Origin of the sequence: Hahella sp. NBU794 (genome assembly GCF_050749805.1) — a bacterium.
GTDB lineage: Bacteria > Pseudomonadota > Gammaproteobacteria > Pseudomonadales > Oleiphilaceae > Hahella.
On sequence record NZ_CP192738.1, the window covers coordinates 4,376,151 to 4,837,523 of the forward strand.

Genomic DNA, 461,373 nt, shown 5'->3' on the forward strand with positions numbered 1-461,373 from the left:
ATGCACATGCGCAGACGTGGCGCGGTTGATAATAATAAAACCCGCATAGCAGAGCATGGCCAGCCCGGCGTAGGACATGCCCAAAGCGTCCTGGGAACCGCCGAACTCAAGACGAAATTCCATCATCATCGCAAAGCCGAAAAGCGCAGTAAGAATCAGACTTATCGCGCTGGCGCTGAGTTTCTCTGACAAAAACAGATGCGCGAAAACAGAAGCGACCACTGGCGCCAGATAGATGGTCATAATCGCATTGGCCATGCTGGTGTGCTCCATGGCCTGGATATAAAACACAATAAATCCCGCCAGAAAGCCGCCGTTGAACAGCACCCGCCAGGAAGGCCAGCACCACAACAGATTCGCCTTACGGATAACCAGCAGATACCCCAGCATCATCGCCGCGCCAAAAAACAACCGATAAAAAGTCACGGTTTCCGCGCCCAATTGCGCGTATTTAGCGATAACGCCAATCGTCCCCATAAACACCGCCGACAACGCCGCCATCACCAAAAAAGGCGTCGCGCTATCTGGAGACTGCTGTATCTGCTTCATCTGATTTCCTTGACTGCAAAGGTGAAAACGTAAGAGCGAGAGTCCATTAATTCATGACGATCAGAGTAAGCCGTCATTAAGACTTACGAAAAGAGCAACTCAATCTTCGCTGAGCTGCGCTCTCACCTCTTCCAGGATGCGGCCCAGCATGTTCTGGCCACTGCCGTCGCCGCCATCGCCCCAGTAGTCATCGTTGTCCGTATGTTCGACGATTTTGGCGGAGCCGGTGCTGAGCAGGCGTTCGCGCAGGGCTTCGTGTTGGGTGAACTTGGCGAGAATGGCCTCACGCATGATATTGAGTTTGACGGTTTCCCAATCGTTGCGCAGCTTTCTTTTGCGATCACGACCTTTGCGCGCGGCTTCCAGCGGAGACTTGGCTTTGCGAATATCGCTGCGGTCCTTTTCTTCCTCGAATTTCATGGCCTGAAAATAATGCTCGCTGCTGGGCCACACTTTTCCTTTGAGCTTGATCGGATATTGGGCGAAATTGGAAAACTCTCCAAATTCATCATTTACGCTATAAAACTTAATCACTTCCACGTTTGTACAGGCCCGTCGTCAATTATTTTGCGGCGCTCACAATCATCTTCATAAACGCAGTCTGACGGATGACCGCGACAGCGGACAACTCATTTTCCGTTACAGATTTTTGGCGAAGATGGCTCGCGAGACGAAGCAAATTAACGCAAGCGACGCTTCCGCGCAATGAGGGGCCAAGTAAAAACGCCGTCCACCGAAGCGAACGGCGTTGTATGGATTAATCAGTAGAGGTCAGTTTCCAGCGCGCGCTGAACCAGCCAGGTTGAACCGGCCCCGCCTCGGGCGTTCCGTTTTCGATATGCAGATACTGGTTCGGTTTCCAGCGGTTGCGGATGCGCACCAAGTCAGGCTGCCCTTCCACCGGCTCCAGCTTCCATTGCGCGCTATGCCAGCCGCTCTCAATGGCGCCCGCCTGCAAGCCGCCATCTTCAACATTCATGCAGGCCTGCGCGCGCCAGCGGTTACAGATTCGCACATAATCGTCCTGGCCAACCGCTTTGATATCCCATTGGGCGCTCCACCAGCCTTGTTCAATAGCGCCACTTTCCAGTCCGCCGTTTTCCATATGCAAAAACTGATCGGCGCGCCAATAGTTCTGCATTCGATAGCGGCCACCGGTCTCGCCCGGAAACGGTACTTTATGGATTCTATTGGCGGACATCGCGGCGGAACGTTCGCGCCACAAGCGCGCCATATCATGTGAGTGCGTCGTCCCGAGCACGTTGCCTTCGTCATCCATAATCAACGGAGATGAGTAATAGCTCAGGTCATTGCCGCATTGCGCCGTCCCTCTTCCCTGTCTGACGCTAAAACCGTAGTTATAACCCGTGTCACCCTCGGATTTGCAGTGCATCCCACCGACATTGTGGCCCACTTCATGTCGGTAGGCGCCAGGCCAGGGTGCGCCAATCACCACAATGTCTCCGGGCACATTACCCCAGCCTCCTGCGCTTCCAGGCGCATCCGTCGGCCGTTGCACCAAACCAATAAGATCCGGCGCGTAACGCTCGATATCTTCCTTAAACCACTCTTTGCCGTCCCGTAGCACGGAAGTCACCACACCGGGGTTTTGCGGCGACACGCCGACTCCCACCAGACGCAGGTATACCCCTTCTATCTGGCTGTTATTGAGGGCTTCATTCACCGACTCCACGTATATTTGCGCTTCGGTGTTGATATTGCCGACGTCCTGCGCCGCCTGCTCGGAGAATCCGATGAATACGTCAATGACATAACGTCCTGAGGCGTCTTTCTCTCCCGCCGCCTCTTGATTGAAGCGCCTCATAAAGCTCGTATCTGGATTCTTCAGAATACGATCGTCCATTTTCGGCGACTTGATTTTTCGCCAGAAAACGTTTTCATTTCCATCTGAAGACGACTGCAGACGAAATTGACCAGAACCCGTTTCCAAATAGCCCGACATTTCCTGCTTGTCGTGATCCAACGTGACGATAAAACTGCTGTAGTCCATGAATTCCGCCAGAGCAGGATCATCCACCTGTGCGCGAATGATCTCGACTCCATTGACCTTAGAGCGCGACTTGACGGTGTAAAACAAGGTGCGCCCGTCATCGAGATGGATTTCTCCATCCTCGTTTTGGGCGAATTGCAGATACTCCTCATGGGCTGACAGGGGTTGCCCTTGTACAGCCGCGCTGAGCAGACACAAGGCGGCGAATGACGACGTGAAAAACCTCTTTTTACGCATAGCGATATCCTTATTGTCATAATTGAGTTACAAGGCCTTGCGCCAGTGCGCCCTTCACTCCCTCAGGTTCGCCCGACGCAATAGGTACAATGGCCTCAGCGTCGTTTTATGCGGAACGCAGCAACTAGGCTGCGACAGCTTCACACAGTGAAAACGTTTTCAATATTACTCCAAAAATTAGCGCGACTGTATAACAATCGCGCCGTATTTTATGAGTGGCTGCAAAATTCGTTAAGTTGCGCGTAGGCTCGACCTAGCGTACGCAGGTCAGTCTTTGCCGAACCACTCCACTTCTTCTTCATACAGATAAGACCCGGCCTCCTCCGCAGTGAAGCCTTTGCGCTCTTTGAAAAGCTCGACCTCTTTGCGACTCTGAGGGCCGCCGCCAACGCGGATCAGGCAATCGATATAATCGATAAACGCCTCGGATTCATCGCCAAAGTCCTGGCCAACCAGAATCTGCTTATCACATGGAAATATACCGCTACGTACTTTCAACGCTCTTCTCGCGGAGATTCCCACGGTCGTGAGCCCCATGCGCACCGCCAGTTCATAGGCCAGTTTGGGCACGCCGGCGTTAGTCAGTCCGCTGACAATTTCCACCTGACTCTTATCCTTTCCATCGACCCAGGTCTTGATAGAGCGCTCAAGGATTTCGCTGGCCGCTTGCTGGTCAAACCAGCGCTTGCTGAATCCCACTACCCCGATCTTCATTTTATTGTTCTCCACACAGCTTAATTTGTTCGATGTTCGTCACTAGCCCTGACTTGTCCGCTTTGCGCAGAGCTACTGGAAAGGCCGCTCTTATAAGCTTCGAAACGGCATTTATTGTCGCGCGCCGCATTGTAGTGATCCCAAAGCCAGGATACAAAGGCAAAGTGGTATGCGGCGTCGCGCCACAAAACCCGCAACAAAAATGATGCGTAAGCGACATAGCGCGATAAGTTGTATGGAATCTGGGCGATTACCGGCGATTAAATCGCCTCTGACTACCCCACCCATCCCTCATTGGGCCTGAAAGCCATGGAATGTTAGAAAGTTAGGCCGCAGACGCTTACAATGTGCGGCCATATCAATAGCCGAGTCTTTTCACGCCTGATAGCGCGCCATTTTCGTTTCGCGCCGTGTGTATTCGGCTATCTTATTTCTTACAGATAAAGCATTAGTGAAATCAGAGGCGAGCAAGCATGTTGCTATACATCTACGTCGATGGAACAGACTTGGAAGACATTGCCGGAGATGTTTCTTCAGCAGTCGAAAGTTGGGTAAAAGAATCCGCTCTGGACCTCACGTTTGTCGATAACCGTCAGATCGAGCCGGAAGCCGCCGAAGACGTTGACTTGGACGATCCTTCTGACTGGCGCATCGGCGTCAATATGAACATCCGCAATAAGAAGCAACTTAAAGAGCCCCTCGACGGCCTTTATAAAATCGCCAAGCGCCTCAAATGCGAGTTTGTTATCGGCATCATCGACGAGAAGACCGGTGAACAGGAAGACGTCTGTTATTTCGGCTTTGAAGAAGGCCAGCCGGATATGTTTGAGGTGGGGAATTACTTGGGGATTTAATTCCCCAATGTAGATAGCCAGCACGCTACACTCATATCTACAGCGCCCGATAATAGAACGTCGGGCGTTTTTATTTGCAAAGCGATGTAGTAAATAGCCTGTTTAACCACTCAATCGCCGCAGGCTCCTCACCACAGTCATAGACAAACTCCTGCCCTCTGGAGACAGACTGCAGGGACACATAGTCATCGCAAATCTCGCCCCATAGAGTGGGGTTTGTATGATAGGAAAGCGCTGCTTTCTTGTCAGGCGGAAAGAAAAAACGCGGGAGTTTCCATGATGATCGTGAGGAGGCGTTCGCTTGGGTGAGTTGTAGTATGTCCTCAAAGCGAGGAAAACAGCCCCCACCTGGAAATGCAGTTTCTTTGCCGCCGATACTCAGCTTTTCGGAGGCGACATAAATCGTATTGCTGGAATGCTTAAAATTCTCAGCGGCCAATATATGTGGGTGATCGCTAAGCCAGGGCCTGTTACGTACAACCTCCTCAGTATCCTCACCGATCTGAAGAATTTCGCCAATTTGAAGCCAGCCAAATAGAACGTGAAGATCGGCGCTGCCTTCCGCAAATCGCCATCCCTTTTCGGTATTGGCAATCTGTCTAAACCATCCAAAGAAAAGAAATAGATCGCCACAGGCCACTTTTTGATTACGCAAATGAGATTGGGCCGCGCTCACTTGGCCAAATGAGGAACGCCATCCCTCTTTTCTGGTCATATACGTGGCGCATAGGTCCGGGTCTATGTGAACCGTCGTCTCAGCGTTGATTCTATAATCTGTGAGGTCTTCAAGAATGCCGGCGATATCGACGCCCTCAATATTGAGCATGCCAATATTCTGATAGTCGGCGTCCGTTGGGATCGGTAGTGAAATCATGCGGCCATCAGGCATGATCAGGCTTGACATTCCTCCAGCGGATGAGTCGAATCCCTTTCTGCTCAGTATCAGTCGCATCTCACCAATCCTTTCGGTAGTTATTTCCCACTTCTCTACTCATGAATTAAAAGAGTAGATGAGCAAGGGACGTATGCAAGCGTTTATTCCAAACCGAAATACCCCATGCACACGCCCCACTATACTGGATGCCAGACGCTACAGGCGGGTTAAACCGCGTGCGACAACTTCCCAGGAATCGCCCGCGCTTCAGGATGTTCCGCCAGCGGCACGAAGGCATGTCTGGAACCGTCGTATGCCTCGATGCCGCCGGATTCAATGTCGTAGAACCAGCCGTGCATGGTGAGACGGCCTTCCTGCAGCGCCAGACGTACAGACGGATGTGTCTGCAAGTTCGCCAGCTGGGCGATGACATTCTCTCGCACCATATCTTCGATCTTCGCTCGTTCATCGGCGTGCTTACGCGCCTGATTCACCACTTTGGCGGAGTCCGCATAGCGCAACCAGTGAGCGACTGCAGGCATGTGATCGATGCATTGGCAGGTAGCGACGGCCGTCATAGCGCCACAGTTGGAATGCCCACACACGACGATATCCGCCACCCGCAACGCCGCCACGGCGTATTCCACCGACGCCGACACCCCGCCGGGTTCCGGCCCATACGGAGGCACAATGTTGCCCGCATTACGGATGACGAAGAGATCCCCTGGCTCTCTCTGGGTGACCAGTTCCGGCACCAGACGGCTGTCGGAACAGGAAATAAACAGAGTACGCGGCTGCTGCTGAGTGGCGAGGTCTTTGAACAACTCCTTACGCTCAGGAAATGCTTCGCGCTGGAACTTCAGAAAGCCTTCGATGATGTCTTTCACTACGGGTCTCCTAATCAACTCTATGGCTTGTTTGATGTTGTTGCAGATTAGTAATGCAAAACAGTTTCTCACAAAACTCGCCATTGGTATTAGTCAACAGCGCGCCAGCGGCCATTCTTGGTGAACTCAAGCAAGTGGAGGACATTAAGGAGCTGTATTTTGTGAAGCGCTTCAGCGATTAGTCCCAACTATCCAACGAAGTCTACGCCTCCCCTCAAGGAGAAGTGTTCGAAAACATCGGCGTCCCTACCAAATATGAGGCGCTCTAAATGCAACCGGAAGACGTTTACGCCGGAAAAGACAGCGGAATAGAGAAGGCGCCGAGCTATGTAATCGGGACAGACTACATCGATGGAGAGACAAGGGGATTCACTGAGTAAAACAGATGATGGAAGCGTTAAAGTCCAGGATTATCGTGAGGCTAGAGCCGGAAAGGTTGCCTCGTCAGAGGTAGGAGCTATTTTCTCCAGCTCATACTGATTTCACCATATATTTTTCATCACTACTTACGCAAAAAATAGTAAGCACGACCAGTTGTACGGATCTGAATTCCTCGTACATACTCACTGTATAATACCGTTGCTAGTCCGAGTGTTACGTAGCCCCCAGAGGCGCAGAAGATTATGAAGGCGACTTTCCATTCCTGGAACAAACATGCAACTATCATTATCGCTACACAGGAACAATCTAATAAGTCATGAATCAAAGAGGGCCGCTGGAACTTGGCCTGCCTCACCATGAGCGCAAACCTCAACCACAGAAGAATCCCTAGTGATGAGCCAACCGAAGTTACCTCGAATAAATATACTGATATAGTAACATTCCATAGAACAAGGACTAAAAAATAGGCAAAAAACAAATACACAAAAAAACTTGCCCCAAATATCCATATAACATTAAAGCCTCTTTTCTTCGCCTCATCCGTCTCTAGATCGCAATCACTCACCGGAGTCTTATATAAATCAGCATCCATTACTCATACCCTTCATCTTGAATATCAAATAATATCAACTATGTTCTTAAAGAAGTAGTTTTAAATCTGATAAGCTCAACTCTTACACCGCCCTTCATTTCGCTTCCTTATATACCGTTAATTAGCTATAAACACTATCTCACACTAGTACTCTATGAGAGCATAAAGCGAGCCTTTAAGTATGAATCAGGATTTAAAGCATGACAGCGCAAATACCAGATAAAATAGAAAACATGCACAATAGCATCGAACTGGGAGATCTGCACCTCTATAGAATTATCGCAAGATCTGGGCACACTGGCAGCCCTTTCTCTTCTTACAGCTTTCAGTCAAGTCCCTCTCGCGCCACTCCAGGCATTAGCAGCGCATTGGCGCGCGGTTATATTTCCTGCTATACGCTTACAGAGTCTGGCGAGCTAATTCTTGATAGATATGAATATCCATATGAGAGGCTGAAGCCTCTAGAGCAGGTAGGAGAGAAACTGACAGGAAACTTCTTATTGGATATGCGCAAAGGCTTCTTTCAAGATAGGCTGTACATCCCTTTTATTAACGGGAGAATCGTTACAGACAAAACAATGTGGGTAGTCGAAAAGAAAAAGACCAAGGACGAACTCTTTGAGGAGTCTACCAGGCAATACTTAGAAGCACATCCATGCAGAATAGATATTGCTGTTGCCTGTCATCCAGATCTGATTACTGATAAGTTTTCAATCTATATCGATGGCAATATTCCTTCAACAAGAGACGGCAAACAACCCATCGATGGTTACTCTGCGAGAGCAAGCGTCGGGCGCCACCGGATAATAATACGAGAAACAGACTACAGAAAACCTGACAGAATGGAGTCAAATACAGTTTACTTTGACACCTCCATAGAGAAACCCAGTAGCTTTTTACTAAAACTAGAAAAAGGAAATCTCATCTTGCTAGAAGTCTGAGACGTCCTCCGCCCCCCCTACTTCAAACCACCATCTGAAGCCTCCGATGAACCTCATGAATTTCGTTATAGCTGGGAGTTCGCGCTGGCTTGGAAAGGGATGTGTAGGCGACTCTCATATGCGCCGCGCACTTCCTGGGCTCCACCCGCCCTATTCCCGTTCCTAAACCGGGGCACAAAATAGAATTTATCTTTCTCTCAGAACGAAGGTTATGCGTTTTTATCGCCAGTAGAACTGCCCGAAACGCAATATAGGGGTTAAGCGTGTTGGAAACGTCTTCGGGAATCCTCATGGTTGGCGCCGAGATCAAATAGGGCCATCGCGCGTTATCCGTCCCCACAATTACCGCGGAGCCAATGGGTAATTCTCCGTGAAAGTCGTCAAGAATGCGTCGCTGCACTCTTTCCTCCACTTCAAAGCCAAGCGTATTTCGAATCGCCAGATCCAGTCCGCCGTCCATAATGCCAAAGCTGTTCGCCGGACTAATCATCGCATCGGCTTCCTTTGAGAAAAAGTCGCCTTGGATGATTTCAAAGTTATCAAAACCACTAAAGGCTTCTTTCCATGCCTTTACCAGCTTTTCAGACTGATCGATAAGAAATACTTTCTGAAGCAAGAATACTCTCTCCTCTTTGATCTCCAGCACGCTTCTGCTGTTTTGATTAGTGAAGCCGCTTTTCATTCTACTCTTAAGCGCCAGGCCACATGGGTAAAGCGAGTTTGCCGCCTTAGCCACAGCCCTTAGCCCGACTCACCTAACGCGCTTTAATTGCCAGCGTAGTTTACTAAACTGAATATGCGCGACGCCTGTAAAACTTCAGTCCATATTCACCAGGATGCGCTTCGGTGGAAAATGCTATGAAAGTTCTTTCGGTATTAGGGTTATGGTTCTGCGCAACAACAGCCGCCTGCGCCGCTTCAGATACGCGGGAGGTGCTGAGAATCGGAGCGAACGATGAGATCGCGCAATTGTATGCGCCTTATCAGAGGTTCGTTGAAGCCGCTTTTCGGGATACCCCTTGGAGAATCGAGTGGGTGAACCTTCCTTTGGCGCGCTCCATACGCGCCGCCGATGAAGGCAGTATTGACGGTGATTTCATCAGAATTAAAGAGGTGACGGAGATTTACAGTCATTTGGTGGCCATACCCTGGCCACTGAATCGCCAGCGCTTTTATCTGTATATACCGACCTCATTGGACTGCCCTGACACGCAGAACATAGACCAATTAGTGGTCGGAAAATTATTAGGCATCTCCGCGTATGATCACTTCCCAGAAAGCATCAAGAAGAATATGGTCTTTTCCCCAAACCTAGAGTCTTATGTGAACATGGCGATGGCGCACCGTATAAACGGCATCGCCATCACCGACGATCACTATAAAAAGATCAAAAGGAAATTCGACGTTGATTTCAAGAAGTGCAACGAGCACATGCTATATGAAGCCGTTACCTATATGATGCTAAATATTAAGCACAAAGAAAAAATCCCTCAGATAGTAGAGGCTTTTTCAAAACATGTAGAACTTCTTCCAGCTGAAGATAGGGTGCAATGAAACAATCTGAATCACCCCAGGTTTGTCGGAGGCTAATCTTCTTGAGAGAATTAGCCTATGAACAAACGATCAGGATACTCCCCCGAAGTACGTGAACGCGCTGTGCGCATGGTGTTGACCGGCGAACACGAACACAAATCCCGCTGGGCGGCGATACAGTCTGTCGCTTCAAAGATTGGTTGCACTCCTGAGACATTACGCTCATGGGTCAACAAAATGGAAGTGGATACAGGTAAGCGCCCTGGAACAACCAGCGAGGACGCCGCCCGCCTTAAAGAGCTGGAACGGGAAAACCGTGAGCTTAAACGCGCCAATGAGATTCTGCGAAAGGCGGCGGCTTTTTTCGCCCAGGCGGAGCTCGACCGCAAACCGAAGTAATGGTTAAGTTCATTGACCAGGAACGGGAAGCGCACGGTGTCGAGTCAATCTGCAAAGTCTTGCCGATGGCGCCGTCCACCTACTACCGCCAAAAACATCTGGCCGCTAACCCGGAGCTGCGCTGTGATCGCGCAAAGCGGGATGAAGAGCTCAAGCCAGAGATTACACGAGTGCACGAGGAGAACTTGCAGGTCTATGGGGCTCGCAAGCTCTGGAAGCAGCTAAACCGTGAGGATATCACTGTGGCGCGCTGCACTGTCGCCCGGTTGATGGGGGAAATGGGGCTGGCAGGCGTGCGGCGCGGTAAGTCCTGTCGTACAACCATTCCCGATGAACTGGCCGACAAGCCGCTGGATCTGGTTAATCGCAACTTCTGCGCTGAGCGTCCGAACCAGTTGTGGGTCGCAGACATCACCTACGTTGCCACCTGGTCAGGCTTCGTTTACGTGGCGTTCGTTGTGGACGTTTTCTCGCGCTATATCGTAGGCTGGCGTGCGCTCAAAAGCCTGCAGACGGATATTGTGCTTGACGCCTTGGAGCAGGCGCTGTGGGCGCGAGGAAAACCCAAGGGGGTCACTCATCACAGCGATCGCGGTAGCCAGTACCTGTCGATCAAGTACACTGAGCGCCTGGCTGAGGCGGGGTTTAAGGCCTCTGTCGGAAGCGTAGGAGACTCCTACGACAACGCCCTGGCGGAAACCATCAACGGCTTGTACAAAGCGGAGGTTATCCACAAAAACGGGCCCTGGAAAGGGCTGGATGAAATAGAACAGGCGACCCTCACCTGGGTGGAGTGGTTCAACAATCGTCGATTGTTGCGGCCGCTGGGAGATGTGCCTCCCGTCGAATACGAAAACCTGTATTATCAACAAGCCGAGTCTGCAGTTGCATGACTCAGATAAAATTGCCTCCGACAAACCCGGGGCGATTCAATCTTTATAAAGCGTCCATCGTATTTAACCTTTCATCAACCTTGCACCCAACATATCCATCATCCAATTACATACATACTGACTGAGCCCAGTGCTGTTCAGTAATAATTACAATGGGAACGCCATTATTCCGATACGTCATGGCCTTCTCAATTTTCCGCCCAAAATTTTCATGAACCCAGCTATCCTTCACATAGGTTCCTATCACCAGATAATCCAGTGATTTCGTAACGTTTTTGGCTATCTTGCCTCCACGAGCCACAGTCGCTTCCTCGCATTGTTCCCGCGTCCCAAGCGCACAGGTTCCGCTAAAAAGAAACGATCGTCCCTGAAAAGTAATGGACGGCATAGGTTCAATAATAGGCAGTCTGGTTGCTTTAGCGACCTCGCCGAGATAAGACTCATCGCCAGAGATCCTTTTCAGAACACTTAGAAGCTCTGAGGACTCTTCTCCATCCAAAACACCGTCTTCCAACATAACGCTAACTCTATCTAACAAGTTAACGATAATTGGATTGTCAGAAGCGCTCCTGCTCTGCACCAACCAAGTTTGCAGAAACTCCGCTTCCGCCTGTTCAACCTTTCCATCGGCGACAATGCCTTTACTCAGACCGATCAGTGTATCTATTTGCCTGTCCTTAATTTTATTTAGATTATATTCGGTGAAAATATCCATAAATATTCCCTCTCTAAAATGATTGAAACTTAAGGCGCGAATATTTTTAAAACTGAGAAACGGCCATATGCCAATGGATAATATTCAGATTATCCCCTGCACTCGCGATAATAGAATTCTAACTTTTGTAAAGACGGAATTTGTCGTTAAGAATGAAAAACGACACTGATGAGTCAGTCTTGGGTGGGCTTGATAATATAGGCAGTGATCGTAAAGATAAGCCAGATTAGGCCATCAAAAACTAACCTGACACAAACCGGAGAACGCTTTCTCAGTATAAAGAGATTTCAATAACTTACCCGACTCGATATCTACCGCAAGATAGTGGAGCGAGCCGTCTTTGTGCTCTTGAATAATTAATTCCCCGTCGCAAATCTTTGGCTGAGCAGCACGCCAGTTCACATCCACACTCCATTGTTTAAACAGTGAATAACAACTGCCTGTCCCGTTGGCGATCTTAGTCAATGGCGCAGGGTTGCAAGCAACTATGTCCCGGCTGGTGGAGACGATGATTGAGTTGGGTTTGAATGTCAGATTGGCGCGCCGCCAGTCATTACTCTCGAATTGAAACGCCTTCCCCTCCACATCCAGCATATACAGTTTTTGTTGGTACTCGAAAAGCTGGCTCACCATCGTTTCCAATGGCCAGCTGGTCGTTACTTTCAGGTCCCGGGAGATAAACATAATGAAGGGGTGATTCTCCCCGTTCTGATCAATTTTAAAGCCCGCCAGATAGAGCCCTGCGTCTGTTTCAAATCCTGTGTAGGCGTTTTGTAGCTCTGTCTGAAGCGTTTGCCCTTGGTTAACGACAACGCCGTCATGCCTCCATGAGAAGACTGTTTGCGCGCAGGCGGAAAATGGAAATGCCAGCAGGGTCGCCAATAAAAAAATACAGGGCCTTATCATGCGGCCTGCTCTCAATAGCATGGAGTTCAAAAACAAAGACATCTGTTACCTCTGTCTTCCACTTTCACACTTTCAAATTAGGCCAAAGAGAGAGACACGTCAGTAGAATCGCAGTTGCCCCTAAAGCATGCCATACAATACTATCCAGCCCCACTCTCGAAAATGTATTAATCAGATAAAGGCCTACAAGCGCAAAGCCCAACTCCACTGCAAAAGTTACTCCTGGCATACATACGGTAGGACTTATTGTCGCAATTCCTGCACTTTCTCATTGCAAGGTTCCTATTGGCTGATGACTCTATTGGAAACACGTTTTCCAAAAGCAGGCCATTCTTAGACTTCCCCACCCGCCGCAAACCCAGACGCCCAGGCCCATTGGAAGTTGTGGCCGCCCAGGTGGCCGGTGACGTCGACGACTTCGCCGATGAAGTAGAGGTTGGGGATGTCTTTGGCGGCCATGGTTTTGGAGGAGAGGCAGTCAGTGTCGACGCCGCCCAGGGTGACTTCGGCGGTGCGATAGCCTTCGGTGCCGTTGGGTTTGATTTTCCAGCTTTTCAGAGCGTCTGCGACTTCCTGCAGGCGTTGGTTGGAGCATTGCTGGAAGGTTTCGTTCCAGTTTTTCCATTCGGTGAATATCTGCGCCACACGCTTGGGGAGCTTCGCATTGAGATAGGTCTCCAGGCGTTTATTGGGCGATTCCTGGCGCCAGGTTTTCAGCTCCGCCAGCACGTCGTCGTCCGGCAGCAAATCGATTGAGAGTTCCTGACCAGGTTTCCAGAAACTGGAGATCTGCAGCATGCTGGGGCCGCTCAGGCCACGATGAGTGAACAGCATGGGTTCTTTGAAGGTCACGCCATTAACGCTGACGGAGACCGGGCAACTGACGCCGGACAGCGGCGCAAAGCGCTGCAAATCATCCGGCTGCAGCGTGAAAGGCGCTAACCCCGCCCGAGTCGGCAATACCTTGAGGCCAAACTGTTCCGCGATCTTATAGCCGAAAGGCGATGCGCCCAGCGTGGGAATCGACAGCCCGCCGCTGGCGATCACCAAGGATTCGCACTGAATAACGCCGCTTGAGGTTTGCAGACGGAAGGCCTCACCGTCCTGCTCCACTGCATCAATGCTGCACTGCAGACGAATTTCCGCGCCGGCCCAGTCGCATTCGGTCAGCAGCATATTGAGAATATCTTTACTGCTCTCGTTGCAAAACAACTGCCCAGGCGTTTTTTCATGGTATTCAATGCCATGGCGCTCCACCCACTCCACAAAATGCTGAGGGGTATAGCGTCTTAGCGCAGAGATGCAGTAATGGGGATTATTGGATAAATAATTGGCCGGAGTGGAGTTCAGGTGGGTGAAGTTGCAGCGCCCTCCCCCGGACATAAGAATTTTTTTGCCTGCTTTATTGGCGTGATCCAGAACCAGGACTTTCCTGCCGCGATACCCAGCGGTGATCGCGCACATCAAACCAGCGGCGCCGGCGCCGATTATGACCACATCTACTTTTTCAACCACGAAAGACTCCACACTGACTGTCTGCAAACCAGCGCATTGTATGCCTCTCAGACTCTGTCGACGAATTTATTTATGTAGTCTTGGCAAGGTATGAACTAACGCAAAGGCGAGTGAACGCCTTTTCTATTGGCACAGGTAACGAATATCCGCCAACAAGGTGCGTTCGCTGTCCAGCACCGTACTGATGGTCTGGCACAAAAAGCCGGAGTTGGTGTCCCGGTACGGTCGCGAATTGATGACTCGCCGTTGCAACAGACGCTCAATCGCCAACATCTGATAGAAATAAGGTCTGGCCGCCCAGTTGACCCCTTGATTGCCCATATGCTGTAACCATTCAGCGCCGTCCCAATCAAAGTTGGGCGTGATTTGCACTCCGGTGTGGTCGCAGATATAAAAACGCAGGAAGCCTTCCGGCGGTTGCGGCAGCGCGCTGACAAAGTTCTCATTGCGCAACACGCAGTCCTTGATATCGAGCACGCATTTTTCCATCTGATGGATGTAGTAAATGTGTCGGCGCTCCTCTTCCACTTTGCGATGGATAAAGCTCTCCAACAACATACCGACTTTCGACTGCGGCGCGTCCGGCGCCAAAAAACGCTCCAGCGCGGGATTGAAGATGTAACCCTGAATATAACGGGCGCCGCATTCCATGGCGAAACGGAACTCATCTTCCGTCTCCACCCCTTCGCAGATGATCTGACTGCCCGCACGCTCCGCCAGGTAACCCACGGACTGCACTACTTCACCGGAAATGCCGCCCCGCGCCGCGCGCTTGAACAGACGCATATCCAGCTTAATAAGATCCGGCTCCAGAGAAATGATGCGGTTCAATTGCGAATATCCGGCGCCGAAATCATCAATGGCGATTCGCATGCCCGCGCGCCGGTATTCAGCCACCTGCTCAACCAGCGCGGCCTCGTCGCCGCCGTTCTCGGTAAATTCCACCACCACGCGCTGCGGATCAATGCCGGCTTCATGAATCATACGGATCGTGGGAACCTGCTCTTCGTCGCAGTTTTTGCGCATCCATTCGGGGGAAATGTTGAGAGTGAGGAAACAATCGGAAGGGAGGGTTTGAGCGGTTTCTAGCGCCTGCTTGCGCACCATGCGGTCAATATTCAAAAGCCGCCGTCGATCAACGCCGGGATCGGAGAATAAGGGCCCGGCGGACATCACTGCGCCGTCATCGCGGCGAATGCGCGCTAAAGCCTCATAACCCGCCACCATTCCCCGATTAATATCGACGATAGGCTGAAAAAAAGGGAGGTACTGATTACGTTCTGGTTGGACCCCGTCACAGGGCTCGTTTGGGACTCCATCGAGGTTTGTCCCCAAACTCGATATGCGCTTCGCAACCGAATCCATTTTTACTCCGAAAGTAAAGAAGGAGGCCAGTAGTACAGCCGATTAGGTTAGGCCATTTGATCATAACCTACTGTAAAGGTTTGAATATTTAGGTGTACTTTAGTAACTGCCACGCTGTCTGGGCAATTTATACCTTGTAACATCCATATTGCAAGGCGGCGCTCCAACATCCGGGGAAAAATAAACTCTATTTAATCCGCGCCTCTTCAAACCTGAGTTCCACTCGCATCCCATCCGGTCGGCGCTCGATTTGTAACGACCAGGCCATGGCTTCGGCAATTTCCTGACAAAGCTTGAGGCCAATGCGGTTACTTTCCTCCCGCTCTGTTACGTCAGAGGGCCCATCCACCTCTTCGTCAACGTTGAGAACAACCAGGCTGCTCTCACTCAGAGTCACAGTGACGGAACCCGCTGCGGTATGCTGAAACGCATTGCGAACCAGATTGGCGGAGATGATGGTCCAGGGCGTAATGGCTATCGGCGTCACCCATGTGTCCGGCGCATCCAGAGTGACCGACACCTGCTTGCTGTGCAGCAGATAACGGTGGAAGTCGATCTGCTCGCGAATCGCCGCCGCCAAGTCCTCGTCGCGACGGGGCGCGCCTTCCCGCTGCTCCCGTCCCAACCACAGAAGTGTTTCCGTCATGCTTTGCATGCCATAAGCGGCGCGCTCGATACGCGCCAGCGACTGGGTCAGTTCTTCCGGCGGATTGCGGCGTTGCAGCAGCTCGACATTGTTGCGCACCACCGCGATAGGCGTGCGCAACTCATGACTGGCGTGCCGTAAAAAGTCCTTCTCCCGCTGCAGAGCGGTGCGGAGTCGGGCGAAGGCGCTGTGCAGCTTCTCGGCAATATCCGAAAATTCCGCGAACCCCATCTGCGGCGGTTTTTCCGTCAGGGTATCCAGATTCAGGTTATGCGCCCAGTGCGCCAACCGGTCCACACGTCGCCCCACATACAGCAAAAACAGATGCGTGAGAATGATAACGCTGAGGATCACCGCAAGCGCCAGAATGATCTGACTCACGCGAATGCGCCAGATCTGATGACGTACGTCATGCTGCAGCGCGCCCGGCGTAGGATGCCGGGTGATGTAGAGCCATTCGTCGTTCGACAGATGAAAAGGAAACAGGAAGTAGATGTCCCCCGGGGCTTTCGGCTCTGAGGTTTCATTGCGAAACAGGACCTCCAGATCAGCGGAAACCAACTCGGACTGCTCAAGCCGCGATTGATAGGGCTCAGGCACCGCAGACCAGTCCCGATAAGACTGCACATACAGACCTGACGGCAATTCCGCCTCAGGATTATTGGCGAGACGCTGATCGTAATCCTGAGCCAAAAAGTACATTTCCACCGTCATGGCCTGCTCCAGACCGCGTCCGAAATACTCTTTCAGCAACAGGGTGTAGATGATCACAATCAGGGTCGCGATCCCCAGCAGGTAATAGCGGAAAACCCGTCTGACGCCGAACTCTTTAGCGAACTTCAAACCACCTCCTCTCCATCGCGCACCGCCTCACCGCAACGGACGCCCTGCCCCGGCACGGTATGAATCAGCGCACTGGCGAAGGGTTTGTCCACCGCCATGCGCAGTTTGTATAAATGCACTTTAAATGCATTGCTGTCCGGCGGCGAATCCGGCCATAACAACTGTTCCAGATCGCTCTTGCTCACCACGCCCGGGCTGTGTCGCATCAGCTTTTCCAGCAACTGCCAGCCTGTAGGCGTCAGTGTCAACGCCTTGCCCTCGCGCCGCACCTGCCGCTGATCCAGATCCATCTGCAACGGCCCTACCGTCAGCAAACGCGCCTGGCCGCTGCGGCGGCGGGACAACGCCTGCAAACGCACAATCAACTCTGCAAAGGCGAACGGCTTCACCAGATAATCATCAGTGCCGGCGCGAAAGCCTTCTACTTTGTCGTCCAGGGTGTCTCGCGCGGTGAGCATGAGCACCGGGGTATCCACGCCCTCTTCTCTCAGTTTGCGACACATGGCCAACCCGTTCATGCGCGGCATATTGATATCCAGCAGCATCACATCGTAGGCGTTGGCTCGAGCAAGATTAAAGCCCGCCACGCCATTGGCGGCGTGATCGCAACTCATGTTCTCCAGCGCCAGATAATCCAGCACGGTGGTGGCCAGATCGATGTCGTCCTCCACCAGCAGCACTCGCAAATGGCCGCTCATAGTCTTTTTCCCATCATCAAACCGCTTCATCGGGCGCGCCCAAAACCGTACTGGCCGCGCCGTTGTCGCCCGCCTCATGGCGTCGTCCGCCAATCAGGCTGCGCATATCCTCACTGATAGCCAGCAATACCGGGATCAACACCAAAGTGATGACCGTTGCGAAAAGTATACCGTATCCCAGCGCCACCGCCGCCGGGATGAGGAATTGCGCCTGTACGGACGTTTCATATATCAATGGGGCCAGTCCCACGAAAGTGGTGCTGGAAGTCAGCAAGATGGCGCGCAAACGGCTGGCGCAGGCGTGCTTCACCGCCTCTTTGACCGCCATTCCGCTCTGGCGCGCTTCATTGAATTCCGCCACGATCAGTAAACTGTCGTTCACCACGACGCCGGATAACGCCAACACGCCGAACAGGGACAGTAGACTCATAGAGATGCCCACCATCCAATGACCCAGAATCGCTCCCACCACGCCAAACGGAATGGCGGTCATGATGATCAAGGGCTGCCCGTATGAGCGCAGGGGAATCGCCAGCAGCGCATAAATGCCGAACAACGCCAGGGCGAACGCCTTGATGAAGGAGGCGCTGGTTTCCGCCTGTTCCGTCGCTTCGCCGCCGAAATTGACCGTCAGGCCCGGGTAATCCAGTTGCAGTTTACGCAGCTCGCCGCTCTGCAACGCCGTGAGAATTTCCTGAGGCGAGGTAATGTTTTTGTCTACATCCGCCGTCACCACCGCCACCTGCTTGCGGTCCACCCGGGTGATTTCGTTGGCGACATAGGAAGACTCCAGTTTCGCCACGCTCAGCAGCGGCAGCACGCGTCCGTCATCAGTGCGCACGCGGGCGTTGACCAGATCGTCCACATGACTGCGATCACTGGAGGGATAACGAATCTTCACTTTCACTTCGTCCTTGCCCCGTTGAAAGCTCTGCGCTTCATACCCCTGAAAGTTCTGCTGCACCTGGGCGGACAACTGCGCCGTAGTCAATCCCAGCGCGCGCCCGGAATCAGTCAGCGACAGCGTAATCTGCGGCTGACCGACCTTGAGGGTGCTCTCCATATTCTCCACCCCGGCGTATTCTTGCAGCGCGGCGATCAGTCTGTCGTTGGCCAGGGTCAGGGTTTGGTTGTCATTGGAAGCCAGCTCAACGCGCAGGTCTTCCGGTCCATCAAACGCAGTGATGAACTTCACTGACCGCGCGCCCTCTACTGCGCCGACTTTCTTCTGCCACAGGGTCGCCACTTCGTCGATGCTCAGTGCACGCTGCTTCTGCTCCGCCAGTTCCGCGGTGATGGACACGTCAGTTTCCGACGCCACCCTCACTTGCAGGTTGGCGATGATTGGCGTTTCCATCTGCTTCGACTCGATTAACTCAGCGTTCAGATCCTGCGCCGCCTGCTCGATACGCAGCGCCTCGCGCTGGGTCAGGCCGTATCCGACATCGTCCTGCATGGTCAATTGCACGTTGATGACATCTCCCGGCACATTGGGGAAGAACACGAAGCGCACCGCGCCGGAGGGTATCAGCCCCGCGACGACGATAAACAACGCCAGCATCGCCGCCAGCGTGGCGTAACGGTATTCCAAAAGCACATGCAAGGCGCGGCGATAGTAGCGATGGGTGAAGTGCTCCAGGCCCGATCGTACTTTCTCCTGCACCGCCTCCAGCCAGCGCGCGGCGAAGTGCTTACGTCCCTGCTGTTTCTTTTCCCACACATGGGCCAAGTGAGCCGGCAAAATCAGCTTGGACTCAATCAGAGAAAACACCAGACAGAAGATCACCACGATGCCGAACTGGGCGAACAGCTGCCCCATCTTGCCTTCCACCAGTTGCAGGCCGGCGAACGCCACGATCGTAGTCAACACGCCAAAGGTGGCGGGAACCAACACCCGCTGTACGCCACGGATGGTGCTGGCTACATTGGCGCCGCGCAGGCTTTGCTCGGTATGAATGCTTTCGCCAATCACCACCGCATCATCCACCACGATACCCAGCGCCATGATGAAACCAAAGGTCGTAAGCGAGTTGATAGTCATGGCGGACAGACCGTCCCCCATCAAAAATACGGCGCCGGCAATGGAAATCGGAATGCCAGCGGCGACCCACAGGGCCACACGGAAGTTCAAAAACAACGCCAGCAGAACCAGCACTAGCAGAATGCCCTGGAAGCTGTTTTTGTACATCAGGTTCAAACGATCAGCGATGGCGCTGCTTTTGTCATACCAGGTTGCGCTGGAAACGCCTTGCGGCAGGTTTTCACGAAACGCTTCGGTAATCTGTTCCGCACGCTCAGAGACTTTCATGATGTCGGAATCGCCGATCATCTCCACTTTCAGTGCGATAGAGGGCTCGCCGTTGAAACGGGACAGCACCGGCGTATCGTCATAGGCGTCATTGATCTGAGCGACGTCCCCCAGAGTGACGCGCGCGCCATTGAGCTGCTCCTTCACCACGATGCTTTCAAAGTCGCGGCGGCGGTATTTCTGATCATCGGCCTTGATGACCATATAACCGTCCGCGCTGCGTAATTCGCCACCGCTGCGAATCAGTGAAGAGCCGTTGATGGCGGCGGCCACATCGGAGAGCGTCAGACCATAGGCCTGCAACCGGCTTTCACTGATCTCGACAGTAATTTCCGGCGTGCGATCGCCATAGGTGGTCACGCGCTTGATTTCCGCATCCGCGAGCAGTTCATCGCGCAGCTGCTCCGCCAGATCCTGCAGCACGTCCTGGTCCGCATCGCCATAAAGCTGCGCCCAAATGGCGTGATCCACATGCTCCGCCTGGCTGATGACCGGCTTTTCCGCCGCCTCCGGCAGATTCTTGATGGCGTCCACGCGGATTTTGACGTCCTGATTGAGCTTATCGAGGTCGTAGTCGCTCTCTTTCTCAATCGTCACCGTCACCGACGAGGTGGAGGATTTACTGGTGATCTGCTTGATGCCCTGCACGCTCTGCAAGGCTTCTTCGATCTTGATGGCGACGCCCTCTTCCGCTGCTTTGGCGGAGCCGCTTGAGTAGCTGACGCTGACGGTGACTTCATCCGGCGGCAAGGAGGGAAAGCCTTCCTTGCGCAATTCAAATGCGGTCACTACGCCAGCCAGCAGAATCACCGCCATCAGCAAGTTGGCGGCAACGGGATTGCGCACGAACCAGGCGACCCAACCCCCGCCCGCGTTAAACTGTTTGGAACTCATTGCGCCGTCTCCCGCACAGGGTGAACCTGCGCGCCCGGCGCGTAGCCGGCCAAAGGATTACGCACCACCGCCAGGGTGGCGGCGCTTTCCGCTTTCACATAGATAGAATCTTCGCCAGTGAACAGAATGCCCGGCGTTTCCCGCGCCAGCTTGTCGTCCTGATCCACGTACCACAGATAGCCGCCTGCGGTCACCGCAGACGCCGGCACTTTCAACACGTTGTCCATATCGGCGCCGCGAATCTCCGCTTCCACAAACGCGCCTGGCAGCAATGCAGTTTCCTGCTGCAACGGCTGCTTGACCTCCACCAGCAGCCCCCGCAGACGTGTGGAGGCGTCGATATAATTATCCAGCCCCACCACCTGGGCGCTCCAGGCGGCGCCGTCCTCTTCGATGGAGCGCAGGGTGACTGTTTCCGGCAAGTCTTGCTGCAGCATTCCCCACTGGTGCTGGGTCAGGGACAGGCGCACCTGTACCGCCTCGACGGAATACAGGGTTCCGGCTTCCGCGCCTACGTTGACATAATCCCCCAAAGCGACGCTACGGCTGACCACCACGCCGTCGAATGGCGCAATGACCCGGGTGCGCGCCAGATTCTTACTCGCCTGCTCCACCGCCGCCTGAGAGGCTTCGAACCTGGCTTTGGCGCTGGCCAGTTGCGGTTTATGCAAGGTTAAGTCCGACGCCGGCGTTTTAATGCCGGAACGCTTCCAGTCTCTTTCCGCCTGCTCGGCCTCGCGCTGCTCCTGCTGCAACGCGTAATCGGCTTCGGCGAGCGTCTGCCTGGCGCTGGCGAGCGCTGCGCGATAATCGGTGGCGTCGATAACGAACAGTAATTCCCCTTTGGTGACGTGCGCTCCTGCGGTGAATACCTTTCCCACTTCAGTCACTTTGCCGGCCACATCCGCTTTTAGCTTCAGCTCATATTCCGGCGTCGCTTCCCCGTTCAACCTGAGCTGGTAGGGATAAGCGCCAGGGGTGCTTTCAATCACCGTCACCGCGGGCAGACTCTGATGCTTTTCGCTCTGCATCGGCGCCGGCTTGTTGTTGATGGCGTAGGCGGTCGCCCACAGCGCCAGTGGAATCGTCGTCAGCGCCAGCAGAGACACCCAGGCTTTTCTGCGTCGGCGAGCTTTGGCGTCAGCATTTGCAGCGCTACGCGCCGCGTCTTCGGGAGAGGGTTTTACGATGGCGTTCATAATGTCAGTCCAAGGGCCAGGCCCAGTGTAATTCGGTTACTCATACGGTCGCGGCGCGTTTCCAGCAGCTGGGTCTGGGCGTCGAACAGGCTGCGCTGCGCCTGCAGAAGATCAGTGATGTCCGCCAGCCCCTGGGAGTACAACTCCTGATAGTGGCTAAGGCTGGATTCGGCGTGCTCCCTGGCGCTTTGATAGTGAGTTTGCTGCGCGCTCAAGCGACGTTCGCTTTCCAATGCGCTTTCCACTTCATTGAGAGCGTTCAGCAGGGTGTCCCGATAGTTCCACCAAGCCCGCTCCGCCACACTGGCCTGTGCGTCTGCATTAGCTTTGATTTTTCCTCCGTTAAACAAAGGCGCCGTCATTGAGCCAAGCAGGCTCCAGGCCGGACTTTGCTGGAACAGGTCGCTCACGCGTTCTCCACTGTCGGATAAAGAAGCGGACAGGGAAAAACCAGGCAGCAAGTTCTTGTAGGCTGCGCTGGCGCGAGCGTCTTCCGCCAGAATTCGACGATAGGCGGCCTGCAAATCCGGCCGCGCGCCAATCACCTGCATAGGCGTATCCGCCTGAGGCAACGTCACCTCCGGCAGGATTTCCGCGGTTTGATTCGGCGTTTGCGGTAATCTTCCCAACAGCACATTCAGCGTACGCAGGCGGTCATGATAGGTTTGGCTCAGTTGTTCCAGCTGAGCTTTGGCGTTGGCGGTGGATAAACGCGCCGCATCCAGATCGGCGAGGTCGCCAAGTCCGCTCTGAAACCGCTCCAGAATGGTGGTTTCGGTGAGTTGCAGGCTGTCTATACGCGCCTGCTGAATAGCCAGCCGGCTCTGATCAGCGGACAAGGCAATCCAGGTTTGCATTACCTGCGCCGCCAGGGAGGCTTTAGCGGCGTTCAAGTCTTCTTCCGCGGCGGCATAGTCTTCGCGCGCAGCGTTGCTTTGATCGCTGAGGCGCCCCCAGATATCCAGTTCCCAGGACAAGTTCAAGCCGGCCGAGTAGGTGCTGTGGGCGTCCACCTCGTCGCTTCCAGAACGCTCGCCTTTGGCGCTGGCGGACACTTCGGGTATGCGGGAAGCGTTCTGCGCCGTCAGACTGAACCCGCTTTCACGCAAGCGCAACGCCGTCTGACGCAAGTCAGGATTGGCCTGCATAGCCTCTTGCAACAGGCCTTGTAATTGCGCGTCGGCAATCAGGTCTGTCAGACTCTCCAGCGAGACGCCCTCACCCAGCGCCTGATCCCAGGCGGCGGGCGTTTCTATATTTTCCAGGTTGCCTGCCTGCTTAACCGGCGTCAAACTGCAGGCGGTCAACGACAGCAGCAGCGCTGGAATAATGCATCGTTTGAATTGAAGTACTACGGACAATTTCGTCAACCCCGATATGATTGATACGACAATGGCGACATCCTATCGGGAAACGGGTTAACGGCCGGTTAACGCTGGCGTGGATACCGCAGAAATAGCGGATGCGCCGCCAAAGCCGATCAGATTCATCGTTGCAGCGACTGATCAAGCCTTTTTCGAATTAGCAGAAGGATTCAACATGTTATTAGAACTCGCTATCGGCGACGCTTACGGCGCTGGTTTCGAATACGCTTCCAACAAGATTGTGCGCGAGAACAACTTCGGCGAGCAGTACATCCAACACCAGCGACACACCACTATTCTGCCGGGCCAGTACACCGACGACGCTCAAATGGCGATCGCCGTGGCGGAGGCCCTGATCGCCGAACAGCACTGGAACGAGACTATTCTCGCTGGCTACTTTCTTAACGCTTTCAAGCGTGATCAGAGGGAGGGCTACGCCAAAGGCTTCTATGATTTTCTCTGTAGCGTAGAGACGGCGGAGGAGTTCCTGGAGCGCATCAAACCCGACAGCGAGAAAAGTGGAGCCGCCATGCGCGCCAGTCCCATCGGCGTCCTGGCGGATGAGAAGCAAGTCATCGAATATTGCGCGCTACAGGCGAAAGTCACCCATAACACCCCGCTCGGCGTAAACGCCGCCCTCGCCGCCGCTTTGATGACGCACTATTTCATTTACGACCTCGGCCCGAAACAGGACCTTGGCGAATACATCGCCTCCAAAGTCCCCGGCGACTGGAATGTCCCCTGGAAAGGTAAAGTCGGCGCCTTGGGCGTGGATTCCACTCGCGCCGCCATCACGGCGGTCATAGCGGAAAACGACCTCAAGTCCATTCTGCTTAAATGCATCGCTTACACGGGGGATACGGACACCGTCGCCACTATCGCCCTGGCTGCAGCCGCGTGCTCGAAAGAAGTAGACAAAAACCTTTCACAGTCGCTTTACGACAACTTGGAAAGAGGCGCATACGGCTATGATTACATCGCAACGCTGGATAATAAGCTGATGGCGCGGGTGAAATAAAAGTCGCTTACGCCTGACCGAACACTCAGGCGTAAGCCTAACGAATTATTATGTGACGCACGGCGGCTTTTCGTTATTTTTTCATTGCATATCAATCGCTTGAGAAGCATAAATGTCGGCTCACAAGAAACGGATAAAGTGTAACGGAGTACGCGCCAAAGATTGCCTCTCCCTGCCCTTCATACTGTTTCAAACAATCTCAAATGTACACAGTAAGTGGTAACAGGACATGCCAGTCTTTGCATATCAGTCGTTAAACTCCAACGCCAGTAGCGACCATGGCGTCAGCGCATCAAACTCGCAACACTTTACACGGATGACTCACGATCATTCCGCTACTAATCATCAGGGCCCCTGGCTGCTGGTGCCGCCGACGAATCCCAACGTCGAACCGCATGAACTGCTTCATGGCCCTTCCCAGATGATTTCTACGGCGTCAGCAGGGAAAATGAATAAAGGACAGCACGATAACGCTTCCTTTCGGAGCCTGGTGGAAGGCAAGGCGCGCTTGAATCATCAACATTTAGGCCAAGCTTTCGGACAGAGTTGCGACCTGATGGTTTTTGGCGAATTGAACAGCGAGCATGCAGAATGGGCCACACTGAAAAATAGCGCCGGCCCGATATTCAAAACGTCGACGCCCGCCAAAGCATGTAACTGCTTCAGTGTGCACGCCACCAATAACAGCCAGCATCGCTTCGTGGGCGACGGCCAGGGTTGGATCGCCATAAAGAGCTACGGCGTCCTGGCGGTCTTCGTACACGTTCCCAACTCAGTCGCCAAATCAGCAGACGCAGCCAAGGTATTTTACGGCGCCATTCGCAACCAATTACTGCAAAGCAACGCAGGGGTTATCGACATCATCATGGGCGACACCAACCAGGGAAGTAACGACTTTACCCACACCGTAGTCAGCGAAGCCCTGGGACAAACCTTCGCTGATGCGCACACAGGCCCATCGATACAACCCTTCGACGCTCACAATAGAGAGTTTCAAGGCACCAACAGCACAGGAACCAAAAAATACGACGTGGCGGTTTACAATACCCAATCAGTTAGAGTCAATCGCCTGATCTACCTTTCTCAGTTCGCTCCCACCAGCCACCAAAGCTGGGAAGCCGTAGCCATCACCGACCATATGGGTATCGGTGTAGAGGTGGAGCGGATATAGAACCTTTATTAAGCAACTGAGCAAATAGCAGGTGCGAGGGGCTGCTCAAGTCCCTTGTCCCTTGTCCCTTGTCCCTTGTCTTCGATTTTTCAGGCTAGACTCTACGCTCTATTCTTTTAGCTAACCAATTTATGTAGCCTGAAAATGCCGCATGAAAACACCCTATAGTTGGAAGACCATTTATAGTTTTGACAACTGTAACAGCTTCATAAAACAGCAATAGATCGCGACTCTTCCTATCAAGCGCCGCCATGAAAAAACTTCTCTTTATTTTATACTCCATGACTGCATACGGATGTTGCTTCGATGGTCAACTTCAGCATGACAGCTTTGTCCCTGCAGACTTAGTCGTAATCAATAAAACAGATTACCGGGTTAATATAAGACTTCTATATAACTTCGACACCGAAGTCGCAGGTTTTTCCATACCTGGACAATCCCTACGCCCAAATGAAGAAACGGATACCATCAATATCACCAGGCGAGGTTACGAGGCCATTTCGGATCAGTACTTTTTCATAAGCGGATCTTGTGGCGAATTTGACAATGATGAAGCGCCAGGGAATCGTTTCAGAGTCGAAGCGTCAGCTGAGAAGGAATATGCACTGGTCGTAATAGATAGCTGCGAGTCATTTTCAAAATGAGAAAATTAGCTCTAATCAGTATGTTCCCCATCGCTTTGTTTGGCTGCTGCACTGGCGAATCATACATACACAGCGGCTTATTCCCTGCTAACGTAATAATTAGAAACAGCACAAATAACAAGGTATATATCAATAGCTTTTTTGCGTCAGAAGATGCAGATGCCGCTTTTTCAGTTGGAAGTATGACTTTATCTCCCGGCGAAGAGTCAAAAATAATACAAATGACGGTCACTTCCTATGACGCCATTATGGCGAAGAAGTTTTACATCGTAGGCGCTTGCGGAAGCGCAGAGAAACAGCCAGCCCCAGGCGTAAACTTCAGGCTTGAGCAATCAGAAAAATACTGGCTGGCCACAATAATCATTGATGATTGCAGCTATTTTCACCCACAGGAAAATTTATAAGGAAGCCACATGAAAACCTCGGTAATAAGCCTGCTTTTTCTTTTATCGACAGGTATCACAGGTTGCTGCACAACTTATATTCCGGACGTAGATATCCCTTTAACAGCTGAGCTTACATTGAGAAACGTATCTGACCGTGTAGTGGTCTAATAGTCCCGGACACATTAATAAGAGACAATACCCGTCAACGATTAAGGTGTCAGCATGAGTCAGAAAAAGTCGTATAAGCAGTATACAAAAGAGTTTAAAGAAGAGGCCGTTTCCTTGGTGCGCGACCAAGGTTATTCCGTCCCAGAAGCGGCTAAATCCCTCGGCATTAGCGCCAATATGCTCTACAAGTGGAAGGAAAAGATTGAAGCTCAGCTTGAAAATCAGGTTCTGGCTGAAGACGAGCGCGCCGAGTTAAAACGGCTTCGCAAAGAAAACAAAGAGCTGCGCATGGAAAAGGAAATTCTAAAAAAGGCTTCGGCCTTCTTCGCGAAAGAAATGAAATAAAGTTCGCCTTCATTCAGGCAGAGTCGAATCGCTTCCCTGTGAAAGTGCTTTGCCGGGCTCTGCGTGCAAGTCGATCAGCATTCTATGCCTGGCGACGGCGCTCCGCGCCGGTGATCCGGTTTGATGAGCTGCATCTGCATCGGCGAATGAAGCGACTGTTTAACGCTTCTCGAAGCAGTCTGGGCAGTCGAGAGATGATGAAGAAGCTACGCGAAGAAGGCTTTCAGGTGGGACGCTACCGGGTTCGCAAGCTCATGAGGCGGCTTGGTCTTCAGGTCACGCAACGCGTTGCTTACAAAGCCACTACAAGGCGCAAACACCATCATGCGGTGGCGGATAACTTGTTGAATCAGAATTTTAATCCTACCGCGCCCAATCAGGTTTGGGCTGGCGACGTGACCTATCTGAAAACAGGAGAAGGCTGGATATATCTGGCCATTGTCATGGATTTATATTCCCGAAGGATCGTCGGGTGGCGCATCGATAAGCGCATGACAACGAGCCTGGTCAGCCAGGCGCTGATCAAGGCCTACAATTTGCGGAAGCCGCCCAAGGGCCTGGTATTCCATAGTGACCGGGGCTCTCAGTACACCAGCGGACATTATCGAAAACTGCTGGAAAAGTATGAAATCAGGGCAAGTATGGGCGATGTAGGAGCCTGTTGGGACAATGCGGTGGTTGAACGCTTTTTTGGTAGCCTTAAGCATGACTGGATATTAAAAATCCCCCAGCCCACCCGGGAACACATGAAGCAGGATGTCGCAGCCTACATGAGGTATTACAACCTCGAAAGACTGCATACGGCGAACAATGATATGTCGCCGGTTAATTATGAAAACTCTCTAAAGAAAGTGTCCGGTGGGATTTGACCAGAACACCGTTCTCTGATCATCACAAAACTGCAGTCAAAGGAAGGTAAGCAGCGTATTTTTTCCTTCCCACCGACTCAACTGGCCTCAGGAAAGACAGTTTCGTTTCCAGTGTCGGAGAAGACATATTCGCTTGTCAAAGCTGGGGATTTCGAAGTTAGCTATCAATGCTCCATGGCGGAAAGATATTTTGGAAAAGAGTCTGTATCAGTTACCTCCGATGATACCGCCGCCTTACAAAGTGTGGAGATAGAGTTCAGCCAATGCGCCACGGAGGGTGAGTGAGCAGGGGTTTTCTCTTACTCTTACCTATTCTCCTCGGCGGCTGTTGCCTTGATGGCCCGTATCAATACAACAGCTTTGTTCCTGTGGATCTGGTCGTCAAAAACCAAACAGACCAAGACGTATATATCAGAACTGTCTATAACTTTGATACCAGAGTCGCAGGTTTTACAACCAGAAGCATGTCCTTAAGCCCAGGGGAGCTGTCTGAAACTGCAAATGTCGCCGTAAACAGCTTTGACGCCATTGTGTCTGACCAATATTTTGTTAGCGGCGTATGTGGCGAGTTTGATAACAGTCAGGCTCCTGGGAGCCGATTCCGGGTCGAAGCTTCAACTAAGCCAACGTATCGGCTATTAATCGTCATTGATAACTGCGACGCGTTTAAGTAAATATGAGACTGACTAACACCGCCTTATTCTTCATTACGACCATTACGCTGTCGGGATGCTGCAATTACCAACGGCCAAATATTAATATTCCGCTTTCTGAAACGATTGAAATAAGTAACCCATCAATCCTGCCGCTGACCATTCTGGAAATTCGAAGTACGCCGGATAGCCCTTACAGATTTAAGTTTCCTCGGGTATCAGTGGAAGCTGGTGGTCGTATTAGTTACCAGATTACAGAAGAGTCCTACTTGGGATTTAGTCAGGGGGAGTTTACTGTAAGGGCTCAATGTGGCGAGTCTGAAACGGTGTTCGGAAAAGAGCGGTTTAAAACAGACGCCAAGGCGCTGAATGAGCACCAGCCTATCTCGGTTACGTTGCTAAACTGCCCAGACGGCTGATTGCAGGTCGAAAAATCACAACGACAGCGCTTTCCGCACCGCTGACAATAAGTTTTCCGGCAGTTCTTTATTTTTGGAGAGGATGGCGTCGAATTGGGTTTCTTCCGTTTTGAGGCCCTGGCGGCTGGTGATGAGTATGGCGGGGATTTTGTGGTTGCGGGTTTGCGATGCCCGTAAAGCGGCGACGACCGCAAGGCTGTTGAGTTCTTTGAGTTCGCCGCCAGCGATAATGAAATCGAAGTGTTCTCGCAGCAGGCGTCCCAATGCGCTCAAGCCGTTCTGCTCCCATACCAGGCGCACCGGAAGAGGCTCCAGCGCTTGCTGGTAGTAACTGGCCAGTGTTTGTGAAGACTCCGCCAGTAAGCCGGATTTGCGTTTTTCCAGCACCCGGTGGTTCAGATGCTCCAGCTCACTTTCGATGTCTGACTGCTGCATGAGTTCGCTGCGGTGAACCACGCTGACCCGGCGCAGCAGATCAAGATAAGCCAGTGCATTGTTGGCGGAGCTGGCGTCCAGAGCGGCGTTGGCGCCCAGCTCGGCAAGAAAGCTTTCCAATTGGTGGCAAATGGTGGTCACCACATTCAGGCCATGAGTGCCCCCCGCCCCTTTCACATTATGGATACCGCGATAAAGTTCGTTGAACACTTCCTTATTCGCGCCATCTCTTTCCAGCGTCAGAATCAACTCTTCCAGCTTATTGCAACGCTCATCCAGCTCCTGCAGGAAACGTTCCCGCATATTCGCCAGAATAGAGGCGAAGGTCTCGGTATCCATTGCCATCCAGACCACCTTCTTTCAATAGCATTCACCAATGCTAATTTTAATTGAATGCTATTAATCCTAGCACTTCCAGCGCAGAGTTATTGTAAAGATTGCGATATCGGAATTTCGCGCCGGACAATGTGTTTATATTTGCTCAGGCGGAACGCTGCGCATCAGTGTTTGCAACTGTCTTCTCCAGTTTATGGCGATGTCTGAGGCGGGAGACCGCTCAAGGCGCTCCAAGTCTTGTTTGAGCTCAATAAGCCTCGTTTGATGCAATACATCCGCCTCGGCGTCAACTTCTTCCAGCAAACTCCATAGCGCCAGGAAACTCTTTACCAAGTTGAGAGAACCCACCAGCTTGCGTCGCTCGGTATTAAGCTCCAAACCAGTGTTGACCAATCTCGTATTGGACAACCTTTGGGCGGCGTTGCCAGCAAAGTTCCTATCGACCATGGACACTGTAGCGGCGATCTGCGGAGCCGCCCAGGATTGTCCGGCTAGCAACTCCCATAGGGATTCGACCAGAGTGTCGTTGCGAGGCAAATAGCACATCGCCAAACAGCCCACGATGTGGGGGCGCCAATTACATACGCTGAACAGTACTTTTATGTCCTCTTCGGGATTCTCTGCGTCTGCCAGTACTTGCTTAACGTTGCGCATTTCTTCCTCTGCGGCGCCCATACAGGGAGTATTTAACATCAGCAAATAGTTGATTCGAGATACTACCGTCTCACGGCCATCAACCTCATGCTTATAGAAAAATATCGTCTGACACAGTTTTTCATCATCGGGATTTAGAGGTACTTGCTTCATCTTCCAGGGCGTCTATCCATAAATCAGAACCGGAAATTTTAATAGCGCCCCACTGGGATTACATCTATTCTTAATATGTTCATTCCCGGACGGATAGGACGCCGCCATGTCGACAGAGGATTTGCAGAAAGCATTCCAGCTCTCTGCTGAGTTGTTGCAAAACCAGTCTTATCACGATTTAACACAGAATCTGATCAGCCTCCTGCGTAGCATCGAAGGTGTTGATGAGGTTTCCGCTTACGAGATATTCAGCGCCGCGCCGCCGGCCTCCCATAGTTCAAACCAGCGCAAAGAGATGCTGGTCCGACGCTTTCCCCTTATCAGCAACGATGATTTCGACAATCAAAACGTAGACGTACTCAAAAAGATAGCCGCTGAGTCTCGCGGCGGCGTGGGATATTGGGTGGGAAGCGCCGCGCCGACGATTTACTACGACGTCGCCAGCGTCTTGGAGCCCCGCAGGATAATCCTGATAAAAGGCGCGGTCAGCACTTATGACTTTGAAGTAATACGAGGCTTATTCGGCGTATACAGCAACCAGGTGGCGTTGCTCGACGCCAGAGAAAGAGACCCGCTCACCCGCTTGCTAAACCGGCAAACCATGGACAGAACACTGGAGCAGGTGGTCGACTTCTATCATCTGAAGCAACCTGAGGAAGCAACCCAGTCCTCCTGGCTTGCACTACTGGATATCGACCATGCAACCCCCGCCAATGGCAGCAATGGCGATGAGACCCTGCTGCAGATATCGTTACTGTTGAAAAAGGGCTTTCGTTCTTCCGACCTGCTGTTCCGCTTTGATGGTGAGGAATTCGTGGTCATCGTGAATCAGACGGATAAGGAAGGCGTAGAAACCTCTCTGGAGCGCTTTCGCAAAAACGTCGCCTCTCACCCCTTCCCCGCCGGCAAAATCAACGTCAATATCGGCTTCACGCGAGTGACTCCGGAATGCCCGACGCCACTGCTAATTGAAAGCGCGGACCTGGCGTTGTATCAAGCAAAATCCGACGCGGGCGCCGCCATCGTGTACAACGAAGCGCTGCGCCATAAACAAAGTCCGATGGATGACGTGGAGTGTTATTGAGAAAAAGATATCAGCATTTGCGCGGAATAGAATCACTCATCTTCATCAGTTAAATCATCAATCCTGATTTCAATATGCCCGTCCGGCATTTCTGTCGTGAAGTTCTCCAGAAACTCCGAGTACTCCTCTGAATTCCGCAACAAGGAGCGCCCCGCCTGAATCAGAGTGTCGATTTCCCGATTACTCAGTTCCAGTGAGGTCGGCAAACTGTTGAAGAACTCTTTCAACGAAGGCGATGAGAAGGACTGAAAATTGACTTCGATAAAGTAATAGGGAATCCGCCCAAAGCGCTGAAACCCGCGGACGATACGGTCATCCTGATCCTGCAGAATCGCCCGGGTCTCCACGTTATAACGCTGGATTTGCGCATTAGTGACTGCGTCAATGGTGTCCGTAATGGAGGGCTTGTTGGGGCTTTCGTCGATGCCTCGTTTCGGTCGGACTTCCGCATTCACCAGAATCACCGCCACCCGCTTCACTTTCTTGGTGTGATCCTGAGCGGCGTTTTCCAGTTCAGCCAGCTGCAGACCGTCGATCACCCCTCGCAACCCCAGGTTATCCGAAATACCGCCATCCACCAGATGAATATAAGGATGCTGTTTGCTGTCGTTATAGGACAGCAGACCGCTGACCAGTTCCTGTTGGCGAATATCCAGCGGTTTGGATTCATTCAACATTCGGAACATGGCGGACTCGCTCAGGTCGCAGTCGCCGCCGTGGTTTTTCAATACGATGGAAGGAAACGCTACCGGCACCGCCGAGGACGCCGTCACCGCTCGCGCTACATTGAACTTGTTCAGGTCCGAGCACAGCAGATCAAAAGTATCCTGATCAAAGGAGAAACGGTTCCCCTGACTGAGATCCGTCGCGTTGATATTGATGAAAGGACGGCGACTCAAGGGGATATCGGCGAAGGTCCTGCCCCTGAAGATATAGTTGTCATAGTATTCAACCGCCATTTCCGTACGGTCAAAGCGGGTGAACAGCGAACGCCACCAGTATCCCGGGCTCAGTAACTGCCACAGCAATGCGCCCTGCACACTCTGACGGAGAAATACTTTCTCGTAGTCCGAAAACAGCTTGTCGCCGAACAATCCGTAATAGGCCGCGGTGAAACTGCCTCCTGATACGGCGGAGATATAATCCACCTCATCCAGCAAGCGGGTTTTGACGCCATCGATTTCAATGCGTGTGTCCTTCAGCTCCTCCATGACCCCATAGGACAACGCAGAAGCCCGCGTGCCGCCGCCGGAGAAAGCCAGGATCAACAGGGTTTCCCCCAAGTCATTGTCGCGCTGGTAAGTGCGGAAGCTATAGGCGTGGTCGCTGCTGTAGGACTTAATCGGTTCGTTTTGCGGCTTGAACTGGCTCGCACACCCGCTGCATAACGCTGCGAGAAGAATCAACACACTGCTGGATCTGACTAACGAATACATGTCTCTGATTTAAACGCGTTTAATACCAGGGAGCCGCCGTATAACGACCGTTTTTCGCCGCGCCTCGGACTGCCTCAACGCGTGGGTTTTAATGATATAAGTCGGGAACGCCTCACTTAACCCAACGCGCACTATAACCTATTCCACATGGAAATCAGATGAATGCGGCAATCGCCTGGGTCGCCATGTCTACATAAAGCTCCTTTTGTCCCACCGGCGCCGCATAGGCGATCGCATCTCTAGCCGCCTCTTCTCCCAGGCTGCGCCAGATCACCCACATGGCCAGATAGGTGGCGGACAGGCAGCCTCCCGCAGTGGCGATATTTCCCTTGGCGTGAAACGGGGCCTCCACCACCTGGGCGCCCAGACTCTGTAAAACCGGTCCCGTGGTCGCATCCGTACAGACCAGCGTATCCTTCAGCAGTCCCAGGCTATGTAAAAACAAAGCGCCGGAACATTGCGAGCCGATCAGCTGATATTCCGGGTCAAGATGAAACGCCGACATAATGCTGTCATTTTTCACATGCTCGCGGGTTTGTACGCCGCTGCCGAACAACACCGCATCCGCTTCACTGGCGAACATCAGCGGTCGCTGCGCAGTAATCTTGACGCCATTCATCGACAAGGCGTGCATGGAGGGACAGGCCAGTTCCGCCCGCCAGCCCGGCCGCTTCACCCGATTGAGCAGGGTAAGCGCCATAAAGGAGTCCATTTCATTGAATCCGTCGCATGTGACTATGGCTATCTTCATATCGCCCCGCTATTCATGCTCTGTTTATCGATCATGGCGCTTGCTCAACGGGCGCGGTCAACTCGACGACAACGGACGCGCCAGCACCAGCGTCCAATAATTGCTTGCGGGCGCCTTTTCATTGCAGACGCACGCCATTCCCATATCAGTATATTCCAGCGCCATGATATTGCCGCAATGACCCGGACTGCCCAACCAGCCGACGATGACCTCTTCCACCGGAAGGTGGCCAAAAGAAATATTCTCCGCCACCCGCGACCACACATAGCCGTTGCGCGTCGCCCGCTCTCCCACCGGCCAGCCGTCGCCGCCAATGTGGTCGAAAAAGTTGTTCTCCGCCATATCCCGACAATGTTCCTGAGCCGCCTGCGCCAGACTTTCGCTCCAGCAAAGCGGCGGCGCAGCCGAACAAAACGCTTCGCCGCAATAACGGCTTTGCGCTCTGGCGTCGTTGATCAATTGCAGCCAGTGCTGCGCAATTTGGCTCATACCCGGCCTTTGACGAATCCTTCTCTTGGGGGGCGTAGAACGCGCAGGTCGCCGGCTGATGCCAAGCGCGCATTGCGTCACTAGCATACCCAGAACGCCTTCACAAAGCCCGACTAATTTTTAACGCCGGAGTACGCTACGATGCAAACCGATTTCATCGCCCATCACCATCCTCTCACCGATGTCGAGATACTGGAGGACGGACGGCTTCGCATCAGCGTGCGCACAGCGTCAGGCGCAACGATTAACAGCGGCTGGATTCGCTATGAGTTGGACAATGAAGAGTATTTAACTGCCCTGGAGCCAGTGGATACCACCGCGGACGCGCAATACTGGCGGGTTGAAATTCCCATTAATCCTGGCGCTGCAACCACTTATTACCTATTCAAATTTATCTGCGCAGAGCGGCAGTTTTGTCTCGACGCTGGCGGCCTGCATCCTCGAATTCGTTCACGCTCTTTTCACTTCAAACATGTACAGGGCCTACAAACGCCACAATGGGTATGGAATCAGGTTTTCTACCAGGTCTTTCCAGACCGGTTTCGCATCGGCGACGGTGGTTCCGCAGCGATTAACAAAGAACTTAACGCACATGAAGAGCCGACGCCCCTCAGCGACTGGAACGCCAACCCAGATCCATCCAAGGGATCGTCAGAGTTCTTCGGGGGCGATTTGTACGGCGTGGTTGACGCCTTACCCTATTTGCAGGATGAACTGGGCGTCAGCGCGATTTATCTCAACCCGATTTTCGCTTCTCACAGCAACCATCGCTATGACACAGATGATTACAGCCAAGTGGAGCCGCGCCTTGGCGGCGAGCCCGCGCTGCTGCGCCTGCGCAAAGAAACCCAAGCGCGGGATATGCGACTGATACTGGACGCCGTCGTCAACCACACATCCGTCCATCACCCCTGGTTTCAACAGGCGCAGGCGGGCGACGAGCACTACCGCACTTTCTATAATTTTGACTCGGAAGGTAGTTACGCCGCCTGGAAAGGCTTCGAAAGCCTGCCCAAGTTGAATTACGCCAACCCGGAAGTGGCGGCCAGCATGTACTCAGGCGACAACGCCATTCTTCGCCATTGGCTGCGTCCTCCCTACGCCATCGACGGCTGGCGTCTGGACGCCGTACATATGCTGGGAGACGGTCCCAGCGCCCACAATAACGCAACGCATATGCGCGCCATGCGTGAGTGCGTCAAACAGGAAGCGCCGCAGGCTTATCTGCTGGGCGAGCATTTCTTTGAAGCGACGGAGTGGCTGCAAGGCGATCAGGAAGACGGCGCGATGAACTACTACGGTTTCGCCCACCCTCTTCGCGCCTGGTTGGCTGGTCTGGATATTTCCGGACAGCCGGGAGCCATTGACGGGCGCGAGTTCGCCGCCTGGCTGGCGGAGGCGCGCGCGGCGATTCCCTGCCCGATTCAATTGAGCCAGCTTAACTTGCTGGATACCCATGACACGCCCCGTTTTCTCACCCTGCTGCAAGGCGATCGCGACCTGTACAAGTTGGCCTTGGGTCTACTTTTCACCTACAGCGGCGCGCCTTGTCTGTATTACGGCGATGAAATCGGGCTGCCCGGCGGAGGAGACCCGGACTGTCGTCGCCCCTTCCCCTGGGATCGGGAACGTTGGGATATGGACATTCTGAACTGGTGTAAAGCCCTGATCGCCCTGCGAAAAGATACGCCCGCCCTGAGCCGGGGCGGACACCTGGATCTAGGGGCGGATGCAGACAGCTATTGCTTCGCCAGAACGACTCAGGAATGGTCGTTGATCATCGCCGCCAATCGTGGAGACGCCTCTACCACGTCACTGGATACGCGATTGCTGGACGCGCCGGGAAATCGCTGGAGAGATCTGCTCAGCAGAGAGGTTTTCATCACGAATGAGCATAGATTGACGCTTTCCCTGCCTTCCAAGTCCTTGCGCATCCTGGCTCCGGAATAAGCTCACTCACGTATAGGGCCTGTTGAATCCCTGGATTCCAGGCCCTATACGATGATCAGGACAGGCTGTCCGCGGCGATCAAGCCGTCCCAGCAATCAAACAGATACAAGGCCAGATAAATCGGCGATAACGCCCAGATCAATGGATCGTCCCAGAACGGATAAGTGGTTCCCACTGCGGCGATCGCGATGGCCATCAATTCGGTCACACCAAGATACAGTAACGCCTTGGTCAAGTGCGCCAACCAGCGTTGTAGCGGTTTCTCCAACACGGACTTCTGATAAGTGGTCTCGAATATCCCCACAATCGCCGACGCCATCAATAACCCGATGACCGCCAGAATGGCGGACTGATTACCCGCCTCCATATGCTGCATGCTATCCAGGGTAAACAGAATCATCGCCGGCGCAAATACCAACAACAATGCCGCATTTTTCAACGCCAACTCAGTAAGGAATTTTTTCTTGTTCAGCATGACTCATCGCGCATTCGGGGGACGGGTATCCAGATAAATTAACGGGAAAGTATAGAGCAGCTTTCTTTTTGAAACTCAGGAGAAATGCGCGAAGCTACAATCGGATACTCAGAATCTCACCTAAATCGGAAACTCGCCTAAACAAGACCCGGCGAAGCCGGATCTTGTCTTTTCAGTGGCTCACTTTCAATCATGAGTTTTCAATCACGATTTATTCACTCACCAGCCGCCGCGAGTGGCGTTGACCAAGTCACTGTTGAACACCGTATTGCTTCCGGACTGCCACTCAATTCCCGCACCAGCGTTGTTTTCGTCCCGTTTCAGGCATTTCCACTCGACCTGCGTTCCTGCGGGGACGGAAATGACGCCGCTCCATACCGGATAGGCGGATGGGTCGAGCTTGACTGCGCCTGCGGGGCTCCAACCGCCCAGTTCAGGGAGACTGCCTACGGCGTAAACACTCTGTCCCCATTGGGTTTGGCCGTTATCGCAGGTAAAAGAGACATCCACCCTTTGTGACTGACACTGCGGACAATCCGCCACTCTGGCCTCCACATGAATCGCCATGGCGTCGCGGCCGGCGACATTTATGGAAGCATAGCCCGCGTTGTCCACGAAAACCGTGGGTCCAGTGCAGACGCCTTTGACGTAATCGCCATGCAGAATGTCGCAGTATTCTCCCGCCGGCAAACCGGTATTCAGCGAGGCGCTCCACGCCCCGGTGTCATTGTTCAGCGCCACAAATCCGAGCCCGCCGCGTCCAAACGCCAGCCGATTGTCGCCATCGCGGGACACATTGGAAATATAAGCCTTGGCGGCGGTGGCCTGACGGAATTTCGCCATATTTCCAATCCCGCCCCAGCGGTGCTCGCACACCCAGTCCACGCCGCAGGCGCCGCTGGTGTGTGGACCGGAATTAGGCGGCCCCTGATCGTGGTCATTGAAGTAATAGCTGGACATCACTCTGGGATAGCCATAGGGATAAGCGAGCATAAAAATATGGGCGAGATAGTACATGCCCTGCGGATCATTCCAGGTCAGCGCCCATTCCGGGTGCTGGCGTTGATCGTCGTGGTTGGCGACAAACACCATGGCGTCGCTGCTGGCCACGCGGCCGCCCCACTGGGAAAAGTCAGCCAGGTTCGCTATGCGGCCATTACGAAAATGCCAGGCCAGATCTCGCTCCATCTGAAACTCAGTGACATCGGCGATATGGGTGTACATCTCTGGTTGCACCGCCTCTCCTGAGGCTCGGATTACTTCCTGAAAGATATAGGGGGAACCCTGAACGCGACTGAGGATATTCTCAATGTCTGCGGGCGGAATGTGCTTGGCGGCGTCGATACGAAAGCCTTTCACCCCCAGGCTGACCAGGTCGTTCATATAATCCGCGATTTTGCCGCGCACGTAATCGCTTTCGGTCTTCAAATCCTTCAAGCCCACCAGATCGCAGCTCCAGACCTGATTGGCGTCGCCGTAGTTGATGCCGCCGCAGTTCCAGTTATGGAAGTCATTAACGCCATACGGGACGTCAGGAAAGTCGAACCCGGTGGAGGCCATATGATTGATCACCAGGTCCGCATAGACATCCACGCCCACCGCGGCGCACCGTTGCGTCATGGTCTGGAAACGCTCGCGGTCGCCGCTACGACTGTTCAGCACATAGCTGACGGGCTGATAGCGGGTCCACCATTGCGCCCCCCCGATATGAGCTTGCGGTGGAGATACCTGCACTGCAGTAAATCCTTTCGGCCCCAGATACTGTTCGCACTCCTGCGCCACGTCCTCCCAGCTCCATTCGAATAAATGCACCATAACCGAGGCATGACGATTCACTTCGCCATAGCCATTGCCGGCGGCGCACAGCGTACCCGCACAGGCTGCCGCCATTGCTAGCCGCTTCACGCCCTCGCCCAACCTGCTAGCGCCATTCTTGTTATTTACGTTATCCATGACCATGTCAGCTCTCCCGCAAGCTTATTATTGTTAACTCCTTACATGGATGGTCCGTCGGGGTTAAACACCCGCGCGCATCCACGGAGTAACATTAGTCGCGACGACGTGAACGGACATCCATCCAAGTGGAGTTTAGAGGGGGAATTTGAGGGGGAGATTGGGGAGTCACGAACCATGACTCCCGGGGAGATGTGCGGAATTATCAGCCCAGAATGGCGGTGTATTGCGCTAGCACGCCCAACACGACCACGCCCCAAATAGCGAGCCCCATAAGAATGAACAGAATATTCCAGGGACTGAAACGGCTGTTGCTCTCCCCGTCAGGATCTTGATTGGCGCGGTTTGCATAGGTTTGCGCCTCATACAGCGTGTAAAGAGGAATAACAGACGTCACGAGCAGCGCTATATCCCAGACGCCAAAAACGTCGCTCGCCGGTATACGGGCGGCAAGCTCGCCCCCTACCGTCATCAGCACATACAAGGTCGCCATCATGGCGTGAGCGCCCCAGGTTCCCAGGCCCTGTTCCTGATGACTGTTAGCGATATATTTGAAAAGAGAGTGCGTGAAGAAGATGCTGAATATGGAGCGCCATACCGGCGCGACTTTAAGACCTTCGTGAACCTGCAGCGCTTTCCAGTGTTTGTAAAACCAATAGAGACGGTATAAACCCAGCGTAGCGATGTATAAGACAATCAACTTGGTAGTCGAGGTGGTGAAGAAGGGAGTTGAAGATTCGCTGTGCGTATCCAGCTCAGCCTGCGGCGCCTGATACGGGTTTTCCATGGTACTGCCTCTGAATTTCGGAGATAAAAAAATGCGCGGCCTGATTATCATTAATCAGATTCCGCGCATTTTCTATCCATCTATCCCAGCTTGTCCAGCTTTACTCGGGACGCCAGCCTTTTAGCTCTTCCAGGCGTTCAGCTGGACGCAAGGACCTTCAAAGGTAACTGCGGCGACATCCAGCGTGGAAGGGTTGTCATTGATCAACAGACGGCTGCTGTTGGCGATGACTTTCCATTCCGCGGAGGTCAGGGTCCAGTTTTCTTTACCTGAGTCAATCTGCCCCAGATACACCAGACTGTGGTCATCCATCTTCTCCGCCCACAAATGCAGCGGGCCTGAAGGTTTGTCCTGGAAACGCTTGGACCATTGGGTCACCAACTGAGAGGTTCCCGGCTCCTCGCCTTTATAGGCGGAGATCACCAGCGCCACCTGACCGTTGCGACTCATTGGAGCCATGTAATCAGCCCCTCGTCCCGGCGCGCCGCCCATGACGTTCCAAAGCAACGCCACCGCGAACACCACTGACGCCGCCGTTCCCGCCATCGCGGAGAAACGCCACATGGCGAGATTTTCCCAGAAACTGGCCAGCCAACTGGTTTTGGCTACCTGCGCCTGCGTCCTGGCTGCTTGAGGTTTCACGGCCGGCGCCGTCGCGGCGTCTATCTTCGCCCACAGATCCGCAGGCGGTTGTTGCGCCGGCAGACTCTCCTGCATCGGCGTCATCAAGTCTGACCAGTAGGCCACCGCCGTATCCATTTCACGATAGTCGCGCATCAGGGTTTCCATGCGTCGACGAACTCGGGCGCTCATCGCCCCCGCCACATATTGACTCGCCAGATGGTCGCAAACTGTGGCGTTTTTATATCTCATGCTTCGAGACATTGTTTTAACTCCTGCAGTCCGCGTCTGATCCAGGCTTTGATCGTCCCTAACGGGCGCTCTAGCCGAGTTTCCAGTTCGCCGTGGCTGTATCCGTGGATATAAGACAATAAAATCGCTTTACGAGGCTCTTCATTCAGTTTTTCGAGGCACTGTCGCATGCCTTCCTGGTCCGCCAGCCCGCAGCCCTCGCCAGCCAGATCCGCCATCAACGGCTCAACATCATCCATGAGATCTTCACGCTTGCGCTGTCTGCTTTTCAGCTTGTCCAGCGCGGCGTTGCGGGTCAGCACGCAGAGCCAGCCCCAGGCGGACCCGGCTCCTGAATACTGGGACGCTTGCCGCCACAGCTTCATGTACACTTCCTGCAGCAAATCGGCGGCTTCGCCTTCATCCTGCAGTATGCGCATGGCGACGCCCATTAACCTGGCGCCGGTTAAATCATACAGACGCTTCAGCGCGGCTCGGTCCTGGTCCACGATGCGGCGCAACAGCGGCGCCAGCTCCACGGACCAATCTGTGTCGGTTGCAGTCTTCAACGACGGCTCCTGAATTGAGTTCACCTGATCGATTCCCCCGAAGGTTCCCAGGCATTATATCCAGGTAGCCGCCGCATACCAGTCGGACTTGGCGTTTGCGACGGATTTTCGTTTCGACGTTCCTCCAACGAGACGCCTGCCAGCACGCGCCAGCTCAGCCGATCAGTAGTAGCTGCTGCTGTAATTGCTTTGCTTATGGCTTTTCGCAGAGTCCATTTTCACTGTGAACCAGACGTTTTTGACGCCATGACCCGTTACGTCGCCAGGCGCGCGGTCGCCCACCCACAGGTACAGAGGCTTGCTCTCGTACGCCCACTGCTTGGAGCCGTCAGCGCGGGTAATGATGGTGAATTTACCGGTATCGTGGGCTGATGGACCCGCCATGAATGGAGGCCAGTTTTCCGCGCAACCGCCATTACAGTTGGAGACGCCGGCCGCATCTTTGGTGAACGTGTACAGCGTCATGCCCTGCTTGTTGGTCATGATGGAGCCGAGAGAGGTATCTCTGCTGGAAACCGGCTCGCCGCCATGATTTTGAGAGTTAGCGGCGCAAGCAGTCAGCATCATTGCAGCGGCCAGAACGGTAAAGCTTTTGAATTTCATATCAGGCATCTCCTCAATCAGTTTTTTGGGTTTTCGAATGTCTTCACTTATCAAGACGACGCCAGTGATCAATTTGGATGCACAAAAAGAAAAAATTTTATTAAACCCCGATTAGGGGGCTATATTTGTAAATGAGAAGATCTCTCACCATTGGATATTCAAATAAGAAAAAGGAGACTGATCATGACACCCAAAGCCTATTTCGGCATTGCCCTCATAACAGCCACACTGGGGCTCTCCACCTGGCTGCTGGGAGGCTCCTCCTCCCCGTCTCCATCCGACACCAACACGAGCACATCCCCCGAAGCCACCGTCGCCGTTAACGACGCCAACGCGTTTCTCCCCATCGGCATGCAAAACTTTTCCGCTCAGGCGCGCCCTTCCAGCCTTTCCAAGGACCAGGACAGTCTTTTAGAGGACCAGGCGCTGGAGCGTTATGCGGAATACCAGTCCTACTTCGATTACGGACGCGATTATCGCGAGCTGCTGCAACATGCGGAGCAGATGGACAGCGCCACCCGTCGGGAAAAATTCTCCCGCGCGGAACAAAACATCGACCGCCTGGAAAAAGAACACAAACTCTCTGCGGCGGAAGGATTGATCATGAAACTGGCGTTATTGAAAATCACTCCCAACGACCCGGAAGCCAAGGCCAAAGGCATAGAGCTGATTCAGCAGTACAAGCAGGCGGGAGAAGCGCGCATGCAGGAATTCAAGGACAACCCGGACCCGCGCTTCGCCGAGTACAAGAAACGCGAAGCGGAAATAGTGAAGGAAGTGCTGGCGATGACCCATTATCCCAATGGCCTTAGTCGCGACGATTATCTCGCCCAGCGTCTGAACGAAGAACTCAAGCAAGCCTACGCGCTGGACAGCAGTGGGGCGACGAACTGATCCTGATCGCAGGAAAGGCTCCGCCCTCCCCGTTTCGACCCCGTCTCTTCAAACAAAGAAAAGCCCCCGAATGGGGGCTTTATTGCAACGTATCAGCTCACCGGTCAGAGCGGTTTACAGCAACTGATCCAGCAACCAGTACAACAGGTTGAAACCTTTCTGATAATCGCTGACGGAGTCTTCTTCCGAAGCAGACATGACCGGGCCGGAGCCTTCCATCACATTATTCACGAAGTCGCCCAGCTCCAGACCGTCTTCCTGAATGTCCGCATTGTTGAACTCGATGATGCTGGTGCAGTGGCTTTCATTCACATCGCGGAAGCGTGGAATGTAGTAGCCCCAGTTATCATAGCCGTCCAGTGAGGTCATCAGGTGACTGGTGTCTTTGTACCAGCGCTGATGAATTCTCTGCTTACGCTTCTCTTCATCCGGCTCGTTATTGATGTCGTCATAGAAACGCTCATAGGAATAAGAAGAGTAATTGAGGTCATCCCAGAAGTGCGTATGCCCCATGCGATCGTTCGGATAGTGCTCGCCCAGTGCGGTGTACAGCGTGCCCAGATCGTTCAGGTCCAGTGACGGCAGTTCGTTGCGGAGGTAATACAAAGGTCCGTCGCCATCGCCGTCCAGCCCCCACACATTGCGGATGGTGTTCTGCAGTTTGAGGGACGGATACTCTTCTTCCGAACCAGTCACCGGCGCCGGGAAGATGGGACCGGAGTCATTGATCAGGTAGGCTTTGCCGGGGTCCATATCGCGACGCACCGGGTGATAGTTGGCGAATGAGCCCGCGCCGCCGGCGCTGCATCCGGTCATCAGCATTTGTCCGGGACGCTCCAGGTTGTTCTTCAGCCAGGCCACCACTGCGCGCGTGTTACGTACGCCGTTATGACGCCATACCAGCGGGTCATGTTCGCCGGTGGGGTCGTCGTAGATGGCGACCTTATCCCCGGTATAGATGTCCCCGGTGCAGTAGGGAATGTAAACCATGTTCCAGTTCTGGGTTTTGGTGCGGGTCCAGGGATGCAGACGGAACACGAAAGGGCTCACCAGACTGGCGGACGGATTCTGCAGGCTCATGTAGTCGTCGGGAATGCCGTTGGGATTGCGAGCGCCGCGAATGCCGGTCTGGCCGGTGCAGCTTTCATAGTCCCAGCAGGCGCCGCCGCCTTCCATATAAATTACCGTGTTGCTGGTGTGCGCCACGCGATTGACGAAGAATTTATAAGGCGAGCCGTTACCGCAAATTGCGCCGGTGTCAGGGTGTAATTGAATGGTCTGCCATTGCAGATAAGCGCCGGGATTGAAACCGTCGGCGACTTCGGAGGGGTTGGGCGTCAAGGGATACTGCGCTGCGTTTTGCTGCTCCTGCGTGACCGGGTTGTTCGCACCCCGGGGCCAGATCAGGTTGCCCAAGGTATCCCAGAATGAGTAGTCGCCCATTTCTGCGGATACGCCAACTGAACTGCCAAGAAGACCTAGAAATACCGCTGTTTTTATTTTTGTTCTGGATTGCATTGTCTTTTCCTCCATTAATTGGAAACGCAATTCAATCCAGTCTCTCCTACCGGCTTCGCTCCTGTTTTTAAAAGAAAAAAGTATTGTCGCCGACCTTGGCTCGCCGGTAATGCAGGGACCGCTAACTGGATAGCTGAAAGGCTAGTCGGGGATCAAGGGTTACGCAAATTTAATTTAACGACGTTTACCTGTTTTGGGCGTTGGGAACGCCCTATCTGGCGGGTTGGGGGCCGCCTACAGCAAGGGCGCAGGCCAGCGTTATCGCCTGCCAAACGGGGAAAATCGCCGCGCTTTCCCAAAAGCCATGCCAGACGGCGCCTTTGGCGACCTCCGGCAGGCTGTTGATCAGCACGAAGTCCACCACGCCGCCCGCCGCGCCAGCCAGAGTGAATGACGCCAAAAAGACCAACCAGGCGCGTATGCGCCAGGCGAGGATAACGCCGGCGGCGGTGACGCAAGCGCCCACCGCGCCCATCAGCGCCAGTGACACGACCTCCCAGGATGAGATGAAGAACAGAAAGCATAAACGCCACCCCAGAATCGCGGCGGCGATAACGATCAGCAGGCGCAGCACCTTGCGCTCGGCGTTCCAGCCCCGCCGCCAGGCGCCGAGACAGATGGCGGCGCCGAACACGCCGCCGGGCATCCAGTAGTTCACCCACAGGGCGTCGCTCCAGTCCGCCAGCTCCAGCAACACGCCGATGCCGGCGATCAACAAACCGGAAGCGAGCCCCATAAGCGCGCCGACACTGAGATCTTTGTTCATGCGGGACGTCCGTTCCTACTTGATGTAGCGATCAATAATATTCTGATAAACGGATTGGCCGTTGGGTTCCATCTCCGTTTTCAGTTCGTCCAGCGCATTCTGGAAGCGCTCGATAATCCAGTCCGGCGTATCGATATTAAAGGCGTAGTAGTTATCGCCGGCGGAGCCAAAGTCATACACCGGCGCATACTCAGAAGGATTGAAACCGTTCTGTTTGATGATCCAGTAGGCGGCGATATCGCCATAGGCCCACATGTCCACCCGATCCGCCTCCAGCATTTTCGCCGCCAGTTCCGGGTAAGGCACCGGCTCACGCTTTTCGGGAGGCACGCCGTATTCATCCAGTACGATTTCAGCGATGTCTTCACGTACGGAGGCGATGTGAAATTGCTTCACCTCTTCCGATGAGCGGACTTTCAAATTACGCTCTTTTTTGGCCAGCAACACAATCGGCGACGCCGCCACTGGTCCCACCCATTTGAAAAGATCCTCCCGCGGACCGCGCCGGGTCATGACAAATAAAACCGTATTGGGGGTTTTCAGGGTCAGCCGGTAGCTGCGCGCCCAGGGATGCACCTGGATATCCTCGCGCGTCTTTTTTGAACCGAGCTTTTTCAGGATCAGCTCCAGCAAATCAACGGAAAACCCTTTGAGCTTGTCGTCCTGAACGTAATTAAAGGGGGGATAGTCCTCGGTCATAAACGTCAGTTTTTCAATCGCTTCATCAGCCCGACACAAGGATGCGCCCAACAACAACGCAACCAGCGCCACGGCAGGACAAGAGAGGACAGGACAGGAATACCATCGCATGCTTTATAGCCTCCACACCAAAACGGTTTCCTCGTCCCACAGAAACCAGACACAGGCGTTATACCTTCAATTCTTTACGCGAAGTGCGGAACCGTCAAACTTTCGCCGAATTCATATATGATTCAGATTACTTTTATCGGCAAGCATTATTTACGACCACAAGGCGACAACGGTTTCTTATGTCCCAGGCGCTGGCTTTATTTCATCCAACTATCGCGGAATGGTTCGCCGCCAATTTAGGCGCGCCTACGGATATTCAAACCAAAGCCTGGCCGCGCATTGCTTCCGGCGAGCATTGCCTGATCACGGCCCCCACCGGCAGCGGCAAAACCCTCACCGCCTTTCTCTGGGCCCTCAACCGCTTCGCCACTGGCGAGCTGCAACCGGGGCGTACGCGAATCCTCTATATTTCGCCACTTAAAGCGCTGAATAACGATATCCGCAATAACCTCAGCCGCCCGCTGGCGGAGCTGACAGCCTGCTTTGAGCGCAAAGGCGAGCCCTTCCCGGCTATCCGCGCGCAGACCCGCAGCGGCGACACCCCCTCAGGCGAGCGCCGCCAGATGCTACGGCAACCGCCGGAGATTCTCATCACCACGCCGGAAAGCCTCAACCTACTGCTGAGTTCGCAAAGCGGCCTCAGCCTGCTGCAGGACCTGGATACGGTCATCATTGATGAAGCGCACTCCCTGCTTGGCGTCAAACGGGGCGCTTACCTGATCTCCGCCGTGGAGCGTCTGGTGGATCTGTCCGGTGAGTTTCAGCGCATCGCCCTGTCCGCCACTATCAACCCCATCTCCGTCGCCGCAGACTTTATCGCCGGCTACGAACTGGATGTCGCGCAGCCGGACTACGCGCGCCACCCGCTATACCGCAAGCGCCCGATCACGCTGGTGGAGTCCAACGCCGCCAAGCATTACCGGCTCAGCGTCAATTATCCGGCCGCCATCGCCCATCGCGGGGCGGATAAACACCTCTGGGACGCCCTGGCGGAAACCCTGCTGACGCGAATTCAGGCCAACCGCGCCACGCTGATCTTCACCAATAATCGCGCCCTGTGTGAAAAGCTCACTTACAAGATCAACCAGGCGGCGGACGCCATGGTGGCCTACGCGCACCACGGCTCGCTGTCGCGGGAGATTCGCACCGAGGTGGAGCAACGCCTCAAGGGAGGCGAACTGGCCGCTATCGTCGCCACCAGCTCTCTGGAGATGGGCATTGATATCGGCGCGCTGGACGAAGTCGTACTGGTGCAGACCGCCGGTTCAGTGGCGGCGGCGATCCAGCGCGTGGGTCGGGCCGGACATAATGTCGGCGACGTCAGCGTCGGTTCTCTGTTTCCCACGCATCCGCAGGACTTTCTGGAGTCCGCCGTCCTGGCCAAAGCCATTATGGAAAGAGATCTGGAGCCGGTGCGCCCATTGCAATGCCCTCTGGATGTACTGGCGCAGATAATTATCTCCATGACCGGCGTCGCCACCTGGGACCTGGATGAGCTGTACGCCCATTTGCGCATGTCCAGCGTTTACCACCCTTTACCCCGCCGTCAATTTGATCTGGTGATTGACATGCTGGCGGGGCGTTACGCGGAGAGTCGCATCCGCGAACTGCAGGCGCGGGTCTCCGTGGACCGTCTGGACAATACGGTCACTGCGCGACCGGGCGCGTTGCTCTCTCTGTATCAGTCCGGGGGCGTGATACCGGATCGAGGTTATTTTCATCTGCGTCATCAGGACAGCAGCGCCCGCATCGGCGAGCTGGACGAAGAGTTTGTCTGGGAGGCGAAAATCGGACAAAGCTTCACTCTCGGCGCACAATTCTGGCAAATCCAGAAAATCACCCACAACGACGTATTCGTGCTTCCCGCCAAAGCGGGCGCCACTACGCCGCCGTTTTGGAAAGCCGAGTCCATCAGTCGTAATTTCCACTTCTCCGAACAAATTGGCCTGTTCCTGAAATATCTGGACGCCAACCTGGACGCCGATGATCTGGTCGCCACCTTGCAGTCGCAATATTGCATGACTGCGGAAGCGGCGGACCCTCTGCTGGATTTCCTGCGTCGCCAACGCGCCCACACAGGACGCCCCCTGCCGCATCGTCACCATCTATTGGTGGAGATCGTCGACTCAATACTGGGACACAGCCAGGGCCGTCAGATGGTGCTGCATACCGGCTGGGGCGCGGAAGTGAACCGCCCCTGGGGCATGGCTTTGGAAGCCGCCTGGCTGGAATCCTTCGGCGAGCAGCCGGTGGTGTACGTCAGTAACGAGTGCATCGTCCTGCAAATGCCAGAGGAGATTCCTGTCGAAACCATTCTCTCTCTGGTCTCCCCGGAGCGGATAGAGGCTCTGTTACGCGCCCGTCTGGAAGGCTCCGGCTTTTTCGGCGCACGTTTCCGGGAATGCGCAGGCCGCGCGTTGCTGCTCAACAGAGGTAAGTTCAACGAGCGCCGGCCTTTGTGGATGAGTCGCTTACAGTCGCAGAAATTGCTGAACTCCGTGCTCAAGTACGAGGACTTTCCCATTCTGCTGGAAACCTGGCGCACCTGTCTGCAGGACGAATTCGATCTTCTCGCGTTAAAACAACTGCTGGAGGAGCTGCAAACCGGACAGGTGCAATGGTCCGTCGCCAACACCCGGACGCCCAGCCCCATGGCGCAGAATATCGCCTGGGAGCAGGTCAACCTGTACATGTACAAGGACGACACGCCCACCTCGGACAAGTCCTCCAATCTCAGCGAGGACCTGTTGCGAGAGCTTCTGTACAACGATGAACTGCGTCCCACTGTAAACGCAGAGCTGTGTCAGCGTTTTGTACAAAAACGCCAGCGTCTGACGCCAGGATATGCGCCGGACAGCGCGCGAGACCTGTTGGACTGGATCAAGGAACGCGGCGCTATTCCGGATTCTGAATGGCGCGCATTACTCGCCCGTATTGAGTCAGAGTCCGGCAAGGAGGCGCTGCAAGACATGCTGACGGCGACGGAGGCCAAACGTATTCGTCTGACGCATCGCGACGCCCAGATTATGGTAGCGCGGGAAAACCAGGACTCCTTCGCACAGGCGTTCTATCCGGAAACCGACGGGGATGCGGAATCCGATGCGCTCTTCGATACGCTGTTGGGCGAGTGGCTGCGCTTTTACGGCCCGGTATCCTCCTCGGAGATAAGCCACTGGCTTGGCGTCGATCCACAACGTTTGCAACGGGCTCTCGACGATCTGGTGGAAGCGCGCGCAATCGTGGCCGGCCCGCTGATCGAAGGGGATACCGAGCTGCGTTATTGCGACCGGGAGAACTTCGAAATCCTCCTGCATATGGCGCGCAAAGAGGCCGCGCCGGAATTCGCCCCTCTCCCCCTGGAGCAGCTTCCCCTGTTCTTGCATTGCTGGCAGACTCAGGCGTGCGAGCGTGACGACGATCCCCATGAGCGACTCTTCGATATTATGCAACGCCTGCAGGGAACGCCCGCCCCTGCTCCGCTCTGGGAGAGTGAAATACTCCCCGCGCGACTGCCGGACTATAACCCGGCCTTGCTGGATCATCTGTTTCAGGAATCCGACCTGGAGTGGCTTGGCGTAGAGGAAGGCAAAACCCTATTCTGCTTCAATGCGGATCTGGATCTGCTTGACGCCCCCTCAGCTCTAAACGAAGCAAGCGCCGACGAACTGCAAACCCTGTTTCCAGACGCCGACAGCCGTTACGACTTCCAGGCCCTCTCCGGGAAAAGCGGATGGGACAACAGAGCGCTGACGGAATGCTTATGGGACTGGGTATGGAAGCAACGCATCAACAATGACACCTTCGCCGCGTTGCGCAGAGGGGTAGAAAACAAATTCACTATTCCCGACTTGCCCGCTCAGAGTTCCGGCAGGCCTCCTTCGCGCCGACGCGCCATGCGCCACTCCTTCGCCCAGTCAAAACAGGCGGCGAACAGCCCCGGAACCTGGCGGCAAGTGCGCTGGCCTCTGCGGCAGGAAGACCCGATAACGGAACAGGAACGCGGCAAAGACCGCGCACGCCTGCTGCTAAGTCGCTACGGCGTAGTGTTTCGCGAACTGCTACAAAGAGAGCTGCCGGAAATGCGCTGGAGCGCAGTGTTTCGCTCCCTGCGCCTGATGGAGCTTTCCAGAGAGATTATTGGCGGCTACTTTTTCAAAGATATCCCCGGCCCACAGTTCATTACCCCCATCGCGCTGCAAATGCTGCAGACCAGTCTGCCGCAGACGCAGATCTACTGGTTCAACGCCACCGATCCCATGTCGCTTTGCGGGCTGGGCCTGCCGGGCCTGCAACAACAACTGCCGAAACGTTTGGACTCCATCCATATGGCGTTTAAGGGGCCGGAGCTGATCATGACGTCTCGCCGCAATGGCAAACAGCTGGATATCACGATTGCCCCAGACCATCCAGATATAGAGGCCTGTCTGGCGCCTTTATGCAACCTGCTGTATCGACCCCATCAGCCGCTCAAAAACATCAACCTGGAAACCATTAACGGCGAGAAAGCCACGGACAGTCCCTACCTCGTTCCTCTGAGCCGGTTGTTCGACGTGCAGAAGGGATACAAGGACGTCGCGCTCAACCGCAAACTGCTGTGACGCCCGCCATCCAGCGGGCGTCCGGGACGTCAACCCAATGCGATACCGCTTACCGCAAACATAATCGCGACCAGATAAAACAGAAATACCTTCAGATTTGCTGGAACAACCGGAAAGGGATGCGTCGGGAGGTGTTTGATTATCATTGCTTCACTCCTCTGTTTATTGTCGGCGTTCTAGCCACGCCTGCAGGGTGAACGGATGAAGCAACTCGCAAAAAGCCGGCCGCGGTATCCTGCAGGGACTCCTCTGGCTAATCAGAGTTCCCTCTGGCGAGCACAACACAGGCACTACGATGGATACAGCGGACACAGACGGCGTCTGACAGGAGGCAACCACTCGATCCAACGCCCGGCTCAGGTTAAAGAATAGACGGGCTTCACAAATTGGTCTACTCGATCTGAAATCCTTTACCAGTTAGAGCTTCCAAGAGCGCTTGAGTAAATGGTTTCTTGTCTCTCATATCTAAATGTGAGCCGTCAGGGAGAGAAAAACGCGCCATCTCAGGGTAATCTCTAAAATGCACAGCACTGAAACGAGTTTCAATATTCGCATCCCAGAATTCCGACTTCGGCCATACATGATCTTCAAACACCCAAATCAGCTTATCTGTTGGGAAGCGAACCAGATAAACTTTACCTCCTCGCCCCTCAATCCTCTCAATATAAGAAGCTAATCTCTTAACTCCACTTTCAAACTTCCCAATATCCGCTTTATTCTTTTTTTCCAGACTATCAAGGCAATACTTACTAAATGCTTCAAAATTATCAACACCGGCTGGAAAAGGCAGATTATATCGCCTTAGAACACGCCCAATATATACTTCAGACTGATTCAATAAAGCATAATCAGCATCTCTACTTCTATCCGGATTGGTAGTTAAATATACCTTTGATACTGCATCTTTCGAAGGACTCCATTTACCCATCATATCGACAGGGCTAACTCCCATAAACCTGCTGGACAATCTGGACTTGAGTTGAAGTTCGACCATTTGATCAAAGTATTTATAAGGTTCCAGTCCTTTATTTTTGTATCGATGATAAGCTTTCACCCATTCTGTCGACCTCTGATTCTCCTCTGATGGAGCTACATGACTCTCTACTACGGAGACAATCACATCACCAGTGAAACTCTCATCTTCACTAAGATCCTCCAGCAACGGCATAAAAGAAGTGCCGTCGATGGCCAGCTGAACGACGGGCCTGGCCAGTTTTTCTCTCAAGTAGGCCGTGTCAACGCCCAACTGAATTCGTGAGCTGCCCAATAGCGCTATCGGCCGCTCAGAGCTGTCATGGAGACGGTCTCTCTGCTCAATCCAGAATTCCACAGAGTCATCTTGGGTGGGTTGAAATCCAGAGTATCGCAAGCCAATTTCAAATACAGATATCGCAGCAGCAGCCACGAATAACGCGCATAACCAAGTTATACCCCAACGCCCTGTTGGCAGGCGATCATTAGAACTGGAAGTAGATAAACGCACGGGTATCACCACTCGCAAATAGAAACAGACTAACTAAACATACACTTAAAAAGGCAGCCCGCATGAACGGATTCAGCTTCGTGAACAAGGCCTCGATGCTACGCTCACGCAACGCGAAGTGTGTAAAAAACAGAACTAGAGCGCCAACGAATGCATACATCATCTTAAGCCCGTCAACCTTCCCGGTTGCGTCAGCATTGCCAAACAAGTTCCGTATGACCTGAATGCATTCCTCCATACTTTGACTACGGAAAAATATCCATGTGACCGAGACAAGGATAAAGGTGAAAAAGGCCAATAAAAGTTTTTGCCCTGTTGTTCTTTCCGAACCGTCAGAGGATGAAGAACGCTGAATAAAACGTGCGATTGTGAGATAAAGCCCGTGGAGCCCGCCCCATATTACGAACATCCAGGAGGCTCCATGCCACAGGCCTCCGATAAGCATTGTAAACATAAGATTCACATATGTTCGCGCGGCGCCGACTCGATTCCCTCCCATAGACACGTATACATAATCTCTGAGCCATGTGGAGAGACTAATATGCCATCGCCTCCAGAAGTCCTGAACGCCGACCGCACCGTATGGAGATTTGAAGTTATCCGGCAATATGAAACCAAAACACAACGCTACCCCTATCGCGGTGGTCGAGTAGCCAGAAAAGTCACAGAATATCTGGCCCGAAAATGCAAAGACAGCAACCCATGTTTCGAGTTGCCCGTATATTTCAGGCCTTTGGTAGATGGTGTCGACAATCGGAGCAAAAAGGCTATCAGCCAATACTACTTTTTGGAACACGCCAAAAATGACTAAACATAACCCCCAGCCCAATTGATCAGCAGAAGCCTTCTTCGGCTCTTCGCATTGTGGTAAAAAATCATTAGCTCTGACAATCGGACCAGCTACTAACTGGGGAAAAAACGAGACATACAGCGCGTAGTCGCTAAATGACGTAGCTGGCTTAATTTTTCCCCGATAAACATCAATAGAGTATGAAATTGTTTGGAATGTATAAAACGATATGCCCATCGGCAGTAATATATCGAATGATGACGCCTGGATAAGTCCGCCACTGAGAAAAGAAAGGTTCTCAGAGAGAAAATTCCAATATTTGAAAAAGCCTAGTAAGCCGAGATTAATTAAAAGCGTCGCCCAAACGTATACTTGCTTCTTCTTTTTCGATTCTGCGCGAAAGATACCTTTCGCAACATACCAGTCACAAACCGTTGAAAAAAGTAACAAGAAGACAAAGCTCGGATTCCATGCCGAGTAGAATAAGTAGCTGGCTGCAAGCAATATTAACTTTTGCAGACGCCAGTTATTACATGAGCTGTATATAATCCATACAGCAGCAAAGAAAATAAAGAATAGGTAAGTATTAAACGGCATACGTTATCAGTCCAATTGAAAGGCCGCCCCATTATACATAGGCCTCATCTCAAGTACATATTTTCTTGTTTTTTATACACTTAGAACTAATCTTCTCCCATCAAACAAAACAAGTTATCCTTTATTCCGGTATTGGCAGGCACACCAGAGCCGCCAATGTTTCGCCTCATCCATTACAACTTCCTGATTCGCCGCTAAAATGCCTATACAATATGCGCCCGAATCATTGACGGCTTTCGTCAGGCAATCGCAAGGACAATTTATCCGTGTCATCCAAACCCCGGTTTCAGCAGGTTAAGGACTTTATCGTCAGCGGCATCGAGAGCCAGCGCTATACGGTCGGCGGCCGCATTCCCACGGAAATGCAGTTGGCGCAGCAGTTTCAAGTCAGCCGCATGACGGTGCACAAGGCGATACGGGATCTGGTGAATGAAGGGCGTCTGGTGAGATATCAGGGGCAAGGCACTTTCGTCAACGACGCCAAGCCCACCTCTTCTTTTCAGGATATCCGCAATATCGCGGAAGAAATCAAAGCCCGGGGACATGACTACAGCGCCCGCATCGTCAAGCAGGAGCAATTGCGCGCCTCTTCCAATGTGGCTGTGCAGCTGGGCATCAAAACCGGCGTAGCGGTGTTTCACACCTTAATCGTCCATCAGGAAGACGGCGTGCCGGTGCAATTGGAAGATCGCTACATCAATCCTTTGCTGGCGCCGGAGTATCTGGACCAGGATTTTTCCGTCGTCACTCCCAATCAATACCTTACCTCCGTTTATCCGGTTTCCGATGTGGAGCATATTATTGAAGCGGTGCTGGCGGACCCGGACCAGTGCGAGCTGCTGGAGATCAATATCAATGAACCCTGCCTGCGCATCTATCGTCGCACCTGGAGCCGTCAGCAATTAGTCAGCAGCGCCCACCTGACTTATCCTGGCAGCCGCTATCGCCTGCAGTCCGACAGCCACTTTTCATAAGCGTCGTCCCCTCTCCATAGCGATCATCAAATCAGTTTGTCTTGTAGCGATTGACAGCCGCAGGCTCGCCTTTCGCGCGCGCGGACTCTTGCGGTTTCCTTATCTTCCCCCCTGTTTCCAACCATCCTGCCTATAGATCAAGTAGTTAACGAACTGAAAATTTGTATATACATTTAAATTTTCTAATCTCTCAACATCCCGCTACATGGGGCTGTGCGGATACAGAATTCGCTATATTCGTATCAGTACGCCAAATTCAAAAAATGTCTTAAACCCTCTATTTTTATAGTTATTACGACATGAAAGCATAGTCTCCAGGCTACGCCTAACCGGTTTCGGTGTTCGTTATGAAAAGAATTTTTTCTCACCTCCCCTCTTGCGCAAAACGCATTTTTTGTCTTTAAATGTATATACATTTATAAAAACACTGCGGAGAGCGAGATTTTATGGATTGGTGGATCAACGCCAGGATCGCCACCCTTGATCCTGACGCCCAACACGCTTACGGACTGCTGGAAAACCATGCACTCGGCGTGGCGCACGGCAATATAGAAGCCATCGTCCCCATGTCTGAATGGGATGGCGGCGCGTCCGATAACATCACTGACGCCAATGGTCGCCTGATCACCCCCGGCCTGGTGGATTGTCATACCCATCTGGTTTACGGCGGCGACCGCGCCGCTGAATTCGAAATGCGCTTGCAAGGTGTTTCCTACGCAGACATCGCCAAACAGGGCGGCGGCATTATCTCTACCGTGCGCGCCACCCGCGCCGCCACCGAGAAAGAGCTGTTGCAGCAATCTGAGAAGCGCTTGCTGGCCCTGCTGCGGGAAGGCGTGACCACAGTGGAGATCAAATCCGGCTATGGTCTGGATCTGGAATCGGAGCTGAAGATGTTGCACGTGGCGCGACGTCTGGGGCAACGCTATCCGGTCAACATCCGCACCACCTTGCTGGCGGCTCATGCCTTGCCTCCCGAATACGCCGGTCGCTCCGACGACTATATATCCTGGATCTGCGAAGAAGCCCTGCCCATGGCTCATGAGCAAAAGCTCGCTGACGCCGTGGACGTGTTCTGCGAATCCATCGCGTTCACCCCGGAGCAATGCCGCCGGGTATTCGAAGCCGCGCAAAAACTGGGCCTGCCGGTAAAAGGCCATATGGAGCAACTGACTCTGAGCGGCGGCAGCCAGCTCGCCGCGGAATTCAACGCACTGTCCGTCGACCATGTGGAATATCTTGACGAAGCGGGCGTGCAGGCTATCGCGGCTTCCGGCACGGTGGCGACGCTGCTGCCCGGCGCCTTCTATTTCCTGAGGGAAACCCAGCGCCCCCCCATGGATCTGTTGCGCAAGCACAAGGTCGCCATGGCTCTGGCCACAGACCTTAATCCCGGTTCCTGCCCTCTGGCGTCAATGCGTCTGATGATGAACATGGGTTGCACCTTCTTTGGCATGACCCCGGAAGAAACCCTCGCCGGCGTCACCCGCCACGGCGCTAAGGCCCTAGGCATGCAGGACCGCATCGGCCATTTGGCGCCGGGCATGGCGGCGGATTTCATTGTCTGGGATTGCCAGCACCCCGCCCAGTTGAGCTACGAATTCGGCGTCACCGGTCCGCATCAACGCGTTTTTCATGGAGAAATTCACAATGTCTGAGGCAAAAGTCTGGTCAGGTCGCATCGACAGCGCCGACGGCCCCACCGCTGTACGCTGGCACCAGCAAGTTCGCGCGCCGCAGGAGGACAGTCCTGCGGGCGTGTCGTTGATCGGCTATCCCTGCGATCTCGGCGTCTATATCAACAAAGGTCGCGTGGGCGCGGCGAACGGCCCTGACGAAATCATCAAGGCTCTGGCGAACCTGCCCTGGCGCCTTTCCCGCCCGGTTTATGACTGCGGCAACATTCAATGGGAAGGCGAACTGGAAGACGCCCAGGCAGCGCTGGCCAACAAGGTATTCAAACAGCTGCAGGCAGGACACAACCCCATCGTATTGGGCGGCGGCCATGACGTCGCCTGGGGCAGCTTTCAGGGCCTGCGCCGACACCTGGATCAGGCGGCGCCGGACAAAGTGCTCGGCATCCTTAATCTGGACGCTCACTTTGATCTGCGCAGCGACAGCGAAGGGGCCAGCTCCGGCACCCCTTTCCAGCAGATCGCCAAATACTGCAAGAACACCGGCAAGCCTTTTCACTATGCTGTATTCGGCATCAGTGAATACGCCAATACCCAGGCCTTATTCGATCGCGCCGACAAACTTGGCGTCACTTATCTGAAAGACACCCATTGCGGCTTTACCCAATTGGGCCCCATGTTGCGCGCGCTGGACGCCTTCATGAGCAAAATTGATTGTCTCTATCTCACTATCGACCTGGATGTGCTGCCGGCGGCCACCGCTCCCGGCGTCAGCGCCCCGGCGGCTTGCGGCGTTCCATTGGAAATCGTCGAAGCCATGCTGGACGCTATTCAGCGTAAAGGCCTGCCAGTGCTGATGGCGGACATCGCCGAATATAACCCCACTTACGATATCGACAGCAGAACCGCCCGCGTCGCCGCACGACTCGCCGCGCGCCTGGCCGGGCTGCTGGGAAAACCAACAACAAAAGCGTAGAAGTAACTCACAGGAGAAACCGATGAAAGATCCTCGCCATGACGACCAGAGAGAGATCCGCGCGCCACGCGGCTCTGAGCTGAACGCCAAGTCCTGGTTGACCGAAGCGCCGCTGCGCATGCTGATGAACAATCTGGACCCGGAAGTCGCCGAGCACCCTAAATCCCTGGTGGTGTATGGCGGCATCGGCCGCGCCGCACGCGATTGGGAATGCTTCGACAAAATCGTGGAAGTGCTGAAGCGCCTGGAAGATGACGAGACGCTGTTGGTGCAATCCGGCAAACCGGTAGGCGTATTCAAGACTCACGCCGACGCGCCCCGCGTTCTGATCGCCAACTCCAACCTGGTGCCCCACTGGGCCAACTGGGAACACTTCAACGAGCTGGATAAGAAAGGCCTGATGATGTACGGCCAGATGACCGCCGGCTCCTGGATCTACATCGGTTCTCAGGGCATTGTGCAGGGCACTTACGAGACTTTCGTTTCCGTCGCCAAGCAACATTTCAACGGTGAAGCCCACGGCAGATGGATTCTGACCGGCGGTCTGGGCGGCATGGGCGGCGCTCAGCCCCTGGCGGCGACGATGGCCGGCTTCTGCATGCTGGCGGTGGATTGCGATCCCAGCCGCATCGAGTTCCGTCTGCGCACGCGCTACCTGGATAAGCAGGCGAAAGACCTGGACGACGCTCTGGCGATGATCGAAGACGCCAAGAAGACCGGCGAAGCCATCTCTATCGGTCTATTGGGCAACGCAGCGGACGTATACGCGGAGCTGGTCAAGCGCGGCGTTACTCCTGACGTGGTCACCGACCAGACTTCCGCTCACGACCCGCTGAACGGCTACCTGCCGCAAGGCTGGAGCATGGAGCACGCAGCGGAAATGCGTCTGAAAGACCCCGCTGCCGTGGTCAAAGCGGCCAAGCAATCCATGGCGGTGCAGGTGCAAGCCATGCTGGCGTTACAGGAAGCTGGCGCAGCGACCCTGGACTACGGCAACAACATCCGTCAGATGGCGCTGGAAGAAGGCGTGAAGAACGCATTCGACTTCCCCGGTTTCGTGCCCGCCTACATTCGTCCCCTGTTCTGCGAAGGCGTAGGCCCCTTCCGCTGGGCGGCGCTGTCCGGCGACCCAGAGGACATTTACAAAACGGACGCCAAGGTCAAAGAACTGATTCCCGACAACCCGCACCTGCACAACTGGCTGGATATGGCGCGTGAACGCATCAGCTTCCAGGGGCTGCCGGCGCGTATCTGCTGGGTGGGACTGAAAGACCGCGCCCGTCTGGGTCTGGCCTTCAATGAAATGGTGCGTAACGGCGAACTGAAAGCCCCTGTGGTTATCGGCCGCGACCACCTGGATTCTGGCTCCGTCGCCAGCCCCAACCGGGAGACTGAAAGCATGATGGACGGTTCCGACGCGGTTTCCGACTGGCCGTTGCTGAACGCCATGCTGAATGTCGCCGGCGGCGCCACCTGGGTGTCCCTGCACCACGGCGGCGGCGTAGGAATGGGCTTCAGCCAGCATTCCGGCGTGGTGATCGTCTGTGACGGCACCGAAGCGGCGGATCAGCGTATCGCCCGCGTGCTGCGCAACGACCCCGGCACCGGCGTAATGCGCCATGCCGACGCAGGTTACGACATCGCTCGTAATTGCGCCAAAGAGAACGGCCTCGACTTGCCGATGTTGAAAGACTAATGCGTAGCGGAGTACATAACGTGAACGAGCTGTTAATTAATCCCGGTCAACTTACCCTGGCGGATCTGCGCAAAGTCAGCCGCGGCCCGGTGAAACTGTCACTGAGCGAAGACGCCTACCGCGTCATGGATAAATCCCACGAAGCCGTCGCCCGCGTCATGCGCGAAGGTCGCGTGGTCTATGGCGTCAACACCGGGTTTGGCCTGCTGGCCAACACCCGTATCGCCGAAGATCAACTGGAAGTGCTGCAGCGCTCCATCGTGCTGTCTCACGCAGCAGGCACCGGCGACTTCATGGACGACGCCACCGTGCGTCTGATGATGACGCTGAAAATCAATGCGCTGGCGCGGGGCTACTCCGGCATTCGCAGTCTGGTGGTGGACGCGCTGATCAAGCTGGTTAACGCTGAAGTTTACCCGATCGTGCCCAAGAAAGGCTCCGTAGGCGCTTCCGGCGACCTGGCTCCTCTGGCGCATATGAGCTGCGTCCTGCTGGGTGAAGGTCAGGCCAGACACGACGGCAAAATCGTCGACGCCATGACCGCTCTCGACATCGCCGGCCTGCAGCCTGTCACTCTGGCGCCGAAAGAAGGCCTTGCGCTGCTCAACGGCACGCAAGCCTCCACGGCGTTCACCCTGGAAGGCTTGTTCTTCGCTGAAGATCTGTTCGCGGCGGCCACTGTGACCGGCGCCATGAGCGTAGAGGCCGCCCTGGGCAGCCGCACGCCTTTCGACCCTCGTATTCATGACGCACGCGGCCAGAAAGGCCAGATCGACGCGGCTGTCATGTATCGCCACCTGCTGGCGGACACCAGTGAGATCGCGCAGAGCCACAGCAACTGCGGCAAGGTGCAGGACCCCTACTCTCTGCGCTGTCAGCCTCAGGTCATGGGCGCCTGTTTGACCCAGATCCGCAACGCGGCGGAAGTGCTGCAGGCGGAAGCCAATGCGGTATCCGATAACCCGCTGGTATTCGCAGACGAAGACGACATTCTGTCCGGCGGCAACTTCCACGCGGAGCCGGTCGCCATGGCGGCGGACAACCTGGCGCTGGCGCTGGCGGAAATCGGCTCTCTGTCCGAACGCCGCATGGCGCTGTTGATCGATCCGAACATGTCCAAGCTGCCTCCTTTCCTGGTGGACAACGGCGGCGTGAACTCTGGTTTCATGATCGCCCAGGTGACCAGCGCCGCGCTGGCCAGCGAGAACAAATGTCTGTCTCACCCTTCCAGCGTGGACAGCCTGCCGACATCCGCCAACCAGGAAGACCACGTGTCCATGGCGACTTACGCCGGCCGTCGTCTGACCGACATGGCGGACAACACCCGCGGCATTCTCGCCATCGAGATTCTGGCCGCCACTCAGGGCATGGATTTCCGCAGCCCGTTGAAGTCCTCCGCATTGGTGGAGAAAGCGCGCAAGTCAGTGCGTCAGGTGGTGCCGTTCTACGATCACGACCGCTACTTCGGCCCAGACATCGAACAAGCCAAGCAACTGCTGGCCTCCGCTGTCTTCAACGAGTGGCTGCCGCAAGGCATGATGGTCAGCTTCTAACCTGCCGTTAGAACGACCCCAAGAAAAAGCCGGACGCTGTTAAACGTCCGGCTTTTTACTTTAGGGCGCTCCGTCCTGAAATAGGTTGGCGCCTGTTTCAGGACTAGACAGGGTCCGCGATCGCTACTTCATGCCATATTTCTTCAAAATCTGATCGAAAGTCCCATCCGCCTTCATCGCCGCCATGCCCTTATTCAAGGCGTTAATAATTTCTTCATGCTTGGCGTTGGCGAGGCCGCAGGTGACGTGCAACGTATTGGCGTTCAACGCATTCTGGGTAAATTCAATTTGATCGATCAACCCTGGTTCTTCTTTGGCGATCTGCGAGCGCGCCACCAGCTCATCTTCCAAGGTAAGATCCACCCTGCCAGACACCACTTTCTTCACGTTTGGTAAAAAGTCCGCGGTTTCCGGCCGCTTGAAATTAGTGGCGTTGAGGAACTCATCTCCGTATCCGTAGCCTCTGACAATCCCCACGGACTTGCCGGTCAGGCTGTCCATTCCGTTGTATTCAAATGGATCTCCCTTGCGCTTGATGAATTTAATCTCATTGGTTAGATAAGGCTCGCTGTACGCAAGGAACTCCGTTCGCTCTTTCGTCCACCAGGTGCCGATAAGCACGTCGTATTTGGCGTTTTTGACGCCGTCAATGGCTCGCGCCCAGGGCATGATATTCATTTCCAGAGTGAACCCGGAACGGGAAAAAGCCTCTCGAGCCAGAGACACGGCGACGCCGCCATCCGGATCGTTAGGATCAATGAAAGGAGGCCAGGGGTCGCCGGCGGCGGTGACGGTTTCCGCTCGGACGGAAACCGCAAGGAATAACGCAAGGAAGGTCAAAATGGCGGATTTAAACTTCATCGAAGAAACCCTCAATTGATTAACGGAAAATCTATGCGTCCGTTCAATCAAATTATGGTTGAAGGCGCCGGATTTGCCAGACAATCGGGGGTATTCAGGTCTCTACGTCAGTAAAAATTTGTCATTCCTCAATAAATTTCCACGTATCCGCGCCGTCAAACTTTTTGATTGGCGTGTTCGCAATCCATTTCGGCTCCAACATACGGCAATTTATCGTTATCCGCTTTTCCTCCCAGTTTTCCGTGGAAGTATGGTGCGTCACGCAACCGCAACGCGGGCAATGCTGAAAGTCGATATACTCATCCCCCCAGCGATAGGGTTTCGGCGCCTCCTCCGTCCACACCACATTCACCTCTTCAGGAGCAAAACGTCCCCACAACGCCCCAAGGCGATGACAAATCGAACAATTACAACTCACCAACGCCTCTGGCGCCCGAGGCATTTCTACATTGATATTGCCGCAATGGCAGGAAGCTTTAAGCATATTGAGGTCCTTTTCGGTTGGCGGTTGGCGTTCTGCGCAATAAAGCGCAAGCAAATCATCATACAGATTTGGTTGGGCGAAAATAGACGAAATAAATTCGGCTTGATGGCTGCCTGGAAGTAAATAACGCCCAATCTAACGTCTATACTTGTATAGGCTCACAAGTAACTACTGCGGTAAAGGTTTCAACCTATCACCGCGCAGGTCGAGGTAGGCTATATGAAATGGTTTCTGGTCGCTTTTTGCTGCTGGCTTGCGCCATGGTGTCAGGCCAGGACTCTGTTGGTGGGCATGGAGGAAGCCAATAATTCGCCCTTCGAGTATATCGACGAAACGGCGCATCTTACCGGTTTTCACGTTGAGATCATGCGTGCGGTGGCGGCGCGACTGGGTTGGGATATCGAGTTTCGCCGGCATCCGTGGAAAAGGGCCATGAAAGAACTGGAGGAAGGCGGCGTGCATGCGGTGACCTTCGTCGCCATTTCTCCGGAAAGACAGAAGTTCGCCGACTTTTTGCCGGATAACCTGCTGCATGTCTCCCGCACCACCATTTACATCAGACGCGATCGCAGTGACGAGATTCGCTATGACCCGCCGCTGGAGCAGTTTGTCTGGCGCTGGCGCACGGCGGCGGCCAGCGGCTATTACATGAGCGATCAGGTGATAGATCTGATTCGCAGAAAAGCGCCTATAGAACAGCCGACCGTTAATCAGTCACAGCTTTTCATCATGCTGATCAGTAACCGATTCGACGCCATTTTCGGCGCCACCAGCGCCATAGAAAGGGCCCGCGCGGAAATCGCCGGGCTGGATGAACAAGTGCAGCGTTTGGACGGAGCCTTATTTCCCGGCAAGCGCATGTACGCGGCGTTCTCGCGCAAGGCGCCGGACGGTATGGCGGAAGAGTTCGCCGAAGCCTATCGCTTATATCGCATGGACAAAGCATATGAAGAACTGAAAAAGCGCTTTGGCATGGAAGAGCTCGCTCCCAGCCCCACGGAATTTCAATAATTCAGGGTCTGCCAGACATGGACGTCGTCATGCATACAAAACGCCTTACCAAATCCCGATACCTTCAGTTTTGCGGATGCAAAACAACGTCAAATCCATGTGCGCACGACCCAATACACTGCTCCGCGCGACCTATAATGGCGCATGCAATGGCGCATGCCGATAATCATCCCCCCTATAAGGTGATCCATGTCCTATACCCGAGTCTTCGCCACGACGTTCCGCTTGCTTGCAGCCAGCCTCATCGCACCGGCGCTGCTCACCGCCTGTTCGAATGAAGACGCGCCAGCGCAGCCCGAAAAAGGGACGCACATCGTCATCGTGGAGCCCAAAGGTCAAGACAAGCAAGCTGTCGATACGCACATCATCCGCTCGATTCAGGAAGCGCGGGAAGCCGCGGTCTCCATCAGTGTGGGGGCCAGCGTAGGCTCGGGATTTTTTATCAATAAAGACTGTCTGATTGTGACCAACCGGCATGTGGTGGAGTTTGATAACCCCGCGCTGCAGGAAGTTTCCGCAGCCATCGACAAAGTGGATAGAAAAACCCAGGAAGCCCGCGAACGCATCGCAACCTGGGAAAAGCAATATCCCAGATATAAAGGATCGGCCCAGCAAAGCACGGATCAGGACAGACTGCGCAGCATGGAAAAGTATCGCCAGGAGCTGCAGCAAGCTTACGATAAGCTGTCTTCCGAACAGCGAAACGCCAGCGTCCAGGTCAAAACGCTGGATGGCCGCACTTTCGCCGCGCACACCGTCGTTAAGAGCGAAGACACCGACCTGGCCTTTCTGGTGGGCGCCGTCAAAGAGTGCCGATACTTCGACGCGGCGGTGAAAACCGATCCGGCAGTAGGGCAACCCACATACACCGTCGGCTCGCCCGCTGGACTGGAGTTTACCGTCACATCCGGCATTCTCTCCGGCATCAGGGACTTTGAAGGCGTCACTCTGCTGCAAACGGACGCCGCCATCAACCCAGGCAACAGCGGCGGCCCGCTACTGGACGCCAACGCCAAAGTCATTGGCGTGAATACTTTACGGCTGAGCGGCATGGAAGGCATCGGCATGGCGATTCCTATCGCTACGGTCAAAGACCAGATCAGTCGCAATCTGTTATTGGCGAGCGGCGCGCCATCGCAACCCGCGACGACGACCGCCGGCGCCAAGTTCGACTACGACAGTTACCGCGAAAATGCCTTGCGCAATGCGCAACCCGTCGCCGTGGACATCAGCCAGTTGAGCGACGCCTGTGAGCAGGATTACGCCAATTCAAAGTATGCGGCGGCCATGACCTCCTGTAAGACCTCCTCCTCTCATGGGCACCAACAAGGGCATTTTTACATGGGTAAAATGCTGCTTGATGGGCTGGCGGGACAGCAGGACTATTACCTGGCGGCGGACTACATGAAGAAGGCGGCGGAAGCCGGGAACATGGAAGCGCAAATGTTGCTGGGGCAAATGTATCAATATGGCGTGGGCATTAGCCCCAACAGTGCGTCAGCGCTGAAGTGGCTGACGGAAGCCGCCAACCAGAACAGCAGGGAAGCGCTGAACTCGCTGGGTTTGATTTATAAGGAAGGGAAAATCGTCTATCGCTCCTATGAGCAGGCCGCCAACTATTTCGAGAAAGCCATCGCCGCCGGCAGCACCAATGCTCTGCATAATCTGGGCGTAATGTACATACAGGGACAGGGGCTCGCCAAAAACGAAAGCAAGGGATTTGAACACTTTCTCAAGGCCGCCCAACGGGGTAATCCGGTCTCGCAGTTGAGCGTCGCTTTTTGCTACTACAAAAAACTGGGCGTCAACAAAGACTATGTGGAGGCCTACGCCTGGTTGACCGCCGCCGAACTCAACAAGAAAGGCAAAACCATCTCAGACTGGGACCCGCAACGGGCCTCTGAAATGAAGCAGTTCCTGAAAGGCATCATGAACAGCAAACAACTCGCCCAGGCGACGGCCATGTCCAACGATTACGTTAAACGCTACAGCAATGTGTCGACGGAGACGTCATTAGCCGCCAAAGCCGGCAAGCTCTAAGCGCCGGGTCGCGGACATAGCGACGCCCGTCGCGTCGGGATGGCTCAGCTGATCTGGTTTAGCGGGATCTTCAGATAACAAACGCCATTATCCGCCGCCTCTGGCAAGTGCCCGCCGCGGATGTTGACCTGCAGGGACGGCAGCATGAGAGCGGGAGCCCCCAGCTTGGCGTCTCTGGCTTTGCGCTGTTGCACGAAGCCCTCCTCAGAGACGCCTTCATGGCACAGCACGTTCTCTCTGCGCTGCTCGGCCACTGTGCTTTCAAAGCGCAACTCGCGGCCATTAGGCAGATAATCATGGCAGACAAACAAGCGGGTTTGCGGCGGCAATGACAGGATGCGGCGAATGGATCGATACAGCTCCGTCGCGTCGCCTCCCGGAAAGTCCGCCCGCGCCGCGCCGTAATCCGGCATAAACAACGTATCGCCAATAAACACCGCATCAGCGACCACGTAGCTGACGCAGGCCGGCGTATGCCCTGGCGTATACATTACCTGGGCGGGCATCGCACCGATGTGAAACGTCTCGCCATCTTGAAACAAGTGATCAAACTGCGAGCCATCCACCGCAAATTCCGCCCCCAGATCGAAGATACGCCCGAACGCGCTCTGCACCTCGCGGATATGCTCGCCAATGGCGACTTTGCCGCCTAACTCGCGCTTCAGCCATTGCGCCGCAGACAGATGGTCAGCATGGGCATGGGTTTCCAGAATCCACTCAACTTCCAGCCCGCTTTCCTTCACATAACGGACAATATCCTGCGCCGACTCAGTACCGACGCGCCCGGCGGCGGAGTCATAATCCAGCACCGGATCAATAATGGCGCAACGGCTATCCCCTTCTCCATGCGTCACGTAGCTGAGCGTGTACGTCGCACGATCGAAAAAGGGCCGCACGATTAAATTCATTTCCATCCCCTTAGCTCTTAAGCTATTAAGTCCATGACAGCAAAGTTTAGTCACTTGGACATTGCGCAATCGATATAGATTAAATATATTAGCTTAGACTGATTTAGAAAACACTTATTTAGATTTAACTAAATGAAAAAGAAAGTCGCCGCTCCCCATTCTTCCTCCCCCGCTCCCTTGGACTTGATGGGAAACGCTTTGAATGCGGAAGCTGCGGCCGCGCTGATGCAGGCGCTCTCCAATCCGCACCGGTTGATGATTCTGTGTGCGCTGTCCGAGGGCGAACGTCGGGTCAGCGAACTGAATGAATTCGTGGAGCTGTCGCAATCAGCGCTATCGCAACATCTGGCGGTGCTGCGCCATCAACATCTTGTGCATACGCGCAAACAGGCGCAAACCGTTTATTATTCCGTGGCGGAGGGGCCGGCCATGGCCATCGTCAAACTCCTGCACCGCCACTATTGCAGCAATCCTGCCTCAAACCCAACTATTCAAGGAGAACCCCATGACAGATGACGTCTCTCTGCTGCTGCCCAACCTGCGTCGGCCGCAACCGGAGCTTTTCACTTGCGGCCTGCCGGCGCCGGACGATTTCCCACGCATCCGGGCGGCGGGGGTAAAAACAGTCGTCAGCCTATGTCAGCCTCACGAAACGCCCCTGCTGAATGCGTTTCCGGTCGACGATCAAGGACTGCAGTTGTTTAACATTCCGGTAGCGGGTCCGCAGGATTTGACGGAAGCCAACGCCCGGGCGCTGGCGGACATACTGAATGAAGCGGAAAACTGCCCGGTCCTGGTCCACTGCATGAGCAGCAATCGCGTTGGCGCTCTACTCGCCTTGAAAGCCTTCTTCGTGGATGGCGCATCTGTGGAAGAAGCGCTGGATGCCGGCTGCGCAGGCGGTCTGACAGGCCTGGAGCCTGAAGTACGTCGCCTGCTGACCGCCGCTGCTTCGCAAACATGCTGACAGCGGCGCTCCTCGGGATCGCCGTGGGAGTGCTGCTTGGACTCACCGGCGCCGGCGGCTCTATTATCGCCATCCCTCTGCTGATGTGGAGTCTCGGCTGGACACTGCCGCAGGCGGCGCCGGTGGCGTTGCTGGCGGTCAGCGCCGCCGCCACATTAGGTGTGGTGAACGCCTGGCCGCAAGGGTCCGTTCGCTATCGCGCTGCGACGGTAATGGCCCTGGCCGGTATGCTGATGGCCCCGATCGGCCTTTGGGCCGCCCATCGCGCCCCCGTGCATTTGCTGGCGTTAGTATTCGCCGTGGTGTTGCTGGGCGTGGCCCTGCGTATGTGGCGGCAAGCTCGCCGCGCTCCCGAAGAAGCCAAGATGGGCTGGGCGACCGTACAAAGTGACGGAACTGAACTGAAAGGCCCCATCTGCCAGCTCAACCCTGATACCGGTCGTCTGCGTTGGACCCGCCCCTGTTCCATGGCGATCGTCAGCAGCGGCGCGCTCACCGGCTTTCTTTCTGGCTTATTGGGGGTGGGTGGCGGATTCGTAATTGTTCCCGCTTTGCGCATGGTGTCGCCGCTACCTTTTCATTCCGCTGTGGCGACCTCGCTGATGGCGGTCGCCCTAACCAGCGCGGGCACCGTCAGTCTGTTCATGTTAAGCGGCAAAACGCTTCCCTGGCTGATCGCCCTGCCCTTCGTCGCGGGAGCTATGGCGGGCATGCTGGGCGGACGCCGTCTGGCGCCGCGCTTTGCAGGACCGCACCTGCAACAGGGCTTCGCCGTCATCATGGCGGGCGTCGGTGTGATGATGATCCTCAAGTCTCTGCTGTAGACCAGTACATCTCTGTACCATTGCATCCCTGGCCATTGCAGACACTAAAAAGCCCGCGGCGATCATTGTCACCGCGGGCTTGTTTATCTCTACTTTATCTCCGCGTCAGAGCGCGATCTGCAATTACGGCGCGATACGGATATCCACGCCAGAACCTTTCTTCAGAGTACAGGAAGAGTTGATGGCGTAGTCGCCGGCGATGCGCATATACAGCGGCCCACCGCTTAACTTATCCGGCAACTGAATCGTAGTCGTCAGCTCATATGCGTCCGTCTCGGATTGCGTCACCTCGCGCAGCATCTCATTCGCACTATTCTCAAAGCGTCCGTCATTATCCGCATCCAGCCAGATCTTCCAGGTGTTGGACGGCGACTCGGCTAACTTATCGCCTTTAACGGTGATGGTCACCGCATTCGCATCAGTGATGGGGATAGCGTTCTCGGTGTAATCCGTACGCAAAAGATCTGGCGTATCGATGACAGTTCCGGCGACGGTCACTTGATCGATTCGGCGAGTCGCCTTCTCCGCCTGATAAAACGCGCAATACTCATCCGTCACGGATAAGGATTTACTGAAGCGGTCAGTGCGGCCGTCAACGTCCGTGACCTGCAGAGACACTTCATAGGTTCCTTTCTCGTCGTATAGATGCTGGGGCGACGCCTCTGTCGACACCAGGCCATCGCCAAACTCCCACCGCCAGGAAGCGACGATGCTGTCGCTACGACTGTCGTCCACAAACTCGACTCGCAACATATAGTTCTCGTCTTTAAAGTGGGCCAGCGTGTCTTGCTCCAGCAACTTTATCTTGACCGCCCGGAACGCCGTCACCACATCCTGTTCGGATTCGCCCATGGCGATCGCCGCCGTGCGCAGGCACTGCGCTGCGCCGCGCATGTCCATTTGCGGGTCCCAGCAATCTCTGGCGGCCTTGATATAAAGCTGATACGCCCGTTCAGGACTCCACTTGTTCGCCAGTTGATAGAAGGGGTAAGTCATCATGCCGATACGCAGATAAACGTTATTACCTGCCTCGTCATAATCAAAATAGCTGGCGATCGCTCCGGTTTCAGTCACGATACGATCAAGCTGACGCATCCCGTAATTCGACTCTTTAGAGTGCTCCCAGTTCAGTTCGCCGGTGTGCTCGTATTTCGCCATCACGCCGGATATATCCCCGAATGCTTCATGCACGGTTCTGGCGTCGTTGCTCATCGCCGCAACGAGCTTAAGACGGCTGATGCGCGACAGGACGCCATGGCCAATTTCATGAGCGACAATGTCCAGGGTCGCCAGTCCGTAGGCCGCTCCCAGGGCGTCGCTGAAATTAGCGTATGCGCCATCCCAATAGACATTGGCTTGCCACGAGCTGCCATAGTGAACGCGCAGGCGCAATTTGTCTTCCAAAGGCGGCTCGCCCAGATATTTGGCGAACATGTCATGAGTCAGCGTTCCGTAGAACAGGGCGTCATTCAGAGAGGAATAGGTCCAGACCTCAGTTTCTGCCTCGTCCACCCATATGGTGCGGAAGCTGTTTTCCATTGAGGCGCTGCAATCGAAATCATAGGGAGGGAAGTTTCGCTCATCGACGGTATTCGAATGATCGCCAGCATACCCTGCGTCCACTCTATTCGCCATGTCTATCACTTGCACCAGCCCATTATCGAAAGTACAGCGGCCGTCCTCCGACTTAGTGACTTTCAGCGTGGGTCGATCTACGCCATAACGCCAGTTCGCCAAGGCTGAGCCGCCATGTCCCTGGACTTCGGCGTTGCTCTGATAATCCAAAAATTTGACGGGCGCGCCGTCTTTAGATTCTCCCGCCGCCGTAGCGGTATAAGCGAAGAGTTGGGCGTCTTCCTGAGGCGGCTGACTTCCATTAGGTAAAGTGACATGGGTGGGAGCGGCTGAATCCGACTCCGCCACCAAGCCGCCCAATCGGGCTCCCTGGGTGGAGTCCATCCAATACAGACGCACACGCTCTCCCTGCGCCGCCGCTTTAAGTAATTGAACCTCGACGCCGCCTCCGATGGCGCCGACTGCGCCATCCTGATCGCGAAAATAGACTGCGGCGATATTATTGGCGGGAGGGTACACTTTGACAGGCTCAGAGCCGCCTGATCCCCCACCTCCTGAACATCCAACCATCCCTAGAGAAACGCTTCCTACCAGCAGAGTTCCAACAACAGGTTTCAAAACTGACATCCTTCTGTGTGTAATGTATCTGACAGTGCTTGATCGTCTCACTCCGATGTGACGCGATGGTGACTTGTGGGCGCAGAGAGTCCCACTGCGTCAATCACTTAGCTGACGGAACGCTGGATCATATCAACAGACATTACAAACTATCATTAAATTAATCCGAAGCGTCCGGCAAACGGATCGTGGGAAGGATTCCTATTCCATTCATACTCCGCTTCATCCGCCACCCGCTCCGCCGTTTCCGCGTCAACCAGCACTTCGATCAGTCGCAACGCCATATCCATGCCTGCGGAAATCCCCGCGGAAGTGAAGCGATTGCGATCCTCCACCCAGCGCGCCTGTTTTACCCATTCCGTCTCCGGACCCTGTGACATCGGCCATGCGAAAGACTGCTTGTTCGTGGTGGCGCGATAGCCATCCAATAGTCCCGCCGCCGCCAGGACGCCCGCGCCGGTGCACACCGAAGCCAGAATCCTGACGCTGTGCGCCTGCCGTCGCAGCCACTCAAGCAACGCCGGATTAGCCGCCTGTTGGCGAGTTCCCGCTCCACCAGGAACCAGAATCAGGTCATAGCTTCGCACGTCCGCCCAGTCATATTCCGCATAGCCGCATACGCCAGCGGAACTGCGTACAGGTCCGACCTTTTCAGCCACTTGATAAACAACGAAAAACTCATTAGCCAAACCGAACATTTCCAGCGGCCCGTAAAAATCCAGAAGTTCAAAACCTTCAAATAGAACTGCCGCCACCTTGATTTTTTCTCTCATGATCCGCCCCTCTCCGTTAGCACGTATAGCTTATTAATGTTCACAACCTGCGTCGTTAAGACTAAGATAATGCAATACGATTAGACATCGCCGACAGGGACATAATTAGTAACTTTTCGGTCATTTTACTGAAAGATGTGCAACAGGCGGTGACGGCGAATCCAGTAGCATTCATCGCCACCTCCGCTGACTGCGAGTAATCGCCGCTATGACGCCACTGAAAATAGGCTTTCTGCTCTTCCCCGACACCCATCTGCTCGACTTATCCGGCCCGGCGCAGGCGCTGCGTAGTCTCAGCGATCATCGGCCAGGGCATGTGGAGCTAGTTTTCTTCTCTCCTGCTCCGTCAGTCGCCAGTTACCAGGGCGTCACCCTGAGCGGACTGGCCTCATTGCCTGCTGACGACGTCGTCTTCAATCTGCTGATCGTCAACGGCAGCAAGTACAAAGATGACATGATCAGCGACAAGGAAAGTCAGCAAGGCCTGAGGTGGTTACAGAACTATGCGCAACGCTATCCTCAGGCCGCTATCGCCTCCGTGTGCACCGGCGCCTTCTATTTGGCCCGAGCCGGGCTGCTGCGCAATCGCCACTGCACCACTCATCATGGCCATGTGGACAGTTTGAGGTTGGCCGAACCCAGTGCGACCGTGCTGGAGAACCGGCTATATGTCTGCGATGGCCCGATCATTACGTCCGCCGGCGTCACCACAGGGACGGATATGATTCTCGCCTGGATGGCGGAGACATTTGATGACGATCTGGCGCAGCATATCGCCCGGGAGCTGGTGATCTACGCACGCAGAGACGGCGAGCAGGCGCAGATCTCCGAGCGCCGGCGCTACCGCAATCATCTGGATCATAAGGTGCATCGCTTGCAGGACCGCATTTCCGCCGCGCCGGAGTTGCCCTGGACCGCGGGGCAACTGGAGCGGGAAATCAACCTGGGATACCGGCAACTCACGCGTCGCTTCCGGCTCGCCACAGGCGTCAGCATCAAGCAGTATCAATTGATACTGAGACTGGAAGTCGCTCAGAAATTAATGCGGGAGGGGCGTCACGCCAATATCGAGCGTCTCGCGGAGACAGTGGGCTTCCAGTCTGCGCACGCTTTCCGCAAAGCCTGGAAAAACCGCTTCGGCGCACCGCCTTCCGCTTATGAAGGAAAAGAGTAGCGCATTCTGGCCGACAAAGACTTCAATATGGCGGAGCCAAACGCCTGAAACCATGCCACAGGACGATCACCAGAAACGCCAGATTACGCAGTAACAGCAAGGGACCAGGCAGAAACGGCGTCCGCACGGTCTCCCCGCTACGGATGGCGAGATCGACACGCTCCGCCAACCCTCTGAAGTAGTCAGGATTGAAAGGCCAGTCCCATATTCCCTGCAGCCAGGAGGCGGGTATGCCTTTCTCCCCTGCGCCCGCGCCCAAAATGCCGCCCAGGATCGCGGCGGTGGTATCGGTATCGCCGCCCAGCGCCACGATCTGCGCAATCCCCGCGGCATAATCCGTTTGATGCTGGAGCCAGACGTACAGCACTATCGGCATGGTGTGATACATATACCCTGTCACGCCTCGCTCCAGCCCAAGCTGTTGCGCAAACTGCGCGGGAGTCAAACCTTGCTGTAACGCCACATCCAGACTATCCAGCAGCGTATTGAATTCGCTGACCGCCGCCTTGGTCGCCGTAGACGGCTCCAGTTGCGTAAAAAACCGTTGCAGATCTGACTTGTAAGCGGCTATCTCGACCTGCCCCAGGGCCGCCAAATAGGCCGCGCGGGCGGCGGCGATGGCGCCGACCAGGGCTTTCGGGTCACGATGGGTCAACTCAGTAGACGCCCGCAAATACGCCAGCAATGTCTCTGGCTCAGCCCCCAAGGCCACACCGATAATCGGTGCGCGCATGGCCGGCCCGTTGCCTGCAGACCAGACCCCGCTGCGCCTGGCGGGAAATCCCAGCCACAACTTAATAATCGCACGCCCGGTGGCCAGTCCAACTCCAGCCGGAAGACGCGCCAGCCACCAACGCAGACGCCACGCCAGATTCCTGGCGAACTGCTCCACATCGGAGCCATATCGCGCCAGCGCGGCGGCGGTCATGGCCGCATGCTCGCTATCGTCGGAAGTCATGCCTTTTCCAAAGAACAGGCGATGCCGCAACGGTCCCGGAAACAATCGCGCCACACGCTTCGGACCAATCCCCTCGCACGGCAGGCCGATAGCATCGCCGACCATCAGCCCCAGCAGAGACCCTTGCAGGGCCTCACGTTGACGATCAATGTCCTGACTCATGCTTATTGGCTCCTAATTCTTCCACCCATTTTCTTTCCCCCTCATTCACCTTTCTTTCCCCCCCCCTCATTCGCCGACTACGGATAACAATCACGTAACCTGTTGTTTAGCCGAGTCCTCACATTTACGCTCAGGCGCGCGATCGGGGTACACTAGGTTTCAGTGTAATCCGATATCAACATGGCAATGATATTGGCATGTTGATAATCAGGCGGATGGATGCGCCTGCGCGGCGGCTAGCCGCGGGAGACAGAGCCTGACATGAGCGGGACCTGTCGTTGCAGACAGCAGACAAATAGAAGGAAGCTATTTGTCTGTCTAATTAATGGTACAAGGCAGTGTTGATATGAGTTGGAAAGAGATGGCGCCTTTTATTGTGTTTTTGATCCTCGCAGTCAGCGCTGCAGTGATGGTGATGTGGTATCCCAATCAACGTCGCAGGAAAATCCGCGTCACGCCATTTCCAGAAACCTGGGAAGTCATTCTGGAAGCCAACCTGCCGGTCTACAAACGACTCCCCGACACTCTTAAACACCAGCTGCAGGGACTGATCAACGTCTTTCTGCACCAGAAAACCTTCTATGGCTGCGCGGGTCTGGAAATAACCGACGAAATGCGGGTCACTATCGCCGGGGAAGCGTGTTTGCTTCTGCTGAATAGACCCACCAATGAATATAACGACCTGCGCTTTATCCTAGTGTACCCCGAAGCATTCAGAGCCGAGCGCGAGGTCGTCAATGACGACGGAACCGCAGCTGTGTCCTCTCACGGTCTGTTGGGAGAGTCCTGGAACAACGGCAAGGTCATTTTGTCCTGGGATGATGTAATCGCCGGCGCCCGCGATTTTACGGATGGCCACAACGTTGTGCTGCATGAGTTCGCCCATCAACTGGACGGCGAGTCCGGCTCCACCAACGGCGCGCCATTGCTGCGAACGCCCACCAGTTACCGAAGTTGGGCGCGCGTATTGTCGGATGAATTCAATATATTGCGTGACAACGCCTTCAAGGGAGAAAAGTCGGTCATGGATTATTACGGAGCCACCAATCCCGCCGAATTTTTCGCCGTCGCCACGGAAACTTTCTACGAAAAGCCCAAGGAGATGGCGGAAAAACACCCTGAGCTGTTTCGCGAGCTGCGCAACTACTATTGTGTGGACCCCAGGGATTGGGTATAACTCCCCGTCGATTTCCCCTCACACTTAGCAATGATCCCGCGTTATGCCCAGACACCTCCGCTCCTCATCGATTATTCTTGGTTCGCTGTTTAGCGCCGCGCTGTCAATGGCCAGCGTCGCTATTCAAGCGGAGGAATCCACACCAGCGGCCAATGCGGTCCAGTCAGCATTCACTGGACACATTTACGCGATCCAGGAAGATGATTTCCTGAAGTACGTCACGCGGGACGATATCGTCTACACCGTTGACCATGACGCCATTCAAAGAGTGGTGGTTCATTCCAAAAACGATTATTCCGGCGTCACTATTTACCCTTTGGAAGATGCCGTATTAATGTTTCGTCGCAACGGGTCAGAAAAATACTTTACTCAGGTCAACATCAAAGAATATCTGGAATATATGGAAAGTCAGGGGCGATGGAGCGTCATGGATTATGATCGCTTCGGTTTCGGAACCTACTTTAATGGCGCACAAAAAGAGAAGGACACCCTCATTGTTGCGCAACCGGACCCAGTGACTTATGACGAATACCGATGCCAGCAGCTGGACATCACACAACCGGATTCCATCTCGCCAGAGCTATACACGACGATTCATTGCGACCATCTGGGCATTCCCAGAGACTGGCTGCGATACACTGAGTTGAGAATCCCGGATGAAGTCACCGGTTTCCCGTTCAAAGTGACTTTGCGGATGCAGGAAAAAGCGCCCAAGCAAGTCGACAAGTCCAATAAGGAAGATGAAAAAGATGGAGATAGTGGTCTTGATCCCCGTCTGGAAAAAGCATTAAGGCTAACCGGGAAAGCCATCGTCAAAACCGCGCAGGTGGTCAGCAAAATCAATGAGTTCACTTACCGGGTCGTTAAGGTTGTCAGCGAGCCGGTGACCAAAACGTCGTTCTTTCAGGAAGAGGATTTTATCCGGGTGGATTCTATCGATACCCTGCGCAGTTCCTTTTCCGATTTTCCCAAATACCATAATTCCGGTGGCTCCCATAACTGGTTCGACTGACGCCGCATAACGCCCGCCTGGGGGATATAGATAGTCCCCCATATAGACATCCCCGCCAAAAAGGCTAGAATTTCCGCCCTTTGTAAGCTTGAGTCTATGCCGAATGACTCAGTCACACACCTTCACATAAGTAAATTCGATATGAAAAAAATATGGTTAGCGGCGCCCATCGCCGTTGCAGTGGCCGCGGCTCCCTTTGTCATCGCACATAAAGCCGAACAGAATTTCGACGCTGGCGTACAGGACGTTTCTTCATATCTGGCCTTTAATGGCCTGCCTGTTGAACTGACCGTTCAAAAATACGAAAAAGGTTTTCTGAGTTCCAAGGCGATTAACCGTCTGCAACTTTCCCCCGAATTCCAGAGCATGATGGGGACTGGCGGCGACCAGCCTGTTTGTCTGGACCTGGTGACAGAAATCAAACACGACTACATGACCTTGCTGAAAGGCGGACTGCTGACCGCAACCACCCGCGTCATGCCTTTACAAAATCAGGCGGACTGCGGCTTGGCGGAAGTCTTCACTTCTGAAAAAGAGCTGGCGGATTTCTACACCCAACAGTTTGGCGAAGAAGGCCCGTTCACAATTGAGTCCGCCTTCAAAATCGATGGCTCCAACACCATCACTTTCTCTTCCAAGCCCATCAATGTGGACAAAGAAGAAGAGGGAAAGTCGATAAAGATTAACGTCACGCCGATGCAGGGCGTTATCGGCGTCAGTCCTGCTCGCGATCACGTGGTGGCGAACATTAATTGGCAGGGCCTCAATGTAGCTGCTCACAATGGTGAGAAAGTCGGCGACGTGAAAGTTGGCTCTTACACCCTGAAAATGGAAGCGAACCAAATTCTGGAACACCTGTGGGCAGGCTCATCCGAGCAGGTTATCAGCGACATCAAAATCGGCAGTGAAGATGGCCAAAACTTCAGCGTCAGCACTATTACGCTGAAAGGCAAAGACACCATCGCAGAAAATCTGCTGAGCAGCGCCGCGTTCATCAATGTGAACGATATGCTGTATGACGGAATGGATGTGGGCTCCATGGCTCTGAATCTGTCCTTCAATAACTTTGAAACAGAAGCCACTAACCGCTTAGTGGGCGTCATCAAACAAATCAACACCCAGGCTACCGCTTCCACCGATCCTGACCAGTTCCTGACCGAACTGGAAAACCAGAAAGACATTATTGTGGGCGACCTGATTACCTTGGCGAAAAAAGCGGATATTAAAATCGACAAATGGGAACTTAAGCTGGGTGAAAACAGCTTCAACGCCAACGCAGATCTGCGTATGGATGGCGTTGACCAGCTATCCGCCGACGTTCTGAAAGAACAGCCGCAAGTCCTGATGGCGAACGTGCTGCTAAACGCCGAGGGCAAACTGGATGAAGCCCTGGTAATCAGCTATGCGGATGTCATGGTCGCTGCGCAAAGCAAGACAATGGAGCTGACCGACGAAGACAAAGCGCAAATGAAAGAGATGCTGCTCATGCAGTTCTCCAACATGGCGCAAATGTATGTCCAAATGGGACTGCTGAACTACGATGAAGCCTCTTCTCAGTACAGCGCTAAAGTCGGCTTCGCCAAAGGCGGATTAACCGTTAACGGCCAGCCTTTCAACCCGAACGGCGGTTGATGCTGCAAATACCTGGCATATCTTTGAAAAGGAATAGCGCCTCCAGGCGCTATTCCGACCCCAAACGCGTAAAATGCAAAATGGCGCGCTCAAAATCTCCATCCGTCACCGTTCGTCCTGTCAGATTCTTGTTCCTAAAGGTCAGGCACAGATTCACCGCATAAACCGGCGCAGCGAATTCCTGACGATACAACTCCAGAAACTTGCCCTCCCCCCGACTCAAGTCCTGCAAAACCCAGGGGCTGAGTAACGCCACATGGTTCAGCAAGGGAAAGCGCACCCGTTCATGCAAATGCGTTAACCAGGAGGTGCCAATAGTCACGTGACGCAACGCTTCGTCGTGGCGCACCATCTGTTTGCAGGAGTATCGATAGAAATCCAGAAACGGGTTATCGCGGCAAAAAACAGCGATCGCATTATTCACCCGATGATATCGATGCAGCGCGCCTTCGCTCTCGCTGATCCAGACTTCCCGGCAAAATGCGAAACTCTCCGAGTCTGCAACCGCCAAACGTTCAGGAGCTCCGATGTATACGTCAATGTCCACCCAGATCACACGCTCATAATCCGCCGCCAGCAGCTCCGCCGCACGCTCCAAGCGCGCCAGATCCGCCATCAGATGAATTTGGCCGCCAGTGCGCGCACGATACCAATCAGGTAGACAATCAAAGAAACGATCGTCGTAAAAGAGATACTCGTAGCCTTGAAGCTGCGCCCACTGAACTACGCTGCGTCGACATTTTTCCACCCAGGGCGGAACATCATGGCTGCGAAACGATTGAATAACGACTGTTCTCAAGACTTTCGCCCCCTTTGCGCCAACACCGCCTCAACCCGTTGGCGAATCAGCTCGGCGCCGCGCTGCTGACTTTTGTATTTGTTTGCGCACTCGCGAGCCCGGGACTGAAGAGCGTCCGAAGTCAGCAATCTCTGCAGGCTGCCGACCAATGCGTCAACATTTTCACCGTTAACCATCTCACCAACACCACTTTCACTGGCTGTCCGACTGTTGAGGAATTGTTCCTGCTGAGTGGGCAGGCAAGCTATGGGAACACCTGCCTTAACGCTTTTCGCCAGCATTCCCATGCCGCCATGGCATATCGACAGGTCCGCTTCGCTCAGCGCCTGATCCAGGGCGACGGGATACGAATAGATTCGCAAAGCGTCACTCTGATATCGCGAGATAAGCTCCTCAGAGCCTCCTGGACAGATAACCAGCGCCGTTTCACCAAGGCGTTTTATGCCGTCCAATACGTTTTCCAGATGCTGATAAAAAGGCTTCAGATAGGCGATCACTTTCTTCCCCGCGTTATGCGGCCACACCGCAACTTCTCCCGGAAAATCTCCCGCAACCGGACCACAATACACAGCATGCTGCCGGTGCGCCGCCTGAAAATCGAGTTCTGAATAGCCGGCGATAAACGCAGAGTCAACCTGGTGCAAGTCCGACAAATACGATAATGGCGACAGCCCCATCGCTTGCACTAAAGGGTTCATATTGGCCACCACTTTTGATTCAGCCTCGTATACCTGACTGTAGTCGGCGGTTTCAGGCCGAATATTGGGGTTTGGCTGACCAGGAGAAAGTTCACTGAATCCAGCGCCTATCGTAAATTTGGGCAGGGATAACGAACGCGACGCCAGCATGGCGGTTGGAGCAAAATCAAAAAAAAGGGCGTCAGCTTGTATTAGTCGAAATAACGTCTGCCAGGCGCTGGCCAAAGTGGCTAGACCCTCTACAGATTCATAGCCTCTCTTCAATAGAATATCAGCGACGCAACTACTGGGCCGCTCTTTTTTCCCTTTAGCCGGCCACACCGGAGCTTGCAGCACTGTCACGGGAGTATCCGCAAAAAAGAGCGGCGCTTTTGAAAGGTCTTTCAATATCACAGTCACTTGGTGATTATGGCTGACAAATTCACGCGCCAGTTCAGAAAGTGTCGCCAAATGACCTAGTTCGCCGCCTAATTCCCAGCAAAACACCAACTTGCTCATGTTTTATAGTGGTTCCCCAGTTTCAATTTCTCGCCCATTTTACGTACAATGTGCGACCCAAAATTCTAACTACATTATTCAGCTAAGGTTAAACATGCAACGGAACAAATTGCCCCTGTATTTTCTTGCGGGCGCTGCGATGGCGCCCTTGGCGAATGCCGCCGCTCCGGTGGCTAACAGTGACACCGTCACTATTCAAGAGAATGGTTATACCAATGTTGACGTTATAGCGAATGACTCAGACCCTGATGGCGACGACATCAGGGTCGTAAGTTTTGAGCAGCCCGCAAACGGCACAGTTACGACAACAGACGGACCATGGCTGCGCTACGTACCTAACAAAGATTTTGTTGGACAAGACACCTTCACATATAAAATTGTGGATATTGTTGAATGTACTCCAGACGACGATGATGGCGATTATGGTGGTGACTACGGAGGGGATTATGGTGGAGAATTCATCAATCCCCCTTTAGAGGTGATGCCCCCTCAAGCTCGTTGCGAGGAACCAGTAGAAGTTCAAGGCACTGTTACAATAACAGTAACCAAAGCGCCGACATCAGAGCTGCTACCTCTCACAGACAACGAAAACGACCGCCAAGTTTCCAAGGTGCTTGACGCCATTTGCGGTTCAATACCTGAAGACGCGACTGGCGAAGCGGAAAAACTGGCGCAACGCTGCGCTGTTCTTTACGAATTGGCGACCGATGACCCAACGAAAGTCGGCTCTATCATCAACCAACTGGCGCCAGAAGAAACCCTTTCCCTGTTACGCGTCGCGTCTGAGACCTCACAAGCGCACACTAACCGTATCTTCAAGCGCATGTCTTCTTTGCGTCAGGATAACGAAAATATTCAAGTGACCGTGAATGGTCGCACCTGGGGTGAGCAGGTCATGACTGGCGGAGCCGCTGGCGACGCTCAGACTTCTCCTTTCGGCGTGTTCCTGAGCTTGCACCGCGAGTCAGTGGAGCATGACAGGACCGATCGTGAATCTGCATACGAATATGATAACGACGGCTTTACCCTGGGCTCCGATTACCGCGTCAGCCAAAACCTGTTAGTCGGCGCTGCGCTGGGATGGGGACAGAACGACCTGTCTTTCTCTGAAAGCGGCGGCGGTGTGGATGCGGACGCCTACAACCTGACGGGTTATGGTTCTTACTACATCGGCAATTTCGGTCTGGATATGCAGGTAGGCTATGGCGCTGGCGACTACAACACCAAGCGTCGCATTAACTATACCGAATCCGGTTCTGAGTTCTCCGCCACAGCTAAAGGCGAAACCGACAGCAAGCAGTTGAATCTCGCGCTGCAAGCAAGCGTTATGTTTAACAGCGGCGCGCTGTCCGTACAGCCTTTCCTGCGTTTGAACTACTCAAACACGGAAATCGACAGCTTTGACGAAACTGGCGGCGAAGGCTGGTCCGTACATGTCGGCGAGCAAAACCTCGACCAGATGACAACCAGCGCCGGCTTTGAAGCCACCTATCCCGTCAGCTATAACTGGGGCGTGCTGCAGCCTAGCTTCCAGGCTTCTGCGGTAAGCGAGTCAAGCACTAACTTTGGCCCGGTCAAGTTCCATTTTATCGGCGACTCTGACGCGACCAAGTTTGAGTTGAGCCCGGATGGCGAAGACAGCCTGTACTACATCTTCAACCTGGGCGCAGTCGCTGTTATGAAGAATGGCGTTTCAGCGTTTATCGATTACCAGCAAAACGTCAGCTATGACAATAGCAGCGCCTACCAGATCAACACAGGTCTGCGTTACGAGCTGTAAGTCTTATCATCTTGAACGCAAAAGGCGGCCTGTTTAGGCCGCCTTTTTTGTATGCAGGATGCTGTTGAAGATGGCCTACTTGAATTCGAAAGCTTTTTGCTCGCCTTGCTTACGGATGGCGGAGATTAGCGCTTCATCAACTGTATTCGCGTCCGACTTCGCCGCCTTACGATTCTCCTCGGCGACATAAACTTCTCTCTCGTCACTCAAGGCTTTAATTTTGTCCTGCAACGCCTTGCGCTCTGTTTTCTTCGTTTCTATATACTCTACTTTTTCCTTTTTACTCATCCCAACCATCGGCTCCGGCAATGCTTCCGCCTCGACTTCCTCCAACGCCACGTCCCCGGCTTCGTAGGCGTCCACTAAATCCCAGCTTGAGTTATCGTAGGCAACGGAAGCTTTGGACTTGGCTCTTTGCGCCAGCAAACCGAATGAGACATTCTGACTGTTCGCATCCTGCTCGTATTGACGCTTGGACGCCGCCGCGCCTCCCGCGCCATAGGGCACATAGGTCTCGTTGAGCCTGGCGTTCAAGGCGGCGATTTCTTTATCTTGAGGCGCTTCAATTTGCGCGACCTGCTGGTCCTGATCGATGCTCATGTAATTGCCGCCAGCCAGTTGCGCGCCCTGGCGCCAGCCACTTTCTCCACCTTCGTTATAGGCTCCGGCGAAAATAGTGTTGACGGTTATATCTTTCTGTTTGGCCAGAGCAATCGCCTCCCTGAAGGATACCGGGCCTTGCGTGAAAGGCTCGTTACCGGCGATAAAGATGGCGCGGATATCATTGGACGATTGGCTCCATTGCAGCTCTTTTACCGCGGAGTTGATAGCGTAGCCACAGAACTCATCGCCGCCATTGGTCGTCAAGGAAAACAGCGCCTCGGACACCCGATCCAGCTCTCTGGTAAGTCCAGTCACTTGGCGAATGTAGCCGTTTTGCGAAGAAAGCCCATCATTGCCGTATTCATACACCGCCACTTCCAGTATTGGCGTGACGCCGTTTTTCTTGGCCTTGGAGAATTCGTCAACCATCTTCCACAGCTGATTGCGAGTCTGATTGATCAGGCCATCCATACTGCTGCTCGTATCCAGCAAAATGGCTAACTGAATACGCGGGGCGATGACGGATGGCTGAGTCGCTGCTTGCGTCACAGGCTCGACATTTTCCGCCTGTGTTCCAGCGCTCCATACCAGCCCGGAAAACCCGCAACACGCCAACATCGCTGTCGCCAGCAGCGCTTTGCGGAATGGAGTATGGCCGGGCTCGCCAGCGGAATGTGTTGATGAGGTCTGTGTAGGACGAGTTGCGATGTTCATATTCTGGCTCCTTCAATGCAATGTTTTTGCGTTGGAGTCAGAATACGGTTGCAGACACAAAGACATCAGACATGAGTTTGTAAAAAAAGCGCGGGAAGTGTTTACATAAAATTTACATCTCTCCGCAGCGCCGCAACCTCTGCGGCGGCGCACGGAGAAATATAACGACGAGAATGGCGATTACAGACGCACTAACAGCTTGCCTTCATTGGCGCCGGTAAACAGCAGATTGATCCCTTCTATTGCGCTTTCCAGACCATTCAATTCGTGAGTGCGGTATTTGATTTTTCCCGCCAGGAGATATGCGCCGACTTTTTGCGACAACTCGCCAAAGCGATGCATATGGTCCGGCATCGTGAAACCCTGGATACTGAGGCGCTTCTTAACGATCTGCGTCCAGCTTGGCCCCGGCGCCGGGGTCGCAGCGTTATAGTCGGCGATCACTCCACACACCACGATACGTCCAAACGCGTTCATATTGGCCATGGCGACATGCTGAATAGGGCCGCCAGTATTTTCAAAATAAATGTCGATCCCGTTCGGCGCCGCTTCTTTCACTGCCTCCGCCAGATCCTCCGTCTTGTAATTGATGGCTGCATCAAAGCCCAGCTCTTCCACCAGCCAGCGGCGCTTTTCCTCCGAGCCAGCGACGCCAATTACCCGCAGCCCCTCGGCCTTGGCGATTTGGCCCACCAGCGAGCCCACCGAACCCGCTGCGCCTGAAACCAGCAAAGTTTCACCAGCCTTGGGCTTCGCCACTTCCATCAACCCGTGGTAGGCGGTCACACCAGGCAAGGCCAGCACGGAGAGTATCGCTTCCGCCGGCAGTTCCTGCGGCATGATGGAGACGCCTTTGCCGCCGCTGACCAGATATTCCCGCCATCCGAACATACCCGCCACTTTGGCGCCAACGGGAAACTTGTCATTCCTGGATTCCACGACTTCTCCGACGCCACTGGAGCGCATGACTTCGCCCAGGCCAACCGGGGGGATATAGCTGTCGGTCGCGGCGTTCATCCATCCACGCATCGCCGGGTCCAGAGACATATGGGTCTGTTTGATCAGAAATTGCCCTGGCTCCAGCGCAGGAGCCTCCAGTTCCACCAGCTCGAAACAAGCCGGCGTGATGTCTGTTTCAGGTCTTTTCACTAATTTGACTGCTTTGTAGCTCATGGCGCGCTCCTTATGTGTAGAAGATTTATCAATCTTGAAATTCTGAAACCAGTTTATTTTTGCCTTCAGGAAAGATAAATATGCTAAATTTCAAATAACTTTTGTCATTTCAGCAAAAATATAAAACACATGGATAAACTCAGAGCGCTGCGTTTTTTCGACCACGTGGGAAAAACCGGTAGTTTCAGCGATACCGCACGACACTTTGACATCCCCGTATCCAGCGTTACCCGCCAAATTCAGGCTTTAGAAGAAGAACTGGGCGCACGCCTGCTACACCGCACTACCCGGGTCGTGAGGCTGACGGAAATCGGCGAGATCTATCTCCAGCACTGCAGCCAGATATTGCGCGGTCTCGATAATGCGGATGAACTCATCGTCAACTACCGCAGCAAGCCCTCGGGCGTATTGCGCATCAGCTGCAGCCCCTCTTACGGTGAAAGTCGGATCGTGCCGATTCTGCCTGAGTTTGAGGCGCTTTATCCCGAGATCATCATTGATATCGACCTGACGGATAAGGTCGTCGACATCATGCGGGATACGGTAGACATCGCCGTGCGCGCAGGACAGATTCCAGATGAACGGGTGGTGGCCAAATATATTGACGACAACAACTTTTCACTGGCCGCCTCCGACGCCTATTTGCAACGTTACGGAATGCCGCTACGGATAGAAGATTTAAGCCAGCACCGGGGGATCTTCTTCCGCACTTCCGATCAAGTGCTTTACTGGCAGGCCAACATCAACGGTCGCTGGCGACAGGTGGACATCCGTCCCGCCCTGATCACCAGCTCCCCTCGCCTGCTGCGACAGTGGGCCAGTGAGGGCAAGGGACTGGCGATGATGCCAAATTGGGTGTTGAGGTCGGGGGCTCTTCCGGCCGGGTTTCACATCCTGGAGCTGGATTACCCTCTGCATGTCAGTCGCGCCACCCAACTCGGCATCTACCTGCTCTATCAACGCCCCAAATACGCCGTTCCCAAAGTCAAAGCCGCAGTGGACTTCCTGGTTTCCAGACTCGCGCAGGGCTAGCGGAATTCGCGAAATCCGTCCTTGCCTGCAATACTGGATAAAAGATAACCACAACCGTCGTACTTCCTGTTCAGAGGAACCCGGTTTTCATGCAGCTCAGAGACAATAATCTCAGCAAGCTCCGCCGCTTCAGTTTCGACGCCCTGGTGATCGGCGGCGGCGTTAATGGCGCAGTCTCCGCCGCCGCCATGTCCGCGCGAGGACTGAAAGTAGCCCTCATAGATCGGGGCGACTTCGCCGGCTTCACCAGCCAGGAGTCCTCCAACCTGGCCTGGGGCGGCATCAAGTACATGGAAACCTACGAGTTCGGCCTGGTGCGCAAACTCTGTATGTCGCGCAACAAGTTGATGCGCAGCTATCCCTCCACGGTGCAGGAAATCCGCTTCTTCACCACGATCAAAAAAGGATTTCGCTACCCGCCCTGGTTTCTCTACCTGGGCGGGGTGCTGTATTGGTTTATGGGCAATGGCTTCACGCGCTTCCCCCACTACCTGACGCCAGAGCGGATCGGTCGTGAAGAGCCTATCGTGAATACGGAGGGCAGCACAGGCGGCTTCGAATACTCCGACGCCTTTCTGCATGACAACGACGCCCGTTTCGTCTTTAACTTCATCCGCCGCGCCATGGATTACGGCTGCATCGCCGCTAATTACGTGGAGTCGGTCAGCGCACGCTGGGCGGACCGCATCTGGACCATCGATGCCCGGGATAATATCTCCGGGGAAGAGTTCCAGATCCGTGCGGGGTTGTTGGTCAACGCCTGCGGCCCCTTCGTGGATGAGCACAATCGGCTGACCGGACAAACAACCAAGTGCCGGCACGCCTTCTCCAAAGGCATCCATCTGATTGTCGATCGCATAACGAATAACAAGCGGGTGCTGACTTTTTTCGCTGACGACGGCCGCCTGTTTTTTGTCATTCCCATGGGGCCGAAAACCTGTATCGGCACAACGGATACGCGCATGGAATCCCCCTATGCGACCGTGACGCCGGAAGACCGCAAGTTCGTGCTGGACAATATCAATGCGCGTTTGCTCCTGCCGCAACCATTGACGGAAAGCGACGTGGTGGCCGAACGATGCGGCGTTCGGCCTTTGGCGGTGCAAGGCGACAATGGCGCCAAGACGGACTGGCTGCAGTTGTCGCGCAAACACGTGATTGAGGTCAATGCCGAAACCCGCCACATCAGTATCTTCGGCGGTAAGCTCACGGACTGCCTGAATGTGGGCGATGAGATCTGCCAGGCCGCCGCCGCGCTTGGGATGTATCCGCCCTACCCCGATAAAATCTGGTACGGGGAGCCTCCCAACCGGGTGAAAGAGGAGTTCATGCATCAGGCCCGACTCATGGACCTCGACAGCCTGACGCCACCGTCCTCTTCGGAAAAATTGTCGACTAGACTATGGCGACGTTACGCTGCGCACGCCTTCGACCTGCTGGAGACTATTCGCGCCGATCCCAGGCAGGCGGAATTGCTGATCGAGAATGCGGAGTACCTGCGTTGCGAGATAGAACAGGCGGCGCGACGGGAAATGGTGACCAAACTGGATGACTTTCTACGCCGAAGATCGAAAATATCTTTGGTGGTGCGGCGTGATAAAATTAAAAACGCCCAAGGTTTGCTGGAGGCCTGCCGGATTCTGTTCGGTGACGAAGCGGATGAAAAGTGGGCGGAATATTTTAAAGAAACAAGCGCTTAGCGCTCATTATCACAGCGATTCACGTACATTTTGTAATGGACCGGCTGTAACATTAATGAGACACTTGCGCGTCCAACAAGCATGAGCATAAATATAATTCATGAGTACATTTGATGATATTCGTCCCTATCGGGATGATGAAGTTCCTCAGGTGATCTCGCGGCTGCGCCATGACGAGCAACTCGTCAGGGCCATAGAACATTATAAGTTTCCCAGGTTATCCAAATACTGCCGCAGTCTCACCTCGTTCCTGGTAAGACGCAATCTGCAGCACAATCTGCGCAGAATCAACACCATACACGATGTTCAGGACATGGTGGCGGGTTTCATGACCAACACCGTCAGGAAAACCACCTCCGGCTTCACCTATGAAGGGCTGGACAAGCTTCCCAAGGACCGCGCCTTTCTGTTCATCAGCAATCATCGCGACATCGCCATGGACCCAGCGCTGGTCAACTTCGCGCTGTATCAATCTGGTCGCGAACTCGTGGAAATCGCCATCGGCGACAACCTGTTGTCGAACCCGCTGGTGTCCGACATCATGCGTCTCAACCGGAGCTTTACGGTCAAGCGCTCGGTAGAGGGTCACAAGGCCAAACTGCAGGCGTTAACCCAGCTTTCCGCCTATATTGACGACACCTTGTCGCAAAATCGCTCCATTTGGATCGCACAGCGGGAAGGCAGAGCGAAGAATGGCCTGGATAAAACCGATCCGGCCATCATCAAGATGCTGAATATTTATGGGCGCAAGCAAGGCATGGCCTTTGGCGACACCATCAAACGCATGAATATCGTGCCGGTGTCCATTTCCTATGAATACGATCCCTGCGATCTGCTCAAAGCGAAAGAACTGCAGGCGCGGGAGCAGTCCGAATATGTGAAGGGCGAAGGCGAGGACATCGCCAGCATCATCCGCGGCATCTCCTGCCCCAAAGGTCGTGTGCACATTGCCTTCGGCGAGCCGTTGCAACAGGATTTTGAGGATGCGGAAGAAGTGGCCGCCGCGATTGATCGGCAGATCACCCGCAACTACAAGCTGTTCCCCTCCAATATTCTGGCGTTTGAGCAGCTGAAAACGCTGAGCGAGTCTTTCGCTCATTTACAGGAGGAGTCGCTGCATCGTCTGCAGGAGCTGGCGGGACAGGCCAGACAGGCCTGGGACAACCTGGATCGGGATGAAATGGGGCAAAAAGCCTCGGAGTTCTCCGATCGGGTCGGCGGCTACCCTAACCTGCTGCAACGCTACATTCTGGAAATGTACGCCAATCCTTTGATCAATAAGTTCGCCGGCGCTCCGGGAGATTCCGCGCCGCAAACCTGATCTCCCCCCACGGCGGCCTCGCGCCGCCGTTCTGTATCTTTTTAAATTCAATAAATTAACTTACAACGCCTGATCCAATTTGCAACGTAAAGGGAGTTGCCCTGACGCCGTTGTATTTGGTTACAATGAGCGGCCGCATTGACGCGTCGGGGCAGCCCAGGATAATCGACGCCGTCATCGCTCGTTGGAATGAACGGAACATAGACAGTCCGTCCAGGCCCCAGGATTTATGAGGAAAGCTATGCACATTGAAGTGTTGGGGAGCGGTGAAGCTTACGACCGCGCCCGGGTAAACTCATCCCTGCTCGTCACGGAAGAGCGTTTTCAGATGCTGATCGGCTGTGGCCCCGGCGTACCTCAGGCCTTGTGGCGGCGAGAGACCGCCATCGAGGATATCGACGCCATTCTGCTGAGCCATTGCGGCCCGGACCACGCCGCCGGCCTTATTACCCTGGTAAATTGGATGCACGCCAAGGGACGCACCAAGCCCTTGGTGCTGATTACGCCTCACGGTCATCGCCCCCTGTTGCAAAATCTGCTGAATTACGCCATCTGGCCTGAGCAACGGCTCTGCTTTCTACTGCGCTGGAAGCAGTCCGATAAAGGACTCGCCGTTGGTCCCTGGAATCTGTCCACCGCCATGACCCAACATGCCGCGCCCAATCGCGCCCTGTTGCTGTCCGGGCCTAACGGCGCGCTGTTCTTCAACGGAGAAGGCGTGCTGTTGGAAGCGCCCTTACGTCTGGCTGGCGAGGCGGATTTGATATTTCTCGAATGCCGTTCGATTAAAAAAGACCGACATGATTTTCACGGCAGTTGGGAGGCCTATCATGGTCTCACTTTCAAAGCCGGTAGCCTGATATGCCTGTATCAGGTTCTGGAACAGGAAAAGGCCCGTTTGGGCGACCTGATATATCAGCGCGAAGATGTCTATCTACCGGAACAGGGACAGTGTTTCCGTCTGGTGCGGGGGGACTGGGAGCTGTTGTAAACGACTGCGCCGGCGAACAGAAAATGCCTGCTCGCCGGCGCGGTTGTATAGGGGGCGCCAGTATCGTCAGCGCCCCGTGATCAATTGTTTATCTTTAATAGATAAAAATTGTCTCTGCATTGAAGCAACCGTCTGCAATATCTTCCTCTCCAAAGATATCCAACGTGTCTCCCGCCGCCAGATCACTGAACGCAGCGGACATTTTAGTGGTCTCATCGCCAGAGGTGACAACCAGATAGATATTGGCGCCGGCGGCGTCAACACATCGATCGCCAGCGTCGCCGCTGACTGTGAGACGGAGGTTGTCGCCGTCCACGGACAGCAGCTCACCACTGACGCCCGCTTCTTCGTCATTCTCACTCAGCACCAGGAAAGGCGAGCGCAGGTAATTATCCTCTCCGCTCGGCAGCACCAGCACCGCATCAATCAGAGCGTTCAGGCCCACTTGGATATCCGCCTGCGTCAACTCGGTTCCCGCATCGTTAAATACGCGGGTTTTCGGGAACAACTGCACGGCGATGGGACTATCTGTAGCGATGCCCTGCCCTTCATCCAGAGCGACGTCAAAGCGACTGGTATCCACATCTACGGTGGACGCCGTTTCACCGGCGTAGCGTCTGAATGCGGTCAACAGACCTTCTTCGATGGTCAACGCATTGATAACGAAGATATGAGCATCCACGACGCCCTGGCTGTTAACCAGAACCGCTCCCTCAGGCACGGCGGTGACTGTTGAGCACAACTGCGGGGCAGGCTGCTCTTCCACGCTGCGATCCAGATACCAGACAATGCAGTAGCCTTCTTCCGGCAAATTCGCATCGTCAATGTCGGGCGACGTGGCGACGGTCCGAACCAGACGACCAATGACCGTCACTTCATCGCCCTCAACCAGTGACGACGCCTCAGCGGGAAGCCCGTTGCTGGCGAAGATGCCGGTATCCTCATCCATCCGCACGCGCATGCAGTCCTCGGAACTGGTCGCCGGGGTAGCGCTGGTATCTGTGATGAACTGAGTGCGGCACAAACTAAAGGCGTTGTCGCCCACGCTTTCAATGTCGCCGTGAACCCGTACGAATTTGTTATTGGGGATCTCGGAGCGAATGTTGGCGAACACGACTGGGCGAATGATAACTTTGCCCTGCCCCGTGGTTGTGAACTTGAGGGCTTTGTTCATATCAAAATCGATTTCAATGAACAGTACGGAACCCGGTGTGACGGTGAATCCGCCCTGGTTAACCACTTTGATGACTTTGGAAGGCAGCTTGGAAGGCACTTCAGTTTCACCGCCCGCACCGTCGTCTTCATACAAATTTACGTCTGACGTAGTGATGCGCAAAGAGCTGTATTTGCCGGCGGGAACGTCGGTAGTGTCCAGAAATTCGTAAAAGTCGGGAAGACTCAATAAGTCGAAAGTCTCTTCGCCGCTGAACAGGGTCACCTTGCCCTGATCGCCTACCAGCTCAACTTTCGTGAAAGTAATCATGGCTCTAGTATAATCGCCGCTGGGAGCGTCCGTGAGGATCAAGCCCACTTTGGCGTCCGCAGCGGAAGTGTCGTCACTGCCGGAGCCGCCGCCTCCGCCGCCGCATGAGGCGATTAGCAACGTGAACGCTATGGCAATCCAACGATTCATGACATCTACTCCTATGGGTTGGTTGTGTTCTTTTGGGATAATAAGCCCAAACATCAGAATCGTTTTGTGAACCAGTTCACATTTTTACCAACAGTTTGGCGATAATATCCCAAATCATGAACCAGGCATTAAGTCAGGCGCTGTACGCCGCCATTTACAAATTATTGCGGCCCTTGGCTGCGCTGCTGTTGCGGCGCGGCATGTCGTACAACGAGTTCGCGGAAATCGCGAAGCGCGCCTATATAGATGCCGCTACCGAGGAGTTTCCTCTCCCTAACCGTAAGCAGAGCCTCTCCAGAGTGTCCGTATTGACCGGCATTAACCGCAAAGAAATCGCCAGACTGGAGAAGCTGCCCAACCCCATTGAGACTGGCGAGGCGCAAAGCGCCAACAGAAGTTCCAGGGTCGTCAACGGCTGGATCAGAGACATTCGCTTTCAGGACGAACATGGCGCGCCGCTCTCCCTTCCTCTGGATGAGGGAGACACTAGCTTCAGCGAGCTGGTGCGTCTCTATGGCGGCGACGTGCCGGTTCGCGCGGTTCTGGACGAGCTGATCAGACTGGACTCCGTGGAGGTCAGCGACCAGGGAGAGGCGGCGGGCAAACGGGTTGCTCTAAAGGTGGACGGCTACGTGCCGCAAACTGATTTAAAAGAGAAGCTAAGGATTATGAGTACGGCGGTCGCGGATCTGCTTCGCACCATAGACCACAACCTGGAGGCGGATCGCACTGAAGCGCGCGTCCAGCGCACCGTGGCCTACAACGATATCCCCATGGAATGTCTGGAAGCGATTCGCGGACGCAGTAAAGAAGAGGTGGAAGAAATTTTGCAGCGCATAAACCGGTGGTTATCCGGGTACGACAGAGGCGTCAATGCCAAGCTTCAGGGCAGCGGAAAATTCCGCGCGGGAATAGGCGTATACTATTTCGAGCAGTCCTTAACCCGCGAGGAGCAGCCATGAGCAGATTCCTGTACGCCCTGACGGCGCTGGTATTGACGACCAGCCTGCTCTCAGCCTGCTCCGGCGGCGCATCTTCTGACGGCGGTATTGAAGGCACTGGCGCGCCAGTGGCCGCTCGCGGCGAAATCAGCGGCTTCGGCAGCGTATTCGTCAATGGCGTGGAATACGAGACAGATTCAGCAGACATCGTTATCGACAGCATTAGCGGCTATTCCGAAAGCGCACTAAAAGTGGGCATGGTGGTGCTTATCGAGGGCGCTCTGGATGCAAGCGAAACAACAGGCGACGCTCGTCGCATCAGTTTTGAGCAAACCTTATTCGGCCCGATAACCGAGGTGAATTACGTCGATGACTATAACGCCGAGATCACCGTACTGGGACAAACCGCGCTGATTCCTGATAGCGCTGTATTTGAAAATCTCAACTTCAGCGACCTCGCTATCGGCCAGGTGGTGGCGATCAGTGGGTTAACCGACGCAACAGGCGTTGTGGCCACTCGCATCGAAAAAGTTGCGGACGCCTACAGCGATGGCGAACAGGTAGCGGTGAACGCCGTTATCCAAAGCGTGGACACGCCTGACCGCACTTTCGTCATCGGCGATTTGAGCGTGGATTACAGTATGGCGGATCTGCAGGGCTTCTCCAGCGGACAACCAGAAGTTGGCCAATACGTGAGAGTCAACGGGCGCTTCTTTGAAGATACCGGCGTCATTGCTGCGAAAGTCAAACTGAAAGCCCGCGGCGATATGTCCGCAAGCGGCGTCAGACTGGAATATGAGGGCATCATCACTGACTTTGCGTCGCAACAAAGCTTCTCTCTGAGCGGTCAGCCCGTCAACGCCGCCAGCGCCAAATTCAAAAAAGGTCAGAAACAGGATTTGGCTGACGGCGTACGTATTGAAGCAGAAGGGCCGATTGACGCGGACGGCGTATTGCAGGCGCAAACGATTACCTTCAAGAAGACCAATGACATTCATGTCGAAGCTGCCGCGGATTTAGTCAGCGAAACAGACAAACAGGTCGTCATCCTTGGCGTCGCGTTCAGCGTCAATGAACTGACCGCCTTCGATGACCGCAGCGAAGCGCACCAGCCTTACTTCGGGCTGGATGACATTCGCAGCGGCGACAGACTGTCCGTTAGAGCGGCGAGTGGAACCACGCCCTTGACCGCCACCCGCATTGAACGCCTGCGCGCGGATGACGCGGTAACAGTGGAAGGCCCTGTAACGGCCATCTCCGGCGAAGTGCTGACCATTCTTGGCATCTCCGTGGACATCAGCGACGCCTCCGGTTCGCAGAACGGACTCAAGGTGGGCGCGTTTGTGGAAATAGTAGGCGACTTGACCGGCGTGCAGTCCGTCAAGGCGCAGAGAATTAAGGTGAAGAACAACAACTAAGGAGCCCGCGCAAGCACTGGCCAAACCAACTGCTTTGCGCAGGGCTTCACAAAGAGTCCTACATCAGGGATTGGCGTCTATTACGATTAGAAGGCGGTAAACAGTGTCGATTACCAGATTAGCAATTGATTTTTACGTTACCTCCAGCCTGTCAAGCGACGAGCTGGAGGCCGCCGCCCAACTGGGCGTGCGCTCAATCGTCAATAACGAACCCGACCAGGAGGCGGAATCAGAATCTCTACGCCGCGGGGCTGACGCCCTCGGACTGTCTTACCACAGCGTTCCTTCGCATAAAAATGTGGACGAGCAAACTCAAATCAGCTCTTTTATCGATATCATGGAACATTGCGAGAAGCCGGTGCTGGCTTTTTGCAGAAGCGTCAGCAACGGTATCTCTCTCTGGGTGATGTCAGAGACCCGGCACAAATAACGCCATTGTTGCGCCGCGAAGGATTAATCAACGGGCGCATTGTGTTCTTTTAAATAACGTCTCAACGTATCCACATTAGCGAGCAACTTGGGCAGCACCTCGTTTTTCATCCGCTCCGTACGCTTTTTCATCTCCTCTGCGCCGTAATGAGGCGCATAGGCGCTGCTCTCAATTTTGCCGCGAATGTCTTCCAACTCCCGGTAATAGCGCTGGATTTCGAGGATAAACTGACTGGGCGTCTCCAACGCCGAGGGAGAGTAACGCATGCTTTCCCAAACGAATAAATCGAGTTGCAGCGGAAACATTTTGATCGCGCTGCGGCTGGGAGGAGACTTCACGAACTCAGCATACTTCTCCGCTTGCATGATGTTGCTCTGCAGCTCGCTGGCCAGCGAGTTGCGTAAGTAGTAATTGTTTTGTTGGGAAGTCAGGTCGTCAAAAATAATCGCCTGATTTAGCCCTTCCTGCGCCGCCAGATAGACGCCGAGCACCGTCGCCAGGATCATGAATATCTGGCTGATCCAGAAACTGGACTCCTTGATCCCGTTTCCCTCTTTCTTGGCGTGTGTTTCCTGAGTGCGACGACCGTCGTGGGTCGCGGCGGGCGAGGACTGCTGCATATCCATAGACCTTTGATGAGTGAATTCAGGAGAAGGATTCTAGCCGCGTAAAGAACAGGGCTTCAAGATGAACGGCTTGCCATGATTAGCGCGCATCTGGATTTTTTGCATTCCCAGGGTAAATCCTGAATGATGCGACGCTTCAGTCATTTCGCCAACCAAGAAGTCAAACCAAATGCCCAAGTATGCCGACTGCCCTGGCTGTGGAGAAAACAGTCTGGAAATATGGGACAAACATTCCGGCGTGATCGGCGCGCCACTGTACTGCAACAACTGCCATAAGGGCTTCGCCAGATATCGCTTTTTCCACTCCGCCGGACTCATGCTGTTCGAAGCCTGCATCACCACCGCAGTCATCGTCGGCCTGTTCCAACAATGGCTATCGGTGTCGATATTAGTCGCCATCTCCATCCTGGGCTTATACGCTGTCTTCAACCTGGATAAGAGCGTGTTTCCTCTGCGCGAGGAAAGCCTGATGCAGAAAGCCCCTCTAAAACAAAAGCTGCTGAACTTCGCCGCTTTTATTACCGCGCTCTTGATCTATGCCCTGTTGTTGCTGACGCTGCCTTTGGGGCCGGTTTTAAGCGCCTTCTTTCCATTCTGAATAGTTTCTAACCTGAAGATTCTCAATGCCACGCCTTTAACGCTTCTTCATAACTCAAGGTTTTCCCCGGCGGGCGTTCGTTAAGCTCGAGTTTTGGCGAGCCGGGCTGGTTGAGCCAGTATTCTCTGGAGGATTGGGGGTTAAGGCGGGGCGCGCAGGGACCGGGTTCTTCGCGGCCGATCGCCGCCAGTTCTTCATCCATGGCCTGCGCCAGATCATGCATGACCTCCTCTACCGGCTGGGTTCCTTTGAACGCCTGAGTCATATACTTCCACCACAGGGGAGAAAGTTTGGGATAATTGGGCACGTTGGTCCCCGTCGGGGTCCAATAGTAACGGGCGTTGGAGCGATAAAACTCCACCAACCCTCCCAGATAAGGCGCACGGTCCGTCATCGCCTGGGAGTTGATATCGGATAGTCGAATCGGCGTGAGCCCCACCATTGTCTTTTTCAGGGACACCGTCCTGGATACCGTGAACTGCGCATACAGCCAGGCGGCTTTGCGGCGCTTCTCCGGCGTATTTTTCAGAAAGGTCCAGGAACCAGCGTCCTGATAACCGGACTTCATCCCCTCCCGCCAGTATGCCCCCAACGGCGACGGCGCAATGCGCCATTTTGGCGTGCCGTCGGCGTTGACGACAGGCAGCCCCGGCTGAGTAATTTGCGCCAGATAGGCGGTATACCAGAACGCTTGCTGGGCAATCAGGCCGGAGCCGACCCACTCGCCCATCACTTTATCCGTCACATTAAGAGCCTCTGGCGGCGCCAGCCGGAACCAGTCGAGAAATTTGCGGATGCCGTATATAGCCGCCGGGCTATCCAGAGCGCCGCCGCGCTGAACACTGGCGCCAACCGGTCGACAATCCTCCACTCGGATACCCCAATCGTCCACCGGCAGGCCGTTGGGCAATCCTTTGTCGCCCATCCCCGCCATCGCCAGCCAGGCGTCGGAGATACGCCACCCCAGAGAGGGATCGGTTTTACCGTAATCCATGTGCCCCCAAACCCGATGACCGTCCAGCTCCCGCACATGCACCGTGAAAAATTCCGCAATGTCCTCGTAGGCCGACCAGTTCATCGGCACGCCCAGCTCATAACCATAGAGTTTGCGAAAGCGGTCCTGTAAGTCCTTACGACTGAACCAGTCATGACGATACCAGTACACGCTGGGGAATTGCTGGTCAGGCAGCTGATAGACTTTTCCATCAGGCCCAGTGGTGAAAGACAGGCCAAAGAAGTCCTCTATATCCAAGGTCGGTAAGGTGACGTCTTTGCCTTCCCCCTGCATATAATCCGACAACGCCACCACGGCGCCGCTGCGAAAATGTCCGCCAATCAGATCTGAATCGCTGATAAATCCATCGTAAATGTTGTGTTGCGTCTCAATCTGCGCCAGCAGCTTACGCACCACATCATCTTCGCCCGTGATTTCATGCACGACGCGGATGCCGGTAATGTCTTCGAAGGCTTTGGCGAGCGTATCGGCTTCATACCAATGGGTATCGATTGGCTCCGACACCACATAAATCGTCATGCCCCGAAACGGCTCGGAGGCTTTATGAAACCAATGCATTTCCTGCAGTTGCTGTTCCCGACTGAGAGTTGAGGGGGTGAACTCCGTATCCACCCACTCCTGCGCTGTTTTGGCCGGAACGCCTTCGGACGCAAACACCATGCAAACCAGCGCAAAGAGAGATAACAGCGCTTTAAACGGGGTCGATAAGCTTTGTCCTTGGCGTCGTTTAGATAACATCGCAGAAGCGCTCGTTTCGTCCACTATCACTGGAACTGGCACTGGCGGCGGCGTTGGTCAGTCTACTGACTTAGTGTAGTCAGAAAAGGAGGATTCGGTGATGTCCGCCAACGCAGCAAATCCCAAAATCCGCCGATTTAATGCCTATATCCGCTCTACTGCGCCCGGCTCCCGCTCTCTAGGATAGATATCCACCTGAATCGCCCATTAACGCCAGCCGAGAGAGCCCTATACCGCTATGTACCGATGTGGATTCAAAACACAAAGACTTTACGTGTACAACCTTCGCTGTGTGACCTCCACGGGCGATGGCGAGGACCTTTATCGCGACATAGAGAGGATTATCACACCGAACACAACGCGCTTTGCTCCTGATGACTGGCGCCCCATCGTCAATCGGCAGGACGCCATCGTATGGCTGGACCACCGGTTAGCGGAGTCGCCGGTGTTTGTCGTGAAGGAAATCATGTCTACCGACGTCGTCGGGTTCGTATTTCTCTATCCGATCTCTCTCCCTTCGGGGCTCACCGAATTGCGCCTGGGCTACATTTTAGGCGAGGCATATTGGTCGCGAGGACTTGGCACGGAACTCATGGAAGGAATTATTGGTTGGGCGAGGCAAAACACAGGCGTCGCAAAAATAAGCTGCGGCGTCGCCAGAGACAACGCCGCGTCAATAAAGATGCTGGAGAGAAATAATTTCTATCTTGCTTCCCGCCATTCCGACACGCTTTTCTATGAGCGCCTGATTGAACAGCCGGAATTACAAGCAGAGTAAAAGAGCGTTCACACCACACTCGCCCGATGGCGATCGCTCACCTGCCCCACGCCGGCCTTCATCAATCTTTGTAGCAGCGCTGGCCGACCATGCTCCATGGACCAGCGCATCTCCTCGTCGGTGATGACGGTGGCGATCAGGATTTCCATATTGCCATTGGAGAGCTTGCCTGACGACGGCAGCGGAGGCTGGGCTTTTGCGATCAAAACATTGATGAACTCAGATTCGCCGGCCTGAATCTCCTCCACCGTCAGGCCGTCATGCTTGCTGACCCGCTCCAGTATGCCCGCATCGTTGAGGATCTCCGCATTGGCGGTCCACTGCAGAAACCAAAGCGGCCATTCCGCTTTTTCCCGGGCGATCATCAGCATCTCATATCCGTAGCCGGGAACGCCCTCGTTGTGCGCCGCTACGTCTTTTCGGGTCAGCGTCGCCGCGCTATTGATCACGCGACCTTGTTCATCCTTCTCCACTTCCACATTATTCGCAGCGACGCCTGAAGGCATATCGGGATTAGTGAAGCCAAAGGTGGTGTACACCCACATGCCCTCCCCCAGCTTGTTGGCGGGAATCATATACAGCCCGCCGCCAGGCCAGACGCCAAACATATGGCCGATCTTTAGAATTTCCGACGGCAGAGCGCCAAAATGGGTCTCATAGTATTCCGAGCGCTCATCGTAGACTTTTTGCCAGAACTGCTCTTGCGGGGTTTCATTCTGCGTGATCGGCGCAGAGCCCTGGCCACTCTCAGACGCCCTGTTGGAGAATAATCCGGCCAGTTTGTTAAATAAGCTTTTCACGCTCACTCCTTTTGACGACTTCCTGTGAGTTGAGGCTCTTAACGCTCCACTGTCGCGAGCTTGACGCCTAATGCGACGAAAACGCCGGCGAAGGTTTTCTGGGTCCATTGCATCAGTTTGGGAGAGCCTGCGATGTAGTCGCGCACAGCGTTGGCGAACAGGCCGTAAAGCGTGAAGACCACCAGCGTCATCCCCATGAAAATAGCGCTTAACAGCAACATATGAGAGATTGGCGAGGCGGCGTCATGGGGAACGAACTGGGGTAGAAACGCCAGAAAAAAGATGGACAGTTTGGGGTTAAGGATATTGATCAGGCAGGCTTTGATCGCAAAGCTTGTGGCTTTTTTCTCATCCGGCGAAGCGTCAAAAGCAATAACGCCGGACTCCCTCCACATCATCCAGGCGAGATACATTAAATAAGCCACGCCGACATATTTGACGACCTGAAAGGCCAGACTGCTGGCGTGTAGAATCGCCGCCAATCCCAAAGCGCAGGCCAGCAAATGCGGAATAATGCCTGCGGTGCATCCCACTGCGGCGAACAGGGCTGCGCGCCGACCGCCCATCAGACCGGCGGATACGGTGTACAACACACCGGTTCCAGGGAGTAATACAACAATCAGGGAAGTCATCAGATATTCGAGGCTAACCATAGTTTATCCCTTGCTTATGGCGTGGCGATAAGTCTTTCCGTTAGTAGGCAGGATCAAGTTCTAACACTCGTAGAAAATCTGATCAAGCCCATCCCGCTAGAATGCAAGCAAGTCTGTGGAATAATTGAACATTTTGGGCGACATCGTCGCCCACACAACGATTTCAATCCAACACTACGCCCTTGTCCGCCAATGACTTTTTCAAGCCTTCGATGTTGGCGCGCAATTTTGGCATGACGTCTTTCTCCATGCGCTCCGTCACTTTCAGCAGCTCCTGTCCGCCGAACTCAGACCCGTAAACCCTACGCTCGATCTTCTGACGAATATCATTGGCCTCGCGATAGAAGCGTTGAATCTCCGAGATAAACTCAGACGGCGTCTCCAGGGTGGCGGGGGAATAGCGCATGCTCTCCCATACAAACAGATCCAATTGCAGCGGATACTGTTTGATCGTGTTGTCGCTGGAACGTTGCACAAATTCCGCATACTCCCTGGCCTGGGCGATATTGCTCTGCAACTCGCTGGCTAGGGAACTGCGTAAATAATAGTTGTTCTGACGGGATGTCAGGTCATCGAACGCAATCGCCTGATTGAGGCCTTCCTGGGCGGCGAGAAATACCCCCAGCACTGTCGCCGCCAACATGAATATCTGACTCAACCAAAAGCTGGATTCCTTGACGCCGCCAGAGGCTGGACGCCGTTCCTGCTGTTGTCCCTGCTCGCTTGAAGAAACCGAACGCCACATATGCTGTCTCACCGACGATTGTTGGAATTCCGGCGATTTTATCCGCGCCTCTCAGGGCGCTCAATACAGCCTGATGCAAATATTTTTTCCGCGATTAGCCGTCTGCTAAAACAGGATCAACGCCGAGTTTTTCCGCGTTAGGCGGCTAAGCGCTCCACCAGCCAATAACCGCCCATTGCCGCCACAAACAACGAGCCGACCCGCGCCATCCGCAACAGATTCCAATCTTTCATTGCGTAATAGATCAGGGCGTACGCCGCCGTTACGATAGCAATCTGCCCCGCCTCTACGCCCAGATTGAACGACATCAGCGCCCCGGCCAATTGGTCGCCGAGCCCGATTTCCCGCAGGATGAACGAAAAGCCGAAGCCGTGAATCAATCCAAAAGAGAACGTCACCAGTAGACGCCGCTTCCAACGGGTAGCCAAGGTTTTCGAGGTTGGTTCGCCACGCAGCTCCCACAGATTCTCCAGGGCCACGTAGACAATGCTTAACGCAATGCCCGCCTCCACCCACATCATCGGCGGACTGACCCAGTTCAATACGGAGGCCGCCAGCGTAATCGAATGCGCGACGGTAAAGGAGGTGATCAATGCTGCCAGCTGTTTCCATCCCAAAGGCAGTAACAGCAGGCCCAGCAAAAACAGGAGATGATCAAAGCCGAAGACGATGTGCTCCAGCCCCAGCATAAAGTAGTCGGAATACTGGCTCATGCCGCTGGAGCCGCCCAGGTCCCCCATAAAATCGTCCGTCAGCGCTTTGTTCCAAGCCCGCAAAGACTGCGCGACGGGAATCTCCTGAGTTCTGCGCGCACTGTCAAACACTACCGTGGCGGTGCGGTCCGCCAGGACCATCCGCACGAAATTCTTGTGCCCGGCATTGTTTTGCAACAGAAGATAGCCGACCGTTAAGACGCCGATATCACTACCGCAGTCGTAAAGCATGGCGAATTGACGCGAGGCGATTTGCTCAAGGTTCTGTGAGCGGGCGTCTATCAGAGCGCAGGCGCGATCGTCGTTGCGCAACTGAAAGCCTGCGCCAACCAAAGTCGTCATCGCTTCGCTCCTGGAAGCGATGACGGAATCGGCGGCGAGCTCCGCCTCAGGCGCGGTATACACAACTTTCACTTTGCTGGCGCCGATCTGCACGGCGGTATCGGTGACGCCAGCCTGGTGCGCCCACGCCGGGGCGGTCAGAAGAGCAAACAACGCTGCAAATGCGAATCTGAAAGCGCTCATCGCCAACCTCCCTTTATTTGTAGAACGAGCTGTCAGGCGCGCCTCGGAAACAATTCAGCACCCAGGGATAAGCATCCGTCACGTAGTAGCCGTACTGACCGTCAACCGTCATGCCGTTACAGGCGTCAAGGTCGCCGGCGTTGGTGAACTCCCAATCGTCAATATAGGTTCCATCGTAGGAGCCGCCCGGGTTACTCGTGCTCTTGGTCCCCCGGGAACCGGTCTTTAGGGTGTAGCCGGATACGGCCTTGCGCACCGTTCCTGTGTCAGGGTCCAGAAAATAGCTTCCATAGATGGGAAAGCCATCCGCCGCGAAACCAATCACCGGCGATCCGTTTGGTCCGGGGTTGCTGTCGAACATGGCGTTGGGGTTGCCATGATAATGGTACAGGCCGCCCGGTTGGGTGTGGGCATTATGGGCGTCCGCACCAAATTTGCTATCTGTGCCCAGAGGGTCTAACAGCCAATCGGACGTGTCCGGACAGCCAATGGCGGTGTTGCCGTCCGCATCCGCCATGGGGCTGGAGGGGTTATAGCAACCTGCGGACAACAGATCCAATATCACTCCGTTCAACATCACCCCATTCACCAGACGTTGGCTGAGCGAGGTGGTGGAAGACGCGGAGGAAGGATTTCTGGGAATATTGAAACTCTGACTGACTTCCGCCACGTTGTTGGCGAAATGCGCGGTGGCGTCGTTAAAGTCGTGGTTGGGTATCGAGTTGGAGACCAGTGTGCAACTATCCGAGTCGCTGCTGATAGTCACCGCCGCATCAAAACCAAGCCCACGCTGGATATCCGTGACGGAGGCTTCAAGCGAGTTGTCATAGTCTGCGCAGTCGCCACTGGTTTCAGTGAATATGGCATTGGTGATATCAACGCTGAAGGCATCTCCAGAACTGCTCGAAGAATCGCTGGAGGAACTATCGTCAACCACCGTTCCAGAAGAGTCCTCCGCTGCGCCATCAGACACCGCCGCAGACCCGCCACACCCGGACAACGCCAGACCCGCGCTCAAACAAAGCGCAACCAGACCGGCCCCGCCCGCTTTACCAAACGCTCCATGCGACTCATTTAAGCTCTTTGTTTTCAAATAGTTTTTCATACAGCCACCTACCTCTGTTGTTCACGTTGCTCTTCCTGATCCGTGAAAAACATACTAAAAGGCGAATCCGCAGGAACTACGGAAGAAGTGTGTAAGAAATGAGGAAATGCTTGATGCAGAGACTAAATTGTCATTGAGCCTGACTATTTCAAATACCGCCCCGGCGTCTCGCCAAAATAACGCCGAAACAGCGCAATAAAGGCGCTGACGCTGTCGTATCCCAGGTCCAGGGCAGTTTGGGTGACGGGGACGCCCTGGGCCAGTAATTCGAGGGCGCGGGCCAGTCTGGCCAGTTGTCGCCATTGTCCCAGGGACAGACCGGTTTCTTCGCGAAATTTGCGAGTCAGCGTGCGTTCGCTCATGCCGTTGTCACTGGCCAGCGCCAGCAAGGAATCGTTGTTTTCCGGGGCCCCGAGCAGTTTATGGCTCAGACGCAGGAGGCGCTTGTCTCTTGGCATGGGCAGGTGCAGCGCGGGTTGCCGCGCCGCTTGGATTTCATCCAGCAGGACATGCAACAAGCGGCGACGGGGAGCATCCAGAGGCTCGCCACCCGGCCATTCAGCGATTCGCGCGATGATAGGCGTCATCAAAGCGTTCGCTTCATAGACGCAAGGCTTGTCAGGCAAGGGGGCGCAAATGTCTGGATGCAGGTAAAGGCTCCAGCCGGCTATGGCGCCGAAATATTGCGCGCCGTGCCATACGCCAGGGGGTATCCAGCCCAGACGATTGGACGGCATTAACCAGCGCCCGGCATCCGTATCCGCCACCGTCAGCCCCTGCAATACGCAAAACAATTGCCCATATTCATGAGAATGCCCTTTCCTTTCCTCCGTTCCCTCCGATCTAAGACGGCGCACCAAAATATCTTGAGGTAAAACCGGCGAACCGGCATTAGCAGGAAAGGGAGACATACATTTGGCTGGATTGAGCAATTTATTTTCTGATTGGCGTTAGCCGGTCAATTTAGAAGGAAATAACATAGAAATCAATCCGGCGCTCACACCTCAGCGCCGTTAACCCCAAAGGAGATTGCAGATATGAAACCAGAACAAGTGCTTGCCGAAAACGAAAATATGTTCGCCCATCAAGGCGTCACCCTGCGCAAGGGTTCAATCGCCGCGTTTATGTTGAGCGCCCGGGATATGAAGGACGAGCGCCTTTCCGATGCGGAGCGGACCGCGGCGAAAAACGATTTGCTGGAACTGATTCCGGGCCTGCGGCAACTAGGCGTCTTCGACACCTTTGAAGTCAGAGACCCGGAAATCCGCGCGTTGGTGGAGCAAGCGGGACGCTAATCCTCCTCCTGCCGGATCAAGACTCGATCAGACCGGAACGCCCGACTGCGCTCCGGTTATCTCTGAGGAGATCGCCTCATAACGTTTTCAAGTACTCCAGCAACTCCATGCGCTCAGACTCCTTCATGTCTTTGGAGCCATACTCATGCCCGCTGTTGGCGTTGCCCTTCAGGCTGGTATCGTATTCGAACGTCTTGATCAGCGCGCCATCGGACAGCGTCATATGCGGCATGGAGACGTATCCAACTTTAACCACGTCCAGCTCCCGCGAGCCCAGATAAAACTTCTTGGAGCGCTGCGACGCCGGCAACAGCAGCTCATACAGATTCGGCACAGAGCCGTTATGCAGATAGGGGGCCGTCGCCCATATGCCGTTCAATGGCCGCGCCTTATATGTCCCCTCACTGATCGGGAGATTATCGCCGCAGGCGACGGATGGCGATTGCTTGATTTTGAACTGCTCCATCACATCCTTGAGTTTCTCCTGGCGCGCCTTTTCGGAGTGCAGCTCGGTCGCATAGTCCACGGAGGCCGCGTCAATGGAGTCCGCCGTGTGCTCCAACAAACCGCCTACTGCGGCGTTCACCAAAGGCTCAAGCCCGGACGTCGTGGCGGGAATGGGGTCGCCGATAATGCCCATGCTCTTGCGGCCTTCATACTTACCGGCGTCATAGCACTTCATCATATTGGTCCATTCCAACGGGTCTGTACCCACCTGGTTTATGGGCGTCAGCACCGCGTTATAGACCGCCGCTTCACGACTGCGAGGAATCACTTGATGGCAGCTCAGGCAGTATTTGTCGTAGTGCATCTTACCCTGGGCGGCGACCTCCGGATTGACGGCGGGAAGGTACTCCGTCGGCCACGCCGGCGAACGCAAATCCGCCACCCAGGCCTCCAGATCCCCCAGCCCCTTGATATCAAACGAGGACTTGTAACGATACACCGATTTATCGTCGGGGATATTGAGTTGGCCATACACGCCAAGCACTTCGCCAGCATTGCGAATCAGCGCGCCGAAATCAAACGGGCCATTGGGCGCGAAGCCCGTCCACTGCACCACATTCGACTGCTGGGTTCCCCACAGAAACGGATAGCTCACCGGGGCGTTGGCGGGATGTCCGTTGTTGGGCATATCGTTGAAATACACCATGATCTGATTGAAGATCTGCCCAATGGCGTCCACTCGCCCATAGCCATAATCCGGCTGATGAGGCGCAGAGTGATTGATCAGATTGCGGGTGGCCAGCTCTTCCGTTTGCGCCAACAGCGCCTGACGCAACTTGAATTTCGCTTCCATATCCGGCTCGCCCAACACATTGATAGCGAAACGATCAAACTTGGCGTTGTCCTGATAGGTGCTGCTCAGCGCATCCACCAGCGCGGCGTTGAAAGTCTGCACGTCGCCCAGGGTCGGGCCGCCGTCGATACGAATCTCCTGCCCCCGGTAGCTTACTTGTCCCGTATGGCAGGCGGCGCAACTAAAGCCCATCCATTGCTCGCCGTTTTCCCCGGTGTCCTTAACGAAACCGACCGGGAGTCCATCCGGGTTCCAGGAGCCCACCTGCGTGGACGGCAGATAGCGCATGCGCTCCATATGGTCGTCCGCGCGAAACAGCGCCTGACTGTCCTTGCGCTCGAGCACCAGAAACCATTTATAGGGAATGATGCGCGAGCCTTGTGAGGAGAAATAAAACGCCGCCTGGGTGTCGTCGGTCCAGCCCTGATCCAGATCCACCACGTTGCCCTTGCCGCCGGGCACAGTCTCTCCCTCCTGTATCCAGTTTCCTTGTTGTTTCAATGCGCAAGAGCCGGTCAATCCCGACAAAGCCGCCACAGCGAGCATTCCCGCGCGCCGTTTCGTCAATCTTTGTCCCTGCCGAGTTTGCCGCTCCGCCTGCGTGTTCTCCTTGTCCATGCGTATTGTCGCCATAGCCTTGATCCTTTCCCTTGGGCGTCTTCCCTTAGAGAATCTTTGTTCGTTTATGATTCACAGCCACTTTTACTATAGACAGGGATGGCCGACGGCGCTCAGTCCGTCGGCCCGGGTGAGAGGTTTAATCGAGGTTGACGCTGACCTTCAGCTGTTTGGGACCGTTCGCGGACAGGGACACGAAATACACCGTGCCGTCATCAAGGAAAATGCCATCGGTTCCGATGTAGGACCAGCGATAGTCCACCGGTATCCGCTTCTCAAGAGAGATCGACGTCTTGGTGAGAGACAGCACCATCAGCCTGTCTGGCGCTGCGGGATACACCGCCAGCAGTTTGCCGTTAACGGTTCGAATGGCCGGCTGGGCTTCCCTCACCAGAGGCGGCAGATTGGTGTTTCTGGCGGTGATGGAGCCGTCGGGGGCGATCAAATAGGCAAATCCACCGCCGTTGCTGTAGGCGCCTGTCACCAGAAAACGATCAATCGCGCCGATGTATTGCACATCGTAGGTATAGTATTCCTGGGTTTTGACCAGCTCGGTCTCCCCTTTCACCCATTTGTCGCCCACTGGGTCATACATGCGATACATCAGACGGGCGTAGGGCTTATCGTCCACAAAGCGCTGCCACACCAGCAACGCCCTGCGATCGGAGCCCGCCGCCAGCGGCCACCAGTCCCGGGTGCGGTCGCCGACGGCGACATCACGTTCGTGCAGCAATTCGCCATGGGTGTCGTAGACCGCCATCAGCACGTCGTCGCCGGAGCCAAGGTCGTCGACGCCGCCGCCATCCACCCATTCTTCAGAATAGAACACAATGAAACGCTTGCCGGCCGACGTCACATGGCCGGAGTGCCCGCCATCATAGACGACCTGCTGATAGGCTTTGATCGGACTCATGTCGCTGTCATACAGTCCGAAAGTCTGCGCCAGAACATTCTCTACATTCCAGGCGTCCTCCATGGTGACCATGATATGGCCATCGTCATTGATGGCGGAACTGGCGGGCTCCTGCGCCAGGGGCGCGGAGATCAGCGTGACCGGATCAAGCTGGGGATCTTTCGGGTCAATGAAGGAGTAATAAACGTCATGAATCCACTCATCGCCATCCGCCTCCTTGGGGTCCAAAGGCGATCCTGAGCTGGACCAGACCAACACATATTTACCGTCAGCCCGACGTACAAAATCTACGCCATGCTGAAACTCTCTCATATCTCGTCTGCGGTCGGAGTCCGCTTCAGAGGTAAGGCTGAGGTATACAAAATAGGACGTCGCGATCAGCCAGATAATGGCCACAGTCGCGATGACTCCGGTTCTTTTTGAAGTAATTGCCATGTTTGCTTAGCTCTTTGTCGTCAGTCAAATAGTGACCGCAACAAGATCAGTCTCTAGCGGAAAACAACAGAACAGCGCCGATCTCTTGCGTTTGCACCCGCCTGAACCTAGCCTCCAACTGCTCGATCCAGGCGTCGGCGGTATCCTTCAGGTTGCTGAAAATTCCTTTGCGGTTGTAGAGCATCTTCAACAGTCCGCCCAACCGGGATTCCCCACCGTTATTAATGATCGTCGAACCGAAGCAGACGCCTACCTCCGCCAACACGGCTTTCACGTGATCAAATACAACGCCCTTCTGCTCCGGCGAGCCGGGCATGCAGTGCAGTAAGTAATTCAATCCCACAGAGCCGAACTGATGTGAGTCTAAAGGGAATGGCTCTAACGCATTGTGCCTCAACGACCTTGGCTGATAGCGCCAGAGGCGACCGGCGGTATAACGCAGGCACGTTGGATTCAGGTCCAATAACGTCAGCTTTTCGAGCCGAACGGCAGGAGTACAATGGTCGAGAAAGTAGCCGGTGCCCACGCCCATCTCCAGATGAGACGCCGACAGGTTCCGGTTATACAGTTCGAGCAGATTCGCCGATGGACAACGCCAAGCGAAATGATTGGAAAAGCCAAGCACCATAGAATCGTAAAAGGGCAAGGTAATGCGGTTATAAACCGCCTGCCCCGGCCTGGCGTCCAACAACACTCTTTCTTGTCCGTTCATCCCTTTGTCCTCAACGCAGATTGCAAAAGTTCGCAAACTTGGTTTCAGTCCTGCCACTAGTATAGAACGCAAGCCTGAAATTGCTGTCGCCAACCCGCATCAGCAAAGGATAAACGCCACTCCATCGACGGAGACGCCATCATATAGGAAAGTGTTTGCAAGAAAGATGAAAGAGTATTAACGTTGACGGTTTTTTGTTAGGGAAAACAAGAAGATATGTAACTTATGGAAGGTATATAAGCGCCATTATACGGCTCATTGGCCATCTGTCAACAGCGGGTATTTGATATGCATGCAATAAAAGATTTAGCGCCGGACTTACGGGCCCTGATAGTCGAAGGATTGAATTATCCAAACGAAACAGGCGCAGTCAGCGTTCATTCGCCGCTTATGCGCCAGGGACATGTGGGGCTGCCCCTGTCTGTCGCTGTCAAAGTCTTTGCGCCGCTTCTGACGCCCCGCCTTGCACAGGGCGATATCCGCACCCTCTCCTCATCGACCCTGCCTGAGACCCTAACGACGCTCATGTCGCAGAATCGGGTAGCGATACATTTTCCGGGTTCGCCTCCGCAAACCTTGAGCCTTATCCCCTGTCTCACCGGTGGTCCGACAGTACAGTTATCGGCGCATGATTATCCCGAAAAACATATCGAATACGGCGCCAGAGTCAGGGTCTATCTGCAAACCGGCGCCCAGACAGTCAGTGCAGTTCAACAGTTTGAATATGATCCTGACAAGGAATTCAAGTTCTCTGGACACAACAGGCTGAACAATGCGGATATCATCACCTTATACGAGCTGACCTGCAGGGATGACGCCAAACCAACCCTGGACCTGCTGCACCCTGACGAAGCGGTGCATCGATATGATCGAGGTCTGGCGTCACTACAGCAACAAGTGAGACTCGGTCGCAACCGCACGCTCTCAACGGTGGGTCGTATCTTGGCGAACCGGAGTCTCTCACGCTGGTTCTCATTAGAGGAACTGAACCGCTGTTTCAACAAACTGTTTCTCGACACGCTGTTCACCCGTGTGGCCCTGGAGTCGAGCTTTGACCTTCCCATGCTTGCGGAGATATTGACCACATTGGCGCATACATACCGCCCCCATCTCACAATCTCTCCATCATTCAAAGAACTGGAGACACTGCCGGATCTACCGCAACTTCGGAAGGAGAGTGAGTCTGAGTTGCTGGAGTTCTACGACCAGTATGAAGCAGGACTTTTCACCCAAGGTGAGCGCTATAACAAGCATGGCGCTATACTTTTCACGACTCACAACAGTGCAATCCAACAAATAGATACGCTTCTATCAGAACGATTTGGTCTTACCTCTCCAACATTGTGGCACAACGAGGTAAACGCACTTGGGAAAGATTCTGCCTCAGGTTGTTGCTCAATTGTCGCCATCCATATGTTGAGAAAAAATTTCATGTACGCCACCACAGCCCTTCCTGGCAACAAAGCTGGCGGCGTCAGGCCTTTTGAGCACTTCATTGAAGCGGAAATATACCGCTCCGAGTTAAAAGCCAATGTTAAAAGGAGGCAAAGCGCCGCAACACTTTTCCACCAGCTTAATCGCATAAATAAGCAGCTGATTACGCTTGTCGAAGACTGCAACGCCGAAGCAGGTTTCCCCATTCCTCTCTCTCATTCAGAGATTACCAATAATGCAGCGTTGATAGGGCGAGTAACTGCTCAACCGGTCCAATCGCCAGCAACCGGACAAGTTATTATTGAAGCCAATAAAATCATCAGGCCACGTCATCTTGATCAGATACTGAACCATCAGGTTCTCGGCGTTATTGTAAGGTCCCCGCTAACTTGCCAAGCTGAAGCAGGCATTTGCCAAGTATGTTGTGGACAGTCTCCAACGCTTCAATACTGGTTGCCGCTCAACACAAATATCGCCGCACTGACGAACATTACATTCGCGCATTTATCTAAAACTATAGAGCCCATTGTTGTGAGTTTTGGCGCTGCAACTTTTCGCGCGACTCCCAAAGACAACATCACACGTGCAAACAAATCTGGATGGGTCCAATTTGAAGGGTTAAGTGCTCTTGCCCATAAAGAAGAACAAAAATTTGTAGCCTGCTCCTTCAATGGCAGAATAAATATTCTAGATGACGCAGGAAACCTGTGGTCCAGCGTTCTGGTTGGATATGGGGATACATTGTTAGTGCAAGATGGGATTCAAATCAAAGCAGGAGACGCTCTTTTTCAAACCCACCCCTACCATCAGCCTATTATCGCTCTCGAAGATGGCGTTGCTGTCTTTCACCAGCTTATTAAGGACGAGACATTCGAAGAAGTCCATGACGAGCTTACCGAACTGAAATCTTTCATTATTTTAAATAAGCGTCAAAAAGATAATCGCACCCAGTCTCCCACAATACTTATTTACTCTGAGTCCGGTGCACAGCTCTCCAAGATTCCACTCTTGCCTAACGACTCCATATTCATTACTGACAAAGCGACCGTACACAAAGGCGAAAAAATAGGAGCAAGGGATAAGCAGAGCCCAAGCAAAGATCTCTATCACTGCCCTGACAAACTGGAATACTTTCTGACTGGACGCGCCTCCAAATATGCTTATGTACAAAAACAAATAATATCACCTGTTAACGGGCGCCTTTCTTTCGAAAAGGTCCCCCCTGCCTCTCGCTACGGTGGGAGTCTATTGCACCCCACCATTACGGAAACGAATGGAAAGCGTCACACACTCGAGCCAAGCTATTTCTATTCTCCAGCTCTCGAGGGAACACAGATCTCTCGCGGCGACATCCTCGCAGACGGAATCCCTTGCATACATGACATATTAAAGTATCAAGGACTGCGTGCAGCGCAACGCTATCTGCTGGAAGCAATCATGGAGGTTTTCATCCACGATGAAATTCCCATACGCAGCCTATATATAGAGGTATTGATCAAGGCGCTACTGAGCCATGGCAAAGTGACGGACTCTAACAACCCCCGCTTTCGGAAAGGCAAGAAGTACCCGTTGGCGGAATTGTCGCAGGCGGAGGCGGTGTTCTACCGCCCTGTATTCACTGGCATTGCGCCCTATTTAGCGGCCAATGATTAAGTCTTTCGACACATTTCTTACTTAATTAGCACAGGTGACTTATGGCGAAACCAGAAATTTATGTCAGTACCGATGTGGAGGCGGACGGACCGATTCCCGGACCGCATTCCATGCTGAGCTTCGCTTCAGCGGCTTATACGGCGGAAAAGGAATTGGTCGGGACCTTCTCCGCCAACCTGGAAACTCTCCCTGAAGCCTCCGCCCACCCGGATACGCAGGCCTGGTGGGAGCAAAATCAGGTCGCCTGGGATGCCTGTCGCCAGGACCTGCAGCCGCCGCAACAGGCGATGCAGCAGTATCTGCAGTGGCTCAAGCAATTGCCCGGCAAGCCTGTTTTCGTCGGTTATCCCGCTTCCTACGACTTTATGTTCGTCTACTGGTATCTGATGAAATTCACCGGCGAGAGTCCGTTTTCTCACTCTGCGCTGGACATCAAAAGCTACGCGATGGCGGTGCTGAAAACACCCTTCAGGGAGACCGCCAAACGTAAGATGCCCCAACATTGGTTTGATCCCCTGCCTCATACCCATGTGGCGCTGGACGACGCCATCGAACAGGGGGCGCTGTTCTGTAATATTCTGCAGGAGAACCTGAAGTGAAAAAGGCCGCAATGGCGGCCTTTGGAATGCTTGGATATTTAACGAGGATTAATAACTGGCGAGCGCTTTCTTAATAGCTTTGATGTCATTCCCCACCACACGACGATATCCCACGTAAGTCACGGGATAACCGTTGATGCCCAGCGTGCGGATGAGTTGGTCTCTGTTATACGCTTTTTCCACGTCAATCTCGGAAAACGCCATACCGTCATCCCGAAATTCGCCGCGCAGCTTTTTACAATGAGGACACCAGTCCGCGCCATACATCACAACTCTTGGGGAGCCGTCCGCATTGAAATGCGAGGATGTCAGCTCACGTTCTTCTGATGTGAGCGAATCCTCGCCATAATTCAACGCCAGCGCAGTCGCCACCTCAATGCCCATGTCGCCATAAACCCGCTCATTGCCGACAATCAATAATGGGAATGAGTTATAGGGTGAGAAACCGTCCCACAGCTGGCGATTTTCCGCACTGGCGTCCACCACCACTTCTTCATAGGCGGCGCCTCTGCGTTTTAATTCGTCTTTGACCTTGGCGCAGGGTTGCCCGCAATCGCTAAAAGTAAACAGCAACGTTCTGGGAGAGCCATCAACGTAAAAGGCGCCTTCGGGCTGGGTAAACGGAATCCACTCCGGCTTGAACTGATAAATAAGACCGGCGACCACCACCAGCGCGAACAACTTTTTCATGTAAAACACCACGACAACAAAAAGGCGCGCAATAAGACCATTTTTTTCTCGTGTGTGCAAACATTACTCAAACATCAAGGCCGCCTGTTTTTTCCGCCGTGTTGGGTTGGCGTGAGAGACGGGTTGGCTTGGCGCATTCTGAGCCGTACCAGTATGCAATTCTCTGAGCAAACGAGCCGCCAGTTCAGCGCAATCCGGCGCCGCCTGCAAGCCTTCTCCGCTGGCGCTGCGCTGGAAGATCGGCATCTGTGGCGGCGCTTCATCGTTATACACCAGAAACACGCGTTCCTGACGCAATCTATCCAGCAAGTCCTTGAACCATCTGGCGTAATATCTCGATTGCGAAGATGGAATATCCCGCAATGAATAGCTTTTTCCAATCCAGCAGGCGGCGCCAATGCGGTCCGGCATGAGCATGGTGCGCCCCGCCTCACGCAGTAATACGCTGGCGTAAAACGGGCTTTCCGTATTGAGCAGATCCGCTTCAGTAAGAGCGTCTTTCGCTTTCAGTAAAAATGATCTATCGTGCAACATAAAATCAATTTTTATTGTGTTTTCAGGTAAGTTCAATCTAACTGCAATTCCAAACTAATGAAATCAGCCGAAGGGAATATGCGGAATGGCGGTGAGAAGATTCGTTAATTTTTCAATTCGAATTAATTACATAAGGAATTCGAAATTTACCACTTGTCCGGGCGGTCAGGATTAGGCATCCTAGCCTGCTTTCTTCGTTATAACCAAGCTTTGTTGTTTTTTCGTACAAAGCTCCGCAGCGCAGCCGACTCTCATGACATCTTCCAGCAGCCACTCACGTATCGCTTTTATTCTGGCGATGGCGGTCGCCCTTGGCCCTTTCGCCATTGATACCTATCTACCTGCCTTTCCCGATATCGCCAAAGCAATCGGCGCAGATATTCACGACGTTTCTCTCAGCATCAGCGTGTATATTCTGGGACTGGCCATCGGACAGTTAATCGGCGGCCCGTTATCGGACCGTCTTGGCCGCAGCCGGATCATGCTCACCGGCCTGGCCGTCTTCCTGTTCTCCTGTCTCATGCTGTCGCAAAGCGAGAGCCTGGCCTCCCTGCTAATCTGGCGCTTTACCCAGGCCTTTGGCGGCGGCTGGTGCGCAGTGAGCGTGCCCGCCATCATTCGCGACCGCACGGAAGGACAGGAAACCGCTAAACTGTTTTCTCTGATCGGATTGATCATGATCGCGGCGCCAGCCATCGCTCCGACGCTGGGCAGCACTATTCTCGCTTTTGCTGACTGGCGCTGGATATTCCTGTTTCTGGCGCTGTATACCGGCGTGGTGATCGTCACCTTATGGTTTTCTTTATTCGCTGATGCGCCACCGCACTCTCCGCCGCCTAAACGCAACGTCCTGGCGGATTATCTGGAGATTCTGAAAAATACCGCCGCCTTGCGCTTCATCTTCATTCAGTCCCTGGGCTTCAGCGTCATGCTGACGTTTCTGACTCACGCGTCCTTTATTTATCAGGAATGGTTCGGCTTATCCGAATTCGCATTTTCCCTGCTCTTCGCCGGCAATATTGCGGTCATGGCCCTGATGAGCATGGCCAACCGCGCGCTGCTGACCTGGGTGGAGTCCGCTCAACTGTTGCGACTGGCGGTATGGTTGCAGACTTTCGGGGTGATCCTGCTGATAGCCATCGTTTTCTTTTATCCATCACTGTATCTGTTCGCTCCCGCGCTCATGCTTTCCGTGGGATCGCTTGGCGCCGCCATGCCAAACGGCTCCGCCTGCTTCATCCAGTTTTTTAAAAGCAACAGCGGCACGGCGTCTGCGTTGATGGGCGCGCTGCAGTTCACTATTTCCGGCGCCATCAGCGCCTTGTCATCCGCGCTTTCCGACGGCACACTGGTTCCTATCGTCGCCGTCATGCTTATGTGCGCACTGCTGAACGCCGCATTCGCCTGGGGAGCTCCCGGCGCTGCACGTAAAGCGATTGCAAACGCATAAGCCTGCGCAACCCATGGGAGTCTATCTGTGACCGTTCAACCTGCTCAGGACATCGCCAGCGTCGATGATATTCAGGATATCATCGAGCGCTTTTACGCCCTGTTGTTAAATGATGAGCAAGTAGGTTTCTTCTTCACAGAGGTTGCGGCCATCGACCTTCCTGCCCACCTGCCGCGCATTGTCGCCTTCTGGAACTCCCTGTTGTTTGGAGTGCGCGCAGGTTTCCAAGGCAGAGTCTACGAAGCCCATGCGGCGCTGGACGCAAAATCCCCTTTGCGTCCAGAACATTTCGCACGCTGGCTCACCCTGTGGCAGCAGGAAATAGATCGCCATCACGCAGGGCCTAAAGCGGAATTGATGAAAACCCGCGCAGCCGCCATCGCCGACTCCATGTCCAAAGCGTTTGAGACCGCTCGCAACTCCACTCCCGGCGACGACGCCAACTTTTACTCCGCTCTATAACGTTGATTTTTAGTCTAAACCGCCTTGATTTCTCGTCTAAACTGATAGCTAAACAGTAGACTGACTTCAGCGCCTACAAGGGCTGGCCTTTCTCTGGTTTCAACCCGCCCCACTCTGCAGCGATCATACGCCGGCGATGGATGGAACACCGGAAAGTCCAGCCATAAACGCGACGCCCGATGAGAAGACTCAAAGAGCTGCACGTCAGTCTGCTCGACCGACTTATTCCTGGCGGCGCGTCTCTATCCGAGGCGCAACTAAGCCGTCAGAGGGTGCTCGTCGGCCTGCTGTTCTATGGCTTCATCAGCGCCGCCACGATGGCGCTGGTGCGCTACGCCACTGACGGCTGGACCGCCTCCACGCTGGTCGTCGCCTTCGCCACGCCGTCGTTGTTATCCGGCTTGATTGCACTCTGGCTGACAGGACGACCTGGCTTGGCGGCGGACCTGCTCTTGCTGTCCACGCTCTTCATCATTCTCGCCACCGCCTGGAGCGATGGCGGCCTCACCTCCCGCGTACTGACCTGGTTGCCCGCGCTTCCCCTGATCGCGAGCTTTGTCGGTGATAAATATCGTGCGCCGGGGATTGTCCTGCTTGCAGCCATCGGCCTGCTGGCAATACTTGGAGCCCACAACACCGGACTGATTCAAGGCAAAGGCTGGGAAGATTCGCTGGCAGGTCGATTATCCGCCAGCGTCGCATCGATGAGCTTTGTCGCCATCATCGCATACATCTATGAGGAAGCGCGGCGTCGCGCCGAGATGGAAAAAGACCGGCTCGACCATATACGCCGGGAATGGGTCGCCGTGGTCAGCCACGAATTACGCACGCCTTTAACCGCAATCCAGGGATCATTAGGACTGTTGCAGAGCGGCCGCTTTGATCACAACCCGGAGCAAAAAGCCCATATGCTGCAGATGGCCTGCAACAACACGATTCGACTGGTTAAGCTGGTAAATGAGGTGCTGGACATTGAGCGTATCGAGTCGGGCCGGCTCACCCTGGACATAGCGCCTTTAAACCCGGCTGAACTTATTCAGGAGGCCGTGGACACTATCTCTCCAGCCGCCTCACTCCAGAATGTGACGCTACATTTTCAACGCCAGGATACGGACTTGATAAACGCAGACCATGATCGCTTATTGCAAGTGCTGCAGAATCTTCTTTCCAACGCCCTGAAATTCTCCCCTCATGGTGGGGAGATCAAAGTCGCGCTCAAAGATACCCCAGAGCGGTTATACATCAACGTCATCGACCAAGGGCCCGGCATCACACCGGAACTCGCCAAGCGCCTGTTTACCCGCTTCGCTCAAGGCGATACCGCCGCCAACCGCAGCACCGGCGGTTCCGGCCTCGGCCTCTATATCTGCAAAGCCATCATAGAACAACATCAGGGACGCATCGACTTCCAGAACCTGCCGAAGGGGGGGTGTCGCTTCTTTTTGGAACTGCCTCGGGCTAATTGAATTAATTTACCCGCCACGCCTGTTGGAGATGATGGTGATATGGCTCAGGACATAAAGTATGAGCTACATGTCGGGGAACCAAGCCATGACCAAGTTAAACCTGGCCACAGTTGATACTGGAGGGCTAACAGTGTAATCAACTAGTCAGCCTCGCCCTCCTCTACGTCATGCTCTTTGCGATAACGCTCCCAATCCTCCCAATCAAAGGGCGTTCCGGCATTAGGTCGATGTATATGCCTGGCCCGTTCTTTGGCGTTTTCCTGCAGACTGTGCTCTTTTTCGTCCTCTTCTACAAAACCGTACTTCTTCATGAATTCATCGGGTTTCATTGGCTACTCCTATTTTAACTACACCATGAGCTAAGACACGTCTTACTTTCTTACATGCGTTCATCTCAAGACTTTTCAAGGGAATAGTAGATTACGCCGCCGTCACTCAGAATGCGCCGCCCAATAACGCCCTGACGCAGCAATCCCTCAAGCGCCCGTTGCACACTGTCCCAAGAGCATGCCTCCTCCCCCGCCAGCCACCAGCGCACCACACCTTGCAACGAGTCCGCCGCAGAGGGGTGACTTTGCAGGTACTCCAGAATTTTCCGGCCCACTATCAAGACATCGTCCTCATGCTCCATTTCCATAAGCAATGCTCCTTCCCAACGACTCTCCCCTTTCCAGTGCAGCAAGTTGCGCGCCAGACAAAGAGAGATCATCTCTCCTGAAACGCCAGGACAAGCCACTGAAACACGGCTTACGCCTCTGATAGACACGAGACCCATATATCAGAAAAAGAAAAAAGCGGGTCAAAAGCCACCCGGATAAGCGGGCAAGTAGTCACCCGACTGCATGAGTGCAGAATTTACAAACTCGGGATATGAAAAACCCCGCATAAGCGGGGCTTTTTAATAAGAATGGATGCCAATGGGAAGCAAAAAGATAAATTACCCGAATGCAGAGCAAGCTATCTCTATGTAATCACGGACTAGCCTTTACCCCGATCGCCGCTTTGCTTCTTCTCCGCTTCTATCGCTTGCTCGATATATTTGGTTAGTTCCTCCGCTGACGCGTCTTTCAGCTTCTCCTCAAGAGCAAGCTCGCTCTCCGAGACCTCCATTTGTCTGCGATACTCAGCCTCTTTTCTAAGCTTGTCTTTCCATTGAGCGTCTTGCTCCGGCGTTGTCCATTTTAACGGCTGAAGACGCTCACTTAGCGTCGATTCAGGATAGCTTGCTTTTATCTTCTTGTATTCGTCTAAAGCTGAAGGAGAAAGTTCAAGAGTCACACTGTTAATGACCTCCCGAACCAACGCATAGAGCGGATCAGGGGAAACCATTTCGTCTTTATCATTGAGATTTCCCGGCTCATATTGAACCAGCTGGAAATAGAAAAGCACGCAGATTTGATGATCGAGAGGGAAGGCAAAACACATTGAGCGATCATGCCCACCCATTACAGGTCGAATTTCATAGCTAACCGCAGGCACAGAAAGTGATCGATGAACTTTCCATTGATATGGCGCTTCATACTCACTTCTTCCATCGTAGATTTTACTACCATATAGCTTGGTCAACCTGCTTAGCAGAAAACGCTCAAACTCCGCGGGCTCAAAAAGCGATATTTCGCCAGCTGAGCGATTTCGCTTTTCGACTGTAACAGCCAAGCTAACATGCGCAACATACCCAACAAAAGCAGGCCCTCGAAACTTCCAGCTACGTGTTAATATGTTAAGCAGCTTAGCGTCTTTTCTTCCAACATCCGTATATAACTCGTCATGGAAGACGTTGTAGCTTTCAGCCAGAAAAATTGCGTGCTCTGCGCCATCCGTCGGCATATGACGATTCAACCTCACCCCTAATTTAGAGCCAGACAATGAAGTACTGACAAGCTTTGTACCAGCGAAGTCGGGCCCTATCGGAGCGCATGGTCTTTTTTTCCTGAGCTTGATTGCCCAAATGCTCACTTCTTGCCTCCCTCTATTTTTGTAGACCGTTAAATAAAAACGCCCTGTAAGTTTACAGGGCGTTTTTGCTAACAAAGAACATAGTTATTCAGCGATTTAACTATGCCGCTTCGAGAACTCCGAAGCGCTACGCTGTTCTGCAAGTTCAGCAGAGTACTCATCCCACTCTTTATCCTGCTCTGGAGAAGTCCATTTTAGCGGCTTAAGCTCTTCGCTTAGCGCTACATCCGGGTGCTGCGACCTTATTTCTTGATACTCGTTCAGTATGTTTGGAGAGAGTTGCAATTGAACACTATCAATTATGTTCTGCGCCAATTCATATAACGGCTGCGGATTAATCAACTTATCTTGGTCAGCAAGGGTTCCAATTGCAAACTGTTGGAAGTGAAAAGAAATTGTCGCTAAGACTCCATGTTCCACTGGAAACACCATAGACTTCTTCCGTAAACCGCTTCGGTTAGGCGCAGTTAATACCTCATAGGTAGCGCACGGTACGGGAAAGTCGCCTTTAATGCTCCAATTAACTGGAGCATCGTAACTGCTTCGCCCATTAGATGACTCGCTTCCATATTCCTGGGTTAACAGAGACATTACGGTGCCCTCTAAGTCACCAGCATGAAACAAAGAAAAATTCGGCCGAGAAGGTAATATCTTTTCCAGGAGCAGAGTGATGCCTAACTGTGCAACATAACCAGTAAAAATAGGACCACGGAACCGACTAAATCTCTTCATGGCCAGGAAATAATCGCATCCGCCATGCAAGTCAGTCTTGTAAATAGACTCATCATGCAAGTTAAGATTCGATGACAACCTGATTTCCTTATCTACCGATTTAGCAGGCTGGTGTTTCGGAGCCAACATACTCAGCATACTGCCTGATAAGGAAACCTCCAGCCGCTGAGCCTGGGAAAAGTCAGGTCCAGCAGGAATACACGGCTCGTGTAAATGTCTTAGTTTTAGAGCGAGTAGATTCATTTTCCATTGCCCATTCGGTACTTTTCTACCAAAGTTTACGATCTAAGTTATTAAAGGCAGCCTTGAAAGTTGGATATCTACTTAAAGCGGGGATATTCATACCAATAGCAATAGCAATTGGAGCAGAACTGACAATCGTCTCGCAAACTGTACTCAAAGAGCCAGACATCATAGCGGTCCCCAAGGCGGCGGCGGCAACACCAGTGCCATAGACTTCCTTGCCGTTCCCATAACCAGCCATTCCTTCCCACATTGCTTGCTTGATACCATACCCTTCTTGAGACCTAAAACGCTTAACCATGTTATAGATAGGTGCAGCGCCAACCAAATTTCCTCCCACAAGCTCATTCAGATTAAGCGCACGGCTTTTCGAAAACTCTTCGTTAACATCAATTTGCATCCCAAGACCTAGCGCTAAATCCAAAGCACGAGAGGAAGAAGTCGTAGGATTGGCCAAGTAGGCTGCTTGCATATTGAGTTTAACGTTTCTGTCTTTACATATTTTCAGAGCTTGCGTAAGAACTCCAGACCCGCCCAACTGTGAAATCCAAGCAACCTTTTGACGCTTTTTCTGCGCCTTAATCATTGCATCGGCAAGAATAGTTGCACTCTCATTCAATCGCTCTGATTTGGTCGCGTTAAACGCTTCTCTTGGGTGAAACAATCCACCTATGGAGCCCTTACCAGGCGTAAACATCAAGTTAAAACCGAGTTCAGATAGGTTTGGATAGTTGTAAGGACTTGCAGCAATATGCGTGACAACCTCCTTTGCAGCCTCAGCAGGAGTGTGATTCAGATCAGCAACACCAGCAATAATCCAGTCCATTTTATTAGCTGATTGGGCTTTAACAAACCCAGGTTGGCGCATTTTCTTGCCGTTATCTGCAACTTCTTTCTGGCTTAAAAAAGAGGATGTCCACATATCCTCTCTGCCTTTGCGAACAAAGTGAAGGCCAGGCTTCTTAGCTTCTTCCTGCTTCTGGAAATAGTCGAAGTCTACCTCAAGAGCATAAATGTTGTATTCCCCGCTTGGCGTACAAACAATAGTGGCTGAGCAGCCAGGTAAAACCATGCGATAGTTAGCATACCCACCTGCCCTCAGCTTTTCATGAGTGTATACTTGCTTACTATTATTAACACCTGCAGTTAGTTGCTCAATCTCTCTAACTATAAAAGTCGCCCAGTAGTTACCTCTTTTAGCTTGCTCCAGTAACTTGTTAAAAGTAACAGCAACAGAGCCATGAGCTAAAACAAGTTTACCCCTTCCAGCTTGGCCAATACGTTGTGCAGTCAGATTAACAGCTTGATTCATTCTTAATCCCTAAAATTCCGTGATCGTGTTGAAAGATAAATTTTTCAGCCCGGCGGGTCCCAACTCCAACAATTAGGCAGGGTAACCATTGGCGTAACGCCAGGGGCAACGTTATGTGGCGGCGGTAGTATTTGTTAGCGATGGCTGACGTTTTTTATTGTTACAAAACTTAACGGATGAGAGTTTTAGGCTCAACCCACCATCAGACCTACTCCTTTTGACCTACTCCATATTTTGGTAATTACTACGTCTTTACGAATGGCCCTTTATTCAACCTAAACCATTGTATTAGCGTGTTTTTCATGCGTCTTAAAAAGCGAAGTTTCAGTTATGCTGAATCTCTTAATCAAGAGTAAAAAGTTGTGAAATAAACAGTCTCGCACCCCAGTACCCCTTCTAGCATTAGCCAAAGAAGGTCGAGCGATGCTGCGATAGCTTTAAAACCTCACGCTTTGACCATAGCCACGCGGTATAAAGCGCTAGTTTTAGAGAAAAGCCGTCATCTAATTTCGAAAAATTTTTATTCAACCCAACCATCAACACGTCGGTCATCATGGTTCACTAACAAGCATATGAGCTCGTATTTTTCATGAATATTTTGTAGCTACTCCGTAGATCGGTGGTCGCACACCGGATTGCTCCTGCTCCCAAGTTATCACTGATAAATAACTCTTCTTACCAGCAAGCATCTTTATCCCGATCTTCCTGCAAAGTGAAAATTTCGAACTATACTAAAACTCCCTGGCAGCGCTTCGGGTTAGCGGCGCGCTCATTCATGGACGCGTTTACTCAGTGCAGTCATCGGCGGGCGCGTCTCTGAAGATAACAAGAAACGCCTGGAGCAGGCATATGGAAACCTTAGACTGCATCGCCTTCAGCTCTTCATCACAGCATCATTCTGAGTTCAGCCGGATTCTGCCTGAGCTGGGCTACCGACCTCAGTTTGTGTCCGGCGACGTCTGGCTGAATCGCCCTCAGCCTTGCTCCAACGCTATTACTCTGTTTTTGCTGGGCGCCCAGCCGTATCCCAAAGACGCCATCCTCGCCGCCCTGACGCCGGATCAGCGCGGCAGAAGTCTGTGCGTGTATAGCTCCGACGCGGGAGAGTGGGACGCGGATTTCATGCAGCGTTTCGATGAGTTTGTACGCTGGCCCTGTCATAAGGCGGAACTGGCCTTGCGACTGGATCGCCTACGCCATCGGGAAGGCAGTGAAGCAGATACCTATGATTCCCATCAGGAAGCCGCTTTATGGGAACAGTTCGATGCGCTGAATATGATCGGTCGCTCCGCCGCGTTCACCGCTACGTTGCGTCTGATTGCCCGGATCGCGCGCTGCGATGCGCCAGTGTTGATCGAAGGCGAAACCGGCACCGGTAAAGAGATGGCGGCGCGGGCGATTCATTATCTGGGCGAGCGCCGACAGTTTCCGTTTATCCCCATTAATTGTGGAGCCTTACCAGAGCAATTACTGGAAAATGAGTTATTCGGCCACGCCAAGGGCGCTTTCACCGACGCCAAAAGCGCACAGCCGGGGTTGATCGAATTAGCCAACCGGGGAACCCTTTTTCTCGACGAAATAGACAGCCTGTCCGCCAAAGCCCAAGTCGCCCTGCTTCGTTTTCTGCAAACCCGAGAATACCGCCCACTGGGCTCCGCGGGATACCGCACTGCGGATATCCGCGTTATCGCCGCCACCAACGCCAACCTGGCGCAGCAAGTAGCGCAGGGAGAGTTTCGAGAAGACCTGTTCTTTCGCCTGCATATCCTGACCCTGACCATGCCAGCCCTGCGGGGTCGCGAAGAAGACATTGAGCTGCTGTCCCGGTATATGCTGCAACGCTTCAGTCAACAATACCGTCGTCCTGAGAAACAGCTCAACATGGCGACCTTACAAGCGCTGAAGACCTACGCCTGGCCAGGAAATGTGAGAGAGCTGGAAAATCTGCTGCAACGGGAATACCTGCTCAGCGACAATGCGGAGCTGCAATTTTCTCTGCCTTCGTCGCCAAACGCCATTCCCCTCCAGTTTGACGTCAGCTTCGAAGCTCAATCCTTTAATGACGCCAAAAGCGCCGTGGTTCGGCGTTTCGAGAGCGACTATCTGAACTGGTTGATGGAGACCACGCGTGGAAACATCAGTGAAGCAGCGCGCCGGTCAGGTAAAGAGCGGCGCGCCCTGGGGAAAATGATCAAAAAACATGGCATAGACAAAGCCCGCTTCAGAATCTCGTCTACAAAAGACAAGGCCTGAGACTTACTTGCGCCTCGTATCGCGCTTCTTCTTCCTGAGGTCTTTCCAACCCACGCTCCAAGGCGTGTTCAACCATTCAAGAAAGCGTCCCATCACGCCTGAAGGACGTTTGGGCGAAGATTCCGGCTGAGCAGCTTGCTTAGCGCTCGGCTTCTTGGCCTTTTCTGGAGGATGCGGCGCCGCTTCGCGACTTTTGACTGCTTGCTCTTTTTCTTGCGCAGACTCCTTCTCTTCTGCGGTCTTCGTCACCGCACCCGGCCGTGGCGTTTCCAGCTCAATTTCTTCAATTGGCGTGGGCAAATCCGCCAGGCTTTTACCCGCTTGAATATGCTCCAGATTATCCATCAGAGCAGTATCCACGGCTTCCAGCACCTGCCGCTGCATCCCCGTACAGGTGGGATTACTCAACATGACGCCAATATCCTCGTGCATGCTGACAATCTGTTCTTCCGCTTGCTTGCGGCAACTCTTCTCCTGCTCGCAAACCCGACTCAAACGCCGCTTGATATCCTCAACGGGAAGGCTGATTTTCAGTGGCGCAATTTTCACCCCGCGCCGTTCCAACAACACCCGCATGGCGATGGAGGTGCGCGCATAACGACTGAAATCACCTACCACCAGATTGATTTCTTCAAATTTTTCGTCAATCGCCTCCTCAGCGTCCACCAACTGCAAAGCCATTTCCGTGACCCGACCCAGGTTGCTCTGCACGTGGTCGTCCAGATTGCCCAGACGAACTTTTACCTCGGAGTCAGGCAGGTTGCGGACTTTGCGCCCCAGTGATTCAAATGATTTCAACGCAGAGGTGGACAGCGTCATCTTCGTCGCACCCAACTGCAGCACCGCCTGGAAGCTCTGACGCAGCTTTTCCAGGGAAGAAGTCGCTCTTACCAAGCGCAATAACGCGGACCGCTTTTTCTCCAGCACAGAAATCTGTTTGGTGATGGAAGCGGAGCCGGAGGTCGTGGATTCAGTCACACAGTGTCCCGGATATCAGTTTTTTATGAGTGGTCCTGCAAACGGCATAGCAGTTTGCGCCCGACGTACCAGCGGACGCGAAAGACGTCGCCAGGAAATGTTCAACGCTTTCTTTTTCCGACAATTATCAGTTTAGACCACTGCCAAAATGACGCGAGGTCGCCGCGAAGACCATCCGCTCGGGCGCGGAGGCGTTTCGCATCTGAGTCTGTCAAAGCAGCTCTATAAATATGTAATAAAAAGGAACCGCTTGCACTTGCGCCAAACAGCGACTATTTGTCTATAGTTATACGATGAGACGCGGCGCTCTCAACCAGCATGGACTTTCTACGTTTCTCAAGGCGGGAATCATGACAGGAAACCAGTCCACCCGGCTTATTCTGGTGGTCGAAGATAGCATGGATGATTATGCCGCCATGCAGCGCGCCTTCACCAAAGCGGGATTGATCAACCCCATCGTCCATTGTCAGTTGGGAGAGGAAGCGCTGGACTACCTGTTTGCGCGCAACCGTTTCAAGGACAGAGGCGAACTGCCGGCGTTGATCCTGTTAGACCTGAACCTTCCCGGCATTGACGGCTTCGAAGTGCTGAAGCAAGTCAAAGGCGACCCTGAATTACGCCGCATTCCCGTGATCGTACTCACTACATCCAGCGATGAAAGGGATATCGCCCGCTGCTACCTCTCTGGCGCGAACACCTACGTCTGCAAACCGGTCGATCTATCCGGTTTGATTCGAGCAGTTGGCGAGCTCAAGCAGTACTGGTTTGAAATTGCAGTTCTACCACGCGGCAACGAGGCATGAATGGAATGCGCGGCGACACCTCCCTGTTAATCATCGAAGACTCCGCCGACGATCGCTATTTATACCGAAGACTACTGGCCAAATATCAAGAACCTTTTTCTAGCATCGAAGAAGTGGAAAGCGCGGAAGAGGCGCTTGAACTCCTGCAGCACCATCGACCGATTTGCTGCTTGCTGGATTATCAACTCCCGGGCATGGATGGCCTGACGTTCTTGCGCAAGCTAAAGAAGCTGTGGATCGACGACATGATCCCGGTGGTGGTGCTGACTGGTCAGGGAGACGAGTCCATCGCCGTGCAACTGATGCGCAATGGCGCCCATGATTATCTGGTGAAAGGCGACCTGACCGCCGAGTCGCTGCATCGCGCTATCGGCAACGCCGTGCGCACCTGCAGTCTGCAGCATCAGCTGAATTACATGGCGCACTTCGACGCGCTGACCGGACTTTTGAACCGGGCGCTGTTTCTTGACCGTCTGCAGCTGGCGATCAAGAAAGCCGAACGCAATAGCCATGAATGCAGCCTGTTCTATTTAGACCTGGACCATTTCAAACCCGTCAACGATTCCCTGGGTCACGACGCTGGCGACACCCTGTTACAGGCCGTCGCCGGCCGGATCAAATCGGTTGTGCGGGAAACCGACAGCGTAGCCCGCATCGGCGGCGATGAATTTGTCGTGCTGTTGGAGAATGTCGACGTCAATATTACCCGCAGCGTTGCGGAAAAGCTGTTGGAAGAAGTCAATCGGCCCACGCATATCGCTGAACATGAGGTGGCCGTCAGTTCCTCTATCGGCATCGCCCGCTATCCCGCCACGGCGAAAACCGCACAGGAACTGCTTAAGCACGCAGATCTTGCGCTCTACGCCGCCAAGGGGCGCGGACGTTCTACGTATCATGAGTTTTCCCAGTCGCAGAAGGAAATCTGGCAACGCAAACAAGCGCTGGAAGCGGCTTTGCCCAGAGCGATTGCGAAGGGAGAACTTCAGCCCTACTTCCAGCCCATTGTCGATATTCCCGGTGAATGCCTGCGTGGATTTGAACTGCTGAGTCGCTGGCCAAAGCCGGATTATCCCAATATTCAGGCCATGGAGCTGATCCAGATGGTGGAAAGCCTGGGATTAATGGAGCCATTCAATGAATGGCTGATCGACGAAGTCTGTCGTAAGGCGGTGCTTTGGACGAAGGAGTTCCCAGAGATTTCTCTGTCCATCAACATGCCCGCCAACCAGTTCCATAACAGTTATCTGGTGGATATGTTTCGCAACAAGCTAAGTCGTTACCCTATCGACCCTTCGGTTATCGAACTGGAGATTACTGAGACGACGTTGATGCGGCAGCCTGACGCGAGCATTCGCCTGCTCAATAATTTGCATGAGCTGGGTCTGCGCATCGCTGTAGACGATTTTGGCACCGGTTACAGCTCCCTGGCCTATCTCACCCGTCTGCCCATCGATATTTTGAAAATCGACAAGTGCTTCTTTCTGGAAGCGCAGCACGATGAACGCAACAAGAAAGTCATTGAAACCGTCGTCGCACTGGGACACCACCTGGGACTGAAAGTGACCGCGGAAGGCATTGAAAGCGATAAGCAATGGAATGACGCCAAAAAATCGCGATGCGACCTGGCGCAGGGCTATTTGTTCGGCAAGCCAACGCCCTGCGACAACCAGTCTTTAAAAGAATTCATGGAACACTTCCCGCGTATTCAGCGAAAGGGCTGAAATCCTCCTGAATACGCCTTTCAGCGTTTATGGAGTAAACCGCAATGTCAATCATCGACCGGCTTCTCTCCGGCGACTACATGCCTCATGGCCACTGCCTGCTCTGGCAATACGACCTGCTGATCATGCATGTGGGATCGGACCTGATTATCGCCGTCTCCTATTTCAGTATTCCCCTGGCCCTGCTGTTTTTCATTTACCGCAAGCGGCAATTTGAACTGAATTGGACCCTCGCGCTGTTCGCCTGCTTCATCCTGTTTTGCGGCATGACTCACGTCATGGAAATCGTCAACGTCTGGAACGGGTACTACTACGCGGAAGGCGCCATCAAGGTCGCGACGGCGCTGGTTTCCGCCATCACCGCCATCGTCGTTTGGCCCCTCTTGCCCAAGATCACCCAGCTCCCCTCTTTTAATGAATGGCGCGAACTCACAGATAGCTTGCAGAACAAGCTGGCGTTGAGCAGTCTGCGCAGTGACGAACTCACCCAGGTAAAAGCCTATCTGGAGGAACAGGTGGCGCAGCGCACGGAGGAATTGCAAAATCTCAACCGCCGCCTGGAGCGCGAAAATATTGAGCGTCGACTGGCGGAAGAGCGCGCCAACACCATCAGCAACGCCGTCGGTTATGGCCTGGTAGTGGTCAACAGCGATGGCCTGATCCAGTCCTTTAATTCCGTCCTGACAGAAATGTTGGGATATGCCAAAGATGAACTAAAGCAGCAACCGATCGAGCTGTTATTGCCGGAGAGTATCCGCCACCAGCACCAAATCCAGCGCAACGCCTACTTAAAACGCCCTGAAACCCGGAAGATGGGCGTAGGCCGGGACTTGTGGGCGCGACATAAAAATGGCGGTCAGATCCCCGTGGAAGTCGGCCTGACCGCTGTCCATGAGCATGACAGCCATACCATTATCGCCACGGTCATCGACATCACTGAACGCAAGCGCATGCAGGAGCAAATCGAACAGGCGCACCAGAAATACATCCGTGAAACCAACGAGATCCAAAAAGCGCTGAAAGAAAGCGAGGCGAAATTTCGCACTATCGCAGAAACCCTGCCCGGCGTGGTCTGGATGTCAGCCCCCGGACTCGACCGCATCTACTTCATCAACCGTCGCTACGAGGAAATCTGGGGACGCAGTTGCCAGTCACTGTATGAGAACCCCAGGGGCTTTATCGACGCGATCGTGCCGGAAGACCGCGACCGTATCCTTAAGGGCCTGGAACGGCACAAACAGGGCGAATGGTCCCACAGCTACCGCATCATCGACGCCTGGGGCTCCCTGCGCTATATCGAAGACAAAGGTCACGGCGTATTGGACGACGATGGAAGACTCATTTGCCTAATCGGTATGGCTGCGGACGTTACCGAGCAGATCAAGCATAAAGAAGCGTTACTGCGCTCCAATCAGGAATTGGATGACTTCGCCTATATTGCGTCACATGACCTGAAAGAGCCGCTGCGCGGCATCAGCAACTACGCCTCATTCCTGATTGAGGATTACCAGGACCGGCTGGATGACAGCGGCCGTCAAATGCTGCAGAGCCTGGTGCGTCTGACCAGTCGCATGGAGCGTCTGATAACCGAGTTACTACATTACTCCCGTCTGGGCAGAACCGATCTCTCCATAGAGAGCTGCAACCTCAACACCGTGGTCACCGAAGTGATCGAAACGCTGGAGCCGCGACTGAATGAGCTGGCCGTCAACTGCCGCATCGCCAACAAACTGCCGGAAATAAAATGCGATCGCGTCAGAGTCGCGGAGGTGTTCCGCAACCTCATCACCAACTCAATGAAGTATAACGACAAAGAGGAAAAGTGGATCACGGTGGGCAGCTTCGAGGAAAACGTCCAGCACATCTTTTACGTCAAGGACAACGGCATCGGCATCAGCTCCAATCTGTATGAGAAAATCTTCAAGATCTTCAAACGCCTGCACCCTCAGGACAAATATGGCGGCACTGGCGTCGGCCTGACCATCGTGAAGAAAATCGTAGAACGACATGGCGGTCGAATCTGGCTGGATTCCTCCAGCGGAGAAGGCACCACGTTCTATTTCACCCTGGATAGTCAGAGCTAACCTTAACGCAGTTCACAAAAACGCGCGCTCTCACCCGTTCGGGTGAAATGAACGACGTTTATTTATGGAATACTTTGTCAGGTCCTCCCCGTTGAAGGAGTGCGTTAGCGCGGAAGGATTACACACAAAACAAAAATAACATGACAAGGATACTCCCCATGAACGTCACGTTACGATCCGTTCTGTTATGGACCCTGTTAGCGCTCGGCTGGTCCAGTCTCGCCAGCGCCAATATCTGCGTCAATTTCGACCTCCCTGATCACGCCGATTATCGCTTTAACGACAACATCAAGGTCACCGCCCACGACGGTATTTCTCTCGACGCCAATCTGTTCATCCCCAATACGCCGCCTCCGGCGAGCGGCTACCCTACGGTGATTTTTATCAATAGCTGGGTATTGGACGAGCATGAATACTTTCTGCAAGCGGCCAAATACGCGGAAAGAGGTTATCAGGCTCTGAGCTACAGTTCCCGGGGCTGGGGCTGTTCCGAGGGCATGGTGGATGTAGCCGGCCCCAACGATATGGCGGACCTGTCAGCTATGGTGGATTGGCTGTTGGCCAACACCCAGGCCGATCCCAACGCTATCGGCGTCACCGGCATTTCCTACGGCTCGGGCATCAGTCTGTTGGGGCTGGCTCATGAGCCGCGCATCAAAACCGCCGTCGCCATGAGCACCTGGGGGGATTTGGTGGAATCCCTTTACGCGCAGCAAACGCCACGTTTGTTCTGGGGCTTTTTCCTGGTGTCCAGCGGCCTGATCACCGCCAATATGGACCCAGCTATCGCGCAGAAATACCGCAATCTGGTGGAGCATAAAAATATCCCGGAAACCATGGCCTGGGGCTACGAACGTTCGCCCTCCCGCGTCGTGGATCAGATCAACGCCCGCCAGGCGCCGGTGTATCTGGCCAACAGCTTTGGCGACAACCTGTTCCAGCCTAACAATCTGCTGCGCTTCTTCGAACAGCTCAGCGGACCCAAGCGTTTGGACCTGAACCAGGGCACACACGCGTCTGCAGAAGGCCTCGGCTTGCTTGGTATTCCCAACTACACCTGGGATAATGCAAGAGACTGGTTTGACTATTGGTTGAAAGGCGAAGATACCGGCATCATGGCGCGCCCTCCCCTGACCATGCTGACCGACCTCAAACACAAGCGGGAAGAATACACCGCGTGGCCCATCCCCGGCGCGCAAAAACGCACGCTGTATATGCATCCTAGAGGACTGCTCAGCAACGGGGGCCTATCAAACACTCAATACGATTCCTGGTTGACCCGCACCAACACGATCTATTCCGGGCTCGATTCCGGCGCCAGCACCGGTATTCCCCTTCTGTCCGCGCTATTGGATGGGCTAGGCTTGCCAGTTTACGCCTCCATGCCGCTGATCAATCGCGTTCACGGCATCGTCTATCAAAGCGGCGCGCTGTCGGAAACGCTGAAAATCCGTGGGATGGCAAAAATACATCTGAATATCGAACCCAGCTACAACAAGGTGCAGTTAAATGCCTATCTGTATGACGTCGATGTACTGGGCGTTGGCAAACTGATTACTCATGCGCCAGCTACGCTGCACGACGCCGCTCCCTGGCGGGATCAGAGTCTGGACATGGAGTTGACGGCGGCGGCTTATGATGTACCCGCTGGACATCGCATCGCCATTGCCTTTGATACCTTCGATATTCTTTATGGCCCGCCGACATTGACGCCTTACGCCGTCAGCTTCCGGCATAGCAACGCCGCACAGTCCTACCTGGAGTTGCCGGAAGCGCCCTGAGGCCGCTCACGTCTTTCGCGAACGAATCCGGCCCTCATGGGGCCGGATGCGCAAAAACATCCGCAAATTTCCTACACGATTCCATAGGCCTCGCCTACACTTTCCTAATTAAAAATAAAATTGGCCCGCCAGCGGTAGCTGCTGAAGTCTTGGTCACGGCCGCGATCCAATCGCATTGACAGCTGTAACAACCTCAAGAAAAAGGCAAGGTACGCAACATGACGCTCAGACTCCGATCACTCCTCTGCTCCACGCTTTTTTTGCTACTCAATTGCATCGCTTCACACTCCCTCGCCGCCACTGCAGTAAACGATTCCTACATCGTCGACCCAGGGGGCGGGCAGGAAAAGCTGGTCGTCACCTACAACGACACTATCGATATCAGCACTCAGGAGGCGATCAATGCAGCCAAGATTACCAGCGTATCTGCACTGAGCAACAGTTCAGCGGGTAGCGTGGCGATCGATACTGACGATAACCTCTCTGTTAACCTGGTGCCTAATCCTTCATTTTCAGGCACCGTCACGTTCACCTACACGCTGCAGGATATTCGGGGCACAAGCACCGCCACTGTGACGGTCGACCTGACAGTAGAGGCTGGCAGCTTACAAGCGGTGAACGATAAATATCTGGCGGGACGAGAAGCCATCACCATCTTCCCTCTGGAAAACGACGTCAAACCCAGCGGCAATCCATCGGAGTTCACCATTGATACGCCAGAGCAAGGCTCCATCACCCAACTGAGCGGCATCAGCGGACTTTACAAATACACGCCTCCCAGCGACTTAACTGAACCAACCGACGTCGTACTCAACTACACCGTCACCTACGAAGGCGTCGGCAGCAGTACTGCTACCGTGACCATCTCCGTCGATCCCGATTCAGAACCGCTATTGGCGGGCGCGAAAGATGAGGAGCAAGAGCAGCTTGCCGGGGTGCTGCAAGCCGCCTGCGACGCCAACTCCGCCGGCATTGTCAGAGAGACGGACGCCACCTTCCAGGCCACCTGTAATGCTCTCACCGCGTTGAGCGATTCGGAAAGAGCGGATGCGCTGGAACAAATTCTGCTGCGCCAGATTGGCGCACAGGCTGGCGCCATGAAAGAAGCCGCTGCGTCACAGGTAAAAAGCCTGGGCGACCGTCTCAGCAATCTACGCAACGGATCAACCGGTTTGAGCCTGGTAGGGCTACGCACGGAAGTACAAGGCCAGAATTTCAGCGTCGGCAAGTTATTGGGTGTCACAGGAACCGGCGGCGCCGCTGGGGATGACGAGTCTATGTTCGCTGACAATCGCCTGGGCGTATTCTTAAGCGGCTCTTTGATATTTGGCGACGCTGACGCACACGGCGATCAGCGCGCATACGATTATGACGCGCAACAACTGCTCGCCGGCGTTGACTATCGCTTCACCAACAAACTGATTCTCGGTATTTCCGCCGGGTACACCACGACAGACAGCGAAGAAAACAACTCCGTCACCAAGCTGGAAACCGATACCTGGAACCTTGCCTTCTACGGTAACTATTATCCACGGGACAATTGGTATTTTGACTGGATCGCCGGTTACGGCGGCGTCTCGATCGACTCCACCCGCGCCGTCAACTTTCCTGGCGTCACCTCGACCTCCAAAGGCGATACCGACGGCGACCAATGGAACGCCGCTATGGGGACCGGCATCAATTACCAGGTTCAGCAATGGCAGGTCGACGCCTTCCTTAATATTGAATACCGCACCGTTAATGTGGACGCTTACAGCGAAAGCAATGACGCAGGTTTGGGACTGGACGTAATGGAATACTCTACAGACCTCATGACCGGCACCCTTGGCGCACGGGTCAGTCAGGCGTTGAGCTACAACTTCGGCGTGCTGATTCCACAACTGGAGTTGGCGTTCGTGAACGAGTTGAAAAACGATCCCACCGAAATAGAAGCCCAGTTATCAATCTTCCCTGAAGCAGGTTCGTTCAAGCTGCAAACAGAGGAAGCGGATAAAACTTATATGAACGCCGGTCTATCTCTCACCGGCGTTTTCAAAAGCGGCACATCCGCCTACGTTCGCTACGGAACCGACTTCGCCCGCGACAACCTCTCCACCGACGTCTGGCAGGCAGGCGTGCGTATGGAGCTGGGCGGTCCGCAAGCAGAAAGCGGTGTATTCCATACTCTTGAAGGACAATCCATCGCCCCGGGCATTATGTTAGGCACCCTGGGCGCAGGCATCAGCGTCACTATTCCACTGCATGACCTGAGCTGGAATATGCGTGGCATGGTCAACGGCTTCTCACACTCGGTTGATCGCTCCCTGGACGATGTGGACTACGATATTGATATCGATCTGGAGTCATATGGCCTCATCATGGACTGGCATCCCTTCGACGGCGGCTTCCGCGTCAGCGGCGGTTTGTTCTCCAACCGCAATGAATTCACCGGTACCGCAACGCCAACAGAAAATGTGGAAATCGGGGACTTTACCTTCACCCCCGAACAAGTCGGCACGCTGCACGCCAAGATCGATTATGATCGCGCCATTTCGCCTTATCTGGGCATTGGCTGGGGCAATGCCGTAGCGCCGACCAAAGGATGGGGATTTAACGCAGATCTGGGCATATTGTTCACCGACACCGCCCAGGCGCACCTGTCGGCGGATAGCCCCGCCGCAGACGCCAACCCCGCGCTGAAAGCGCAGTTGGAGAGTGAATTGGCGAAAGAAGAGGACAATATCAACAACGATGACCTGGATAACGCCAAATACTGGCCGGTCATCGCCATTGGCGTCTCTTATCAATTCTAGTCTGCGCCCGACCTCTCTCCGGCGGCGCGCCCATCAGCGCGTCGCCGCGTCAATGGACAGGAGGCGGAAGTCTCCTTGACAAGTTCAGCCCCGCCAACTGAACTTTCCATAAGCGCCAATGATCAATCGGCCGTCTCGGCGGCGGCCAGCAACGCATTAAAAAAGGATGGCGAACATCAGACCTCAATCCGGCAACGCATTTTGGGCCTCCGTCGCCCCTCTGTTCAGACGCCGCCTACTTGCCGCCTGGGGAGTGTTGATCGCCAGTTTGGCCATGGTGGTTCTGGCCGCCGGCGTTATTCGCAATCAGGAGCAACTCAGCGCCGAGCGACAGTTCCAACTCTATGTCGATGAGATTTCCTCTCTCATCACCCAGCGCATGCGCGATCATGAGCAGATCCTGCTCGGCGGCGGCGCGTTGTTCAAAGCCAGCAATGAAGTCAGGCGCGACGAGTGGCGCACCTATATCGAAAGCCTCAACCTGAACAAGAACTATCCGGGCATTCTCGGCGTCGGCTACTCCGTCGTCATCCCCAGGCATCAACTCGCCCAACATATCGCAACCGTAAGAGCTGAAGGATTTCCCAACTATGTCGTCAAACCTCAGGGCGACCGGGAAATTTACTCCGCTATTATTTATCTGGAGCCTTTTCTGGGACGCAACCTGGCCGCATTCGGTTACGACATGATGTCCGAGGAGACTCGCGCCGCCGCTATGCGACAAGCGGCGTCATCAGCGGAAACCGCCTTGTCCGGGAAAGTTACGCTGGTGCAGGAGACCCATGGGAAAGTGCAGTCCGGATTTCTCATGTACGTGCCTATCTACGCCAAAGGCGTGATCCCGGAAACGGAACAGGCGCGCTGGCGCGCCTTGCAAGGCTTCGTATACAGCCCCTATCGCATTGACGACTTAATGGCCGGCATCCTTGGGCCGCGCCGCTTACAGATTTCATTTCGTATCTACGACAACAACACCATCAGTGACGAAACGCTGATGTTCGAAACGGAGGAAAACGATTTTCACACAGGGCTACAGGAGATTGAAGGGACGCCTCCTCCCCGCTATACCGCCTCGCGTACGCTGACTTTCTATCAACATGACTGGACGGTTGTGTTTGAGAACACGCCAGCGTTTGAGGCCAACGCGATCACGCATCTGGACAAATTGGTGGTGGGACTCGGCGGTGTGGTCAGTCTGTTGTTGACGCTATTAGTCTGGTTCCTGTCATTCCGGCGGGAGCAGGCGTTAGAGCTGGCCAAGCGCATGACGCAAACTATTCGCGACAACGAAACCCGCCTGCGCCAAAGCGAGGAACGCTACCAGTTGGCGGTGCGCGGGTCCAATGACGGGATCTGGGACTGGAACCTGGAAACCGGCCACATGTATTACGCTCCTCGCTTCCAGGCTCTGCTCGGTTATGAGGAAGGCAGCTTCAGCAACACCTTCACTGAGTTTGAGCAGAAAATTCATCCCCAGGACAAAAACCCGGTTCTGCAGGCCATCAAGGCGCATCTGGAGAGCGAATCGCCCTATGACATCATGCATCGATTGCTGACCCGCTCCGGTGAATGGCGCTGGTTCCGCTCCCGGGGCGCCGCCATTCGCAACAAAGAGAATGTCGCCATCAGAATGGCCGGCTCGATCTCCGACATCCACCAGCAAAAAATGGCGGAAGCGGAGGCGGAAGAACATGCGCAGCATACCCAGGCGATTCTGAATAATATCAACGACGGCATCATCACCGTGGATGAGATTGGCTTCATCGCTTCCTTCAATCGGGCGGCGGAGCGCATATTCCACTACAACGCGGATTCCGTCATCGGCTACAACCTTAAACGATTATTCGCCAACTATTCCGACGATGACGCCTCGGAAACCATGTCTGACTATCTATCCGCCTCCATACGCAGCGACGCCAGCGGCGAAGAGCATGAAATAGAGGGCGTACGCCAGAACGGCGAGCGCTTTCCCGTGGGCATATCCGTGTCGGAAGTACACCGCAGATCGGAACGTTTGTTTATTGTGGTGGTGCGTGACATTACCGAGCGAAAACGCGTCGATCGCATGAAAAATGAGTTTATCTCCACTGTCAGCCATGAACTGCGCACCCCACTGACCTCCATCACCGGAGCGCTCAGTCTTCTGTTGAACGGCGCCGTGGGCCAGCCGACGGAAGAATTCGCCCGTTTTTTGCAAATCGCCTACAAAAACAGCCAGCGACTCGCCCTGTTGATCAATGACTTGTTAGATATGGAAAAAATCACTGCTGGCGGCGTGAAATATAGCTTTTCCGTCGAGCCCGTGATGCCGCTGGTGGAGCAATCCATTGACACCAATCTGGTTTATGGCCAGCAGCATGAGGTGGAGTATCAGATCACCCACCGTGAAGATGGGAGTCTCGTGAACGTTGATCCATTGAGGTTTCAGCAAATATTGGCCAACTTTCTCTCCAACGCCGCCAAATTCTCTCCGCAAGGTTCAACCGTGAACATCTCGGTGCAGCGTCGGGAGAACTACGTGCGCATCTCCGTCACAGACCGCGGCCCCGGCATTCCGCCAGAGTTTTATACCCGCATCTTCAAGAAATTTTCCCAGGCTGACTCCTCTGATCGCCGACAAAAAGGCGGCACCGGGCTGGGCTTATTTATCTCCAGAGAATTGGCCAAGGGCATGCATGGACGGATTGATTTCGAATCTGAAGTCGGCAAAGGCGCGACTTTTTATGTGGAGCTGCCCCTGGCGTCCGGCTCGGTCCAGGGCGCTATCGCTCCCGAACCGGAGGAAGCCTGAGCTACTTTTTCAGCTGCGTCGCCAGCTTCGATAATTGCTCGGAGCTGGGAAACAATTGACTCCCGGTGGTAGCTTCAGCCAAAGCCATCTGCGACTCTCCCTGATCCCGCAACTCATCAATGCGAGTCACCAAATCGTGTTCCAGAGTCTTCAGCCCCTCTTGCGCCACCTGGTTAGTAGGATCAATCTCAAGCACAATTTTATAGGCGTCATAGGCGCTGGAGCCGGAAGGAGTCACCAATCGTCCCTGCAAGCGATGGACTTTGGCCACCTTGAGCAACCGTTCAATCTTGGCGGAAATTTCCGGATTCAGGCTTTGCACTTCAGTGCTGGCGGGACGTACAGGGTTGTCAGTATTTGCAGTTGACGCATTTTGAGGCGTTGAGCCGTTTTGGGCGCTATCAGGGTTACTATTGCCATTGTTATCAGCATGTTGAGCGCCGTTGTCGGATTGCCTGGAAATCGCTTCCGTTCCATTAACACTGCTCGGGACCAATTTGGTCGTCTCAGCGGGAGGCGTTACGCCATTCTGCCCCACCGAAGGCATCAAAACGTAAAGCAACCCTGCCGCCGCCACAGCCAGCAAACCACCGACGCCCGCGAACATAGGGCCCTTGATATTACCGCTTTTTTTACCTTCCGCCGCCTGCATCAATCCCTGAATAAAATCTTCCGCAGACTGGTAACGTTTCTCTGGACTCTTCTCCAGGGCTTTTACGACAACTGCGTCATAATGCTTGGACAAAGTCGGTATCAACATTGAGGGCAGTTCGGGTTTCGCGTGCAGAATCTTCTGCATGATCGCTGTCGGCGAGTTGGCGTTAAAACAATGCTCATTGGTCAACAGCTGATAAAAAATAATGCCAGCGGCGAACAAATCCGAACGCGCGTCTACCGGCAGGCCCTGACACTGTTCAGGAGACATATACCTGGGGGAACCGATGATGGTGCCCACCCGGGTCAGCTCGGAAGACTCCAGTTTGGCCACGCCAAAGTCGGCGATTTTCGCTACGCCATTCTTGGTAATAAAGATGTTGGCGGGCTTCAGGTCACGGTGAATGATGCCATGTTCATGGATATGACCGAGACCGGAAAGCACGTCCGTCATGATCTTCAGGGTCTTGTCGATGGGAAAGCGCTGTCCGTCGTCGAGCGCGCTTTTCAGCTCATACCCCTCTACATACTCCATGACGAAAAACGGCGCGCCATCCTGATCGCCAGCGTCGAATACATTAATCACATTAGGGTGGGATATCTTGCCCGCCGCCCGCATCTCGTTACGAAAACGTTCGCGGAATTCACCTGTCACGTCCGCGCCCAACAACTCCGGCAGCAATACCTTGACGGCGACGATGCGTTCAAAATCAGGGTCAAAACACTGATACACCACCCCCATGGCGCCGCGCCCCAGTTCGCGCTGCACCTTGTATTTGCCGAAATACTGAGAGTCCATTGAGGCGGGATCGAAAATTTGCGTATCAGACATCGTTCAATTACTGTCCAGCGCTATCAATTAATTCAAAGGGTTAGGTCCGCTTGTCCAAGCACTTCGCCTGCTCACGCAAACGCTATATGGGAAGCGCTATTAGTATAACTATAGCGTCAAAATCCGAAGTGCCTGGAGTAAGCCGGGAAATCGTCAGTGGAAAAATAATAACGTCTTACTGTCAGTTTCATCCAGCAAATTAATGCTCTACGAAAAAAGCGACGTTTGCGGTGGGAGAATTAAAAAGGGGGCGGAAGAAGTCCGCCCCCTAGGGAGAGTATGTCGAATTAGATGGATTTCGCTTTTACGAAGAAGAACTCACCTGCTTCATGGCCCGCGTATTTGATCGCGCCATAATCTGGGATCTGATCAATACCGAATTGCTGTGAGCGCTTACGCACATCGCCGAGCACAGAGATAAACAGACGGTTACCGTCCATCAAACCATTGTTGGTGTTCAACGCTTCGATAAACGCCCGCGCAAACACGGAGTGATCGCCGCCGCCGCTATCCAATACCGGACGCACGCCTCCCGACGTCAGCACGGTGCGAGCTTTGACATCGACCATCAGCTCCAGCCACTCTTTCTGCAGTTCGTTTTCCGCCACTGCGCTCTGACGCGCCACTGAGGCGGTAGACAGAGTGCCTGCGTAACAGGAGTCCGCCACCACCATCACATGCTTGGCTTTAAAGGTGTTCAACTGGTCGGAAATCGATACGTTGGACAACCAATTCGCCGTGTTGCCCGGCTCCGCGTCCACCGGCAGCCAGTAGCCGCGATCATTCTGCGAATCCAACTCGCCATGACCTGCATAGTAGATCAGCAGGTTGTCATGCTCCGTCAGTTTTTCACGCATTTCGTTTAGTGCGGACAACAGCTCATAGCGCGTCGCGTTAAGCAGCAGTTTAGTGTTGAAGCCGTATTGCTTGCTCAGCATTTCTGCAATGGTGCGGGCGTCTTTTTCCGGTGTTTCCAGATCCGTGTAGTAGGCGTAATCTCGGTTGCCGATCACCAGCGCGTAATAGCGGCCAAAGCTGACGCCATCGAACTTAGGCGACTGTGAGCTGGCGTCAAACTCAATTTTCTGAGTGCGGGACTGATTCGCCGCCTGATCAAGGAACATGGAAAAGCCGAAACCGACGCGCTGATCCACTTTATCCGTTGCGTTCATGGCGACGTCTGTTTTACGCCCTTGTACCGGCACCTTGATAAAGAACAAGTTGAATTCATCAACATCAACTCTCTTGCCGTTCACCGTGAACGACTTCAAGCCTGCGGGGGAATCGACTTTACCGATAATCTCTTTCTCGCTCACCGCGTTGCGCAACAAGACGGTGGGGCCACTGCGAGTCAACGAAATAGGAGGATCAAGGATCTGGATGGAAGGTGGCGCCAGAGTGGGGTCTAAGCTTGCTACTTCAAGCGTCGCAGTCTGAGTGGCCTGATTGGCTTTGTCACGCTCCTGCTTAGCCAGCTGTTCCGCCCTCGCCTTTTCGGCAGCGCGACGTTTCTCTTCCTCTGTTTGCGCCTTGTACTGCTCCAGCTTGCTTACTTCGCCTTGCAGATTGGACAGTTCTCTCTGCAGGGCATCATTCGCAATGATGGTGGACGCATATTGCAGATTGTCGCCATCCAGGCCTGAGGCGCGACGATACCAGTTCAACGCCATGATAGGGTCTTTATTAACCCCAAGTCCTTTTTCGTAAAGATTGCCCAGGTTAATCTGAGCCCGTGTGAAATTCTGGTCCGCGGCGCGGCGATACCAAACCGCAGCCACTTCATAATCCGGCGCCAGTCCCAAACCTTTTTCATAAATCTCGCCGACGTATGTCTGCGCTTCAGCATCTCCGGATTTGGCCTGCTCCAGCCAGACTTTCAACGCAGTGGAGTAATCAGCTCTATCAAAGGCGGTGAATTCGCCTCCTCGAATAGCGCACTCAGAGGCAGTCGTCTTAATCGGGCGGCGGGCGGTCAAAAATCGGGCATTGGCCCCTAACTGACGAATCTGCCCTGGCAACAGACAGTCCACCACCATTAATTTGTCCGCTTCCGTTCCCTTATCGCCAGCCTGATCCACCGGCTGACTGCTGCACGCAGCCAAGGCGCCCGCTGCGACCATGACAGGCAGCCCCCATGGGGTACGCTTTTTTAATGACCTGTGCTGTTTACTGCTCATACCTTGTCTGCGTGTCATAATTCATCTCACTTTTATCAACGCTGCTGTACTGCCCTGGCGTCACCGCAAACGATGGCGCCTCCTGCTTATCCGAACAGGCAACAGATAAAGCGACGTTCTCGCCCAAAACCCTGAACGCCGACGTCCGGCCTCCGCTCGATACAAAGAATAATTTTTTACAAATAAAGTATTGATCGCATCCAACGCCTGTGCAACGCGATTATTGTTTATCTTTGTCGGCTTATAGTTGCTTTTAGCTGCGAAACAGCTTCATTTATCTCCGCCCAATAGAGTCGCCAGTCGCCATGCTTAGTGGCGGGGCCTAACTGAATAATCGCTTGCTGCCGCGCAGCTTCCTTTTCTATCCATTCCGGCTTCACGGTCTCATCTCCGCTGGCCGCCCAATGCCATTGCCTGACATCACGATCAAGAGGCGGCAAAACAGCTGGATCGAGAGATCCCGTCAACCTGGAGAAATTGTGTCCTGACGTCCATGCCGCCACATCCAAATTTCCAGACAGCGTCATCACCGCTTCAACATTATTCATCCGCGCCGCCAGCAGCATCGCCAGGGTCCCGCCGCCACTATGCCCCAGCAATAGCAGTGGGCGATCGCCAGCTTTCATTCGCAGAGCCTGAGCCATCGCCGTCACAACTTCTTCACTGTAACGACCATGCGTATACCAATAGGCGAAACAAGGCTGCGTTTCCGGCGGTTTTTCCCTATCCCAGGGCGCTGGGGGAAAGCGACTGGATCTGGCTCCGAAATAGCAAGGCCTCCCTAGATACAATGCTTCACCCTGCCATTGTCGATACCAGTCAAACATAAGAGGATCTGGAGACGTTGGATCGGAGGAGATGCGCCAAGGGCGACTCCAAGGCAGGCCGTCTCCCTCTATTGCAACAATCAGGGGCGCTTGCAAGTCGGATTCACCGGGCACACCTTCTGTACTTATAGCTGCTCCATTCTTGTAAGCCAGCCACATATTAAAGTCGTCAGCGTTCACATAGCCCGCCACGCCATCTTCCACATCCGGCGGTGTAGCAAGGCCTGCGCATCCAGTAACAAAAGGACACAATAAAGCCATTAGTAAGACAATGAATTTACCGCGCTTTTTTCCCTTAACAAGGCAATGTAAAGCCCCCCAAGCCAAACTATACAAACCTGCTTTTTGCAAATTATCCCAACCTTTAATAAATCCATTTCCGTTCAGTAATTAGACCTGAAAACTGGGTCCGCCAAATGCACGACACCCAGCTAAACCATTCGCCCTAATCCCAAAAGGAAGCTTTTAAAACAAAGGGCTAGCGCCAAAAAAGTAAGGGGCGAGCTAGCCTGAAAGCGAATACTTTAGTATATTAACCGGCCTTCCCGGAACCCTGGACAAGGGTTGTGAGAAGCCCCCTGCCAGCCGTGAAAAACAAGGTTCACGACCGGCCGATGTCTTAAACAACATTGATTTCAGGGAAAAATCGGACATACTCCTCTATTTCCGAGCGCCGAACGATTTTATGGAGTAAATACATTATGGCGTCTGACAATATTATTGAGTTAGAGCCTTTCTTCTCGCCAATCAGTGACGAGAATCCATCCGGAACCGACCTAAGAGATGAAAACGACAGTGACTTCAGCGCCGCCAAGGCCGCGCGTCGCAAAGTCGTATCTCTGGCCAAGGCTGCGCGCTTTGACGCCAACGGCGAACTGGAGCTGGTTGAACAATGGCGGGAGATCCGTCGTCTCGCCCCAACAATTCTTAAACGCAAAAGCAAAGACCTTGAAGTCGCCGCGTGGTTTACCGAAGCGTTACTGAAACTGGAAGGTTTCACCGGACTTCGCGATGGTCTTCAGATCATTAAAGGCTTGGTCGAAAACTTTTGGGACACGGTCTACCCGCTTCCTGACGAAGATGGCGTAGAAACCCGCATCTATCCACTGATATCGCTCAACGGCGAGGACGGTACAGGCACACTGGTGCTACCGATCAAAAATACGCCATTGACTGACGATACGGAAAACGTGCTGACTCTGACTTCTTACGGTCGCCTTCAGGACGCTCTGGACATCGAAGATCCAGAAGAGCGTATTCGCCGCTTTGAAGAGCTGAGCCTTAGTGAGGATATCGTTAACCAGCAACTCCTCACCGTGAGCCCCGACAAAGCGCAGAATATTTATGAAGATATTCAGGAAGCGCTGGCGTTATGGCAGGAGATCGGCGAACTGGTCGACGCCAAATGCTCAGAAAGCGGCAGCAAAGCCAGCCTTCCCACCAGTGGCGTCAAGAATGCGCTGCAGGAAGTTGAAGAGCTGTATAAGCGCCTGATGAAAAACAAGCTGCTTTCCGATGATGATGAAGCGCCGATGCAGACCGATGACGGCCAATCAGGCGGAAACAATGGCGGTGGAGGCGGTCAGCAAATGAGAGGCGGCGTTGCGCACGGACCCTTCAGAAGTCGCGAAGACGCTATCAACCATCTATTGGTGATCGCCGAATATTTCCGCAAGACAGAACCACATTCCCCCCTCTGCGGAGCCATTGAAAGAGCCGCCAGCTGGGGTAGAATGTCTATTCAAGAACTGCTCATGGAGCTGATACCTGACGAAGAAGCACGGGCGCGCTATGCTTTAATGACGGGTATTCAAATTGGCGAAGACGCAGCTCCAATCGGCCAGTTATCGCAAACGGCGAGAGCGGTCACCATTCCTGAGCCAAAAGCGAAAGCCGAGGATGCTTCCGAGCCCGAGCAAAGCTCGAGTGAAAACTGGGGTAGAGACGGAGGCAGTGGCGAGGGTTGGTGACAAATCAACAGATTAAAGGGTTAAAAATTTTTTTGACGCTTAACCGGATACCTACAGCTAAATCAAAGAGGACTTAATAATGTCAGATAGCCTACAGGATAAATTAAACAGAGTCCGCAAGCCGCGAGTGCACATTACTTATGATGTGGAAACTGGTGGTGCGGAAGTCAAAAAAGAGCTGCCATTTGTAGTTGGGGTCATGGGCGATTACTCAGGCGACAATACTGACGCCAAGAAATCCCTGAAAGAGCGCAAGTTCGTCAACATTGACCGTGACAACTTCAATGAAATCATGGAGAAAGTCGCTCCCACTTTGGACCTCAAAGTACAAGACGAAATTTCCGGCGACCCTGACAAGCAAGTAGGCATGAGTCTCGCCTTCAATTCTATTGAAGATTTCGAGCCACAGAACATCGTTAAACAAATTCCAGCGCTGAAAGAGCTGTTGGAAGCGCGCAACCGCCTGCGCGACCTGCTGAGCAAGGCTGACCGCTCTGAAGAGCTGGAAGGCTTGCTGGAACAGGTTCTATCTGACGCAGACAAGATGGCGGTATTGAGCAAAGAAGTGGAAGAGCGTAGCCCGGCCAAAGATGAAGACGGAGGAGATGCCTAATGAGCGACGCAGAATTACAAGGTCAGGAATCCGGAGCAGCGGAAGAATCCAGCTCCAGTCTGCTGGACATGGCGATTACCGCCACCAAGCAAACCGAGCCTGAGCAAGCCCAGGACCTGATCGCAAACCTGGCGAAACAAGCGGGCGCAGGTATGGTCAAATGGGACCGCAACCTCACCGTCACCATTAATAAAGCGATTGATCAGATCGATGCGTTGATGTCCAAGCAATTGGCGGCCATCATGCACGACGACAAATTCCAGAAGCTGGAAGGCTCCTGGCGCGGTCTGCACCACCTGATCATGAATTCCGAGACCAGCTCCTCGCTGAAAATCCGCATGCTGAACATCGGCAAGCGTGAGCTGTACAAAGACCTGGACAAAGCGGTTGAGTTCGACCAAAGCCAGATCTTCAAGAAAATCTATGAGTCAGAATTCGGCACCGCAGGTGGCGAGCCTTACGGCGCGCTGATCGGCGACTTTGAATTCTCCAACCACCCGGAAGACGTAGAGTTGCTGCAAAACATGGCGGGCGTTTCAGCCGCTGGTTTCTGCCCCTTCATTTCCGCTGCTGGCCCACAGATGTTCGGCTTTGATGACTTCACCGAACTCTCCACCCCGCGCGATCTGGAGAAAATATTTGAGACTCAGGAATACATCCCCTGGCGCAGCTTCCGGGATTCCGACGACTCCCGTTTCGTCACCCTGGTTATGCCGCGCGTATTGTCTCGCATGCCCTACGGCAGAAACGGCAAGTCCATCGAAGACTTCAACTATGAAGAGCTGCCGATCGACTCCAAAACTGGCAAAGCCGCGAACGTCGAGCACGACAAGTTTGCGTGGATGAACGCCGCCTATGTTATGGGCACCACCCTGACTCAGGCTTTCGCTGAACACGGCTGGTGTGTAGCGATTCGTGGCGCAGAGAATGGCGGTAAAGTAACTGGCCTGCCTTCTCACTTGTTCGTCAGCGATGACGGCGACGTTGACCAGAAGTGCCCGACCGAAGTGGGCATCACTGAACGTCGTGAAGCTGAATTGTCCAAACAAGGCTTCCTGCCCCTGTTGCACTACAAGAATACTGACTATGCCGTATTCTTCGGTTCACAGACCTGCCAGAAGGCCAAGAAGTTCGACAAAGCCGACGCGACCGCAAACGCAGCGATCTCCGCAAGACTGCCTTACATCATGGCTACCTCGCGCGTCGCTCACTACCTGAAGGTAATGGCTCGCGACAAGATCGGCTCCTTCATGGACGCCAAAGGCGCAGAACGTTGGTTGAACAACTGGATCAACACTTACTGCAACAGCAACCCGGACGCATCGCCCGAATCCAAGGCGAAGTATCCATTGGCTGAAGCGCGCGTTGAGGTTAAAGAGAACCCAGAATCTCCTGGTTCTTTCAGCGCCGTTGCTCACTTGCGCCCATGGCTGCAAATGGAAGAGCTCACCACTTCTCTACGTCTGGTTGCGGAAATTCCTAAGTCTGGTTGATAAAACCGCTCAGGAACAGTAAGCGACATGCTTGGGCCGGGCCTGCTCTCTTAGAGTGCAAGCCCGGCTTAAATTTTAGAATTAAACCAATAAATAAACGTTCTCCGGGCAGACTTACGCAAATCCAAGATGCAGAATAAAGTATCTCCAAACGACAACCCCATGCCGTTTACCTACGGAGTTGTGCAGAAGCGCACGCAGGGGCCAAGCTCCGCTGAAGTGATCGCGCTCAAGAAGATACTTCAACTGATCAAACTTCCAGATTGGTGTTACGAGGACAAAGCCGCCGGTAAGCCACTGGATTACGACTACCTGATTCTTTGGCTGCAAAGAGCCGTCGCCCAGATCGACAACAAGATCATCAACCAGATCAACCATATTCTTCACCACAGCAAGTTTCAGGATTTAGAGCGCGCCTGGCGCAGCCTGTATGACGTGGTGAGTTATTCATATGGCCGCAAGCTGGTGAAGATCCGTTTCCTGGATATCACTTGGTCTGAAATCACCAAGGACGTAAATCGCTCCGTGGAGTTCGACCAGAGTCAGTTATTCCACAAGATATACAGCGAAGAATATGATGTGCCTGGGGGCGAGCCCTACGGCATCATCTTAATGAATTTTGAGGTGGCCCATAAGCCCTTTGCGGGACACCGTTTTAACGACATTCCCACTCTGGAGCGTCTGGCGGAAATCGGCGCAGCGTCCTTTTCGCCGATACTGCTTAACGCCGCGCCCCAGTTGTTTGAAATGGCGAGCTTCCCGGAAATCACCAGCCCGATCAGCCTGAAGCAACTTTTCAGCGAACAGGACTACATTTCCTGGAACAGTTTGCGAGATCACCCTGACACGCGCTTTTTGGGACTGACAATGCCCCGCGTGCTGATCCGCAATCCCTACTCTATTCAGATCGCCCCACATGGCGGGCTGCTTTTCTCAGAAAAGCGCGCTCAGGCTTCCAATGAAAACTACTTGTGGGGATACGCCAACTTTGCGTTGGCCAAAGTATTGATACGCGAATTCACTGAAGTAGGCTGGTTTTCGCATATTCGCGGTTTGCTTCGCGATCACATGGCGGGGGGCGCCGTCGACAATCTGGTCGTGGACGCTTTTGCTACGGACGCCAAGAAAATCGCGCATAAGCCGATTGTTGACGCCGTTTTTTCCGACGAACGCGAACGCGCGCTCAGTGAGCATGGACTCATTGCGCTCTGTCAGTGCTACGACGTTCCCATGGGCGTGTTTTACAGCACCCCCACCCTGCACCGTGCGAAAGTATTTCAGGACCGGATCGCCAGCGCCAACTCCAGGCTGTCCTCACTGCTACAACATGTTTTGTGCGGCTCCCGCTTCGCCCACTATATCAAAGTGATTACCCGCGATATGATCGGCTCCGTGAGGCGGGCGGAAGACTGCGAGCGCGAGCTGCAGCGCTGGCTGACTCAATATGTCACCTCGCAGGAAGACGCGGACTGGTTTATGCAGGCGCGTTATCCGCTGCGTGAAGGCTCGGTGCAAGTCAAAGAGATACCCGAGAAGCCCGGCTCCTTCGCCACCACTATTTACTTGCGCCCACATTATCAGGCCGATCGCCTGGTGTCGGAGCTGCATCTGACGACAGAGGTTAACACCGCTAGTTAAGGGATTCGGATGACGAAAATAAGTAAGAGCCAAAAACTGCGCCCTTCGGTGCTGGACCGGCTGATAGATGAGAGGCCGGACCTGAAAGTTGAACCGGAAAAAAATCGCCATCAGGTGCTCAACGAGCTCCGCGAATCCGTGCGCCGCGATCTTGAGGACCTCCTCAACACGCGCTATCGCCCTATCTCCGCATCCGACAATCTGCGTCAGCTGGACGAGTCGCTGATCAACTACGGTCTGCCCGACCTGCACACTATCAACTTCCTTAGTGCGGAAGGTAAAAGTCAGTTCTGCCGCACAGTGGAACAACATATCGCCATGTTTGAGCCCCGCTTTAAGTCTGTCAGGGTCATAACCCTGGATGAGGACTGGGCGGAAGGCGCCACCTTGCATTTCCGCATCGAGGCGGTGTTGTTCGCCGAACCGGCTCCCGAGGAAATCTCCTTTGATTCCTCCCTGGAGCCGATTTCGGCTATCGTCAACGTTCAGGAGGCGCGTTAATGAGCGACGAATTATTACCCTATTACGAGAAGGAACTGGCCTACCTGCGCCAGTCCGGCGCGGAGTTCGCCCGCGTACATCCCAAGATCGCCGGTCGGTTGCGCATTTCCGGCGACGTGGTGGAAGACCCACACGTTTCGCGCCTGCTGGAAGGCGTCGCGTATTTGAACGCCCGTATTCAGTATCGTTTGGAGGATGATTTCTCCGAACTTTCAGACGCCCTGCTTGACCAGCTCTATCCACACTATTTGCGTCCGATACCCTCTATGGCGGTAGTGCAGTTCAGAGCGGCGAAAGATCTGGATGGCCCCTTACATGTCGCGCGCCATTCACGCCTGGAGAGCGACGTATTCCAGAATAAAGTGTGTCGATTCAGCACCGGTTACGACCTGGATCTGCTTCCGATCGAAGTCACTAAAGCAAGCCTCAAGGAGCGCCCTTTTATTGCTCCCGGATCGCAAACCGTGCAAGGCGCTTCTGCGGTGATTCATGTTCGCCTGGAAGGTTTCGCGCCGGAAATCGATTTAGGGCAACTGCCGCTGGATAAGCTCCGCTTTTTCCTGCGCGGCCAGTCGCAATACGCCTATTCACTCTATGAATTGCTGATGAATCACTGCGTGCAGATCGTCGCGTCCAAAGGCGCTGACGACGTCAACCCGATGTTCCTTCACAGCAGTTGTCTGCAGCCGGTCGGATTCGCCGAGGAAGAGGCGCTGATTCCAACGCCGCCGCAATCCTTCCCGGGTTATCGTCTGCTTACCGAATACATGGTGTTCCCGGAAAAATTCCTGTTCGTCGACCTGACTGGCCTTGGCGAACGCTTGAATGAAAAATTCGGCCCCAACCTGGATTTGTATTTCTATCTGAACAAGTCCCATGCTGAACTCGAGCGCAATCTGGAAGCCAGCAATTTCGCCCTGGGTTGCACGCCGATCATCAATCTTTTCAAACATCGCGCCGAGCCCATTGATATCGAGCATGATCAGTACAGCTATCCGATCATTCCCGATGCGCGTTTCCCGGATAACTATGAAGTGTATTCCATCGATCGCGTCCAAGGTTTAACCGGCGATGGCAAGAAAAAAGAATACAAGCCCTTTTATGGCTTAAGTCACTTTGATATTGGTCGAGAAACCCAGCTTTTCTGGCACGCCCAGCGCTATCCAAAAATTGGCGGCGAGCTTGGCAACGAGCCCGGCAGCGAGCTGGAAATATCTCTCGTGGACCTGAATTACGCGCCAGCGAATTTGTCCGACGAGACCCTGACCGTCGACGTAATGTGCTTCAATCGCAATACGCCTGAGAAACTGCCCTTCGGCGGCGGACAGCCTCGCTTCACCTGCCTGGACGTAGGCGTTTCCTTGCGCGGCATCGACTCTTTGACGCACCTGACGCCCACAGTACGGCCACCATTGCGGGATGGCGCGCGCTGGCGTCTTGTGTCGCATCTGACATTAAACTATTTATCGCTCGATAGTCCGGAAGCCATTGACGTACTTAAAGAAATTTTGGCGCTATATGATTTTCAGGACAGCGCGGCCTCACGGGCGATCATCGCCGCCGTGGTCAACGTACAGACCCGGCCGATGACGGCGCCGATCACAATCGGCGGCAAAACCACCGTGTGCCGTGGGGTGGAAATCGAAGTCACCTTTGACGACAACCTGATGTCAGGCAACAGCACCTTCCTGTTCGCCTCGATACTGGAAAGGTTCTTCGCCATGTATTGTTCGATTAACGCGTTCACCCGATTAATTGCCCGAATCAAAGGGCGACAGGATATTCTCAAGAAATGGCCACCGAGAATCGGCTCCCAGCCTCTCATCTAACCAAACGGCTGCAGCAGGACCCCTGGCGGTTCGATTTTTTCCAGCTGGTGCGTCTGCTGGAGCATTTCGATCCGCAGGATGCGCGACCTCGCACTCCTCTGGGGGGATTTTACCCGCCCAGGAACGAGCCCGTGCGCTTCGTCGTGAATCCCAGCATGGGCTTCGAAGGCGGCGCTGTAGACAAGATCACCCGCGGCGGCGATAAGTCGCTGGCGTCTCGCGATCAGTGGGCGATGTCTGTTAATTTCTGGGGACTGGTCGGCTCGCGCGGCGTACTGCCGTTCCATTATCGCGACCTGATTCTGCAGCGTCTGCGGCAGAAAGATAAGTCGATGAAGCACTTCTTCGACTTATTGGACCACCGCACCCTGTCGCTGTTTTATCGCTCCTGGAAAAAGTACCGCATTCCGCTGACTTTTGAGGCCAACCACCAGCTTGACCCCAAATACAACCGCGACCGGCATGCGGAGATGATCAAAGGACTGATGGGTCTGGCCAGCATGCGCAGCGCCAAGTTCTATCAATCGTCCGGCGATATATTCAACGTCGCCGGACTGATGAGCCGCGGCGTGTGTTCCGCTGAGGCGCTGTCGCAAGCCATCCGACAGCATTTTGGCCTCAAGGTGAGCATCCTGCACTTCCGCGGACAATGGCGACGCATGCCGGACGACGTGCAAACCCGCCTGGGGGGCAGCCGCTTCCCCGGCGTGAATCACTGTCTGGGACAGCAGGCCATTCTGGGTGAGAAGACCTGGTCGGTGCAGAACCGTTTCACCGTCCACTTCGACGACATCGACTACCCACGTTTCCTGTCCATCGTTTCCGGCACGGAAATCCTGGGAGCCATGTACAAGCTGATTCGAACTATGGCGGGGGTTGCTCTAGACTTTGACTTATCGCTTAAAGTCCGGCAGGACCGACTGCCAAACAGCCAGCTTGCGCACCCAACGGCGCCGCCGTTGCTGGGCTGGAACTCAAAACTGTTTTCAACACGACAACAAGATCGGTTCATTACCGTGTCTGTATCCCGGCACGCAATGCAGCGAACTATAGAAAGACTACAAAAGAAAAGGGAAACCTTATGATTGAGTTAAACTTACGCCAACTCATTGAACCCACCACTTCCGTCGTACGCAAATCGCTGGAAGATGGCTTGCGTCTGGCCCAGCAGGAGCGTCACAGCTCACTGGAAATCGAGCACGTGCTGCTGAAGGTGCTGGAGCAAAGCGACAGCGATCTGGACCGAGTGCTTGAACAGCTGGGCGTCGACATCGGCAAAATCAGCAGAGAACTGAGCCAGACCGTAGGCAAATTCCACCGCGACAACCCCCGGGATATGGTGCCCTTTTCACCATTGGTGGTGGATGCGCTAAAAGCCGGCTGGCTGCTGGCGTCAGTGGAGATGGGCGTAAACTTCATCAGCTCCGCGCATCTGTTCGCGGCGATCATGTCGCACAACACTATGCGCAACCAGCTGCTGAGCTCAGTCAAAACCCTGCAGGAAATCTCCCTGGAGAAAGTATTGCCGGCGGTGAAAGCCGTCACCGGACAATCTTCCGAGAGCCGCGCCTACCTGAAAGCCGCTGCGGGCGGCGGCGCTCCAGCGGCGCCGACAGCGCAAGGCGGCGCGTTGCAGAAATATACTGTCAACCTGACCGAAAGAGCGCTGAACAACGAAATCGATCCTGTATTGGGTCGCGACCCGGAAATTCGTCAGTGTATCGACATTCTGACCCGTCGCCGCCAGAACAACCCCATCCTGACCGGTGAAGCCGGCGTTGGTAAAACTGCCGTCGTTGAAGGTCTGGCGCTGCGCATCGCGCAAAAAGACGTACCGGAGCCTCTGCAAGGCGTACACATCCATGTTCTGGATCTTGGTTTGTTGCAAGCCGGCGCCAGCATGAAAGGCGAATTCGAGCAGCGTCTGAAATCCGTTATTGAGGAAGTCAAAGCGTCTCCTGTGCCCATCATCATGTTTATCGATGAGGCGCACACCATGATCGGCGCAGGCGGTAAAGAAGGTCAAGGCGACGCCGCCAACCTGCTCAAGCCTGCGCTGGCGCGCGGCGAACTGCGCACCATCGCCGCCACCACTTGGGCGGAATACAAGAAATATTTCGAACGCGACCCTGCGCTGACCCGCCGCTTCCAGGTGGTGAAAGTGGAAGAGCCGTCTGAAGCCGTCGCGATCGACATGCTGCGCGGCATCTCAAAAATCCTGGCGATACACCACAATGTGCGCATCTCTGATGACGCCATTGTCCAGGCGGTGAAACTGTCCGCACGTTACATTCCAGGCCGTCAGTTGCCGGACAAAGGCGTGAGTCTGCTCGACACCGCCTGCGCCCGCGTATCCCTGAGCCAAAGCGCCACGCCGTCTTTGATTGAGGACACCCGTCGCCGTATTCAACAGATCGACACCAACCTTGACCTGATTTCCCAGGAGAATATCTCTTCCGGTGAATATCACGAGACATTGGATCTGCTCACTGAAGAAAAAGCCGCTTTGGAAGCTTCTCTCGCTGCGCAAACCGAGCAGTGGGAGAAAGAAAAAGACCTGATCGCCAAAATCCTGGATGTGCGCACCAAGCTGGAGCAAGACTTCCAGGCCAAGAAAGGCGCTGAAGACGCCGGCGACCGCCTGAGCGACGAAGAAGTCGCGGAACTGCAGGTGGAGTTCAAGAACCTGTTCTCCGCCCTGGCGTCCGCGCAGGGAGATCAGCCGTTAATGATGCCTCACGTAGATGGCCAGGCTGTGGCGGAAGTTGTCGCCAACTGGACCGGCATCCCGGTCGGCAAAATGGTGAGCGACGAGATCAACGGCATTCTGAATCTGCATGATCAGTTGGAAAAACGCGTTATTGGTCAGTCCCACGCTCTGGAAGCCGTCGCCCAGGCGATCCGTACTTCCCGCGCAGGCCTGACGGACCCACGCAAGCCCATCGGCGTCTTCCTGATGGTCGGTCCCTCCGGCGTAGGTAAGACCGAAACCGCTCTGGCGCTGGCGGACACGCTGTTCGGAGGCGAGCAGAATCTGACCGTCATCAACATGTCCGAGTTTAAAGAAGAGCACAAAGTTTCCATGCTGTTGGGTTCTCCTCCCGGATATGTAGGTTATGGCGAAGGCGGCGTGTTGACGGAAGCCGCTCGTCGGAAGCCCTACTCAGTCATTTTGCTGGACGAAATGGAGAAAGCTCACCAGGGCGTGCAGGACGTGTTCTACAACCTGTTCGACAAGGGCACCATCAAAGATGGCGAAGGCCGCGACATCGACTTCAAGAACACCGTCATCATCATGACGTCCAACGCTGGCGAAGAAGCAATTCGCGCTATCTGCTCGCAGTCTGAAGAGAAGCCGGAGCCGGATGTCATGCTCGACAGCATGCGTCATGAGCTGCTGAAGTACTTCAAACCCGCGTTTTTGGGCCGCGCCAACGTTATTACGTATTATCCGTTAGACGACGAGAATCTGTTCAAAATCTGTCGCATCAACATGGATCGTATTGCGCGGAGAGTACGCAATCACTACGGCGCCGCATTCACCTACGACGAAGACGTATTGCTCAACATCGTCGCCCGTTCGCAGGAAGTGGATACCGGCGCGCGTAATATCGAACATATACTGAACCGCACCGTGCTGCCTGAACTGTCCACCGAATGTCTGAGCAGACTGGCGAACGGGGAGCATATCGAGCATATCCACATCAGCGCCACGGAAGAAGGTAACTTCGGTTATCTGTTCAATGCAGACGCCGCGGCTGCAGCGTCTGCGGAACCGCAGGCGGTGGTGGATACTGATGTCGACGCAGATGTGGATGCCGATGCGGACGCAGCCGAATAATTAACAGGAGTGCAACTGGACGCGCATGGCGAGAAAAACACGATTTAATCTTACCGGCCATCCACAACTTATCATGCAGCGGGGGCACAATCGCCTCCCCTGCTTCTTTGATAAAGAGGATTATCTGTACTTCCTTGAATGCGTGGGCAAGGCGTCTGAACAATATCAGTGCTACGTACATGCGTACGTGTTACTGAAAAATGAGTTCAACTTGCTGGTCACGCCGCACATTGAAAACGGCATCCCTCAGATGATGCAGTCTTTGGGACGCCGTTACGTGCAGTATGTGAATCACCGCTACCACCGTAGCGGCACGCTGTGGGAAGGCCGTTATAAATCCAGTCTGATTGATTCCTCCGGCTATATGCTGACGTGCTATCGCTATATCGACTCCCTGGCCGTGTTTCGCGGCCTGGCGCCGAATGAATCGGAATACCCCTGGTCAAGCTATCATGCGCACGCCAGGGGCGAAGACGAACTCGGCCTGATTCGTAACCATCCCATGTATACCGATCTCGGGGATGATGCGGAAGAACGCCAGCAATCGTTCCTGGATCTCATGCAGTACGAAATGGAACCCTGGATACGCCGGCATATCGAGCAGACATTACTCAATGAACTGGTATTAGGCGGAGACCGCTTCATCAATCAGATTGAAGATCTGGTGGACCGACCTGTCCGGCCGATGAAACGAGGCCGCCCCCCGAAAGACGCAGCGAAATCCTGATCGGATTCGCTCAGTCCCAATGTACATGGAGGCGCAATGAAACCAAGAATCAGCATGATCACACTGGGCGTTGAGGATTTACAGCGCTCCGTGGACTTCTACGAGAAAGGCCTGGGTCTGCCCAAGATGCCAATGGAAAGCGCCAATGTGGCGTTTTTCACCCTCAACGGGACCTGGCTGGGCCTCTACCCTCGCCACTTGCTGGCGGAAGATGCGACAGTGCCTGACAACGGCTCAGGCTTCAAAGGCGTCACCCTCGCCCATAACCTGGCGTCCAAGGAAGAAGTGGATGCACAGATCCAACAGGCCGTCGAGGTCGGAGCCAAACTGGTCAAACCCGCTGAAGACACCTTCTGGGGCGGCTACTCCGGCTATTTCGCCGATCCTGACGGCCACCTGTGGGAAATCGCCTGGAATCCTCACGCCTGGGTTGGGCCTGAGGACAAGTAAAATTAATAGTTATATAGCCATGTCGTAACGCGACATGGCTTAAACATAAGAGGCAAGACACTGATCTGAAATAGCGGCAGAAACCCAAGCGCTCAATACCTCTCAGCTTTTCAAAGAAACAAAAAGAGCCTATCGGCCTAACTCAAATCATCAATAATTCTTTCAAGCGTCTCTTCGTTTATACGTTGCTTCCTGGTGCGCCAATGGTCTCTAAGTTCGTCAGCCGTAATCTCGTACTCATCGCCCAACACCACTCTCAAAGCCCAGGCCAACAGGTGGTTCGGCGTATCCCAACCGTCATACAATGTATAAACATGGTGATCGCATAAATGGACCCAAGATCCTGTGTCGATAGACATAACAAACCAATCTCCAATGGGGTCGCTACCTAGAGAGTAAAAACTTGCGCCGTCTTTGAAGTCATCCAATTGTCCAGCGAAATCAAAACCCAGACCGTACTGCTTCAAAGGCCAGAGATAGGGAAAACGTCCTTCGGTGACAAGCCTGATATAAGTTTCCAACCACCCATGCCAGTTTGCATCTACGCATCCCCTGTAAGGTTGTATTGCATTACTGCTTACTTTGGGGGAGGAAGCATATTGAATCTGCCTTATGTATTGGCTTTCCCTTAAAAAATGCTCGGGGAAATAGTCCTCGCCTATCGGTGAAGTGATGACGTCAATAATTTCAAAGTTACTCATTTGCTCTCCAATCCCGATCTACGGGCTTTTGATACAGCAGGCAATTCACCAAGCAAGCTCGGTATGCGTCTGGTTTCTTCCGTCAGGAAATCCAGTAACAGCTGGGTGCGTCTAAGCAGGATATTGCGGTCGTTCCAAACCACATGCACTTCCCTGTTGGCTCCCTCCCAATCACGCAGTATCTGTCGCAGGTCGCCGCGTTGCAGGTCCTCCCAGACCAGGGAAACGGGACATAACATCCACCCTCCGCAAGTTTTCAGGATATCGATCGCCAGAGACAGGTCATTGATGTGAGCGCGAGGACGCCAGTCGATATTCACCATCTCGCCTGTATGGCGGTGACGCAGACGGCGAATGCTCTCGGATATTGAAGCCACCCAGGGCCAGCGCCCCAGTTCTGAAGGGGTTAATTCTGCGCCTTGCGCCTCGATTTCCGCGGCGGCGTCAGGCGTCGCCACCAGTACCGTGCGGATCGACCCCAGGAGTCTTTGCCGTAATGCGGAATTGGCGAGCGGTCCGACGCGCACCGCCAGCTCCGCTTGCGAACCAGTGAAATCTTCCACCCTGTTATTTAGCTGCAAAGTCAGCTGAATATTGGGATAACGGGACATAAAGTCCCCCCACAAAGGGCGTAGCGGCCCATTGGCCAAGTTCACCGGGGCCAACACACGGACCTCGCCCTCTTCCGCCGAAATATCCTTTTTTATCAACGCCATTTGTTTATCGAGGCTGGACAGATGCAGGTACGACTCATCAAATACCTTTCGCCCCGCAGCAGTCAGTTGCAATCGCCGTGCGGACCGATGCAATAGCTGGCACCCCAGTTCGGCCTCCAGCTTCTGCACCCGCCGCGTTAACGTCGGCGCGGGAACTCCGGCAGCCGTAGCCGCTTTAGAAAAACTACCAAGTTCCGCCACTTTTATGAATAACGCCAAGTCATCAAGCATGATTTCAAATTTGGAATTTAAGATTTAATTTATACGCGTATATTCTATTTATGAATGGCACTAGCATGTCGGCCTTAGTTAATAACGTCAACCCTTCACAAGGATTAAGAGGTCAAACATGCCCCACCATCTAACCGCCCACATACGCGCCACAGAAGGAAGCGACCCGGATTTAATCCGTCGGGAACTGGCGCAACTGGAGGCGGACACGCAGAAAGAATTAGGTTGTCTGACCTTCCAGATTTTCCAGGACGCCGCCGACCCCACTCACTTTATCCTTTGGGAGTCATGGATAAGCCCAAAGGCGCTGGACCAACACTTCACCTATGAACACACCCGGCGCTATATGGCTCTCAATCTGACGCAAGTCGAGAAAATAGTCGTGCATTCGCCAGTCAATCAAAACGCAGGTTGACCCGCAAACCTTGAGTTCCGTTCGTAATCAGTAGGAGAAATTTATGTCAGTAAAATTTCGTTTTTTCTACAGCCTGACCATGTCTTTAGCTCTCAGTTTTCTGATGAGCGCATGGGTGACTTTTCTCAACCTGGGTTTACAGGGAGATTTCACCGCACACTGGATGCGCGCCTTTCTGTTGGCGTGGCCGACCGCTTTCACCATCGCCTTCGCAATGGGGCCGACGGTCAATAAAGTCACCGAGAAGTTGATGGCGGCGAGCGCCACATTAAGCCGCAGGTCGGACTCTTAACTTCTAAAAAATGCAAACAGTGGGAGTCGATACATGGAAAACAAGCAACCAATCCGGCGTCAAAATTATTCAGCGCTGGGGCAGCCCGTTGGGCCTTACTGTCACGCCACCGCATTCAACGGCCTGCTGTTCATCAGTGGGCTGACAGCGTATGACGACAGTGGCGTCAGCAAACCGATGGATCAGCAGATCGACGCTATTTTCGCTCAAATCAGGCGTATCACTGAGGCAGAGGGCCTCGGTTTGGACAGGATTCTAAAGGTCACGGTCTACATCAAGTCCACCGAACATCTGGCGCTGGTGAGGGAGGGCCTCAACAGACATTATCAGGGCGCCTACCCCGCCAGTACGCTGGTGCAAGTCAGCGGCTTTTTCTCTCCCGAGGTGGATATTGAGATCGAAGCAGTGGCGGCGCTTTAACAACGCCGCCACCTTCAAGCCATCAGCGTCGCTCAGGGTTTATCCTACTGTGCGGCTTTCCTGTCGATTGCGTCGTAACTATCCACCAACTTCAATTCCTCTGAGGTAAACAGGCTGTTGCGCAACTGTGTAAGTCCGGCGACGGTTTCCGCATCGGTACGCGCAGCCGCCTGGATATCCTGCTTGCGGCGTTGATAATCATCCAGACGGGCGCGCCACTCATCTTCCCTCTGATAATAAGCAATGATCTTTTCCGCCTTTTCATCGCTAAACTGCCCTCGCAGAGCCTGTCGCACACTGTCGGCGTCATATCCTTCCCGGTACATGCGTCGCGCCTCCCGCGTCAGACTCTCCCGCTGCGTGGCCTGACGATGGGCGTCGCGCATCTGCGCCGGCAGTTTTTGTTGCAAGGCCTCCACTTGGCTGACCTTCTCACTGTCGCTCAACTGCGCATCCGCCTTCACTTGCATAACCGCCAGCGCATAACCGGAATAGGCTTCATCCAGGCCAAAAAAGGCGTCGACCACATCGGGGGCGAATATTTGCCGACGCAGTGACTTCAGCTGCTCAAATGTGTTCGCCATTACCGATGCATAGTATTCATAGTTCTGACTCTCCGCAGGCGCCAACGGAGCCGCCATCAATTCGCCTATACGCTCCTGATAGGAGATGTAGTCATTCAGCAAGCCCATCGCCTGTTCTGCAGCCGGACCCGGCAACCGCTCATAAATACGTCGCCGAATCTCCGCGACCACTTCTTCCGGCGTACGCTCGCCGACGGCGAGGAAGAAGTAATCAAAAAAATCCTTCACCTGTATGTCCATGATCAAAAGGCCATTCTCATCCACTCGCAGATCACCGTCGATATCCGTCCCAGCGAGGGCGCGGGCGAAGTTGGCGCCATTCCATGCTGGCGTCATCGTTGGCGCATCGGATTGAGAAAGCCTGGGGGGCTGCGGCTCATTAACTGCGCCAGCTCCCATTGATTGAGAGCCCTCGGGATTGGCTTCCGCCGCGACGGGAGATTCAGTGACGTCAGGTTGTAGAAGCAATAACACCGCGGCAGCCAGCGCTGCAACGCACAAGGCGAGGGAGAGATTTTTCATGGCGAGGTTCCTTTTTATTTTTATAACGTCCTGTTGCGATTAATTCGGGGGGACAAATCACAGCGCGCACTCACCGCATGTCATAGTGAGGGCGCACTGCTCAAACTACTGATTAGAGTCCGATATTTTTCAGGCGGTTGGCCTGTACGCGGTACAGCGACACCGGGTTATGCCAGATGGAGCCTACGCCCATCACGTGATTAATCACGTCGATATGATTGGCGTCGTAGTCACCCAGATATTCACCCAGTTTTTGCGAGCAGACGGAGACCATACCGTCGTTGGGCTGCCCGCCGAACGCCAATGAGGTGGTGAAAAGGAACGGGTCCAGCAGATCCAGAATGTTGGTCATCACACTTCTTCCCGCCCAAGAATACAGACGGATCTCATTGCCGCGATAAGTGACGACGGTATCGCGATCCTCCACACACTCTCCAGACGCGGTCCCATAAGGGTGACGACTGTTGAGGTCTGAAGTGCCGACTGAGGTCAGTGAATCCAGCGCCGCAATGGAGTCTTGCTGATGCTCGTCCCCCGCAATCCAGGCGATCAGAGCGCCGAAGGCGTTCGCCACCGCAGCGACGCCGCCTTCAATGGAACTGTCCGCTGGAATGACGCCGCGAATCATATCCGCCACCCGGGAGCCATTGTTGACGCCATCCACGGAAGTCAGCGAGGCGATATGCCCTTGCCCTTCCCCATTGGCGTGCGCGTCAAAGGTGATGGCGGCGCGTGTGGTGGGCGAACCTTGACTGTGGGCGAACACGTTGTACTTCACCGCATCGCCATAGACGCCGCTATTGATATCGTCCGCCAATGACAGACCGCGCTGTTCGCTATCATTGAACGGCGATACGCTGGCGATCACCACATCGGCGCCGCTACGACACAGATTCATAGGCACGGTGTGAAAGTATCCCAACAATCCGCCGACGGTATCGAAACCGGTAATGCCATGCACCATCAGAAAGGGATGTTGAGTATCGGTATAACCATCTGAAGAACCCGCCCAGGCGCTGCATCCATCAGCGTGTGAGAGGGAGGAGAGTGAAGCTGCCACGACCAAACATACAGCGTGCGTTATTTTTTCCATTACGCTACCTTCTGCTTTCGTTAATGTTTATTTTTGTACTTCTCAACAGCGTTTTCAGGTTAATAAAGCGACAAACGAAAAAGAATCACCTGTATGGGTGACTCTTCCTGACAACACACGAAAACGAAATTTTCCCGGTCTCGGGATCAGAGAAAAGCATCCCGGCAGGATGCTTTGACAGGACGAGGAAGCCGGAAAGACTATTGCGCCGCCGGCTGCGGCGGATAGCGCTCGAAGATGGCGCGCACCTCTTCTTCCAGGTTTTTGATCTTCTCTTCAGGGGTCTGGTCGTAACTCATACGCCTGGATGAAGAACCCTGCCATACGACGCGATTCGTACTGGGCTCGATCATCTCCACTGTAAGCACGCCCATTTGGTAGTCATGCTCCACCACATCGCGATCATGCGAAAAGAAAGGCCGCCAGAATCCAAATCCTGGCTCCTGACGGAATTCCCGCCGGTCATCAATGCGGTACAGGACACGCACCAGCACGTCCGCCGACTCAGCAGGAGACAGGCCTTCACCTTGCAGCGCCTGCTCGACAGTCTGACGCATGCGCTGTTCGCGCAGTCCCACCACGCCCTGAGCGTCGCGATTCTGCGTCGCCCAGCGGTAGGTATGGATGCTGGAGAAGTCGAACTCCTCGGCGTAATCGCCACGCACTTGATAACCGGCGCAGCCGCCCAACAGCAGTAGCGCGCACAGCGTCGCCACACGACTTAGCCAATTCAGTTGTCCGCACAGGTTCATTGAGGTCTCCTCACCTACATTCCACAACCAGCGTCAGCCTGACGCCTAATCTATCACTCATGCCATCAGGCGTCTTTCGGTGGAAAATTCTGTAGCATTTCTCCCACCAGCTTGCGGATTTCCGCTTCCTTCGCCGCCGGGGTATCGTTCTCGCTCAAAGGACGAGCAGCCTCCGCGCTCCAGATAACATTGGCGTTCTGCGGATCGATCATCTCCAGCACCAATTTGCCTCGCATCACCTCTTCCGCCGGCGGCCGGGTTCCCAGACTGATACCGACGCCGGTGCGGCCGCTCGCGATGCCATATCCAAAACCATAACTGATTCCATCGCGGCGAATTTCCTTTTCCTCTTTGATCCGCCAGGTGCTCCAGACATCCGCTTTGGCCTTGTCGACCATTTGAAAGCCTTTGTTCTGCATGAACAGGCGTATGGCGTTTTCAACCCGGGCGTCGCTCAGCGTGGTCGCGCCGCCGTTGACGCTGGGCGGCGTCAGGGCATAGGTTTTTAGAGAGGAAAAGTCTCGGCCGGGCTGATAGTCATATCGCGCCGCTTTCGTGGCGCAGCCGGACAGGTTGGTGGTTAAGGTCAACGTAACCAAAATGGCGGATATCCCGCCAAGCATTCACTTGTGAAACATAAAGCGCTCCCCATGACGCGCCCGTTAGAGGAACGCAACCAGCGCTGCCTCCAGCGGAATTTGCAACTTACTCCTACAATATTGCCCGGTCTGGGCATTTTCCATGAACAATTGGTAATACACTCTCATTGAGCGCCAATTCAAAGCGATGTGCGCTCAATGATCCGTTGAGTCGATGGCGAGGTTTTCCTGCAAGTACTGCAACAGCACGCGATAACTAAAGGGTTTGGTGATGAAGTAATCGAATCCCGCTTGTTCGATAGTCTCCAGATCGTTTTTCATGGCGTGAGCGGACATGCCAATGATCAACATGGCCCGCCTATCTGCTTGATTCCGCTGTTGCGATTCCGCTTCTCTGATGCGGCCGGCGGCGACGATACCGCTGACGCCTGGGAGTTTGATGTCCATGAGGATCGCCCGAGGCGACAACTCGAACGCCAGCCGCACGCCCTCTTCGCCGTTATCCGCGGCCTGACAGCGATAGCCTGCATTTTCGAGGACATCCAGCAGCAAACGTCTGGAGGCCGGGTCATCTTCAACAATCAGCACATCTGTCGTTTGCGCCATCGCCATCTCCACAACCGTTTCCGCCCATCCAGCGCGCACCCTTTGCCCGATCTTCGCTGTAACGTCTTTTCATTCCGTTATTCCGCCGCCAAAAAGCGCTCGATCTTTTCCAGCAGGCGGGGGAAATTCACCGGCTTGGTTTCGTAATCATCGCATCCCGCCGCCAGTGCTTTATCGCGATCTTCCGCCAGGGCGTGGGCTGTCAGCGCGATGATCGGCGCGTCACACCCTCCGCCTTCCTTTATCCTTCGTGTCGCCTCATAGCCATCGATCACGGGCAAGCTCAGATCCATGAGGATCAGCGCAGGGCGGCATTCCTGCGCCATAGTCACCGCCTCGCCGCCGTCGCAGGCGAGCGCGATGTCGTATCCTTTCCGACGCAGTCGACGCGTGAGCATGTCCGCATTCATATCGTTATCTTCGACAATCAGCAGCAACGTCATGACTTTCTCCCTAACTTACCGGCATCCTTTCCTCCAGCACTTCCTTGATGCGGCTCAGCAGCGCACTCTTGTCATACATGCCTTTGCGCAGCACCGCCTGGGTGTGCTGTCGCAACAGGCTGCGCTCGGCCTGGGTTAAATCTCTGGCGGAGATCACAATGACCGGCGTATCCGCGGTTTTCTCATTGCGGCGGATTTGCTCAAGAAATTCGAAGCCGTTCATTTCCGGCATGATCAAATCCAGCAAAATCATAGAAACGTCCGGGTTCTGACTCAGCTTTTCCAAGCCTTCCCGGCCGTCCTCCGCCATGATCAGATTCCACCCGGTTCCATGCATATATGCTCGCACCAGCTCCAGACTGTGTACGTCGTCATCCACATACAGCACTTTCATGCCAGTATCTTTTTTCTGAAAGCGCTGCAGGATGGATAACAGGCGCGCGCCATTGATCGGTTTCACCAGAAAATCAGACGCGCCCAGGGCGTATCCCTTCTGCGCGTTGGACTCGATGGTGTGCATGACCACAGGAATATGCGCCGTCGCTGCATCGGATTTCAGCATCTGCAGCACCTGCCAGCCGTCCTGTCCTGGCATGAATATGTCCAGCACAATGACGTCAAACTCTTCCTGTTTCGCCAATGTCAGCCCCTCGGCGCCAGAATGCGCCGAGCTGACCAAGAAGCCATGCTTGTTCAGTTGATGTTTCAGGATGTCATGCACTGTGGGATCATCGTCGATCAGCAACAGCCTGGCTCCAGTCATCGCATTAGACGCAGGCGTCGGCGTGTCTGACGCAGCCAACGGCGGCTTGGGCGCGACTGTCTCCCCGCCCACGATGCGCTCTTCCGGACCGTGGATTTCAGCAGTGGTGGGCAGACGTATGCAGAACTCCGAGCCTTCGCCTTCTTTACTGGTAACGCTGATTTCCCCACCCAGCATCGTGGCGTAGGAGCGACTGATCGCCAGTCCCAGGCCGGTGCCGCCGTAGCGTCGCGTGGTGGAAGGGTCCGCCTGACTGAAAGGACGAAACAGTTCTTTGATCGCACTGGCGCTGATGCCGATTCCCGTATCGCGCACCCTGCATAGCATCCAGTCCTCACCGTCAGCGGACTCCCGCTCGCATATCAGCTCCACGACGCCGTCCTGGGTGAACTTGACCGCATTGCTCAACAGGTTGAACAGGATCTGCCGGACTTTGACCAGATCGCTATGCACCACACCGACTTCGCCAGCGCCGCGCACAACCAGCTTATTGCGTCGTTCATCCGCCAATAGCCGCAATGCGCCGGCCACTTCATCCACCAAATCCTCCATGCTGAACGCCTCGATGCTGATCTGCATCTTGCCGGCTTCAATCTTGGAGATATCCAGGATGTCGTTGATCAGACTGAGCAGGTGTTTTCCGGCTGAGCGCACCTTGCCGATATCATCGAGAATCTCCTCTCTCTCATAATCGTCCTCCGCCACGACTTCCTGCAGCATTTCGCTGTAACCGATGATGGCGTTGAGCGGCGTGCGCAGTTCATGACTCATATTGGCGAGGAAGCGGCTTTTCGCCTTGTTGGCTTCCTCCGCCCGATTGCGCGTGGCGATCAGGTCTTTCTCCACCACCTTGCGCTCCTGAATCTCCCACTCCAGCTCCCGGTTCAGCGAGACGATGGTTTCCTGCCGCGCCAACTCCGACAACATGACATTGAGACTGTCCACCAAATGCCCGATTTCATCCTCATTGCGCTTGCTGGCGCGGGCGTTGAAGTCCTTGTGCTTGGAAACCTGCATCGCCCACTCCGATAGCGACGCCAACGGCTGCGTTATATGGGACTTCAGCCAATAGGACACCAGCAACGTCAGAGCCAGCATGCCGCCGATCAGCACCAGAAATAAACTCAACAGCTTCTGTTTGAATCTGTCCCACTCTTGCAGATTCGATTTCAGCACCAGATATCCGACGGTTTCCTCATTCACCTTCACAGGCGTCGAGGTGACGTAAAACTCCTGTCGCAGCCAAACGCCATCCTTACCCGCCATCGCCGCCAGACCAACCGCAGCGCCATGTTGCGGATATTCTGCAAAGGCCTTGGCGTCCCCATTCTGATACAACGCAGCCGCCTCCACGGAGGCATTTTCTTTCAGCGCCGACAACACCTTGCCGGCGGAGGCCGCATCATTGAAAGTCAGCGCCGCGCCGCTGTTCTCCGCCAGCACCTTGCTGAGCATTTGCAGATCCTGGCGCATCTTCTGATGAAAATAGAGATTCGCCATCACCGTCAGGGTGGTCGCGCAGATCACTAACAGCAGCAGCGCAAAACCGAGAACGCCTATCTGCATCTTGGCGCGAATGCTAACTCGCCGCCACCAGCTCCACTCCGTCGCTTGCGCATTTTGCATGTTATTCCACTCCCAATTGCACCAACTGCGCCGCCATTTTGAATTTGGTTTCCGTGACCAGAGACGCGTTGACTCTGAAGCGTATGCTGTCATCTTTCTGGTACAGCTCGATCAAACCGCCAAAGGAGATAAATGGGGAGTATTCGCTAATGGTCAGCACTTCGCGCACATCCACCAGCTTTAAAATCCGCTCCGTTTCCCTCTCTTCCGACGAAGACAGGAACAGCACGTTGCAGCCATATATCGGCAGGTCGGGTCGGTATCGTCCCAGGTTGCTGACGACGACTGTCCCTTGCGGCGCTTTAGCTCCGTTTATTTCATCCAGCGCGTCGCCAAAGCGGTTTACGCCAACGATGCAGACTTTGATCTGACCATCGTGAGCCAGGGACTCCTGAGGAAAGCTGACAAACTGCATAAAGTTATAAAGATAAGAAGCTTTGATCTGATACTCGACATCCACCGCCCCAACCAGGGTGGAAAGTGACAAGGTAATCGCCGCCGCCATGCCGCTCGCCCATTTCCAGCTCATCTGTCGAGTCAGCATCCGCTAAAACTCCCAGCCCAGATAAAACGCGGCGTCAGACTCGACTTCGCCATTCAGACCCACTGACTCCGGATGCGGGTCTCCCAAATGACGCAGAACCCATTGCGCGCGCAGGTCTTCCGTCGGCTTCCACACCACGCTGAGGTCAGCCACAAGAAAGCTGGGGATATTGGAATACTGAATGCGATCCACATAACGCAGGTAGGCGTTCAAACTCCAAGAGGGTGAAATGTCCGAGTAAGAAATCAATTGAGCCATGTCTCTGGGGGACGCATCTTCGAGACTCTCCGCACTGACCAGTGAAACGCTGGATGGGTCTGGCTCCATATCCATTTCCATATGACTGGCGTTGAGACGCAACCGCCAGATGGGATTTGGCTTGTAATCCAATGAGACTTCAACGCCTCGGACATCGCCGGTCATTTCATTGTGGATGCCGCTGGCCCCTATCGTTCTCAAATCATCGTACTCGCCGTGGTAGGCGGACAGGTCCAGCGTCCACTGCTTCCAGGATTTTCGGCCCCCAACCTCGTAAAATTTAGCGCGCTCCGGCAGCAGGCTCTGAGCCCCCACCAATCCCGGCGCATACAGGTCGTGCTCCAGTCTCGTCGGCACGCGCACCGCCCTGGACCAGGACGCCCAGAGAATGGCGTCAGGGAAGTCATAAGCCAGTCGTACACTGGGCTGCCACTCCTCGCCGGAGTAGTCATTCACTTCATATTTTGTTCCTGCGATGAAACGGAAATTCTCGCCGAAGGGTTTGATTTCATCCTGTATAAACAGGTTCTTGACCTCATCACTCCGTCTCTCCGGTCTTAAGCCGGATGTCTCAGAAGGCGACAGAACTTCATCATGAACCGCTCGATAACCGAGGCCCGCCACGACATCATGAAACCCGAACTGATTGCGCAACTGGTATTCCAGATTCCAAATATCGCGCTTATCGTCGAGGCCGGTGGTTTCCAGCACGGTGTTATCGAAATAAAACAGCAGTTGTTGGCTACGCTGCTCAGAAAAAGTATGACTCCAATTGAACATCAGGTTGCCGCCGTGGAAATCCTCCGTCGAGCCGGCTTCGCCCCGGTAGTAGTCTCCCTGAATCGTGTATTCATCCTGACGGCCGCGCCCCAGATCCACTCTGAACCCAGTTTGCAGATGTTCACTGTCGTCTTCCGTCCCCAGGCCGCCACTATTGTCGCGATAGACCCCTTTGCCATAGATCCGCGCAAAACCTTCTTCACCAACCTTCCAGCCATAACGCTGTTGATACAAACCGCGTTCCTCCAATCCCGCGCCGACCGTCACCGCCCCGCCCTGCGTCTCCGCGGCGTTACGCGTGATAATGTTGATGACGCCGTTAACCGCATTGGCGCCCCATAAGGTGCCGCCGGGTCCACGCACCACTTCGATGCGGTCCACGTCTTCCAGCATGACGTCCTTTTCCTCCCACAACACGCCGGAATACAGCATGCTATAAATGCTGCGTCCGTCGATCAGCACCAGCATCTTATTCGCGTTGGTTGTGGCGGAACTGAATCCGCGGGCGCTCACGCTCCACTTGCCTCCCTCAAAACGATTCACTTCAAGCCCGGGAACATAGCGCAGCGCTTCCGCAATATGAGTGACGCCCATGCGTCGGATATCATCCCGGGTAATGACGTAAACCGCCGCCGGGGCTCTGGCGAGTAATTCCTGCTTGCGAGACAAGGTGGAGATTTTCAGCCCCATAAGCTGCTCCAGACTGGCGCCTTTAATATCCAGCACCAAGTCATCTCTTGACGCAGATACCGTGGTGGAAAATAGCGCCATCAGCCAACATCCAGCTATTCTCGCGAGGTCGGACGGTCGTTGTTTCATATCCTCGAAACTCCCTTGAACCGTTAATCTCAGTATAGAAACAAGCTGGAATTTAACAAAAAAACACACAGCAGCCGTAGCGGCTTGGCCAGTCGAATCCGCCCCCTCTCCATCGCATTAGAAACAACTCACCTATTACAAAAAGTCCTGATTTGAGACGTTAAATTTGCTGCAATTCTTGACTAGACTTTAAAGATCAGGCGATGGAAAAGAACCTTATGCTCCAGCTCGAGGGAAGCAGGCTGTTAATAGTCGATGACGAACAGCGCAACACCAGACTGCTGGCGGATATCTTTCGCGCGGAAGGTTGTGACGTTCACGAGCTGAACAACAGTTGCGACGTACTGAAAACCGTCGCCAGTTATGAGCCGGACCTGATCATTCTGGACGTAATGATGCCGGGTAAAAATGGGTTTGAGCTGACGCGGGAGATCAAATCTCATGAAGCCTGGAAACATATCCCTATTATTCTGCTGACCGCACTGGCGGACAGGGACTCCTGCGTATCGGGACTGGAGGCCGGCGCGGAAGACTATGTCAGCAAGCCGTTTAATCGCCGGGAACTCCGCGCCCGGGTCAACAACCTGCTGAAGCTGAAAAAGCTGCATGACTTTCAGAATCAGAATATTCGTCTGCTTGAGCAATACGATCCTGTCACCGGCCTGCCGCGCAAAGAAATCCTGCTGGAAATCGCCAACACGCTGTTCAAGAAGAAAAAAGACAGTTCATTCTGCGTCGGCGTGTGTGAAGTCGACCTGGACCAAACCCTGATCGGCCTGCTCAGCAGCCAGGATCGCGATACCTCCGAAAAACAGATCAGCCGCACGGTAGTCGAGCGCATGTCCGCCATTTTTCCGCCTGGCATATTGATGGGCTGTCTCGGACCAGGCAAGTTCGGCGTCGTGTTGGAAGCCTCTGAGAACGAAGCCGCCTCCCAGCTGCGATTGTTGCAGCACCGGTTGCAACAGCCGTTTATGATCCAATCCCAGGAGTTTTTGCTGAAATTCTCTATCGGCTACATGCCGCCCAGCATGCCTTCGCGAGAATGGCGCGTCCTTTTCAATAAAGCGGAAATGGCGTTACTGGAGGCCAAGAAAGAAGGCGGCAACCTGCTGAAGAAGTTCGTTCCAGAAATGGATGCGGAGAACTACGAGCGTTGGTGGCTGTCCCAGGCGCTGTTTCAGGCCATGCGCGAACAACAGTTTGAAGTATATTTCCAGCCTCTGGTGGACATACATAAAGAGACATTGGTTGGCTTTGAAGCCCTGCTACGCTGGCAACATCCGGACAAAGGCTTTATCAGCCCTGCGCGTTTTATCCCGCTGGCGGAGGAGAACGGACACATTTATGACCTGAGTCTGTGGATGATCGAGCAGGTCTGCCAGCAGATCGTCGCCTGGCGCAGTATCGGACCGAGGGTGCGCATGGCGATAAATATTTCACCTGTACAACTGTATCGAGACGACTTCACCGAAGACTTTGTCGACGTTTTCAGCCGCTATCATCTGTCTCCGAACGACTTTGAACTGGAGCTGACCGAGAGCAGCCTGATGGACCCCAAAGGCGGCGGACAACTGCAAGCGCTGTGGCGACAGGGGTTCGATATCGCCATCGACGATTTCGGCACGGGATACAGCAATCTGGAATACCTGAAAAAGTACCCATTCAACCGCCTCAAAATCGACCGCTCCTTTATCAGCAATATCTGTGAATCCAGCGACGATATCGCCATCGTCAAAGCCATCCTGGCGATCGCCGAACACATGGGGTTCAAGGTCATCGCGGAAGGCATCGAAACCGTTCAGCAACTGGAAAAATTACGCGAACTGGGGTGCCACGAAGCCCAGGGTTTTTACTTCAGCAAACCGGTCCCCGCCACCATTGCGACGGACATGCTGCGCTATGGTTTGAAGCCCTCACAGCCCTGATTCGCCAACTCCTCCTTATTTATCTCCTTCCCGCTCCATAAGACAAGTCAACGCCCGCTTTAGATTTTCTCTGGCGTTGGACTCCCGCTCATTACGAAACCTATCCGTCTGATAAATAAAGGCGTCATTCAGAAAGCCTTGCAACACTCGACTGCGCCCAGCGCAGTATTGCGGCCAGGGGATGTCTTGGTATTCCTGCCTGATCCAGCCTTCATATTGGTCATACAAAGCAGGAGCGGCGCCCAATATCGCCAGATCAATATCCACCAATAACGCGGCGTCATGAGAGTCCGGTTGCGACGGATGGCGGGTGTGAAGAATCAAGTCCCGTACCAGCGCCGCCATCTCCGGCGTCTCACCCAGTTGACCCAGCTCGGCCACCGCGCGTCGCGCGCTGTCCGCTTCGTTATCCGCATGTCCTATCTGATAGACAATATCGTGATACCAAAGCGCCAACGCCACTCCACGCGGGTCCGCCAAATCGCCAACGACCTGATCGAGATGGTTCAGGCAAGCCTGAATATGCGCCAAGGTATGGTAATGACGATGGGGTTCCGAGTAGGCGTTGCGCAATCCGTCAAAGCAGCTGTTCACAGTTTCTGGGGCCGCATGGGGAAATAATTGCCGCCAACGGGTAAACAAGTCGTTCTCCGGCATTCAGTGCGTCCTTGTTAAAACAGTGGCTCGACATCAGGTGACGACGTCGTTTCGAGCCATCATACCTTCAGACCCACACTAACTAAAAACCTGATCACAGCGTCAATAACAGCAATCGCCACCCGAATTGTTCAAACATTGAACTTTTTACCTAAACCATTGTTGTAACCCCACAGTTTCATTGCCTGACGACGGCTTTCGGAGTATGTTTCCCGGTTACACGTGGAGTACTTTTGTTGTCATTCGGTCCCTCTCAATGGACAGGGTCGGATTAAGAAACGGACGGCGTAGACATGGCAACCTCAATATCAGACAGTCGGCTTCCCATCGAAGCCCAATTAGCCTTTATTCAAGATAATCCTCTGATGGATCTGCTGGACAGTTTTTGCGAAGGCAGCATCATCGTCGATCAAAAAGCCCGAATTCGCTGGCTCAGCGACAAATATCGCCTTCTGCTGGAACTGCCGGAAGACGCCGCGAAATACGTCGGCCGACCGGTGGAAGAAGCCATTCCCAACAGCATGATGCGCCAGGTGGTGGAAAGCGGCCGCCCTATTCTTCTCGATCTCATGCGCATTCGCGGCACCTGGATGGTGGTGACCCGTATGCCGATCCGGGACGACCAGGATCAAGTCATTGGCGGCATTGGTTTCGTGTTTTACAAGCAGCTGGACTACATGAAACCCCTGGTGGAAAAGTTCGGTCGCCTGCGCGGCGTGCCCACCACGGCGGAAAAGCAGTTGGCGGACATGCGGCAGGCGAAATATTCCTTCGCGGACTTCATCGGGCAAAGCCCGGTCATTCGTGAACTCATCCGGCGCGCGCGACAAGCCGCGGAGCTGGACACTACCGTGTTGCTGCTGGGCGAAACCGGCACTGGCAAAGAAGTGCTGGCCCACGCCATCCATCACGCATCGGTGCGCGCGGAGCGACCGTTCGTCGGCGTCAACATGGCGGCGATACCGGAAAGCCTGTTGGAAGCGGAATTCTTCGGCGCAGCGCCTGGCGCTTATACCGGAGCGGACCGCAAAGGGCGCATCGGAAAAATCCAGCTTGCCGACGGCGGCACGCTATTTTTGGACGAAGTGGGCGATTTGTCTTTGAGCCTGCAGACCAAGTTATTGCGGGTGCTGCAGGAACAGGAATTCGAAGCCCTGGGCTCCAATCGCATCATTCGCGTCAACGTACGCATCATCGCCGCCACCAGCCGCAATCTGAAGCAAATGGTGGAGACCGGTGAATTCCGTTCCGACTTGTACTATCGCTTAAACGTTTTGCCTATCGAGGTGCCGCCACTGAGGGATAGAGAAGGCGACATTGAGCTATTAGTTGGCAACATGCTGCGACAATTCTGCGACGCCTCCGCATTACCTTTGCGCAAACCCAACGCCGAGGCAATGCGGTTATTGCATACCTATCACTGGCCCGGCAACGTAAGGGAGCTTCACAACACATTGGAGCGCGCCTTTATTTTCGCAGAGGGAACTGAGTTGACCGTCGCGGACTTCGCCCACCTGCAGGGCGCCGGAGATAAAGAAAAACGCCGCGAAGCCGTCAAGCCGCTATCAGAGGCCATGGCGGAGGCGGAGCGTAATTTTCTCAAGCAGGCGATGTCCGCCTGTAATGGTAACCGCTCCGCCAGTGCGAAGGCGTTGGGGATATCCCGCGCCACCTTCTACGAAAAACTACAAAAGCATGAGTTGATATAAGGCGTCGCCAGACGCCTTTTCCGAGTTTTTTAGCCAGATATATGCAGAAAAACGGTACAAAAAACATATTTAATCCGCCTGCACAGATAAACTTGTACTAATAATTTTATAACTAACCTCCCCACTATTTTTGTCCGACTCTTCATACATTGTCTGAAAATACGGACAACTCCATAGCCTCACTAATGTCAGCGATTACAAGCTCCCAGGGGAGCCAGGCAGACCGTCTGTCCGGGCTTCCGTACACCTGCTGGACAACAGGTCATATTTGATACGTATCTATATGAAAATTAAGGAGTTTAAAAGCTGGCCTAATATATGTATTCTGCCTTCCGGTAGTAGTCGGCAATAAAAAGAAATTTAGGGAAATACTATGCATTTACATGGAACCTCATCCTTATCTTCGCGCGCGCTCGCCAAAGTCCTGATTGTCGCCACACTGACTTGCGCAAGCGTGGCGCAGGCGACCGACAAAGTACGCTGGAAAATGCAGGCGGCGTACGGCAGTAACCTTCCCGCTCTGGGCGACACGATTCCCGGCGTCATGGAGTCGCTTAACAAAGCCTCCGGCGGCCGCATCATGATCAAGCACTACGAGCCTAATAAACTGGCGCCCACGCTGGACATCACCGAAGCCGTCAAAAGCGGAAAAATCGAAGCCGGCTACACCTGGCTGGGATACGACCAGGGCCGTATCGCCTCCTCCGTATTATTCTCTTCCGTCCCCTTCGGCATGGAGCCCTGGGAGTACATCGCCTGGTGGTATGAAGGCGAAGGCCGCCAGATGGCGGAAGACGTCTATCATCGCGACAACATTCATCCCGTTCTGTGCGGCCTGACCGGGCCGGAAACCGCAGGCTGGTTCAAAAAAGAAATCAATAGCCTTGAAGACCTCAAAGGTCTGAAAGTCCGCTTCGCCGGCATCGGCGGCCAAATCATGCAGGATCTCGGCGCGTCCGTGACAGTATTGCCCGGTGGCGAAATCTTCCAGGCGTTGGAAAAAGGCGCCATTGATGCGACGGAATTCTCCCTTCCCGCCGTCGACCAGAAACTGGGCTTCAACAAAGTCGCCAAATACAACTACTTCCCTGGCTGGCATCAGCCGCATTCCGCATTCCACTTAGTCGTCAACAAGCAGGAGTGGGAGGCTATCTCCGATAGCGATAAGGAAATGATCAATATGGCGTGTCAGGCTGGCGTTACTCGCGATCTGGCGCGTAGCGAAGCCATTCAGGGTCGCGCCATGGAGCAATTGGAGGCTGACGGCGCCGCCGCGCGCAGATTGCCGGAGAACATCCTGCGCAGTCTGCAGGAAGTGACCAAAAAAGTACTCGATGCAGAAGCCGCCAAAGATGCGGACTTCAAAAAGGTTTACGAAAACCAGCTGGCCTTCGAAGCACAGTACAAGCGGTGGAAGCAGCTGGGATATTTGCCGCGCGATTTCTAGGCGGTTAGCCGAAAAGTTGCGCAGCCTTGTCTGATTTCCTTGAGGTAAGCAGTACCCATAGCGTTCTAGGGTGTCGCTACGACACTTTGTGGGGGCCCGGCCCCCACCTTTTTCGGCTGGTGGCCATCCCGTTCCGCCAAAGGGACGCCCGTTTTATAGCCCGCAGTAAGAATAATAAGCAGGAGTATCCTTATGCAGGCGCATCCTATCAAGGCTGAAAGCGCCAACACTGACGCACTGAGCGGCGCATTACCGTCTCAGAACGAACGATTGCGCCATGAGCGCGGCCTCGACGCATCCTCACAACACCTCTCGCCCTCTTCTTCTGAACCTAATGACGCTTTCTCTAACTTGAGCGCCGAAGCGAGCCCGCCTCCACCGCAGGAGCTGCCGCATACGCGACTGTCCAGATTACTGGACACATTCGTGCGCCGCATTGGCGAAGCCAGCGCCTGGATCTGGCCCGTCCTGATGCTGGTGATCATGACCAATGTGGTGATGCGCTACTTTTTCGGTGAAGGGCGCATTGAGTTTGAAGAGTTGCAGTGGCATCTGTACACCATTGGATTCCTCACCGCCCTGTCTTATTGCTATCAGTCCGACGATCACGTAAGAGTGGATGTCATCCACGAACGCCTTTCACTGAGATCCCGTAGCTGGATTGAGTTTCTCGGCATTCTGTTGTTGCTGATCCCGTTCCTTACGCTGCTGACTTATTACGCATTTCCATACGTTTATGGCGCCTGGATCAGTGGCGAACGCTCTTTGTCTCCCGGCGGACTGCCCTATCGATGGGCGATCAAGGCGGCGCTGCCCATTGGCTTGCTGCTTCTTTCCATCGCGACGGCGTCCCGATTCAGCCGCGTGTTCGTCTATCTTTTTCTGAAACCGAGGTAATGCGATGGAGCTGAATGAAGTCCTGGCCATCGCAATGTTCGCCACATTCATTATTCTTATTTTTTCCGGTTTTCCCGTCGCCTGGTTACTGGGGGGCGTAGCAGTGGTATTCACTGGCGTCGCCCTGTTCGCGGACACCTATCTGGACGCATTCGTCGGCGTCGATTGGGACTACACCGCGCTATCGGTGGATCGCATCTGGGGCATCATGAACAACTGGGTGCTGGTGGCGCTGCCCATGTTCGTCTTCATGGGACAAATGCTGGATCGCTCCGGCGTCGCCGAAAACCTGATGAACGACATCTCCAAGTTATTTGGTCGCATGAACGGGGGAACCGCCGTCGCCGTCGTGATAATCGGACTGCTGCTGGCCGCATCCACCGGCATCATTGGCGCATCAGTCGCGCTATTGACCCTGCTGGCGCTGCCAGTGATGCTGAAAAACCACTATCAGTCGGAACTGGCGGTCGGCTCAGTGTGCGCCGTCGGCACCCTGGGTATCCTGATTCCTCCCAGCATCATGCTGGTGATGATGGCCGACCAACTGGCCATGTCTGTCGGCGACTTGTTTCTCGGCGCCGTCATGCCTGGCGTGCTTCTGGGTTCCGCTTACATTATTTATATCGTCGCCCGCGCCAGCTTCGATCCCAGCATCGCGCCCGCCGCCGCGGACGCAGAACCTCTCAGCGGCAAGGTCGCATTAGCGGCATTACGTTCAATCATGGCGCCGGCGTTACTGATTCTGGCGGTGCTGGGCTCTATATTTTTCGGTCTGGCGACACCCACAGAGGCCTCCGGAGTCGGCGCTTTCGGAGCCACCTTCCTGGCCTGGCGCAATAAAAAGCTTAATGTGAACATGCTGCGCGATGTCTGCCGCCAAACCAGCAAAACCACCGCGTTTATCTTCGCCATACTGATCGGAGCCACCGCGTTTTCATTGGTTTTGCGGGGACTGGGAGGCGATGAGTTAATTGAGAACGCCCTGACCGGCCTGCCATTTGGCCCTAACGGCGTCATCATATGCATTCTCGCCTGCGCGTTTCTGCTCGGCTTTTTCCTGGATTGGATCGAAATCACCTTGATCATCCTGCCGCTGGTGGCGCCGGTCGTACAGCAACTCGGCTTCGATCTCGTGTGGTTCACCGTTATGTTCGCCGTCTGCCTGCAAACGTCTTTTTTGACGCCGCCGGTAGGATTCGCCCTGTTTTATTGCAAAGGCGTCGCGCCGCCGGAAATCAAAGTCGGAACTCTCTACCGCGGCGTTACCCCCTTTATTTTCCTCCAGCTGGCCGCCCTGGTGCTGGTATTCATGTGGCCGCAACTGGTCACCTGGCTACCCCAGCAAGCTTACGCCAATCCATGACTCCGAGGTTGTTATGCACCCGAAAGTAATTAGTGCCGAACAAGCTGCTTCCCTGATTGAAAACGGACGCACCGTCGCCACCGCAGGCTTCGTCGGCATCGGTTTTCCGGAAACTCTCGCCGTAGCGTTGGAAAAGCGATTTATGGAAACTCAGTCGCCTCGCGACCTGACTCTCGTCTATGCAGCGGGACAGGGGGACGGCAAAGAGCGCGGACTGAATCATCTTGGCCATGAAGGGTTAGTAAAACGGGTGGTCGGCGGACACTGGGGTTTGGTGCCGAAACTCGGCAAACTGGCCTGCGAAGGCAAAATCGAAGCCTACAATCTGCCTCAAGGGGTCATCACGCATTTATATCGCGATATCGCCGCCGGCAAGCCCGGCGTCGTTACCCATGTCGGGCTGCATACATTCGTCGATCCCCGCTACGATGGCGGGCGCATCAACGACAATACGCCTCCGGGACTGGTAGAGCTGCTCAATGTGGCGGGCCAGGAATATTTGCTATACAAAGCCTTCCCCATTCATGTGGCTCTGCTACGCGGCACCACCGCCGATCCCAAAGGCAACATCACGATGGAAAAAGAGGCGATGCCTCTGGAGAGTCTGGCCATCGCCCAAGCCACTCATAACAGCGGCGGTCTGGTCATTGTTCAGGTAGAAAGACTGACCGCCCGTCACAGTCTGCACCCTTCCCGTGTACGCATCCCCGGCATATTGGTGGACAAGGTTGTGGTGGCGCCGCCCGAACACCATCAACAGACGTTTGCGGAGAGCTATAACCCGGCTTACAGCGGCGAAATCAATCTGCACTTATGCGATCACAAAGCGGCGCTGGATATTCGCAAGTTAATTTGCCGTCGCGCAGTAATGGAGCTGCGTCCCGGCGCTATCGTCAACCTCGGTATCGGAATGCCCGAAACCATGGCGACGGTTGCGACGGAAGAAGGCTTGATGGATGAAGTCACGCTGACAATCGAGCCAGGCGGCATCGGTGGATTTCCCGCCGGCGGCCTTAGTTTTGGCGCGGTTATGAACGCCGAGGCGATCATTGATCACCCCTCCCAGTTCGACTTCTACGATGGCGGCGGCCTGGACCAGGCGTTCCTGGGCATGGCGCAGATGGACAGTGAGGGTAACGTCAATGTCAGCCGCTTCAGTCAGCGCATGTCCGGCGCCGGCGGTTTTATCAATATCAGCCAGAACGCCAAGGAAGTGTACTTTCTCGGCACCTTTCTGGCGGGCGACTACGACATCCGCATCACCGGCAATGGCTTGGAGTTCGGCGTGGCGGACGCCACCATGAAGCTGGTGAACAACGTCGAGCACCTCACCTTCAGCGGTCGTTACGCGCTAGAGCGCGGTCAAAAGGTCACCTACATCACAGAGCGTTGCGTGTTTCGTCTGCGACCGGACGGCCTGGAGCTGACGGAAATTGCGCCCGGAGTGCAGATTGATCGGGATATTCTCGCCCATATGGGGTTCCGCCCACGCATTTCTCCCAAGCTGAAGATCATGCCAATCGAACTGTTTCGCAGCGGTCTCATGCATCTAAAACTGCCTTTCACCGGCAGCGCCTCACCGCCGGAGGTATCTCCCCTCCCCTTGTGCGACGCTGGCGACGAGCCAATCGACGAAGCCATAGAACATCGTTATCACAGCGCTCTTAACATAGAGGCTTCGCGGGACTGATCAGACGGATATTGAGCCTTTGCGAAAGTCCGAGTGGTCCAGAATCGCATTGATCAATACAGGCCTGCCCTGACGCGCCAGCGCTTTCGCCTCTTGTAACACAGGAGCGATATCGGCCGGCTTATCCAGCAGAAAGCCAACCCCGCCATAACCCTCGGCGACTTTATGATAGTCCGTGCGACGCAACATAACGCCCACATCGTCCTGCAAAATTTCCATCTGATCACGGGCGATCTGGCTCCAGCAGGCGTCATTGCCGACCACGGCTATCACACCGATGTTATGACGAACAAAGGTATCAAACTCCGCGAGGGAATAGGCGCAAGAGCCATCTCCATACAGCAGCCACAGCTCAGCCCCTTGCGTGGCCGCCGCGGCCCCCAATACAAAACCGCCGCCAACGCCAAGCGTCCCGAACACGCCAGGATCAAGCCAGCTCAACGGCGAGCGAGGACGCAGCGTATAGGCGGCGGAGGCCACAAAATCGCCGCCGTCGGCAATGATCGCGCTTCTCTCGTCCATCGCCGCGTCGATTTGTAATAGCAGATTCAGAGGATTAATGCGTCCGCCCGCTGTTGACGCTTGCGCACAGATGTCTTTTTCCCTCTGTCGATCCCTTTCACGCAATGATTCCAGCCAATCAGCGTCCCATTGCATCGTCTCTCCACATGACTCCGCCAATTGCACAAGAAAAGCGGCGGGATCTCCCAAAACCGGAATGGTTGGCAAGCGATTTTTAAACAGGTCCTCGCGCTGTGCATTCACAGACACCAACGTCGCTTTACGGGAGATATGAGAGCCATAGTCGAGACGAAAATCACAAGGCGCGCCAGCCAATAAAACCCAGTCCGCCTCCCGCAATGCCTGCTTGCGGTGATGCTTGAGCTGCAGTAGGTGGTCTGAACCCAGCAGGCCCCGCGCCATGCCAGAGAGATAAACCGGCGCGCCCAATGCCTCAATCGCGGAGATGAGCTTGTCCGCCTGCTCAGGATGACGCAACGCCTGACCGCCGATCACCACGGCGGGACGCTTCGCCTTACGCAGGGACGGCGCCGCCACCGCCGCCAACGATTTATTCTTGACCGCATCAATCACATCCAGAGACACGTCCGTCGCAGTGTGGCGTAGGGCTCGTAACGTGCTGCGCTGCGGCGAATCCTGAGCCCCTTTGAACATCTGTTCCGCATGAAAGTCCAGATACCATTGCACCGCTTTTCCTCCAAGACTGCCTTTCCCTTGCTCCCCTCCTTTTACGCCGTACCATTCTCTTACCACTTGCTCTGGATAAAGCAGATCGATGGGGAGTTCAACGAATATGGGCCCGGGCACGCCAGCGCAGGCGACTCTGAACGCCTCCTGTAAAGTCGGAGCAATGTCGCGAACTTTCTCCACCGCAAAACATTGCTTGACCGTGGTTTCCAATAGCCCGGTCTGATCGATATCTTGCAAGGAGCCGCGTCCGCGCAGTACCGTAGCGCTGGCCCCGCCAAGCAGGATCAATGGAGACTGCGCCATCTGCGCATTTTTCAGCGCCGTGACTGCGTTGGTCACCCCTGGACCCGCCGTCACCGCCGCTACGCCTGGTATTCCCGTCAAGCGCGCGTATGCGTCAGCGGCGAATACCGCACTCGCCTCATGCCTCGCGTCAATCACCTGCATTCCCGCTTTGCGGCAACCAGAAAGAATGGGCGAAATATGCCCGCCACACAGAGTGAATAACGCCCCAACGCCTTGCTCCAACAAGACCTCAGCCACCAGATCGCCACCGTGTTTCATATGCAAGTCAATTCCCTGTTCCATATTTGCTTATTGTTTCAGGAACCTTAAACCAAGCCGTCTCAACTGGCCAACTCAAACTCACTGAGCCCCTCTCGGCCTTATGGCGGTAGTAAGGCGTGGTAGGCTGATGTATCCTTTAGTCACACTTGTATTTGTGAATGATCCGCCAAATCACATCGGCCAACAGCCTTTTTATTACAAGGGGTTTGGGCTAGTTGGTGGAATCAATTTTTTGACCGTCGCCCCACTTTGCATGACGGTTTTCGGCGTCAAACGTCGCTTGATTATTAAGTTTATTTTCAACACCAAAGGAAAGAGGCGCGACCATGGGTGCAGTCAACGAGTTATTTGAATCCGTAGCGGAAACCGCCGCCACGCCAATTATTGGAAAACTGGTGGAAGTCGACGCTAAAGGTCGCGCATGGATTGACTTTCCCGGCAACAGCGAAGGCGCGCTTCTCGCCAAAACCACCATCACACTCCCCCCCAGCCAGGCCGTTCCAGGTCAACAACTGCTGATGTTATTTGAAGGCGGACGTAAAAAATCTCCGATCATTATCGGCGTCATTGGCGAAGCGCTGGTTCCCAATGAAAGTCAGACGGTCGTGCTGCCTGTTGGAAAGACAGATGGCGCCGTTATAGATGGTAAAAAGGTACGTTTCGACGCGCGTGATGAAATTCAATTAGTGTGCGGCAAAAGCAGCATCCTGTTGCGAGCTGACGGCAAGGTCGTCATCAAAGGCAAAGATATTCTGAACCGCGCCATGTCATCCAACAAAATCAAAGGCGCCAACGTCGCGATCAACTAAGAACGGTTGCGTCGAAGACGACGCTGGGCGAATATACACGAGATTTCAAGAGATTAAGGAATATAGCAATGGGCGTTACAGTCGGCGTAAATCATATGTCCGTAGTGCACAAGGACAGCGGTGGAGTGACCATCTGTTTCCCGGACGTCTGTAAAACACCCACGCCGGGCGGCCCTGTTCCGATCCCCTATCCCAACATCGCCATGTCCAGCAACTCGGCCAAGGGCGCTAAAAAAGTTAAATGCGACGGTAATCCCGTCTGTCTGAAAGACTCGAATTTCTCAACCAGTACAGGTGACGAAGGCGGTACGGCGGGAGGCGGCGTCGCTTCAGGCACCATCAAGAATAAGGCGGAGTTTTCCATGTACTCCTTCGACACCAAATTCGAAGGAAAAAACGTGCCGCGCGCCTTTGACATCATGCTGCACAACAAGATGAATACGCCGCCTTTCCCTGTGCTGCAAAAACCCATCATAGCGATGCCGATCACCGAAAAACCAAAGTGCATCATTTGCAAAAAAGAACTTTAATCTTCGGTCAGTGAATAACGATCAACAATGCCGCACCCGGAAATAACCAATAAAACCCCTTTTGTTGTTGAGCCCCTTTACCTGAATGATGAAGAGTTCGTCCCCGTCCTGACGCTGGTTGTGAAGGCGACTTATGACATCGTCGGCAACCAGCAGCTACGACTGGCGGACGAACAGGCGCCGCTATGTTTAGCTGGCGAATACTGGGGCGAACCTGGCGAGTCCAGCCTGAAATACGAGCCTGAATGCGTCTACTTTAAACCTGCCGCCGATATTGTTCTGATCGGCCACGCCTACCCTGAGCGGAAAAACGACGCCAGCGTCAAAGTTGGCATCCGCGTAGGCCCGGCAAGAAAAATTGTGCAAGTGTTCGGAGACCGGCAATGGACAATGGGACCGTCTCACCCCATCGCCACCGCTCCTGCGCCCTTCGAGAAAATACCGCTGATCTACGAGCGCGCATTTGGCGGCAAAGATCCCCGTGGCGACGATGGCGAAAAAATCAGCCAGGAATCTCGCAATCCCATGGGAGTGGGGTATCGCGATCCACTGGAAGATTTCGAAGAAGGGGTTCCTCTGCCGAACCTGGAGAATCCGGACGATTTGATCCGTGCTTACAATGATGCGCCAGCGCCCGTTGGTTTCGGCTTTATCGAAGGCCATTGGGAACCGCGCATCAAGTACGCGGGCACCTACGATGAAACCTGGGAGAAGACGCGCAGGCCCTTACTCCCTTTTGACTTCAGCAAGAAGTTTTACAACGCCGCATCGCCCGGACTGGTGTTGGACGGCTATCTGGCAGGCAACGAAGAAGTCACCATAGTCAACGCTTCCCCTCGTGGCCGCCTGCAGTTTTTCCTGCCCAACCTGCCTGCACCGGAATGTCACGTGCAGCTTCAAGGCGGAGCTGGCGTTCTTAGGGACAAAGGCGAACTGGATACGCTCATCGTCAACACCGACGAACATAAGGTGTTCCTGGTTTGGCGCTGCGTCATACCGCTTAACGGCGGCTTTAACAGCGTAGCGGAAATAAACGCCCAGATCCCCGGCGTCGAAGTCATGAAACATGTGAAACTGGAGTCTTAGATACATGGGAGCAGGACCTCTTAACTTCGCTCCTGTAGACGAGTTTTGTCGTCAGCTATATTTGGAGCACCTGGAAGAAGCGTCTTTTCTATACAACAGCTATCTCGCATGGAGAAATGACCCGGAAATAACCTGGAGAGATCTTCAAGATCTGGAAGACCGGTTGGATGCGCATATTTTCGCGCTCACATCAGGCGGCGATGCGGCCAAGCAAACCTGTCTGAAGCATTTGTCAAAAGCCGACTCAGGCGAGATCTACGCCATCGCCAGATTTTTCTGTCAGGCTCATGACGGGCAATGCATATCTCTGTTATGGGAAACCTTGCTGAAAGGCATCGACGATGAGCTCGAGGAAGAGTCTGAAGAATATGACAAGATAACCGCCGCCGCACGCGCATTACGCCAGGATTATCCTCAAGAGTGGCGCATCAAGCTGGCGGCGATTTTGGAAACCACTCACCATAAGTTGTTTCCGATTATCGCGTCCGCTGTAGCGATCACCCGCAAAATGTCGGACAAAGGCGCTAAAAACCTTCTTGAGAACATGCCTTCTCCCTTTCTTCCAAGCGCGCTTGAAAATGTAGCGGAGAACCATACGACAAGCCACGCCAAACTGCTTTATCCGCTGCTGGAACATGAGTCCGCCGCAGTACGGCAGTTGGCGGCGGTGGGAATGTTGCGGCTTGGCGAAACCCATGTCCTCCCTCAGTTGCTCAATCAGCCTCTGACATTCGCCATCCCTATTGCTCTGGCCGGCATTAGACAGCAAATGCAAATCGTTCTGCAGGCTATCAATAAGGAAGAAATGAATATCGACCTGATTGCCGCGCTGGGCATCAGCGGCGATCTCAGAGCTGTGAACTTTTTATTGCCCGCCCTGGCTGACGATGAATTGGCCTATCATGCCGCACACGCATTGAATCTACTGGTCGGCGCCAATCTTTATGAAGAAGCCTTCCATGAAGAACGCTTTTTTGAAGAAGATCTGTTTGATCATGAGATTGCGGACTTTAAGAACGGTAAATCTCCCCAGCATCCAGGCGGACGCCCCTATGGCGAGAACATAGAGCAGCTCTCCCGGGACCCGGCGAAATGGCGCCAATGGATGCTGGATAATGAGAGCCGATTTGATCCGGCTTTACGCTACCGTTATGGGGAACCCGCCTGCCCACAAACTATCGGCAGAAGTTTGGCCAGCCCTCGTACGCCCGACTTCCTGCGCCGCTGGATTCAGTATGAACTGTGCATCCGGTTCGGACTCGGCGCGCCGTTCTCGGTAGAGAACCCCGTCAAACAACAATATAGACAGTTATCCGGCATCGCCCAGTGGGTGCAAGAGCACGGATCAGCCCATACTCCAGGACAGTGGTAAGAGAGCCTTCCTATGAGCACCCCACAGGACTTTAATACTGAGCTTCCTATCGCCGTCAGCGAAGTCGGCGCGATCACTTCCGTAGGAAGAGGCATGCAAGACAGCTACGCCTCGATCCTCGCCGGCATGTCCAGAAGCACTGAAGTGAGCGGGTTTAAAGTGTTCGATGGCGATGAGCACGACATGGTTCCGTTAATCGGACATCCGGTCGCCGCAGTCACCGAGGGCTTTTCCGCCCTTGCCCGCTGGCGCCTGTTGGCGGACCACGCTCTGGGCAATCTTATCCAGCGAGGTAAAACTCCCGGAGCCAAACTGACTCAGACGCCCACCGGCTGCGCAATCGTCTTGCCGACCCTGGAAGGCGACCGCTTCTACTATGACCGCAGAATACGCCCTCCTTACAGCTCTGAAAGCCTGCTCAGCGGCTTGCTGATAAAGCACGGACTCAACATCCCGCTGGAGCAGCGGGGATATTTTTGCAGTGGCCATGCCGGGATCGGTGAGGCAATTCTCGCTTTAAAAAGTAAAATGGAAGCTGGCGCGATTCACCGAGGCATTATCATAGCGGTCGACTCGATGTTGGATGGTTTTTCCCTGTTGTGGCTGAACGAAGCCGGGCGTCTGAAAACGCCTGACTCCGCCCACGGCCTGGCGCCGGGAGAGGCGGCAGTAGCTCTAATTCTGGAGCGGGCCGACGCCCTGCAGCAACGCGGGGGCAAGCCAATGGCCTGGTTGAAAGCCACTGCCTGCAGCGAAGACGATTATGGATTCTGGCAAATTGGCCGCACCCAGGGGCGCGGATTGATCAATGCGTTGAATCAAGCCATGCAGAACTTCGGGCCAGACTTCCAGACAGAACTCTATACCGATATTAATGGAGAGCACTGGCGCAGTACTGAGTTAGGCATGGCGATTCCCGGCTCGTCAATTGGACCAAGCCTGGCGGGCGGATTCAAAGCGGTGGCGGAGTCAGTGGGCGAAACAGGCGCCGCCAGCGGCGCGCTGAATATCGCCATCGCCGCCCAGGCATTAGCCTTGGGACAATCCCAGGCGCCTTACGCGACGATCCTGTCCAGCTCGGATTACGGCGACACCTGTGCGTGCATATTACAAAAGGCGATGTTATGAGCAAAAAGCAAAAGTCAGAAGGACCACATGAGTGTTACACCGACGGCTATGGCCCGCACAAAACGGTGCAAGGCATGGAGGGCGGTTCTTGCCTGGCTCGCCATGAACAGTCTTACAAGAAAAACAACAGCTGCTCTTATCGCTGGCAGGGCGTAGAAAAAGCCAAAACGAAACCCGGCTGCGACGCCTACAATGCACACCCAAACGAAAAGTATCACATTACAGGCAGAGGTACCGGCCCCGTCGCCACCTCCAACCTCTCTAACTACACCAAAGACGGCAGCGGCCACGACGGCGCAGCGGGCAAAAGCTTCACCAGCAAAAAAGGTGATGCACTGACTTTAGTGGAAGTGAATAACTTCACCACCGGCTTCGCCCCTTACGGCAATCAGGTGCATCACATAGTTAATATTAGTTCGGTAAGAAACGGTATTGAAGAAATAGCGAAAGATCTACCCGACCTTAGAGTATTAATCGTTAATGGTTTGCTGGATGAAAAGTACAATATTAACTATAAAGACAACAGCCTGATATTGCCGACACAAAGAAGCGCTTCGGCCAAAACCGGCCTTCCCTCTCACTACGGGAGCCACCCTTCTTATAGCAAGGACATATTGCAGCATGTGAAGCAGGCTTTGCAGCCCTACAAAAAAATCGCAAATGAAATGAAAAAGAACAAGCCTCACAGCAAACCCGACCCAGTAGAGCTGAAGAAGAAATTAGAAGACGCATCCAAGAAACTTTATAAAGAAATTATGGGAGATGCGGCGGCTAATCGGGCAAAAGCTAAAGCAACAAAGATTAACGATGTATCGCCAAAAAGCTTGCTGGCCCGTTAAAGCTATAGACCTTCTTCCAATCTACTTTAATACTCTCAATTCCAAGGAAAGCATATGAAATACTTTCTGTTCGATTTCTTAGGCGATAAAAAAGAAGAAAAATACTGCTTTACTTCCAAAACTCCTGATGGCGGCATTGACTCGTACGACCTAATCGCAGGGTTTCGCTTGTCGGATGAATACCCTGATGGCATAGAGGAAGTAACACTGAGCCTGGAAGACCAATTTCCAGGCGTTGAGTTGGCTTCCTTCATCGGCAATACAGATAAAATGCTCGCTTTCAGCAAAAAAGCCGCCACGCTCATCACTTCGATGAGCGAGTCTGAAATAGAGGTAGTTCCCTTTATCCTCTATAACCAGAAAGGCAAAGTACATAGCACGGATTATGTCTTCCTTAACCCAGTTGGGGATAGAGATTGCATCAATTGGAAAGAATCTATCTGCACTCGTGACTCCGAGGGGGATATCTCCACCTACGACAAAGTTGTCTTTTCAAAAGCAAAACTAAATGAAGCGCCTCACATATTCAGAGTAAAAAATCATACTGGCTACTGTTTGTTCAGCGAGGAGCTGGTCAAAGCCTTGCTGGACGCTGGCCATACAAACTTAGTTTTTAGCGAAATTGAAATCTCTTAGCCATGCAATGAAATACTTTATATTCAATCCATTAGGCGATAAAAGTAACGAAAGCTACTGCTTTACTTCCAAAACACCGGACGGTGGAGTTGACTCCTATGATTTAATCGCCGGTTTCAGACTATCTGATGAATATCCAGAAGGTATCAAAAATGTTTATTGGCGTCTTGGAGATAACTTTTTAGGATTGGAGCTTGCATCTTATATCGGAAACACGCATAGAATTCTCGCGTTCAATAAAAGCGCAGCAAACCTGATAACCTCAACTACTCAATCTGAGATCGAAATCATCCCATTTACCTTATTGGACTATAAAGGAAAGGTACATAGCAAAGACTATGTTTTCATCAACCCAGTAGGTTCCATTGATTGTATTAACTGGAAAGAGACAGTTTGTAACCGTAGAAATAATGGTGACGTAGCCAACTATGAAAAACTAGTCCTTAACAAAGAAAAATCCGATGACCTCCCCCATATATTCCGTATTAAATATTTGACCGCAGAGTATATATTCAGCGAAACTCTAGTTAATACACTACTAAATTCTGGACATTCAAACTTGGTTTTCAGAGAAATTGAGTTCGCCTAATTCCAAATGAAATATTTTCTCTTCAACACCCTTGGCGACACCAGTAACGATGACTACTGTTTTACCTCTGATACGCCGGAAGGAGGGATTGACTCATGGGACTTAATCGCAGGTTATCGAATAGCTAACGAATACCCTGGCGGCATTGAAGAGGTTACCCTTAAGCTTGAAGATCAGTTTCCTGGGCTTGTCTTGGCCTCTTATATAGGAAACCCAAATCAAATGCTAGCCTTCAGCAAAAAGGCGGCAGACCTAATTATATCAATAGCACAGTCTGAAATAGAGGTTATTCCGTTCACACTCTTAACGCCCAAAGGAAAGGTTTATAGTAACGACTACGTTTTTATTAACCCTGTGGGCGCGATTGACTGCATAAACTGGAAAGAAACTGATTGCTCCCGAAGAAAGAACGGCGATGTTTCCAGCTTTGATAAATTAGTTCTAGATAAGAAAAAAATAGACAACCCCCCTCACCTTTTTCGGCTCAAGTATTTAACTAACGCATATATATTTAGCGAAGTTTTGACCAAGTCACTACTGGATAAAAATCATACAAATTTAATTTTCAGTGAGATTGAGATGGCCTAGTTAAAAGTGAAACATTTTCTTTTCAAATGCTTAGGGGAGAAGAGCAATGATGACTATTGCTTCACTACGGATACCCCTGAAGGTGGAGTCGACTCTTACGACCTTATAGCAGGATTTCGTTTATCTGACGAGTACCCGGATGGTATAGAAGATGTTGTTCTAAGACTGGAAGATAAGTTTCCTGGCTTAGAGCTTGCCTCTTTCATTGGCAACGCCAACAGACTGCTTGCGTTTAGCGTATCAGCCGCTCAAATAATTACTTTCATCAACCAGGCAGAAACTGAAACCATCCCCTTCACGCTACTCAATAGCAAAGGCAAAGTACACAGTAAAGATTATGTATTTATTAATCCTGTAGGAAGCTGGGACTGTATAAATTGGAAGAAGTCAGTCTGTGAGCGAAATGCAAAGGGAGATATAAAGTCTTATGAGAAGCTCGTATTTTCCAGGGAAAAACTAGTAGGGGCGCCACACCTTTTTCGAGTCAAACATAAAACCAGCTTATATTTGTTTAGCGAAGCCCTGATTAAAGCATTACTGGACGCTGGCCATACAAACTTAGTTTTTGAAGATATCGAAGCAGTCTGACAGGCTTGATATGAAATATTTCCTCTTCAACACTCTCGGCGACACCAGCAACGATGACTACTGTTTCACCTCTGACACACCAGAAGGAGGCGTTGATTCCTGGGACTTAATCGCGGGATATCGCATAGCTGACGAATATCCAAATGGAATTGAAAAAACCGTACTGAGACTGGAAGAAGAATATCCAGGCCTTGTCCTGGCTTCCTATATTGGAAACGCTGATCGTATGCTTGCTTTTCGCAACGATGCTGCGAAGGTCATTATAGATACCAATCAGAATGAGACAGAAATCATCCCCTTTACTCTACTTGACCACAAAGGCAAAGTTAGAAGTGAGGATTATGTCTTCATCAATCCTGTTGGCGCTGTGGATTGCCTTAACTGGAAGAAATCCATTTGCACCAGAGATAATGAAGGCAACATTGAAACTTACGAAAAGTTAGTTTTTGCAAAAGAAAAGCTAGAGCATGCTCCTCACCTGTTTCGCATTAGGTTCGATAGTAGCCTCTATCTATTTAGTGAAGCGTTAGTAAATTCTTTGCTAAGTAAGGGCCATACAAACCTAGTATTCAAGGACATTGAAGTCGCCTAAATGACGAAATACTTTATATTTAATTCTCTAGGTGACGCTAATAACGATAGATACTGTTTCACTTCAGAATTTCCTGTAGGTGGGATTGACTGCATTAACTGGAAGGAAACAGTTTGTGATCGCAGAAAAAATGGCGATATTTCCAGCTATGAAAGGCTTGTCCTTGATAAAAACAAAATGTGCAATCCCCCTCATCTGTTCCGCATCCAGTACCTGGCGGGTGAGTGCATATTCAGCGAAGTGCTTGTTAATACACTACTAAATACCGGACATAGAAATTTGGTTTTTAGCGAAATTGAAATCCATTAAGATAGAGCAAGCCAAAATTACGGAACCTTTATTATGAGCTCACCCTACCTCGAAGATTATAAGGAAAACGCAGAGTACGAACTGGAAATAGCCCTTCCTATCGCAATAAAAGAAACTCTGACCAACATGCAGGCGCAATCGGTATGCATGTACTTTCGGCAACGAGGCGCATGCGAATTACTGCTGACCGGTGAGCCAGACGCCTTGTATGTCAACCTGATGCAAAGCGCCGCACTACATCAGCACTACCTTCACTTTGCGCCGGAGAACGACAAAGTCACCAGCCGGGCGATGCCTTTCTATGACGCCATCGGCGGAGGTTATTGGGAGTGCGCGGAAGATATCGCAAAACATAGTCGCCTGACGTGGAATCAAAAACATGAGCTGGAAGAGGACTTTCTTTTTGTCCTGTTCATCATCAAACACTTTTTCCTTGGCGCAGACGAAGATGAGTGCAGGAGCATTATTGAACGTCATGACGAAGCAGCGGAAGGCGCAGACTCAGAATACAGAGATGTTTGCGAAGCTTTTCTCGACGAAGACAGCGATGCGTTGCATGACGCCATCTGCGCCCTATTGGATGTGCGGGCGGCGAGACTGGATAAAATGGCCGAAAATGAGTCGCTTCCTGATGAGATATTGGCCTGGTCCCGTTATTTTTCCATTGAAGCATTCGCCTTGCTGCGTTTAGCGGAGAAAAAAGGGATAAAGACGGCAATAAACTACTCTCAAATCCCAGAGGTCGCCAGAAAGTCTCCTGGGTTTAAGTTTGAGCCCGACTCCTGGAAGTCACTGCATTTTGCGCCTTAAACATTAGATTGTTTTTAAGCGGAATGCATGAGGGCTTAACAGCCCTCTTAATACATATCCTTCCGGTAAACCCAATCATCAGAGCCCCTTCGCCTTTTAAATCAGAGCCAAGATAGCGCATCGATCTGGATGATCTACTCGACCGTGACACTCCAGCTATCCAGAATCACGGGCGCTTTATAGGTTTTCCCATACCCCATGATGGTCAATGTCCAGTCTCCCTGAAGCTCTGCCAGATCCATCGGACCGATAATATATTGTTTGCTGACGGAGCCCTCCCCCGTCCCCACTTTGCCGGTATAGCGACCCAACTGAGTTCCAGAAGGACCCGTCAACACAGCATTCACATACTTTATATCAAGGAAGTTCAAGGTGACGGCGACGCTTTGCGCATTATTCTCAAAAGGCACATTTAACTTGAACTGCTTCCAGGCGCTGCCCTCTGCTCCACGATCAATACGACTGGCCTTATCAAAGGTATAAATAGAAGGGCTATCACTTTGGTCGTCGCCGTCGTCATTTCCGGTCGTCTGCTTGCCATCGTCGATGGTAATGCTCCATTTATCCAGAGTGACTGGCGCGTCCAGGCTTTTACCATACGCCAGGATGCGCAACGTCCAGTTTCCACTGACCTCGGGGATTGACGTATGGTCAATCACGTACTGCTTACTCAAGGACCCCTCTCCCGCGCCAACGACGCCAGCGAAGCGCCCCACCATCATCCCACTAGGATCTGTCAGCACGGCGTTAATGGATTTAGCGTCAGTTAAATTCAGGTTCACGCTGATGCTCTCTATGCTATCCACATAAGAGACAGGCAATACGATCTCTTTCCAGGTCGCAGAACCCGCATTGCGATCAATGCGAGTTGGAGCGTCGTATTGAAAAGTGTCAGCAAGCGCCAGAGGAGCCAAACTCAGAGCCGCTAGAGCCGGCAGCAATAATCTTCCCAGTAACGCCATAGGATTCTCCCAATTATAGATAGGTAGCCCCACGACAAGCGACGCTTGCTAAGAGCCTGTTTACACTGGAAAAAGAATACTAAAGGCGCACAACAACAGCACTCCTGCAAACACCCTATCAGCGCTGGTCATAGGTACTACGCAAAATGGAGAAATTCGCTTCGTTGAGAGTGGCGGAGTAAAAGTCTACCGAATCCACGCCAAATTTTGTTAACCAGATCACGTTAGCTCAAAAAAAGAAGGCGAAATAGGAAACCGAGTCGCGGTGCTTTCACAGAAGAATTCTTATTAATTAGTGTCAGAGTGACTTAATAAAAATGGTGTCAGAGTTAATCTTCCCTGCCTCGTTTATATATGTATCCAAAGCGAATACATCAGTATTTTATTAGTGCCAGAGTGAAGCAGAAATAAAGTTTAATTATCGCCCAGAGTCGCTTTAATTTCTGGTTTTAAATAGTGTCGGAGTCGTTTTAATTTATTGAAAAATATGGATTTTTAGCCTTGAAGATCAAAGTATATCCGCTCATACTGCATCCACGCTTTAGGTAACCCGATGCAGTAAAAGCGATAGAAATTTTCTGAAAAAAATTTTGAAGGGTTTCCAAAATCTTCGACGCTTTAACTCTCGAAGATGAATTAAAACAGACAACTCAACTAGAGGAATTTCAACATGGCTATTTACATGAACTACGACGGTCTGAAAGTTAAAGGCAACGTAACTGCTGAAGGCTACAAAGACTGGATTCGTCTGGACAGCTTCCAATTCGGCGTTGGTCGTCACATCACTATGGAAGCCGGCCACATGTCCAACCGCGAAGCTACTCGTCCTAGCATCAGCGAAATTTCAGTTTCCAAACTGATGGACACCGCTTCTTCCGGTCTGTTCAAAGAGTCTTTGACTGGTACTGCTGGCGTTAAAGTTCTGGTTGATATCGTTCGCACTCAAGCTGACAAAATCGAGAAGTACGTTTCCTACGAAATGGAAGACGTAATGGTAAGCAGCTACAGCATTTCCGCTGGCGCTGAATCCGCTCCAGCTGAGTCTATCTCCCTGAGCTTCTCCAAAGTAACTATGTCTTACACTGCTGCTGACAAGAAGCACGCTGGCAAGACTCCAGAGCGCGTTGGTTACGACCTGGAAGCTGGCAAAAAGATCTAATTTGGATCTGGAGTCGCTCCTTCACGAGCGACTCGCCAAGCAAACAAAAAAGGCGAGTGGAATTTCCCCCTCGCCTTTTTTGTTATCGTTGAAATATATGATTAGCCAGCCCGCGTCAGGCCATCATAAAGCGGCCCCAATTCGAATCAAATCTAGGAAACCTCTGAAAAACGTTGGCGAGACCGCCAGTGCAAGGAAAAAGTCGGCGAAAAAGCGCAGTTTATCGTGAATAAATGAGCATTTTGAGCCGACTTTTGACGCCGCAATGTCAATGCAGGTAGTTTTTCAGAGGTTCCCTAAATGTTAACGCAGAATAAGATAAAAACCTGCGACGCCAGCCGCCACACAGCAAGACGCCACCAGCGTCAATAGAATATTCCTGAAACGGGATTTGGTAATGGCTGAAACTTTATTGACGTGCGCCCTCTCTTCTAAAAGCTGTTCCAAAACCACACGTCTCTGGCGACGCACTTCTCCCCGACCGATCTGCCCTTTTAGCTGCTGATGATTGATGCTCATCAGGTCAGGATGCAGTTTACTCCCGCACTCTTCAGTGCGCTTGGAGGGCGATAAAGGTGACATTATCTTTCGCATCCCCGTTTAAGGTTTCTGTAAGCAGCGTGTCGGCCGCCTCGCTCAGACTTCTAATTTGCATAGCTTTCGCCAGGCCAGCTTCTCCGACCTCGTTGTACAGGCCATCCGTACAAATTAAAAATCGATCAGAAGGTTCAACCAGTATGGCGTTAACGTCCACGCATAATTGCTCATGCACGCCAACGGCGCGGGTAAGCATGTTGCGAAAGCTGCTTTGCTCAGCCTGCGCGGGCGTCATATCACCCTTATCAACCAGCTCCTGCACCTTGCTATGATCATGCGTAATACGATGCAGCTTATGATTTCGCATGAGATATACGCGAGAATCGCCCGCCCAGACCGCAACCGCCACACCATACCTGACAAACAGGCAAGCTACCGTTGAACCAACTTTACTGCCGTTCAGTTCTTGCTGCGCATAAGCCAGCAAATCATCGTTTGTTTTGATCAATGCGTCTTCAATTTGCTCGACCACATCCACCAGATACGCTCGCAGGGGCAGATGATCAAGCTGCTCAACGATCTTCTGGCTGGCGACCTCGCCGGCATGATGCCCGCCCATGCCATCAGCCACCGCCCACAGACCACCCGCATCCCGGGCTAGCGCAGCATCTTCATTGTGTTTTCTAACATTGCCCACGTGCGTGCGCAGCTCAGACTTCCAGTTAAGGTGGTTCGCCATGAAAATTACATCTGTTCACAGGTCGCCGGACGCAGGTAGCGCCCGATGAAAAATGTCCGATTTTCCATTCCTATCTATCGTTCCATCCCCACTGCTGCCATTTTCCATCGAGGAAAGCTGTAAATCCTTGAAATTTAGGCAACCTTTCTGCCGTGACAAACCTTGGCGACACCCAGGTGGACCCCTGAGTCCACCAAAAGCTATGCGGCTCTTCCTGCTTCATAAGCATGACGTCCAACGCCCCGATAGCCACAGGAAAAGTGGATTCATCCTCTTCAGGAATCTCCAGACTGAGACTTTGAATGGAGCCGCCCGCCAGTGGCTTCTCAAGCGGCGGCGTCATCGCTGCAAGCTCTGACCGAAACTCGCCGAAATCAATAATCTGCTCAAGCAGGCGCCCAATGAGAGTTTCCAATGTTTCGTACCACTCGCCATTGCTCAACAAAGTATCGACATAACTGATACGAGAGCTCAGCGGATGCAGTACAGTGAATGGAAAATATCGACCTACGCTGTCAACGCTGGGACACCACAACCCAATCCATGCCTGTTCATCAAGGACTTTGGGCATAATCATGAAGCGCCACCAGGGCGCCACAAGATAGTAATCCAACCAACGTTGCCCCAAAGACTGCTGACTTGCGTACAGACTGTTCTGCAACCATTTATCCCACGCCGAACCAAACCCGCCAGGCAGGTTCAGCTGGATAAAGTCCCCCGAAGACGGCAATTTGCCAAAATAGCCAATAGACGAGTTATTCACTTGCTCCCCATTCGCTTATCAAGCCCTACCATCCCAACCCTGTTAGAACAGCCATTTAGTTCTGTTTTCACTACCTTTAACTCTCTATAAACCGCTCGGGCAGTCGTATCGCTTTATCCATCCAGGCGTGAATGGATTAACCGTGCTACTGGCGAAAAGCTCCATTTCTCCATTGCGGTGATCCACACTGATCACTACGTTATAAAGACGGGAAGTGCTCCCTTTATTCACCTTGTGAGCATCCAATAACCGGAACAGCCCCCAATCCCCTTCGTACGCATCCGTGTGAAGCGTCTCATTCAAGTCTTCAAACACCACTCTGGCGCCGCTCTTATCGGCTGGCCAATCCATGCTCATTTTCAACTGTGGACCGTGGGTATAACGCAAACGCTGACTGCCGACCTCAAAATCGAAACGGCGAACGGTGTTATCCAGTTTATGCGGTTTTACCTGGAAGCGTACGTGCGGATCTTCACCTTTATCGCCAAAGAAGACGCGACGGATAGAGTCGGCCACCTGCATCTGCTGCAGGGCCTGGCTACTGATGCCGATACCACGACCATCCACGCCTTTCGCGCGCCAGGATGAAGTGATGAATGGCGCGATGTTCGCCTTGACGAAACTGTCTTCAATGCCGCCTGGCTTGAAGAACGCAGCAAAGTCGCTCAGGGATGCGTCACTGGATGACCGGGAAGAGAATGGGTAGTTCTTCGCCAACGTCTTCTGGTAGACAGAGTACACTTCTCTATTCCAAGCCGCGCTCAAGTGTGAGCCACCTGCACCCAACAGTACTTTCCAGCTCTGGTCGCCCATGGACTCCAGCCAGCCTTTCAAATAACCTGGCGCTCTTGACGCGGTCACACGTAGCGCTTTGACTGGATCTTCTCCGCCACTGAAACGAGCCAGTGCGAACTTGAATGCGGCCTCAGATGAGTTCGGCGCAAGAGAGGTCTCTTCCAACTTGTCGAATATGCCGCGCAGTTTTTCCCAATAGCGGTCAATTTCTTTATCTTCCATCAACCTATGCAGTGACTTGAAAGCATCATCCACTGGCGTAGGTTCACGTTGCTGCGCTACCAGATTCGCCGCTGCATCCAAAGCCTGTCCAGTACGACCACTAACATTTGCGTCTGGCAGCGGAGGCGTCAACAGCGTTTCTTTGCTGGCGCGGTTCAACAGAGTCAGAATTGGAGACTGTGTACGGTCCAGGTTATTGGCCAGCTTGTTACGCGCCACATCCATAGAGCCAAAATCAACTACTTTGGGCGAGTTCAGCGCGCGGTTCCAGACATCGATATAATCGGTGAAATAGAGGTGCTTGATCTTCTCTACAATGTTCTCCACATCTTTTTCAGAGAAGTCTTCTTCCACTTGCGCCCCGAGAATCCACTGCTCGCTTGAGTAGCGCTTAACCAGGTTAGAGTCAGGTGAAAGATCCAGCTTGCCATACCCCGCTTTAGTGTACAGACGTGGAATCTTCAGGTCCGAGCTGACTTGCGAATCCACGACAAAAGTGCCAGCGAAGTCCACGCCCAAGTCATCACGCAAGTTCAGGAAGCCAGCGAATTCAGGCTGACGTTTGATTTGCTGGTAGATCCGTCTTTCGATCGGAATGGTTCTCAGCTTTTCACGACTACGCTCAACAACCGTATCTTTCAGCGTCAAATCGGTGAAATTGTCGTCCAACACCTGGTTCAGGTGCGTTTTCAAAGCGCTTTGCTCAGACGCCTTACCAGGAAGCTTTTCTTCCCAATAACGCGCAAACCAGGCCTTTATCTCGTTGTCGTCACGGACGCGGCTGTTACCCATCATCAGGTAAACACGCAAAGCCTCATAAATGGCGTCGTTGTTATCTTCCGTAACCAGCACGCCTTCCAACCTCTGGCGCAACAGCGGAGTTAAAAAGTGGCGCAATGAAGCATCGAAAGTTTTTTCGGTTTCCGCAACAACGCCTGCGTCGTAGAGACCCAAATTACTCAACCAAGGATGATCCACTTCAGAGTAAAGCTGCTGAGCGTCTTCCAGTGGCTTCAAGATATCCAGTACTTGCTCAAACTCATTGGGTTCAGGAGTAGCCGACGCCAACTGATTGTGTTTGTTCAACAGTTCCTGAATATCCGCCATCATGTTCTGCGTGCTCACCACACTTGAAGTCCAAGCGGCGAGAGCCCCGCCAAAGGCGAGCAGCAGCGTGAAGAAGGCGACGCGACGCGTCCACTTTATACGGCCTTCATAGCGGGTGTTTAGCGTGGCGATTTCTGCTTCGGGGAAGATAACTTCTTTCAGCAGTTTATTCAGGAAGAAGCTTTTACCCGCGCCTGGAGCATTGGCGGCGACGTTATAGTTGATGCCGTAGTTAGAAGACAGGTTCGCAAGAATCCGGTCAATCGGGCGCCCTTCCTGAGTGCCGCTGGTAAAATACACGCCGCGGAGCAAGGATTGTTTTTCGAAGCGGCTGGTTTTGAAAACAGACTTGATAAAGCTGTCCAGCACTGAGCGCATGTTCTCCACTTGCCCAGGGAAAGCGAGAATCTTAGAGCGGCGGCGGGTGTCTCGCTCCTGATGCGCCCGCCAAATCACCCTCTCATTTAATCGCTTGACCAGTGCTTCGAATTCAGGAGCAAAATACTCCGCTGTTTGAGATGCGTTTTGATCTTCCGTATTGGGGAAGGTCATGCCCCAAACTTTTTCACGCTCAGTGGCGCCAAGGTTTTCAAAAAACTCATTAAAGCCGGAGATAAGGTCCGCTTTCGTGAAGAGGAAATAAATAGGGAAACGGACCTGGAAGTTCTCAGCCAGCTCTTGAATTCGATTGCGAATACGCTCCGCATGCTGCAAGCGTTCGGCTTCGCTGGAACTCAGCAGGTCTTGAACGCTCACCGCCAGAAGGACGCCGTTGATCGGCCTGCGCATGCGATGCTTTTTCAACAGCGCAAGAAAGTTACGCCAGCCTGTACGGTCCTGCGCAGCGTCGCTGTCTTGGGTGGTGTAACGACCGGCGGTATCAATTAATACGGCTTCATCCGTAAACCACCAATCGCAGTTACGGGTACCGCCAACGCCACCGATTTGCTGCAGTCCCAGCTTTTCCTTCAGCGGAAAATGCAGGCCGGAATTGATCAGCGCAGTCGTTTTACCTGCGCCCGGCGGCCCAATGATGATATACCAGGGCAACTGATAGACTGAACGCCGCCCCGCCTTGGTGTCGAACTTTGCGGTGCGCAGGAGACTCATCGCCTCACGGAAGCGCTCGCCAACAACTCTCGCTTCTTCATCAGATGCGGAGGGTTTGGCTTCCTCTTGAATCGCCTCCACCATGGAGTTGTTTTGCTTGCGCTGCCCCAGCATTTTTATCAAGAAGATAATGGTGGCGACAAACCAGACGCAGAGTATGACGACCAGTCTGACCGCCCCTGAAGCAGGCTCCGCCTTTTCTCCGAAGCGGACATAATCGGCCCCGAACCATATCACCAGAGAAAGCGCTATAAGTCCCACTACCGTCAAAAACCGTGGGTCAATCATCCATTTAAAAAAGCGGGACATAAGTCTCCTCATGCAACCGAAAAAGAGAGTTCAAACTACAGGACCGGATATCCGATTCGGGGAGCGGTCCGATCAATTCATCAACTTAAGACTGATACTTTTGCGTCAGTTCCTGGAGCTGCTGCGCCTGCGCGTCGGTCACCGTACCCAGCCAATAACGGAAGCCGCTATAACTCAGTAACAGCGCCGCCGCCATAATGGACGCAACAACCCACAGCGGCACGTATTCCGAAATACGCTTTTTCGCAGGAGTAGAGCCCCGCCAGCGAGGAGACAGGTCTCCGTCAAACTCGCCGCGCTGCATTTGAATGGTGCGCACCAAGTTATCGCGAATGGTCTCCAGATAGTCCCTGCCACGGGGGTCCAGCTTATATTTCCCTTCAAAGCCCAGGCTCAAGCACACGTATATCAACTCAATGAGGTCGATATACTTGGCTGGGGTCGCCAGAATCTTGTCCAAGATCAGGAATACTTTCTCACCACCCACGTTCTCGCGATGGAACGTACTGAGAAGAGTCGCTCGCGACCAGCCGACTTCCGCTCCCCAAGGCGTATTCATAATCGCCTCGTCCAGCGCGGAGCACAAAACATAGCGAGCCGATAGCACTACGTCAGAGGCGACTCCCTTTGACTGCGCTTCGGACTCAAATCGGCGAATCTGCTGAATAACCTGCTGGCGCAATTGATTGGGGTTTTGCACCTGAACGGTCTGACGCAACTCTCCCAGTAACGCGATCAGCTCCGAAGCGCTGGCGGTAAGAGGGTTTAACCCCTGCTTTACATCCAGGCCCTGCCCGCTTTCCATAGCGCCGGTAGGAGGCGCTGGCGCCTGATGGGGCGCAAAAGCAGTCGGCGGAGGCTGCGTTGACAGCCCGCCAGAAGAGCGCCCTCCGGGTGTGGGTACAATGACTGTACGATCACCGCCGCCGGCGCCACCGAAAAATGTTTTATCAGAATCGTTGCTCATGACTTCTAATCTCGCTCAAAGCCGTCCATTCGCTTCATATTAAAACGCCGCGTCTCGCAATGAAACGCGGCGAGGGCTAAACGCCTCTCTCGAAGCAAAAAACGATTAATCCCTGATTGCCCAAAACTCCATTTCCAAACCTGGGAAATCCGCACCGATATGTACGGCAAAGCCGCTGGATTGCGCCAGGGCTCGCCAGTAATCGCTATTGCGGTCCAACTGGAAGTAGGTGAAACCGGTATGGAATGGAATCTGTCTCGGCGCCACTGGCAAGGCTTGCAGCCCGATGCCAGGCAACGCCGCATTAATCAAATCGCGAATACTTTCGACCGGCGCAATCTTCACCTGGCTTGGGAAGCGACTGCGAATCTGGTCCGACTTCATCTGCGCTTTGACCGCCAGTATGTATGTCGCCTTCTCCACCAAAGACCGGTCCGTAATCGGAGATACATAAATACCATAGCGACGCTCAACCAGATCCAGGGACACGGCGGAGGTTTCACTCACCGTATTCATGTACTGATTCAGAATCTGCATCAACTGCGGGATGGATTTTTCCAACTCGTCATGATGATACGCCGGCATGGTCGCGGGAGGTCTGCGTTGCACACTGGTGAACGTAGACAGTTCACCGGCTATTTGCATTAATTCGCCGAAAACGTCTACAGGATGTAAAGGACGAATTTGCGCCAAGTGCAACAACCATGGCTCAACTCGGTTGATCATCTGCAGCATCAGGAAATCCGCGATCTCGGAAGTGCCCTGTCTGCCGCTGTCTCTCAAGCGTCCAGCCAAAGCTTCCGCACGTAAATTCAAGCTGCCCGCCACTTCCTGCAACAGATTGGCAAGGCGCGGATGCGCTCGGACATCCAGCATGGGAGGGATAAACTGGGAGTCGAGAACGATTTCTCCATCGTCCCGTTTATCCTGTATGCGTGCGATAGGCAGCACAGCGTAACCACTGCGATCCTCTCTCTCCAACAGGATACGAAAACGCAGTTGCCCAATCTGAATTTTGGTGCTGTCGCTATGCTCGGATGTGGAATCGAAGGTCTCCAGCTCACGGGCGTTAAACCGCACCAGCGTCTGATTGTCTTCTTCCAGATGCGTGTCAGGCGAACCTGGCCGTTTAACAGGAATACCCAGATAAACGGTTTGATTCTGTAGCCCTTTCTCGGGGTCCAGAATATCAAGCTCAGAATCTATGTCTGGAACGTTGAACGGCGTTCCATCGGGGAAAATACCTCGGCAGCGATTAATGGAGAACTTTCCAAGTTTCAGCACTTGGGTGTCTATCTCCAGATCATAAAATCCCCAGAAAAAAGCCTTTAGAGGCTTGCAGCGGGCTTCCAACAACGACTCATGGTAACGATCCTGTTGTTGGAAGTGCTGAGGACGAAGGAACATGCCCTCCGTCCATACGACGCGGTTTTCAAATGACATCGAATAGCCCCGGATTAATCCTTGATGCGCATGCCAAGGCGGTCAACGAACAGATCCAGTTTGTTGCCGGTGTTCTGATCGATCTGGAAGACCACTTTGGTGGAAGCGTCGTCGTAACGGATATATTCCGCCATGACGCCGATATAGTGAGTGCGCTTATCGAAGGTGAAGGTCTCTTCTCTCAACTCGCCTGGGGTCAACTCTTTCAATTTATAAGTCTTCACCAGATCGCGGCCCAATACTTCTTTTGCGCTCTGGAACAAGGCGATGAATTCTTCCTGATCGAACTGACGATCATTTTCCAGCTCGAATATATTCAGAATGACGGGAGAAGCTCGACCGTCTTCGTTCGGATTGACGTCGTTGGCGCCGTGAATCCTCAAAGTGACGGTGGTTTCCCGTCCGGTCCATTTGCCTACAGTCGTACACCCGGCCACCGTCAAGGCCAAGAGCAACAACATAGCCCAATTTCTGAAAGAAGCCTGGCATCTCATGAACAAAAGTCCTCCATATTTATAGATTCGCGCCATCTAAACTATGCAATCAGCCTGAGCGCACTATCAGATACGCTCAAGCAAATCTTATAAATTATAATGCTTTACAGGACAATTTCTGTCGTCCCGCAACTGCTTCCCTTGAGTATGAGAAAAAATGCAGCCAAACGCCGCACTCTTATCAAGGGGGTTTCTAGGTACAGTAATCAATTTTAAAGTGCAAGCGTCATTTCTGACGGTTTGCCTTCAACTCATTGAAACTGCGCTCATAACTTTCCGCAAAGGTCTCGCCGAATAGACGCTTGAATGTCTTTTCCGCGTCTTCGTTCATCTCTTCGAAGAAGTCCTTGTACCCTTCCCAGTTTTTACCTGCGCCGCCAAACAACGACTTGCCACGCTGTTTTTCAAAACGACGCTCCAGCTTTTCGGGGTTAAACTGACTCATAAGATAGTCGTAAGCCGCACGAATGCCATTAAAGAGCGCTAACTGGTGGTCAGAAATATCGGCGAAGGCTTCTTTTGTCGCCTCCATGGGCGACATGTAAGCGCGCCCGGACTTGGTAAACAAGTTGTCGAGTGCGTCTTCCGCCGACACCGAGAATTTCAGCGGGTTGTTCTCAGCCGCCTGAATCATGGTGAGATTCATACGGAACTCGTTTTTGATAGTTTGACGGGCTCTCAGCGCCTTCATCAGACCATCAACCGTTTCCCGAACCATATCAGCGATAACAGGCGTCAGATTAGCTTGCTGTTCTGCGGTTAAGCGCGCCAGCCCCAGGGCCTGCGCCAATCCAGCGGCCTGCTCTGGAGAAACCTGAATCGGCGGCGTGGAAACGGCTGGACGCTCGGGCTCCCGAGGCGTCTCCATAGAAGGTTGTTTTACAGAAGGAGTCTCTCGTTTGACCGGGCGCTGCTCGACCTGCCGTCTGGGCGGCACGACTTTACCCGGCGCTTGCGCGCCCGTGTTTGCAATCGGCAAATCGGGCTCGGGTTTCGGTTCGACCGGCTTTTCAATGGGCTTAGGTTCAGCAGCCGGCGCCACATCATTTAATATGTCTGTGAGCGAACCGCCATCACCAGAAGGTTCCTTGACGGAAGGCTCAACAGGTGGAGGCTGTTGCCCCCATAAAGAGGACTCGGATGGAGAGGTGGACTCCAAAGGATCGGACTTGCTCATCCCCGCCCCGGTCAAATCCTGTATTGGCTCAATCTCTTTAGGAAGCTGGTGCGGCTGATCCGTTCCCGCCAATTGTTCAGAGGGAGTGTTCACGATATCCAACAACGAATCCGGGTTGGACTTTGGCGGCGGTTCGCGGCGCGGCTTCGGTTTGGATTCAACGGGCGGCGGAGCCTTGGGTGTAGACGGAGTTTCCGGCTTGCGCGGCTGAATGAGGGACTTATCCCAGTCCTCAGGAATTACATTGGGGATTTCCATGCGGCCACTCTCAGCAGAGCCGCCGCCAAGCCCAAAAGAATCCCCCAGCAGATTGTCCGCGGGAGGCTCGTCTCCCGACACGCCCAACCCCAGACCTTCATCATATAAAGAAGACTTTTGCGATCCGCCGATCGCGACCAGAGGATCTACAGAAGAGTCCCCGCCTGTTAATCCGGTGTCGCCGCCAATAAGTTCGCCCTTAAGCCTACCCATCGAAGGCTTGGGTTCCGGCTCCGACCCTACGCCGGTCAGCCACTTGTCCAAATCGTCCAAGCCTGGGGAGGCAGCAGCGCCTGCGCCGCCTGGAATATCGTCAATATCAGATGTGATAGACGTTGATTCGCCGTCATCCTGCGGCTTATCCCCTTCCACCAATAATACGAACGGTCCGAGCAAAATCTGGTCGCCCTGGCTGATAGGGGTTGGCTGCCCTTTTACCAAAGCCTGGCTCAGGTTGTTAAGAAAGGTGCCGTTGGTGCTTTGATCAACAATTTCAAAGCCTGATCCGTTAAATTGAATCTTCGCGTGAACGGATGATACGTAACGGTTGGGGTCCGGCAACACCCAGGTATTCGAATTCGCGCGACCTATCGTCGCCCCTTCTTCTTCAACAGTTACGACTTTGCCCGCCATCTCGCTCTCAGGCGGACATTGAACGACTCTAAGCTTTACCTGCATGGTGATTTTCAAGTCCGAAGGAAATATCCAGTTAGATTAACTAATTATGCTTACCAGTTAAAGCGATGCATATACTCACAATGGCTTTCCGGGTTTGCGTCCCTGACTATATACGACGACTCTGCAATGGGTCGCCGACTGCCCCTAGGATAATCCTTTAGGGTTAGACAGCAACAGAATAAAACCCAAAACAATAAAAATAGACCATAAAGCCTATACTTATCGACCAGTACGCCTATATTTCATAGGCCTAAAATAGGGTTGCTAAAATTAACGCCAAATGAATAATCTGCAATCTATGTTAGAAGCGTCATTATTTGGCATAACAGCTTCATTATTCGGCTGTTGCTATATTAAAAGTTATTAAGATTATTGGACGGCGTCGAATGTCGGAGACGCTTTCTCTTCCGACGTATAGCAGGTCTGCTCCTGCTGAAAAGACAGGCGATTAAGGAACAGTAAATGGCTCAGAAAACCGCTCTCATCGTTGACGACTCAGCGACAGCTCGAATTATGCTGGCCAAGGTCCTTAACAGCATGGACGTTAAAACCCGTCAGGCCAGCTCAGGTGAAGAAGCCCTGAAACTGGTTCCCGCAGAACGCCCGGACCTGATCTTTCTCGATCATCTTATGCCGGGCATGGATGGTTTCCAGACACTTAAAGCGTTAAAGCAAAATCCGGAAACCAACCAGATTCCCGTCATTATGTATACCTCCCAGAACGCCATGAAATACCAGGAAGAGGCCAAGGCCCTTGGCGCGGCGGGAGTTATCACCAAGCAGGTTGAGCGCGAACGTTTATATCTGCTCGTCGAACATGTTTATATGCAGCAGGAGCTGGCTCGCACCGAAGCCAGCGTTAACACCGTGGCGGAGGCGATCGGCCAGACTCCTATGTCTACCGAGCAACCCGCCACGCCACGTAAAGTCGTCCCGTTGCGCCCGGGTCAGCAGAAAATGGAAGATCACGTGGAGCAGCGCATCGCTTCTCTACGCAGCGAGCTGGAAACCCAGCAAAACGAGCGCTACTGGAAGCCACTGGAAGAACTGAAAAAGCAGAATGGCCGCCTGCGCATTGCGCTATGGGCGATGATCGTCGTATTCATTCTGACAGGGCTGAAGTTGAACTCGCTGGATTCCGCCTTTGAAGCCATGCAAAAAGAGGTGAATTCCGCCAGACAGGTTCTGAATGAACTGATCGCCATCATGGAAGAAACCTGATCAACGAAAAGAGTCGTTAACAGAATCGGTAACAACCGTGAATTAGGGGGCGCTTAAGCGCTCTCTTATTATCTCCCCCCTTCCCTGACCTCACCCACCATTGCAGACCTTGCCAAGCTCACCAACATTCAAGAGCCTATTGCACAAGCCTCCGCCCTCGTTTCAGGCAAGAAAATAAATATCCGTTACACTTACTTAAAGTAATTCTTTAGAAAGAGAGCATTACACCGATTGTTTTTCTGGGCTTTCATCAAAGATGTCTGCTGCGCAGTGCGCCTGCTTAAATACGGAAAACCCAAGTTCATCTCAGTGAGCCAATAGCCGGGAAATAGCGCAATGCTGTTCAAGACTTATCAAAAGAAAAAGTTTCTGCTGGTCGATGATTTTGACAATTTCATCTTCTCACTCAAACAAATGCTGCGTCGGCTTGGCGCGGAGGATATCGACAGCGCCCGCAACGGTGAAGATGCGGTGCAGCTGTTTTTACGCAAGCATTATGATGTGGTGTTCTGTGACTACAACATGGGAGAGCACAAGAACGGACAACAAGTACTGGAAGAATTGCGCTTCCGCAAACTGCTGAAAAATACGGATATCTTCCTGCTGGTCAGCGCTGAAGCCGCCAAAGATATGGTGTTTGGCGCACTGGAGTGCCAGCCTGATGGTTACATCACCAAGCCCATCACTCAATCCATACTGCAAAACCGCCTTGATAAGCTAATGGAGCAAAAAGAAGCCACAGCAGATATCAATCGCGCGATTGATCTAGAGGATTACTCCAAGGCGATTACCCTATGCAATCAACATCTCAAGGCCAACACTAAATACCGCTCCTGGACCGTAAAAACCCTGGCGAACCTGTACTATCTCAGTGGCGATCTGGTGCACTCCAAGCAGATTTATGAAGACATCCTGCAAAAACGCCGCTTGGACTGGGCCCGCCTGGGACTTGGCAAAGTGCTGCTGGCGGAAGGCAATGCGCAAGAGGCGGCGGTTAAATTCGAGGAGCTGATCGAAGAGCAGCCCTTGTTGGTGGAGGCCTATGACTGGCTGGCCAAAGCACAACGTCATATCGGCCACGGTAAAAAAGCCCAAGGGACGCTACAACAAGCGGTGGAAATTTCCCCCCGCGCCCTGCTGCGTCAAAAAGAGCTGGCTGAGATCAGTCGCTCGTTGCATGACCTGGAAACCGCCTCCAAAGCGTACCGACAGACCAACAAGTTGAGCGAGTATTCCTGCCACGAATCACCAGATTTGTATTTGGATTTCACCCGCTGCCTGTCTGACCTGTCGGAGGGCGACACCTCATCACAAGGCCAAAAGCTGGCCTCAGAAGCCAACGCAGCGCTAGAACGCATCCGCAGAAAATATAAAGACGATCCAGCGACACAGCTGAAAAGCCACATGGTTGAGGCCAGGGTCTGGTCCGGCCAAGGCAAAGCCCAAGAAGGCGCTAAGGCGCTGAAGCAGGCGCAAACCTACTTTGACGAAGCCGCCAAGGACAATCCGGACCTGACACTGGAAATGGCGCAAACGTTGTATGCGCTAAACCAGGAGAAAGAAGCCGAACAGCTGCTGACCGAGCTTGCCGCCAAGTATCCGGATAATGAGAAGCTTCAAGACAGAATCGAAGAGTTGCGCGACGAACCCGTCAGCCTGAAACAACGAATCAAAGCTCGGGAACTCAACAGAAAAGGCATCCAGCTATACGAGGAAGGCGCCTTGTCGGATGGGGTGGCCGTATTCAAGGAAGCGATGGCGATAACACCGGCTCACGTCGGCCTGAATCTAAACCTGCTGCAAACACTGATCAAATCCGCCTCTCAGTCCAAACTGAACGCAGAATATCAGGGACTCGCGCAGCAGTGTCTGAGTCGGCTGCAACGACTGACGCCGCAGCACAGACAGTACAAGCGCTATCAACACTTGTTGCAGCGATACCAGCAAATTCAACGAGGTTAATGCACCGTGACACAGAAAAACAAACTGGACTTCAGCTTTATCATGGCGGCCAGCGTTCACGATATGAAGAACTCTCTGAGCATGTTGCTGCACTCGCTGGACGAAGTGAATCACGAAATCGCGGAACTGGACCTGCCCATTGCTCAACGCATGGCGACGCTGCAGTACGAGGCCGCGCGGGTCAACAACGATCTGGTGCAGTTGCTCAGCCTTTACAAGCTGGATGCAGACATGCTGACCGCAGACATCGATGAACACTTCCTACTGGACTTTCTGGAAGAGCAAGTGGCGCGCTACCACCCTCTTTTCGCCGCTCGCAACATGCGTTGCGAGGTAGACTGCAACGAGAGATTAACAGGGTATTTTGATAATGACTTGGTGTCTGGCGTAGTGAACAACATTCTCGCCAACGCGATTCGTTACAGCCGCAGCCAGATCAGAGTGTCCGCCAGAACAGAGGAAGACGGTCTTTACATCACGATCGAAGACGATGGTCAGGGTTTTCCCGCCAAGATGGTGGAGATTCCAGAACAGCTATCGACAGAAGTGGATTTCGAGTCAGGAAGCACTAATCTGGGACTGTATTTCGCCCACCGTATAGCGCAGCTGCACATGCAAAAAGGAAAAACAGGCAAGATTTCACTGCGCAACGGCGGTGCACTGAATGGCGGCGTCTTTGAAATGTATTTGCCCTGAGTCCGTTCGCCTACCGCCGGGATCACCGGCGGCCAAACATAAACTTACAGACAACACTTCTTGAACTTTTTACCGCTCCCGCAAGGACAAGGATCATTACGGCCGACTTTGGGTTCTTCCCGCACCAGCGGATCGTGATGCTGGAAGTAAACGGACAGGCCCCGCCCCGCTTTTGCGTATCGCATCAGATACCCATTCAGATCCTCATGAGCGCCGCGTAACTCCTCGCGAAAATCATCCTGTTGAGATGCGCCTTCACGCTCCAGAATCTCCAGTGCGGCATCCACATCCTGAAAGACTTTCAGAATCGAAATAGTGTCATCCAAATCCCGCGACATTTTCTCGTAACCGCCGGGATCGCGTTGCGCCAGCATCTCTAGAGCGCGCACCCAATTTGGCGCCAGCCACTCATCCGCCAGAATAACGCCCTCGCACCAGTTTTCGAAACTGCGGCGTTCCTCGGTATCCCAACTGAACAGACAGTCTGAAGGCAGCGTCGGCGCGCCGGTTTCTATTTGTCCGCGAATTTCCTGATACAGCGCCTTCATGTCCTCGATCACCGTCGAGTCACTTTGGCACAGCTCCTCCTGATAGCATTCTCCCAATGCGACGGGTAGCCAGTCCTGCTCGTCTATTTCAACAGGGCAACAGGCTAATCCGAACAAAAAACCGTGACATTGATTGTAATTAAGCAAGTCCTCACAGCGTTCGGCGTCACACAAAAATGCACGCAGGTCAATAAATCGCGGATCAGATTCATAGCCCGAAGCGACTTGTCCCCTCGGGTATACGGAAGGAAATTCAACTCCCATACCACTCGATCCTTTTAATAATCTGTTATTCATTCAAGTGTAAAACGAAACAGGCAATATTGTTAGTAATTTAATATGGCCCCGGCGCGTCCTCGCGTTGGCTCCAGGGCGCGCCAGACTCGCCTCAGCGGAGTACGCCCCTTTCTACGCCCAAAGAAAATATCGACTACTCCCCCACTCATCCCCACCTCCCCCCTTGAGCGGCTGTTTACCCGTATTTTCTACCCCCATAACATTCATTGTAATAACGCCGCCAACATGCCCATTGCACATAACAAACAAAGCGGCCCATAACAAAAATAAACAGCCGTGACGGTCAGCGAGAGGCCGCCGGCGGAGCACCTTTATGACTACGAGCGACGCACCTGAAGCAAGACCGCTGATTCCCAGCAAGATTTCACCGCCGCAAACCAGCCCTCATGTTCTGAGCCGCCCACGCCTGGAAGCCGCTCTGCTTGACGCCGCCAGTAAGCCCTTATGTATCGTACGCGCGCCAGCTGGATTCGGAAAAACCACTTTGATGTCTCATTGGCGCCGCCGTCAGCCAGGACGGGTTGCCTGGCTCAGCCTGGATGAGCTGGATAACGACGCCACTCTGTTTGGGCGCTATCTGACAGCGGCGCTGTCTCATCATGCGGCGGAGCTTCAGGGTCCATTGTCACGCGCAGAAGAGGCGCTATCCGACTATGATCTGATCTGGCTCACCGGAAAGCTGTGCAACGAATTAAGCGCCCTGGATCAACAACTGATTCTGGTGCTGGATGACTACCATCGCGTGCATAACGAGCAAATCCATGAGGCGCTGCGGTTTCTAATTCAGCATCAGCCTCCCGCGCTACGTCTGTTTATTTTGACGCGATCTGAGCCGCCGCTAGGTTTAGCGAATTGGCGGGTGCGCGGCATGCTGCACGAAATCGGGGCCGATGAGCTTGGCTTTACATTGGAGGAAGCCCGGCAATTTCTTCATGAAAAAAATGATCTTCGAATCGACGACCCACAAGCATTGCAGGAGACGTTGCAGCGCCTGAAAGGCTGGGCGGCGGGACTGCAGATCATTGCGTTGTCGGCGCCCCCAAAGGATTCATTTAACGATTACCTGAGACGTTTTAACGGCGCCCACGCACATGTATTGGACTTTCTCGCAGAGGAAGTGCTCAGCAAACAATCGCCGGAACGTCAGGCGTTTTTGCTAAAAACCAGCGTGCTGGAGCGTTTCAATTCCGAGCTGGCGCAAGCGCTGACTGAACAGAAAGAAAGTTTCGGCATGCTGCAGGATCTGGAGAAAGGCGGCATGTTCATCGCCCCGCTGGACGAATATCGCACCTGGTACAGCTACCATCCCTTTTTCGCGGAGTTTCTGCGTCATCAGCTACAGCTTCAGGCGTCTCCACAGGCTATCGTCGACTTGCATAAAAGAGCATACGAATGGTGGTTGCAGAAAGCCCAAATAGCGGAAGCGCTAACGCATCTATTACAGGTGGACGATCCGGCGCTGATCGCAGAGACGTTGTCTGTCCATGGCTGGGCGCTGTTTGAGCAGGGACGGCTGAGCCTCATTGAACAGTGTCTGGACGCCCTTCCCGAAGCCGCCATCGCGAACGATAACAGACTCGCGCTGTTGCGAGCCTGGGTATGCCTGACCCAGGCCGATCCCGGATCGCTGGAGGAAGCGCTAAATCAAGCGGAGCAACGTTTGCCGGACCGGCAAGAGGAGACCCAGTGGCGACGGGTCAGCGCCGAAATCAGCGCACTCAAGGCCCAGTTATACGCCACGGTTGAAGACATAGAAGCGGCGCACAATCATGCGCAACAGGCCTTGGCGATCAGCTCCAGCGCCTCCAACGCAGCGGCCATCGCCCTGTCCGTTCTAGGTGAAACTCATGTGTGTCGAGGGGAACTGAATCAGGCGCGGGACGCATTTATTCAGGCGGAAGCTTCCGCACGCGCCGCAGACTCCATGCACGGACTGCTTTGGACGCTTGGTCAGCAGGCGGATGTTCTACGCCATCAGGGAGATCTGCTGGGATGTCACCAACAGCAGACCATCGTTTTGCAACTGGCGCGGGAGCACCATCTTGCGCAAACACCGGTCATGGAGTTTATTCATCGACAACGGGCCGATCTGCTCATCGAATGGCTGCAATACCATGAGGCCGCCCAGCATTGTGACGCCGGATTGCGCATCGTGGAGCACCTTGAGCCCCACTGCGCCATCCCTCTCAACGCATTGAAAGCCAGTATCGCGTTGCAGCAGGGCGAAGCTGGCGCGGCGGAAATTTATCTACGCAAAAATACACTGCTAATGCGCGAACACCGTTGCCACTCGGACTGGCGCGCCCTGTCCGCATCCATTCAACTTCGCTACTGGCGACAGCAGCGCAATCTATCCGCCATTAACGAATGGTTAGACGCCGAACCGGCTCCCAGTCCAGCGCCAAGTCATTTTCAGCAACGCCGCGCGCGCAACCTCGCCTTTGCGCTGCTCAGCCTGGACAAATCCAGGGAAGCGCTGCAGATACTGCAACCACTGACCGCTCAGGCTCACCAATTTGGCCTGCGCCTCTGTGAGATGGAAAACCAGATTCTCGCAACCTGGGCCTGTCTGCGCCTGGGAAATGAGAACGAGGCCAGCAACGCCCTGCTGCGCGCATTGCAGCTGGCGGAACCGATGCGCGCGATCGCCAGCTTGTTACAAGCGCCAGAGTGGCTGCTGGAGTTCTATGGCGCAATGATGGAGGACTCACGCTTGTCCAGCGCCGAACGCCGACACCTGCAACGGGTGTTAGAGCTATCCAAACGCCAGCATAGGCCGCAGAAGAAAACGCGCAATATGCCAGAACAAGCCAGAGCGTTGGCGCTTACCCCAAAAGAGTGGGAAGTGCTGCGCCTGATTGGCGAAGGCAGCAGCAATGAACGCATCGCCGAGCGTCTGTATGTAGCGCCAAGCACCGTTCGCAGCCACATCAAACACGTGTACCAGAAACTGGGAATTTCCAGCCGGGTGGAAGCTCGACGGGTTTCCCTCGACTTATCGCAGGGCCGGGTCGCCGGCCTTGGCGAACAGGGGTAGGCCGGCGGACCTAAACGCTGAAAATCCCCCCGTAAATCCCCCATTTGCATGGAAGCGTCCCAGGCTCGCCTTGGTTATGATCAAAGGGTAACGTACATCCGAAGCGGCTATGACGGCCGCCGCCAATTCCACGAGCTTGGCGCACGGATGCACCAATATGGACTTCAGAAAAAATACAATACCGGAGCTCATTCATTATGTTGAAAGTTCATCGCCCAACCCGAATTTCTCTCGTCATCCGACACGCAGCCGCCTGTGCGGCGGCCGCCGTATTAGGCATTTCCGCAACCGCCGCAAGCGCCGACACCTCTGGCAAAAGCGGCGCCGGCGTCCGCTTTCACGGCGGCGACGAAATCATCCTGCAGGGCTTCCACTGGAACGTCGTACGCACTGCGGAAAACAATTGGTACAACACCCTGCAAAGTAAGGCCCAGCAAATCAGCGACGACGGCTTCACCGCCATCTGGATGCCGGTTCCCTGGAGAGACAACTCTTCCTGGCAAGCGTCCAGCGATACACGCTTCGGCGGCGAAGGCTACTTTTGGGCCGATATGAATAAAAACAGCCGCTACGGGAACGACGGCCAATTGAAGCAGGCCGCGTCCGCCCTGAAAAACAAAGGCGTAAAGGTCATTTACGACATCGTGCCCAATCACCATGACCGCGGCCACAGCAATGACTCTCTCAATTTTCCCTCCGGGCAAGGTTACTATCGTTCCGACTGCAGTTCCTGTGACGATGGCGACCCGTTCATGGACGGCGGCTCAGATTTCAGCACCGCCCACCCGGATGTATACAACCTGTTTAAGAATGAGCTGGTCAACCTGAAGACTAATTACAGCGCCGGCGGATTCCGCTTCGACTTCGTCCGAGGCTACGCGCCGGAGCGCATCAATTCCTGGATGAGCGCCTCTCTGGACAGCGGCTATTGCGTTGGCGAGTTATGGAAAGGTCCCAGCGAATTTCCTTCCTGGGATTGGCGACACAGCGCCAGTTGGCAGGAAATTCTGAAAGATTTCACTGACAACTCCGATTGTTCCGTCTTCGACTTCGCCCTGAAAGAGCGCATGCAGAACGGCTCCATTTCCGATTGGAGATACGGGCTCAACGGCAACCCCAGCGCCCAATGGCGCGAGGTCGCGGTAACATTCGTCGACAATCACGACACCGGCTATTCACCCGGCCCTCTCGGCGGCCAGCATCACTGGGCGCTGCCGGACTGGAAACGCAAAATGGCTTACGCCTACATTCTTTCCAGCCCCGGCACGCCGGTTGTGTATTGGCCGCATATGTATGACTGGGGAATGCGCGACTTCATCCGCAATCTGATTCAACTACGCAAATCCGCTGGCGTGAAAGCTTACTCCGGTGTGCAATTCCATGATGGATTCAGCGGATTGGTGGGGACCACAAGCGGTAGTAATGGAAAATTGTTGTTCGCCATTGACTCTAACTTCAGCTCTCCCAACCAAGTGGCGGGCGGTTCATGGAGCCTGGCGGTCAACGAGGACAATGGCCGCATCCGCATCTGGCGTCAGTAACGCCAGCAATCTCCCGGGCGGCTGACGCCCGGGATTCTTGTGATCTGTAGACACAGTTTCGACGCACGCCAATAACAAAAATCAATCAAAACGTTATTAACTATCAATTTTCCTCCTTTCTTCGCCACGTATAATCTAGGTCGCATTGTTTTACACGCTCCTACGGAGGTATCAGTCATGTATACGGTGATTTTCGGTCGGTCAGGGTGCCCTTATTGCGTTAGAGCCAAGCAAATTGCAGAGCAACTAAAAGATCAGCGACAAGATTTCGATTTCCGCTACATAGACATTCATGAGGAAGGCATCAGCAAGGCTGACCTGGAGAAAACAGTCGGTAAGCCGGTCCAGACTGTGCCGCAAATATTTATCGATAAAGAACACATCGGCGGCTGTAATGAGTTCGAAAGCTACGTCCGCCAACACTTGACGCATTGACCACACCGCAGCAGCGTCAGCATCAACGACTTAATGCGATAAGCAACACAAATAAAAAGAGGCCACTCAAGGCCTCTTTTTATCTTTTAGATAACGCAACGCTATACGTTCGCTACTGGAGCCGCCTAATCAGCTCAACGCGACGATTGCGTTTCTTTCCAGCGTCAGAAAGATTGTCCGCTTCCGGCGCCACCGGACCCACTCCGTAAGGGATCAAGCGCGCTTGCGCAATACCGTAGTCTTTTATCAGACGTTCAACAACCGCCTTCGCACGCGCCGAGGACAGCTCAATATTGTGCTGAAACGCCCCCGTGTCATCCGTATGACCTGTCACATAGAGCAACAGATCCGGGCGTTTTTTCAGCAAGCCGGCGATCGCGTCCAAAGTAGGCTTGGATTCGTCTTTGACGACCGCTTTGTCCGTATCAAATAACACGCCGTATAAAAGCGCTTTTCCGGTCTCGTCGATATCGCGACTCAGACTGTCCACATCCACCGTGATCAGATCATCCTCCAGCGCCTCTGACTCCAGAATGATCTGCTGCACTGCCGTTTCATCCTCATAACCGCCAATAAACAAGGCGACATACACCTTGCCTTTTGCCGCGTCTTTAGAAGCCACCATAAAGTATGGATTACGGTAATAGTTGTAGACGGATTCTGTAAGCGATATCAGCCCACCAAGGTGAGCCGACTCATATTCATCGCCACACTGCTGCAGCTCACAGGAATAGATAGTGGTAAAGCCGCCTTTCGCCAGCGCCGCTCTATAGTTTTCGTACAGCTTTAACGTGGAGACATTTTCCAGTTCGTAATAGTGCCTGGACAAATCCCCCACTAAATCCAAGGATTCATACTGATAGGGCTTGCCGTCTCCGCTCAGTGCGGAAACCGGAATGCTGATGCGCTCATAATCCACCACTTTGCGTTGCCGCAAATCCGCACCGGGATAGCGTGGCAGCAGCGGATGATCTTCCTTCGTCGCGTCCGGGTCATTCGCCTTCGTTACCGTCGCAGGCGGCTGCGCCCCGAGATAATCGACATCCATGACGACAAGATCGTTCTGCAACGGCTCTTCTTCAACGATAACCTGCTGTACAGCGACCTCGTCTTCATAGCCGCCAATGAACAGCGCCACCGTGACTTTACCTTTTTCCGCCCCCTTCTCGTAAACCATGTAGTAAGGTTTGCGGTAGTAGTTGTAGACGCTGTCATTCGACGACACCAAAGCGCCCAACTCAGCAACTTGATATTCCGAGCCGCACTGCTCCAACTCACACAGGTAAACAGATTTGAAACCGCCTTTTTCCAGGGCAGCCTGGTAGTTTTTATAAACTTTTAGTGTGGAGACGTTTTCGAGGTTATAGAAATGTTGGGTCAAATCGCCGGTCAGACTTAACTTTTCATATTCGTAAGGCTTATCCTCACCGCTGAGTTTGCTGGCGGGAATCGTGAACGGCGCATAATCAATCTGCAGATAGGTTCTTACTGTGGCGCCAGGGTAACGACTCAACAACGGATGATCCGGGTTGTCGGCATAAACACTGGCGGCGCTCAAAACGCCAATCAAAGCAGCGGCAAACCTTCTAAGCATGGAACTCCCCTATGTGTGGACGTAATTGCAGGAAATATAAGCGCTTTCTGGAGTAGTTTTCCGTCACAGCGATAGGGAGATACGCGTCCGCCCACTTAGGATGACGCGTTAGAAAAGTATGATTAGCGGAGGTTGAGAAGGTTGTTAAGAAGGGAACTTCAGCCTTTCAATACCGAAAGCTTTTAATATGTAGCGCTCAAAGAGCGGTTCTGTAGAGCCTTTACGTAGCTTAAGAAGAAAGTACTTCTCGAACGCCACCTTGGCGACATGCACCCACTTGCCTTCACGCATCCAGTTCACGTTACGTGGCGGCAGCTGCGGAATCGCCACGAAGGCGATACCGGTGTCCCCCATATCCGCCAGACACACCGCATTCCAGGTCGCCTCCGCTTTGGGGGGCACGCCGTTAAGCGTCGCCTGAATATTTTTCGCCACCGCCGTCGCCATACTTTCAATCATATAACCGGTTTTGGGAACTCCAGTCGGAACAGGTGTTTTTTCCTTTGGCGCAATCGCAACCGCCACGCCAATCCCCCATACATTGGGATAAGTGGGGTTACGCTGATGTTTATCGATCACAACAAAGCCCCGGGGATTCACCAGACCTTCGACACCTTTCAAGGCATCAATACCAGTAAAAGCGGGCAGCATCATGGAATATTTAAAGGGCAGTTCACGGCGTTGTTTGTCCTCGCCTTTCTCATCCACTTCCATGACAGTCATGAGTTTATCATCGACAGACTCAACCTTGGCGTTGCAGACCCAATCGATGTGTCTTTGTCGCAATTGCGACTCCAACATGCCTTTGCTGTCACCGACACCACCTAAACCGAGATGACCGATATAAGGCTCGGAAGTGACGAAGGTCATGGGCACTTTGTCGCGAATACGCCGTTTACGCAGGTCACGATCCATAATGAATGCGAATTCATAGGCCGGCCCAAAACAGGAAGCGCCCTGCACCGCGCCAACGACGATAGGACCAGGATCTTCGACGAACTCGCGCCACTTCTGGTTGGCTTTTATCGCATGATCAATATGGCAAATAGATTGGGTGTAGCCTTCTGGACCCAGTCCAGGAATTTCGTCAAACGCAAGACGAGGACCTGTCGCAATGATCAGATGATCATAGGAGATGCTGTCTCCATTTTTAAGCTCTATGCGGCTGGCGGCTGGATCGACTTTTTGCGCTGCGCCAACCACCAACTCTACACCTTTGCCGGATAAGGGGGACTGCAGCGGAATTTTGATCGCTTCCGGCTCCCGCCATCCGATGGCCACCCATGGATTGGACGGCACGAAATGAAAATAATCTTTATCACTCACCACCACAATGCGGTGGTCTTTACTCAACGTTTCCCTTAACTCAAACGCCATGGGCATTCCGCCCAGGCCCGCGCCTAAAATAACAATAGTCGCCATGCGCTTCCCTCTTTGTCGTCAATTCCACTCTGACGCGGCTCAATCCCGCCGCCGCCTTGTCTCCAACATTTCCTGAGACTCAGCAGAATAATTCAAAGCCGCACCACTTCGCTACAGCTGCAAACCGCGCATATGCGACTTAGACGACAAAAAGGCCCGTCAGGATGCGACGGGGCTTTCCTGAATCCTTACAGCAGCGCCGTTATGTCCTCTTTTGACGCTTGGCCCGGAGGGCTTGCGGAAAGCGTGACGAATACGATCCAATTCCGACACCAACAACGTGCGCTCAAACTCGGTTGTGCGATCGTAGAGATCCAACCAGGCCTGCTTCTCAGGCGGCAGTTGATAGACAGGACCGTCTTCTTCCATACGCACGCGATACATAGGGCCATCGCCTGTACGCAACCACTCGAAGTTGCCATCCCATTTGTCAGCTATGGTAATCAGGTAATCCGCTCCCACCTGATAAATATCTCCGTTAAACCATTGGCGTACGGTTTCGTAACGCACGTTACAGGCGACGGAGATTTCCCGTTTAATTTTCCGAGGATGCACTCCCCGATCCAGTAGTAGTCTTTCGATTCTTTTTGTAACACTCATATGCAAGCCAGCTTTGTTAAGATTTGTAAATTGTATCTCGCATTAATACAAGCTTGCATGCCTAATTCCAAGATTTTTTATTACATTGACAATGATTAATAAAAGTACAACTGGATTTCGCCGCTATCCCACTCCTTTTCACTCCCTCAGACAGGCCTTGGGCACTGGGCGCGACGCACTTTCGCTAAAAACGCAAACGCAATCGCTCAACAAACGAAAAAGAAGACAAAATATTAAGAACAGGTAAGAAGATCGATCGATTCGAGGTGAGAAACTGACTCTCCGATGTGAAAGCCAGTCAGAGACTTGGACGGAAGTACAACTTTCAGTTAAAAGCCAATAAGTTATCAGCTTTTAACTTTTTCTTCCTTTTTTGAGAATGAGGCCGGCTCCAACCCTTCATATGGATTTTGAATAGACTTACGGAACCGTTTCAACTCGTTAAGCATGTACGCGCGCTCAACGTCAGAGGTGTTATCGAACAATTCCAACCATGCCCTTTTTTCCTCGGGCAGATAAGAAGCGGCCTCTTCACTGATCTTGGGCTTTTCCATTGAGCCCTTGCCAGTGTAGAGCCAATCAAAGTTGGCGTCCCATTTGTCAGCGATAATCAAAAGGTAATTGGCGCCTACTTCAGCAATCGTACCGTTAAACCACTGACGTACAGTTTCATAACGGACTCCGCAAGCGTTAGAGATCTTCCGCTTTACCTGACGGCGATGAACGCCCCTTTCGAGTAGTAGTTGTTCGATTCTTTCGGTTACAGACATATGCAAGCCAGCTTTGTAGTTTGCCGCATTGTAACCCGCCTTGCTACAAATATGCTTGCTTTATTAAAGCAATTATGCTTGTATAACGCGCGATGTAAGGAGGCAGCTATGACGAAAGCGGAAGTACTTGCTTACTTCGGTTCGGTGGCGAACGTCGCCAAAACGTTAGGAATCACCACCCAGGCTGTTTATGAGTGGGGAGACTCGGTGCCTGAGCCGCGACAATGGCAATTGCAGGTTCTGACCGACGGCGTTCTAAAGGTTTCATCGAAACGAAGCAGACAAGGTAAATCATCCACTCAAACTCTAAAGAAAAATGTAAAGGTTGGACAAAAAGCCAAAAGCGACAAAACCGGCGATGCGGACAAAGTTACCAAGGGAATATAGAGGAATAGCAAAGGGAGGCCCATGCTGTTATTAAGCCTGACCGGAGCCATATTGATTATGACTGCATTGTGTTTGCTGTTCTTCATCAGAAATGCGAAAGCCTCGGAATTGCGGCTGCGCCTGATGAAAGAAAACTACGAAGCATTCAAGAAGCTCCCCAGCTATGAAGACATGCTTTACCGGTTTTGGATTCCCCTCACTCGATTTGAGGAGAAAGCGACAGGCGAACAAAGGAAGGAGGAAAGTTGAACCCAGATTTATCGACCTGAGTCATCGACAGATATTTTAAAAGAAGGTGAGCGTAACGCTCACCTTCTTAACTTATGACCGGCGTTATTTACGAGGAAATTTAAACCGCAACCAACCCAGCGCCGCCAGCATCAGCCAAACTGCGCCGCCACCGCCGGAGTCGCCACCACCTGAGTCGCCACCACCTGAGTCGCCACCACCTGAGTCGCCACCACCTGAGTCGCCACCACCTGAGTCGCCACCACCTGAGTCGCTACCACCTGAGTCGTCGCCACCAGTCGGCTCTTCATCATCGTTTGCGATAACACCTGAAGCCGTCGCCTGGCCGAGAATTCCAGAAGATGGATTGCTTATTGTCAGCGTGAAAGACTCATCCGTCTCAAATGTCGTATCGCCAGAAACATTAATCGTAAATGTCTTGCTGAACTCACCCGCGGACAAACTCACTGATCCAGAAGGCAATGCGCCGCCAAAGTCGGTCGCATTGGCTTGATTAGCGCCCGACCCTGCTACGCTGTAATCCACTGTCATATCGACAATCGCGTACTGACGGGAAACTTGGAAAGTAAAAGCAGTCTGACCGCTGTTCCCTTCAACTTGGTCCGCACTGATCGCGCTGACGGAAATATTCCCTGACGTATTCACAGAAACCAGAGAGAATTTGTCAGGGGAAACGTTAAAGAACACGTTGTCGCTGCACTTCACCCGAATCCGTCCATTTGCGGTGTCCGTGTTGGGAGCAACCACTCTTTCGAATCCATCGTTGGACGCGCCGGCTTTAATCATCGTTGTGAACGTGGAGCCGCCGTCTTTCGATAATTCGATATCCACCTGGCTGCAACTGACTGGCGCCAGATTTGTGTTCGCCACATTCCAGGACACATCCATCTGCTGTCCACCGGTATATGTGCCTGCGCCTGGGGCCGTTACTTTAAATGGCCCTGAGTCGCCATCAACCGTTAACTTGACGTCGTCCTGGTTCACGCCAAAATCGCCCGACCTGACCGTGACCCTGAAGTTTAGATCCCTGTCTCTTGTCGGAAGCGCTTCGCCAAAAGATCCCGTCAAATCTCCAGAAAGTATGGTATCCAGTTTTGGAAAGTAGCGCGTAGGCGATGTCGTACCCTGAAAAGATCTAAACAATGGGCGAGAGCCATCGTCTGTCGCCATTTGCTCAGCGTCAGCGGTGGAGCCGCCAAGGTCCTTCTGCTCCCATGTATAGGTCAAGCCCGCAAGATCGCCTGAATCAACATCTGATGCCGCAGCAGTCAGCATAAACGGAGTGCTGGCCGGAATTGTGCGATTAACCCCCGCATCAACTGTTGGTGGTGTATTGCTTACGCTCACCAATGTTCCACAACTGGCGCCACTCCCTCCAATAATGTGGTTATGAATCTGCTCCAAGCTGCCACCATGGAAGAAGTCATCTGCATTATTCTGCACGTTTTGCGGAGAGCAGAGTCCCGAGTAAGACATAATCGTTGAACCAGACCCAACTTCCCATGCGCTACTGGCTGAACGACGACCTCCGCCGCAATCACCACTAGTCGCATTGAAGGTGTGACCTGCGCCAAATTGGTGTCCAAGCTCATGGGCCAGCAAGTCAGTTACGAAGTACTCAAAGCGACCATCTGGGTTTCCAAGTCCAGTCCGCCCTTGCGCTTTGTAATTACTGCTACAAACCACTCCAACATAAGCCAGGCCGCCACCCACTTGGTTGAGAAGATGCCCGACATCGTAGTTCGCAGTTCCAATAACGCTGTCGAGGTTGGATTGGTTTTCCGACAACATATTAGAGGAGCTCGAGTAAGGATCTGTCGACGAATCCGTGTAAATAATGCTGTCATTATTCGCAATCAACTGAAAGCGAACTGCAATTTCCTTCTCATAGATCTGATTCAGGCGGTTAACCACAGAGACAATAAACGCCTGTGTTTCCGCTACCGATGGATGGCTGGAATCGCTGCTGACAGAGGCTGAAAACTCCCCAGTGGAAGCCATCGCCAAACGGTAAACTTTATAGCTGTCTCCAAAACTTACTCGCTCCGCCAAAACCGGCATTTCGAGAGTTTTCAGATAACTATATTCGCCACTCTCAGCAGCATGATCATGCTCCGCCGTTTCACACTGCAAAGGCTCTTTACTTGGCATGTCCTCTTTGAAAAAGCCACGATATTGGCTGGCGTTGTCTGTCTCACTGAAGCTGGATTCCGGCTCGATTACCATGGTGGCTTCAGGGGTGTTCACATAACCGTGGAAACCACGGGGTGTAGTGTCGATACGCCCGCTGACGCCTTTGTCCTCAACGCCAAATACCTTGTAGGTGCGCAGCTCTGGATACTTAGCCTCTAACTCTGGAGCCATGACAGGCGAGTAAAACGCCTCCAGCAAAATAAAGCCGCCATCAGGTTTAGGGTAGTAAAACGGCAAACCTTCTAACGCGCCTTCAAGGGGGGCGTCTTGCAGATAGACTTTAAGGCGCTCAATATCCGCCGCTATTCCGCGATAATGGAATGCCGACTCAGTCTGCGTCTGCGCCTTACCCGCCATGTCCAGCCACAATCCATCGGGAGACTGGGCATGGGTAACACTGGCGATAGCCAGCGCCAACTGCGACGCCACAAAAAATGCTGCTTTATTCATGCTCATCGACTCAAATACCTGATAAAAATCTCTGACGCCTGTCCTCTGAAGGCAGGGACTTTGGCTAGTTCACCGGCGGTTAAAACCAGCTTTTAATAGATCGCCACATCCGAGAGAAGAACCCCGATTTCGCCGTTTTTTCATGGGGCTCAGCGTCATTCCCGGCTTGTTCCGGTACGAGCGCGCCTTCCGGCTCAATGGGTTTGGGGATATATGGCAGATCTTGTTTGAAGAAAACCCGGTAGCGATCCTCCGTCTTCCTGTCGGAAAACCGGCTTTCAGGCTCTATCAATACACTACGGCCATCCATGGTGAGAAAAGCCTTGAAGCCAGCGTCGGTATAATCGATGCGGCCTGACAAGGTGGGAATATCCACGCCATGAACTTTGTAAGTTCGGATATTGGGAAACTTTTCAGCGAGCTCAGGAGCCATAACCGGCGAGTCGTACGCTTCAACTGAGACAAAGCGCTGATCCGGCATGGGCAACGTCAAAGACAGACCCTCAGCGGCGCCCTCTTGAGGGGCGGCTCTCAGGTAGGCGCGAAGCTCTTCGCCTTTTAACGCGACAGCGAAATACGGAAATTCTTGCGTTTTCTGCGTCTCCACAATCGGCGACCAGAATGACGTCTCAGCGCTTGCGGTCTGGGACATCAAAGCGATTCCTCCAATCAAAGCAAACTGCTGCGCTGACTTTATGGACTTGCGTAACTGCACTATACCCCCGAGAGAAACTGCGACCAGTTGCGATCAAAAAACGAACACAACCAAGTTAATCCTCAATATATAAACGGATTCGGGGCGGACTACTATATAGTTTTTGTAAGAATGAGAAGGAAGACCGCCTCTAATCACAACAGGTCGCCGCACCTCAGGCATGTCATGCACTGTCCAATATCAACTCATGCTTAAAGAGGTGCGACAACCTATTGAATTTATAGGCAGTTTAATGGAAAAGAACGATTGACGCGCCGGCCATTTGGCTTAGTTGTGAGTTAATTGGGACTCAGTTGGCGCCGTTACAAAAGTACTGTTTTCTTTCCGTAATTCTCCTTTTAACGCTCGGTTCACCCGCCAGTTGAACAGTGTGGTAAGACATATTGCTGTAAATCCAAGTCCAACGCCCAATCCCATCCAGACGCCGACTATTCCCCACTGGCCTTTCAACAGCCACGCCACAGGGAAGCCTACCAACCAATATCCAACCACTGTAATCAAGGTCGGAGCCGCTCCCATGCGCAAGGCTCTCAAGGCGGTCATCATGATGACCTGAGCGCCATCCACTACCTGGAAAATAGCAGCCACCGCAAGCAGACTGACGCCTAGCGTCATGACATCCTGATCCAACGCCCCTTCACCGCCCAGGGTAAAAAGACCCACAATCTGCTCAGGAAGTAATAAAAATACCAATGCGGACACCAGACAAAATATCCCGCCCAATGAGAGACCGGTCCAGGCGTAGCTCTTCAACTCTCCCATACGGCCTTCACCGTAACACTGCCCTACCCGGATCGATGCGCCCTGCGCGAATCCGATATAGATATTGAAGGACATGGAAGCCGCTTGTAGGGCAATCTGGTGCGCCGCCAACGCTACCGCACCCATAGCGCCCGCCAATAAGGTCGCCGCGGTGAACAATCCCGCCTCCATGGTCCAGGCCAGCATGATTGGCAGCCCCAAAGTATAGAAAGGTTTGAAGTCCACCAAACGGGTTTTGATTTTAGTCAGGCCGCCCAGCACTTCGCGGACTTCCGCATAACGGTTCAAGTCCAATACAAGCATGACGCACATGAAGACGCACACCAACGCCGTGCCAATCGCTACGCCGGCGATGCCCAGTTCAGGGAAAAAGCGCCAGCCGGTCATCAGCGCATAACTTAGCGGGACGTTAAGCGCGACCGCCGCCAGACTGATGCGCATGATGGAGGTCGTGCGCGACATGCCAGCGGCCAGTCCCCGCAGCACCATGAAGGTAAACGCCGGCAAACTGATCCAGGCGGCCTGTCCAAGATATTGTGAGGCATACGCCACCGCCTGTGGTTCCTGTCCCATGCTTAACAAAAGCGCAGGCGTCACTTTCATCGCCAGCGCCACCGTGGCGGCGATAACCACAACGAGGATCAGGCCCGCTTTGACGATACGAATGATATCCTGCCGCGCGCCGCGGCCGGTATGAAACGCAACCTCATTAGCGACCGCTGCGAGCAAACCGCTGATCACCACCAATATGAAGTTGAAGATAGCCGCGCCCAACCCGGCGCCCGCCAACTCTTCCACCCCCAAAATCCCAAACATAACGGAGTCGCAAAAAATCATAGCTGACTGCGCAACCTGGGCCGCTGATAACGGAAGGGATAATTTCAGAACTTCTCTTAACCTGCTCATTTTTCCTTGCTCACTCTTCGGCAACGTCTCACGACGAGCCTTCGCCACACACCTGTTAGTTAGTTTCACTTAATAAATTAAAGCTGTCGTCTGGAATCTGCTTCCCGCAGGTCCATGTTCATTCCAAACGAAGCCAGTTAAAGGCTGCCGATAGTGGAGCCTTAACAAAGCTGTTGCCTAAATTAGGTTGGAGCGGCAATATTAACAAGCGAAACATTCGCCTTTATACATGAGTTTTTTTCATGCCAATCCGTCCTAGAAAGTTACCGCCGCTAAATGCGCTAAGAGCCTTTGAGGCCAGCGCCAGACTACTCAGCTTCTCCATCGCCGCGCACGAACTGAATGTGACCCAAGGCGCGGTCAGCAAACAGGTAAAATTACTTGAGGAATATTTTGAGCAGCCTCTTTTTCTGCGACGGGCGCGTCATATCAAATTAACGGAAGCGGGAGAAAAACTCTTTCACAGCCTGGGAGATATTTTTGATCAATTGGTCAAAGCCTGTGACGCCGCGTCTTCCCATCAGAAAAACATTTTGCGCCTACAAGTAACGCCGTCCCTCGCCGTCCGTTGGTTGTTCCCTCGCCTGCCTCAGCTGCAACGAGAACTCAAAGATGTCCAGCTGAAAATTACGACAATGTGGCTGTCTGCGGAGAAAGAAGCGGACCTGGATCTGGATCACTACGACATCGTCCTGCATTGCGGACGCCGCCGGGATAACGGCTCAGCCAACCTGCTGCGGGAAGAGCAGCTTGTACCGGTATGCCATCCCTCTTTGCTGAAGCAGCACGGGAATGACTGGAGCCGCCTTATTCGCAACTTGCCGCTATTACACCCTTCCGTCACTCATGAAGATTGGCGCAATTGGTTGGCGAAAAATCCCGTTTCTGGCGTAGACCCGTCTTCGGGGCTGATATTCGATACCTTGGATATGCCGGTGACCGTCGCCATCCAGGGGCATGGCGTCGCCTTGGCGGACCCGCTGTTCATTATGGATGAGCTGAAAAATGGAATTTTGACCACGCCTCGCAATCACAGTCACGACAGCGGCTGGGGCTATTATTTTGTGCATCAGAAACTGCGCGCCTCCGACCCCAGCATTCTTACATTCAAGCGCTGGCTGATTGCAGGTCTGCAGGAAGATATGGAGCGGCTGGAAACGATCAGGCTGCTTCCTGCATTGACGCCTTTGAGCAAGTAGATTTACAGCTCGGTTTGTTAGCCCGCAAAGGCTGGTTCACTTAGTCCTTAGGCGTTATCCTTGGGCCATGTTAACGCCGTTGAGGCTGCCTGCAGACAGGCTTTATGCGAAAAATCATCCACATTGACGCTGACTCATTCTACGCTTCCGTAGAAATCCGCGATAATCCGTCACTGCAGCATCTGCCAGTGGCGGTGGGCGGAAGCCCTGACAAGCGCGGCGTCATCGCCACCTGCAACTACAACGCCCGCGCATTCGGCGTGCGTTCGGCCATGCCCTCAGCGAAAGCCGTCCTGCTCTGTCCGGATTTAGTGTTCATTCGTCCCCGCTTCGAGGTCTACCGCAGCGTATCCAAAGACATTCACAAGATTTTTCGCGACTACACCGACCTGATCGAACCACTGTCACTGGATGAAGCCTATCTGGATGTATCCGAATGCAAAGCCTGCAAAGGCAGCGCCACGCTTATAGCCGAAGAAATTCGGGCACGCGTGAAGCAAGACTTGCAATTGACCGTATCGGCGGGAGTCGCCCCGAACAAGTTTCTGGCCAAAATAGCCAGCGACTGGAATAAGCCCGACGGCATCTTCGTCATCCGGCCACAAGACGTTACAGACTTTATCCCCCAGCTTCCTGTTCGCAAAATAAATGGCGTCGGCAAAGTGACCGCAGCGAAAATGGAGGCCTTGGGCATCACCACTTGCAGCGATTTGCAGCAACTATCCAAGGAAGATCTGCAGCGCCACTTCGGCAGCTCCGGCGAACGCCTCTACAACCTGTCACGCGGCGTAGACAATCGTCCCGTGCAGACAGAGTGGGTGCGTAAATCCCTGTCCGTCGAGCATACCTATGATCGCGATCTGCAGAATCTCGACGCTATTCTCGATCATTGCGAGCCTTTGTTCGAAGAGCTACTGGAGCGCTTCAATCGCATCAGTGACGCCTACCTGGTCAGTAAGCGCTTCGTCAAAGTCAAATTCGCTGACTTCACTCAGACCACCCTTGAAGAACTTCTACCGGGTTACAGCGGCCAATGGCGAAGCCTTCCCGACTACCTGCGCCTCATGAGCGCCGCCTGGGCGCGCCAGAAAAAGCCCGTGCGCCTGTTGGGCATGGGAGTCAGACTGAAAGATCCTAAAAATAACAATATTGGGGAACAGCTCTCGCTGTTTTGAGGCCTCTATGGCGTATAAGAAAGTTTCTCTCCATCGTGTTCAAGTGCGGCGAGAATTTCCTCTTTTGATAGCCGTATAGTGTTGGACACCAAGGATTTGGGCAGTCCGACACTCGGTGCGGCAATGGACAATGTCATATAGGAAAAAGGCTGTTTGCGAATGTCTACAGACTGTTCCTCATGACTACCAGACAAACGCCCTCTTACCCTGTAATTTTTTACCAGAACCGTAGCATACTTGTACTCACTGCCCGGTTGGGTGTTTACGATAGCCTTTACGTGACCTAAGTAATAGCTCACCAAGCTCGTACCACTGAGAACTTTCTCGTTTTGAGCGCTATACAGGGTAAAATCCGACCTTAAAACAGGGGCGCTTTCAAGAACCTGCTTCTGGTCAGACTCAAACAGCACCACCAAGCTATGAGGAAGATCCATTCCATCACTGGTAGAAATGTTTACATGCCGAATTTCCTGCTGACTGATATTGACTGACCCAGCACAACCAAATAATGAAAAGCATACAACAAGAAACACTATTTTCTTCACTATCGAACCCCCATAGCTTTGGGACTTGTTGGTGCTTTCTCCAACAAAGATAATGCTTTTTTATACATTTCTCCTGCATTTGCATGTGAGACATCCATTTCATAATTATACGCGCCATTTTCATGCCCCAACTGACTACCTATGTTGGCTATATAGCCACCTGCTCGCCCATTTGCTGTTAATAAAGTGGGAAGCGAAGCAACACTGCTGACAACTTGATTTACTAAAGGAAGCTTCCCTATAGTATTATCCAAAATAGATTGACGAATGTAGACATTAACCCATTTCTCAGCCTGTGGCCTTGCTAATGGGAGCATTGAAACAGGGTCAAGTGTAATTAGCTCCTTTACAGGTACTCCTTTGACAAACAATTTTTGGGTAATATTCATTACAGCCTGGCCACCCCCAGCTATGTCCCGTTAGGCGAAGATTATTAAACTTATATGACTTCCAGTCCCTAACTATTTCCTCCAACAACTCCTTTTCTTCTTCATGCCCTCGATAATATACTTCCCTATCACTAGAATTATACAAGTTAAACCTGTCTATAATATCAACTTTAACCAAGTTTGTAGAACCTACAACATGGCTAAGTGCATCATTTTTATCTGCCCCGCCCCCCACAATATATTCACGATCAATCAAGCTTCGCCTAATATAAGATTGTATATGTTCAGGTAAAGTGGTAGAAGCAGGCATAATTCTTCCTTAAAACAGAGGTGAGTTAGATATACAGGCACCAACTATATGCCATACCCTCCCCCCCTATGAATATACCAAAGAGATTACTCCCTCAACCCCTTTGACTATTCCCACCCTCCTTGACCAGCCAACCACCGGCGCATATCAGCACGATATAAGTCCATGGGGTGAACAGGATAGTGTTGCCGAGCAGGCGCCTCAGCAGAGGGGGCCAGTTTTGGATCGCGTCATTTTCCATGACTTCAAACAGCAGCATGACGCAGGCGACGCCCAGTAGGGTGATGGAGGTCAGTTTGACCAGCGCATCGTGCAAGGGAGGCGTATTCTTCAGATAAGGATGAAACGCCCAATAGACGCATCCACCGCCAATCAGCGCGCCAACCGCGATGCCGGCCCACTTCAGCGTGACAGAGACTTCCATAGACGTTTCGCCCATGAACAAAGCGGTGGCCCATCCAAGAAATATTTTACCGCTGATTTCCAGCGCGCCCTTACCGCTCACCGTATGAAAACGCGCGATCCAGGCGATGATCGCCAGGCTCAGCATCAGGCTGGGCCCCAGGCGAAACAGGTGATAGTAAGTGAAGTCCCGTCCGATCACGTCGTCGATCAAAAAACAGAACAGGCCGTTTCCCAACCCAACGCTTAACGCCAATGCCAGTGGCGACAATAATAAGGATGAATGGGAGACGCCAGCCGCATATTTTAAACTGTGCAAGTGTAAGCCCATGCACTGCCCTCCATGTGAGCTTAACCCAACTTTTCTTTATTCTAATTATTGATCCGACAAACTATGACGGCCTCTCATCGGTCGTTACTCCCTGTATGCTTGCCAGGACCTTTACAGGATTGTATATCACGAATAGCAACAATAGGTTATCCGCCGATTGTTTAAAATTGTTTCTCAAGCCACCTTAAAATTAGAAACCATCTCTTTCAATTGCGCCGCCCGGTTGCTGAGATTTTTGGAAGAATCAAACAATTTGCTCACTACCTGCTCGGTATCTCTGACCGCGTCCCGCACATGAGCGAGGTTAGCGGTCATCTCTCCGGCCACGCTGCCCTGCTGTTCCGCCGCAGTGGCGATTTGCAGGCTACGGTTGGTGATTTCCCCCATTTCCGTCACGATGCCGTCAAACATTTCTCCTGACTCGCCCACTTTGGAAGAGCCGGTTTCCGCCACTTCGACACTGGCGCTCATCAGTTCAACTGCGTCCCGCACCTGCTTCTTCAACGCCTCTATGGTGCCGTTTATTTCACCCGTGGCGTCCCGGGAGCGCATCGCCAGTTGCCGCACTTCATCAGCCACAACCGCAAAACCGCGTCCACTTTCTCCCGCTCTCGCCGCCTCAATCGCGGCGTTAAGCGCCAGCAGATTGGTTTGTTCCGCAATACTCTCAATGCTATCGGTGACGGAAGAAATCGTATCCACCTGATTGGCGATGTCCGTCACCGCTTTAGAACAATTATCAAGATTGCGTGACAGATTATTGATGACGTTAACTGCATCCCCCACCAACTCATTACCGGTAGCCGCGCGTTCATTGGTGGCCTGGGTTGCGGCCGAGGTCGTGCTGGCGTGCTCCGCTACTTCCCTCACCGTCGCCGCCATCTCTTCCATGGCGGACGACAATTGCTCAAGCTGAGAAGATTCATCGTCTATCGCCCGTTTAGCCGTCGCCATACGGGAGGAAAGCTCTTTTGACTCGTCCGACAAAGAGCGACTGATCTCCATCTGCTTTCCGATCAGATCCGCCAAGGAGCGCCGGGTGGATTCAATGGCGCGACTGATGTGGGACACCTCATCGCGCCCGATACAGTCCAGATGAAAAGTCAGGTTGCCCCGCGCCAGATTCTCCATCGCCGCCACCACTCTTGAAAAACTGCGCTGCATGGCATTAACAACAAAATGCGATGCGGCGAACATGACGACCAGCACGCCAATGCTGACCCAAACCAGGCGGGTCAATGTCTCCTGATACAGCTCATCCGCATCGTCAAGGTATATCCCCGAAGCGATAATCCAGCCCTGCTCGGGCCAGGGTTCGATGTAAGTGGTCTTATCGACCAGCTCGTCTTTTCCCGGTTTACGCCATTGGTAGGTTACAAATCCGGACTTGCCAGCGCGAAACCATTGCGACGCCACATCGCCAAAGCGCCCGCCTTCATTAAGGTCAATGTTAGGAACTGGCTCCCCCACCCATTCCGGTTTAGGGGGGAACGCGACAAACTTCTGGTCGACGGAGAAGGCGTAAACATAGCCGTCCAGGGACTCTCCCCAGCGCAGGCCGCCAAGCATCTCGCCAATATACTGATTCAATTCGTCCGGGTGCTGCGCTTTATACTGCTTCAGGTTATGAAGGGCCGCCTCCACCATATTCATTGCGCTCTCGCGCAGAGCGTCACGTTGCGATTCACGGGTCAGGCTGGCGTTATACCAACTGGACGCGATAAACATGATCATGATGACCACACTGAGTCCCAGGAATTTTTGTCTCAGAGTCAACTGGGCGAAGAAACGGTCAATAGCGGTGGCAGGATGCGCTTCCCTCATGAAATACTCCCTTTTCGCGGATGCTTGCGTCGCAAATCAATTCAACGGGGCTTAGACTTTAAAAGTGTAGTCAAGATTCAGGCTTCCGCAGGCAGCTCGGCTCAGGAATTTTTCATTCAACCAAAATCCCCTTCACGCCAACCCTGGAATCCCATACAAAGCCCCTCGCCGTCTGGCGCCAGTTCACTTTCTTCCAGCAACACGCCCTCATCGTCACGCACACGCTGAATCAGCGCATATTCAGCCTGGTGCTTCTCATCAATTACGTTAAGGAAAATCCCATCAAGCAACTGCATCATGGCGTAAAGCGTCGCATCCACCGTCTCCTCCACTAACTCGCGGTCTCTGTCGCTCTCATACGATCGCATGCTATGTAACGCTTCTTTTCGAACTTTGTTAAACAGGTGCTCGCCAAAGACGTGAGACGCCGAAACTTTGCGACTGTATTGTTCTTTTTGCCAGCTTTCATAGGGCTCCATAGCTCTTTTCCTTGTATTTACAGGTATCCGTTACGGCTCAAACCATTTTATCAATGAACAATTGAACCATATCGTTGCGACAAACTAATGTTAACTACTGCGCCGCTGTTGAACTCGATGGCGTCGCCGATCATGCCGTCACTGAAAATAACGCCGTTTTCCGGAACGCGGGATTTGATAGTCAGCGCTTCCCCGTCGGTTATTTCTCCAAACACCAGTTCAGTTTGCGTCGTATTGCTGGGGAAAGGCTCACGGACGGAGAACAGCAGCTTTTGCGCATCCCATGAGAGTGGTTGATAGGCGTCCACGCTGTCGCCTTGCGCGCCGCGGGCTCGCGCCAAACCCAGGGAGCCAGCGATGACGCTGCGCATCCATCCTGTGGAACCTAGCCCCGTGGAGACGATCACGCCGCTTGAGCTGTGCATTTCCGAAGCTTCGCGAAAATCGATTTCGTAGCGTAACGAGGTATGGTTTTTCGGCCCGATAAAGAAATCGTTCACCGCCACCATGGTCTGGCCATCGTTGAGGCTGGCTTCCGCCATGGACACCAGTTTGATCGGCCGCTTCGCTTTTAGCAGCTCCCTCAGCACCGCATCCAGGTCCGCCACCTGGAATGGCAGCAATACGCCGTCGATGCGGGCGGGATCAGGGTTGACCGCCACAACGGGTTGACCATGCAAATACTTCAGCGTATTCGCCACCAGTCCGTCTTGTCCGAGCACGACCACCACATCCTGGGCGCCGAAGATAAAATTGCTAAGGAAATCTCGATCAAGGGTCTGTACGCGTCCTATGCGTGACAACGTCGTTTCTACAGCGGCCAATGACGCGCGATAGCTTTGGTCCTCATGGATGTAGACGTCAAAGTCCTCGCCCCGGCTCTCAATGTAAAAGCGCGCCTGTTCTTCAGTGTTATGCCGCCAGGCCAGCTCCTCCAGCCGCGTTCGGCGTTTCACCAGAATCAGTTTGGTTTCCGTAGCGCGTTCACTCATCGTTTTTTACCCAGCAGCTCACGCATCAGATCCGGACTGATGTTCAACTGACCAATTTTATCAGCGCCAGTCGCCAACTGGCGGAAGGCCTGGGCGATTAGCTGCTCAGGATTCATCGAGCTGTTGGTGATCGCCTCCAGAATACGGTTATCCACTTCCGCCATGGCTTTCATGCTGGCGGCTATTGCATAGGCTTTCACATCCGCTTCCTTACGGCTGTTCTCCGCGCTGACCGCCACCAGTTCCTGACGTTTGTTCTCTTGCTCGATTTCGTTCTCCAGCACTTCCCGCTGCAGTTCCTGAGTTTTGCGTTGCACCGCCATGCGAGCGTCCATTTCCGCTTCCTTGACCTGCTGCTTCTTCTGTTCGACGGAGATTTCCGTCTCCAGCTCGTTTTCCTTGATCTTACGCTCCTGCTCAATGGCTGCGTTACGGCGCGTATAGGCCGCTTCGTCCGCATCCTTCATCATCTGCTCGCGCACCGTGGCTTCAAGCGCGCGGGCGGTTTCCGGATTGGGTTTAATCGCCAGAATGGAGACATCCAGGATTTCCACCCCCAGTTTCTCCAGCACGGGGGCGGAATCAAGCGCGCTGGCGAGGGTCGCGGCCAATGTTTCCGAAGCCAGCAGGCTGTCTTTCAAGGACAGACTCTGGATGCTGTTGCGAGTAATGGATTGCAGCAGGTTGAGAACGCGCGCCGGCAGCTTCTTCGGCGCGTCCGAAACATAGGATTTGCCGTTATCAGCCAGGGTGAAGTTCATGGTCGCCGCCAGAATTTTGGGGCTCTTTACACGGTAAACCACCTGCCCCTGCACAGTAACTTCCTGAAAGTCGCTGGTGCTTTCCTTGAATATGAAAGGCAAGTCCGCCGAGCCAATGGGAATCGAAACCAATGATGTCGTCGGCGCAAAGTAAAAGAAGCCCAGCCCCGCGCCTTCCCGCTTAAGCTTCCCTTTGTTGAATTGCATGATGTAGGTGGTGGGTTCGGTTTTTATATATCTGAACATCTGTGACCTCTTCCTTAATGTTAAATAGTGGCTCAAAGCCACCAAAACAATTAAAGGCTCTGAGCCACTATTTGTCAATCAATAATTCGTCCTGACATCGCTATGCCTGTCGTCCCGCCACTTTGTAGACTGTTTCCGCATGCACTATCTTTAATACAGTTACTCTCATCGATAGAGACTTCAACTATACATGCGGCGCCGATTTACCCGGTTTGTACTTGCGCTGTTATGGCTGCTTATCGTTCAGGACGTCTATGCGGCGGAGACGGAGCTGTCCTTCGTGAGGATTTGCGACGACGCAGGAGAATGGCCGCCCTATACGTTTTATCGAGTGGAGAACGGTAAGAAGGAGATTGCCGGTTACGCAGTGGATGTGGCGCGGGAGATTTTGGAAAGCAACCATATCAAGTATTCCATTGAACTTCCTTCCTGGAAGCGCTGTTTGCTGGAAGTCAGAAAAGCGCGGCAATTCGACATGCTGCTCAATGCGTCCTATACCGAGGAGCGCAGCAAACAGTACCTGTACTCCCTTCCCTATTATTGGACGCACCTTTACTTTTTTTACCTGCAACAGCGATTTCCCGATGGCCTGGGCGAAATGGAAAAAAGGCTGCTGGACACTTACGTCATCGGCGGACTCTCCGGCTACAATTACACCTATCTGGAACACCCTGGCGACTCGATGGATACTGACTCCGTAACCTATGACCACCTGTTCCTGAAGTTGCGTAGCGGTAAAGTAGACCTGATTACCGCCGATTACGAAATCATGCAGGGCTTCGCCCATAAAGGCCTGGATTTAATCGCCACGCCGGGGATGCAGTACACCCCCATACCCAACTCTCCTCCGCAGGGCTATCACATGATGTTTCCCCGCACTCCAGAGGGAGAATATCTCAAGGCGCTGATGGACACAGGCATCACCAAAATGCAGAAAGATGGACGCTTACAAGAGATTCTGGACAGCTATATCAGCCCGACCGAGCAGGTCAGGAACGACCCCTGACATGGCGAAACGCCTCTTCGTCAGATGCTGCAGCGAAAAATGGAAAAAAGCGGGTCAATGTTGTCGCCACTGGGCCGCCATTAGCGTCGTCGCGCTCACGCTATTGTCGTCCGTCGCCCTCACCTTCGCCGCCGGCGTCACCGTACGCCTGGCCAATGGCGAGTGGCCCCCCTATCAATCGAAAACGCTCAAGCATTATGGCGTGGCCAGCCATATTGTTACGGAAGCTTTCGGCATCGTGGGCGTGAACGTGCAGTACGTCTTCTTTGACTCCTGGAAACGCGCCTATGCGGAAGCGTTGTCGGGAAATCTGGACGGCAGCCTGCTATGGAGTCCCTCCGTCGACCGGGAAGCGCAGTTTTACTTCAGCCAGCCGGTGGTTATGGGCGAGTCGGTGTTTTTTCACCGCGTGGATTCGGATTTCACCTGGAGCAGCTTCACCGACCTGAAGCACTACCGGGTTGGCGGCACCCTGGGTTACTCCTACCAGTTTGAAGGCACGGAAGGGGTGCAAATTGAACGAGTGTCCAGCGATGAGATTAATTTCACCAAACTACTGCGTAAAAGAATTGACGTCTTTCCGTCCGACAAAGACGCAGGCTATGCCTTGCTATATGAGCTGTTCCCGCCGGAAGACGTAGCGCAGCTGACCATTTCTCCCCATGTTTACAACAGCACCACCTATCATCTGATACTGACACGCGCCCTGCCGGTGAACAAGGAGCGCGTCAAACAATTCAATGAAGGTCTGCGACAACTGAAAGAAAGCGGTCTGCTCGACCGCTATCTGGAGGACTCGCGGCGCGGCGCCTATCGACTGCCGCAAGCCGTCAGCGAAGAAGAGAGCGAAAAAGCCGCCTCGCCTTAACTGAAATCGTGGTGAATAACTTCCGAATCCACCGGCTGGCCGTTTTCATCGAATTTGAAGATTTCTTCATACATCAGCGTCTTCTCGCCAGGTCGGCCAAAACTCATCTTTTTGATAGGGCGTCCTTCGGCGTCAAACACCATACATTCAGACACCACCTGCACGCCTTTCAACGTATAGACAGAGCTGTGCAGCTTGGACTGCCCGGCCTCCAGTGGAACCGCAGCAGTTGATTCCTGTGACAACGGCTCGTAAAGCACGACGTAATGGGTCGCTCTCAGGCCATCCAGAGAAATGGCTTCCTTACTGGCGTGAATCCGGCGCAGATAGGCATGCAACGTTTGTTGATGCAGTTTCTGCGGCACATTGATGATTTCTGTATGGGCGATGCCCCGCGCCGCGATCAGCTCGCTCATCGCCAATGTCTGATCGTTATGGAACCAGTGACGTCGATAGTCGGAATGCTCCATGATTTGATCATGCTCAATGGGAACGCCTTCGAGATCAACAAAGGCGACCAGCTCCGGGGTAACGAATCGCAGGACTTCCTCCAGTTGCGCCTGACAGTCCACCGGAAAAATAACCTGTCCGTCCTCATCCCAATCATCGTCCTCACCTTCAATAGAGCGCATGGCCTGAATACCTTGCTCGGAAAGCTCCACAAAGGAAAACGGGCCGCTAAAGCCATATTTCTCATCAAACCCCAGCAAGGGATACTCTATGCCCAGTATGTCTTTATCTTGATTGAAGAAAACATGTTTCACCGGGATAGGATGGGGGCCGCGGTCAGTGACCTCCATACGAAAAGCATTATCAGGGTTCGGTTTGAGCGCCGCTTCGCCAGTTTCCAGATTCACGTCGACACGGTATTCCGCATGAACCTTATACGCTTCCAATTCGCCGATGGGGATATTGTGTGGGAAGGTTTCATCGGGAATTTCTACTGTGACGACTACGTCAGGGCTGATTTCCGGCCCGTTCTCCAGCGTGGACGCATGCTCCCATATCGCCACCGCTCTGGCGGCGTAATCACCATCATCAGCAGGTCCAAGAATACGAAATACTGTGTTGTGCTCACAGAACATCATGTACTCAGTAACTTCTTCGTCATTGAGCAGAAAGCAGGTGTATTCGGCCCCGGCCGGGATATCGTCGGCATCGACAGGCGCGCCTTGATAGAAATAAACAATGGAATGGACGTCTATAGAACTGCTCGAATGGCTCATTGGATACCTGACTGAATTGCAAAGCGGACTTCAGCGCGTCGTTCAATGCAAACGGGACGCGCCGACCAAGCCCGATACCCTACCCCATATCCGCGTTCGGGTCAGCCTCGTGTTAACCCTTTGGCGTCAATTTCGCGTTTCAGGACCTTTGTGCGAAATGCGGGATCTCTTCCTGCAACGGATGCCAGGGCGCTTTCGAATCACAATAGATCTGCCTGGAAGGCTTTACGCCGGGATCGTCGTCCAAAACGCCGGCGGCGACGCCAATGTCATCCCGCCCATCGCGGATAAATTGAATATTCGATCCACAGTCGCCACAGAAGGTCCGGCTGACATGGGAGGACGAGCGATAACCACGCAGGCTCTCAACGCCTTCCAACACTACAAAACTGTCCTTGCCGGTCACAATATAGGCGCCAAAGGCTGAACCATGCGCCTTGCGACACAGGCTGCAATGGCAGTAGGTCAGCGCCTTGATTTCACCTTCGATCTGGAATTTCACCGCTCCGCATAAACAAGAGCCCTTAATGTCAGCCATATCCAATCTCCCCGAAATTCTAAGGAACCGTTTTTTTCTCCGCGTCCTTCGACGTGGCGATCACCCAATCGCCCAATGCGTCAAGAAAGCCTTCTACAAAGGCGTCTGGCCCCAGTATTAGAAACATCGCTTCAGCAGATGCCGTCCACTCCGCAGGCGTTTGGAAGTCAAAGTATTTCGCCTCTAACAGACTATGCGTCGCGCCAGGAAACAGCTTCAATTGGTAATCCCGCCAGCTTGAGGACTGAAAAGCGCCGTCTATTGTCTGGATGCTCTCCTGAACATCCACATTACGATCTTTCTCGCCGAATAGCCCCAGAAAAGGAACCTTGACTCGGACCAGCCCCGCACTCATGTCAGACTGCATGTTGCGCATGACGAAGCGGTAGCGTTCAGGGGACATGGGCTCAGTTAATACGCCGGCTGGCGGGGCGCTATTGCGCAGCCACGTCAGATACTGGTCATAGGTGAGATGATTCTGCGAGAGATAGCGGTCCGATTTTTCACTGAACGCCAGCGCCGTCGTGATTTGTTCTTCGCTATATCCCTCGCCCAGCATGCGTTGGCGCTGCAAGTAAAGCGACTGCCTGCGCCAATTGACGGCGACGCCAACCGCCACCATAAAATCGACGTCCGCCCCTCCTTCTGCGCCTTTCGCTAATTCCGACAGCACCCAGCCCCCTTGCGAGAAGGCAATGACGCCGACCGCGCTGATATCAACACCTGCCTGCCCTCGCAGCGCAGCTATGCCCGCTTTCACTTCATCCGCTCGCTCAGGCATGCTTTGCGACAGCCAATCGCCGCTGGACTCGCCAACGCCCTGTTTATCCCAACTCAGGCAAGCCACCCCGCGCTCCAGCAGGCGGTTCATGATAGCCACGTAGCCGCCATTGGCGAAACGGTCCACCGGGCCATCGCCATGCACAAACGCGAGCACAGGATAGGGGCCGTCTCCTTCCGGCGTCAGCAGGGTCGCACCCAGCTGCTCGCCGCCATAGGAAAAAGTAAAATCGCTTCTTTGCGCATATTTCAGGCTATGTTGGTCCAATATCCCCAATACCGCCACAGCGGCCAAAACAAACGCAACCAGCAGACCCGCCACAACTTTCATCTTCTCTCCCTAACCTATTGTGAAGTCCGCTACATTAAATCCGGCGCGACCTTAAGATCGTCTTAAGAGTGCGATGTCGGCGACCAAATCACGTTTACTTGCGCCCCATCCCCTGTCAGGTCGACAGAAAAACGCCATTGCAGCTTGTCGCAGATGCGCCGCACCAGCTCCAGCCCCAGACCAAACCCTTCTACATTGGCGTCAGCGTCTTCAGGATTAATCGGGTTCGTCAAACGCAGCCCCTCAGAGTCTGTGATCACGACAATCTCACCCTCGGAGGAATGCTGGAAGGCATTGCGAACAAGATTCGCCGAAACGATGTGCAACAGGCTTTTTTCAATTTTGATGATGTCTGAGCTCAGCTCCAGTCGCACCGCAACATCCCTGCCCGTCAGCAAATATCGGTGATCTTCAATGATCGCCTGGAAAAACGTATCCAGAGTCACCCGCTCTCTCTTTAACGCTTGCGGGGACTCCCGCGCCAGCCATAGCAGCGCACTGGACAGCAGCGCCATATTCGCCCCCGCCAATTGCGCTCGCCGCAGCGACGCCTTACCCGCCTCGCCGGTTTGCAATTCCAAAGTGTCCAGGCTGGCCTGGATAATCGCCAGAGGGGTTCTCATCTCGTGGCTGGCGTGCTTCAGAAACTGTTTTTCGCGTTCATTGAAGGCCTCTATACGGGCGACGCCCTCTTGCATTCGCTGCGCCAGTTGATTGAGTTCTTCGATTTCAAAATTCGGCGCATCCACCCGCGCCTGGGTTCCCAGGGTTTGCGCCCAGGCGCTGAGCGTGGCGATGGGCTGGGTGGCTCGTCGTATCAGCCAGAAAAACAGCGCAAACAGTAAGCCGAATACAGCCAGGGTGGTGAGCAATGAGTGCATCAATGCGGCGCTGAAAAACTCCTCTCCCAGCGTTTCAATATCCGCGCGGTTATGGCGACTTAATAAATACCGGCGCTCTCCCGTTTCAGTCTGAAACGGCAGCAAATATAAAAACGCCTCTTCTCCTGCATTTTTAACCACCGCTTCCAGTACTTCGCCATCGCGGGCCGGTTCAGAGCCAAATTGCGATCGTACTTGCTCTGGCACCGCCGCCCAGCTTTGATAGAGACTCAAATACCCATCACTCGTTTGCTGAGCGCCTCCCTCTCGCAGGGACTGCCGCAACAGAGCCTGCGCCTCCAGTTTCATCAGCGTATCGCCTGCCCAGTCCATATTGTTCCAGGAAGAGATAAAAGCCAGAGTGAGGCACCCCAAAAGCAACCCGGCTCCCATCCAGCGCAATTGATCCCTGAGACTTCGAGCCAATGTCCTGGCGCGAGTGCGAGGTCTTTCCCTGTATGAGTTAAACATCATGTCATTCTCTGGAGACTATATTGCTTCAAACAATACCTGTTAATCATTCTCATTATTAATAAGCCAAAGAGATCAGGTATTTATACCTATTTTTTGAGGTGTTATCCAATTATTTGACGCCTTTGCAAATAAGTCGACGTCAAACCCAACTGAACACCGACAACTCTAATAATTATTTAAACTGAACATCATCCCGTTTCGACCAATCAGAATCATAATCCACAAAGGAACAAGGATACTATAATGACCATTATCAACACCATTTCTTTACATGAAGCCATGAACAATGAAGTTAAAAAAGGCAGAAAGAAACTCGCATTATTTGTCATAGATGAACAAGGAGGACAGGCGCCCAGGAATCATGCCTCACTATTGGCGACTATAACTAAAGCGCAAACTTTGCGCATGCCCATTTACTTAATAGAAATTGATCACGCGGCGCTCGGACAAGGAGCGCAACCTATCGTCATTGGCGGAGCTCCGCCGGTGGGAGTAAGAACATGGAGAGACTATTGCGTGCGCGGCGCTACAGTGGTTAAGAAGCCGCACATTAGTATGTTCAACCCCGAAACAAATCTGGATATCGCAGCTGAAATCAAAAGACAGAATATTACTGGGGCCGTTATTATCGGAACGCAAACAAATCAATGTGTAAAAGTAAATGCCGTAGGCGGCTATGTGGACAGGCTTAATACAAAGAAGTTTGATGGACTAAATAAACTTTGTAAAGTTTATACATCCGGCGCAGTATTGAGAGGTACGGAGGAAGCCACTTGGAAAAATGAACCTAATGTTTTCTATTACAATCATTTAGAAGTAGCTCCCCGCCCTCATCGATAGGTTTCGCTCCTATCACCGCATCAGCCCCAACGCGTCAGCCCCGAACATTGCAGAAAGACGGCTGACGCCTAGACGCTAAGGGTCCGGCCAATCCGGACCCGACGCATGTATATCAATCTCCAGACCGGCTCCTATTTCCCCCAGCAAAGCCATCTGCTCCGCTGACAGAGATACCCCTCCCATCCAGTCTTTGTAGCCGTCATACCACACCATGACCCTAATATTCGCTGACTCTCCGAAAGTGCGTAGACTTTCTCTTTTTTCATCGATGACGGATATTAATTTATCCAGCTTTTGCTCCAGGGAAGCCGGAGTGTCTTTATCCAATTCAAACGCCCATCCATGTTGACGATAGACGGAATTTACAGATTTATTTCGTTTCTCCCCTTGCAAATAACTTTGCGTTGGGTTTAGCCCAATAAAAGAGGATATTTTGTCAGGTGTTATCGAGGAGGATTGAATGATTAATCTTACCCTGACATGAGGCTCAATATATGCCCAATTAACTCGCCATTGCTCAGCCTCCTGCTTCAAGGCAAGCACAAAATAATAAGATTCATCTACTAAAGAATAATAGACATTACAGCAATCCATTTGCGCATTCATATCTATTCTTATTGGCTTCGGCGCAACTTTATGACTGGCTAAAACCTGGTCAGTAACGCCCAAGGAAGGCGAATCTATTTCCGTGGCCGTGATACCGACAATAAGTTCATTCAAATCCTGCACTGAACCTCCAATATGAGCATGGTCGCCGCCGGTTTTTTTGTTTAAAGCGTCGTTCAAAGGAAATCCCCTTTATGGAACTTTTTTAGGATCTGATTATCAAATCCATTAAGCATACTAATTATGCAAAGGACACTGCAGATTTTATTGTTACATGCCAACAACAGACGGTTTTTAACATTCATCTTTATAATGCTTTCTCAACGACACTTCAGGACTATATATGGCGAAGAAAATCCCATTAGGCGACAAACTGTATTTATTCACTGACGCCACCGGCATGATAGCGGAAAACCTGCTTATCACCTCCCATGGGGGCTATATTTCCCGCCCTGATTTCGGCAAGCAGACTGGCTGGGCGCGCAACATTCCCGGCCTGGGAGGCTGGATCGGCGTGCCGGAATGGACCCAGCTTTATTTCTACGGCCCCCACACTCAAGCATTGCTGGACCCGGGCCTGAGTTCCGTCATCAGCGGTAAAACCAAGTTTTTGCAACATCTGCACCCCAATACAAAAGTCAGAAATTACAGCCTGAGCAAATACCAGGGGGATGATACCGGAGAGACCTACGACAGCATCAGTCGGGATATAGACAGCAACCGCACATTCATCACTTTACGCCAGGATGCCCTGAACAGCGGCGACGCGCGAATGATGGCGGAAGTGCAGCGCCTCTGTCCCAACCCGTTCCCCAAGTTTGACGTACTGACCGTACGCAATCGGAAACTGATGGGCGGCGTCAATCTCAAGCACGCTCTCGACATGCTCGACAGCAACGGTTATCGCTACAACAAGATTCACTGCGTATTCTGCCGTTCAAGAATGATCGGACCAAGCGGCAGTTGGGACGCCCGCAACAACCCTTGATCAGTTCCCGACTATGATGCGCCGAGCAGGGATGCTCAGGCGCCGTCTTCCCGAATGCATACGCCGACGCCGACAACGGTATGTATCAACGCCTGCGCAAAGGGCTTATCCACGGCTTTACGTAGCTGATGAAGCTGGACGTTGAAATTGCCCGGATCGACGTCTTCACCGGGCCAGGCGGCGGCTTCCAGCTGCTCTCGGGAAACGACGTCAGGACTGCGTCGCATCAGCGTCACCAACAGCCTCCAGCCGGTTGGCGTCAGTTTTAGCTCTTGCCCTTCTCGGGTGACGCGATGTTCCCCCAGACGCAACTCTAACGGCCCCACTCGCAATGCCTCACCCTGCTTCGACGCGCGTCTCGCCAGCGCCTGTAAACGCGCCCACAGCAACGGCATCGCACAGGGCTTGGCGACATAGTCGTCAACGCCACTGCGAAACCCCTGCAGTTGTTCTTCATCCGTATCGCAAGCGGTCAGCATCAACACTGGCGTATATATCCCCTGACGCCGCAGTTCCAGGCACAGGTCAAAGCCGTTCATTTTCGGCAACATCAAATCCAGAATGATGGCGTCGAACCGGTCCTGCGCCGCACGCTGCAAACCGACAGCCCCATTGAAGGCGAAGTCGCACTCCGCCTGCTGCAGCTCAAGATAGTCGGCGATGGCCGCCGCTAGGTGACGGTCGTCTTCAATGATCAGTATGCGCATGGGAGTCCGGTTTCCAGCCAGGGGGCTTAATCAAAAACTGTAGCCGATCCCGCCATGACAGCGCGGCTCGGCAATCCGAATATAACGCCGCCGCCTCATGAAACACCACTACAAAGGGGTTGCGGGACGCCAATGGCTCAGTCAAACCATAACGCACCGGCGAGATCTCAGCCTGATAAGTCCCGAACAGGCGATCCCAAAGCATCAGCACGCCGCCGAAGTTTTTATCCAGATAGGGATGATGAGAGCCATGATGGACCCGGTGCGCAGACGGCGTATTGAAGACCCGATCCAGCCAGCCCAGCGTTCCCACTTTTTCCGTATGAACCCAGGATTGGTAAGCCACAACAGCCAAAAACGCCACCATCGTCTGCGCCAAGTCAAACCCGAGCAACATCATGGGAACCAGAAAGATCCACTCTACCGGGCCCTCCAGCCAGGAAAGCCGCAAGGATGTACTGAAGTCAAAGCGCTCCGAAGAATGATGCACGCTATGAATGGTCCAGAAAATCCTGACCTTGTGTTCGATTCGGTGCATCCAATAGTAACTCAAGTCCGCCGCCAGAAGCGCCAGCGCCCAGGTCCAGCCATTTATCGGAATACGCCACAAAGCCAGCGGCTCCACCAGCCAAAGCGCAATCAGAAAGACCGCGCCATACAACGTTCTCTCCAACAGAGTATTACCGATGGCGACAGCGATATTGGCGAGCTTCTCACGTAAAGGTCCCCATCGCTTTCGCGCCATATCCCAGCACAAGCCCGCCGCCACGACGCACAGCGCGGCAAGCAAACTCAAGTCAATCAATTCCAGCCAGACACCCACCGCATCAAAACGCGCCTGCAAATTCTCCATTCTCGCCTCCCACAACGATATTCTCCGCCACAGCCCATGCTGCGACCGGTCTCATTGCGGGAGAGCTTAAAAAAGGCGGGATTAAGAGCGTATTAAGACAGCAAATAGTGACGTATCAGCGCCGCGTGAGACAGAGGCTTACGTGGACCGTTTACATCCCGCTCAGACGCAGGTCTCCAGAATAGCTCATTAGTTTTCCCAACACGGGAAGGCTCAGGGTCACGGCAAACCGGTACTGGTCGCCCACTATGGTTTTATAGGCGTCCGTCCGTGGAACCAGCCATAAAGGCAAGGAGACTCCGCGCACTTTGCAGCGTCGCGGGACCCAGCGCCAGCCGCCATCGCGGATATCCACACCCAAATGCAGCTCTACACCGCCGGTGGATTCACTCCAGTAACCGTCAGGAAACGCGCCATGGGGGCGAAACAGCGAGCGCATCTGTGCGCCGGATTCAAAGGTGCGACTCCACACTAACGCATCGCCCGTATGACGAATTTCAACACAAAAACCGACCATTCCTGTCGTCTGCGGGGCGCCAGTCTTCGCCGCGATACGACGTCCAATCCAACCCGCTATCCCCGGCCCGTATTCAACCTGCACTCGTCCAGTCAGCGTTCCTCCTTCGCGGTGCAGTTGTTGCAGCAGTGGGTGTAGGAGCGAGAATGCGTCACCGAACCATTGCGTCACAGCATTGTTCATTGGCTTCAGGCCCTCCGACCGCTTTCGCCGGTTATCACCGCCGAGCCGATAATATGAGCCAGCCTCAAAGCCTCCGGCACTCGGCCTTTGGTGGTCAGTCTCGCCAGGGCTTTGCTGGCGGTTTCCTGGTCGCAGCCCGCCACCTGATAGTGACAGAAGTCGTTATTGAAAATGGTTCCCGCCGCCCGAATCAGGTCACGTCGTCGTTCATAGTCGTCAAAGTTGCGCAGCGCCTTGTCTATAGCCGGCAGATCTGGGTGCTTGCGCATGACCGCAATGCAGGGACGCTGCACGCTTTCGCATAACCTCGGCAGATCAATGACATTAAATCCGCCGATGGCCACGCCATCCGTCAGCACGACGCCGACCTGATCATAAAACTTGCTATTCATCAGCATAGCGATCAGGCAGTCCGTGGCGTCATCGCCGTCTTTGGTCGCCGTTCCCCAGAGCATGCCTTCAAATTCACCATCTGCGCAGATGATTCCCGCCACGTTGACGGGCGATCCTCTCCGCCGCGCAAAAGGCGCATCGTCAAATCCGGCGACGCGAATACGACGATTGCCTTTCACCAATTGATCCAATGATTTCATTACGCCGTTTCCAAACTGCGGTTAATCCGTCTCGTCATTTTCGGTTTTACTTGCTGTATCCTGAGCGCTCTCTTCATTCTCCCGCCCTTTCTCCATTGTTTCTCCGAAAAACACCGGCAGATAAGGATGCCAGTTCCATAGCGCAGGACGTCCGCTGTTTTCTGGAAGATAGGCCCCATCGGTTTTACCATGACGCACGAACTTACCCAAAAACAGCACCTGCTCTCCCCGCTCCAGACGCCACACAGCGCCTTCCGGCGCGTCCACGCTTCCGTGCGCGCCATTCCCCAATAAACGCAGGGTCTCATCAATGGAACAGGGTTCGCCGATATGGAGTGTTTTGGCGGGAGTAAACCCTGCCTGTGTCACTCGTCGCCTGAAAACCGCATAGGGCAAACGTCGATTGTCCGCGGTAAAAATATCAAAGGGCGCAAAGGGTTCATGCGCCAGCCGGTAACGGGTTCCATGCACGAGGGCCAACCATTCGCCGACCAACCTCTCACCAGGCTCCAACACATCAAGAAAACGAGACTGATGCTCTTCCACCCATTCCGCCCACAGTCTTCGCGTCGGATTGGGAGACTCATCCGCCAGATCGCCATCGCGTCCCAGCGCCAGAACCCGGTCATCCGTTCGCAATGCCGCCACGCAGGAGCCATCCAGCTTTTCTTGCACGATAACCACATCGTCAGGGTAGCGTTGTCGAGAGGTCAACATCTCCGCCTTATTGGCGTCGATGTGTTTGTCCGCAGGGCCAGTACGCGACCCCGGCAGATGGGGAATGGAGGTATAGGCCTTGTATGGCAGCAGTTTGCGTTTCTGCTGCAGGGTGCGCAGTTTTTGGCGCGCGGCTTCCGAACCGTCTTCCTTCAACAGCTTCACGCGATAGGTGATCACCTCAGACTGGGACAGCAGGGTTTCGTCATTCTCCAGCTGCAACACAGGTCCGAGATATGCTCGCAGCCAGTCCAACACCAACTCCATCGGTTCAATTTGCTGATGCGGATATTCCGCCATCAGGTTGCGCCAGTTTCTGCGGGATTTTTTGCTGCGGCCAAAATCGCCGTATAGCAGACGACGAAGGATCGCCAGCGGGTCCATGCGGCTTTCAAAGGCGACCAGAATCGCTTCTCGCAGCCGGATGGGGTCCAGTGAATTGTGTTTGCAAAACAGATACAGATCCCACAACGTCTTCGACATCCAACCGCCGTTCATATGCTCAAACAACCCATGCAGCTTCCAGGCGACGGCGATCTCAACAGCGACAGCGGGTACGGCGATCATTGCGCCGTCCTCCAGCACGGAGGGTAGCTCAACCATTCGGGGCGGCATCGTCAACGGATCGCCGACAGCGATATCCACCTGCAGCGTCCCTTCGACATCGTAAACCACATAGCCACAGGTGAAGCGAATACCGGGAGAAATACTGTCCTGCCAGATTGGGTTGACCTGCATAGCATCCGAGTTAAAGCGGCAAGGAGAGGCGTCCGTCTGCGTCATGAGCTGGCGCATCAAAGCAGTGAAATAGTCCGGGGTGTAATCACCCAGATACAATAAATCCAGGTCCTTACAGGCTCGCGGCTGCGGCCCGCTCCAACAGCGCGAGACGTAACTGCCTCGCACGACGAAGCGATCAGCCTGCGCCAGAATGTGTAAACGCGTCAACAACGTTTCAATAGCGATCAGCGTTCGCGCTTCTTCCGTCAAAACCTTCGGCGTCTCCGTCATGAACGCATTCCTGTGTCGACCCCATCCCAACCGGCGTCAAGCCCAATGTTGCTGTCATAGATATTGAACTCGCGAATGTCCTTCACAATCTCTACGCCATTGTCCGCTAAAAATGTACGTAAAGCCTCCAGCACCTCGCCCGCCTTCCCCAACCCTCCGCGTATGCGTTGAGTGACGAACTGCTCCCGATGCTCCTCATCGCGCCAAAATGCATTGGAGGAAAGACGCCCGCGATACTCGCGCACCTTTGCACGCAAGACGGTTAAGTCATAATCCGCCGGCAACCTGAGCTTCAGATGATGTTCGAAGTAACAATATTCGGGCAGTTGCGTCGCCGCTTCGTCATGCAGGGGGATGTTGGCGTTGCTTATCGCCGCCTCGATTTTCAAGCGCTCAACAGAAAACCCCTCACTCGCCATCCCGTCGCACAGCTCCTGAATTTGCTCCCAAACCTTCTCCGGCGCGCCGCTCAAACGCTTGCACAACATGGGTTGCGTACAATGCTCACCGGAGAACAACTGAATAACGATAGCTTTCGCCTCTTTCACCGCGCAAAAGTCGACAAAGCGCTGCAGCGCGACTTGATCGCGAGTGACGACGGTAATATGGATTTCATACTTTCCAGGAAACGCCTTGAGCGCATCCAGCGGCGTGTGGAACCGATACTTCATGAGATAAACTGCCTACAGAAAACCCGATGGTACAAATAGCGGACGGATTGATTTCAAGTGCGCATCCATCGCGCGATGATTAATTGATGAGATATGTTTGGAGCCGGCCTCAAAACAGGAGGTCAAAGGATACCACAGATATCCCCTCCTCCGTGCGGCGACTCGCCACCTTCTGAAACCCGAACCGTTCATACAGGGCGATGGCGGGCGCGTTCACTTCGGCGGTGGACACTCGCGCTCCTTTTGGACGCCCAAACTGATCGCGATGAGTAAAAACATGCTCCAGCAAACCGCTGGCGTATCCCCGCCGAAACATATCGGGGGCGACCACCAGGCTGTCGATACTCAGCCACTCGCCCTGGCGGTCCAACTCCATCGCCGCAACCAGTCTGGCCTCCCGTCGATATCCCAGGAACTGGGTGGAACTCGCCATGAAGTCAGCGGGGGTTCTAAACAATGGCGAAAACAGCTCCACGCCAATCAAGTCCGCTTCCACCCGGTAAGCGGATTGAAACAGATCAAACAACTCCTTGGCGATATCCGCATCCGTATGCTTCAGACATAAAAATTTCATCTGTTCAGCTTCGCCGCTCATATTTCTTTATCCGACTTTTTTATCTGACATTACGCCGCTTAACGCAATAATGCGCCCCGTATTTTTTGTTCAGGTATTTCAACCGGATTGCCGGATTTTTTTATAAATCCTAGTCTTTACTCCAGTGCAAAAAAGGACGCATCAGCCTAACGATAAAATGAACGGCGAAGAGTTTGAAACCATTCCCAACCCGCGTCCCACACTTGCAACTGATCATTTTTTAGTCTTCATTTATAACTGTCTGAGAGTTGTTCTCATTTGAGAAACGGACCGCTCGACTGCGCTTCCTACCGCGCAGCATTTAAACCGGCCAGCCATTCCGAGCCGCGTTCAACTCATTAACTTTAAAGGGAATTTATATGAAAAAGAGTATCGGAACTATCTTCGTCTGCGCGCTTTCAGCACTCCCCCTCCTGGCGCATTCCGACGATAGCAGAGATATCATTTCGGACGAGCAGTTTATCTATTCTTATCAAGAGATGCTGACCTTCGATGTCGCCGCCTACCTGAAACGGAATGCTCCTCATTTACTGGATCAGACCGAAGTCATTACGCATTGGGCCGGTTATAGCACCGTGAGTCCTAAAGTATTGTTAACCCTGATAGAAATGCAGACTGGCCTGGTAAGCGGCGCACGCACTGCATCCCTGCAACGCCCCCTCGGAGATTTGTCCGAACGGGATGGCTTCAGCGCTCAAGTTGAAGATATCGCCATGCGTCTGGCCAAAGCCTATTACAGCACGGTAAATCAAGAGCAGAAAAGCCTGTCTATCAGCGGCGAAGACATCGCCACACGCGCGCTCTCCCGCGCCTTGATGAACAACGCCGCTGGCGACGCGGAGGAGTTCGCAACGGTCTACCAGCGCTTGTTTCCGCAAGAGCAGGAAAGCGCGGAACCTCCCGGCGTCAGCCGCTTCTCCGCTTACTCCAAAAAGCTGGTCCCTCCGGAAAACTTGCTGCAGCTCCCCTTCCCGATTGATCAAAGCTGGTGGTTCGGCGGCGCGCATACCAACACTGGCAGCGGCAATTATCCGTTGTCTTCCCTGGACATGAACAATGGCGGTGGCTGGGGATCGGATACATCCACTAAATGGGCGGTGGCGTCCGCAGCGGGCACAGCAGTGCGACATTCATCCTGCTTCGTGGAAGTGCTGCACGACGGCGGCTGGTCAACCACTTACTACCACTTGGACAATGTGCAGTTCCAGGACCGCACCACCGTATCGCAAAACCAGAAACTGGCGAACTACGCCAACAACCGCTCTCAGGCGCTATGCAACGGCGGCAGCTCTACCGGCCCCCATCAGCACTTCAGCCTGAAATATGACGGCGGCTTCTATCACCTAGACGGCGTTTACCTGTCCGGCTACAAGGTGAAAACCGGCCGCTATAGCTATGACGGCGACTGCAATTATTTCTGGATGAGTAAAAACGGTTCGAAATACTGCACCAGCAATAAACTCTACAACCCTGGCACATCCGGTCCCACCGATCCTGATACGCCGGATAAGGAACTGGAAAACGGTCAGGTTCTCAGTAATCTGAGCGCGGACAAAGAGAATAAAGACTACTACGTTCTGAAAGTCGAGCCTGGCGCGAGTGATCTGGTGTTCCGCATCTCCGGCGGCAGCGGCGATATGGATATGTTCGTCAAGTTTGGCGAGCGTCCCACCCTCGCTTCCTATGACTGTCGACCTTACAAAACCACCCAGGAAGAAATCTGCACCTTCAATTCGCCCCAGGCAGGCAATTACTATGTCATGCTGCATGCGTTCTCTAGCTATTCCGGCATCACTTTCGAAGCTGGCTATAAAGCTAAATCCGACAGCAGCCAGGAACTGATGAATGGCGAGGCGGTGACGAAGCTTTCCGGCAGCAAGGATGAGATGGACTATTTCTACGTCGACATCCCGGAAGGCGCTCGCAACTTGCGTATTGAAATGTCTGGCGGTCAGGGCGATGCAGACATGCATGTTCGCTTCAGAACGCCTCCGACGTTAAACGAATATGACTGCCGCCCCTTCAAAACCACACAGGTAGAAACCTGTTCCTACAATACGCCGCAGACCGGGGTTTATCATGTGATGTTGCACGCCTTCGATCCTTACTCGGACGTACAGCTGGTGGCCCGTTACGATGATCGGATTCAAGGCAAAGAAGTGGCTGTCGTGCTGACGCAGGCCAGGCAGGAATAATCCCGCGCTCACACCCTAAGCTGCTTTAATGAACGCGGGGCTCGATCCGCCAATACAGCTGCGGATCGAGCCCCGCTTGGTCGTCTCAATTCGAGATTATTTTTTCCGCGCCAGACTGACGCCGTCCGCGATGGGCACCATGGAGTAATCAATACGCTTGTCGCGCATCAGCTTCTCATTCAAAGCGCGAATCGCACAGGTATCGTCATCCCGCTCTCTGGGGTCGGCGACTTTGCCATCCCACAGCACATTGTCGACGGCGATCAACCCGCCCGGGCGCAACAAGCGCAGGCAGGCTTCGTAATAGCTGTCGTAATTGGTTTTATCCGCATCGATAAAAGCGAAGTCGAAAGTGCGCGCGTGGCCCTCATCCAAAAGCTTGTTGAGGGTTTCCATCGCAGGAGCCAGGCGCAGGTCAATGCGGTCAGTCAGCCCCGCCAGGCACCAATAGCGTCTGGCGATACTGGTCCATTCTTCGCTGACGTCGCAGCAGATGAGTTTGCCGTCTTTGGGCAAGCCTTCAGCGATGCAGATGGAGCTGTATCCGGTAAAGGTGCCCACTTCGATGGCTTTGCGGGCGCCCGTCAGCTTCGTCAGCAAGGTCAGGAACTGCCCCTGCTCTGGCGCAATCTGCATACGCGCCATTTCGTGTCTGTTGGTTTCGTCCCGCAATGCATGCAGCACTTTGCTTTCCCTGACGCCGGTGACTTGCAGGTACTGATAGAGGCTGTCGTTCATATTTAGAGTTTGTTTTGACATATTGTGTGATCTCTTTCAAATCGCCGCCGCGCCGATCACCCCAAAGGGGCTGCCAATTAGCGGGAGACTTACCTATCCTTGAGTTTACCGAGGTCTGTTGAGGTTTCGTCATTCACAGCGAAACCTCAACGGAGCCCAGCGCAAACAAAATAACAAAGATATTTCGCAGGGGGTAGCTCATGAGCGAAGCGGCGCGTCACCAAGTCATCATCATCGGATCTGGCTTTGCGGGACTTTGCATGGGAATACGGCTAAGGCAGGCCGGCATTGAAGACTTTGTGATTCTGGAACAAGCCGACGACATTGGCGGGACCTGGCGCGACAACACCTACCCCGGCGCCGGCTGCGACGTTCCCTCCCACCTGTATTCCTTTTCCTTCGCGCCCAATCCGGACTGGAGCCGCATGTTCGCCTCGCAACCGGAAATCTGGGCCTACATGCAACAGTGCGCAGACAAATTTGGCCTGCGGCCCTTTATTCGCCTTAATCAACAAGTCACCCGCGCGGAGTTTGATGAGACCGAGGATCAATGGCGCGTACAAGTAAACGGCGAAGGCTGGTTGCAAGCTCGCTTTCTGGTCTCAGGCGTCGGCGCGCTCAGTCGCCCGGCGCAACCGGATATACCAGGGCTATCATCCTTTACTGGCAAGCTTTTTCATTCCGCCCGCTGGGACCACAGCTACGACCTGACGGCTAAAAAGGTCGGAGTCATCGGCACAGGCGCCAGCACCATTCAGCTGCTGCCTAATATTGCGCCGCAGGCCGCCCATACCACAGTCTTTCAACGCACGCCGCCCTGGATACTGCCCAAGCCGGATCGCATGATCAGTCCAATGGAACGGTCGTTATACCGCCGCTATCCCTTCTTACTGTGGTTCAGTCGTCAGGTGATTTACTGGGTGTTGGAATGGCGTGTCATGGGGTTTGTGCTGCATCCCGGCATCATGAAACTGGTGGAGAAAAAGGCCCTGTCGCACTTGGCGCGTCAAACACCAGACCCCGCGTTGCGGGCCAAATTAACGCCGCAATACACCCTGGGCTGTAAGCGGGTTCTGATCTCCAATGACTATTATCAGGCGCTGGGGCGCAAGGACGTCACGCTGGAGACCACGCCCATCGACGCCATCACCGCGACTGGCGTCAGAACCCAAGACGGGGTTAACCATGATTTCGACGCCATTATCCTCGCCACTGGTTTCCAGGCGGCGGAAGCTGTCATTCCTTTTGATCTCATCGGGCTCGGCGGCGTCAGCCTAAATCAAGCCTGGGAAAACGGCGCGGAAGCGATGTTGGGCGTTACCATCAGCGGGTTCCCCAACTTCTTTATGGTGGTCGGCCCCAACTCCGGCCTCGGTCACAGCTCCATGATCTTTATGATCGAGTCGCAGGTTAATTACATTCTCGACGCCATGAACAAAGCCCGCGAACTGGGAGTTAAACAGATTCACCTGCGCTCCCGCGCGCAAAGACTGTTCAACGAATCGTTGCAACAACGCCTGCAGCGTTCCGTGTGGAAATCCGGCTGCCAGAGCTGGTATCAAACCAAAAGCGGTAAAATCACGACGCTCTGGCCCGGCTTTACAGTGGAATATCGTCGCCGCACCCGCAAGGTGAACGAGGCGGACTACGAGTGGTTGTAGCGTCGCCTATTCCGCGATTCGCACCACCGCTTTACCCACCAGCCTGCGCTCCGCCATATCAGAGATGGCCTGCGCCGCCTGCTCGAACGGATACACTTTGCTGACCCGCGGCTGCAGACGACCCTCTTGCATCCACTGGAACATGCGCTGGAAATTCTGCAGATTGTCCTGGGGCTGACGTTGCGTGAAAGCGCCCCAGAAGACACCCACAACCTCGCACCCTTTCAGCAGGGTCAGGTTCGCCGGCAACTTGGGAATCTCGCCACTGGCGAAACCAACCACCAGATGTCGCCCGCCCCAGGCCATGGAGCGCAGCGCCTTATCCGTCAGAGCGCCGCCGACCGGATCATAGACCACATCCACGCCACGCCCCTCCGTCATCGCTTTTATGGCTTCCTTCAAATCCGTTTCGGCGTAATTAATAGTCGCGTCCGCCCCTGCCTCCTGAGCCGCCGCCAGCTTTTCCGCTGAGCTGGCGGCAGCAATCACCTTAGCGCCCATGGCCTTGCCGATTTCCACCGCAGCCAGCCCAACGCCACCGCCCGCGCCCAGCACCAACAGCGTCTCACCGGCCTGTAGTCGGCCGCGCTGAGTCAATGCATGCATGGAGGTGCCGTAAGTCATGACAAACCCGGCGGCGACGATATCGTCTACGCCCGCAGGAACAGGAATCAGGTTGGATTCGGGAACCGCTACTTTTTCCGCAAAGCCGCCCCAGCCCGTCAGCCCCATGACGCAGTCGCCGAGTTTTAGCCGCTTAACTTTATCTCCCACTGCACTCACTACGCCGACGACTTCTCCGCCAGGACTAAAGGGCATGGGAGGCTGAAACTGGTATTTCCCCTGAATGATCAGGGTATCGGGAAAATTAAGGCCGGCGGCTCTAACGTCCACCAGAACGTTAGCCCCACTTACTTCAGGCTCGGCAGTGTCTTCAATGACCAGCGTATCCGCCGGTCCATGCTCTTTGCACAGCAGCGCGCGCATGATGATCCCCTTTATCTGATGAATAGATTCAACAACCGGGGTTTGATTTGCTCATTTTATGATTTTGTCGCCGAATGAATCGGCGCGGCTCTTGCGGCCTTGGGGAGTATGAATCAGGGACGGAGGTAACTCAACCGCATTGACCTGGGCGCGGTTGAGTTCCAGGAAAGCGTTCGTGCATCTTGTCGCAGTATTAATCAGATAATTTGGTTGTCGATCATGAAACAAAGGTTTTGTGCGCAGACAATCGCGGCGAAGGTCAGCAGCGCCAAGCCATAACGCATGGCTTTCGATTGTGATGGCGGGTTAGAGGCGTTTTGAAGTTTCTCGCTCATAGCGTATCTCCTCTTGGGTACAGCAGTGATGTTCCGGTTAAGCGACTGCGGGACACTCAGACTGTTTCTGTCAGTTTAGTAACCGTTTTGTTGCAGTCGTTTTACATTTCACTCAAGAATTAAGCGGTTTATCTGCTAAAAAACCGTCAAAGCGTCGATCAAAAAATGACGAATTGTGGCAATGCGCCCCGCTTCTCTTGAGCAGAGAAATTCAGGCGTGCTCTAATAGCGCCATTCTTTGTCGATAGGTGTGAAATGACCCGCAGAATTGCCTTAGTTGAAGACGAGCCTCTGATCCGCGCCAATTACAGTGAAGCGTTGAAGAAACACGGCTATCAGGTGGAAACCTATGATTCCCGTCCCTCCGCCATGGAACGCTTTCGCGTGCAGCTGCCGGACCTGGTGATCATTGATGTGGGTCTGGGTTCCGATGTGGAAGGCGGTTTTGAGCTGTGTCGCGAGGTGCGCGGGCTGTCTTCCCAGGTCCCCATTATTTTCCTGACCGCCCGGGACAGCGAGTTCGATCAGATATCCGGATTGCGCCTGGGCGCCGATGATTATCTGACCAAAGACATCAGCATTCCCTATCTGCTCACCCGCATCGTCGCCCTGTTCCGTCGTCTCGACGCCTTGCAGGCCGCCAATCAGAAGCAGGACGAACTGATCACCCGTGGGCAGCTTAAACTCAACATTGACCGTATGCAGGCGTTCTGGAACGATGAGCCCATCATGCTGACGGTCACTGAGTTCTGGATCGTGCACGCGCTGTCACGACACCCTGGGCACGTCAAAAACCGCACCCAATTGATGGACGCCGCCAACGCCGTTCTCGACGACAGCACCATCACCTCGCATATCAAACGCATCCGCAAAAAATTCCAGGCGGTGGACCCGGACTTCCGGGCGATTAACACCGCCTACGGCATGGGATATCGCTGGGATTCGACACAACCTTAGGCTGACGCATGAAACTACGTCGCCAGCTTATCCTGATCGCCTGCGTCATGCTGTTGCTGCCGTGGGCGGTCATTCAGTTCGCCAAACAGATAGAACAGAGCCTGCGGGAATCCCAACAGCAGAATCATATCCAGCTGGCGGGTTTTATCGCCTCCCTGCTACGCCCGGAATGGCCAACGCCAGCTTTGATAGGCGGCCGCATTCTCAACGTGCGCCAGTATGATACGCCGATCTATCTGGATGGTTATCAGGACGACTGGGCGGAAATTCCCGCCTTATCAGGCCCGAAACCGGATTCCATCCGCGCAGTCAAAGCAGCCACCGACGGGCAGGACCTGTATCTATTGGTCGCCGCCAATGACGCATCCATTCAATACCGGCAGCCCAGCGCCCGCAGCCAGCCAGCGGACCATTTCGAACTGATCACCGGCTATCTCGCCGGCGGCAAGGCGGTGACGATGCTGGAAACGGAAGGGCCCGGACAAATCAAAGCCCGCTTAGCCGGATCATGGAGCAGCGTGCATGGCATGTGGCAAGAAGACGGCCAGGGCTTCATCCTGGAATTGCGCATTCCCCTCACCTCCTTGCAGGACGGCTTCAGCCTGCGCTGGATCGATATAGACAAGTCCGCCGCCTGGGTGTTCAACCGTAATACGCTGGATGTTCTGGGCAGCGACGCTGAGCCCATGTTGTTGAACTTCGCGCCGCCAGCTCTGATCCATAAGGCTCAGGAATTAACCCCTGAATACACACGTTTACGCCTGACCGACGCTCAGGGCGTAACCCTGCTGGAATACGATAACGACCTGATGCGCTACATTGGCATGCAGGATGACGTCTGGCGCATGGCCATGCGCCGCCTGCTGCGTTGGGCAGTGGACGGCGTTTCACAGGCGTCGGAGTCGCAGCCCCTCGCCGCCGACGCGCCGCGCTCCACCTGGGACGCCAGCGCCACCTCAGAACTCGCCAACCTGATCACCCGCTATCCCGTTAGAAGCGAAACCGGGAAATTACTGGGCTGGGTGCAGTTGGAGCAGCGTACGCCGCAAATCGCCGCCGTAGCCAATGACGCCCTGTTCGCAGCCGTCGGCGGCTCTGTGGCGCTGTTGATCGTCATCATGCTCATCCTGTTCGGCTACGCATCCTGGCTGTCCTGGCGCATCACGCATTTGAGCAAAGGTATCGTTTCCGCACTGGATACTGAGACTAAGTTCAGCGGCCGCTTCCAGGCCTCACGGCTGCCGGATGAGCTGGGCGACCTGTCGCGCAGCTTCAGCGAAATGCTGACCCAATTGCGCAGCTATTCAGAATATATGGAGTCCTTCGCCAGCAAGCTGACCCACGAATGTCGCACGCCGCTGGCTATCGTCAGCTCCTCCCTGCAGTTACTGGAAAGCGCCGACAATGAACAGGAAAAGCAGGAGTATCTGGGTCGGGCCCGCGCCGGGGCCGAACGCATCAGCGCCCTGCTTACCGCCATGCGGCAGGCGTCGCGTCTGGAAGCCACGATTCAGTCGCAAAGCCTTGAAACCTTTGATTTGAGCGAGCTGATCAGCGAGTTGCAGCAGTCTTATCGCCCCCTCGTGGAGCCGCGCCGACTGGAGCTTGAATTGCCGGAAGCGCCAATTGTGGCGGACATTTCCGCCGAGCTGATCGCCCAGGCGGTGGACAAATTGCTGGAGAACGCCAGAGACTTTACCGCACCGGACGGGGCCATTTACATCGGCGTCGAAGAAACTAAACAGGAGCGCTGGATCTACGTTGAAAACGAAGGCGACCCCATTCCGGAAGACATCAAGGAGAAGCTGTTTACGCCCTTTATGAGCGTGCGTCAGGACGGCGGACAGGAGTTACACCTGGGCCTGGGCCTAGTTATCGTCAAACTGATCGCCGAATTCCATCAGGCGCGGATCAAAGTGGAGAACACCGCTCGGGGCGTGCGCTTCGCTATTGGGCTGCCTCGTTCTTGAGTTTTGAGTTCAGGCGCGGATTTCCCGGCAACGGGCGGGTAAACGCAGTGTAAAACAGCTGCCTTTGTGTAGCTGTGACTTGACGCTGACCCCGCCGCCCATCTGCTCAATCAACGCCCGCACAATACTGAGCCCCAGTCCCGTACCCGCCACGGCCTGACGCCCGGAAGGCGGCGCCTGGAAAAACTTATCGAAAATGCGCGCCTGATCTATTTCACTGATCCCCACGCCTTCATCCACGACATCAATAAACACCTCGCCGCCACCGGACAATCGGCTGCGAATCGTCACCCTTCCCTGCGCGGGAGAGAATTTGACCGCATTGGAAATCAGATTGCTCATCACCTGCTGGAAGCGGCGTTTATCGACTCCAACAATAACGTCCCCGGCGCCATGCTCAAGCTGCATCGTCACATTACGAGCCTTGGCGTAGGGTCCATTCATGCTCAGCGCCTGCTCCAGCTCGGCCAGCAGTTCGGTTTCCTCCAACGCCATGTCCACATGGCCCGCTTCCAGCTTCTCGATATCGAGTATATCGTTCACCAGCGCCAGCAAACGTTCGCTGTTGTTTGAGGCAATCGACAGCAACTTCGCCGACTGTTCGTTCAGCTCCGGCCCCAAGGTCGCAGAAAGCAGTCCCAAGGCGCCTTTTATGGAGGTCAACGGAGTGCGCAATTCGTGGCTGACCACCGACACGAACTCTTTCTTCATGGCCTCGGCGCGTTTGCGATCGGAAATATCCGCCACACTGCCAACCCATCTCATTGCGTCGCCCATTTCCATCTGGCGGAAGCTGAGCTGTGCAGGAAATGTCTCGCCGCTGCTGCGGACCAATTCCACCTCCAGACGATGAATGCCGTCCCGGACGTCAGCGTCGCCCTCTTGTCCACGCTGCAATAACTCCAGCAGAGGCGCATCGTTTTTCAGCCATTGAGAAAAATGAGCGCCATTCAGCTGCTCGCCGGAGACCCGCAACATCTCCTTCATCGCCTGATTGGCGGCTTCAATCACGCCGTCGGCATTTACTGTCACAATCCCTTCGACAACCGCTTGCAGAATGGAAGTGAGATAGGCTTCCTGATGGGCGTTCATGTGCGAAAGATCCGCCAGGCGCAGCATATGCAACTCTCTTTCGACCCAACCAGCCAAGTCCTGCAGGCGTTGCAGTTGTTCCTGGTTAAAACGACGGGGGCGAACGTCAATCAGACAGAGCGTGCCAATACGGTGGGTCTCATCCAGACTCAGCGGAGCGCCAGCGTAAAAACGAATGTGAGGAGGACCAGTGACCAGGGGGTTATCGGAAAATCGGGGATCTTTCAGGGCATTGGGCACGTAGAGCACTTCCCGCTGCAAAATAGCGTGCCCACAAAATGAGATATTGCGACCAGTTTCCGACGCGTTGAGCCCTACCTTCGATTTGAACCATTGGCGTTCGGCGTCGACCAGAGACACCAGCGCAATGGGCACATTAAACAGCGAGGCCGCCAGCTTGGTGATGCGGTCAAAACGCTGTTCCGGCTCTGTGTCCAGAATGCACAGCGAGTGCAGACAGACAAGCCGCTGCGATTCATTCTCCGGGATGATGGGTTCCTGCATAAATTATACGCGCCATTGGCGAAGATAAGTTCTGCTCTCGCGGTTCCGCGTCCCGCTGAAAACCGCCCTCCCCTGATAAAGATAGCAGCCCGGGAAGGAATATCATCCTTCCCGTATTCGCCCGTGCTCAGAAAATGATGCGCACGGACGACAATTATTGCAATTTACGCATTTTCTCCGCATTCGGACGTAATACTACACCGCGTTCGGTGACGATGGCGTCGATCAGCTCCGCCGGCGTTACGTCGAAGACAGGGTTGAAGGCGTTGGCTTTTTCCGGGGCCAACGGGATCCCCTGCACAAACTTCAGCTCATCGGAAGTGCGTTCTTCAATAGGAATATCCGCGCCGCTGAACAGTTCGAAGTCAATGGTGCTGGACGGCGCCGCCACCATGAATTTGACGCCATGATGACGCGCCAGCACCGCCAGACCGTACGTGCCGATCTTATTGGCGACGTCGCCATGGGCGGTAATGCGGTCGGCGCCGACAATCACCCATTTCACCGCACAGGTTTTCATGACATGCGCCGCAGCGGAGTCCGCGATCAGTTTGACGGGGATATCGTCCTGGCATAACTCCCAGGCGGTCAATCTTGCGCCTTGCAGCCAGGGGCGGGTTTCATCCGCAAACACTTCCGTCACCAGATCGCGACGGTAGGCTGAACGAATCACGCCCAGTGCGGTGCCATAGCCGCCGGTGGCCAGACTGCCGGTGTTGCAATGGGTCAACAACGCGCCGCGACCGCTTTCTGCGATCAGATCAGCGCCCAGCTCACCCATGGTCAGGTTGGCTTGCAGGTCTTCTTCGTGGATGCGCGTCGCTTCTTCCACCAGCAGCGGGAACAGATCCGTGGCGGAAGAGGCGTCGATCAGATCCCGCATGCGACGCAGGGCCCAGAACAAATTCACCGCCGTCGGTCGTGAATCCGCCAGCGTTTCCAAAGCGCGATGCATGCGATCCCGGTCAGAATTGAACTCCGCCGCCGCCAACGCCACGCCATAGGCCGCCGCGATTCCGATCGCCGGCGCGCCGCGCACCACCATCTGGCGGATGGCGTCAGCCACTTCAACGTGAGTGACGCAGTGAACATACGCTTCCTGCAGCGGCAGTTTGCGTTGATCTAGCAGAATAAGTTGATTTTTCGCCCAGCGAATGGCGGAAACGGAAGATTGCGACATGTGGCGCGCCCCAATAAGTTGATCAAATGGTCAGAAAACGGAACCGGGCGAAAATCTGCTGGTCCGGGCCGGCATTATACGTCATTTAAGCCCTGCGCCCTACTTATCCCCTTGTATTATAGGTATACTTGGGCGCTGATTTTGAATAGATATAGGAAGTGTAGCTGTGGCTCAAGAAAGCGTTGATTTATTGATAAATGCGCGTTGGGTTATCCCCGTCAGACCAGCAGGAGTCGTTCTTGAAAACGCCTCCGTCGCCGTATCCGAAGGCAAAATTGTAGGCGTTTGCGACGCCGCCGAGGCGACAGCGCGTTTCGCCGCCAAAGAAACGGTCGACCTGCCCAACCATGTCGTGGCGCCCGGCCTGATCAACACCCACGGCCACTTGGCCATGTCCCTGTTCCGCGGTATGGCGGACGACCTGCCTTTGATGGAGTGGCTGAGCCATCATATCTGGCCTGCGGAAGGCAAATGGGTCAGCGACGAATTCGTTCGCGACGGCTCCAAACTGGCCATGGCGGAAATGCTGCTGGGCGGCACCACCACTTTCAGCGACATGTATTTCTATCCGGATGCCGTGGCCGAAGAAGCCACCCGTCTCGGCATGCGTTGCCAGATCGTGTTCCCGGTCATCGACTTCCCCGTTCCCGGCGCGGCGACAGCGGAAGAGTCCATCCACAAAGGCCTGGCCCTGCACGACGAATACAAGCACAGCGATCTGGTGCGCATCGGCTTCGGTCCCCATGCTCCTTACACCGTCTCCGACGACAAGTTCGAGCAGGTGGTGACGCTGGCCAACCAGCTGGATATGCCTGTACAGGTTCACCTTCACGAAACCGCCGGCGAAGTACAGGAAGGCCTGGAGAAAACCGGCAAGCGTCCGACCGAACGTCTATACGAACTGGGTCTGCTGACCCCAAACACGCAATGCGTACACATGACCCAGATTAACGATCGCGATCTGGAGATTCTGCAGGAAACCGGCGCGCATGTGGTTCACTGCCCGGAATCCAACCTGAAGCTGGCCAGTGGTTTCTGTCCTCTGGACCGTCTGCTGAAAGCTGGCGTGAACGTGGCTCTCGGCACCGACGGCGCCGCCAGCAACAACGATCTGGACATGCTGGGCGAGCTGCAAACCGCTGCGATGCTGGCGAAAGCCGTGGCGCAGGACGCCGCCGCCGTCAGCGCATTCCAGGCGCTGGAAATCGCCACCATCAACGGCGCGAAGGCGCTGGGCATGGAGTCCGTCACAGGCTCTCTGGAAGCTGGCAAGTGGGCGGACATTATGGCGGTAGACCTGAGCGGCATCGAAGTACAACCGGTGTATCACGTCGCTTCGCATTTGGCTTATTCCACCAAATCCAGCCAGGTCAGCCATGTCTGGACCTCCGGCGTTGCCCAGGTGAAAGAGCAGAAGCTGATCAATATGGACGTCCGCGAGCTACGGACAAAGGTTGACGCCTGGCGCGAGAGAATCGCCAACACCGCCGAAGCCAATTAAAATAGCCCGCCGAAGCGAACGCGTGGGGCCGCATCACGGCCCCTTCCGACCAATTCAGAGGAAACGGATACATGACTCCCGTTGAGAACGTCGATCTGAGTGAAGTGAAAAAGTTTGAAGATCTCGCCCATCGCTGGTGGGATGCGGAAAGCGAATTCAAACCCCTGCATGAGATCAACCCGCTGCGACTCGACTTTATTGACGAGCGCGCCGCCCTGCCCGGCAAAAGAGTGTTGGACGTAGGCTGCGGCGGCGGCATTCTCAGCGAGAGCATGGCGCGTCGCGGCGCACATGTGGTCGGCATCGATATGGGCGAAGCGCCGTTGTCCGTGGCGCGTCTGCACGGACTGGAGTCTGGCGTCAGCGTGGATTATCGCCGCACTACTATCGAGGAGCTGGCGGAAGCCGAAGCGGAGTCTTTCGATGTGGTGACCTGCATGGAAATGCTGGAGCATGTTCCCGATCCCGCCTCAGTCATCGCCGCCTGCGCTCGCGTCGCAAAACCCGGCGCTGACCTGTTCTTCTCCACCATCAATCGCAATCCCAAGTCCTTTCTGTTCGCCATCGTCGGCGCGGAATACGTGCTGAAAATGCTGCCGCGAGGCACTCATGAATGGAAGAAATTCATCAAGCCCAGCGAGTTGGCGGCCTGGTTGCGTCGCACTGATCTCGATCTGTGTGAAATGCGAGGCATGACCTACAACCCGTTGCTGAAAGAATACAAGCTGGGCGACGACGTGGACGTCAACTACCTCATGCACGCGGTCAAACCGCTCAAGGACGCCTGATGACGGATACGCGACTTTACCGTCCAGAGGCCGTGTTCTTCGATCTCGATGGCACCCTGATCGACACCGCCCCCGACTTCTTTCGGGTGATGAACATGCAACGCAGTCAACGCGGCATGCCTGACATGGCGTACGAAGCCGTGCGTAAAACGGTGTCCGATGGAGCCCGCGCCATGGTGAAGCTGTCTTTCGCCATGGAAGAGACGGACGCCGATTTTGAGCCGCTGCGTCAGGAGCTACTGGACCTGTATTTGCGCCACATCGCCGTCGACAGCCGCCTGTTTGCAGGCTTTGAAGCGCTACTGACGTTGATGGAAGGCCAAGGAATTCACTGGGGGGTCATCACCAACAAACCCAGGTTGTACAGCGAAGCGCTGCTGGAAGCGTTAGGGCTTAGCTCTCGCATGGCTGCACTGGTGTGCCCTGACGATGTCTCCCGCACCAAGCCGGACCCCGAGCCCATGTTGCTGGCTTCGCGTCTGGCGGACTGCGACCCGCAGAAATGCTGGTATGTCGGCGATCATATACGCGACATTCAGGCGGGCGCCAATGCCGGCATGCTCACCATCGCCGCCGCTTACGGCTATCTGGATGAGCCCGAGGCGGCCCTGGCCTGGAATGCGGACCACGTGGCGCACTCCGTGGAGGAAGTCGCCGCCCTGCTGAAACAAGTGCTTTGATTTCCCCTCGGGCGTTATAATCGAAAGTCACTGCACATTAAAGACAGATCACGACGAGAGAAAACACGCATTATGTATTCTTATCAAGCCCCCGCCGACCTTCTACACGACCGCGTCATCCTGATCACAGGCGCGGGTGCGGGAATTGGCCGTGCGGCGGCGAAGACCTTCGCCCGACACGGCGCCACCATCATTCTCAGCGGCCGCACCACCAAGAAGCTGGAAGACGTCTACGATGAAATCGAAGCGGAGGGCGGCCCGAAACCCGCGATTTTTCCCGTCAACCTGGAAGGCGCGGTAGCGAAGGATTACGACGATTTGGCCAACGCTATTCGTGAAGAATTCGGCCGACTGGACGGACTGCTGCATAACGCCGCCATTCTGGGTCATCGCACCCCGCTGGAGCACTATGACCCGGACAGCTGGGCCCGCGTGATGCAAGTAAACGCCATGGCGCCTTTTCTGCTGACTCGCTCCCTGATGCCGGTGATCCGCGAGTCCGAAGACGCTTCGATCGTTTTCACTTCCTCCAGCGTCGGCCGCAAAGGCAAAGCCTACTGGGGCGCTTACGCGGTCTCCAAATTCGCCGTTGAAGGCATGATGCAGGTGCTGGCGGACGAACTGGATGACGCCGACAAACGTATTCGCGTCAACAGCGTCAATCCCGGCGCCACCCGCACCGCCATGCGCGCGCTGGCCTATCCAGCGGAAGACGCCACGAAAAACCCAACGCCTGAAGAGATCATGAACGTCTATCTTTATCTGATGGGCAAAGACAGCATTGGCGTTACTGGTCAGGCATTCAACGCACAAGGCGACTGATCTTACAGCTGTATTTCACGCCTAAATCAAGGTCTGCGCCAATGCGCAGCGGAGAAGGAGCGATGAGCAACACAGCGAAATGGACAATCTTTGTTATCGCCGCAGGCCTCAGCGCCTGCGGCAGCACGCCTCCCGCAGGACTGGGCGCCCATGACGGACGCCTGACGCCCTGCCCCGAAAGCCCTAACTGCGTCAGCAGCTTCAGCGATCCCAACGACGCGGAGCATTTCATTACGCCCCTTTACAACGACAAGGCGACGCAGATGTGGGAACGGCTGCCCACTGTTTTGGAAAAAGCCGGCAATATCCGCATCACCCAACGCAAGCCCGATTACATCCGCGCAGAAGCCACATCATTCGTATTCCGCTTTGTGGACGATGTAGAGTTTCTATTGGATCGGCAGACAGGCGTGATACATCTGCGCTCGGCCTCCCGACTAGGCTATCGGGATTTCGGCGTCAATCGGGAGCGGATGGAGGAAATCAAGGCGGCGCTACTTAGCGAGTAACGCCGCTGGCGCAGGAGCTATTGCACCAACTGGTCAATCACCAGATTGAGCGGCTCGTTTTGAGCGCGCAGTTGGATTGGGCCTACGACGCCCTGCAGGTCGCCTGGCTGAGGCTGCGGCGAACCGGATTTGGACACCCGCGCCACCACTTCCACCGTTTCAGCGGAGGACAGCTTCGCCATCGGCCCCATGGCCATGGAGTCATCTAATGTGACGCTGACAGGCAACTCGCCCACGGTTTTACGCACCACCGCCAACGGCATGCGCGTGCCGTCCGCAGGGCGCGCGAGGATAAATACAGTATCGCCAGGTTCAGCCTGCCCATTCAGACTTTCACCCAGACTGACTTGCAGCTGCAGACTGGCTCCGCCCGCCGCCTGCGCGGGCTGCTGATTCGCCTGCTCCGCCGCCAGTTGCTCCGCTCTCGCTACGCCATTGCGAATCGCAGCGGCGTTAGGGTCATTTGGATTCAGCTCAATAATGCGACGCCAGAACTTAGCGGCTTCGGCGTAACGTTGCTCCTGGAACGCCGCCACGCCAAGAATACTCAGTGAACTACCTTCGTTGGGGTCGGTTTTCAGGGCCTGCTCCAGAGCCGCCCTGACCGGAGCGCTCAAACGTCCTTCCTTGAAGAACAGCGCCTGTGCTCGCAATCCGTGAGCGCCGGCGGGGTTTTCGCCTTCCGCCGCAAGCAACTCCGCCAGGTGACGAAACGCTTCTTCCGCTTCCGCGTAGCGCTGCATGGTCATCAAGGAGCGCCCCAATAGCGCCCAGCCTTCCACATGGTCCGGCTGCTCCAAAAGGCGATCGCGCAAACGGCGCAAAATCTCTTCCGGATCATTGCCAGCCAGAGCCAATTGCAGGCGAGTCTCTTTCATCCACTCCACCTGACGCAGGCCTTTATAATCGCCAACCTGCTGATACATCAGCAGCGCCGTCACCGGCACTCCCACAACTACCAGCACCAGCACAAGAATCTGGCGCATGCGGCTACTGCGGTACGCGGTGTTCTGCGCGCCCGGCTCCGCGTCGTTCAACAGTGACTTTTCCAACTCAATATGCAGATCATGAAACTCCGCATCGCTGATTTGTCCGGCTTTCAGCTCCGCACGCAGCTCCGTCAGACGGTCTTCAAACAACGCCACGTTGGCGGTATCGCGACGCGCGCCAGCGCCTTGCGAACCGGATTTCAGGATGGACAACAAAGGAACGGCGATGATCGCTATCGCCAAAACCGCCAAAAGGACGATAGCCAGCCAGAATACTGTCATTCGGAATGCCTGTTATTTCTGCTCAGATTCTTCGGAAGAGGTTTGCTGCAACAAGGCCCGCAGGCGCGCCTGCTCTTCATCGCTCAATTCAGCAGACTCTCCCAGAGAGCGACGTCTGCGACGAGCGACGTACAACAAAATAGATAAGCCCAGGGTCACCACCGTCACCGGTCCCAACCACAAAGCGGCGGTTTGCGCATTCAGCCGCGGCCGATACAACACGAAATCGCCATAACGGGCCACCATGAAGTCAACGATGTCGTCATCGCTCTTCCCTTCTTCAATCATTCGATGCACTTCACGACGCAAATCTTTGGCGATGGGCGCCGTGGAGTCGGAGATATTCTGGTTTTGACACAGGGGACAGCGCAGCTCGTAAGTCAGTGTCTGATAACGCTCGCGACCTTCGTCACTGCTGAACTGGTAATCATCAATCGCCCAGGCGGCAGAGGACATCCACAGCGCAGTCAGGCAGATCAGTAATCTTTGCGCGATCATGAACCAGGCTCCTCAACCGCGTTGGCGTTCGCCATCTTCAAATTGCGCAGCATCGGCGCCAGGGTCTCCCGCCAGACTTTTTCGTTTACTACGCCCACATGGCGATAACGAATCACGCCGGCGGCGTCGATCACATAGGTCTCAGGCGCGCCATACACGCCCAGATCCAGACCCAAACGTCCCTCCTGGTCGAAAATCACAAAGCGATAAGGGTCCTGCAGCGTCTCAAGCCACTTCTTCGCTGCATCGCGATCATCTTTGTAGTTCAAGCCAATGATCGGAACGTTGTATTCCTTGGCCAATTTAAGCAAATAAGGGTGCTCGACCCGACAGGAAGGACACCAGGTCGCCCAGACGTTGAGCAGCATGGGCTCGCCCTTAAGATCCGCAGGAGTCAGCTCCCGGCCAGGGTTGTACAGTTCGCTCAGCTTAAATGTCGGCACAGGCTGATCCTTGCGCGCCAACTCCAGCTTGGAGGGATCGTTGTCCATGTTCTGATTAAACAAAATGACCACCGCAACAAAGGCCAGCAGAGGAACAAATAAGAATAACCGCTTCATCACGCCTGCTGTCCTCCGAGCGCATCGGCGTCGCCGCGAGGTTGCGCCTGTGCGTCGCTGCTGTCCATGGCTTCCGCCGTTGACAGTTTGCGTTTCAGCTTGATGCGATAACGTCTGTCCGCCACCGCCAGGAAGCCGCCCCAGGCCATAAACACGCCACCCAGCCACAGCCAGCGCACGAAAGGCTTATACTGGACGCGCATGGTCCAGGACTCATCTTCCAGAGACTCGCCCAGAGAAACGTAGAGATCCCGGAACAGGCCCGGATCGATGCCTGCTTCCGTCATAATATTACCGGATACCTGATAGCGGCGTTTTTCCGGATGCAGAACATGCAGCACGTCGCCGTCACTGTCGAGAATTGAGACTGTGGCGCGATCGCCGATAAAGTTGGGGCCGCGACGCTGGGTTTCTTCATCAAAACGGAAGGTGAAGCCCGACAGCTCAACCGACTGCCCTGGCGCCAGGCGTACGTCCCGCTCCACGGTGTACTGCGACACCATCGTGGCGCCGACGATAGTCACCGCCAAGCCCAGATGCCCCAGCACCATGCCTTTGTAGCTCCGCGAGGTGCGCAGCCAGCCGCGCATACGTCCCTGCGAGGAGGCGCTTTTGAGCCACGCGTCGCGCAGGGTCGCTGCAAACAGCCAAACAGCGATGAAGACGCCAATAACCGCCATCAAATGAATTTCCCCGTACATCCAGGGAATCACAACGGAGGTAACGGCGCTGATCACCAGAAACATAGGGACAGGACCGAGCAGCTGCGCCGCCTTGGTGTCCTTCCAGTGACTGTACATGCCCACGCCCATCACGATGACCAACAAGGGAACCAACAGCGAGAACATCAAATTGAAATAGGGCGCGCCGACGGAAATTTCTTTATCCATCCATTCCGCCACCAGCGGGGCCAGCGTACCGATCAACACTGTCAGCATAGCGACCACCAGAATGATGTTGTTGACCAGCAGGAACACTTCCCGGGAGGTTTCACTGAAGCCAATGCGGCTTTTCACCACGGGCGCGCGCAGGGCGTACAGCAGCAGCGAGCCGCCAATAACCACGCCCAGCATCATGAGCACGAAGCGGCCCCGTTCAGGGTCTGCGGCGAACGCATGCACCGAGGTCAGAATGCCGGAGCGGACCAGGAAGGTACCCAACAGACTGAGCGAGAAGGCGAATATCGCCAGCAAAACCGTCCAGCTCTTGAAAACGCCGCGTTTTTCCGTCGCCGCCAGAGAGTGAATCAAAGCAGTTCCCGCCAACCAGGGCATAAAGGACGCGTTCTCAACCGGGTCCCAGAACCACCAACCGCCCCAGCCCAGCTCGTAGTAGGCCCACCAGCTGCCCAAGGCGATGCCTAGAGTCAAGAAGGCCCAGGCCACCGTCGTCCAGGGACGCGACCAACGCGCCCAGGCTGCGTCCAGACGACCGCCCATCAGCGCAGCCACCGCAAAGGCGAAAGCGACGGAGAAACCGACATAGCCCATATACAGCATGGGCGGATGCACGATCAGACCGAAATCCTGCAACAAGGGATTCAGATCCGCGCCGTCCTGCGGCGAATTCGGCAGGTAACGCAAGAAGGGATTAGAGGTCATCAGGATGAACAACATAAAGCCGATGCTGATCATGCCCATGACGCCCAATACGCGCGCCACCATTTCCAGCGGCAACTGCTTGCTGAACTTGGCCACGGCAGCGGTCCAGCCAGTCAAAATCAGCGCCCACAATAACAGTGAGCCTTCATGGCCGCCCCACACGGCGCTGAATTTGTAATACCAGGGCAGCAGGCTGTTGGAGTGGCCCGCCACGTAGCGGACGCTGAAGTCGTCCCGCAAAAAGCTGGCGGTCAATGCGGCGAACGCCACAATCGCCATCAGAAACTGGGCGCCCGCGAGAGGGCGAGACAAGCGCATCCAAAGACGGTCGCCAATCCAAGCGCCAGTGATAGGCACAAACGCCAACAGAATAGCGAAGCAAAAACTTAAAATCAGTGCGAAGTGACCCAGCTCAGCAATCATACGTCATTCCTTCAGTAAGTCTGTGCGGGCGCGGCGTCCTGCGCCTTGTCGAGCGCGCGCTGCACTTGCGGCGGCATGTATTTTTCGTCGTGCTTGGCCAGCACTTCCTCCGCCTGGAAAACGCCTTGGGCGTCCAGTTTGCCGGTGGCGACGATGCCCTGCCCCTCTCTGAAGAGGTCTGGCAGGATGCCGGTGTATTTGACATTAACGTTGTTGTTGTAATCCGTCACGGTGAAAGCGACCGCCAGGGATTTCCCATCTCTGTTCACGCTGCCGTCAACCACCATGCCGCCCACGCGAATGCTTTTATCGATAGGAGCGGCGCCTTGCACGACTTCGGTAGGGTTATAAAAGTGATTCACGTTGTTGCTGAGCGCGGTCATGATCAAGCCAACCGTCGCGCTGACGCCGATCACCAGGAATGACACGATAATTAAACGCTGCTTGCGCTTGGGATTCATTGGGACGCCTTCTCCCTTCTATACTGCTGGGACAATCTTTTGACGAGGCTGCCGCGTTTTAGTTTCGGCGCAGCCAGGTTATATAGGAACACCAGTCCACCCGCGCCGTAGGCCAACCAGACGTATAGACCATGGCCGCCCATTGCGAAAAATTCATTGAGGCTTTCGAAGTTCATACTTTCCCCTCTTTCGCCAAGAGCTCGCGGACCCATAGGGTACGGCGTTCGCGTTCGATTATCTCATTACGACTTCGTAAGAAAAGCGAATAGCCGAAGAAGCAGTAGACCCCGATCACCATCACCAGCAAAGGCGCCCACATTTCCACTGGCATATCGGGCTTTTCCGTCAGTTTGAAGGTGGCGGGCTGATGCAGGGTGCGCCACCACTCTACGGAGTATTTGATGATGGGAATATTCACCACGCCCACCAGACTCAGCACCGCCGCGGCTCTGCCTGCGGTGATCTTGTCTTCGATAGCGGCTTCCAAAGCGATGACGCCAAAATACAGGAACAGTAATATCAACATGGCGGTGAGGCGCGCATCCCACTCCCACCAGGTTCCCCAGGTCGGTTTACCCCAGACCGCGCCGGTAAATAAAGCGAGAAAACAAAAAGACGCGCCTATCGGCGCCGCGCACTTCAACACCACATCCGCCATTTTCATGCGCCAGACCAGACTGACAAAGCCGGCGACCGCCATGATCATATAACAGGACTGCGCCAGGATGGCGGCGGGAACGTGTAGATAAATGATGCGGAAGCTATTGCCCTGCTGATAGTCCTGAGGCGCGAACGCCAGGCCCCAGACGATACCAATAGGCAACAGGATCATGGCGCCCCAACCCAGCCAGAACGACCACACCAGGCTGCGCTCGTAAAACCATTTGGGCGATCCCCACCGGTGAAACCACTGTTTAAATGCTTCCCACATAATCGCTTCTGTTATCTGTATCCAAGCTATTCAGTCCGCCGCCGCATCGCCTATACAAGGCGTCGCGCCAGCCTGTTTTATTGTCTCAGTTGGAGACGCTGATTTTAAGCGCAGCCGCCGCGGCGAATGGAGCCAACGTCAGCGACAACGCCAATATCGCGCCCAACATAGCCAGCGTGGCGGTGTAATCCATACCGGCCGCTGCGCTCTGCACCATGCCGGTTCCGAAGATCAGCACGGGAATATACAGGGGCAGCACCAACAATGAAATCAAAACCCCGCCTACGCGCAACCCCACAGTCAGGGCCGCGCCAATGGCGCCAATCAGGCTGAGAACCGGCGTGCCCACCAATAGCGACAGCATCAGGACGCAGAGCAGGCTTTCATCCACATGCAGCATCAGCGCCAGCACCGGGCTCAGCAATATCAGGGGCAGCCCTGTCGTCAGCCAGTGCGCGAAGACTTTCGCCAGAACCAGAATAAACAGAGGCTGAGGAGCCAGGGTCAACTGCTCCAGCGATCCGTCTTCATGATCCGCCCGAAACAAGGCATCCAGAGAAAGCAAGGTCGCCAGCAGCGACGCCACCCAGACCACGCCCGCCGCAGCCGGGGCCAAAAAGCTCTTTTCCGGTGAGACGCCAAGCGGAAACAGGCTTACCGCCATCACAAAGAACACCAGCGGATTGGCCAGCTCCTGAGGACGTCTGAACGCCAGCATCAAATCCCGTCTCACTATGGCGCAAAAGCCCGCCCATACGCCTACTTCCGTCAAGACGCAGCCCCCAATTGAATGCGACGCACTTCGCCGGATAAATGCAAACTGTGGTGAGTGGTCAAAATCACCGCGCCGCCGGTGTTGGCTTTTTCACGCAGCAACGTTTCCAGCTGGGCCACTCCTTTTTTATCGATGGCGGTGAAAGCTTCATCCAGCACCCATAAAGGCGCGGAGGAGACATGCAAGCGCGCGAGGGCGGCCCGCCGCTGTTGGCCAGCGGATAAACTATTGCAGGGTGAATATTCATAGCCGGCGAGGCCGACCGTTTCTAATGCCGCCATCATGCGCTCTTCATTCACGTCTTCACGCTGAGCGCACCAGGCGCGGAGATTTTCCAGCGGGGTCAACAACGCTTTAACGCCGGTTTTATGGCCCAGGTACAGCAGTGAGGAAAGAAACTGTGGGCGCGCCTGCGACATACGTTCGCCACGCCAGAACAACTCGCCCTGACGCAATGGAGCCAGTCCGCATAAAAGTTTGAGTAAGGTGGTTTTTCCAGCCCCGTTGGGGCCTTCAATCTGTACGACGTCCCCAGGATGGACGGAGAAGGACAGGTTTTCGAACAGGATACGGTCATCTCGCTCGCACTGGAGATTCTTGGCCTCAAGCAGAGGAGTTTGACCTGTCATAATTACTAAAGCAGCCTCTTGTGTGCGCCTCTGGCGTGCAGAACAACGCGGAACAACCGGAAATAAAGCGGCGCAAGAATAACAAATTGGCGCTTTTTCCGAAAAGTCGTCAACAATAACGGAAAAGAGTTAGAAAAGTGGCCCGCTCGCGCTTAAGCTTTGTAAAAACGGGCGCATTATAGCCCAGCTTTCCCCGGATGGTCAGTGCATAGCCCTGATTAAGATCATTTTATTGTGGGAGAAATGTTAAAAAGCGATGAAAGTTCAGCCCGACGCCGCGGCGGCGCCCACTCGCACCAGCTCTCTCCCTCCGAAGATACAGGCGGAACTGTCCGCTATCGTGCAGAAAGTCGGCAATCTATTCTCCGCTCGCATCACCGATATCTCCCCCTCACCCAACACAACAACGCCCAGCCCTACTCCCAACGCGCAAACCTCCGCCACGCCATCCTGGCGTTTGATAATGAGCGCTGAAGGCTTGCCGCAGCCGCTGCAAACTGATATCCGCACGGCGCAACTTCCTCAGGACTGGCTGGTCGGCAAGGTGCTGCAACTTCAGGTCACCGCATTGGGCCTGAAAGTCGTCGACGCTCTGGCGCCGCCGCAAACAGAGCCCGCGCAGGCGCTGCTCGCCACGACATTACAAACGTTGTCCAAGTGGCTGCCCTTACAGGGGGATCTTCGCCGTAATCTGGAGACGTTAGTACGGCTGTCCTCTGATACGCGGTTGCCGAGAGACCTGGCGCAAACGCTCAACAAACTGAACCAGGCGCTACCAACGCCGCCGCGAGTCAGCGAAGCTGGGGGGCTGAAACAGGCGATTCAGCAATCCGGCGCGGGGCTGGAGCGTCATTTACTACGAACGCTGGCGGAAAACCGCGCGGCGGCGCCCGACAAATCCGCCACGCCCTCTGGCGCTGAACCACGCCTGTTGAGCGTCGCGCCCCAGGACATCAAGGCATTGCTGACAGTAGCGCTGGGCGCCACGCTGGCGCAGGTCAATCGTCTTCCTGATAGCCCGCTTCCCGCCAACTGGGAACAACTGGTCAGCTGGCTAACCCGACAGACAGCGGAGCAGCCGGGCATGGCGACCGGTGGTCATCCACTGCAATTTCCGCCGCCAATGGGACGCGAAGGCGGACGGCCTCCCCTGCCCGCCAATTTGGACGCCGGCGAAATGTTGCGCGCTCTGGCGCAGGCCACCGCTCGTCTGCATAGTCATCAATTAAACGCCTTGCAACAAAATCTCAGCGCTGGACCCGACCAAACCGGAGCACAAGTGTGGTTTGTGGAGGTGCCTGTCGCCGCTCCACGCATGGATAGCATTCAGATGCGCTTTGAAAAAGAGCAGCGCAACGGCGCCAAAGACAACAAGAAAAGCCGCTGGAAAATCGTACTCGCCTTCGACCTGGAGGGACTCGGCCCTATGCAGAGCCAGGTCCTGTATACGGAAGGAACGGTGTCCGCCACATTCTGGGCGGTGGAGCAAAAAACACTGGGACTGGTCATGGAAGAGTTGCCGCGTCTGCGCAAGGGTCTACAGGACTGGGGCCTTGAAGTGGGCGATCTGGAGGTGCGTAAAGGCGCGCCGCCAACGCCTTCCGCACCGATATCCCGCCAACTGATTGACGAACGCGCATGACAAAAAAACAACAGGACACGCAAGACAATCACTCCCAGGAAACGTCTCAAAGCGACGTCCAGCAGGCCATCGCCCTGTTTTACGATGGCAAACAAGCGCCCAAGGTTTCCGCCAAAGGCGAAGCGGACCTCGCGGAGGAGATCATCGCCATCGCCCGGGAGCATGGCGTTCCCTTGTACGAAAACCCAGAGCTGGTGCGCTCTCTGGCGCAACTGGATCTCGGCGATGAAATACCCGAGTTGCTGTATCGCGTTATCGCGGAAATTATCGCCTTCGCCTATCACATTCAGGGCAAAACGCCGGAAGGCTTTCAACCGCCGCCCAATGCTGACAGCGACGCGCCATAATACATTGAGACTGCGATCTTTCTTGGTCAGCTCTCAACGCAGCGGAATCAATCGTTTACACTATCAACCCTGAGGACACATAGCTTTCTTCTGCTTGTCCGCTATTTGTCCGCGTATATTTTCTGCAAACCGCGACTTATCTAATGGATATTGATCTGCGGCTGAACTTGCCAATGACTTGCTGAACCGCCATTTCGACGGCGACTAGGCAAATGGGGCGTTGGCAGGTACGTTTTATTTCACTGAGAACAAGGCTGAATTATGGACTCTAAAACCCAAACCGAAATTGAAGCAGCGGTGTTTCGCCGACTGGTCAAACATCTGCAGGACAACACCGAGGTTCAGAATATCGATTTAATGAACCTCGCCGGCTTCTGTCGCAACTGTCTGAGCAAATGGTATCGCGCCGCGGCGGAAGAACGAGGAGAACAGGTAGAAGACGCCGCAGCCAGGGAAATCGTTTACGGCATGCCTTACGATGAGTGGAAAGCCAAGCATCAGAAACCTGCGAGCGAAAGCCAGCTCAAACAGTTTGAGCAAAACAAACCCGAATAGCTTTCCTCGATTCAGGCTCGGGGCGACGCCAATGGGCCTGAATCACCCGCCTCAGAGAAAGTTTTGCAAAGCCATTGCAAAACTTGCAGTCGCAACGCTATCTCTTCTGAACAAAACCGCCCCTCTCAACTCTCCCGACCACACATAACCATTTGATATATAAATAATTTAAAAATATTTTCAAAACCTGGCCCGGTTTCTGCTGTATTCAGGGAAAGCAACCAAACCTAGGAGAGGTTATGAATCAGCACGCTAAAAAACTCGACCTGACTGCTACATCCCCGGATATGGGCATTAAAGAGAACAAGGCGGACTCAGTCGCCGACAAACTGGCGCGCGTGCTCGCCGACACTTACAGCCTGTACCTCTACACCCAATACGCCCACTGGAACGTCCGGGGCATGAGTTTCTTCGCACTGCATGAGTTGTTTGAGAAGCAATACAAAGAGCTCGCCGAAACCATCGACGATATAGCAGAGCGCATGCGCGCCATCGGCTACAAAGCTCCCGGCACCCTGTCCCGCATGGCGGAATTTTCCACGATTTCCCCCAAAGAAGAGCGGACAGCGACAGCTTTGATTAAAGAATTGATTTCCGCCCATGAGGGCACAGTCGCAAGCTGTAGAAAGTGTATCGCCGCGGCGCAAAAGGCCGAGGACTTTGCGACGGAGGACCTTATGGTCAATAGACTGACTTCCCACGAACAGGCTGTCTGGATGTTGGGCAGCCTTCTCGAGGAGTAATCCTCGCCCTATCCCACCCAAACGATACCCTCCACATTTATCCTACCTTCCTTTTTTTGGCCACTTCGGTGGCCTTTTTTTATGAGTAGAGGACGGTGGAGCGCTACGCCGCCCGAGGGTAAAACCGGCACGATTTCTGCGTTACCAGTTCCAGATACTCAGACGTAGAGAGGGTTCGCCCACATCGTCGTATTTGTTGTATGAACAGATTAAGGATTAAGCAATGGACATAATAGAATTTGAAAAAGCCGTCGACATTGTCTGGTCTTCCATTCAGGAATGGGCGGAAACCGCACTGGCCAACCTGCCTAGCGCCATCGTGGCCCTGGTGTTTTTCTTCCTGTTTTTGTACATAGCCAAAGCCGTATCCAACCTCACCCAGCGGGTGCTTGTGCGTTCGTTGGATTCAGTGGAAGTCGCGAATCTGCTTTCCACCATTGTGCATATTGTATTGGTGGCAATCGGCGTCTTCGTCTCCCTGGGCTTTGTGGGATTGCAAGGCACCGTCACCTCCCTCCTCGCCGGGGCCGGGATCATTGGTCTGGCGTTGGGCTTCGCGTTTCAGGACCTCACCGAGAACTTTATCGCCGGGATATTCATGGGCGTTCGCAAGCCATTTCGGGTGGGAGACATCGTGGCGACCGCAGACATTATGGGTACCGTAGAGGCGATTAATCTGCGCAATACCCATATCCTGACGTTTTCAGGACAACGGGTCATTCTTCCCAATAAAGCCGTCTTCACCAACAAACTGACGAACTTCTCCATCACCCGTCAACGCCGCCTGGAAATCCAAGTCGGCATTTCTTACGCCGACGACATCGACAAAGCCGCCAAGGCCATCACCAAAGCCATCGACGCTCTGAATTTCAACCGCAACGGCACGGAAACCCAGGTATTCGCCACCGGCTTCGGCGACAGCAGCATCAATTTGGTTGTGTGGTATTGGATCGATTATCCCACCGGAAAAGTAGACTTCATGACCGCCCAGCACAAAGGCGTCGTAGCCGTGAAGAAGGCGCTGGACGATGCCGATATCCTCATCCCCTTCCCAATTCGCACATTGGATTTTGCGGCGAAAGGCGGCTTGCAGCTTGATCAGATTATCAGCACTCGTACTGAAGAGGTGGAGTCTTCCGCGGCTTAAGCCAGCATGCAGGGAGCAATTCAAAATAATAGCCGTCCTCTTGCGCCGCTAATTCAGAGATATGAGGACGGCCCACCTCAGAAATGAAACTCAAGTATGTATTCACTGCCTTGATAGATTTGTAATAGACCTGATTTCAATTCCTTAAATTTATTGAATCCTTTAATGAAATAAAAATGCGCCAATTCACCATTTGTCAGCACTACATGAATGCCGTCATTGGTGACCAAACACTCTTTCACACAATTAAACCCGCCAATAAATTGATTATCGCACTCAAAATAGATTCCGTTCCCAAAACCTGCCTCCTCAGTCAGCCCTCTTTGCCAGAGAATATAACCGTCGCCCCAACCTTCCACGGCTACAATGAGGACATCGCTTTCAACCGTTACAACATCATGCTGGTTGCTCATGTTGTAGCAGGCCTTTTTGGTTTAATTCTTAAATCTGCGAAATAAACCATTAGTTCTACTCAAGCAACAGCTCAGCCATGGAGTATTTACATTCATACCCCATTTCGACTGAGTCCCATTGTATCGAGTCGCGATGCACCCATAGATAATGTTCGGTATTACATGGAGAAACTCTCTCACCATTATCGAAAGGAAAGATATCTATTTCTTCAATCTTCTCGCCATTTCGTAGACCAAAATAGTACGAGCCAGCCACTTCCACCTTCATGAATATAGCGTCGGAAACCAGGCCATAAAACCGAAAATAAAAGCCTGGATTAAACTCATCCGCCCAGAATTTTCGTATTTCCAGCTTGCATCCCAAACGCTCGCTTAGCTCATTCAGTTTTTCTTTAGCGGTAAGTTCAATTTCCAATTAAGTTAGTCCTTCTTATCAGCCTGACTATGACTCACAGGCATAACGACTCGCATGCTCACGATTGCTGCGCATGCCCCATGACGAACGCCTTTCACTTTCCTTTTGAGGTTACCCACAGCGACCGGTGTTTGGTAATAATCGCGTCAATCTTACCTTCTTGCGCCAGTTGCTTTAAGCCATGATTGAAGTCCTGTGAGGTTTTCAAAAAATTCTTCGCTTTCTTAGAAAACATCAGGTATTGATTTTCCACCTTGATCGGAGGGTCTAGCCAGATGAACTTCTTGACGGAGTCGGGAAATTCCGTGTTGATAATATACTGCCCCATAAACTTATCAATCAGCACAAGATCAATCCAGCCACGGGAAAGGCTAAGAATATTCTGGCGATCCTCGGTGACTTCAATGGTATTCAGTCTGGCCTGTTCAAACTCAGGCGGATTCACATATCCTCGCACCACACCAATTTTATATGGCTGTAAATCATTCAGTGAGACATAAGAAATATTACGCTCCCTGAGAGCATAAAACCCCAACTCGTTGGCTGGAAGAGGATCTGAAAACTCAAACCACTGCTCCCGGTTTTTGCGATACCACCCAGTGTAGACCCCATCAAAATCGCCAGCCTGCGCCATGCCATAAGCTCTTTTCCAGGGCAAAAATTTTACCTCCACGTCATACCCGACTCGTTGAAAGGCGGTGAAGATGATCTCCGAGATAAATCCCTTACTCTCTAAATGTTCGCCGTAATAAGGAGGATACTCAGTCGCGGCCAGTACTACCTGGCGCTGCGCCGCTTCTACGTTCTGTAGCAAACCGCAGTAGAAAGAAAACGGAAGGAGCATTTTAAGTAGCTTTGCCGCCAACCTTCTAATTATCATGAAGCCCCTCTTGGCAGGATAGCGTCAAATGCGCTTGGGATGCGGAGGCATTGCATGACAGACTGGTTTATCGGCCCTTAAGCGCCTGACTACTAGACAAGAATGATCAAACCGGTCGATATGCCTTCCTGGATACTAAATATAGCAGGGGCGCTGACACTTGGCACCAGACCAGTTCAGAGGGGAAAGCGTCTTAGGGAGATTAGCTTCAAATTCAATACTGAATCGCCCACCTCAAGCTCTAGACATGTAGTGCAAAATCAAAGCCTTTAAAGTTTCAAAATATTCAACATCACCAAGAGTCGAGATTCCCCCTACCCATTGACCATATAGAGCATTAATGTCATCGCTAGGGGATTCCAACTCCCCCCACTCATCATTCAAAAAGTAAATTACTAAGGCTTTTGACACTTGATCTATTTCCAATACCCCATCTATATAGCTTTCAATGATTGCGGTAAAAGTTACATCGCGCGCCGCTTCACTGTCCAAATCAATAATATTTTCATAAAAATACTTCTCAACAAAATAATCATCTTGAGCTTCGTGATGAGCCAGCATTATATATCGGTACTCAGGGCTATCATTTTCCTGTATATAATCATCAATCGCCCTAAAAAAAGCAGCCCTGCTGATTGCACCAGTTTTCCAAGAAATCCACCTTTTGACAGTAAGAAGCGTTTCTTTACTCAAGACTCTACTCTCCTTTAAACAATGCCCTCGCCAGAACCAGAGGCGTCAAGGATATTCTTTCAAGCACTAACCTGATAGCTCCAATAATATATAGATGCATCCGCCTTCCAATCTGCTCCCTGAAAACCCAACACTTTGTAAGTTCTGCAAGCCTTTTACCCAAGATTACCAGCCAAACGGAAAAAACGTACAAATTTACGCCAAAGTGTGCATAAAAAGCGCTAAATTCGTCAAAAATAACTTGGCACGCTTCTAGCTATCTCTTAAGTGACAACGAGGCATAGAGACCTGTTACCCGGTCTCGATAGAGATCCGGGACTTTAAAAGATAGAAAAGGAGATCGTTATGAAAACGCCAAAAACTTTTATCAAGAAACCTGCTTATGCTGCTCTGATCGCTGCGACTCTGGCTGGCGCTATGACCGTGGCCCCTGCTTACGCGGCAGGCGACAAAGTTAAGAAGGAAGAGACTGTCGGTCAGAAAGCGGAAGAAATGAGCCAGGATGCGAAGAAGTATTTCAAGGACGGTTGGACTGAAGGCAAGATTGAAACCGCCATTCTGTTCAACGAAAACCTGAGCACGTTCGAGATTGACGCTTCCGTTAATGGCTCCAACGCGACGCTGGTGGGAACAGTCAGTTCCGAAGTGGAAAAAGAGCTGGCGGAACAGATCGCTCTGAGCGTAGAAGGCGTTAAGGATGTGGATAACCAATTGCAGGTAGCCTCCACGCCCGCCAAAAAGGAAAACGCGGATAACGACAGCTTTAAAAGCTCCGTGGCTGACGCCACTATTACCGCTAAGGTGAAAATGAAGCTGCTGGCCAACGAGTCCGTCGCCGGTCTTGATATTGATGTGGATACAGAAGGCCGTGTGGTAACGCTGAATGGCGCGGTGGATTCAGAAGCAGAGAAGGATCTGGCGGAAAAACTGGCCAGCAATGTTGACGACGTGGATTCCGTTGAAAACAAGTTGATGATCAACTAATTCATCGCACTCCATGCGCATAGACATCAGCAGGGCCCGAAGCCTCACGGCTTCGGGCTTTTTTTCGCCAGTGTAAGGATAGCAAGCAGGTCTACTTCAGGGTGCTCAATACTGAACAACAACACTGGGCCCGGCTTACCACCGGACCATGGCTCCCCGCACATCCACATGAATAAATGGACCGTGATAACTATTAGCGGAATATACGCCCAACCCGCCGATGAAGGACTTGTACTCAGGCGTCTCGGCAAATTTCTCAATCAGCTGCGCCAGATACTCCGCGTCATCTTTGTCGACTTTGCCGTCTTTGTTAAGGTCGTCCATTTTGCCGTCTTTGGGGTCCTCGTCGATAAAGACATCCGCCGCCCCGCCCCATTGATGACGACTGTACATCGCGTTGCGAATGGAGGTGTTGTAGTAGGGGGTGCGAAAGCCGCTCATAATAACGAAAGAAGAAACCGGCACACCTGCAGCATTCACCTGCTCCGTCAAATACTCCAGCTTAAGCAGCAGCTTTTCCCGCAGCACCAGAAACTTGGGGAACTCCGAGGGTTGCCGACATAGAAACTGCTCCAAACGGTAATTGGGCGTCAGCTCGATATCCAGCATATCCTTGGTGACTTCGAGGTAGCCGGGAGGCGGAAGATAGATCGCCTGGTTGAGGTAGGCCTCACTGGGATAGTGGCCTATCTGATAGCCACTCAGCATCCCCTCTTCGACTTGGTTCGCCGGCACCAACACAAACAGGTTCAGGGTTATTTGCGCCCCGGTGGAAGGCCTGCGAATAGTCAAACGACTCACACCAGGATGCGCAGGAGCGGTCCAGCGATAACGATCGCCGGGCTCCTTGACGACATCGCCCTGGCCGCTTATTTCAATCTGCTCGCTCTCCGGCAGATTAATTTTGAAGACAAATTCTTCTGACGCCTGCAAAAATGCGGACATAACCCGATAATCACTGGTTTCGCCTTTGAAACTGATACTGAAGTCGACTTTACCGGGTTCAAATCCAAAAGCACGGGTCATCAGCAGACAGAGCGCAATGACCGTTAGTGCTCTAACCATTCATTATCCTCCGGCGCTAGCGTTTTGCCTTCAAACGCCATTTGCAGTCGGGCGTCTCTTCCGTATACATCCTTACGGAATTGCGCCACGCCGGAGTCATCCATCCAGGCGGTCCAATATTGCAGATGCACTGGAACCGGGCTCGGTAAACGCAGTGTGGTCGGCTCCCCCGACGCAAGTATTTTGTCCAGCTCGATGCCGGTTCTTTTCTTACTGCCGATCAAGGCTGCAGCCAGTTCCAGAGGACGCTCCAGGCGAATACAGCCTGAGCTGAAGGCCCGTTGTGATTTATAGAACAAGCTTCTGCTCGGCGTATCGTGGAGATACACATTAAATTCATTGGGAAACATAAACTTGATACGCCCTAACGCATTCATCGGGCCCGCCGCCTGTTGCAGGCGATAGGGAAACTTGCCGCCTTTGACTTCTTCCCAGTTGATAGTTTCAGGGTCCAGGGCGGCCTCTTCCCGTCCCCAGCCTTTGTATACCCTGAAGCCCATTTTGCTGATGAATTCCGGGTCTTCGATAAAGCGCTCCAGCATGTCTTCTTCGGCGATCTGGGTTGGCACCTCCCACTGAGGGTTCACCACCAGATAAGTCATCAACCCGCTGAAAGCGGGAGTGCGGCGGTATGGCTTACCCACCACTACACGCATGCTCAGTTCGGTGCGGCCGTGATCCACCAGATCCAGACGGTAATCGGCGATGTTCACCACCACATAGCGGTCGCCCAGATTTGTTGGGGTCCAACGACGACGCTCCAGATTACTGCGCACCTGCTCGATACGCTCGGAAATTGGCGTATTCAGCATCGCCAGGGTCTCTTTTCCTACGATAGCGTCCGGCTTCAGGCCATGACGCTCTTGGAAAAAGCGGACGGCTTTTACCAAGGCTTCGTCAAAAAGGGTCTCATCATCCCCCGCGGAGGTATCAATCATCGGCCGTTCCATGTCGCCGCTGGCGATTAAGCGACGGCGCAATTCAATGACTCGCGAATCGGACTGCCCGGGTCGCAGCGTCGGACCGTAAGACACCATAGGCCAACCGCCCTGGGCTTCCGTTTCGCGCAGATCCGTCAGCAGTTGCGACAGGCCCTGGTACACTTCCGGCGTCGGCACCATGGCGCCCATGTCCTCCAACAGACGATCCTCGGCAATCGCCTGATACAGACGAGGAGCCAGTTCGCCGCTAGTGCGCTCTTCACGCCAGACGGAGTCGATCGACCTGGGGTCAAAGCGGCCGGTCAGACGGTCACTGGACAGCGCCACCATAGCGTCGGTCAGCAGCAGCTCCAACTCAAACGCGCGTCCGAATGTTTCAGGTCCCGCCCGGTACTGCCCCAACAGCTCTGACAAAACCGCAGTGTGATATCTTTGCGACGGCAAGCCTTCCTGATCGGTATGCTCAAGCGTCCTCACTAATGCATAGGCGCGCTCCGTCAGGGTTTCATCCGCAAACCAAACGGGCTTGTATAAACTCATGTCGTAAATCTGCCGAACTTCGGCGGGATGCAGCATTTTTTGCTGAGAGGGAAAAGATAATGGCTGGCCGGCGGCGGCCCACTCCAATAATTGCGACGGCAAGCCTGCGATCGGGCTCGCCTGGGTCATCGTCACCCACAGGGACAAGATGCAACACCAAGTCCAGCGTGGTAATACAGACGTCACTTGGTTCTACTCCTTAAGATTCAGCGGTCTTACCAGATAGATATTAAAAACCGGGGCCGGCTTTATAACGGGCGCCATTATAAGCGGTTGTATGAATACTATCTATATTAGCTGATTCAACAGGAGGTCGCCTGCATCTGACGGGAAGGTTCGTTAGCCCAGGGGGAAAACTTCAAAGCGACGCGAAAACGCCCTGTCGCAGCGTCATAATCCCAGCGCTCAAGGAGCGTTAAACGACGGTCTCGCTTAACAACTATACGATTGAAAGAATTAGGTTTTCCGCTGCGCACACGGGTCGACGTCGCCGTCCCCGCCTGCATGACGAAAACACCCGATGGAGCCTCCGGGAAGCTCTCCCGTAAAGGCAAAATGAAGGGATAGTGAATGTGGCCGCCAAGCACCAGATCCACCCCTGCTTCGATCCAGGCTTTCAACGCATATTCGCGACCAATGAGCAGGTTTTTCTGATCGGACGGCAACACTACCTGACAAGGGTGGTGCGCGACCACAACCCGCAGCTTGTCTGGCGCGGAGGCCAACCGACGGGCCACGGCGTCAGCTCTTTGCGGACCGATTTCCCCGTCCACATGGCGATACTTATGGGTGGTGTTTACACCCACAACCAGCGCCAGATTATTCTCAAATTCCGGCTCCAGATTCGCTCCAAAAATTTCACAATATTTTTTATATGGCGCCGTCAAACGGGTCCAAAGATTAAACAGAGGGATATCATGATTTCCCGGCACGGCTAAAACATGATCAGCCTGAATTCTCTCTAAAAAGTTCCGTGCGGCGGCGAACTGAAGACGCGTGGCGCGCTGAGTAATATCGCCAGAGAACAGAAGCAACTCCGGGCGCATGTCATTGAGAGCCTGCACCATTGCTTCCTGTACATTCCAGTCCTCCGTACCGAAATGGAGATCAGACAGCTGAATAATCTGCATAACGAATCAATTGACGTTTTTATCTGGGTCTGGCGGAGCCACAAATAAAGCGGCGCCTGGCCGCGCCCGCATCCTCACGGGCGTCGAAACATTACGAATCTCACCGTCCACTACAACCCGCAGCGACTTGCGGTGAGAGTCAATTTGCAGCTCTCGACAGACTATATGTTCATAGTACTCCGGGCTCTCCGGCATGCCCAACGCCATGCGCCCCAGCAGCTTCATCAACTGCAGACGCTCCTTGGCTTTAAGCACAATGGCGACAAAACCCTGATCATCCGCCGCTTTTTCATCCTGCAGGTTTAACAGCTCCAACTGCATACGACTGATGGTGCTAAACAGCAGCGGCGTATTAATGGCGCGGGAGAATCCTTCTGAGGTTAATTTCATTCGCTGTGGCCTGGCCTGAGTCAGACAGGTCCATATGCCGGACAAAAACGCCACCCAGCGAAAGCGTCCAAACCGTTTTTGATGCGACTCACGCGCCTGAATAATGCGGGGATACAGTCCCAGACTGGCGTTTACCGCGAACAGTATGTCGTTGACCTGGTACAAAGGAATCGCCTTAACCACGCCATTGAGCGCAATGTCCAAGGCCTCCGCAAAGTTCTCCGGCAACTTATGTTCTTTCGCGAACAGGTTGAAAGTGCCGCCGGGAACGACAGCGAAGGTCACCCGATGCTCCAGGATGTGGGGTAAGGCGGCGTTAATCGTGCCGTCTCCGCCAACCACAACCAGCACAGCCTGGTTCTCCTTTGCTTCCTGCGCCGCCCTGCGAATAGTTTCCTGCAGACCGATGCCCTGACGAATGCTGTGCGTAGATAATATTCGATCTCTCACACTGGCTGGCGCTGACTCCAGTTGCTCCATTGAGTCTCCGGAACGTCCCTTGCCGGAGCCGAGGTTAACCAGCATCACTAGCTTACGCTCTACCGTAGGAACGTTATGTCTTTTGATTTCAGCTACTTGCATAGTGGTTACCATTTATAGCGCCAAGGTTGCGCCTCCTGAAAATTCCGTTATTCCATATCCGTTTTACAACCATAAAAAAGGGCCGCCGATCAGCTCGCTTACGAGTTCATCGGCGGCCCCACTCCGCCAGGACTCTTTACTACGTCAAGGGCTCTTAACAATCCTGGTCTCTTGCGTTGACGCCCTCTTTAACACTTTCACATGCGTCTTCAATGCTATTGCCGGCGTCGTTCAGAGCTCTATCCACCTCTTCGCCGATTTGCTCCGCTTCGCCATCGCCCGCATCACAAGCGGTCAGTGAAAAAGCTAACGGGGCGGCTATAACCATTGCTTTCAACAGGTTGGTGAATGTAGTCATTGTCATCTCCTCGTTTCCTAACAGTTGTTTTGTTTCATTGGCGGCGTCCTACCGCAGCCTTTCCTCTGGATCTCAATTACAGCTCTATAATCGGTTTCTGCGGAATCCTCCGGCGATGATGCTGATTACGAAAAGCACCAGGAAGATAACGAACAGAATCTGTGCAATATCGGCAGTCGCTGCTGCAATGCCGGTGAATCCAAGTACGCCTGCTACCAGCGCTACGACAAAAAATACAATTGACCAATACAACATATCCTTTCTCCTTACTTGTTTCCGAACTCAACGGGTAATAATCAGAACTTGGACCAACTTTATTTTTTATCTTATTTATCAATAGATTAGTTTAAAAATGAGGCGTTAATGGAGGAGGCAAGTCGAGGCGATCACATGTAAAGCTTACAAACCCACTGCAATTATGGGTGAAGCGAGAGAGTCCCATGGGCGTGGACGTGGACGTGGACGTGAGAGAGCATATCGAAACGCCCGCAATCGCATTCATAGGCGGACTGAACTGCTCTAAGCAGGGAAGATAAACGTGTAGGAAGGAAAATATACTGTGCAGAAAAAGGCGGGGCCGTCTGCGGTCACTAACAGACGGCCCCTATAGCAGAACCGGACTAACGTACGGAGCGGCTAATAAGGCGCAGCCCGAAGGCTGCGTAAATCGCTTTTCTAAGGGGATGGATCAGCTTTCGACGAACGCCCGCTCGATAACATAGTGTCCAAGATCGCCTTGGCGAGCTTCAGTGAAGCCGCGGGAATCGAGGATGGTGCAGGTGTCTTTCAACATGCTGGGGCTGCCGCACACCATGAAACGATCATATTCAGGGTCCATCTCCGGCAGACCGATGTCGGAAAACAGCTTGCCGCTTTCCATCAAGTCTGTGATACGGCCCTGCGTGGGATAATCTTCACGGGTAACGGTGGGGTAATAAATCAGTTTTTCCTGCACGAGTTCACCGAAGAATTCGTTCTGCGGCAGTTCGTCGCGAATCAGCTCCTGATAAGCCAGCTCGGAAACATAACGCACGCCGTGGGTCAGAATGACTTTATCAAAGCGCTCATAGGTTTCCGGGTCTTTGATAATACTCATGAATGGAGCCAGACCGGTGCCGGTGCTGATCAGGTATAAATTGCGCCCCGGCAACAGATGGTCCACAACCAGAGTGCCAGTGGGCTTGCGGCTCATGATGATCTCATCGCCGACGCTGATTTTCTGCAAACGGGAAGTCAAAGGACCGTCTGGCACTTTGATGCTGAAGAATTCCAGTTCTTCTTCGTAGTTGGCGCTGGCGATGCTGTAGGCGCGCATCAGCGGACGGCCGCTGTCTTGCTCCAGGCCAATCATAATAAAATGTCCGTTTTTAAAACGGAAAGACGGATCGCGACTGGTGGTAAAGCTAAACAGAGTGTCGTTCCAATGACGCACGCTGGTGACCGTTTCTTTACGCATTCCTGACATAATCTGCATTGACTCCTGATAAAGGCGCTAAAGTTTTCATTGATCGATATTTAACCCGAGTATAATCTATCTGTAAAACAGGATTATTCAATAACTCTTATCGGATTTATCGATAATGCACTACACCCTGCGACAATTGGAAATATTTCTGGCCGCCGCTCACTTCGAGAACATCACCCAGGCCGCCAAAAGCCTGTCCATGTCTCAATCCGCCGCCAGTGACGCGCTGCGCAATCTGGAGTCCCAATTCAATATTCAATTGTTCGACCGCATCGGCAAAAGCCTCCAGCTCAACGAACTGGGGCGCATGCTGCGTCCCCGGGTGGAAGCGCTGATAGAGCGCGCTCGCGACCTGGAGTTGGACTTTCAACAGCATACGGATATCGGATCACTGAAAGTGGGCGCCACGCTGTCCATCGGTAATTATCTGGCGGTCAGCATCATGGCGGATTTCATGCAGCAACATCCCGGCGCCAAGGTATCCCTGGAGGTGGCCAACACCACCACTATCGCAGGCAAGGTGCTTAATTTTGAATTAGATGTGGGCTTGGTGGAAGGGGAAATCAATCACAATGAGCTGGAAGTGATCCCCTGGCGCGACGATGAACTGAAAATTTTCTGCGCACCCGACCACCCGCTGGCGCAAAAGAAAGTCCTGAGCGACGCAGATCTGGTGCGCGCCAGTTGGATATTAAGAGAGCGGGGTTCGGGAACCCGACAAGCGTTCGAATGGGCGATGCACGGCATTCTTCCCGACCTGAAAGTGTCCATTGAGTTGCAGCACACCGAGGCGATAAAGCGGGCTGTAGAGGCCAACCTGGGTATTGGCTGCCTGTCGCGGGTGACCCTGGTGGACGCCTTCAAGCGCGGCAGTCTGGCGCCGCTGGAAGCGCCGCACCGCAATTTCCAGCGCCGCTTCTACTTTATTCTGCATAAAGAAAAGTACCGCAGCGCCGGTATCGAAAACTGGCTGGAGTTATGTCGCCAGCTTACCTGATACGGACTGGAGCACTGGACGCTTCAGGAAAAGTTAACCCCATACAAAAACAAATCAACATCGTCATTGGGAAGTCGAGTGGTCTTCTCCATCGCCATACCGATCTTCTCTAAAAGCCGAATTGAGCTGGCGTTGCTCTGGTTCACAATGCCGACAATGCGGCTCATACCCAGTTTAGTCGCGCCAAAATCCAGCACCGCCTTGGCCGCCTCGTAGGCGTATCCCTGCGAACGAAATTGCGGCATGAACGCGAACCCTATATCCACATCGTCCAGCCCTTCGCGCTTGATCAATCCGCACATGCCCACTGGAGCGCCATCCTGCTTAAGCTCAACCAGATAGAGACCGAACCCTTCCCTGTCATACATCGCCAGCGGACCTTTTTGGATGTACTGACGCGCGCCCTCCAGCGTTCTTATCCCACGGTCGCCGATAAAACGTATCCATGATGGGTCGTTCAACAGCGCCAAAATAAAATGGTCATCCTCCAGTCGCAGCCAACGGAGCGTTAAACGCTCTGTCTCCAATACCTTCATAGTTATAACCGCCTGTTTATTATTTATTCTATCCAGATTCTTTCGACGCACGGTTCAATGACACTATTGGACACTGACCAGTACCTTTTCCACCCACTCCGGATCGTCAGGAGCCACGATCACGGAGCGACATCCCTGACGCTCACATTCAATTCCCACACCGGGTAAGTCGTCAATCATCAGATCAATACCAAACAGCCTGGGGGCCTTGCTGAAGCGGGAATAACGCTGATTAGCGGCGACGGCTTCACGATGATCGTCCTGATTAACCACCTCCCCTATTCTGACGCCCCACAAACGAAACCAGGCCTTAACGAGCCAGGGTTTACGCAGAGAGGTGGTATATATCCAGATTTCATGGTCTTTGGCCAGTGTTTGCATGAGCGCCGGCGCACCGGTACGCAAGGCTTCACGGAACCATAATCCTGCCGGCGGCCCTAGTCGACGCTCTCCAGCCGCAAAGGGGCCCGTGGTGGGAATCAAAGTGTCATCCAGATCAAATGCTATACGCACGTCATTGCCCCGCTGCAATAAAACTTTTGCGAAACCCCTGCGGGGTCACGCCTTTATGCTTCTTGAACAGACGATTGAAGTTGGAAAGATTATTAAACCCGGTCTGTTCCGCAATGAGCCCTATCGGCGCTTTGCTGTTGATCAGTTTTGAACACGCCTGTCCCAGGCGAATCTGGGTCAAATACTGATTAAAACTTTGATTCATATGTTTGCTAAAAAAACGACTGAACTTACTGACGCTCATGTTGTGCCGTCGCGCCATGTCCTCGACCGTCAGCTTATCGGCGAAGGCCTGATGAGCAGCGTCCAAAATGCCATCCAGAATATCCTGTTCACGCCGATTAGTGGCGCCGGAATAAAAATTCGCCGACGCCAGCGGACGATAAGGCGTCTGCGCCAGATCTCCCAATAATGAGAGTAACGTAAGTAGACGGCGCCGTGGGTCTTGCTCTGGAAGCCCTGTAAACAGTCGATCTACCGCTGTGTAGTCAGTTGGCCGAAAACGCAAGCCACGTCGACTTTGTCTCAGTATCTCGCCCACATCGCTATACTCGGGAAAGCTCTCCAACAAGCGATCCACCCACTGCTGATTGAACCACAACACATACACCGTATGCGGCGCTTTTTCGTCAAGACGCTGTGAGGAGCGCCAGCTATGGGGCAGATTAGGACCTATCAACACCAGATCGCCGGATTCGTAGCGATCCACATGATCGCCCACATAACGCTGGCCGGCGCTGTTCAGGGTGTAGGTAAGCTCGTACTCAGGGTGGTAATGCCACTGAAAAGGCAGTTCGTCCAGTTGACGCAGAAAAAAGCGCCAGGACGCGTCTTCTGGATATCTGACTTTTTCATAGAGCGCTTTCATAGCCTTTCGCCGCACCGCCGAACTGACTGGCCATCATCGCAAAACCCTCGTCAGAGTCATACTATTCTGGCCACAGAATTGATAAGAATGACCGAAAAGTATCATTCTCCGCCCTATTTCCACAACCTGCCCCCGGTTACGCCAAGCAGAATACCCCTGTTCCCAATCAGCATCAGCGCAGGCAAGAACAGGAGATAACAATATGAACCAGCGTTATGAGTATAAAGCTCCCGGTAATCGCAGCGTTTCCGATCCCGGCGGCGTGCAGTTGAAAGATATCCGCAAACAGCTTCCTTTACGCGTGCTCAGTGAATCTGATTTTGCGTTCTGGCGCACCTGGGGGTACATCATCATCCCCAATGCAGTGGATGCAAAACAGGTGCAAGCGGTGCAGTCATTGCTTTGGGAGTTTACGGAAATGGACCCGAAGGACGCCGCCACCTGGAGTAAACCGCAATTGCGTCAGCATGAAATGAAGGAACTCAACAACAGCGGAATGGTGGAGTGCTATCACCATCAGACGCTATGGGACAGCCGTCAGACGCAGCGTGTTTATGACGCATTCGTGGATATCTGGGACCGCGAAGATTTATGGGTCACCATTGACCGCGCCAACCTGAACACGCCAAACCGCGACGGACGTCAATTCAGCGGGTTCATTCATTGGGATGCAGACTCGACAATGAACCCTCCTCCTATTGGCGTGCAAGGCGTGTTGGCGCTGTCCGATACGGATGAGCATTGCGGCGGCTTTCAGTGCGTACCGCAACTTTTTCATGACTTTGAGCAATGGAAACAAAACCAACCTGCCGGCCGCGATCCCTGGGTTCCCGATCTGACAGGCTATGAGCCGGAGTTCATTCCTATGCGCGCTGGAGACCTGCTTATCTTCAACAGCCTGTTGGCCCATGGCATTCGCCCCAACCAGTCTGACCGGGTGCGTATGGCCCAGTACATCTCTATGGCGCCGGCGAATGAGTCCGATGAAGAGATGCGGCAGTGGCGGGTAACCTCATGGCGTGAGCATACGCCTCCGCAGGGATTCGCATTTCCCGGCGATCCCAGAGAGTGGGAGAAAACGCGTTATCCGCAAGCCCAGCTAACGCCGCTTGGCGAGAAGCTATTGGGCCTGAAGTCCTGGCGCGAGAGTTATGTCGAGCCGGCTTAATCCGCTTTGGCGAACTCCGACGGCGGCTTGATCAACTCAAAACCGCTGTCGGCTTTGCCTTCTTCAATAAAGAAGTCATCGCTGTCCTGCGGAAAATTATATTGAAAGGTATTCTCGGTAATGGAAATCACCCGGAACGAGTTAGATTTGCCGTCGTCATGCGTCTCTAGATACATGCCGCCTTCGTAATCCCATGCGCCTTTTTCAAGCACCAGCGTGTACTTTTTCGCAGACATATCCATGGACAGATATTCCTGTTCAAAACGACCATCCGCTGTCCGCGTGATTTTCCAATACTCCTCCAGGCCCGAATAATTGCCCTCATCATCCGCACTGCCGTCGCCCTGCCAAACGCCCACCAGAGCCGCTTTCGCTTTGGTGGCGTCCGCCTTCAACTCAACATCCGCATGACATGCATTCAGCGACAGAGATGCCGCCAAAATAGAAATGAAATAGATCCGTTTCATAAGGGAGAGCCAATCTCTTTGTGATGTATTCTTGTCATAACCGAGGCCGTCGCCATCATCCTGAGCAACCACGCATGCTTACGCACACCCTATTCTTAGATGGCGATTGGGGGAAAAGCAAATGGAGCCTTCCATAGATAGAGTCAATAACAAGATACCCCTTGCAACCATAGCTTTTCGCTCAAGCTTCCAAAGAATGCATCCCTGCTTCCTTTCCTAAACAAACAGTGACTCACCCGCCATGAAAAATAGACAACGTCATACGGCGCACATGAGCTGGAAATTCCGTGGCGTAGTTGCTCCAGTCTTTGTATTGGTTCAGTTTCAGTTCTTGCGACCAGCGGGAGATATTGTCCATGACTGCTCCGGGGCCTTTGGTGGTCATGGTTCTGTTAATCTGCGCAGAAACCAGTTGAAAGAGATCTTCCACGAAGGTTACGTTTTCCTGCAGGGCCTGCACGGAGGTGGAGGTTGAGTGTGCGTTTACCGCGATCTGTGGTTTCAGGTCCTGCATCAGTTTGAGGGCTTTTCGCACGCCCAGATAATTGTCGTTGTCCATCCATACGCCGGGGATAATGTACCGGTCTGCATATAGATCCGCGCTGTAGACAATACCGTCTTCGGGCAGGTGAATGATGGCTGATGCGAAGCCGTCTGCAGGCCCAACGTGAATCAGCGTCACTTTGCGTCCGCCAAACTGGAAACTATGTCGGTCATCGAATACCGCATGCACCTTTTTCGGAGCAGCACCAGTGACATCCAGCTCAAACACGGCTTTGCAGGAAATGTGACAAATTACTTCCGCGCCGGGAAACACCTCCGTACCGCCGACATGGTCCAAATGCTCATGGGATAGGACGATGCGGGTCACCGGGCGAGAAGTCAGCCTGGCGATTTCGGCTTGCAGGACCTTCGCTCTTTCAGGATTGGCGGGATCGGTGATTAACACGCCATCCTCGGAGAGCAGCGCCAGGCTGGTGACGCCCGCTTCAGAAATTGCGTACGCGCCCTGCTTCAACTTAACGACTTCCGCCGCCTCGACATCACCGATCATCAGCATCGCCGCCAATACCCAAATAATAATACTGTGCATATCAGTTTCCTTAGTTACGTGGCTTTATCGCTCCTGTACGGCAAAGCGTATTCGCCGAATAAGAGAGCGAAAGGCTAGGAATCAAGTGGTTAATGCCAGGTTAACGCCAATTTAAATCGGCAAAGTGAGGCCGCAGGCGTTTAGCCTCGCATTCAGGCATTTCCTGTGCTTTAATGCGCCCGTTTAAACCCACGTAAATATGAGGAGACTGCCATGGCACGGGCTAGCGCGCGTCACATCCTGGTAAACAGCGAAGATCAGTGTAACGATCTGAAAAAGCAGATCGAAGACGGAGCGGATTTCGCCGCTCTGGCCAAAGAACACTCTCAGTGCCCCTCCGGCCGCAATGGCGGCGAGCTGGGTGAATTCGGCCCAGGTCAAATGGTTAAAGAATTCGATCAAGTGGTTTTCAGTGCGGAAGTCGGCACTGTTCAGGGTCCAGTCAAGACTCAGTTCGGCTACCACCTGTTGGAAGTCACCAAGCGCACTGACTGAGAGCGCCGAGGGCGATGTTCATAACGTCGCCCTTCTCTCCCTCCACCCTCTTTATTCTGTAATCAGCGTCTCTTTTTCCACTTTCCCTCTTTAAATTTCCCGACTTTCCCTCCATAAATAACTTCAACCCTTTATCCGACCACCCCACAACGGTCCGCCCATGCAGCAAGACGTTTCTACAGCCCGCATCGGGGCGCTCAAAGCTACGTTTGAGTTTATTCTTCCTTACAAACGACAAATTGTATTCGCACTCTGCGCGCTGTTTTTCACCGCCGGCATCACTCTGTCCATTGGACAAGGCGTGCGACTGCTTATCGATCAGGGCCTGGCGACACAGTCTGAGCAGATGCTGTCCCGCTATGTGCTTATCTTCCTGGGTCTGATCGTCGCGCTCGCGCTCGGCACCTTCACCCGCTACTACTGGGTAACCTGGCTCGGCGAGCGTGTGGTGGCGGATATCCGACGCAAGGTGTTCGATCACCTGATTGAGCTGCATCCCGGCTTTTTTGAAAGCAATCGCGGGCTGGAGATTCAATCCCGCCTGACCGCTGACACCACGCTACTACAATCGGTAATTGGTTCCTCCGTCTCGGTGGCGCTGCGCAATATCATCATGATGATCGGCGGGATCATCTGGCTATTCATCACGAATGCAAAACTCACCGCCATCGTCATGATTTCCGTGCCCCTGGTGGTGTCTCCCATTCTGATATTCGGGCGGCGGGTGCGCGGTTTGTCTCGGCGCAGCCAGGATAAAGTGGCGGATGTCGGCTCTTATATAGGCGAAGTGCTTGGACAGATAAAAACCGTTCATGCCTACAACCATCAAAAGTTAGATAAACAACGCTTTTCAGAGCACGTTGAAGACGCCTTCAACGTCGCCAAGGAGCGTATCGTGCAACGCGCCATCCTGGTGACGGTTGTCATCGTTCTGGTGCTGGGCGCAGTCGGCGCCATGCTGTGGATCGGCGGGCTGGACGTCATCGAAGGACGCATCAGCGGCGGCGAACTGGCGGCGTTCGTGTTCTACAGCGTGTTAGTGGGCGCAGCGGTAGGTTCCGTCAGCGAAGTCATCGGCGAATTGCAGCGGGCGGCTGGCGCAGCGGAACGCATCGTGGAGCTATTACAGTCGAAGAATGAAATCACTGCGCCGCAATTCGGCGTGAAGAGTCTTCCTGAGCTGATCCCCGGCAATCTGTCTATTCGCGACGTCAGTTTCTCCTACCCGGCGCGGCCGGACGCCAACGCCATCGATCACCTGAATCTGGATGTTGCGCCGGGAGAAACCCTGGCGCTGGTCGGCCCATCCGGCGCAGGCAAATCCACTCTGTTTGACCTGCTGCTACGCTTTTTTGATTGCAAGGCTGGAGAAATCCGTCTGGAAGGCGTGGATATTCGACAGCTTGAGCCTACGGATTTACGCCGCTGCTTCGCCCTGGTGTCGCAAACGCCAGCCCTGTTTTTCGGCTCCATTGAAGACAATTTACGCTATGGCAAACCAGACGCCGCACAGGAGGAAATCGAAGCCGCCGCCAAAGCCGCGAACGCCCATGATTTTATCGCCGCGCTCCCACAGGGCTACAAAACCCGTCTGGGGGACGCCGGTCTTGGCTTATCCGGCGGTCAGAAGCAGCGCATCGCCATCGCCCGCGCCATACTCACTGACGCTCCCATTCTGTTGTTGGACGAAGCCACCAGCGCGTTGGACGCACAAAGCGAGTATCTGGTGCAACAGGCCCTGGAACGCCTGATGGAAGGACGCACAACGCTGGTGATCGCTCATCGTCTGGCGACGGTGAAAAACGCGGACCGCATCGCCGTGTTGAATCATGGTCGCCTGGAAGCTTTGGGCTCCCATAGCGAACTGATCCGCGACAGCGAACTCTACGCGCGTCTGGCGGATCTGCAATTCAATACGGAATGGGAAGAGCCGGTCGTCGAGTAATTCGCGGCCGGTTAGTTAACCTGGGATTCGGGCTCGCCCGCGTCCTCTTCACAGGTCGGCAGACGACACAGATATAAGGTAGTGCAGGCGCCAATACCGCTGAGCATGATCAGGCTCCATAATTTGCCGACGACCACCATGGAAATGGCGAGTCCCACCCACAGGCAGATTAACGCCCGCAATCTCACCTTGCGGGTGACGCCGCGCCCTGACTCAAAGTTCTTTACGATTGGTCCCAAATGGCGATGAGACACCAGCCAGTGATGGAATTTCGGCGAAGAACGCGCGAAGCAGGCGGCGGCGAGCAGAATAAAGGGCGTGGTGGGCAATAACGGCAACACAATGCCAATGACGCCAAGCACAACGGAAGTCCAGCCAACGACGACCAGCAGTATGTGAAGAGATTGTTTACGCATGTCGCGCCAGTCATCCAGCAATTGAAATTCAGGAAGCTCCGCAAAACGGCAGCCAGCTCGTTTTCAGGAGGTCTACAAGGCCAATGCTAGTTTCAAATAGGATGCAAGGCAAATTCAGACGCCAGGCATATTGACCTGCGCCAACGAGCGGTACACTCTGTTGCGGGCCGTTGTTAATATCAACGATTCTCTAAACGATACAAATAGTTAGCCCGTCTCTACGGGGGCTGACGCGAACAAGCACAGAGCAAACCCATTCCTTACGCGCAGCGGAGAGATCCATGAAACAAGAGACCATCGCCATTCACGGCGGCTTTGCCGGCGACCCCACCACGCATGCCGTCGCGGCGCCGATCTATCAGACCACCTCCTATTATTTCGACAACACTCAGCATGGCGCTGATTTGTTCGACCTGAAGGTGGAAGGAAATATTTACAGCCGCATCATGAACCCGACCAACGCCATATTGGAGCAGCGTATGGCGCAGCTGGAAGGCGGTATCGGGGCCTTGGTGATGGCCTCAGGTATGGCGGCGATCACCGCCACAATTCAAACGCTGACCCGCGCCGGCGACAATATCATCAGCGTCAATCAGCTCTATGGCGGCACCTACAACCTGTTTGCTCACACCCTGCCGCAATCCGGCGTCACCGCGCGCATGTTCAACAGCGACGATCCCGCCTCCATGGAAGCGTTGATCGATGAAAACACCAAAGCGGTTTTTTGCGAGTCCATCGGCAACCCCGCCGGAAATGTGGCCGATCTTGAAGCACTCGCCGCAATCGCCCACAAACACGGCATACCAGTGATTGTCGATAACACCGTCGCCACTCCCGTGTTGTGCCGCCCTTTCGATTTCGGCGCCGATATCGTGGTGCACTCATTAACCAAATACATCGGCGGCCATGGCACCACCATCGGCGGCGTGATCATAGATTCAGGCCGTTTTCCCTGGAAGGACAACCCCCGCTTTCCGCAGCTCAACGAGCCTGATCCCTCCTACCACGGCGTGGTGTATACCGAAGCCCTGGGCGACGCCGCCTTTATCGGTCGCGCACGGGTCGCGCCATTGCGCAACATGGGCGCTGCCCTGTCGCCATTCAACGCGTTCCTGATTCTGCAAGGCGTCGAAACCCTGTCGCTGCGGATGGAGAGACACGTGGAAAACGCCATGGCGGTATGCCAGTTTCTGGCGTCCCACCCCAGCGTCAGCTGGGTGAAGTATCCAGGTCTGGAGAGCAGTCCTTATTACGAGCTGGCGCAGAAGTACATGGGCGGCAAACCTTCCTCTGTACTGAGTTTCGGCATCAAGGGCGGCAAAGAAGCCGGCGGCCGTTTCATCGACGCCTTGCAGATGGTCAAGCGACTGGTGAACATCGGCGACGCAAAAACCCTCGCCTGTCACCCCGCGACCACCACACACCGGCAGTTGGATGAAAAAGAACAGGCCGCAGCCGGCGTCTCTCCGGATATGGTGCGCCTATCCATCGGCATCGAGCACAAGGACGATATCATCGCGGACCTGGAGCAGGCATTGGCGCAGGCGACGCTATAGCGGTTTTGTCGTAGCAGGTTTGTAGAAAAGAGGTACAAGAGGCCAACGCCAAGTTGGCCTTGTCCCGCTTTAATTGGTGAGAGCGACTTTACTCAAGTACTCAAATAGATTCGTGTAGCCGCTGCTTTGCCAGCACTCTTGCGCATGATCCCAGAAACACAGCTCTGACTGACATACGCCGTCCCGCACATCAAAACCGAAGAAGTCCCCATTACTGTTCTCTGAAATCAACACGCAGCCTGCGCGAAGATGGGCGAATTCAGCATTGATATCAATCAGATTCCACTCACTGCCTTCCTCCAGGGAAAAGACATTGCCGAAAGCGAAATAGCCGCCGCCATACTGCAGCAAAAAGTCTTTGTACTCCTGCGGTAACCGGGCTTCCAGCATTTGCTCGGCGCGAATAAGACTATCCTGATCCGGCGCGTCGTCCGGCTCAAAATCAAACCAAAAAGGATGCGCGCTTTTCGCCTCACAAACACACTTTTTAAAGTCTTCAAAATTCATTGTTTTTATTCCTTTGAAGTCATGAAAAGAATGCCGCTGATAATATCTCAGCCTTCACGGCAAAGCACCTGGTCCTGGATAACGCCCTTACGCGAGCGAACGCGGTACTTATTTCCTTTCGGAACCTGACTGAGGAATCAAGCTATTGAGAGCGAGAGCGAATAACGTCACCTCCACAAGACAAAATTCAGACAGTAGACAGCCACTTGTCTAAAAGGCGTTCATACGAAGTTAGTTTCTTCCTGTATTGATGCTGATTTTAACTCAGCGTTGGTCATCCCACATTTGACCGCACTCTCACATCGACTTAGATTGAAAGATTGTAAGACTGTACTCAAGCGTGTGAAAAATGAACCATACCGCCATCAATTTAAAAGAAAAATTCTCCAAGTTCAGTGAACGCTGGTCGCCGCGGGTGATTGCGGAGATGAATGACTATCAATTCAAGGTAGTTAAGATCCAGGGTGAGTTTGTGTGGCATCGCCATGAAGACACGGATGAGGTCTTTATGGTGATCGAAGGTGAGATGTGCATTGAATTTCGAGATGGAAAAGTGAAACTGGAGGCGGGAGAAATGTTTGTCGTACCGGCGGGCGTGGAGCATAAGCCTTTCGCAGAGAATGAGTGTCGGGCCATGCTGATTGAGCCCAGAGGCGTGGCGAATACCGGCGACGCTGGCGGAGAGCGAACGGCGGAGGATAATGTCTGGGTTTGACCCGGACATCATCCCCACGCATTCCATTGCAACGAAAACAAAGACTGAAGCGAGCGCCATGATTCAGGATATCACCGCCAAGTTGTACTCAGACATACCCGTCGACACGCTGTACCACTACACCACGTTCTCCGGCCTGCTGGGCATAGTGGAAAGCGGTAATCTGTGGGCCAGCGATATTCGCTATATGAACGACTCCGCCGAGTTGAAGCATACCGCCGACCTAATCAGCGCCGAAGTAGATCGCCGCATCGCCGACAGTCATCCCAAACCCGGCCTATTGCACCAGTTCCGGGACTGGATCGCTCATCGCATCACTAATGGACATATGCTGTTCGGGGCCTCATTTCGCTCCAACGGCAATCTGTTGAGTCAGTGGCGCGGCTACAGCTCCATGGGTAAAGGCGTCAGCGTGGGCTTTCCCGCCGCGCATATTCTGGAGTGCGCCAGTCAGCAATCGTTTCAGGTAGGCAAGTGCATTTACAGCCACCAGGAGCAAACGACTCTCATTCGTCAGGTGATGGATGTGGTGGAGGCGCTGGCTGAGCAACACGGCGAACATGCAGGCCCCACACATTTTCCGCCATCGCAGTCTTACCATGGCGTGTTTGAGATGATCGAATCAGACCTGTTGCGCATCGCCGCGATATTGAAACACCCCTCCTTTCAGGAAGAGGAGGAATGGCGCATTGTCTCCCCCGGCGTGACGGACTACCTGAATTCGCCAGTGAAGTTTCGGGAAGGCGCTTCCATGCTGGTGCCCTACTTCGAGTTCAACCTGACCACCCGCAGCAACGACAACCACTACCTTGAACACATTTATCTTGGGCCGACGCCCAACATCAACCTGTCCATGAACTCACTCAACATGTTCCTGACCAAACACCGCCTGAGCCCAAAACACGGCATCACCTACTGCCAGATCCCCTATCGGCAACGGTGATTGGTCGTTCAAACAAACCTCTCAGCAATCACAAGCGCTTTCTCGCTGTTTTTGCGGTCAAGTTTGAGTAGCGTCGTCAGGTAGTCTCTGTGTGGTTGTTCTCGGCAGAGCGTTGACAACATTTCCAGCAGGTCTTTTCTGGTCAGTTCTGCGCCATTGTACTGAGGTGTGGATGCGTCGAAGTTGGAGGCTTCGATATCGTCAAATACGGTCACTTCCAGTGGGTCCGCCAGGGTGACGGAGAGTTGTGGCAACTTTTCTTTGCGCAGCTTTGCGGCGACCAAGTGTAGGGCGCTATAGATGATGAACTCATTCATTTCTCCCTGATCGTCGCTGACGTCGTCTTCCTCTTCAAATGGCGTCCAGTCAATCAGCTCGTAGCGGATCATGTCCAATAGTTCGTCACCGCGGGATCTGTCCTTATTCAGGTATTCCGCTGCGTTGGCCAGATAGCCGCGAACGGACGTGTGCTCTGCGATAGCCTCCCCGCAGGCGAAGTTCAGATACCAACTCTCCTGTTCTTGACCTATCGCAATCCAGTCAAGTCTGTCAGGTTCGCTCCATAAGCTTCTCATACTCTCTAAGACGGGAAGCGCATTGGAGAATGCATCGCTGTATAACGCGTACATGGCGTCGAGGATATCTTCGTAGGTTTTCACACTCGTCTCTCTGTTGCGTTGAAGGAACACGGTATTCATAACAAACGCAGAGCGACTATCCAAGGAAATAACGTTCAAGACATAGCGGAAGCCTGAGAAAAGCCGGCGTAAGGTACGCCGGCCTGGGACCTAGTATGGAGAAAGGTTAGTCGGATTGCGTTACGGGCAGTTCGTGAGGGTCAAAATGGTCGACCTGAATGGCGTCGTCCACCGCTTCCTCCGCTTCGCGATATCGCTCCGCCTCGTCCGTGGTGAGAATTTTCTTGTTCACCGCCGCCTCCAGCATGGCGTATAGATCGTCATCCGGGATATCTCCGGCTTTAATCGCCTTCTTGATGCGTTTCTCCAGGTTGGCCACACCGACTTTCTTCAGGAAGGCGTTTTCGATTCGACCTACCGGATCATCCGGACGGGTATTACGGTAGACGCCGTCCACCAATCTGTCGCGCGCTTCAGAGGGTTGCAGCAACATCTCCGCAATCTCACGGCAAATAGCGTCGTCAGCGCGCTCGAAGTGGCGTCCCAAAGGAAACACCAGCGGTCTCAACAGCAGACCCAGCGCCTTCACCGGATAGTTGCGCAGCACTTCATGCAACGCATTCTGAATTTCATATTGGCAGTAGCGCATCGCCCAGTGCATCAGCGGAGCATCCGATTTAGGACAGCCATCATCATGAAAACGCTTCAAGACACTTGAGCCTAAATAGAGATAGCTCAAACAGTCGCCCAGACGCCCTGAAATCATCTCGCGCCGTTTCAATTCTCCCCCCAGGGAAGCCAGCGTCACATCGCTGACCAGACCAAACGCCGCCGCCAGACGCGTCATATCACGGAAATAAGGTCTGGTTTCCCTCGCCGATTCAGGGGCTGACGCAACCGTGCCGCCAGTAAAAGCCAGCACCAAAGATCGCGCCGTGAGCTGCAAGTTGCGCCGCACATGCTTGAAGAAGAGATGATCAAAGTCATCCAATGCTTTTTCTTTGTTCGGATTCTGCGCCGCTTCCATTTCCTGCAACAGATAAGGGTGCGCGCGAATGGCCCCCTGACCAAAGATCATCAGACTGCGAGTCAGGATATTGGCGCCCTCCACCGTGATACTGATGGGAATCGCCTGATACACCCGCGCGATGTAGTTGCGCGGCCCTTTGATAACGCCACGTCCGGCGTGCACGTCCATCGCAGCGCCGACCACGTTGCGCATTTTTTCAGTGTTGTGATATTTCAAGATGGCAGAAGGCACCGCAGGTTTTTCGTGATTATCCAGTAACCCCGCCGTCATCACTCTGGCGCTATCCATTAAATAAGTCAGCCCGCCAATTCGCGCCAAGGCTTCCTGCACGCCCTCGAAGTACCCGACCGGCAGGTTGAACTGCTCACGAATACGGGCATAGGCGCCGCTGGTGAGGCTGGACAGTTTGCCAGCCCCGGCGCTCAATGCCGGCAACGAAATAGCGCGTCCCACGGAGAGACAGTTCATCAACATCGCCCAGCCTTTACCGATGTATTTCTCGCCGCCGATCAGAAAGTCCATGGGAATAAAGACATCTTCGCCCCAGGTCGGCCCATTCATAAACACAGTGTTCAGGGGCAAATGGCGCGCGCCGGTTTTTACGCCCGGAGTACTGGTGGGAATCAGGGCGCAGGAAACACCCCGCTCGACTTCATCGCCAATCAGATGGTCCGGGTCATAGACTTTAAACGCCAGTCCCAACACAGTGGCAACCGGCGCCAGGGTTATGTATCGCTTGTTCCAGGTCAGACGCAGGCCAATGACTTCCTTACCTTCCCACTCGCCTTTGCAGACAATGCCTTTGTCGGTGATAGCGCCGGCATCTGAACCCGCCTTGGGCGCCGTCAGCGCAAAGCAGGGAATTTCTTCACCTTTGGCCAGACGGGGCAAGTAATAATCCTTCTGCTCCTCGGTGCCGTAATGCAGCAGAAGCTCGCCAGGACCCAACGAGTTGGGCACCATGACCGTCACTGCGCCAGTGATGCTGCGGGTAGCGACTTTCATCACCGCAGTTGAATGCGCCAGCGCGGATAGCTCCAGCCCGCCATACTTTTTGGGAATGATCATTCCAAAGAAGCCATTTTCCTTGATGAATTTCCAAGTCGCCGGACTCAGATCATAGCGTTGGTGCGTGATCTCCCAGTCGTTAAGCATTTCGCACAACTGCTCCGCCGGTCCGTCGATAAAGGCTTTGTCTTCTTTGGTCAGGGTAGGTTTGCTCATCGCGAGCAGCTTGTTCCAATCGGGCATGCCGGTGAACAAGTCGCCGTCCCAACTGACGGTGCCCGCTTCGATGGCTTCTTTCTCGGTATCGGAAATCCCCGGCAGCGTCTTGCCCACCCAGGCGAGAATCGGCGCAGTGACATAGCGCCGTCGTATCGAAGAGGAGTTAAGCAGCACCGCCGCCGCGATAAACAGCCCCCAGACGACCAACAAACCGGCGAAGCCGGGATCGGTGAACGAGAAAGCCAGAGCGGCGATAGTGAAAAGGACTGTCCAGGACAACGCGCCAGCGCCGAAATAAGCCAACGCCAACGCCGCCAATAACAGAAGCAAAACGGTCATGTTCTCCTCCTTGGGGTTTTGCGAACTCAACCAAGGACTGAACGCCGGCGGGATGGGTTATATATCCGCCATGGGAACGAAATTTATGCCGTTCATAGCGCGTTCAACCGCGTCCTCTAATCTGGAAATAATCCGGAAATTCATTTAAAAACCTGCACTTCCGAATAAATCCTATGTATTAATTACCGTAACACGTAATACTCGGGAGATAATGTTTTAACTATCAATATTTCCTTACAGATAGGTAATATACGCGGAATTTTCATGGATAGAACCCGAGATTGAATAAATATAAAACATTGTGGAAATTGCGAGGTCACTATGCAGTCTTTGACTGGATACAAGGTTGGCGGTGAAGGCCAGCCTATATTGCTCCTGCACAGCTCCATGAGCTCCAAAGCTCAATGGAAAATGCTCACCAGCCAACTGCAGGAAAACTACCGTACCCTGGCGGTGGATCTATGGGGATATGGCGAGGCCCCCTACCCGGCTCATCTGGCGGAGCGCTTCTGCCTGCAGGACGAAGTGGATCGCGTCCTTGCTGTATTGGAGCAGGAGCAGGAGCAGCAGGACAACACCCCGCTGCATGTAGTCGGCCACTCCTATGGCGCCGCCACGGCGTTGAGGTTTGCGACGCAATACCCCGAACGCATTCTCAGCCTGACCATCTACGAGCCGGTCGCGTTTCATCTGCTATCACCCGAGGAGCCGGCATTTCTGGAGATTGTGGAAGTCGTAAAAGGATTGGAGCGGACTCTCGCGCAAAACGACGAGATGTCGGCGACTCAGCAGTTTATTGATTACTGGTCCGGCCCAGGCGCATTCAAACGCTACCCTTCGGACATTCGTAACGCGCTAAGCGGACAGATCAGAAAAGTGGCGCTGGACTTCAAGGCGCTAATAGAAGAGCCCACCCGACTGCAGGATTACGCCAGCTTTCCATTCAACACCTATCTGATGGCGGGCGAGAAGAGCCCACTATCATCCCGGCGCATTAGTGAACGCCTGAAGGAAAGTCTGCCCAACCTTGAATTCAAGCAGACGCCCTGGGGCCATATGGCGCCGATTACTCATGTGGCGGAAATCAACGATCTGATTCTGGCGCGCTTTATGGACTAAGCGTTTATCAACCGGGTTGCTTTGCTTAAGACAAAAAAATCCCCGCATTCGCGGGGATTTTTTATAAGGCTTAGCCAGATGAAGCTTATTGGCCTGCGCTGGTGATAATCCAACGCTGGTTATTAGCGCCAACCCAATCCCACTGACGCAGTCTTGCGCCATTGTAGGTGCCGCCTGCAGCGTCTACGTCCAGCGCTTTGCCGCTGTGAACCGCGATCAGACGATAAGTTCCGTCGCTGTTCTTGAACGCCTGCCACTTCTGGTTGTTGGAGTTGTTACAGGTCCACTGACCCGCATACGCGCCGTTGTATTGGCTCGCGCCGAACAGATCGAGACACTTGCCGCTGTTCACAGATTTGATCTGATGAACGCCGTTGCCCAGGTGAATAAACTGCCAGCGCTGATTGTTGCCACCGTGACAGCTCCACTGGATGACGGAAGCGCCATCGCGACGATCGCCGCCGTAAACATCGGCGCACTTGCCGGAGTTTTTGGCTTTCATGGTGTAAATATTGGAGCCGCCATTGTTGTTGTCGCCGCCGTTATTGTTGTCCCCACCATTGTTATCGCCGCCGTCGGGGTTGCCGCCGCCGACCTTTGTCGGCATGAAGCCCGCCATTTCGCTACGCACGTTGTTGATAGCGCGTGCTGCGTCCGCTTCGTTAGAGTTGCCCGCCGCGACGCCACAAGGCAAACCGTTGCATTGCAGGTTGGGGTTAGAGAATTTGGCGATTTTAGGAGCGTTGAACAGCCACTCATAAGTCATGATCGTGGCGAATACGCCATCAACGCCATGACCCAGGCCATAACGATAACGCGACCCGCTTTGATCGCCCTGACGGCGGGAGTGGTTCAGGCCCATGGTGTGGCCGAGTTCGTGCGCCAACGTAGTGGGTCCGCAGCTTGGTCCAACCACGCCGTATGACCAGTTGCGGTCGACAGCGACATAAGCCACGCCGCAAGAGCCGGTGCGATGCAATTGAGTCACATAGTCCGCGCCCACTTCCTGACGCTTCTGGTTTACCCATGAGTCCACTCTCAGGTTGCCCAACACTTCCGTCATGTTGGAGCCAGTCTCTTCGTGGGCGTATGCGCCAACCAGGCGCAATTGCACGTCAATCTGGCTGTTGGTGTACATATTGTTCACCTGACTGACCCAGTTACGCACAGCGGTGTTTACATCGCCTTTGAAGTAGCTTGAGGTATAAGAGTCATACACCACCATCAGATCGACAGTGACGGCTTGGGAAGTGGATGCAGCCGTCGCGAGAACGCCAGCGGCCAGAATTTTTTTGAGGCTGTTTTTCATTTTTTATACCAACTTTCCTGCTCCATTTATGGGAGTTTCCCGATAACGAACTTCGTTATTATCCGGATAGGACTTCCGCAGCGTGGAAAACGGAAAATAGATCACAAACCAGAACTCGACGGAACGTCAACGGCGCAGAAAATCTATCATTTGAGCCTTTTATCCACCATCGCCTAAAGCAGCTAGTACTTAGAGCCTACGAATAATTCAAGCTATTGATTAACAATGAAATAAATCACATAAACCTATATAGGCCTATTAATATTTACGTTACATTAAAGTCAGTAAAATCGTTAAATTGAGGAGGCAATCACAAATAATAAGTATTTGCCGTTTTTTTAGACAAAACGACGCGACTTAGACCCGATCGATAGTGATGCTTTAGAGTAAACGCTAACCAGGCTCATCGACCTATAATGACAAGTACTGGTTGGTTAAAATATGGATAAAAGGCGCACTAACAATGTTCGAATTCTTTAAACGCAAAAATACAAAGAAACAGCCGGAGAAAAAGAGTGAAGCCGAGCATGTCGATACCCGCTCTCTTGAACAGCCGGTATGGATCGAAACAGGCGAAGGTAATCCATTTGACGCGCCTATTTTGGATATTCGCTGCATCACTTTAAAAATTATCGCCACTACCGCCGACAAATCCATCGCGGAAAACTATGTAGCCAGCCGTGCCGACGATGGCAGGCGGTACATTGACCAAGTTATCGAAGGCGGCAAAGAAATTCCTTGTGACATCCACTACCGACATGGCGGAGAACAGCTCGAAGGAATTGTGTCGAAAGCCGAGTCCATGGACGTGAAATGGGATATTTATGCTTTCGGCGAGTGGTTTTATTTCGTAAGGAGCTGGACCTCTGTTCTCATGTACAAGGTCCACTATCAGAACACCGGTTCAGAATTAGTACTCGATCGCATTGTGGCGGCGGATACAGATGATCCCAACCTGCTCAGGCAAAACATTCACTCCCTGATAATGACCCACGCCCTGAACAGCCCCTGGCCTTACACTATTCCAGCAAGCTTAAGATCGGCCAGTGCGAGTGACATCGCCCTCATGTTGTTTTCTCAGTTTGGATGCAAAGCCACTCTTGCGACCTTCGCAAACTCGATGGACATCCAGCTAATTGGAAAGTAACTCCCATTTCGAACAATCAGATAAACGCACACTCCATAACGAAAAATCCCCCAGTCGCCACTCAAAGCGCACTGGGGGATATCTTCAATAGAGGGATATTAAAACGCTTACTTCACGCGCTTCAAATACCAGCGTTGGTTGTCGCCGCCAACCCAGTCCCACTGATGGATAGCCATGCCGCTAGCCGTTGAGACCTCTTTAACATCAAACACTTTGCCGCTCACGCCAGACACCAGACGGAACGTGCCGTCGCCGTTGTCCACTGCTTTCCATTGCTGAGCTGCGCTGCCATTACAGGACCATTGTTGCACCGTGGCGCCGTTGCTTCTGCTTGAGTTGGAGACATCCAGACATTTGCCGCTATGCACCGCTTTGACTTCATAGTACCCATCTTTAATGTGGGTGAAGTTCCAGCGCTGGTTGTTACCCTGGTGACAGCTCCACTGAATGACAGGCGTACCCGCTTCCTGCTTGCCGCCGTATACATCTGCGCACTTGCTGGAGTGTTTGGCCTGCAGCATGTATACGCCGTTATCAACTGGTTGCGCTCCGCTCTGACCGCCGCCGCTGCTTTTCTTGACGATAATCGAGGAAGTCGTGTCATTCACGCCGGATAGCGGGAAGCCGGATACATCTGAGGTATAAACGGTTTTCGCGCCGCCGAAGTTATCGTGCTGATACAGTTCCAATACCATGCCGGAAGGCACGCGGGCTGAAGACAGGTCATCGTTGCGAACGCCGCGAGAAGTCAAGTCGCTCAGGCGATACTGGCCTTCGCCCAACGCCGCGCTGTAACCCGCGTAGTTGTAATGCTGGAATACAGACACTTTGTCGCCGGAAGTGTTGCCGCCGTCGGTTTTAGTCGGTTTAAACGCAGCAATCTCATTACGCACATTGTTGATCGCCTGAGCCGCATCCGCCTCTTGCGCCTGACCGGCAGGAACGCCGCAGGGAAGCCCGTTGCACTGCACTCTCGGGTTGGAGAATTTGGCGACTTTCGGGGCATTGAACAACCACTCATACGTCATAATGGTGCCGAAAGCGCCGTCAACGCCATGGCCGAGGCCGTAGCGATAACGCGATCCGCTTTGATCGCCCTGACGACGGGAGTGGTTAAGACCCATGGTGTGTCCGACTTCGTGAGCCAAAACCTGAGGCCCGCAATCTGGACCTGTGACGCTGAACGCCCAATCCTTATGTACAGCGACGTATGCAACGCCGCAGGAACCGGTTTTATGTACTTGCGTAACGTAATCCGCGCCGACTTCCTCACGCTTCTGGATAACCCAGTTATCCACACGCAGGTTTCCAAGCACTTCTCCCATGCTGGAACCGCTTTCTTCATGAGCGAAAGCGCCGACCAAACGCAGTTGCACGTCTACCTGGCTGTTTTGATACATGGCGTTTACTTGGTCTACCCAGCTACGAATGGCCGTTGCCGGTTCGCCGCCAAAGCGTCCTGCGGAATAGGCGTCGTACACCACCATAATATCCACTGTCACCGCCTGCGCGCCCAGGGGAGCAGCCGCCAGAGTCAAGCAGGACAACCATTTAGACATACTTCCGGTTAATTTCCTTTTCATCGTTATTACTCTCTCTGTCTGTTTTTTTTAGCCAGCCACTGTGCGACCTGGCCTCCTACCCCGGGCGCTAACGCTTATCCTTACTGAGCGATAGGCCCGCCGGTGCTTTGATCCGGAGACGCCGTTCCTTCATCGGCCTTGTTCACATCCGCCAATTCGGGTACTTCAACGTGTAAATCTTCACCTTTGAACAAGGTGCCGCTGTTGACGATCCATCCTTTGTCGCCACGGGCCTCAACGACATACAGCCCTTCCGGGGTGGTGACGCCGCCATAGGTAAGATTTTCTCCGCGGGTAAAAGAAACCTGATTATCCTGTTCGAAATCCTTCAAATGCCCGTACCAGGTGACGTTGCCGTCGCCATGGGACTCCACCCGATCCACCACCATTTGATAAGTCGCGTTTTGCGGCAGCACAGGCACTTCCATCTCATCCCCTGGCATCAGGGACTCCAGCTTCATCGGGCTGAAGCGAATAAACTCCCGACCATCAAAACGATCCGCATCGCTCAATTCGAGCTGGTCAGCAATACCGTCATCGCTCTTCCATGCGGAAGGCTCCCACATCGCACGTACGACTTCTTCCTGATCAAAAGCGCGACCATCGCGGCGTGCTTCAATTTCCGTCATGCGAAATTCAATGGAGGGATATTCTTCGTTGTTCATGGCGTAATCGGGGAGCTCCGGTTCGGAGTCCTTCGCTGCGCCTGGGGCCGATTTAGAGGCCGTCTGTTGAGGGGATTGAACTGATTGCGCGGGCGACGCTGCAGCGGAATTTTGAGCGCCGGCGGCGGCTTGTTGCTCCTGCGCCGTCGTCGTGCTTTCCCCGCCTGGCATGAATTGGTATGTCACAGCGCATAAACCGCCGATTACCGCGCCCCAAACTAACAATTGTGTTTTTTTCATGGTCGATTGACTCCTGATCAGTGCGCACAGCCTGTAACCGAAATGACGACGCCTCCCCGTCGGGAGGCTTGCGGTACAGGACCAAAAACCTTTTAAATCAAAAATTTGCGACGTACGTCACACCCGCTTTTATGAAAGCGCTTTCATCTTATGATTCAAAGCGGGCAGATGACCAAAGTGAACGGGGGGATGCACTCGGAAATCTGCCGCAAGAACACATAACAACACTCGCGCAGTCGGGATGCCGTCGTGATACGGAAGAACTTATCACTGGTCTGAAAGGATGAATATCACCCAAATAAGCTAGGACTTGTAGGCGAACCTCTTTGGCCTAGACCTTACGAGTGAAAATAGAAAGGTGATTTCTGTGGGGAGTTACAGGCTTCCGGGATGAGCCAAATGACAGGACGCTCCGTCCCCTCTTTCGACCTGGACGGTGCTATGGCCAATACGGAAGCGCTCGTTCAATTGAAGCGCCAATTCGCCGAGAAAGGCGTCATCCACAGATTGATTGGGAATAAGTAAATGAACGGTTAACGCAACTTCCGTGGTGCTCATCGCCCAGATATGAAGATCGTGGATATCCGTCACGCCGGCATAGCTGCGCAAGAACGCCTCAACTTCATCAGGATTGATATGAGAAGGCACTGTGTCCATGGCGAGATTGAGCGAATCCCGAAACAGCCCCCAGGTTCCCAAAAGGATAATCGCGACAATGACCAGACTGATCACCGGATCAAGCCACAACCAGCCGGTAAACATGATAACGACTCCCGCCGCCGCCACGCCAAATGAAACGCCAGCATCCGCCGCCATGTGTAAAAAGGCGCCTTTGATATTGAGATCGTGCTTTTGACCACTCAGAAACATCAACGCAGTCGCGGTATTGATAACCACGCCAATGAGCGACACGACAATTACGGTCACGCCATCCACCCTGACAGGTTGATTGATTCGGTGGGCGGCCTCCCAGGCGATCGCGCCCAATGCCAGCAGTAAAAGAATCGCGCTCAACAGGGAAGCCAGAATCGTTCCTCGACGAAAACCGTAAGTACGTCGGGAGGTCGGCGTACGCGTCGCCAGATAAGAGGCGCCCCAGGCCAGAAGTAAACCCAGGACATCGCTTAAGTTGTGCCCTGCATCGGTGATCAGCGCCAATGAGTCGGCGATAAGTCCATAAATCACCTCCACCACGACAAACCCAAGATTCAGCGCCACGCCCCAGGCAAAGGCCTTGTTATAGTTCGGGGCCGAGGACGGTCCGTGAAAATGGCCATGGTGATGCGCATGACCAGCGTGATGATCATGCTGATGAGAGCTTGAGTGCGACATATCCTTTCGCCTTGGCGTTGTAGAGAAATCCTGCAGCCAACATCAATTCGCAATGGGCTGACAAGATGACAGCGACTGAACCGGGATAATGCCATTCGACACAAGCAAATCCAACTACTTACCCTCACCAGATATAAGCGGGCACGCTCTAGAAGAGAGGAATACAGATCTTTTGGAAAGGAAATAAAAAAGCCCCGCATCTTGCGATGCAGGGCTTTTAAATATGGCGTCCCCTAGGGGATTCGAACCCCTGTTACCGCCGTGAAAGGGCGGTGTCCTAGGCCTCTAGACGAAGGGGACGGAACACCATCTCGGTGAGATGGCGCGCATTCTATGGAAGCCGCTCACGCATGTCAAACACTAATCTTACTATTGTTTGCGTGCATGTGGATGCGAGCGCCTCTAAGCAGCTCGATAGGCAGCGAAGCGAAAGAGCCCATAACGAAAATGGGCTTAGTGTATGAATATATGAATAAAAGCTGATAGGGATAGGTACTTAAGGAATTTCTGAAAAACTACCTGCGTTGCCATTACTGCGTCAAAAGTCGGCTCAAAATGCTCATTTATTCACGATAAACTGCGCTTTTTCGACGACTTTTTCCTTGCACTGGCCGCCTCGCCAATGCTTTTCAGAGGATCCTTAACTTAATAAAGAGGATAGCGCGGACTTTTCGAAGGGCATAAAAAAGCCCCGCATCTTGCGATGCAGGGCTTTTAAATATGGCGTCCCCTAGGGGATTCGAACCCCTGTTACCGCCGTGAAAGGGCGGTGTCCTAGGCCTCTAGACGAAGGGGACGGAACACCATCTCGGTGAGATGGCGCGCATTCTATGGAAGCCGCCCATACCTGTCAAACACTAATTTCTAATTTTTTCATGAGGGGGCGATTTTATTTCAATTTTCGGCCATCCCCCCTGCTCTTCTGTGCGAACAGCCTCCCATTGCAGCGACAGTGGCGGGTAAATTTACGCAGCCGCAGCGGCATTTAGTCTACACTTCAAATAGGTTTCCCTGTTTTGTGACGTACCCGCTTTGGGAGCGATGAATGACCGTTGAGCAGATTCTTCTGGCCCGCCAGCCAATTGTTAACGCAACAAAAGAGATAGTAGGTTACGAGCTGCTGTTTCGCTCAAACGAACAGCCTGCCCAGTTCGACGGCAATGCGGCCACCTCTCAGGTTTTGCTCAACGCCTTTACAGAAATACCTATCGGAGAGGTAACCGGCGGCGCAAAGGCGTTTGTAAACTTCACCGCAACGCTTTTAATGCAGCCGCCCCCCTTCTCTAAAGAACTTCTGGTCATTGAAATACTGGAGACCATAGAGCTAACCGATGAGATCGTGACGGCGATCATCCGCCTCGGCAAGAATGGCTTCACCCTCGCTCTCGACGACTATGTCCCAGGCACCAAGTACGACGAACTCCTGCCGTACGTCTCTATCGTTAAGCTTGAAATTCCCGCCATTTCCAAGGACAGGTTGGAACAGACGGTCACGCATCTAAAGGGCCTGAACATCACCCTGCTGGCGGAAAAAGTGGAGACCCATGAGGAGTTTGAATACTGTCGTGACTTAGGGTGCGACCTGTTTCAGGGGTATTTCTTCAGCAAGCCGGAAATTGTCACCGGACGCAAACTGGCGCATAACCGAATGGCGGTGATGGAATTGATCGCCAAAGTGCAAAACCCGGCGCTATCGATTGACCAGATCATCAAAACCATCACCAGCGATCCCTCTCTAAGCGTCAAGCTGCTGCAACTGGTGAACTCAGCCGCCTACCGACGTCCGCGCACCATCGAATCCATTCATATGGCGGTCATGCTGCTGGGAATCAGCCGTATCAAGTCATGGGCGACCTTATTGGCGCTATCCAACATTGAGGACAAACCTAAAGCGCTGATCACCATCGCCTTGATTCGCGCCCGCATGTGCGAGCTTATTGCCCAGTCCATTGAGCCTCAGGCCGCAGACCTTTATTTCACCGTCGGCCTGTTTTCCTGCCTGGAAGCTTTTTTTGACATGCCCATAGAAGAAATTCTAAACAAGCTCCCTCTTTCTGAGAGAGTCAGTGATGCGCTGGTAAAAATGAAAGGAAAACCCGGGCTGGCGTTACACACCACCTTGCAATACGAGCGCTGCAAACTGGACACCATCCATTGGAACCTGCTGGAAAAAATGAATATTAATAGCGGAGAAATCAGCGCCACCTATCGCCAGGCGATTCTGTGGGCTAACGAGCAATCCGCTTTTAGAGCCTGACCCAGCCCCCATCCTCTTCTCACATGGAAAAATCCTGCTCCGACGCTTAATATGGGCGCTTTGATTTGAAGGATTTCATTAAGCATGTTTGATATCGGCGTCAACTTGACCAACGGCCGCTATAAAGGAAAGTTACAGCAATTGCTGGACGACAGCCGCGACCATGGGGTCGAGGGTATGATCGCCATTGGAACCAGCGTTAAAGAAAGCGTCGCCTCTGCGAAGATTGCCGAAGAGCATACTGGTTATGTCTTCGCCACTGCTGGCGTGCATCCTCACGACGCCAAAACGCTAGATCAGGAAGGCCTGAAAACCTTGAAGTCGCTGCTCCAACAACCTCATGTCGTCGCCGTGGGTGAAATGGGGCTGGATTTCAATCGCAACTTTTCCACTCCCGAAGATCAGGAATGGGCGTTCACGGCTCAGCTTGAATTGAATCGCGAATTCCAGAAACCACTTTATCTCCATGAAAGAGACGCGTACACGCGTCAAATGGAAATACTCAGGGCGCACCGGAATTGCTTCGAGCACGGCGTGACGCATTGTTTCACCGGAACCCGCGAGGCGCTCTTTGGCTATCTCGATCTGGGATTACACATTGGCGTCACAGGCTGGATATGCGACGAGCGTAGAGCGGGAGATCTAGTGAATTTAGTAAAAGAGGTTCCCCGCGACAGACTCCTCGTCGAAACAGACAGTCCGTTTCTTATGCCGAGAAGTATTAAACCGCGTCCGCGCAATAACACCAATTTCCCATGGTTTGTGCAGGAAGTGATTCGTATAGTGGCGCAGTATCGTGGTGAAACGGAAGAAGACGTGCGCAGCTACACTGCGGAAAACGCCCGCCGCCTGTTCCAAACGGGTTAAGCGGCGGCGAATTGTCCGCAATGCGGTTCCGCGTCAGCGAGAACTCGTCAGGATCGGATATCGATAACGGTGCCCAATGCCTCGTTAGCGGTCCGGTCAAACTGTCGAGTCGTCTGCGAAGCGCTTTCACGGGGAGGCGGTGATTGATCCTCTTCCGTTTCAGCCAAATTCGCCGTTGGTGCGGCGTTTTCAGCAGCGCCTTGAGTCCGTTCCGTCTCAGTCGAGGCGTTAACCTGTTGACTGTTCGCCAGACTCAATTCCCGGCCTTCCTGAGAAAGCTCCACCTCAACGGCGGGCGTCGTCTCCCGGGCCTGGGTTTGCGCATTGTCGACATTCTGACGGGTTTGCTCACGTTCTCGCGACCGACCTGCATCAAGTTGCTGCAAAGAACTGGTCGCCAAACTGTTTACAGTATTATCAGCCATAGAACGCACCTCCATTCCTAAGTATTGCACAAAGCGGTTAAATTTTGAACAGAACAATTGCAACCTGAGTCAATAATCCAATTTTGCCTTGTTTGACGCTTTGCGCGAGGTGGAAAGCTGGGCTAAGTTTATAATGTTTAATATATTCCAATGCTGCCGGTCTGTTGCGCCATGAAAAGACTTTGAGCTGCTTTTTTACCTACATGAAAGAAAAAAGAGCACCCGCGAATAATGAGTAACCTGTTTCGCAAAGTCTGGAATTTTCGCGAGACCTCTCCGCTTTCTTTTCGCATGTTGGGCTACATCCTTGTATGTAGCTCCCTGTTTACGCTGTTCGCCACAGGCATCCAGGTTTATGCGGACTATCGGAAAGACGTTTCGTTGGTCGATCAGCGCATGAATCTGATCGAAACCAGTTACCAGTCCTCGCTGGCGCGCAGCCTATGGTCTCTCGACCAGAAATTACTGCGCGTGCAAATGCAGGGCATATTGAACCTGCCCGACATCGTGCACCTGCATCTGCAGATTTATCCGGACTCAGAAATCGAGATGGGCGAGATCCCTCCGCGGATTCCGACGATCAAGCATAAAATCAAGCTGCAGCACTCTTCCGACGATTTGTATGAGCTGGGCGAACTGACCATCACCGCCAGCCTTGACGATATCTATCGCCAGTTGCGGCAGCGCATCTTCGTCATCATGACAACCCAGGCGTTTAAAACCTTTTTCATTTCCGTACTGATCCTATGGATATTTCAGTATCTAGTGACACGTCATCTATCCAAAATGGCGAATTACGCCCGCGGCCTTAATATTCACCAGCTGGACACGCCCTTAGCCTTGGATCGTTCACAAAAGAGCGGCCAACCGCCGGATGAGCTGCAGCGTGTCACGGACGCCATCAACGAGATGCGCCTCACCTTGCTGAACGATATTGAGAAGCAAAAGCTGGACGCGGCGGAAATCCGCAAGTTGTCGCTGGCCATTGAGCAAAGCCCCTCCTCTGTACTGATCTGCGATAAGCGCTGGAAAATCACCTACGCCAACCAGAAATTCAGCCAGTTGACCGGCCACAATTTGAATTCGATTATCGGCAAGCATCCCAAAACTCTGACGCATATCAGCCCTGATGAATCTCAGAATGAACAGCTCTGGCACAACATTGAAATTCAGGTGGAGCGCGCAGGCATGTGGCAGGGGGAAATGCACAGCACCCGTCATGGCGGCGAGAAGTTCTGGGAACAAGTGGTGATCACTCCCATCCGCGACACCGATGGCGAGTCGTCTCAGTACCTGATTCTGGGCGAGGACATCAGCGTACGTAAGCGTTACGAGCAACAATTACTGCGACAAGCCAATTATGACCTGCTGACCGGCCTGCCAAACCGCATGTTGGCGCTGGATCGTCTCAAATTGGCGCTGGCGCAATCCCGCCGCGACAAGTCGCAGGTGGGCCTGATGTTCCTGGACTTGGATAACTTCAAGCACATCAACGACACCCTCGGCCACGACAATGGCGACACCCTGCTGATTGAGGCCTCGCGCCGCATCGCTTCATCTCTGCGCGGCAACAGCACAGTAGCCCGTTTGGGTGGAGATGAGTTCCTGATCATTCTGCCGTCGCTGGAGTCGCCCGAAGATTCCGAGTTGGTTGCCGCTCGCATTCTGCAGGCGTTTTCCTCACCTTTCCTGCTCAACAATCAGGAAATATTCGTCAGCACCAGTATTGGCATCGCCATTTATCCAACGGACAGTGAAAACTCAAGCACGTTGCTGCAACAGGCTGACGCGGCCATGTATCAGGCCAAGCACAAAGGCAAGAGCGCCTACCACCGCTTCACCCCGGACCTTAACCAGCAATCCAGAGAACGCCTCAAGCTGGAGACGCAATTGCGTAAGGCCCTTGAGCAAGACGAATTGCTGCTGTATTACCAGCCGATTGTAGAAACCGCCAGCGGGCAGTTGGTCGGCGCAGAGGCGTTGATTCGCTGGGATAACCCCTTGCTGGGACTGGTGGCCCCAGACAAATTCATCCCACTGGCGGAAGAAACCGGGCTAATCACTTCCATCGGCGAATGGGTGCTGCATACCGCTTGTCGAGACGTGAAAAAGTGGCATGAGGATACCGGACTGAAACTGACGATCGCCGTCAACGTCTCGCCACGTCAATTCCGCGATCTCAAATTTATCGATACCGTGCAGAAAGCGCTGGAGGTCAATGACCTAGCGGGCGAGTACCTGGAGCTGGAAATCACGGAAAGACTGTTGCTGGATGACTCAATAGAGACCTTTGAGATCTTGCACAAGCTGGACGCAATGGGCGTAAAACTGTCCGTGGACGACTTCGGCACCGGTTATTCCGCCCTCAGCTACCTGAAGAGCTACCCGTTTGACTCCCTGAAAATTGACCGCTCCTTCGTCAAGGATGTCAACACCGAGGCGGAAGACGCTGCCTTGGTGACAGCGATCATCACCATGGCTCACAGCCTGGGCCTCAAAGTCATCGGCGAAGGCGTGGAAGATGCGGCGCAGATGCAGTTCCTGCGCTCCAAAGGCTGCGATTACGCACAGGGTTACTATTACAACCGACCAGTGGCGGAAAGCGATTTCTGCAACTGGATATCGGAAAACCGGCGCGCCTACGCCACCTAAACGCCCCTTGCGCTCACAGGCGCCAGTCGTCATCATGAGCCATACTTGAGGGGCGAATCATCACCCCGGCTTTTAAGTCACCGGAAAACAAGCATCCAAGGCAGGCATGACAGGAAAACTTATTCTGGTGTTGAACAGTGGAAGTTCCTCACTCAAGTTCGCCATAATCGACCCCGAGCAAGACGCTCCCCTACTCACCGGCATCGCCGAACGTCTGGGCTCCGCCGAAGCCAATTTTCGCATGCGCTGGCGTCACGAAGAAGACAAGCGCCAACCTTGCCCCAACGCAGACCATGGCCGCGTCATCGACCAACTGTTCCAACATATGCATGAGCACGGTATCGACGCTAAGGACCTGACAGGCGTCGGACACCGAGTCGTGCATGGCGGCGAGACTTTTCGCGACTCAGCCATTATTGACGAGCAAGTAATCGCCCAGATTGAACAGTGCGCCAAGCTGGCGCCCTTACACAACCCGGTAAACTTGCTGGGCATCAAGGCGATTGCGCAGAAGTTTCCGAACCTAAATCAAGTCGCGGTATTCGACACGTCTTTTCATCAGACCCTGCCGGAGTATGCGTACACTTACGCCCTTCCCTACGAGCTGTATCGAGAGCATGGACTCAGGCGCTACGGATTTCACGGCTCCAGCCATCGCTTTGTCGCTGGACGCGCCGCCGATCTGCTTGGCAAATCGCTGAACGACTGCAATTTCATCAGCGCTCATCTCGGTAACGGATGCAGCGCCGCCGCTATTAAAGGCGGCGTATCAGTCGACACCAGTATGGGATTGACGCCTCTGGAAGGCCTGGTAATGGGTTCCCGCTGCGGCGATCTCGACCCCGGCCTGGTCCTGCATTTGACGCAGACGCTGAATTACACACCCGATCAGCTATCGCACCTGCTAAATAAGGAGAGTGGACTGCTTGGCGTCTCAGAAGTCAGCAATGATATGCGCGAGCTGCTGCGTCTCAGTGATGAAGGCCATCAGCAGGCAACCCTGGCGATCGATATTTTCTGCTATCGTTTGGCGAAAACGATCGCCGGCTACTATCTGGCGACAGCGCCGCTGGACGCCATTATTTTCACCGGGGGCATCGGCGAAAATGCAGCGCCCGTACGCGCCAAGGTATGCGCCTGGCTCAAGCCTCTGGGCGTCGACATGGATGACGAGGCGAACCACCGCCACGGAGAAGAAAGCCAGGGACGCATATCCAAGGACGACACGCTAAACATCATGGTCGTTCCCACCAACGAGGAACTTCTTATCGCCAGAGACACCCTGGCGTTGATTAGGCGCAACAAATAATCGCTGTAGACGTCATCGAACGTCGCCATGTTTTCACCGCCCTAACCAAGAGGAATCATCGTGGCCAAAGTTCTCTTTATCGCCCCCGCCTCCGTCGCAGTAGGCTTGACCTCCGTCTGCCTTGGCTTACTCAGGGCCTACGATAGCGTGGGGCTGCGCGTCGCGTTTTTCAAACCATTCGCACAACCCCGCGATAATCATCATGAAACGGATCGCTCAATCGTATTCACCCGGGAAAAAATGGGCTTAACAGTCCCTGATCCCATGCCATTACGCTACGCCCACAGTCTGATGAGCCAGCAGCAAACGCCTCTGCTGATGGAGCAAACCATCGCGCTATTTCACAAAGTGGATACAGAGGCCGACGTCGTCATCGTGGAAGGCGTCGCGCCTCCACCTGGCGACGATTACTCAGCCCGCCTGAATGTAGAGGTGGCGCGCAACCTCGACGCTGAAGTCATCCTGGTCGCCGCTCCTGATGGCATGCCCCCGCAAGACCTGGACGACCACCTGTCTCTCGCCGCCCGGCTATTTGCGGACCCGTCGGACCCTGATGTAGTCGGTTGTGTGCTCAACAAGGTTCATGCCCCTCACGGCGACGAGCCGCCCTTTAGCGACGACGGAGATGAGGACGAGATTCCAACCGAAAGACATGATTATGGAAAAGAGTGCAACGTATTCCGGCAATCTCATTTCCGCCTCATCGCCAGCATTCCCTGGCGCGCCGATCTGGTTGCGCCCAGGACCTCAGACATTGTTGAAGAACTGGAAGCGGAGTATTTGAACGAAGGCAAATCCAGGCAACGCAGAGTACTCCACACGACCGTGTGCGCCCGCACCATTCCCAATATGGTCAGCCGCCTGAAGCCAGGCGCATTGATCATCACGCCCGGTGATCGTGAAGATATTTTCGTCACCAGTTGCGCCGCCGCCCTGACCGGCATCCCCCTGGCGGGCCTATTGCTAACCGGCGGCTTGAAACCGGACCCACGCACGCTGAAATTATGCCAGTCCGCACTGGATACCGGTCTTCCCGTGCTGAGCACCCGTAAGGACACTTATGTCACCGCGACCGCGGTATCGCGCATGGACACCGAAGTCCCCCTGGATGACATGGAGCGTATCGAGTCCGTTATCGCCAGCGTGTCCGGCCATATTGACCCTGAATGGCTCAAGCAATCCGTCAGCCTGCCGCGCAAGCCTCGTATGTCGCCAGCGGCCTTTCGCTACCAGCTATCGAAACGAGCGAAGGAAGCCAACAAGACGATTATTCTTCCCGAAGGCAACGAGCCACGAACCATACAAGCCGCCACCATTTGTCATGAGCGCGGCATTGCGAAATGCATCTTGATAGGCAAGCGCCAGGAAATTATTGCCGTCGCCGAAGCTCAGGGCGTGCAATTGCCAGACGCTATTCAGATCATCGAGCCGGATCAGGTCAGAGAGAAATACATTTCACCCATGGTGGAGCTGCGTAAGCACAAAGGATTGACGCCGCAAATGGCGGAGGCGCAACTGGAAGATAATGTCGTGCTGGCCACCATGATGCTGGCGCTCGGCGAAGTGGATGGACTAGTGTCCGGCGCCGTGCATACCACCGCCAATACGGTACGCCCGGCTCTACAGCTAATCAAAGCACGTAAGGAATGCCGTATTGTATCCTCGGTTTTCTTTATGTGTCTGCCAGAACAAGTTCTTGTGTATGGCGATTGCGCCATAAACCCGGACCCAGATGCCGAGGAACTCGCCGACATCGCCCTCCAATGCGCTGATTCCGCCGTCCTATTCGGCATCGAACCCTGTGTGGCGATGCTCAGCTACAGCACTGGCGATTCAGGCACCGGCAGCGACGTCGATAAAGTAAGAGCCGCCGCCAAACTGGCCCATGAGAAACGTCCAGATCTACCTTTGGACGGCCCTTTGCAATATGACGCCGCCGCCATTGAGGACGTAGCCAAGACCAAAGCCCCGGACAGCAAAGTAGCGGGCAAGGCGACCGTATTCGTATTTCCTGATTTGAATACCGGCAACACCACTTACAAGGCAGTGCAGCGCAGCGCCAATGTCATCAGCATGGGCCCGATGCTACAGGGTTTAAAGAAGCCGGTTAATGATCTGTCTCGTGGGGCGCTGGTGGAGGATATCGTCTACACCATCGCGCTGACAGCAGTTCAGGCGACGCAAAATACAGAAGTGATGGAAAATTAGGAGACGTCGCCGGGACTCCGGCGACGCTTAACGCAAGAAACGATGTTAGCGGGATTTTTTGCGTTTCTGCTTATGTTTGAGCTTCTTAACGTGCTTCATCAAGCGCTCTTTTTTCTTCTGCTGACGTGGCGAAAGCTTGTTCTTTCTGCCTGCAAAGGGGTTCTCGCCGCTACGGAACTCAAAGCGAATCGGCGTACCGACCACTTTTAGCACTTTGCGGAAAGTATTCTCCAGATAACGCTTGTAGCTGTTTGGCAGAGCGTCAGTCTGGTTGCCATGCACAATGATAAGCGGGGGATTCGAGCCGCCTTGGTGCGCATAACGCAACTTGATGCGACGTCCGTTGACCATTGGCGGCTGATGCTGGGAAACAGCGTCTTCCAACAGTGTGGTCAACTGGTTGGTGGACCACTTGGCCATAGCGCTGTCAAAGCACTCATGCACTGACTCGTACAAATGCCCAACGCCGGTGCCATGCAACGCGGAAATAAAGTGGATCTGCGCGTATTCCACAAACCCCATGCGTCGATCGATCTCACGACGCACGTTATCCTTGTCATCCTGAGACATACCGTCCCACTTGTTGATCGCCAGAACCAAAGCACGCCCGGCTTCAATGGCGAAACCAAGCAAATGCAAATCCTGGTCAACAATGCCTTCACGAGCGTCCAGGACCAGCATAACCACATGCGCGTCCTTGATCGCCTGCAAGGTCTTCACTATAGAGAATTTTTCCACCGCCTCGCTGACGTTCTTACGCCGACGCACCCCTGCTGTATCAATCAGGGTATAACGCTCGCCCAATCGCTCGTAGGGGATATAGACAGAGTCCCGGGTGGTGCCGGGCTGATCGAATACCACAACGCGATCTTCACCCAACAAACGGTTCACCAACGTTGATTTACCAACGTTGGGGCGACCGATAATGCCAATGCGGATACCGGAGTCATCTTCGCCTTCCAGCGACTCCTGCTCCGGAAACGGCTCTAACGCTTTTTCGAGCAATGAACGCACGCCGCGGTTATGTGAGGCAGCCGTGTACATGTACTCCTGAAAACCCATCGCGAAAAAGTCCGCCGCCGCCACTTCCGGCTGCATACCATCAATTTTATTCACCACTAAAATGGTGGGCTTGCCACGTACGCGCAACTCTTTGGCGATCATTTCGTCCGCGGGCGTAACGCCTGCTTGCGCGTCCACCACAAACAGCACCACATCCGCCTCGTTCATGGCGGTGAATGACTGCCCCGCCATGGCGGCGTCTATGCCCTGCTCTTCCCCGGTAATCCCCCCGGTATCAACGACAATATAGTGTTTGCCTTCCAACTCGCCTTCGCCGTATTTACGGTCGCGGGTCAGGCCCGGCAGGTCAGCGACGATCGCGTCGCGGCTGCGGGTCATGCGATTAAACAGCGTGGACTTGCCAACATTTGGCCGCCCCACGAGGGCGATTACCGGTTTCATGATCGCGGATATCTCTAAATAATACGGTTACAACTTATACAAGAAACGCGACTTAAATCGCCGCGCGTCAAAATTACTTAATGTCCCAAACGCTCAAATCGCCGTCGCTGCCCAGAATAATCAAATGATTACCATAAATCAGCGGAGCGGCGTTTATGGGTTCGCCGGCAGGATGAATCCGCGCCAGCATGCGGCCATCCACCTGCGACAATATATGCACATAGCCTTCCAGATCGCCTACCGCCAGGTAGTTACCCCAAACGACGGGGGAAGACAGCTCACGATAGGACAAATCAGACTGACGCCAAATTTCCTTTTTGGAATTTCTGTCTACGGCGACCACATCCCCTTCAGTCGTGGAAACATAGATATTGGTAAACCCAATGCCAGGCGTCACATAGCTGGACATAGGCATGGACCACTCTTCCTTGCCATTCATCGGACTCAGACGTGACAGCTGGCCCTGATAGGAAACCGCGAACAGTGCGCCGTCCTGAACCAATACATCGCCATCAATATCCACAAGACGCTCAAGCTCAGTACGCCCCTTCGGCGTCGCTAAGCGCTGTTCCCAGTATAGCTGACCATCGTTAACGCTGACGGCGACGACGGAGCCATTCGCCATACCGGAAATGACACCGTCCTGCAGCAACACCGGCTTCGCGGTGCCCCGAAGAGTCAGTGCAGGCTCATTGCTGGCGAATTCCCATAGCTTCTTGCCGTCTTCTACGTCATAGGCGGCCAATTTTCCATCCAGTGTCTGCACAATGGCCTTGCCTGAACCGGATACAGCCGGAGCCAACACTTCACTGGAAGTAGGCGCGCGCCACAGTATTTCTCCATTTTCCCGGTTCAACGCCAGCAGCTCGCCGTCAAGAGTGGCGACAAAAACTCTGCGATAGTCGCCCCCTACGCCGCCAACCAACGGCTCATCCAGGTCGATATCCCACAGACGTTTACCGCTTTCCAGTTCAATCGCATAGACTTCGCCGTCAATATCGTTAGCGTATATTTTGTCATCAACGACAAAAGGCGCGAACTTCAAAAACTGCTCATCCTGCCCATCTCCAATAGAGCGGGACCATAGACGCTTCAGCTCTACCTCGGGAGTAAAGGATTTCAGCTCAGCGGGGTCGGGACGCACATCGTCGCTGCCGCAACCGCTCAGTAACCCTGCCATAACGAAAAAAAGCGCCCCTAACGGGCGCCATTGAATTCGGAACTTCATGATAGATTTATACGTCCGCCAAATCGTTCAACTTAATCTGCAACAGCTCAGTCGGCAATTCATGCTCTTTTGCGTCTGCCAGCGCCTGCTCATAGGCCGCTTTAGCTTCCGCACGACTTCCCTTCATCTTCAGAATATCTCCAGCGAGCTCCTGAAAGTGAGAGTAAAACGCATCGCCTTTCTGTACTTTCAGGGCCGCCAGCGCATCATCAAATTTCTGCTGCGCCGCCAATACGCGCGCCAAACGCAAAGACACTACGCGCTTGAGCGCCTCGTCTTCAGTCTCCGACGCGGCTGTTTTTAATGCGGTTTCCGCGCCAGCGAAATCCTTTTTCTCTACCGCTTGCTGCGCTTCAAACAACTTTGCATAAAGCGCATAAGTTGTGCCTGGAAATTTAGTCTGAAGCTCAGTCGCCAGGAATGTGATGTTAGCCTGAGACTTTTCGTCGTCAGAAACTTGCGCCGCGCCAGCCGCCTGCACCAGTTCCTGATACATCTGCGACGCCTCTTCTTTCTTTTGTATTTCGTTCTGCTGATAAGCTTTCCAGCCAAAAATCGCAGCCAGAGCCAATCCGATGCCAATCAAGAGCGCATTGCCGTTTTCCTTCCACCAATTCTTAATGGCGGCGATTTGTTCTTCTTCTGTGCGCAATGAATCCACTTGTCTTCTCCTCAACAATAAGCATCAATAACTGTGATTAAATCATTTGTGGCGCGCGCTGGATAAACTCTTCCAGCGACAGCGTTTTTTGTGCCTGATCAGTACGAAGAGGCTTGATCGTTACCTCACGCTGATTTACTTCGTTCTCGCCTAACAAGAGCGCATAAGCCGCCGTGCTCTTGTCCGCTTTCTTCATCTGGGCTTTAAAGCTGCCGCCTCCGCAATTCATAACGACTCGGACGTTCTGCTGCAGGTCTCTCAGCTGTTCAGCGACGTCGAAAGCATACGCCTCAGCTTCGCCACCAAGCGCTGCTATAAAGAAATCAGCGCGATCCTGCAGACTGGCGGGCGTCAGACTTAAGGTTTCCAGCATCAATACCAAACGCTCAACGCCCATGGCGAAACCGACTCCAGGCGTACCTTTGCCACCCAGTTGCGCAACCAGACCATCATAGCGGCCACCAGCGCAAACAGTGCCTTGTGCTCCAAGCGAATCAGTGATCCACTCAAAAACGGTCTTGCCGTAATAATCAAGCCCGCGCACCAGTTTCGGGTTTACGGTATAGCTCAAACCAGCCCTGTCCAGAAACGCTCTAAGTCCAGCAAAATGCTGGGCGGACTCTGCATCCAAGAAGTCATTGAACAGAGGCGCATTTTTGAGAATTTCCTGAGTCTTGGCGTCTTTGCTATCCAATATACGCAGAGGATTGGTGGACAGCCTGCGCCGGCTATCTTCGTCAAGCTGGTCCTCATATTGGCTAAGATATTCAACCAAAGCCTGTCGATATTCCGCTCGCGCTTCCGCTCTACCAATAGAGTTGATGTGCAGCTGGACATGCTCAGAAAGTCCAAGCTTCTTCCACAATCTGGCTGTCATGATGATCAGCTCGGCATCGATGTCCGGACCATTGAAGCCGAAACACTCCACGCCAATTTGATGAAACTGACGATAACGGCCTTTTTGAGGCCGTTCATGACGGAACATGGGACCGCTATACCAGAGACGGCGGGTTTGATTAAACAGCAACCCATGCTCTTCTCCAGCGCGCACGCACCCTGCCGTCCCCTCTGGACGCAAGGTCAGGCTGTCGCCGTTGCGATCTTCGAAGGTGTACATTTCTTTTTCGACGATATCCGTCACTTCGCCAATTGAGCGCTTGAACAGATCCGTCTGCTCGACAATCGGCATTCTGATTTCTTCAATGCCATATTGTTCAAACAGGCAACGTGCTGTTTCTTCCAGATAACGCCAGACTGGCGTTTGCTCTGGCAGCACATCGTTCATGCCCCGAATAGCCTGAATACGCGCCAAAATATTACCTCTAACTAAAAAGTTTCCTGATTGTCGGATATTGACGCTCCGACAATGTTCAAATTTGTGCTAATGACTTAAAGGCTCGAACCTTTGAGCAAATGATGTCGCGGGGGAGACATTTACCCTTTTGCGATCAACGCGTCCAGCTCTTCTTGCTTAGCCGCGGCTTTGCTGCGGATCAACGATTCAAAACGCTCAACCAACTCATCATTATTCAGTTTGTGGTCTGGCTTACCACCTACATAAATCAAGTTGGAAGGTGAACCACCGGTCAAACCTACGTCCGCCTCTTTCGCTTCTCCAGGTCCATTGACGACACAGCCAATGACTGCCACGTCCAGCGGCGTGTTGATGTCCTCAAGGCGGCGCTCAAGCTCGTTCATAGTCTTGATCACGTCGAAATTCTGCCTGGAGCAGCTGGGGCAGGCGATAAAGTTAATCCCCTTAGTGCGCAGCTTAAGGCTCTTGAGAATATCGTAGCCGACGCGAATCTCTTCGACTGGATCCGCCGCCAAAGAAACACGGATCGTATCGCCAATACCATCCATCAGAAGCATTCCCAACCCAATGGCGGATTTGACAGCGCCAGAACGGAACCCACCCGCCTCGGTAATACCAAGATGAAGTGGTTGCTCAATCTGGCCTGCAATTTGGCGATAAGCCGCTACGGTCATGAAAACATCTGACGCTTTCAAACTCACCTTAAAGTTCTGAAAGTCATGACGATCAAGAATATCGATATGGCGCATCGCGGATTCCACCAGGGCTTCCGGCGTAGGCTCCCCATATTTTTTCTGTAAGTCTTTTTCCAGCGACCCGGCGTTAACTCCAATACGAATCGGGATACCGTTATCTTTGGCGGCGCTGATAACTGCTTGCACGCGGTCCTCCCTGCCAATATTTCCCGGGTTGATACGGAGGCAGTCGACTCCCACCTCAGCAACCCGAAGTGCGATCTTGTAGTCGAAGTGGATATCCGCCACCAAAGGTAAAGTAACTCTTTGTTTGATGGCAGCAAAGGCTTCCGCCGCATCCATAGTTGGAACCGATACTCGGACAATATCCGCCCCGGCTTGCTGCAGCTTTTCGATCTGCGCTACAGTCGCATCAACATCACAGGTCTCAGTGTTCGTCATTGACTGTACAGCGATAGGCGCATCTCCACCAACCGGCACAGCGCCAACCATAATCTGGCGCGAACGTCGCCTTTTTATCGGTGACTCAAAATGCATAAAAACAGAACCTCAACGTTCCAAGGTCATTTCAACACGGTTATTGCGTACTCGGTATTGCCCGAAATCCAGAGGATTGCCATTTACCTCCAACTTCACAGCGTCCACCGCGCCGATAATAAAGCGCAAAGGATACTCCCCTTGAAAATCAACCACATCGCCCTGGCGGTATAAGCCCACAACGCGGTTGTTGCTCTTATCTCTCAAATCAAACCAGCAATCCCCAATAAATGTCGCCCGAACAGCAACTTTACCTATCGCAGATTGAGGAGCCGGGGACTCGGACGCTGTAGAAGGAGCTGGCTCGGCTTCAACAGGGGCCTCATCAGTCGCCACCAAAGACTGCTCACTTGTCGAGGGCTCAGAAGCGCCAACATCTTCTGGCTGTAGAAAATCTTCAGGGGACGGCGCCTGATCATCTTCCTCGCGACTTGAACTGTCCAGTGGTATTGGTTCAGCCTCCGTGCCTGAGGTATCTTGCTCATCAGCTGGGACCAGCGACTCAACCACATCGCCACTGTCGCCGCCAGACACAGCCAAATTTTCGACAGAAGTTTCCACTTCCTGGACCGTCGGTTCAGCTTCCTCCGAGGGCACCAACTCTCGTCCCGAGAGGAAGAAGTAAATGAGTCCCGCCGCAACCGCCAACGCCAGCATTATCAGCCACAACCCTCCGCCACTCTTAGGCTTTTCCTCATAGGATGGCGTAGGAGCTGATCTTTCTTCCGTAAAGCCGCCGTCTTCCAGAGATAATTCTTGCTCCAGATCTTCGATCACCCTGTCCTCAGACAGATTGACCAAACGGGCGTAAGCTCTAACATACCCTTTCAAGAACACTAAGCCAGGAAGCTGACTATGTTCGCCATCCTCAATAGCTTTTACATAACGTGGAATAACATGCAGCCGCTCGGCTGTCTCCGGGATGCTCCAGCCCAAATTCTCCCGGGCCTGACGCAATCGGCTGCCCGGTCGATCATTAGCGGCGGGGTTGGATGCGGCCTCGGACGACATAATCAACTACTTCCTTTCATCGTTTTATATTCAGCGGAGTTGGGAAACATGTTCTTCAGCAACAACATCAAAGATGCCTCCTCATTCAAATCCTTCTTCTCCCTGGCGATTTTAATTCCCAACGCCAAGCTCGCGGGTGAATGTGAAGCCCCGCCTCTGCGCACTGACTCCCAGAATGCGCCATACAATTTGTCCGCTTTCGCTAACTCACGCTTTTCAAAATATAAAGATGATAAAGCGAGCACAGCATTGGGCTGACCATGCCTCAGAGTTAGTGACTTCTCATACGCTTTAATAGACTGGTCAATATCTCCCAGCCTTAAACGTATCAAACCTATATTACTAAATATTTGAGCGCGCCCCTCATAGTTCACATCGCTAGAGGCTTTTTCAAACTGCTCCACGGCCTCCTTAAACCGGCCCTGCTCATACAGGTAAGCCGCATAATAAGTACGCCCTCTGGTAAAATTCGCATCAGAGCGAAGTGCGGATTTAAACTGTTTTTCCGCCAAAAATGGTTCTTTTTGGCGCTGATAAACCAGTCCCATCGCCGCCAAAGCTTCCGCATTATCAGGCTTTATCTCCAAAGCCCTTTGAAGTTTCAACAAAGCGCTTTCCATATCTCCCTGCTGAAAATACGCTAGTCCAAGTTGCACATATTGTTGGGCGGCCTTCTCTTCGGAAGCCTTTTTAGTGTAGGGACCAGTTACAGTAGTTACGCACCCTGCAACAGCACCGGATATTAAGACTAACATTAGTGCTGTTTTAAAAGCGTGCCTGAGGTTTTCCATTTTTCTCAACTTAACTATCAATGCCAGCGATATTTTCAAGGTTATAAACAGCCTATCTCTTTCAGGAAGCTCCCCTCCCCCACCGACTAATCTGCTCAATTAAGCAGAAGCTCTGCCGTCAGGGGAAACATTAATGTTTTGCAAAGGGATATACTTCTGACTTCTCCGCGTCCGATCTTCGACGCGCCCCACTAACTGGCCGCAGGCGGCATCAATATCATCACCGCGCGTGGTGCGAACGGTGGCGACATAGCCTGCATCGCTCAGTACTTTTTGGAACCTTAATGTCGCGTTTCGGGAGGGACGCTCATAACCGCTGTTGGGGAACGGATTGAATGGAATCAAGTTAATCTTGCATGGCAGGTCGCGCAGTAAGTCACGCAACTCACTAGCATGCGTCTCGCTGTCGTTTACACCTGCAATCAGGGTGTATTCCACTGTAATACGACGCTTGTCAGACAGTTTGCCCAGATAACGATGGCAGGCCGCCAACAGCTCTTCTATCGGATACTTTTTATTGACTGGAACTAGCACATCTCGCAACGGATTATTTGGCGCATGCAAGGAAATGGCGAGAGAGACATCCGTCACATCGCCCAGCTTATCAAGGGCGGGAACAAGTCCAGAAGTGCTGACGGTCAGTCGGCGCTTGGAAATACCGAAGCCGAAGTCATCCATCATGACATCGCAGGCGCGCACGACGTTGTCGAAATTCAATAAGGGCTCGCCCATTCCCATAAAGACAATGTTGGTGACGTAGCGCTCTTTGGAAAGATCATAATCGCCGAAAGATCTCGCTGCTATCCACAACTGACCGATTATTTCAGCGGAGTTTAAATTACGGTTGAATCCCTGCTTTCCAGTAGAACAGAAACTGCAATCGAGGGAGCATCCTATCTGAGAAGAAACACACAATGTACCCCGGCCATTATCCGGAATATAAACGGTTTCAATACTGTTGCCGCCGGCCAATCGCATAACCCACTTACGGGTGCCGTCAGCAGAAATATCTTCATAAATAACTTCTGGCACGGAAACTTCAGCTACTTCTTTCAGCTTTTCCCGTAGCGCCTTACTCATATTCGTCATGAGGTCAAAGTCAGATACGCCAAGGTGATACATCCACTTCATCAACTGAGTGGCGCGGAATTTTTTCTCTCCCAACGACTCGAAAAAAGACTCGAGATCGGAACGATTCATTCCCAGTAAATTAATTTTAGCGTTGGCGCCTGACATGCTATACCTCTTAAAAAGAGTGCAGCGATAGTGCTGCACTCGATTAATTGCCTTGACTGATAAGTTTATATCAGCTGCGTGGGCAGATTTCGTTCTCGCTGAAGAAATAAGCCACTTCGCGCTCTGCAGACGCTGCAGAGTCGGAGCCGTGCACCGCGTTCGCGTCAATAGAGGAAGCGAAGTCTGCGCGAATAGTGCCTGGCTCAGCTTCTTTAGGGTTGGTTGCGCCCATCAGTTGACGGTTCAGAGCGATGGCGTTTTCACCTTCCAGCGCTTGAACAACAACAGGACCGGAAGTCATGAAAGCAACTAGATCTGGGAAAAATCCACGTTCTTTGTGTTCAGCATAAAAGCCTTCAGCCTGCTCTTGCGACAGGTGCAGCATTTTTGCAGCCACAACACGCAGACCGGCTTTCTCAAAACGCGAATAGATTTCGCCGATTACATTTTTAGCCACTGCGTCGGGCTTGATGATTGACAGCGTACGTTCTACGGCCATCGATATGCTCTCCAAAATCAGGGTTATAACAACTTTAGGTTTATATTCTGAACAGGCGATTATACGCATGTTCCAGGGAAAGTTACACTCCGCTCCTAACACGAAAAAGACGCCCGCGACATAAGTGTCAAACGAGCGGCAATTGCGACAGCGGACGCCCGATGCATTCAGCTTAAAATTGCATCAGACGCAGATTTAAATTTTGTTAACAAGAATAAAGAAAGCGCCCTCTACCAGGGTCTTCCGCATTAATTGCCCAGCTTCGCCTTCCACGCCGGCGACAACTCGCGCAATTTATTCACTGCAGTGATAATGACATCCGCGGCGACATCAACATCTTCTTCCTGAGTAAAACGCCCCATAGAAATACGCAGAGAGCTGAGCGCCAACTCATCCGGCACGCCAATTCCCCTCAACACATAAGAGGGCTCCAGCGAAGCGGAGGTACATGCCGAACCGGTTGAGACCGCAAGGTCTCGCATCGCCATCAGCAGCGACTCGCCATCGACATACCCGAAACTAATATTCAACGTACCCGGTAGCCTATTGGATTCGGAACCGTTCAAATGGATCTCTGGCAATACAGACAGCGACCGCCACAATCTGTCGCGCAACCCTGTCAGTCGCTCAGCTTCTTCCGCCAGGCTTTCCCCAGCCAGCTCGAAAGCCACCCCCATGCCAACAATCTGGTGAGTTGGCAGCGTACCGGAGCGCATGCCCCGCTCATGGCCGCCACCATGGATCTGAGCGTCTACGCCGACAAATGGGTTTCTTCGAACGTAGAGCGCCCCTACGCCTTTAGGCCCGTATATTTTATGCGCACAACAGGACAACAGGTCGACAGGCATGGTTTTCATATCGACAACCAACTTGCCCACAGACTGCGCCGCATCCACATGAAAAAACGCTTGATGCCCACGCAACAACTCACCAATGGCCTGAATATCGTTAACGCTACCCAATTCATTATTGGCGTGCATCAGAGAAACGAGAATAGTATCGTCGCGCAGCGCATCCTTAACCGACTCCGGGCTGATGACTCCATCTTTATCTGGTTTCAGATAGGTCACGTCATAACCCTGCTTTTCGAGGTAGGCGCAAGGGTCCAGCACAGCTTTGTGCTCAATCGCACTGGTAATGACATGGCGACCTTTTTCAGCATAGCGACTCGCCACACCTTTAATGGCGAGGTTATCCGCCTCTGTGGCGCCGGAAGTCCAAACAATCTCCCGAGGATCAGCGCCAATCAAATCCGCTACTTGGCGACGCCCTTTCTCCACCATCTCCTCTGCGCGCCAGCCGTAAATATGCGAGCGGGACGCCGGGTTCGCGAAGACGCCATCCAACGTCAGACAGTTGCTCATCGCCTCGGCGACCCTGGGGTCCACCGGGGTAGTGGCGGCATAGTCGAGATATATAGGTTTCTTCATTATTTCAATTATCCATATCCAGGTACTTCAGCGCTCCCCGCGCCCGCTCTAACAATGACACGAGAGAAATCAGGTTAACCAATATCGACTAAAGAGATGCCTGTCTCGCCCGCTCGCTTTCTTTCACTCTGCCTCTCGGCGATTTCCTGCACCGCCCGACTGGAGACAAGCTCCTCCAGACTGATACTACTGAGATAATCATGAATACGTTCGCTAAGATCCTGCCACAAATGGTGGGTTAGACAAATTTCGCCGCCCTGGCAGTCCCCTTTTCGTCCACACCTTGTCGCATCTATTGACTCGTTAACCGCCTCAATAATTTCAGCTACTGCGGTTTCGCCGAGCGGGCGCGCCAACTTATAACCACCACCTGGCCCTCTGACGCTGGACACCAGACGATTACGCCTCAATTTGGCGAACAATTGCTCAAGATATGAAAGCGAGATGCCCTGACGCGCCGAGATATCCGCCAGACTGACAGGGCCGCCATCACCGTGCAGCGCCAAATCCAGCATGGCGGTCACCGCATAGCGGCCTTTGGTGGTCAAGCGCATGATCAAACCCCTAAATAATTTAGGGCATTATGAAATGACCCTGCAAACTGATCAAGTATTACGGATTATGTCGGCAGACTACTTGTCTTCGCGGACACATTCAAAATCCTCACTCTTCAGAGGGGGCAGCTCACCATTTCGATATTCCACGTCCAACTTATGCAGGCACTTGCACATGGACTCCAGACGATCGTCCACCGCCTGCATATGATCCAGCATTGCGCGAATAGAGCGCGCCACCGGATCAGGCATCTCTTCGCTCAGTCCATATGCGTCAAAGCCCATTTTCTCTTCCATGGCTTTACGGCGATCTGATTCCGGCTCTGTTTTCTTAACGATCACGCGCCCCGGAATGCCCACCACTGTGGCATTAGGCGGCACTTCCTTAGTGACCACAGCATTGGAACCTACTTTCGAGTTATCCCCAACAGTGAATGGCCCCAGGATCTTGGCGCCAGCGCCAACGACCACGCCATTTCCCAGCGTAGGATGGCGTTTGCCTGCATTCCAGCTGGTTCCACCCAAAGTAACCCCCTGATACAGGGTCACATCGTCACCGATTTCCGCAGTTTCCCCAATCACCACTCCCATGCCGTGATCGATGAAAAAACGGCGACCAATCTTCGCACCCGGATGTATTTCAATCCCGGTCATCCAACGACTAAATGTGGAGAGAAAGCGCGCCAACCACTTCAATCCCTTTTTCCACAACCAGTGACTAATGCGATGCGCCAGCAACGCATGCAGGCCGGGGTAGCAAGTCAGCACCTCAAAGGCGTTTCTGGCCGCCGGGTCCCGGTGAAAGACACTTCTTATGTCCTCTTTTAACTGTGCTAACATGATTCGCCCCGATTATTTCTTTTGCCAAGTTCCCGCCACTTTCTGCGTGGATCGTAGAATGCCTCGCAGAATGTTAATTTCCATCTTATCCAAACGCGCGCGCTGATACAGTCGCCGCAGTCGCGACATCAATTGCCTTGGATTTTCCGGATCATGGAAGTCGATATCGATGAGCGTTTGCTCCAAGTGGACCAGATAGCGCTCAACTTCATCCGCCGTCGCGGCTTCGACATCCCACCCTGTATCGCCAGGACCGTCCAACCTCTGGATATATGATTGATTCTCTTCGTTTTCAAGCAGCCACCGCATGTGGAGCTCGTAACAAATCACTTGCGCCGCCATCGCAACGTTTAAAGATGAGTAATCAGGATTTGATGGGATATGAACATGCAAATGACAGCGTTGTAGCTCTTCGTTGGTGAGCCCCCGCTCTTCCCGCCCAAATACAATCGCCACCTCGCCCTGGGTCGTCGCAATATGATCATAGACATCATCCGCCAAATCTCGCGGATTTCTCACTGGCCAGGGAATACTCCGGCCTCTTGCGCTGGTTCCCACCACTAGCACACAACCAGCGATAGCCTCATCCAAACTCGCAACCACTTGAGCGCCATCCAACACATCTAAGGCTCCGGATGCACGACTTATTGCATCATCATCTGGAAATCGATCTGGCTCCACCAGCACTAATCGAGACAGCCGCATGTTTTTCATCACGCGCGCTGTAGCGCCGATATTACCGGGATGAGAGGTGTTGACCAGCACAATACGGATGTTTTCCAGCATTTTTACACCTTTTTAAAAGTGCGCAATGGTAGCAGAATTGTATGCAAATGCCTCCCCCAACTGAGATTGAAACATCGCCATGACTCCGCTTCCTGGCGCGCCCCGCGACCTTTTCTATAATTTAACCCGTAAGTAGATTTCTGGGTGTGTTTACACGACGGAGTTGCTATCATTAGCGCCCTTTTTAAAACCGTTCTTTACAAAGTAGTGATCAAACCATGCAGCCAATGATTAATATTGCCTTGCGCGCAATTCGCTCGTCCAATGAGCAAATCAACATGATTCTTGAACGTGAAGAGTTGTCTTTTACCGATCCGGAAAAGCTAAAGAGAGTCATTGCACGCGTTGACGCCGCTTTCTACGATAATTTGTCCCGCGCCCTACAACGGGCCTACCCGACCCATCAAATCAACAAAAAAGGCGATTTGAAAGGCGCCCCGAAAAGCGTCAGCTGGCACATCATGCCTGTACACAACACCGCCAGCCTCGTACGCGGCCTATCTGACTGGTGTTTTTCACTTGTCTGCAAAAAGAATGATCAGACCGAACACGCCATCATTATTTTCCCTGTAACCGGCGACGAATACACAGCAAGCCGGGGCGGCGGAGCATCATTGAACGGCAAACGCATCCGCGTTTCCGGCACAAAAGAGCTGGAGCTATCCGTGCTGTCCACTAACATTTTAGAAGGCGTTGGCAAAAGAGAAGAGCCTGCAACCTTGCTGGAAGCTTATGCGGAACTGGATAAGAGCTGCTTCGGCGTAAGAAGTGCACACTGCATCCCACAGGAGCTGGCCTACCTGGCTTCCGGAAAAATCGACGTCGCGATTCTGAACAACATCAACCCGCTTGAGACGGCAGCTGGTTTACTTATCGCCAAAGAAGCCGGCGCTCTGCACAGCGATGTCCGCGGCAACCCGCTAAATGAAAGAAGCCGCTCCATTATTTGCTGCAACCCTAAAATGCTTAAGCCCGTCTCACAAAAAGCCCACAAATTGGCTGAGCTATTGAAATAACAAACAGCCCAAAAAGCTCTTTTACATCACAAGAGCTCACAAAAAAGCCGGTCATATGACCGGCTTTTTATTTGGCTGTGACCCGTCCTGTATATAATTGACGGGTCTATACCAGGAAGAAGATCGCCTTAGGGGCGATCATCCAACTCAGCGCCTTCTTTCACAGGAATCATCAAATCTTCTTTACTGATATTCATAATCAGCAACAGGTTGCTAGCGACATATATTGAGGAATAGGTACCGACAACAATACCTACGATCAACGCCGTCGAAAATCCTTTAAGCGCAGGACCTCCGAACAAGAACAAGGCCAACAGAACCAACAAAGTGGTTAAGCCGGTGACAATGGTACGAGACAGGGTTTGCGTCAAAGAAATATTAATGATGCTTACCGGCGTTTCCTCACGCAGGCGACGGAAGTTCTCACGTACGCGGTCGCTCACAACGATGGTGTCGTTCAATGAATAACCGATTACCGCCAACACCGCCGCCAACACGTTCAAATCGAAGTCCCACTGAAACAGGGAGAACATCCCAACCGTGATAATGACGTCATGCACCAACGCCAACACAGCGCCAACAGAGAACTTGAACTGAAAGCGGAAAGCGATATAGAGCATGATGACGCCAAGCGCCAACAGCAAACCCAATCCCCCCTGTTCGCGCAACTCTTCGCCGACCTGAGATCCAACGAACTCGGAACGACTCAGACTTACTTGCGCCCCATCCGCAGACAGCGCATTCACCACTTCCGTGCCGATGGACTCGCTGTGATCTTGCTGCAAACGAACTAGGATGCTGGTGTCAGAACCAAACTTCTGCACAACGAAGTTTTCATATTTGTGAGCCTCAAGCTGATGCCGCACATCATTGATTTGCGGCGCTTTGGCGTACTCCACCTCTACCAGCGTACCGCCGGTAAAATCTAACCCGAAAGACAAGCCGCGAGTAGCGATGGACACGATAGATACAATGATCATTATCACAGACAAAGCCAGCGCAGGCTTCGCTATGCCCATAAAGTTATAAACTTTTTCATCAGACATAGTTATGCCTCCTTAACCTTGCTTGACGCCGCCAATGGACAAACTGCCAATATTGCGGCCGCCGTAAATCATATTGACTACTGCGCGAGTTACGGTAATCGCAGTAAACATGGAGGTCAGAATCCCGATAGACAGCGTAACAGCGAAACCTTTGACCGGGCCTGTGCCGATTGCGAACAAGATCAACGCCGCAATCAAAGTGGTCACGTTGGCGTCAAAAATAGATACGAATGCGCGATCATAACCAGCATGAATCGCCGACTGAGGCGGCAGCCCGTTACGCAACTCTTCACGAATTCGTTCGTAGATCAGCACGTTGGCGTCGACCGCCATCCCCACCGTCAATACGATACCCGCAATACCCGGCAGAGTCAGCGTCGCCGACAGCAAGGACATGACCGCGATCAGAATAAAGACGTTGGCCGCCAAAGCGATATTGGCCACGATACCGAATACACGGTAGTAAACGATCATAAACAGCATGACCAGCACGAAGCCAATAGCTACGGAAGTGGCGCCGTCTTTAATGTTCTCTAGCCCCAAGCTGGGACCGACAGTACGCTCTTCAACAAAATAGATTGGAGCCGCCAATGCGCCGGAACGCAGAAGCAAAGCCAGTTCTTTGGCTTCAAATACAGAGTCCAGACCCGTTATACGGAAGCTGTTTCCTAACGGCGACTGTATGGTGGCGAGACTGATGATTTTCTTTTCTACGTAGCGGCGCTTCTTGGGCTGCCCAGTTGTGGACTTGGTATCCACGTCTTCTTTGTATTCAACGAAGAGCACGCCCATATTGCGCTGTACAGCATCCTTGGTGACGTGGAACATTTTGTTGCCGCCCAAGGAGTCCAGCTTAATGTTAACTTCAGGACGACCATTCTGGTCAAAGGACTGCTGCGCATTGGCGACGCTGCCGCCAGTAATAATTATGTCGCGCTCCAAGCTTGCAGTGCGTGGCTCTGAGCGGAATTCAAACTTTTCAATCGAACCCGCCGAAGCATCTGGACGCGCCTCGAGGCGGAACTCCAGGTTAGCAGTGGAGCCTAAGATGCGTTTGGCTTCCGCCGTGTCTTGCACGCCCGGCAATTCCACAACGATACGCCCACGTCCTTGACGCTGAACCAAAGGCTCGGCGACGCCCAGCTCGTTAACCCGATTACGCAAGGTGCTTAAGTTCTGGGAAATGGCGTAGTCTTCGATCTCTTTCGCCCGGCTCTCCAGCAGGGTCAGCTTCACCATAAACAAGCCGTTCTCTTCGGCGCTTTCCGCCAAAAAGTCGCCAAACTCACGACGCGCCAGAGACAACGCATTATCGCGATCATCTTCGTCACGGAAACCTACAGAGATCTGCTTTGGCGGCAGAATATCCACCGACTTGTAACGCAACCCTTCTTCTCTCAGCTTGGTTTTAATGTCGCCCTGGGTAATTTCCATTGTCGTGGCGACCGCTTTCGCCAGATCCACCTCCATCAGGAAGTGCACCCCGCCACGCAAGTCCAGACCCAGCTTCATGGGCGCAGCGCCCAAACTGGACAACCATGCCGGCGTTGTCGGCGCCAGGTTCAACGCCACAACGTAGTCATTGCCCAAAGCGCTCTTGACGTGAGGCTGTGCGTCCAACTGAGTATCGTTGTCCGCAAAGCGTATGATGATGTTCTTCTCGCCGACTTTCGCTTCGCCGTATGCAATGCCCGCTTCGTCCAGGGAGTCGGTGGCTTTTTTCAGCACGCTCTCGTCAACCCCGATGGAGCCGCGAGATCCGCTTATCTGCAAAGCGTAGTCATCAGGATACAAATTCGGTAAGGCGTAAATAAAGCCCATCATCAGCACTATGACAACGAGCAGATTTTTCCAAAGTGGGTATTTATTGAGCATGCCGTAAAAGGCTCCCTATTGTTTATCTCTATGCCGGGGAATAGGCGCGCCATGCAGGCGTTCGCAGAAATTGAACGCCTGACGCAGGCCCGGCGCGCATGCGCGGCCGTCTTAGATATCTTTCAAAGTGCCTTTGGGCAACGCTGCGGTCACCGCCATTTTCTGCACTTTGATTTCCACTTTGTCAGCAATCTCAACTACCAGGAAGTCGTCCTTCACACGCACGATTTTTCCAGCAATGCCGCCGTTGACTAACACTTCGTCGTTCTTGTTCAAACCGCCCAGCAGCTCTCTGTGCTCTTTGGCCCGCTTGCTCTGGGGACGCCATACCAGAAAGTAGAAAATCAGCACGAAACCGCCGAGGAACAGGATCTGCATCACCGCACTCGGTCCTTGAGGACCCGGAGCTGGCTCAGCCGCAGCAATAGCAGGCATCAGCAGGGCGAACAGCGTGCCTAACAGCACATGTAGCTTACGCATAAGAAATAACTCCAAAATATGCTTATAACACTTTGACTAGGCTGGAATACCTTGCTCCTGCCTATGATAAAAGTCGGCGACGAAGTCGCACAATTTACTCCGTTCAATCGCATGACGCAAACCAGACATCAGGTTTTGGTAGTAGCGCAGATTGTGAATAGTATTCAACTGCGCGCCTAACATCTCGCCACAACGGTCAAGGTGATGCAGGTAGCTGCGACTGAAATTGCGACAGGTATAACAGTCGCAGTTTTCATCCAGGGGACGCGTGTCTGTCCGGTACCGGCTGTTGCGCAATTTGAGCACTCCAAATGAAGTGAACAAGTGCGCGTTACGCGCATTCCGGGTCGGCATGACGCAGTCGAACATGTCCACTCCGCGCAACACCGCCTCTACTATATCCTCCGGCTTGCCCACACCCATCAGATACCTGGGCTTATCTTCAGGCATCGCAGGAGGCAGGTAATCCAGCACCTTTATCATTTCATCCTTGGGCTCTCCTACCGACAATCCGCCGATAGCGTAGCCGTCGAAGCCGATTTCAGTCAGCCCCGCCAGCGATTCTTCCCTTAAATGGGGATACATTCCGCCTTGTACAATACCAAACAATGCAGAAGAGCTATTTCCGTGCGCCAGTTTGCTTCTTTTAGCCCAGCGCAGAGACAAGCGCATGGAGTCCGCCGCTTCTTTTTCAGTGGCCGGATAAGGCGTGCACTCGTCGAAAATCATGACAATATCGGAGCCCAGGTCGCGCTGGACCTGCATTGAACGCTCCGGGTCCATGAATATGGGCGAACCATCGATGGGCGATTTGAATTTCACGCCCTCTTCCGTAATTTTGCGCAGATCTCCCAGGCTGAACACCTGAAAGCCCCCCGAGTCCGTCAGAATAGGGCCATCCCACTGCATAAAGTCATGCAGATCGCCATGCTGACGGATGATTTCCGTACCCGGACGCAGCATCAAATGGAAAGTGTTGCCAAGAATAATATGCGCGCCGATATCTTTAATGTCCCGGGGCGTCATGCTTTTTACGGTGCCGTAGGTGCCCACGGGCATAAAGGCGGGAGTCTCCACCACACCCCGTGGAAATTTCAGCCTACCGCGACGGGCTTTGCCGTCGGCATTGTCGATTTCGAACTGCATGTGGCAAGTACGCGACAAGGTTGTTCTCCTACTCAGATCTGACAGTCATTCTTAATTTGTTAAGGCGTCTTCGCGACCAGAAAGACGACGATGCAGAAACATGGCGTCGCCATAGCTGAAAAAGCGATAGCGTTGCTCAATCGCCTCTTGGTAGGCGGCCAGGATATGCTCTCTACCGGCGAAAGCCGACACCAGCATCAATAGCGTGGACTTGGGCAAGTGAAAATTGGTCACCAATGCGTCGACGGTAACAAATTCATATCCAGGATAGATGAATATACTGGTATCGCCCGCATAAGGCTCAATAGCCCCAGATCGGCTCGCCGTCTCCAGCGCCCTGACTGCGGTAGTGCCCACTGCGATGACGCGCCCGCCTGCCGCCTTTACCTTGCGCACCTGTTCGCAGACATTCGCGGAGACTTCCAGATACTCTGAATGCATCTGGTGATCCTGCACCACATCCACCCGCACAGGTTGAAACGTGCCCGCGCCGACATGCAAGGTAACAAACGCGGTCTCCACGCCTTTTTGCGCCAGCGCCTGCAATAGCGGCTCGTCAAAATGCAAGCCGGCGGTAGGGGCCGCCACCGCGCCAGGTTGGCGACTGTATACGGTTTGATAACGCTCGCGATCGCTTAAGTCATCTTCACGATCTATATAAGGAGGCAGCGGCATGTGCCCGCATGCTTCCAATAATTCGCTGACGCTCCCGCCTTCGCTTACCCGCAGACGGAACAGATCGCCTTCCCGCTCCACCATCGTCAGCACGTAGTTATCGTCTATAAGGATCTCGACGCCAGGCTTGGGCGCCTTGCTGGCTCGGACGTGAGCGAGTATTTCCGTCATGGACACGACTCGTTCAACCATCACTTCGACTTTGCCGCCGCTGCGTTTTTGGCCAAATAAGCGAGCCGGGATAACGCGGGTATCGTTGAAAACCAACAAATCCCCAGGATTGATCATACCCAACAGGTCCTTGAAGCCGCGATGGTTTATTTCTCCGGTATCCGCATCCAGACACAATAAGCGGCTGGAGGAGCGCTCAGCCAGCGGACGCCGGGCGATTAACTCCGGCGGCAGATCAAAATCAAAATCGTCAACGCGCATCAAGGAATTCTGCTTCAGTTTTGGGGGCGCATAGGTTAGCGGAAATGCCCGCCACTCGCCAGCTTCGACCGTTTTTATAGCGTCGAGTCAGGGCAAGGCAAAAAAATAGTTAGCAAAAGTTGTTGACGAGCAATCAAAAGCCCGTATAATCGCGGCCCTAGTTAGCCACTCACAGGCTGACATGGTTGCCGGGATGGCGGAACTGGTAGACGCGCACGACTCAAACTCGTGTTCCTTCGGGAGTGAGAGTTCGATTCTCTCTCCCGGCACCAACTTTCTTATTTAACTCCTTTCTATTTCATCTTTGTTAAACATTCTTCACGCTAGACGAATCCAACCTCTTTATCTTTCTACTGATTTTCTCCACACGCTTGTATTGCGCTGATAATCACTTCTGTATGCGAGCTATTGGGCCTGCCCTGCTCTGCAAAGTAACGAATGTCATCCAACGTCAAATCCTTGTCGACTCGTTCCACAACGCAAGAGCAATAATTCGCCACGGCTTCCGTCCCTTCGCCCTGACCACTGTGCGCACTGATACAACCATTGGACATATTGGAAATATAGTTCTTTTTCATTTCCTGCCATGGCGGCGCAGCGCCATCTATGGCGATAGCGGATGCGGCACCGCTGCAAAGAATCACGCTACACATAGCCAATGAAGAAATTATTCTCATAGATGAGCCTCTTTAACTGCGATCAACCCTGACTATAAGAATAGACGTGTTTGCGGAGTGTGGCGGCGATTCATTGGATCGCCGCCCTGATTAGAGCAGATCGAACAGCGACAAGCTGGTGACGCGGGAATAGGATTGTTGGGCGGCCTGCAGGACAAAGTTTTGCAAGGTGAGATTGCTTACCGCTTCCGCATAGTCCAAATCCTGCAGCTCGGACAGCACTTCTTTGGTCAACACCTCAACATCTTCCTGTAGCTGTTTGGTGTCGTCGATAGTGTTTAGTCGGGCGCCGAGTCGCGACCGCGTCTCGAGTAGTTTGGTTTCCGCATTGGTGAAATTCGCCAAGGTGGAATCCAGCAGATCAGTCAATGTCTGGCGGCCAGCCGGGGTATCCTGATAATCCTCCAGTCCCGCCGCCAGGCGCTCCACCGTAGTCAGAAGGCCCTGCTTCTCTGACGACTGCACAAAGAAGGTGTCGCCGGGTTGAGGCGAGCCGATAATTTCGAACTGCACGCCTTGCACTTGAATAGGTTGTCCCGTGGCGAAGCGTTGATTATTCAAAATGGGCTTACCATCAGAGCGCTGCACGATAGAGTAGTTCGGCGCAGGCGGAACCACATCGGCCTCGTCATTAAACACAACAACCATATCTTCCGGATAAAACGCGTCATAGAGCTCCTGATCGATCATCTGTCCCTGAGTAATGATCGCTGGCGGCTCAGCTGTGTTGCGAGGGCTCGCCTGAGTGAAAAAAGTGTTGTTGGCGCTTTTAATATTGACGAATACTTCCTTGCCATTGTCCCCCGCCGCCACGGAGACATTGGCGTCGATCTGCATGAATCGACGCCCCTCATCGCCCACATACTTATATGAACCCGCGGCATTTAGCTGAAATGGCTCCTGCTTACCCTGAAAGCCCGCAAAGATATACTCTCCACTGGGATCTTTGGTATTCAGCATACCGACTAACTGACTGAGCCGTTGCCGCACTTCCGCCGCGATAAATGTTTTATCATCTGCATTCTGGGAACCGTCGCCCGCCTGCACCGTCAATTCACGTAAACGCTGTATCACTTCACTGACGCCCCCCAGAAGGCCGTCTTCCAGGCTCAGACGATTTTCCGCCAGATTGATATTGCTCTTGTATTGATCAATCAACGACAGCTCTTGGTTTATCTGCAGGATGCGCGTGGACGCCACCGGGTCATCCGCTGGCGTCAGCACGCGACGCCCGCTGGAGATCTGCAGCTGAGTTTTCTGCAACTGGCCGGTCACATCAAGGATGTTGTCCAGCCCGCGGTTAAACAGTTGTTGGGTTGAAATACGCATGGTCACATCCTCGGGTTATCCATCAGGCGAAAGTGTTCAACAGGGTGTCGAACAACTGTCGGGCGATGGACACCACTTGCGCAGACGCATTATAGGCCGCCTGATACTGGATCAGACGACCCGCCTCTTCATCCAGACTGACGCCTGAAACTTCCTGCCAGCGATTTTCCGACTGCCGCAGCAGTGACTGAGCCGACTCTGTATCCAGTTGCGCCTGACTGGCAGTGGAGCCGACCACTTCCACTAATTGGGAATAGGCCTCATTGTAGGTACTGACATTGCCGCCAATGGTTCCCTCCGTTTCCAGCCCCGCCATTTTTAATGCATTACGGTTATCGGAAACGCCGTTTTCGTTGTACTCGATAGTAAAAGTATCCCCTTGGCTGGGCGTACCAGTAATATTGGCCTGATAGCCCCGGAACGAACTCTGCGCCACTGGCGCAGGCAAAAATATGTTGTTGTTATCCGCGTTCAAGCGCACGCCGTCATCCAGCTGCACATCCACGAACCCGCCAACGCTGGTCCCGCTCCCCCCGGCAATGGTGGTGGCGACAGTGTCATTGGCAGTGGCGATATCCACAGAATCTGTCGCATCGCCTGTCACCTCGACGGTAATGTCCTTACCGGTGAGTGCGCGAACAGTCAAAGTGCCGCCGTCGCTCCAGGCGACGATACCGGCATCTTGAAGGTTTGAGTTGTTATTGATCAGATCCACGTAATCATCTGGCGTGAAAGAGCCTCCGCTTGGCAACGTCAGCACCTCACCGTTGATGGTCAGTCCCGGCGCCACACCACCGCCGTCATCCACAAAATTGGAAAGCTCCACTTCTGTGTAGGCGAGAGCGGACACGCCGTTGCGACTATTCAGGGCCGAGGCGATTTCCTCTGCGCTGGCGTTGGCGGCGATATTAAGTGGCGACTGAGTAGTGACTATCCCTGTCTCCGGATCGCGATTTCTAAGCGTCACTGTCTGCGCCCCATAGCCGTTTGCATAAGGTCCAGGAGACGCAACTGGCGCAGGAACCTGCGCAATACTGACGCCCTCGGCGCTGACCGCAGTCTGCCCCTCGTCCGCAGTGAAAATGGCGTTGGACACGCCCGCGATATATTTCTGATTGTTCAATGGCGGATCGAGCGGAACCGGATTAGCCGGATCGCTGTTATCCAGCACTTCATAATAGGTGTCAGTGATGAAACGGATCAGTATGGGCGGCGTCAGTTCGCCAGGAACCGCAAACGTTGGCAAGATAGCGTCGTTAGAGCTGCGCTTCACCGCCAGCAGTTCGCCCTGGCTGATCACCGCATTCCCCACGTTGCCCAAGTCTGACTCAGTGCGAATTGGCGACGCCAAGGCAATTTCCTCGACGCGGCTCACCGACATATCGATATCTCGGGCGCCGTAACGGGTCGGCGTCACCAGAAAGCTGTCGCCGGTTTGAAAGCTGCCTGACTCGAAGTTAATCCGCAATCCATCGAACTCAAAGGTGGCGGGAAACAAACCGGGCAGCCGCCCGCGAGTGACCGTGGCGCCACTTAATGCATCCACCACCAGGATGTCGTTATCGGAAGGTCCGGTGAACTGTATTCGATAATCTTTGGTGGTCAACGCGGAAGTGTCGATGATCTCCACGCCGATGTCGCGATCATTCGGCAGCGCATTGCCTTCATTCGCTGTGACCCGTTGACGCGCATTGTTTTCAGAGTTGATGTCCTCAAAAAACATGCCGCCGAGCCGGTTTTCCAAGTCCATGCCCAGCTGATGCTGCTCGTTGATCGTGTCCGCCATCACCACTGCAATTCGACCCAGCGCGTTAAATGACGGCTGTAGAATCTGATCGCGAAACAGCAATATGCCGCCCAGTTCACCGCCGGTTATTTCTGAAGTAATAATATTGGTTCCAGAGCCGCCGCTTTCCGTCAGCGCCACTTCCTGATGGGTCGGGTCAGTTTCGCTGACCTGCAGCCCCAATGTGTTGGCGTGAGAGCCAATCACCAGAGACTGGCCTTTACCCACCAGGATATTGAGCTGACCATCGGTTTGCTCCACGACGGTCACCGATACAATTTCCGACAGCTCGCGAATCATTTGATCACGCTTATCCAGCAAGTCGTTGACGTCTTTACCCTGCGCCGAACCGCGAGCCGACACGATGGCCTGATTCACCTGGGCGATGCCGCTGGCCAGACTGTTGGCTTCCGTAATCAACGCGCGCATATCCTGATCTATATTGCTTTGCTGCGATTCCAGGCGGTTATACAGCACATTGAAGCGATTGATCAGACCTTCCGCCTGAGTCAACACCAACTGACGTTCGGGTATGGACGAGGGATCGTCCGCAGCGCCCTGCAGTGCCTGAAAAAAAGCGCTCATGCCGGGAGACAGTCCAGTAGTGGGGTCCGCCAGCAGGCTGTCGATCTGACTCACATTGGCGCGGATTTTATCTATTTCACTGAACATGGAAGTATCTGAGCGCAACTGGGAGACCAGAAACTGGTTGGTCATGCGGGAGATATCCGCAACCCCTACCCCCGTGCCCAAATACCCCGCCCCGATATACTGGGACGGTGTCGCTTCGAACTCCACCCGCTGACGACTGTAGCCCTCGGTGTTGGCGTTGGAGACGTTGTTGCCGGTAGTGGCCAGCGCGGTCTGGCTGGCTTTGAGTCCGGTGAGTCCTATGTTGATGACGTTAGTGCTCATGACAGGAGTCCTCAGCCTTGATCATCCGAGCGGACGCTTTGTAGATACGCTCCGTTCATGATGCGCTGAATCTTCGACGCATAATTGGGATCTGTGGCGTATCCGGCTTTTTGCAGTTCCCGCAGGTATTCTTCCGGCTCCGCCACCTGTTTCAACGCCTGTTGATAGCGGGGCTGTTCCTGCAAGAAGTTGAGATAATCCGTAAAGCTTTCTTCATAGGAGCCATAAACGCGGAACGGCGCCCGCTCTTTCACCATGCTCCCTTCCCGATATTCAGTGGTCGTCACCCAGGCGACGGGTCCTTTCCAGCGCTGGTCCGCTTTGATGCCGAACAGGTTGTAGCTGGGCTCGCCCTCTTCGGTAAGAATCATGCGCCGTCCCCACCCGGTTTCCAGAGCGGATTGCGCCAGTAGGACGCCCGGCTCCACACCCAGACCGGCGGACGCCTTACGGGCCGACGCCAGCAGGCTGTTAACAAAATGCTGCGGACTCTCAAATGAAGCCGGCGCGGACTCTTTCTTAAGGTCTCCGCCTTCGTTAAGGTTTGCTTGCGAGGCTTCAGCCTCCGCAATGACCTCCTTCACCTCGACGTCCACGAACGCAGAGCGCGACATTTGCTCCGAGTAATAAGCTACCTGCTCCAGAGCCTGAGTCTCTTCTTCCGTCAACTCCGGCGCCTGCGCGAGGCTTTCTTCGGCCTGCGCATAGTTCAGCGGCATCGCCTCCAGCGCACGCGGATATTCATTGATGTCTTTGTAGCCGCCTTTTCTCGGCTCGCTGCTTTCTCTGGCCAAAAGTTGCTTCGTCAGCGCATCCGCCAATCCAAAACTCTTCTGCTTGGACAAGGTCAGACTGAGCTGATGGTCGAACATATCCTGATAAATATTGGAGGCGGAATCGTGAAATGGATTGCCTTGCTCAAATACCGCGTTGACCTGACGCATGGATTTCAGCATCAGGTTGACCATGATGGACTCAAACTGCTTCGACACCGCACTGATCGCCTCCGACTTGTCCATGCTGGGCGACTTCAGTCGCTGCAGCGCATTCAGGTCGGTATAGACATGAGCCTGGTCGAGGGCGCGATTGTTGATGGTCATACGCTTGCCTTAAACACTATTGCCGTGTCAGATCACGATCAGTTCCGCTTTCAGCGCGCCGGCCTGCTTCAGGGCTTCCAGCACCGCCATCACATCCCCTGGCGCCGCTCCGACCTGATTCACCGCACGCACAATTTCATTTAGAGTCGCCGCCGGGCCGAACTTGAACATATGACTGGGCTGCTGCTCTACATTCACATCAGTCTGGGGCACAACAACCGTATCCCCTCCCGCCAGCGCATTAGGTTGGCTGACGCCGAAATCCTCGGTGATAGTGACGGTCAGATTGCCGTGGGTCACCGCCGCCGGCAGCACCTTCACGTTCTGCCCAACCACAATGGTGCCGGTGCGGGAGTTGATCACCACCTTGGCGGCCTCTTGCCCGGGCTCCACCTCCAGGTTTTCCAAAATAGACAGGAACCCGACCCGTTGCGACGCCTCACGGGGCGCCATCACTCGAATGCTGGCGGCGTCCATCGCTTGCGCCAGTCCTGGGCCTAGCAGGTCATTGATGCGATCCTGCACGCGCTTGGCGGTAGTAAAATCCGGCGAGCTCAGATTCAGCGTCAAGGTATCGCCGTGACCAAAACCGCTGGGAACCGCGCGCTCGACTGTGGCGCCGTTAGGAATACGTCCTACACTGGGGACATTCACCGTGATGCTGGAGCCATCCGCGCCGCCGGCGCCAAACCCGCCCACCACCAGATTGCCCTGGGCCACGGCATAGGTTTTACCATCCGCGCCTTTCAGACTGGTCATCAGCAAACTGCCGCCACGCAGGCTCTTCGCGTTGCCAACGGAAGACACCGTAATATCTATTCTCTGGCCCGGCTTGGAGAAAGCCGGAAGATCCGCATGCACGGATACCGCCGCCACATTTTTCAGTTTCGGGTCAGTTCCTGTCGGAATGGAGATGCCAAAACGATTCATCATGTTGCGAAACGTCTGATCCGTGAACGGCGCTTTATCGCCGGTGCCGTCCAGCCCCACCACCAGACCGTACCCCACGATCTGGTTACTGCGCACACCTTCCACCGTAGCGATGTCTTTTATCCTTTCCGCGCCAGCGATTGTTGCGAAACATAACAGGCCAAACGCAAACAGCGCCCGACACGCCTGCTGCAGAGGACGGATCGCTTTGGTTTCATCGGATACTTCATGCATAGTCAGATACCGCTAGTTAAGGACGGAAGATTTCGTTTTGAAATCAAGCGTTACAAAGGAAACCATTCGCTGTTGAAGAAGCGCTGCAGCCAGCCAGCGCGATTCACGTCGCCAAAGGCGCCGGTGCCGCTGTAGGCGAAACGGGCGTCGGCAATTTTGCTCGACAAAATGGTGTTATCGACGCCAATATCCTGAGGGCGCACCAATCCGCTAAGCCGGATGTACTCATCTCCTTCCGTCAGCGTCAGCCACTTCTCGCCCCGAATACGCAAAACACCGTTGGGCAGCACATCCGAAATAGTGACGCTGATATTGCCGGTTAGACTGTTGCTTTGATCCGCGTCAGCCGACCCAGAGAAATCCCGGTTAAAACTGGGGTCCGTCAGCAGGCTGAGGTTATGCGCGGATACCGCAGTGCCTAGAATCGTCGCCTCGTTGAAGGAGTTATCCGAGTCTTTCTTTAAAGACGAGCCTGTACTCTTTTTTGACTGAGTGCTTTCCTGCAGCACCACCGTCAATACATCGCCCACCTGATGGGCCGTGCGATCACCATACAGAGAGAAGCTTTGCGAGCTGGAATAGATAGAACCATCCACCGGCGCCGGTTGCATTAGCGTCTGCGGTGGAACAGGCGCAAACGCCGGATCTCCCGGGCGCACCTGCTCTCTGCTGATCGGACTGCAACCGCTCAGCACCGTAACCATGATTAGTGAGATCAGCGTTAGTGTTTTCACGCCTGGCCCTCCCCGATTAAATCGACGGCACATCAATTAAAGATTCTGGGTGATGTACTGCAGCATCTGGTCCGCAGTGGTCACCACTTTCGCATTCATCTCGTAGGCGCGCTGGGTGGTGATCATGTTCACCATTTCCTCAACGATCTCTACGTTGGAGGTTTCCACCATGCCCTGCTCCACAGTTCCCAGCCCCGCCAATCCCGGCGTGCCTTCTTGAGGATCGCCACTGGCGGCGGTCTCCCTGAACAGGTTGTTGCCGATCGCTTCCAATCCGGCCGGGTTGATGAAGTCCACCGTATTGATGTTGCCAATCTGAGTCGGCGTAGCGGTGCCCGCCACGGTGACGCTGACCACGCCGTCAGTGCTGATGGTCAGGTGCAAAGCGCCGTCTGGTATGGTGATGCCGGGCTCAAGAGGAAAGCCATTGGCGGTGACCACATCGCCATCGGAATTCAGGTGAAACTGGCCGTCCCGGGTATAAGATATCGTGCCGTCCGGCATCAGAATCTGGAAGAACCCTCGACCATTGATGGCAATGTCCAGCGGCTGCTCAGTGACTTCCAGATTGCCTTCGCTAAAGACTTTCTGAGTGCCCACCACGCGCACACCTGTCCCCAGTTGCAGACCAGAAGGCAGTTGCGTGTCTTGAGAACTCTGACCGCCCGGCTGCCGCTTGATCTGATACAGCAGATCCTGGAATACAGCGCGATCACGCTTAAAGCCGGTCGTGTTAACGTTCGCCAGGTTATTGGAAATGGTTTTTAGAGCAGTATCCTGGGCCGCGAGCCCGGTTTTACTCACCCACAACGCACCATGCATGACAAATTCTCCTATGCAGGTCGGACAACACAATAAATGGGTTTCAACCTATACCCGGATAGACTCCGGGCCGCATGGCGGAAAATTGCCGCTCATGCGGGATTACTAGGATATTTGCAATAAGCGTGCCGCAGCTTCGGAGTTATCATCCGCAGCGCGCATAACTTTGACTTGAAGTTCGAATTGGCGGGATAGAGAGAGGATTTCCGTCATTTCTTCGACGGCATTAACATTAGAAGACTCCAGATAGCCGGACTCCAGACGCACCAGCCCATCAGGGAGAGCCGGACCGGCAACATCCGGTTTCAGATGAATCAGGCCGTCGACGCCTTTTTCCAGATTTTCGGCGGGAGGATTAACCAGACGGATACGATCCACTTCCTGAATTTCGTTCGGATTCCCGCCCAAAGGCACGATAGAAATCGTGCCGTCTCCGCCAATATTAAGCTTGGCCGCAGGCGGCACGGCGATTGGCCCGCCGTTGCCGAGCACCGGCAATCCCGAGCCGGTGCGCAGCATGCCATTCACATCCAGCAGCAACTCCCCTTCCCGGGTATAAGCTTCGCCGCCGTCCGGCGCCTGCACCGCGATCCAGCCCTTGCCGGCGACGGCGACATCCAGGTCGCGTCCAGTCTGCATCATAGACCCCATTTCGAAGTCCGTCGCTGGCCTCTCCGTCATCGCGTAGGCGCGGCTGGGGAAATGTTCGCCAAACACCGGCATACTGCGCGCCTGCATAAAGTCAGACTTGAAGCCGGTGGTATTGGCGTTAGCCAGATTGTTGGCGTGGCCGCGCTGAGACAACATGTTCTGCTTGGCGCCGCTCATGGCGATGTATAAGGCTTTATCCATGACTACCTCTCGAATTCCGCCTGATCGCGTTAATGGTCTTTCTCACGCTTTCACTCATCCATTAACGTAGATTGATGATGGTCTGAGTGATGGCGTTCGCCGTCTCAATGGTTTTCGCATTGGCCTGATAGTTTCGCTGGGCGATGATCAATCCCACCAACTGCTCGGACAAATCCACATTGGAATCTTCCAAAGAGCTGGAGCGAATAGCCCCCAGAGATGCGGTGCCAGGGGCCCCGATCACAGGGTTGCCGGAGTTGAATGTCTCCACCCAAGTGGTTTCCCCAACCGGCGCGAGCCCTTGAATATCATTGAAGTTCGCCAGTGCGACCTGTCCCAGCACTTTGGACTCGCCGTTGGTGTAACGGGCGAAAATCACCCCGCCATCATCCACGTCCAGACCAATCAGACGTCCAGTGGTGAAGCCATCCTGCTGCAGGTCATTGACCGCAAATGCGCTGCCATACTGAGTCGTCGTGCCAAGATCTATTAAGAAATTGGAGCTGGTGGGGGGATCAGGAATCGGCAAGGTTCCGCCATCTACTACGTTCAGCGGCCCTTCCGCGCCGTTTGGCGTACCGTCAGACGCCAGCGGCGTCCAGTTGGATATCAACACGTCGTCGGACAACACTTCGTTAAGTGAGCCATCCTGATCGAACACCAGACTGTAGGAAGCGCGGGATGGCGTACCGCCAGTCACAAGCGGGTCTCCGACATCCTGGCCGTCTATTAACGCATACATGGTCCACAGATTGTCTGGCGTGGTCGCTGACAGCGGCTCTTTGACGAAGAACGTCGTCAGAACGTGAGAGTTACCCAGACTGTCGTAAATCGTTGTGGAGGTGGCATGGTTATACGTGTTTTCATCCGCCGGATCGAACACGTTGTTGACGAAAGGCGTGCCTGTGAAAGTGGCGAATAAATCCGTTGTCCCGCTTGCCAAGGTAATGCCATCCTGCATGGTCAGGTTGACGCTGCCGCCTACGACGGCATCCGTCAATGCCGTGCTCAGAGTTTGTGATGTGGCCGCCGCATCGTTGCCCTGCACCACAAATTGATCTCCGGCGGCGCCACTGAAACCAAAGCTAAGATCATCACCACGATTATTGATAATCACCAGGTCCGTGCCGTCCAACACTGCGCGCACGCCATTTAGCTGAGAGGAAGAGTTAATTGCATTGCCTAAATCAGTCAGATTGGTATAGCCATCGAACGGCACGCCATCAATAGTCACCTGCATAGTGCCGGACGCATTGTTGAAACCCGCCGCCGTAATTGTCGCGCGGGTGCTGGCGGCAGCGTCTATGTTGTCCAGATTGTTAAACAGGCCCGCTATTTCAGCAGCGGAACTATTGGCTGGAATAGTCACTGTTGAAGTTGAACCGTCAGCCTGAGTCACTGTTATAGTTTGTGCGGCGTATCCATTAGCGCCATTCGTACCGGCGGCGGTAGCGTCAACCGCCCGTCCGATCAACAAACCATCTGAAGACAATGAGTCTCCGCGTTCAAGCAGCACTGGCTCGGACGCGTCGAGGTTCAGATTGGCGTTCACTCTTGTGGTTCTGTCTGGCGCCAGGCTGGTGTCATCTATCAAAAGATCACCGAGAACACCGCTGACCACGCCGCTGTCATTGGCGACGAAACCTTGCAAGCGCATGCCAGAGCTGTTCACTACATAACCTTCCTTGTTGATACCAAAAGCGCCAGCGCGACTGTAGCGGCGATCGCCACTGTTGGTATCGAGAATAAAGAATCCTTCGCCGTTGATGGCGAGGTCCAGTCCATTCTCAGTAAAGGAAAGATTGCCCTGCGCAAATTCTTGCCGCACCTTCTGCACCCGCACGCCATCCCCAACCGGGTTGGAGCCCAGGCTCAAAAAGCTGTTGGCGTAGAGATCGCCAAACTCCGCACGGGACCGCTTAAAGCCGGTCGTACTGGCGTTGGCGATGTTGTTGCCGGTCACCTCCAGGTCGACCGACGCTGCTCTGATTCCTGTTAACGCGATATTAAACGGCATACCACACCTCGCACATGCTAACTGATCTGTTTGATATCGCTTAATCCGACCGAGCCAAGCCCGTTCAGATTTAATGTGACGCTGCCATCACGCGCGATTGATACACTATCCACATTGGCTGCCAGATAAGAGCTGACTTGCATCTGCTCCCCACTGTAGCGGGCCCTTGCGACCACTTCATACCGCCCCGCCGGCAAAGTTTCGCCGTTGCTGTTTTTGCCGTCCCAGCTGAAATTGACGTCACCGCCGGGCTGGTAACCTTTATCAATAGTCGTGATGAGTTCGCCTGCCTCGTTATAGACGCTAATGGCCAGTTGCGAGGTTCCCGCAGGCAGTTCCACCACCCCATTAATAGATCCATCCGCGCTTTTAATGGCGCTTTCCATCGGCGCCAGCACATCCCGTCCCACCATCGCCGAAGCCTGCAGGGCTTGTGCGCTGCGAAACTGAGAAGCCATGGTGTCCACAGTCGAATTCAATGATTGAATGCCTTCCACCGAGCTGAATTGCGCCAACTGTGCGACGAACGCCGTGTTGTCCTGGGGATCTAACGGACTCTGGTTATTCAACTGGGCGATCATCAGATCCATGAATTCGTTTTTACCCAGTTCATTTTTCCTGTTGGCGGAATTCTGCTGAAGCGCATACTGACTCAGCGCGTCGCTAGTCTGATTTGTCGTATTGATATCGCTCATCACGCTGCCCTCACGAAAAGTTCATCACTGACCAATAGTCAGCAGACGCTGCATCATGGTTTTCGCTGAATTCAGCACTTCCACGTTGGTCTGGAAGCTGCGGGAAGCGGACATCATATCCGCCATTTCCTCCACCACATTCACGTTGGGATAAAACACATAACCGTCCGCATCCGCCATGGGGTGGTCCGGCTGGTAGCGACGCTCCAGAGACGCATCGCTTTCCACGATGGCCCGCACTTCAACGCCACGGGAGGCGTCATCGTTGATCGAGGGAGGAATCGCCGCGTTGAGCGCGTCCTGATGCACCGCAGCAAAAATAGGCTTGCGCGCGCGATAAGTCTGATCGATGCTGGAGCTGGCGGTGTCGGCGTTGGCCAAGTTGCTGGCGGTGGTGTTCAGTCGCACGGATTGCGCAGTCATACCGGAGCCGGCAATGTCGAAAATGCTATTGATCCCCATCGTTATTCTCCTTTAATCGCGCTGACGATGCCTTTCAGGCGGCTGTTGAGGAATTCAAAGCTGGCCTGAAAATCCAGCGCATTCTTGGAGTACTGCACGATTTCCGTCTGCGTATCCACCGTGTTGCCGTCAATAGAAGGCTGCAGTGGTTGCCGGTATAACAACGCCCCTTCCGCCGGTGTTTTTATCGCCATGTGAGCATCGTCAGTGGTAACCACCTCCAATGAGTCCTCTATACTTTTGGCCTGCCTGAGCACAGCTTTAAAATCAATATCCCGGGCGCGGAACCCTGGCGTGTCCGCATTGGCTATGTTGTTCGCCAGCACTTCCGCCCGTCTCGCGCGGACGTTCAGCGCCTGCTCATGGATACCCAGCGCTTTGTCGAATGATATGGCCATCTAACACCTCTGCAGTTGCCTGACTGCGACAATCGTCATTTGCGTCAATGTCAGCAAGTCCCGCGCCAGTTATTTTTTTATTTTATTTTTCAGTTAGATAGTATTTTCAGGCAGGCTAAAGGCGGCAAAGGGATACCGCCCTGAAGGAAAGCGCGTACACGCCATGCGGCAAGTGGAATACCATCGCCACCGAAAAGATCGAACAGGACAATGGATATGCAGAATAGATTTGGGAAAACGACGCCGACAGAAACATGCGACGTCGCAGGAGATATCAGCTCGCTTCGCCAGTAAAGAAACTGACACGCTCTTCAAAAGCTGGCGGTTCGGGAACTTTCTTTTCTTTGCTGGCCGGCGTCCCTACATACAGATAACCCACCACATGTTCGTTGGAAGCCAAACCAAGGCGCTGCTTGACGCGCTCATCGTAGGCCACCCATCCGGTGCGCCACATGGCGCCATAGCCCAGTTCCTCCAGCCCCAGCATTAACGCGTAAGCGCTGCATCCGGCGGAAATCAACTGTTCCGACTCCGGCGCTTTGGGATGCTCCTGAACGGTGGCGACCACAACGATCACCATCGGCGCGCGACTGGGCGCTTTGGCCAGCTTTTGCCTGGCCGCATCGTCCTGACCATCCTGCTCCGCAGTTTCGCCGTATATGCGCCCCAAAGCGTCGAGCCCCTCGCCTTCGACAATAATCAGACGACACGGCCGTAAGCGGCCATGATCCGGAGCACGCATGATCACCGGATACAGTTTGCGCAACTCTTCATGGCTCGGCGCCGGTGCCTGCAACAAAGGGGTGGAGGTTCGATTTACAAGAATATCTAATACCGCCATGGCGTTATACGTGGCTCCTGTTGTTTATCCGTGTGGCCGCCGGTCAGGCCAATAAGTGGCCAGCGGCTGATTGGGTTCAGATTATAAATAGGAATGATTCTTAAATATATGCAATTGGCCGTCGAAAAATGCTTGTCCTATCGCGCCACATTGCCTGCCTTTTACGCCAACTCAAAAGGTTAAAGATTGTCTAACGACAGACAAAACCGCCTCACAGATTGTCCGACAACCCCATTACTGCTAACCTTAGACGCGATCGAAGCGCTGGTGGACTATACTACCAGAAGAGGGCGGCAGTTATGGCGGATGGTTTACGCCGGTCCAACGGCTTTATACATGGCAATCCCGCATTCAACCAATGCGTCGCGCTACGCCTGTTGAACAGGCGCCTCCCGCTTTCCACCCGGAAAACCTTCTATTCCTGTCCTTTTTAGGGTATATCCGTGCTAGGACAGGACGTTTTTTTGATAACAGCAAACCGGCGAGCCACATTGCCACTCCCATGAGCTCGCAGGGACTTTTGGTTAGGTTGAAAAATATGCTGACGGGACAATACCGGTATTCGCGGTTATGACACAAATGATGCCGATACCTCCACATCTCGCCAATACGCCGCACTCCCCCACTCAGGTGACCATCCCGCCCATGCCGGACTATAACGCCCGGGTGCTCGGCTATCTGGTATGCGCCGCCATCATCGTCGCCGGCATTCTGGAGGGGCATTTCGACGAGTACCTTATCTGGATCATTCCCGGCGCCATGCTATGGCCGCATATTCTGTATTTCGCTCTACGCTTCTTCGACAAGCAGAAGAACACCAAGGTCCGCCAGGGCATGATGGTGGTGGATGGATTTCTATGCGGCGTGATTCTGGTGCTGATCAAATTCAGCGTCACCCCCACCCTGTTTTTTCTGCTGATGCTGAACTTCAGCTTCATAATCGTCGGCGGCATGAAAAGCTGGCTGTATGGCAATATCGCCTTTCTCGCCGGCTTTACCGTGGCGTCCATCTATTTTGGTCTGAGCTTTGCGCCGCCCACCCCCATGGTGGTCAGCATCATCGGCGGCGTCACCTGTTCGCTGTATGTCGGCGTCACTGCTTACTACACGCACCAACAGGCCCGCGCCCTGGTGCAGGCGAAGTCGCAGATTCAGTTTCAGCGCGAGCAATCCATCGCCCTGTCTCATAAGCTGGCCAAATACCTGTCTCCTCAGGTATGGCAGTCCATCTTTACCGGCGAGCGCGACGTGCGCCTGGAAACTCAGCGTAAACGCCTGGCGGTGTTTTTCTCCGACATCAAAGGATTCACCGAGCTGGCGGAGGAAATGGAGCCGGAAAGTCTGACCGAGCTGCTTAACACCTACTTCAACGAGATGTCCCAGATCGCGCTTAAGTACGGCGGCACCATCGACAAATTCGTCGGCGACAGCATCATGATCTTCTTCGGCGACCCCAGCAGTCGCGGCGCCAAGGAAGATACCTGCGCCTGCGTCATGATGGCGATCGAAATGCGCAAGCACATGAAAATTCTACGGCAGAAATGGCGTAGCCAAGGCGTGCGCACGCCGCTGGAAATTCGCATGGGCATTAGCACTGGTTACTGCACTGTGGGCAACTTCGGTGCGGAAAACCGTATGGATTACACCATCATAGGCAAAGAAGTTAACCTCGCCAGCCGTCTCGAATCCATGGCGGCGCCCGGAGAAATTCTGGTATCCTACGAGACCTTCGCGCTGATCAAGGACACTATCATGTGCCGGGATAAGGGCGAAATTACGGTGAAGGGCTTCACCAAGCCGGTGCCGATTTACTCCGTCGTGGATCTACGCCGCGACATCGGCGGCAATCAGAGCTTTATCGAGCATGAAACCGAAGGATTCGCCATGTATCTGGACGCAGGCAAGGTCAGCGCCCAGGCCAAAGAGCGCATACTGAAATCCCTCGAAAGCGCTGCGGAAAAGTTGCGTAACTAACCGCGCCCTTCCCCCACAAATTACAGAAGATTTGCAAGTAAGCATCGCGCATCTCATGGCGTCGGCGACGCAGAGATGTGCGACATGGGTACATTTCAGTACACGGAGGTCGGCTTCGCCATGATCTAAATAAGTCGCGTCATCCTTCGACGCGCACCCCGCCCCAATTGCATTCACGCAGACCCAACAGGCGTCGGCGCGACTGTGCGCAATTTTTCGCCTTTCAAAATCAGGTTCTATATGTCACACAAGAAAACGCTACTCAGCGTCTCTCTGCTTATTTTTCTGGGCGCACTGGAGAAAACCATCGTCACCACGCCTCTTCCCGTCATCGGGGCGGAACTCAACGCCATGAACGATATCGCCTGGGTCGTCACCGCTTACCTGCTGACCGCCACCAGCGTCATTCCAATCTGCGGAAAGCTAAGCGATCTGTTCGGCCGGCTCAAAGTAATCATCGTCAGTCTGGGCATTTTCTCCATTGGGTCACTGCTATGCGCTCTCGCCAGCGATATGCAGTCGCTCATACTCGCCCGAGCCTTGCAGGGTGTCGGTGGCGGGGCTTTGATTTCACTGGCGTTCGTGGTGATTTCAGACGCCATTCCAGCACGGGAGATTGGCCGCTATCAGGGGTACATCTCCGCCATCTATGTGATTTCCAATATTGCCGGGCCGGTATTCGGCAGTCTGTTGACGGAACATATGAGCTGGCGCTGGATCTTCGCGATCAATATTCCTCTGGCCCTGCTGGCGGCTTTTATCGCCATAAGAAGCATCAAAGATAAAGTCGTCAAACGTGAAGACAAGTTCAATTGGGGCGGCTCGCTGCTATTGGTGTCCTCCACTACCCTGCTTATCTTGTTGCTGAGCGAAGACCTCAGCTTACCCCACGCCTTCTCGCTCGTTGGAGCCTTATTTATCGCCGGGGCCTGGACTTATCTGCTCACGGACAAAAAGCGCTCCGTCGTCCCGCGCCATCTGTTCAAGCTCCCCAACTACGCCGCCTGTATCTTGACGATGGGCGTAAGCCAGATCCTGATGACAGCGGCGTTAATTTACTTCCCGTTGCAAATGCAGGTGCAGAACGGCGTCAGCCTGACCCTCAGCGGCTATAGCATGCTGCTGTTCACTCTTGGAGTCTGCGTTAGCGCCTATTTTTCCGGCAAACATATTGCCGCGACAGGGGCTTACAAGACGCACATTTTGGCGGGTTTCATACTGATCGCCGTCGCCTTCTTCCTGATGTTGATGAAAGTGGCGTTCGTGTCGCTGTTTCCAATAATTGGATTGGGAATCGGCTTCACTTTGCCAGGAGTCACCTGTGCGGTACAAAACGTGTTGCCCGCAGCGGACAGAGGCGTTGGCATTTCCTTCTTCGGATATGTGCGGGAGTTAAGCGGCGCTGCTGGCGTGGTGATCTGCTCTACCTTGTACCACGGCAGTAGCTCCCCGCAAGCAGCCTACAGCGCTTTCGGCGCGATATATCTCGCCATGTGCTTATTCGCCAGTCTGGCGTTTATTATTGTGGCGGGGTTTATCACCGAGAAAGAGCTGATGACCCAAGTGGCGGAATAGCATTGCCGAAAGGCCTGTGACTATCAGTGGCGAATGCAGTTGGCAGCCGCGCCAGACTTACTCAGGCGCGGCCATCCCTAAATGGACGAGGGGGAGGTCTGAGCTACTGTCGCGGCAATTTGAAATTATCCGCCATCAACGGATAGTTAGAGCGCAATGGGTTGATATCCAGACCGCCGCGTCGGGTATAACGCGCATACACCGCCAACTTCTCCGGCTGATATCGTTGCATCAGCGCCAGATAGACCGATTCCACGCAATGTTCATGAAAATCCTGATGCGAACGCATGGAGACGATGTACTTCAGCAGCGCAGCCTTATCCAATGGCTTACCGCGATAGTGAATATACAGTGTGGCCCAATCCGGTTGCCCGGTGACCGGACAATTGCTCTTCAACAGATCCGAACTCAGCGTTTCCTCCACTACATCGTCGCCCACCGGATCGGGCAGTAGTGAGGCGTCAGGGGTATACACCTCCACCTCGATATCCAGACCGTCCAGATTTTCCGCCGCCTGCCAGAAGGAGGGCTCATCGCGCCAGTCTCTTGCCGACAACAATGTCACCGACACCTCGCCTTCCGCCGCCACAGACAGGTCTTTCTGCATCAGCGCTTGCACCTCTTCACGGGAAGCGAAACGGCTTTGATTGAACGAGTTCAGGTACAGTTTGAAAGACTTGGACTCAATGATATTGAGGCTGTCACAGCGAATGCGGAATACGCCAAGCGCCACTTCCGGCTTGCCTTTGCTGTTGAGCCAGGACAGCTCATAGCCGTTCCATAAATCTTCGCCAACAAAATCCGGTGCGTCGCTCAACCCCAAAGTCTCCCGGGATTTGGCGCGGGGGATCGGGGTCAGCCAGGACGGAGAGTATTCCTCAGGGTATTCCGTCGCCTTCCCCAGGTGCGTATGTTTTTCCAGTTCCACAATTACTTCTCCAAACCGGTTAGGTGCGTATGCCAACGCCTTTGTTCAACAAGCGCATACTAAAGCTGAACAACGCGACGATAAATAAAAGAATCATGCCGTAGGCCGCGCCCAGGTTGATATCGCTAACGCCCAGCAGGCCATAACGGAAGGCGTTGATCATATACAGAATAGGGTTGATCAATGACACATTCTGCCAGAACTCCGGCAGGAGCGTGATGGAGTAAAAGACTCCGCCCAAATAAGTCAACGGCGTCAGAATAAAAGTCGGCACAATAGAGATGTCGTCAAACTTGTTGGCGTAGACCGCATTGATAAAGCCGCCCAGTGAGAACAGCACCGCCGTCATGAACACCACGCTGACCACCACCGGCACGCTGTGAATCTGCAGGTCGGTAAAATACAGGGAGATCGCCGTCACAATCACGCCCACCGCCAGACCACGGGCGACACCGCCGCCAACGTATCCCAGCAGAATGACGTAATTCGGTACAGGAGCCACCAGCAGTTCTTCAATGCTGTGTTGAAACTTCATGCCGAAGAATGAAGACACCACGTTAGCGTAGGAGTTAGTGATGACCGACATCATGATCAATCCGGGCACAATAAAATCCATGTAGGAATATCCGCCCATTTCTCCAATTCTCGGCCCGATAAGGTTGCCGAAAATCACGAAATACAACGTCATGGTGATCGCCGGCGGCAGCAATGTCTGCGACCAGATGCGGGTGAAGCGACGCACCTCCTTGATCAGAATAGTCTGGAAGGCAATCATAATCGCGCTGTTCATGCCTGCGCCTCCTCTGCGTTCGCCGTACTGCCTGTCTCGTTCTTATCCTCATTGACCATGCGGATGAACAACTCTTCCAGGCGATTGGTTTTCGTGCGCATACTGCTCACTTTCACCCCCAACTGGTCCAACTGCTGGAACACCTCGTTCAGGCTGCGCTGCTTGTCCACATCCACTTCCAACATACCGTCGGCGGTAAGGCGGGAACCATAGCCTTCAAGACGCGGCGCCTCTTGCAGACGACAAGTGAGATCCAGCACGAAGGTTTCCTGGTTTAGCTTATTCAACAGGTCGCGCTTATTGGTGTTTTCCAGAATCCGGCCGCGATCGATGATGGCGATGTTGCGGCACAACGCTTCCGCCTCTTCCAGATAGTGAGTAGTCAGAATAATCGTGCGGCCTTCGTTGTTGACGTTGGTGAGAAAGGTCCACATGCTGCGGCGCAGTTCAATGTCCACGCCAGCGGTAGGTTCGTCGAGAATAATCAGCCGCGGCTCATGCACCAGCGCGCGCGCAATCATCAGACGCCGCTTCATACCACCGGACAACATGCGCGCCTGTTGGTCCTTCTTATCCCAAAGCCCCAGCTCTCGCAGATATTTTTCCGCATTGTCCTTGGATGCTTTAGCGGGAATGCCGTAATACCCTGCCTGGGTGACGAGGATATCGAATACTTTTTCGAACTGATTAAAGTTGAATTCCTGAGGCACAACGCCCAGTTGCAGTTTTGCTTTGACCAGGTCCTTATCAAGATCATGACCAAAGATGGAGACGGAGCCGGATGTTTTGTTCACTAGTGACGATACGATGCCAAGAGTGGTGGACTTGCCTGCGCCGTTAGGGCCTAGCAGAGCAAAGAAGTCGCCCTCCTCCACATCCAGATTGATGCCCTTCAAGGCCTCAAAACCGTTACCGTATATTTTTCTTAAATCGCGAATAGCCAGTGCGGTAGTCATAATTCTTTCTGATTCCTGCGGCCAGTGAGAGAGCGTCAGGCATAAGGGGCGCGCCAGCGGCCTGATTTACGGGAAGACTGTATAGATTGCGTCGCCGCCTGTTTTTTTCAATGAAAAAGACGGAATTAATCGTCCATTTCCCTGAAAACTGCGATGGGCTTCCTTTTTAGCGCCCGCCCACTCTTTATAATCTGCGTCAATAAGCGCCTGGATTGAGGGCACAGCAGCGACCACGCGCGCAACCTGTTGTTTGCAGACACAATAAACGGACGCTATTGGCCTGCAAAATAAATAATAAACAAAAGGAAAGTAGCAATGATGAAACGGCCGTTAAGAGCCATGACCCTGACGTTCGCCGCCGTGCTGGCGGGTTGTGGCGGCGGAGGCGAATCCAGCGACGACAGAGCGACCGCCTATCTTGGTTCACCCGGCGTGGCGGGCCTTAACTACCGCACCGCAAGCCAATCCGGCGTTACCGGCGATTATGGCGAGTTCAGATACTACCCTGGTGAAACTGTCACCTTCTTCGTCGGTGACGTGGTGCTGGCGCAGGACATTCCCATCAAGCGATTCATGACTCCCATCGACTTCGACCCGACTTGGGAACAGACCATCTATCCCGGCACAGAGGTCGGCGGTCTCAGCACTCATAAAGAGCAGGAAAAGCAGGTGCTCAACGCGGAATCCAATATCGCCGTCAATACAGCGCGCTTCCTGGTTTCCATCGACTTCGATTCCGATACGGAAAACGGCATTCAGGTTCGCAACTCCACGCGCGCAACAATCGAAAACTCCGTCAATGCCGCCGGCGTGGACTTTACTATCGATCCCGCTAACTTCGGCAACCTGGACGACCTCCCCGAAAGCCCGGAAAACCTCCTTGTGGCGGAGCTGTGTCTGCGTGAAGTCTGTTCCGACCTAACACCGCTGGAAACAGTCGCCGCCGCCTCAGTGGGCGTGAATTGGGTCAACACGCTCGGCTCCAATATCTTTCTCAGGGAAGGCGGCCATATCTTTCTGGAAAGCGAGCACATTGAGGCCAACGCTGGCGACACGCGCACTTTCACCGTACAAATCCGGCTGATTGATATTTCCGTCGGGCTGGCGGATCTGGAAGTGAAAACGGTAGATGAACTACCGGATTCCGACGGCGAGATTCCAGACCCGCCCCGCTCAGTCATCGCAATAGTTCCCGACCCAACGCCGGAAAGCAGGGAGTTCAGTTTTATGATTACGGGAGAATCGGGAGAGGAAACGGAGATTGTGGTGAATATGCGTCTGGAAGGAGACTATCGCTGGTATCAGAAGGTGATGCGGGTAACGCTGCTATAGCGTCAACCGCATCACGCCTCATCATCCCATGAAGTGACGCAGGCTCCAGCGGCTGTTGGCGCCGGTCACCTGAAAGCGAGAGGCGTCAATGCCATAGGCTCCGCTGGGCAGACTGTGGGTGATGTGAAGATAGCTGTCTTCATTGCCCTGTTTGATGTTAAACGCCATCAAATCCACCACTTTGGCGGTGCGCAGCGGCGCTTTGTCTTCATCCAACAGCACCATCACGGTCGGCCATAACTTCCTTTCCATGTTGTGCTGAATGACAACGCCCACTTCGCGATTGCTCAATTCGACCGTGGCGCCGGTCGGGTAGATGCCGACGCACTGAATGAATTTTTCCACCAGGTCTTCCTGGAATTCAATATTGCGGGAATGGTATAGCGCCGTCACCGCTTGTAGCGAGGTCATCGCTTCCGCGCCGGCGCGCGGCTCCAGCATTTCCTGATAATGATCAACCAGCCCAGCTATCTTGGCCAGCAAAGGAATCTTGTCGCCAGTCACCCCTTGCGGGAAGCCAGAACCGTTGTGGCGCTCGCGATGATATTCCACCACACTGATCACTCTTGGCGAAATGGTGGAGTCCGACTTGAGAATCGCCACGCTCATGTCCACATATCCTTTGTAGCGCTGGTACTGGGCGGCGTCCAGGAATTTGGCGCTTTGCAATAGCTCTTGCGGCATTTTCGCCTTGCCTACCTGGCTCAACAACAGGCCAGTAGCCAAATCTTTGAGGTAACTTCTGGAAAGTCCGAGCTGACGACCAAACACCAATCCCCAAATGCTGGCGGCTACTGAGTGTGAGTAAGCGTACTCATCCCGTCTTCTGACACGGGACAACCACAGCATGGCGTCGGGGTTGCGAATAACGCTCTCCACCATCATGGCGGCGACTTCTTCAGTCTCAACAATATCCGGAGCCTGTCCTAAGCAAACATTGGCGAAAACGCGATCCAGCGCCTGATTCACCCGATGCGTCAGCTTTTCCGCTTCTTTTACTTCATGTTTCAGCGTACTTTGGCGCTCGTATTTGGCGGGACGACGGATTTTAATAGGAGGAAGGGTCAGACGGTGCTCTTCAACGGATTTACCGGAAGACAATGAGCCTAATTTGAACAGCAGCTCTTCTTTGCCGCTGCTCTCCATTTTTTCATATTCGGTACGCGTCAACGGCCGGTCGATATATACCGAACGACAAAAGGACTGCAGAGCGCGAATATCATCCGCACTGCGAATATAAAAACCCTGAATAGGAAATGGAGTTTGATGCCATGGACGATCTAAATCCGCAACAAACATCCCGATTTGTAATTCACTTACCGCTATTTGTGTCTTCTTGGCGGCCATAGATACAACCTCATAGAGCGTCTGCTCTAAGCTCCACTACGACATGATGACTATATTTCCCGCAATAACGGAAAGAAGCCACTGCATTCGGTAGGCTTTCGGTTACAAAAAAATTAAGTTTTCTTACGCTTTGTACAAATATAGACAAGTTCTCACGGATTTTGCGGGAGGTGTCACACTTCTTCAGGCATCGCCGTGACATCAATCCGTTATGCAGACAGTTTCCGAAAGCGCTGGCGGCCGGTCTTCCGACCCGCCGGCTTCCGCCCGCTTGACCGACACTATATAAGGAACGGAAGAGGCTTTGATATAGTCCAGATTACCGGAGCCATCATCCGTTTTAACTATTGTTCGCGCCGGCCAACAAGAAACCTGCAATTGCATAACCCGCCCCAGGTCGGCGATCTGGCTTGCTCCGTTTTCATCTGTGATCGCCCCGCATAAGGTCGTCGAATCAACTAAAGCCTTACCTTCTAACGACAGATCCTGTCCTGGCTCCCCACACCAGACCACGCCAGTTTTTTGATTCCCTCGACAGGCGTCGCCGCCTTGCCCTGGCTCCATGAACAGCAGTTCACGATCACTGCATTGGGTGCGAAGCGTAACAGGAGTGACAGCGGTCACCTCGCCACTCACGCTCTCCGTCGTCCGCCAGGAAATGAGAAACTCCCGTTCCTCTCCTGCAGAATTCTCGGCGACGAAACGACCGTAATGGGAATATTCCGTGGCGCAGCCGCCGAGCGCACTTAATAAAGGAAGGAGCAACAGTATGCGCTTAGTATGGAGGCGAATGGTCATGACTTTCTCCTGTGTGGTTCAGGCTGTTGTTGTTATTCTTGCTTCGATTTCTTCTAACTCTTCTTTATTTGCCTTGCTTACAGGTCTTCCGTCAGCTTTTTTAAAAGCGGATGGGTTGCTTTAGGTCAGGTCAACACTGTTTTCGTCAATGCGCCTTAGCGTCTTCACACCCAATAATATAAGGACATAATCGTTGTTAAGCGCTTGTTCTTGCACGCAAAGCAGTTCGATTTTCCACACCTGCGAGGAGATTTCAAATAGCGGGTCCGATTTATGCGGGCTTGACACTGTTACAAAATTACTGAGAATTATTTTCATTATATTTACTTTTATTTGTTGGGAACTCTTTTCATGCAAAAAAAGACCGCCTCGGTTATCAAAACCGCCCTCCTTTCCGCATTCTGTTTGACGCCCCTTGCCGCTCAGGCTGCGGAGGAAGTCAATGTCTATTCCTACCGCCAGGAATTTCTAATCCAGCCTTTACTTGATACGTTCACCAACCAAACCAACATCAAGGTCAATGTCGTATTCGCCAAAGAAGGCGTGGCGGAGAGACTGAAGCGCGAAGGCGCCAACAGCCCCGCGGACCTGGTGTTAAGCACAGACATAGGACAATTGCAGGAACTGACTGACGCCAAGGTGCTGCAGCCAGTAAAATCTGACGTTTTAAACGCCAACATTCCGGAGCAATATCAAGCGCAGGACGACTCCTGGTTTGGTCTCACCGCCCGCGCCCGCGTTATTTACGCATCCAAAGAACGCACCGACGTAAAAAGCATTTCCTATGAAGATCTGGCCAAACCAGAGTGGAAAGGCCGCATATGCACGCGCTCAGGCAAACACCCGTATAACATTGGCCTGATCGCTTCAATGATCGCCCACCACGGCGAAGCCAAAGCGGAAGAGTGGCTACGCAGCGTAAAAGACAACTTGGCCCGCAAGCCCCAAGGTAATGACCGCGCCCAAGTCAAAGCGATTAAAGACGGCATTTGCGATGTTTCCCTGGGCAACAGCTACTACTACGGCTTGATGCTGACGGATGAGAATCAGATCGAATGGGCCCGCGCGGTTAATTTGATTTTCCCCAACCAGGAAAATCGTGGTTCTCACGTGAATATCAGCGGCGTTGGTCTGACCAAAAGCTCCCCCAACAAAGCAAACGCCATCAAGCTGATGGAGTTTTTAACTGAGAAACTGGCCCAGAAGATGTACTCCGAGCAGAACTATGAATACCCGGTCAAACCTGGCGTAGAACCTTCTGGCCTGGTGCTTTCCTGGGGTGAATTCAAGCGTGATGAGCTACCTTTGTACAAAATCGGCGAACTGCGCGAGAAAGCCGTGAAGATGGTGGACAGAGTCGACTTCGACGGCTGATCGCACACAACGACCGCCCAATAACAAGCCGAAGCCTGTGCGCTTCGGCTTTGGCGGTTATAAATTCGGGAACTGACGGTAAGGTCACCCATTAATGGAAGCAGTATCAGCCCCGGTTATACGGGAGCTTTCCAAACACGCGACGACGGGCTCTCCAGACGCCCGCCGCTGGCGTTTTTTCAGCGCGATTGTCGCCTTGATCGCCGTCATCCCTCTGCTCGCCGTCATTTATGTGGCGTTTTTCCCTACAGAGAATATTTGGCCACACCTGTGGAGCACAGTGCTGCCGCGCTATCTGGAAGCCACGTTCTTCCTGATGCTTGGCGTGGGCTTATTGGCCACTTTCTTTGGCGTGACCTCCGCCTGGCTGGTGGCGTTCTATCGTTTTCCTGGACGTAAACTGTTTTCCTGGGCGCTGCTACTTCCCTTTGCAGTGCCCGCCTATGTCATCGCCTACGTTTATACCGACCTGCTGGAATACTCCGGTCCAGTACAGGCGCTGTTGCGGGAGTGGTTCGGCTGGCGCACGCCGCGGGACTACTGGTTCCCTCAGATTCGCAGTCTGGGCGGCGCCATCATCATGTTCTCCCTGGTTCTGTATCCCTATATCTATCTGACCTGTCGGGCCGCCTTGATGGAGCAGTCAGACAGTTTATTGATGGCCAGCCGCTCCCTTGGAGCCGGGGCCTTGCGCACCTTTTATCGCATTGTGCTGCCGATTATTCGTCCTGCTCTCGCAGTAGGACTGGCGCTGGTGCTGATGGAGACTCTCAACGACTTTGGCACCGTCAGCTTTTTCGCCGTCCAGACGTTAACAGCCGGGCTTTACGATACCTGGCTGAACCTTGGCAATGTGGGCGGAGCGGCGCAAATCGCCGCGTTGATGGTGGGCATCGCCCTGGCCTTGCTCTATCTGGAGCGCGCCTCAAGGCACAAGTCCAAGAGTTATCAAAGCGGCGGCCGCACACGCCCGCTGACGCCAACGCAACTCACCGGCAAGTCTGGGTACATCGCCTCCGCATTCTGCTTCTTATTGGTATTTTTCGGCTTCCTGGTTCCTGCTTCCGTGCTTGGGTACTATTCCATCGAATATTTTGACGTCACCTGGAATTCGGAGTTCTTCCGTCTGGCGATGAACTCGTTGCAACTGGCGACTATCGCCGCCGCGCTCTTAGTCATTGTCGGCGCTTTGCTGGCCTACTCCCAACGTATCGCTCCCAGCGCCCTCAATAAATCCATGGCGCGTCTGGCCTCGGTCGGCTACGCCATGCCCGGCGCAGTGCTGGCCATTGGCGTCATTGTGCCTTTGGGCGCATTGGATAATGGCATCGACGGCGTCGCCCGCGACTATTTCAACACCAGCACAGGCCTGATATTCAGCGGCACCATCGCCGCCATCATTTACGCTTATTCCGCACGCTTTCTGGCGATCTCCCTCGGTTCCGCCGAAAGCGGACTGGGCCGCATAACTCCTTCTATGGATCAAGCCGCCCGCACGTTGGGGCACAGCTCTTTATCCATTCTCACCAAGGTGCATTTGCCTTTGCTCAGTCGCAGCATGCTGACGGCGGCGATTATCGTGTTTGTGGATGTGCTGAAAGAGCTGCCCGCCACACTGATTCTGCGCCCGTTCAACTTTGAGACACTGGCGACGTATCTGTATCAGTATGCGTCGGATGAACTGCTGGAACACAGCGCGCTGGCCGCCATGTTTATCGTGGCGACGGGGATTATTCCCGTCATTTTGCTGAATCGGGCCAGTACAGCGAAACAATATTGAAGTAAGGCGCTACGCCTAGTCGGGGGAGCGGCCAGGAGACCAAACTCCCCTGGCTCCAGACGATCGCTTACTGCCAGATAACCGGAGCTTTGGCGCTATACCATTGCTCAAGATGCGGCTTGTAAGCCTCTTCGATGACATTTCGCTTCAGCTTCATGGTGGGCGTCAGGAAATTGTTCTCGATGGTCCATTGTTCAGACACTACCGCAAGGAACTGCAAACGCTCATGAGGATCAACAGTGGCGTTGATGTCCTGCAGCAGGTTTTGCAAGCTCTTCTCCAGAGTCTGACGGAAATCCGGATTCGTTCGCTTCGGATAGGCGTCGTCAGACAGCATTACCAGACAGTGAGGCTGCGGATAGTCGGAACCGGCCACGCAAACCATCTCAATCTGCGGATGACTGATGATGCGGTTTTCAAGCGGCGCGGGCGCCACATACTTGCCCTTGCTGGTCTTAAACAGTTCCTTTTTACGCCCAGTCAACTTGAGACGACCCAGCTCGTCCACTTCGCCGAGATCGCCGGTGCGCAAAAAGCCGTCTTCGGTAAGCGCCTCCGTGGTTTTATCCGGCTCCTTGTAATACCCCATCATGGTGGCGGGACTTTTCACCAGGACTTCCCCGTCAGAACCCACGCGCACATCCACGCCAGGCAACGCCTCGCCGACAAAACCCACTTTGGTTCGTCCCGGTTTGGTCATATGGGAATAGGCGAAGTTTTCCGACATGCCGTAGCCTTCCAGCAGCTCCAGCCCCAACCGGCGATACCAGCTGAGAATATCCTGGGACAGCGGCGCGGAGCCGCTGCCGGCGAATCTCACATACTCCAGCCCCAGACCTTTCAACACTTTCTTTCTGATCAGATGCGACACGCCGGGGATCTTCAACAGAAGATTCAGTTTTTCTTCCGGCATCTTGCTCAAAACCCCCGCCTGGAACTTGGTCCAGATACGCGGCACCGCCAAAAATAAAGTGGGCTTGGCCGCTTTCAAGTCGCGCACGAAGGTGTCCAGGGACTCGGCGAAGAACACGTGAAAGCCGGTGTACAGAGCGCCCATTTCCACCACAAAGCGTTCAAACACATGTGACAGCGGCAGGTATGAGAGCATCCGCTCATGAGAGCCGACATCCAGAAAGTTCACGACGCCATCCGCCGCGAACGCCAGGTTATTGAAGGACAGCATCACGCCTTTAGGCATGCCCGTCGAGCCGGAGGTGTAGACAATAGTGGCCAGCTCTTCGTGATTCCGGGGCGGGCTTTCCTCCAGGGGATGCGTCTTGGCGACGATATCGTCCCAGGTGGGGAAGTCGTTGGGGGGACTCAATGGATAGGAAATACAGTGAATATCATCCGGCACGCCGGCTTTCATGGTGTCCCAGTCATCCAGTTTGCCGACGAACAGCACCTTGGCCTCGCTGTGCTCCAGAATCTGCCGAACGCTGTCCGCGCTCAATGTCGGATATAAAGGAACCGATACATAGCCCGCCATCCAAATGGCCAGATCGCTCATGATCCAGTGGGCGCAGTTTTTCGAGAGGATGGCCACCTTGGCGTCTTGCGGCAGACCCAGCGAACGCAGGTACGCCGCCATGCGTCGCGCTTCCTGCGCAGTCCGTTGAAAGGTGTAATCGACGGAAAGGTTATCGCCCATCGGCTGAGTCATAAAAACATCGCCGGGACGGCTTTTTTCCCAGTGGTAAAGACGTTGCAATGGGGTGGGAATATGCGTGTGCAGCTCCATAGTGTGTCCTTGCCTTCTTTTATTAGTATTGTTGGTTACTTATAAACTATTGATTATTAGACTTATTCATTGTACGGACAACTATCTTTGCGAACAGAGTATTCGTTGCGGATAGCGTCTTGGCTCTTCCGGCCCTTAATTCGATCAGCCGCAGTATGTGGCGGGTCCCTGACCAGAGTTAGTGTATCCCCTGCCTGCTTGTGAATCTGGGCTTGATTCGCAAAATATCCTAGTCCGATTGACGCAGCAAGCGCTGACTTTGCCCTCTCCAGCTTTTGAAAACTCTGTAAAACTTGTCCGCAAACGCCGTGAATCGTGGACCTGCCCCGCCAAGCGGCTATAATAACCCGCCAATACTGCATATATTGACATGTGCTCGTCGGAAGCGTGCGAGGCCGTTCCAATCACACCGCCACAGCCCCGGGTCGCCAGTCCTTTGTCGCAATATGGACAGCAGACTGACCACCGGACGCCGACAGTGAAAAGAAGGTTGAAGCGCGCGTTTTCTGAGGAGAATCCATTAAGAAGATAGGTCGAAGGCGTCCATCGCCAGGATCTTTACAACAGGAAAATAATAATGTCTTCTTACCGCTGCCGAAAATGCAAAAATGGAATTCTTATTGCCGCCGTGCAAGGGCACAACGAGACGGAACTTACAGAAACATATGAGTGCGACGCCTGCGGACATGTCGCAGTGATACCGTCGCGAATGATTATCTGCAGTCAGATGGTGACAAGCTTTATCGGCGGCCTGATTACCGCCTACCTGTTCATAGAACAGCTGTCGATATTCGTCACCGTCGTGCAATTTAATATAGAACGGAATCTCACCCAGAATATTGTGTTGCTGGTCGTCTCTCTGCTGTTTCTGGCGGGCTTCGGCTACACCCTCTATACGGGCATGCAGGGACTGGCGAAAAGGAAGTTTTATCTCAAAGCGCCGCAACGAGATAAACGGGTCCGCGCGTCATAGCGAGGGTTGACGCGGATTTCCGGTTTTAGAAAACTCCCCTGCCGACTATAATCCGGCTCCCGGCGCACAGGAGTCAGGCGGGCAAAAACCATAACTCATAAAGAGAGATCGTGTATGTCGAAGAAATTGTTGGTGGGCTTGTTGTCCTTGTTACCCTTCATGAGTCCGACGGCTCTGGCTGCTGACGAGAAATTCGTTGCCATCACCCAGATTGTTGAGCACCCCGCTTTGGACGCCTGCCGTAAGGGCGTACAGGACGAGCTCGCCGAGAGAGGTTTCAAAGTCGGCGAGAACCTGAAGTGGATGTACGAAAGCGCTCAGGGCAACCCGACTACCGCCAACCAGATCGCCAAGAAATTCGCGGGTGAAGAGCCTGACGTAATCGTCGCCATCGCCACGCCTTCCGCGATCACCGCCGCAGCGGCCGCACGCAACACGCCAGTCGTTTTCTCCGCCGTTACCGATCCTCTGGGAGCAAAACTGGTCAAGACTCTGGAAAAGCCTGGCGGCAAAGTCACTGGCACCATGGACATGCTTCCCATCGACAAGCACCTGCAACTGGTTAAGCGCATCGTTCCTGATGTGAAAACCATTGGCACGATCTACAACCCCGGCGAAGCCAACTCCGTCTCGCTGGTGGAAAGACTGAAAGCAGAAAGCGCAAGCGCTGGCCTGGTGCTGCGTGAAGCCGCCGTCACCAAGAGTTCAGAGATTCTGAACGCCGCGCGCTCACTGGTAGGAAAAGTCGACGCTATCTACCTGCTGACTGACAACACCGTCATTTCCGGCGTGGAAGCAGTCATCAAAGTCGGCGAGCAGAACAAGCTGCCGGTCATCGCCGCCGACACAGACACCGTCACCCGCGGCGCCATCGCCGCCTATGGTTTCAACTACTATGACGTAGGCAGACAGACCGGCGGTATCGTAGCGGATATTCTTGAAGGTAAAGCCCCTGGCGATATCGACGTACAAGGCGTTGAAAAGCTGGAGCTTTACCTGAACCCCGGCGCCGCTGAGCGCATGGGCGTCAAACTGGATTCCAAATTGTCTGAAGAAGCCAAGGAAATCGTAGGCGGCTGATCCCGCTCTCTCCAGGGCCTCAAGGAGAGGCCCTCTCCCATCATTGCAGTTGTTCCCGGAGGTACTTTTGTCCCAAATCGCTTTTCTTGGCGCTATTGAAGTCGGCCTTGTATTCGCCCTCGTCGCCTTCGGCGTGTTTCTGTCTTTCCGCATCCTGGACTTCCCCGACCTCACCGTCGACGGCAGCTTTCCTTTAGGCGGAGCGGTGTGCGCCACCCTGATTACGTTCGGCTGGAATCCCTGGCTGGCCACGCTTGCGGCGATTACTGCAGGCGCAATGGCGGGCGGCGTCACCGCCTGGTTGAACGTAAGGCTCAAGATTCTGCATTTGCTGGCCTCCATACTGACCATGATGGCGTTGTACTCCATTAATTTGCGCATCATGGGCAAGCCCAATGTCGCGTTGTTGGGCGAGCCTACTGTCCTCAGCGTATTTGATACCCTGGGCGTTAAGTATTACTACGCCGCCCCTATCGGCTTTGCTGTCGTAGTCATCGCCGTCGCCGGTTTTCTGTTGTTCTTCCTGAAGTCGGAACTGGGTCTGGCTATGCGCGCGGCAGGCGCCAATCCACATATGGCGAAGGCGCAAGGGATCAATACTGGTTTCATGATTATGGTGGGCATGGCGCTGTCCAACGGGTTGGTGGCGCTGGCTGGGGCGCTGTTCGCGCAATCCACCGGCAACGCGGACATCACCATGGGCGTCGGCGTTATCCTGGTTGGTTTGGCGTCGGTCATTGGCGGCGAAGCGCTTTTAACGCCTCGCACTATATTGCTGGCGCTGCTGGGCTGCATACTTGGCTCCATACTTTATCGTCTGGCCGTGGCGACCGCCCTTAACACCGACTTTCTGGGTCTGCAGGCGCAGGACCTCAACCTGATCACCGCCGCGCTGGTGGCCATGGCGATTGTTCTGCCTACCGCCAAACGCGCTGTATTCAAACCTGCAGGGAGGCCTTAAGCATGATCCAGGTATCCGATCTTCACGTCTGCTTTGGCCGCGGCACGCCGCTGGAAGTCTACGCGTTGCGGGGCGTCGACCTGACCATCCCGCAAGGGCAGTTCGTCACTGTTATCGGCAGCAACGGCGCAGGCAAAAGCACCCTGCTCAACGCCATCGCCGGTGAAATACAGCCGGAGTCCGGCAAAATCGTCATTGGCCATCAGGACGTCACTCAGGCGCCTACTCACAAACGCGCCAAAAATGTCGCCCGTGTATTCCAGGACCCCAAGCGGGGCACCTGTGAAACCCTCACTCTGGAAGAAAATCTGGCGTTGGCATTGGCGCGGGGCAAACGTCGCGGTTTGCGCCCGGCGATCAAGTCCGTCGACAACAAGCGCTTCAAAGAGCTGGTCGCCCGTCTGGGGTTGGGTCTGGAAGATCGTTTGGGTGATCAGATCGGTCTGCTGTCCGGCGGACAGCGCCAGGCGATGAGTCTGTTGATGGCTACTCTGCAACCCATTGAGATTCTGTTGCTGGACGAACACACCGCCGCTCTCGACCCCAAGACCGCCGCCTTCGTTCTGGAGCTGACGGCGGAAATCGTCGAGCGGGAAAAATTGACGGTTCTGATGGTGACTCACAGCATGCAGCAGGCGCTGGACTATGGCGACCGCACGCTGATGCTGCACGAAGGCAAAATTATCTTTGATATTGAAGGCGAACAGCGTCAGTCCACCACCATTCCGGACCTGCTGAAACTGTTTGAGACCAAAAGCGGGCAAGGGTTGGCCGACGACTCTCTGCTTCTGGGCTAGCTTCCAGCGCAATCTTAACGGCCACCCTATTCAGGCCGTTAACCCGGCGCGGCGGGAAAAACTTTGTAAATTACATTGAGCAATCCTCGCCGCGTTATCTATAGTTAGGATATAAAGCATAAACACCTGTCAAAACAGGCAACGGGCGATCGATCATCATTTACGGGTCATTTGCGCGGTAGTCCTTTAAATGCAAATTCAACAATTCATCCGGAAAAACGGTCAGTGGATGACGCCCCTCCCCGACCAGCCGGACCATGACACGGTTTTGCTGCTTTGCTTCGGTCGGCAGTCCCTCCTGTTTTCCAGTGGCGTCGACTCCGCATTACGAAAAAGTTTCCCCCAGGCCCGATTAGTCGGTTGCTCTACCGCCGGAGAGATAATGGGAACCAAAGTGCTGGAGAATACCCTGACCGTCACGGCGCTCAGCTTCTCCCGCGCAACCATCGCCGTCGTTTCCAGCCCTGTTCAAGACGATTCAGATAGCCGCGCTGTCGGACGCAACGTGGCGCAACAGTTGCCGCCGGAAGGGCTGCGCCATGTGCTATTGCTGTCGGACGGTTTGAAGGTCAACGGTTCCGAACTGGTGCAAGGCGCGCAGGAAGCCCTGCCTCATAGAGTTAAAATTACAGGCGGGCTCGCAGGCGATTATCAGGATTTCACTGATACGTCCGTCTGGGTCGACGCGCCAACGCATGAAGGGCTGGTGGCGGCGATCGGCTTTTATGGCGACTCGTTGCGCATCGGTTACGGCTCCATGGGGGGCTGGGACGCCTTCGGCCCTGACTGGCGCATCAGCAAATCCGAGCGCAACATACTGTTTGAATTGGATAAACATAGTGCGCTTTCTCTTTATAAAGATTATCTGGGCGATTACGCTAATGGGCTACCAGCTACCGCACTGCTGTTTCCCCTACTGGTCAAGCTCGCCGATAATCACTATGTTGTGAGAACGATTCTCGGCATCAATGAGTCGGAGCAATCCATGACCTTCGCCGGCGATATGCCTCAAGGCGCCGCCGCCCGATTTATGAAGGCCAATTTCGAACGACTCGTTGAGGGCGCCGCCTCAGCTGCGGAGCAAAGTCGCTTTTCCGGCGGACGGCAACCGCAACTGGCGTTACTGGTCAGCTGCGTCGGCCGCAAAATGGTGCTGAAACAGCGTACGGAAGAAGAAGTGGAAAGCGTTCGCGAGGTGCTCGGCGCCGACACCGCCATAAGCGGTTTCTATTCTTATGGCGAAATCAGTCCGGTAATCAATGGGGTTGGCTGCTCCCTGCATAACCAGACAATGACGATTACAACAATCAGCGAAGACTAAGAATGCAACATCAACCAAGCTTAATGACTCCCTATGCATAGGCTGTTAGAGCGTCAGTTGAAAAAACTTTTACCCGCCGATCTGCCACCGGAGCGGCTTCGCGCGCTTCTGGACGCAATTGACGCGGCTTACCTCCAGGCTGATGAAGAGCGCAGCATGCTTGAACGCGCCCTGGAGTTGTCTTCGCAAGAACTCACCAAACGCAATCAGGAACTGAAGCAGCAATTACAGGAAATCTCCACCACCAAACAGGAGCTGGAGAATTCGGTTTCCCTGCTTAACGCCACCCTCAACTCCACCTGTGACGGCATCATTGTGTTCGATCAGGACAATCGGGTGATCGCCTGCAATAACGTATTTCTGAAAATGTTCGACATGCAGCAGGAGGTGGCGGAAAACATCAACAAACACCACATCCGTCCCTATTTGCGGGAAAAAGTGAAGAACCTGGATGAGCTGACCCGTCTTTGGGAGTTCAATAAACGCTTCAACCAGCGCTCCAGTTACTGTTTGCTGGAAATGAAAGACGGCCGTTTCATCGACTGCTACACCAACCCGCGTATTCATGAGGGCAAAGTGCTTGGTCGGGTGTGGAGTCTGAGCGACATTACCGAGCTCAAGCGCAGCGAACAGCAGGCGCTGTTTCACTCCTATCACGACAGCCTGACCGGCCTGCCCAATCGCACCTTGTTCCACGAACGCCTCACTCATGCGATTGAGCGACGCGGCGGTCAGCAGCGGGATCTGGCGGTCATGTTTCTGGATCTCGACGGCTTCAAGGACATCAACGACTCCACTGGCTTGGAAACCGGCGACCAGTTGCTCCAAATGGCCGCACAGCGCATCAAGGAGACCCTGCCGCCAGAGACGACGGTCGCCCGCTACGGCGGCGACGAGTTCATCGTCCTGCTGGAAAACATCAAGACATCCTTTGAGGCGACCCTGATATCCGAACGCCTGCGTACCGCCATCGACCGCCCTTTTACGGTCGGCGAACAGACTTTCCATCTCACCTGCTCGATCGGCATCGCCCTCTACCCGACCGACAGTCGCGACGCTGACGCTTTGATCCGAAAAGCGGACATGGCTATGAATCACGCCAAGAGCCGTGGCCGCAACAACTGCCAGTTCTTCGCTGACGAATTCGAAATACTCACCTCCCATCGCTTGAGGATTCGCAACAATCTCAAATCGGCGCTGGAAAAGAATGAGTTCGATTTGCTGTACCAGCCGAAAATCGCTCTGCACAGCAATATGATTATCGGCGTTGAAGCATTGATACGCTGGCGTCGTCCTAGCGGCGAAGTGGTTTCTCCGGCGGAGTTTATTCCTGCGGCGGAGGAAAACGGTCTGATTATCGATATCGGCAACTGGGTCACCGAGGAAGCCTGCAAACAATTGCAGCGTTGGGGACGGGAAAATCACCATGACTTCTCGGTCGCCATCAATATCTCCCCGTTCCACTTTCAGCACGCGGATGTCCTGAGCACCATCACTCAGGCTTTGCGACGTTATTCCGTGCGGCCCGAACTGCTGGAAATCGAGCTGACGGAAAGCGCCTTGATGGAGGACATCGAACACACCATCGCAATACTGGGAGAGCTGCGCAAGCTGGGCATCAGTTGTTCTGTGGATGATTTTGGCGCCGGTTATTCCTCTTTGAATTACCTCAAGCGGCTGCCGGTGGACACCCTGAAAATCGACAAGATGTTCATCGACGACATCACCAAGTCACAACGGGATCTGGCGCTGGTCGACACCATGATCAACCTCGCCCACCATTTAGATATGCTAGTCGTGGCGGAAGGCGTAGAAACAGAAGAGACTGTCCATCTGCTTAAGGAGAAACACTGCGACTTGGCCCAAGGCTACTATTTCAGCCGTCCGGTCAGCGGCAAGATGATCAGTGAAATGCTGACCACCCGTTTGCAGGATCGCGCCTGACCGCCGCCACTCATTTAGGCTCCTTCTCTACATTCCCATTCTTTGACAGATCCGCTCTCTGTTAGAGTTCTTCCGGTCTGCCGCTGCGAAATGCGGATAAGGTGTAGGCCTCCTCCAGTTCATCCGCCGTCGCCACGCCACTGCTCATGAACAGCACAACTGTCTTACTGCGAAGCTTCTGCCTGAGCAGGTAAGCCGCCATGATGGGCGCGCCGCCCGCCGCATCCACCATTTGCCGGGTATGATGCGCCGCCAGCGCCACGCCCTCGTACAACCGGTGTTCCGGCAGTAGAACAAAATCCGTTAGCGCTTCCGTATACAGGCTGAATGGTGTTTCAAAGGCTTTACTCATGCCCAGCTCTTGTGAAAACGTACGGCTCTCCTGACGTTGCAGTGCGCCGGTTTTCCATGACAAGTAAGCGGCCGGCGCCGACTCAGCCTGCACGCCAATGACTTTCAACTTGGGATTAAGGACGCTCGACGCCGCCAGGGTGGAAGCAATGCATCCGCCCATCCCCACGGAGCCAATCGCCACGTCCGCTTCAGGCAATTCTTCAATCACCTCCAGAGCGGCGGTGGCGCAACCATGAATAAACTGCATTTCGTTGGCGGGATGCACAAAGTAGTAATCGCCATTTTCCTCCATACGACGCGCAATGCGTAACGACTCAGGAAAGTCGATTCCATTCGCGCGAACTTCCGCCCCTTGGTCCTGTATCGTTTGAATCAAAGACAGCGGGCTTTTTTCCGGTACTACCACCAGCGCGCACATATTAAACAAGCGGGCGGCGCACGCCAGCGCCAATCCCGAAGCCCCGTTGGCGGCGGTGACGATGCGGGTGACGCCATTGCGCCGCAATTCCCACGCAAGATTGACCGCGCCGCGTATTTTTTGGCTGGCGGTGGGGTTATGATTCTCGTGTTTGATGTAGATATCCGCGCCTATCAGTCTGGAGAGGCTCTCATAGCGTAACAATTGAGTAGGCTTGAGATTACGCGAAACCGTTTGACGGGCTTTGAATATGTCGCGAATATCAACGACTTGGTCCTTCATAAGTCAGTCTCAGGCAATGTGGGCGACGGCTAGCATATACGCAGGCGCGTTCAGGCGCTGTGACTGCATTCAAAGTAAAGAAATGTAACAAGGAGCAAAAGGACATCCATGCTAATTTCTCCAGCATCCCTGCATTCGCATTTGGGCGACGCCAAATATCGCATAATCGATTGCCGCTTCGCGCTCAACGACCCGGAATACGGACGCCTCGCCTATCAGCAGGATCACATTCCAGGGGCCGTATACGCCGACCTGAACAAGGACTTATCAGCGCCGGTGATTCCAGGTAAAACAGGTCGCCACCCTTTGCCGGAGGTCCACCAGTTTCTGGGCTGGTTACAGCAGTCGGGAATCACCTCGGAAGATATCGTCGTCGCCTACGACGACGGCCCAGGCGCCTACGCATCTCGCTTGTGGTGGTTGTTAAAATGGCTCGGTCACGCAGACGTCCGCATTCTGGACGGAGGCCTGAAAGCCTGGCGCGCAGCAGGTTATGACATGTCCACTGAGCCAGCGACGCCCAAGCAGGTTGACGCTTACGAAGCGACGCCCGACGAGCGCCTGCTGGTGACAGCGGAGGAGTTGCACAGCAAGCTGAACGACGCGTCGGTCAATATTCTGGACGCCCGCGCCGCGCCGCGATTCGCAGGAGAGATGGAGCCGATAGATCCCGTCGCCGGACACATCCCCAACGCGATCTGCGCCCCCTTTGAAGAAAACCTGACCCCCGAAGGCGTATTCAAACCGGAAGAAGAATTACGCCGTCGCTTCGCCAACTATTACGCTCACGGCAAAGCCTGGGAAGTCATTTGCTACTGCGGCTCCGGCGTCACCGCCTGCCACAACATCTTCTCCGCCCACCTGGCGGGCTACCCCATGCCCAAACTCTACCCCGGCTCCTGGAGCGAGTGGATCACCGATCCCAACCACCCCATTGCCGTTGGTAACGAATAGCCTTCAGATATATAAACATCTCACTGGCGTCATTTTATTAGCAATGACGCCTTTGTGACGCTCAATTAATACTGAATTTAAATCAGTTATCGCCCTGCCCCGTTATACATTTTCGCACGCCTTCATAGGAACCTGAGCATTTCATAAAACAGCAATAACCTGACAAGCAAATAAAGGCCTTCTATCTTCCTCAAACAACATGCCCTTCGCCTGCCATGCGACAAAAACTTTAAGTTTACACCGTAAAGATAACTATTTATCACAAATCAGCCACATTACAAAATGTAACTACTGGATTCAAAAAACTATAAACCGGCCTCATCTCCCCAACAAATAACTCATCATTTCGAGAAAAATAGATATAAAATCCACGAAATTAACAACATTTATAGCGCATCGACAGGATTTATAAATTCACTTAAAGGCAACTTTCCTTAAGTACTTAATGCGGTTGATAAAGGATTTTAAAGAGCCGTAAATTACTTCTCTTTCTCACATCAAGTTCTCGCTCACAAATTTATTTTCGAAAACAACACCAATTAATTGAGAATTATTTACATCAGGGATAGGTACAAAAATGTCAATTTCTAATCAAGACAAAGGAAAGTGGATTTCATTGCATCCTTCTCAAGAGGAAGTTTACTTTGATCAACTAATGCACCCGGACAGCGCTCATTATAATATTGGAGGGTGTTTCACAATTGAAGGAAACCTGAATGTAGAGGCCTTCAGAGAGGCCATAGTAAAAACAACCTGTTCAGTCGACACTCTTAGTGTATGTTTTGACTTTTCTGGCGAAGTATTACAACAAACATTCGATCCAAAAAATATAAAATGCGCCATTTCACATTTAGACTTATCAAGAGAAAAAAATCCAGAACTTAAGTTAAGGTGCTGGATAAAAAGCTATTTTTCAACTCCTTTTGATTTAACAAAAAATCATTTTCACGAAAACACATTAATCAAAACAGATAATCAAAAACATAGGTGGGTCGTAAAAGCGCATCACATATTAGTTGACGGACTAGGATACATAAATTACACAAAATTAGTTGCAAAGACGTACAACTGCATCACTAATGGCGAGTCGTTGGAATGGTTAGCAACAATACCTTCTTATGAAAAGTGCGCCATTAACTCTAATCGCTACATTTCGTCTGAGAAATACAAAAAAGACAGGCAGTATTGGATTGACCAATTTTCGACAACCCCCACAATTACCCTTGATAAAAAAAATACAAAAAAAAGCCATAAAAGTAAACACCACTCACTATATTTATCCTCTGATAGCGCAAAAAAATTAAAAAAACTGGAGATTTTATTTAGCACTTCCTTACTCCAGCTAACAATAGCCGCCACATCCATATATTTTTCTAAAATAAAATCCATCGATACACTTACATTCGGGATACCCACTCATAACCGTCAAAATAAAGAAGAAAGGCTGACAATTGGCATGATGACAGGCGTCATGCCTTTTAAAACAAAAATATCGCCAAGAATAACTCTGTCTGAACTATTAAAAAAGGCAAACAAGAAGCTGAGACAAAGCTATAGACACCAGAGGTATCCCATTAGTCACTTGAAACGGGATTTAAGTATAAATTCGAAAAATCATAACAATCTATTTGAAATTCTAATAAACCAAGAGTCATTTAATTTAGACTTTCATCTTGGCAATCTAAGAACTTCATTTGAACACCTATCAAGCGATGATGAGATGACGCCATTACAAATCCGATGGTGCGATTACGGGGCGAATCAGCCTTTACAGCTCAAACTCAGCTATAGAACTGATTATTTTTCAAAAGATGAGGCTGCATTATTGGCGGACAGAATAGTCCATATAATACTCAGCTTTGAGCAATATCATGATCAGTCTATCGACCTCATTCCAATCCTCACTCAACCAGAAACCCAGCAACTGCTCATCGACTGGAACCAAACCGACGCCCCCTTCCCGGCCGAGCAATGCATCCATGAGTTGTTTGAAGCCCAGGCGGCGAAGTCCCCGAACGCCGTGGCGGTCGTATTTGAAGACGACAAATTGACCTATGGCGAACTCAACCGGCGCGCCAATCAGCTGGCTCATTACTTAATCGAACAAGGGGTGAAGCCCGACGCGCTGGTGGGGCTCTGCGTGGAGCGGAGCCTGGACATGATCATTGGATTACTGGGTATCCTGAAAGCCGGCGGGGCTTACGTGCCGCTAGACCCCAGCTATCCCACTGAGCGACTGGGTTACATGATCGAAGACAGCGGCGTTGAGTTAATCGTGACTCAAACGGCGCTAAAGAGATCCATTCCTCCTCTGGCTAACCTAGCCTCTATTTACCTGGATGCGGAAGACCATCAGCAACTACTCTCCCTGTGCTCCGATAGGAATATTGCTAAAGACCGTCTGCAACTGACTTCGCAGCACCTGGCGTATGTGATTTACACCTCGGGTTCGACAGGCAGGCCTAAAGGGACGCTGATACCTCATCAAGGCGTAACGCGGTTAGTTACCGGGAATGACTATGCGCCATTAAACGATAAAACCGTCATGGGCCAGTGCGCGACGATTACATTTGATGCAGCTACATTTGAGATCTGGGGGGCTTTACTTAATGGCGGAAGGCTTGTCCTCTACCCTCAGCCAGTCCTAGACATTCTGCAACTCAATGAATTTATCCACAGCAACCATATCAACACCCTATGGTTAACCTCTGGCTTATTTGATCATTTCGCCAAGGACGCATCCAAGATCAACTCTTTGAAATACCTCCTAACGGGAGGAGATGTAGTTTCGCCTCATACCGTTTCCAAGCTGTATTCCATTAACCCTGACTTAACGATAATTAACGGCTATGGTCCGACTGAAAATACAACCTTTACGTGCTGCTTTACAATTTCCTCCAATATCGATGTAAACCGATCGATTCCTATCGGTCGCCCAATTAAAAACACGTCCGTTTATGTATTATCGCCGAACCAAACACTACAACCCATTGGCGTAGCTGGCGAACTCCATATTGGCGGCGCAGGTCTCGCCCGCGGTTACTTAAATCGCCCCGACCTTACCGCAGAGAAGTTCATTCCGAACCCTTTCAGCGACGATCCTCATGATCGCCTGTACCGCACCGGAGATTTGGTGCGCTGGCTGCCGGATGGCAATCTGGAGTTCCTGGGGCGCATCGATCATCAGGTCAAGATCCGCGGTTTTCGCATTGAGCTTGGGGAAATCGAAGCGGTGCTTTTACAACTTAAGGCCGTCCGGGAGGCCGTTGTGGTAGCTCGCGAAGACCAGAACGATAAACGTCTGGTGGCGTATGTCGTGGTAGTCGCCGATGAGACGACAGAGAGTTCCTTAATTGATGAACTAAGGCAGATAATAAAACAGCAATTGCCGGATTATATGGCGCCCTCGGCGTTTGTAATCCTGGACTCAATGCCGCTAACACCCAACGGCAAAGTCGATCGCAACGCCTTACCCGCCCCGGACTACGCAGCCTCCGTAGATGAGTTTGTAGCGCCGATTACTCCCACGGAATGCAGACTGGCTGACATCTGGCGGTCCCTGCTGCAGATCAACTGCCCCATCAGCGCCAACGCCAACTTTTTTGAGTTGGGGGGACACTCCTTATTAGCCGTTCGCCTAGTCGCTCTCATTAGGGAGGCCTTTTCTGTGGGAGTGACGGTCAAGGACTTGTTCAACACACCGCACCTGTCTGAGATCGCCGCATTAATTGAGCAAAGCGTTCCAACTGCACCCAAAGCGCCCGCCATTACGCCGAGAGATCCGCAAATCACGGAACTCCCCCTGTCCTATGCGCAACAGCGCTTATGGTTTATTGACCACATGGAAGGCGGCAGCGCGCACTACAATATGCCCGGCGCGTTCATACTAGAAGGTCGCTTGAATATAAGCGCATTAAACCATGCTTTATCCACAATCATTGAACGACACGAGAGTCTGCGCACCTGTTTCACAACAGTTGATGGCCGGGCCCATCAGTACGTACTGCCGCCCCCTAATAACTGGGGTGTTGAAGTGGCGGACCTACGCAAAATGGAAGGCGAAGCATTAAACCAAACTATTCAGCAAGTCCAACAAGCCGAAGCCTCAAAACCTTTTGATTTAAGCCGAGACTATCTGCTGCGCGGACGTTTGCTACAGCTTGCCGATCAGCGCGCCTTGTTACTGCTGACCATGCATCATGTCGCTTCCGATGGCTGGTCAATCGGCGTATTGATTCGTGAGCTGAACGCCTTATATACGGCCTTCACCCAAGGGCAATCTAACCCCCTTCCCCCGTTAGCTATCCAATATGCGGACTACGCCCTGTGGCAACGGGAGTATTTGCAAGGCGAGCTGCTGGAGCAGCAAGTGGCGTACTGGCGTCAGCAACTGCAAGGACTGCCGGATGTACATCAGTTGCCCTTGGACCACCCGCGCCCGTCAGCGCAGACCTTTGACGGGGCCGCTTATCACTGCGTCATCGACAACACCCTTAGTGACGCATTCAACCGCTATTGCGTCAGTCGCGGGGCCACGCTGTTTATGGGGTTGCATGCGGCGTTTTCCGTGTTGTTGAGCCGCTACAGCGGCGAAACGGATATTGTGGTCGGCTCCCCTGTCGCCAATCGCGAGCAAGGAGAAGTCGCGTCACTCATCGGCTTCTTTGTGAATACGCTGGTTATGCGTGCGGATCTGTCTGAGAACCCGATCTTCGACGCATTGCTCCAGCAGTGCAGGCAAACGGCGTTGGAGGCCTACGCCCATCAGCAGGTTCCCTTTGAGCAACTGGTTGAAGCGCTACAGCCCGCCCGCCATCTCAGCCATCCCCCGTTATTTCAAGTGATGCTCGCCTTGCAAAACAACCAGCAAGAGACCCTGTCCCTACCCGAACTGACCCTATCGATGCAAACGCCGGAGTTCACGATAGCCAAGTTTGACTTGACCTTGCATGTATCAGAAGAGGCAGAAGGGCTAAAACTGAGTTGGGAATACAACACCCAGCTGTTCGAAGCCGCAACCATTCAGCGCATGGCGAGCCATTTCCAGCAGCTACTCACGGAAATCGTCGCCAGACCGGACCAATCGATCAACACCTACTCCTTGCTTACCCAGCAGGAAACCCAGCAACTGCTCATCGACTGGAACCAGACCTCCGCGCCCTACCCAGCCGAGCAATGCATCCATGAGCTGTTTGAAGCCCAGGCGGCGAAGTCCCCGAACGCCGTGGCGGTGGTTTCTGAAGGCAACGAGTTGACCTATGGCGAACTCAACCGGCGCGCCAATCGGCTGGCTCATTACTTAATCGAACAAGGGGTGAAGTCCGACACGCTGGTGGGGCTTTGTGTAGAGCGCAGTCTGGATATGATTATCGGATTACTGGGTATCCTGAAAGCCGGCGGCGCTTATGTGCCTCTGGACCCAAGCTACCCTATGGAGCGACTGGGTTACATGATCGAAGACAGCGGCGTTGAGTTAGTCGTGACTCAAACAGCGCTAAAGAGATCCATTCCTCCTCTGGCGAACATATCCTCTATTTGCCTGAATGCAGAAGATCATCAGCAATTGCTCTCCCCATACTCCGATAAAAATATCGCTAAAGATCGTTTGCAACTGACTTCGCAGCACTTGGCGTATGTGATTTACACCTCGGGTTCGACAGGAAAACCAAAGGGGGCATGTCTTGCACATCAAGGGCTGGTTAATTTGGCTCTGGCTCAACAATCCTTGTTTGACGTCACCGCGTCCAGCCGGCTATTACAATTTGCTTCGCTTAGTTTTGACGCCGCCACCTGGGAATGGGTTACAGCCCTGACTTCTGGGGCAAGCTTATACATATTCCCTCAATCTACCATACAGTCTGGAGAGCTGCTTTCCAAAAGCGTAGCCCAACATCAACTCACGCACGCACTGCTGCCTCCTCCTCTTTTACCTGTCTTGAATGTTACTGATTGGACCAGCGTCAAAAACCTAATCATAGGCGGCGATGCTTGTTCGGCCTCACTTGCAGGACACTGGTCAAAAGAGCGGACTTTATTTAATGCTTACGGGCCGACGGAATCTACTGTGTACTGCTCACTGTATCGTTATATAAACGAGAGGAGCTCACTGCCAATCGGTTCCCCCATTGCGAATACCCAACTCTATGTATTATCTCCGACCCAATCACTACAACCCATTGGCGTAGCTGGCGAACTCCATATTGGCGGCGCAGGTCTCGCCCGCGGTTACTTAAATCGCCCCGACCTTACCGCAGAGAAGTTCATTCCGAACCCTTTCAGCGACGTTCCTCATGATCGCCTGTATCGCACCGGGGATCTGGTGCGTTGGCTGCCGGATGGAAACCTGGAATTCCTCGGCCGGATCGATCATCAGGTCAAGATCCGCGGCTTCCGCATTGAGCTTGGGGAAATCGAAGCGGTTTTACTGCAGCATGAGGCAGTCCAGGAGTCCGTTGTGGTTGCCCGCGAGGAACAGGGCGATAAACGTCTGGTGGCGTACGTCGTGGCAGTCGCCGATGAGACAACGGCGACTGCCACGATTGAGGATCTAAGGCGGATCATAAAACAGCAATTGCCGGATTATATGACGCCCTCGGCGTTTGTAATCCTGGACTCAATGCCGCTAACGCCCAATGGCAAAGTCGATCGCAACGCCCTGCCAGCCCCGGACTATACGCCTCAGGTTGACTACATTGCGCCAACGTCGCCGATTGAGACGCTGCTTTGCGCGATCTGGCGAGAAGTGCTGGGCCTTGAACAGGTGAGCGTCGGGGCGAACTTCTTTACCGTTGGCGGGGATTCCATAAAGGCCATGCAAGTGGCTTCCAGAGCGCAAAGAGCGGGCCTGGCGTTAACCACCCGCCAGCTGTTTACGCACCAGACTATTGCTGAGCTCGCCCTGCAGGTGACGGCCAAAGCCGGATCCGATGCGCCTCAGGAAGACAGCGCAGGAACGCAGACCTTATTACCCATACAACAACACTTCCTGGCAACCCAGCCCATGGGCGCGCATCATTTTAACCAGGCCGTTCGCGTACCCTTGCCCGCTGGCGTGACGGAAGAGGCCTTGCGTCATGCTCTGGCGGCGATAGTGGCGCGTCATGACGTCTTGCGTCTGGCTTTCCAACAGCAGACCTCGCACTGGCGCGCCAGTTATCTGTCCCTCGCCCCCGCAGCAATAGCGGATACGATACATCGTCTGAACCTACCACCCATGGCGGCGGAGGACGCCCGGCGGCGGCTGATCGCCGAGAAGGCGAACCCGTTACAAGCCAGTTTTGATCTGGCGCAACCGCCGCTAAGCCGCTGGCTGTGGATTTACGATGAGGCCACAGCCGCCAGTGAACTCATTTGGATCATGCATCACTTGATTGTGGACGGCGTGTCATGGCGGGTCTTGCTCCAGGACTTGCAACAGGCGCTTGAGCAATACGCCGCCTCCGCAACGATTACCTTGCAACCCAAAACCAGCAGTTACCAAGCCTGGGCCGAACAACTGGAGGCGTACAGCGAGACATCCGCCTGCCGGCAAACCGCCAGTTACTGGAGACAGACGCTAAGCCTGCCCGCGCCGGACTTACCGGCCCAGCCCTTGTCGTCGACCGATAGCCTGGACTACCAGCGGACGGCTTATCACTCGCTGCAGCTCAGCGAGACCTTGACTCAACAGCTGCTGCAGCAAAGCAATGCCTGTTATCACACCCAGATCAACGACCTGTTATTGACCGCTTTATTATTGGCCGTCACCGACTGGACCGGCGGCGACAGTTTACGCGTTGATCTGGAAGGTCACGGTCGCGAGGCGCTGTTTGAAGACACTAATCTGAGTGAAACCGTCGGCTGGTTCACTTCTGTTTTCCCGGTGCATTTACGCAAGGCGACCAGCGCATCCGCAGACTCAACAGACTCAACAGACTCAACAAACTCAACAAACTCAACAAACTCAACAAACTCAACAAACTCAACAAACTCTGCTGAGATAGGCGAACACATTAAAGCGGTGAAGGAACAGCTGCGACAGATACCGAACAAGGGCATTGATTATGGCGTGTTGCAACGCTTTCAAGCAGACGCCTTGCCCGAGCATCGGCCCTCTGCCGTGGTCTTCAATTATTTAGGTCAGTTTGATCAAGCCAACGCACTTCAGCTGTCCATCACTGACACTGGGGAAAGCGTTGGTCCCCAACTGCAACGCGAGCACCTCCTGGGCTTCAATTGCCTGGCGACTTCCGGACAATGGCGACTCACTTTGGACTATCACTCCAGCCAATTCGCCGCTGAGCACATCGCCGAACTGGCGGACCGCTATCGCTTTTACTTAACCGAGATCATTCGCCATTGCGCCCACTCCGCAGGGAGCCACACGCCTTCTGACTTCCCTCTGGTTAAATTGTCTCAACGCCAGCTCGACCGCCTACAGCAGGACTACCCTGCATTAGAGGATCTCTACCCCAGCACGCCGATGCAGCAAGGGATGTTGTTCCACAGCGAGTTAGGCGGAGACACCGGGGTGTATATGACCCGGCTGGGCATCATGCTGCGCCGGCTTGACCCGCTCCTGTTTCAACAGTGCTGGCGGAGCCTGATAGCGCGCCACGCCATCCTGCGAACCGCCTTTACATCAATAGACGGGCAGGAACCGCTACAGCTTGTTCAATCCCAGGCGGAGGCGCCTTGGCGGCGGCTGGACTGGCGTCCGTTAAGTGAGCTGGAGCAACAGGCGAACCTGCAGGCATTACTGGAAGAGGCTCCCCACTATGACCTACTGCGGGCGCCGCTCATGGATTTTACCCTGGCGCAAACGAGCGACTCCGATTATTGGTTTATCTGGCGTCACCATCATGCTTTGCTGGACGGCTGGTGTTTACCGATACTGTTTAAAGAGCTGCTTACCCTTTATCAACTCGGAGAAAATCAACAGTCCCTCTCGTTACCCACTGTCGCGCCTTACCGAGAATATATCGCTTGGTTGCAACGACAAAGTCCCGCGCAAGCGGAAGACTATTGGCGCGCCTACTTAGCCGGATTTAACGCGCCAACGGCGCTGCCCGGCGCCCGTTCGTCGATCGCCACTGAGGATACACAGCCGCAACAGGAAGCAGGCCTGACTCTCTCCGCAACGCTCACCACGCAGCTTCAGCACCTGGCCCAGAGCCAGCAGGTGACGCTCAATAGCGTCGTGCAAGCCGCATGGGGCCTGTTGCTCAGCCGCTACAGCGGCGAGCAGGATGTGGTGTTTGGCGGCACGCGCTCAGGACGCCCGGAGGCGCTTCCCGGCGCAGAGCAGATGATGGGGCTGTTTATCAACAGCGTCCCCATGCGGCTGCAGCTGACGGATAACCTCTCTATCGCCGACTGCCTGCAACAATTACATAAGGCCCAAGCCACACACGACCAGTACAGCTATGCGCCTTTAGTAGATATTCAACGTTGCAGCGAGGTCGGCGGCGGCCTTCATTTATTCGAATCACTGCTTGTATTTGAAAACTACCCGCTGGACGCCTCATTAATAGAATCCGCGTCGTCTCCAGATCAATTCGCCGTAGGACAGGTCGTCGCCAAAGAGCCGACGAACTACTCCTTGACCTTATCTATAGTTCCCGGGGACCGGCTGCACTTTAAATTGCAGTATCAACCACAGCGCTTCACGAAGGACAGCGTTCGTCGGCTGCTCGCGCATTTACAACAACTTCTCATCGCCATGACTCACACCGAGACCTCCGCGGCGATGAGCGAATTGAATATGCTAACCAAGCAAGAAACACAAAAGCTGCTCATTGACTGGAATCAGACCGCCGCCCCCTTCCCGGCCGAGCAATGCATCCATGAGCTGTTTGAAGCCCAGGCTGCGAAATCTCCGAACGCGGTGGCTGTAATGTTTAATGACGACGCGTTGACCTATGACGAACTCAACCGACGCGCCAATCAGCTGGCCCATTACTTGATCGAACAAGGGGTGAAGTCCGACGCGCTGGTGGGGCTCTGTATGGAGCGGAGCCTGGACATGATCATTGGATTACTGGGTATCCTGAAAGCCGGCGGGGCTTACGTGCCGCTAGACCCAAGCTACCCTATGGAGCGACTGGGTTATATGATCGAAGACAGCGGCGTTGAGTTAGTCGTAACTCAGCAGGCGTTAAAAGATTCCTTTTCCCCTCTGGCGAGCAGGATCTCTATTTTCCTGGATGCGGAAGACCATCAGCAATTGCTCTCCCTATACTCCGATAAAAATATCGCTAAAGATCGTTTGCAACTGACTTCGCAGCACTTGGCGTATGTGATTTACACCTCCGGGTCGACGGGTAAGCCGAAGGGCGTTTTACTTGCACATCAAGGACTGGTTAATTTGGCGCTGGCTCAGCAATCCTTGTTTGAGGTTGCCACGTCCAGCCGGGTATTACAGTTCGCTTCGCTTAGTTTCGACGCCGCCACCTGGGAATGGGTTACAGCCCTGACTTCTGGGGCAAGCTTATACATATTCCCTCAATCTACCATACAGTCTGGAGAGCTGCTTTCCAAAAGCGTAGCCCAACATCAACTCACGCACGCACTGCTGCCTCCTCCTCTTTTACCTGCCTTGAATGTTACCGATTGGACCAGCGTTAAAAACCTAATCATAGGCGGCGATGCTTGTTCGACCTCACTTGCAGAACACTGGTCAAAAGAGCGGACTTTATTTAATGCTTACGGGCCGACGGAATCTACTGTGTACTGCTCACTGTATCGTTATATAAACGAAAGGAGCTCACTGCCAATCGGTTCTCCCATTGCGAATACCCAACTCTATGTATTATCGCCGACCCAGTCACTACAACCCATTGGCGTAGCTGGCGAACTCCATATTGGCGGCGCGGGTCTCGCTCGCGGTTACTTATATCGCCCCGACCTTACCGCAGAGAAGTTCATTCCGAACCCTTTCAGCGACGATCCTCATGATCGCCTGTATCGCACTGGGGATCTGGTGCGCTGGCTGCCGGATGGAAACCTGGAATTCCTCGGCCGGATCGATCATCAGGTCAAGATCCGCGGCTTCCGCATTGAGCTTGGGGAAATCGAAGCGGTTTTACTGCAGCATGAGGCGGTCCAGGAGGCCGTTGTGGTTGCCCGCGAGGAACAGGGCGATAAACGTCTGGTGGCGTATGTAATCACCGAGACTGGCAGTAGCTTGGCTGAAGAGCAATTATCCCGTGAATTAAGACGCACCATTACGCAACAATTGCCTGACTACATGACGCCCTCGGCGTTTGTAATTCTGGACTCAATGCCGCTAACGCCTAACGGCAAAGTCGATCGCAACGCCCTGCCAGCCCCGGACTACGCCGCTTCGGCGGATGAGTTTGTGGCGCCGGTTACCACCACGGAATGCAAACTAGCTGACATCTGGCGATCACTGCTGCAGATCGACCGCCCTATCAGCGCCAACGCCAACTTTTTTGAGTCGGGGGGACACTCCCTATTAGCTATTCGCCTGGTCGCTCTCATTCGGGAGGTTTTTTCTGTGGGAGTGACGGTCAAGGACTTGTTCAACACACCGCATCTGTCTGAGATCGCCGCATTAATTGAGCAAAGCGTTCCAACCGCACCCAAAGCGCCCGCCATTACGCCGAGAGATCCGCAAATCACGGAACTCCCCCTGTCCTATGCGCAACAGCGCTTATGGTTTATTGAGCACATGGAAGGCGGCAGCGCCCACTACAATATGCCCGGCGCGTTCATGCTGGAAGGTCGCTTGAATATAAGCGCATTAAACCATGCTTTATCCACAATCATTGAACGACACGAGAGTCTGCGCACCTGTTTCACAACAGTTGATGGCCGGGCCCATCAGTATGTGCTGCCGCCTCCCGCAGAATGGGCTCTTGAGGTAGTAGACCTGCGCGCCTTGAATGCCGCTGAATTACAAGAAGCCACTCAGCAACGCCAGCTAACCGAAGCCGCGACACCCTTCGATTTAAGCCGAGACTATCTGCTGCGCGGGCAGTTACTACAGCTTGCCGATCAGCGCGCCTTGTTACTGCTGACCATGCATCATGTCGCTTCCGATGGCTGGTCAATCGGCGTCTTGGTCCGTGAGCTGAACGCCTTGTATGCAGCTTTCGTTCAGGGCCAATCCAATCCCCTGCCCCCGTTAGCTATCCAATATGCGGACTACGCCCTGTGGCAACGGGAGTATTTGCAAGGCGAGCTGCTGGAGCAGCAAGTGGCGTACTGGCGTCAGCAACTGCAAGGACTGCCGGATGTACATCAGTTGCCCTTGGACCACCCGCGCCCGTCAGCGCAGACCTTTGACGGGGCCGCTTATCACTGCGTCATCGACAACACCCTTAGTGACGCATTCAACCGCTATTGCGTCAGTCGCGGGGCCACGCTGTTTATGGGGTTGCATGCGGCGTTTTCCGTGTTGTTGAGCCGCTACAGCGGCGAAACGGATATTGTGGTCGGCTCCCCTGTCGCCAATCGCGAGCAAGGAGAAGTCGCGTCACTCATCGGCTTCTTTGTGAATACGCTGGTTATGCGTGCGGATCTGTCTGAGAACCCGATCTTCGACGCATTGCTCCAGCAGTGCAGGCAAACGGCGTTGGAGGCCTACGCCCATCAGCAGGTTCCCTTTGAGCAACTGGTTGAAGCGCTACAGCCCGCCCGCCATCTCAGCCATCCCCCGTTATTTCAAGTGATGCTCGCCTTGCAAAACAACCAGCAAGAGACCCTGTCCCTACCCGAACTGACCCTATCGATGCAAACGCCGGAGTTCACGATAGCCAAGTTTGACTTGACCTTGCATGTATCAGAAGAGGCAGAAGGGCTAAAACTGAGTTGGGAATACAACACCCAGCTGTTCGAAGCCGCAACCATTCAGCGCATGGCGAGCCATTTCCAGCAGCTACTCACGGAAATCGTCGCCAGACCGGACCAATCGATCAACACCTACTCCTTGCTTACCCAGCAGGAAACCCAGCAACTGCTCATCGACTGGAACCAGACCTCCGCGCCCTACCCAGCCGAGCAATGCATCCATGAGCTGTTTGAAGCCCAGGCGGCGAAGTCCCCGAACGCCGTGGCGGTGGTTTCTGAAGGCAACGAGTTGACCTATGGCGAACTCAACCGGCGCGCCAATCGGCTGGCTCATTACTTAATCGAACAAGGGGTGAAGTCCGACACGCTGGTGGGGCTTTGTGTAGAGCGCAGTCTGGATATGATTATCGGATTACTGGGTATCCTGAAAGCCGGCGGGGCTTACGTGCCGCTAGACCCCAGCTATCCCACTGAGCGACTGGGTTACATGATCGAAGACAGCGGCGTTGAGTTAATCGTGACTCAAACGGCGCTAAAGAGATCCATTCCTCCTCTGGCTAACCTAGCCTCTATTTACCTGGATGCGGAAGACCATCAGCAACTACTCTCCCTGTGCTCCGATAGGAATATTGCTAAAGACCGTCTGCAACTGACTTCGCAGCACCTGGCGTATGTGATTTACACCTCGGGTTCGACAGGCAGGCCTAAAGGGACGCTGATACCTCATCAAGGCGTAACGCGGTTAGTTACCGGGAATGACTATGCGCCATTAAACGATAAAACCGTCATGGGCCAGTGCGCGACGATTACATTTGATGCAGCTACATTTGAGATCTGGGGGGCTTTACTTAATGGCGGAAGGCTTGTCCTCTACCCTCAGCCAGTCCTAGACATTCTGCAACTCAATGAATTTATCCACAGCAACCATATCAACACCCTATGGTTAACCTCTGGCTTATTTGATCATTTCGCCAAGGACGCATCCAAGATCAACTCTTTGAAATACCTCCTAACGGGAGGAGATGTAGTTTCGCCTCATACCGTTTCCAAGCTGTATTCCATTAACCCTGACTTAACGATAATTAACGGCTATGGTCCGACTGAAAATACAACCTTTACGTGCTGCTTTACAATTTCCTCCAATATCGATGTAAACCGATCGATTCCTATCGGTCGCCCAATTAAAAACACGTCCGTTTATGTATTATCGCCGAACCAAACACTACAACCCATTGGCGTAGCTGGCGAACTCCATATTGGCGGCGCAGGTCTCGCCCGCGGTTACTTAAATCGCCCCGACCTTACCGCAGAGAAGTTCATTCCGAACCCTTTCAGCGACGATCCTCATGATCGCCTGTACCGCACCGGAGATTTGGTGCGCTGGCTGCCGGATGGCAATCTGGAGTTCCTGGGGCGCATCGATCATCAGGTCAAGATCCGCGGTTTTCGCATTGAGCTTGGGGAAATCGAGGCGGTTTTACTGCAGCATGAGGCTGTCCAGGAGGCCGTTGTAGTTGCTCGCGAGGACCGGGGAGATAAACGTCTGGTGGCGTATGTAATCACCGAGACTGGCAGTAGCTTGGCTGAAGAGCAATTATCCCGTGAATTAAGACGCACCATTACGCAACAATTGCCTGACTACATGACGCCCTCGGCGTTTGTAATCCTGGACTCAATGCCGCTAACGCCCAACGGCAAAGTCGATCGCAACGCCCTGCCGGCCCCGGACTACGCTGCCTCTGCAGATGAGTTTGTGGCGCCGGCTACCCCTACGGAATGCAAACTAGCTGACATATGGCGATCACTGCTGCAGATCGACCGCCCTATCAGCGCCAACGCTAACTTCTTTGCATCGGGAGGACATTCTTTACTAGTGATAAGGTTAGTTTCAGCAATTAGTGATCAGTTGGGCGTCCAAATAGCCGTAAGAGATATTTTTGGGCATTCACAGTTAAAAGACTTAGCCACATACATTGACGCCTATCGTGTCGGAGATAAGCACAAAGAGTGGAAGCCGCTGGTAAGATTATCGGACGAAACATTATCGAATGAAGCATTCCCTAAATTATTCTGCGTACCTGGAGCGGGGGGATTTAGTATTGCTTATCAGGCGCTGTCTGACGCGCTAAGTCAGTTTGCGCAAGTATTAGTATTTGAAGCCAAAGGACTTGATGGAACTCAAGAGCCTCATAGAGATTGGAATTCATTGATTAGCTGTTACTTGGATGCAATTACTATCGAGCAACCGATAGGGCCCTACTACTTATTAGGTCACTCTTTTGGCGGACGGGTAGTATTTGAGCTGGCGAAGAAACTGGAAGCACGCAGCCAGGAGGTGCATGTCATTATTTTAGATACAGTGCTATCTAACACTGTCTTTTCCGGTGAAGTTACCGCCATGCCGGACATGAGTGTCGCAGAAAAAGTGTTGCATGTTGTCGATGAGTTTCTTGGGGAAACGTCTAGAGATCCAAACCACCATTTTCCATCAGCGGAGGAGGAGCTGAAGCAGTTAATGGTAATAGGAGGCCTACTCCCCACCAATGGCAATACCCAACTACTGGATGGGTTCTTAGCCGTTTATGCTACCCAAGACTCACTATTCAATCAATATGAGCCAAGCGGCAGGTTACATGGAAAGCTTCTTTTCTTATACAGCGAAGATTCTTTCTCAACGAAGTTACTTCGTTTGGCCGTTGAAAACTACAACCAGCTATGCGCCCAACCCATTAATGCGCACAAAGTGGATGGCGGACATGTATCAATGTTGAGAGCTAACAACGTTCATTCTATTGCCTCAGCTATTGCACCTATTCTGAATACAGAGAGGAATATTCGCATGAATAGCGAAAGCAATGAGGAGGAAATGCTTTTGTAGAAATGGGGATATGGCTTCTTCCTGCCCTCCGGCGCTCTACCAAGCCTGCAAGAAGGAGCCCCTCCCCTAACAACCATCAACAGGCGTATCTGCTTTACATTGAGGAGTACGCATAACGAAAAACGCCTCCATATAGGAGGCGTTTCCATAAAGGCTTGGTATGACGCTTTACTGATATCCCCTTCGTATGGAGGATGTATAAGCGCTAACCGATTACAGCTTTATTAAACCATTAAGCAGCCAACCAGCTCTCAACAGTTTCTTTGCCGTATTGTTCTTTCCACGCGTTCAGAACTTTGTGGTTACCGCCGCGGGTTTCAACTACTTCGCCAGTCTGTGGGTTTTTGTAGACTTTCAAAGGACGCGCGCCACGACGCTTGTCAGAAGCGGAAGCTTTGGAAGGCGCTTTATCGGGGCCCAGCAGGTTCAGCAGTTCGTCGGAAGAAACGTTGTAGGTCTTCATCAGTTCTTCTAACTGCTTTTTGAATTCCAGACTCTTTTTCAGCTCATCGTCATTTTCCAGCGCTTCCAGTTTCTTTTTCAGCGCTTCGATTTCAGCAAGAGTATTTTCGTAGGCGTTAATCTTTTTCATTTCTTATCCCCAATGTAATTATGAAAACTATTGATTTCGGGCCATCTACAGCCTGACCAATACAATACGAGTTGGAAGCGGAGTATAACGCAAAGTTATTAAGCATCAAGCATTTTCACTTATAAAGCACAATTATTTACTAATAAATAACATTACCGTCATATTAATTTTTGTTGTATCGACTCTACCCTTACGCAAATTCGATCACTTTATAATCAAAGCTATTGTGATGCGAACTATACAGCCAGATAAAACCACTTATACATAGACGGTCTGGCGCCACGTTAATAAGTGATAACTATGATGGCGTGAGTGATTCGAGTGGATACGGGATCTTTACGAGGTATGAGAATTACGATTACTTCAAACTCCACCAAAACCAGAGCCGATGTTCCTTGTCGCCTGAAGCGTAGTCTCCGCGTCCGGCCATAATATCCTGCAATCCCTGCATTAGTATCTGAGCGCCCTGTTTCGATATATCCAGACAAGGTTTGTCTTCAGTTTCACTAATGATCCATTGTTCCGCCCTATCCGGCGTATAGATCAGTTTGAGTTTGGGGAAGGTAATAACCTGATCGCTGCAGTTCGCCACTGCAGCCGCGGCGTCAGGCTTGCTTAAGGTTAAGGTGCGGAATAGAGCGTCATTAGCCTGAGTACATTGCCCCAATAACTGCAAAAGTGAATCGGCGCCGGTTGCATCCGCGCTCAAATGCCAGCCGGCGTAATCGCTGGGGTTGGTTTTATAGCGCCAGAAATATATTTCTCCCTGCTGGCGCCACGAATAAAGATCTGTCGTTGTCGATTTATTCTGCTTCATCTTCTCTATGGGCGATAATCAAGTCGTTCACATCGTCACATAGCTTCTTAAAGCTTTCCACTATCGCCGTGCCGCCGACTTCAATGTAGTAAACCGGGCATTTTCCATCTTCCGCATTTTCAATATCGAGAAACAACAGGCTTTCCGGTTGCGCGATGACATCCAGATCCCCCACTTCAAAGTCGCCGTCAATAAAGCCGGTGACTAAAAACGGAATTTTGGTGTCCAGGTCCAAATTTTCAGGCATGCCGTCGCAAAAGAGATCGTCGAAAAAACATTCCGCGTCGCTTTCATCCACCTGCGATAGATCAAAGATCATCGCATCACGCGCCTCACCCTCAATCTCCACAGACACAGGACGCCACATTAAATCCGAGTATCTTTCATAGATGCTTCTTAACATGTCTTCACCTCTAACCTTGGAAATGAGAAATAACACCGTTCTAACGCGTTACCATTTCCCTATGGGTCAAAGCGAAACGAATCTATATAAGAGTAGAGTATGTCAGGGATTTCTTTATATGAAACTTTAATGGCTAAGCGCAGGGGCGCCACCTGAGCAGGATATGACGCGCAGGCAGTAGATAGATAGTAGTCGTCAAACTCATCCCTGAGTCAGTTTTTCACACTGTCATGTACCCTCTGACCTGCTCTTTATCCATGTCCGCTTTCTGGCCGGACAGAACGACGGAGCCGCGATCCAGCACGGCATAGTTATCGGCGAGTTCGTAGGCGAAGTCGAGGTACTGTTCGATCAGCACAATGGCCATGTCACCCCTGTCGCGCAGTCTGCCGATGACGCTCTGGATATCCTTGATGATGGATGGCTGGATGCCTTCCGTCGGCTCGTCCAACATCAGGAGTTTGGGACGGGTGACCAGGGCGCGGGCGATGGCGAGCTGCTGTTGCTGCCCGCCAGAAAGATCACCGCCGCGACGCTTAAGCATACTTTTCAGTACGGGAAACAGTGTGAAAATTTCCTCCGGTATGCTGCGCTGACTGCGAGGAATAGCGGCGAAGCCGGTTTTCAGATTTTCCAGCACCGTGAGCTGGGAGAATATCTCGCGCCCCTGGGGCACATAGGCGATGCCCAGTTTGGCGCGATCATGGGGGGAGAGTCGCGCAATATCGCGCCCCTGCCAGAGCACCGCGCCTTTTTTGACGGGATGGCGACCGGACAATGCCCGCAGCAGCGATGTCTTGCCGACTCCGTTGCGACCCAGAATGCAGGACACCTTGCCCGCCTCCGCTTCCATACTGACGCCATATAAGGCCTGACTGGCGCCGTAAAACAAGTCTACGTTCTGTACGTTCAACATATGACATTACTCGATTATTCTGTCGCTGTTTGATCCAGGGGCGTCGATTTATCGTTACCGCCCCAGATAAACCTCAATCACCTGCTGATTCTTCTGCACCTGATCCAGCGAACCCTCGGCCAGAACGCGCCCTTCGTGCAGCACCGTGACTTTGCATTGCAGCGCGCGCACGAAATCCATGTCGTGCTCCACGACCACCAGGGAATGCTGTTTGGAGACAGCCTTGAACAACTCGGCGGTTTTCTCGGTTTCCACGTCAGTCATTCCCGCCGCCGGCTCATCGATCAGCAGCAATTCCGGCCCTTGTATCAGCAACATGCCAATCTCCAGCCATTGCTTCTGCCCATGCGAGAGAGCGCCAGCGAGTTCGTCCGTCCTGGCGCTGAGATCCACCAGCGTCAGGATTTCATCAATGCGGGTTTTCTGGGCCTTGCTCAGTCGATGGAAGAAGGCCTCATACACCTTGCGACCGCCTTGCAGCGCCAGTTCCAGGTTTTCAAACACAGTCAGCGACTCAATCACCGTCGGCTTCTGGAATTTGCGGCCGACGCCCATATTGGCGATTTCAGCCTCATCATGCTGAGTCAGATCAACGTTATTGTTGAACAGCACCTGCCCCGTGTCTGGCCGCGTCTTGCCGGTAATGACATCCATCATGGTGGTCTTACCCGCGCCGTTTGGGCCGATGATCGCGCGCAATTCTCCCGGGGCCAGAATCAATGACAAACTGTTCAGCGCCTTGAAGCCATCGAAGCTGACGGAAACGCCGTTTAAATAAAGAATGCTGGGTTGTTGCAGATGTTTCGCTTGCATGATCTTTCCTTATGAGCTGGGACTGACTTCCACCGCTTTCCCGGCGCGCAGGTCAGCTGCGGCGGGACGCGAAGGCTCACTTGGCGTCGACGCGGCGGAACCGGTAGTCGTGACGGCGTCCCCAGACACTTCAGACTGCGTTGGTGACGCCGACTTTTCCCTTGGACGGATGCGTTCAAGCAACCCAACCAGCCCTTTGGGTAGAAACAACGTCGTGACCACGAATAAAGCGCCCAGGCAATACAGCCAAAGCTCAGGAAACGCCCCCGTGAAATAGCTTTTCGCGTAGTTCACCGCCATCGCCCCAATGACTGCGCCATACAGCGTGCCGCGCCCGCCGACAGCCACCCAGATAATGATCTCGATGGAGTTGATGGGGGAAAACTCACCAGGATTAATAATGCCCACCTGGGGGACATAGAGCGCGCCGGCAATTCCCGCGAGCACCGAGGAGACGACGAAAACAAAGAGTTTGTATTTGTCCACCCGATAGCCCAGAAACCGCGTGCGCGCTTCCGCATCGCGCACCGCCACCAGGACGCGTCCCAGTTTGGAGTTAACGATGCGGCGACACAGAACATAGCCCACCATAAGCGACACGGCGGAGGCGATGAACAGGCCGCAGCGAGTGGCGTCCGATTGCAGGTTAAAGCCCAGCAAATCCTTGAAGTCGGTCAGGCCATTATTGCCGCCGAATCCCATATCGTTACGGAAAAACGCCAGCATCAAGGCGTAAGTCAGCGCCTGAGTAATAATGGAGAGATAAACGCCGGTGACCCGCGAACGAAACGCCAGCCAGCCGAACACGAACGCCAACAGCCCCGGCGCCAGCGCTACCATCAGCATGGCGAAGCCGAAATTATCGAAGCCGTGCCAATACCAGGGCAGCTCTTTCCAGTTCAAAAACACCATGAAGTCCGGCAACAACGGATCGCCGTATACGCCCCGCTCGCCGATCTGGCGCATCAGGTACATCCCCATCGCATAACCACCCAAGGCAAAAAAAGCGCCGTGCCCCAGACTGAGAATCCCGCAGTATCCCCAAATCAGGTCAACCGCCAGCGCCAAGAGGGCATAGCAGAGGTACTTTCCAAGCAATGTCACCGTGTAAGTGGACACGTGCAGCGCCGAGCCCGGCGCCATAGTCAGATTCAACAGCGGCACGATCACCGCCAGCGCAACCAGCGCCAGCAGCAGATAGCGGCCGCCTTTATCGTTCATGAGAAGTCGAGTGACAGGTCCCAACTGCATCGTCATCAGCCCTCCACCGCGCGGCCCTTGAGGGCGAACATGCCCCTCGGGTATTTCTGGATAAATAGAATGATGAAAACCAGCACCAGAATTTTCGCCAGCACCGCGCCAGCAAAAGGCTCCATCAGTTTATTAGCGACCCCCAGGGACATGGCCCCAACGAACGTGCCCATGATATTGCCCACGCCGCCGAACACCACCACCATGAATGAGTCGATGATGTAGGACTGGCCCAGATTGGGGCCGACATTGGTTAACTGACTCAACGCCACGCCGGCGATACCGGCGATGCCGGAGCCCAGACCAAAGGTCAGCGCATCCAGCCAGCCAGTGCGAATCCCCATGGAGCTGGCCATGGGCCGGTTTTGCGTCACCGCCCGCATTTGCAGTCCGAACTGGGTTTTACGCAGCAACGCCGCCAGCGCCAGCAGCACCAGAATGCTGAAGATAATGATGTATAAACGGTTGTAGGTCAGAGACAGTGCGCCGTTGATCTCAATAGAACCCGACATCCAGGCCGGCGTAATAACGGATTGATTCAAGGAACCAAAAACGGTTCTGACCAGTTGCTGCAGACACAGGCTAATGCCAAAAGTGGCCAATAGGGTTTCCAGTGGGCGGCCGTAAAGAAAACGGATCACGCCACGCTCGATCACGACGCCCGCCAGCCCCGACACCAGAAACGCCGCAGGAATGGCGACAAATAAAGAGTGCTCAATATGGTTCGGCATCCATTGCTGAATCACATAAGTGGTGTAGGCGCCCAGCATGATCATCTCGCCGTGGGCCATATTGATGACTCCCATCACGCCAAATGTGATGGCCAGCCCTACCGCCGCCAGCAACAACACTGCGCCCAGACTGACGCCGAAGTACACGTTCTCCACGCCTTTATTGAAGGCGACCAGGCTTTCAATCGCATCCAACGCCTCCTGCGCCGCCTGCCTTACGGCTGGGTCCGGCTCCAGGAACTCGCCCTGGCCGTTGGTGTTCAGAAAGCTGCGCAGCAGCGAACGCACTTCCACATACAGCTCGCCCTGCAGTTGCTCTATCGCCGCCACCCGACTCTGCGTTGTTTCGCCATAGCGCGCCTGCAACATGGCCAGATCGACAGATAACAGCTCTTGAACGGGCGCATCCTGCTCTTTCTCCAGCGCGCGCTGCAGTAGAGGAATATTGCTCGCGTCATCGGATTTCATCATATTGCGCGCCGCTTCCAGACGCACATTTACATCCGGCGCACGCAATTGCAGCGCCGCCAGACTTTCCCGCAGCAATTGCCGCAGGGAATTATTCACACTGATCTTCTTGAACGCGCGCTTCTCGACATCCTCCGTCACCTCGCCGGTCAGCGCGTTTTTCGCAGAGTAAAGATCATTGGCGTAGCGCAAGATAACCACCTCGCCCTCGCCTTTCTTGGCGTATTGCAGATCGCCTTCCAGCAACGCGCTGAGAATGGGAGCGACCTGGGGATCGTCAATCTCGCTTAATTTGCTGACGAGCTGCTCTTTTTCAGCAAAGCCCGCCGTCTTTAATTGGGTAAGTATGGGTTCCAGGCGAGCGTCAGCGGGCTCCGCCTGCGCGCCGGAGCCCAGCACCCACATACATATCATTAACAGCGCGCAGCCCAGTCTTGCAAAACTCAGCCGCGAGCTTGAGGAAAACAGGAGGGAAAGTCGTCGCATGGGTTACTCTTTCCGTAGCGGTTTACGCCCGGCGGAAGTCTGCGCTGTGACGCCAGTCGAAGCCGGCGTCACAGTAATTTCCGCGATGGGATGGGCGTTATCGATTAATAGTTTTGCCCGGAGCACTTGCCGGTTTTGACGTTGTAGTTGCCGCAACTCAAAGGCAGGGTCCAGTCCGCCGTCAGGTCTTTGCTGCCCGGCAGATAGTCGGACCAGGCGTCGCCCATGACAGCGCCGGAAGTGCGCCACACGGTTTCAAACTGACCGTCTTCCTGAATTTCGCCTATCAGCACCGGTTTGGTGATGTGGTGGTTCGGCATCATGGTGGCGTAGCCGCCGGACAGGTTAGGCACCGTGACGCCGACAATCGCCTGACCGACTGCGTCTGGATCGGTAGTCCCGGCTTTCTTGACCGCTTCCGCCCACATGTTGAAGCCGATGAAGTGCGCTTCCATGGGGTCGTTGGTGACGCGTTTTTTATCCTTGATAAAGGTTTTCCAGGAATCGATGAATTCATCGTTCGCTTCCGCGTCCACACTCATGAAATAGTTCCAGGCCGCCAGGTGGCCGACCAGGGGCTTGGTGTCCAGACCGGACAACTCTTCTTCACCCACGGAGAAGGCCACGACCGGGATGTCTTCCGCGGAAATGCCCTGGTTGCCCAGCTCTTTATAGAAAGGCACGTTGGCGTCGCCGTTGATGGTGGAGACGACTGCGGTTTTCTTGCCGGCGGAACCGAACTTCTTGATGTCGGAGACGATGCTCTGCCAGTCGGAGTGTCCGAAAGGCGTGTAGTTGATCATGATGTCTTCCTGTTTAACGCCTTTCGATTTCAGATAGGCTTCCAGGATTTTGTTGGTGGTGCGCGGATACACATAGTCGGTGCCCGCCAGCACCCAGCGCTTCACGCCCAGCTCATTCATCAGATAGTCGACCGCAGGCACCGCCTGCTGGTTAGGCGCGGCGCCGGTATAGAAAACGTTCTTGGAGGACTCTTCCCCTTCGTATTGCACCGGATAGAACAACAGGCCGTTCAGCTCTTCAAACACCGGCAGTACGGATTTGCGCGAGACGGAGGTCCAGCAGCCGAACACCACATCCACTTTGTCTTTTTCCAACAGCTCGCGCGCTTTCTCTGCGAACAGCGGCCAGTTGGAAGCGGGATCAACCACGACGGCTTCAAGCTTCTTGCCAAGCAGGCCGCCCTTCTTGTTTTGCTCATCCACGAGCATGAGAACTGTATCCTTCAGAGTTGTCTCGCTGATAGCCATGGTTCCGCTCAGGCTGTGCAGAACGCCCACCTTGATGGTGTCCGCCGCCTGCGCCAGGGAGGCGCTGATCGAAAGGGCCAACGCGCTCAAACCAATCCCAACACGCCTAGACATTTTTTTCATTGTACGAACTCCGATACGGGTTAATGTTGTGAGTTTCTCCCGTCGCAAGCAACGCACGCAGTGTTCCATCACTTTTTTATCTCTTTGTTTTCATAACGTTACATTTGAAAACCCAAAGATACGTAGTTTTACGGAGCCTCCATTCGCACCAGTGTGACCCATGTCTCAAGCATGGGGGCACAATATCGGGGCGCGCTCAAAAAATGCCTGACGCCCCACTTAAGGCGCGCCAAACCCATGAACCAAAGCGGTGCAAAAACAGAGCCCCTGAACGCTTTTAAACCGTCGCCTTCGCCCTGTCAGCGCCAAAATGGCGAGGGGTTGGCACAGCATTCGCTTAATGACTTGCCACAACGAGACAGAAACGAGCGCGTCCACGCATTGTTTCAGGGCGCAGCGGGTAAGAAGAAAGTCGCGGACAGAGATCGCGACCCCAGCGTAAAGGTACGCAGCGTAATGCTTGCAGAGCAATTCACCGATAAAAACAAGCAGGCGGAGCAGGAATTGAATCCTGGCTCTTCCGCCGCCACCGGCGCCAGAAACTGGCGGGCGTCGCTCACATTAAACCTGACCAAAGAGTCAAATCGCACCATATTGAAGCAAGCCGTTCACCAAGGCCCTCTGCGGGTGCAACGACCGTTTTATCCAGAAGGCGCGCAACGCCCCCACATCTATATATTGCATCCTCCCGGCGGTTTGGTTTGCGGAGATGAAATCGAAATTGACGCCAGAGTGGAGCAAGGCGCAGGCGCGCTGTTCACTACCCCTTCCGCCGGCAAAATCTATCGCACTGACGCAGCCGGACACCGGCAATGTCAGACCGTTCGCCTGCACTGCGCCGACGCGGACAGCCTGGAATGGCTGCCCCAGGAAAATATTATTTACGACGGCGCCGAGGGCGCGCAGACATTGCGCTTGGAGACCAGCGCCGCCAGCCGCTTCATCGCCTGGGAAATTACCGCACTGGGACGCCCGGCGGCGGACGCTCCATTCGCCCGCGGCGCGTTTACCCAGACCACCCAGATTCTGCGTGACGGCGCGCTCTGCTTCTTCGAGCGGGTCGCGTTGCGCGGCGAGGGCCCCGGGTTTAAAGAGCCCTGGGGACTGCAGGGGCGCCAGGTTTACGGATCGATGCTCGCCGGATACGTGCAGGACTCGCCGCAAAAGCTGCTGCAACAATGCCGCGAGGCGTTGCAGACGAATGCAGCCATCGCCGCCCTTACCGTAGACAAAGACCTGCGCTGGACCCTGACGCGCAAGGACGATCTGATCATCCTGCGCGCGCTGTGTCAGCAGTCGGAGCCCATCAAGCGGTTGTTTATGGCGGCGTGGTCCCTGCTGCGTCCAGCGTTAATCGGCGTGGAAAGCCATCCGCCGCGAATATGGGCGACCTGACGCAGACCGGTTTTGAGGCGATCGCCGATGACGGCTCAAAGCTCAGCAATCGAACAATAAAAGTAACCGCAAGATAAAAGAGGAAGTTCACGATGGAACTCACCCCTAGAGAAAAAGACAAACTGCTGCTGTACACCGCCGCACTGGTGGCGGAGCGTCGTAAAGCGCGGGGATTGAAACTGAATTACCCGGAGGCGATGGCCTACCTGAGCATGGAAATCGTGGAAGGCGCCCGGGATGGCCGCAGCGTAGCGGAGCTGATGGCTTACGGTCGCACGCTGCTGACGCGGGATGACGTCATGGACGGCATACCGGAAATGATTCCAGAGGTGCAGGTGGAAGCCACTTTCCCGGACGGCACCAAACTGGTCACGGTCCACAACCCTATCCCTTAATCGCTGATGGAGATCCAGTCATGATTCCAGGAGAAATAGACGCCCTCCCCGGCGATATCGAAATCAACGCCGGCCTGCCGACCATTACCGTGGAAGTCACCAATACCGGCGACCGGCCGGTGCAAGTGGGTTCTCATTATCACTTCTTTGAAACCAACCCGGCGCTGTCCTTTCCGCGAGAGCAGGCGCGCGGCTTCCGCCTGAACATCGCCGCTGGGACCGCTGTGCGTTTCGAACCCGGACAAACCCGCACGGTGGAGCTGGTCGCCTTGGGCGGCGAGCGCAAGGTTTACGGTTTCCGCGGCGATGTCATGGGCGACTTATGACGACGCCCGGCGCGACAAAAATAAGGCAGCACGCAAACAGGTTACACAGCAGGACTTATCACCATGGCAAAGATTTCTAGAGCCGCCTACGCCGACATGTTCGGGCCAACCGTAGGCGACCGGGTGCGCCTGGGCGACACCGAATTATGGATTGAAGTGGAAAAAGATTACGCCGCCTACGGCCACGAAGTGAAATTCGGCGGCGGTAAGGTTATCCGTGACGGTATGGGACAGTCACAACGTCCTAATACAGAAGCGGTGGACACCGTCATCACCAATGCGCTGATTCTTGACCACTGGGGCGTCGTCAAGGCGGACATCGGGCTCAAGCAGGGTCGCATCGCCGCCATCGGCAAAGCGGGCAACCCGGATATTCAGGACAACATCGACATTATTATTGGCCCCGGCACCGAAGTCATTGCCGGCGAAGGCATGATCGCCACCGCCGGCGGCATCGACGCCCACATACATTTCATCTGTCCGCAGCAAATCGAAGAAGCGTTGATGTCCGGCGTCACCACCATGCTGGGCGGCGGCACCGGTCCCGCCACCGGCACCAACGCCACCACCTGCACCCCCGGTCCGTGGCATATGGGCAAGATGCTGCAGGCCGCCGACGCCTTCCCCATGAACCTGGGTTTTCTCGGCAAAGGCAACGCCAGCCTGCCGGCGGCGCTGGAAGAGCAGATGCTCGCCGGCGCCATGGGCCTGAAGCTGCATGAAGACTGGGGCACCACGCCGGCCTCCATCGACAACTGTCTGAATATCGCCGAAAAGTACGATGTGCAGGTAGCCATTCACACCGACACGCTGAACGAGTCCGGTTTTGTCGAGGATACGCTGGCGGCGTTCAAAGGGCGCACCATCCATACCTATCACACCGAAGGCGCCGGCGGCGGTCACGCACCTGACATTATCAAGGCCTGCGGCGAACTGAACGTGCTGCCCTCCTCCACTAATCCGACCCGGCCTTACACCATCAACACGGTGGACGAGCATCTGGACATGCTGATGGTGTGCCACCATCTGGACCCGGATATCCCAGAAGACGTCGCCTTCGCCGACTCACGCATCCGTAAGGAAACCATCGCCGCGGAAGACATCCTGCACGATCTTGGCGCATTCAGCATGATCTCCTCCGACTCTCAGGCCATGGGCCGGGTTGGCGAAGTGGTCTGCCGCACCTGGCAGACCGCGCATAAAATGAAAGTGCAACGCGGCCCGTTGGCGCAGGACTCCGAGCGCGCCGACAACTTTCGCGCCAAACGCTACATCGCCAAATACACTATCAATCCCGCTATCGCCCACGGCATCGCCCACGAAGTGGGATCGCTGGAACCCGGCAAGCTTGCGGATATTATTTTATGGCGACCAGCTTTCTTCGGGGCCAAGCCCTCTCTGATCATCAAAGGCGGAATGATCGCCGCCGCTCCGATGGGCGACGCCAACGCCTCCATCCCGACGCCACAGCCGGTGCACTATCGCCCCATGTTCGGCGCCTTCGGTCAGGCCATGCAGCAGACCCGCCTCACCTTTGTCTGCCAGGCCGCTCTGGATAACGGAGTGAAAGAGCTGTTCGGTTTGCAGTCCCCGCTCAGCGCCTGTCGCAACACCCGCGCCGTCACCAAGAAGAGCATGGTGCTGAACGACCTGACGCCGCAGATGGAAGTGGATTCGCAAACCTATGAAGTGCGCGCCAACGGCGAGCTGCTGGTCTGTGAGCCTGCAAAAGTGCTGCCTCTGGCGCAGCGCTATTTTCTCTTCTAAAAGCGGAGGCACAGCATGATTCGCATCACCGAACGCTATATCGAGACCGGACAGACGCCCGCCGTCGCTGGCGTCATCAGCCTGACTTACGATGAACGCAAACGCGGCCGTTTGCGCGCCCAAACCCAGTCTGGAGAAGATGTCGGGCTGTTTCTGGAACGCGGCAAAACCCTGCTGGACGGCGACCTGCTGCTGGCGGAAAACGGAAACGTCTATGCCATCAGCGCCGCGCCGGAAACCGTCGCCACCGCGCAGGCCAGCGAAGCGCGTCAGTTTGCGCAAATTTGCTATCACCTGGGCAACCGACATACGCCGCTACAGATTGGCGAACTCTGGGTGCGCTTCCAACCGGACCATGTTCTGGAGGATCTGTGCCGCCTGTATGGATTGGAAGTCGTGCGAGAATCTGCGCCGTTCAATCCTGAAAACGGTGCCTATGGTGGACATAGCGGACATGGCGGACATGGCGGCCACCATCATGGCCACGACCACTCTCACGACCAGAATCGCCACGACGCCAGAGAGCTCAGTGCGCGTTACCATTTTCACGGGCCGGATCATGAACATCCACATGATCATGTTCACCTTCATTCACACCCTCACGAGCATTAAAGGACTTGCCGCCCATGCCGCCTTTAGCGTTGCTGAAACTCATGAACCTGACCAGCCCGGCCTTACCTGTAGGCGCCTTCGCCTATTCGCAGGGCTTGGAGTGGGCCATTGATCACGGCGGCGTCGACACGCCGGAAAAAATCCACGACTGGCTGCAGGGGGTGATCAGCCAGGGACTCGGGAAAACCGATCTGCCGGTGTTGTTCAAGCTGCTGCAGGCCTGGCGCGCCAATGACCACGAACAAATCACCTACTGGAACGCCTGGCTGCTCGCCGCTCGCGAAACCCAGGAGTTGCTGGACGAAGACCGCCATGTGGGCAAAGCCCTGGCCAAGCTTCTGCGGGACCTGGGCGTCCCCGGCGCGGAGCCCTGGCTGGAGCGACCAGCGTCCCTGCTGACGCTGTGGACGCTGGCTTGCACGCACTGGGACATTGATGCGGAGAACGCCGCCGTAGGATTTCTGTGGAGCTGGCTGGAAAACCAGATCGCCGTGGCGGGGAAGACACTGCCGCTGGCGCAGACGGCGGCGCAGCGCATATTGCAGCGACTGATGCCCATTCTGACCGAGACGGTTGCAGCCGCAACGCAGATAAAAGAAGAAAATTTCGGCGCGTCCCTGCCCGGCTGGGCCATGGCCTGCGCCCAACACGAAACGCAATACTCGCGCCTGTTCCGATCCTGAACAGGCGCGCAGGACAATAAACATCATCTGGAGGTAACGCTTTTATGAGCACACAAACTTTGCGCGTCGGCATCGGCGGCCCGGTGGGTTCCGGCAAAACAGCGCTGGTGGCCCGTCTGTGCCAGGAGCTGCGGGAACGCTTTAATATCGCCGTGGTCACCAACGATATCTATACAGAAGAAGACGCCCAGTTTCTGATCCGCAATCAGGCGCTCACCGAAGATCGCATCATCGGTGTGGAAACCGGCGGCTGTCCTCATACCGCCATTCGGGAAGACGCCTCCATGAACCTCGCCGCCATCGACACCCTGACGGCGCGCCATCCCGGACTCGATCTGGTGCTGGTGGAAAGCGGCGGCGATAACCTGAGCGCCACGTTCAGCCCGGAGCTGTCTGACCTGACCCTGTATGTCATCGATGTTTCCGCTGGCGATAAAATTCCCCGCAAAGGCGGTCCAGGCATCACCAAGTCCGACCTTCTGATCATCAACAAGACCGATCTGGCGCCAATCGTAGGCGCTTCATTGGAGGTCATGGATCGCGACGCCAGGAAAATGCGCGGTGACAAACCCTTTATTTTCAGTAATATGAAGACCGGCGAAGGCCTGCAGGACATCATCAGTTTTATTATTGACCAAGGTATGCTGCAAGCGGCTTAGCGTCCCCAGCGGACGACGACACAGCACTCATTTCCAACAAGGGAGCAGATTAATGCGATTCACCAAAGCTCAATTTCTACTACTTACCACTGGCCTGGGCGCCTCCATGGCCGCAGTCGCCCATCCGGGACACGGCGTCGTCGGCGGATTTTTCTCTGGATTGACTCACCCCATGTTCGGCCTGGATCACCTTGTCGCCATGTTGGGCGTAGGCTTCCTGGCTTGGAAAACCGGCCAGAAAGCGCGTCTGTTGCTGGCGTTTCTCGGCGCCATGCTGACCGGCGGCCTGCTGGCTGCCTCAAGCGTTAGCCTGCCGATTCCTGAAGCCATGATCACCGCTTCTTTGTTCGTCCTTGGCGCTGCACTGCTGGTGGCGGGAAACAGCCGTATGCTGACTCTCGCTGCGGCGCCGCTGGTGGCTTTATTCGCAGTTTTCCATGGCTACGCCCATGTCGCCGAGCAACCCGCCGGCGCAGATTCATTCAGCTACGTCAGCGGATTCATTCTGGCGACGGCGATGATTCAGCTGGTTGGCTGGGGCGTTGCGGCGCTAGCCAAACGTTATGAAAAAACCAACGCCACCCGCAAAACCCTTGGCGCTGGCGCAATCGCCACAGGCGTCGCCGCGGTAGCTTCCGCTTTCTGATAGTGAGCGACTCCCTGCGTCCGTGTCGGTAATTACCCACGGACGCACTTTCCCCGCCCCCCTCGTAAGCCAACTTCGCTGACATCTTCCATCCCACTGTAAAATCAGCGTTGGCGTTTCCCTCAATTTTTTCCTATGTTATTACCCTGCAGTAACGGAATAACGAGCAGTATCGGAGCTAGTAGTCCGCAGTTAGCGATTAATAAATGAAGGCTTCCGGCAGGAGTTCATTTAATGATCAGCGTCAAGTCGCCTCATCACGCGCGCAATCAAAATGAAACCTGCTATCTCCACAATAAAACTGCAACCTTAGTGAGGGATTACCACATGCATAATCAACAACAATTGGAGAGTTTTTCTGACATCGAACTCATGCGGCTCGAAGAGCTGATCACGATGAATTTCGATGCCACCGATGAAGACAGCCTGCGTGATTCGCTTGATTTTCTGCAGTCCATCGAACGGGAACTGGGTTATCGCGGCCTGACTGAAAGTTTCGGCCTGGATCATTCCCAGGCGGCCTGATCCGTCACGGGCGAATTCAGCGGTATCGCCCCAACTTCGATTTTCTCGCTCAGTTTTTTATCCAGACAAGTTTTTATCTCTCGCCCATCCCGCTCTCTCATCTCAGACTTATTCGACCTTAGACGATTACGCAGCTTCTGCGGTGAGCGAATCGGCGTGAATTGCCGTACAATACCAGTCAAACCGTCGGCGGAATCATCCGCTAAATCATCAGCTTGTCCGGATTGCAGCACTCATGAAATTAGACGACATCAGACGCGAGTACCTCTACTCCGGCCTGTCCCGCAAAGACCTGGCCGACGACCCCATTGTTCAATTCAAAAACTGGTTGCAGATGGCGATTGACGCCGACCTGAACGCCGACCCTACCGCCATGTCCCTGGCGACGGTCAATGCGCAGGGCGTTCCCAGCCAACGCATCGTATTGCTGAAAAACCTGGATGCCTCCGGATTCGTGTTTTACACCAATCTGGGTAGCCGTAAAGCGCAGAATATCGCGGAAAACGCCAATGTCAGCCTGCATTTCGCGTGGTTGCCGATGGAGCGTCAGATCTGCGTCACCGGCGTGGCGGAGAAGCTTTCCATCGCTGAAGCCACCCGCTATTTTCTGAGCCGTCCTCACGAATCCCAGGTCGCCGCCTGGGCGTCACAGCAAAGCCAGGCGATTGGCTCGCGCAAGTTGCTGGAGCAGGCGTTCGAGCAGATGAAAAACCGCTTCAAGCAAGGCGAAGTGCCGCTGCCCTCATTTTGGGGCGGTTATCGGGTAAGACCGGTGACGATTGAATTCTGGCAAGGCCGCGCGAACCGTTTACACGATCGCTTTATGTATAAGATGGTCGGTGAGAATTGGGAAGTCGAAAGACTGCAGCCATAAGCTGCAGTCCTTTAAGAGCCTTGGAGTCAAGCGAGGATCAGTCGTCCAGACCGCCGCCGCTTTCTTCCATTACTTTACGCAGCTTGCTCATATGCGGCTTGACCGCTTCAACGTCTTCAGGCGGCGCGTTCTTGAATTTCTCCATCATCGCCAGCCCTTGTTGCATCATATCGCGCATCATTTTCTTCTGTTCCGCGCTGATATTCGGATTCTTTTCCAGCTCCGCCAATTGCTGCCTCATGGCGTCCATATCGACTTGCTGCCCCTGCATCTCAATCGCCGCATAGGCGCCGAAAATACGCAGCGCAGTGCTCGCCCATTCTTCCGGCGTGGAGAAACCGTAGCCTTCTACAATATCCTCAACCTGACCGTACAATCCTGAGGCTTTCAGCGGCGCGACAATGTCGTCGATATTGGTGGGGATCATTTCGTTGTCTTTTTCGTATTTGGACAACTCTTCTTCGTGCTTGTCGCCCCACTCCTGCACGGCTTTCTGGGACTTGATCCAGCGATCGATGAGGTCTCCGGTAAGAGGCGCTTCCGCTTGAACAAACAAACTGAAGCAGAATGTGAACAATGCCACGCCTATTTTTGACAGAGTTCTACTGTGCATATATTTCTCCGAGTTTCATTGGGTTGCGCTATCGAATAAAAGCGTTTTCTAGTTTGTTATCGCATTTCGAAAATACGCTTCCGAGTTTAATGGATAATCCGTCTAACGCGCCAGCATAGGCTTTACTACACTCTAATTGTCTGAAGCAATTCAGAGTCTTTTTCATTTCATTTCTTCGTTTACCCTGCTTAAATACTTGCAGATTCCAAGTAACAGTAGCGCTGATGGATCAGCGCTTTTTTTGTATACGTTCCACTATCCATACTCGCTGCACCATAGGTTGAATCCACGTGGCCAATTCGCCAAATGACCTGCTATTTGACTGGCTGTCCGTCATGTCTCCGACTTGCGTTCTGAACATCGGTCCGGCGCAGCCGCCCGCTTTGCTCAGATACAGTGAAGACAGGCAGGTGAATGTGGCCTGCGCCGCCAGGATAGAGGAGATTGCTGGCGCCGATAGCCACCCAGAAGCCGCCATCATCAGCGATGCGGTGGAGAAACTTCCCTTCCAGGCGGGACAAGCACTTCTGGCTGCCCCGCGCAATCTGCTGATCCCCAATGTGCTGGCGACCATAGATCATGATCAGTCGCCTGAGTGGGACTTTAATCACTTGATCGCATTAGGGTTTCGCCGTCTGGAGATGTTTACCGACCATGGTCGGGCGCTGGCGGTTTACGCTTATTCCATCACGGATTACAACCCCAAACGGGCCTGGAACAATGCGGAAAACTGGGCGAATCCAGAGAGGTTTGGTAAGTATTGGTGGTAAACACAACCTCCGCGTAGTGAACTCGAAAGGCTCAGGATGAGTCTACGCAAAGCCGCGCAAACACCCTTCCGCGAATATTTCCAGCACTCTCTGGGCGTCAAAACAATCCTGTAAATGCGCCTCCAATTGCAACCGCTGCGCGGCGGGAATCTGATCCCGGTATACCGATAAATAAGCGGACATGATGGGACAGGTAAATTCAGGATGAAACTGCACGCCCCAGGTGCGATCGCCATAACGGAACGCCTGATGTTTCACGCGCCCGCTGCTGGCCAGATTCACCGCCCCTTCCGGCAGGGTCAATACGGACTGAGCGTGAGTCAGATGGGCGTGAAAGGTGTGAGGCAATCGCGAGAAGATGTAATCATCGCCGTCTGAAGCATGGTTGGTGATCAGCAGGGAGCCGATTTCTCGTCCGTCTGGTTGGTAGTCCACCGCGCCGCCTAAAGCGTCAGCCAGTAACTGGTGACCGTAGCACACTCCCAACAGCGGCAGACCTTGCTCTATCGCCAGCCGCATCCAGCGCCCCAGATCTTCCGACCATTGCGCCCGGTCCGTCACCATCGCTGGCGAACCGGTGACGACGCAGCCAATAAAATTTCCTTCCGGCGCGTCATGGTACATATGGGTATTCCACAAATGAGTGGAGATCCCCATTTTGTCGAAAACATCAATAAACCAACCATCAAAATTACCGAACTCTTCAAGGATCGCCGGATGCGTATCCCCACAGAGCGCGATCAGCAGTTTTCCTGTTTCCATATCGACCAACGCCTTCATTAAAACCAAGCCGCCCGCCTCCCCGACGATCCCAAAGAGAATCCCAGGAAGCAACAGCCGTATCTATTATAATTTAAGCCTCTAAAAGCGCTTTTTACTAAATATAGTGATAAACCTGTCAGAAGTATGCGCTCTTTAGCGCCGACAGATAAGCTTGGCGACTAAAAAACGGCCTACATATCGCCTGACAGCAACGAAGTGAGCCAAAAAATCGTTCTACACCCAGGCGTACATGGGTAAAAAGAACACAGTGAGCAAAGTAAGCGGAACCAACGCAGCAAGAGCAAGCAAAGGAGAAAAGAATGCAGGACAAACAACACATCCGCGCCTGGGTCAACGGCAAAGTCCAGGGAGTCTGGTACCGCAACTCCACCCGTCAAGTCGCCGAACGCCTCCACATACTCGGCTACGCCAAAAACCTGCCAGACGGCCGCGTCGAAGTCCTCGCCTACGGCGACGCCGAAGCCGTCAACCAACTCATAGACTGGCTCCACGAAGGCCCCGAAGCAGCCGTCGTCACTGAGGTCAAAACTGAACAGGTGGAGGGAGAAACGCCGCCGTTGGGGTTTGAGGTATGTTAGGGATAAAAGGTCTTTAGTACAGACCTGCTCCGACCCAACTCGCCAAATCTACAGTCGAAGGCGTGACAACTAGAAACGCTTCTGTTTAGCCATGCCAATCGAGTGAGTCTTGTTTCAGTTTCACCTTGGTTGCTCCAGCCAGTTTTAGGATAGCCACCAGGAAAGGCCCCACATAAACGTTACTTTCCACAAATATTTCATACCCCTTCCTTTTCTTGCTCACACTACCACTTCCAAGGGCTTCTCTGTAACTATAGAAGTCATCCAACCAGAGCCGGTAATCCTTATCTAACTCATCAAAATGCAATAAGTGTTCGGCGCTCTTTTTTATGTCTGGATAATCATCCAGCCACTCCAAATTTTGGCGCCCGTAATGAGGTGCTCTGATTAGGTCGACAATCTCTGGGTTAAACTCGCCTAGCATTGCCTCCACCTCTGAGTTCTTCCCAGTAAACCGCCAGTCGAGTATTTGGTTAAGCACTTCTGCAACTACTGGATTATCATGCTCAAAATATATCTCAGTCGATACGCCACCCATTATCTCTCCTCCAAACTTTTTCCTGGACCTGCACAGCCGCAGCGAATAGAAACATAGCCACAAACGACGCTATCAATAATGCAGCTTAAGGACGGATGACTGATTCACTGCCTCATTCGGTCATCGCGCAGCAAGAATAGCTTCACATGCAGCCAGTCTCGCCTCTCCGCTCATTTTCTTTATCCAAGTCTTTTATGCCTGGCGCATTAGCCAACAATCTGCGGCTTAACTCTTCAGAGAGGCCGATAAATAGTGTTGCGCTACTGTCCCAACATACGATTTCAAACAAAGCGCCGTCTAGCTGGGTACAGGGCTTGCCTTTCCAGAGCGCAGGGTTATCCTCGACATAAGGCAGGCCTGATGTGAAGGCTTCCGTTCCCTTCGGAAATGCGGATATAACAGCCCAGACAAACTGGTAATCGAACTCTTCAATCTTTGCTGCAAACTCTTCGCCCAGCACCCAACTCGGGTCGACGATCCCACACCACCCACCGTCTATATCGGATATGTGCCAGTCATAATCTCTCAGTTCAATTTCAAGCCAACCAGCAATGTCCTTCATGCTGGTGTAGAAGTTAACTTCTGAAACTCCCTTTTGGATGTAGTTCATTATTTAATCCCAGTTTGTAGCGCCCTCCACCATCAAGAACGTTTCGCCAGGGCATCCAGCGTAATCTCGCCAAATCGACTCAGTAGTTTCTTTTCTGCGTCGTCCATGGCGGTTTTTAGCACTTCATTGATCGCATGCTCAATAAAGCAATTTGAGTGTTCGTCGGTGAGACCCAACGTAAACAGGGTCGGCTCGCCAAGCGCATTATGCACGTCAAGTAAGGTGATTTCGTTCAGCGCTTTAATCAACGTCCAGCCGCCACTGTGGCCTTTGGCGGAATCAACATATCCCTGCACTCGCAACATGCCCATGGTGCGGCGCACCACGACTGGGTTGGTCGACAGCATCTCAGCAATCTGCCCTGAAGTCATAGGTTTGTCGCTGGCGGCCAGGTGAATCAGCACGTGCAACACTCGGGATAAACGACTGTCTTTTCTCATCTTGCATCTCGTGTAATAGACGCCCAATCCTATCACGCAACTTTTAACGTTACATCAATTGTCTCGCGCACCCAATATATGTAACATTTACTGTTACGTAAAATGAGAAAACACACATTCAGCAAAGCGAGCGACCCCAAATGGATAAACAGCAACTGACACAACTATTCGACCAACAGGCGCCAAACTACGACACGCAGTGGCGACGGATGTCGCCGATTAACAATGGGCTGTATTTCTTCATGGAGACCATTCTTGGCGTCCTGCCAACAAGAGCCCACATCCTGTGCGTGGGCGCAGGCACAGGTAAAGAAATGCTGCACCTGGCCAAGCACTTCCCAGAGTGGTGTTTTACCGCCGTTGAGCCGTCTGGCGAGATGCTGAATCAGTGCCGCAAAGCCGTTGAACTGGCGGGTTTTACATCCAGGTGCGACTTTTATCAGGGTTATGTGGAGGCACTTCCCAGTGAAGAAAAGTTTGATGGCGCCACCAGTCTGCTGGTTTCCCAATTCATATTGGATCAACAAGCCCGAAGTGAGTTTTTCCGCCATATCGCCAACAGACTCAAACCTGAGGGGCTTCTCGTTAGCGCCGATTTAGTCGCAGATACCCGCAGCGAAATCTACGAGGGACAGTTAAATTTGTGGCTGCGGCTGATGGCGAACGCAGCGGTATCACAAGAGGATATTCAGCGGATGAAAGCCGCCTATAGTCAGGACGTCGCCGTACTGCCGACAGACACAGTCGCGACCATCATCAAAGCGGGCGGTTTTACAACCCCTATTCCCTTTTATCAAGCTGGCCTTATTGGCGCGTTCTTCGCCCATGTCGCCTGACTAAGGCGGTCAACACCTCCCGGACATTGTTCAATGAGTTTTCTGCGAGCCTGGTGGCGGCCTATTTTTTCTCATAACTCATGATGGATTATATAAAGCCGCCATTCGTCCGCCCCGCTCTGGTCAATAATCGTGGTGCGCGAAAACCCTGGCTCTGCGCCACGGATAATCGTTAGTTGGCCCTTGTGGATGATGTCATCCCACTGTTTCTGATTTGGCCAGCCTGATATTTCACGGCCTACTGAAACAAAAAGTGATGACACGTAATTTACGGGCTCGGGGTTGGTTTCGTATCCTGCCTGCGACATAAAAGATGAGAATTGGTTTTTTGGCAGCAGAATCAGCAGCGCAACCAAACCATCCAGGCCCCCTGATTCAATATGGCTGCTAAGAATCTTTGCTTCGGGTGGAAGTTTTAGACGGGCAAGGGCTTCGATTTCATGCGTAGAATAGCTGTGTGGGGTATCTATACTGCGACGGGCTCCCTGATCTGAATTAGAACTCAATCCTGAACCTTCGCCATCGCTACAGGACGGTAATATAGTCAGTATCAGAACAGCCAATATTATTCTCATTGAACCGTTAATAGCCTCCTCCTTCGACCTGTGCAGGCTTGAAAAGCTTCTGCATTCAGTTCAGTGCGCTAATCCTACCCGATTAATTACACAACTCACGCACCCTGTTGAACTAGATCCTTTATTTTTACCGCCTTTTCGAAGTGGTCCAGTTTATTGGTTAAAATCCACCATTCAGCGGCTTCCATTAGCAATTCAGGGTCATCATTTTTATTGGCGAAAAAAGCATAAAACGACACACCGACATTGACGCCTTTAGCCGCAATTTTCTGATCACAGACAGAAATGATCTTCTTCCTCAAACTTTCTCTCATTACAACTCCTCAAGTATCGACGCCGAACACACATTTGGCTGCGCCCTCAATCGACTCTGATTCAGCGCCCCACTAAAACACCCTTTCTCTATACATGAGTAGTAGCGATTGTCACCAAGGCATCTACAAAACATGTATATCCTCTATGGTTATTACAAGCTCCCCTGACGAATTCTTTTTGATTTCTGCAGACAAATTTAAATCACTGACTTCACCGTCATACCACAAATCAAACTCAATCCTTCGAGCTTCCGTAACATCATCATATATATCGTAAACACATACTGAACTATAAGCGGACTCTGGAGGCAAACTTATTATCCCGGGATACTCTCGTAATGCTGCTTCTATCTCAGATTGTGAAAGACGACCATTTTCATTCCTGGCGACTATTTCAGAAAACTTTGAGTTGACAAGAAGTACAACCAAACTCTCAAGCAAGCCTATAATGTTATCGTCCACTTTGTCGCTCCGTTCCCTCAACCAAGCCGATGCCTAGGGAACCTCTGAATAACTCCCAGAATCAGTCATAATACGGCAGTCCAACTCAGCAGGAACACTTTTCATGGATCAGATGACTTTCTCCGAAGCCGAATACCAGAATAAAAAGCGTAAGACCCGCCGGGAAATCTTTCTGGAGCGGATGGATAAGCTGATTCCCTGGGAACGGTTGGAGAAGAAGGTCGCCCGTCATTATCCCAAGGGTGAGAATGGCCGGCCGCCGTATCCGTTATCCGCCATGCTTCGCGTTCACTGCATGCAACTGTTCTATAACCTCAGCGATCCCGCGATGGAAGATGCGCTGTATGAGATTGAGTCCATGCGTCGCTTTGCTGGTCTGCGCCTGTCAGACCGATTGCCGGATGAAAGCACGATCCTCCATTTTCGTCACCTGCTGGAGCGTCACGGTTTAGGCAAGACGCTTTTCAAGGAAGTGAACAAACAACTACAGAAGCAAGGGCTGATGATGCGGGAAGGCAGCATTGTGGACGCGACGATTATTTCCGCCCCGAGCTCCACTAAAAACCAGAGCGGCCAACGCGACCCGGAGATGCGCCAGACCAAGAAAGGCAATGAGTGGCGCTTTGGTATGAAAATGCACATTGGCGTAGACAGCGCCCGGGGACTGATTCACAGCCTTGAAGCGACGGGAGCGAATGTCCATGACATCACAGTTGCGGGCAAATTGCTGCATGGAGAAGAAAGCGTCGTGTTCGGCGATGCCGGTTACCAAGGCATTCATAAGCGGGAGGAACACCAGAAGCGGGCGGGTGTCGCCTGGTTTATCGCGAGACGTCCAGGCGTGCGCCGCACACTGAGCAAAGAGCATCAGAGAATGGAGATGCTGAAAGCGAGCATCCGAGCCAAAGTGGAGCATCCATTCCGCTACATTAAGCAGGTGTTTGGTTATGGCAAAGTCCGCTATCGAGGCCTGGCGAAGAACAGGAATCGATTATATCTACTGGCGGCCTTCAGCAATCTTCTTACGGTGTGGAAAGAGCTGCGGATATAGGGCGATAGGCCCACTTCCGTCCTGAAAGGGGCGAAAGTTGTTGGAAAAAGCAGTATATGGTTGGGCCAAATGCACAATGGAGAGGGATATTGGGATAACTATGGGTTATTCAGAGGTTCCCTAGAACTACGAGCACTGCATTTTTACTACAGTTGCTATTTCAGATCGGCTAATTCTCTAATGCAGATTAGCCTTGCCATGCATGCTCATCTCTCCATTGCTGTTCCGCTTCCCTGCATGCTTTGCAGAAACGAATACCATAGTTCTCGCCATACATTTCTTCTGGCCCATTTACCGATGACATATAACTATTAGGGAACAGTTTTGCGCATGCTTTTGTGTAATCCGGGGAGTAATCAACATGACCACAAAACACCTTAACTTTTCCGTATTCCAGTGTATTACCGTGTAACTCACATACACTGAAGATTTCTTGCAGCACTACAAACGAAGGTATTTTCAGAGCATGCTTTTCGCAGAACTGCTCAATGGCGCGCTCCTGCCAGAATAGAAGCCGGCTATCTCTCCCTCTGTTGATAATTGCGACAAACTTCTTATAGCGCTCATCATTTTTTAGGAATTTTCTAAAACTTTCTCTAAATTCTATTGCGTTCATATGTGAGTATAACGTCGTATATACACAGCAAACCGCAAAAACTGCTGTGTCGTGGGAGCAACGGGTCAACTACCGCTAGTTTTACCCGGAGGGTGTTGCTCAAACCAGGAAACAATTTGAGGCATATGTTGTTCGAAGTTGCCTGGGGTTGATATGTTTAAAACGCCTGCGCGGGACGCGCTTCGATTCTCGAAGTCGTGAGTGACGCCACTGGGGGCGAGAACAAAACTGCCTTTTGGCGCTTCCGTCCATGCTTCGCCAATGAGAAAGCTCATTGTTCCTTCTATAACAAAAAATATATCATCTTCATTGTGGCTATGAGCCCCCGGTCCTTTTGAGTATGGCTCTAACCACCATTCGGAAATTGAATAAGCTCCTGCAGACTCCTCGCCATCCGCTTTGAATATGGCTGAAATAGGCCCCATAGAGTACGAACGGCCTTGGCCTGGCGCTAAGAATATAGGCTGTCGATCTTCGTGTTTCATATTCAATGCTCCGTATTTTTCAGCTAACGCCTTTCTGTGGGATGCTGCCTGGCATCCTTATGATTATTTTGTTAGGTGTTATCATAGCCACACTCGTTGACGAGCATAAGCCCATCAATATCACTGTGAACAGAGATTAATCAGTCATCGCGGTCGAATTGGAGTTGGTATTACAGTGTCTATATTCGAGCGTTTTACAAGCCCTGCCACATTGTGGGTATGTGGCCACTATCAGCACCCGAGGGTGCTGCGAGCCGCCGCTGAGTCAGAAAAAGCTGCGAAAATTTTAGCCTGGATTGATGCACATCGGTTGCACAGGACACATACAAAAACATGAGATATCTACTTTTAACTCTTTTACTTTCACTAGCCGGATGTTCTGTTGAATTTGGGCCTGAGCCGGACAAGGAAGGCCCTGCAGGAACCATATGGGCGGGAGGTGCGGATGGCGGCGTTTTTGTAAGCGTAAAAGATGATAGCAATCCCAATGACCGCATCTATCTTGGGAAAATTTATTACGAGCACGATTCCACAATCTGGTACGACGGGCGCTTAGAGCTGGTTGGCGTTATTGCTTTCGATCCTTCAGATAATACCCAGTACGCCGGTTGGGATGGCGACGATCTACACCTGAAACAAGGGGGATACCTAAAGTCTTTGGATGAACCGCGCCAGCCTACGCCGTAGCCGTCCGTTTTAAACTACGGAATATTATGATTGGCAAGGTAGAGGCAATTAAACAGGACAGACAGTGCAGAAATTGATTTTAAAAGTTGTGGCTGAGTAGAATTACAATATTTCTTAGTGAATTCATGAGAATGAGCAATATAGTCAAGTGCGCAAACGCGCATGCGAAATGCTTAAATTTTAACTGACCGTGAATATGACGCTTTCAAGTAGCCAGCAAGAACAACTTTGGATAGACGCCTGGAACGATCTTGACGATTTACAGGCTCAGAACCTGTTCTCATTTATCCTGTTACCAGACTATGTGGAAGCTAATTTAGAGCAGGCGCAAGGATGGATTCAGGACCGTGTTTATGAAAACTATAAAATTCACTTTGAGATTGCTTTCTACAAAGGGAAAAAATCCATTTTTATTCACGCCGAAAAATGCAACTGAATGCCCATCCACTCAATCAAACTAATGAGACCGAGCCCTTGATTTACTTCGGTTTCTAAAAATATGAATAGATACATATTAAACAGAGAAAACATATAAAGATCCCGAAAGCATTGCAATCACAGCCGCCCCTTTCCGTAGAAGTAGAGAAATGATGCGTAAACGCTTACTCCTATCAAAATTAACCGCCCTCTTAGCTAAAGTGAGCGCCTGCATACTCACGGCGACGCTAGTTGTTTCCTGTACGTCGGTAGAGGAAAGTGTTGCTGGACAATCCGACAGCCCGAAAAGAAGTCTGGTTGATGACTTTGACTATATCGTTCCGATTTTGGATGAGGATCATTTCCGCATCTGCACCGGCCTTATTCTGAAGCACGGACTAGTGGTTACCGCCAAGCACTGTTTTAGGGACGACTCCAAGAAAGGCAATTATTATCTCGCCTACTCTGAGGACAACTCGATTGATCAAAACGATCTTTATATCCCCGTCGCCTCGTTCGAATATGACAGCTCGGTTGAAGGTATCAACGATCTGGCGATCGTGCATTATGATCCGGGTTACACGGAGGGTAAGCTGGCGCTTAAGGATATCCCGCTAAACTTCGGTCCAGCTCCAGAAACAGGCGCAGCGCTGTTTTCAGTTGGCTACCCCATTGTTAAAACGCAGAACACCTTGAGGGTCAGCTCCGCTAGATGCCAGCGCAAGCAGCGATCTGGAAAGCTATTGCCCTCGCCCAAATCGCCGGGGTACGACGGTGTGTTATTCGATACGGACTGCCCCGCCTTCTGGGGAAATTCCGGCGCGCCGGTTTTCAGTGCTCGCTACGATGAACAGGGCAATGTAGAGCTAGTATCCCTGGAAGGCGTAATCACGCATACCTTTGACTTGGTTAGTAATGGGGATCTTGATTATCGAAAAATGAAACACGACGCTTTCGGCCCGTATTTGACGTCGAATTATTCGCCGCTTGGTCAGTCCGTACGCCTGAAGGAAATAATGAAGGCTCTATAAGAGTGAGCCTTCTCCCGACGCATCAACAACAAGCCTGGCAATCAAATCCTGCAACGCCTTCGTCTCCTCCCGCCCAGGAAATACGCAAAAACATAGCGTGACGGCAGGGTTTTCATGGAGCTGCAGGTAACCGCCTTCCCCAGGTTGAGTTTCATCGTAGGAGCGATACGTCGGAAACTGCGTAAACCCCGTAATGCCCGGCTGGTACAGTCGATATTGCGCCGCAATGGGTTCAAACTGGGACTCTGCGTGCGCTGCCAGGATGGCGTCATGAAGCATGTTGGCAAGATGGTCGACCTGTTGCTGCAGCGCGGCCAACCTCCTGCCATTCTCCCTCTCCGCACGCTCCAGAGCATCGCCCTCACCTTTCAGGACCTTGAGTCCCACCGTCATTTCAACGTAGACAAAACCGACGATACTGAACCGGGAAACCATTCCACTCATGTCGCCCACGACTCCAACGTTGGATATACGCTTTGCTGAAAGTTGTTCACGAGAAACACCAAGTTAGACGATAACAATCCAGAGCAGGCGACGACATGGAATAGTTTCCGTCAGATCATCAATTCAATAAATTCATGCAACGCTGATAATCACTATAGCTATGATGGCTTCTCATCTAATTATGGGGATCTTTAACCAATCATCCTTTTACAGAGATCTATCGGTCCAATTACTAAGGTGACTCTCCTTGGACGCTTGGTCCGTCCTTGTTACGCCCCCCCCCCACATATGACCTAGGCCATACCCCCTCTTGCCCCGTCATAACAAGACAAATACCATTTCCTTCCAAAAATACAATTGCACTAGCCCTTAGGGCATCATTGAACACAGGTTTAAGGAGTAACAGTGAATCAGACGTCCCCTTCGCAGAAGGTCGTTAACGACTTATTCCGCATCGCGGAGTTGCTGCGTTATACCGAACAGATAACCCCTTACGGGTATGCTTGGCTGATGGAGTTCTGCGCAAATATAGAAGCCAAAGAGGATGAGCAACAATTTGACGCAGCCATCCCCTCAATTCAGTCAATGACCGATATCACCCCAGAGCCTTCTAAGACAGCTCAGTTATCCCGCCGAAACGGCTAACGAAATTTACGAGCACGGATTTATTAATCAATACGCCAGGGATTTGGCTTTTACTTTAAATGCCAGAGGCGGCCTGAAGCTCCTTTTTGATCGTCGTCATCCACTCTGCAAAATCCGCATCCAAGTATTTCGCCTCATCTTTCAACCAGTCCTGGTAATCCTCGTAGCGCCCTTGCCGGAACCACTTCACCAATTGTTCAACATCATCTGGACGTTGTTCGAACATATACCGCACCGCCCAATAACCCCAATGATAAATACGTGACTCATCGCTCTTGTAGTTGGAGTGTATGATATCCGAGAAACGCACCATTTCTGACAAAGCCGCTTCTTCTGCATCTGGATAATGATCCTGTAAGGCAATGTATTCGGCGACGCCTTCGGCCCACCAAACATTATCTTCAATGTACTCCGACTCCAAACCATACATGGTGAATCGCCCGTCCAGATAATGCACAAACTCATGATCCAGATTCAGTATCTGATGCGAGTCTGAGACCTCTTCTGACTGATAAGCCAGCACTCGCGCCTGGTTAGCTTCATCAAAAGGATCGCCCTCATAGAAAACGCCGCCAGCGGTCACTGCATCGGAATCAAACAATAGCCAGCCCAAGTCAACGAATGTGTCTGAATCTTTAAATATGACCATTTCCAGAGTGTCGTTCTGATCCTCAGCAACGGGCTCTCGTTCACTGTTCAGCATCTGGTGAAAGACATCTTCGCGCCGGGACAAAGCCTCACAGGCGGAGTCAAACTGCTCCTCCGTCATGGATTGAGCCCTTATTCTGACCGTCTCGCCACACATGCGCTCTCGGCGCAAAATAACAGTCTCGACGCGCTTTCTATAATCGCAAGCGTTGTAAAGCCTGCAGTTCGACTTATCGTAGTAATCCACTGAGCCGGCCAAAATGCTCCACACATTCGCGGTGTCACGACTCAGGTCATATCTGTTAATCAGGTTACGTATGAAGTGGCCTGTATCATCCCGTATCGTTTTATACTGCAGAAAGCGCCCGAGCTCTTTGACGGCATTCATCAATAGATACTCCCGGCTGCCTACCAACCACGAATCTTTATCAACAATGAAGCGATAAAGCGCGTTAGGAATCTGCGCATCATGAGAGGCGATGTCGACAAAGGCGTCATTGTCATGGCCTTTATAGTAGATATTGAAAAGCTCGTTTAACGCTAAATCATAACGCTCATTGGCGTCGGTCAGCGGGCCCAGTTTCTCTAACCAGGCGACGGACTCATTGACAACCACTCCCTGATTATCAGAAGTGTTTACCAGTTTAAAAGACAACTCCGTCAATCGCGCGCGATCTGCTCCAATGGCGCCTTGAAGAGCATTATTGGTAACTTGAACGACAACTACCGCAACCTGTTTCTGCAACGTCTTTCCATATAGCTTCTTCTTACGCGGGCGGTTTCTTTCCAGCACATATCCCGCATGCAGATATTGAATGAGGTTCGTCAGTTCATAGATATTATCTTCTTGAAAATAAGATGATTCTGAAGTGGCCGCTTGCGCCACGACTGACATGTTGGCTTCTGAGAATACATTGAGAAGAGCTTGTTCCTCCATGAAGACCAAGTCCCTCACACAATCATGATCCATTCCCCATATGGCCAGAACAAATTCGTCACCCGAGAGCCCCGAAAGTCCATCCAAATAGCAGTCAGGCTTACTCTCTTCCTCGTAGTAAGGCTCGTCCTCTTTTGCTCGACTGTATGCCGGCAGCGGCGGAGGCAGTTCTGATAACTTTTCCGGCTGCTCCGAGTTGTGTCGAAAATACTTAAAAAGCTCCCCACCGCCCTTTGACCATGTCATTGCGCTGACAGTGAGAATAAGAAAGACAACGCCAACCACAAAGGGGGCTCTAAACCATCTGTTCGCTGGCGTCATGACGATTCCTGAAGAGATTTACAACTGATATGAAAAGTACGCTGCGGATTATGAGCTTTACCGCACGGGCCATGAAGATATACCGATAGAAGTTATCGGTCTGTCTAAGAAAAGCATCAAATTGTATCAAAGCCGCCAAGCAGATAAGGCAATGACTAAACCAAAGGCTATATCGCTTTACCGCCGTACCTGCGCATTCTATCCAGCCAGTGTTTTCGGGACCGCGAATCAGAATCCTCCACCGCGCCAATCAGCGACGCCTGGACCGGCGAAACGCCACAAATACCCAAGATATTACGTTTTAGACTTTTTAAACTATGCGAACGATAAAACCAGCGATAGACAAACGCAGGCATCCCCATCGTTACGACAATACGCGCTCTGCGCCCTTTCAATAGCCTTTTGGGCCACTTATCGCCACCGCTTACAGCAAACCCCGGCCGTAGCGTCTGCTCCAGGAATGCTTTTAATATCGCAGGAAGATCTCCCATCCATAGCGGATAAACAATAAACAGACATTCGGCCCATTGGATTTCTTTTTGCGCAGCGATAATCGATTCCGGCGGCGGTTGTTCTTCAAACTCCTGCTTTGAACGCAACCAGGGAAAATTCATTGTCGCCACCGCCAGCCTACGCACGTCATGCCCCGCCGCCACCGCGCCGTCTGCATACGCGTCAGCCAAGGCATGACAATACCGGCCTCCCCGTGGATCAGGGTGCCCCTGAATAATCAAAATACGCGCCCCCATAGGCTGCTCCCTGAGAGACTAATCATCTATTTTATATTTTTCTCAATTAACCAAGGCGGGCATTTGTTGCTGATCAATATTCAACAGCTTTACTTGATAAGTGGTCCGTCATGAGAGTTTTCATCTTAATCCTCAGTCACTTAGACATTTTTTCTTTACTTGCCCAAACCATTACTGTATACATAAACAGACATGGATAAACATATAGTATACACAGAATTTTATCAGACCTTTTAGGGTCCCCGGAGGGTGGAGTGATTAAGCTAACCAAGCGCCAGGAGCAGGTTTTACAACTGATTCGCGAGCATATTGAGGAAACGGGTTATCCACCTACCCGGGCGGAGATTTCTAATCGTCTGGGGTTTCGCTCCGCTAACGCTGCGGAAGAGCACCTGAAAGCTCTGGCGAAGAAAGGCGCTATCGAGATGGTTCCCGGCGCCTCTCGCGGCATCAGGTTGCCAGCGACGGAAACGCAAAATCAGGGGATTCCAATTGTCGGTCAGGTTGCAGCGGGCTACCCCATTCTGGCCCAGGAAAATATTGAAGAATATTGCGAACTGCCTCCATCCTTCTTTACTCCTTCCGCCGATTATTTTCTTCGTGTCAAAGGCATGAGCATGAAGGACGTGGGAATACTCGACGGTGATTTACTGGCGGTGCATCGCACGACCGATATCCACAACGGGCAAATTGTGGTTGCGCGCATTGGCGATGAAGTGACTGTAAAGCGCTTTCAGCGTCAAAAAAACAAAGTGCTTTTATTGCCGGAAAACGAAGAGTTTGAGCCAATTGAAGTGAATCTGTCGCAACAACCGCTGGACATCGAAGGACTGGGCGTCGGCGTTATTCGCCGCTAACAGGGAACGAAGCGCCGACTGCCCTTGTATGGGCAGCCGGGGCCTTTAGTGTACGGTTTTCGGCTTTTCTTCCGCCTCAGACTGACGAATCGCCTCTTCCCGCATATCTCCTACCAATTTAATCGCCGCATTAATCATTGCATGCGCAACAGCTGCGTCATTTTCCGCCAGATATGCCTTGGCTTCCTGACCGAAGCTGATTTTCACCAAATGTTCGCTTCCGCCTCCCATGGGTTGCAAAGCGAAATCGCCATTCGGCAATTGAACAATTTCAAAGAAGCTTGATGCCATTTCCAAATCTCCTACTCGTAAGTTCTCACTGAAATGTTTTCCATCGTCCCAACACCCGGGAGCGAACAAATCAGAAAACTAGCCACAGGCGCCTCAATCATTTTCCTAAGCTGTTATCAGTCGAGGCCTGAGAGGGTTTCTTTCATTCAAGCTTACCTCTACCACTCAAAACTGTGCTCTCTCATCTCGTTGATGAACGCCTGCATGGACTCCAGTATCACCACTAACTCCATCACATATGGAGCTGACGTGGCGGCGATAATATTTTCATTTTGCGGCGTTTCATTTTTTCGGGGGCGAGATATGTCCCCAAATTGTTTTAGCAGTTGAGCCAGCCAGGAATCGGGTTGCTCCACCGCCAGCTTCATGCTGATTACTTCTGGCGATTCAACTTCCAACTCTCCTTCCAAGTCAGCGAGCGTCTCAATTTTAACTTTGATGCGACGCTGCTCCGCAAGCTCATTCAAGAAGCCGACATATGCCTGCTGCAGAAAACGCAAAGCCGCCCGTCCGGCGCATTGCTTTTCCGCCACCGTTGAGGATGCATCCCTCCACTGCAACTGCAGCTTGGCGAAAAACAGGTTTTCATTAACATAAGTCAGCCACTTATCGGACATACCTTAACTCATCAACAATTGCTCTTTGTTAGTGTATAGGTTTTTAACCATAAGTTCTTTAATAAAAAATTCCCCTCCGGACTATTTCCTGAGGCGCAATTCCGATTCGTTTAGACGCCTAGATTTCCTACCATTGCTGACTCCCTCGACTCAGGCTTCCGCAAAATGGCGACAAACTATCAGCAGCCCCTTTCTCATAGCTTAGCACCCGATCCTCAGGCTCGCCCCTTACACAAGTTAACGTTCAGCAGCAACCCGCCATAAACGCTAACAAAGGCGCTAGTGAGAAAACTAGAATAATATTTTAGACTGCTATAATTTTGTCCAGGGAGAGAAAGTAAGGGAACTGTCTGTTACTTCTAGAAAGAGAGTGAGAAAGACATGGCTTATAGCCGTAACGCAAGAAAAAATATAAATAACGCACTGGTATTACTCGTATTTTCACTAATCGCGCAAAACGCCACAGCTAAGGCGCCGCCGGATCAGGTGGCACGTTTGGACCGGGATCTCACGCCGCTTGGCGCCGAGAGGGCCGGTAGCGAAGGGGGGGAAGTGCCCTCTTGGGATGGAGGCATTAAGCAGCCGCCTGCGAATTATAATCCAGATAAATGGCATGCTGACCCCTTCGATGCGGACGTTCCACGCTTCATCATTAACGCCGGCAATGCACAGGATTATTCAGACAAACTGACCGAAGGCCACAAGGCTCTGCTGCAGAAGTATCCAAGCGATTACATTCTGAAAGTGTATCCCAGCCGCCGCAGCGCGTCTTACCCTGACCACGTCTACGCCGCTCTGAAACAAAACGCCGCCAAGGCGGAACTAATGCCTCGTGGAACAGGCGTTAAAGGATCGCTGATCACCAGTCCATTTCCGATCCCCAATCAAGGGGTGGAGATTATCTGGAACCATATCCTGCGCTACCGGGGCGAAGAGGCTTCATTTCGTTCTTCGTTCGCCGCCACACTTCCAGACGGTTCTTACACGCCGGTGACAACCGACTATGAGTATTTCTTTGTGTATGCTCAGCAGCACAATCGCCCGGAAGACATCGATAACAAAATCTTCTATCTCAAGACGGAGGTCGTCGCTCCCGCCAAGCTCGCAGGAACCATGAACCTGGTGCATGAGACGCTGGATCAGATTCGCTCTCCCAGACAGTCCTGGCGCTATCAGGCCGGTGAACGTCGCCTGCGACGCTCCCCTAACCTGGCTTACGACGCCGAGGCTCCAAATAGCGAAGGGCTGCGCACTACCGACCAGATTGATATGTACAACGGGGCGCCGGACCAATATGAATGGACGTTGATCGCCAAGAAAGTCATGTATGTGCCTTACAACGCTTACCAGTTGCACTCCAGCAACCTGCGCATGAACGATATCGTGCGTCCCGGCCACATCAATCAGGAGCATGCGCGCTACGAAGCGCATCGGGTGTGGGTGGTGGAAGGCATCCTGCGCGAAGGGCTGGGTCACATCTATCACAAGCGCCGCATGTACTTTGATGAGGACTCCTGGCAACTGCTGGTTGCGGAGGATTATGACGATAAAGGTGAACTGTGGCGCGTATCGGAAGCTCACTTGGTGAATTACTACGAGGTGAAAGCTCCCTGGACCACACTGGAGGTTATTTACGACCTGAAGTCAGGGCGTTATTTCGTCGACGGTTTGGATAACGAAGAAAGGCCTCGCGACTTTGCGCCCGGACTGAGAGACAGCGACTTCTCGACTTCCGCGGTACGCCGCGCCGCCAGACGCTAATGGTTATCCATTAGACACCTTTAGCCCATCTTTCTCCCACTAAAAAAGGCCGCTGTTTAAGCGGCCTTTCTCTTACTGCAACTTAGACAGCTAAACGAGGCTTAGCCCGCGTTAGAAAGCTCAAGCAGCAGTTTATTCAGACGGCTTACGTAACCAGCAGGATCTTTCAGGTTTTCTCCGCCAGCCAGTCGCGCCTGATCAAACAATACCCAAGTCAGATCTTCGAAACGCGCGCCCTGCTCTTCACCCAGTTTTTTCACCAGGGGATGCTCAGGGTTGATCTCGAAGGTCGGCTTGTTCTCAGGCAACGCCTGACCTGCCGCTTCCATGATGCGACGCATCTGCACTCCCATATCATAAGCGCCAACCACCAGACAGGCGGGAGAGTCGGTCAAGCGGTGAGTCACGCGCACTTCTTCCACGTGATCTTTCAACACTTCCTTCAAGCGGTTCAGCAAAGGCTCCGCCTCTTTGGAAACCTCTTCCTGCTTCTGTTTCTCTTCTTTGTCTTCCACTTCGCCCAGGTCCAATTCGCCTTTGGCGATATCCTGGAAGTGCTTGCCGTCGAACTCGTTGAGATGGCTCATCAGCCACTCGTCAATGCGGTCATGCATCACGAGCACTTCAATGCCCTTCTTGCGGAAAATCTCCAGATGCGGGCTCTTCACGCCAGCGCTGTAGGATTCGGCAGTGATGTAGTAAATCTTATCCTGCCCCTGCTTCATGCGGCTGACATAGTCTTCCAAAGACTGAGTTTGCTTGTCGTCGTCCTGATGTGTGCTGGAGAAGCGCATCAACTTGGCGATTTTCTCGCGGTTAGCGAAGTCTTCAGCCGGACCTTCTTTCAATACACGGCCAAACTCATCCCAGAAAGTCTGGTATTTTTCCGCATCGTCAGCAGCCAGTTTGGATAGCATGTCCAACACGCGCTTGGTCAGCGCGGAGCGCATGCTTTCTACCGCCTTATCATTCTGCAGAATTTCCCGCGATACATTCAGGGACAGATCGTTGGTGTCCACGACGCCTTTCACGAAACGCAGGTACAGCGGCAGGAACTGTTCGGCGTCATCCATGATGAAAACACGCTGGATGTATAGCTTCAGACCACGTGGCGCTTCGCGATTCCACAAATCATAGGGCGCTTTTGCAGGAACATACAGCAGACTGGTGTAGTCCAGCTTGCCTTCCACGCGGTTATGCGCCCAGAGCACTGGGTCACTGAAGTCGTGAGCAATGTGTTTGTAGAACTCTTTATAGTCTTCGTCTTTGATCTCGTTACGAGGCAAGGTCCAGAGTGCGGTCGCTTCGTTAACCGATTCGAATTCAGGCGCGGATTCCGCCTTCTCTTTGCCTTCTTCCTCTTCCCCAACGTCCATATTTTCTTTGATCATTTCAACCGGGAAGGAAATATGATCAGAGTATTTTTTCACCAGACTGCGCAAGCGCCAGCCGTTAGCGAACTCTTTCTCTTCTTCTTTCAAGTGCAACACAATACGCGTGCCGCGCTCTTCTTTGGTCACGGTTTCAATGGAGAAGTCGCCTTCTCCTCTGGACTCCCAGCGCACCCCTTCTTCAGGTTTCATGCCTGCGCGGCGAGTATAAACCTCAACCTTGTCGGCGACGATAAAGGCGCTATAGAAGCCGACACCGAACTGCCCGATCAAACGTGAGTCCTGTTTTTGGTCGCCGGTCAGACTGGAAAGAAATTCCGCCGTACCGGATTTGGCGATAGTGCCCAGGTTCGTCACCACTTCATCACGGCTCATGCCGATACCGTTGTCCGATAAAGTAATGGTCTGCGCTTTCTCATCAAACTCCAGGCGAACTTTGAGGTCGTTGTCGCCTTCGTAGAGGTCTTCTTTGCTCAACGCCTGAAAGCGTAACTTATCCAAGGCGTCCGACGCGTTGGATACCAATTCGCGAAGGAATATTTCCTTGTTGCTGTAGAGCGAGTGAATCATCAGGTGAAGCAATTGCTTCACTTCAGCCTGAAAGCCTAAGGTTTGTTTTTCTGTTGCAGTCGTCATCGGTCGACAAACTCCTGGCGTAAGTCCGTATCGGAAACAAGTGAAATAATATTGATTGCAGGCCGGCGATTTATCCGGCGCTTGCGGCCAGAAAGTGGGGGCGAATATGGATATTTCAACCGTTTCGGAGCTATGCTCACATTTTCATGGCTAACAAATGCGAGAAACTCTGTGGGAGATGTCATTCCATTCAAAAGGCCGTCCCTGAAGAAGAAAGCCAAAGGTAAAACCTTGTGCCGCAATGGCTTTCACAAATGGGAGGTCAGTAAGGAAAAGCAATTCGACGTAAAATCGGGCAAGCTGGTGACGGTTTACCGTTGCGCCCGCTGCGGCGAACAGAAAGTGCTGGCGTTGTAACAGCGCCGAATGCTCAGCGCCCCGGCCAGGGCAGATCCCAAGGAGACGCCCACTCCTCCTCCAATAAGTCGCGCATCGTCTCGGACACAAACAACTCTCCGGTCTGCGGTGGACGGATGATAGCCAAGCGCTCCCCTTTATAACTGAAACGCACGCCATAAGCGTGCAAGTAAGTGCGGTCAAAATCTCTGGCCGCCTTTCCCGCATATAATTCGTCCCCGGCGATGGGCGCGGAGATACTTTTCAACGCAACGCGAATCTGATGCGTTTTCCCCGTTAATGGACGCACGATAAACGCCCTGACGCCGGGCATTAGGGGGTGGCTGAAGAATTGGGTGACGGCGGGATTTTCGCGCCCCTGAGTTAATTTCCAAGCGCCCGCGCGCGCCTTTTCCATATCGCCGATAATTTTACCCTGCTTTTTTTGTGGCTTTTGCCCAGACAGGGCTAAGTAAAATTTCTCAACTTGGCGGGTGCTGAACTGTTCGGTCAATTCGCGAGCTAACGCTGGTGTTTTCGGCAGCAATAATAATCCAGACGTCACTTTATCAAGACGATGCACAGGATAGACGCGGACGCCTAAGGCATCCGCCACACTGGAGCAAAGGCCCTGCACACCGTCTTCATCATGAAAAGATATTCCTGGCGCTTTATCAACGACCAGCAGGTCATCGTAGTCGGCGATTATTTGAAAAGAGGATGCATTCACCGTTTCACTCCACATCGGCCAGCAGGTGGAGCGGCAGTTTACCCCAGGTGTTTTCAATGCACGAGTGGAGACCGCCGAAACCGGTTAAAACACATTATTACGGCGTTGCGATCAATTAACGCCGAGAAGGCAATCCATTGCGGGAGAGAGACGCGCCTGGGATCAGGCTCGACTGCGATAGTCTTCGAGAGAGATAACTTCGGCATTGGAAACCGGGGCGGCTTCCGCCTCAGCCAAGGCAAAGTCATAACGCTCGTTCAAACAGTAACGCAGCTCCGCCAGGGACTCATGCATTAACTGACTGATCTTGATGCATGCCGCCAAGGGGGTCTTGGCTCTGGCGCGGGTCATATCGACCTTGAACTGAAGCCCGCGCAGCTTGCGCTGACAGTCAGTCCGGGCGGAGGTGATGATATACTCCACCATCTCTTCTCTTAGCGCTTCCAATGCTTCAGGCCTTTGTTTGGCCATTTCAAGCAATTCATCAAAATGTGGAAGTTCCATTCTAAGCTCTCTTACTACACTACAGCCTGATTCGGCTTTCATACTACCCAGCGGCTTTTTGTTACTACTCAGCAGCCACCTGCTGAAAAGCGATAGGCTCTTAAGCTTCAAGCTGGTCTCACCCAGCGCTCAAGACATGGACCCAACCAGAAAAGCCACACCTTATTTTGTTCAATTTTTAACCATATTCAGATAGTACAAGTCTGCTTTTGACCTGTACACATAAAATGCATTCTAACAGAAAAAAATGGCATGTTACATTGTGTAAAATTAGTTATACCTGTGTAAATAAAAGGCTTTATATACAAGCCGGTTAGCATAACAAGCTAAGGTTAGCAGGTAGATAAACAACCTAAGTGGTCTAGGAAAGATGGGTAAAAAGGCAGGCGCCTGTTAGCAAAAATGTGAGGCGAGACACACTTAAAGACTCGCCCTCAGTGCTGTTTGAGGCGTCATATGGGGCGCTCAGACTCGGCTGATCAGTCCCCGCAAGTTCTTCAACCGGGTTTGCACACGGTCACGAACCAGGCGATAGGGAAACAAAGTCACGCCGAATCCCAGATCCATAAATAACTGAGCGCGCGGCGCCTGCTCGTACATGCTCAGATAAGCGCCCGCCATAGCGGTGATGGAACGGCTCAGGTGCAGGTAGTCGCTTTGAACGATAATTCCCAGTTGGTAGGTATTGGATAGCAGATGCATCACCGTCTGCAAACGACGCTGAACGCCTGTCACGCCCTCTTTGTACAACTGCGTCAAAGCATGAACGCCCAGTGGCGTGACCCCCTTCTTCTTCAGTGTTTCCGTCAAGGCGGCGTGTATAAACTCCCTGCGGCGGCGGTTATCTTCCGGGTGCGTGCTCATTTCGATCAATGCGTGGGTCAGGCGCTCCACATCCGCCGTCAGAGCTCCATAGACATAGTCCCAGACCAACGGCCACTTGCCCCGCATATCCACCACGTTGCCCCAGTCAATCAGAAACAGGCGACCTTCAGGCGTCACCATGATATTGCCCGGATGTAAATCACCGTGAAACTCTTGATACACTAGGACGTGCTGCAAAATGGTGAATAGAAAGCGCTCCGCGACTTTCCGGCGCAGGTCTTCTTTTTCCTGTCCCGCCACTTCCCGTAAGAGACGATCCACTGACAGCGCCGTCTCCAGGTATTCCATCTCAATAATGCGCCCTGTGGCGGAGTATATTTGCGGTACGGACCAACTGTCGCTGTCCTGAGAGCGACGATAAAAACGTTTTTGTATCGCCGCCTCGTCCTCGAAGTTCAGCTCTTGCTCGAACCCTCGCGTGAATTCTTTAACCTGACGGGACATCGCCTCCAAAAACGGCAACAGTTTGGTATGAGGCGCCCAGTATTGACTGGATATCAACATCAACTCCAAAGCCAGCGCGCCCATCTGAAATTCCCGCTCAAGATTGTGCCTGGACACCTTCACGACAATCGGAACCAGCATTTCGACGCCATCCCGGCGCACGGGTTTCTTCGCTACATATACCGAACCAATGGAGCCTGAACGCAAGGGATTAGCGACATCAAAACCGAAATATATCTCCCCGGGAAGCTTGCCGTAGCATTCCAGAAACGCCTGGTTCACTTCCTCCGACGTCATTGGCTGCACGTCTTCCTGAAACACTTTCAGCTCAGTGGCGATTTCTTCCGGCAGGAACTCCGCATTCGCAGCGGCTACCTGGGCCATTTTGATAAACAAAGGGCCGAACTCGCGCACCATTTTCGCCACGATCTGCGCCTGCCCGGCGAAATCACGCGGATCGGTTTGTAAGAAAGGCTTGATATAACGGATAGCGCGGATCTGCCGCCGCAAAATCGCCAGATCGCTGCGCAACACTCTCGCCTTTTGCGCCATTTCGCCGATAGCGAGGTTATTCACATGTCGCAAGTGTTTGATGCGATTGATGAGCTCCACCAGCAACGGCTCATAGGCGCGCAACACGGAGCGGATAATATCCAGGTTGAGCTCCACCAGTCCTTTCAACTCCGGCGCGCTGATCAACTCATGGAAGAACTGCCAGAACTCATTGACGATAGCCTCGGGGATCTCCACCGGGCTCCGCGACACGGTCTGTTTGACCAGAAACTGAATCAGACCTTCAGTCGTCTCTTCATTGGGAATCAGTTTGTACTTGCGCAGATACCCGGTCAGGGCCTTGGATTGTTCAGAGATGGGGTGCTGGTAGAGGGCTTCGAATAACAGATCCAGCTCGCGGGCCAGTTGTTCTCTGTCAATGAGGTCGTCGCTGAGGATCAACTGGCCGATGGGAAGGAAGGATTTCGGCAGTTTTACCGTACTGACCGCAAACTGGCCGGCCCCTCGCAACACCCGGTCAGTTCGTTGCTTTAAAACCGGAAAGTTAATCTCGATGAACTTCTTTGGGTCCGATTCACTCATGTGGGCGCCAGAGCCTGATGCTGTCCATAGGTTGTTTATGAAGTCCGACAAGCTCCAAGCTTATCAATATCATTCGAGGCAAAAAAGCAGTCTAGCACTTATCAACAGGGCGAATAGATAAAGTTTGATGGAGTTGGCCAAATTGAAAATGACCAACGGTCATTTATATTGATAGACTGCTATTCGGTGCTTTGTGGGCGTGTAAAAACAGCCCACAGCCTCGCAACAAGACTCACGCTTTCATCAAGGTCACGCAGGAATCTGACAAACACACATAACACAAGACAGGGGTTGGAATTATGAGCGCGAAAACTGTATTGATCACGGGCGCCTCCTCCGGCATTGGCCTGGCGCTAGCGCGGGTATTCGCCCGCAATGGCTGGAATCTGGCCCTGGTCGCAAGACGCAGCGACAATCTGGAGCGTCTGGCCGCAGAGCTGAAAGAGAAATATGCCACCGACAGCCAGTGTATCGGCTTCGACCTGACCGCTGATAACGCCGCGCGAGCGCTGTACGACGAAGTTCGTTTTCGCAACGTGCGGATAGACTGTCTGGTGAACAATGCGGGACGAGGACATTTTGGCTCGTTCATCGAACGCGACTATCAGCTGGAAGAGGAAACCATCTACCTCAACGTGACCGTGCTCACCTCGCTCTGCAAACTGTTTGGGCGCGACATGGTGGAGCAAGGCGGCGGTCGCATCCTGAACATCGCTTCCATCGCCGGTTTTATGCCGGGCCCCAATTTCGCGGTATACCACGCCACCAAAGCTTATGTGTTATCGCTATCACGTGCGATTCACGCTGAACTCAAATCACAGGGCGTCACTGTCACCGCATCCTGCCCTGGGCCCACGGAAACCGAATTTTTCGACAAGGCGGGAACCGGCGTACTGAAAGCGATGGAGTACATCCGCCGCATGCCAGCGGAAAAAGTGGCGGAGCAGGCTTACGAAGCGACGCTGAAAGGCAAACCCGTCGTGGTGCATGGAATGCTCAACAAGATGATGGTGGAGTCACCGCGTCTGGTTCCGAAGAGCTGGGTTGCGCCTGTCGTGAAGAGCCTGATGCGATAATTAAAGGCCCGTTATTCAGCGGGAGCCTCTTTCAATCTGCGCCATTCTCTGACCGCGTCCGGGTCCATGCGGAAGTAATGCAGGACCTGAGACGCCACCAACAGACTGATCACCCCGGCAGCGATAAACAGCCCGTCATAACCCAGCATTTTGGCGACGAAGCCGCTAAATACCCCCGCCGCGCCGGAAACAATCACCTGAATGCAGGCTTGCAGCGTAAAGTCAGCGCCTTCATGTTCTTTGCGGCAGTAATGCATCATCATGGCGAACAAGGCGACATTCGCCATGCTGTCGACTATCTGTTCGAAAATGGCGACCGCCAGCACAACCGGCATGTCCGTCGCGCCGCCGCTAACGATGGAATACATTGCTAACGCCAGGGCCTGCAGCAGAGAAAGCGACACCAGGCAAATTCTGGGACCAAAGCGGTCATAAAAACCACCGCCGGCGAAAACCGCCGCCACACCCACCAACGAGGACAATAACGTCACCACGCCCACATCCGACAGCGACATGCCCTTATCCACCAGCATGGGTTTGATCATGCCGGAGGCCAGACTGTCCGGCATCTTGAACAACAGGAGCACCGCCACCCAGTAGATCATGCCGGGCTGACGCAGGAAAGACAGATAGGTGTTGAGAATCAGCGCCAGACTCACCGGGGATTTACTTTCCCCTTCCCGAAGGTTTTCGTCAGAGCCGGGCGTCTCGCCCAAAGGACGCTCATCGAACAGCATTATAGGAATCAGACAACACACCAGGATCGCGGCCATACTGTAAAGGCTCAAGCCCCAGCCTATCTTATCGATGGCCATCAAAAGCAAACTGGCGCTGACGATCATACCCACTTTGTAGCCGCCGACCTGGAGCGCATTCCCCCACCCGCGCATAGGCGGCGGCAGCAGTTTCACCGCCAGCCCATCCGTCGCAATATCCTGAGTCGCCGCGCCAAAGTTCAGGCACACCAGAATCAGCATGAAAAACAGAATCCCCCAGGCGCCAAGGTGGCCCGGATGCATCGACCCCAACCACAGCAATAACCCGCTGACCACGCCAATGGCCGTAATGATCCAACCTCTGTGCAGCCCCAGCTGGAACAAGTTATAGCGATCCACCCAAGGCGCCCATAAAAACTTCAGCACCCATGGAAACGCCAGCATTTTGATCAAGCCGATATACTCCAACGGAACGCCATGCTCCCGCAGCACGGGCGGAATCACATGCACCATCAAACCAGCGGGAAAACCCTCAGCAAAATAGAGGCTTAACAAAAGAACAGAATGAAAGGGCGTAAAGCGCATGGGTGACTAATATCGCGGTATATAAAAATGAATAGGCGGACTTTATGCCTACACTGATAAAAGTCAACCTATCCTCAACAGGAGCCCCCATGACATCGGACGTTTCACCATCCATTCAGCAGCTTGTTGATCAATTGCAGTTGTCGCCGCACCCTGAGGGAGGGTTTTATCGGCGGATTTTCGCTGCGCCTTTTGTTGTTTCTACTCCCCATGGCGAGCGTCCGAGCGCGACGTTGATTTACTATTTATTACCCCTGGGCGCCTTTTCTCAGTGGCACCGATTGCGTCATGACGAGATCTGGCTTCATCTTGGGGGAGACCGCATTCAGATTCACGCCATTGCGCCGGATGGGGCGCTGGTCACACAGGCCATAGGCCCTGACGGCGGCAGAGACGCGCATGTGCCGGGGATGCGCTGGCTCGCCGCGGAGCCGGAGCCTGGGCCTGCGGGGTATGCGTTGGTGAGCTGCATCGTTTCCCCCGGGTTCGACTTCGCTGATTTTGAATTGGGCGATGCGGATGAATTGACTCTCCTCTACCCCAAACACTTCGATCTTATCCTGCGCCTCAGCCGAAGCGGCTCCCAGGGGGGCTAAACCCGGATGCCCCCAGCGCGGGCAAGGGATATACTCCTATCATGACGCCGTGAATTTTATCTCGGTATTCAGCGCTGCGTATGTACTGTATCAGCACTAGCTCCGTACTGCGTCCGCACTACGTCCGTACCGATTTCCAAGAAAGGAGAATGACTATCATGACCGCCGCCTACCAATGGCTTGAAGCGAAAGACTGCGTACTGGTTCTGGTGGATATCCAGGGCAAACTCGCTCAGCTCATGCACGAGAAAGAAAGACTGTTCTCTCAGTTGCAACGCATGGTCAAAGGCGCTTTGTTGTTTGATATTCCAATACTATGGATGGAACAACTACCAGAAAAGCTCGGCCCCACCATTCCGGAAATCACCGAGCTGCTCCCGGACCTGCGCCCAATTCCCAAGCATGCGTTCAGCTGCTACGGCGAGCCCCGCTTCGTGGAAGCGCTGCAAAAGAGCGGCAGAAAGCGGGTGTTGCTGACGGGCATTGAAAGCCATGTGTGCGTCTATCAATCCGCCTATCATTTTATTGAGGCTGGATATGACGTCACCCTGATCAACGACGCCATATCCTCCCGCGATCCCGCCAATCGTGAGCTGGGCCTGCAGCGCATGCAGGCGTTGGGGGCGACGCCGTCCAGCGTGGAAATGGTTCTGTTTGAACTGCAGAAAGAAGCCGCTGGCGAACGCTTCAAACCGATGGCGCAATTATTCAAGTAACGCGCGTCGGATTGTAGATCAGAGACGTCTATCTCTCTGATGACAAAGCGGATTAAACTGACGATTATAAAAAGACGACTCAGCAGGCGGCGCGCCCGGTATTAAGCGCTCCGCTTCCTATTAGAGGTGGTGATTGATATGAGCCAGAACCATGACGCAGGGATGTACGACTCGGTGACGATTAAACACGTCGACGGCCTTGATCTGATTGAAATTGAGCGCCCAGAGTGCTCCGCCAGCCTGACCCTGCAGGGCGGCCAGTTAATCAGCTATGCTCCCCACGGCGAACATCCCGTTTTATGGCGCAACCCAGACGTGGCCTATCAAAAAGGGGAAGCCGTACGTCAGGGAATCCCCATTTGCTGGCCCTGGTTCGCCTTTCTGGAGCGCAATGCGGACCCCGTGCGCAACAGTTTCCCAATACAGGAAGCCCCCGCTCACGGCGTGGCGCGCAATGCATTATGGCGCCTGTTGAGCATTTCTGAAGATGAAACCAGCACCACCATCGCTTTTGAGCTAAGCGCCGAGCCCTTGGGCCTGAAGGCGGTGGTCACCTACCGGCTGGGGACGGTGATGAAAATGGAGCTGCAGTCATTCAATCTGTCAGATCAGCCCAAGCATTTGAGTTGCGCCCTGCATACCTATTTCGCCGTGTCGGATATCCAGCAGGTCAGCGTGCTGGACCTGGACGACCTGCCCTACATCGACTCGCTGCGCGGGTGGAGCCTGCATAAGCAGGACGGCCCTCTGCACATCACAGAGGAAGTGGATCGCATTTACTACGATACGCCGGCGATACTGCGCATTCATGATAAAAAGTGGGAGCGTTTCATTGTCCTGGAATCCGCCGATAGCCGTTCCGCTGTGGTATGGAATCCCTGGACGGAGAAGAGCAAACGTCTGTCCCAGTTCTCGCCGGACAGCTACAAACAGATGCTGTGCGTGGAGACCGGGAAGCTGCTGAACGATTATATCGAGTTGGAGCCGGGCCAGAGCCATACACTGGATCTGACCCTGTCATCCCGTCGTTAGATCAGGGAGTGACGGTATCCGCGCCTTGCGGATGCAGGTTCTTTGAATAGCTCATCGCCTGGAACGCCAGCTCAAAGCTGGCTTCCAGCTCGTCTTTCTGGCTGAGGAAGTACTTACACTCGGTTTCCACATCGCCTTCCTTCAACTCGTTCTGGAACTCCCATTTGAACTTCCAGTACGCGTCTTCAGCGTTGTATTTGCGGTCCGGATGGTTATCCATTTTCCTGACGATGGCGACCAGGTTAGCGCGTTCGCCTTCAATACCGCACAGATCATAGGCGGCGGAGGCCAGGGCCAGGGCTTTCACGGATTCATTGAACAGGTTGTCCACCGCGGACAGCACCGCATCGGACTCGCGCTTGATCTGCTCAGCCAGCGCCTGAATCTGCTGGCGTTCCGCCGACGCATCTTCGCCATTGCGTACTTTGACTTCCAGCTGAGTCAGCACCTGTTCACTCATATTTTCTCTGGAAGTTTTGCCGTCGGAAAAAGACTTGGAAATTTTCTGCAAATCCTGACTGGCCTTTTCCCTCTCTTGCTTGGAAGCCGTCATCAGCGCCTCGAATCTGCTTCCGTCGCCATTGTCCGTTGAACATCCAGCCATACCGCCAGCCATAGTGAAAGTAAGGAGGATCATTATGAAACGAAGCACAGGCATCCATCACCTTTATAATTAAAAACAGAAGCATACATAATCGGACACAGCAAGCAAATAATCCATCCGGCCCCTGAACGGGGTTCATTTCCAAGCGCAATCGGCCACGCATAGTCTACACTGAAAAATAAATAAAACATGGAGTTAGTCACCCGTGCCAGATACCCATTCCTCCGCTGATCCGTTGACCCGGGAGCTGGATTCCCGTATCCAGGCGGGCAACCTGGATATCCCGATGCTGCCGGAAGTGGCGCAGAAAGTGATCGCCATCACCAACAACCCTGACTCCAGCGCGTCCGAGCTGGTCAAGGTGATTCAGGGGGATCAGGCTCTGGCGGCGCGGGTGATGCGTATCGCCAACTCCGCCGCATACTCTCCCAACGCCTCCATTGTGTCCTTGCAGCAGGCCATCGCCCGCCTCGGCATGGTGTCGATTCGCGACATCGCCCTGGCCGCCTCCATCAACGCCCGTATGTTCAAGGCCCCTGGCTACGAAGATCGCATCGGGGCCATGTGGCGCCACGCCCTGGCCACTGCGCTATGGTGTAAAGAAATCGCCCGGCGCGCGCGGATGAATGTGGAAGCCGCGTTCCTGTGCGGGTTGCTGCACTCGGTGGGCAAACCCATCATGCTGCAGGAAACCCTGGACGTAGCCGGGGCGGAAGAGCTTCAGCCAGAGCTGGATCTGCTGCTGGAGATCGTCGACGAACTGCATCTGGACGCCGCCCGTTTGGCGTTAGAGCACTGGCGCATGCCGGAACTGATCATCGACGCAGTGACGCATCAAGACGACTACCAGGAAGCGGGCAACGGTAAAGATCAGGCGAAATTAATCCGAGCCGGCAAACAGTTCGCCTCCCACTTCCTGTTTAATGAACCGGACAAAGATACCTTGCTGGCCTTACCCGCCATGGCGGACTTGAACCTGTATCCGGATGAGGTGGCTGAGCTGTATGAACAGTCCGACACCGTGAATCAGGGGCTGGAGGCCATGCGCGCATGAGCGACTTCGATATTATCGTCATCGGCAGCGGCCCCGCCGGTCAGAAAGCGGCGGTGCAGGCGTCCAAAGCCGGCAAACGGGTCGCTCTGGTCGAACGCGACGCACTGCTCGGCGGCGCCTGCGTGCATCGCGGCACCATCCCCAGCAAAACGCTGCGTGAGAACGCACTGCGCGTAAATAACATGCGCAAAAACGCCGCCTTGTTCCGCTTCAAGCTCAGTGAAGATCTGGAAATGGCGACACTGATCGACCGCCTCGATGACGTCATGAAGTCTCATGACGAATACATGCGCCGACAGATCGACCGCAACGCCATCAAGCGCATTCACGGCCGCGCCCGGTTTCTGAGTCCGAATGAAGTGGAGGTGACCTCCGTCAGAGGCGAAAAGCAAGTGCTGGCCACGGATTATGTGGTCATCGCCACCGGTTCCTTCCCTCGTAAACCGGATCAGGTGCCGATCGATCATGAGAACATCTTCGACAGCGATTCCGTGCTGTCTATGTTGTATCTGCCAAAAAGTCTGGCGGTGCTGGGCGGCGGCGTTATCGCCAGTGAATACGCCTCCATATTTCAGGCGTTGGGCGTGCGCGTGATCATGATTGACCGCTATCCCCGTCCGCTGGGCTTCCTCGACAAGGATCTGACCGACAACTTCGTCAACGCCTTCCAGGACATGGGCGGCGTGTGGATGGGGAACAGCGTGGTGAAACGGGTATATTTCGATGGCGTTAACGACGTGATCACCGAACTGGAGGACGGCCGCACCATCATCACCCAGAAATTACTGTGCGCCGCCGGCAGAGTGGCCAACGTCAATGATCTAGATATCGATAACGCCGGCCTGGAGCTGGACGAACGCGGCGTGATTCCTGTGGACGGTCAATTACGCACCCGAGTGCCGAATATCTTCGCCGCAGGCGATGTTATCGGCCCGCCGTCGCTGGCCTCCGCGTCCATGGAGCAAGGCCGCCGCGCAGCCTGCAACGCCATCGGGCTGGAAGTGGGCAGCATGCCGGAGATGATTCCCGTGGGCATCTACGGGGTGCCGGAGCTGTCTTCCGTGGGCATGAGCGAGCAGGAAGCGCGCAAAGCGCATGGTCAGATCATCGTGGGACGGGCGCCCTTTGCAGAAATCGCCCGCGGCCATATTTCCGGCAATCAGGACGGCATGTTGAAACTGGTGTGCGACGCCGAAGGACGGCGTCTATTAGGCGTACAAATCGTTGGCGAGGAAGCCACCGAACTCATACACATCGGACAAATGGCGCTGCTCTCCAAGTCCGACGTGGATATTTTCGTGGAGAGTATCTTCAACTTCCCCACTCTGGCGGAAGCCTACCGGGTGGCGGCGCTGGCAGTCATCGGTCAGCGCGCTCGCCGCAACAGCGTCTACTAAAGAACTCCCCGCGGACGCTCAGATCAATCCGCGGGCGCCTGTTGCAGCTCATACAGCGCATCGCTGATGTTCTCCACCTGCATGCGAATGATATTTTCCGCTTCATCCAGGGCTTTGTTGTAGGCCCGCGGGCCGATTTCCCGCACGAAAAAGTCGATAAGAAACTCCGCCTGAAAACCGCCAATCTCCTGATCCAGCTCACTGGCGAAGTAGTCTTTCACTTTCGCAACGAGTTGCTGTTTTTCATCCCGGGTCATTTCAATCATTCGTGGTCTCTCCTTTGTCTCAGCGCATCAATCCCTTAAACGCCACGCGCACCGCGCGCCAGCGGTTGATCAATAGCGCGGAGAATATCAGGAAACAGCCCAGCATCTGCATGCCGGACATGGTTTCTCCCAACCATAGCAAAGCCATCAGGGTTGTGAACACCGGCTCCATGGTCATGATCACCGCCGCATGGCTGACGGGCGTCAGGCTCTGCGCAAAGGTCTGTAAAAAGAAACGCAGGCTGGTGGCGATGACGGCGCTGGCGGCCACCCATCCCCAGATGCCGGCGCTGACCTGTTGAGGCCACTCTTCCCGCGCCAGGGACAGTCCCGAGGCCGTGACGCCGACGGTCAATAGCTGCACGGTGGTCAGAGCGATGACCGGCACTTTCGCAGACATGTGGGTATTCAAGGTGAAGTTGAGCGAAAACAGCACCGCAGAGGCAAGAAAAAACAACTGTCCCAATCCTGGATGCAGGCCATTGCGCAATGACAGCAACGCCAGTCCGCAAGTAGCGACAGGTAACGCCAGCCAGGTGGCGAGCGCCAGTTTTTCCCCGAAGATAACGCGAGACACCAAAGGCGCCAGCACCATGGCCAGACTGGTGATGAAGGCCCCTTCCCCCACATGGTCGCCGTAAAACAGTCCGGAGATCCACAGACACATGGCCGCGGCGAACAACACGCCGGTGGACAACGCGATCCGTAACTGCTTTGCGGACAGCGACATCAGCGCGCGACGCCCCACCGCCGCCAGAATCACGCCGGCGCAGAAAAAGCGTATACCGATGAACAACAAAGGCGGTAAACCGGCCAGCGCTTCCTTGGAGAAAATCCAGCCGGCGGCGGCCAACAGAGTAACCAACAGCAGCAAGACATCCGCTTTTAAGTGACTGGACTGCGACACAGGCGGACTCAGGCTTGCTTTGACTGATTAAGCGCCGCCAGTTTGGCGTCTTTTTCACGCCATAACGCCGTCATCCACTCTTTGAAGTCCTGTTTGAAAGCCTCGTCGTCGACATTGCGGCTCTTCAGCGCTTCGGGGATGGCGACACGGCGAATGTACATTTCCACCGCCGGCACGCGACCGCACATAAAATCGCGCAGACGCGGCGCGCCGCCAGGATAGTGAATAGTGATGTCCACCATGGTGGGAATGTATTCCCCCATAGCGCTCAGGACAAAGGCCACGCCGCCCAGCTTAGGCTTCAACAGATACTGATAGGGAGACTGCTGGCGTTCGTGTTTGCGTTTGGTGAAACGGGTGCCTTCGACAAAGTTCATCACGCTTACCGGCGTCGTGCGGAACTTTTCACAGGCTTTGCGTGTGGTTTCCATGTCCTTGCCTTTCAGCTCGGGACGCTTGGCGATTTGCTCCGGGGTGTGCCGGCTCATGAAAGGAAAGTCCAGTCCCCACCAGGCCAGTCCGATGACGGGCACCCAGATCAGGTCTTTTTTCAGGAAAAATTTAAGAAAAGGAATGCGTCGGTTAAGCACGTGCTGCATGGCGAAAATATCCACCCAGCTTTGATGGTTGCAGACCACCAGATACCAGCCCTCCCGCTGCAGTTCCTCAAGACCTTCCACCTTCCACTGAGTGCGCTGCGTCAGGCTCATCCAGCCGCTGTTGCAGGCGATCCAGGCTTCGGAAATCAGGATAATCAGGCGGGTGCAGACCTTACGCCATGCGGGAATGGGAATGATCAGCTTGAGAATGGCCGGGATGTACAGCAGCGTACACCAGAAAATGGTATTGATCGCCAGGGACAATGAAGCCAGGCAGCCGACGAGGGGGGCTGGCAGAAAACTCAGCATAAAAAGCTCCGGACAACGATTGGATTAAAGGCTCCGCAACGCCTTCAGCGGGCGACCGTTTCGGCAAGGGCGCCCAAGATAACACACCTGCGCAGCGCGGACACCGAGCGGGAACGCAATTTTGCGCCTTCCCACGTTGCGCCGCCGCGACGCCATCACTCTTAAAGGTTGAATTTCGCCGCCAGCTCCGCACATTCGCGATGCTGAAGACAGAACGTCATATGGTCATTCACCATTCCCACCGCCTGCATGAAGGCGTATACGATAGTGGTTCCCACAAAGGTGAAGCCCGCCTTTTTCAGCGCCTTGGACATGGCGTCGGACACGTCCGTACTGGTGGGCGCCTGTTGCATGGACTCCAGATGATTGACGATAGGCTTGCCGCCCACGAAGTCCCAGAGAAAATGCGAGAATTCGATCCCCTGATCCCTGAGCGCCAGATAGCCGCGGGCGTTCTTGATAATAGACTGGACTTTCAGGCGGTTGCGCACAATGCCAGGGTTCTGCAACAGGCGCTCGACATCCTCTTCGGTGAAGCGCACGATGGTTTCCGGATCGAAGTCCGCGAAGGCTTCCTCGTAATTCTTCTGTTTGCGCAGGATCGTAATCCAGGACAATCCCGCCTGCTGACCATCCAGGCATAACTTGGCGAACAGCTCCTGAGAGTCCTTCACCGGTCGTCCCCAGACATGATCGTGGTAGCTTACATATTGAGGATCGTTCCCACACCAACTGCAGCGCTGCTCGGACGCCATACCGGTCTCCTGTTATTCTTGCTCTTGTTTATGCTTACACATGTTTATGCTTACACACGTCTATTCTTACGTTCGTCGATTGGTCGCCGCTTCCGCCCGGGCGTTCACCTGAGGGCTTTTGCGCACTATTCACCTGAGCGCTTTCGCACACTATAGGTTGCAGCTGCGCCCATCTGACGGAGCGCAATGGTAAATGCTAAGCGGCTGATAACCCGCCGTATTGTGCCGTCGCCCACGCCAAAAGCAAACCACCGGAAGACGAAAAACACGGTTGCCAGCGGCGACTTATCTCCGCACAATGGCTATCTTTGCGGCCCACCGATGGACGCAGCAGGATCGCGAATATAACGATGGATTTGCATCTCCCTATGTCTGAACCAACGCCCCATACGCCTATTTCCGTCGAGCAGCGCGCAACGCTGACCCGTTTGCGGAAGCTTGCGTATCGTCTGGACGCTCAGTTCCGCATCCCGGTTCTTGGCGTGCGCGTCGGATGGGACTCCCTGATCGGCCTTGTGCCGCTGGTGGGGGATATTGTCGGCGGTTGCCTGTCCCTGTACTTGTTGTGGCAAGCCTGGCGCATCAAAGCGCCGAAAAGACTGCTGCTGCGCATGCTCGCCAATATCGGCGTCGAGGTGTTCGGCGGCGCGGCGCCGCTGATCGGCGACGCCTTCGATATTTACTGGAAAGCCAATCAGCGCAACATGGACATGCTCGCCGTCTATCTGGAAAAGCAGATCATGCCCGCACCGCCCAAGCGTCGGACGCCCTGGCTCTGGATCAGCCTTAGCGTCGCATTGCTGGTCGCATTCATTATCTACCTGCTCAGCACACCTGAGCCGTTTAGTTTCAGTTAAAGCCAATGAAAATATTCTGGGAATTGCGGGGATTTTTCCTGCGCAACTGGCCGCCCTATCTCGCGGCGGTGATCATGCTAACGCTGGTGGCGCTATTGTTGATGCTGCCGCCTCATTTGATCGGAACGCTGGTGGACCGCATCGCGCAGCAGACGCTGGATGCGGATTACCTGATGATGACAGTGGGCGAACTGCTGGGGCTGGCGGTGCTGATTTATATCTTCCGCGTGCTGTGGCGGATCTTCCTGTTCGGAGCCTCCCATAAGCTGGCGGCGGAAACCCGGCAGGACCTTTACCGGCACTGGACCACCATGTCGCCGCAGTACTTCCGCAAACACACCACCGGCGATCTCATGGCCCACGCCACCAACGACGTCGAAGCCCTGCAGATGACCGCGGGCGAAGGTATTCTGGCCACGTTTGACGGCCTGCTGACCGGCGTCATCGTGCTGGCGGTCATGATGATCACCCTGAGCTGGGACCTTACCCTGGTGGCGCTGCTGCCCTGGCCGATCATGGCGATCTTCATGTATCAGTTCGGCCGCAGCCTGCATACCGGATTTTCGGACGCGCAGGCCTCCTTCGGCGCGTTGACGGAGCTGAGTCAGGAAGCGATCTCCGGCATTCGCACCATCAAAGCCTATGGTCAGGAAGAGGCCATGGCGCGGCAGTTCGCGGAAACCGCGGAAACCGCCACCCAGGCTTACATGAAAGTGGCCGCCACTGACGCCAAGTACGAGCCCACCATCGTGCTGACCATCGGCGCGTCGTTCCTGTCCGCCGTCACCTACGGCGGCTGGCTGATTCACCAGCAAACGCTGACGTTGGGTGAGCTCACCAGCTTCACTATGTACCTGGGCTACCTGATCTGGCCCATGTTCGCATTCGGCTGGATGCTGAATATCGCCGAGCGCGGTTCCGCCGCTTACGATCGCATCAATCGTTTGCTGGCGGAGGCGCCGCAGATTCCCGATACCGGCGAACTGAAATCCCTGTCGGACACCTCTCTGCAGGTGGCCATCGACGAATTTCATTATCCGGATCAGGACCCCGTTGCGGGCGACGCGGAACAGAACACAGTTTCCCTACAAGCGGCGCTACGGGACATCCACTTTCATCTGGCGGCGGGAAAAACTCTGGGGATAACCGGGCCCACCGGATCAGGCAAAACCACGCTGATCAAGCTTCTCCTGCGTCAATACGCGTTGCCGCCCGGATCAGTGGCCTGGGGCGGCGAGTCTGTGGAGCGCTATCAACAGGCGGCGTTTCGCGCGCATATCGCCTATGTGCCTCAGGAGCCTTTCCTGTTCTCCACCACCGTGCGGGAGAACCTGTCCCTGGGCCGTCCGGAAGCCAGCCGCGAAGAAGTCGAGAAAGCGGCGGGGCTCGCAGCCCTGCATGAGGATATAGAGTTATTCCAAAACGGCTATGAGACCGTTGTCGGCGAACGTGGCGTCACCTTGTCCGGTGGGCAGAAGCAACGTCTGGCGTTGTCGCGGGCGCTGCTTATCGAGGCGCCCGTGTTGATCCTTGACGACGCGCTGTCGGCTGTGGATACCGGCACGGAAAACCGCATCCTGCAACACCTGAAGGAAGCGCGCCGCGACACCACGACCATCATCGTTTCCCATCGGCTGTCCGCGCTGCGTCACGCCGATAAGATTCTGGTGCTGGACCAGGGGCATATTCGGGAACAGGGCAATCACAGTGAACTGGTGGCGCAGGCCGGCTGGTACAGCCAGATTTATGAACTGCAGCAGATCGAGCAGGATCTGGACCGACTGCAGCCGCAAGACAGGGTCGTGCAACAAGAATAACCGCTGAACGAAGCATGGCCGCTCAACATTGGTTTGCGGCGGCCGGCTATTAAATTAATAAGTATCGAATAAACAAAGTACGGGGTTGGATAGGTTCATGCAGTGGCGGGTGTTTAAACGGTTGTTAGCCGCCAGCGCGAGCTGGAAGAAATTATGGATGGGCGGCTGCGCCATTCTCTTGCTGGCGACGGCGATGGATGTATTGGGGCCTTACCTGATCAAGCATTTTATCGACGATTATCTGTCGCACGGACGTTATCTGGACTCAGGCTCCGTGCAACTGTTCGTGTTCTACGTGGCGTCATTGTTAATAGGATCTCTGGCGCACTATGGCGCGCCACTGGTGTTCAGTCGCATCGCCCTGCAGGTGGTGGAGAAACTGCGCAAGGACGTGTTTCACAGCGTGCTGTCGCGTCCAGTGTCCTATTTCGACAAGAGCGCCACCGGCGCGCTGGTGTCGCGCCTGAGCAACGATACAGAGGCCATCAAAGAGCTGTTCCTCAACGTCATCGCCAACTTCATCACCAACGTGGTGCTGGTCACCGGCATCTTCATCATGATGGCCGTGCTCGATTTCCGCCTTATGCTGGTGTGTCTGGCGTTGATGCCGCTGGTGGTGGGCGCCATGGTGATGTATCAACGCCTCAGCACGCCTATGTTCCAGAGGGTGCGCGCACTGCTCAGCGATATCAACGCGCAGTTGCACGAGTCCCTCAACGGCATGCCGATTATCCAGCTGCTGAATCAGCAAAAGCGTTTCAATGAGCGCTTTCGCGGCACCGTTCAGGAGCACTTCCGCTGGCGGGTGAAGAACGTCAAATTGGACGGCCTGATGTTGCGCGCCCTGATCGACATGTTCTCCATGGCGACCCTGGCGTCCATCGTGTACTTCTTTGGTAACCAGTCTCTGCAAGACGCCGTGGAGATTGGCGTGTTGTACGCCTTCATCAGCTATCTGGGCCGCTTCGTCGAACCACTGATCGAGCTGACCCAGCGCCTCAACATCATGCAGCAATCCCTGGTGGCCGGGCAGCGGGTATTTGAACTGCTGGATACGGAGCCGGAGCGCTACGATGGCGTCGGCCAGATCAAGGACGGCCGCATCACCCTGCGCAACGTCAACTTCAGCTATAACGGAGAAACTCAGGTATTGCAGGACGTGTCTCTGGATATTCCCGCCGGCGGCATGCTGGGCGTGGTCGGACGCACTGGCAGCGGTAAAAGTACGCTGATGCAATTGCTGATCCGGTTTTATCCGGTCAAGCAGGGCGAAATCCTGATCGACGATCAGCCGCTCAACGCCATCTCCGCCGCCAGTCTGCGTCAGGATGTGTGTCTGGTGGAGCAGGAACCATTCCTGTTCCAGGGCTCACTGGCGGACAATCTGCGCCTGGACCGCAACTACAGTGAACAGGAGATGATCGACGCGCTGACCAAAGCCGGACTCCAAAGCATGCTGCAACGCCTGCCCCAGGGGTTGGCCACGCCTCTTGGCGAGCGCGGCGGAAGGCTGTCCAACGGCGAGCGTCATTTGGTGGCGCTGGCGCGGGCGTTACTGCGCAAGCCCAAAGTACTGATTCTCGACGAGGCGACCGCCACGGTGGACAGCGAAAGTGAGGCGCGGGTGCAACAAGCGGTTAACCGCCTGCACGGCGAGGTGACGTTAATCGTCATCGCGCACCGACTGTCCACAATCCGTCATGCCGACAAAATCATCGTCCTGCATCATGGCAAGCTGGTGGAGGAAGGCGACCATCGTCAACTGATGGCGCTGGAGGGGCTGTATCAGCACCTGTACAGCATTCAAACTGCGCACCTGCTCGCCGACTGAGGGCGGCGCGGTCTGACAAGCCAGTGATTCACGGCTAAGCTTTTAGGGACTGTCGACGACTAGGCATCGCCACTGCAGCCCCTATGCTTGAACTGAGAGTATTACTGCTCTTACTGATCGCTAATGGAGCCCCGGTGTTCGCCCGTTTTCTAATGGGTGATCGTGGCGGCCTTGCCATTGATTTCGGCGCCTGTTTCAAGGATGGCCGTCCCCTGCTCGGCCCTGCAAAAACCTGGCGGGGCCTCATCGCCGCGGTCCTTATCAGCGCGCTGGCTGCGCCATTACTGGGCTTTTCCATGATGACCAGCTGCGCGATCGCTCTGCTGGCGATGCTTGGAGATCTCATCACCAGTTTCTGTAAACGCCGCATCAATCTGACGCCCAGCAGTCGGGCGCCATTTCTGGATCAATTTTTGGAAACCGTATTGCCCCTGGCCGCCTATCAACAGACGCTCGGCCTGTCGTTGCTGCAAATCGGAGTTATCTTTGTCGCTTTTGTCGTGGTCAACTGGGGAATATCTCCCCTACTGTTTCGCCTCGGCGTGCGCAAGAAGCCGTATTAAAATCTTTGTTGACTGACCCCAAACTCAATAGGCGTGGATTATCGTCCTGGCGGCCGCCAGCTAAAAACTAATTAGGGGGGGGAAACTCTATTCGCAGCAGGCCAGCAGCAACGCGCTGATTTCTCTTCTCAATTCCAGGTCGTTAGTGGACTGCGCCAGCTTGTCGGCCTCCACCAGCAGCTCGCGGGCGGCGTCGCGTTCGCCGTCGTCATACAGCCGGTTAGCCATGGCGAAAGTAATGGAGGCGGAATAATCGATCAGATTCTTCTCGTTGGCGTATCGAAGCGCCTTGCGATAGATCTTTAGCGCCTGATTGAGGTCACAGGTAAAGTCCGCCAACGCCTCCCACTGGAAAGGATGATTGCGTGGTGAGAACTCGTTGTTTTCGCACAGCTTTCGCAACGCCTGATAATTGCTCCATAACGCTTTGGTGTCGCCTTCCGCCGAGGCGTTGACGATATCCACCGCCAACTGGTGTATTTCATCGAAAAAAGGCAGGGCGATTCCAGAAGACATAGGCGGGCTGCGTCAGATAGCGGGGAAACCTGCGGGAACCATAACCCGCAGGTTTCCGGTGGGTAAAGTCATCATGCTCCCCGCGCTCGAATGCGGCGGAGAGTATAGCGCCGATCACGACTGTAGTGTTCGGCCAACTCCAGATCGTTATCGCCGGGCGCCCGGGAGAGTTCCAACAGACGCTCGAGTTCTCCACTTTGCTCCAGTTGCTCGATGTACTCCTTCATAAGCTTAACGACGTTCTGCGTTCTCTGAGTGTCCGCCATAGCAGTCTCCTTTTCTATTTATTTCTTATAAGGTCCTGTCCCACCTACTTCCAGGGACGTCCTGAGCACTGATTACAGCGAGAAATGCACTGGGGAGTTGTTACAAGTCCCCATACTTAATATGTAGAAGATTAAACCGGCGGACGCAAGTCGCAATTTTCGCCCCTATTGGGTGAACTGCGTTAATTTACGCGGCAAAACAGCCGATTGTAGAAGCTTTTTGATAACGAAAATAATTAGGCGCCGATTGAGGGAAACGGTAGCTCTAGGGGATGAGTTCCTGAGGCGGAATAGAGAGATCAGACACCCTGGCGATCCGCCTGCCCGCCCTGTTTTCAGGCGCGCAGCCCTGGACCTCTCCAAGCCTACTCTCTTTAAACACCGCGCCTGCGGAGACATTGAAGTAATAATGGAAATCGCTTTGCATTCGACAAGCGTCGTCGTTGTTGCTGTAGGTGAAGAGATTTTCGCAAATATCAGCAATCAGCCAGGCCACGGTCTCCCGCTTTCGCTTATCAAAATACGACAACATGCGTCTGGCGTTAGCGACGCCATAATGCGTGATGGGGAGTTCTGAACAGGGAGTCTCTGCTAACTGAGACAGCCAAAAATCGAAAAGATCCGTTTTAAACAGTGATTTTGCACGCGCCAGCAACGCCAAAAAATCATCCACCAGCGCCTCTTTGTCCTTTTCCAGCGCGCTATTGACGTCCTTTATTAAGCCTGCGACATGTGCGCCGAAGTTCATACTCAGTACCCGTTATCGTTGCGCTTTGCATCCCACTTACCGCGACGCTTTACACCTGTAGACACTGACGCATTCGCCCAACACATCAAACAAACGGCCGGTGACAGCGATTACGCCTGTCACCGGACAATGAAGGCTTTTTTACCTCAGATATTTCTGGCGTAACCGGACCAGCCCGCCTCGGTTTTAACGCCGATCACCAGCGCTTCTCCGGTTTGCGGTCCCTGGGCCAGCAGGTCCCCGCTGGGGCTCCATACCGCGCTTTTGCCGATTGGCTCCCAGCCGCCGGAGGGGCCGCTGAAGTTGGCCATGACCACGCACATGCCATGGGTCTGTGCGTAATCCTGTAGTTTGGCGGTGTCTTCGTCGTACCCGCCAGCGGTAATCAAGACCGAGCTCAAATAGGCGTCGGCGCCAGCGGCGGCCGTGTTGCGCGCATGGGTGGCGACGCCGGTATCCGCACAGATCGCCAGCCCTAATGCAACGCCTTGAAGCTCAAATACCTTTTCGCTGGCGCCCGGCGCAAAGTGCTGATCCTCACCAGGATGTAAATGCATTTTGCTGTAGTGAAATACCGGCGCTTCCGGACTGATGACAAAAAGGCCGATGTGAGGCTTGCCCTCCCCCGCCTGCACCGGCGCGCCGACCATCAGCGTCACGCCCTGCTCGCGCGCCGCCGCCTGAAAGGGCGCCAGACGAGAGTCCGTATCGGTGAACGCCAACTCCCTCGCCAGATCCGGCTCATACCCCGTCAGAGAAAGCTCAGGAAAAATGACCACATTGGCGCCTTCTGCGGCGGCCGCCGCTATCAACCGCAAATGCCTACGCGTATTTTCCTCAACATCCCCTCGCACCGGGCCAAACTGGGCCGCGGCTATTTTGAAATCGCCTTGCATCATAAATTCCTTGATAAATTGCACGCGCCTGTCAGACATTGGGCAGCCCCGGCGCGGCGGCGCCTGACGCCGGGGCTAAACGGGCTGGCTATAACATTTTCAGAAGCACAAAAACGGCCACGCCCAACGAGCTGGACAGTATAAGCCGTTTAGTAAACAACATGAGCGCAAATGTGGCCACTGACGCTAAAAAATAGGGGTGCGTCAACAGGCTCAAAGACACCTCTTTCTCAACGAAAACCACTGCCGGCGCCACAAGCGCAGCAATGACCGCCGCCGGCGTCATGCGCAGAATGTTTTCCACTTTGGGGGGCAAGGGTTTTCCCGCCCAGACCACCCAGGGCAGATAACGGGGAAGAAACGCACACACTGCGATTAATGCAATCAGAATATAAATATCCATCTCAGCTTTCCTTAACCTCTTCCACAACCGCTTCCGCGTTTTTCACCGGAACCCATCGACCGTACAACACGCCGGCGGCGACGCCCGCGACCGTCCCCAGAATGGTTCCCAATCCGTATGGCGCATGATGAGCCAATATCGCCGTCAGGCCTGCAACCGAAACAATGCAGTAGGCTTTTCTATCCACGAGACAGGACGCCAGCATGGCGACAAACAGAGCGGTCATGGGGAAATCAACGCCAGACCCCGCCCACTCAAGCAGCGCGGAGCCGACAAGAATGCCCACCACTGTGGCGACCGTCCAGGCGCCGTAGATGGAGAACGATCCCCCCAAATAAAACCACTGGCGAGCCGTCACCGGCGCGTCTTTATCTTTAAACTTCTCCACAAAGATAAAGAACAGCGCATCGATCAGGCCAAACCCCATCACCAGTTTCCACCCGGGAGAAATATCATTGACCTTGTCCCGCAGTACGATGCTGTAAATCATCATGCGCAGACTCAACGTGAGCACCGTCAGCAGAACCACTGTCCAGCTCGCTGACTCCTGCAGCATCATATAGACGACAAACTGAATGGTCCCCGAGTTCGCCAACATGGCCAGCAGCAGCGTCTGCAAACCGGTCAGTCCACTGGTGACGCCCAACGCCCCGGCGATCATCGCCATCGGGATGGCGGAGAGAATAAACGGGGACATGGCTTTCACGCCGTCCAGGAAGTGCTTTTGTCTTAATTCCGAGTTTAATGGCTGTCCGGAGCTGTCGTCCGGTTTTGCGGCCACACTTTCCATACTAAAGGACTCCATCACTGCAAATTTTTTCAAGGCTGGACATAACGCCGCCGCTTCAACCTACGGTCACAACTGGGGTGAACAGCTTCAGATGCTCATCCCGGCTTTGCGGACTATTGGACTCAAAGATCATCCAGCCGATCCGGTCATAGAATCCCGTGCTGGACTTGATCTTGTCGCCAATGCGCGCGTCTTGCTTTTGTTTGAGAACGTTCACGCTGCTTTCGAACTGAGCCGGAAATATAAAGGCCTTTAACTCGCCTTCCTGCGCCATGACGAACTCAATGCTGACCAGACGATCCTGGGCCTTGATCGGCGCAGGAACAGTTTTATCCGCAAGGAAATTAAACTGATCCGCAAACACTTCCGCGCCTGTGCTGAAATGGATCAGATCGGTAATAAAGTCACCGCCGAAGCGAGAGTGCAGCTCTATGATTTCTATCTTGTCGCCGTCCACTTTGAACTCAACATGGAAGGGGCAGTTGCGCATGCCCAGCGCCTCAAACACCTGCTGGAAATAATCAGCGAACGTTTCCAAGTGGGGATGACGGGTGTAGAAAGTGTGCCCGGTTTCGACAAAATACGGAGCATCCGTCGTCCGCTTCTCCGTCAAACCGTAATAGTAGACCTGGCCATCAAAGACCTGCCCTTCCACGCTGAACTCTTTACCGCTGATATAGCTTTCCACGGTAAGCTCGGTTTTATCGCCACCGTAGGGATGGCTGCGAACGCGCTCCAGATAACCTTCCACTTCCGGATAGGAAGACAGCAATTGCACACAAATGCTTCCTCCCAAACGCACCGGTTTGACGACAACCGGAAAGTCGACGGAGAGCAATGCTTCCGCCAGTTCGGCGACGGTGGTTCTGAACGACTGAACCGAGGACAGCCCCTTTTCCACCAGGGTGTGGCGCATCAGGCTTTTATCAATGCTGAACAGTTCCACGTCTTCGCTATGCCCTGCAAAGCCGAAGTGCTTGCGCACCTTGGCGGCGATGGTCAGTCCGGCTTCAGCGGTGGAGATAACCTGTGTACAGGCCTCCGCCTCCACAAGTCTGATCACGGCGTCCACGTCGGAGGGGGAGCAGGCCACAGCTTTGGCGTTTTGCGGCCACCAGGAAGCGGGAATGCGATCAATCCGCTCCTGCATGTCGATAAACACAAACTCGTGCGCACAGTTTCCCGCCTGGCTGAGAATGGACTGCGCAACGTCCAGATTAAACGGCAATGGCAATATGGCCAGTTTCATGTCTGATCCTTGATTTCATGTGTTGTTATTAATACGCAAGTCGCAAAAAAGCCCCACGCCGTCTGGAGTGGGGCCTTAACGTTATTTGGACAGTCGCATCAGTTCGCTGACCGCTGCGGCGGTTTCCGCCGGTTTGGTCCGGCAGAAGTAATGGCCGCCGTCAGCCAGCTCAATCAACGCTACTGACTCGCACACCTTGCTCCATCCCAGGTATTGCTCCCGATACTGTGGCGTCAGGGGATCGTCTTGCGCCGCCACCATGGTCAGAGGCAATGCCATAGGCGTCCCGTTTTCCGTTAAATCAGCAAGGTAGCGGTTGGCGCCGCAGGCGTCATGACGGAAGGCTTTCACCAATTGCGCCAGTTGCGGCTCGGACAAGGCGTTCAGATCGCCGTAGCCCGTCTGCGTCACCAGCCACTCGCCCACGTCCTTCAACGGCATGGATTCCAGCTCGGCCGCAAGGCTGCGGGAACGCTCCGCATCCGGCAGTAACTTACCGCCGATAAATACGCCGGCGACGCGGCCGCTCTCCTGCAGCAGACCGGCGGTGGCCAGGGCGGCGGCGCTGCCGACGCAATGTCCCCAAATGAAGACGTCGCCGCTGATATTGGCGCTGATTTCCGCAGCTACCTTCTTCGCAAACTCCTCGACGGACAACAGCGCTTCACCGGTATCGCTCAGGTTATGCCCCGGGGGCTCCACGGCGAAAACCTGCACCTCAGCGTTCATCTCAGCAAGACGTTCGGCGAATGGTTTGAAGTTAATCGCGTTGCCGCCCGCATAGGGGAAGCACACCAGAGTGACCGGCGCTGAACGCCGATCAGAGGTCAGCGGCACCAGAAGGTCAGCCTCGCCGGCGGGCATTTTCTTTCTGGCCACATCCGCCAGCGGCGCCAGAGTGGAGTTGCGCATGAGATCCACCAGGGAAATCAGCCCTTCCAGCAGAATCGTGACTTTCATCGCCGCCAGAGAGTTACCGCCCAGGTCAAAGAAGTTATCGTCGCGTCCGATATTCTCCTGGGGAATCTTGAGCGCCTGCGCCCAGGCCGCTGCGATGCGCACCTCCACAGCGTCCAGCGGAGTCTGTTGCGCCGCCGCAGTGTCGACTGTCTTGCTCTGCTGCAACTCAGGCTTCCGGAAAATCAGCGCAGATATCCCGTTAACAACCTCAACGCCGCCACCCTGCACATAGCGCCCCTTCAGTTCAGTGGGTCGCAATCCCATGCCGTTCAGGGCCGGGTTAACATCAGTCTCCAGTCTGTCCGCTTCAGCGTTCACAAAATACAGGTCCCCGACCGCTCCCACTGGGATAAAACGCCCGGATTCTCCCAGGAGATAAACGCCCGCATCCGTACTTTCCAGTTCTGGACGCTGCGCCAGATTCACCGGAACTTTAGCGCCCTGCTCTGCAATGGCCGCCAGTTCCTGTTGCGTCAGAATGGGCTGGCGTCTGGGGTCCGCTTTGGGGTCCTGAGTCATGCTCTCAAAGATAGTGAGATAGTATTGCGCGAAGTTCTCCACCTGCTCCGACGTGAAAGCGTGCTCGTGGTAGTGCAGGCTGAGTTTCACATCGTCAGTGAAGAAGTGACGGCAGAACTCGGCCCGAATCGCGAATTCCGTCTCCGAGTTCGCCCGCACGTCCAGCAGATTGAACTCCGGCATTTCCTTGAGTTCTTTCAACAGATAGAAATGGGTGTAGTTGAAAGCGGTGTCGAACAGCGGCTCCTGCGTCCCGATATCCTGTTTCATGCGCGCCATGGGATAACGACGGTGCGGCAACAACGCCGCTTCCGCTTGATACACGCGTTGAATCAGGCCAGCCCAGGACTCCACATCGACATCCACCCGGAACGGCACTGTGTTGAGGAAAAGTCCGATCGCCTTGGTGGCGTCTTCCGCTTCAGGACGGCCGCTGTGTTCATAACCGGTCATGACGTCAGCATCGCCGGACACCACGCTCAGGAACTTAAGATGCGCCGCCATCAACAGTGTTTTGACCGGAACCGCCAACTGGTCAGCCAGCGCAATGATCCTGTCGGACAGCTGCTTGCTGATGTCCACCTCATGAAACAGCACAGACAGCTCCGAGACGGGCTGCGCAGCGTCCAGTTTGGGCAGACGGGTATATGTCGCGCCGTCCAGCATATTCTCCCAGAACGCACGATCACTGACGGAGCGCAACGACTGGGCTTCCAGGCCGATGTAATTGCGAATGTGATTGTCCACCAGCGGCTCGTCAAAGGTCCCGCCCTGCAGCAGCCTGTTGTATATGCGGAACAGCTGCGTATGCACCAGAGTGATGCTCCAGCCGTCGAGAGCGGAGTTATGCTGACTGAGCACATAGCGATACATGTTGTCGCGCAGGACATGCACATGCAGGCGCACCAGGCCGGGCTGATTCCATTCGAAACGGTACGCTTTCTCTTCCGCCAGCCAGTTCTGATGCCACTGTTCCTGCTCTTCTTCGCTCATTCCCCGCAGGTCGTGACAGTACAGCGGCGCTTCCACGTCCGTATGCACCATCTGGATATACTCGTCGAAGCCATCCAGGTGATAGCTGGTGCGGAAGATCGGGTTGCGCTTGACCAGAATGTCCGCCGCGAGCTTGAACACCTCCAGATTGATCGGGCTCTCAATGATGTAGCTGATAATGTCGTGATATTGCGCCGTGCCGAAAGTCAGCTCGTTCTGGAATATCAGTCCAGCCTGCAACATGGACAGCGGGTAAGCGTCATCAACGCCTTGCGGCAGACGCTGGCGGTCCTGCTCGCCGAGCAGCTCAAACGCGTCAAAGCGGTGCTGCTGAAGCTCGCCTTTTTCTTCTTCCATCGCCTGCGCCAATGTCGCTATCGTAGGGTTGGCGAACAACTGCTGGAAGGTGAACTCCAGATCGAATTTTCTGGCCTTGGCGAGAACTGTGACAAAGTGAATCGAGTTGCCGCCAATCGCAAAAAAGTTATCGTGCACGCCAACGCGAGGCAACTGCAGCACCTCGCGCCAGATGTCCGCCAGAATTTCCTCGGTGCGGTTACGGGGCGCAGTATATTCCGCGGTTTGCAAATAGCTGACCGGCGACGGCAGCGCTTTACGATCCAGTTTCCCGTTCGGCGACAGCGGCATTTGCTCCAGCACGATAACCATATCTGGAACCATATAGGCCGGAACCTGCCCCGCCACATGCTGACGCAGGGTCTCTTGCTCCGGCTCGCCGCTGACGGTGACGTAGGCGACCAGCTTGTCCAGACCGGCGGCGCGGTGCACCAGCGTGACGGCGTCGCGCACGGCGGGATGGGAACGCAAAACCGCGTCGATTTCCTGCAGTTCAATACGAAAACCGCGCACTTTCACCTGATGATCCAGACGGCCCAGATACTCGATTTCACCATTGCCGAGCCAGCGCGCCAAATCGCCGGTTCTATACCAGCGTTCAGAGGCGTTTTCAGGATTTGTGACAAAGCGATCCGCCGTCATTTCCGGCAGCGCATGATAGCCCCTCGCCAACCCGACGCCAGCGATGCAAAGCTCTCCGGGAACGCCTATAGGCAGACGGCGCAACTGCTTGTCTACGATATGAATCTGAGTGTTGTCGATGGGACTTCCGATAGTAACCTTGTCCAGAGTGGCTTTGGCGGTGCAGTCAAGATGGGTGACGTCCACCGTCGCCTCAGTCGGCCCATACAGGTTGATCAGACGGGTTCCATTGGCCGCGTGCAGCAGCTTCTTGAAACGCTCCGCCTGATGCAGGGTCAAAGCTTCGCCGGAGGTAAACACCTTGCGCAGCGACTGCAAGCGGGACACTGCCTGAGTGGACTCCACATAATCCAGGAAGGCGTTCAGCATGGACGGCACAAAGTGCATGGTCGTCACCTTATTCGCCTCAATGGCCGCCACGATTTTCTCCGGTTCACGTTCACCGCCGGGCTCCAGCATGCAGACGCGGGAACCGGTAAAGAACCACCAGAACAATTCCCACACGGACACATCGAATGAAATCGGCGTTTTCTGCAGGATGACGTCCTCCGCCGTTAGCGGATAGGCGTTCTGCATCCAGGCGATCCGGTTGATGACGGAGTGATGCTCGATTAAAACGCCCTTGGGTTTACCGGTAGAGCCTGAGGTGTAAATGGCGTAGGCGAGATTTTCCGCGCCGCCAACCGTTGCAGATGCCGCCACGCCCTCTGCGCCCAGCGCCTTCTCGTCAATATCGATGACGGTATAGCCGGACGTATCCAACTGCAGCAGATGACGATGCGTCAGAATGACGCTCGCGCCGCTGTTTTCCAGCACATACTGAATCCGGTTTGCAGGATATCCCGGGTCTATCGGCAAGTAGGCCCCGCCGGCTCGTAAAATCGCCAGGATCGCCACGATCACCTGCGTCGAGCGCTCGGCCGCCACCGCCACCAGCTGATCTTCCGCCACGCCGGCCGCCCGCAACTGCGCCGCCAGGGAATTCACTGCGTCATTAAGCTGCGCATAGGTCAGTTGGTCCTGACCACAGACCACCGCCGCCGCATCCGGCGTCTGCGCCACCTGCTCAGCAAAAACCGTTTCGAGTCTGACGTCCCGGCGATATTCCCGCTCAGTCGCATTGACCTGCTGCAGCAACGCCTCATCCGCAGGCGTGGTGATGGAAGCCGCCGTGACCTCTGCGTCAGGCGCGCTTGATAGCTCCAGCAGCAACGTCTCAAAGTGTTCGGCGATACGCTGAATGCTGTCCGCATCAAACAGGCCGTCGTCATAGGAAATCGTCAATTCGCCTTGCTCAGCGCCAACGAAATGGCTAATCAGCACCCGACACTGAAATTGACTGGATACCGAGTCGTCAGCCGCCTCAAGCGCTTCCAACGCCACATCAAAAAAGGGATTGCCGCCCTTCTCCGCTTCCAGGCCAAACTCATCCGCCAACACCGTCAACGGATAGTCGCAGAATTCCAGCCCCGCAAGCATGGCGTCCCGCGCCGCGCCCAGCAACTGCTTAAAATTCGCGTGCGCCGGCGCCTGAATGCGCAGCGCCAGATAGTCGGACAGTTTGGTTTGCTCCGGTTGCAACGGCTGACCGATGCAGGCCGTGTCGGAGCCGGTGTAGCGACGCAGCAATTCCGCCAGCGCCGCCAGCATGACCACTTGACGCGTCGCGGTTTTGCCTCCGCTTAACTTATGCAGGCGCTGCCTTACGTCGGCGTCCAATGTATGCACATAGCGCTGATTCAGCGACCCTGACGGCTTCACCCTATCGGGATGAAACAGGCTTTTCTCCACCGGCTCAGCTAAAAGACTGCGCCAGTATTTTCCGTGCTCCGGCCGCTGCGCCGCCGCAACCTTTAATTGTCCTTTGGTTTCTATAGACTGCATGTCCTACTGCCTCTAAATTTTAAAATTCAAACTCGATTTCCGGTAACGCAACCGGGCCACTTTCTTCGTCCTGATTCAGCGTTCGAATCTGGCTATTCACATCGCTCAGCGCCTTATCAATGATCTCCAGCAGCCGATCACGGAAAGAAGCCATTGTCTTGGCGGTGAAAAGATCCCGATTGAAATGCCAGCTTGCTCGCAGGCTGGTTTCGCCATCTTCAATTTGCAGGTTGAGGTCATAGATGGCCGCACCGGTCGCCGCCGGCGTCCAGACGATCGCGCCGCCCAGAAACGTTTGTCTGCTCAGCCCTGTGTTCTGTAGCGCAAACATGGCGTCAAACAGCGGAGAGCGGCCATAAGAGCGGTCCGCAGCAACCTGCGCCACCAGACGGTCAAAGGGGTAATCCTGGTTGTCGAAGGCGTTCAGCGTCATGTCGGCCACCTCCCGCAAATAGTCTTCAAAGCGCGCAGCCAGAGCCGGTCGCAGCCTCAAACAGAGCGTATTCACGAACATCCCCTGAATGTCGTCGACGCCAGGGGCCAGACGACCTGCGACGGGCGTCCCGATGGTGATGTCGTCATCGCCGGTAACCTGGGCCAGGAAGACGCCATAACAGGACAGCAGGAACTGATAGACGCTGACCTGAAGACGCTCAGACAGGCGCCGAATGTTCGCCGACCTCTTTTCTCCCAAATCAAACTCAAGAAACTCCCCACTGAGACTGCGCACCCCGGATCTTGGAAAGTCCGTAGGCAAATCCGGCAGCGCAGGCTTCTCCGCATACATCTTCAGCCAATAGCCTTCCTGCTCCGCCAGATGGGCCTGACCGCCGTCGCTGGCCAGCCAGTGCGCATAGTCACGATATTGCAGGGGCGACGCAGACAAACTATCGCCGCGATACAGCGCCTCCCACTCCGCAAACAGACGGAGGAGTGAATAGCCATCAGTCAAAATATGGTGAATATCGAAGAGCAGATAGGTTTTCTCTGTGTCGCGATAGAGCGCTGCGCGCCACAGGGGCCCCTGCTGCAAGTCGAAGGGTTGGATGAATTGGGCCAGCGCATTGAATACGTCTGAAGCCGCCGACGCCTCCGCTATCGACACAGCTGGGTCGGCATGAATCAACTGCCGGGTTACTTCCCCTTCGCGTTCAAACGAGGTGCGAAGAATTTCGTGTCGATCCACTAATCGCCGCAAGGACTCCTGCAAGCGAACCGGGTCTATATCCGCCGGCAGCGCCACCCAAATCGGTAAATTGTAATGACAGGCGTCCGCCTGCTTGGATTGCTCGATGAACAAACGCACCTGTTGCGGCGTCGCTTCTATGCTGGCTTGCGCTGGAGAAGCAATCACTCCATGCGTTGGCGCGCTCCGCCCCTGCTGAGCTCTGACCAACGTCGCTAACTCCACCACCGTGCCACTGCGCAGAACATCGGCGACGGCGATTTTCACGCCCAGGTCACGACGCGCCCGCGACGCGATCATGGCCGCGGTTAACGAGCTTGCGCCCAGCTTGATCAGGTCGTCATCCGTCGCCAGATGGTCAATGTTCAAAAGCGAGCGACCTATTTCCAGCAAGACGCGTTCGATATCATCCACCGCTTCGGCGCCGCCGGACTCTACCTGCTTCATCTCCGCCAGGGCGCGTCGGTCCACCTTGCCATTAACCGTCAACGGCAATTCAGGCATGGCCCAGACCGCCGCCGGAACCATGTGCGCGGGTAGTTGGTCGATGAGTTGCTGACGCCAACTATCCAGATCAAACTCGTCAGCGACGCCTAAATAGCAATGCAGCCGATATTCCGCTGCGCCTTCGGGCTTGAGCGCGAGCACCAAGGCCTCACTCACCGTCGGATGCGACAGCGCCGCTTTCTCGATTTCGCCCAGCTCAACCCGAAAACCGCGAATTTTGATCTGAAAATCCCGGCGTCCGAGAAACTCCAGCTCATCCTCGGCATTCCAGCGCGCCCGATCTCCCGTGCGGTAGATCCGGCTTCCCGGGGCATAAGGATGGGGCACGAATGCTTTGCTCGTCTCGTCTTCCCGTCCCAAATACCCTAACGCCAAGCCAACGCCGCCGACATACAGCTCGCCTTCAAACAACGACGGCGTCAGACGACCAAACCGGTTCAGCACCAGCGCGACGGAATTACTGATGGGAGCGCCGATGGAAATACTGTCCAGTCGAGCGGGATCAATACGCTGCACCGTGGATATGACCCCGTTTTCAGTGGGGCCGTAGGCATTCAGAATGACGATTCCCGGACAGGCGGCGTATACCGCCGCCACCTGCTTCGGGGAAATCACATCGCCGCCCACCAGTAACTGACTCAAGGGCGCGAACATGGCGGGATCATCGCTGGCCAGCTGTGAAAACAGTGAGGTCGTAATCAACGCAACATCTGTTTTCCGTTCCCGAAAAAAACGCACGAGTTCAACGCTGTCCAGGAGCACTTCCCGATCGACAATCTGCAGGCAGCCGCCGTTGAGCAGCGCCGCCCAGATTTCAAACACACTGGCGTCAAATCCTGTTGCGCCGGCCTGAGCCACGCGCACGCCGGGTTGCAGGTCGAGATAAGTGGCGCGCCGAACCAATCGCAGAACCCCTGCGTGCGTGTTCAGTACGCCTTTGGGACGCCCGGTAGTGCCGGACGTAAACATCAGATAGGCCGCCTGAGAATCCGCCGGGGCGGACTGCGACGGCGTCTGGATTTGCAGGGCGCGCACCCGCCCGCCAGGCATGTCCAGCGCTAGCGACGCATGCGTCGCACCGGTCAGGGCAGTCGGCGGAGCCTCTTCACTGTGAATCAGCACGACGGCCTGACTGTCCTCCATCAGCAACTGAATGCGCTCGGCGGGATAGTCAGGGTCCAAAGGCATATAGACGGCTCCCGCTTTGAGCGCCGCCAGTGCGGAAACCGCCATGGGGATGCTGCGCGGGGTATGAATGGCGACAACCTGACCTGGCTGCACGCCCAGCTCACGCAGGGCTTGGGCGAGCTGGTAGCTGGCCTCATCCAGTTCAGCGTAAGTAAGGGACGCCTCACCATGGGTTATCGCCAGCGCCCTGGGGGTTTCCGCTACGCGCGCCGCAAAGGCTTCTTCAATTCTGGCGTATTCGTCGAAGGGGGTGACAGTCGCCGTTCCCCGCCCCAATCGCTCAGTAATTTCATCCGGGGCTAAAAGCTCCAGCTGAGACAAAGGTTTGTCCTGCAACAAACCCATCTCCAGAATATTCATAACCGCAGTGCACAAAGGGCGCAGGTAGCCGTAGGATGCGAACACGCCGCCCCCCTGAACCAGCAGCTCGGCTCCCTCCGCCGTGACGCGCAGCCCCATGACAATGGGCGCACGCGGAGCGTCTCTCTCTCCCAGATTGAACAGCAGGGGCGTCAGCAAGTCCTGCGCCGGCGGCAGAAGACCATACTCTTCCGCGGCAAGCTTGAGATAAGGAAACGCGCGATGTGACAACGCTTCCGTCATCGTCTTCGCGATCAGATCAATCACTGAGGCCAGATCGGCGCTGGAATCCAGCGTGAACGTCAGCGGAATAATCGTGGCGTCGTCGAGTTGCACTGACAGCGTCAGACGCTCCATGTCAGTAAAATGCATCAACGCCGTCAACCACCCCGCCAGCGCCACTTGCTGCGGCGTAACGCCCACCTCGGCGGCGGCGCCTTCAATGGCGCTCAGCAGGTCTGCGCCAACAGGGATGCTCGCCACCAGACGCTCAACAGGCTCCGCCGCACGGGACGGCGCTTTCAGTTCCGTTGGCGACCACTCTGCGTCAAACAGACCCCGCCAATAGGTTTCCGCCGCGCGGATCGCCTCAAGCTCGGTGAAATCCATATTACTAACCTCCATTGCCGACCATTACCGGCGCCAGTTTTTCAATGGTCTGCCGCACGTATAACTCACGTATCGGAAGCGCAGGCAGACCCGCCGCTCTCATGGCGGAGGCGATTCTGACCGCATAAAGGGAGTTGCCGCCAAGGCTGAAAAAGTTGTCTGCCGCGGTCACTTCACGCCCCAGCACTTCACTCCAGACCCTGACCATGTCAGCGACGAGACGGTCGGCTTCCGTCTCCGCGGCAGTCTCTTCCAAGCTGATTTTAGCAGGCTCGGAAGGACGCTCCGCCACGGCCTTGGGCTTATCCGCCGCTTTGCTCTGCGCATTGGGTTCAGGCAGCTTCTTAACGTCCAGCTTGCCATTCGCCGTCAGCGGCATGGCGTCAACCTGGGTGAAAGTGGAAGGCATCATATAAGCCGGCAACATCTTCTCCGCTTTGACAATCACGTCCTCCACGGCGATATCCGACAACACCAGATAACTGTCCAAACGGGCGGAAGCCGGATCGTTTTTATCCGGCTGATTCAACACCACCGCCGCCGCCTCCACACCGTGAACGCCGAGCAAGACTTTGCGGATTTCATCCAATTCGATGCGGAAGCCACGCAGCTTCACCTGACTGTCCAGGCGCCCTAAATGCTCCAGCCGTCCACATGGCAATAAACGCCCCTTGTCGCCGCTGCGATACATGCGACCACCACAAAAGGGATCAGGCATAAAGCGTTCTGCCGTCAATTCCGGACGGTTCAGGTATTGCGAAGCGACGCCCGCTCCCGCGACGTAAATTTCACCCGCTACGCCCACCGGCAGAATATTGCGCGCGGCGTCCAATACATATAAACGCCAACCAGGAATCGCCGGACCGACGGAGCGCGAACCGGCCATGGCCTCTGCGCGCGCAATGGTCTGGGCAGTGACATGCACCGTAGTTTCGGTGATGCCGAACATGTTCACCAGACGACAACGGGATTCCGGGTAGCGGTCGAACCACTTCATCAGCATCTTCGCATCGAGGGGCTCGCCACCGAAGATAACCAGTCGTAAATGCTCCAGCGGAGCGCCGTTGCGTTCCATTTCCATAAACTGGGAGAAAGCGGAAGGGGTCTGGTTCAGCACCGAAACCTGCTTATCCCTGACCAGCTCCAGAAACTCGTCAGGCGCGCGGGAGACCCAATAGGGCACGATCACAAGGTGGGCGCCCGTCAGCAGACTTCCCCATATTTCCCACACTGAAAAGTCGAACGCGGCGGAGTGGAAAAAGGTCCAGGCGTCCTGCGCATTGAGGCCAAAATCCTCCTGCGTCGCAGCCAGCAGGCTGACGACATTTTTGTGAGGAACCACCACGCCTTTGGGTTTGCCAGTCGATCCAGAGGTGTAAATCACATAGGCTGCGTCATCAGCGCGGACCTGTTCTGCGGAAGGCGTCGTCACCCGCGCATCGTCAATATCCCGCTCCAGCTCTGACGGCGCTATCAGCCGCCGCGCCTCCGCCACAGGGAATGCGTCTGCGTCGGTAATCACCAGACGGATCTCGGCATTCTCACAGGTATATGACAGACGCTCTTCCGGATAGGCCGGGTCCATGGGGATATATATTGCCCCCGCCTTCAGAATCGCCAGCATAGACGCGATCAAATCAAATGACCGCTCCAGACAGATACCAACGCGATCACCGGGTTTGACGTTGAGCACAACCAGATTCAGCGCCATGAGATGCGCCTTGCGCTCTAACTCCGCGTAGGTCATTTGCTCGTTTTCGTAGGAGAGCGCGACGGCCTCTGGAGTTTGAGCGGCCTGCCGGGCGAACAATTCCTCCAGACGTTCTGCTGGAATATCGCCAAGCTCGCGATCCACGCCTAACGCAGCCACTTCCTGCTGCGCCTTCTCATCCAGCAGCGGAAAGCTGCGCAGATTCAATTCGCCATCTTCGCGCAGTCGCTCATACGCCCGGCGCACGCACTGGAAGAACTGTTCGACGCTGTCGCCGGCAAACAAAGCGCCGTCAGCCAGCCCGCTGATGCAATATCGACCCTGCCCCTGGCTCTCAATGAGCAGCGTGAGCGGATAAGGCGCTCCCAGAGATGGCGCATAGTCGCATGCCGCCACCTTGACGTGCGGTGACGCTGCGGCGTCATAGATGAGCGCAGCCAGAGACACTTCACCGCCGTTTTCACAGTCTTGCAGACGATTCGCCAGCTCCTGCGAGCGCCAGACCGGTTGCTGCAACGACTGCTCGATGTTTGCTTTAAGACGCTGCGCTGTGGCGTCTTCCTGCACCGGCGCGGCGATTAGAGACCAGCCGCTCACCGACTCGACGCGGCTGTCATTAACGGCAACGACGGGTACGTTCGTCGCAGAATAGCGAGCCCATACCGTAGCCAGCGCACTGATCCAGCCCGCCACCAATTGCTGGTCATCCTGGCCGCTGAAAACGCCCAGACGCATTCTGATCAGGCCCTCTTCGCCCTTGCCCCGCCAGTCCGGAAGCGGTGAGAAATCGGCGGATAGCAGAGAGGACAACTCCGGCTCAGATCCAGACGCCGCCGCAGGCGACTGGTAAACGGCGTCCTGCTCAGAGATCGCCGCACAGACGAATGCATCCAGGGATGCTTTATCAAAAACCGCGCGATTGGCGACAATCACCAAATCAACAAAGCGGTCTGCGTAGGTTAATAACACCACGCGAATATAGGGAAACGTCTCGGCCAGCGGCCTCTCCATTTCCTTTCTGACCCGGTCCGCAGCCTGATAGCTGTCCGCCCGCAAATGCAGCGTCTCAATCCAGACGTACTCACGTCCCTCGGCCGCCATTTGCATAAACGGCAGTGCAGCAAGGGCGTGTTTTAGCCGCATCGCAACGGACTCAGGATTGACGGATTGCGTCAGGCGATAGGCGGCGGCGTGCAGTGCGCTGGGCGCCACATCGCCGTCACTCAGGTAAGAGCTCAGATTCCCGGCCATTTCCGGGTGATTCAAAAAAGTGCTTTTCATGGAAGTGCCTTATGTCGAATGAGAAAATCTGGACAGTCCTTGGCGAAGACCTCTTTCCACCGCCTAACGCGCGGAGAAGCCGCCGTCGACGGTGATCACGCTTCCGGTGACCTGACGGGACTCGTCAGAAGCCAGCCATACAGCGCTATGGGCGATATCCTCAGGCTCGATCAGCGCATTCATGGGCTGCGCCTGCACAAAGGTGTCCTCGTGCTCGGAGACGGGCACGTGCAGGGAGCGCGCGATCTCAGACAACATGCGACCTTCAACATGGGAGGCGTCGCGAACAGACCCCGGGCATAACGCGTTGACCCGGACTTTAAGCGGGGCGTAATCAAGAGCGACGGCTTTGCTCAGACCGATGACGCCATGTTTGGCCGCCACATAGCCGGAGAAATGGCGGTAACCGACCACCCCCGCCGTGGAAGCAATGTTAATGATGCTGCCGGAGCGACGCGCCGTCATGGCGGCGCCCACTGCGCGAATCATCCGCCAGGCGCCGGAAAGATCGACGTCAATCATGGTCGTCCATTCATCTTCACTGATGTCATGGGCGATTTTTCCAGACGGTGCGGCGATGCCTGCGTTATTCAACAGCACATCAATGCGTCCGAAACGATCCAGTCCTTTTGCGACGACAGCGTTGATCTCAGCTTGTCGCGTCACGTCCGCCAAGCCGGTCAAAACCGCCACGCCCTGCTCTTCACATAATTGAGCGGTGTATTGAAGCTGGCTCTCCGATCCGAGGGGATAAGGCACGGTGGCGATATCTCTTCCAATATCCAGCAGTATCAGATCCGCCCCCTGTCTGGCGAACTCAAGGGCGCAGGCGCGCCCCAACCCTCTGGCTGCGCCGGTAACCAGCGCTACTTTTCCTTTTAGTCTCATAGTTATCTCCTTGACGACACTGCGATCCACTAATAACAAGAATTAAAGAACCGCACTTTCGATCAGGGCGATAAGCGCCTTGGGATCGTCCATCAAATACATATGGCCGCCGGGAAGCTCTTCGTGCAGGGTCTGCACGGAAGAAGCCTTGCTCCAGAGCGCTTTATCCTCAGCCGTCACCAGCTCATCGTCACTGCCGCGAATAGTCAGCACCGTGATCGGCAAGGAGTCATCCGCCAGAGGGTGATAGCTTTCATGCATCTCCACATCCGCGCGCAGCGTCGGCAACAACACTTCCCGCATGATGGGGTCTTCCAGGGCGGGATGAGAGTAGCCGGCAAACTCATTGACCCGGCGTACAAATTCATCATCCGGCAATCCAGAGGCGCGCTCTTCCCTGCTGTTCCATGGGCTTGGAGAGCCACTCACGATTAACCCCTGCACATTGGCCTTTTCCTCTCCGCACATGGCGCGCGCCAGCTCAAACGCCAGCACGGCGCCCAGGCTGTGTCCAAAAAAGACGATGGGTTTGGAGAAATCCAGCTCCGCCATTAACTCGGGCATGATTCCCTGCACCGCTTCCGCCACGTTGGTGTAGGCAGGCTCCACAAAGCGCTTCTCCCGTCCTGGCAACTGCACAGCGATCACATTGAGCTTCTCGGACAAATCCTTCCACTCGTGAAACACCGATGCGCCCGCGCCAGCGAAGGGGAGACAAACCAAGTTAACCAGAGAGACTTCTTTCATTTTCTGTATCCTTTAGTTATTACTATTTCCTTTTCCGCCGGCGCATTTATAAACGCCAGACAATAGGAGGCCATAAAGCCTGTTTAGCTTTATATAAAAATATAATGAGCGGTATTTATCGACGGACTAGAATAAGTCTATGCGAGGTTCCATATACTTCCCTTTCCACAATTAATACTTCCTGATTCCCGTTAATGTTGTCTAATTAGACAGAATATCTTTTACGCAAACCATTTAATGCTCGCCAGAGTGCATGAGCATGACATAAAGAAACGTCATTAGCGTTCGTTCGCCCCAAAGGCGCACCTCTATAAGCCACTAATAAACAAAGAAATAAGTAACGAGCGCTTCCATGCAGAGCAAGTATTGGCGCGCCTGACAGCATAATTTCCATAACGACAAGTTGATGTCATTTTTGCTACGACCTTAAAAACAAGGCGTGGAAATTTCACTTAAACACTTAACTATACTTGTATAAACGGGATAAGAAGCGGTGGAGAGAAGAACCCGAGAGAATATAGCCGGGATAGGACATAAACGGACGGATAGAGGCCGTCCCCTTTGGCTTATAATACAACATCCTGTAATACTCGTAGTGCTGTTAATGTTTAATCAACAAAACGTGATTATATATATTTTTTTAGCCGCTTCAATCCGGTAGTCCGTATTTTTTACTATATCGCAGCGTTAGGGGGAAAAGTCGCCCTTCACATCCCCCGTTTACTCACTAGTCCAGCTCCAGTGGAAAAGCGATCTAAAGACATTTAAGCCAGGAAGGCGCATCAAAATCTCGCGCTCAACGTCACTTTTTCATCACCCAATTGTTCGTATTTTGTAGACAGTTTAACCATACTTGGTGGATTTATCCTTGCTTACATCCCCAATAAACTGCTCCTGACATTGAAAAACAGGCTTTCAACCCTACACTCTGGAGACGATATATGAGCAGCAAAATCGCAGTAGTCACTGGTGGAAACCGTGGTCTGGGCAAAAACACGGTCTTGCATCTGGCGCAAAAAGGCGTGGATATCATTCTGACCTATCGCAGCAATCGCGCCGAGGCGGAGGATGTCGTCAGCGAAGTGCGTCAAATGGGCCGCAAGGCGGTCGCATTGCAACTGGACGTCGCCGAAAGCAAGAGTTTCGCGGACTTTGCCAAATCAGTCGCCCAGGAACTCAGCGCCAATTGGGGCCGTGAGCAGTTCGATTACTTGGTAAATAACGCGGGGATCGGCATCCATGCGCCTTTCGCGGAAACGACGGAAGAGCATTTTGATCAGTTAGTGAATATTCATCTGAAGGGCGTGTATTTTCTGACGCAAAAACTCCTGCCGTTCATCGCAGATGGAGGCAGAATCGTTAATATTTCCAGCGGTCTCGCCCGCTTCGCCCTGCCTGGTTACTCTGCGTACGCAACGATGAAAGGCGGCGTGGAAGTGCTGACCCGTTATATGGCGAAAGAACTTGGAGCGCGAGGCATAGCGGTGAACGTGGTGGCGCCGGGCGCCATTGAAACGGATTTCGGTCAGGGATTGGTGCGCGATAATTCAGAAATTAACCAGTTTATCGCCTCACAAACCGCACTCGGACGTGTCGGTCTACCGGACGACATTGGCGGCGTCATCGCCTCTCTGCTCTCAGAGGACAATCGTTGGATCAATGCTCAACGTATTGAAGCGTCCGGCGGGATGTTTCTCTAAGCTGTCTCAGCGGACCAGCCCAAGGGCTGGTCCAATTATGCATTCGCTGTAATCTCAACAGCGTTTTCTTTGCAGAAGTCAGGCTCTATGATTGGGACGTTTCAGAATTAGATTAATGGCTCGCTATGTCCTCAATCCCGGCATCGTGGTACTACCTGTTTTTTCAGCTTCTATCCATCACGCTCTGCACCACACTGCTCGCATTGATACTGCAACGTTTAGGAAAATCGGAATACTTTTCCTACGCTACAGGTATTCTTAGCGCTATTTTTATCTTCTTAGCCGCACCGAGACTCCTGGGAGTTTATGCTCGCAGCGAACAAATCACGTTGGATATGGCGATAGGGTTCATCGCCTTTTTAACCGTCGGTTTATTTGGCTTGATGTATGTCGTGGCGAGCAACGCTTTATCTTATTTAAAAGCCAAATGGGGAAAGCGCCGTTAACGCGATAATCCAACGCTGATATAGCCACACGCCATCAATACGCCAGTCGCCAGGATGGCGATATAAACTCTTTTCTTTAGTGCGTTGCGTCCTCGGGCGGAAATAAAAGCCGCCACCGGAACCAGTATTCCCATTTCAATCAGCAGATTTCGCCAAAAGTAAAAATTAAGGAAATCGAGTTTTCCCGCGCTGGGCAGGAAGCCGTACTCAAAGGCGTATACGGACTCTGTCAGCGGCCAGAATATGGGATTCTTATGCACACCGACACAGTAATCCATGAGCACATGAGCCATGGAAGCGGCGCAAATCAAAAGCGGGTTGGCGTTCCTTAAGCGTCTGACGAACACATACTTCTTCAAACCCAGTCCGATGCAGGCGATCACCAGACTCGCTCCAATGGAGTGGGTATAACGGGGCGCTATATTGACGCCGAAGCACCATGTCAGCAGATAATCCAGATCGGGGCATACGACCAACCCCATAAAGAAAAAGCTCAGGAACAACTGCTCCGATTTACTTTCCGATTTGGCGTTATCGCCAATCGCCGCTCCAATCAGAGCATGGCCGAATATAGAAGACATTGATTTAGGTTACCGCAACTCACCAGTGCTTCAGGGCGCGATTCCACTGGTACAAACACCAGGCGAGCACATTATAAGTTTTGTTCAACAGCCAACGCAGACCGGGAACTTTGGACACATTCGCTTTCCATTGCTCGGACGACGAAGCCTCCCAGATAGCGATAAAGGCTTCATATCCCACGCGCAAATCGCCATTAAGGTCGATGACATGCAGCCGCTCTCTGACAAATTCCAGATCAGCATTGAGATCTTTCACCTTATCATTGTCCAGATGCACGTCTTCCCATTCGACACCACAGACCGCTCCCTTTTTCTGCTGGAATTTAATGCCAGCATCACACACCGGACAGGCGGAGTTGTAGAAAACCCGGATTTTAGGTTCCATAGGCGTCCCGTTTACCTATCAGTCTGTATGCATCAGGACATCACCCGCCAAGTTACTGCTACAGCGAGTTAACACTGATCTTCATACGGATTTACCAAAAAACTTCCTGACGCGCTGCATACGCCATAGACTCTATCACCGCAGCGAAATTCAGTTTCAGACCGCCTATCTTTTATAGTAACCAGCCACCGATCTTCTAACTGATCCAGTTCTATATAAAAACCAACCCTTGATATGCAAGATTTGGTATAGAGTATTTCTTCCACTACGCATTTTGCCTTATCCATAGAGTCAATTGGCGCATCAGACTCACAGGACAAGGAGTGTGTGCTACACAAAAACAATGTGCTCAATAGCAGAAATTGGCAGCCTTTTATCACCGACAAAAACCTCTTGTTATTTAAGTTGACAGCATTGCTGCAGCCGCCCGAGCATGAGACGGTTACACTAGTAAAGCATGCCAAGCATATGGAAAAAGATCTTACGCTGGAAGCGCGTTTTAAAGCTCTGATACAGAGCGTCCCCGAGATCATGAAAACTGTTGAGGCTTGCGCCAATTATGGTTTGCCTGATTACTATCTGGCTGGCGGCGCGGTCACCCAGGCGCTCTGGAACAGCATGCTTGGAGAGGCTCCTCTAAGCAGAGTGAAGGATTTCGATGTGGTCTATTTCGCGCATGAAGCATCAGCGTTGGAAAAAGAGCATGAGAATACGCTCAACCGCCTGACTCGCCATAGCATTCCCATCGATGTTAAAAATCAGGTGTATGTACACGAATGGTATCCACGCAAGTTTGGACACGACATCCCACCCTATCAGAGCGCGGAAGCTGGTATCTCGTCCTGGCTGCCCGCATTCGCGATTGGCGTGCGAAAACAGGTTGATGATCTAAAGATATTCGCGCCTTTCGGACTGAATGACGCCATGAACATGGTTATACGCCCCAACAAAACCGTCATGAGCGCAGCCAACTATATGACTCTGGTGGATAGTTTTAAAAACCGATGGCCTGCTGTAACAGTTTTATCTTGGTAACTATTTGATAGCATAAGATAGAACAGCCAAATAACAGAGTAAACTTTCATACATAGAATAAAAACAACCGTTTTACTTCTACCTTTAGCAGTCTTTTAAAACTTATTTCTAAATCTTTCGGCTATTTTTTCCAAAGAGATCATAACATCCCGATCTCTATCCGTTCCCTTAATCTCATCTGGACGGCGAGGGTCCCAATGTTTCACGATAGAGATGATCAGAAATGTGTCCTTATCATAAAATCCAGGGCAGTAGACAATAACTTGCCCTGATGTTCTCCTGATTGGCGCAAGTCGAAGAGGAAATCCTTTCGGATTATAGTGCACATGTTGTAACTCCACGTATCTACTGTCGTGTGAATGCGTATATGGAAAATCTCTACCAAAAGTGCTAGGTAATCCTTTTCCGGACTTGTAGTCAGTAAACTCAGCTTTTAATATAGCGGCCCTTCTCTCTCCGAGAAGCTCCCGCAGAGTGCCATATACAGAAACCTTCACCAATCACCGTCCTTTGTATTTTTTATAGATTTTTCTATTGCGTCGGCGATCTTACTCAGCTCACTATCACTAACATATAGTTTCTGGCCATTAGG

The 461,373-nt window shown here is 53.7% G+C and carries 414 protein-coding genes, 3 tRNA genes and 1 other annotated feature (1 of these 418 cut by a window edge); of the genes, 176 read left to right on the top strand and 241 right to left on the bottom strand.

All coding sequences use genetic code 11. The features are described 5' to 3' along the window. The 4 genes from ACQYWX_RS19015 to ACQYWX_RS19030 all read right to left on the bottom strand — a co-directional run. Positions 1–549 carry the 5' portion of a DMT family transporter gene (locus ACQYWX_RS19015; RefSeq protein ID WP_431685959.1) on the bottom strand. Its footprint begins 375 nt before the window's first position, so only the first 549 of its 924 coding nucleotides appear in the window; the start codon lies at positions 547–549; its stop codon lies off the left edge, out of view. Positions 550–648: 99 nt separating this feature from the next. Then, complete coding sequence (locus ACQYWX_RS19020) at positions 649–1,089, bottom strand: NADAR family protein (protein WP_216740402.1); 441 nt, start codon at positions 1,087–1,089, stop codon at positions 649–651. 217 nt (positions 1,090–1,306) lie between these two features. Further along, positions 1,307–2,797: a hypothetical protein gene (locus tag ACQYWX_RS19025; RefSeq protein WP_431685960.1), complete on the bottom strand. Its 1,491-nt coding sequence runs from the start codon at positions 2,795–2,797 to the stop codon at positions 1,307–1,309. Between the two features lie 267 nt (positions 2,798–3,064). Beyond that, positions 3,065–3,511: a hypothetical protein gene (locus ACQYWX_RS19030; protein WP_431685961.1), complete on the bottom strand. Its 447-nt coding sequence runs from the start codon at positions 3,509–3,511 to the stop codon at positions 3,065–3,067. A gap of 473 nt (positions 3,512–3,984) precedes the next feature. Here ACQYWX_RS19030 and ACQYWX_RS19035 point away from each other — a divergent pair, with 473 nt between their 5' ends. Then, entirely contained in the window at positions 3,985–4,365 is a 381-nt protein-coding gene (locus ACQYWX_RS19035; RefSeq protein ID WP_431685962.1) for a hypothetical protein, read from the top strand. Positions 4,366–4,435: 70 nt separating this feature from the next. On the opposite strand, the gene ACQYWX_RS19040 is transcribed toward ACQYWX_RS19035, so the two are convergent. Both ACQYWX_RS19040 and ACQYWX_RS19045 read right to left on the bottom strand, forming a co-directional pair. Beyond that, positions 4,436–5,317, bottom strand: coding sequence for a hypothetical protein (locus ACQYWX_RS19040; protein WP_431685963.1), 882 nt, complete (start codon positions 5,315–5,317; stop codon positions 4,436–4,438). A gap of 149 nt (positions 5,318–5,466) precedes the next feature. After that, positions 5,467–6,126: a carbonic anhydrase gene (locus ACQYWX_RS19045; RefSeq protein WP_127971732.1), complete on the bottom strand. Its 660-nt coding sequence runs from the start codon at positions 6,124–6,126 to the stop codon at positions 5,467–5,469. A gap of 53 nt (positions 6,127–6,179) precedes the next feature. Between ACQYWX_RS19045 and ACQYWX_RS19050 the strand changes: the two genes are divergently transcribed. Together ACQYWX_RS19050 and ACQYWX_RS19055 are read left to right on the top strand one after the other, a co-directional pair. Beyond that, a complete protein-coding gene (locus ACQYWX_RS19050; protein WP_431685964.1) occupies positions 6,180–6,308 on the top strand; it encodes a hypothetical protein in 129 nt (42 codons plus the stop codon). Positions 6,309–7,299: 991 nt separating this feature from the next. Continuing rightward, entirely contained in the window at positions 7,300–8,040 is a 741-nt protein-coding gene (locus tag ACQYWX_RS19055) for a hypothetical protein (RefSeq protein ID WP_431685965.1), read from the top strand. Between the two features lie 22 nt (positions 8,041–8,062). On the opposite strand, the gene ACQYWX_RS19060 is transcribed toward ACQYWX_RS19055, so the two are convergent. Beyond that, positions 8,063–8,656, bottom strand: a complete 594-nt coding sequence (locus tag ACQYWX_RS19060) for a macro domain-containing protein (protein WP_431685966.1) — start codon at positions 8,654–8,656, stop codon at positions 8,063–8,065. Between the two features lie 242 nt (positions 8,657–8,898). Here ACQYWX_RS19060 and ACQYWX_RS19065 point away from each other — a divergent pair, with 242 nt between their 5' ends. Continuing rightward, positions 8,899–9,594 (top strand): hypothetical protein, encoded by a 696-nt coding sequence (locus ACQYWX_RS19065; protein ID WP_431685967.1) that lies wholly within the window; start codon positions 8,899–8,901, stop codon positions 9,592–9,594. Between the two features lie 57 nt (positions 9,595–9,651). Continuing rightward, positions 9,652–10,865, top strand: a protein-coding gene (locus ACQYWX_RS19070) for an IS3 family transposase (RefSeq protein WP_431685968.1) whose coding sequence is annotated in 2 segments (ribosomal slippage) — positions 9,652–9,940 and positions 9,940–10,865 — 1,215 coding nt in all. Because the reading frame shifts where the segments join, the coding sequence is not laid out codon by codon here. After that, positions 9,930–10,046 (top strand) — a sequence feature (AL1L pseudoknot). It overlaps the preceding gene by 117 nt. Positions 10,866–10,971: 106 nt before the next feature. Here the strand turns inward: ACQYWX_RS19070 and ACQYWX_RS19075 are convergent. From ACQYWX_RS19075 to ACQYWX_RS19115, 9 genes are all read right to left on the bottom strand, one after another. Next, complete coding sequence (locus ACQYWX_RS19075) at positions 10,972–11,580, bottom strand: BRCT domain-containing protein (RefSeq protein WP_431685969.1); 609 nt, start codon at positions 11,578–11,580, stop codon at positions 10,972–10,974. A gap of 234 nt (positions 11,581–11,814) precedes the next feature. Next, complete coding sequence (locus ACQYWX_RS19080) at positions 11,815–12,528, bottom strand: hypothetical protein (protein ID WP_431685970.1); 714 nt, start codon at positions 12,526–12,528, stop codon at positions 11,815–11,817. Between the two features lie 291 nt (positions 12,529–12,819). After that, positions 12,820–13,950: an NAD(P)/FAD-dependent oxidoreductase gene (locus tag ACQYWX_RS19085; protein WP_431689523.1), complete on the bottom strand. Its 1,131-nt coding sequence runs from the start codon at positions 13,948–13,950 to the stop codon at positions 12,820–12,822. A gap of 174 nt (positions 13,951–14,124) precedes the next feature. Further along, positions 14,125–15,366, bottom strand: coding sequence for an EAL domain-containing protein (locus ACQYWX_RS19090; protein WP_431685971.1), 1,242 nt, complete (start codon positions 15,364–15,366; stop codon positions 14,125–14,127). Between the two features lie 187 nt (positions 15,367–15,553). After that, positions 15,554–16,855: a sensor histidine kinase gene (locus tag ACQYWX_RS19095; RefSeq protein ID WP_431685972.1), complete on the bottom strand. Its 1,302-nt coding sequence runs from the start codon at positions 16,853–16,855 to the stop codon at positions 15,554–15,556. Next, complete coding sequence (locus ACQYWX_RS19100; protein WP_431685973.1) at positions 16,852–17,553, bottom strand: response regulator transcription factor; 702 nt, start codon at positions 17,551–17,553, stop codon at positions 16,852–16,854. Before ACQYWX_RS19100 ends, ACQYWX_RS19095 begins: the two co-directional genes overlap by 4 nt. Positions 17,554–17,569: 16 nt before the next feature. Then, positions 17,570–20,755 carry an efflux RND transporter permease subunit gene (locus ACQYWX_RS19105; RefSeq protein WP_431685974.1) on the bottom strand — a complete coding sequence of 1,062 codons (3,186 nt, stop codon included), beginning with the start codon at positions 20,753–20,755 and terminating at the stop codon, positions 17,570–17,572. Continuing rightward, positions 20,752–21,954 carry an efflux RND transporter periplasmic adaptor subunit gene (locus ACQYWX_RS19110; RefSeq protein ID WP_431685975.1) on the bottom strand — a complete coding sequence of 401 codons (1,203 nt, stop codon included), beginning with the start codon at positions 21,952–21,954 and terminating at the stop codon, positions 20,752–20,754. Before ACQYWX_RS19110 ends, ACQYWX_RS19105 begins: the two co-directional genes overlap by 4 nt. Then, positions 21,951–23,315: a TolC family protein gene (locus ACQYWX_RS19115; RefSeq protein WP_431685976.1), complete on the bottom strand. Its 1,365-nt coding sequence runs from the start codon at positions 23,313–23,315 to the stop codon at positions 21,951–21,953. The genes ACQYWX_RS19110 and ACQYWX_RS19115 overlap by 4 nt, the downstream gene beginning before the upstream one ends. A gap of 178 nt (positions 23,316–23,493) precedes the next feature. Between ACQYWX_RS19115 and ACQYWX_RS19120 the strand changes: the two genes are divergently transcribed. The 6 genes from ACQYWX_RS19120 to ACQYWX_RS19145 all read left to right on the top strand — a co-directional run bounded on the left by ACQYWX_RS19120 (position 23,494) and on the right by ACQYWX_RS19145 (position 28,991). Further along, positions 23,494–24,336: an ADP-ribosylglycohydrolase family protein gene (locus tag ACQYWX_RS19120; protein ID WP_431685977.1), complete on the top strand. Its 843-nt coding sequence runs from the start codon at positions 23,494–23,496 to the stop codon at positions 24,334–24,336. A 229-nt stretch (positions 24,337–24,565) separates the two neighbouring features. Continuing rightward, a complete protein-coding gene (locus ACQYWX_RS19125) occupies positions 24,566–25,507 on the top strand; it encodes a hypothetical protein (RefSeq protein WP_431685978.1) in 942 nt (313 codons plus the stop codon). A gap of 251 nt (positions 25,508–25,758) precedes the next feature. Beyond that, on the top strand, positions 25,759–26,151 hold the full coding sequence (locus tag ACQYWX_RS19130; protein WP_431685979.1) for a hypothetical protein: 393 nt from the start codon (positions 25,759–25,761) through the stop codon (positions 26,149–26,151). Beyond that, positions 26,148–26,555 carry a hypothetical protein gene (locus ACQYWX_RS19135; protein ID WP_431685980.1) on the top strand — a complete coding sequence of 136 codons (408 nt, stop codon included), beginning with the start codon at positions 26,148–26,150 and terminating at the stop codon, positions 26,553–26,555. The genes ACQYWX_RS19130 and ACQYWX_RS19135 overlap by 4 nt, the downstream gene beginning before the upstream one ends. Before the next feature lie 204 nt (positions 26,556–26,759). Further along, positions 26,760–27,919, top strand: a protein-coding gene (locus ACQYWX_RS19140; RefSeq protein ID WP_431685671.1) for an IS3 family transposase whose coding sequence is annotated in 2 segments (ribosomal slippage) — positions 26,760–27,024 and positions 27,024–27,919 — 1,161 coding nt in all. Because the reading frame shifts where the segments join, the coding sequence is not laid out codon by codon here. 676 nt (positions 27,920–28,595) lie between these two features. Continuing rightward, complete coding sequence (locus ACQYWX_RS19145; protein ID WP_431685981.1) at positions 28,596–28,991, top strand: hypothetical protein; 396 nt, start codon at positions 28,596–28,598, stop codon at positions 28,989–28,991. A 15-nt stretch (positions 28,992–29,006) separates the two neighbouring features. Here the strand turns inward: ACQYWX_RS19145 and ACQYWX_RS19150 are convergent, their stop codons facing one another. Further along, positions 29,007–29,771, bottom strand: coding sequence for an Hpt domain-containing protein (locus ACQYWX_RS19150; protein WP_431685982.1), 765 nt, complete (start codon positions 29,769–29,771; stop codon positions 29,007–29,009). 126 nt (positions 29,772–29,897) lie between these two features. Further along, positions 29,898–30,569: a hypothetical protein gene (locus tag ACQYWX_RS19155; RefSeq protein WP_431685983.1), complete on the bottom strand. Its 672-nt coding sequence runs from the start codon at positions 30,567–30,569 to the stop codon at positions 29,898–29,900. 106 nt (positions 30,570–30,675) lie between these two features. Between ACQYWX_RS19155 and ACQYWX_RS19160 the strand changes: the two genes are divergently transcribed. Beyond that, positions 30,676–31,653: a GGDEF domain-containing protein gene (locus tag ACQYWX_RS19160; RefSeq protein ID WP_431685984.1), complete on the top strand. Its 978-nt coding sequence runs from the start codon at positions 30,676–30,678 to the stop codon at positions 31,651–31,653. Positions 31,654–31,685: 32 nt separating this feature from the next. Here ACQYWX_RS19160 and ACQYWX_RS19165 read toward each other — a convergent pair whose 3' ends face one another. The 3 genes from ACQYWX_RS19165 to ACQYWX_RS19175 form a co-directional block, all read right to left on the bottom strand. After that, positions 31,686–33,062 (bottom strand): patatin-like phospholipase family protein, encoded by a 1,377-nt coding sequence (locus ACQYWX_RS19165; protein WP_279507516.1) that lies wholly within the window; start codon positions 33,060–33,062, stop codon positions 31,686–31,688. A 181-nt stretch (positions 33,063–33,243) separates the two neighbouring features. Next, positions 33,244–33,840, bottom strand: a complete 597-nt coding sequence (locus ACQYWX_RS19170) for a DJ-1/PfpI family protein (RefSeq protein ID WP_431685985.1) — start codon at positions 33,838–33,840, stop codon at positions 33,244–33,246. Between the two features lie 57 nt (positions 33,841–33,897). Next, positions 33,898–34,329, bottom strand: coding sequence for a CAP domain-containing protein (locus ACQYWX_RS19175; RefSeq protein WP_431685986.1), 432 nt, complete (start codon positions 34,327–34,329; stop codon positions 33,898–33,900). Between the two features lie 141 nt (positions 34,330–34,470). Here ACQYWX_RS19175 and malZ point away from each other — a divergent pair, with 141 nt between their 5' ends. After that, positions 34,471–36,279: a maltodextrin glucosidase gene (gene malZ / locus ACQYWX_RS19180; RefSeq protein ID WP_431685987.1), complete on the top strand. Its 1,809-nt coding sequence runs from the start codon at positions 34,471–34,473 to the stop codon at positions 36,277–36,279. Positions 36,280–36,334: 55 nt separating this feature from the next. Here the strand turns inward: malZ and ACQYWX_RS19185 are convergent, their stop codons facing one another. The 6 genes from ACQYWX_RS19185 to ACQYWX_RS19210 form a co-directional block, all read right to left on the bottom strand. Next, positions 36,335–36,754, bottom strand: a complete 420-nt coding sequence (locus ACQYWX_RS19185) for a hypothetical protein (RefSeq protein WP_216740313.1) — start codon at positions 36,752–36,754, stop codon at positions 36,335–36,337. Between the two features lie 219 nt (positions 36,755–36,973). Continuing rightward, a complete protein-coding gene (locus tag ACQYWX_RS19190; RefSeq protein ID WP_431685988.1) occupies positions 36,974–38,707 on the bottom strand; it encodes a carbohydrate-binding module family 20 domain-containing protein in 1,734 nt (577 codons plus the stop codon). A gap of 205 nt (positions 38,708–38,912) precedes the next feature. Then, entirely contained in the window at positions 38,913–39,494 is a 582-nt protein-coding gene (locus ACQYWX_RS19195) for a hypothetical protein (protein WP_431685989.1), read from the bottom strand. 120 nt (positions 39,495–39,614) lie between these two features. Next, on the bottom strand, positions 39,615–40,379 hold the full coding sequence (locus ACQYWX_RS19200) for a hypothetical protein (RefSeq protein ID WP_431685990.1): 765 nt from the start codon (positions 40,377–40,379) through the stop codon (positions 39,615–39,617). Next, entirely contained in the window at positions 40,364–40,939 is a 576-nt protein-coding gene (locus ACQYWX_RS19205; protein WP_216740317.1) for an RNA polymerase sigma factor, read from the bottom strand. Before ACQYWX_RS19205 ends, ACQYWX_RS19200 begins: the two co-directional genes overlap by 16 nt. 138 nt (positions 40,940–41,077) lie before the next feature. Further along, positions 41,078–41,518, bottom strand: coding sequence for a COG4315 family predicted lipoprotein (locus ACQYWX_RS19210; RefSeq protein WP_253938751.1), 441 nt, complete (start codon positions 41,516–41,518; stop codon positions 41,078–41,080). Between the two features lie 183 nt (positions 41,519–41,701). On the opposite strand from ACQYWX_RS19210, the gene ACQYWX_RS19215 reads away from it, so the two are divergent. Continuing rightward, complete coding sequence (locus ACQYWX_RS19215) at positions 41,702–42,412, top strand: hypothetical protein (protein ID WP_431685991.1); 711 nt, start codon at positions 41,702–41,704, stop codon at positions 42,410–42,412. Positions 42,413–42,526: 114 nt separating this feature from the next. On the opposite strand, the gene ACQYWX_RS19220 is transcribed toward ACQYWX_RS19215, so the two are convergent. The 3 genes from ACQYWX_RS19220 to ACQYWX_RS19230 form a co-directional block, all read right to left on the bottom strand. Further along, positions 42,527–43,930, bottom strand: a complete 1,404-nt coding sequence (locus tag ACQYWX_RS19220) for a pectinacetylesterase family protein (protein WP_216740320.1) — start codon at positions 43,928–43,930, stop codon at positions 42,527–42,529. A gap of 211 nt (positions 43,931–44,141) precedes the next feature. After that, positions 44,142–44,696 carry a hypothetical protein gene (locus tag ACQYWX_RS19225; RefSeq protein ID WP_431685992.1) on the bottom strand — a complete coding sequence of 185 codons (555 nt, stop codon included), beginning with the start codon at positions 44,694–44,696 and terminating at the stop codon, positions 44,142–44,144. A 15-nt stretch (positions 44,697–44,711) separates the two neighbouring features. Further along, the gene (locus tag ACQYWX_RS19230; RefSeq protein WP_216740322.1) at positions 44,712–45,506 is read right to left on the bottom strand and encodes a substrate-binding periplasmic protein; all 795 of its coding nucleotides are present in this window, start codon (positions 45,504–45,506) and stop codon (positions 44,712–44,714) included. A 179-nt stretch (positions 45,507–45,685) separates the two neighbouring features. On the opposite strand from ACQYWX_RS19230, the gene ACQYWX_RS19235 reads away from it, so the two are divergent. Next, positions 45,686–50,104, top strand: coding sequence for a DEAD/DEAH box helicase (locus tag ACQYWX_RS19235; RefSeq protein ID WP_431685993.1), 4,419 nt, complete (start codon positions 45,686–45,688; stop codon positions 50,102–50,104). A 391-nt stretch (positions 50,105–50,495) separates the two neighbouring features. On the opposite strand, the gene ACQYWX_RS19240 is transcribed toward ACQYWX_RS19235, so the two are convergent. Continuing rightward, entirely contained in the window at positions 50,496–51,587 is a 1,092-nt protein-coding gene (locus tag ACQYWX_RS19240) for a hypothetical protein (RefSeq protein ID WP_431685994.1), read from the bottom strand. After that, complete coding sequence (locus tag ACQYWX_RS19245; protein WP_216739459.1) at positions 51,562–52,974, bottom strand: MBOAT family O-acyltransferase; 1,413 nt, start codon at positions 52,972–52,974, stop codon at positions 51,562–51,564. The genes ACQYWX_RS19240 and ACQYWX_RS19245 overlap by 26 nt, the downstream gene beginning before the upstream one ends. A gap of 266 nt (positions 52,975–53,240) precedes the next feature. On the opposite strand from ACQYWX_RS19245, the gene hutC reads away from it, so the two are divergent. The 5 genes from hutC (at position 53,241) to hutH (ending at position 59,807) form a co-directional block, all read left to right on the top strand. Further along, complete coding sequence (gene hutC, locus ACQYWX_RS19250; protein ID WP_216739458.1) at positions 53,241–53,948, top strand: histidine utilization repressor; 708 nt, start codon at positions 53,241–53,243, stop codon at positions 53,946–53,948. A 446-nt stretch (positions 53,949–54,394) separates the two neighbouring features. Then, entirely contained in the window at positions 54,395–55,606 is a 1,212-nt protein-coding gene (gene hutI / locus ACQYWX_RS19255) for an imidazolonepropionase (protein WP_431685995.1), read from the top strand. Next, positions 55,599–56,558: a formimidoylglutamase gene (hutG, locus tag ACQYWX_RS19260; RefSeq protein ID WP_431685996.1), complete on the top strand. Its 960-nt coding sequence runs from the start codon at positions 55,599–55,601 to the stop codon at positions 56,556–56,558. The genes hutI and hutG overlap by 8 nt, the downstream gene beginning before the upstream one ends. 22 nt (positions 56,559–56,580) lie before the next feature. Beyond that, a complete protein-coding gene (gene hutU / locus ACQYWX_RS19265) occupies positions 56,581–58,254 on the top strand; it encodes a urocanate hydratase (protein WP_216739455.1) in 1,674 nt (557 codons plus the stop codon). Continuing rightward, positions 58,254–59,807 (top strand): histidine ammonia-lyase, encoded by a 1,554-nt coding sequence (gene hutH / locus ACQYWX_RS19270; protein ID WP_253938636.1) that lies wholly within the window; start codon positions 58,254–58,256, stop codon positions 59,805–59,807. Before hutU ends, hutH begins: the two co-directional genes overlap by 1 nt. Positions 59,808–59,930: 123 nt before the next feature. Here hutH and ACQYWX_RS19275 read toward each other — a convergent pair whose 3' ends face one another. Together ACQYWX_RS19275 and ACQYWX_RS19280 are read right to left on the bottom strand one after the other, a co-directional pair. Next, the gene (locus tag ACQYWX_RS19275; protein WP_216739453.1) at positions 59,931–60,668 is read right to left on the bottom strand and encodes a transporter substrate-binding domain-containing protein; all 738 of its coding nucleotides are present in this window, start codon (positions 60,666–60,668) and stop codon (positions 59,931–59,933) included. Positions 60,669–60,789: 121 nt separating this feature from the next. Then, the gene (locus ACQYWX_RS19280; protein WP_431685997.1) at positions 60,790–61,152 is read right to left on the bottom strand and encodes a GFA family protein; all 363 of its coding nucleotides are present in this window, start codon (positions 61,150–61,152) and stop codon (positions 60,790–60,792) included. Positions 61,153–61,371: 219 nt separating this feature from the next. Here ACQYWX_RS19280 and ACQYWX_RS19285 point away from each other — a divergent pair, with 219 nt between their 5' ends. After that, on the top strand, positions 61,372–62,163 hold the full coding sequence (locus tag ACQYWX_RS19285; RefSeq protein ID WP_431685998.1) for a substrate-binding periplasmic protein: 792 nt from the start codon (positions 61,372–61,374) through the stop codon (positions 62,161–62,163). A 189-nt stretch (positions 62,164–62,352) separates the two neighbouring features. Continuing rightward, positions 62,353–64,203 carry a trypsin-like peptidase domain-containing protein gene (locus tag ACQYWX_RS19290; protein ID WP_431685999.1) on the top strand — a complete coding sequence of 617 codons (1,851 nt, stop codon included), beginning with the start codon at positions 62,353–62,355 and terminating at the stop codon, positions 64,201–64,203. Between the two features lie 44 nt (positions 64,204–64,247). Here the strand turns inward: ACQYWX_RS19290 and ACQYWX_RS19295 are convergent, their stop codons facing one another. Next, positions 64,248–65,111 carry an MBL fold metallo-hydrolase gene (locus ACQYWX_RS19295; protein WP_431686000.1) on the bottom strand — a complete coding sequence of 288 codons (864 nt, stop codon included), beginning with the start codon at positions 65,109–65,111 and terminating at the stop codon, positions 64,248–64,250. 132 nt (positions 65,112–65,243) lie between these two features. Between ACQYWX_RS19295 and ACQYWX_RS19300 the strand changes: the two genes are divergently transcribed. From ACQYWX_RS19300 to ACQYWX_RS19310, 3 genes are read left to right on the top strand one after another with little or no spacing between them, the layout of a single operon-like run. Continuing rightward, positions 65,244–65,627: an ArsR/SmtB family transcription factor gene (locus tag ACQYWX_RS19300; protein ID WP_431686001.1), complete on the top strand. Its 384-nt coding sequence runs from the start codon at positions 65,244–65,246 to the stop codon at positions 65,625–65,627. Continuing rightward, positions 65,617–66,078, top strand: a complete 462-nt coding sequence (locus ACQYWX_RS19305) for a hypothetical protein (protein WP_216739447.1) — start codon at positions 65,617–65,619, stop codon at positions 66,076–66,078. The genes ACQYWX_RS19300 and ACQYWX_RS19305 overlap by 11 nt, the downstream gene beginning before the upstream one ends. After that, the gene (locus tag ACQYWX_RS19310) at positions 66,072–66,902 is read left to right on the top strand and encodes a sulfite exporter TauE/SafE family protein (protein ID WP_279507491.1); all 831 of its coding nucleotides are present in this window, start codon (positions 66,072–66,074) and stop codon (positions 66,900–66,902) included. The genes ACQYWX_RS19305 and ACQYWX_RS19310 overlap by 7 nt, the downstream gene beginning before the upstream one ends. Before the next feature lie 123 nt (positions 66,903–67,025). On the opposite strand, the gene ACQYWX_RS19315 is transcribed toward ACQYWX_RS19310, so the two are convergent. Both ACQYWX_RS19315 and ACQYWX_RS19320 read right to left on the bottom strand, forming a co-directional pair. After that, entirely contained in the window at positions 67,026–69,095 is a 2,070-nt protein-coding gene (locus ACQYWX_RS19315) for a PKD domain-containing protein (RefSeq protein ID WP_216739445.1), read from the bottom strand. Between the two features lie 155 nt (positions 69,096–69,250). Beyond that, positions 69,251–69,868 (bottom strand): DJ-1/PfpI family protein, encoded by a 618-nt coding sequence (locus ACQYWX_RS19320; RefSeq protein ID WP_216739444.1) that lies wholly within the window; start codon positions 69,866–69,868, stop codon positions 69,251–69,253. Positions 69,869–70,076: 208 nt separating this feature from the next. Between ACQYWX_RS19320 and ACQYWX_RS19325 the strand changes: the two genes are divergently transcribed. Continuing rightward, a complete protein-coding gene (locus ACQYWX_RS19325; protein WP_216739443.1) occupies positions 70,077–71,042 on the top strand; it encodes a GlxA family transcriptional regulator in 966 nt (321 codons plus the stop codon). Between the two features lie 22 nt (positions 71,043–71,064). Here the strand turns inward: ACQYWX_RS19325 and ACQYWX_RS19330 are convergent, their stop codons facing one another. Then, positions 71,065–72,162, bottom strand: coding sequence for an ADP-ribosylglycohydrolase family protein (locus tag ACQYWX_RS19330; RefSeq protein ID WP_216739442.1), 1,098 nt, complete (start codon positions 72,160–72,162; stop codon positions 71,065–71,067). A gap of 346 nt (positions 72,163–72,508) precedes the next feature. Between ACQYWX_RS19330 and ACQYWX_RS19335 the strand changes: the two genes are divergently transcribed. From ACQYWX_RS19335 to ACQYWX_RS19345, 3 genes are all read left to right on the top strand, one after another. After that, the gene (locus ACQYWX_RS19335; RefSeq protein ID WP_431686002.1) at positions 72,509–73,339 is read left to right on the top strand and encodes a zinc-dependent peptidase; all 831 of its coding nucleotides are present in this window, start codon (positions 72,509–72,511) and stop codon (positions 73,337–73,339) included. Between the two features lie 43 nt (positions 73,340–73,382). Then, the gene (locus ACQYWX_RS19340; protein ID WP_216739440.1) at positions 73,383–74,351 is read left to right on the top strand and encodes a hypothetical protein; all 969 of its coding nucleotides are present in this window, start codon (positions 73,383–73,385) and stop codon (positions 74,349–74,351) included. Between the two features lie 141 nt (positions 74,352–74,492). Continuing rightward, positions 74,493–75,983, top strand: a complete 1,491-nt coding sequence (locus tag ACQYWX_RS19345; RefSeq protein WP_431686003.1) for a YdgA family protein — start codon at positions 74,493–74,495, stop codon at positions 75,981–75,983. Positions 75,984–76,032: 49 nt separating this feature from the next. Here the strand turns inward: ACQYWX_RS19345 and ACQYWX_RS19350 are convergent, their stop codons facing one another. Continuing rightward, positions 76,033–76,782 (bottom strand): hypothetical protein, encoded by a 750-nt coding sequence (locus tag ACQYWX_RS19350; protein ID WP_431686004.1) that lies wholly within the window; start codon positions 76,780–76,782, stop codon positions 76,033–76,035. Beyond that, the gene (locus ACQYWX_RS19355) at positions 76,779–77,978 is read right to left on the bottom strand and encodes a glycosyltransferase (protein WP_431686005.1); all 1,200 of its coding nucleotides are present in this window, start codon (positions 77,976–77,978) and stop codon (positions 76,779–76,781) included. The genes ACQYWX_RS19350 and ACQYWX_RS19355 overlap by 4 nt, the downstream gene beginning before the upstream one ends. A 94-nt stretch (positions 77,979–78,072) precedes the next feature. Here ACQYWX_RS19355 and ACQYWX_RS19360 point away from each other — a divergent pair, with 94 nt between their 5' ends. After that, positions 78,073–79,758, top strand: a complete 1,686-nt coding sequence (locus tag ACQYWX_RS19360) for an autotransporter domain-containing protein (RefSeq protein ID WP_431686006.1) — start codon at positions 78,073–78,075, stop codon at positions 79,756–79,758. Positions 79,759–79,833: 75 nt separating this feature from the next. Here ACQYWX_RS19360 and ACQYWX_RS19365 read toward each other — a convergent pair whose 3' ends face one another. Further along, entirely contained in the window at positions 79,834–81,075 is a 1,242-nt protein-coding gene (locus ACQYWX_RS19365; protein WP_431686007.1) for a vWA domain-containing protein, read from the bottom strand. Positions 81,076–81,255: 180 nt separating this feature from the next. After that, a complete protein-coding gene (locus tag ACQYWX_RS19370; RefSeq protein WP_431686008.1) occupies positions 81,256–82,248 on the bottom strand; it encodes an NADP-dependent oxidoreductase in 993 nt (330 codons plus the stop codon). Between the two features lie 129 nt (positions 82,249–82,377). Between ACQYWX_RS19370 and ACQYWX_RS19375 the strand changes: the two genes are divergently transcribed. The 4 genes from ACQYWX_RS19375 (at position 82,378) to ACQYWX_RS19390 (ending at position 87,292) form a co-directional block, all read left to right on the top strand. Then, a complete protein-coding gene (locus tag ACQYWX_RS19375) occupies positions 82,378–83,280 on the top strand; it encodes a LysR family transcriptional regulator (RefSeq protein WP_279507471.1) in 903 nt (300 codons plus the stop codon). A gap of 89 nt (positions 83,281–83,369) precedes the next feature. Beyond that, positions 83,370–84,980, top strand: a complete 1,611-nt coding sequence (locus ACQYWX_RS19380) for an FAD-dependent oxidoreductase (RefSeq protein WP_431686009.1) — start codon at positions 83,370–83,372, stop codon at positions 84,978–84,980. Positions 84,981–85,080: 100 nt separating this feature from the next. Next, positions 85,081–86,301 (top strand): 1-acyl-sn-glycerol-3-phosphate acyltransferase, encoded by a 1,221-nt coding sequence (locus ACQYWX_RS19385; RefSeq protein ID WP_431686010.1) that lies wholly within the window; start codon positions 85,081–85,083, stop codon positions 86,299–86,301. Positions 86,302–86,542: 241 nt separating this feature from the next. Then, the gene (locus ACQYWX_RS19390) at positions 86,543–87,292 is read left to right on the top strand and encodes an MBL fold metallo-hydrolase (protein WP_216739430.1); all 750 of its coding nucleotides are present in this window, start codon (positions 86,543–86,545) and stop codon (positions 87,290–87,292) included. 94 nt (positions 87,293–87,386) lie between these two features. Here ACQYWX_RS19390 and ACQYWX_RS19395 read toward each other — a convergent pair whose 3' ends face one another. After that, positions 87,387–88,925 (bottom strand): DUF4382 domain-containing protein, encoded by a 1,539-nt coding sequence (locus tag ACQYWX_RS19395; protein WP_431686011.1) that lies wholly within the window; start codon positions 88,923–88,925, stop codon positions 87,387–87,389. Between the two features lie 116 nt (positions 88,926–89,041). Here ACQYWX_RS19395 and ACQYWX_RS19400 point away from each other — a divergent pair, with 116 nt between their 5' ends. The 3 genes from ACQYWX_RS19400 to ACQYWX_RS19410 all read left to right on the top strand — a co-directional run bounded on the left by ACQYWX_RS19400 (position 89,042) and on the right by ACQYWX_RS19410 (position 91,714). Further along, complete coding sequence (locus ACQYWX_RS19400; protein WP_431686012.1) at positions 89,042–89,887, top strand: DUF6502 family protein; 846 nt, start codon at positions 89,042–89,044, stop codon at positions 89,885–89,887. After that, entirely contained in the window at positions 89,884–91,284 is a 1,401-nt protein-coding gene (locus tag ACQYWX_RS19405; RefSeq protein ID WP_431686013.1) for a DUF5666 domain-containing protein, read from the top strand. Before ACQYWX_RS19400 ends, ACQYWX_RS19405 begins: the two co-directional genes overlap by 4 nt. 103 nt (positions 91,285–91,387) lie before the next feature. Beyond that, entirely contained in the window at positions 91,388–91,714 is a 327-nt protein-coding gene (locus ACQYWX_RS19410; protein ID WP_431686014.1) for a beta-lactamase hydrolase domain-containing protein, read from the top strand. A gap of 23 nt (positions 91,715–91,737) precedes the next feature. Here ACQYWX_RS19410 and ACQYWX_RS19415 read toward each other — a convergent pair whose 3' ends face one another. Further along, a complete protein-coding gene (locus ACQYWX_RS19415; RefSeq protein ID WP_216739425.1) occupies positions 91,738–92,334 on the bottom strand; it encodes a hypothetical protein in 597 nt (198 codons plus the stop codon). A 175-nt stretch (positions 92,335–92,509) separates the two neighbouring features. Here ACQYWX_RS19415 and ACQYWX_RS19420 point away from each other — a divergent pair, with 175 nt between their 5' ends. Then, positions 92,510–92,938 carry a hypothetical protein gene (locus ACQYWX_RS19420; protein ID WP_216739424.1) on the top strand — a complete coding sequence of 143 codons (429 nt, stop codon included), beginning with the start codon at positions 92,510–92,512 and terminating at the stop codon, positions 92,936–92,938. A 22-nt stretch (positions 92,939–92,960) separates the two neighbouring features. Here ACQYWX_RS19420 and ACQYWX_RS19425 read toward each other — a convergent pair whose 3' ends face one another. After that, positions 92,961–94,691, bottom strand: coding sequence for an ABC transporter substrate-binding protein (locus tag ACQYWX_RS19425; protein WP_431686015.1), 1,731 nt, complete (start codon positions 94,689–94,691; stop codon positions 92,961–92,963). A gap of 274 nt (positions 94,692–94,965) precedes the next feature. Between ACQYWX_RS19425 and ACQYWX_RS19430 the strand changes: the two genes are divergently transcribed. Continuing rightward, positions 94,966–95,469, top strand: coding sequence for a GNAT family N-acetyltransferase (locus ACQYWX_RS19430; protein WP_216739423.1), 504 nt, complete (start codon positions 94,966–94,968; stop codon positions 95,467–95,469). 8 nt (positions 95,470–95,477) lie between these two features. Here the strand turns inward: ACQYWX_RS19430 and ACQYWX_RS19435 are convergent, their stop codons facing one another. From ACQYWX_RS19435 to ACQYWX_RS19460, 6 genes are all read right to left on the bottom strand, one after another. Next, on the bottom strand, positions 95,478–96,269 hold the full coding sequence (locus ACQYWX_RS19435) for a suppressor of fused domain protein (protein ID WP_431686016.1): 792 nt from the start codon (positions 96,267–96,269) through the stop codon (positions 95,478–95,480). Between the two features lie 38 nt (positions 96,270–96,307). Further along, positions 96,308–96,922, bottom strand: coding sequence for a LysE family translocator (locus tag ACQYWX_RS19440; RefSeq protein ID WP_431686017.1), 615 nt, complete (start codon positions 96,920–96,922; stop codon positions 96,308–96,310). A 163-nt stretch (positions 96,923–97,085) separates the two neighbouring features. Continuing rightward, the gene (locus tag ACQYWX_RS19445) at positions 97,086–97,667 is read right to left on the bottom strand and encodes a hypothetical protein (RefSeq protein WP_279507452.1); all 582 of its coding nucleotides are present in this window, start codon (positions 97,665–97,667) and stop codon (positions 97,086–97,088) included. Positions 97,668–97,804: 137 nt separating this feature from the next. Next, a complete protein-coding gene (locus tag ACQYWX_RS19450; protein ID WP_431686018.1) occupies positions 97,805–98,905 on the bottom strand; it encodes a HupE/UreJ family protein in 1,101 nt (366 codons plus the stop codon). Positions 98,906–98,918: 13 nt separating this feature from the next. Continuing rightward, complete coding sequence (locus ACQYWX_RS19455) at positions 98,919–100,010, bottom strand: YHYH protein (protein WP_431686019.1); 1,092 nt, start codon at positions 100,008–100,010, stop codon at positions 98,919–98,921. Positions 100,011–100,153: 143 nt separating this feature from the next. After that, positions 100,154–100,867, bottom strand: coding sequence for an AraC family transcriptional regulator (locus ACQYWX_RS19460; RefSeq protein ID WP_431686020.1), 714 nt, complete (start codon positions 100,865–100,867; stop codon positions 100,154–100,156). Between the two features lie 180 nt (positions 100,868–101,047). Here ACQYWX_RS19460 and ACQYWX_RS19465 point away from each other — a divergent pair, with 180 nt between their 5' ends. Beyond that, positions 101,048–101,305 carry a hypothetical protein gene (locus tag ACQYWX_RS19465; protein ID WP_431686021.1) on the top strand — a complete coding sequence of 86 codons (258 nt, stop codon included), beginning with the start codon at positions 101,048–101,050 and terminating at the stop codon, positions 101,303–101,305. 76 nt (positions 101,306–101,381) lie between these two features. Here the strand turns inward: ACQYWX_RS19465 and ACQYWX_RS19470 are convergent, their stop codons facing one another. From ACQYWX_RS19470 to ACQYWX_RS19480, 3 genes are all read right to left on the bottom strand, one after another. After that, positions 101,382–103,238: a di-heme-cytochrome C peroxidase gene (locus tag ACQYWX_RS19470; protein WP_431686022.1), complete on the bottom strand. Its 1,857-nt coding sequence runs from the start codon at positions 103,236–103,238 to the stop codon at positions 101,382–101,384. A gap of 124 nt (positions 103,239–103,362) precedes the next feature. After that, positions 103,363–104,571: a hypothetical protein gene (locus ACQYWX_RS19475; protein WP_431686023.1), complete on the bottom strand. Its 1,209-nt coding sequence runs from the start codon at positions 104,569–104,571 to the stop codon at positions 103,363–103,365. A gap of 46 nt (positions 104,572–104,617) precedes the next feature. Then, complete coding sequence (locus tag ACQYWX_RS19480; RefSeq protein WP_216739414.1) at positions 104,618–105,283, bottom strand: class I SAM-dependent methyltransferase; 666 nt, start codon at positions 105,281–105,283, stop codon at positions 104,618–104,620. A 288-nt stretch (positions 105,284–105,571) separates the two neighbouring features. Here ACQYWX_RS19480 and ACQYWX_RS19485 point away from each other — a divergent pair, with 288 nt between their 5' ends. Continuing rightward, a complete protein-coding gene (locus ACQYWX_RS19485; protein WP_431686024.1) occupies positions 105,572–108,370 on the top strand; it encodes a hypothetical protein in 2,799 nt (932 codons plus the stop codon). Positions 108,371–108,411: 41 nt separating this feature from the next. After that, positions 108,412–108,969 (top strand): exonuclease, encoded by a 558-nt coding sequence (locus ACQYWX_RS19490; RefSeq protein ID WP_431686025.1) that lies wholly within the window; start codon positions 108,412–108,414, stop codon positions 108,967–108,969. Positions 108,970–109,017: 48 nt separating this feature from the next. On the opposite strand, the gene ACQYWX_RS19495 is transcribed toward ACQYWX_RS19490, so the two are convergent. Together ACQYWX_RS19495 and ACQYWX_RS19500 are read right to left on the bottom strand one after the other, a co-directional pair. Then, the gene (locus ACQYWX_RS19495) at positions 109,018–109,659 is read right to left on the bottom strand and encodes a glutaredoxin family protein (RefSeq protein WP_431686026.1); all 642 of its coding nucleotides are present in this window, start codon (positions 109,657–109,659) and stop codon (positions 109,018–109,020) included. A 63-nt stretch (positions 109,660–109,722) separates the two neighbouring features. After that, positions 109,723–110,193, bottom strand: a complete 471-nt coding sequence (locus tag ACQYWX_RS19500; protein ID WP_431686027.1) for a hypothetical protein — start codon at positions 110,191–110,193, stop codon at positions 109,723–109,725. Between the two features lie 253 nt (positions 110,194–110,446). On the opposite strand from ACQYWX_RS19500, the gene ACQYWX_RS19505 reads away from it, so the two are divergent. From ACQYWX_RS19505 to ACQYWX_RS19515, 3 genes are all read left to right on the top strand, one after another. Further along, positions 110,447–111,643 (top strand): multidrug effflux MFS transporter, encoded by a 1,197-nt coding sequence (locus tag ACQYWX_RS19505; protein ID WP_279507437.1) that lies wholly within the window; start codon positions 110,447–110,449, stop codon positions 111,641–111,643. Between the two features lie 27 nt (positions 111,644–111,670). Next, on the top strand, positions 111,671–112,105 hold the full coding sequence (locus ACQYWX_RS19510; protein ID WP_431686028.1) for a group III truncated hemoglobin: 435 nt from the start codon (positions 111,671–111,673) through the stop codon (positions 112,103–112,105). 179 nt (positions 112,106–112,284) lie between these two features. Beyond that, a complete protein-coding gene (locus ACQYWX_RS19515; protein ID WP_431686029.1) occupies positions 112,285–113,571 on the top strand; it encodes a sensor histidine kinase in 1,287 nt (428 codons plus the stop codon). 140 nt (positions 113,572–113,711) lie between these two features. Here the strand turns inward: ACQYWX_RS19515 and ACQYWX_RS19520 are convergent, their stop codons facing one another. The 5 genes from ACQYWX_RS19520 to ACQYWX_RS19540 form a co-directional block, all read right to left on the bottom strand. Beyond that, the gene (locus tag ACQYWX_RS19520) at positions 113,712–113,900 is read right to left on the bottom strand and encodes a hypothetical protein (protein ID WP_279507434.1); all 189 of its coding nucleotides are present in this window, start codon (positions 113,898–113,900) and stop codon (positions 113,712–113,714) included. 65 nt (positions 113,901–113,965) lie between these two features. Beyond that, positions 113,966–114,208 carry a hypothetical protein gene (locus ACQYWX_RS19525; RefSeq protein WP_216739405.1) on the bottom strand — a complete coding sequence of 81 codons (243 nt, stop codon included), beginning with the start codon at positions 114,206–114,208 and terminating at the stop codon, positions 113,966–113,968. 341 nt (positions 114,209–114,549) lie between these two features. Continuing rightward, positions 114,550–115,527 (bottom strand): hypothetical protein, encoded by a 978-nt coding sequence (locus ACQYWX_RS19530; protein WP_431686030.1) that lies wholly within the window; start codon positions 115,525–115,527, stop codon positions 114,550–114,552. A gap of 96 nt (positions 115,528–115,623) precedes the next feature. Next, positions 115,624–116,502, bottom strand: coding sequence for a hypothetical protein (locus tag ACQYWX_RS19535; RefSeq protein WP_431686031.1), 879 nt, complete (start codon positions 116,500–116,502; stop codon positions 115,624–115,626). Positions 116,503–116,527: 25 nt separating this feature from the next. After that, a complete protein-coding gene (locus tag ACQYWX_RS19540) occupies positions 116,528–117,814 on the bottom strand; it encodes a hypothetical protein (protein ID WP_431686032.1) in 1,287 nt (428 codons plus the stop codon). Between the two features lie 849 nt (positions 117,815–118,663). Between ACQYWX_RS19540 and ACQYWX_RS19545 the strand changes: the two genes are divergently transcribed. Next, on the top strand, positions 118,664–120,067 hold the full coding sequence (locus ACQYWX_RS19545) for a sigma-54 interaction domain-containing protein (protein WP_431686033.1): 1,404 nt from the start codon (positions 118,664–118,666) through the stop codon (positions 120,065–120,067). Between the two features lie 3 nt (positions 120,068–120,070). Here ACQYWX_RS19545 and ACQYWX_RS19550 read toward each other — a convergent pair whose 3' ends face one another. Then, on the bottom strand, positions 120,071–121,045 hold the full coding sequence (locus ACQYWX_RS19550; RefSeq protein WP_431686034.1) for a hypothetical protein: 975 nt from the start codon (positions 121,043–121,045) through the stop codon (positions 120,071–120,073). A gap of 350 nt (positions 121,046–121,395) precedes the next feature. Between ACQYWX_RS19550 and ACQYWX_RS19555 the strand changes: the two genes are divergently transcribed. From ACQYWX_RS19555 to ACQYWX_RS19580, 6 genes are all read left to right on the top strand, one after another. Beyond that, positions 121,396–121,848, top strand: a complete 453-nt coding sequence (locus ACQYWX_RS19555) for a response regulator (protein ID WP_127971738.1) — start codon at positions 121,396–121,398, stop codon at positions 121,846–121,848. After that, the gene (locus tag ACQYWX_RS19560; RefSeq protein ID WP_431686035.1) at positions 121,845–123,569 is read left to right on the top strand and encodes an EAL domain-containing protein; all 1,725 of its coding nucleotides are present in this window, start codon (positions 121,845–121,847) and stop codon (positions 123,567–123,569) included. Before ACQYWX_RS19555 ends, ACQYWX_RS19560 begins: the two co-directional genes overlap by 4 nt. Before the next feature lie 44 nt (positions 123,570–123,613). After that, positions 123,614–125,653 carry a sensor histidine kinase gene (locus tag ACQYWX_RS19565; protein WP_431686036.1) on the top strand — a complete coding sequence of 680 codons (2,040 nt, stop codon included), beginning with the start codon at positions 123,614–123,616 and terminating at the stop codon, positions 125,651–125,653. Between the two features lie 158 nt (positions 125,654–125,811). Continuing rightward, complete coding sequence (locus ACQYWX_RS19570; RefSeq protein WP_431686037.1) at positions 125,812–127,434, top strand: CocE/NonD family hydrolase; 1,623 nt, start codon at positions 125,812–125,814, stop codon at positions 127,432–127,434. Between the two features lie 218 nt (positions 127,435–127,652). Further along, entirely contained in the window at positions 127,653–130,226 is a 2,574-nt protein-coding gene (locus ACQYWX_RS19575; RefSeq protein ID WP_431686038.1) for an autotransporter domain-containing protein, read from the top strand. A 166-nt stretch (positions 130,227–130,392) separates the two neighbouring features. After that, on the top strand, positions 130,393–133,017 hold the full coding sequence (locus ACQYWX_RS19580) for a CHASE domain-containing protein (RefSeq protein WP_431686040.1): 2,625 nt from the start codon (positions 130,393–130,395) through the stop codon (positions 133,015–133,017). Between the two features lies 1 nt (position 133,018). On the opposite strand, the gene ACQYWX_RS19585 is transcribed toward ACQYWX_RS19580, so the two are convergent. From ACQYWX_RS19585 to ACQYWX_RS19595, 3 genes are all read right to left on the bottom strand, one after another. Then, positions 133,019–134,503 (bottom strand): serine/threonine protein kinase, encoded by a 1,485-nt coding sequence (locus ACQYWX_RS19585; RefSeq protein WP_431686041.1) that lies wholly within the window; start codon positions 134,501–134,503, stop codon positions 133,019–133,021. A gap of 287 nt (positions 134,504–134,790) precedes the next feature. Then, positions 134,791–136,680: a caspase family protein gene (locus ACQYWX_RS19590; RefSeq protein WP_431686042.1), complete on the bottom strand. Its 1,890-nt coding sequence runs from the start codon at positions 136,678–136,680 to the stop codon at positions 134,791–134,793. Between the two features lie 227 nt (positions 136,681–136,907). After that, positions 136,908–137,768 (bottom strand): hypothetical protein, encoded by an 861-nt coding sequence (locus ACQYWX_RS19595; RefSeq protein ID WP_431686043.1) that lies wholly within the window; start codon positions 137,766–137,768, stop codon positions 136,908–136,910. A gap of 440 nt (positions 137,769–138,208) precedes the next feature. Here ACQYWX_RS19595 and tssA point away from each other — a divergent pair, with 440 nt between their 5' ends. From tssA to ACQYWX_RS19645, 10 genes are all read left to right on the top strand, one after another. Further along, positions 138,209–139,477: a type VI secretion system protein TssA gene (tssA, locus tag ACQYWX_RS19600; RefSeq protein ID WP_431686044.1), complete on the top strand. Its 1,269-nt coding sequence runs from the start codon at positions 138,209–138,211 to the stop codon at positions 139,475–139,477. A gap of 79 nt (positions 139,478–139,556) precedes the next feature. Then, positions 139,557–140,090, top strand: a complete 534-nt coding sequence (tssB, locus tag ACQYWX_RS19605) for a type VI secretion system contractile sheath small subunit (protein ID WP_216739504.1) — start codon at positions 139,557–139,559, stop codon at positions 140,088–140,090. Then, entirely contained in the window at positions 140,090–141,583 is a 1,494-nt protein-coding gene (gene tssC / locus ACQYWX_RS19610; protein WP_216739503.1) for a type VI secretion system contractile sheath large subunit, read from the top strand. The genes tssB and tssC (ACQYWX_RS19610) overlap by 1 nt, the downstream gene beginning before the upstream one ends. A gap of 129 nt (positions 141,584–141,712) precedes the next feature. Then, complete coding sequence (tssC, locus tag ACQYWX_RS19615; RefSeq protein ID WP_431686045.1) at positions 141,713–143,221, top strand: type VI secretion system contractile sheath large subunit; 1,509 nt, start codon at positions 141,713–141,715, stop codon at positions 143,219–143,221. 9 nt (positions 143,222–143,230) lie between these two features. Beyond that, complete coding sequence (tssE, locus tag ACQYWX_RS19620; protein ID WP_011398024.1) at positions 143,231–143,722, top strand: type VI secretion system baseplate subunit TssE; 492 nt, start codon at positions 143,231–143,233, stop codon at positions 143,720–143,722. Further along, a complete protein-coding gene (gene tssF / locus ACQYWX_RS19625) occupies positions 143,722–145,551 on the top strand; it encodes a type VI secretion system baseplate subunit TssF (protein WP_216739501.1) in 1,830 nt (609 codons plus the stop codon). Before tssE ends, tssF begins: the two co-directional genes overlap by 1 nt. Then, positions 145,515–146,636: a type VI secretion system baseplate subunit TssG gene (gene tssG / locus ACQYWX_RS19630; RefSeq protein ID WP_127971766.1), complete on the top strand. Its 1,122-nt coding sequence runs from the start codon at positions 145,515–145,517 to the stop codon at positions 146,634–146,636. The genes tssF and tssG overlap by 37 nt, the downstream gene beginning before the upstream one ends. Continuing rightward, positions 146,633–149,392 carry a type VI secretion system ATPase TssH gene (tssH, locus tag ACQYWX_RS19635; RefSeq protein ID WP_431686046.1) on the top strand — a complete coding sequence of 920 codons (2,760 nt, stop codon included), beginning with the start codon at positions 146,633–146,635 and terminating at the stop codon, positions 149,390–149,392. The genes tssG and tssH overlap by 4 nt, the downstream gene beginning before the upstream one ends. Positions 149,393–149,417: 25 nt before the next feature. Continuing rightward, the gene (locus ACQYWX_RS19640) at positions 149,418–150,119 is read left to right on the top strand and encodes a transposase (protein WP_011398028.1); all 702 of its coding nucleotides are present in this window, start codon (positions 149,418–149,420) and stop codon (positions 150,117–150,119) included. 36 nt (positions 150,120–150,155) lie between these two features. Next, positions 150,156–150,569: a VOC family protein gene (locus ACQYWX_RS19645; protein ID WP_431686047.1), complete on the top strand. Its 414-nt coding sequence runs from the start codon at positions 150,156–150,158 to the stop codon at positions 150,567–150,569. 137 nt (positions 150,570–150,706) lie between these two features. Here ACQYWX_RS19645 and ACQYWX_RS19650 read toward each other — a convergent pair whose 3' ends face one another. Together ACQYWX_RS19650 and ACQYWX_RS19655 are read right to left on the bottom strand one after the other, a co-directional pair. Beyond that, positions 150,707–151,270, bottom strand: a complete 564-nt coding sequence (locus ACQYWX_RS19650) for a hypothetical protein (protein ID WP_431686048.1) — start codon at positions 151,268–151,270, stop codon at positions 150,707–150,709. Then, entirely contained in the window at positions 151,267–152,217 is a 951-nt protein-coding gene (locus ACQYWX_RS19655) for a LysR family transcriptional regulator (protein ID WP_431686049.1), read from the bottom strand. Before ACQYWX_RS19655 ends, ACQYWX_RS19650 begins: the two co-directional genes overlap by 4 nt. Positions 152,218–152,335: 118 nt before the next feature. On the opposite strand from ACQYWX_RS19655, the gene ACQYWX_RS19660 reads away from it, so the two are divergent. The 3 genes from ACQYWX_RS19660 to ACQYWX_RS19670 are packed head-to-tail and all read left to right on the top strand — an operon-like array spanning position 152,336 to position 153,344. After that, entirely contained in the window at positions 152,336–152,632 is a 297-nt protein-coding gene (locus tag ACQYWX_RS19660; RefSeq protein ID WP_279502932.1) for a putative quinol monooxygenase, read from the top strand. A gap of 43 nt (positions 152,633–152,675) precedes the next feature. Then, the gene (locus tag ACQYWX_RS19665) at positions 152,676–152,924 is read left to right on the top strand and encodes a DUF2798 domain-containing protein (protein ID WP_431686050.1); all 249 of its coding nucleotides are present in this window, start codon (positions 152,676–152,678) and stop codon (positions 152,922–152,924) included. Positions 152,925–152,957: 33 nt separating this feature from the next. Continuing rightward, positions 152,958–153,344, top strand: a complete 387-nt coding sequence (locus ACQYWX_RS19670) for a RidA family protein (RefSeq protein ID WP_431686051.1) — start codon at positions 152,958–152,960, stop codon at positions 153,342–153,344. Positions 153,345–153,388: 44 nt separating this feature from the next. Here ACQYWX_RS19670 and ACQYWX_RS19675 read toward each other — a convergent pair whose 3' ends face one another. The 9 genes from ACQYWX_RS19675 to ACQYWX_RS19715 form a co-directional block, all read right to left on the bottom strand. Further along, positions 153,389–154,450 (bottom strand): lipase secretion chaperone, encoded by a 1,062-nt coding sequence (locus ACQYWX_RS19675; protein WP_431686053.1) that lies wholly within the window; start codon positions 154,448–154,450, stop codon positions 153,389–153,391. Positions 154,451–154,562: 112 nt separating this feature from the next. Beyond that, complete coding sequence (locus ACQYWX_RS19680) at positions 154,563–155,543, bottom strand: esterase/lipase family protein (protein ID WP_431686054.1); 981 nt, start codon at positions 155,541–155,543, stop codon at positions 154,563–154,565. Between the two features lie 200 nt (positions 155,544–155,743). Then, a complete protein-coding gene (locus ACQYWX_RS19685; RefSeq protein WP_279502938.1) occupies positions 155,744–156,295 on the bottom strand; it encodes a DUF4136 domain-containing protein in 552 nt (183 codons plus the stop codon). Positions 156,296–156,360: 65 nt separating this feature from the next. After that, positions 156,361–156,894, bottom strand: a complete 534-nt coding sequence (locus ACQYWX_RS19690) for a DUF4136 domain-containing protein (RefSeq protein ID WP_431686056.1) — start codon at positions 156,892–156,894, stop codon at positions 156,361–156,363. Positions 156,895–157,089: 195 nt separating this feature from the next. After that, positions 157,090–157,500, bottom strand: coding sequence for a response regulator (locus ACQYWX_RS19695; RefSeq protein ID WP_431686057.1), 411 nt, complete (start codon positions 157,498–157,500; stop codon positions 157,090–157,092). A gap of 77 nt (positions 157,501–157,577) precedes the next feature. Next, complete coding sequence (locus tag ACQYWX_RS19700; RefSeq protein WP_279502940.1) at positions 157,578–157,943, bottom strand: response regulator; 366 nt, start codon at positions 157,941–157,943, stop codon at positions 157,578–157,580. Positions 157,944–157,953: 10 nt separating this feature from the next. Further along, positions 157,954–160,332 carry a response regulator gene (locus ACQYWX_RS19705; RefSeq protein ID WP_431686058.1) on the bottom strand — a complete coding sequence of 793 codons (2,379 nt, stop codon included), beginning with the start codon at positions 160,330–160,332 and terminating at the stop codon, positions 157,954–157,956. 1 nt (position 160,333) lies between these two features. Beyond that, positions 160,334–160,876, bottom strand: coding sequence for a YfiR family protein (locus tag ACQYWX_RS19710; protein ID WP_431686059.1), 543 nt, complete (start codon positions 160,874–160,876; stop codon positions 160,334–160,336). A gap of 3 nt (positions 160,877–160,879) precedes the next feature. Then, positions 160,880–162,733, bottom strand: a complete 1,854-nt coding sequence (locus ACQYWX_RS19715; RefSeq protein ID WP_431686060.1) for a TonB-dependent receptor plug domain-containing protein — start codon at positions 162,731–162,733, stop codon at positions 160,880–160,882. A 218-nt stretch (positions 162,734–162,951) separates the two neighbouring features. Here ACQYWX_RS19715 and ACQYWX_RS19720 point away from each other — a divergent pair, with 218 nt between their 5' ends. Further along, positions 162,952–164,661 carry a putative bifunctional diguanylate cyclase/phosphodiesterase gene (locus tag ACQYWX_RS19720; RefSeq protein WP_431686061.1) on the top strand — a complete coding sequence of 570 codons (1,710 nt, stop codon included), beginning with the start codon at positions 162,952–162,954 and terminating at the stop codon, positions 164,659–164,661. Between the two features lie 15 nt (positions 164,662–164,676). Here the strand turns inward: ACQYWX_RS19720 and ACQYWX_RS19725 are convergent, their stop codons facing one another. Further along, a complete protein-coding gene (locus ACQYWX_RS19725; RefSeq protein WP_431686062.1) occupies positions 164,677–165,318 on the bottom strand; it encodes an HD domain-containing protein in 642 nt (213 codons plus the stop codon). A 293-nt stretch (positions 165,319–165,611) separates the two neighbouring features. Here ACQYWX_RS19725 and ACQYWX_RS19730 point away from each other — a divergent pair, with 293 nt between their 5' ends. From ACQYWX_RS19730 to ACQYWX_RS19750, 5 genes are all read left to right on the top strand, one after another. Further along, on the top strand, positions 165,612–167,027 hold the full coding sequence (locus tag ACQYWX_RS19730; protein ID WP_127971808.1) for a sigma-54 interaction domain-containing protein: 1,416 nt from the start codon (positions 165,612–165,614) through the stop codon (positions 167,025–167,027). Positions 167,028–167,400: 373 nt separating this feature from the next. Further along, positions 167,401–168,474 carry a TRAP transporter substrate-binding protein gene (locus ACQYWX_RS19735; RefSeq protein WP_431686063.1) on the top strand — a complete coding sequence of 358 codons (1,074 nt, stop codon included), beginning with the start codon at positions 167,401–167,403 and terminating at the stop codon, positions 168,472–168,474. 192 nt (positions 168,475–168,666) lie between these two features. Continuing rightward, complete coding sequence (locus ACQYWX_RS19740; RefSeq protein WP_431686064.1) at positions 168,667–169,371, top strand: TRAP transporter small permease subunit; 705 nt, start codon at positions 168,667–168,669, stop codon at positions 169,369–169,371. Between the two features lie 4 nt (positions 169,372–169,375). Then, a complete protein-coding gene (locus tag ACQYWX_RS19745) occupies positions 169,376–170,734 on the top strand; it encodes a TRAP transporter large permease (protein WP_216739480.1) in 1,359 nt (452 codons plus the stop codon). Positions 170,735–170,747: 13 nt separating this feature from the next. Further along, positions 170,748–172,424 carry an acyl CoA:acetate/3-ketoacid CoA transferase gene (locus ACQYWX_RS19750; protein WP_431686065.1) on the top strand — a complete coding sequence of 559 codons (1,677 nt, stop codon included), beginning with the start codon at positions 170,748–170,750 and terminating at the stop codon, positions 172,422–172,424. Here ACQYWX_RS19750 and ACQYWX_RS19755 read toward each other — a convergent pair whose 3' ends face one another. Next, complete coding sequence (locus ACQYWX_RS19755) at positions 172,425–174,200, bottom strand: thiamine pyrophosphate-binding protein (RefSeq protein WP_431686066.1); 1,776 nt, start codon at positions 174,198–174,200, stop codon at positions 172,425–172,427. Between the two features lie 329 nt (positions 174,201–174,529). Here ACQYWX_RS19755 and ACQYWX_RS19760 point away from each other — a divergent pair, with 329 nt between their 5' ends. The 12 genes from ACQYWX_RS19760 (at position 174,530) to ACQYWX_RS19815 (ending at position 184,079) form a co-directional block, all read left to right on the top strand. Further along, positions 174,530–175,012 (top strand): DUF6484 domain-containing protein, encoded by a 483-nt coding sequence (locus tag ACQYWX_RS19760; RefSeq protein WP_127971818.1) that lies wholly within the window; start codon positions 174,530–174,532, stop codon positions 175,010–175,012. Positions 175,013–175,080: 68 nt separating this feature from the next. Next, the gene (locus ACQYWX_RS19765; protein ID WP_216739476.1) at positions 175,081–175,542 is read left to right on the top strand and encodes a DUF4150 domain-containing protein; all 462 of its coding nucleotides are present in this window, start codon (positions 175,081–175,083) and stop codon (positions 175,540–175,542) included. A 27-nt stretch (positions 175,543–175,569) separates the two neighbouring features. After that, positions 175,570–176,628 carry a DUF2169 family type VI secretion system accessory protein gene (locus tag ACQYWX_RS19770; RefSeq protein WP_431686067.1) on the top strand — a complete coding sequence of 353 codons (1,059 nt, stop codon included), beginning with the start codon at positions 175,570–175,572 and terminating at the stop codon, positions 176,626–176,628. 4 nt (positions 176,629–176,632) lie between these two features. Then, entirely contained in the window at positions 176,633–178,000 is a 1,368-nt protein-coding gene (locus ACQYWX_RS19775; protein WP_431686068.1) for a HEAT repeat domain-containing protein, read from the top strand. Positions 178,001–178,012: 12 nt separating this feature from the next. Further along, positions 178,013–179,128 carry a hypothetical protein gene (locus ACQYWX_RS19780; protein ID WP_431686069.1) on the top strand — a complete coding sequence of 372 codons (1,116 nt, stop codon included), beginning with the start codon at positions 178,013–178,015 and terminating at the stop codon, positions 179,126–179,128. Next, a complete protein-coding gene (locus ACQYWX_RS19785; protein ID WP_279502965.1) occupies positions 179,125–179,967 on the top strand; it encodes an AHH domain-containing protein in 843 nt (280 codons plus the stop codon). Before ACQYWX_RS19780 ends, ACQYWX_RS19785 begins: the two co-directional genes overlap by 4 nt. A gap of 54 nt (positions 179,968–180,021) precedes the next feature. Next, the gene (locus ACQYWX_RS19790) at positions 180,022–180,603 is read left to right on the top strand and encodes an imm11 family protein (RefSeq protein ID WP_431686070.1); all 582 of its coding nucleotides are present in this window, start codon (positions 180,022–180,024) and stop codon (positions 180,601–180,603) included. Positions 180,604–180,610: 7 nt separating this feature from the next. Continuing rightward, entirely contained in the window at positions 180,611–181,192 is a 582-nt protein-coding gene (locus ACQYWX_RS19795) for an imm11 family protein (protein ID WP_431686071.1), read from the top strand. A gap of 6 nt (positions 181,193–181,198) precedes the next feature. After that, positions 181,199–181,780 (top strand): imm11 family protein, encoded by a 582-nt coding sequence (locus ACQYWX_RS19800; protein ID WP_431686072.1) that lies wholly within the window; start codon positions 181,199–181,201, stop codon positions 181,778–181,780. Between the two features lie 6 nt (positions 181,781–181,786). Next, positions 181,787–182,368, top strand: a complete 582-nt coding sequence (locus ACQYWX_RS19805; protein WP_431686073.1) for an imm11 family protein — start codon at positions 181,787–181,789, stop codon at positions 182,366–182,368. A 10-nt stretch (positions 182,369–182,378) separates the two neighbouring features. Next, positions 182,379–182,960, top strand: coding sequence for an imm11 family protein (locus ACQYWX_RS19810; protein WP_431686074.1), 582 nt, complete (start codon positions 182,379–182,381; stop codon positions 182,958–182,960). Positions 182,961–183,302: 342 nt separating this feature from the next. Next, complete coding sequence (locus ACQYWX_RS19815; protein ID WP_431686075.1) at positions 183,303–184,079, top strand: hypothetical protein; 777 nt, start codon at positions 183,303–183,305, stop codon at positions 184,077–184,079. Between the two features lie 134 nt (positions 184,080–184,213). On the opposite strand, the gene ACQYWX_RS19820 is transcribed toward ACQYWX_RS19815, so the two are convergent. Then, a complete protein-coding gene (locus tag ACQYWX_RS19820; RefSeq protein ID WP_431686076.1) occupies positions 184,214–185,041 on the bottom strand; it encodes a proprotein convertase P-domain-containing protein in 828 nt (275 codons plus the stop codon). 670 nt (positions 185,042–185,711) lie between these two features. On the opposite strand from ACQYWX_RS19820, the gene ACQYWX_RS19825 reads away from it, so the two are divergent. Beyond that, on the top strand, positions 185,712–186,200 hold the full coding sequence (locus ACQYWX_RS19825) for an Hcp family type VI secretion system effector (RefSeq protein ID WP_216740261.1): 489 nt from the start codon (positions 185,712–185,714) through the stop codon (positions 186,198–186,200). 303 nt (positions 186,201–186,503) lie between these two features. On the opposite strand, the gene ACQYWX_RS19830 is transcribed toward ACQYWX_RS19825, so the two are convergent. From ACQYWX_RS19830 to tagH, 8 genes are all read right to left on the bottom strand, one after another. Next, positions 186,504–186,782: a hypothetical protein gene (locus ACQYWX_RS19830; RefSeq protein WP_431686077.1), complete on the bottom strand. Its 279-nt coding sequence runs from the start codon at positions 186,780–186,782 to the stop codon at positions 186,504–186,506. After that, on the bottom strand, positions 186,751–187,476 hold the full coding sequence (locus ACQYWX_RS19835) for a PP2C family protein-serine/threonine phosphatase (RefSeq protein WP_216740263.1): 726 nt from the start codon (positions 187,474–187,476) through the stop codon (positions 186,751–186,753). The genes ACQYWX_RS19830 and ACQYWX_RS19835 overlap by 32 nt, the downstream gene beginning before the upstream one ends. A gap of 70 nt (positions 187,477–187,546) precedes the next feature. Continuing rightward, positions 187,547–188,239 carry a type VI secretion system-associated protein TagF gene (gene tagF, locus ACQYWX_RS19840; protein WP_431686078.1) on the bottom strand — a complete coding sequence of 231 codons (693 nt, stop codon included), beginning with the start codon at positions 188,237–188,239 and terminating at the stop codon, positions 187,547–187,549. Between the two features lie 84 nt (positions 188,240–188,323). Then, positions 188,324–191,782, bottom strand: coding sequence for a type VI secretion system membrane subunit TssM (tssM, locus tag ACQYWX_RS19845; protein ID WP_279502993.1), 3,459 nt, complete (start codon positions 191,780–191,782; stop codon positions 188,324–188,326). An 85-nt stretch (positions 191,783–191,867) separates the two neighbouring features. Beyond that, positions 191,868–192,749 (bottom strand): type IVB secretion system protein IcmH/DotU, encoded by an 882-nt coding sequence (gene icmH, locus ACQYWX_RS19850; protein WP_431686079.1) that lies wholly within the window; start codon positions 192,747–192,749, stop codon positions 191,868–191,870. 105 nt (positions 192,750–192,854) lie between these two features. Further along, positions 192,855–194,192, bottom strand: a complete 1,338-nt coding sequence (gene tssK, locus ACQYWX_RS19855) for a type VI secretion system baseplate subunit TssK (RefSeq protein ID WP_431686080.1) — start codon at positions 194,190–194,192, stop codon at positions 192,855–192,857. Between the two features lie 14 nt (positions 194,193–194,206). Then, positions 194,207–194,653 carry a type VI secretion system lipoprotein TssJ gene (gene tssJ / locus ACQYWX_RS19860; RefSeq protein ID WP_241566823.1) on the bottom strand — a complete coding sequence of 149 codons (447 nt, stop codon included), beginning with the start codon at positions 194,651–194,653 and terminating at the stop codon, positions 194,207–194,209. A 259-nt stretch (positions 194,654–194,912) separates the two neighbouring features. After that, on the bottom strand, positions 194,913–196,799 hold the full coding sequence (tagH, locus tag ACQYWX_RS19865; protein WP_431686081.1) for a type VI secretion system-associated FHA domain protein TagH: 1,887 nt from the start codon (positions 196,797–196,799) through the stop codon (positions 194,913–194,915). 462 nt (positions 196,800–197,261) lie between these two features. On the opposite strand from tagH, the gene ACQYWX_RS19870 reads away from it, so the two are divergent. The 3 genes from ACQYWX_RS19870 (at position 197,262) to ACQYWX_RS19880 (ending at position 200,678) form a co-directional block, all read left to right on the top strand. Further along, positions 197,262–198,020, top strand: coding sequence for a response regulator (locus ACQYWX_RS19870; protein ID WP_431686082.1), 759 nt, complete (start codon positions 197,262–197,264; stop codon positions 198,018–198,020). A 336-nt stretch (positions 198,021–198,356) separates the two neighbouring features. Further along, entirely contained in the window at positions 198,357–199,982 is a 1,626-nt protein-coding gene (locus ACQYWX_RS19875) for a tetratricopeptide repeat-containing response regulator (RefSeq protein ID WP_279502999.1), read from the top strand. Between the two features lie 6 nt (positions 199,983–199,988). Next, the gene (locus ACQYWX_RS19880; RefSeq protein WP_431686083.1) at positions 199,989–200,678 is read left to right on the top strand and encodes a sensor histidine kinase; all 690 of its coding nucleotides are present in this window, start codon (positions 199,989–199,991) and stop codon (positions 200,676–200,678) included. Positions 200,679–200,722: 44 nt separating this feature from the next. Here the strand turns inward: ACQYWX_RS19880 and ACQYWX_RS19885 are convergent, their stop codons facing one another. Continuing rightward, on the bottom strand, positions 200,723–201,523 hold the full coding sequence (locus ACQYWX_RS19885; protein ID WP_431686084.1) for a UPF0149 family protein: 801 nt from the start codon (positions 201,521–201,523) through the stop codon (positions 200,723–200,725). 313 nt (positions 201,524–201,836) lie between these two features. Between ACQYWX_RS19885 and malT the strand changes: the two genes are divergently transcribed. The 3 genes from malT (at position 201,837) to ACQYWX_RS19900 (ending at position 206,536) form a co-directional block, all read left to right on the top strand. Further along, a complete protein-coding gene (gene malT / locus ACQYWX_RS19890; protein ID WP_431686085.1) occupies positions 201,837–204,560 on the top strand; it encodes an HTH-type transcriptional regulator MalT in 2,724 nt (907 codons plus the stop codon). 197 nt (positions 204,561–204,757) lie between these two features. Beyond that, on the top strand, positions 204,758–206,101 hold the full coding sequence (locus ACQYWX_RS19895; protein WP_216739625.1) for a glucan 1,4-alpha-maltotetraohydrolase domain-containing protein: 1,344 nt from the start codon (positions 204,758–204,760) through the stop codon (positions 206,099–206,101). 177 nt (positions 206,102–206,278) lie between these two features. Further along, positions 206,279–206,536 carry a GrxA family glutaredoxin gene (locus ACQYWX_RS19900; RefSeq protein ID WP_216739626.1) on the top strand — a complete coding sequence of 86 codons (258 nt, stop codon included), beginning with the start codon at positions 206,279–206,281 and terminating at the stop codon, positions 206,534–206,536. Positions 206,537–206,648: 112 nt separating this feature from the next. Here the strand turns inward: ACQYWX_RS19900 and ACQYWX_RS19905 are convergent, their stop codons facing one another. From ACQYWX_RS19905 to ACQYWX_RS19920, 4 genes are all read right to left on the bottom strand, one after another. Next, a complete protein-coding gene (locus ACQYWX_RS19905; RefSeq protein ID WP_431686086.1) occupies positions 206,649–208,130 on the bottom strand; it encodes an OmpA family protein in 1,482 nt (493 codons plus the stop codon). A 144-nt stretch (positions 208,131–208,274) separates the two neighbouring features. Beyond that, entirely contained in the window at positions 208,275–209,552 is a 1,278-nt protein-coding gene (locus ACQYWX_RS19910) for an NAD(P)/FAD-dependent oxidoreductase (protein WP_431686087.1), read from the bottom strand. Between the two features lie 159 nt (positions 209,553–209,711). Further along, on the bottom strand, positions 209,712–210,152 hold the full coding sequence (locus ACQYWX_RS19915; RefSeq protein WP_011398087.1) for a hypothetical protein: 441 nt from the start codon (positions 210,150–210,152) through the stop codon (positions 209,712–209,714). A gap of 347 nt (positions 210,153–210,499) precedes the next feature. Next, positions 210,500–210,922 carry a transcriptional regulator gene (locus ACQYWX_RS19920; protein WP_127971876.1) on the bottom strand — a complete coding sequence of 141 codons (423 nt, stop codon included), beginning with the start codon at positions 210,920–210,922 and terminating at the stop codon, positions 210,500–210,502. 108 nt (positions 210,923–211,030) lie between these two features. Here ACQYWX_RS19920 and ACQYWX_RS19925 point away from each other — a divergent pair, with 108 nt between their 5' ends. Together ACQYWX_RS19925 and ACQYWX_RS19930 are read left to right on the top strand one after the other, a co-directional pair. Further along, on the top strand, positions 211,031–211,309 hold the full coding sequence (locus ACQYWX_RS19925) for a Cro/CI family transcriptional regulator (RefSeq protein ID WP_216739629.1): 279 nt from the start codon (positions 211,031–211,033) through the stop codon (positions 211,307–211,309). A gap of 21 nt (positions 211,310–211,330) precedes the next feature. After that, complete coding sequence (locus ACQYWX_RS19930) at positions 211,331–211,558, top strand: hypothetical protein (RefSeq protein WP_011398090.1); 228 nt, start codon at positions 211,331–211,333, stop codon at positions 211,556–211,558. Positions 211,559–211,642: 84 nt separating this feature from the next. Here ACQYWX_RS19930 and ACQYWX_RS19935 read toward each other — a convergent pair whose 3' ends face one another. The 3 genes from ACQYWX_RS19935 to ACQYWX_RS19945 form a co-directional block, all read right to left on the bottom strand. Further along, positions 211,643–214,201 (bottom strand): reprolysin-like metallopeptidase, encoded by a 2,559-nt coding sequence (locus tag ACQYWX_RS19935; RefSeq protein WP_431686088.1) that lies wholly within the window; start codon positions 214,199–214,201, stop codon positions 211,643–211,645. A 79-nt stretch (positions 214,202–214,280) separates the two neighbouring features. Then, positions 214,281–214,853: a hypothetical protein gene (locus ACQYWX_RS19940; protein ID WP_431686089.1), complete on the bottom strand. Its 573-nt coding sequence runs from the start codon at positions 214,851–214,853 to the stop codon at positions 214,281–214,283. Between the two features lie 330 nt (positions 214,854–215,183). After that, positions 215,184–216,494, bottom strand: coding sequence for an MATE family efflux transporter (locus ACQYWX_RS19945; RefSeq protein WP_431686090.1), 1,311 nt, complete (start codon positions 216,492–216,494; stop codon positions 215,184–215,186). Positions 216,495–216,826: 332 nt separating this feature from the next. Between ACQYWX_RS19945 and ACQYWX_RS19950 the strand changes: the two genes are divergently transcribed. Both ACQYWX_RS19950 and dinB read left to right on the top strand, forming a co-directional pair. Further along, entirely contained in the window at positions 216,827–217,783 is a 957-nt protein-coding gene (locus ACQYWX_RS19950; RefSeq protein WP_431686091.1) for a LysR substrate-binding domain-containing protein, read from the top strand. Between the two features lie 104 nt (positions 217,784–217,887). Beyond that, the gene (gene dinB, locus ACQYWX_RS19955; protein ID WP_431686092.1) at positions 217,888–218,958 is read left to right on the top strand and encodes a DNA polymerase IV; all 1,071 of its coding nucleotides are present in this window, start codon (positions 217,888–217,890) and stop codon (positions 218,956–218,958) included. Between the two features lie 5 nt (positions 218,959–218,963). Here the strand turns inward: dinB and ACQYWX_RS19960 are convergent, their stop codons facing one another. The 7 genes from ACQYWX_RS19960 to ACQYWX_RS19990 all read right to left on the bottom strand — a co-directional run bounded on the left by ACQYWX_RS19960 (position 218,964) and on the right by ACQYWX_RS19990 (position 225,237). Beyond that, positions 218,964–219,503 carry a hypothetical protein gene (locus tag ACQYWX_RS19960; protein ID WP_279503024.1) on the bottom strand — a complete coding sequence of 180 codons (540 nt, stop codon included), beginning with the start codon at positions 219,501–219,503 and terminating at the stop codon, positions 218,964–218,966. Further along, positions 219,503–219,892, bottom strand: coding sequence for a hypothetical protein (locus ACQYWX_RS19965; protein ID WP_431686093.1), 390 nt, complete (start codon positions 219,890–219,892; stop codon positions 219,503–219,505). Before ACQYWX_RS19965 ends, ACQYWX_RS19960 begins: the two co-directional genes overlap by 1 nt. Positions 219,893–220,296: 404 nt before the next feature. Beyond that, positions 220,297–220,935 carry a hypothetical protein gene (locus ACQYWX_RS19970; protein WP_431686094.1) on the bottom strand — a complete coding sequence of 213 codons (639 nt, stop codon included), beginning with the start codon at positions 220,933–220,935 and terminating at the stop codon, positions 220,297–220,299. A gap of 174 nt (positions 220,936–221,109) precedes the next feature. After that, complete coding sequence (locus tag ACQYWX_RS19975) at positions 221,110–222,759, bottom strand: methyl-accepting chemotaxis protein (protein WP_216739636.1); 1,650 nt, start codon at positions 222,757–222,759, stop codon at positions 221,110–221,112. A gap of 116 nt (positions 222,760–222,875) precedes the next feature. Then, complete coding sequence (locus tag ACQYWX_RS19980; RefSeq protein ID WP_431686095.1) at positions 222,876–223,238, bottom strand: hypothetical protein; 363 nt, start codon at positions 223,236–223,238, stop codon at positions 222,876–222,878. Between the two features lie 50 nt (positions 223,239–223,288). Continuing rightward, entirely contained in the window at positions 223,289–224,230 is a 942-nt protein-coding gene (locus ACQYWX_RS19985) for a sugar kinase (protein ID WP_431686096.1), read from the bottom strand. Beyond that, the gene (locus ACQYWX_RS19990; RefSeq protein ID WP_431686097.1) at positions 224,227–225,237 is read right to left on the bottom strand and encodes an SPFH domain-containing protein; all 1,011 of its coding nucleotides are present in this window, start codon (positions 225,235–225,237) and stop codon (positions 224,227–224,229) included. The genes ACQYWX_RS19985 and ACQYWX_RS19990 overlap by 4 nt, the downstream gene beginning before the upstream one ends. Before the next feature lie 190 nt (positions 225,238–225,427). Here ACQYWX_RS19990 and ACQYWX_RS19995 point away from each other — a divergent pair, with 190 nt between their 5' ends. Both ACQYWX_RS19995 and ACQYWX_RS20000 read left to right on the top strand, forming a co-directional pair. Then, positions 225,428–226,243 carry a substrate-binding periplasmic protein gene (locus ACQYWX_RS19995; RefSeq protein WP_431686098.1) on the top strand — a complete coding sequence of 272 codons (816 nt, stop codon included), beginning with the start codon at positions 225,428–225,430 and terminating at the stop codon, positions 226,241–226,243. Between the two features lies 1 nt (position 226,244). Continuing rightward, on the top strand, positions 226,245–227,111 hold the full coding sequence (locus ACQYWX_RS20000; protein ID WP_431686099.1) for a substrate-binding periplasmic protein: 867 nt from the start codon (positions 226,245–226,247) through the stop codon (positions 227,109–227,111). Here ACQYWX_RS20000 and ACQYWX_RS20005 read toward each other — a convergent pair. The 4 genes from ACQYWX_RS20005 to ACQYWX_RS20020 form a co-directional block, all read right to left on the bottom strand. Then, the gene (locus ACQYWX_RS20005) at positions 227,108–228,337 is read right to left on the bottom strand and encodes a hypothetical protein (RefSeq protein ID WP_431686100.1); all 1,230 of its coding nucleotides are present in this window, start codon (positions 228,335–228,337) and stop codon (positions 227,108–227,110) included. The genes ACQYWX_RS20000 and ACQYWX_RS20005 overlap by 4 nt on opposite strands. Before the next feature lie 139 nt (positions 228,338–228,476). Continuing rightward, a complete protein-coding gene (locus ACQYWX_RS20010; RefSeq protein WP_431686101.1) occupies positions 228,477–228,875 on the bottom strand; it encodes a GFA family protein in 399 nt (132 codons plus the stop codon). Between the two features lie 19 nt (positions 228,876–228,894). After that, a complete protein-coding gene (locus ACQYWX_RS20015) occupies positions 228,895–229,986 on the bottom strand; it encodes an alpha/beta hydrolase family protein (protein WP_431686102.1) in 1,092 nt (363 codons plus the stop codon). A 62-nt stretch (positions 229,987–230,048) separates the two neighbouring features. Continuing rightward, on the bottom strand, positions 230,049–231,341 hold the full coding sequence (locus ACQYWX_RS20020) for a sensor histidine kinase (RefSeq protein WP_431686103.1): 1,293 nt from the start codon (positions 231,339–231,341) through the stop codon (positions 230,049–230,051). 243 nt (positions 231,342–231,584) lie between these two features. On the opposite strand from ACQYWX_RS20020, the gene ACQYWX_RS20025 reads away from it, so the two are divergent. Next, complete coding sequence (locus tag ACQYWX_RS20025) at positions 231,585–232,181, top strand: isochorismatase family protein (protein WP_216739646.1); 597 nt, start codon at positions 231,585–231,587, stop codon at positions 232,179–232,181. A 75-nt stretch (positions 232,182–232,256) separates the two neighbouring features. Here ACQYWX_RS20025 and ACQYWX_RS20030 read toward each other — a convergent pair whose 3' ends face one another. Further along, on the bottom strand, positions 232,257–232,967 hold the full coding sequence (locus ACQYWX_RS20030) for a DUF4279 domain-containing protein (protein ID WP_431686104.1): 711 nt from the start codon (positions 232,965–232,967) through the stop codon (positions 232,257–232,259). Positions 232,968–233,130: 163 nt separating this feature from the next. On the opposite strand from ACQYWX_RS20030, the gene ACQYWX_RS20035 reads away from it, so the two are divergent. Continuing rightward, a complete protein-coding gene (locus ACQYWX_RS20035; protein ID WP_431686105.1) occupies positions 233,131–233,775 on the top strand; it encodes a putative adhesin in 645 nt (214 codons plus the stop codon). Between the two features lie 35 nt (positions 233,776–233,810). Here ACQYWX_RS20035 and ACQYWX_RS20040 read toward each other — a convergent pair whose 3' ends face one another. The 7 genes from ACQYWX_RS20040 to ACQYWX_RS20070 all read right to left on the bottom strand — a co-directional run bounded on the left by ACQYWX_RS20040 (position 233,811) and on the right by ACQYWX_RS20070 (position 239,622). Then, positions 233,811–234,482, bottom strand: a complete 672-nt coding sequence (locus ACQYWX_RS20040; protein ID WP_431686106.1) for a response regulator transcription factor — start codon at positions 234,480–234,482, stop codon at positions 233,811–233,813. Beyond that, positions 234,463–235,335 carry a sterol desaturase family protein gene (locus ACQYWX_RS20045; protein ID WP_431686107.1) on the bottom strand — a complete coding sequence of 291 codons (873 nt, stop codon included), beginning with the start codon at positions 235,333–235,335 and terminating at the stop codon, positions 234,463–234,465. The genes ACQYWX_RS20040 and ACQYWX_RS20045 overlap by 20 nt, the downstream gene beginning before the upstream one ends. Positions 235,336–235,486: 151 nt before the next feature. Further along, on the bottom strand, positions 235,487–236,035 hold the full coding sequence (locus ACQYWX_RS20050; RefSeq protein ID WP_431686108.1) for a DUF4166 domain-containing protein: 549 nt from the start codon (positions 236,033–236,035) through the stop codon (positions 235,487–235,489). Between the two features lie 5 nt (positions 236,036–236,040). Next, a complete protein-coding gene (locus tag ACQYWX_RS20055) occupies positions 236,041–236,628 on the bottom strand; it encodes a DUF99 family protein (protein WP_431686109.1) in 588 nt (195 codons plus the stop codon). Between the two features lie 21 nt (positions 236,629–236,649). Beyond that, positions 236,650–238,356 (bottom strand): nucleotidyl transferase AbiEii/AbiGii toxin family protein, encoded by a 1,707-nt coding sequence (locus tag ACQYWX_RS20060; RefSeq protein ID WP_431686110.1) that lies wholly within the window; start codon positions 238,354–238,356, stop codon positions 236,650–236,652. Beyond that, positions 238,353–239,027: a hypothetical protein gene (locus ACQYWX_RS20065; protein ID WP_431686111.1), complete on the bottom strand. Its 675-nt coding sequence runs from the start codon at positions 239,025–239,027 to the stop codon at positions 238,353–238,355. Before ACQYWX_RS20065 ends, ACQYWX_RS20060 begins: the two co-directional genes overlap by 4 nt. A 109-nt stretch (positions 239,028–239,136) precedes the next feature. Next, positions 239,137–239,622 carry a GNAT family N-acetyltransferase gene (locus ACQYWX_RS20070; protein ID WP_431686112.1) on the bottom strand — a complete coding sequence of 162 codons (486 nt, stop codon included), beginning with the start codon at positions 239,620–239,622 and terminating at the stop codon, positions 239,137–239,139. Between the two features lie 359 nt (positions 239,623–239,981). Between ACQYWX_RS20070 and ACQYWX_RS20075 the strand changes: the two genes are divergently transcribed. Then, positions 239,982–241,817 (top strand): pre-peptidase C-terminal domain-containing protein, encoded by a 1,836-nt coding sequence (locus ACQYWX_RS20075; protein ID WP_431686113.1) that lies wholly within the window; start codon positions 239,982–239,984, stop codon positions 241,815–241,817. Between the two features lie 96 nt (positions 241,818–241,913). Here the strand turns inward: ACQYWX_RS20075 and ACQYWX_RS20080 are convergent, their stop codons facing one another. Continuing rightward, the gene (locus tag ACQYWX_RS20080; RefSeq protein WP_431686114.1) at positions 241,914–242,576 is read right to left on the bottom strand and encodes an O-methyltransferase; all 663 of its coding nucleotides are present in this window, start codon (positions 242,574–242,576) and stop codon (positions 241,914–241,916) included. A 179-nt stretch (positions 242,577–242,755) separates the two neighbouring features. On the opposite strand from ACQYWX_RS20080, the gene ACQYWX_RS20085 reads away from it, so the two are divergent. After that, positions 242,756–244,216, top strand: coding sequence for a flavin-containing monooxygenase (locus ACQYWX_RS20085; RefSeq protein ID WP_431686115.1), 1,461 nt, complete (start codon positions 242,756–242,758; stop codon positions 244,214–244,216). A gap of 6 nt (positions 244,217–244,222) precedes the next feature. Here ACQYWX_RS20085 and ACQYWX_RS20090 read toward each other — a convergent pair whose 3' ends face one another. Further along, on the bottom strand, positions 244,223–245,203 hold the full coding sequence (locus ACQYWX_RS20090; RefSeq protein WP_431686116.1) for an NADPH:quinone oxidoreductase family protein: 981 nt from the start codon (positions 245,201–245,203) through the stop codon (positions 244,223–244,225). A gap of 197 nt (positions 245,204–245,400) precedes the next feature. Further along, positions 245,401–245,538, bottom strand: a complete 138-nt coding sequence (locus ACQYWX_RS20095) for a hypothetical protein (protein ID WP_431686117.1) — start codon at positions 245,536–245,538, stop codon at positions 245,401–245,403. A 255-nt stretch (positions 245,539–245,793) separates the two neighbouring features. Here ACQYWX_RS20095 and pdsR point away from each other — a divergent pair, with 255 nt between their 5' ends. Together pdsR and pdsS are read left to right on the top strand one after the other, a co-directional pair. After that, complete coding sequence (gene pdsR / locus ACQYWX_RS20100) at positions 245,794–246,495, top strand: proteobacterial dedicated sortase system response regulator (protein WP_127971942.1); 702 nt, start codon at positions 245,794–245,796, stop codon at positions 246,493–246,495. An 8-nt stretch (positions 246,496–246,503) separates the two neighbouring features. Beyond that, entirely contained in the window at positions 246,504–248,465 is a 1,962-nt protein-coding gene (pdsS, locus tag ACQYWX_RS20105; protein ID WP_431686118.1) for a proteobacterial dedicated sortase system histidine kinase, read from the top strand. A gap of 9 nt (positions 248,466–248,474) precedes the next feature. On the opposite strand, the gene ACQYWX_RS20110 is transcribed toward pdsS, so the two are convergent. Next, on the bottom strand, positions 248,475–250,061 hold the full coding sequence (locus ACQYWX_RS20110) for a GAF domain-containing sensor histidine kinase (protein WP_431686119.1): 1,587 nt from the start codon (positions 250,059–250,061) through the stop codon (positions 248,475–248,477). Positions 250,062–250,215: 154 nt separating this feature from the next. Then, positions 250,216–251,241 carry an S-methyl-5-thioribose-1-phosphate isomerase gene (mtnA, locus tag ACQYWX_RS20115; RefSeq protein WP_431686120.1) on the bottom strand — a complete coding sequence of 342 codons (1,026 nt, stop codon included), beginning with the start codon at positions 251,239–251,241 and terminating at the stop codon, positions 250,216–250,218. Positions 251,242–251,407: 166 nt separating this feature from the next. On the opposite strand from mtnA, the gene ACQYWX_RS20120 reads away from it, so the two are divergent. The 5 genes from ACQYWX_RS20120 to ACQYWX_RS20140 all read left to right on the top strand — a co-directional run bounded on the left by ACQYWX_RS20120 (position 251,408) and on the right by ACQYWX_RS20140 (position 255,541). Next, entirely contained in the window at positions 251,408–252,742 is a 1,335-nt protein-coding gene (locus ACQYWX_RS20120; protein WP_127971950.1) for a TRZ/ATZ family hydrolase, read from the top strand. Positions 252,743–252,813: 71 nt separating this feature from the next. Continuing rightward, positions 252,814–253,530, top strand: coding sequence for a bifunctional 2-polyprenyl-6-hydroxyphenol methylase/3-demethylubiquinol 3-O-methyltransferase UbiG (gene ubiG / locus ACQYWX_RS20125; RefSeq protein WP_127971952.1), 717 nt, complete (start codon positions 252,814–252,816; stop codon positions 253,528–253,530). Continuing rightward, positions 253,530–254,210 (top strand): HAD family hydrolase, encoded by a 681-nt coding sequence (locus ACQYWX_RS20130; protein ID WP_431686121.1) that lies wholly within the window; start codon positions 253,530–253,532, stop codon positions 254,208–254,210. The genes ubiG and ACQYWX_RS20130 overlap by 1 nt, the downstream gene beginning before the upstream one ends. A 72-nt stretch (positions 254,211–254,282) precedes the next feature. After that, on the top strand, positions 254,283–255,032 hold the full coding sequence (locus ACQYWX_RS20135; protein WP_216739664.1) for a YciK family oxidoreductase: 750 nt from the start codon (positions 254,283–254,285) through the stop codon (positions 255,030–255,032). Positions 255,033–255,094: 62 nt separating this feature from the next. After that, the gene (locus tag ACQYWX_RS20140; RefSeq protein ID WP_431686122.1) at positions 255,095–255,541 is read left to right on the top strand and encodes a DUF1499 domain-containing protein; all 447 of its coding nucleotides are present in this window, start codon (positions 255,095–255,097) and stop codon (positions 255,539–255,541) included. A gap of 17 nt (positions 255,542–255,558) precedes the next feature. On the opposite strand, the gene ccmI is transcribed toward ACQYWX_RS20140, so the two are convergent. The 9 genes from ccmI to ccmA form a co-directional block, all read right to left on the bottom strand. Further along, positions 255,559–256,812, bottom strand: a complete 1,254-nt coding sequence (gene ccmI, locus ACQYWX_RS20145; RefSeq protein WP_431686123.1) for a c-type cytochrome biogenesis protein CcmI — start codon at positions 256,810–256,812, stop codon at positions 255,559–255,561. A 12-nt stretch (positions 256,813–256,824) separates the two neighbouring features. Further along, complete coding sequence (locus ACQYWX_RS20150) at positions 256,825–257,310, bottom strand: cytochrome c-type biogenesis protein (RefSeq protein WP_279503063.1); 486 nt, start codon at positions 257,308–257,310, stop codon at positions 256,825–256,827. Then, positions 257,307–257,870 carry a DsbE family thiol:disulfide interchange protein gene (locus ACQYWX_RS20155; RefSeq protein WP_431686124.1) on the bottom strand — a complete coding sequence of 188 codons (564 nt, stop codon included), beginning with the start codon at positions 257,868–257,870 and terminating at the stop codon, positions 257,307–257,309. Before ACQYWX_RS20155 ends, ACQYWX_RS20150 begins: the two co-directional genes overlap by 4 nt. After that, complete coding sequence (locus ACQYWX_RS20160; protein WP_431686125.1) at positions 257,870–259,894, bottom strand: heme lyase CcmF/NrfE family subunit; 2,025 nt, start codon at positions 259,892–259,894, stop codon at positions 257,870–257,872. Before ACQYWX_RS20160 ends, ACQYWX_RS20155 begins: the two co-directional genes overlap by 1 nt. Before the next feature lie 11 nt (positions 259,895–259,905). Beyond that, positions 259,906–260,355 carry a cytochrome c maturation protein CcmE gene (gene ccmE / locus ACQYWX_RS20165; protein ID WP_216739669.1) on the bottom strand — a complete coding sequence of 150 codons (450 nt, stop codon included), beginning with the start codon at positions 260,353–260,355 and terminating at the stop codon, positions 259,906–259,908. Next, positions 260,352–260,531, bottom strand: a complete 180-nt coding sequence (ccmD, locus tag ACQYWX_RS20170; protein WP_216739670.1) for a heme exporter protein CcmD — start codon at positions 260,529–260,531, stop codon at positions 260,352–260,354. Before ccmD ends, ccmE begins: the two co-directional genes overlap by 4 nt. Then, a complete protein-coding gene (locus ACQYWX_RS20175) occupies positions 260,528–261,286 on the bottom strand; it encodes a heme ABC transporter permease (protein ID WP_216739671.1) in 759 nt (252 codons plus the stop codon). The genes ccmD and ACQYWX_RS20175 overlap by 4 nt, the downstream gene beginning before the upstream one ends. An 85-nt stretch (positions 261,287–261,371) precedes the next feature. Next, positions 261,372–262,004 carry a heme exporter protein CcmB gene (ccmB, locus tag ACQYWX_RS20180; RefSeq protein WP_431689524.1) on the bottom strand — a complete coding sequence of 211 codons (633 nt, stop codon included), beginning with the start codon at positions 262,002–262,004 and terminating at the stop codon, positions 261,372–261,374. Positions 262,005–262,054: 50 nt separating this feature from the next. Next, the gene (gene ccmA / locus ACQYWX_RS20185) at positions 262,055–262,690 is read right to left on the bottom strand and encodes a cytochrome c biogenesis heme-transporting ATPase CcmA (protein WP_431686126.1); all 636 of its coding nucleotides are present in this window, start codon (positions 262,688–262,690) and stop codon (positions 262,055–262,057) included. A 256-nt stretch (positions 262,691–262,946) separates the two neighbouring features. On the opposite strand from ccmA, the gene ACQYWX_RS20190 reads away from it, so the two are divergent. The 5 genes from ACQYWX_RS20190 (at position 262,947) to ACQYWX_RS20210 (ending at position 267,124) form a co-directional block, all read left to right on the top strand. Next, on the top strand, positions 262,947–264,332 hold the full coding sequence (locus ACQYWX_RS20190; protein WP_431686127.1) for a flagellar hook-length control protein FliK: 1,386 nt from the start codon (positions 262,947–262,949) through the stop codon (positions 264,330–264,332). Then, a complete protein-coding gene (locus ACQYWX_RS20195) occupies positions 264,329–264,679 on the top strand; it encodes an EscU/YscU/HrcU family type III secretion system export apparatus switch protein (protein WP_431686128.1) in 351 nt (116 codons plus the stop codon). Before ACQYWX_RS20190 ends, ACQYWX_RS20195 begins: the two co-directional genes overlap by 4 nt. Positions 264,680–264,940: 261 nt before the next feature. Then, the gene (locus tag ACQYWX_RS20200) at positions 264,941–265,234 is read left to right on the top strand and encodes a DUF1244 domain-containing protein (RefSeq protein WP_279503073.1); all 294 of its coding nucleotides are present in this window, start codon (positions 264,941–264,943) and stop codon (positions 265,232–265,234) included. A gap of 239 nt (positions 265,235–265,473) precedes the next feature. Next, positions 265,474–265,977, top strand: a complete 504-nt coding sequence (locus tag ACQYWX_RS20205) for a Dps family protein (protein WP_216739676.1) — start codon at positions 265,474–265,476, stop codon at positions 265,975–265,977. A gap of 223 nt (positions 265,978–266,200) precedes the next feature. Continuing rightward, a complete protein-coding gene (locus ACQYWX_RS20210) occupies positions 266,201–267,124 on the top strand; it encodes a mechanosensitive ion channel family protein (protein WP_216739677.1) in 924 nt (307 codons plus the stop codon). Positions 267,125–267,201: 77 nt separating this feature from the next. Here ACQYWX_RS20210 and ACQYWX_RS20215 read toward each other — a convergent pair whose 3' ends face one another. The 4 genes from ACQYWX_RS20215 to ACQYWX_RS20230 all read right to left on the bottom strand — a co-directional run bounded on the left by ACQYWX_RS20215 (position 267,202) and on the right by ACQYWX_RS20230 (position 269,525). Further along, the gene (locus tag ACQYWX_RS20215; protein WP_431686129.1) at positions 267,202–267,537 is read right to left on the bottom strand and encodes a hypothetical protein; all 336 of its coding nucleotides are present in this window, start codon (positions 267,535–267,537) and stop codon (positions 267,202–267,204) included. A 55-nt stretch (positions 267,538–267,592) separates the two neighbouring features. After that, positions 267,593–267,952, bottom strand: coding sequence for a hypothetical protein (locus ACQYWX_RS20220; RefSeq protein ID WP_431686130.1), 360 nt, complete (start codon positions 267,950–267,952; stop codon positions 267,593–267,595). A gap of 94 nt (positions 267,953–268,046) precedes the next feature. Beyond that, positions 268,047–268,832: a substrate-binding periplasmic protein gene (locus tag ACQYWX_RS20225; protein ID WP_431686131.1), complete on the bottom strand. Its 786-nt coding sequence runs from the start codon at positions 268,830–268,832 to the stop codon at positions 268,047–268,049. Between the two features lie 234 nt (positions 268,833–269,066). After that, positions 269,067–269,525, bottom strand: coding sequence for a hypothetical protein (locus ACQYWX_RS20230; RefSeq protein ID WP_216737467.1), 459 nt, complete (start codon positions 269,523–269,525; stop codon positions 269,067–269,069). A 345-nt stretch (positions 269,526–269,870) separates the two neighbouring features. Between ACQYWX_RS20230 and ACQYWX_RS20235 the strand changes: the two genes are divergently transcribed. Beyond that, positions 269,871–270,509, top strand: coding sequence for a BON domain-containing protein (locus ACQYWX_RS20235; protein ID WP_431686132.1), 639 nt, complete (start codon positions 269,871–269,873; stop codon positions 270,507–270,509). Between the two features lie 135 nt (positions 270,510–270,644). Here the strand turns inward: ACQYWX_RS20235 and ACQYWX_RS20240 are convergent, their stop codons facing one another. From ACQYWX_RS20240 to ACQYWX_RS20270, 7 genes are all read right to left on the bottom strand, one after another. Further along, the gene (locus tag ACQYWX_RS20240; RefSeq protein WP_431686133.1) at positions 270,645–271,574 is read right to left on the bottom strand and encodes a hypothetical protein; all 930 of its coding nucleotides are present in this window, start codon (positions 271,572–271,574) and stop codon (positions 270,645–270,647) included. Continuing rightward, on the bottom strand, positions 271,559–273,241 hold the full coding sequence (locus ACQYWX_RS20245) for a L,D-transpeptidase family protein (RefSeq protein WP_431686134.1): 1,683 nt from the start codon (positions 273,239–273,241) through the stop codon (positions 271,559–271,561). Before ACQYWX_RS20245 ends, ACQYWX_RS20240 begins: the two co-directional genes overlap by 16 nt. A gap of 116 nt (positions 273,242–273,357) precedes the next feature. Then, complete coding sequence (locus ACQYWX_RS20250; RefSeq protein ID WP_431686135.1) at positions 273,358–274,185, bottom strand: metallophosphoesterase family protein; 828 nt, start codon at positions 274,183–274,185, stop codon at positions 273,358–273,360. A 6-nt stretch (positions 274,186–274,191) separates the two neighbouring features. Then, positions 274,192–275,157, bottom strand: coding sequence for a diacylglycerol/lipid kinase family protein (locus ACQYWX_RS20255; protein WP_431686136.1), 966 nt, complete (start codon positions 275,155–275,157; stop codon positions 274,192–274,194). A 154-nt stretch (positions 275,158–275,311) separates the two neighbouring features. Next, positions 275,312–275,515, bottom strand: coding sequence for a hypothetical protein (locus ACQYWX_RS20260; RefSeq protein WP_279503084.1), 204 nt, complete (start codon positions 275,513–275,515; stop codon positions 275,312–275,314). Positions 275,516–275,599: 84 nt separating this feature from the next. Next, complete coding sequence (locus ACQYWX_RS20265) at positions 275,600–275,770, bottom strand: DUF1328 domain-containing protein (RefSeq protein ID WP_011398159.1); 171 nt, start codon at positions 275,768–275,770, stop codon at positions 275,600–275,602. A 433-nt stretch (positions 275,771–276,203) separates the two neighbouring features. Beyond that, a complete protein-coding gene (locus ACQYWX_RS20270) occupies positions 276,204–276,980 on the bottom strand; it encodes a ferredoxin--NADP reductase (protein WP_216737460.1) in 777 nt (258 codons plus the stop codon). 115 nt (positions 276,981–277,095) lie between these two features. Here ACQYWX_RS20270 and ACQYWX_RS20275 point away from each other — a divergent pair, with 115 nt between their 5' ends. After that, positions 277,096–277,977 (top strand): LysR family transcriptional regulator, encoded by an 882-nt coding sequence (locus ACQYWX_RS20275; RefSeq protein WP_279503085.1) that lies wholly within the window; start codon positions 277,096–277,098, stop codon positions 277,975–277,977. A 23-nt stretch (positions 277,978–278,000) separates the two neighbouring features. Here the strand turns inward: ACQYWX_RS20275 and ACQYWX_RS20280 are convergent, their stop codons facing one another. From ACQYWX_RS20280 to ACQYWX_RS20290, 3 genes are all read right to left on the bottom strand, one after another. Beyond that, positions 278,001–278,513 (bottom strand): GNAT family N-acetyltransferase, encoded by a 513-nt coding sequence (locus ACQYWX_RS20280; RefSeq protein WP_431686137.1) that lies wholly within the window; start codon positions 278,511–278,513, stop codon positions 278,001–278,003. Positions 278,514–278,576: 63 nt separating this feature from the next. Then, positions 278,577–279,026, bottom strand: coding sequence for a hypothetical protein (locus ACQYWX_RS20285; RefSeq protein WP_431686138.1), 450 nt, complete (start codon positions 279,024–279,026; stop codon positions 278,577–278,579). Between the two features lies 1 nt (position 279,027). Further along, positions 279,028–279,894, bottom strand: a complete 867-nt coding sequence (locus ACQYWX_RS20290; protein WP_431686139.1) for an AraC family transcriptional regulator — start codon at positions 279,892–279,894, stop codon at positions 279,028–279,030. Positions 279,895–280,096: 202 nt separating this feature from the next. Between ACQYWX_RS20290 and ACQYWX_RS20295 the strand changes: the two genes are divergently transcribed. After that, positions 280,097–281,062, top strand: a complete 966-nt coding sequence (locus ACQYWX_RS20295; protein ID WP_216737456.1) for a phytanoyl-CoA dioxygenase family protein — start codon at positions 280,097–280,099, stop codon at positions 281,060–281,062. Here ACQYWX_RS20295 and ACQYWX_RS20300 read toward each other — a convergent pair. Both ACQYWX_RS20300 and ACQYWX_RS20305 read right to left on the bottom strand, forming a co-directional pair. Then, positions 281,059–281,529 carry a lipocalin family protein gene (locus ACQYWX_RS20300; RefSeq protein WP_216737455.1) on the bottom strand — a complete coding sequence of 157 codons (471 nt, stop codon included), beginning with the start codon at positions 281,527–281,529 and terminating at the stop codon, positions 281,059–281,061. The genes ACQYWX_RS20295 and ACQYWX_RS20300 overlap by 4 nt on opposite strands. Positions 281,530–281,761: 232 nt before the next feature. After that, the gene (locus ACQYWX_RS20305; protein ID WP_431686140.1) at positions 281,762–282,622 is read right to left on the bottom strand and encodes an MBL fold metallo-hydrolase; all 861 of its coding nucleotides are present in this window, start codon (positions 282,620–282,622) and stop codon (positions 281,762–281,764) included. Positions 282,623–282,835: 213 nt separating this feature from the next. Here ACQYWX_RS20305 and ACQYWX_RS20310 point away from each other — a divergent pair, with 213 nt between their 5' ends. Next, positions 282,836–283,117, top strand: coding sequence for a peptidylprolyl isomerase (locus tag ACQYWX_RS20310; protein WP_011398176.1), 282 nt, complete (start codon positions 282,836–282,838; stop codon positions 283,115–283,117). A gap of 160 nt (positions 283,118–283,277) precedes the next feature. Next, positions 283,278–285,062, top strand: coding sequence for an ABC transporter transmembrane domain-containing protein (locus ACQYWX_RS20315; RefSeq protein WP_431686141.1), 1,785 nt, complete (start codon positions 283,278–283,280; stop codon positions 285,060–285,062). Positions 285,063–285,073: 11 nt separating this feature from the next. Here ACQYWX_RS20315 and ACQYWX_RS20320 read toward each other — a convergent pair whose 3' ends face one another. Continuing rightward, entirely contained in the window at positions 285,074–285,478 is a 405-nt protein-coding gene (locus ACQYWX_RS20320) for a YbaN family protein (protein WP_279503097.1), read from the bottom strand. A gap of 281 nt (positions 285,479–285,759) precedes the next feature. On the opposite strand from ACQYWX_RS20320, the gene ACQYWX_RS20325 reads away from it, so the two are divergent. Beyond that, positions 285,760–287,034, top strand: coding sequence for an O-acetylhomoserine aminocarboxypropyltransferase/cysteine synthase family protein (locus ACQYWX_RS20325; RefSeq protein WP_216737447.1), 1,275 nt, complete (start codon positions 285,760–285,762; stop codon positions 287,032–287,034). Between the two features lie 69 nt (positions 287,035–287,103). Here the strand turns inward: ACQYWX_RS20325 and ACQYWX_RS20330 are convergent, their stop codons facing one another. Beyond that, the gene (locus ACQYWX_RS20330; RefSeq protein WP_431686142.1) at positions 287,104–287,541 is read right to left on the bottom strand and encodes an SMI1/KNR4 family protein; all 438 of its coding nucleotides are present in this window, start codon (positions 287,539–287,541) and stop codon (positions 287,104–287,106) included. A gap of 349 nt (positions 287,542–287,890) precedes the next feature. Between ACQYWX_RS20330 and ACQYWX_RS20335 the strand changes: the two genes are divergently transcribed. Together ACQYWX_RS20335 and ACQYWX_RS20340 are read left to right on the top strand one after the other, a co-directional pair. Beyond that, positions 287,891–288,256 carry a cupin domain-containing protein gene (locus ACQYWX_RS20335; RefSeq protein ID WP_216737443.1) on the top strand — a complete coding sequence of 122 codons (366 nt, stop codon included), beginning with the start codon at positions 287,891–287,893 and terminating at the stop codon, positions 288,254–288,256. After that, complete coding sequence (locus ACQYWX_RS20340) at positions 288,243–289,199, top strand: DUF2971 domain-containing protein (RefSeq protein ID WP_431686143.1); 957 nt, start codon at positions 288,243–288,245, stop codon at positions 289,197–289,199. The genes ACQYWX_RS20335 and ACQYWX_RS20340 overlap by 14 nt, the downstream gene beginning before the upstream one ends. Before the next feature lie 8 nt (positions 289,200–289,207). Here ACQYWX_RS20340 and ACQYWX_RS20345 read toward each other — a convergent pair whose 3' ends face one another. Further along, complete coding sequence (locus tag ACQYWX_RS20345; protein WP_431686144.1) at positions 289,208–289,858, bottom strand: hypothetical protein; 651 nt, start codon at positions 289,856–289,858, stop codon at positions 289,208–289,210. 145 nt (positions 289,859–290,003) lie between these two features. Further along, positions 290,004–292,433, bottom strand: a complete 2,430-nt coding sequence (locus ACQYWX_RS20350) for an acyl-CoA dehydrogenase (RefSeq protein WP_431686145.1) — start codon at positions 292,431–292,433, stop codon at positions 290,004–290,006. 321 nt (positions 292,434–292,754) lie between these two features. Between ACQYWX_RS20350 and ACQYWX_RS20355 the strand changes: the two genes are divergently transcribed. After that, entirely contained in the window at positions 292,755–293,552 is a 798-nt protein-coding gene (locus tag ACQYWX_RS20355; protein ID WP_431686146.1) for an alpha/beta fold hydrolase, read from the top strand. An 85-nt stretch (positions 293,553–293,637) separates the two neighbouring features. Here ACQYWX_RS20355 and ACQYWX_RS20360 read toward each other — a convergent pair whose 3' ends face one another. Continuing rightward, complete coding sequence (locus tag ACQYWX_RS20360; protein ID WP_216737438.1) at positions 293,638–294,861, bottom strand: RICIN domain-containing protein; 1,224 nt, start codon at positions 294,859–294,861, stop codon at positions 293,638–293,640. Between the two features lie 463 nt (positions 294,862–295,324). Here ACQYWX_RS20360 and ACQYWX_RS20365 point away from each other — a divergent pair, with 463 nt between their 5' ends. Continuing rightward, the gene (locus tag ACQYWX_RS20365; protein WP_431686147.1) at positions 295,325–296,008 is read left to right on the top strand and encodes a hypothetical protein; all 684 of its coding nucleotides are present in this window, start codon (positions 295,325–295,327) and stop codon (positions 296,006–296,008) included. 107 nt (positions 296,009–296,115) lie between these two features. Here the strand turns inward: ACQYWX_RS20365 and ACQYWX_RS20370 are convergent, their stop codons facing one another. The 5 genes from ACQYWX_RS20370 to ACQYWX_RS20390 form a co-directional block, all read right to left on the bottom strand. Next, on the bottom strand, positions 296,116–297,567 hold the full coding sequence (locus ACQYWX_RS20370; protein ID WP_431686148.1) for an RICIN domain-containing protein: 1,452 nt from the start codon (positions 297,565–297,567) through the stop codon (positions 296,116–296,118). A 104-nt stretch (positions 297,568–297,671) separates the two neighbouring features. After that, positions 297,672–298,496, bottom strand: coding sequence for a hypothetical protein (locus ACQYWX_RS20375; RefSeq protein ID WP_431686149.1), 825 nt, complete (start codon positions 298,494–298,496; stop codon positions 297,672–297,674). Between the two features lie 375 nt (positions 298,497–298,871). Next, positions 298,872–299,828, bottom strand: coding sequence for a cation diffusion facilitator family transporter (locus tag ACQYWX_RS20380; RefSeq protein ID WP_431686150.1), 957 nt, complete (start codon positions 299,826–299,828; stop codon positions 298,872–298,874). A 224-nt stretch (positions 299,829–300,052) separates the two neighbouring features. After that, positions 300,053–300,128 (bottom strand) — tRNA-Glu (locus tag ACQYWX_RS20385). Between the two features lie 421 nt (positions 300,129–300,549). Then, positions 300,550–300,625 (bottom strand) — tRNA-Glu (locus ACQYWX_RS20390). 248 nt (positions 300,626–300,873) lie between these two features. Here ACQYWX_RS20390 and ACQYWX_RS20395 point away from each other — a divergent pair. Beyond that, positions 300,874–302,085 carry an EAL and HDOD domain-containing protein gene (locus ACQYWX_RS20395; RefSeq protein WP_279508182.1) on the top strand — a complete coding sequence of 404 codons (1,212 nt, stop codon included), beginning with the start codon at positions 300,874–300,876 and terminating at the stop codon, positions 302,083–302,085. Between the two features lie 84 nt (positions 302,086–302,169). Beyond that, positions 302,170–302,952 carry a TatD family hydrolase gene (locus tag ACQYWX_RS20400; RefSeq protein ID WP_431686151.1) on the top strand — a complete coding sequence of 261 codons (783 nt, stop codon included), beginning with the start codon at positions 302,170–302,172 and terminating at the stop codon, positions 302,950–302,952. A gap of 47 nt (positions 302,953–302,999) precedes the next feature. Here the strand turns inward: ACQYWX_RS20400 and ACQYWX_RS20405 are convergent, their stop codons facing one another. Beyond that, a complete protein-coding gene (locus ACQYWX_RS20405; protein WP_216737431.1) occupies positions 303,000–303,377 on the bottom strand; it encodes a hypothetical protein in 378 nt (125 codons plus the stop codon). 231 nt (positions 303,378–303,608) lie between these two features. Between ACQYWX_RS20405 and ACQYWX_RS20410 the strand changes: the two genes are divergently transcribed. The 3 genes from ACQYWX_RS20410 to pta all read left to right on the top strand — a co-directional run bounded on the left by ACQYWX_RS20410 (position 303,609) and on the right by pta (position 309,546). Next, entirely contained in the window at positions 303,609–306,029 is a 2,421-nt protein-coding gene (locus ACQYWX_RS20410) for a bifunctional diguanylate cyclase/phosphodiesterase (protein ID WP_279508185.1), read from the top strand. Positions 306,030–306,135: 106 nt separating this feature from the next. After that, entirely contained in the window at positions 306,136–307,338 is a 1,203-nt protein-coding gene (locus ACQYWX_RS20415) for an acetate/propionate family kinase (protein WP_431686152.1), read from the top strand. Between the two features lie 60 nt (positions 307,339–307,398). Beyond that, the gene (pta, locus tag ACQYWX_RS20420) at positions 307,399–309,546 is read left to right on the top strand and encodes a phosphate acetyltransferase (protein WP_431686153.1); all 2,148 of its coding nucleotides are present in this window, start codon (positions 307,399–307,401) and stop codon (positions 309,544–309,546) included. A gap of 45 nt (positions 309,547–309,591) precedes the next feature. Here the strand turns inward: pta and der are convergent, their stop codons facing one another. The 13 genes from der to trmJ form a co-directional block, all read right to left on the bottom strand. Further along, positions 309,592–311,010, bottom strand: a complete 1,419-nt coding sequence (gene der, locus ACQYWX_RS20425; protein WP_127972084.1) for a ribosome biogenesis GTPase Der — start codon at positions 311,008–311,010, stop codon at positions 309,592–309,594. Positions 311,011–311,083: 73 nt separating this feature from the next. Then, positions 311,084–312,190, bottom strand: coding sequence for an outer membrane protein assembly factor BamB (bamB, locus tag ACQYWX_RS20430; protein ID WP_253938379.1), 1,107 nt, complete (start codon positions 312,188–312,190; stop codon positions 311,084–311,086). A 55-nt stretch (positions 312,191–312,245) separates the two neighbouring features. Beyond that, positions 312,246–312,899, bottom strand: a complete 654-nt coding sequence (locus tag ACQYWX_RS20435) for a YfgM family protein (RefSeq protein ID WP_431686154.1) — start codon at positions 312,897–312,899, stop codon at positions 312,246–312,248. 37 nt (positions 312,900–312,936) lie between these two features. Beyond that, entirely contained in the window at positions 312,937–314,214 is a 1,278-nt protein-coding gene (gene hisS, locus ACQYWX_RS20440; RefSeq protein ID WP_431689525.1) for a histidine--tRNA ligase, read from the bottom strand. Between the two features lie 119 nt (positions 314,215–314,333). Continuing rightward, entirely contained in the window at positions 314,334–315,446 is a 1,113-nt protein-coding gene (ispG, locus tag ACQYWX_RS20445; protein ID WP_127972092.1) for a flavodoxin-dependent (E)-4-hydroxy-3-methylbut-2-enyl-diphosphate synthase, read from the bottom strand. Positions 315,447–315,458: 12 nt separating this feature from the next. Further along, a complete protein-coding gene (locus ACQYWX_RS20450; protein WP_431686155.1) occupies positions 315,459–316,457 on the bottom strand; it encodes a RodZ domain-containing protein in 999 nt (332 codons plus the stop codon). A gap of 2 nt (positions 316,458–316,459) precedes the next feature. Beyond that, positions 316,460–317,347 (bottom strand): type IV pilus biogenesis/stability protein PilW, encoded by an 888-nt coding sequence (gene pilW / locus ACQYWX_RS20455; RefSeq protein WP_431686156.1) that lies wholly within the window; start codon positions 317,345–317,347, stop codon positions 316,460–316,462. Continuing rightward, complete coding sequence (gene rlmN / locus ACQYWX_RS20460; protein WP_431686157.1) at positions 317,348–318,484, bottom strand: 23S rRNA (adenine(2503)-C(2))-methyltransferase RlmN; 1,137 nt, start codon at positions 318,482–318,484, stop codon at positions 317,348–317,350. A 70-nt stretch (positions 318,485–318,554) separates the two neighbouring features. Beyond that, positions 318,555–318,983 carry a nucleoside-diphosphate kinase gene (gene ndk / locus ACQYWX_RS20465; protein ID WP_127972100.1) on the bottom strand — a complete coding sequence of 143 codons (429 nt, stop codon included), beginning with the start codon at positions 318,981–318,983 and terminating at the stop codon, positions 318,555–318,557. Positions 318,984–319,231: 248 nt separating this feature from the next. Further along, complete coding sequence (locus ACQYWX_RS20470; RefSeq protein ID WP_431686158.1) at positions 319,232–320,413, bottom strand: IscS subfamily cysteine desulfurase; 1,182 nt, start codon at positions 320,411–320,413, stop codon at positions 319,232–319,234. A 74-nt stretch (positions 320,414–320,487) separates the two neighbouring features. Then, on the bottom strand, positions 320,488–320,967 hold the full coding sequence (iscR, locus tag ACQYWX_RS20475) for a Fe-S cluster assembly transcriptional regulator IscR (RefSeq protein ID WP_431686159.1): 480 nt from the start codon (positions 320,965–320,967) through the stop codon (positions 320,488–320,490). A 78-nt stretch (positions 320,968–321,045) separates the two neighbouring features. Then, complete coding sequence (cysE, locus tag ACQYWX_RS20480) at positions 321,046–321,807, bottom strand: serine O-acetyltransferase (RefSeq protein WP_431686160.1); 762 nt, start codon at positions 321,805–321,807, stop codon at positions 321,046–321,048. Positions 321,808–321,819: 12 nt separating this feature from the next. After that, a complete protein-coding gene (gene trmJ / locus ACQYWX_RS20485) occupies positions 321,820–322,593 on the bottom strand; it encodes a tRNA (cytosine(32)/uridine(32)-2'-O)-methyltransferase TrmJ (RefSeq protein WP_216737419.1) in 774 nt (257 codons plus the stop codon). Between the two features lie 218 nt (positions 322,594–322,811). Between trmJ and ACQYWX_RS20490 the strand changes: the two genes are divergently transcribed. Continuing rightward, the gene (locus ACQYWX_RS20490; protein ID WP_431686161.1) at positions 322,812–323,609 is read left to right on the top strand and encodes an inositol monophosphatase family protein; all 798 of its coding nucleotides are present in this window, start codon (positions 322,812–322,814) and stop codon (positions 323,607–323,609) included. Positions 323,610–323,737: 128 nt separating this feature from the next. Here the strand turns inward: ACQYWX_RS20490 and secF are convergent, their stop codons facing one another. The 5 genes from secF to queA all read right to left on the bottom strand — a co-directional run bounded on the left by secF (position 323,738) and on the right by queA (position 329,263). Further along, a complete protein-coding gene (gene secF, locus ACQYWX_RS20495) occupies positions 323,738–324,655 on the bottom strand; it encodes a protein translocase subunit SecF (protein WP_431686162.1) in 918 nt (305 codons plus the stop codon). Between the two features lie 12 nt (positions 324,656–324,667). After that, positions 324,668–326,530: a protein translocase subunit SecD gene (gene secD / locus ACQYWX_RS20500; protein ID WP_279508199.1), complete on the bottom strand. Its 1,863-nt coding sequence runs from the start codon at positions 326,528–326,530 to the stop codon at positions 324,668–324,670. 111 nt (positions 326,531–326,641) lie between these two features. After that, positions 326,642–327,010, bottom strand: coding sequence for a preprotein translocase subunit YajC (gene yajC / locus ACQYWX_RS20505; protein ID WP_127972116.1), 369 nt, complete (start codon positions 327,008–327,010; stop codon positions 326,642–326,644). A 36-nt stretch (positions 327,011–327,046) separates the two neighbouring features. Then, positions 327,047–328,156 (bottom strand): tRNA guanosine(34) transglycosylase Tgt, encoded by a 1,110-nt coding sequence (gene tgt / locus ACQYWX_RS20510; RefSeq protein ID WP_279508240.1) that lies wholly within the window; start codon positions 328,154–328,156, stop codon positions 327,047–327,049. 51 nt (positions 328,157–328,207) lie between these two features. Next, the gene (gene queA / locus ACQYWX_RS20515; protein WP_431686163.1) at positions 328,208–329,263 is read right to left on the bottom strand and encodes a tRNA preQ1(34) S-adenosylmethionine ribosyltransferase-isomerase QueA; all 1,056 of its coding nucleotides are present in this window, start codon (positions 329,261–329,263) and stop codon (positions 328,208–328,210) included. Positions 329,264–329,450: 187 nt separating this feature from the next. On the opposite strand from queA, the gene ACQYWX_RS20520 reads away from it, so the two are divergent. Further along, a tRNA-Leu gene (locus ACQYWX_RS20520) sits at positions 329,451–329,535 on the top strand. 78 nt (positions 329,536–329,613) lie between these two features. Here ACQYWX_RS20520 and ACQYWX_RS20525 read toward each other — a convergent pair. From ACQYWX_RS20525 to ACQYWX_RS20585, 13 genes are all read right to left on the bottom strand, one after another. Continuing rightward, positions 329,614–329,940, bottom strand: coding sequence for a hypothetical protein (locus ACQYWX_RS20525; RefSeq protein ID WP_431686164.1), 327 nt, complete (start codon positions 329,938–329,940; stop codon positions 329,614–329,616). Positions 329,941–330,030: 90 nt separating this feature from the next. Further along, positions 330,031–331,269 carry a flagellar hook-associated protein FlgL gene (gene flgL / locus ACQYWX_RS20530; protein WP_216737413.1) on the bottom strand — a complete coding sequence of 413 codons (1,239 nt, stop codon included), beginning with the start codon at positions 331,267–331,269 and terminating at the stop codon, positions 330,031–330,033. A gap of 22 nt (positions 331,270–331,291) precedes the next feature. Beyond that, positions 331,292–333,970: a flagellar hook-associated protein FlgK gene (gene flgK, locus ACQYWX_RS20535; protein WP_431686165.1), complete on the bottom strand. Its 2,679-nt coding sequence runs from the start codon at positions 333,968–333,970 to the stop codon at positions 331,292–331,294. 11 nt (positions 333,971–333,981) lie between these two features. Beyond that, positions 333,982–335,070 (bottom strand): flagellar assembly peptidoglycan hydrolase FlgJ, encoded by a 1,089-nt coding sequence (gene flgJ / locus ACQYWX_RS20540; protein ID WP_431686166.1) that lies wholly within the window; start codon positions 335,068–335,070, stop codon positions 333,982–333,984. 27 nt (positions 335,071–335,097) lie between these two features. Then, entirely contained in the window at positions 335,098–336,234 is a 1,137-nt protein-coding gene (locus ACQYWX_RS20545; protein ID WP_431686167.1) for a flagellar basal body P-ring protein FlgI, read from the bottom strand. Between the two features lie 50 nt (positions 336,235–336,284). Beyond that, positions 336,285–336,968: a flagellar basal body L-ring protein FlgH gene (flgH, locus tag ACQYWX_RS20550; RefSeq protein ID WP_431686168.1), complete on the bottom strand. Its 684-nt coding sequence runs from the start codon at positions 336,966–336,968 to the stop codon at positions 336,285–336,287. A gap of 36 nt (positions 336,969–337,004) precedes the next feature. Beyond that, positions 337,005–337,790, bottom strand: a complete 786-nt coding sequence (gene flgG, locus ACQYWX_RS20555; protein ID WP_216737408.1) for a flagellar basal-body rod protein FlgG — start codon at positions 337,788–337,790, stop codon at positions 337,005–337,007. Between the two features lie 105 nt (positions 337,791–337,895). Continuing rightward, positions 337,896–338,642 carry a flagellar basal-body rod protein FlgF gene (gene flgF, locus ACQYWX_RS20560; protein ID WP_431686169.1) on the bottom strand — a complete coding sequence of 249 codons (747 nt, stop codon included), beginning with the start codon at positions 338,640–338,642 and terminating at the stop codon, positions 337,896–337,898. Positions 338,643–338,703: 61 nt separating this feature from the next. Further along, entirely contained in the window at positions 338,704–340,659 is a 1,956-nt protein-coding gene (locus ACQYWX_RS20565; protein ID WP_279508214.1) for a flagellar hook protein FlgE, read from the bottom strand. Positions 340,660–340,676: 17 nt separating this feature from the next. Then, entirely contained in the window at positions 340,677–341,354 is a 678-nt protein-coding gene (locus ACQYWX_RS20570) for a flagellar hook assembly protein FlgD (protein WP_216737405.1), read from the bottom strand. A gap of 24 nt (positions 341,355–341,378) precedes the next feature. Next, a complete protein-coding gene (gene flgC / locus ACQYWX_RS20575; RefSeq protein ID WP_216737404.1) occupies positions 341,379–341,816 on the bottom strand; it encodes a flagellar basal body rod protein FlgC in 438 nt (145 codons plus the stop codon). A 2-nt stretch (positions 341,817–341,818) separates the two neighbouring features. Continuing rightward, entirely contained in the window at positions 341,819–342,214 is a 396-nt protein-coding gene (gene flgB / locus ACQYWX_RS20580) for a flagellar basal body rod protein FlgB (RefSeq protein ID WP_279508218.1), read from the bottom strand. 274 nt (positions 342,215–342,488) lie between these two features. After that, positions 342,489–343,055, bottom strand: coding sequence for a nitroreductase family protein (locus ACQYWX_RS20585; RefSeq protein WP_431686170.1), 567 nt, complete (start codon positions 343,053–343,055; stop codon positions 342,489–342,491). 570 nt (positions 343,056–343,625) lie between these two features. Between ACQYWX_RS20585 and ACQYWX_RS20590 the strand changes: the two genes are divergently transcribed. Together ACQYWX_RS20590 and ACQYWX_RS20595 are read left to right on the top strand one after the other, a co-directional pair. Beyond that, the gene (locus ACQYWX_RS20590) at positions 343,626–345,029 is read left to right on the top strand and encodes an adenylate/guanylate cyclase domain-containing protein (protein WP_279508220.1); all 1,404 of its coding nucleotides are present in this window, start codon (positions 343,626–343,628) and stop codon (positions 345,027–345,029) included. 240 nt (positions 345,030–345,269) lie between these two features. Further along, positions 345,270–346,604 (top strand): MDR family MFS transporter, encoded by a 1,335-nt coding sequence (locus ACQYWX_RS20595; RefSeq protein WP_431686171.1) that lies wholly within the window; start codon positions 345,270–345,272, stop codon positions 346,602–346,604. Positions 346,605–346,707: 103 nt separating this feature from the next. On the opposite strand, the gene queF is transcribed toward ACQYWX_RS20595, so the two are convergent. From queF to ACQYWX_RS20610, 3 genes are read right to left on the bottom strand one after another with little or no spacing between them, the layout of a single operon-like run. Then, positions 346,708–347,532, bottom strand: coding sequence for an NADPH-dependent 7-cyano-7-deazaguanine reductase QueF (queF, locus tag ACQYWX_RS20600; RefSeq protein WP_431686172.1), 825 nt, complete (start codon positions 347,530–347,532; stop codon positions 346,708–346,710). 19 nt (positions 347,533–347,551) lie between these two features. Then, positions 347,552–348,322: an ABC transporter permease gene (locus tag ACQYWX_RS20605; RefSeq protein WP_216737399.1), complete on the bottom strand. Its 771-nt coding sequence runs from the start codon at positions 348,320–348,322 to the stop codon at positions 347,552–347,554. Continuing rightward, the gene (locus ACQYWX_RS20610; protein WP_279508224.1) at positions 348,319–349,278 is read right to left on the bottom strand and encodes an ABC transporter ATP-binding protein; all 960 of its coding nucleotides are present in this window, start codon (positions 349,276–349,278) and stop codon (positions 348,319–348,321) included. The genes ACQYWX_RS20605 and ACQYWX_RS20610 overlap by 4 nt, the downstream gene beginning before the upstream one ends. A gap of 315 nt (positions 349,279–349,593) precedes the next feature. Here ACQYWX_RS20610 and ACQYWX_RS20615 point away from each other — a divergent pair, with 315 nt between their 5' ends. Continuing rightward, positions 349,594–350,610 (top strand): hypothetical protein, encoded by a 1,017-nt coding sequence (locus ACQYWX_RS20615; protein WP_431686173.1) that lies wholly within the window; start codon positions 349,594–349,596, stop codon positions 350,608–350,610. Between the two features lie 21 nt (positions 350,611–350,631). On the opposite strand, the gene ACQYWX_RS20620 is transcribed toward ACQYWX_RS20615, so the two are convergent. Further along, positions 350,632–351,957, bottom strand: coding sequence for an HD-GYP domain-containing protein (locus ACQYWX_RS20620; protein ID WP_431686174.1), 1,326 nt, complete (start codon positions 351,955–351,957; stop codon positions 350,632–350,634). A 201-nt stretch (positions 351,958–352,158) separates the two neighbouring features. Then, positions 352,159–352,755 carry a hypothetical protein gene (locus ACQYWX_RS20625; protein ID WP_431686175.1) on the bottom strand — a complete coding sequence of 199 codons (597 nt, stop codon included), beginning with the start codon at positions 352,753–352,755 and terminating at the stop codon, positions 352,159–352,161. A 351-nt stretch (positions 352,756–353,106) separates the two neighbouring features. Here ACQYWX_RS20625 and ACQYWX_RS20630 point away from each other — a divergent pair, with 351 nt between their 5' ends. Further along, the gene (locus ACQYWX_RS20630; RefSeq protein WP_431686176.1) at positions 353,107–354,129 is read left to right on the top strand and encodes a Fe(3+) ABC transporter substrate-binding protein; all 1,023 of its coding nucleotides are present in this window, start codon (positions 353,107–353,109) and stop codon (positions 354,127–354,129) included. A 94-nt stretch (positions 354,130–354,223) separates the two neighbouring features. Beyond that, positions 354,224–355,909 carry an ABC transporter permease gene (locus ACQYWX_RS20635; RefSeq protein ID WP_431686177.1) on the top strand — a complete coding sequence of 562 codons (1,686 nt, stop codon included), beginning with the start codon at positions 354,224–354,226 and terminating at the stop codon, positions 355,907–355,909. 67 nt (positions 355,910–355,976) lie between these two features. Here ACQYWX_RS20635 and ACQYWX_RS20640 read toward each other — a convergent pair whose 3' ends face one another. Then, entirely contained in the window at positions 355,977–357,650 is a 1,674-nt protein-coding gene (locus ACQYWX_RS20640) for an AMP-binding protein (RefSeq protein ID WP_216737391.1), read from the bottom strand. Between the two features lie 577 nt (positions 357,651–358,227). Between ACQYWX_RS20640 and ACQYWX_RS20645 the strand changes: the two genes are divergently transcribed. The 6 genes from ACQYWX_RS20645 (at position 358,228) to ACQYWX_RS20670 (ending at position 364,726) form a co-directional block, all read left to right on the top strand. Further along, complete coding sequence (locus tag ACQYWX_RS20645) at positions 358,228–358,623, top strand: hypothetical protein (RefSeq protein WP_216737390.1); 396 nt, start codon at positions 358,228–358,230, stop codon at positions 358,621–358,623. Between the two features lie 114 nt (positions 358,624–358,737). Further along, positions 358,738–359,703 carry an ABC transporter substrate-binding protein gene (locus ACQYWX_RS20650; RefSeq protein WP_279508233.1) on the top strand — a complete coding sequence of 322 codons (966 nt, stop codon included), beginning with the start codon at positions 358,738–358,740 and terminating at the stop codon, positions 359,701–359,703. A 67-nt stretch (positions 359,704–359,770) separates the two neighbouring features. Next, positions 359,771–360,664 carry an ABC transporter permease gene (locus ACQYWX_RS20655; RefSeq protein ID WP_216737388.1) on the top strand — a complete coding sequence of 298 codons (894 nt, stop codon included), beginning with the start codon at positions 359,771–359,773 and terminating at the stop codon, positions 360,662–360,664. A gap of 2 nt (positions 360,665–360,666) precedes the next feature. After that, positions 360,667–361,461 (top strand): ABC transporter ATP-binding protein, encoded by a 795-nt coding sequence (locus tag ACQYWX_RS20660; protein ID WP_216737387.1) that lies wholly within the window; start codon positions 360,667–360,669, stop codon positions 361,459–361,461. 190 nt (positions 361,462–361,651) lie between these two features. Next, entirely contained in the window at positions 361,652–362,782 is a 1,131-nt protein-coding gene (locus ACQYWX_RS20665; RefSeq protein WP_431686178.1) for an FIST signal transduction protein, read from the top strand. A 33-nt stretch (positions 362,783–362,815) separates the two neighbouring features. Then, positions 362,816–364,726 (top strand): putative bifunctional diguanylate cyclase/phosphodiesterase, encoded by a 1,911-nt coding sequence (locus tag ACQYWX_RS20670; RefSeq protein WP_279508235.1) that lies wholly within the window; start codon positions 362,816–362,818, stop codon positions 364,724–364,726. Positions 364,727–364,787: 61 nt separating this feature from the next. On the opposite strand, the gene ACQYWX_RS20675 is transcribed toward ACQYWX_RS20670, so the two are convergent. Then, entirely contained in the window at positions 364,788–365,780 is a 993-nt protein-coding gene (locus ACQYWX_RS20675) for a threonine ammonia-lyase (protein ID WP_431686179.1), read from the bottom strand. Between the two features lie 108 nt (positions 365,781–365,888). Between ACQYWX_RS20675 and ACQYWX_RS20680 the strand changes: the two genes are divergently transcribed. Beyond that, positions 365,889–366,734, top strand: coding sequence for a sulfurtransferase (locus ACQYWX_RS20680; RefSeq protein WP_431686180.1), 846 nt, complete (start codon positions 365,889–365,891; stop codon positions 366,732–366,734). Between the two features lie 655 nt (positions 366,735–367,389). Beyond that, entirely contained in the window at positions 367,390–382,404 is a 15,015-nt protein-coding gene (locus ACQYWX_RS20685; protein ID WP_431689526.1) for an amino acid adenylation domain-containing protein, read from the top strand. Between the two features lie 232 nt (positions 382,405–382,636). Here the strand turns inward: ACQYWX_RS20685 and ACQYWX_RS20690 are convergent, their stop codons facing one another. From ACQYWX_RS20690 to urtA, 8 genes are all read right to left on the bottom strand, one after another. Next, positions 382,637–382,996 carry a histone-like nucleoid-structuring protein, MvaT/MvaU family gene (locus tag ACQYWX_RS20690; RefSeq protein ID WP_279508180.1) on the bottom strand — a complete coding sequence of 120 codons (360 nt, stop codon included), beginning with the start codon at positions 382,994–382,996 and terminating at the stop codon, positions 382,637–382,639. 358 nt (positions 382,997–383,354) lie between these two features. Beyond that, positions 383,355–383,813, bottom strand: coding sequence for a hypothetical protein (locus tag ACQYWX_RS20695; protein WP_216737380.1), 459 nt, complete (start codon positions 383,811–383,813; stop codon positions 383,355–383,357). Next, positions 383,800–384,216: a hypothetical protein gene (locus tag ACQYWX_RS20700; protein WP_216737379.1), complete on the bottom strand. Its 417-nt coding sequence runs from the start codon at positions 384,214–384,216 to the stop codon at positions 383,800–383,802. Before ACQYWX_RS20700 ends, ACQYWX_RS20695 begins: the two co-directional genes overlap by 14 nt. Positions 384,217–384,436: 220 nt before the next feature. Then, a complete protein-coding gene (gene urtE, locus ACQYWX_RS20705; protein ID WP_011398282.1) occupies positions 384,437–385,132 on the bottom strand; it encodes an urea ABC transporter ATP-binding subunit UrtE in 696 nt (231 codons plus the stop codon). A 54-nt stretch (positions 385,133–385,186) separates the two neighbouring features. Then, positions 385,187–385,945 (bottom strand): urea ABC transporter ATP-binding protein UrtD, encoded by a 759-nt coding sequence (urtD, locus tag ACQYWX_RS20710; protein WP_431686181.1) that lies wholly within the window; start codon positions 385,943–385,945, stop codon positions 385,187–385,189. Between the two features lie 9 nt (positions 385,946–385,954). Then, positions 385,955–387,202 (bottom strand): urea ABC transporter permease subunit UrtC, encoded by a 1,248-nt coding sequence (gene urtC / locus ACQYWX_RS20715; protein WP_431686182.1) that lies wholly within the window; start codon positions 387,200–387,202, stop codon positions 385,955–385,957. Beyond that, complete coding sequence (gene urtB, locus ACQYWX_RS20720) at positions 387,202–388,881, bottom strand: urea ABC transporter permease subunit UrtB (RefSeq protein ID WP_431686183.1); 1,680 nt, start codon at positions 388,879–388,881, stop codon at positions 387,202–387,204. The genes urtC and urtB overlap by 1 nt, the downstream gene beginning before the upstream one ends. 104 nt (positions 388,882–388,985) lie before the next feature. Continuing rightward, complete coding sequence (urtA, locus tag ACQYWX_RS20725) at positions 388,986–390,275, bottom strand: urea ABC transporter substrate-binding protein (RefSeq protein ID WP_431686184.1); 1,290 nt, start codon at positions 390,273–390,275, stop codon at positions 388,986–388,988. Positions 390,276–390,731: 456 nt separating this feature from the next. On the opposite strand from urtA, the gene ACQYWX_RS20730 reads away from it, so the two are divergent. The 10 genes from ACQYWX_RS20730 (at position 390,732) to pdxH (ending at position 398,157) form a co-directional block, all read left to right on the top strand. Further along, the gene (locus ACQYWX_RS20730) at positions 390,732–391,670 is read left to right on the top strand and encodes an urease accessory protein UreD (RefSeq protein ID WP_431686185.1); all 939 of its coding nucleotides are present in this window, start codon (positions 390,732–390,734) and stop codon (positions 391,668–391,670) included. A 92-nt stretch (positions 391,671–391,762) separates the two neighbouring features. Next, on the top strand, positions 391,763–392,065 hold the full coding sequence (gene ureA / locus ACQYWX_RS20735; protein ID WP_305906126.1) for an urease subunit gamma: 303 nt from the start codon (positions 391,763–391,765) through the stop codon (positions 392,063–392,065). A gap of 20 nt (positions 392,066–392,085) precedes the next feature. Continuing rightward, a complete protein-coding gene (locus ACQYWX_RS20740; RefSeq protein ID WP_216737371.1) occupies positions 392,086–392,391 on the top strand; it encodes an urease subunit beta in 306 nt (101 codons plus the stop codon). Between the two features lie 63 nt (positions 392,392–392,454). After that, on the top strand, positions 392,455–394,158 hold the full coding sequence (gene ureC / locus ACQYWX_RS20745) for an urease subunit alpha (RefSeq protein ID WP_431686186.1): 1,704 nt from the start codon (positions 392,455–392,457) through the stop codon (positions 394,156–394,158). 15 nt (positions 394,159–394,173) lie between these two features. Further along, positions 394,174–394,770 (top strand): urease accessory protein UreE, encoded by a 597-nt coding sequence (gene ureE / locus ACQYWX_RS20750; protein ID WP_431686187.1) that lies wholly within the window; start codon positions 394,174–394,176, stop codon positions 394,768–394,770. Between the two features lie 14 nt (positions 394,771–394,784). Then, positions 394,785–395,453 (top strand): urease accessory protein UreF, encoded by a 669-nt coding sequence (locus tag ACQYWX_RS20755; protein WP_431686188.1) that lies wholly within the window; start codon positions 394,785–394,787, stop codon positions 395,451–395,453. Between the two features lie 44 nt (positions 395,454–395,497). Further along, entirely contained in the window at positions 395,498–396,112 is a 615-nt protein-coding gene (gene ureG / locus ACQYWX_RS20760) for an urease accessory protein UreG (RefSeq protein WP_127972211.1), read from the top strand. Positions 396,113–396,164: 52 nt separating this feature from the next. Continuing rightward, positions 396,165–396,758, top strand: a complete 594-nt coding sequence (locus tag ACQYWX_RS20765) for a HupE/UreJ family protein (RefSeq protein WP_431686189.1) — start codon at positions 396,165–396,167, stop codon at positions 396,756–396,758. A 234-nt stretch (positions 396,759–396,992) separates the two neighbouring features. Beyond that, positions 396,993–397,283: a hypothetical protein gene (locus tag ACQYWX_RS20770; RefSeq protein WP_431686190.1), complete on the top strand. Its 291-nt coding sequence runs from the start codon at positions 396,993–396,995 to the stop codon at positions 397,281–397,283. A 235-nt stretch (positions 397,284–397,518) separates the two neighbouring features. Further along, entirely contained in the window at positions 397,519–398,157 is a 639-nt protein-coding gene (gene pdxH / locus ACQYWX_RS20775; protein ID WP_127972217.1) for a pyridoxamine 5'-phosphate oxidase, read from the top strand. Positions 398,158–398,194: 37 nt separating this feature from the next. On the opposite strand, the gene ACQYWX_RS20780 is transcribed toward pdxH, so the two are convergent. Beyond that, a complete protein-coding gene (locus tag ACQYWX_RS20780) occupies positions 398,195–398,770 on the bottom strand; it encodes a hypothetical protein (protein WP_216737365.1) in 576 nt (191 codons plus the stop codon). A 290-nt stretch (positions 398,771–399,060) separates the two neighbouring features. On the opposite strand from ACQYWX_RS20780, the gene ACQYWX_RS20785 reads away from it, so the two are divergent. Beyond that, positions 399,061–399,540, top strand: a complete 480-nt coding sequence (locus ACQYWX_RS20785; protein WP_431686191.1) for a DUF6231 family protein — start codon at positions 399,061–399,063, stop codon at positions 399,538–399,540. 42 nt (positions 399,541–399,582) lie between these two features. Here ACQYWX_RS20785 and ACQYWX_RS20790 read toward each other — a convergent pair whose 3' ends face one another. Next, positions 399,583–400,302, bottom strand: a complete 720-nt coding sequence (locus ACQYWX_RS20790) for a glutamine amidotransferase (protein ID WP_431686192.1) — start codon at positions 400,300–400,302, stop codon at positions 399,583–399,585. A 320-nt stretch (positions 400,303–400,622) separates the two neighbouring features. Here ACQYWX_RS20790 and ACQYWX_RS20795 point away from each other — a divergent pair, with 320 nt between their 5' ends. Beyond that, a complete protein-coding gene (locus ACQYWX_RS20795; protein WP_431686193.1) occupies positions 400,623–400,901 on the top strand; it encodes an acylphosphatase in 279 nt (92 codons plus the stop codon). A gap of 85 nt (positions 400,902–400,986) precedes the next feature. Here ACQYWX_RS20795 and ACQYWX_RS20800 read toward each other — a convergent pair whose 3' ends face one another. The 3 genes from ACQYWX_RS20800 to ACQYWX_RS20810 form a co-directional block, all read right to left on the bottom strand. After that, the gene (locus ACQYWX_RS20800; protein ID WP_431686194.1) at positions 400,987–401,439 is read right to left on the bottom strand and encodes a hypothetical protein; all 453 of its coding nucleotides are present in this window, start codon (positions 401,437–401,439) and stop codon (positions 400,987–400,989) included. Between the two features lie 142 nt (positions 401,440–401,581). After that, positions 401,582–402,049, bottom strand: a complete 468-nt coding sequence (locus ACQYWX_RS20805; RefSeq protein WP_431686195.1) for a hypothetical protein — start codon at positions 402,047–402,049, stop codon at positions 401,582–401,584. A 32-nt stretch (positions 402,050–402,081) separates the two neighbouring features. Further along, positions 402,082–402,489: an Rrf2 family transcriptional regulator gene (locus ACQYWX_RS20810; RefSeq protein ID WP_431686196.1), complete on the bottom strand. Its 408-nt coding sequence runs from the start codon at positions 402,487–402,489 to the stop codon at positions 402,082–402,084. 140 nt (positions 402,490–402,629) lie between these two features. Here ACQYWX_RS20810 and ACQYWX_RS20815 point away from each other — a divergent pair, with 140 nt between their 5' ends. Next, complete coding sequence (locus ACQYWX_RS20815; RefSeq protein ID WP_431686197.1) at positions 402,630–403,325, top strand: class I SAM-dependent methyltransferase; 696 nt, start codon at positions 402,630–402,632, stop codon at positions 403,323–403,325. A gap of 71 nt (positions 403,326–403,396) precedes the next feature. Here ACQYWX_RS20815 and ACQYWX_RS20820 read toward each other — a convergent pair whose 3' ends face one another. From ACQYWX_RS20820 to ACQYWX_RS20830, 3 genes are all read right to left on the bottom strand, one after another. Beyond that, complete coding sequence (locus ACQYWX_RS20820) at positions 403,397–403,888, bottom strand: hypothetical protein (RefSeq protein ID WP_431686198.1); 492 nt, start codon at positions 403,886–403,888, stop codon at positions 403,397–403,399. 107 nt (positions 403,889–403,995) lie between these two features. Beyond that, positions 403,996–404,214, bottom strand: a complete 219-nt coding sequence (locus ACQYWX_RS20825) for a DUF6500 family protein (RefSeq protein ID WP_279508151.1) — start codon at positions 404,212–404,214, stop codon at positions 403,996–403,998. A gap of 123 nt (positions 404,215–404,337) precedes the next feature. Further along, positions 404,338–404,676 carry a DUF7668 domain-containing protein gene (locus tag ACQYWX_RS20830; RefSeq protein ID WP_431686199.1) on the bottom strand — a complete coding sequence of 113 codons (339 nt, stop codon included), beginning with the start codon at positions 404,674–404,676 and terminating at the stop codon, positions 404,338–404,340. A gap of 103 nt (positions 404,677–404,779) precedes the next feature. On the opposite strand from ACQYWX_RS20830, the gene ACQYWX_RS20835 reads away from it, so the two are divergent. Further along, complete coding sequence (locus ACQYWX_RS20835) at positions 404,780–405,727, top strand: IS5 family transposase (protein WP_431685803.1); 948 nt, start codon at positions 404,780–404,782, stop codon at positions 405,725–405,727. A gap of 187 nt (positions 405,728–405,914) precedes the next feature. Here ACQYWX_RS20835 and ACQYWX_RS20840 read toward each other — a convergent pair whose 3' ends face one another. Continuing rightward, positions 405,915–406,343 (bottom strand): hypothetical protein, encoded by a 429-nt coding sequence (locus tag ACQYWX_RS20840; protein ID WP_431686200.1) that lies wholly within the window; start codon positions 406,341–406,343, stop codon positions 405,915–405,917. Positions 406,344–406,408: 65 nt separating this feature from the next. Next, entirely contained in the window at positions 406,409–406,828 is a 420-nt protein-coding gene (locus ACQYWX_RS20845) for a cupin domain-containing protein (RefSeq protein ID WP_431686201.1), read from the bottom strand. Between the two features lie 333 nt (positions 406,829–407,161). Here ACQYWX_RS20845 and ACQYWX_RS20850 point away from each other — a divergent pair, with 333 nt between their 5' ends. From ACQYWX_RS20850 to ACQYWX_RS20860, 3 genes are all read left to right on the top strand, one after another. Beyond that, positions 407,162–407,515 (top strand): hypothetical protein, encoded by a 354-nt coding sequence (locus ACQYWX_RS20850; protein WP_216737354.1) that lies wholly within the window; start codon positions 407,162–407,164, stop codon positions 407,513–407,515. Positions 407,516–407,711: 196 nt separating this feature from the next. Further along, positions 407,712–407,951, top strand: coding sequence for a hypothetical protein (locus tag ACQYWX_RS20855; protein ID WP_431686202.1), 240 nt, complete (start codon positions 407,712–407,714; stop codon positions 407,949–407,951). Positions 407,952–408,102: 151 nt separating this feature from the next. Continuing rightward, positions 408,103–408,963: a S1 family peptidase gene (locus ACQYWX_RS20860; protein ID WP_431686203.1), complete on the top strand. Its 861-nt coding sequence runs from the start codon at positions 408,103–408,105 to the stop codon at positions 408,961–408,963. Here the strand turns inward: ACQYWX_RS20860 and ACQYWX_RS20865 are convergent. Further along, on the bottom strand, positions 408,958–409,407 hold the full coding sequence (locus ACQYWX_RS20865) for a hypothetical protein (protein WP_431686204.1): 450 nt from the start codon (positions 409,405–409,407) through the stop codon (positions 408,958–408,960). The two genes, ACQYWX_RS20860 and ACQYWX_RS20865, sit on opposite strands and share 6 nt — an antisense overlap. 405 nt (positions 409,408–409,812) lie before the next feature. On the opposite strand from ACQYWX_RS20865, the gene ACQYWX_RS20870 reads away from it, so the two are divergent. After that, complete coding sequence (locus tag ACQYWX_RS20870; protein WP_431686205.1) at positions 409,813–410,052, top strand: hypothetical protein; 240 nt, start codon at positions 409,813–409,815, stop codon at positions 410,050–410,052. 55 nt (positions 410,053–410,107) lie between these two features. Here ACQYWX_RS20870 and ACQYWX_RS20875 read toward each other — a convergent pair whose 3' ends face one another. Together ACQYWX_RS20875 and ACQYWX_RS20880 are read right to left on the bottom strand one after the other, a co-directional pair. After that, positions 410,108–411,958, bottom strand: coding sequence for a collagenase (locus ACQYWX_RS20875; RefSeq protein WP_431686206.1), 1,851 nt, complete (start codon positions 411,956–411,958; stop codon positions 410,108–410,110). 167 nt (positions 411,959–412,125) lie between these two features. Next, on the bottom strand, positions 412,126–412,707 hold the full coding sequence (locus ACQYWX_RS20880; RefSeq protein WP_431686207.1) for an NAD(P)H-dependent oxidoreductase: 582 nt from the start codon (positions 412,705–412,707) through the stop codon (positions 412,126–412,128). Between the two features lie 254 nt (positions 412,708–412,961). On the opposite strand from ACQYWX_RS20880, the gene lexA reads away from it, so the two are divergent. Further along, a complete protein-coding gene (lexA, locus tag ACQYWX_RS20885; RefSeq protein WP_347815435.1) occupies positions 412,962–413,564 on the top strand; it encodes a transcriptional repressor LexA in 603 nt (200 codons plus the stop codon). A 45-nt stretch (positions 413,565–413,609) separates the two neighbouring features. Here the strand turns inward: lexA and ACQYWX_RS20890 are convergent, their stop codons facing one another. Together ACQYWX_RS20890 and ACQYWX_RS20895 are read right to left on the bottom strand one after the other, a co-directional pair. Then, positions 413,610–413,855 (bottom strand): hypothetical protein, encoded by a 246-nt coding sequence (locus tag ACQYWX_RS20890; protein WP_011395969.1) that lies wholly within the window; start codon positions 413,853–413,855, stop codon positions 413,610–413,612. A 158-nt stretch (positions 413,856–414,013) separates the two neighbouring features. Beyond that, positions 414,014–414,472: a DUF6586 family protein gene (locus tag ACQYWX_RS20895; protein ID WP_431686208.1), complete on the bottom strand. Its 459-nt coding sequence runs from the start codon at positions 414,470–414,472 to the stop codon at positions 414,014–414,016. A gap of 552 nt (positions 414,473–415,024) precedes the next feature. On the opposite strand from ACQYWX_RS20895, the gene ACQYWX_RS20900 reads away from it, so the two are divergent. Beyond that, on the top strand, positions 415,025–416,233 hold the full coding sequence (locus ACQYWX_RS20900) for a DUF1329 domain-containing protein (protein ID WP_371824061.1): 1,209 nt from the start codon (positions 415,025–415,027) through the stop codon (positions 416,231–416,233). 101 nt (positions 416,234–416,334) lie between these two features. Here ACQYWX_RS20900 and htpG read toward each other — a convergent pair whose 3' ends face one another. Beyond that, complete coding sequence (gene htpG / locus ACQYWX_RS20905; RefSeq protein WP_216737345.1) at positions 416,335–418,260, bottom strand: molecular chaperone HtpG; 1,926 nt, start codon at positions 418,258–418,260, stop codon at positions 416,335–416,337. A gap of 171 nt (positions 418,261–418,431) precedes the next feature. On the opposite strand from htpG, the gene ACQYWX_RS20910 reads away from it, so the two are divergent. Then, on the top strand, positions 418,432–418,617 hold the full coding sequence (locus ACQYWX_RS20910) for a hypothetical protein (protein WP_011395964.1): 186 nt from the start codon (positions 418,432–418,434) through the stop codon (positions 418,615–418,617). A gap of 13 nt (positions 418,618–418,630) precedes the next feature. On the opposite strand, the gene ACQYWX_RS20915 is transcribed toward ACQYWX_RS20910, so the two are convergent. The 3 genes from ACQYWX_RS20915 to ACQYWX_RS20925 all read right to left on the bottom strand — a co-directional run bounded on the left by ACQYWX_RS20915 (position 418,631) and on the right by ACQYWX_RS20925 (position 422,254). Further along, positions 418,631–419,326, bottom strand: coding sequence for a TIGR01621 family pseudouridine synthase (locus ACQYWX_RS20915; RefSeq protein ID WP_431686209.1), 696 nt, complete (start codon positions 419,324–419,326; stop codon positions 418,631–418,633). 162 nt (positions 419,327–419,488) lie between these two features. Then, the gene (locus ACQYWX_RS20920; protein ID WP_041598539.1) at positions 419,489–419,830 is read right to left on the bottom strand and encodes a DUF3135 domain-containing protein; all 342 of its coding nucleotides are present in this window, start codon (positions 419,828–419,830) and stop codon (positions 419,489–419,491) included. Positions 419,831–420,295: 465 nt separating this feature from the next. After that, positions 420,296–422,254: an AarF/UbiB family protein gene (locus ACQYWX_RS20925; protein WP_431686210.1), complete on the bottom strand. Its 1,959-nt coding sequence runs from the start codon at positions 422,252–422,254 to the stop codon at positions 420,296–420,298. A gap of 299 nt (positions 422,255–422,553) precedes the next feature. On the opposite strand from ACQYWX_RS20925, the gene ACQYWX_RS20930 reads away from it, so the two are divergent. Continuing rightward, positions 422,554–423,330: an SDR family NAD(P)-dependent oxidoreductase gene (locus tag ACQYWX_RS20930; protein WP_431686211.1), complete on the top strand. Its 777-nt coding sequence runs from the start codon at positions 422,554–422,556 to the stop codon at positions 423,328–423,330. An 11-nt stretch (positions 423,331–423,341) separates the two neighbouring features. Here ACQYWX_RS20930 and ACQYWX_RS20935 read toward each other — a convergent pair whose 3' ends face one another. Further along, a complete protein-coding gene (locus tag ACQYWX_RS20935) occupies positions 423,342–424,559 on the bottom strand; it encodes an MFS transporter (protein ID WP_431686212.1) in 1,218 nt (405 codons plus the stop codon). A gap of 161 nt (positions 424,560–424,720) precedes the next feature. Between ACQYWX_RS20935 and ACQYWX_RS20940 the strand changes: the two genes are divergently transcribed. The 3 genes from ACQYWX_RS20940 to ACQYWX_RS20950 all read left to right on the top strand — a co-directional run bounded on the left by ACQYWX_RS20940 (position 424,721) and on the right by ACQYWX_RS20950 (position 426,975). Continuing rightward, positions 424,721–425,227: a cupin domain-containing protein gene (locus ACQYWX_RS20940; RefSeq protein ID WP_431686213.1), complete on the top strand. Its 507-nt coding sequence runs from the start codon at positions 424,721–424,723 to the stop codon at positions 425,225–425,227. Positions 425,228–425,376: 149 nt separating this feature from the next. Next, positions 425,377–425,943 carry a hydrolase gene (locus ACQYWX_RS20945; RefSeq protein ID WP_431686214.1) on the top strand — a complete coding sequence of 189 codons (567 nt, stop codon included), beginning with the start codon at positions 425,377–425,379 and terminating at the stop codon, positions 425,941–425,943. Between the two features lie 138 nt (positions 425,944–426,081). Continuing rightward, a complete protein-coding gene (locus ACQYWX_RS20950) occupies positions 426,082–426,975 on the top strand; it encodes a D-hexose-6-phosphate mutarotase (protein WP_431686215.1) in 894 nt (297 codons plus the stop codon). A gap of 1 nt (position 426,976) precedes the next feature. Here ACQYWX_RS20950 and ACQYWX_RS20955 read toward each other — a convergent pair whose 3' ends face one another. Then, on the bottom strand, positions 426,977–427,579 hold the full coding sequence (locus tag ACQYWX_RS20955) for a hypothetical protein (protein WP_216737335.1): 603 nt from the start codon (positions 427,577–427,579) through the stop codon (positions 426,977–426,979). Between the two features lie 205 nt (positions 427,580–427,784). Between ACQYWX_RS20955 and ACQYWX_RS20960 the strand changes: the two genes are divergently transcribed. Together ACQYWX_RS20960 and sthA are read left to right on the top strand one after the other, a co-directional pair. After that, positions 427,785–428,633: an HDOD domain-containing protein gene (locus ACQYWX_RS20960; RefSeq protein WP_279507880.1), complete on the top strand. Its 849-nt coding sequence runs from the start codon at positions 427,785–427,787 to the stop codon at positions 428,631–428,633. Then, a complete protein-coding gene (sthA, locus tag ACQYWX_RS20965; RefSeq protein ID WP_431686216.1) occupies positions 428,630–430,030 on the top strand; it encodes a Si-specific NAD(P)(+) transhydrogenase in 1,401 nt (466 codons plus the stop codon). The genes ACQYWX_RS20960 and sthA overlap by 4 nt, the downstream gene beginning before the upstream one ends. A gap of 23 nt (positions 430,031–430,053) precedes the next feature. Here the strand turns inward: sthA and ACQYWX_RS20970 are convergent, their stop codons facing one another. From ACQYWX_RS20970 to ACQYWX_RS20985, 4 genes are all read right to left on the bottom strand, one after another. Further along, on the bottom strand, positions 430,054–430,296 hold the full coding sequence (locus ACQYWX_RS20970) for a DUF2164 domain-containing protein (protein WP_431686217.1): 243 nt from the start codon (positions 430,294–430,296) through the stop codon (positions 430,054–430,056). A gap of 19 nt (positions 430,297–430,315) precedes the next feature. Continuing rightward, on the bottom strand, positions 430,316–431,203 hold the full coding sequence (locus ACQYWX_RS20975; RefSeq protein WP_431686218.1) for a DMT family transporter: 888 nt from the start codon (positions 431,201–431,203) through the stop codon (positions 430,316–430,318). Positions 431,204–431,211: 8 nt separating this feature from the next. After that, the gene (locus ACQYWX_RS20980; RefSeq protein ID WP_431686219.1) at positions 431,212–432,111 is read right to left on the bottom strand and encodes an acyltransferase; all 900 of its coding nucleotides are present in this window, start codon (positions 432,109–432,111) and stop codon (positions 431,212–431,214) included. A gap of 161 nt (positions 432,112–432,272) precedes the next feature. Continuing rightward, positions 432,273–432,866 carry a DNA-3-methyladenine glycosylase I gene (locus ACQYWX_RS20985; protein WP_431686221.1) on the bottom strand — a complete coding sequence of 198 codons (594 nt, stop codon included), beginning with the start codon at positions 432,864–432,866 and terminating at the stop codon, positions 432,273–432,275. Between the two features lie 368 nt (positions 432,867–433,234). Here ACQYWX_RS20985 and ACQYWX_RS20990 point away from each other — a divergent pair, with 368 nt between their 5' ends. The 4 genes from ACQYWX_RS20990 to ACQYWX_RS21005 all read left to right on the top strand — a co-directional run bounded on the left by ACQYWX_RS20990 (position 433,235) and on the right by ACQYWX_RS21005 (position 437,934). Further along, positions 433,235–433,723 (top strand): DUF4112 domain-containing protein, encoded by a 489-nt coding sequence (locus ACQYWX_RS20990; protein WP_216737328.1) that lies wholly within the window; start codon positions 433,235–433,237, stop codon positions 433,721–433,723. A 5-nt stretch (positions 433,724–433,728) separates the two neighbouring features. Beyond that, on the top strand, positions 433,729–435,540 hold the full coding sequence (locus ACQYWX_RS20995; RefSeq protein ID WP_431686222.1) for an ABC transporter transmembrane domain-containing protein: 1,812 nt from the start codon (positions 433,729–433,731) through the stop codon (positions 435,538–435,540). 97 nt (positions 435,541–435,637) lie between these two features. Beyond that, positions 435,638–437,371, top strand: a complete 1,734-nt coding sequence (locus ACQYWX_RS21000; protein WP_431686223.1) for an ABC transporter ATP-binding protein — start codon at positions 435,638–435,640, stop codon at positions 437,369–437,371. 83 nt (positions 437,372–437,454) lie between these two features. Then, positions 437,455–437,934: a CDP-archaeol synthase gene (locus ACQYWX_RS21005; protein WP_431686224.1), complete on the top strand. Its 480-nt coding sequence runs from the start codon at positions 437,455–437,457 to the stop codon at positions 437,932–437,934. A gap of 87 nt (positions 437,935–438,021) precedes the next feature. On the opposite strand, the gene ACQYWX_RS21010 is transcribed toward ACQYWX_RS21005, so the two are convergent. The 12 genes from ACQYWX_RS21010 to ACQYWX_RS21065 form a co-directional block, all read right to left on the bottom strand. Further along, complete coding sequence (locus ACQYWX_RS21010) at positions 438,022–438,450, bottom strand: tetratricopeptide repeat protein (protein ID WP_431686225.1); 429 nt, start codon at positions 438,448–438,450, stop codon at positions 438,022–438,024. A gap of 71 nt (positions 438,451–438,521) precedes the next feature. Continuing rightward, positions 438,522–438,716, bottom strand: a complete 195-nt coding sequence (locus ACQYWX_RS21015; protein WP_216737323.1) for a hypothetical protein — start codon at positions 438,714–438,716, stop codon at positions 438,522–438,524. 265 nt (positions 438,717–438,981) lie between these two features. After that, positions 438,982–439,389: a hypothetical protein gene (locus ACQYWX_RS21020; RefSeq protein ID WP_431686226.1), complete on the bottom strand. Its 408-nt coding sequence runs from the start codon at positions 439,387–439,389 to the stop codon at positions 438,982–438,984. A gap of 221 nt (positions 439,390–439,610) precedes the next feature. Continuing rightward, on the bottom strand, positions 439,611–440,399 hold the full coding sequence (locus tag ACQYWX_RS21025) for a carbon-nitrogen hydrolase family protein (RefSeq protein ID WP_431686227.1): 789 nt from the start codon (positions 440,397–440,399) through the stop codon (positions 439,611–439,613). Between the two features lie 49 nt (positions 440,400–440,448). Then, positions 440,449–440,763, bottom strand: a complete 315-nt coding sequence (locus tag ACQYWX_RS21030; RefSeq protein ID WP_216737320.1) for an AzlD domain-containing protein — start codon at positions 440,761–440,763, stop codon at positions 440,449–440,451. Between the two features lies 1 nt (position 440,764). Further along, on the bottom strand, positions 440,765–441,553 hold the full coding sequence (locus tag ACQYWX_RS21035; protein ID WP_279507869.1) for an AzlC family ABC transporter permease: 789 nt from the start codon (positions 441,551–441,553) through the stop codon (positions 440,765–440,767). 55 nt (positions 441,554–441,608) lie between these two features. Then, positions 441,609–442,802 (bottom strand): ATP-grasp domain-containing protein, encoded by a 1,194-nt coding sequence (locus ACQYWX_RS21040; RefSeq protein WP_431686228.1) that lies wholly within the window; start codon positions 442,800–442,802, stop codon positions 441,609–441,611. 81 nt (positions 442,803–442,883) lie between these two features. Then, the gene (locus ACQYWX_RS21045; RefSeq protein ID WP_431686229.1) at positions 442,884–448,157 is read right to left on the bottom strand and encodes an amino acid adenylation domain-containing protein; all 5,274 of its coding nucleotides are present in this window, start codon (positions 448,155–448,157) and stop codon (positions 442,884–442,886) included. A 19-nt stretch (positions 448,158–448,176) separates the two neighbouring features. Further along, positions 448,177–452,007, bottom strand: a complete 3,831-nt coding sequence (locus tag ACQYWX_RS21050) for an amino acid adenylation domain-containing protein (protein WP_431686230.1) — start codon at positions 452,005–452,007, stop codon at positions 448,177–448,179. Between the two features lie 4 nt (positions 452,008–452,011). Further along, positions 452,012–454,999 (bottom strand): non-ribosomal peptide synthetase, encoded by a 2,988-nt coding sequence (locus ACQYWX_RS21055; protein ID WP_431686231.1) that lies wholly within the window; start codon positions 454,997–454,999, stop codon positions 452,012–452,014. 63 nt (positions 455,000–455,062) lie between these two features. Next, positions 455,063–455,887: an SDR family oxidoreductase gene (locus ACQYWX_RS21060; RefSeq protein ID WP_216738335.1), complete on the bottom strand. Its 825-nt coding sequence runs from the start codon at positions 455,885–455,887 to the stop codon at positions 455,063–455,065. 42 nt (positions 455,888–455,929) lie between these two features. Then, on the bottom strand, positions 455,930–456,634 hold the full coding sequence (locus tag ACQYWX_RS21065) for a thioesterase II family protein (RefSeq protein ID WP_216738334.1): 705 nt from the start codon (positions 456,632–456,634) through the stop codon (positions 455,930–455,932). A gap of 941 nt (positions 456,635–457,575) precedes the next feature. Here ACQYWX_RS21065 and ACQYWX_RS21070 point away from each other — a divergent pair. Continuing rightward, positions 457,576–458,334, top strand: a complete 759-nt coding sequence (locus ACQYWX_RS21070; RefSeq protein ID WP_431686232.1) for an SDR family NAD(P)-dependent oxidoreductase — start codon at positions 457,576–457,578, stop codon at positions 458,332–458,334. A 125-nt stretch (positions 458,335–458,459) separates the two neighbouring features. Next, positions 458,460–458,780 (top strand): hypothetical protein, encoded by a 321-nt coding sequence (locus tag ACQYWX_RS21075; protein WP_431686233.1) that lies wholly within the window; start codon positions 458,460–458,462, stop codon positions 458,778–458,780. On the opposite strand, the gene ACQYWX_RS21080 is transcribed toward ACQYWX_RS21075, so the two are convergent. Together ACQYWX_RS21080 and ACQYWX_RS21085 are read right to left on the bottom strand one after the other, a co-directional pair. Beyond that, positions 458,777–459,361 (bottom strand): metal-dependent hydrolase, encoded by a 585-nt coding sequence (locus ACQYWX_RS21080; protein WP_431686234.1) that lies wholly within the window; start codon positions 459,359–459,361, stop codon positions 458,777–458,779. The two genes, ACQYWX_RS21075 and ACQYWX_RS21080, sit on opposite strands and share 4 nt — an antisense overlap. A 19-nt stretch (positions 459,362–459,380) precedes the next feature. Then, positions 459,381–459,746: a thiol-disulfide oxidoreductase DCC family protein gene (locus ACQYWX_RS21085; protein WP_431686235.1), complete on the bottom strand. Its 366-nt coding sequence runs from the start codon at positions 459,744–459,746 to the stop codon at positions 459,381–459,383. 327 nt (positions 459,747–460,073) lie between these two features. Between ACQYWX_RS21085 and ACQYWX_RS21090 the strand changes: the two genes are divergently transcribed. Continuing rightward, positions 460,074–460,781 (top strand): nucleotidyltransferase family protein, encoded by a 708-nt coding sequence (locus ACQYWX_RS21090; RefSeq protein ID WP_431686236.1) that lies wholly within the window; start codon positions 460,074–460,076, stop codon positions 460,779–460,781. 95 nt (positions 460,782–460,876) lie between these two features. Here ACQYWX_RS21090 and ACQYWX_RS21095 read toward each other — a convergent pair whose 3' ends face one another. Further along, positions 460,877–461,278 carry a type II toxin-antitoxin system YafO family toxin gene (locus ACQYWX_RS21095; protein ID WP_371747850.1) on the bottom strand — a complete coding sequence of 134 codons (402 nt, stop codon included), beginning with the start codon at positions 461,276–461,278 and terminating at the stop codon, positions 460,877–460,879. Between the last annotated feature and the right edge of the window lie 95 nt (positions 461,279–461,373).

Coding starts and splice junctions, on each gene's coding strand:
- ACQYWX_RS19025 (WP_431685960.1), bottom strand. CDS start 2,797: ATGCGTAAAAAGAGGTTTTTCACGTCGTCATTCGCCGCCTTGTGTCTG.
- ACQYWX_RS19030 (WP_431685961.1), bottom strand. CDS start 3,511: ATGAAGATCGGGGTAGTGGGATTCAGCAAGCGCTGGTTTGACCAGCAA.
- ACQYWX_RS19035 (WP_431685962.1), top strand. CDS start 3,985: ATGTTGCTATACATCTACGTCGATGGAACAGACTTGGAAGACATTGCC.
- ACQYWX_RS19040 (WP_431685963.1), bottom strand. CDS start 5,317: ATGCGACTGATACTGAGCAGAAAGGGATTCGACTCATCCGCTGGAGGA.
- ACQYWX_RS19050 (WP_431685964.1), top strand. CDS start 6,180: ATGCAAAACAGTTTCTCACAAAACTCGCCATTGGTATTAGTCAACAGC.
- ACQYWX_RS19055 (WP_431685965.1), top strand. CDS start 7,300: ATGACAGCGCAAATACCAGATAAAATAGAAAACATGCACAATAGCATC.
- ACQYWX_RS19065 (WP_431685967.1), top strand. CDS start 8,899: ATGAAAGTTCTTTCGGTATTAGGGTTATGGTTCTGCGCAACAACAGCC.
- ACQYWX_RS19075 (WP_431685969.1), bottom strand. CDS start 11,580: ATGGATATTTTCACCGAATATAATCTAAATAAAATTAAGGACAGGCAA.
- ACQYWX_RS19080 (WP_431685970.1), bottom strand. CDS start 12,528: ATGTCTTTGTTTTTGAACTCCATGCTATTGAGAGCAGGCCGCATGATA.
- ACQYWX_RS19085 (WP_431689523.1), bottom strand. CDS start 13,950: ATGTGCGCGATCACCGCTGGGTATCGCGGCAGGAAAGTCCTGGTTCTG.
- ACQYWX_RS19090 (WP_431685971.1), bottom strand. CDS start 15,366: ATGGATTCGGTTGCGAAGCGCATATCGAGTTTGGGGACAAACCTCGAT.
- ACQYWX_RS19100 (WP_431685973.1), bottom strand. CDS start 17,553: ATGAGCGGCCATTTGCGAGTGCTGCTGGTGGAGGACGACATCGATCTG.
- ACQYWX_RS19105 (WP_431685974.1), bottom strand. CDS start 20,755: ATGAGTTCCAAACAGTTTAACGCGGGCGGGGGTTGGGTCGCCTGGTTC.
- ACQYWX_RS19110 (WP_431685975.1), bottom strand. CDS start 21,954: ATGAACGCCATCGTAAAACCCTCTCCCGAAGACGCGGCGCGTAGCGCT.
- ACQYWX_RS19120 (WP_431685977.1), top strand. CDS start 23,494: ATGTTATTAGAACTCGCTATCGGCGACGCTTACGGCGCTGGTTTCGAA.
- ACQYWX_RS19125 (WP_431685978.1), top strand. CDS start 24,566: ATGCCAGTCTTTGCATATCAGTCGTTAAACTCCAACGCCAGTAGCGAC.
- ACQYWX_RS19130 (WP_431685979.1), top strand. CDS start 25,759: ATGAAAAAACTTCTCTTTATTTTATACTCCATGACTGCATACGGATGT.
- ACQYWX_RS19135 (WP_431685980.1), top strand. CDS start 26,148: ATGAGAAAATTAGCTCTAATCAGTATGTTCCCCATCGCTTTGTTTGGC.
- ACQYWX_RS19145 (WP_431685981.1), top strand. CDS start 28,596: ATGAGACTGACTAACACCGCCTTATTCTTCATTACGACCATTACGCTG.
- ACQYWX_RS19150 (WP_431685982.1), bottom strand. CDS start 29,771: ATGGCAATGGATACCGAGACCTTCGCCTCTATTCTGGCGAATATGCGG.
- ACQYWX_RS19155 (WP_431685983.1), bottom strand. CDS start 30,569: ATGAAGCAAGTACCTCTAAATCCCGATGATGAAAAACTGTGTCAGACG.
- ACQYWX_RS19160 (WP_431685984.1), top strand. CDS start 30,676: ATGTCGACAGAGGATTTGCAGAAAGCATTCCAGCTCTCTGCTGAGTTG.
- ACQYWX_RS19170 (WP_431685985.1), bottom strand. CDS start 33,840: ATGAAGATAGCCATAGTCACATGCGACGGATTCAATGAAATGGACTCC.
- ACQYWX_RS19175 (WP_431685986.1), bottom strand. CDS start 34,329: ATGAGCCAAATTGCGCAGCACTGGCTGCAATTGATCAACGACGCCAGA.
- malZ (WP_431685987.1), top strand. CDS start 34,471: ATGCAAACCGATTTCATCGCCCATCACCATCCTCTCACCGATGTCGAG.
- ACQYWX_RS19185 (WP_216740313.1), bottom strand. CDS start 36,754: ATGCTGAACAAGAAAAAATTCCTTACTGAGTTGGCGTTGAAAAATGCG.
- ACQYWX_RS19190 (WP_431685988.1), bottom strand. CDS start 38,707: ATGGATAACGTAAATAACAAGAATGGCGCTAGCAGGTTGGGCGAGGGC.
- ACQYWX_RS19195 (WP_431685989.1), bottom strand. CDS start 39,494: ATGGAAAACCCGTATCAGGCGCCGCAGGCTGAGCTGGATACGCACAGC.
- ACQYWX_RS19200 (WP_431685990.1), bottom strand. CDS start 40,379: ATGTCTCGAAGCATGAGATATAAAAACGCCACAGTTTGCGACCATCTG.
- ACQYWX_RS19210 (WP_253938751.1), bottom strand. CDS start 41,518: ATGAAATTCAAAAGCTTTACCGTTCTGGCCGCTGCAATGATGCTGACT.
- ACQYWX_RS19215 (WP_431685991.1), top strand. CDS start 41,702: ATGACACCCAAAGCCTATTTCGGCATTGCCCTCATAACAGCCACACTG.
- ACQYWX_RS19220 (WP_216740320.1), bottom strand. CDS start 43,930: ATGCAATCCAGAACAAAAATAAAAACAGCGGTATTTCTAGGTCTTCTT.
- ACQYWX_RS19225 (WP_431685992.1), bottom strand. CDS start 44,696: ATGAACAAAGATCTCAGTGTCGGCGCGCTTATGGGGCTCGCTTCCGGT.
- ACQYWX_RS19230 (WP_216740322.1), bottom strand. CDS start 45,506: ATGCGATGGTATTCCTGTCCTGTCCTCTCTTGTCCTGCCGTGGCGCTG.
- ACQYWX_RS19235 (WP_431685993.1), top strand. CDS start 45,686: ATGTCCCAGGCGCTGGCTTTATTTCATCCAACTATCGCGGAATGGTTC.
- ACQYWX_RS19245 (WP_216739459.1), bottom strand. CDS start 52,974: ATGCCGTTTAATACTTACCTATTCTTTATTTTCTTTGCTGCTGTATGG.
- hutI (WP_431685995.1), top strand. CDS start 54,395: ATGGATTGGTGGATCAACGCCAGGATCGCCACCCTTGATCCTGACGCC.
- hutG (WP_431685996.1), top strand. CDS start 55,599: ATGTCTGAGGCAAAAGTCTGGTCAGGTCGCATCGACAGCGCCGACGGC.
- hutU (WP_216739455.1), top strand. CDS start 56,581: ATGAAAGATCCTCGCCATGACGACCAGAGAGAGATCCGCGCGCCACGC.
- hutH (WP_253938636.1), top strand. CDS start 58,254: ATGCGTAGCGGAGTACATAACGTGAACGAGCTGTTAATTAATCCCGGT.
- ACQYWX_RS19275 (WP_216739453.1), bottom strand. CDS start 60,668: ATGAAGTTTAAATCCGCCATTTTGACCTTCCTTGCGTTATTCCTTGCG.
- ACQYWX_RS19280 (WP_431685997.1), bottom strand. CDS start 61,152: ATGCTTAAAGCTTCCTGCCATTGCGGCAATATCAATGTAGAAATGCCT.
- ACQYWX_RS19285 (WP_431685998.1), top strand. CDS start 61,372: ATGAAATGGTTTCTGGTCGCTTTTTGCTGCTGGCTTGCGCCATGGTGT.
- ACQYWX_RS19290 (WP_431685999.1), top strand. CDS start 62,353: ATGTCCTATACCCGAGTCTTCGCCACGACGTTCCGCTTGCTTGCAGCC.
- ACQYWX_RS19295 (WP_431686000.1), bottom strand. CDS start 65,111: ATGAATTTAATCGTGCGGCCCTTTTTCGATCGTGCGACGTACACGCTC.
- ACQYWX_RS19300 (WP_431686001.1), top strand. CDS start 65,244: ATGAAAAAGAAAGTCGCCGCTCCCCATTCTTCCTCCCCCGCTCCCTTG.
- ACQYWX_RS19305 (WP_216739447.1), top strand. CDS start 65,617: ATGACAGATGACGTCTCTCTGCTGCTGCCCAACCTGCGTCGGCCGCAA.
- ACQYWX_RS19310 (WP_279507491.1), top strand. CDS start 66,072: ATGCTGACAGCGGCGCTCCTCGGGATCGCCGTGGGAGTGCTGCTTGGA.
- ACQYWX_RS19320 (WP_216739444.1), bottom strand. CDS start 69,868: ATGAGAGAAAAAATCAAGGTGGCGGCAGTTCTATTTGAAGGTTTTGAA.
- ACQYWX_RS19325 (WP_216739443.1), top strand. CDS start 70,077: ATGACGCCACTGAAAATAGGCTTTCTGCTCTTCCCCGACACCCATCTG.
- ACQYWX_RS19330 (WP_216739442.1), bottom strand. CDS start 72,162: ATGAGTCAGGACATTGATCGTCAACGTGAGGCCCTGCAAGGGTCTCTG.
- ACQYWX_RS19335 (WP_431686002.1), top strand. CDS start 72,509: ATGAGTTGGAAAGAGATGGCGCCTTTTATTGTGTTTTTGATCCTCGCA.
- ACQYWX_RS19340 (WP_216739440.1), top strand. CDS start 73,383: ATGCCCAGACACCTCCGCTCCTCATCGATTATTCTTGGTTCGCTGTTT.
- ACQYWX_RS19345 (WP_431686003.1), top strand. CDS start 74,493: ATGAAAAAAATATGGTTAGCGGCGCCCATCGCCGTTGCAGTGGCCGCG.
- ACQYWX_RS19355 (WP_431686005.1), bottom strand. CDS start 77,978: ATGAGCAAGTTGGTGTTTTGCTGGGAATTAGGCGGCGAACTAGGTCAT.
- ACQYWX_RS19360 (WP_431686006.1), top strand. CDS start 78,073: ATGCAACGGAACAAATTGCCCCTGTATTTTCTTGCGGGCGCTGCGATG.
- ACQYWX_RS19365 (WP_431686007.1), bottom strand. CDS start 81,075: ATGAACATCGCAACTCGTCCTACACAGACCTCATCAACACATTCCGCT.
- ACQYWX_RS19370 (WP_431686008.1), bottom strand. CDS start 82,248: ATGAGCTACAAAGCAGTCAAATTAGTGAAAAGACCTGAAACAGACATC.
- ACQYWX_RS19375 (WP_279507471.1), top strand. CDS start 82,378: ATGGATAAACTCAGAGCGCTGCGTTTTTTCGACCACGTGGGAAAAACC.
- ACQYWX_RS19380 (WP_431686009.1), top strand. CDS start 83,370: ATGCAGCTCAGAGACAATAATCTCAGCAAGCTCCGCCGCTTCAGTTTC.
- ACQYWX_RS19385 (WP_431686010.1), top strand. CDS start 85,081: ATGAGTACATTTGATGATATTCGTCCCTATCGGGATGATGAAGTTCCT.
- ACQYWX_RS19390 (WP_216739430.1), top strand. CDS start 86,543: ATGCACATTGAAGTGTTGGGGAGCGGTGAAGCTTACGACCGCGCCCGG.
- ACQYWX_RS19395 (WP_431686011.1), bottom strand. CDS start 88,925: ATGAATCGTTGGATTGCCATAGCGTTCACGTTGCTAATCGCCTCATGC.
- ACQYWX_RS19400 (WP_431686012.1), top strand. CDS start 89,042: ATGAACCAGGCATTAAGTCAGGCGCTGTACGCCGCCATTTACAAATTA.
- ACQYWX_RS19405 (WP_431686013.1), top strand. CDS start 89,884: ATGAGCAGATTCCTGTACGCCCTGACGGCGCTGGTATTGACGACCAGC.
- ACQYWX_RS19415 (WP_216739425.1), bottom strand. CDS start 92,334: ATGCAGCAGTCCTCGCCCGCCGCGACCCACGACGGTCGTCGCACTCAG.
- ACQYWX_RS19420 (WP_216739424.1), top strand. CDS start 92,510: ATGCCCAAGTATGCCGACTGCCCTGGCTGTGGAGAAAACAGTCTGGAA.
- ACQYWX_RS19425 (WP_431686015.1), bottom strand. CDS start 94,691: ATGTTATCTAAACGACGCCAAGGACAAAGCTTATCGACCCCGTTTAAA.
- ACQYWX_RS19440 (WP_431686017.1), bottom strand. CDS start 96,922: ATGGTTAGCCTCGAATATCTGATGACTTCCCTGATTGTTGTATTACTC.
- ACQYWX_RS19445 (WP_279507452.1), bottom strand. CDS start 97,667: ATGTGGCGTTCGGTTTCTTCAAGCGAGCAGGGACAACAGCAGGAACGG.
- ACQYWX_RS19450 (WP_431686018.1), bottom strand. CDS start 98,905: ATGAGCGCTTTCAGATTCGCATTTGCAGCGTTGTTTGCTCTTCTGACC.
- ACQYWX_RS19455 (WP_431686019.1), bottom strand. CDS start 100,010: ATGAAAAACTATTTGAAAACAAAGAGCTTAAATGAGTCGCATGGAGCG.
- ACQYWX_RS19465 (WP_431686021.1), top strand. CDS start 101,048: ATGAAACCAGAACAAGTGCTTGCCGAAAACGAAAATATGTTCGCCCAT.
- ACQYWX_RS19470 (WP_431686022.1), bottom strand. CDS start 103,238: ATGGCGACAATACGCATGGACAAGGAGAACACGCAGGCGGAGCGGCAA.
- ACQYWX_RS19475 (WP_431686023.1), bottom strand. CDS start 104,571: ATGGCAATTACTTCAAAAAGAACCGGAGTCATCGCGACTGTGGCCATT.
- ACQYWX_RS19480 (WP_216739414.1), bottom strand. CDS start 105,283: ATGAACGGACAAGAAAGAGTGTTGTTGGACGCCAGGCCGGGGCAGGCG.
- ACQYWX_RS19485 (WP_431686024.1), top strand. CDS start 105,572: ATGCATGCAATAAAAGATTTAGCGCCGGACTTACGGGCCCTGATAGTC.
- ACQYWX_RS19490 (WP_431686025.1), top strand. CDS start 108,412: ATGGCGAAACCAGAAATTTATGTCAGTACCGATGTGGAGGCGGACGGA.
- ACQYWX_RS19495 (WP_431686026.1), bottom strand. CDS start 109,659: ATGAAAAAGTTGTTCGCGCTGGTGGTGGTCGCCGGTCTTATTTATCAG.
- ACQYWX_RS19500 (WP_431686027.1), bottom strand. CDS start 110,193: ATGTTGCACGATAGATCATTTTTACTGAAAGCGAAAGACGCTCTTACT.
- ACQYWX_RS19505 (WP_279507437.1), top strand. CDS start 110,447: ATGACATCTTCCAGCAGCCACTCACGTATCGCTTTTATTCTGGCGATG.
- ACQYWX_RS19515 (WP_431686029.1), top strand. CDS start 112,285: ATGAGAAGACTCAAAGAGCTGCACGTCAGTCTGCTCGACCGACTTATT.
- ACQYWX_RS19520 (WP_279507434.1), bottom strand. CDS start 113,900: ATGAAACCCGATGAATTCATGAAGAAGTACGGTTTTGTAGAAGAGGAC.
- ACQYWX_RS19525 (WP_216739405.1), bottom strand. CDS start 114,208: ATGGAAATGGAGCATGAGGACGATGTCTTGATAGTGGGCCGGAAAATT.
- ACQYWX_RS19535 (WP_431686031.1), bottom strand. CDS start 116,502: ATGAATCTACTCGCTCTAAAACTAAGACATTTACACGAGCCGTGTATT.
- ACQYWX_RS19540 (WP_431686032.1), bottom strand. CDS start 117,814: ATGAATCAAGCTGTTAATCTGACTGCACAACGTATTGGCCAAGCTGGA.
- ACQYWX_RS19545 (WP_431686033.1), top strand. CDS start 118,664: ATGGAAACCTTAGACTGCATCGCCTTCAGCTCTTCATCACAGCATCAT.
- ACQYWX_RS19555 (WP_127971738.1), top strand. CDS start 121,396: ATGACAGGAAACCAGTCCACCCGGCTTATTCTGGTGGTCGAAGATAGC.
- ACQYWX_RS19560 (WP_431686035.1), top strand. CDS start 121,845: ATGAATGGAATGCGCGGCGACACCTCCCTGTTAATCATCGAAGACTCC.
- ACQYWX_RS19565 (WP_431686036.1), top strand. CDS start 123,614: ATGTCAATCATCGACCGGCTTCTCTCCGGCGACTACATGCCTCATGGC.
- ACQYWX_RS19570 (WP_431686037.1), top strand. CDS start 125,812: ATGAACGTCACGTTACGATCCGTTCTGTTATGGACCCTGTTAGCGCTC.
- ACQYWX_RS19575 (WP_431686038.1), top strand. CDS start 127,653: ATGACGCTCAGACTCCGATCACTCCTCTGCTCCACGCTTTTTTTGCTA.
- ACQYWX_RS19580 (WP_431686040.1), top strand. CDS start 130,393: ATGGCGAACATCAGACCTCAATCCGGCAACGCATTTTGGGCCTCCGTC.
- ACQYWX_RS19585 (WP_431686041.1), bottom strand. CDS start 134,503: ATGTCTGATACGCAAATTTTCGATCCCGCCTCAATGGACTCTCAGTAT.
- ACQYWX_RS19590 (WP_431686042.1), bottom strand. CDS start 136,680: ATGAGCAGTAAACAGCACAGGTCATTAAAAAAGCGTACCCCATGGGGG.
- ACQYWX_RS19595 (WP_431686043.1), bottom strand. CDS start 137,768: ATGGCTTTATTGTGTCCTTTTGTTACTGGATGCGCAGGCCTTGCTACA.
- tssA (WP_431686044.1), top strand. CDS start 138,209: ATGGCGTCTGACAATATTATTGAGTTAGAGCCTTTCTTCTCGCCAATC.
- tssB (WP_216739504.1), top strand. CDS start 139,557: ATGTCAGATAGCCTACAGGATAAATTAAACAGAGTCCGCAAGCCGCGA.
- tssC (WP_216739503.1), top strand. CDS start 140,090: ATGAGCGACGCAGAATTACAAGGTCAGGAATCCGGAGCAGCGGAAGAA.
- tssC (WP_431686045.1), top strand. CDS start 141,713: ATGCAGAATAAAGTATCTCCAAACGACAACCCCATGCCGTTTACCTAC.
- tssE (WP_011398024.1), top strand. CDS start 143,231: ATGACGAAAATAAGTAAGAGCCAAAAACTGCGCCCTTCGGTGCTGGAC.
- tssF (WP_216739501.1), top strand. CDS start 143,722: ATGAGCGACGAATTATTACCCTATTACGAGAAGGAACTGGCCTACCTG.
- tssG (WP_127971766.1), top strand. CDS start 145,515: ATGGCCACCGAGAATCGGCTCCCAGCCTCTCATCTAACCAAACGGCTG.
- tssH (WP_431686046.1), top strand. CDS start 146,633: ATGATTGAGTTAAACTTACGCCAACTCATTGAACCCACCACTTCCGTC.
- ACQYWX_RS19640 (WP_011398028.1), top strand. CDS start 149,418: ATGGCGAGAAAAACACGATTTAATCTTACCGGCCATCCACAACTTATC.
- ACQYWX_RS19645 (WP_431686047.1), top strand. CDS start 150,156: ATGAAACCAAGAATCAGCATGATCACACTGGGCGTTGAGGATTTACAG.
- ACQYWX_RS19650 (WP_431686048.1), bottom strand. CDS start 151,270: ATGAGTAACTTTGAAATTATTGACGTCATCACTTCACCGATAGGCGAG.
- ACQYWX_RS19655 (WP_431686049.1), bottom strand. CDS start 152,217: ATGCTTGATGACTTGGCGTTATTCATAAAAGTGGCGGAACTTGGTAGT.
- ACQYWX_RS19660 (WP_279502932.1), top strand. CDS start 152,336: ATGCCCCACCATCTAACCGCCCACATACGCGCCACAGAAGGAAGCGAC.
- ACQYWX_RS19665 (WP_431686050.1), top strand. CDS start 152,676: ATGTCAGTAAAATTTCGTTTTTTCTACAGCCTGACCATGTCTTTAGCT.
- ACQYWX_RS19670 (WP_431686051.1), top strand. CDS start 152,958: ATGGAAAACAAGCAACCAATCCGGCGTCAAAATTATTCAGCGCTGGGG.
- ACQYWX_RS19675 (WP_431686053.1), bottom strand. CDS start 154,450: ATGAAAAATCTCTCCCTCGCCTTGTGCGTTGCAGCGCTGGCTGCCGCG.
- ACQYWX_RS19680 (WP_431686054.1), bottom strand. CDS start 155,543: ATGGAAAAAATAACGCACGCTGTATGTTTGGTCGTGGCAGCTTCACTC.
- ACQYWX_RS19685 (WP_279502938.1), bottom strand. CDS start 156,295: ATGAACCTGTGCGGACAACTGAATTGGCTAAGTCGTGTGGCGACGCTG.
- ACQYWX_RS19695 (WP_431686057.1), bottom strand. CDS start 157,500: ATGGCGCAAACGACAGATGTGCTGATTGTTGAAGATGACCCGGCCTCC.
- ACQYWX_RS19700 (WP_279502940.1), bottom strand. CDS start 157,943: ATGACGTTGCTGCTGATTGTCGAAGATAACGATATGAATGCGGACATG.
- ACQYWX_RS19705 (WP_431686058.1), bottom strand. CDS start 160,332: ATGCAAAATGCGCAAGCGACGGAGTGGAGCTGGTGGCGGCGAGTTAGC.
- ACQYWX_RS19710 (WP_431686059.1), bottom strand. CDS start 160,876: ATGCTGACTCGACAGATGAGCTGGAAATGGGCGAGCGGCATGGCGGCG.
- ACQYWX_RS19715 (WP_431686060.1), bottom strand. CDS start 162,733: ATGAAACAACGACCGTCCGACCTCGCGAGAATAGCTGGATGTTGGCTG.
- ACQYWX_RS19720 (WP_431686061.1), top strand. CDS start 162,952: ATGCTCCAGCTCGAGGGAAGCAGGCTGTTAATAGTCGATGACGAACAG.
- ACQYWX_RS19725 (WP_431686062.1), bottom strand. CDS start 165,318: ATGCCGGAGAACGACTTGTTTACCCGTTGGCGGCAATTATTTCCCCAT.
- ACQYWX_RS19730 (WP_127971808.1), top strand. CDS start 165,612: ATGGCAACCTCAATATCAGACAGTCGGCTTCCCATCGAAGCCCAATTA.
- ACQYWX_RS19735 (WP_431686063.1), top strand. CDS start 167,401: ATGCATTTACATGGAACCTCATCCTTATCTTCGCGCGCGCTCGCCAAA.
- ACQYWX_RS19740 (WP_431686064.1), top strand. CDS start 168,667: ATGCAGGCGCATCCTATCAAGGCTGAAAGCGCCAACACTGACGCACTG.
- ACQYWX_RS19745 (WP_216739480.1), top strand. CDS start 169,376: ATGGAGCTGAATGAAGTCCTGGCCATCGCAATGTTCGCCACATTCATT.
- ACQYWX_RS19750 (WP_431686065.1), top strand. CDS start 170,748: ATGCACCCGAAAGTAATTAGTGCCGAACAAGCTGCTTCCCTGATTGAA.
- ACQYWX_RS19755 (WP_431686066.1), bottom strand. CDS start 174,200: ATGAAACACGGTGGCGATCTGGTGGCTGAGGTCTTGTTGGAGCAAGGC.
- ACQYWX_RS19760 (WP_127971818.1), top strand. CDS start 174,530: ATGGGTGCAGTCAACGAGTTATTTGAATCCGTAGCGGAAACCGCCGCC.
- ACQYWX_RS19765 (WP_216739476.1), top strand. CDS start 175,081: ATGGGCGTTACAGTCGGCGTAAATCATATGTCCGTAGTGCACAAGGAC.
- ACQYWX_RS19770 (WP_431686067.1), top strand. CDS start 175,570: ATGCCGCACCCGGAAATAACCAATAAAACCCCTTTTGTTGTTGAGCCC.
- ACQYWX_RS19775 (WP_431686068.1), top strand. CDS start 176,633: ATGGGAGCAGGACCTCTTAACTTCGCTCCTGTAGACGAGTTTTGTCGT.
- ACQYWX_RS19780 (WP_431686069.1), top strand. CDS start 178,013: ATGAGCACCCCACAGGACTTTAATACTGAGCTTCCTATCGCCGTCAGC.
- ACQYWX_RS19785 (WP_279502965.1), top strand. CDS start 179,125: ATGAGCAAAAAGCAAAAGTCAGAAGGACCACATGAGTGTTACACCGAC.
- ACQYWX_RS19790 (WP_431686070.1), top strand. CDS start 180,022: ATGAAATACTTTCTGTTCGATTTCTTAGGCGATAAAAAAGAAGAAAAA.
- ACQYWX_RS19795 (WP_431686071.1), top strand. CDS start 180,611: ATGAAATACTTTATATTCAATCCATTAGGCGATAAAAGTAACGAAAGC.
- ACQYWX_RS19800 (WP_431686072.1), top strand. CDS start 181,199: ATGAAATATTTTCTCTTCAACACCCTTGGCGACACCAGTAACGATGAC.
- ACQYWX_RS19810 (WP_431686074.1), top strand. CDS start 182,379: ATGAAATATTTCCTCTTCAACACTCTCGGCGACACCAGCAACGATGAC.
- ACQYWX_RS19815 (WP_431686075.1), top strand. CDS start 183,303: ATGAGCTCACCCTACCTCGAAGATTATAAGGAAAACGCAGAGTACGAA.
- ACQYWX_RS19820 (WP_431686076.1), bottom strand. CDS start 185,041: ATGGCGTTACTGGGAAGATTATTGCTGCCGGCTCTAGCGGCTCTGAGT.
- ACQYWX_RS19825 (WP_216740261.1), top strand. CDS start 185,712: ATGGCTATTTACATGAACTACGACGGTCTGAAAGTTAAAGGCAACGTA.
- ACQYWX_RS19830 (WP_431686077.1), bottom strand. CDS start 186,782: ATGTCACCTTTATCGCCCTCCAAGCGCACTGAAGAGTGCGGGAGTAAA.
- ACQYWX_RS19835 (WP_216740263.1), bottom strand. CDS start 187,476: ATGGCGAACCACCTTAACTGGAAGTCTGAGCTGCGCACGCACGTGGGC.
- tssM (WP_279502993.1), bottom strand. CDS start 191,782: ATGTCCCGCTTTTTTAAATGGATGATTGACCCACGGTTTTTGACGGTA.
- icmH (WP_431686079.1), bottom strand. CDS start 192,749: ATGAGCAACGATTCTGATAAAACATTTTTCGGTGGCGCCGGCGGCGGT.
- tssK (WP_431686080.1), bottom strand. CDS start 194,192: ATGTCATTTGAAAACCGCGTCGTATGGACGGAGGGCATGTTCCTTCGT.
- tssJ (WP_241566823.1), bottom strand. CDS start 194,653: ATGTTGTTGCTCTTGGCCTTGACGGTGGCCGGGTGTACGACTGTAGGC.
- tagH (WP_431686081.1), bottom strand. CDS start 196,799: ATGCAGGTAAAGCTTAGAGTCGTTCAATGTCCGCCTGAGAGCGAGATG.
- ACQYWX_RS19870 (WP_431686082.1), top strand. CDS start 197,262: ATGGCTCAGAAAACCGCTCTCATCGTTGACGACTCAGCGACAGCTCGA.
- ACQYWX_RS19875 (WP_279502999.1), top strand. CDS start 198,357: ATGCTGTTCAAGACTTATCAAAAGAAAAAGTTTCTGCTGGTCGATGAT.
- ACQYWX_RS19885 (WP_431686084.1), bottom strand. CDS start 201,523: ATGAATAACAGATTATTAAAAGGATCGAGTGGTATGGGAGTTGAATTT.
- malT (WP_431686085.1), top strand. CDS start 201,837: ATGACTACGAGCGACGCACCTGAAGCAAGACCGCTGATTCCCAGCAAG.
- ACQYWX_RS19895 (WP_216739625.1), top strand. CDS start 204,758: ATGTTGAAAGTTCATCGCCCAACCCGAATTTCTCTCGTCATCCGACAC.
- ACQYWX_RS19900 (WP_216739626.1), top strand. CDS start 206,279: ATGTATACGGTGATTTTCGGTCGGTCAGGGTGCCCTTATTGCGTTAGA.
- ACQYWX_RS19905 (WP_431686086.1), bottom strand. CDS start 208,130: ATGCTTAGAAGGTTTGCCGCTGCTTTGATTGGCGTTTTGAGCGCCGCC.
- ACQYWX_RS19910 (WP_431686087.1), bottom strand. CDS start 209,552: ATGGCGACTATTGTTATTTTAGGCGCGGGCCTGGGCGGAATGCCCATG.
- ACQYWX_RS19915 (WP_011398087.1), bottom strand. CDS start 210,152: ATGAGTGTTACAAAAAGAATCGAAAGACTACTACTGGATCGGGGAGTG.
- ACQYWX_RS19920 (WP_127971876.1), bottom strand. CDS start 210,922: ATGTCTGTAACCGAAAGAATCGAACAACTACTACTCGAAAGGGGCGTT.
- ACQYWX_RS19925 (WP_216739629.1), top strand. CDS start 211,031: ATGACGAAAGCGGAAGTACTTGCTTACTTCGGTTCGGTGGCGAACGTC.
- ACQYWX_RS19930 (WP_011398090.1), top strand. CDS start 211,331: ATGCTGTTATTAAGCCTGACCGGAGCCATATTGATTATGACTGCATTG.
- ACQYWX_RS19935 (WP_431686088.1), bottom strand. CDS start 214,201: ATGAATAAAGCAGCATTTTTTGTGGCGTCGCAGTTGGCGCTGGCTATC.
- ACQYWX_RS19940 (WP_431686089.1), bottom strand. CDS start 214,853: ATGTCCCAGACCGCAAGCGCTGAGACGTCATTCTGGTCGCCGATTGTG.
- ACQYWX_RS19945 (WP_431686090.1), bottom strand. CDS start 216,494: ATGTTTGGGATTTTGGGGGTGGAAGAGTTGGCGGGCGCCGGGTTGGGC.
- ACQYWX_RS19950 (WP_431686091.1), top strand. CDS start 216,827: ATGCCAATCCGTCCTAGAAAGTTACCGCCGCTAAATGCGCTAAGAGCC.
- dinB (WP_431686092.1), top strand. CDS start 217,888: ATGCGAAAAATCATCCACATTGACGCTGACTCATTCTACGCTTCCGTA.
- ACQYWX_RS19965 (WP_431686093.1), bottom strand. CDS start 219,892: ATGAATATTACCCAAAAATTGTTTGTCAAAGGAGTACCTGTAAAGGAG.
- ACQYWX_RS19970 (WP_431686094.1), bottom strand. CDS start 220,935: ATGGGCTTACACTTGCACAGTTTAAAATATGCGGCTGGCGTCTCCCAT.
- ACQYWX_RS19975 (WP_216739636.1), bottom strand. CDS start 222,759: ATGAGGGAAGCGCATCCTGCCACCGCTATTGACCGTTTCTTCGCCCAG.
- ACQYWX_RS19980 (WP_431686095.1), bottom strand. CDS start 223,238: ATGGAGCCCTATGAAAGCTGGCAAAAAGAACAATACAGTCGCAAAGTT.
- ACQYWX_RS19985 (WP_431686096.1), bottom strand. CDS start 224,230: ATGAGTGAACGCGCTACGGAAACCAAACTGATTCTGGTGAAACGCCGA.
- ACQYWX_RS19990 (WP_431686097.1), bottom strand. CDS start 225,237: ATGTTCAGATATATAAAAACCGAACCCACCACCTACATCATGCAATTC.
- ACQYWX_RS19995 (WP_431686098.1), top strand. CDS start 225,428: ATGCGGCGCCGATTTACCCGGTTTGTACTTGCGCTGTTATGGCTGCTT.
- ACQYWX_RS20000 (WP_431686099.1), top strand. CDS start 226,245: ATGGCGAAACGCCTCTTCGTCAGATGCTGCAGCGAAAAATGGAAAAAA.
- ACQYWX_RS20005 (WP_431686100.1), bottom strand. CDS start 228,337: ATGAGCCATTCGAGCAGTTCTATAGACGTCCATTCCATTGTTTATTTC.
- ACQYWX_RS20010 (WP_431686101.1), bottom strand. CDS start 228,875: ATGGCTGACATTAAGGGCTCTTGTTTATGCGGAGCGGTGAAATTCCAG.
- ACQYWX_RS20015 (WP_431686102.1), bottom strand. CDS start 229,986: ATGAAAGTTGTGGCGGGTCTGCTGGTTGCGTTTGTTTTGGCCGCTGTG.
- ACQYWX_RS20020 (WP_431686103.1), bottom strand. CDS start 231,341: ATGATGTTTAACTCATACAGGGAAAGACCTCGCACTCGCGCCAGGACA.
- ACQYWX_RS20025 (WP_216739646.1), top strand. CDS start 231,585: ATGACCATTATCAACACCATTTCTTTACATGAAGCCATGAACAATGAA.
- ACQYWX_RS20035 (WP_431686105.1), top strand. CDS start 233,131: ATGGCGAAGAAAATCCCATTAGGCGACAAACTGTATTTATTCACTGAC.
- ACQYWX_RS20040 (WP_431686106.1), bottom strand. CDS start 234,482: ATGCGCATACTGATCATTGAAGACGACCGTCACCTAGCGGCGGCCATC.
- ACQYWX_RS20045 (WP_431686107.1), bottom strand. CDS start 235,335: ATGGAGAATTTGCAGGCGCGTTTTGATGCGGTGGGTGTCTGGCTGGAA.
- ACQYWX_RS20050 (WP_431686108.1), bottom strand. CDS start 236,035: ATGAACAATGCTGTGACGCAATGGTTCGGTGACGCATTCTCGCTCCTA.
- ACQYWX_RS20055 (WP_431686109.1), bottom strand. CDS start 236,628: ATGAAATCATTGGATCAATTGGTGAAAGGCAATCGTCGTATTCGCGTC.
- ACQYWX_RS20060 (WP_431686110.1), bottom strand. CDS start 238,356: ATGACGGAGACGCCGAAGGTTTTGACGGAAGAAGCGCGAACGCTGATC.
- ACQYWX_RS20065 (WP_431686111.1), bottom strand. CDS start 239,027: ATGAAGTATCGGTTCCACACGCCGCTGGATGCGCTCAAGGCGTTTCCT.
- ACQYWX_RS20070 (WP_431686112.1), bottom strand. CDS start 239,622: ATGAGCGGCGAAGCTGAACAGATGAAATTTTTATGTCTGAAGCATACG.
- ACQYWX_RS20075 (WP_431686113.1), top strand. CDS start 239,982: ATGAAAAAGAGTATCGGAACTATCTTCGTCTGCGCGCTTTCAGCACTC.
- ACQYWX_RS20080 (WP_431686114.1), bottom strand. CDS start 242,576: ATGTCAAAACAAACTCTAAATATGAACGACAGCCTCTATCAGTACCTG.
- ACQYWX_RS20085 (WP_431686115.1), top strand. CDS start 242,756: ATGAGCGAAGCGGCGCGTCACCAAGTCATCATCATCGGATCTGGCTTT.
- ACQYWX_RS20090 (WP_431686116.1), bottom strand. CDS start 245,203: ATGCGCGCGCTGCTGTGCAAAGAGCATGGACCGGCGGATACGCTGGTC.
- ACQYWX_RS20095 (WP_431686117.1), bottom strand. CDS start 245,538: ATGAGCGAGAAACTTCAAAACGCCTCTAACCCGCCATCACAATCGAAA.
- pdsR (WP_127971942.1), top strand. CDS start 245,794: ATGACCCGCAGAATTGCCTTAGTTGAAGACGAGCCTCTGATCCGCGCC.
- pdsS (WP_431686118.1), top strand. CDS start 246,504: ATGAAACTACGTCGCCAGCTTATCCTGATCGCCTGCGTCATGCTGTTG.
- ACQYWX_RS20110 (WP_431686119.1), bottom strand. CDS start 250,061: ATGCAGGAACCCATCATCCCGGAGAATGAATCGCAGCGGCTTGTCTGT.
- mtnA (WP_431686120.1), bottom strand. CDS start 251,241: ATGTCGCAATCTTCCGTTTCCGCCATTCGCTGGGCGAAAAATCAACTT.
- ubiG (WP_127971952.1), top strand. CDS start 252,814: ATGACTCCCGTTGAGAACGTCGATCTGAGTGAAGTGAAAAAGTTTGAA.
- ACQYWX_RS20130 (WP_431686121.1), top strand. CDS start 253,530: ATGACGGATACGCGACTTTACCGTCCAGAGGCCGTGTTCTTCGATCTC.
- ACQYWX_RS20135 (WP_216739664.1), top strand. CDS start 254,283: ATGTATTCTTATCAAGCCCCCGCCGACCTTCTACACGACCGCGTCATC.
- ACQYWX_RS20140 (WP_431686122.1), top strand. CDS start 255,095: ATGAGCAACACAGCGAAATGGACAATCTTTGTTATCGCCGCAGGCCTC.
- ccmI (WP_431686123.1), bottom strand. CDS start 256,812: ATGACAGTATTCTGGCTGGCTATCGTCCTTTTGGCGGTTTTGGCGATA.
- ACQYWX_RS20150 (WP_279503063.1), bottom strand. CDS start 257,310: ATGATCGCGCAAAGATTACTGATCTGCCTGACTGCGCTGTGGATGTCC.
- ACQYWX_RS20155 (WP_431686124.1), bottom strand. CDS start 257,870: ATGAAGCGGTTATTCTTATTTGTTCCTCTGCTGGCCTTTGTTGCGGTG.
- ACQYWX_RS20160 (WP_431686125.1), bottom strand. CDS start 259,894: ATGATTGCTGAGCTGGGTCACTTCGCACTGATTTTAAGTTTTTGCTTC.
- ccmE (WP_216739669.1), bottom strand. CDS start 260,355: ATGAATCCCAAGCGCAAGCAGCGTTTAATTATCGTGTCATTCCTGGTG.
- ccmD (WP_216739670.1), bottom strand. CDS start 260,531: ATGAACTTCGAAAGCCTCAATGAATTTTTCGCAATGGGCGGCCATGGT.
- ACQYWX_RS20175 (WP_216739671.1), bottom strand. CDS start 261,286: ATGTGGGAAGCATTTAAACAGTGGTTTCACCGGTGGGGATCGCCCAAA.
- ccmB (WP_431689524.1), bottom strand. CDS start 262,004: ATGCTGGCGTTCAGACGTCCTCAGGAGCTGGCCAATCCGCTGGTGTTC.
- ccmA (WP_431686126.1), bottom strand. CDS start 262,690: ATGACAGGTCAAACTCCTCTGCTTGAGGCCAAGAATCTCCAGTGCGAG.
- ACQYWX_RS20190 (WP_431686127.1), top strand. CDS start 262,947: ATGAAAGTTCAGCCCGACGCCGCGGCGGCGCCCACTCGCACCAGCTCT.
- ACQYWX_RS20195 (WP_431686128.1), top strand. CDS start 264,329: ATGACAAAAAAACAACAGGACACGCAAGACAATCACTCCCAGGAAACG.
- ACQYWX_RS20200 (WP_279503073.1), top strand. CDS start 264,941: ATGGACTCTAAAACCCAAACCGAAATTGAAGCAGCGGTGTTTCGCCGA.
- ACQYWX_RS20205 (WP_216739676.1), top strand. CDS start 265,474: ATGAATCAGCACGCTAAAAAACTCGACCTGACTGCTACATCCCCGGAT.
- ACQYWX_RS20210 (WP_216739677.1), top strand. CDS start 266,201: ATGGACATAATAGAATTTGAAAAAGCCGTCGACATTGTCTGGTCTTCC.
- ACQYWX_RS20215 (WP_431686129.1), bottom strand. CDS start 267,537: ATGAGCAACCAGCATGATGTTGTAACGGTTGAAAGCGATGTCCTCATT.
- ACQYWX_RS20225 (WP_431686131.1), bottom strand. CDS start 268,832: ATGATAATTAGAAGGTTGGCGGCAAAGCTACTTAAAATGCTCCTTCCG.
- ACQYWX_RS20235 (WP_431686132.1), top strand. CDS start 269,871: ATGAAAACGCCAAAAACTTTTATCAAGAAACCTGCTTATGCTGCTCTG.
- ACQYWX_RS20240 (WP_431686133.1), bottom strand. CDS start 271,574: ATGGTTAGAGCACTAACGGTCATTGCGCTCTGTCTGCTGATGACCCGT.
- ACQYWX_RS20250 (WP_431686135.1), bottom strand. CDS start 274,185: ATGCAGATTATTCAGCTGTCTGATCTCCATTTCGGTACGGAGGACTGG.
- ACQYWX_RS20255 (WP_431686136.1), bottom strand. CDS start 275,157: ATGCAAGTAGCTGAAATCAAAAGACATAACGTTCCTACGGTAGAGCGT.
- ACQYWX_RS20260 (WP_279503084.1), bottom strand. CDS start 275,515: ATGACTACATTCACCAACCTGTTGAAAGCAATGGTTATAGCCGCCCCG.
- ACQYWX_RS20265 (WP_011398159.1), bottom strand. CDS start 275,770: ATGTTGTATTGGTCAATTGTATTTTTTGTCGTAGCGCTGGTAGCAGGC.
- ACQYWX_RS20270 (WP_216737460.1), bottom strand. CDS start 276,980: ATGTCAGGAATGCGTAAAGAAACGGTCACCAGCGTGCGTCATTGGAAC.
- ACQYWX_RS20275 (WP_279503085.1), top strand. CDS start 277,096: ATGCACTACACCCTGCGACAATTGGAAATATTTCTGGCCGCCGCTCAC.
- ACQYWX_RS20280 (WP_431686137.1), bottom strand. CDS start 278,513: ATGAAGGTATTGGAGACAGAGCGTTTAACGCTCCGTTGGCTGCGACTG.
- ACQYWX_RS20290 (WP_431686139.1), bottom strand. CDS start 279,894: ATGAAAGCGCTCTATGAAAAAGTCAGATATCCAGAAGACGCGTCCTGG.
- ACQYWX_RS20295 (WP_216737456.1), top strand. CDS start 280,097: ATGAACCAGCGTTATGAGTATAAAGCTCCCGGTAATCGCAGCGTTTCC.
- ACQYWX_RS20300 (WP_216737455.1), bottom strand. CDS start 281,529: ATGAAACGGATCTATTTCATTTCTATTTTGGCGGCATCTCTGTCGCTG.
- ACQYWX_RS20305 (WP_431686140.1), bottom strand. CDS start 282,622: ATGCACAGTATTATTATTTGGGTATTGGCGGCGATGCTGATGATCGGT.
- ACQYWX_RS20310 (WP_011398176.1), top strand. CDS start 282,836: ATGGCACGGGCTAGCGCGCGTCACATCCTGGTAAACAGCGAAGATCAG.
- ACQYWX_RS20315 (WP_431686141.1), top strand. CDS start 283,278: ATGCAGCAAGACGTTTCTACAGCCCGCATCGGGGCGCTCAAAGCTACG.
- ACQYWX_RS20320 (WP_279503097.1), bottom strand. CDS start 285,478: ATGCGTAAACAATCTCTTCACATACTGCTGGTCGTCGTTGGCTGGACT.
- ACQYWX_RS20325 (WP_216737447.1), top strand. CDS start 285,760: ATGAAACAAGAGACCATCGCCATTCACGGCGGCTTTGCCGGCGACCCC.
- ACQYWX_RS20330 (WP_431686142.1), bottom strand. CDS start 287,541: ATGAATTTTGAAGACTTTAAAAAGTGTGTTTGTGAGGCGAAAAGCGCG.
- ACQYWX_RS20335 (WP_216737443.1), top strand. CDS start 287,891: ATGAACCATACCGCCATCAATTTAAAAGAAAAATTCTCCAAGTTCAGT.
- ACQYWX_RS20340 (WP_431686143.1), top strand. CDS start 288,243: ATGTCTGGGTTTGACCCGGACATCATCCCCACGCATTCCATTGCAACG.
- ACQYWX_RS20350 (WP_431686145.1), bottom strand. CDS start 292,433: ATGACCGTTTTGCTTCTGTTATTGGCGGCGTTGGCGTTGGCTTATTTC.
- ACQYWX_RS20355 (WP_431686146.1), top strand. CDS start 292,755: ATGCAGTCTTTGACTGGATACAAGGTTGGCGGTGAAGGCCAGCCTATA.
- ACQYWX_RS20360 (WP_216737438.1), bottom strand. CDS start 294,861: ATGAAAAACAGCCTCAAAAAAATTCTGGCCGCTGGCGTTCTCGCGACG.
- ACQYWX_RS20365 (WP_431686147.1), top strand. CDS start 295,325: ATGTTCGAATTCTTTAAACGCAAAAATACAAAGAAACAGCCGGAGAAA.
- ACQYWX_RS20370 (WP_431686148.1), bottom strand. CDS start 297,567: ATGTCTAAATGGTTGTCCTGCTTGACTCTGGCGGCTGCTCCCCTGGGC.
- ACQYWX_RS20375 (WP_431686149.1), bottom strand. CDS start 298,496: ATGAAAAAAACACAATTGTTAGTTTGGGGCGCGGTAATCGGCGGTTTA.
- ACQYWX_RS20380 (WP_431686150.1), bottom strand. CDS start 299,828: ATGTCGCACTCAAGCTCTCATCAGCATGATCATCACGCTGGTCATGCG.
- ACQYWX_RS20395 (WP_279508182.1), top strand. CDS start 300,874: ATGACCGTTGAGCAGATTCTTCTGGCCCGCCAGCCAATTGTTAACGCA.
- ACQYWX_RS20400 (WP_431686151.1), top strand. CDS start 302,170: ATGTTTGATATCGGCGTCAACTTGACCAACGGCCGCTATAAAGGAAAG.
- ACQYWX_RS20405 (WP_216737431.1), bottom strand. CDS start 303,377: ATGGCTGATAATACTGTAAACAGTTTGGCGACCAGTTCTTTGCAGCAA.
- ACQYWX_RS20410 (WP_279508185.1), top strand. CDS start 303,609: ATGAGTAACCTGTTTCGCAAAGTCTGGAATTTTCGCGAGACCTCTCCG.
- ACQYWX_RS20415 (WP_431686152.1), top strand. CDS start 306,136: ATGACAGGAAAACTTATTCTGGTGTTGAACAGTGGAAGTTCCTCACTC.
- der (WP_127972084.1), bottom strand. CDS start 311,010: ATGAAACCGGTAATCGCCCTCGTGGGGCGGCCAAATGTTGGCAAGTCC.
- bamB (WP_253938379.1), bottom strand. CDS start 312,190: ATGGCAGGGTTACTGAGCGGTTGCGGCAGCGACGATGTGCGTCCCGAC.
- ispG (WP_127972092.1), bottom strand. CDS start 315,446: ATGCATTTTGAGTCACCGATAAAAAGGCGACGTTCGCGCCAGATTATG.
- ACQYWX_RS20450 (WP_431686155.1), bottom strand. CDS start 316,457: ATGTCGTCCGAGGCCGCATCCAACCCCGCCGCTAATGATCGACCGGGC.
- rlmN (WP_431686157.1), bottom strand. CDS start 318,484: ATGTCAGGCGCCAACGCTAAAATTAATTTACTGGGAATGAATCGTTCC.
- ndk (WP_127972100.1), bottom strand. CDS start 318,983: ATGGCCGTAGAACGTACGCTGTCAATCATCAAGCCCGACGCAGTGGCT.
- ACQYWX_RS20470 (WP_431686158.1), bottom strand. CDS start 320,413: ATGAAGAAACCTATATATCTCGACTATGCCGCCACTACCCCGGTGGAC.
- iscR (WP_431686159.1), bottom strand. CDS start 320,967: ATGCGCTTGACCACCAAAGGCCGCTATGCGGTGACCGCCATGCTGGAT.
- cysE (WP_431686160.1), bottom strand. CDS start 321,807: ATGTTAGCACAGTTAAAAGAGGACATAAGAAGTGTCTTTCACCGGGAC.
- trmJ (WP_216737419.1), bottom strand. CDS start 322,593: ATGCTGGAAAACATCCGTATTGTGCTGGTCAACACCTCTCATCCCGGT.
- ACQYWX_RS20490 (WP_431686161.1), top strand. CDS start 322,812: ATGCAGCCAATGATTAATATTGCCTTGCGCGCAATTCGCTCGTCCAAT.
- secF (WP_431686162.1), bottom strand. CDS start 324,655: ATGTCTGATGAAAAAGTTTATAACTTTATGGGCATAGCGAAGCCTGCG.
- secD (WP_279508199.1), bottom strand. CDS start 326,530: ATGCTCAATAAATACCCACTTTGGAAAAATCTGCTCGTTGTCATAGTG.
- yajC (WP_127972116.1), bottom strand. CDS start 327,010: ATGCGTAAGCTACATGTGCTGTTAGGCACGCTGTTCGCCCTGCTGATG.
- tgt (WP_279508240.1), bottom strand. CDS start 328,156: ATGCAGTTCGAAATCGACAATGCCGACGGCAAAGCCCGTCGCGGTAGG.
- queA (WP_431686163.1), bottom strand. CDS start 329,263: ATGCGCGTTGACGATTTTGATTTTGATCTGCCGCCGGAGTTAATCGCC.
- ACQYWX_RS20525 (WP_431686164.1), bottom strand. CDS start 329,940: ATGAGAATAATTTCTTCATTGGCTATGTGTAGCGTGATTCTTTGCAGC.
- flgL (WP_216737413.1), bottom strand. CDS start 331,269: ATGCGTATTTCAACCCAACAACTGTTTAACCGCGGGCTGGACAACATC.
- flgK (WP_431686165.1), bottom strand. CDS start 333,970: ATGAGCACTAACGTCATCAACATAGGACTCACCGGACTCAAAGCCAGC.
- flgJ (WP_431686166.1), bottom strand. CDS start 335,070: ATGACCATCAACAATCGCGCCCTCGACCAGGCTCATGTCTATACCGAC.
- ACQYWX_RS20545 (WP_431686167.1), bottom strand. CDS start 336,234: ATGCATGAAGTATCCGATGAAACCAAAGCGATCCGTCCTCTGCAGCAG.
- flgG (WP_216737408.1), bottom strand. CDS start 337,790: ATGCATGGTGCGTTGTGGGTGAGTAAAACCGGGCTCGCGGCCCAGGAT.
- flgF (WP_431686169.1), bottom strand. CDS start 338,642: ATGGATAAAGCCTTATACATCGCCATGAGCGGCGCCAAGCAGAACATG.
- ACQYWX_RS20565 (WP_279508214.1), bottom strand. CDS start 340,659: ATGCCGTTTAATATCGCGTTAACAGGAATCAGAGCAGCGTCGGTCGAC.
- ACQYWX_RS20570 (WP_216737405.1), bottom strand. CDS start 341,354: ATGAGCGATATCAATACGACAAATCAGACTAGCGACGCGCTGAGTCAG.
- flgC (WP_216737404.1), bottom strand. CDS start 341,816: ATGGGGATCAATAGCATTTTCGACATTGCCGGCTCCGGTATGACTGCG.
- flgB (WP_279508218.1), bottom strand. CDS start 342,214: ATGGCCATATCATTCGACAAAGCGCTGGGTATCCATGAGCAGGCGCTG.
- ACQYWX_RS20585 (WP_431686170.1), bottom strand. CDS start 343,055: ATGGCGGTATTAGATATTCTTGTAAATCGAACCTCCACCCCTTTGTTG.
- ACQYWX_RS20590 (WP_279508220.1), top strand. CDS start 343,626: ATGACACAAATGATGCCGATACCTCCACATCTCGCCAATACGCCGCAC.
- ACQYWX_RS20595 (WP_431686171.1), top strand. CDS start 345,270: ATGTCACACAAGAAAACGCTACTCAGCGTCTCTCTGCTTATTTTTCTG.
- ACQYWX_RS20605 (WP_216737399.1), bottom strand. CDS start 348,322: ATGAACAGCGCGATTATGATTGCCTTCCAGACTATTCTGATCAAGGAG.
- ACQYWX_RS20610 (WP_279508224.1), bottom strand. CDS start 349,278: ATGACTACCGCACTGGCTATTCGCGATTTAAGAAAAATATACGGTAAC.
- ACQYWX_RS20615 (WP_431686173.1), top strand. CDS start 349,594: ATGATGAAACGGCCGTTAAGAGCCATGACCCTGACGTTCGCCGCCGTG.
- ACQYWX_RS20620 (WP_431686174.1), bottom strand. CDS start 351,957: ATGGCCGCCAAGAAGACACAAATAGCGGTAAGTGAATTACAAATCGGG.
- ACQYWX_RS20625 (WP_431686175.1), bottom strand. CDS start 352,755: ATGACCATTCGCCTCCATACTAAGCGCATACTGTTGCTCCTTCCTTTA.
- ACQYWX_RS20630 (WP_431686176.1), top strand. CDS start 353,107: ATGCAAAAAAAGACCGCCTCGGTTATCAAAACCGCCCTCCTTTCCGCA.
- ACQYWX_RS20635 (WP_431686177.1), top strand. CDS start 354,224: ATGGAAGCAGTATCAGCCCCGGTTATACGGGAGCTTTCCAAACACGCG.
- ACQYWX_RS20640 (WP_216737391.1), bottom strand. CDS start 357,650: ATGGAGCTGCACACGCATATTCCCACCCCATTGCAACGTCTTTACCAC.
- ACQYWX_RS20645 (WP_216737390.1), top strand. CDS start 358,228: ATGTCTTCTTACCGCTGCCGAAAATGCAAAAATGGAATTCTTATTGCC.
- ACQYWX_RS20650 (WP_279508233.1), top strand. CDS start 358,738: ATGTCGAAGAAATTGTTGGTGGGCTTGTTGTCCTTGTTACCCTTCATG.
- ACQYWX_RS20660 (WP_216737387.1), top strand. CDS start 360,667: ATGATCCAGGTATCCGATCTTCACGTCTGCTTTGGCCGCGGCACGCCG.
- ACQYWX_RS20665 (WP_431686178.1), top strand. CDS start 361,652: ATGCAAATTCAACAATTCATCCGGAAAAACGGTCAGTGGATGACGCCC.
- ACQYWX_RS20670 (WP_279508235.1), top strand. CDS start 362,816: ATGCATAGGCTGTTAGAGCGTCAGTTGAAAAAACTTTTACCCGCCGAT.
- ACQYWX_RS20675 (WP_431686179.1), bottom strand. CDS start 365,780: ATGAAGGACCAAGTCGTTGATATTCGCGACATATTCAAAGCCCGTCAA.
- ACQYWX_RS20680 (WP_431686180.1), top strand. CDS start 365,889: ATGCTAATTTCTCCAGCATCCCTGCATTCGCATTTGGGCGACGCCAAA.
- ACQYWX_RS20685 (WP_431689526.1), top strand. CDS start 367,390: ATGCACCCGGACAGCGCTCATTATAATATTGGAGGGTGTTTCACAATT.
- ACQYWX_RS20690 (WP_279508180.1), bottom strand. CDS start 382,996: ATGAAAAAGATTAACGCCTACGAAAATACTCTTGCTGAAATCGAAGCG.
- ACQYWX_RS20695 (WP_216737380.1), bottom strand. CDS start 383,813: ATGAAGCAGAATAAATCGACAACGACAGATCTTTATTCGTGGCGCCAG.
- ACQYWX_RS20700 (WP_216737379.1), bottom strand. CDS start 384,216: ATGTTAAGAAGCATCTATGAAAGATACTCGGATTTAATGTGGCGTCCT.
- urtE (WP_011398282.1), bottom strand. CDS start 385,132: ATGTTGAACGTACAGAACGTAGACTTGTTTTACGGCGCCAGTCAGGCC.
- urtD (WP_431686181.1), bottom strand. CDS start 385,945: ATGCAAGCGAAACATCTGCAACAACCCAGCATTCTTTATTTAAACGGC.
- urtC (WP_431686182.1), bottom strand. CDS start 387,202: ATGACGATGCAGTTGGGACCTGTCACTCGACTTCTCATGAACGATAAA.
- urtB (WP_431686183.1), bottom strand. CDS start 388,881: ATGCGACGACTTTCCCTCCTGTTTTCCTCAAGCTCGCGGCTGAGTTTT.
- urtA (WP_431686184.1), bottom strand. CDS start 390,275: ATGAAAAAAATGTCTAGGCGTGTTGGGATTGGTTTGAGCGCGTTGGCC.
- ACQYWX_RS20730 (WP_431686185.1), top strand. CDS start 390,732: ATGCTTGCAGAGCAATTCACCGATAAAAACAAGCAGGCGGAGCAGGAA.
- ureA (WP_305906126.1), top strand. CDS start 391,763: ATGGAACTCACCCCTAGAGAAAAAGACAAACTGCTGCTGTACACCGCC.
- ACQYWX_RS20740 (WP_216737371.1), top strand. CDS start 392,086: ATGATTCCAGGAGAAATAGACGCCCTCCCCGGCGATATCGAAATCAAC.
- ureC (WP_431686186.1), top strand. CDS start 392,455: ATGGCAAAGATTTCTAGAGCCGCCTACGCCGACATGTTCGGGCCAACC.
- ureE (WP_431686187.1), top strand. CDS start 394,174: ATGATTCGCATCACCGAACGCTATATCGAGACCGGACAGACGCCCGCC.
- ACQYWX_RS20755 (WP_431686188.1), top strand. CDS start 394,785: ATGCCGCCTTTAGCGTTGCTGAAACTCATGAACCTGACCAGCCCGGCC.
- ureG (WP_127972211.1), top strand. CDS start 395,498: ATGAGCACACAAACTTTGCGCGTCGGCATCGGCGGCCCGGTGGGTTCC.
- ACQYWX_RS20765 (WP_431686189.1), top strand. CDS start 396,165: ATGCGATTCACCAAAGCTCAATTTCTACTACTTACCACTGGCCTGGGC.
- ACQYWX_RS20770 (WP_431686190.1), top strand. CDS start 396,993: ATGATCAGCGTCAAGTCGCCTCATCACGCGCGCAATCAAAATGAAACC.
- pdxH (WP_127972217.1), top strand. CDS start 397,519: ATGAAATTAGACGACATCAGACGCGAGTACCTCTACTCCGGCCTGTCC.
- ACQYWX_RS20780 (WP_216737365.1), bottom strand. CDS start 398,770: ATGCACAGTAGAACTCTGTCAAAAATAGGCGTGGCATTGTTCACATTC.
- ACQYWX_RS20790 (WP_431686192.1), bottom strand. CDS start 400,302: ATGGAAACAGGAAAACTGCTGATCGCGCTCTGTGGGGATACGCATCCG.
- ACQYWX_RS20795 (WP_431686193.1), top strand. CDS start 400,623: ATGCAGGACAAACAACACATCCGCGCCTGGGTCAACGGCAAAGTCCAG.
- ACQYWX_RS20800 (WP_431686194.1), bottom strand. CDS start 401,439: ATGGGTGGCGTATCGACTGAGATATATTTTGAGCATGATAATCCAGTA.
- ACQYWX_RS20805 (WP_431686195.1), bottom strand. CDS start 402,049: ATGAACTACATCCAAAAGGGAGTTTCAGAAGTTAACTTCTACACCAGC.
- ACQYWX_RS20810 (WP_431686196.1), bottom strand. CDS start 402,489: ATGAGAAAAGACAGTCGTTTATCCCGAGTGTTGCACGTGCTGATTCAC.
- ACQYWX_RS20815 (WP_431686197.1), top strand. CDS start 402,630: ATGGATAAACAGCAACTGACACAACTATTCGACCAACAGGCGCCAAAC.
- ACQYWX_RS20825 (WP_279508151.1), bottom strand. CDS start 404,214: ATGAGAGAAAGTTTGAGGAAGAAGATCATTTCTGTCTGTGATCAGAAA.
- ACQYWX_RS20835 (WP_431685803.1), top strand. CDS start 404,780: ATGGATCAGATGACTTTCTCCGAAGCCGAATACCAGAATAAAAAGCGT.
- ACQYWX_RS20840 (WP_431686200.1), bottom strand. CDS start 406,343: ATGAACGCAATAGAATTTAGAGAAAGTTTTAGAAAATTCCTAAAAAAT.
- ACQYWX_RS20845 (WP_431686201.1), bottom strand. CDS start 406,828: ATGAAACACGAAGATCGACAGCCTATATTCTTAGCGCCAGGCCAAGGC.
- ACQYWX_RS20850 (WP_216737354.1), top strand. CDS start 407,162: ATGAGATATCTACTTTTAACTCTTTTACTTTCACTAGCCGGATGTTCT.
- ACQYWX_RS20855 (WP_431686202.1), top strand. CDS start 407,712: ATGACGCTTTCAAGTAGCCAGCAAGAACAACTTTGGATAGACGCCTGG.
- ACQYWX_RS20860 (WP_431686203.1), top strand. CDS start 408,103: ATGATGCGTAAACGCTTACTCCTATCAAAATTAACCGCCCTCTTAGCT.
- ACQYWX_RS20865 (WP_431686204.1), bottom strand. CDS start 409,407: ATGAGTGGAATGGTTTCCCGGTTCAGTATCGTCGGTTTTGTCTACGTT.
- ACQYWX_RS20875 (WP_431686206.1), bottom strand. CDS start 411,958: ATGACGCCAGCGAACAGATGGTTTAGAGCCCCCTTTGTGGTTGGCGTT.
- ACQYWX_RS20880 (WP_431686207.1), bottom strand. CDS start 412,707: ATGGGGGCGCGTATTTTGATTATTCAGGGGCACCCTGATCCACGGGGA.
- ACQYWX_RS20890 (WP_011395969.1), bottom strand. CDS start 413,855: ATGGCATCAAGCTTCTTTGAAATTGTTCAATTGCCGAATGGCGATTTC.
- ACQYWX_RS20895 (WP_431686208.1), bottom strand. CDS start 414,472: ATGTCCGATAAGTGGCTGACTTATGTTAATGAAAACCTGTTTTTCGCC.
- htpG (WP_216737345.1), bottom strand. CDS start 418,260: ATGACGACTGCAACAGAAAAACAAACCTTAGGCTTTCAGGCTGAAGTG.
- ACQYWX_RS20920 (WP_041598539.1), bottom strand. CDS start 419,830: ATGGAACTTCCACATTTTGATGAATTGCTTGAAATGGCCAAACAAAGG.
- ACQYWX_RS20925 (WP_431686210.1), bottom strand. CDS start 422,254: ATGAGTGAATCGGACCCAAAGAAGTTCATCGAGATTAACTTTCCGGTT.
- ACQYWX_RS20930 (WP_431686211.1), top strand. CDS start 422,554: ATGAGCGCGAAAACTGTATTGATCACGGGCGCCTCCTCCGGCATTGGC.
- ACQYWX_RS20935 (WP_431686212.1), bottom strand. CDS start 424,559: ATGGTGCATGTGATTCCGCCCGTGCTGCGGGAGCATGGCGTTCCGTTG.
- ACQYWX_RS20940 (WP_431686213.1), top strand. CDS start 424,721: ATGACATCGGACGTTTCACCATCCATTCAGCAGCTTGTTGATCAATTG.
- ACQYWX_RS20945 (WP_431686214.1), top strand. CDS start 425,377: ATGACTATCATGACCGCCGCCTACCAATGGCTTGAAGCGAAAGACTGC.
- ACQYWX_RS20950 (WP_431686215.1), top strand. CDS start 426,082: ATGAGCCAGAACCATGACGCAGGGATGTACGACTCGGTGACGATTAAA.
- ACQYWX_RS20955 (WP_216737335.1), bottom strand. CDS start 427,579: ATGGCTGGATGTTCAACGGACAATGGCGACGGAAGCAGATTCGAGGCG.
- sthA (WP_431686216.1), top strand. CDS start 428,630: ATGAGCGACTTCGATATTATCGTCATCGGCAGCGGCCCCGCCGGTCAG.
- ACQYWX_RS20970 (WP_431686217.1), bottom strand. CDS start 430,296: ATGATTGAAATGACCCGGGATGAAAAACAGCAACTCGTTGCGAAAGTG.
- ACQYWX_RS20980 (WP_431686219.1), bottom strand. CDS start 432,111: ATGCTGAGTTTTCTGCCAGCCCCCCTCGTCGGCTGCCTGGCTTCATTG.
- ACQYWX_RS20985 (WP_431686221.1), bottom strand. CDS start 432,866: ATGGCGTCCGAGCAGCGCTGCAGTTGGTGTGGGAACGATCCTCAATAT.
- ACQYWX_RS20990 (WP_216737328.1), top strand. CDS start 433,235: ATGTCTGAACCAACGCCCCATACGCCTATTTCCGTCGAGCAGCGCGCA.
- ACQYWX_RS20995 (WP_431686222.1), top strand. CDS start 433,729: ATGAAAATATTCTGGGAATTGCGGGGATTTTTCCTGCGCAACTGGCCG.
- ACQYWX_RS21000 (WP_431686223.1), top strand. CDS start 435,638: ATGCAGTGGCGGGTGTTTAAACGGTTGTTAGCCGCCAGCGCGAGCTGG.
- ACQYWX_RS21005 (WP_431686224.1), top strand. CDS start 437,455: ATGCTTGAACTGAGAGTATTACTGCTCTTACTGATCGCTAATGGAGCC.
- ACQYWX_RS21010 (WP_431686225.1), bottom strand. CDS start 438,450: ATGTCTTCTGGAATCGCCCTGCCTTTTTTCGATGAAATACACCAGTTG.
- ACQYWX_RS21015 (WP_216737323.1), bottom strand. CDS start 438,716: ATGGCGGACACTCAGAGAACGCAGAACGTCGTTAAGCTTATGAAGGAG.
- ACQYWX_RS21025 (WP_431686227.1), bottom strand. CDS start 440,399: ATGTCTGACAGGCGCGTGCAATTTATCAAGGAATTTATGATGCAAGGC.
- ACQYWX_RS21030 (WP_216737320.1), bottom strand. CDS start 440,763: ATGGATATTTATATTCTGATTGCATTAATCGCAGTGTGTGCGTTTCTT.
- ACQYWX_RS21035 (WP_279507869.1), bottom strand. CDS start 441,553: ATGGAAAGTGTGGCCGCAAAACCGGACGACAGCTCCGGACAGCCATTA.
- ACQYWX_RS21040 (WP_431686228.1), bottom strand. CDS start 442,802: ATGAAACTGGCCATATTGCCATTGCCGTTTAATCTGGACGTTGCGCAG.
- ACQYWX_RS21045 (WP_431686229.1), bottom strand. CDS start 448,157: ATGCAGTCTATAGAAACCAAAGGACAATTAAAGGTTGCGGCGGCGCAG.
- ACQYWX_RS21050 (WP_431686230.1), bottom strand. CDS start 452,007: ATGGATTTCACCGAGCTTGAGGCGATCCGCGCGGCGGAAACCTATTGG.
- ACQYWX_RS21055 (WP_431686231.1), bottom strand. CDS start 454,999: ATGAAAAGCACTTTTTTGAATCACCCGGAAATGGCCGGGAATCTGAGC.
- ACQYWX_RS21060 (WP_216738335.1), bottom strand. CDS start 455,887: ATGAGACTAAAAGGAAAAGTAGCGCTGGTTACCGGCGCAGCCAGAGGG.
- ACQYWX_RS21065 (WP_216738334.1), bottom strand. CDS start 456,634: ATGAAAGAAGTCTCTCTGGTTAACTTGGTTTGTCTCCCCTTCGCTGGC.
- ACQYWX_RS21070 (WP_431686232.1), top strand. CDS start 457,576: ATGAGCAGCAAAATCGCAGTAGTCACTGGTGGAAACCGTGGTCTGGGC.
- ACQYWX_RS21075 (WP_431686233.1), top strand. CDS start 458,460: ATGTCCTCAATCCCGGCATCGTGGTACTACCTGTTTTTTCAGCTTCTA.
- ACQYWX_RS21080 (WP_431686234.1), bottom strand. CDS start 459,361: ATGTCTTCTATATTCGGCCATGCTCTGATTGGAGCGGCGATTGGCGAT.
- ACQYWX_RS21085 (WP_431686235.1), bottom strand. CDS start 459,746: ATGGAACCTAAAATCCGGGTTTTCTACAACTCCGCCTGTCCGGTGTGT.